This is a genomic window from Acidobacteriota bacterium (genome assembly GCA_018268895.1).
Classification (GTDB): domain Bacteria; phylum Acidobacteriota; class Terriglobia; order Terriglobales; family Acidobacteriaceae; genus Edaphobacter.
Map to the genome: position 1 here is coordinate 1,323,598 of JAFDVP010000001.1, position 461,373 is coordinate 1,784,970.

The 461,373-nt window shown below is 56.8% G+C and carries 345 protein-coding genes, 3 tRNA genes and 1 other RNA gene (2 of these 349 cut by a window edge); 189 read left to right on the forward strand and 160 right to left on the reverse strand.

The features are described from left to right. Positions 1-116: the 5' end (the start) of a glucuronate isomerase gene (gene uxaC / locus JSS95_05760; GenBank protein ID MBS1799314.1), read on the reverse strand. It extends 1,282 nt beyond the left edge of the window; only the first 116 of its 1,398 coding nucleotides appear in the window; the start codon lies at positions 114-116; the stop codon falls past the left edge of the window. A 239-nt stretch (positions 117-355) separates the two neighbouring features. Between uxaC and JSS95_05765 the strand changes: the two genes are divergently transcribed. From JSS95_05765 to phoU, 4 genes are all read left to right on the forward strand, one after another. Then, a complete protein-coding gene (locus tag JSS95_05765; protein MBS1799315.1) occupies positions 356-2,485 on the forward strand; it encodes a family 20 glycosylhydrolase in 2,130 nt (709 codons plus the stop codon). A 111-nt stretch (positions 2,486-2,596) separates the two neighbouring features. Then, positions 2,597-3,751 carry an N-acetylglucosamine-6-phosphate deacetylase gene (gene nagA / locus JSS95_05770; GenBank protein MBS1799316.1) on the forward strand — a complete coding sequence of 385 codons (1,155 nt, stop codon included), beginning with the start codon at positions 2,597-2,599 and terminating at the stop codon, positions 3,749-3,751. Between the two features lie 76 nt (positions 3,752-3,827). Further along, entirely contained in the window at positions 3,828-7,985 is a 4,158-nt protein-coding gene (locus JSS95_05775; protein MBS1799317.1) for a sodium/solute symporter, read from the forward strand. 105 nt (positions 7,986-8,090) lie between these two features. After that, entirely contained in the window at positions 8,091-8,765 is a 675-nt protein-coding gene (gene phoU / locus JSS95_05780) for a phosphate signaling complex protein PhoU (GenBank protein ID MBS1799318.1), read from the forward strand. 1 nt (position 8,766) lies between these two features. Here phoU and JSS95_05785 read toward each other — a convergent pair whose 3' ends face one another. After that, positions 8,767-9,411 (reverse strand): SGNH/GDSL hydrolase family protein, encoded by a 645-nt coding sequence (locus tag JSS95_05785; protein MBS1799319.1) that lies wholly within the window; start codon positions 9,409-9,411, stop codon positions 8,767-8,769. Positions 9,412-9,702: 291 nt separating this feature from the next. On the opposite strand from JSS95_05785, the gene JSS95_05790 reads away from it, so the two are divergent. The 5 genes from JSS95_05790 to JSS95_05810 all read left to right on the forward strand — a co-directional run bounded on the left by JSS95_05790 (position 9,703) and on the right by JSS95_05810 (position 13,904). After that, positions 9,703-11,424 carry a nitrite/sulfite reductase gene (locus JSS95_05790; GenBank protein MBS1799320.1) on the forward strand — a complete coding sequence of 574 codons (1,722 nt, stop codon included), beginning with the start codon at positions 9,703-9,705 and terminating at the stop codon, positions 11,422-11,424. A gap of 21 nt (positions 11,425-11,445) precedes the next feature. Continuing rightward, positions 11,446-12,087: a bifunctional precorrin-2 dehydrogenase/sirohydrochlorin ferrochelatase gene (locus JSS95_05795; protein ID MBS1799321.1), complete on the forward strand. Its 642-nt coding sequence runs from the start codon at positions 11,446-11,448 to the stop codon at positions 12,085-12,087. Positions 12,088-12,092: 5 nt separating this feature from the next. Next, positions 12,093-12,833 (forward strand): uroporphyrinogen-III C-methyltransferase, encoded by a 741-nt coding sequence (gene cobA, locus JSS95_05800; GenBank protein MBS1799322.1) that lies wholly within the window; start codon positions 12,093-12,095, stop codon positions 12,831-12,833. Between the two features lie 118 nt (positions 12,834-12,951). Continuing rightward, the gene (locus JSS95_05805; protein MBS1799323.1) at positions 12,952-13,377 is read left to right on the forward strand and encodes a rhodanese-like domain-containing protein; all 426 of its coding nucleotides are present in this window, start codon (positions 12,952-12,954) and stop codon (positions 13,375-13,377) included. Continuing rightward, positions 13,374-13,904 carry a TlpA family protein disulfide reductase gene (locus JSS95_05810; GenBank protein MBS1799324.1) on the forward strand — a complete coding sequence of 177 codons (531 nt, stop codon included), beginning with the start codon at positions 13,374-13,376 and terminating at the stop codon, positions 13,902-13,904. The genes JSS95_05805 and JSS95_05810 overlap by 4 nt, the downstream gene beginning before the upstream one ends. Before the next feature lie 9 nt (positions 13,905-13,913). On the opposite strand, the gene JSS95_05815 is transcribed toward JSS95_05810, so the two are convergent. After that, positions 13,914-15,212, reverse strand: coding sequence for an MFS transporter (locus JSS95_05815; GenBank protein MBS1799325.1), 1,299 nt, complete (start codon positions 15,210-15,212; stop codon positions 13,914-13,916). A gap of 193 nt (positions 15,213-15,405) precedes the next feature. Here JSS95_05815 and JSS95_05820 point away from each other — a divergent pair, with 193 nt between their 5' ends. Next, on the forward strand, positions 15,406-15,987 hold the full coding sequence (locus JSS95_05820) for a polyisoprenoid-binding protein (protein ID MBS1799326.1): 582 nt from the start codon (positions 15,406-15,408) through the stop codon (positions 15,985-15,987). A gap of 70 nt (positions 15,988-16,057) precedes the next feature. Here JSS95_05820 and JSS95_05825 read toward each other — a convergent pair whose 3' ends face one another. Both JSS95_05825 and JSS95_05830 read right to left on the reverse strand, forming a co-directional pair. Next, complete coding sequence (locus JSS95_05825) at positions 16,058-16,840, reverse strand: response regulator transcription factor (GenBank protein ID MBS1799327.1); 783 nt, start codon at positions 16,838-16,840, stop codon at positions 16,058-16,060. A 3-nt stretch (positions 16,841-16,843) separates the two neighbouring features. Then, positions 16,844-17,191: a PilZ domain-containing protein gene (locus JSS95_05830; GenBank protein ID MBS1799328.1), complete on the reverse strand. Its 348-nt coding sequence runs from the start codon at positions 17,189-17,191 to the stop codon at positions 16,844-16,846. Positions 17,192-17,485: 294 nt separating this feature from the next. On the opposite strand from JSS95_05830, the gene rpsP reads away from it, so the two are divergent. From rpsP to rimM, 3 genes are all read left to right on the forward strand, one after another. Continuing rightward, entirely contained in the window at positions 17,486-17,725 is a 240-nt protein-coding gene (gene rpsP / locus JSS95_05835) for a 30S ribosomal protein S16 (protein ID MBS1799329.1), read from the forward strand. A 325-nt stretch (positions 17,726-18,050) separates the two neighbouring features. Further along, complete coding sequence (locus JSS95_05840; protein ID MBS1799330.1) at positions 18,051-18,302, forward strand: KH domain-containing protein; 252 nt, start codon at positions 18,051-18,053, stop codon at positions 18,300-18,302. A 47-nt stretch (positions 18,303-18,349) separates the two neighbouring features. Then, complete coding sequence (gene rimM / locus JSS95_05845) at positions 18,350-18,934, forward strand: 16S rRNA processing protein RimM (GenBank protein ID MBS1799331.1); 585 nt, start codon at positions 18,350-18,352, stop codon at positions 18,932-18,934. Here the strand turns inward: rimM and JSS95_05850 are convergent. Beyond that, positions 18,931-19,806, reverse strand: coding sequence for a hypothetical protein (locus tag JSS95_05850; GenBank protein ID MBS1799332.1), 876 nt, complete (start codon positions 19,804-19,806; stop codon positions 18,931-18,933). The two genes, rimM and JSS95_05850, sit on opposite strands and share 4 nt — an antisense overlap. 148 nt (positions 19,807-19,954) lie before the next feature. Here JSS95_05850 and trmD point away from each other — a divergent pair, with 148 nt between their 5' ends. From trmD to JSS95_05885, 7 genes are all read left to right on the forward strand, one after another. Further along, positions 19,955-20,791 (forward strand): tRNA (guanosine(37)-N1)-methyltransferase TrmD, encoded by an 837-nt coding sequence (gene trmD, locus JSS95_05855; protein MBS1799333.1) that lies wholly within the window; start codon positions 19,955-19,957, stop codon positions 20,789-20,791. A 94-nt stretch (positions 20,792-20,885) separates the two neighbouring features. Beyond that, entirely contained in the window at positions 20,886-21,224 is a 339-nt protein-coding gene (rplS, locus tag JSS95_05860) for a 50S ribosomal protein L19 (protein ID MBS1799334.1), read from the forward strand. Positions 21,225-21,309: 85 nt separating this feature from the next. Continuing rightward, a complete protein-coding gene (locus JSS95_05865) occupies positions 21,310-22,071 on the forward strand; it encodes a ribonuclease HII (protein ID MBS1799335.1) in 762 nt (253 codons plus the stop codon). Next, complete coding sequence (locus JSS95_05870; protein ID MBS1799336.1) at positions 22,056-22,781, forward strand: PIG-L family deacetylase; 726 nt, start codon at positions 22,056-22,058, stop codon at positions 22,779-22,781. Before JSS95_05865 ends, JSS95_05870 begins: the two co-directional genes overlap by 16 nt. After that, entirely contained in the window at positions 22,771-23,442 is a 672-nt protein-coding gene (gene pdxH / locus JSS95_05875; GenBank protein ID MBS1799337.1) for a pyridoxamine 5'-phosphate oxidase, read from the forward strand. The genes JSS95_05870 and pdxH overlap by 11 nt, the downstream gene beginning before the upstream one ends. Positions 23,443-23,506: 64 nt before the next feature. Further along, positions 23,507-24,715 carry a Gfo/Idh/MocA family oxidoreductase gene (locus tag JSS95_05880; GenBank protein MBS1799338.1) on the forward strand — a complete coding sequence of 403 codons (1,209 nt, stop codon included), beginning with the start codon at positions 23,507-23,509 and terminating at the stop codon, positions 24,713-24,715. Between the two features lie 10 nt (positions 24,716-24,725). Further along, complete coding sequence (locus JSS95_05885; protein MBS1799339.1) at positions 24,726-26,105, forward strand: Gfo/Idh/MocA family oxidoreductase; 1,380 nt, start codon at positions 24,726-24,728, stop codon at positions 26,103-26,105. Positions 26,106-26,115: 10 nt separating this feature from the next. Here JSS95_05885 and JSS95_05890 read toward each other — a convergent pair whose 3' ends face one another. The 3 genes from JSS95_05890 to msrP form a co-directional block, all read right to left on the reverse strand. Then, on the reverse strand, positions 26,116-28,140 hold the full coding sequence (locus tag JSS95_05890) for a DUF1800 domain-containing protein (protein MBS1799340.1): 2,025 nt from the start codon (positions 28,138-28,140) through the stop codon (positions 26,116-26,118). Positions 28,141-28,449: 309 nt separating this feature from the next. Further along, positions 28,450-29,157, reverse strand: coding sequence for a sulfoxide reductase heme-binding subunit YedZ (locus tag JSS95_05895; GenBank protein ID MBS1799341.1), 708 nt, complete (start codon positions 29,155-29,157; stop codon positions 28,450-28,452). A 6-nt stretch (positions 29,158-29,163) separates the two neighbouring features. Further along, the gene (gene msrP / locus JSS95_05900; protein MBS1799342.1) at positions 29,164-30,147 is read right to left on the reverse strand and encodes a protein-methionine-sulfoxide reductase catalytic subunit MsrP; all 984 of its coding nucleotides are present in this window, start codon (positions 30,145-30,147) and stop codon (positions 29,164-29,166) included. A 146-nt stretch (positions 30,148-30,293) separates the two neighbouring features. Between msrP and JSS95_05905 the strand changes: the two genes are divergently transcribed. The 3 genes from JSS95_05905 (at position 30,294) to ligD (ending at position 34,955) form a co-directional block, all read left to right on the forward strand. Next, the gene (locus tag JSS95_05905; GenBank protein ID MBS1799343.1) at positions 30,294-31,064 is read left to right on the forward strand and encodes a fumarylacetoacetate hydrolase family protein; all 771 of its coding nucleotides are present in this window, start codon (positions 30,294-30,296) and stop codon (positions 31,062-31,064) included. Positions 31,065-31,268: 204 nt separating this feature from the next. Next, a complete protein-coding gene (locus tag JSS95_05910; protein MBS1799344.1) occupies positions 31,269-32,207 on the forward strand; it encodes a Ku protein in 939 nt (312 codons plus the stop codon). A gap of 30 nt (positions 32,208-32,237) precedes the next feature. Then, positions 32,238-34,955, forward strand: coding sequence for a DNA ligase D (gene ligD, locus JSS95_05915; GenBank protein ID MBS1799345.1), 2,718 nt, complete (start codon positions 32,238-32,240; stop codon positions 34,953-34,955). Between the two features lie 3 nt (positions 34,956-34,958). Here ligD and JSS95_05920 read toward each other — a convergent pair whose 3' ends face one another. The 4 genes from JSS95_05920 to JSS95_05935 form a co-directional block, all read right to left on the reverse strand. Further along, entirely contained in the window at positions 34,959-35,834 is an 876-nt protein-coding gene (locus JSS95_05920) for an amidinotransferase (protein ID MBS1799346.1), read from the reverse strand. A 122-nt stretch (positions 35,835-35,956) separates the two neighbouring features. Next, on the reverse strand, positions 35,957-39,139 hold the full coding sequence (locus tag JSS95_05925; protein MBS1799347.1) for a multidrug efflux RND transporter permease subunit: 3,183 nt from the start codon (positions 39,137-39,139) through the stop codon (positions 35,957-35,959). A gap of 100 nt (positions 39,140-39,239) precedes the next feature. Beyond that, the gene (locus tag JSS95_05930) at positions 39,240-40,217 is read right to left on the reverse strand and encodes an efflux RND transporter periplasmic adaptor subunit (GenBank protein MBS1799348.1); all 978 of its coding nucleotides are present in this window, start codon (positions 40,215-40,217) and stop codon (positions 39,240-39,242) included. A gap of 276 nt (positions 40,218-40,493) precedes the next feature. Further along, positions 40,494-41,240 carry a queuosine precursor transporter gene (locus JSS95_05935; GenBank protein ID MBS1799349.1) on the reverse strand — a complete coding sequence of 249 codons (747 nt, stop codon included), beginning with the start codon at positions 41,238-41,240 and terminating at the stop codon, positions 40,494-40,496. A 79-nt stretch (positions 41,241-41,319) separates the two neighbouring features. Here JSS95_05935 and JSS95_05940 point away from each other — a divergent pair. Both JSS95_05940 and JSS95_05945 read left to right on the forward strand, forming a co-directional pair. After that, a tRNA-Glu gene (locus JSS95_05940) sits at positions 41,320-41,397 on the forward strand. A 70-nt stretch (positions 41,398-41,467) separates the two neighbouring features. Then, positions 41,468-41,746: a hypothetical protein gene (locus JSS95_05945; GenBank protein ID MBS1799350.1), complete on the forward strand. Its 279-nt coding sequence runs from the start codon at positions 41,468-41,470 to the stop codon at positions 41,744-41,746. A 29-nt stretch (positions 41,747-41,775) separates the two neighbouring features. Here the strand turns inward: JSS95_05945 and JSS95_05950 are convergent, their stop codons facing one another. Beyond that, complete coding sequence (locus JSS95_05950) at positions 41,776-42,882, reverse strand: LacI family DNA-binding transcriptional regulator (GenBank protein ID MBS1799351.1); 1,107 nt, start codon at positions 42,880-42,882, stop codon at positions 41,776-41,778. Positions 42,883-43,013: 131 nt separating this feature from the next. Between JSS95_05950 and JSS95_05955 the strand changes: the two genes are divergently transcribed. Further along, the gene (locus tag JSS95_05955) at positions 43,014-45,713 is read left to right on the forward strand and encodes a hypothetical protein (protein ID MBS1799352.1); all 2,700 of its coding nucleotides are present in this window, start codon (positions 43,014-43,016) and stop codon (positions 45,711-45,713) included. Between the two features lie 20 nt (positions 45,714-45,733). Here the strand turns inward: JSS95_05955 and JSS95_05960 are convergent, their stop codons facing one another. Together JSS95_05960 and JSS95_05965 are read right to left on the reverse strand one after the other, a co-directional pair. Beyond that, a complete protein-coding gene (locus JSS95_05960) occupies positions 45,734-46,342 on the reverse strand; it encodes an acyltransferase (protein MBS1799353.1) in 609 nt (202 codons plus the stop codon). A 10-nt stretch (positions 46,343-46,352) separates the two neighbouring features. Then, positions 46,353-47,360, reverse strand: a complete 1,008-nt coding sequence (locus tag JSS95_05965) for a glycosyltransferase family 2 protein (protein ID MBS1799354.1) — start codon at positions 47,358-47,360, stop codon at positions 46,353-46,355. Positions 47,361-47,586: 226 nt separating this feature from the next. On the opposite strand from JSS95_05965, the gene JSS95_05970 reads away from it, so the two are divergent. The 5 genes from JSS95_05970 to JSS95_05990 all read left to right on the forward strand — a co-directional run bounded on the left by JSS95_05970 (position 47,587) and on the right by JSS95_05990 (position 64,387). Next, a complete protein-coding gene (locus tag JSS95_05970) occupies positions 47,587-48,864 on the forward strand; it encodes a glycosyltransferase family 4 protein (GenBank protein ID MBS1799355.1) in 1,278 nt (425 codons plus the stop codon). Between the two features lie 420 nt (positions 48,865-49,284). Further along, positions 49,285-50,235 (forward strand): hypothetical protein, encoded by a 951-nt coding sequence (locus JSS95_05975; protein MBS1799356.1) that lies wholly within the window; start codon positions 49,285-49,287, stop codon positions 50,233-50,235. A 246-nt stretch (positions 50,236-50,481) separates the two neighbouring features. After that, positions 50,482-52,422 (forward strand): amino acid adenylation domain-containing protein, encoded by a 1,941-nt coding sequence (locus JSS95_05980; GenBank protein MBS1799357.1) that lies wholly within the window; start codon positions 50,482-50,484, stop codon positions 52,420-52,422. Further along, on the forward strand, positions 52,419-60,494 hold the full coding sequence (locus tag JSS95_05985; GenBank protein ID MBS1799358.1) for an amino acid adenylation domain-containing protein: 8,076 nt from the start codon (positions 52,419-52,421) through the stop codon (positions 60,492-60,494). The genes JSS95_05980 and JSS95_05985 overlap by 4 nt, the downstream gene beginning before the upstream one ends. Next, on the forward strand, positions 60,491-64,387 hold the full coding sequence (locus JSS95_05990; protein MBS1799359.1) for a hypothetical protein: 3,897 nt from the start codon (positions 60,491-60,493) through the stop codon (positions 64,385-64,387). The genes JSS95_05985 and JSS95_05990 overlap by 4 nt, the downstream gene beginning before the upstream one ends. Positions 64,388-64,418: 31 nt before the next feature. Here JSS95_05990 and JSS95_05995 read toward each other — a convergent pair whose 3' ends face one another. Then, positions 64,419-65,822 (reverse strand): hypothetical protein, encoded by a 1,404-nt coding sequence (locus JSS95_05995; protein ID MBS1799360.1) that lies wholly within the window; start codon positions 65,820-65,822, stop codon positions 64,419-64,421. Between the two features lie 273 nt (positions 65,823-66,095). On the opposite strand from JSS95_05995, the gene JSS95_06000 reads away from it, so the two are divergent. Beyond that, the gene (locus JSS95_06000; protein MBS1799361.1) at positions 66,096-67,292 is read left to right on the forward strand and encodes a SpoIIE family protein phosphatase; all 1,197 of its coding nucleotides are present in this window, start codon (positions 66,096-66,098) and stop codon (positions 67,290-67,292) included. 27 nt (positions 67,293-67,319) lie between these two features. Further along, the gene (locus JSS95_06005) at positions 67,320-67,808 is read left to right on the forward strand and encodes an ATP-binding protein (GenBank protein ID MBS1799362.1); all 489 of its coding nucleotides are present in this window, start codon (positions 67,320-67,322) and stop codon (positions 67,806-67,808) included. A gap of 5 nt (positions 67,809-67,813) precedes the next feature. Here JSS95_06005 and JSS95_06010 read toward each other — a convergent pair whose 3' ends face one another. Further along, the gene (locus JSS95_06010) at positions 67,814-69,286 is read right to left on the reverse strand and encodes an NDP-sugar synthase (protein ID MBS1799363.1); all 1,473 of its coding nucleotides are present in this window, start codon (positions 69,284-69,286) and stop codon (positions 67,814-67,816) included. A 311-nt stretch (positions 69,287-69,597) separates the two neighbouring features. On the opposite strand from JSS95_06010, the gene JSS95_06015 reads away from it, so the two are divergent. Beyond that, on the forward strand, positions 69,598-70,359 hold the full coding sequence (locus JSS95_06015; GenBank protein ID MBS1799364.1) for a WecB/TagA/CpsF family glycosyltransferase: 762 nt from the start codon (positions 69,598-69,600) through the stop codon (positions 70,357-70,359). A 19-nt stretch (positions 70,360-70,378) separates the two neighbouring features. Here the strand turns inward: JSS95_06015 and JSS95_06020 are convergent, their stop codons facing one another. Further along, positions 70,379-71,008, reverse strand: coding sequence for a sugar transferase (locus JSS95_06020; protein ID MBS1799365.1), 630 nt, complete (start codon positions 71,006-71,008; stop codon positions 70,379-70,381). A 541-nt stretch (positions 71,009-71,549) separates the two neighbouring features. Between JSS95_06020 and JSS95_06025 the strand changes: the two genes are divergently transcribed. The 4 genes from JSS95_06025 (at position 71,550) to JSS95_06040 (ending at position 75,815) form a co-directional block, all read left to right on the forward strand. Then, the gene (locus tag JSS95_06025; GenBank protein ID MBS1799366.1) at positions 71,550-71,888 is read left to right on the forward strand and encodes an STAS domain-containing protein; all 339 of its coding nucleotides are present in this window, start codon (positions 71,550-71,552) and stop codon (positions 71,886-71,888) included. Positions 71,889-71,992: 104 nt separating this feature from the next. After that, on the forward strand, positions 71,993-73,225 hold the full coding sequence (locus JSS95_06030) for a glycosyltransferase family 4 protein (GenBank protein ID MBS1799367.1): 1,233 nt from the start codon (positions 71,993-71,995) through the stop codon (positions 73,223-73,225). After that, positions 73,225-74,454: a glycosyltransferase family 2 protein gene (locus JSS95_06035; GenBank protein ID MBS1799368.1), complete on the forward strand. Its 1,230-nt coding sequence runs from the start codon at positions 73,225-73,227 to the stop codon at positions 74,452-74,454. The genes JSS95_06030 and JSS95_06035 overlap by 1 nt, the downstream gene beginning before the upstream one ends. A gap of 140 nt (positions 74,455-74,594) precedes the next feature. Beyond that, positions 74,595-75,815, forward strand: a complete 1,221-nt coding sequence (locus JSS95_06040; GenBank protein ID MBS1799369.1) for an ATP-grasp domain-containing protein — start codon at positions 74,595-74,597, stop codon at positions 75,813-75,815. A gap of 148 nt (positions 75,816-75,963) precedes the next feature. Here JSS95_06040 and JSS95_06045 read toward each other — a convergent pair whose 3' ends face one another. The 4 genes from JSS95_06045 to JSS95_06060 all read right to left on the reverse strand — a co-directional run bounded on the left by JSS95_06045 (position 75,964) and on the right by JSS95_06060 (position 79,509). Beyond that, positions 75,964-76,998 carry a glycosyltransferase gene (locus tag JSS95_06045; protein MBS1799370.1) on the reverse strand — a complete coding sequence of 345 codons (1,035 nt, stop codon included), beginning with the start codon at positions 76,996-76,998 and terminating at the stop codon, positions 75,964-75,966. Between the two features lie 33 nt (positions 76,999-77,031). Next, complete coding sequence (locus tag JSS95_06050; protein ID MBS1799371.1) at positions 77,032-77,559, reverse strand: serine acetyltransferase; 528 nt, start codon at positions 77,557-77,559, stop codon at positions 77,032-77,034. A gap of 39 nt (positions 77,560-77,598) precedes the next feature. Beyond that, positions 77,599-78,627 carry a polysaccharide biosynthesis/export family protein gene (locus JSS95_06055; GenBank protein ID MBS1799372.1) on the reverse strand — a complete coding sequence of 343 codons (1,029 nt, stop codon included), beginning with the start codon at positions 78,625-78,627 and terminating at the stop codon, positions 77,599-77,601. A gap of 123 nt (positions 78,628-78,750) precedes the next feature. Beyond that, entirely contained in the window at positions 78,751-79,509 is a 759-nt protein-coding gene (locus tag JSS95_06060; protein ID MBS1799373.1) for a 4'-phosphopantetheinyl transferase superfamily protein, read from the reverse strand. A 143-nt stretch (positions 79,510-79,652) separates the two neighbouring features. On the opposite strand from JSS95_06060, the gene JSS95_06065 reads away from it, so the two are divergent. Next, complete coding sequence (locus JSS95_06065) at positions 79,653-82,079, forward strand: hypothetical protein (GenBank protein ID MBS1799374.1); 2,427 nt, start codon at positions 79,653-79,655, stop codon at positions 82,077-82,079. Between the two features lie 47 nt (positions 82,080-82,126). Here JSS95_06065 and JSS95_06070 read toward each other — a convergent pair whose 3' ends face one another. Both JSS95_06070 and JSS95_06075 read right to left on the reverse strand, forming a co-directional pair. Then, complete coding sequence (locus JSS95_06070; protein MBS1799375.1) at positions 82,127-82,909, reverse strand: thioesterase; 783 nt, start codon at positions 82,907-82,909, stop codon at positions 82,127-82,129. A 78-nt stretch (positions 82,910-82,987) separates the two neighbouring features. Then, positions 82,988-85,204: a hypothetical protein gene (locus tag JSS95_06075; GenBank protein ID MBS1799376.1), complete on the reverse strand. Its 2,217-nt coding sequence runs from the start codon at positions 85,202-85,204 to the stop codon at positions 82,988-82,990. A 366-nt stretch (positions 85,205-85,570) separates the two neighbouring features. Here JSS95_06075 and JSS95_06080 point away from each other — a divergent pair, with 366 nt between their 5' ends. Continuing rightward, positions 85,571-86,935, forward strand: coding sequence for an O-antigen ligase family protein (locus JSS95_06080; GenBank protein MBS1799377.1), 1,365 nt, complete (start codon positions 85,571-85,573; stop codon positions 86,933-86,935). A gap of 15 nt (positions 86,936-86,950) precedes the next feature. Here the strand turns inward: JSS95_06080 and JSS95_06085 are convergent, their stop codons facing one another. The 5 genes from JSS95_06085 to JSS95_06105 all read right to left on the reverse strand — a co-directional run bounded on the left by JSS95_06085 (position 86,951) and on the right by JSS95_06105 (position 101,293). Beyond that, positions 86,951-88,309 carry an oligosaccharide flippase family protein gene (locus JSS95_06085; protein MBS1799378.1) on the reverse strand — a complete coding sequence of 453 codons (1,359 nt, stop codon included), beginning with the start codon at positions 88,307-88,309 and terminating at the stop codon, positions 86,951-86,953. A 242-nt stretch (positions 88,310-88,551) separates the two neighbouring features. Continuing rightward, positions 88,552-94,419 carry a hypothetical protein gene (locus JSS95_06090; GenBank protein MBS1799379.1) on the reverse strand — a complete coding sequence of 1,956 codons (5,868 nt, stop codon included), beginning with the start codon at positions 94,417-94,419 and terminating at the stop codon, positions 88,552-88,554. A 954-nt stretch (positions 94,420-95,373) separates the two neighbouring features. Continuing rightward, positions 95,374-96,861 (reverse strand): efflux transporter outer membrane subunit, encoded by a 1,488-nt coding sequence (locus tag JSS95_06095; protein MBS1799380.1) that lies wholly within the window; start codon positions 96,859-96,861, stop codon positions 95,374-95,376. Beyond that, positions 96,858-98,105, reverse strand: a complete 1,248-nt coding sequence (locus JSS95_06100; protein ID MBS1799381.1) for an efflux RND transporter periplasmic adaptor subunit — start codon at positions 98,103-98,105, stop codon at positions 96,858-96,860. Before JSS95_06100 ends, JSS95_06095 begins: the two co-directional genes overlap by 4 nt. Beyond that, the gene (locus tag JSS95_06105) at positions 98,102-101,293 is read right to left on the reverse strand and encodes an efflux RND transporter permease subunit (protein ID MBS1799382.1); all 3,192 of its coding nucleotides are present in this window, start codon (positions 101,291-101,293) and stop codon (positions 98,102-98,104) included. Before JSS95_06105 ends, JSS95_06100 begins: the two co-directional genes overlap by 4 nt. Positions 101,294-101,983: 690 nt before the next feature. Between JSS95_06105 and JSS95_06110 the strand changes: the two genes are divergently transcribed. Further along, the gene (locus JSS95_06110) at positions 101,984-104,836 is read left to right on the forward strand and encodes a TonB-dependent receptor (GenBank protein ID MBS1799383.1); all 2,853 of its coding nucleotides are present in this window, start codon (positions 101,984-101,986) and stop codon (positions 104,834-104,836) included. A gap of 91 nt (positions 104,837-104,927) precedes the next feature. On the opposite strand, the gene JSS95_06115 is transcribed toward JSS95_06110, so the two are convergent. The 6 genes from JSS95_06115 to JSS95_06140 all read right to left on the reverse strand — a co-directional run bounded on the left by JSS95_06115 (position 104,928) and on the right by JSS95_06140 (position 113,367). Then, on the reverse strand, positions 104,928-105,554 hold the full coding sequence (locus tag JSS95_06115; GenBank protein ID MBS1799384.1) for a DUF4126 domain-containing protein: 627 nt from the start codon (positions 105,552-105,554) through the stop codon (positions 104,928-104,930). A 57-nt stretch (positions 105,555-105,611) separates the two neighbouring features. Further along, positions 105,612-106,754 (reverse strand): dNTP triphosphohydrolase, encoded by a 1,143-nt coding sequence (gene dgt / locus JSS95_06120; protein MBS1799385.1) that lies wholly within the window; start codon positions 106,752-106,754, stop codon positions 105,612-105,614. Positions 106,755-106,848: 94 nt separating this feature from the next. Beyond that, positions 106,849-108,942 carry a tetratricopeptide repeat protein gene (locus JSS95_06125; GenBank protein ID MBS1799386.1) on the reverse strand — a complete coding sequence of 698 codons (2,094 nt, stop codon included), beginning with the start codon at positions 108,940-108,942 and terminating at the stop codon, positions 106,849-106,851. A gap of 150 nt (positions 108,943-109,092) precedes the next feature. Beyond that, on the reverse strand, positions 109,093-110,712 hold the full coding sequence (gene purH, locus JSS95_06130; protein MBS1799387.1) for a bifunctional phosphoribosylaminoimidazolecarboxamide formyltransferase/IMP cyclohydrolase: 1,620 nt from the start codon (positions 110,710-110,712) through the stop codon (positions 109,093-109,095). 43 nt (positions 110,713-110,755) lie between these two features. After that, positions 110,756-111,661: a dihydroorotate dehydrogenase gene (locus tag JSS95_06135; GenBank protein MBS1799388.1), complete on the reverse strand. Its 906-nt coding sequence runs from the start codon at positions 111,659-111,661 to the stop codon at positions 110,756-110,758. A gap of 17 nt (positions 111,662-111,678) precedes the next feature. After that, positions 111,679-113,367: an alkaline phosphatase family protein gene (locus tag JSS95_06140; protein ID MBS1799389.1), complete on the reverse strand. Its 1,689-nt coding sequence runs from the start codon at positions 113,365-113,367 to the stop codon at positions 111,679-111,681. 98 nt (positions 113,368-113,465) lie between these two features. On the opposite strand from JSS95_06140, the gene serS reads away from it, so the two are divergent. Genes serS through JSS95_06155 form a run of 3 tightly spaced genes read left to right on the forward strand, consistent with a single transcriptional unit; the run spans position 113,466 to position 115,906 of the window. After that, positions 113,466-114,791 (forward strand): serine--tRNA ligase, encoded by a 1,326-nt coding sequence (serS, locus tag JSS95_06145; protein MBS1799390.1) that lies wholly within the window; start codon positions 113,466-113,468, stop codon positions 114,789-114,791. Then, the gene (locus JSS95_06150) at positions 114,791-115,183 is read left to right on the forward strand and encodes a hypothetical protein (GenBank protein MBS1799391.1); all 393 of its coding nucleotides are present in this window, start codon (positions 114,791-114,793) and stop codon (positions 115,181-115,183) included. Before serS ends, JSS95_06150 begins: the two co-directional genes overlap by 1 nt. A gap of 57 nt (positions 115,184-115,240) precedes the next feature. After that, the gene (locus JSS95_06155) at positions 115,241-115,906 is read left to right on the forward strand and encodes an outer membrane lipoprotein-sorting protein (protein MBS1799392.1); all 666 of its coding nucleotides are present in this window, start codon (positions 115,241-115,243) and stop codon (positions 115,904-115,906) included. Positions 115,907-115,916: 10 nt separating this feature from the next. On the opposite strand, the gene JSS95_06160 is transcribed toward JSS95_06155, so the two are convergent. Then, positions 115,917-117,296 (reverse strand): FAD-containing oxidoreductase, encoded by a 1,380-nt coding sequence (locus JSS95_06160; protein ID MBS1799393.1) that lies wholly within the window; start codon positions 117,294-117,296, stop codon positions 115,917-115,919. A gap of 163 nt (positions 117,297-117,459) precedes the next feature. Here JSS95_06160 and JSS95_06165 point away from each other — a divergent pair, with 163 nt between their 5' ends. After that, a complete protein-coding gene (locus JSS95_06165; GenBank protein ID MBS1799394.1) occupies positions 117,460-118,419 on the forward strand; it encodes a carbohydrate kinase family protein in 960 nt (319 codons plus the stop codon). A gap of 14 nt (positions 118,420-118,433) precedes the next feature. Here JSS95_06165 and JSS95_06170 read toward each other — a convergent pair whose 3' ends face one another. The 3 genes from JSS95_06170 to rpsO all read right to left on the reverse strand — a co-directional run bounded on the left by JSS95_06170 (position 118,434) and on the right by rpsO (position 121,905). After that, a complete protein-coding gene (locus JSS95_06170; protein ID MBS1799395.1) occupies positions 118,434-118,844 on the reverse strand; it encodes a hypothetical protein in 411 nt (136 codons plus the stop codon). A gap of 133 nt (positions 118,845-118,977) precedes the next feature. Next, on the reverse strand, positions 118,978-121,386 hold the full coding sequence (gene pnp, locus JSS95_06175; GenBank protein MBS1799396.1) for a polyribonucleotide nucleotidyltransferase: 2,409 nt from the start codon (positions 121,384-121,386) through the stop codon (positions 118,978-118,980). Between the two features lie 252 nt (positions 121,387-121,638). Beyond that, positions 121,639-121,905 (reverse strand): 30S ribosomal protein S15, encoded by a 267-nt coding sequence (gene rpsO, locus JSS95_06180; protein ID MBS1799397.1) that lies wholly within the window; start codon positions 121,903-121,905, stop codon positions 121,639-121,641. Positions 121,906-122,303: 398 nt separating this feature from the next. On the opposite strand from rpsO, the gene JSS95_06185 reads away from it, so the two are divergent. Continuing rightward, positions 122,304-122,831, forward strand: coding sequence for a DinB family protein (locus JSS95_06185; protein ID MBS1799398.1), 528 nt, complete (start codon positions 122,304-122,306; stop codon positions 122,829-122,831). A 2-nt stretch (positions 122,832-122,833) separates the two neighbouring features. Here the strand turns inward: JSS95_06185 and JSS95_06190 are convergent, their stop codons facing one another. Next, positions 122,834-123,244 (reverse strand): hypothetical protein, encoded by a 411-nt coding sequence (locus tag JSS95_06190; GenBank protein ID MBS1799399.1) that lies wholly within the window; start codon positions 123,242-123,244, stop codon positions 122,834-122,836. 121 nt (positions 123,245-123,365) lie between these two features. On the opposite strand from JSS95_06190, the gene JSS95_06195 reads away from it, so the two are divergent. The 8 genes from JSS95_06195 to JSS95_06230 all read left to right on the forward strand — a co-directional run bounded on the left by JSS95_06195 (position 123,366) and on the right by JSS95_06230 (position 130,937). Next, the gene (locus tag JSS95_06195; GenBank protein ID MBS1799400.1) at positions 123,366-124,610 is read left to right on the forward strand and encodes a hypothetical protein; all 1,245 of its coding nucleotides are present in this window, start codon (positions 123,366-123,368) and stop codon (positions 124,608-124,610) included. 132 nt (positions 124,611-124,742) lie between these two features. Continuing rightward, positions 124,743-125,051, forward strand: a complete 309-nt coding sequence (locus tag JSS95_06200; GenBank protein ID MBS1799401.1) for a PspC domain-containing protein — start codon at positions 124,743-124,745, stop codon at positions 125,049-125,051. 42 nt (positions 125,052-125,093) lie between these two features. Beyond that, positions 125,094-126,527, forward strand: a complete 1,434-nt coding sequence (gene lysA, locus JSS95_06205) for a diaminopimelate decarboxylase (GenBank protein ID MBS1799402.1) — start codon at positions 125,094-125,096, stop codon at positions 126,525-126,527. 104 nt (positions 126,528-126,631) lie between these two features. Next, entirely contained in the window at positions 126,632-127,153 is a 522-nt protein-coding gene (locus JSS95_06210) for a VOC family protein (protein MBS1799403.1), read from the forward strand. A 176-nt stretch (positions 127,154-127,329) separates the two neighbouring features. Continuing rightward, the gene (locus tag JSS95_06215; GenBank protein ID MBS1799404.1) at positions 127,330-128,070 is read left to right on the forward strand and encodes a YebC/PmpR family DNA-binding transcriptional regulator; all 741 of its coding nucleotides are present in this window, start codon (positions 127,330-127,332) and stop codon (positions 128,068-128,070) included. Between the two features lie 288 nt (positions 128,071-128,358). Then, positions 128,359-128,892 carry an acyloxyacyl hydrolase gene (locus JSS95_06220; protein ID MBS1799405.1) on the forward strand — a complete coding sequence of 178 codons (534 nt, stop codon included), beginning with the start codon at positions 128,359-128,361 and terminating at the stop codon, positions 128,890-128,892. A gap of 49 nt (positions 128,893-128,941) precedes the next feature. Continuing rightward, positions 128,942-129,862: a glutamate formimidoyltransferase gene (ftcD, locus tag JSS95_06225; GenBank protein MBS1799406.1), complete on the forward strand. Its 921-nt coding sequence runs from the start codon at positions 128,942-128,944 to the stop codon at positions 129,860-129,862. A 130-nt stretch (positions 129,863-129,992) separates the two neighbouring features. Next, positions 129,993-130,937 (forward strand): hypothetical protein, encoded by a 945-nt coding sequence (locus tag JSS95_06230; GenBank protein ID MBS1799407.1) that lies wholly within the window; start codon positions 129,993-129,995, stop codon positions 130,935-130,937. 78 nt (positions 130,938-131,015) lie between these two features. Here the strand turns inward: JSS95_06230 and JSS95_06235 are convergent, their stop codons facing one another. Then, positions 131,016-131,405 (reverse strand): response regulator, encoded by a 390-nt coding sequence (locus JSS95_06235; GenBank protein ID MBS1799408.1) that lies wholly within the window; start codon positions 131,403-131,405, stop codon positions 131,016-131,018. Positions 131,406-131,670: 265 nt separating this feature from the next. Here JSS95_06235 and JSS95_06240 point away from each other — a divergent pair, with 265 nt between their 5' ends. The 9 genes from JSS95_06240 to flgL all read left to right on the forward strand — a co-directional run bounded on the left by JSS95_06240 (position 131,671) and on the right by flgL (position 138,858). Then, the gene (locus tag JSS95_06240) at positions 131,671-132,426 is read left to right on the forward strand and encodes a flagellar hook basal-body protein (protein MBS1799409.1); all 756 of its coding nucleotides are present in this window, start codon (positions 131,671-131,673) and stop codon (positions 132,424-132,426) included. 52 nt (positions 132,427-132,478) lie between these two features. Further along, complete coding sequence (flgG, locus tag JSS95_06245; GenBank protein ID MBS1799410.1) at positions 132,479-133,267, forward strand: flagellar basal-body rod protein FlgG; 789 nt, start codon at positions 132,479-132,481, stop codon at positions 133,265-133,267. Between the two features lie 18 nt (positions 133,268-133,285). Continuing rightward, entirely contained in the window at positions 133,286-133,804 is a 519-nt protein-coding gene (locus JSS95_06250; GenBank protein ID MBS1799411.1) for a flagella basal body P-ring formation protein FlgA, read from the forward strand. Between the two features lie 68 nt (positions 133,805-133,872). Beyond that, entirely contained in the window at positions 133,873-134,640 is a 768-nt protein-coding gene (locus tag JSS95_06255) for a flagellar basal body L-ring protein FlgH (protein ID MBS1799412.1), read from the forward strand. Positions 134,641-134,657: 17 nt separating this feature from the next. Then, positions 134,658-135,806 (forward strand): flagellar basal body P-ring protein FlgI, encoded by a 1,149-nt coding sequence (locus JSS95_06260; protein MBS1799413.1) that lies wholly within the window; start codon positions 134,658-134,660, stop codon positions 135,804-135,806. Beyond that, positions 135,803-136,165: a hypothetical protein gene (locus JSS95_06265; protein MBS1799414.1), complete on the forward strand. Its 363-nt coding sequence runs from the start codon at positions 135,803-135,805 to the stop codon at positions 136,163-136,165. The genes JSS95_06260 and JSS95_06265 overlap by 4 nt, the downstream gene beginning before the upstream one ends. Positions 136,166-136,178: 13 nt before the next feature. Next, positions 136,179-136,478 (forward strand): flagellar biosynthesis anti-sigma factor FlgM, encoded by a 300-nt coding sequence (locus tag JSS95_06270; GenBank protein ID MBS1799415.1) that lies wholly within the window; start codon positions 136,179-136,181, stop codon positions 136,476-136,478. 34 nt (positions 136,479-136,512) lie between these two features. After that, complete coding sequence (gene flgK / locus JSS95_06275) at positions 136,513-137,922, forward strand: flagellar hook-associated protein FlgK (protein ID MBS1799416.1); 1,410 nt, start codon at positions 136,513-136,515, stop codon at positions 137,920-137,922. Positions 137,923-137,958: 36 nt separating this feature from the next. After that, on the forward strand, positions 137,959-138,858 hold the full coding sequence (flgL, locus tag JSS95_06280) for a flagellar hook-associated protein FlgL (protein MBS1799417.1): 900 nt from the start codon (positions 137,959-137,961) through the stop codon (positions 138,856-138,858). Positions 138,859-138,862: 4 nt separating this feature from the next. Here the strand turns inward: flgL and JSS95_06285 are convergent, their stop codons facing one another. Continuing rightward, positions 138,863-139,282, reverse strand: coding sequence for a hypothetical protein (locus JSS95_06285; GenBank protein MBS1799418.1), 420 nt, complete (start codon positions 139,280-139,282; stop codon positions 138,863-138,865). A 539-nt stretch (positions 139,283-139,821) separates the two neighbouring features. Here JSS95_06285 and JSS95_06290 point away from each other — a divergent pair. Genes JSS95_06290 through recR form a run of 4 tightly spaced genes read left to right on the forward strand, consistent with a single transcriptional unit; the run spans position 139,822 to position 143,215 of the window. Continuing rightward, entirely contained in the window at positions 139,822-140,280 is a 459-nt protein-coding gene (locus JSS95_06290; GenBank protein MBS1799419.1) for an SET domain-containing protein-lysine N-methyltransferase, read from the forward strand. A 53-nt stretch (positions 140,281-140,333) separates the two neighbouring features. Then, complete coding sequence (gene dnaX, locus JSS95_06295; protein ID MBS1799420.1) at positions 140,334-142,265, forward strand: DNA polymerase III subunit gamma/tau; 1,932 nt, start codon at positions 140,334-140,336, stop codon at positions 142,263-142,265. A gap of 27 nt (positions 142,266-142,292) precedes the next feature. After that, on the forward strand, positions 142,293-142,616 hold the full coding sequence (locus tag JSS95_06300) for a YbaB/EbfC family nucleoid-associated protein (protein ID MBS1799421.1): 324 nt from the start codon (positions 142,293-142,295) through the stop codon (positions 142,614-142,616). Positions 142,617-142,636: 20 nt separating this feature from the next. Continuing rightward, entirely contained in the window at positions 142,637-143,215 is a 579-nt protein-coding gene (gene recR / locus JSS95_06305; protein ID MBS1799422.1) for a recombination protein RecR, read from the forward strand. Positions 143,216-143,248: 33 nt separating this feature from the next. Here the strand turns inward: recR and JSS95_06310 are convergent, their stop codons facing one another. From JSS95_06310 to eno, 4 genes are all read right to left on the reverse strand, one after another. Further along, positions 143,249-144,859, reverse strand: coding sequence for a 2,3-bisphosphoglycerate-independent phosphoglycerate mutase (locus JSS95_06310; GenBank protein MBS1799423.1), 1,611 nt, complete (start codon positions 144,857-144,859; stop codon positions 143,249-143,251). Between the two features lie 25 nt (positions 144,860-144,884). After that, positions 144,885-145,592 carry an NAD-dependent deacylase gene (locus JSS95_06315; protein ID MBS1799424.1) on the reverse strand — a complete coding sequence of 236 codons (708 nt, stop codon included), beginning with the start codon at positions 145,590-145,592 and terminating at the stop codon, positions 144,885-144,887. Between the two features lie 10 nt (positions 145,593-145,602). Then, the gene (gene zwf / locus JSS95_06320; protein ID MBS1799425.1) at positions 145,603-147,000 is read right to left on the reverse strand and encodes a glucose-6-phosphate dehydrogenase; all 1,398 of its coding nucleotides are present in this window, start codon (positions 146,998-147,000) and stop codon (positions 145,603-145,605) included. 179 nt (positions 147,001-147,179) lie between these two features. Next, positions 147,180-148,472, reverse strand: a complete 1,293-nt coding sequence (gene eno / locus JSS95_06325; protein ID MBS1799426.1) for a phosphopyruvate hydratase — start codon at positions 148,470-148,472, stop codon at positions 147,180-147,182. Positions 148,473-148,834: 362 nt separating this feature from the next. On the opposite strand from eno, the gene JSS95_06330 reads away from it, so the two are divergent. Beyond that, entirely contained in the window at positions 148,835-149,752 is a 918-nt protein-coding gene (locus JSS95_06330; GenBank protein ID MBS1799427.1) for a hypothetical protein, read from the forward strand. 56 nt (positions 149,753-149,808) lie between these two features. On the opposite strand, the gene JSS95_06335 is transcribed toward JSS95_06330, so the two are convergent. The 4 genes from JSS95_06335 to JSS95_06350 all read right to left on the reverse strand — a co-directional run bounded on the left by JSS95_06335 (position 149,809) and on the right by JSS95_06350 (position 155,781). Continuing rightward, on the reverse strand, positions 149,809-152,307 hold the full coding sequence (locus JSS95_06335; protein MBS1799428.1) for a protein kinase: 2,499 nt from the start codon (positions 152,305-152,307) through the stop codon (positions 149,809-149,811). 79 nt (positions 152,308-152,386) lie between these two features. Next, a complete protein-coding gene (locus JSS95_06340) occupies positions 152,387-152,638 on the reverse strand; it encodes a hypothetical protein (GenBank protein MBS1799429.1) in 252 nt (83 codons plus the stop codon). A 56-nt stretch (positions 152,639-152,694) separates the two neighbouring features. Continuing rightward, on the reverse strand, positions 152,695-153,909 hold the full coding sequence (locus JSS95_06345) for a glycosyltransferase family 61 protein (protein ID MBS1799430.1): 1,215 nt from the start codon (positions 153,907-153,909) through the stop codon (positions 152,695-152,697). Between the two features lie 78 nt (positions 153,910-153,987). Then, complete coding sequence (locus tag JSS95_06350) at positions 153,988-155,781, reverse strand: sodium:solute symporter family protein (GenBank protein MBS1799431.1); 1,794 nt, start codon at positions 155,779-155,781, stop codon at positions 153,988-153,990. A gap of 444 nt (positions 155,782-156,225) precedes the next feature. Between JSS95_06350 and JSS95_06355 the strand changes: the two genes are divergently transcribed. From JSS95_06355 to JSS95_06390, 8 genes are all read left to right on the forward strand, one after another. Further along, positions 156,226-156,648 carry a response regulator gene (locus tag JSS95_06355; protein ID MBS1799432.1) on the forward strand — a complete coding sequence of 141 codons (423 nt, stop codon included), beginning with the start codon at positions 156,226-156,228 and terminating at the stop codon, positions 156,646-156,648. 84 nt (positions 156,649-156,732) lie between these two features. Further along, the gene (locus JSS95_06360; GenBank protein ID MBS1799433.1) at positions 156,733-158,802 is read left to right on the forward strand and encodes a heme lyase CcmF/NrfE family subunit; all 2,070 of its coding nucleotides are present in this window, start codon (positions 156,733-156,735) and stop codon (positions 158,800-158,802) included. Between the two features lie 4 nt (positions 158,803-158,806). Further along, positions 158,807-159,280, forward strand: coding sequence for a cytochrome c-type biogenesis protein CcmH (locus tag JSS95_06365; GenBank protein ID MBS1799434.1), 474 nt, complete (start codon positions 158,807-158,809; stop codon positions 159,278-159,280). After that, a complete protein-coding gene (locus JSS95_06370; GenBank protein ID MBS1799435.1) occupies positions 159,280-159,573 on the forward strand; it encodes a hypothetical protein in 294 nt (97 codons plus the stop codon). The genes JSS95_06365 and JSS95_06370 overlap by 1 nt, the downstream gene beginning before the upstream one ends. A 66-nt stretch (positions 159,574-159,639) precedes the next feature. After that, positions 159,640-160,920, forward strand: a complete 1,281-nt coding sequence (locus tag JSS95_06375) for a carboxypeptidase regulatory-like domain-containing protein (GenBank protein ID MBS1799436.1) — start codon at positions 159,640-159,642, stop codon at positions 160,918-160,920. An 11-nt stretch (positions 160,921-160,931) separates the two neighbouring features. Further along, positions 160,932-161,786, forward strand: coding sequence for a zinc metalloprotease HtpX (locus JSS95_06380; GenBank protein ID MBS1799437.1), 855 nt, complete (start codon positions 160,932-160,934; stop codon positions 161,784-161,786). Next, positions 161,786-162,304: a DUF4149 domain-containing protein gene (locus JSS95_06385; GenBank protein ID MBS1799438.1), complete on the forward strand. Its 519-nt coding sequence runs from the start codon at positions 161,786-161,788 to the stop codon at positions 162,302-162,304. Before JSS95_06380 ends, JSS95_06385 begins: the two co-directional genes overlap by 1 nt. Before the next feature lie 92 nt (positions 162,305-162,396). Then, on the forward strand, positions 162,397-163,125 hold the full coding sequence (locus JSS95_06390; GenBank protein MBS1799439.1) for a ZIP family metal transporter: 729 nt from the start codon (positions 162,397-162,399) through the stop codon (positions 163,123-163,125). Here JSS95_06390 and JSS95_06395 read toward each other — a convergent pair. From JSS95_06395 to JSS95_06415, 5 genes are all read right to left on the reverse strand, one after another. After that, a complete protein-coding gene (locus JSS95_06395; GenBank protein MBS1799440.1) occupies positions 163,122-165,377 on the reverse strand; it encodes an Ig-like domain repeat protein in 2,256 nt (751 codons plus the stop codon). The genes JSS95_06390 and JSS95_06395 overlap by 4 nt on opposite strands. A gap of 268 nt (positions 165,378-165,645) precedes the next feature. Next, positions 165,646-166,491, reverse strand: a complete 846-nt coding sequence (locus tag JSS95_06400; protein ID MBS1799441.1) for a fumarylacetoacetate hydrolase family protein — start codon at positions 166,489-166,491, stop codon at positions 165,646-165,648. Further along, positions 166,488-167,792, reverse strand: coding sequence for a fuconate dehydratase (locus JSS95_06405; protein MBS1799442.1), 1,305 nt, complete (start codon positions 167,790-167,792; stop codon positions 166,488-166,490). Before JSS95_06405 ends, JSS95_06400 begins: the two co-directional genes overlap by 4 nt. A gap of 57 nt (positions 167,793-167,849) precedes the next feature. Beyond that, positions 167,850-168,599, reverse strand: a complete 750-nt coding sequence (locus JSS95_06410) for an SDR family oxidoreductase (protein MBS1799443.1) — start codon at positions 168,597-168,599, stop codon at positions 167,850-167,852. 129 nt (positions 168,600-168,728) lie between these two features. Then, positions 168,729-170,765 carry a hypothetical protein gene (locus tag JSS95_06415; protein MBS1799444.1) on the reverse strand — a complete coding sequence of 679 codons (2,037 nt, stop codon included), beginning with the start codon at positions 170,763-170,765 and terminating at the stop codon, positions 168,729-168,731. A 532-nt stretch (positions 170,766-171,297) separates the two neighbouring features. Here JSS95_06415 and JSS95_06420 point away from each other — a divergent pair. The 3 genes from JSS95_06420 (at position 171,298) to ysxC (ending at position 174,682) form a co-directional block, all read left to right on the forward strand. Next, positions 171,298-173,115, forward strand: coding sequence for an MFS transporter (locus tag JSS95_06420; GenBank protein ID MBS1799445.1), 1,818 nt, complete (start codon positions 171,298-171,300; stop codon positions 173,113-173,115). Between the two features lie 114 nt (positions 173,116-173,229). Further along, positions 173,230-173,988 carry a hypothetical protein gene (locus tag JSS95_06425; protein ID MBS1799446.1) on the forward strand — a complete coding sequence of 253 codons (759 nt, stop codon included), beginning with the start codon at positions 173,230-173,232 and terminating at the stop codon, positions 173,986-173,988. Positions 173,989-174,070: 82 nt separating this feature from the next. Further along, positions 174,071-174,682 carry a ribosome biogenesis GTP-binding protein YsxC gene (gene ysxC, locus JSS95_06430; protein MBS1799447.1) on the forward strand — a complete coding sequence of 204 codons (612 nt, stop codon included), beginning with the start codon at positions 174,071-174,073 and terminating at the stop codon, positions 174,680-174,682. A 51-nt stretch (positions 174,683-174,733) separates the two neighbouring features. Here the strand turns inward: ysxC and JSS95_06435 are convergent, their stop codons facing one another. Further along, on the reverse strand, positions 174,734-175,480 hold the full coding sequence (locus JSS95_06435; protein MBS1799448.1) for a hypothetical protein: 747 nt from the start codon (positions 175,478-175,480) through the stop codon (positions 174,734-174,736). A gap of 172 nt (positions 175,481-175,652) precedes the next feature. Between JSS95_06435 and pruA the strand changes: the two genes are divergently transcribed. Next, a complete protein-coding gene (gene pruA, locus JSS95_06440) occupies positions 175,653-177,245 on the forward strand; it encodes an L-glutamate gamma-semialdehyde dehydrogenase (GenBank protein MBS1799449.1) in 1,593 nt (530 codons plus the stop codon). Between the two features lie 121 nt (positions 177,246-177,366). On the opposite strand, the gene JSS95_06445 is transcribed toward pruA, so the two are convergent. After that, positions 177,367-178,023: a response regulator transcription factor gene (locus JSS95_06445; GenBank protein MBS1799450.1), complete on the reverse strand. Its 657-nt coding sequence runs from the start codon at positions 178,021-178,023 to the stop codon at positions 177,367-177,369. 251 nt (positions 178,024-178,274) lie between these two features. Here JSS95_06445 and JSS95_06450 point away from each other — a divergent pair, with 251 nt between their 5' ends. From JSS95_06450 to JSS95_06465, 4 genes are all read left to right on the forward strand, one after another. Further along, a complete protein-coding gene (locus JSS95_06450) occupies positions 178,275-179,921 on the forward strand; it encodes an FAD-dependent oxidoreductase (protein ID MBS1799451.1) in 1,647 nt (548 codons plus the stop codon). Between the two features lie 22 nt (positions 179,922-179,943). Beyond that, positions 179,944-181,404 (forward strand): cyclic nucleotide-binding domain-containing protein, encoded by a 1,461-nt coding sequence (locus JSS95_06455; GenBank protein MBS1799452.1) that lies wholly within the window; start codon positions 179,944-179,946, stop codon positions 181,402-181,404. A gap of 209 nt (positions 181,405-181,613) precedes the next feature. After that, positions 181,614-181,844: a hypothetical protein gene (locus JSS95_06460; protein ID MBS1799453.1), complete on the forward strand. Its 231-nt coding sequence runs from the start codon at positions 181,614-181,616 to the stop codon at positions 181,842-181,844. Positions 181,845-181,921: 77 nt separating this feature from the next. Further along, the gene (locus JSS95_06465) at positions 181,922-182,341 is read left to right on the forward strand and encodes a VOC family protein (GenBank protein MBS1799454.1); all 420 of its coding nucleotides are present in this window, start codon (positions 181,922-181,924) and stop codon (positions 182,339-182,341) included. 58 nt (positions 182,342-182,399) lie between these two features. On the opposite strand, the gene JSS95_06470 is transcribed toward JSS95_06465, so the two are convergent. The 4 genes from JSS95_06470 to JSS95_06485 all read right to left on the reverse strand — a co-directional run bounded on the left by JSS95_06470 (position 182,400) and on the right by JSS95_06485 (position 186,811). Then, positions 182,400-183,281 (reverse strand): CAP domain-containing protein, encoded by an 882-nt coding sequence (locus tag JSS95_06470; protein MBS1799455.1) that lies wholly within the window; start codon positions 183,279-183,281, stop codon positions 182,400-182,402. Positions 183,282-183,427: 146 nt separating this feature from the next. Continuing rightward, the gene (locus tag JSS95_06475) at positions 183,428-184,387 is read right to left on the reverse strand and encodes a GDP-L-fucose synthase (protein MBS1799456.1); all 960 of its coding nucleotides are present in this window, start codon (positions 184,385-184,387) and stop codon (positions 183,428-183,430) included. Between the two features lie 2 nt (positions 184,388-184,389). Continuing rightward, entirely contained in the window at positions 184,390-185,475 is a 1,086-nt protein-coding gene (gene gmd, locus JSS95_06480; protein MBS1799457.1) for a GDP-mannose 4,6-dehydratase, read from the reverse strand. 79 nt (positions 185,476-185,554) lie between these two features. Beyond that, positions 185,555-186,811 (reverse strand): glycosyltransferase WbuB, encoded by a 1,257-nt coding sequence (locus JSS95_06485; protein MBS1799458.1) that lies wholly within the window; start codon positions 186,809-186,811, stop codon positions 185,555-185,557. Positions 186,812-186,985: 174 nt separating this feature from the next. Here JSS95_06485 and JSS95_06490 point away from each other — a divergent pair, with 174 nt between their 5' ends. Together JSS95_06490 and JSS95_06495 are read left to right on the forward strand one after the other, a co-directional pair. Next, positions 186,986-187,810: an ABC transporter permease gene (locus JSS95_06490; GenBank protein ID MBS1799459.1), complete on the forward strand. Its 825-nt coding sequence runs from the start codon at positions 186,986-186,988 to the stop codon at positions 187,808-187,810. A 12-nt stretch (positions 187,811-187,822) separates the two neighbouring features. Beyond that, entirely contained in the window at positions 187,823-188,281 is a 459-nt protein-coding gene (locus JSS95_06495; GenBank protein ID MBS1799460.1) for a metallophosphoesterase family protein, read from the forward strand. Here JSS95_06495 and JSS95_06500 read toward each other — a convergent pair whose 3' ends face one another. From JSS95_06500 to thrC, 6 genes are all read right to left on the reverse strand, one after another. Next, a complete protein-coding gene (locus JSS95_06500; GenBank protein MBS1799461.1) occupies positions 188,282-188,935 on the reverse strand; it encodes a hypothetical protein in 654 nt (217 codons plus the stop codon). A 102-nt stretch (positions 188,936-189,037) separates the two neighbouring features. Beyond that, on the reverse strand, positions 189,038-189,961 hold the full coding sequence (locus JSS95_06505) for an ABC transporter permease (GenBank protein MBS1799462.1): 924 nt from the start codon (positions 189,959-189,961) through the stop codon (positions 189,038-189,040). A 109-nt stretch (positions 189,962-190,070) separates the two neighbouring features. After that, entirely contained in the window at positions 190,071-191,477 is a 1,407-nt protein-coding gene (locus tag JSS95_06510) for an HlyC/CorC family transporter (protein ID MBS1799463.1), read from the reverse strand. Positions 191,478-191,618: 141 nt separating this feature from the next. Next, on the reverse strand, positions 191,619-191,951 hold the full coding sequence (trxA, locus tag JSS95_06515) for a thioredoxin (GenBank protein MBS1799464.1): 333 nt from the start codon (positions 191,949-191,951) through the stop codon (positions 191,619-191,621). Between the two features lie 329 nt (positions 191,952-192,280). Beyond that, positions 192,281-193,201: a homoserine kinase gene (gene thrB, locus JSS95_06520; protein MBS1799465.1), complete on the reverse strand. Its 921-nt coding sequence runs from the start codon at positions 193,199-193,201 to the stop codon at positions 192,281-192,283. Continuing rightward, complete coding sequence (gene thrC / locus JSS95_06525) at positions 193,198-194,592, reverse strand: threonine synthase (GenBank protein ID MBS1799466.1); 1,395 nt, start codon at positions 194,590-194,592, stop codon at positions 193,198-193,200. The genes thrB and thrC overlap by 4 nt, the downstream gene beginning before the upstream one ends. A gap of 68 nt (positions 194,593-194,660) precedes the next feature. Here thrC and modA point away from each other — a divergent pair, with 68 nt between their 5' ends. Genes modA through JSS95_06540 form a run of 3 tightly spaced genes read left to right on the forward strand, consistent with a single transcriptional unit; the run spans position 194,661 to position 196,837 of the window. Next, a complete protein-coding gene (gene modA / locus JSS95_06530; GenBank protein ID MBS1799467.1) occupies positions 194,661-195,407 on the forward strand; it encodes a molybdate ABC transporter substrate-binding protein in 747 nt (248 codons plus the stop codon). Positions 195,408-195,435: 28 nt separating this feature from the next. Beyond that, positions 195,436-196,122, forward strand: coding sequence for a molybdate ABC transporter permease subunit (gene modB, locus JSS95_06535; GenBank protein ID MBS1799468.1), 687 nt, complete (start codon positions 195,436-195,438; stop codon positions 196,120-196,122). After that, entirely contained in the window at positions 196,094-196,837 is a 744-nt protein-coding gene (locus JSS95_06540) for an ATP-binding cassette domain-containing protein (GenBank protein MBS1799469.1), read from the forward strand. Before modB ends, JSS95_06540 begins: the two co-directional genes overlap by 29 nt. Here JSS95_06540 and JSS95_06545 read toward each other — a convergent pair. Then, positions 196,828-197,889 carry a UDP-N-acetylmuramate dehydrogenase gene (locus JSS95_06545; protein ID MBS1799470.1) on the reverse strand — a complete coding sequence of 354 codons (1,062 nt, stop codon included), beginning with the start codon at positions 197,887-197,889 and terminating at the stop codon, positions 196,828-196,830. The two genes, JSS95_06540 and JSS95_06545, sit on opposite strands and share 10 nt — an antisense overlap. A gap of 159 nt (positions 197,890-198,048) precedes the next feature. Between JSS95_06545 and JSS95_06550 the strand changes: the two genes are divergently transcribed. The 5 genes from JSS95_06550 (at position 198,049) to JSS95_06570 (ending at position 203,299) form a co-directional block, all read left to right on the forward strand. Continuing rightward, positions 198,049-198,474 (forward strand): BrxA/BrxB family bacilliredoxin, encoded by a 426-nt coding sequence (locus JSS95_06550; GenBank protein ID MBS1799471.1) that lies wholly within the window; start codon positions 198,049-198,051, stop codon positions 198,472-198,474. A gap of 106 nt (positions 198,475-198,580) precedes the next feature. Continuing rightward, the gene (locus JSS95_06555) at positions 198,581-199,552 is read left to right on the forward strand and encodes a sigma-54-dependent Fis family transcriptional regulator (GenBank protein ID MBS1799472.1); all 972 of its coding nucleotides are present in this window, start codon (positions 198,581-198,583) and stop codon (positions 199,550-199,552) included. Positions 199,553-199,756: 204 nt separating this feature from the next. Further along, positions 199,757-201,391: a DUF885 domain-containing protein gene (locus tag JSS95_06560; GenBank protein ID MBS1799473.1), complete on the forward strand. Its 1,635-nt coding sequence runs from the start codon at positions 199,757-199,759 to the stop codon at positions 201,389-201,391. A 27-nt stretch (positions 201,392-201,418) separates the two neighbouring features. Continuing rightward, positions 201,419-202,273 carry a pyrroline-5-carboxylate reductase gene (gene proC / locus JSS95_06565; protein MBS1799474.1) on the forward strand — a complete coding sequence of 285 codons (855 nt, stop codon included), beginning with the start codon at positions 201,419-201,421 and terminating at the stop codon, positions 202,271-202,273. Between the two features lie 84 nt (positions 202,274-202,357). Beyond that, complete coding sequence (locus JSS95_06570; protein ID MBS1799475.1) at positions 202,358-203,299, forward strand: COX15/CtaA family protein; 942 nt, start codon at positions 202,358-202,360, stop codon at positions 203,297-203,299. 60 nt (positions 203,300-203,359) lie between these two features. On the opposite strand, the gene JSS95_06575 is transcribed toward JSS95_06570, so the two are convergent. After that, positions 203,360-203,710 carry a hypothetical protein gene (locus JSS95_06575; GenBank protein ID MBS1799476.1) on the reverse strand — a complete coding sequence of 117 codons (351 nt, stop codon included), beginning with the start codon at positions 203,708-203,710 and terminating at the stop codon, positions 203,360-203,362. Positions 203,711-203,870: 160 nt separating this feature from the next. Here JSS95_06575 and ppk1 point away from each other — a divergent pair, with 160 nt between their 5' ends. Next, complete coding sequence (gene ppk1, locus JSS95_06580; GenBank protein ID MBS1799477.1) at positions 203,871-206,033, forward strand: polyphosphate kinase 1; 2,163 nt, start codon at positions 203,871-203,873, stop codon at positions 206,031-206,033. A gap of 50 nt (positions 206,034-206,083) precedes the next feature. Here ppk1 and JSS95_06585 read toward each other — a convergent pair whose 3' ends face one another. The 5 genes from JSS95_06585 to JSS95_06605 form a co-directional block, all read right to left on the reverse strand. Further along, entirely contained in the window at positions 206,084-208,933 is a 2,850-nt protein-coding gene (locus JSS95_06585) for an Ig-like domain repeat protein (protein MBS1799478.1), read from the reverse strand. 212 nt (positions 208,934-209,145) lie between these two features. Beyond that, positions 209,146-212,121, reverse strand: a complete 2,976-nt coding sequence (locus tag JSS95_06590; GenBank protein ID MBS1799479.1) for an Ig-like domain repeat protein — start codon at positions 212,119-212,121, stop codon at positions 209,146-209,148. Between the two features lie 126 nt (positions 212,122-212,247). Next, positions 212,248-214,059 carry an acyl-CoA dehydrogenase family protein gene (locus JSS95_06595; protein ID MBS1799480.1) on the reverse strand — a complete coding sequence of 604 codons (1,812 nt, stop codon included), beginning with the start codon at positions 214,057-214,059 and terminating at the stop codon, positions 212,248-212,250. 416 nt (positions 214,060-214,475) lie between these two features. Continuing rightward, on the reverse strand, positions 214,476-215,657 hold the full coding sequence (locus JSS95_06600; protein MBS1799481.1) for an acetyl-CoA C-acyltransferase: 1,182 nt from the start codon (positions 215,655-215,657) through the stop codon (positions 214,476-214,478). A 16-nt stretch (positions 215,658-215,673) separates the two neighbouring features. Then, positions 215,674-218,163 carry an enoyl-CoA hydratase/isomerase family protein gene (locus tag JSS95_06605; protein MBS1799482.1) on the reverse strand — a complete coding sequence of 830 codons (2,490 nt, stop codon included), beginning with the start codon at positions 218,161-218,163 and terminating at the stop codon, positions 215,674-215,676. Between the two features lie 158 nt (positions 218,164-218,321). Here JSS95_06605 and JSS95_06610 point away from each other — a divergent pair, with 158 nt between their 5' ends. Further along, on the forward strand, positions 218,322-219,536 hold the full coding sequence (locus tag JSS95_06610) for an alginate lyase family protein (protein ID MBS1799483.1): 1,215 nt from the start codon (positions 218,322-218,324) through the stop codon (positions 219,534-219,536). Positions 219,537-219,599: 63 nt separating this feature from the next. On the opposite strand, the gene JSS95_06615 is transcribed toward JSS95_06610, so the two are convergent. Next, entirely contained in the window at positions 219,600-220,730 is a 1,131-nt protein-coding gene (locus JSS95_06615) for a glycoside hydrolase family 88 protein (GenBank protein MBS1799484.1), read from the reverse strand. Between the two features lie 138 nt (positions 220,731-220,868). Beyond that, positions 220,869-222,041, reverse strand: a complete 1,173-nt coding sequence (locus JSS95_06620; protein ID MBS1799485.1) for an ROK family transcriptional regulator — start codon at positions 222,039-222,041, stop codon at positions 220,869-220,871. Between the two features lie 464 nt (positions 222,042-222,505). Between JSS95_06620 and JSS95_06625 the strand changes: the two genes are divergently transcribed. From JSS95_06625 to JSS95_06640, 4 genes are all read left to right on the forward strand, one after another. Next, positions 222,506-226,033: a TonB-dependent receptor gene (locus JSS95_06625; protein ID MBS1799486.1), complete on the forward strand. Its 3,528-nt coding sequence runs from the start codon at positions 222,506-222,508 to the stop codon at positions 226,031-226,033. Between the two features lie 163 nt (positions 226,034-226,196). Continuing rightward, the gene (locus JSS95_06630; protein MBS1799487.1) at positions 226,197-227,729 is read left to right on the forward strand and encodes an insulinase family protein; all 1,533 of its coding nucleotides are present in this window, start codon (positions 226,197-226,199) and stop codon (positions 227,727-227,729) included. A gap of 8 nt (positions 227,730-227,737) precedes the next feature. After that, the gene (locus tag JSS95_06635; protein MBS1799488.1) at positions 227,738-229,225 is read left to right on the forward strand and encodes an insulinase family protein; all 1,488 of its coding nucleotides are present in this window, start codon (positions 227,738-227,740) and stop codon (positions 229,223-229,225) included. Positions 229,226-229,272: 47 nt separating this feature from the next. Then, complete coding sequence (locus JSS95_06640) at positions 229,273-230,133, forward strand: hypothetical protein (protein MBS1799489.1); 861 nt, start codon at positions 229,273-229,275, stop codon at positions 230,131-230,133. A gap of 261 nt (positions 230,134-230,394) precedes the next feature. Here the strand turns inward: JSS95_06640 and JSS95_06645 are convergent, their stop codons facing one another. Beyond that, a complete protein-coding gene (locus JSS95_06645) occupies positions 230,395-230,847 on the reverse strand; it encodes a phage tail protein (GenBank protein ID MBS1799490.1) in 453 nt (150 codons plus the stop codon). A 44-nt stretch (positions 230,848-230,891) separates the two neighbouring features. Here JSS95_06645 and JSS95_06650 point away from each other — a divergent pair, with 44 nt between their 5' ends. Beyond that, entirely contained in the window at positions 230,892-231,440 is a 549-nt protein-coding gene (locus JSS95_06650) for a hypothetical protein (GenBank protein MBS1799491.1), read from the forward strand. A 55-nt stretch (positions 231,441-231,495) separates the two neighbouring features. Here JSS95_06650 and JSS95_06655 read toward each other — a convergent pair whose 3' ends face one another. Further along, entirely contained in the window at positions 231,496-232,059 is a 564-nt protein-coding gene (locus tag JSS95_06655; protein MBS1799492.1) for a hypothetical protein, read from the reverse strand. A 397-nt stretch (positions 232,060-232,456) separates the two neighbouring features. Between JSS95_06655 and glmU the strand changes: the two genes are divergently transcribed. The 6 genes from glmU (at position 232,457) to ssrA (ending at position 237,331) form a co-directional block, all read left to right on the forward strand. Then, positions 232,457-233,878 (forward strand): bifunctional UDP-N-acetylglucosamine diphosphorylase/glucosamine-1-phosphate N-acetyltransferase GlmU, encoded by a 1,422-nt coding sequence (glmU, locus tag JSS95_06660; protein MBS1799493.1) that lies wholly within the window; start codon positions 232,457-232,459, stop codon positions 233,876-233,878. A gap of 116 nt (positions 233,879-233,994) precedes the next feature. Further along, positions 233,995-235,074, forward strand: a complete 1,080-nt coding sequence (locus JSS95_06665) for a response regulator (protein MBS1799494.1) — start codon at positions 233,995-233,997, stop codon at positions 235,072-235,074. A 66-nt stretch (positions 235,075-235,140) separates the two neighbouring features. After that, a complete protein-coding gene (locus tag JSS95_06670) occupies positions 235,141-235,428 on the forward strand; it encodes a 4a-hydroxytetrahydrobiopterin dehydratase (protein ID MBS1799495.1) in 288 nt (95 codons plus the stop codon). A 342-nt stretch (positions 235,429-235,770) separates the two neighbouring features. Then, the gene (locus JSS95_06675; GenBank protein MBS1799496.1) at positions 235,771-236,208 is read left to right on the forward strand and encodes a hypothetical protein; all 438 of its coding nucleotides are present in this window, start codon (positions 235,771-235,773) and stop codon (positions 236,206-236,208) included. A gap of 269 nt (positions 236,209-236,477) precedes the next feature. Further along, positions 236,478-236,897 (forward strand): EamA family transporter, encoded by a 420-nt coding sequence (locus JSS95_06680; GenBank protein ID MBS1799497.1) that lies wholly within the window; start codon positions 236,478-236,480, stop codon positions 236,895-236,897. A gap of 80 nt (positions 236,898-236,977) precedes the next feature. After that, positions 236,978-237,331: a transfer-messenger RNA gene (gene ssrA, locus JSS95_06685) on the forward strand. A 569-nt stretch (positions 237,332-237,900) separates the two neighbouring features. Here ssrA and JSS95_06690 read toward each other — a convergent pair. The 4 genes from JSS95_06690 to JSS95_06705 form a co-directional block, all read right to left on the reverse strand. After that, complete coding sequence (locus tag JSS95_06690) at positions 237,901-238,746, reverse strand: carboxypeptidase regulatory-like domain-containing protein (GenBank protein ID MBS1799498.1); 846 nt, start codon at positions 238,744-238,746, stop codon at positions 237,901-237,903. 589 nt (positions 238,747-239,335) lie between these two features. Further along, a complete protein-coding gene (locus tag JSS95_06695; GenBank protein MBS1799499.1) occupies positions 239,336-240,829 on the reverse strand; it encodes a hypothetical protein in 1,494 nt (497 codons plus the stop codon). Positions 240,830-241,542: 713 nt separating this feature from the next. Beyond that, positions 241,543-244,920, reverse strand: a complete 3,378-nt coding sequence (locus JSS95_06700) for a TonB-dependent receptor (GenBank protein ID MBS1799500.1) — start codon at positions 244,918-244,920, stop codon at positions 241,543-241,545. A gap of 111 nt (positions 244,921-245,031) precedes the next feature. Next, on the reverse strand, positions 245,032-246,318 hold the full coding sequence (locus tag JSS95_06705; protein ID MBS1799501.1) for an MFS transporter: 1,287 nt from the start codon (positions 246,316-246,318) through the stop codon (positions 245,032-245,034). A 297-nt stretch (positions 246,319-246,615) separates the two neighbouring features. Here JSS95_06705 and JSS95_06710 point away from each other — a divergent pair, with 297 nt between their 5' ends. The 5 genes from JSS95_06710 (at position 246,616) to JSS95_06730 (ending at position 253,391) form a co-directional block, all read left to right on the forward strand. After that, on the forward strand, positions 246,616-247,671 hold the full coding sequence (locus JSS95_06710) for a LacI family DNA-binding transcriptional regulator (GenBank protein ID MBS1799502.1): 1,056 nt from the start codon (positions 246,616-246,618) through the stop codon (positions 247,669-247,671). Next, positions 247,664-248,500: a 6-phosphogluconolactonase gene (locus JSS95_06715; protein ID MBS1799503.1), complete on the forward strand. Its 837-nt coding sequence runs from the start codon at positions 247,664-247,666 to the stop codon at positions 248,498-248,500. Before JSS95_06710 ends, JSS95_06715 begins: the two co-directional genes overlap by 8 nt. Positions 248,501-248,555: 55 nt before the next feature. Then, positions 248,556-249,560 (forward strand): sugar phosphate isomerase/epimerase, encoded by a 1,005-nt coding sequence (locus JSS95_06720; GenBank protein ID MBS1799504.1) that lies wholly within the window; start codon positions 248,556-248,558, stop codon positions 249,558-249,560. A 32-nt stretch (positions 249,561-249,592) separates the two neighbouring features. Next, a complete protein-coding gene (locus tag JSS95_06725) occupies positions 249,593-250,906 on the forward strand; it encodes a Gfo/Idh/MocA family oxidoreductase (GenBank protein ID MBS1799505.1) in 1,314 nt (437 codons plus the stop codon). Positions 250,907-250,991: 85 nt separating this feature from the next. After that, complete coding sequence (locus JSS95_06730; protein ID MBS1799506.1) at positions 250,992-253,391, forward strand: hypothetical protein; 2,400 nt, start codon at positions 250,992-250,994, stop codon at positions 253,389-253,391. Positions 253,392-253,687: 296 nt separating this feature from the next. On the opposite strand, the gene JSS95_06735 is transcribed toward JSS95_06730, so the two are convergent. Next, positions 253,688-254,719, reverse strand: a complete 1,032-nt coding sequence (locus tag JSS95_06735; protein ID MBS1799507.1) for a hypothetical protein — start codon at positions 254,717-254,719, stop codon at positions 253,688-253,690. A 153-nt stretch (positions 254,720-254,872) separates the two neighbouring features. Here JSS95_06735 and JSS95_06740 point away from each other — a divergent pair, with 153 nt between their 5' ends. Further along, positions 254,873-256,519: a putative N-acetylmannosamine-6-phosphate 2-epimerase gene (locus JSS95_06740; protein ID MBS1799508.1), complete on the forward strand. Its 1,647-nt coding sequence runs from the start codon at positions 254,873-254,875 to the stop codon at positions 256,517-256,519. Here JSS95_06740 and JSS95_06745 read toward each other — a convergent pair. Together JSS95_06745 and JSS95_06750 are read right to left on the reverse strand one after the other, a co-directional pair. After that, the gene (locus tag JSS95_06745; GenBank protein MBS1799509.1) at positions 256,492-257,757 is read right to left on the reverse strand and encodes a D-tagatose-bisphosphate aldolase, class II, non-catalytic subunit; all 1,266 of its coding nucleotides are present in this window, start codon (positions 257,755-257,757) and stop codon (positions 256,492-256,494) included. The genes JSS95_06740 and JSS95_06745 overlap by 28 nt on opposite strands. Before the next feature lie 29 nt (positions 257,758-257,786). Then, positions 257,787-258,851 (reverse strand): amidohydrolase family protein, encoded by a 1,065-nt coding sequence (locus JSS95_06750; protein MBS1799510.1) that lies wholly within the window; start codon positions 258,849-258,851, stop codon positions 257,787-257,789. A gap of 159 nt (positions 258,852-259,010) precedes the next feature. Here JSS95_06750 and JSS95_06755 point away from each other — a divergent pair, with 159 nt between their 5' ends. The 7 genes from JSS95_06755 (at position 259,011) to JSS95_06785 (ending at position 268,673) form a co-directional block, all read left to right on the forward strand. After that, positions 259,011-259,937, forward strand: coding sequence for a carbohydrate kinase family protein (locus JSS95_06755; protein ID MBS1799511.1), 927 nt, complete (start codon positions 259,011-259,013; stop codon positions 259,935-259,937). A gap of 10 nt (positions 259,938-259,947) precedes the next feature. Continuing rightward, complete coding sequence (locus JSS95_06760; GenBank protein MBS1799512.1) at positions 259,948-261,267, forward strand: Gfo/Idh/MocA family oxidoreductase; 1,320 nt, start codon at positions 259,948-259,950, stop codon at positions 261,265-261,267. Positions 261,268-261,405: 138 nt separating this feature from the next. After that, entirely contained in the window at positions 261,406-261,792 is a 387-nt protein-coding gene (locus JSS95_06765; protein MBS1799513.1) for a hypothetical protein, read from the forward strand. A 100-nt stretch (positions 261,793-261,892) separates the two neighbouring features. Further along, positions 261,893-263,125 (forward strand): efflux RND transporter periplasmic adaptor subunit, encoded by a 1,233-nt coding sequence (locus JSS95_06770; GenBank protein ID MBS1799514.1) that lies wholly within the window; start codon positions 261,893-261,895, stop codon positions 263,123-263,125. Next, on the forward strand, positions 263,125-266,301 hold the full coding sequence (locus tag JSS95_06775) for an efflux RND transporter permease subunit (protein ID MBS1799515.1): 3,177 nt from the start codon (positions 263,125-263,127) through the stop codon (positions 266,299-266,301). The genes JSS95_06770 and JSS95_06775 overlap by 1 nt, the downstream gene beginning before the upstream one ends. A 1-nt stretch (position 266,302) precedes the next feature. Next, positions 266,303-267,712, forward strand: coding sequence for a TolC family protein (locus JSS95_06780; protein ID MBS1799516.1), 1,410 nt, complete (start codon positions 266,303-266,305; stop codon positions 267,710-267,712). Positions 267,713-267,758: 46 nt separating this feature from the next. Beyond that, a complete protein-coding gene (locus tag JSS95_06785) occupies positions 267,759-268,673 on the forward strand; it encodes a universal stress protein (GenBank protein MBS1799517.1) in 915 nt (304 codons plus the stop codon). Between the two features lie 53 nt (positions 268,674-268,726). On the opposite strand, the gene JSS95_06790 is transcribed toward JSS95_06785, so the two are convergent. Beyond that, positions 268,727-269,095 carry a DUF488 domain-containing protein gene (locus tag JSS95_06790; GenBank protein ID MBS1799518.1) on the reverse strand — a complete coding sequence of 123 codons (369 nt, stop codon included), beginning with the start codon at positions 269,093-269,095 and terminating at the stop codon, positions 268,727-268,729. Between the two features lie 122 nt (positions 269,096-269,217). Further along, the gene (locus JSS95_06795; protein MBS1799519.1) at positions 269,218-269,445 is read right to left on the reverse strand and encodes a DUF2945 domain-containing protein; all 228 of its coding nucleotides are present in this window, start codon (positions 269,443-269,445) and stop codon (positions 269,218-269,220) included. 95 nt (positions 269,446-269,540) lie between these two features. Here JSS95_06795 and JSS95_06800 point away from each other — a divergent pair, with 95 nt between their 5' ends. The 3 genes from JSS95_06800 to JSS95_06810 all read left to right on the forward strand — a co-directional run bounded on the left by JSS95_06800 (position 269,541) and on the right by JSS95_06810 (position 275,777). Next, positions 269,541-270,608, forward strand: a complete 1,068-nt coding sequence (locus JSS95_06800; GenBank protein ID MBS1799520.1) for a Dyp-type peroxidase — start codon at positions 269,541-269,543, stop codon at positions 270,606-270,608. Further along, positions 270,601-271,410 carry a bacteriocin family protein gene (locus JSS95_06805; protein ID MBS1799521.1) on the forward strand — a complete coding sequence of 270 codons (810 nt, stop codon included), beginning with the start codon at positions 270,601-270,603 and terminating at the stop codon, positions 271,408-271,410. Before JSS95_06800 ends, JSS95_06805 begins: the two co-directional genes overlap by 8 nt. Positions 271,411-272,168: 758 nt before the next feature. After that, positions 272,169-275,777, forward strand: a complete 3,609-nt coding sequence (locus tag JSS95_06810) for a TonB-dependent receptor (protein ID MBS1799522.1) — start codon at positions 272,169-272,171, stop codon at positions 275,775-275,777. A gap of 296 nt (positions 275,778-276,073) precedes the next feature. On the opposite strand, the gene JSS95_06815 is transcribed toward JSS95_06810, so the two are convergent. Further along, a complete protein-coding gene (locus JSS95_06815; GenBank protein MBS1799523.1) occupies positions 276,074-277,729 on the reverse strand; it encodes a right-handed parallel beta-helix repeat-containing protein in 1,656 nt (551 codons plus the stop codon). A gap of 289 nt (positions 277,730-278,018) precedes the next feature. On the opposite strand from JSS95_06815, the gene JSS95_06820 reads away from it, so the two are divergent. Then, entirely contained in the window at positions 278,019-279,017 is a 999-nt protein-coding gene (locus JSS95_06820; GenBank protein MBS1799524.1) for a LacI family DNA-binding transcriptional regulator, read from the forward strand. Between the two features lie 23 nt (positions 279,018-279,040). Here the strand turns inward: JSS95_06820 and JSS95_06825 are convergent, their stop codons facing one another. The 3 genes from JSS95_06825 to JSS95_06835 form a co-directional block, all read right to left on the reverse strand. Continuing rightward, on the reverse strand, positions 279,041-280,636 hold the full coding sequence (locus JSS95_06825; GenBank protein MBS1799525.1) for a sodium/solute symporter: 1,596 nt from the start codon (positions 280,634-280,636) through the stop codon (positions 279,041-279,043). A 230-nt stretch (positions 280,637-280,866) separates the two neighbouring features. Further along, the gene (locus tag JSS95_06830; protein MBS1799526.1) at positions 280,867-281,145 is read right to left on the reverse strand and encodes a hypothetical protein; all 279 of its coding nucleotides are present in this window, start codon (positions 281,143-281,145) and stop codon (positions 280,867-280,869) included. Positions 281,146-281,177: 32 nt separating this feature from the next. Continuing rightward, positions 281,178-281,414, reverse strand: a complete 237-nt coding sequence (locus JSS95_06835; protein ID MBS1799527.1) for a hypothetical protein — start codon at positions 281,412-281,414, stop codon at positions 281,178-281,180. On the opposite strand from JSS95_06835, the gene JSS95_06840 reads away from it, so the two are divergent. Together JSS95_06840 and JSS95_06845 are read left to right on the forward strand one after the other, a co-directional pair. After that, the gene (locus JSS95_06840; GenBank protein MBS1799528.1) at positions 281,380-281,574 is read left to right on the forward strand and encodes a helix-turn-helix domain-containing protein; all 195 of its coding nucleotides are present in this window, start codon (positions 281,380-281,382) and stop codon (positions 281,572-281,574) included. The two genes, JSS95_06835 and JSS95_06840, sit on opposite strands and share 35 nt — an antisense overlap. A 92-nt stretch (positions 281,575-281,666) precedes the next feature. Next, a complete protein-coding gene (locus tag JSS95_06845) occupies positions 281,667-282,878 on the forward strand; it encodes a site-specific integrase (GenBank protein ID MBS1799529.1) in 1,212 nt (403 codons plus the stop codon). Positions 282,879-282,948: 70 nt separating this feature from the next. Here the strand turns inward: JSS95_06845 and JSS95_06850 are convergent. The 3 genes from JSS95_06850 to JSS95_06860 all read right to left on the reverse strand — a co-directional run bounded on the left by JSS95_06850 (position 282,949) and on the right by JSS95_06860 (position 285,719). After that, positions 282,949-283,025: transfer RNA gene (locus JSS95_06850), tRNA-Asp, on the reverse strand. A gap of 175 nt (positions 283,026-283,200) precedes the next feature. Then, positions 283,201-284,595 (reverse strand): sigma-54-dependent Fis family transcriptional regulator, encoded by a 1,395-nt coding sequence (locus JSS95_06855; protein MBS1799530.1) that lies wholly within the window; start codon positions 284,593-284,595, stop codon positions 283,201-283,203. Beyond that, a complete protein-coding gene (locus JSS95_06860) occupies positions 284,592-285,719 on the reverse strand; it encodes a sensor histidine kinase (protein ID MBS1799531.1) in 1,128 nt (375 codons plus the stop codon). Before JSS95_06860 ends, JSS95_06855 begins: the two co-directional genes overlap by 4 nt. Before the next feature lie 341 nt (positions 285,720-286,060). On the opposite strand from JSS95_06860, the gene JSS95_06865 reads away from it, so the two are divergent. The 3 genes from JSS95_06865 to JSS95_06875 are packed head-to-tail and all read left to right on the forward strand — an operon-like array spanning position 286,061 to position 291,678. Then, the gene (locus JSS95_06865; protein MBS1799532.1) at positions 286,061-287,329 is read left to right on the forward strand and encodes a TolC family protein; all 1,269 of its coding nucleotides are present in this window, start codon (positions 286,061-286,063) and stop codon (positions 287,327-287,329) included. Further along, on the forward strand, positions 287,329-288,528 hold the full coding sequence (locus JSS95_06870) for an efflux RND transporter periplasmic adaptor subunit (protein MBS1799533.1): 1,200 nt from the start codon (positions 287,329-287,331) through the stop codon (positions 288,526-288,528). Before JSS95_06865 ends, JSS95_06870 begins: the two co-directional genes overlap by 1 nt. Next, positions 288,529-291,678, forward strand: coding sequence for an efflux RND transporter permease subunit (locus JSS95_06875; protein ID MBS1799534.1), 3,150 nt, complete (start codon positions 288,529-288,531; stop codon positions 291,676-291,678). It abuts the gene before it with no gap. A gap of 13 nt (positions 291,679-291,691) precedes the next feature. Here JSS95_06875 and JSS95_06880 read toward each other — a convergent pair whose 3' ends face one another. Continuing rightward, entirely contained in the window at positions 291,692-292,933 is a 1,242-nt protein-coding gene (locus JSS95_06880; protein ID MBS1799535.1) for a nucleoside permease, read from the reverse strand. Positions 292,934-293,127: 194 nt separating this feature from the next. Between JSS95_06880 and JSS95_06885 the strand changes: the two genes are divergently transcribed. Further along, positions 293,128-293,400, forward strand: a complete 273-nt coding sequence (locus tag JSS95_06885; GenBank protein MBS1799536.1) for a hypothetical protein — start codon at positions 293,128-293,130, stop codon at positions 293,398-293,400. Positions 293,401-293,705: 305 nt separating this feature from the next. Here the strand turns inward: JSS95_06885 and JSS95_06890 are convergent, their stop codons facing one another. The 5 genes from JSS95_06890 to JSS95_06910 form a co-directional block, all read right to left on the reverse strand. Continuing rightward, positions 293,706-294,230, reverse strand: a complete 525-nt coding sequence (locus tag JSS95_06890) for a hypothetical protein (GenBank protein ID MBS1799537.1) — start codon at positions 294,228-294,230, stop codon at positions 293,706-293,708. A gap of 80 nt (positions 294,231-294,310) precedes the next feature. Further along, positions 294,311-294,739, reverse strand: coding sequence for a hypothetical protein (locus tag JSS95_06895; protein MBS1799538.1), 429 nt, complete (start codon positions 294,737-294,739; stop codon positions 294,311-294,313). Between the two features lie 218 nt (positions 294,740-294,957). After that, positions 294,958-295,362, reverse strand: a complete 405-nt coding sequence (locus JSS95_06900) for an IS110 family transposase (GenBank protein ID MBS1799539.1) — start codon at positions 295,360-295,362, stop codon at positions 294,958-294,960. Positions 295,363-295,556: 194 nt separating this feature from the next. Further along, positions 295,557-296,324 (reverse strand): glucosamine-6-phosphate deaminase, encoded by a 768-nt coding sequence (gene nagB, locus JSS95_06905; protein ID MBS1799540.1) that lies wholly within the window; start codon positions 296,322-296,324, stop codon positions 295,557-295,559. 200 nt (positions 296,325-296,524) lie between these two features. Then, complete coding sequence (locus JSS95_06910) at positions 296,525-298,126, reverse strand: putative N-acetylmannosamine-6-phosphate 2-epimerase (GenBank protein MBS1799541.1); 1,602 nt, start codon at positions 298,124-298,126, stop codon at positions 296,525-296,527. A gap of 150 nt (positions 298,127-298,276) precedes the next feature. Between JSS95_06910 and JSS95_06915 the strand changes: the two genes are divergently transcribed. From JSS95_06915 to JSS95_06945, 7 genes are all read left to right on the forward strand, one after another. Beyond that, on the forward strand, positions 298,277-299,302 hold the full coding sequence (locus JSS95_06915) for a hypothetical protein (GenBank protein ID MBS1799542.1): 1,026 nt from the start codon (positions 298,277-298,279) through the stop codon (positions 299,300-299,302). 123 nt (positions 299,303-299,425) lie between these two features. Continuing rightward, entirely contained in the window at positions 299,426-300,166 is a 741-nt protein-coding gene (locus JSS95_06920) for a GntR family transcriptional regulator (GenBank protein ID MBS1799543.1), read from the forward strand. A gap of 231 nt (positions 300,167-300,397) precedes the next feature. Then, complete coding sequence (locus tag JSS95_06925; protein ID MBS1799544.1) at positions 300,398-303,412, forward strand: TonB-dependent receptor; 3,015 nt, start codon at positions 300,398-300,400, stop codon at positions 303,410-303,412. 29 nt (positions 303,413-303,441) lie between these two features. Next, positions 303,442-304,689 carry a YdcF family protein gene (locus tag JSS95_06930; GenBank protein MBS1799545.1) on the forward strand — a complete coding sequence of 416 codons (1,248 nt, stop codon included), beginning with the start codon at positions 303,442-303,444 and terminating at the stop codon, positions 304,687-304,689. 72 nt (positions 304,690-304,761) lie between these two features. Further along, positions 304,762-306,261, forward strand: coding sequence for a sialate O-acetylesterase (locus JSS95_06935; protein ID MBS1799546.1), 1,500 nt, complete (start codon positions 304,762-304,764; stop codon positions 306,259-306,261). A 1,190-nt stretch (positions 306,262-307,451) separates the two neighbouring features. Further along, on the forward strand, positions 307,452-307,760 hold the full coding sequence (locus JSS95_06940) for a tyrosine-type recombinase/integrase (protein ID MBS1799547.1): 309 nt from the start codon (positions 307,452-307,454) through the stop codon (positions 307,758-307,760). 445 nt (positions 307,761-308,205) lie between these two features. Next, positions 308,206-310,965 carry a S1 RNA-binding domain-containing protein gene (locus JSS95_06945; GenBank protein ID MBS1799548.1) on the forward strand — a complete coding sequence of 920 codons (2,760 nt, stop codon included), beginning with the start codon at positions 308,206-308,208 and terminating at the stop codon, positions 310,963-310,965. A gap of 69 nt (positions 310,966-311,034) precedes the next feature. Here JSS95_06945 and JSS95_06950 read toward each other — a convergent pair whose 3' ends face one another. The 3 genes from JSS95_06950 to JSS95_06960 form a co-directional block, all read right to left on the reverse strand. Next, complete coding sequence (locus JSS95_06950; GenBank protein MBS1799549.1) at positions 311,035-311,502, reverse strand: hypothetical protein; 468 nt, start codon at positions 311,500-311,502, stop codon at positions 311,035-311,037. A 24-nt stretch (positions 311,503-311,526) separates the two neighbouring features. Next, positions 311,527-311,754 (reverse strand): hypothetical protein, encoded by a 228-nt coding sequence (locus tag JSS95_06955; protein ID MBS1799550.1) that lies wholly within the window; start codon positions 311,752-311,754, stop codon positions 311,527-311,529. Between the two features lie 953 nt (positions 311,755-312,707). After that, complete coding sequence (locus JSS95_06960) at positions 312,708-313,391, reverse strand: recombinase family protein (GenBank protein MBS1799551.1); 684 nt, start codon at positions 313,389-313,391, stop codon at positions 312,708-312,710. A 499-nt stretch (positions 313,392-313,890) separates the two neighbouring features. Here JSS95_06960 and JSS95_06965 point away from each other — a divergent pair, with 499 nt between their 5' ends. The 10 genes from JSS95_06965 (at position 313,891) to JSS95_07010 (ending at position 323,999) form a co-directional block, all read left to right on the forward strand. Beyond that, positions 313,891-314,184, forward strand: a complete 294-nt coding sequence (locus JSS95_06965) for a hypothetical protein (protein ID MBS1799552.1) — start codon at positions 313,891-313,893, stop codon at positions 314,182-314,184. Further along, the gene (locus JSS95_06970) at positions 314,181-314,696 is read left to right on the forward strand and encodes a hypothetical protein (GenBank protein MBS1799553.1); all 516 of its coding nucleotides are present in this window, start codon (positions 314,181-314,183) and stop codon (positions 314,694-314,696) included. Before JSS95_06965 ends, JSS95_06970 begins: the two co-directional genes overlap by 4 nt. Positions 314,697-315,166: 470 nt before the next feature. Further along, the gene (locus JSS95_06975; GenBank protein MBS1799554.1) at positions 315,167-316,225 is read left to right on the forward strand and encodes an AAA family ATPase; all 1,059 of its coding nucleotides are present in this window, start codon (positions 315,167-315,169) and stop codon (positions 316,223-316,225) included. A gap of 273 nt (positions 316,226-316,498) precedes the next feature. Continuing rightward, on the forward strand, positions 316,499-316,681 hold the full coding sequence (locus JSS95_06980) for a hypothetical protein (GenBank protein MBS1799555.1): 183 nt from the start codon (positions 316,499-316,501) through the stop codon (positions 316,679-316,681). A 53-nt stretch (positions 316,682-316,734) separates the two neighbouring features. Further along, positions 316,735-317,397 (forward strand): hypothetical protein, encoded by a 663-nt coding sequence (locus tag JSS95_06985; protein MBS1799556.1) that lies wholly within the window; start codon positions 316,735-316,737, stop codon positions 317,395-317,397. A 693-nt stretch (positions 317,398-318,090) separates the two neighbouring features. Further along, on the forward strand, positions 318,091-319,134 hold the full coding sequence (locus JSS95_06990) for a hypothetical protein (GenBank protein ID MBS1799557.1): 1,044 nt from the start codon (positions 318,091-318,093) through the stop codon (positions 319,132-319,134). Positions 319,135-319,283: 149 nt separating this feature from the next. Beyond that, positions 319,284-319,655, forward strand: coding sequence for a hypothetical protein (locus JSS95_06995; GenBank protein MBS1799558.1), 372 nt, complete (start codon positions 319,284-319,286; stop codon positions 319,653-319,655). Between the two features lie 5 nt (positions 319,656-319,660). After that, positions 319,661-320,416: a hypothetical protein gene (locus JSS95_07000; protein MBS1799559.1), complete on the forward strand. Its 756-nt coding sequence runs from the start codon at positions 319,661-319,663 to the stop codon at positions 320,414-320,416. A 112-nt stretch (positions 320,417-320,528) separates the two neighbouring features. Next, complete coding sequence (locus tag JSS95_07005; protein ID MBS1799560.1) at positions 320,529-322,691, forward strand: hypothetical protein; 2,163 nt, start codon at positions 320,529-320,531, stop codon at positions 322,689-322,691. Next, the gene (locus tag JSS95_07010) at positions 322,692-323,999 is read left to right on the forward strand and encodes a hypothetical protein (protein ID MBS1799561.1); all 1,308 of its coding nucleotides are present in this window, start codon (positions 322,692-322,694) and stop codon (positions 323,997-323,999) included. A gap of 59 nt (positions 324,000-324,058) precedes the next feature. Here the strand turns inward: JSS95_07010 and JSS95_07015 are convergent, their stop codons facing one another. Then, the gene (locus JSS95_07015; GenBank protein ID MBS1799562.1) at positions 324,059-324,811 is read right to left on the reverse strand and encodes a hypothetical protein; all 753 of its coding nucleotides are present in this window, start codon (positions 324,809-324,811) and stop codon (positions 324,059-324,061) included. Between the two features lie 333 nt (positions 324,812-325,144). Between JSS95_07015 and JSS95_07020 the strand changes: the two genes are divergently transcribed. Both JSS95_07020 and JSS95_07025 read left to right on the forward strand, forming a co-directional pair. Further along, positions 325,145-325,381: a helix-turn-helix domain-containing protein gene (locus tag JSS95_07020; protein MBS1799563.1), complete on the forward strand. Its 237-nt coding sequence runs from the start codon at positions 325,145-325,147 to the stop codon at positions 325,379-325,381. Continuing rightward, complete coding sequence (locus JSS95_07025; GenBank protein ID MBS1799564.1) at positions 325,378-326,553, forward strand: site-specific integrase; 1,176 nt, start codon at positions 325,378-325,380, stop codon at positions 326,551-326,553. Before JSS95_07020 ends, JSS95_07025 begins: the two co-directional genes overlap by 4 nt. Before the next feature lie 76 nt (positions 326,554-326,629). Here the strand turns inward: JSS95_07025 and JSS95_07030 are convergent. The 3 genes from JSS95_07030 to fbp form a co-directional block, all read right to left on the reverse strand. After that, positions 326,630-326,705, reverse strand: a tRNA-Ala gene (locus JSS95_07030). Positions 326,706-326,810: 105 nt separating this feature from the next. Beyond that, positions 326,811-327,074 (reverse strand): hypothetical protein, encoded by a 264-nt coding sequence (locus tag JSS95_07035; GenBank protein MBS1799565.1) that lies wholly within the window; start codon positions 327,072-327,074, stop codon positions 326,811-326,813. Then, the gene (gene fbp / locus JSS95_07040) at positions 327,071-328,087 is read right to left on the reverse strand and encodes a class 1 fructose-bisphosphatase (GenBank protein ID MBS1799566.1); all 1,017 of its coding nucleotides are present in this window, start codon (positions 328,085-328,087) and stop codon (positions 327,071-327,073) included. The genes JSS95_07035 and fbp overlap by 4 nt, the downstream gene beginning before the upstream one ends. 129 nt (positions 328,088-328,216) lie before the next feature. Here fbp and JSS95_07045 point away from each other — a divergent pair, with 129 nt between their 5' ends. Continuing rightward, positions 328,217-329,527 (forward strand): aminopeptidase P family protein, encoded by a 1,311-nt coding sequence (locus tag JSS95_07045; GenBank protein ID MBS1799567.1) that lies wholly within the window; start codon positions 328,217-328,219, stop codon positions 329,525-329,527. Between the two features lie 957 nt (positions 329,528-330,484). Here the strand turns inward: JSS95_07045 and JSS95_07050 are convergent. Beyond that, a complete protein-coding gene (locus JSS95_07050; GenBank protein MBS1799568.1) occupies positions 330,485-332,419 on the reverse strand; it encodes a CocE/NonD family hydrolase in 1,935 nt (644 codons plus the stop codon). A 116-nt stretch (positions 332,420-332,535) separates the two neighbouring features. Between JSS95_07050 and JSS95_07055 the strand changes: the two genes are divergently transcribed. Continuing rightward, entirely contained in the window at positions 332,536-333,204 is a 669-nt protein-coding gene (locus tag JSS95_07055) for an O-methyltransferase (protein ID MBS1799569.1), read from the forward strand. 129 nt (positions 333,205-333,333) lie between these two features. Here the strand turns inward: JSS95_07055 and ispF are convergent, their stop codons facing one another. Further along, positions 333,334-333,948, reverse strand: a complete 615-nt coding sequence (gene ispF, locus JSS95_07060) for a 2-C-methyl-D-erythritol 2,4-cyclodiphosphate synthase (GenBank protein ID MBS1799570.1) — start codon at positions 333,946-333,948, stop codon at positions 333,334-333,336. Continuing rightward, a complete protein-coding gene (gene ispD / locus JSS95_07065) occupies positions 333,945-334,670 on the reverse strand; it encodes a 2-C-methyl-D-erythritol 4-phosphate cytidylyltransferase (protein ID MBS1799571.1) in 726 nt (241 codons plus the stop codon). The genes ispF and ispD overlap by 4 nt, the downstream gene beginning before the upstream one ends. A gap of 104 nt (positions 334,671-334,774) precedes the next feature. On the opposite strand from ispD, the gene tilS reads away from it, so the two are divergent. From tilS to JSS95_07095, 6 genes are all read left to right on the forward strand, one after another. Further along, positions 334,775-335,845, forward strand: coding sequence for a tRNA lysidine(34) synthetase TilS (gene tilS / locus JSS95_07070; GenBank protein MBS1799572.1), 1,071 nt, complete (start codon positions 334,775-334,777; stop codon positions 335,843-335,845). A gap of 266 nt (positions 335,846-336,111) precedes the next feature. Continuing rightward, positions 336,112-338,031: an ATP-dependent zinc metalloprotease FtsH gene (gene ftsH / locus JSS95_07075; protein MBS1799573.1), complete on the forward strand. Its 1,920-nt coding sequence runs from the start codon at positions 336,112-336,114 to the stop codon at positions 338,029-338,031. Positions 338,032-338,198: 167 nt separating this feature from the next. Then, the gene (locus tag JSS95_07080) at positions 338,199-339,269 is read left to right on the forward strand and encodes an acyltransferase (GenBank protein MBS1799574.1); all 1,071 of its coding nucleotides are present in this window, start codon (positions 338,199-338,201) and stop codon (positions 339,267-339,269) included. Positions 339,270-339,392: 123 nt separating this feature from the next. Continuing rightward, positions 339,393-339,911, forward strand: a complete 519-nt coding sequence (locus tag JSS95_07085; protein ID MBS1799575.1) for an LptE family protein — start codon at positions 339,393-339,395, stop codon at positions 339,909-339,911. Continuing rightward, entirely contained in the window at positions 339,911-341,260 is a 1,350-nt protein-coding gene (locus tag JSS95_07090) for a DNA polymerase III subunit delta (protein ID MBS1799576.1), read from the forward strand. The genes JSS95_07085 and JSS95_07090 overlap by 1 nt, the downstream gene beginning before the upstream one ends. A 3-nt stretch (positions 341,261-341,263) precedes the next feature. Then, on the forward strand, positions 341,264-342,148 hold the full coding sequence (locus JSS95_07095) for a GIY-YIG nuclease family protein (protein ID MBS1799577.1): 885 nt from the start codon (positions 341,264-341,266) through the stop codon (positions 342,146-342,148). Positions 342,149-342,226: 78 nt separating this feature from the next. On the opposite strand, the gene JSS95_07100 is transcribed toward JSS95_07095, so the two are convergent. From JSS95_07100 to JSS95_07110, 3 genes are all read right to left on the reverse strand, one after another. Continuing rightward, positions 342,227-342,598: a type II toxin-antitoxin system VapC family toxin gene (locus JSS95_07100; GenBank protein MBS1799578.1), complete on the reverse strand. Its 372-nt coding sequence runs from the start codon at positions 342,596-342,598 to the stop codon at positions 342,227-342,229. A gap of 3 nt (positions 342,599-342,601) precedes the next feature. Continuing rightward, positions 342,602-342,841 carry a type II toxin-antitoxin system Phd/YefM family antitoxin gene (locus JSS95_07105; GenBank protein ID MBS1799579.1) on the reverse strand — a complete coding sequence of 80 codons (240 nt, stop codon included), beginning with the start codon at positions 342,839-342,841 and terminating at the stop codon, positions 342,602-342,604. A 233-nt stretch (positions 342,842-343,074) separates the two neighbouring features. Then, positions 343,075-343,872, reverse strand: coding sequence for a hypothetical protein (locus JSS95_07110; GenBank protein ID MBS1799580.1), 798 nt, complete (start codon positions 343,870-343,872; stop codon positions 343,075-343,077). Positions 343,873-343,937: 65 nt separating this feature from the next. On the opposite strand from JSS95_07110, the gene JSS95_07115 reads away from it, so the two are divergent. From JSS95_07115 to JSS95_07140, 6 genes are all read left to right on the forward strand, one after another. Next, on the forward strand, positions 343,938-344,981 hold the full coding sequence (locus JSS95_07115) for an AI-2E family transporter (protein MBS1799581.1): 1,044 nt from the start codon (positions 343,938-343,940) through the stop codon (positions 344,979-344,981). 106 nt (positions 344,982-345,087) lie between these two features. Continuing rightward, positions 345,088-346,935, forward strand: a complete 1,848-nt coding sequence (locus JSS95_07120; GenBank protein MBS1799582.1) for a phosphoenolpyruvate carboxykinase (GTP) — start codon at positions 345,088-345,090, stop codon at positions 346,933-346,935. Positions 346,936-347,594: 659 nt separating this feature from the next. Further along, positions 347,595-348,692 carry a putative sulfate exporter family transporter gene (locus JSS95_07125; protein MBS1799583.1) on the forward strand — a complete coding sequence of 366 codons (1,098 nt, stop codon included), beginning with the start codon at positions 347,595-347,597 and terminating at the stop codon, positions 348,690-348,692. Between the two features lie 133 nt (positions 348,693-348,825). Then, the gene (locus JSS95_07130; GenBank protein MBS1799584.1) at positions 348,826-352,086 is read left to right on the forward strand and encodes a carboxypeptidase regulatory-like domain-containing protein; all 3,261 of its coding nucleotides are present in this window, start codon (positions 348,826-348,828) and stop codon (positions 352,084-352,086) included. Between the two features lie 67 nt (positions 352,087-352,153). Further along, complete coding sequence (locus JSS95_07135) at positions 352,154-353,854, forward strand: MFS transporter (GenBank protein ID MBS1799585.1); 1,701 nt, start codon at positions 352,154-352,156, stop codon at positions 353,852-353,854. A gap of 69 nt (positions 353,855-353,923) precedes the next feature. Then, positions 353,924-354,847: a hypothetical protein gene (locus JSS95_07140; GenBank protein MBS1799586.1), complete on the forward strand. Its 924-nt coding sequence runs from the start codon at positions 353,924-353,926 to the stop codon at positions 354,845-354,847. Between the two features lie 5 nt (positions 354,848-354,852). Here JSS95_07140 and JSS95_07145 read toward each other — a convergent pair whose 3' ends face one another. Further along, positions 354,853-356,082: an OmpA family protein gene (locus JSS95_07145; protein ID MBS1799587.1), complete on the reverse strand. Its 1,230-nt coding sequence runs from the start codon at positions 356,080-356,082 to the stop codon at positions 354,853-354,855. Positions 356,083-356,214: 132 nt separating this feature from the next. Between JSS95_07145 and JSS95_07150 the strand changes: the two genes are divergently transcribed. Both JSS95_07150 and JSS95_07155 read left to right on the forward strand, forming a co-directional pair. Next, positions 356,215-357,717, forward strand: a complete 1,503-nt coding sequence (locus JSS95_07150; protein ID MBS1799588.1) for an altronate dehydratase — start codon at positions 356,215-356,217, stop codon at positions 357,715-357,717. Positions 357,718-357,848: 131 nt separating this feature from the next. After that, positions 357,849-360,338 (forward strand): 2-oxoglutarate dehydrogenase E1 component, encoded by a 2,490-nt coding sequence (locus JSS95_07155; GenBank protein MBS1799589.1) that lies wholly within the window; start codon positions 357,849-357,851, stop codon positions 360,336-360,338. A gap of 349 nt (positions 360,339-360,687) precedes the next feature. Here JSS95_07155 and JSS95_07160 read toward each other — a convergent pair whose 3' ends face one another. The 4 genes from JSS95_07160 to mutL form a co-directional block, all read right to left on the reverse strand. After that, positions 360,688-360,888: a cold-shock protein gene (locus JSS95_07160; protein ID MBS1799590.1), complete on the reverse strand. Its 201-nt coding sequence runs from the start codon at positions 360,886-360,888 to the stop codon at positions 360,688-360,690. A gap of 179 nt (positions 360,889-361,067) precedes the next feature. Next, positions 361,068-361,847, reverse strand: coding sequence for a (d)CMP kinase (gene cmk, locus JSS95_07165; protein MBS1799591.1), 780 nt, complete (start codon positions 361,845-361,847; stop codon positions 361,068-361,070). A 65-nt stretch (positions 361,848-361,912) separates the two neighbouring features. Continuing rightward, positions 361,913-364,033 carry a hypothetical protein gene (locus JSS95_07170; GenBank protein ID MBS1799592.1) on the reverse strand — a complete coding sequence of 707 codons (2,121 nt, stop codon included), beginning with the start codon at positions 364,031-364,033 and terminating at the stop codon, positions 361,913-361,915. A gap of 247 nt (positions 364,034-364,280) precedes the next feature. After that, a complete protein-coding gene (mutL, locus tag JSS95_07175; GenBank protein ID MBS1799593.1) occupies positions 364,281-366,224 on the reverse strand; it encodes a DNA mismatch repair endonuclease MutL in 1,944 nt (647 codons plus the stop codon). A gap of 401 nt (positions 366,225-366,625) precedes the next feature. On the opposite strand from mutL, the gene JSS95_07180 reads away from it, so the two are divergent. From JSS95_07180 to JSS95_07190, 3 genes are all read left to right on the forward strand, one after another. Beyond that, complete coding sequence (locus JSS95_07180) at positions 366,626-367,033, forward strand: isoprenylcysteine carboxylmethyltransferase family protein (protein MBS1799594.1); 408 nt, start codon at positions 366,626-366,628, stop codon at positions 367,031-367,033. A 204-nt stretch (positions 367,034-367,237) separates the two neighbouring features. Then, positions 367,238-368,587, forward strand: a complete 1,350-nt coding sequence (locus tag JSS95_07185; protein MBS1799595.1) for a Gfo/Idh/MocA family oxidoreductase — start codon at positions 367,238-367,240, stop codon at positions 368,585-368,587. Further along, entirely contained in the window at positions 368,580-369,611 is a 1,032-nt protein-coding gene (locus JSS95_07190) for a PmoA family protein (GenBank protein MBS1799596.1), read from the forward strand. The genes JSS95_07185 and JSS95_07190 overlap by 8 nt, the downstream gene beginning before the upstream one ends. 86 nt (positions 369,612-369,697) lie before the next feature. Here the strand turns inward: JSS95_07190 and pyk are convergent, their stop codons facing one another. From pyk to JSS95_07210, 4 genes are all read right to left on the reverse strand, one after another. After that, entirely contained in the window at positions 369,698-371,245 is a 1,548-nt protein-coding gene (gene pyk, locus JSS95_07195) for a pyruvate kinase (protein MBS1799597.1), read from the reverse strand. Positions 371,246-371,368: 123 nt separating this feature from the next. Next, entirely contained in the window at positions 371,369-372,232 is an 864-nt protein-coding gene (locus JSS95_07200) for a YihY/virulence factor BrkB family protein (GenBank protein ID MBS1799598.1), read from the reverse strand. 52 nt (positions 372,233-372,284) lie between these two features. After that, the gene (locus tag JSS95_07205) at positions 372,285-372,773 is read right to left on the reverse strand and encodes a thioredoxin family protein (protein MBS1799599.1); all 489 of its coding nucleotides are present in this window, start codon (positions 372,771-372,773) and stop codon (positions 372,285-372,287) included. Positions 372,774-372,886: 113 nt separating this feature from the next. Further along, positions 372,887-374,038 (reverse strand): VWA domain-containing protein, encoded by a 1,152-nt coding sequence (locus JSS95_07210; GenBank protein MBS1799600.1) that lies wholly within the window; start codon positions 374,036-374,038, stop codon positions 372,887-372,889. Between the two features lie 447 nt (positions 374,039-374,485). Between JSS95_07210 and JSS95_07215 the strand changes: the two genes are divergently transcribed. Then, positions 374,486-376,831 (forward strand): EAL domain-containing protein, encoded by a 2,346-nt coding sequence (locus tag JSS95_07215; protein MBS1799601.1) that lies wholly within the window; start codon positions 374,486-374,488, stop codon positions 376,829-376,831. Here the strand turns inward: JSS95_07215 and JSS95_07220 are convergent. From JSS95_07220 to JSS95_07265, 10 genes are all read right to left on the reverse strand, one after another. After that, the gene (locus tag JSS95_07220) at positions 376,809-377,066 is read right to left on the reverse strand and encodes a GlsB/YeaQ/YmgE family stress response membrane protein (protein ID MBS1799602.1); all 258 of its coding nucleotides are present in this window, start codon (positions 377,064-377,066) and stop codon (positions 376,809-376,811) included. The two genes, JSS95_07215 and JSS95_07220, sit on opposite strands and share 23 nt — an antisense overlap. A gap of 148 nt (positions 377,067-377,214) precedes the next feature. Continuing rightward, positions 377,215-378,711: a GHKL domain-containing protein gene (locus tag JSS95_07225; GenBank protein MBS1799603.1), complete on the reverse strand. Its 1,497-nt coding sequence runs from the start codon at positions 378,709-378,711 to the stop codon at positions 377,215-377,217. Between the two features lie 83 nt (positions 378,712-378,794). Further along, positions 378,795-379,565, reverse strand: coding sequence for an ROK family protein (locus tag JSS95_07230; GenBank protein ID MBS1799604.1), 771 nt, complete (start codon positions 379,563-379,565; stop codon positions 378,795-378,797). A 244-nt stretch (positions 379,566-379,809) separates the two neighbouring features. Beyond that, positions 379,810-380,196 (reverse strand): type II toxin-antitoxin system VapC family toxin, encoded by a 387-nt coding sequence (locus JSS95_07235; protein MBS1799605.1) that lies wholly within the window; start codon positions 380,194-380,196, stop codon positions 379,810-379,812. Continuing rightward, positions 380,193-380,495, reverse strand: coding sequence for a type II toxin-antitoxin system prevent-host-death family antitoxin (locus tag JSS95_07240; GenBank protein MBS1799606.1), 303 nt, complete (start codon positions 380,493-380,495; stop codon positions 380,193-380,195). The genes JSS95_07235 and JSS95_07240 overlap by 4 nt, the downstream gene beginning before the upstream one ends. 296 nt (positions 380,496-380,791) lie before the next feature. Further along, positions 380,792-384,982: a DNA-directed RNA polymerase subunit beta' gene (gene rpoC, locus JSS95_07245; GenBank protein MBS1799607.1), complete on the reverse strand. Its 4,191-nt coding sequence runs from the start codon at positions 384,980-384,982 to the stop codon at positions 380,792-380,794. A gap of 191 nt (positions 384,983-385,173) precedes the next feature. Beyond that, positions 385,174-389,646, reverse strand: coding sequence for a DNA-directed RNA polymerase subunit beta (rpoB, locus tag JSS95_07250; protein ID MBS1799608.1), 4,473 nt, complete (start codon positions 389,644-389,646; stop codon positions 385,174-385,176). A 638-nt stretch (positions 389,647-390,284) separates the two neighbouring features. Beyond that, a complete protein-coding gene (gene rplL / locus JSS95_07255) occupies positions 390,285-390,662 on the reverse strand; it encodes a 50S ribosomal protein L7/L12 (GenBank protein MBS1799609.1) in 378 nt (125 codons plus the stop codon). Between the two features lie 139 nt (positions 390,663-390,801). Beyond that, a complete protein-coding gene (locus tag JSS95_07260) occupies positions 390,802-391,368 on the reverse strand; it encodes a 50S ribosomal protein L10 (GenBank protein ID MBS1799610.1) in 567 nt (188 codons plus the stop codon). A 79-nt stretch (positions 391,369-391,447) separates the two neighbouring features. Further along, on the reverse strand, positions 391,448-392,158 hold the full coding sequence (locus JSS95_07265; protein ID MBS1799611.1) for a 50S ribosomal protein L1: 711 nt from the start codon (positions 392,156-392,158) through the stop codon (positions 391,448-391,450). Between the two features lie 180 nt (positions 392,159-392,338). Between JSS95_07265 and rph the strand changes: the two genes are divergently transcribed. From rph to JSS95_07280, 3 genes are all read left to right on the forward strand, one after another. Then, the gene (gene rph, locus JSS95_07270; GenBank protein MBS1799612.1) at positions 392,339-393,085 is read left to right on the forward strand and encodes a ribonuclease PH; all 747 of its coding nucleotides are present in this window, start codon (positions 392,339-392,341) and stop codon (positions 393,083-393,085) included. A gap of 18 nt (positions 393,086-393,103) precedes the next feature. Then, the gene (gene lepB / locus JSS95_07275; GenBank protein MBS1799613.1) at positions 393,104-393,868 is read left to right on the forward strand and encodes a signal peptidase I; all 765 of its coding nucleotides are present in this window, start codon (positions 393,104-393,106) and stop codon (positions 393,866-393,868) included. 249 nt (positions 393,869-394,117) lie between these two features. Beyond that, entirely contained in the window at positions 394,118-395,563 is a 1,446-nt protein-coding gene (locus JSS95_07280; GenBank protein ID MBS1799614.1) for a hypothetical protein, read from the forward strand. A 16-nt stretch (positions 395,564-395,579) separates the two neighbouring features. On the opposite strand, the gene JSS95_07285 is transcribed toward JSS95_07280, so the two are convergent. Continuing rightward, the gene (locus JSS95_07285) at positions 395,580-396,263 is read right to left on the reverse strand and encodes a hypothetical protein (GenBank protein MBS1799615.1); all 684 of its coding nucleotides are present in this window, start codon (positions 396,261-396,263) and stop codon (positions 395,580-395,582) included. A gap of 116 nt (positions 396,264-396,379) precedes the next feature. Here JSS95_07285 and JSS95_07290 point away from each other — a divergent pair, with 116 nt between their 5' ends. The 4 genes from JSS95_07290 (at position 396,380) to JSS95_07305 (ending at position 399,718) form a co-directional block, all read left to right on the forward strand. Next, the gene (locus JSS95_07290; GenBank protein MBS1799616.1) at positions 396,380-396,973 is read left to right on the forward strand and encodes an RNA polymerase sigma factor; all 594 of its coding nucleotides are present in this window, start codon (positions 396,380-396,382) and stop codon (positions 396,971-396,973) included. After that, on the forward strand, positions 396,970-397,548 hold the full coding sequence (locus tag JSS95_07295; protein ID MBS1799617.1) for a hypothetical protein: 579 nt from the start codon (positions 396,970-396,972) through the stop codon (positions 397,546-397,548). Before JSS95_07290 ends, JSS95_07295 begins: the two co-directional genes overlap by 4 nt. 33 nt (positions 397,549-397,581) lie before the next feature. Next, complete coding sequence (locus JSS95_07300; protein ID MBS1799618.1) at positions 397,582-398,406, forward strand: hypothetical protein; 825 nt, start codon at positions 397,582-397,584, stop codon at positions 398,404-398,406. 301 nt (positions 398,407-398,707) lie between these two features. After that, positions 398,708-399,718, forward strand: coding sequence for a tagatose 1,6-diphosphate aldolase (locus tag JSS95_07305; GenBank protein MBS1799619.1), 1,011 nt, complete (start codon positions 398,708-398,710; stop codon positions 399,716-399,718). Positions 399,719-399,893: 175 nt separating this feature from the next. On the opposite strand, the gene JSS95_07310 is transcribed toward JSS95_07305, so the two are convergent. The 3 genes from JSS95_07310 to JSS95_07320 form a co-directional block, all read right to left on the reverse strand. Further along, the gene (locus tag JSS95_07310) at positions 399,894-401,477 is read right to left on the reverse strand and encodes a SulP family inorganic anion transporter (protein ID MBS1799620.1); all 1,584 of its coding nucleotides are present in this window, start codon (positions 401,475-401,477) and stop codon (positions 399,894-399,896) included. Positions 401,478-401,487: 10 nt separating this feature from the next. Continuing rightward, a complete protein-coding gene (locus JSS95_07315) occupies positions 401,488-402,165 on the reverse strand; it encodes a carbonic anhydrase (protein MBS1799621.1) in 678 nt (225 codons plus the stop codon). A 165-nt stretch (positions 402,166-402,330) separates the two neighbouring features. Beyond that, on the reverse strand, positions 402,331-402,753 hold the full coding sequence (locus tag JSS95_07320) for a hypothetical protein (protein MBS1799622.1): 423 nt from the start codon (positions 402,751-402,753) through the stop codon (positions 402,331-402,333). 103 nt (positions 402,754-402,856) lie between these two features. Between JSS95_07320 and JSS95_07325 the strand changes: the two genes are divergently transcribed. Next, positions 402,857-404,194 (forward strand): hypothetical protein, encoded by a 1,338-nt coding sequence (locus JSS95_07325; protein MBS1799623.1) that lies wholly within the window; start codon positions 402,857-402,859, stop codon positions 404,192-404,194. A gap of 7 nt (positions 404,195-404,201) precedes the next feature. Here the strand turns inward: JSS95_07325 and guaA are convergent, their stop codons facing one another. Genes guaA through JSS95_07350 form a run of 5 tightly spaced genes read right to left on the reverse strand, consistent with a single transcriptional unit; the run spans position 404,202 to position 410,473 of the window. After that, entirely contained in the window at positions 404,202-405,797 is a 1,596-nt protein-coding gene (guaA, locus tag JSS95_07330; protein MBS1799624.1) for a glutamine-hydrolyzing GMP synthase, read from the reverse strand. Then, on the reverse strand, positions 405,798-406,736 hold the full coding sequence (locus tag JSS95_07335; protein ID MBS1799625.1) for a hypothetical protein: 939 nt from the start codon (positions 406,734-406,736) through the stop codon (positions 405,798-405,800). It abuts the gene before it with no gap. A gap of 11 nt (positions 406,737-406,747) precedes the next feature. After that, entirely contained in the window at positions 406,748-409,369 is a 2,622-nt protein-coding gene (locus tag JSS95_07340; protein ID MBS1799626.1) for a leucine--tRNA ligase, read from the reverse strand. Between the two features lie 55 nt (positions 409,370-409,424). Further along, on the reverse strand, positions 409,425-410,084 hold the full coding sequence (locus tag JSS95_07345) for a hypothetical protein (protein ID MBS1799627.1): 660 nt from the start codon (positions 410,082-410,084) through the stop codon (positions 409,425-409,427). Continuing rightward, a complete protein-coding gene (locus JSS95_07350; GenBank protein MBS1799628.1) occupies positions 410,084-410,473 on the reverse strand; it encodes a hypothetical protein in 390 nt (129 codons plus the stop codon). Before JSS95_07350 ends, JSS95_07345 begins: the two co-directional genes overlap by 1 nt. 275 nt (positions 410,474-410,748) lie before the next feature. Here JSS95_07350 and JSS95_07355 point away from each other — a divergent pair, with 275 nt between their 5' ends. Next, complete coding sequence (locus JSS95_07355) at positions 410,749-411,462, forward strand: SDR family oxidoreductase (protein ID MBS1799629.1); 714 nt, start codon at positions 410,749-410,751, stop codon at positions 411,460-411,462. A 14-nt stretch (positions 411,463-411,476) separates the two neighbouring features. Here the strand turns inward: JSS95_07355 and JSS95_07360 are convergent, their stop codons facing one another. Beyond that, positions 411,477-412,346: a deoxyribonuclease IV gene (locus JSS95_07360; protein MBS1799630.1), complete on the reverse strand. Its 870-nt coding sequence runs from the start codon at positions 412,344-412,346 to the stop codon at positions 411,477-411,479. 184 nt (positions 412,347-412,530) lie between these two features. Between JSS95_07360 and JSS95_07365 the strand changes: the two genes are divergently transcribed. Both JSS95_07365 and JSS95_07370 read left to right on the forward strand, forming a co-directional pair. Continuing rightward, complete coding sequence (locus tag JSS95_07365) at positions 412,531-412,971, forward strand: hypothetical protein (protein MBS1799631.1); 441 nt, start codon at positions 412,531-412,533, stop codon at positions 412,969-412,971. 82 nt (positions 412,972-413,053) lie between these two features. After that, the gene (locus JSS95_07370; GenBank protein MBS1799632.1) at positions 413,054-413,773 is read left to right on the forward strand and encodes a hypothetical protein; all 720 of its coding nucleotides are present in this window, start codon (positions 413,054-413,056) and stop codon (positions 413,771-413,773) included. Positions 413,774-413,923: 150 nt separating this feature from the next. On the opposite strand, the gene JSS95_07375 is transcribed toward JSS95_07370, so the two are convergent. From JSS95_07375 to JSS95_07395, 5 genes are all read right to left on the reverse strand, one after another. Continuing rightward, positions 413,924-414,553: an NAD(P)-dependent oxidoreductase gene (locus tag JSS95_07375; protein ID MBS1799633.1), complete on the reverse strand. Its 630-nt coding sequence runs from the start codon at positions 414,551-414,553 to the stop codon at positions 413,924-413,926. Between the two features lie 390 nt (positions 414,554-414,943). After that, complete coding sequence (locus tag JSS95_07380) at positions 414,944-416,119, reverse strand: oxidoreductase (protein MBS1799634.1); 1,176 nt, start codon at positions 416,117-416,119, stop codon at positions 414,944-414,946. A 118-nt stretch (positions 416,120-416,237) separates the two neighbouring features. Then, positions 416,238-417,014 carry a sugar phosphate isomerase/epimerase gene (locus JSS95_07385; GenBank protein ID MBS1799635.1) on the reverse strand — a complete coding sequence of 259 codons (777 nt, stop codon included), beginning with the start codon at positions 417,012-417,014 and terminating at the stop codon, positions 416,238-416,240. A gap of 32 nt (positions 417,015-417,046) precedes the next feature. Next, positions 417,047-418,180: a dihydrodipicolinate synthase family protein gene (locus tag JSS95_07390; protein ID MBS1799636.1), complete on the reverse strand. Its 1,134-nt coding sequence runs from the start codon at positions 418,178-418,180 to the stop codon at positions 417,047-417,049. A 33-nt stretch (positions 418,181-418,213) separates the two neighbouring features. Next, positions 418,214-419,362, reverse strand: a complete 1,149-nt coding sequence (locus JSS95_07395) for a Gfo/Idh/MocA family oxidoreductase (GenBank protein MBS1799637.1) — start codon at positions 419,360-419,362, stop codon at positions 418,214-418,216. A gap of 465 nt (positions 419,363-419,827) precedes the next feature. Here JSS95_07395 and JSS95_07400 point away from each other — a divergent pair, with 465 nt between their 5' ends. Further along, entirely contained in the window at positions 419,828-420,511 is a 684-nt protein-coding gene (locus JSS95_07400; protein MBS1799638.1) for a GntR family transcriptional regulator, read from the forward strand. A 6-nt stretch (positions 420,512-420,517) separates the two neighbouring features. Here JSS95_07400 and JSS95_07405 read toward each other — a convergent pair whose 3' ends face one another. Beyond that, positions 420,518-422,833 carry a GH92 family glycosyl hydrolase gene (locus tag JSS95_07405; GenBank protein ID MBS1799639.1) on the reverse strand — a complete coding sequence of 772 codons (2,316 nt, stop codon included), beginning with the start codon at positions 422,831-422,833 and terminating at the stop codon, positions 420,518-420,520. Between the two features lie 103 nt (positions 422,834-422,936). On the opposite strand from JSS95_07405, the gene JSS95_07410 reads away from it, so the two are divergent. Then, entirely contained in the window at positions 422,937-424,415 is a 1,479-nt protein-coding gene (locus JSS95_07410; protein MBS1799640.1) for a glycoside hydrolase family 125 protein, read from the forward strand. Between the two features lie 3 nt (positions 424,416-424,418). Here the strand turns inward: JSS95_07410 and JSS95_07415 are convergent, their stop codons facing one another. Next, positions 424,419-425,330: an ATPase gene (locus JSS95_07415; GenBank protein ID MBS1799641.1), complete on the reverse strand. Its 912-nt coding sequence runs from the start codon at positions 425,328-425,330 to the stop codon at positions 424,419-424,421. Between the two features lie 178 nt (positions 425,331-425,508). Next, complete coding sequence (locus JSS95_07420) at positions 425,509-427,065, reverse strand: FAD-binding oxidoreductase (GenBank protein MBS1799642.1); 1,557 nt, start codon at positions 427,063-427,065, stop codon at positions 425,509-425,511. Between the two features lie 278 nt (positions 427,066-427,343). On the opposite strand from JSS95_07420, the gene JSS95_07425 reads away from it, so the two are divergent. The 5 genes from JSS95_07425 to JSS95_07445 are packed head-to-tail and all read left to right on the forward strand — an operon-like array spanning position 427,344 to position 431,028. Continuing rightward, positions 427,344-428,417 carry a hypothetical protein gene (locus JSS95_07425; GenBank protein MBS1799643.1) on the forward strand — a complete coding sequence of 358 codons (1,074 nt, stop codon included), beginning with the start codon at positions 427,344-427,346 and terminating at the stop codon, positions 428,415-428,417. Continuing rightward, entirely contained in the window at positions 428,414-428,713 is a 300-nt protein-coding gene (locus tag JSS95_07430) for a cytochrome c (GenBank protein MBS1799644.1), read from the forward strand. Before JSS95_07425 ends, JSS95_07430 begins: the two co-directional genes overlap by 4 nt. A 58-nt stretch (positions 428,714-428,771) precedes the next feature. After that, the gene (locus JSS95_07435) at positions 428,772-429,125 is read left to right on the forward strand and encodes a cupredoxin domain-containing protein (protein ID MBS1799645.1); all 354 of its coding nucleotides are present in this window, start codon (positions 428,772-428,774) and stop codon (positions 429,123-429,125) included. Positions 429,126-429,133: 8 nt separating this feature from the next. Next, positions 429,134-429,643, forward strand: a complete 510-nt coding sequence (locus JSS95_07440) for a cytochrome c (protein ID MBS1799646.1) — start codon at positions 429,134-429,136, stop codon at positions 429,641-429,643. Positions 429,644-429,693: 50 nt separating this feature from the next. After that, entirely contained in the window at positions 429,694-431,028 is a 1,335-nt protein-coding gene (locus JSS95_07445; GenBank protein MBS1799647.1) for a nucleotidyltransferase family protein, read from the forward strand. 21 nt (positions 431,029-431,049) lie between these two features. Here JSS95_07445 and JSS95_07450 read toward each other — a convergent pair whose 3' ends face one another. The 3 genes from JSS95_07450 to JSS95_07460 are packed head-to-tail and all read right to left on the reverse strand — an operon-like array spanning position 431,050 to position 436,842. After that, positions 431,050-432,327 (reverse strand): MFS transporter, encoded by a 1,278-nt coding sequence (locus JSS95_07450; protein ID MBS1799648.1) that lies wholly within the window; start codon positions 432,325-432,327, stop codon positions 431,050-431,052. Next, entirely contained in the window at positions 432,324-433,364 is a 1,041-nt protein-coding gene (locus JSS95_07455; protein ID MBS1799649.1) for an aldolase, read from the reverse strand. Before JSS95_07455 ends, JSS95_07450 begins: the two co-directional genes overlap by 4 nt. Next, the gene (locus tag JSS95_07460; protein ID MBS1799650.1) at positions 433,333-436,842 is read right to left on the reverse strand and encodes a TonB-dependent receptor; all 3,510 of its coding nucleotides are present in this window, start codon (positions 436,840-436,842) and stop codon (positions 433,333-433,335) included. The genes JSS95_07455 and JSS95_07460 overlap by 32 nt, the downstream gene beginning before the upstream one ends. 196 nt (positions 436,843-437,038) lie before the next feature. Here JSS95_07460 and JSS95_07465 point away from each other — a divergent pair, with 196 nt between their 5' ends. Next, the gene (locus JSS95_07465) at positions 437,039-438,478 is read left to right on the forward strand and encodes a sulfatase-like hydrolase/transferase (GenBank protein MBS1799651.1); all 1,440 of its coding nucleotides are present in this window, start codon (positions 437,039-437,041) and stop codon (positions 438,476-438,478) included. 20 nt (positions 438,479-438,498) lie between these two features. Further along, positions 438,499-439,455, forward strand: a complete 957-nt coding sequence (locus JSS95_07470) for a formylglycine-generating enzyme family protein (GenBank protein ID MBS1799652.1) — start codon at positions 438,499-438,501, stop codon at positions 439,453-439,455. Between the two features lie 17 nt (positions 439,456-439,472). On the opposite strand, the gene JSS95_07475 is transcribed toward JSS95_07470, so the two are convergent. From JSS95_07475 to JSS95_07500, 6 genes are all read right to left on the reverse strand, one after another. Beyond that, positions 439,473-440,978 (reverse strand): hypothetical protein, encoded by a 1,506-nt coding sequence (locus tag JSS95_07475; GenBank protein MBS1799653.1) that lies wholly within the window; start codon positions 440,976-440,978, stop codon positions 439,473-439,475. 5 nt (positions 440,979-440,983) lie between these two features. Further along, positions 440,984-443,461, reverse strand: a complete 2,478-nt coding sequence (locus JSS95_07480) for an amino acid adenylation domain-containing protein (protein ID MBS1799654.1) — start codon at positions 443,459-443,461, stop codon at positions 440,984-440,986. 406 nt (positions 443,462-443,867) lie between these two features. Next, positions 443,868-448,388, reverse strand: a complete 4,521-nt coding sequence (locus JSS95_07485) for an SDR family NAD(P)-dependent oxidoreductase (protein MBS1799655.1) — start codon at positions 448,386-448,388, stop codon at positions 443,868-443,870. A gap of 5 nt (positions 448,389-448,393) precedes the next feature. Further along, positions 448,394-451,741 carry an amino acid adenylation domain-containing protein gene (locus JSS95_07490; GenBank protein ID MBS1799656.1) on the reverse strand — a complete coding sequence of 1,116 codons (3,348 nt, stop codon included), beginning with the start codon at positions 451,739-451,741 and terminating at the stop codon, positions 448,394-448,396. After that, positions 451,738-457,437 (reverse strand): SDR family NAD(P)-dependent oxidoreductase, encoded by a 5,700-nt coding sequence (locus JSS95_07495; protein ID MBS1799657.1) that lies wholly within the window; start codon positions 457,435-457,437, stop codon positions 451,738-451,740. Before JSS95_07495 ends, JSS95_07490 begins: the two co-directional genes overlap by 4 nt. Before the next feature lie 9 nt (positions 457,438-457,446). Then, the coding region annotated (locus JSS95_07500) for an SDR family NAD(P)-dependent oxidoreductase (GenBank protein MBS1799658.1) crosses the window boundary (this coding region is incomplete at its 5' end): on the reverse strand, positions 457,447-461,373 show 3,927 of its 4,081 nt. Its footprint extends 154 nt past the window's final position.

The window sequence follows — 461,373 nt, forward strand, 5'->3', positions numbered from 1 at the left end:
GGATCTGTGTGGCCGTGCGGCGAGAGGATGGGGAGATCGCGAACAGTGTCGTAGAGTTTCGCTGCAACTGCACGAGCTGACGGTTCGACCGGAAATAACCGCATGGGATCAAGCATTCAAAACACCTCGATAGATACGACTAAAACAAGTTCATGGCAACGTCTTGCTGGAGGCTGAGTTGCAATTAGGTTCGACTCCGAACAAAACACGACCACAGCAGCGTATCAAAGTAATATGAAAGTGGTCGACCAATTCAATTCGCGCTTTGGAAACTAAATCGTTTTATGGGATACGAGCAGTTGGCGAATCAGGTTCCAACTTCCCGGAAGGATGCCACTGATTTACCGTAAACGGCATGAACTTTTTTCGTTTGACTGCGTTGGCGCTGTCGACCGTGACCGTTTTCTTGCCTGCTCAGACGGCGTTGAAGCTAATCCCTGTTCCCCGCGAGGTTCGAGCTGGGGAGACACAGAGTCTAAACCAGGGAATACAGATCAACTGCGCTGCGCCATGCCCGGCTGAAGACACCTTCGCCATCGACGATCTTAAGAGCGCCCTGACAGAACGCGGCATCGCGGTTAATGTGTCGTCGCCAGTCAACCTTCTTATAACCCGCTATGGCTCAGGAAATTCACGGGCGATTCTCGCGGATGCCATGGGCAAGAAGGGCGCTCCGGGACCGGCGGAGTTTCCAGCCGAGATGAAGGCCGAGGGGTACGCCATAGTCCCTGATGGGAAAGGGCTGGCGATTACGGCGTCGAGCGACGCAGGCATCTTTTACGCTTTGCAGACGGTTAAGCAGCTTGTCCTGGGTAATGGCTCAGCGGCGGTCCTAAGGACGGCCGCCATCCGCGACTGGCCTGCGATGCGCTACCGCGGCCTGAGCGACGACCTTTCGCGCGGGCCGGTGCCGACGTTCGAGTTTCAGAAGAAGCAGATTCGCGAGCTCGCGGCATACAAACTGAACGTCTACTCGCCCTATTTTGAGCACACGATGCAGTACACCGGGCACCCTCTGATGGCCCCTCCCGGAGGCACGATCACGCAGGAGCAGGCACGCGAGCTGGTGGCCTACGCCGCGAAGTTCCACATCACGATCATCCCGGAGCAGGAGGCCTTCGGACACCTGCACTATCTGCTGAACTGGGAGCAGTACTCGCCGATCGCCGAGACGCCGCACGGCCATGTGCTGGCCCCGGCGCAGCCCGAGGCGCAGAAGCTGACGCAGGACATGTTCACCGAGCTTGCGGCGGTCTACCCTGGGCCGTTCCTGCACCTGGGAGCGGACGAGACGGTCGAGCTGGGCAAGGGACAGACCAAGGCGCAGGTCGACGCTCAAGGGCTCGGGACGGTGTACCTGGGGTTTCTGGAGAAGATCGTTGCCGACCTGAGGCCGCTGAACCGCAAGCTGCTGTTCTGGGGTGATATCGCGTACAAGGAACCCGAGCTTCTGAAGCAGGTCCCGGACTCCTTCAAGAAGGCCACGATTGCAGTTCCTTGGGAGTACAACCCGCAGCCGAAGGGCTTCATGCGCTACATCAAGCCGTTTACCGACGCCGGCTTTGAGACATGGGTCGCGCCTGGCATCAACAACTGGTCGCGTGTCTACCCCAACTGGAACAACGCACTGGACAATATTCAGCAGTTCACGCTGGATGGACAGAAGCTGGGCTCGACCGGTCAGTTGAACACGATATGGAACGACGACGGCGAGGCGCTGGCCAACGCTAACTGGTACGGCATTCTCTTTGGCGCCGAGGCGGCGTGGCACCAGGGAGAGGCCTCTATTCCGGCGTTTCAGTCCAGCTTTGGCGAGATCTTCCACGGTGACACGACGGGAAAGATCAACCAGGCGCAGCAGGAGATGATGGCCGCGCACAAACTGCTGAAGGACTCTCCATACAAGGTGGACGCACAGGACCTGCTCTTTTGGCAGGACCCATGGAATGCGGACGGCCAGCGGATCGCCGCGCTGATCCGGCCGGTTCTTCCCGAGGTTCGCCGTCATGCGGAGCGCGCGCTGGTGTTGGTGGCAGAGGCACGGAATGCGAATCCCAATCTACGCGAGACGGACGCGCTCGACGTGCTGGAGCTGGGAGCGCGCCGGATGGACCTGATCGGGTTGAAGTTTCAGGTGGCCGACGAGATAGCGGCCAGCTACGCTCATGCGTTCGCGCTTCAGGGATCAAAGAATAAAGACGACCGGACAGAGGTCGCCCGCGAACTGAACCTGATCAACGGCGTCAACGGCAGGCTCCAGGATCTGCGGAACAACTACTCGCTTCTCCGCGATCTTTACGAACAGGCATGGCTGAAGAGCAACCGGCCGTATTTCCTGAGGAATAACCTGGAACGCTATGACTTCACGATCCAGATGTGGCTGGGCCGCATCGACCGTATGCGCGTGGTACAGCGGCAGTGGGCGAACTCGCAGACTGTGCCGCCGGCCGCGGAGGCCGGCATCCCAGCACCTGCGGTGAATTAGTCTGAGATAGAGTATTCTTTCCGTCCACCTATTCGGAGCAGTGGGACTACCAATTGATCTTTGCGCTTACCCTTACAATGACCGCAAGGCGGTTTGGATTTTTTCATCGATATGCATCAGACGCTTACAGCACGCCGTCTTCTTACCGGCTCGGAGACCATCGAGTTCCCCAGAATTAATATCGACGGAGATGGCGCCATCGCGAGCATCGAGCCTGGCGTTGCTCCTCGCACGGACGAAGCGACCCTGACCCCGACGTTCTTCGATATTCACACTCACGGCGGGGCAAACTACGACGTCATGGACGCCACACCCGAGGCCATTGACGGAGTCAATCGCTTTCACGGCAGCGCCGGGGTAGGACATTATCTGCCGACGACGGTTACGGCCCCGATTGAGAAGACGCTTCGGTCCCTGGACGGCATTGCATCTGCGATCGAATCTCCATACGACCGCCGGAGTGCACGACCGGTAGGGATTCATCTGGAAGGGCCCTTCATCTCACATATCAAACGAGGCGTCCACCCGCCTGCGTATATACAGGAGCCGGACATCGCATTGTTTGACCGCTTCCAGGAGGCGGCGCGGGGGCATATACGGTTGATCACCATCGCCCCCGAGGTTCCCGGAGCTATTGAGTTGATCCGGCATTGTTCCGCGAAGGGCGTGCGGGTAAGTCTTGGGCATACGAATGCGGTTGCCGCTGAGGCCCGCGCAGGTATCGAAGCCGGAGCACGCAGCGCGACGCACACCTATAACGCGATGCGCGCACTCGACCATCGCGAACCCGGCATTCTGGGGGAGGTCCTGGACTCCGATGCTCTGTTTGCAGAGCTCATCTGCGATGGTATCCACGTCGCTCCAGAACTGGTCCGTCTGTGGATGAAGGCCAAGGGGCCTCAACGAGCCATTCTGGTTACCGACAGCATGGCAGCAGCAGGCATGCCGGACGGCGACTATATGTTGGGCACCTTTGCGGTGAAGGTCTCCGAAGGCCGAGCGTTTGCCGCCGACGATCTCGCGCGCGGGAAGAAGACCTTGGCCGGAAGCGTGCTTACTCTGGGCCGCGCGGTGGAGAATCTGCAGCGCTTTACGGGAGTGCCGCTCGATATCGCAACAAAGTTGGCGTCGACGAATCCGGCAATGCTGCTTGGGCTCGAAGGTACGGTGGGTTCTGTAGCTCCTGGACAGCCCGCAAACTTCAACGTCTTCAATGCAGCAGGCAAACGGAAACAGACTCTGCTGTATGGAACTCCAGTAGCCTGACGCCTGCAAACCGTTTCATAGATGCAATTGTGTGCCGCGATGCAGGATGAGGCTTCGCCGCTATACACTCGCTAACATGCAAGCTGCTGTATCTGCATCACACCTACATACTTTCGACCTTGGCATCATCGTCGTCTATCTGGTCGGCATTACGTTGTTTGGTCTGCGATTTCGCGAAGGCAAGAACGCGGGCGCGCGTTCGCTGAAGAGCTACTTCCTGGCAGACCGCAGCGCTCCGTGGTGGGCGATTGCGCTTTCGATCGTCTCGGCGGAGACCAGCACACTGACGATCATCAGCATTCCCGGCGTCGCCTTCGCGGGCGACTTCGGTTTTCTGCAAGTCGTCATCGGCTATATGCTCGGCCGCGTGATGGTGGCAATGTTGTTCCTCCCGAAGTATTTTCAGGGTGAGATGCTGACGGCGTACCAGCTCATCGATCAGCGATTTGGCCGCACGTTGCATAAGGTGACGGCTGGACTGTTTCTGATCACGCGAGCGGCGGCGGAAGGGGTGCGCGTCTTTGCAGTTTCTATCGTCGTTGCAATCGCCATTGGCACGGGCGACACGCTTTCGATTGCGATCATCTCAGCCTTGACGCTGCTTTATACCTTTGAGGGCGGTATGGCGGCGGTCATCTGGACGGATGTCATCCAGATGCTTCTGTATATCGCGGGCACGGCGGTCGCAATTGCCACTCTGGGAACCCATGTTCCTGGAGGCTGGGGACACATCCACGCGGCTGCATCGGCTGCCGGTAAGCTGAACATCTTCAACTTTGCGCTCAACCTGACGCAAAACTATACCTTCTGGGCAGGCGTGCTGGGGGGTACCTTCCTGACGATGGCATCGCATGGAACGGACCAACTGATGGTGCAACGCCTGCTTGCAGCCAAGAACCTTAGCGAGTCGCGACTGGCGCTTCTCTCCTCCGGCGTGGTGATCTTTGTGCAGTTCACGCTCTTTCTTCTGATCGGCGCTGGGCTTTGGGTGTTTTACGGAAGCAATGTGAACATTGCTTCCGACAGGCTCTTCCCTTCCTTCATCGTCGGCGAGATGCCGGTAGGTATCGCCGGATTGTTAGTGGCCGCTATCCTTGCCGCCGCGATGTCAAACCTTTCCGCCGCGCTCAATTCGCTGTCGTCGACGACCGTGGTTGACTTTTACATGCACTGGAGACCGGAGGCGGATGAGCGCGAACGCATGATGATCTCGCGCTCATCGACGGTGGTGTGGGCGCTGGTGCTGTTTGCCATCGCTGTGTACAGCATTCAGGCGGGCGGCAAGGGACATGTTGTGGAGATTGGGCTCTCTATCGCTTCGGTCGCTTATGGCGCGCTGCTCGGCGTATTTCTGCTGGGGACCCTGACACGAAATGCGACGCAGGCCGGCGCAATCGTTGGGCTGGTGGTCGGCTTTGCTCTCAACGTGGCGCTATGGTTGCAGACAGCCCCGATTCACCTTGCCAACCTGCCGCTGGTTGGCGACATGACGCTGCCTCGCGTAGCGTGGACGTGGTACGTACTGATCGGAGCCGCTGTGACATTTATCGTTGGCTATATCGCAAGCATTTTGATGCCGAAGTCCAGGATGAAGGCTGCTGTGACAGTTGCAGTGGTTCTCGCGCTCCTGGTTCCGGCGGCACGCATGGCAGGCGCACAGACCGCTGCAAAGCCAGGTACGCGAGCCATCGCGTCGACACCTGATTTTACGCAGGTTTCGACACTGATCAACGAAGCCATTGCCGCGAAGAAGTTGCCTGGCGCGGTGGTTGAAATCGGCCATGACGGCAAGGTGGTCTTCCACGAAGCATATGGAAACCGCAAGATCGCCGGTGAAGTTAGCCCGGATGGAAGCACGGCCGCCGAACTCATGAGCGAGGACACGATCTTCGACATGGCTTCATTAACCAAGTGCCTGGCGACAGCGACGGCGATGATGCAGCTTTATGAAGAGGGCAAGTATCAGTTCGACGATCCCGTGGTGAAGTACCTGCCGGAGTTTGCCGCCAATGGCAAGGAAAAGGTGACGATCCGCGAGTTGTTGACGCACTACTCCGGGCTTGCGCCCGATGTTTCCTTGAAGGATTCATGGGGGCTGGCTGCTCCCGATAAGGCCGAGGGTGTGAAGCGCGCCATGGAGTCGACGCTCATCAATCCCCCTGGAACGAAGTTTGTCTACTCGGATATCAACTTCATCACGCTGGGTGTGCTGGTTGAAAAGTTCTCAGGACAGCAGGAGGATGTGTACGTGCAGGAGCACATCTTCAGGCCTCTGGGGATGACGCAAACTGGGTATCACCCTTTTGCAAAGGTCTGCGGTCCGTATGATGCCTCCGGCGCGGCGATCGAGTTGCCAAAGCCCTCGGAGCAACAGGGTCAGGGCGCCGCTTGCAAGGCTGGATCCTGGAGTTCGCGACTCATTGCAAGTTCAGCGCCCACAGCCCATGATGATGAGTCGAAGGACAATCCTGCTGAGAACCCCGACTACGACCATCTCCTTCGCGGCACCGTCCACGATCCCACGACGCGTCGCATGGGCGGAGTTGCAGGACACGCCGGACTCTTCTCCACCGGGCATGACGTCTCGCTTTATGCCAGCGCCCTGCTGGAGAAGCTGCTCTACAACAAGGGTCCCTTCCCCCTGAAGCAATCGACGCTGCAGCTGATGACGAAGCCTGAGCAACCTGCGACTGCCGAAGCCGGGGCGACGATCTTCACTCCCGATGGACAGACGACAAAAGGCGTTGCCACACGGGGCTTTGGATGGGACATCAACACGGCCTTCTCGCGTCCACGCGGCTCTATTTTCCCGATCGGAAGTTTCGGACATACCGGCTTTACCGGCACGACGCTGTGGATGGATCCGCAGTCGAATACCTACGTCGTTCTTCTTACCAACGCCGTTCATCCTCGTGGCGGTGGATCGGTCTCCGTACTTCGCGGGCAGGTTGCGACAGCCGCGGCGAGGGCGCTTCACCTGTACGGCTCGAGTAGCCCAACTCTCACAGGCATCGACGTTCTTGAATCCACGCACTACGCCGCGCTGGCGGAGGCTGCCAAGCGTCACAGCAATCACCTTCGTCTCGGTATTCTTACGAACCAGAGTGGGCTGGACGCCCACGGCCATAGAACGATCGACCTGCTTGCGACCGAGGCGACGAAGGCAGTGCCGGGGCTTGAGGTCAAGGCCATCTTCTCCCCGGAGCACGGTCTCTTTGGTACAAAGGACGAAGCAGGCATCTCGGGTGAGGTCGATCCTACAACGCATATCGCTGTCACCTCGCTGTATGGAGCCAAGCCCGAATCGCGCCACCCGACGCACGAGCAGTTGAAGGACCTGGACGCAGTGATTGTCGATCTGCAGGATGCGGGTGTGCGCTTTTACACGTATGAAGCCCAGACCGGCTACTTCGTCGAGGCTGCGTCCGCTGAGAAAAAGCAGGGGCACAACCTTGAGATCATCGTGCTGGATCGGCCGAACATCATTGGCGGTGTGCAGGTACAGGGTGCCGTCTCCGACCCGGACCGCGAGACCTACACCAACTACATGCAGATGCCCATCCGCCATGGCATGACCCTTGGTGAGCTTGCGCGTTACATCAACGGCGAGCGACGTGTTGTAAGCACTACATCGCCGAATGTACAGGTTCCTCTTGGCGCATTGGTGACCGTGGTCAAGATGGAGAACTGGCAGCGGGCGATGTACTACGACCAGACCGGCCTGCCATGGATCAATCCCAGCCCAAATCTTCGCAGCGTAAACGCCGCAACACTTTATCCGGGTGTCGAGCTGCTGCAATTTACCAATGTCTCCGTCGGCCGGGGAACGCCTATGCCGTTTGAAAACATTGCAGCTCCCTTCTTCGATGCGCCGGCCCTGGCCGCAGCCCTCAATGCGCGCAATATTCCCGGCGTCACATTCTCTGCATCCACCATCACGATAGAAGAAGATGCCAATCACTATCCGTACCACGGTCAAACGCTTCCCGCCGTACATCTCACGCTCACCAATCGCGACGTTCTCGACTCGCCCGCGCTCGGCATCGAGATGATCTGCGCCATACGACGGCTCTACCCCAAGCAGTTCAACCTCGATCGCGGAGATGTTTTGCTCCGCAGCGTCAACACGCTGCTCTCCATCAAAAATGGGGACGATCCGCGAAACATCGTGAAGTCATGGCAGACGGACCTCGACGAGTTCAAGCAGCGCCGTGCGAACTATCTGCTTTACTGACACAAAAGGCGTACACAATTCGCCACTCGGCCTGGCAGAAAATCAACACACTGGCCGCAGACGTGCGTCACAATAGAAGACCATCACCACCACGGAGGTGGCTGAATGCCTCGAATCAATTTTCAGCAGCAGCTTGTAGCACTGAAAGACAAACTTCTGGCCATGGCTGCGCTCTCGCAGCAGGCTCTGTCTCTTGCACTTGAGGCATACCTTACCGGCGACCAGGCGCTTTGCGAACACGTCAAAGTGATTGAGACGGCCATCAACGCAGCGGAGCGCGACGTCGACGAGATGGCATACGATCTTCTCGCCAAGGAGCAGCCAATGGCCATCGACCTGCGCTTCATCCTGTCGGTGATCAAGATCAACGGCGACCTGGAGCGGATCGGAGACCAGGCCTCGAACATTGCGCAGCGAACGCAGACGCTGGCGGGTGCTCCGCCGATCGAACTGCCGATCGACATTCCGGACATGGGCGAGAAGGTGGGAATCATGATCCGCAGCGCGATTCAGTCGCTGCTGGAGGCGGATGCCCGCCTGGCCGAAGATGTGCTGGCGATGGACGACGAGATCGACGAGATGAACAGGGTCGTGCAGGCAGAACTGGTCGAGGTGATGCAGCAGCAGCCGGAGATCAGCGCGCAGGCACTGAACGCCATCATCGTCTCGCGCAATCTCGAGCGCTCGGCCGATCACGCAACCAACATTGCCGAAGACGTGATCTTCTGGGTGCGCGGCTCGGACGTCCGGCACAAATTTTCCCTGACGCAGGCAGAGTAAGCTATTTCGCAGACAAGAGCTTCAGAGCCAGAGCGGCTACCTGCCTTCCCTGGATGGCGCTTCCCTCGGCGTTGAAGTGCACATCGTCGGCATGGAGGTTCTGGTGCGGCAGCATCAGTGCGTGCAGATCGTCGATTGCGATGTTCTGCGTCGCGACGAACTCTCCGGCGATCTCGTTTCGCAAGTCGATGCGCGCGTTGGTTGCGCCGTCCTGCTTGTCCTTCCTCACTGGGGTGATGGTGGCCCAGATCAAGCGGGCGGATGGCGCTCCGGCGTGCACAGCGGACAGAAGCTCCGGGAAGTAGCGCTTGTACTCGTCTTCGGTGTATCCCCAGCCATGCATCCCGTTGTTGAAGTGAACGACGTCGAACCGGACATCGATCATCTTGAAGTATTCGGCGAGCTGCAGCGTAAGGCGTTCGTCTCCAACAGAGGCAGAGGTGGCGAAGTAGTAGCAATTTGCTTTGTCGGCGAGATCGCTGGCGACGGCCATGTAATAGGCACGCGTAATGGAATCGCCTACGAGCAGCACATTGGGCAGGGAGGGATTGGGGGCTTGGGGCCGGTCGGTATAAGTCCATTCAATCTTTTCAGTTACACTTCTTCGTTTCTCAGCCGCACTGGCGGAGATGACCAAAAGCGCCATAAAGACTGCCAACAGAACCCTTTTCAAGCCACTCGCTCCCTTTTGATTACGCCAGTATCACGCAGACTTCTCTTGACTCTCACCCACGGCGCGATTAGCCTTTAGACATGGCGAAGAACAACAATATGACCATGACCTGTTGCGCGTGTTGTCGCGGCCGGGTGGCTGTTGTTCTCTTTGCCTGACTTCTTCCTGTAACCCACTGAAGAATATGCAAAGCAGCATACACCCACTCCATCTTACGAGTGGGTTTTCTATTCTTCACACCAAAATTCAAAGGGAGTTTCACCAATGTCGACCGCGCCATCAGCACCAGTGAAAGAGACCAAGGCCCAGAAGAGTGAGCGCCTGAAGCGGGAGAAGAACCCGTGGGAGGCGTGGGATGAGGTTCGCCAGTTTGCGCGCGACGGACGCGATTCGATCCCAGCCGACTGGATGATGTACTTCCGCTGGTGGGGCGTCTACACCCAGGGAGACGGCCTCGGTGTAACCGGCGGCACCGCCGGCGAGGGCAAATCCACGGAATATTTTATGATGCGCATCGCGCTGCCGAATGGCATTCTCACCAGCGCACAGCTCCGCGTCGTCGCCAACCTGACAAAGAAATATGCACGCAACCTCGCCGACATCACGACGCGCCAGAACATCCAGCTTCACTGGCTGACGATCGGCGGCCTGGTCGAGGTCGTGGATGCGCTGGAGGCCGTGGGGCTCAGCTCCAAGGGAGCCTGTGGCGACGTTGTGCGTAACGTCACGGGCTGCCCGCTTGCCGGTCTTGACGGCCACGAGCTGATCGACGCGAGCCCGCTTGCCATCGAGGTCGCACGCACGCTCAACGCGAATACGGCGTTCTACAATCTTCCGCGCAAGTTCAAGTTCACTGTCTCGGGCTGCCCGCTGTGGTGCTCGTTCCCGGAGATCAACGACGCTTCGCTGACCGCGATCAAGCGCACGGTCAACGGCGTTGAGGAGATCGGCTACACGCTCCGCGTCGGCGGCGGCCTTTCGACGGAGCCGCACATCGCGGTGCGTATTCCCGCCTTCGTGCGCCAGGACCAGGCCATTGCGGTGGCCACGGCCACGGCTGAGATCTTCCGCGACACCGAGGTCCTGCGCGAGAACCGCAGCCGCGCCCGCATCAAGTACCTCTTCATGCGCTTCGGCTGGACCGCGGAGTCGTTCCTTGAGGCGCTGGAGGCGAGGCTTGGCTATAAGCTCGATCCGAGCCCGGTCACGGCAGACAATGTACCGGCGGACATCTATCGCGACCATATCGGCATCACGTCGCAGCGCCAGCCTGGCCTTTCGGCTGTGGGTGCTTCGGTGCTCAACGGACGCCTCTCCGGCGATCAACTGCTCAAGCTCGCCGAACTCGCTGAGAAGTACGGTGACGGAAGCCTGCGCGCAACGATTGGGCAGAACATCCTCATCGTCAACGTGCCCGACCGCGAGACAGCGGCTCTGGTCATCGAACTCAACACACTGGGACTGAACGTCGATGTATCGCCCTTCTGGCGCGGAGCCATCGCCTGCACGGGAACCGAGTTCTGCAAACTGGCGATCGCGGAGACCAAGGGCTTCAACAAGTGGCTTGTCTCGGAGCTTGAGGACCGCCTGCCGGGATTCGACCAGCAGATTCGCCTGCACGTTACGGGTTGCACCAACTCCTGCGGCCAGCACTGGATCGCCGACATCGGCCTCGAGGGCAAGAAGATCAAGAAGGACGGCGAGATGGTTGACGCCTTCTTCTTCTGCGTGGGCGGATCGGTCGGCAAGTATGCGAGGACGGCGCGCCAGCTTGGGTATCGTGCCGCAGCCACGGATGTGCCCGCAGCGATCGAGCGGCTGCTGAACGGCTACCTTGCCGCACGCACTGCGGGCGAGGACCTGCGGTCGTACTTCGACCGCACAGACGACGTCACGCTCCGCGCGCAGCTTGCAGGAGAGGTGATCGAGGCTGTCGAGCGGGATGCTCCTCCGGTAGGCGCGGGCCGCCTGGCTCCTGCTGAATAACGTGAGGAGTAGCCTAATCGCATGTCACTGTTCCCGATCTTCCTGAAGTTGACCGGACGGCGATGCGTTGTCATCGGCGCGGGGCATCTTGCCGAGTCGAAGATCGAATCGCTGCGCACAGCCGATGCCACAGTGACTGTCATCGCTCCGGCGGCCAGCGAGAGGATCGCCGTGCAGGCGGCCGCGGGCGAGATACAGTTCCACCAGCGAACGTATCAACCTGGCGATCTGGCGGGAGCCTTCCTGGTCGTCGCCGCGACGAACGATCCTGCGGTCAACCGGGCAGTCTTTGCGGAGGCAACAGCGACCGGCGTGCTGTGCAATGCCGTCGACGATCCGCCGTTCTGCGACTTCTACTTCCCTTCCGTCGTCCGGCGTGGCGAGCTTCAGGTTGCCGTCTCGACGGCCGGAAACTCGCCTGCGTTGGCGCAGCAGCTTCGCAAGGAGTTGAACGAGCAGCTTCCGCTCGATCTTGGGAACTGGCTGGCAGAGCTCGGACAGCTTCGCCGCGAGGTTGTGGCCGCTGAGCCGCTGAATGAGTCTCGCCGGTTACTGCTGCATGAGTTGGCACAACGGCAGGTCTGCGGCTACGACCAGTGTCCCTCGCGGCTGCTGGCGCGTGAGCATGCGCTCACGAATCCTATCCCGGCGGAGAAGGCGTGATCTCCATCCCAGACGCAGAATCCGGCAACGTTTACCTGGTCGGCGCTGGCCCAGGAGACCCGGCTTTGCTTACGCTGAGGGCCGCTCATCTGCTTAAGACTGTCGATGTGATCCTTCCTGATGATCTGGTATCGGACGAGATCCTTGGCCTCGCAAGCCCTACGGCTAACATCATTCCTGTCGGCAAGCGTTGCGGCCAGCCACGAATTACGCAGGCAGGCATCCATGAACTGATGCTCGAACACGCGCGGGCTGGAAGCTCGGTTGTGCGGCTCAAGTCGGGCGACCCACTGATCTTTGGCCGCGCAAGCGAAGAGATTGCCTTCCTCCGCGAGCATTCGATTCCGTTTGAGATTGTCCCTGGAATTACGGCAGCATTTGCAGTCGCCGCCTCGCTAGAAGCTCCACTGACAGACCGCGCGCGGGCATCAAAGCTCATACTGGCTACGGCCCACCATGCGGCGGGTAAGGTGTCGTTGACGCCAAGCTGGTCCGGAGCGTTCCCAAACGAAGCCACGCTGGTGATCTACATGCCGGGCCGCGACTTCGAGACGCTGGCAGCCGACCTGATCGCCTCAGGAATCTCCCCTGCGACACCATGCACGGCGGTGTCTGGCGCTTCAACGCCAGATGAGCATGTTCATGTAGCTACGCTCGGTACCCTCTCCAGCGCCGACGTCGGGCCTGCACCAGTGATTCTGATGGTTGGGCCGGAGATCCATCGATCCAAAGCACAGACGCACTGATGAACCGCAGGAGGCTAATCGTCGTTCGCTAGGAGACGGGGCTAACGGTAAACTTAGCAGTATGAGACTTTGCCGCTTTTTCCTGATGGTTTTGCTCGCAATTACCCAGATTGCCTTTTTGCCGTCCCGGTCCGTCGCACAACAAGCACATGTACCGGCCACATCCATCCCTGAGGCCAGCCTTGTCCAGCCAGCCGACCTCCTTGCAACGCTTCAGTCGGATTCGCCCAAGCCAATCATGCTGCACGTCGGCTCGGCCGTCATGTTTGCCACAGCGCATATTCCTGGTTCCGAGTACGTCGGTCCCGGAAGGCAACAGACCGGTCTCGACGCCTTGAAGACCCGTGTCGCCTCTCTTCCCAAGGACACGGCCATCGTCCTCTATTGCGGTTGTTGCCCGTGGGGCCGCTGCCCAAATATCGCGCCCGCATACAACCTCCTGCACGATGCGGGATATACCAATCTCAAGGTGCTTTACCTTGCCGACAACTTCGGCACCGACTGGGTTGACAAAGGCTACCCAGTTGCAAAGGGACGTCAATGATGCGAGCACTTTTCCAGCTCGCGATTGCTGCTGCTCTCGCGTCTTCCTCATTTGCCCCGGCCGAAGCCGCAACTGCAACGAATGCCCCGAAGGCGGCAACAATCCACGTCGCCCCGGAGTTCACCCGCAGAGGAATCGACGGTAAACCTGTAAATCTCGGCAGCTATCGCGGCAAGGTTGTGCTGTTGAACTTCTGGGCGACGTGGTGCGGTCCGTGTATCACCGAGATACCGAAGTTTGCCTCTTGGCAAACAAAGTACGGCCCGCAGGGCTTCCAGGTTGTCGGCGTTTCGATGGACGACGATTCGGCCCCCGTCCAGAAGGCCTCACGCAAGCTGGGGATTACATACCCGGTTGTGATGGGCGATGAGCATTTGAGCGAACTTTACGGCGGGGTGCTCGGGCTTCCAGTCAGCTATCTCATCGGCACGAATGGCAAGGTGGTCGCACGATACCAGGGCGAAGTAAGTCTCCCCGAAATAGAAAAGCAGATCGTCCATCTCCTGACGTCGAGAAAGCCCCAGTGAGAACGGGCCTCAGGAGAGGCTCTTCTGCTGTGCGGGGACGGCTTCTTCTGATTTCGTCCAGTCTTCCCCGCGCGCTTCTCGTCCGAGGCCGGTGACGAGAGCAATGGCGATGGCCCCCACGACTACGGTCCATGACATCACTGTGGTTAGGACGCCTCCCGAATAGCGCTGCGCAAATGCCGCCTGGAAGACTCCATTCCTTGACGAAACGAGATTGCCTAGCTGGTAAGCGAAGCCCGGGAAGACCGCACGAACCGGCCCCGGGGAGAGTTCGTTCAAATGAGCGGGGATAATCCCGAACGCGCCCTGCACGGCGAACTGCATCAGGAAGCCACCCAGCGCGAGCATGGGAATAGTGTGCGACCATGCCCATAGCGGAATCATTGGAATCGCCGAGAGCGCCGCGATGATGATCATGCGCTTGCGCCCGAATCTCTCCGACAGCGCGCCGCTGATGATGCCTCCAAGCAGGGCGCCAACATTGCTGATGACGACGATCAGCCCTACGTGGCTCGGGGAAAGGCCGTGGTCCTTTTCAAGCAGTGTGGGGTAGAGATCCTGGGTTCCGTGGCTGAAGGAGTTGAAGGCGGTCATCAGCAGCACGAGAAAGAGGAAGGTTGGCAGGTAGGTGAGGAATGGCTTGAAGTCGATGCCCTTCTTCGCCGCTCCTTCTGCCCGCCTCCGCTGCTCAGCCTCGAGCCAGACCGGCGATTCCTCGACCTTGAACTGCATGTAGAAGGCGAGGAGCGCGGGAAGGGCTCCGATCATGAACATGACGCGCCATCCGGTGAACATGCCGGTGCCATGCAGATGCGGAAAGACCAGGCCGTAGAGGGCGGCCGCAAGCAGGTTGCCGACGACGTATCCCTCCTGCAGGATGCCTGAGAAGACGCCTCGGCCACTGGCGGGGAGCGACTCGAGGGCAAGCGCCGCGCCGACTCCCCATTCACCGCCCATCGCAATTCCAAACAGGGCGCGGGAGACCATGAAGATTGTCAGCGTTGGAGCGAACGCCGAGGCCAGCTCAAAGACCGAGAACGCGATGATATTGATGATCAGCGTGGGTCGGCGGCCATACCGCTCTGCCAGCAGGCCGAAGATCAGCGCTCCGACCGGCCGCATGACGAGAGTGAAAAAGATTGCCTCGGCGATCTCCTTGATCCCAACGTGGAATTCTGCCGCGATAGCCTTGAGGCAGACGGTGAGGAGGAAGAAATCGAAAGCGTCGAGTGTCCAACCGAGGAAACAGGCGGCGAAGGTGCTCCGCTGCGCCGGGCTCAGGCGCTTGAGTTCACTAAAGAAAGCCATATCGCGAGATGCTAGCACTCCTAGGCTACGATTGGCTGCGCCCTTCTGCTCATGTAACACAGCTAATCAATGTTGAATTTTGTTGACTTCTGCCTCTTCGCAAGCGTCTTTCGATCTAGTAGCATCGTCCTACATTTCCCAACATCCGATGTTTATTTCATGTGCCGCACCACTCACGAAAGAGGAAACTACTATGCACAAACGGTTTGCACTGGCCCTTACCCTCGCAGCGGCTTCGCTTGCAGGGACCAGCGCTTATGCTCAATCCACCTGGACTATCGACCCCAACCATTCGAGCATCAACTTCGAGGTCCGGCACCTTGGAGTCTCAAATGTGCATGGTTCGCTCACTGGCGTAAAGGGCACTGTTGCTTATGACGAGAAGGACATCACCAAATCGAAGGTAGATGCTACAGCCGATACGACGACGATCAACACCAATGTCGAACGGCGAGATCAGGACTTGAAATCGCCGAAGTATTTCGACGTGCAGAAATATCCTCAGCTTAGCTTCAAATCGACGAGCATCTCAAACGCTGGCGGCAAGCTGACGATGACAGGGGATCTCACGCTGAATGGGGTGACGAAGAGCATCACGCTTGATGTCGATGGCCCCGCGCCACCGCAAACCGACAAGCAGGGCAAGACTCGCAGCGGCTTCTCCGCTACAGGCAAGTTGAAACGGAGCGACTACAGCTTCGGATCGGGAACTCCCAATGCTGTGATCGGAGACGACATAAAGTTTTCGATCGACGTGGAGATCGACAAACAGTAGGTACTGCGGCCGCAAGCAATAAAGAAAGGAGCCCACACGGGCTCCTTTCTTATACACCGATTGAGTGCCTTTACATCTTGGCTCGAAGCGGCTGTGTCGGCTCGGTCTGATGCAACAGAGCAGCTTCCGCTTCGGTGGTGTATTTCTTTAGCAGCTCATGATGAAGACAGTAGAGGGCAAGCTCCAGGCGGTCCGATACGCCCAGTTTGTCGTAGACCTTGCGCAGATAGTTTTTGATGACCTGCTCGGTCGTTCCAATCTGGTAGGCGATCTCTTTATTCCGCATACCGCGAGTGATGCAACCGATAATGGCAAGTTCTTTTTTAGAGAGCTTGGGCTGAACCTTGGGGTTGGTCAGGGTCGTTGCCTGGGAGCGATAGGCTTCGATGACCCAGTTGATGGACTGATTGTCGATCCAGGTTTCGCCTTCGGCAATCTTACGGACGCACTTGACGAGAAGATCGGGCGAGATGGAACGCGGCACGACACCTCGCACACCCCGCCGGTAGAGCTCGACGGTGTTGGTCTCGTCCGACTCCATGACCTGCACGATGAGCTTGGCGTCAGGGGCCTGCCGTACCAACTCAGGGATCGCATCGATGGTGCCGGCGACCAACTGTCCTTCAAGGACGACGACATCGGTGGGATAACGGGCAAGTGCCGCCTGGAGGTTACCAAGGGTTTCGACCTGGGCAACGACGCGGATGTCGTCTTCCAGAGCAAATACCTTGCGCATGCCTACACGGTAGATGGCCTGAGAGTCTGCCAAAATGACTCGAATCGCGGGGGAGTTGCTGTCTTCCTCGTGGTTCTCTTCAGGTTCCCGAGAGTGATCAAAATGAACAACCGTCATAGTTCAAGCCTTTAGAAAATATTCATCAATCACTGCCGCCGCTTTCTTTTCTCCATCCTGCTGATAGTGGCGGACCACGCGGCCTATACAGTGAATCGTTACGTCTGTTTCGGATCCCATAATTGCTGAGGGCATAGCGATCGTAAATTCGATTCTGCTATCAATCTCAGGTAGCCGGTCACTTACAAAAAGCAACCCATTGGCCGAGATATTCTCCGTTACCGCATGCAGTTCCCCTTGTTGAGTCTGTATCTGCAAAGGTAACTTCATAGGAAAACGCACGGCGGTACGAACTGGATTTTCACCCTTTGTCTTCGGCGACTGGCCCACAACTTCTCCCTTTTGCCTCATAGAAGCACGTCCGGCGGGGATGTTTATCAACTGACACACAGGAGTCTACCGCAGAAGTAACCACTCGCTAAAGAGAATTCCTTCTGAAATAGACCGCAGGAAGAAACTTCGGGAGAAAACGCTGCCCGAGCCAGGTGCGACCAGCTTCCATATTTTCGATAGCTCCATTGCGAAAACCAGCGATTTCCGCCATACTTAGGTGTTGGGTTCTGTGCGATCTCCGGTTCGCTTCATCGGTGCGTCGCCTGAGTAACGCCACCCAAACTAACGTTCTGAGAGGCTTTTCCTGTGTTGATGATTCGTCTGGCGCGCGTAGGAGCGCGCAAGCAGCCCCACTACCGCATTGTTGTTATTGAGAAAGATCGCGCCCGTAACGGACGCTCGGTTGAGGTGGTTGGCACCTATAACCCACGCACCAATCCTGCGAGCGTCGAGCTCAAGCGCGACCGCATCGACTACTGGACCAGCAAAGGCGCCCAGCTCTCTGACCGAGTCGAAAAGCTGCTGGCCGGCAGCACACCGGCTGCCGCGTAAGTTACTTCAGATGCCTACTTTGGGAACATTCGATAGTTCCCAAAGATTTGGTGTTACCGCAGGTTCTCCATATTGCATCTGCGGTTTCGTCACGTAAACTTCTGGTATTGCGATTCTCTGACCTGAGGCTCTGCAAGGCAAATTTTTGCAAGGTTTCAGGTCATAGACTAGTCGGCTAAGCTCGTTTTTTTTGGCACATCCTGAAAGATCTCGCAATAGACGAGGCGAAAGGTCTGAGCAGAAGCCCGCATTGTGAACCCAGGAGGTGTGAAAAATGTCTCAGGCTACGAATATGCCGGGGGAAGACGACGGAAGCTTACAGAATATGACCAGCCTTGTGATAGAGATCGCCAAGGCACTGGTTGATTCCCCTGAGAACGTTTCCGTAGAGGCCTTTCGCGACGGCGAAGCAACAGTTCTCAGGTTGCGGGTAGCGCCAGGCGATATTGGCAAAGTCATAGGCAAACAGGGTCGAACCGCCCGCTCTCTTCGTACGATTCTGGCAGCGGCGAGCATGAAGGTCCGGCATCGTTTTGCGCTCGACATCGTCGAGGATGATTCGACACACAATGCTTAAGGTGTTCCCTGAACCCGAACACCTACGAATTTGAATAGACTGAGCTTATGCCCACCCCCGCTCCGTCGCTGACCGTGCTGGCTCATCTTCTCCGTCCACAAGGACGCAAAGGAGAGTTGCTGGCCGAACTACTGACAGACTTTCCGGAGCGGTTTACCGCGCGCGATGACCTTTACCTTGTCCCTCCTGGATTTGAGGGAGAGTTGAGCACGGCGAAGAAGGTCAGGGTTGTCTCCTCGTGGGAGCCGGTTGGCAGGAATAAAGGCCGCATCGTCTTGCAGTTTGATGGGGTTGAAAGCATCACGGATGCCGAATCCCTGGCTGGATTCGATGTGGTTATTCCTGAAGAAGAGCGGGTGGCACTGCCTGAAGGCTCCGCTTATGTGAGCGATCTGATTGGATGTGCGGTCTTCAACCGTGAGATACCGATCGGCGAGGTTACCGGGGTGGACTTCCCCGCTTCATCGGACGGCGCGAAGCTGGACGACGTTCCGTCGCTGATCGAGGTTCGCTCTCCTGATGGCGCTGAGATTCTTATCCCCTTCGTGAGGGCGTTTCTGGAGTCGTTCGATCTGCATGAACGAAGGATTGTCTTCCGTCTGCCTGAGGGGTTGGTGGATGTAAATCGCTAACGGCCAAACCGGTAGGCAAAGCCAATGGAGACGATGGGATAAATCGGATAGCTCTCCAGATCGTTATTGAGCTTTTTGATCTCTTCCTGAAGGCTGGTCTGCGCCTCCTGGTTCTTCGCAAAAGTGAAGCATCCTTCATTGGTACATGCAGTGCCGTTGAGGGTCACGTCGATCTTTGCCGCTCCCGTATAGGCAGCTCCAAACTCCAGAGGTATGGAGAAGCGGCTCTCGCGCTTGCCAAGAAGATTGAATCCAACTGTGATCATTGGCGCCATATGGTGCGGGAAGATGACCGTTGCATTGCCGTTCAACGGGTCATCGACGCTGTTGATAAACCCCTGGCTACCCAGCTCAAAGTAGTTTCCCGCAGGAACACTCGAGATCGCCGTCAGGTTGTTCTTGTAATAGAGCACACCAGGGCTGACACGAAAACTGTGGTGCGTTGGATACCAATCAAGGCTCAGACCACCGGAACGAAGGTTCAAGCGCGAGTCGTAGTCCACACCATCGATGTTGAAGAGGTAGTCGAACGAAAAGAAATTTCCCTGCCCTCGCAGGCCGAAACTATGGGAGAGTGGCGTTGCCACCTCGATCCCTGCGCCAAGGGTATTCGCATGGGCCGTAATCGTAACCGACGAGAATGGACCACCCCGAGACGATCGAGGCTGCGTTACGGCGCTGGGCCTTGAAGAATGCCAATACGTCGAGGTCGTTACTCCTTCTTCCGGTCCGGCGGTAGAATCGGAGACTGACACAGTAACCAATGACTGACGGGCTATTTGCGATTGACCGGAGGCCTGCAATGCAAGCCCGCACTGCGCAGCAAGCAGTATCCCCGAGAAGACGAGTTTTGTCCTCAAAATCAATACCATTTGCCCTGGGCTTTTAGGGGATTCCTTACGATCTCTTACAGGTTAAAACATTGGACGGCTAAATTCATTCTGCAGCGTCAACTTTCAGTGATATTCCACCTGCAACTTCCCGTGTATTTATTACAGACGGATGTAGAAACCAATTTTCATGCGATTTGACATCATTACGATCTTTCCGGATTTCTTCAGAAGCAACTTTGAGTTCGGCATTTTGAGCCGCGCCAGAGCGACGGGGCTGGTCGACATTGCTACGCACGATCTGCGCAGCTTCACCAGCGATCGGCACCGCACGGTGGACGACAGGCCATTTGGCGGCGGCGAGGGAATGGTTCTGAAGCCTCAGCCAATCTTCGATGCCGCCGCAGCACTGAACATCGCGCCGAAGACAGTTCGCGATCGAGCAAAGGAGACCGTGATTCTGCTGTCAGCACAGGGGCGTCCCTTTACGCAGGCAACGGCGCATGGGTTATCCGGCGTGGAACGGGTCGTGATGATTTGCGGGCGATATGAAGGCGTGGACGAGCGTGTCAACCAGCTATTGTGCGATCGCGAGATTTCGATCGGTGATTATGTTCTCTCAGGAGGCGAACTGGCGGCAGCGGTCATTGTGGATGCCGTCGTGCGCCTGCTGCCTGGAGCGCTGGGGCATCCGGACTCGTCACGGTTTGAGAGCTTTGGAGCGGAGGACACTGCGCTGGAGCCAGATACAGGCGACGGACCTCCTCGAACGACACATGGAGCCGGAGGAATACTTGATTACCCCCATTACACACGGCCAGCGGAGTTTCTGGGAGCGGAGGTGCCGGAAGTTCTTCAAGGAGGAAACCACGATGCCATCCGATTGTGGAGGAGACGCATGGCACTGCGGAAAACGCTTGAAAACAGGCCGGATCTTATCGAGAAAGCGGCATTGACGAAAGCGGATCGCAGCTTGCTGAATGAGATTGCCGCCGAAATAGACGCGAAGCGCGGAGAAGCACCCTGAACATCAACACTTCTCTGCCCTAAATGCCTGATTTGGTGTAAACTGAAGACTCGAGTCCATATACAGGAAAGTAGTCATGTCAATCCATCCCATCATGCAGAAACTGGCCGCGAAACTTGAGCGGACCGACCTTCCAAACTTCGCTCCCGGCGACACCGTTCGCGTTCAGGTCAAGATTCGCGAGGGCGAGAAAGAGCGCCTGCAGGCGTTCGAGGGCATGGTCATTGCATGCCGCAAGGGACCTGAGGGAACCTTTACCGTGCGCAAGATGAGCTTCGGCCAGGGCGTCGAGCGCATCTTCCCGTACAACTCCAAGGTTGTCGACAAGGTCGAGAAGGTTCGTTCGTACGAGGTTCGCCGTTCGAAGCTCTTCTATCTGCGCGGTCTGCGCGGCAAGGCGGCCCGTCTGCGCGAAGTCGAGCGCGCCAGCTAGTTTAGTCCATCATTTTCACAGAAACCACGGCCCACAAGCCGTGGTTTCTTTTTGTGCGGAAGGTTATAAACTTTTCGCAGAAGGTATGGCTTCATCGACTCCTATACGCCTCAAAAAGACTGTCGCGGCCTCGACGGCGAAGCAGCGAATGCTGAAACAGCTTGTCTGTAGCGACGCGCCTGAGCAGGCTCTGCGTTATTGCGGCTTCCGCGTGATTGCAGGCGTGGATGAGGTTGGGCGAGGCGCCCTGTTCGGCCCGGTAGTCGCTGCCGCCGTGATCCTTCCGGCACGGACAGCAGGCCTGGCCAAGGCAGGCTTGAAGGACTCCAAGCAGCTATTGCGAAAAGACCGTGAGCGGCTGGACCGCCGGATACGCCGCGTTGCGCTCGCGGTGAGCGTGGCCGAGGTGGATGCGGAGACGATCGACCGTGTGAACATCTATCAGGCAAGCCGTCTTGCCATGCTCCAGGCGGTAATGGGGCTTTCCATAGAACCGGATCACCTGCTGATCGACGCCATGCGCATCGACCACCCCTGCCGGCAGACGAAGCTGATCTATGGCGACTCGCTGAGCCTGTCGATCGCAGCGGCTTCTGTAATCGCCAAGGTGCATCGAGATGCCCTGCTGCGCGAGCTAGACGCAAAGCACCCGGGGTATGGACTGGCTTCGCACAAGGGCTACGCCACTCCAGAACACCGGCGGGCGCTGGTCGAACAAGGCCCGACGGCGCTGCACCGAAAGACCTTTGCTCCGGTAAAGGCAGTTGATCGCGATGCCTTGGTTGAAGACATGGTCTCCGGAGAGCTATTCGGGCCAGAAGAAGGTGCGGATTGGCTCAGCGACTGATGTGCGTGGTGGCGCATCCGGACGACGAGTGCTTTGCCTTTGGCGGCGCGCTGGCATTGGCAGTAGATCGCGGGGTTGAGACCTACGTCATCTGTATGACCGATGGTCAGGCGGCCAAGAACCGCGGCTCGGCTGCCTCAGGGGTCGACCTGGGCAGAATGCGTCGCGATGAGTTTGCAGCATCGTGCAAGGTGCTTGGCGTCACCCGGCATGAGCTAATGGGGTATCGCGATGGCGAATTGACCGAGGTCCCGATCAAGGAGGCTGCGGGCCTCCTGGTTGAGAGGATGCGGGAATTTCACCCGGACGTTGTGCTTACTTTCGGTAGCGACGGAGGAGCCAACAAGCATTCCGACCATATGATGGTGTCTATGTGGACGACGGCCGCATTTCACTGGTCTGGGCAGGCAAAATACTTTGCAGGCTCCGGAGACGTCTTTCAACCAAAGCGGCTGTACTACCAGACAACAAAGTTCTTTATTCCAAACCGGCAACCTCCCCTGCCACTGCCATGGACGGTTACGCTCGATATCCGCTCGGTCGAGGAGCGGAAGTTTGAGGCGTTTCGGAGACATGTATCACAGGCTCCGTTGATGGAGCAGACACGGGAGTACTTTCGGAAGTATGGCGCTGAAGAGCATTACACGCTGGTTGCCACGGACAATCCTCAGCCGGCACGACAATCCTCAGATCTCTTCGATGGACTCTGAAGCTAAGCCGCATGATCCGGTCGAGCCGGAGGGAGTTGTGGATACCACTCGAGCTGAGCTTGTGGACCCGCTCCAAGCCGTCAAAGATGCCGACGAGCCGATCGCGCTCTTTCAGGCATGGATGACTGAAGCGACGGCAAGCGAGATCAACGATCCAAATGCCGCTGCACTGGCCACAGCAAACTGGGATGCCGCCCCCAGTGTGCGTATGGTGCTAGTGAAGCAGGTTGATGAGAGGGGGTTCTGCTTCTACACCAATTCAGAGAGCAGAAAGGGACGGGAGCTCGCTGCAAATCCTCACGCAGCGCTTTGCTTCCACTGGAAGAGCCTGGAGCGGCAGGTGCGGGTGGAAGGCCCCGTGATGGAGCTCCCCGCGTCCGATGCCGATGCGTACTTTCACAGCCGCTCACGAGGCAGTCAGTTGGGGGCATCGGTGTCCCGGCAGAGCAGGCACCTTGAAAGCCGCGAAGAGCTGGAGCATCTGGTTGCAGATTCGGCAGAGAAATATCCAGGAGAGGTGCCGAGGCCGAAGTGGTGGAAGGGATATGCAATCCGGCCTGAAAGGGTGGAGTTCTGGCTGGCAGGCGACGACCGGCTGCACAATCGGTACGTATTTGTACGAAAAATCGGTGGGTGGAGCAAGGAACTATTGTTTCCATGAGCCAGTGGTCCGTCCAAATTGATATAGTTCGCAGTGCAGCGAAATAGTCGTTAGGGAGACGGGAATGGCATTGGACATATTTGGGCGACGAGAGTTTCTGCGGGCGGCGGGTTCCGCGGGGTTGATGGCGGGGGTTCCCGCGCTGGCTGAGATGAGCGCGATCGATCCGGCACGCGTGGTGCATGAGGTCGCTGAGCCGGAACAGGATGCAGAAGCTAAGCCGCAGTACTCGATCAAATTCGCAGTCTGCGGGATGAGCCATGACCATATCTACGGCATGGTGGGCGCGATTCAACGTGGGGGCGGTGTTCTGGTAGCGGCTTATGGCGCGGAGCCGGACAAGCTGGCCGCGTTCACCAAGCGGTTCCCCGGCGTGAAGATGGTGAAGTCCGAGGACGAGATTCTGAACGATCCTTCCATCCAGCTTGTGCTGAGTTCGACCATTCCCGACCAGCGTGCGCCGTTGGGCATTCGCGCAATGAAGAAAGGCAAGGATTACCTGAGCGATAAGCCAGGCGCAACGTCGCTGGCACAGATTGATGAGATTCGAAAGACCATCTCCGAGACAAAACGGATTTATGCAATTCTCTATAGCGAGCGGTTTGAGGTAAAAGCTGCAATCAAGGCAGGCGATCTGGTGAAGGCAGGTGCGATTGGCCGCGTCATCCAAACGATCAACATAGCTCCGCATCAGATTGTGCAGCACGGCGTGGACCCTTATGCCGGTGGCGCAGGCGGCAGGCCCGAGTGGTTCTGGGATGCGGCGCGATATGGTGGCATTCTGACCGACATCGGGTCACACCAGGTGGATCAGTTCCTGTATTACACGGGTTCGACACAGGCTGAGATCGTGGCGTCGCAGGTGGCGAATGTGAACCACCCGCAGCGGCCGAAGTTCCAGGACTTCGGAGACATGATGCTGCGCGGCGATCGCGGATTCGGTTACGTGCGGCTGGACTGGTTTACTCCCGATGGACTGGGAACGTGGGGCGACGGGAGGCTCTTTCTCCTTGGGACCGAGGGATACATCGAGGTCCGCAAGTATATCGATATTACCCGCAGCAAGCAGGGGAACAACCTGTTCCTGGTGGACAAGAACTCTGCACGGTCCATTGATTGCAGCAATGTGACGCTTCCCTTCGGACCGCAGTTCGTCTCCGACGTGGTCAACCGCACCCACATCGCGCAGGACCAGACCCAGTGTCTGCTGGCGGCGGAGCTTGTGGTCCGCGCGCAGATGAAGGCGCAGCACGTAACGTTGAAGAACGCTTAGGAGATCGGCCATGGCAGACGTAACCAGACGGCAATTTTTAAAGACCGCCGCAGGCTCGGCTGCCGTGGCCGGATTCCCAACGATCGTTCCTTCGACCGTCTTCGGTCAGATGGCTCCGAGCGAGCGCATCAACGTAGGCGCGATCGGTGTTGGAAGGATCTCGCGCGTTCACGACCTGCCCGCTATCTTCAGGTACGACGGCGCCCGCGTTATCGCAGTGTGCGATCTCGATTCCAACAGGGCTGAGCTGGGGCGCCAGTTTGTCAGCGAAGCCTATACAAAGAAGCTGGGCAAGCCCTACGATGCGGTGCAGGTTTACCACAACTATCATGAGCTGCTGGCCAACAAGGAGATCGACGCTGTCGTCATCTCGACTCCCGACCACCAGCACGCGATTGTGGCTGCAGGTGCTGTTCGCGCGGGCAAGGACGTCTACCTGCAGAAACCGGCGTCGCTGACGATCGCTGAAGGAAGGTATCTGAGCAATGCGGTGCAGGCTTCGGGAAGAATTCTGCAAATCGGCAGTCAGCAGAGGTCATGGAAGCAGTTTCATCGTGCGTGTGAACTGGTGCGCAATGGGCGCATCGGTGAAGTGAAGCATGTCGAGGTTGGGCTGCCCGGCGACCCGGCGGGAGGTGACCCAACACCGATGCCGGTCCCTGCGGGATTCAACTACGATGCGTGGCTTGGTTCGACGCCCGATGTTCCGTACACGGTAGATCGTGTGATGCCGCAGAAGGGGTTTGACAGGCCGGGATGGCTTCGTATGGAGCAGTTTGGCGCCGGGATGATTACAGGGTGGGGCGCCCATCACGTCGATACCGCACACTGGGGAATGAACACCGAATATACAGGGCCGGTAGAGATCTGGGGAACAGCCGAGTTCCCTATGCACGGTCTCTGGAACGTTCATGGGAAATTTCTGACCCACGCTCGCTATGCGAACGGAATGACCATGGACATATCGGGGGACTTCCCAAATGGCATCAAGTGGTACGGCACGAAGGGCTGGATCTTCGTAACACGCGACGAGATGACGACTCCCACTGTGGGAGCTGGAACGGTCACGAAGATCGAACCGCTGATGGCAAGCGATCCGAAGATTCTGGACTCGGTCATCGGGCCCGATGAGATTCATCTCTATACAGCTACGGAGCAACATGCGAACTGGCTGGACTGCATCAAGACGCGCAGGCAGCCAACGGCTCCCGTTGAGATTGGCCACAGGGCATGTACGACGTGCCTGCTCCACCACATTGCGATGAAGACCAAGAGACACCTGCACTGGGATCCGGAGCGCGAGCGGTTTAATGGCGATGACGAAGCAAATGCGATGCTGTCGCGGCCACAGCGCTCACCGTACACGTTCGATCAGAGCAGTTGGGGCTAGCCTCTGCCCATCAGTGCATTTGAAATTCTGGGCTACCCATGACGAGCGCTGTCAGTAGATTCAGAGTGTCAGTGGGAGGCGTCGCCGGCGTGACGATCTGATCGATCTGCTTGCGGATAAGCTGGTTCGTCTGAGCGGAGACCTCTTCCCCGATCAAAGAAGATTCCAGAACATGCAGGGCAAGATCCTGCCCCGACAAGCCTGGAACCGGCGATGCAGTAGTGTTGAGCATCGCCTCCGCATAGCGGGGCTGGCGCAAAGGGGCAGGAGTGGCGACCGGAGAGACTGCCGGCTGGCTCATCACCCCAAGCGCGAGGACATGGGCTGGGTCGAACTTCTGATTCGCAAATTTATTGCCTGTCAACGCATAGGCAAAGTTGAGGCGATCGACGAGCGCCGATGAGTTCATCCATTGATCGGCTGTGATGTAGTAACCCGTCGGCGGAAGTGCATAGTACGGAGGCATCCCCATCGTCTTGAGGGCCTGCACAAGAGCACCGGGGTTCACAGGATCCGTCACTGTGGTACGGAACGCAGAGGCGATGAACTCCATTGGGGTCTTAACCTTGTTGTGAAAATACTTTCGTGAGTTGAACTCCGGAGACTGAACCAGCGCGCGAAGGATCGTCTTGATATCGCCATCGCTTGAGAGATAGGTTGCGGCCAGGCGGTCAACCAGTGCAGGCGGGGGATCGTCGGCGACAAATCGCTGCGCAAGTTTGTAGCTGATGAAGTGCGCTGTCTTTGGACTGGCAGCAAGCAGAGTCAATGCCTGCGTACCCTCATCCATTCCGTTTGCCGAGGTTCCAATCGTGTGGCCGAACCATTGTTTGGTGCCGGGCTCGTGGCGCTTGGGATCGAAGAGGAAGGGGCCTGCCTGGCCGGGACGGTCGACAGTCCAGCCCGTCAGTATGGCGGAGAGCGCGGTGACGTCGGCCTGCGTGTAACCGCCGTTGACACCGACCGTGTGGAGCTCCATCACTTCCCTGCCATAGTTCTCGTTCAGGCCGCGGTTGCCCTTTTTCGATCGAGGATTGGCCGGGTTGACTCCGTTGGCGAGTGAGTCCGGGCCAATGGAGTTCCAGTTGTCGAGGTAGACCATCATTGCCGGCGAGGTCGCGGTCGCAAGAAGCAGATCGCGGAATTTACCGAGCGCGTTTTTACGGATTACGTCGCGTTCGTAGCTCGTGGTGTACCACTGGTCGGAGTCTTTGCCGATAAAGATGTTGAAGTGATTGAACCAGAAATCGGTCATCACCTCCTGAAGCTGACGTTCCGAGAGAATGGCTCGAAGCAGTTTGGCTTGCGAGAGCTCGCTGGCGATCTGGTAGGAAGAGCCGACGTTGGCGGCCATGGCGTTGAAGAGCTCACGCTCGCGAGGTGAAAACTCCGAGACCAGCAGGTTGCGCTGCTCTCCGGAGACATACGAGGTGAAGGCGATGCGATCGGCTACAGGAAGCTTGACCAGTGCAGCCATACGCTGATTGCGCGGCAAAGTGAACAACTCCCCTGCGATGCGGGCAGCCGTCGCCTGGTCCTTCTGTTTTTGCTCGGCCAACTCGGCATCGGTTGGCGGTGGCGACGCAGGCTTTCCGTCGGCATCCACTTTTTTGCTGACGTTGTCTTTGAACAGCTTGTAGAGTTGCACTTCGTAGACGGCTGCCAGACTGGGGTCGGTTGGAGGATTGATCTTCTCATTGGCGACGGCCTGAATGGCCCCCCGGTCGGGAAAGGCGGTAAGCGCCTGCTCAGGCGACATCGTCAGGGTGGGATAATCGGCGAGACGTTTGTTGAGCGCGTTGTCGTTGATGGCCGCGGGGTTGAGCTGCTGCTCGAACCATTCGTCGGCACCCTGTGCTAAAACCTGTTCAACCTCGCCTGGACGAGGCCCGAAGGTGAAGCGATTGAGCATTTGCGTAACGCGTTCCCGCTGCGTAAGAGGAGCTGATGCCAGCACCTTTGCGGGTGTTGCAGGCTTCGATTTCGATGATCTGGGATGCGGCGTGGAACCGCCACTTTTGGCCGTCGATTGCATGGAAGCCGCACCACTCTGCGCGAGAAGCGTTGCCAGGATTGCCGAGGATAAGACAGTGGCGATTCGTCGCATGGGAACCCCTACATTACTAAACAGGGTTATGGCTGGGAAGTTGCGGTGAACAAGCGTGTTAGTGCAATTTCTCTCACGCTCTTGATTATCCCTCTCGCCCGTTGAGAACATGATGGGCATGATCCTGTTTCATGTTGCGCTCGCCTTCGGATTGTTCACGGTGGCTGTGGCCGTAGCGTTCTGGGGCATCCGTGCACTGTTAGCAGCAATCAAACAGGGTCCGCGAATCCGCTAAGCTCAGCCCTTTGTGATCTGAACTGCTGTCCCGGGTCTGTAGCGATGTTTGTACGCGAAATATGCTGCGCGCGCCAATAACAAGACAGTCAGGACTGCTGTCACCTTCCATGGCGTCGTCACTCCGCTTTTCACCAACCACCAGTAGTGAATGATGGCGAGGGCCGCAGCCAGATAGACGAGCAGGTGCAGCCGCTGCCAGTTTTTGCCTCCCATGGCCCGCATGATTGCAGCTGGCGAAGTTACAGCCAGAGCGAGAAGGATGACCCAGGCGAGAAATCCCACCTGGATGAACCGGCGCTTGAGAATGTCGTCAAGGATGTAGGGCCAGACCTGCTTCCACTCCTCGAAGACCACTCCGGGATGACCACCACGTATGCCGCCGAAGACGGCAACAATATCGTAACCGGAGAAGAGGAAGATGTATGTCGCCAGGTGCAATGTGGCATAGAAGAAAGCGTAGAGCCCCAACATTCGGCGAAAACGAATCAGCCATGCAATGCGAGGAGAAAGCCGCCGCACAGGCGTAATAGCGAGCGAGGCAAGCAATATCCAGAGAGCCCAGTCGCCTGTAAAGTGCGTGATGTAGTTGACGGGGTCGGGATTGAGCTGGAGAGCGCCTGACTGATAGAAATGCACGAGCCACATGAGCGGAACAAGACACACGATGTGCACGAATGTCTTGAGAATGAGTATGGTGCGTTTCGGCATCTGCAATCAGTAATAGCGCTTGAGGTCCATCCCATTGTAGAGGCTGGCCACCTGGTCGGCGTAGCCGTTGAACATCTGCGTAGGGATGTAGTGCGGCAGAACGGCGCTGTCGATGCGGCGCTCGCGCGCCTGGCTCCAGCGTGGATGATCGACCTTGGGATTCACGTTGGAGTAAAAACCGTACTCCTGCGAATTCTGGTCGTTCCAGGTGGTATGCGGCATCTTCTCCGTGAAGTTGATGCGAACAATTGATTTGCCGCTCTTGAAGCCATACTTCCAGGGGATGATGACGCGAATGGGCGCGCCATTCTGGTTGGGAAGGACCTGCCCATAGCAGCCAAAGGTCAGCAGCGTAAGAGGGTTCATGGCTTCGTCCATGCGAAGACCTTCGCTGTAAGGCCAGTTGTAGCCGAATGGCAGGTCGGGCATCTGCTTGCGGTCGGCAAGCGAGAGAAATTGGACAAACTTCGCGCTGGGCAACGGCTCGCAGAGATTGATGAACTCCGAGAGCGAGTAGCCGTCCCAGGGGATCACCATCGACCAGGCTTCCACGCAGCGATGACGATAGACGCGGCTTTCAATAGGACGATGCTTCAGGATGGTGTCTATGTCGAGCGTCAGCGGCTTTTTGACGAGTCCAGTAATCTGAACCGTCCAGGGACGCGTTTTGAGAGTGCCGGCGTGTTTAGCAGGGTCGCTCTTGTCGAAGCCGAACTCGTAGAAATTGTTGTATCCAGCGGCCTTCGCGAATGGCGTTTGATTCTCGGTGGTGGTGTACTTGCTTGCCGTAGATGGCAGCGCCTGCGCATGAACTGTAGCCGGTGCAAAGAGTCCGGGAATGCGGCTGGCAGCCAGAGCGCCGATACCGAGAGCTGCCCCCCCGGTCAGCAGAAGCCGACGTTGCTGCTGAAAGAGCTGAAAGGTGGATTCGGGAGTGATATCGGAGGAATGGATCGTAGGGTCGAAACCTTTGGAGTGGCGCCGTTGCATACCTTTCCCTTCTAACGCGCCCTCTATGCCGGGCGCTTACCTTATTGGATAGAGTACGTGCCGATAAGGTAACCAGATGCGACGATTTTCTCGAAACTGTGCGCTGAAGTTGCGTTCAGGCGCCCGGTGGGTGCAAACTGTTCGGCATGATTACCGGTGCGCGTGAAAAAGACCTTATCAGTGCGGCAGATATTCTGCTAGATGCCCGTCGAACGGCCAAACCTATTGCAGATCTACCAAAGGGATTGCAACCGCAGACCCTGGAAGAGGCTTACTTTGTTCAGGACAGGATGTCGTGGGCATATGAAGATATTGGCGGTTGGAAGATAGGCGCCGCAACGCCAGACGCAACGCCAAGTTTTGCCCCAATGCCAAAGGCGTGGATAACCTGCAATGGATGCGCGATGGGGGGCGACATGCACCGATACAGAGGCCTTGAGGCTGAAATTGCCTTCCTGATGGGAGCCGATCTTCCTCCACGGGATAAACCCTACACGCGCGAGGAGGTCGTAGCCGCCATTGCAAGCATGCACCCTGTAATCGAGGTGCTCGAGACAGCGTTTCTGGATCTGTCACAGGTCTCAAAGATGAGTGCGACCGCCGATATGGCAGTGCACGGCGGACTGGTGTACGGCGAAGCCGTCCCCAACTGGCAGAGTATCGACTTCACAAAGGAGAAGGTGACGTTGTCGGTAGACGGGGCAGTGCGAGTCGACAGGACTGGATCCAACACTGCCGGCGACCTGATGCGGCTGCTGCCTTATCTTGCCAATGAAGGCGCCAGCCGGACCGAAGGCCTCAGGAAGGGTGACTGGATTACGACCGGAAGCTGGACCGGGAACACGCTCGCGACGGCGGGCTCGGCAGTGGAGGCGCGCTTCTCTACCGCAGGGCTCGCATACCTGCGGTTCGCATAGCCAACCAGTCGAGTAGCGACGTATCAAACACTGTATAGCCGGTAGCTATAGTGCTAGCACCATAGCTATTGTGTTTCCATTTAAGGCCACAAAATGTTGTCTTGAAATAGAGGCATCGTAAGGGTAGGTTGAGGTATCAGATGGAAAACAGGCGGTTTCCGCCTGAACGATCGACGGATTTCTTCGTCGCACAATGAGGCAGTCATGGCGCGTCCTTACTGGTCCGGTCAGATACAGATATCGCTGGTGTCGTTTGGTGTGAAGCTCTTTGTTGCAACGGAATCGAAGAGCGAGATTCGGTTTCATCAGATCAGCCGGAGCACCGGCGAGCGCGTTAGGCATCAGAAGGTGCTTGCCAGCTCTCTTGAGGACAATCCCGGCGAAGCGGCAAATCCTGTAGAAAAGGACGAGATCGTCAAAGGCTACGAGTACCGCAAGGGCGAGTACGTCATCATCGAACCGAAGGAACTCGAGCAGCTTCGTGTGCCGTCGAAACATTCGATCTCAATTACCCAGTTTGTCGGTCTTGATGAGCTTGGACCGGAGTACATCGAGAAGCCCTACTTCATCGTTCCGGAAGACGACGTTCAAGCTGAGGCATTCGCCGTCATTCGCACGGCATTAAAGAAGACAAAAAAAGCTGCAATCGGCAAGATCGCCTTTGGCGGGCGGGAACATGTCTTCGCTATCGCTCCTGCTGAAGACGACGAATTGGGCGGCATGATGGGTTATGCCATGCGCTACCAGGAAGAGCTGCGTGACCCGGCCGAGTATTTCAAAGACATCAAGAAGGTTGCCGTAAATGCCGATTCGCTGGAACTGGCCATGGAACTGATCAAGCGCAAGGCGGCACCATTTAACCCATCCGAGTTCAAGGATGGGTACGAGGCCGCGGTTCGAGAGCTGGTAGAGGCGAAGATCAAACATGCGCCAATCCCGCAGGATGAAACGGTCGCACCGCGACGGGCGCAGGTGGTCAACCTGATGGATGCCTTGCGCAAGAGTGTTGGAGGCGGTGAAACTCCAGTGAAGGCTACTGCAACAAAGAAACCATCAGCTTCGGCTAAACCGTCTAAACCGGAAGCGGGGATCGCTCTGGTCAAACCGGCCAAGTCTCCTTCAAGTAAACGCAAGTCGGCATAGGGCATTTCTCCATCTACAGAGAGGAATGCGATGGCGGCATCGAAGCGAGCTTCGCCCGGACCGGGCAGAAAGAAAACGGCAAAAGACCCTTCTGCTAAAACCATTACAGCGGCTGATATAGTCGACGAGCAGTTGGCGCGTTACCGGTCAATGCGCAATTTCAGCATTACCGAAGAACCCAGCGGAGCGGAACGCGCGCCTTCGAAGGAGCTTCCCTTCTGCGTCCAGAAGCACGCCGCATCGCATCTCCATTATGACTTCCGGCTGGCCTGGAATGGCGTTCTAAAGAGCTGGGCCATCGCAAAAGGCCCAAGCTACTTTACCGGAGCCAAGCGGCTCGCCGTACAGGTGGAAGACCACCCAATCGAGTATGGCGGCTTTGAAGGCATCATCCCGAAAGGGCAATATGGCGGGGGCACCGTGATGCTTTGGGACCAGGGGACCTGGGAGCCTCAGGCTGCCTATCCCGATGTGGATGCAGGACTGCGCGATGGAAACCTGAAGTTCATCCTGCATGGCACGAAGTTGAAAGGTAAGTGGGCGCTGATTCGGATGGGCGGCAAGTGGGCGAAGGAAAAGAAGCCCAATTGGTTGCTCATCAAAGAGCATGATGCGTTCGAACAAAGAGAAGACGATATCCCCATTACCGAGTCCGAAGTGAAAAGCGCAGTCACGGGACGCACGATGGAAGAGATCGCGCGCAATGAAGATCATGTGTGGAACTCAAGTCGAACGAATTCGGGAGCCAAAGCGTGGTCTCGCAAAGAGAGCGCCACCATAGAGGCAGCTACTCATATTGACTTGAAACGATGGCTGAAGGGCCTGCCAAAAGAAGGGCAACCGGGCTTTATTTCTCCGCAGCTTGCCACAATGGCAGAGGTGCCGCCGTCAGAGAAAGGCTGGCTGCATGAACTGAAGCTGGATGGCTACAGAATGCAGGCGCGCAAGGATGGAGAGCGTGTCCAGATATTTACCCGTACCGGCCTCGACTGGACGAAACGAGTACCAACCATTGCCAAAACAATCGCGAAGCTGCCGGTCGAAAATGCGACGCTCGACGGCGAGCTGGTTGTTGTAGCTCCAAATGGCACAACGAGCTTTGCGGATCTACAAATGTCCATGCAGGAGGGGTCCGGCGATTCCCTCACCTACTTTGCCTTCGATCTCCTGCACGTCAATGGGTATAACACGCGAGAACTTGCGCTGAAAGATCGCAAAGAAATGCTCTCGGAGATACTGCATGGCATCGGCACGCATCAACTTCGGCTGAGTGAACACATCGAAACTGGCGGAGCCGAGCTACTACGCGAAGCATGCAAGTTACAGGCTGAAGGAATCGTATCGAAGCGCGGGGCAGCAAAGTATCAACCGGGCCGCACAACCGATTGGATCAAGACAAAGTGCCTTCACGAGCAGGAGTTTGTTGTAGGCGGATATACGCTCCCTGCAAATGGTATTTACGGTGTCGGTGCGCTTCTGCTTGGCTACTTCGAAGGAGATAGCCTGATCTATGCCGGACGCACCGGAACCGGATTTACGCAAAAGACACATCAGATTTTGAGAGACAGGCTGGAGAGTCTCGCTCAAACGAAAAGCCCCTTTGCAGCCTTGTCTGCGGAAGCGCGCAAAGGCGCACGTTGGACTGCGCCTGAGTTGGTGGTGCAGGTGCGCTTTGCAACGTGGACAGCGGACAACCTGGTTCGACAGGCAGCGTTTCTTGGCATTCGCGAAGACAAAGGTGCAAATGAAGTCATACGCGAAGAACCAGATCAGTCGATTGGGCCACGACGCCACGCTTCTAAGCCGCGGAACCCTGCCAAATCGCAAGGGCAAACTTCTGCGACGAAGTCTTCTCCGAGAACCCAAACCAGCAATTCCGGCGAACACGCTCCTGTAAGGCTCACACATCCCGATAAGGTGCTGGACACAAGCTCAGGCATGACAAAGCAGATGCTTGCCGACTACTACTGGAACATTGCAAAGTCGCTTCTGCCACAGATTGCCGGCAGACCTGTCAGCCTCGTTCGCTGTCCCGATGGAATAGGTAAGCCATCGTTCTTTCAAAAACACCTGAGTGCAGCACTTCCGAAGAACATCACAGGCGTCGATGTCCCAAATAGAAAGACGGGAGTAGTTGAACGTTACATCCAAGTGGACACACCTGAAGCGCTCGCTGGCCTTGCACAGCTTAGCGTCCTCGAATTTCACCCCTGGGGATCGAAGAGTGATGATCTGGAGCACCCGGATCGTCTGATCTTCGACCTTGACCCCGATGAAGACCTGGAGTGGCGTGAAGTTGCAAACGCGGCGGAAGAGATACGAATCCGGCTGAAGGACCTGGGGCTGGAAAGTTTTGTAAAGACGACTGGCGGTAAGGGATTACACGTTGTCGCTCCTATTGGAGCAACGCATACGTGGCCCGAAGTCAAGGAATTCGCCCGCAGCCTTGCAGCGCTCATAGAAAAAACTGCCCCACATCGCTATTTGACGAAGATGACGAAGTCCGCTCGCAAAGGAAAGATTTACCTGGACTTCCTGCGCAATGAGCGCGAAGCGACGTCGGTAGCAGCTTATTCGCCACGTGCACGCCCTGAAGCAGCTGTATCGATGCCGTTGAGCTGGGCTGAACTGAAGCAATCGGAAGTAAGGCCAGTCTTTCGTGTCGTCGACTTCAAAGAATGGAAGACTCGTCTATCGAAAGACCCCTGGAAAGAGATGAACCAGATCAAGCAGTCATTGCGCATTTGACTCTCACCATAGGCTTGCTGGTGATTCGATATTCATGACGAGACACTTGGCAGCGCCACCAGCTTTCACAAACTCTGTGAGGCTGACTTTAACAACACAGAAACCAGCTGTCTCCAGGGAATGAACCAATTCTCTGCTGGCGCCATTCACAATGATTGCGCGGTCAATATTGATTGCATTACATGCGAAATCAAACGCATCGCGCTCTGCTACTACGATGCGCTTTTCTTCTGGATAAGCTGCTTCAATATGCGCGATCGAAGTAGCATCGAACGCTCCGGGGTAGTACATAACATAGTTCCCCGCCAGAGGAGAAAAGCAGGTATCAAGGTGATAGAAACGCGGGTCGATAAGGTGAAGCGGGACGACTTCAATGTCCCATGCCCGCGCAAGATATTGGTGGCTCTCATAAGATGTCCGTGGACCATAGCCTGCCCAAAGTCGCGACCCATCGGCTGAAAAGAGCGCATCGCCTTCGCCTTCGAAGAACATTCCTGCAGGAAGCTCGACGACCTTGTAACCTGCTTTGTGAAACCAACGACTGAAGTATTGCTCCTCAGCGCGGCGTTCAGGATGGAAGAACCGGCTCGGAACGGCCGTGCCCGCGTGCACAAGACCCGCATTGGCAGTGAAGACCATGTCTGGCGAGCCTACTCTGGGGTCGATCAGTTCGATGTCAGCCAACGCCGAGAGAGTGTTATGGAGATGTTGCCATTGCTCGTTAGCCAGCGCGCGAGATGAGGCATGCAGATTGCCGTTCATCCACGGGTTGATCACGTATGCCACGTCATAGAGCTTTGGCGGGCACATAAGATACGCAGGACGAAACACCTGCGCCGGGCGAACGATGTCGGCACACTCAACTGACTGGGTGTTCATGCGAGCAACCTCTCCTCACTACGGTAGGAGATCGCAAAAACCAGCGTCAATACTAATGATTATGCAGTGTCAAGCGAATAAAGATGCAGGCGGCAATCTGGAGTTGCCGCCTGCACGTATAGCTACTGGCTCGCTGTAACCCGCTGCGATTCAACTGCGGCCGCATCGTCATCGCAGCCATCTGGACGTTGACGCGGGCGCGAGCTTAGCTTGACCAGGATACCTTTCACAACGACGTAAAGAACCGGGATGAAGAAGAGGTTCAGTACGGTGGAAAGTATCATGCCGCCAACGATCGCGGTTCCAACGGAGTGACGGCCGAGCGCACCTGCTCCAGAGGCGAAGTAGAGCGGAAGTACGCCCAGGATGAACGCAATCGAAGTCATCAGAATAGGACGGAGGCGAAGTTCAGCCGCGATAATCGCAGCGTCAACAACCGACTTGCCATGCTCTATTTGTTGCTCAGCAAACTCAACGATAAGAATTGAGTTCTTTGCAGAGAGCCCGATAAGCATCACAAGCCCGATTTGTACGTAAACATCATCGACCAGCCCTCGGGCCGATACAAGACCCAAGGCACCGAGGACGGCCATTGGCACCGCCAACAGAATAATGAACGGAAGAACGAAGCTTTCGTACTGCGCCGAAAGGGTGAGATAGACCACCAGAAGGCCGAGCCCGAAGATAATGATCGCCTTGCCGGCGGACTCAACCTCCTCCAATGCCAGTCCCGTCCAGGAGTACATCATCCCCTGAATTTTGTTCTTCTCAAACAGCTCCTGCATCTTCTCAAGTCCCTGCCCTGAGCTGAGCCCAGGGGCTGCCGCGCCGTCGATCTCAGCCGAGCGGAAGATGTTGTAGTGATAAATCACCTGCGGCCCCGATGTTTCTTTGATCGAGACCAGGTTGTCGAGTGGGATCATCTGACCGCTGTTCGAACGGACATAGAACTGGCGCAAGTCGCGAGAGGTCTTCCGGAAGTTTTGGTCGGCCTGAACGTAGACGCGATAGGAACGGTTATTGAAATCGAAGTCATTGACGTAGCTCGATCCCATGTATGTTCCCAGAGCAGACGTAATCTGCGCGAGAGGAACACCGATGGCCTTGGCCTTTTCACGATCAATCGTTACAAAAACCTGTGGATCGTTCGAGGTATACGGCGTGTAAAGCCCAACGAGACCAGACTTCGGATCGCGACTTTGCGCGACGATGTTGTGAGCGACGCGGTCGATGTCACCAAATGAGTTTCGTCCCTGGTCCTGCAGCATGAACTGGAAGCCGCCGACCGAACCGATACCCTGAATAGCAGGCGGCTCGAACGCTGCCACAATGCCTCCTGGAACCTGGAACAGCTTGGGAGCGATTTCCGCAACGATGTCGTGCGCAGTATGGCCTTTGCCTTTCTTCATGCGTTCATCGATAGGCTTGAGGGGAGCGAAGATGATGCCTGAGTTCGGTGAGCTTCCGCCAGTCAGGGAGAAGCCCATGACCGAAAAGGTTCCGAAGACATCGTCGTTCTGCCGGATAATTGCTGAAGCTCGATCCGCAACCTCGGCCGTGTAAGCAAGAGAAGCGCCCGGGGGCGTTTGAACGATATTGATGAAGTAATTCTGATCTTCCGTGGGGACAAACGCCGTAGGAACGTGCGTGTACATATACACCGTCGCCGCCAATCCAGCAACGAAGAGAATGAGCATAATGGCACGAAGCTTTACGACGTGGGTGACCAGGTAGGCATACCCCTTGATGACCCGCTGAAGGCCCTTCTCGAACAGACCGAGGAGACCACCATGCTCCCTCTCGGGCCTAAGCAGAATAGCTGCGAGCGCAGGAGAAAGGGTTAGTGCGTTGAAGGCCGAGATGGCGATCGAGAAAGCGATCGTCAACGAAAACTGCTTGTACAGAATGCCTGTTGTTCCGGGGAAGAAGCTTACCGGAATAAACACTGAGATCAACACAAGCGAAGTTGCGATAACCGCGCTGGTGACCTCAGCCATGGCCCTTGAGGTGGCGCGATGGCTATCGCAATGTTCTTCTGCAATGTGACGCTGAACGTTCTCAATGACCACGATGGCATCGTCAACCACCAGTCCCGTGGCCAGGGTGATACCAAACATGGTGAGAGAGTTGATCGAGAACCCGAATAGCTTGATGAATGCGAATGTGCCGATCAGCGAGACAGGAATTGTAACTGCCGGGATGATCGTCGCTCGCCAATCCTGCAGAAAGAGGAAGATGACGATGATGACGATAACGATCGCTTCAAAGATTGTGTGAACGACTTCATTAATGGAGTCGCCGACGACCGTCGTGGTATCGAAGGCGACCACATACTCAAGCCCAGGGGGAAACGACTTCGCAAGATTCGCAAGTGCAGCTTTGCACTCACGATCGACTTCAAGGGCGTTCGCATTCGACAACTGCTGCACGCCTAAACCGACAGCTTCGCCGCCTGAGAATTTCAGATCGGTATCGTAGTTTTCAGCGCCTACCTCAGCCCGCCCAACGTCCTTGAGCAGAACAAGACCGCCATTATTTGGAGCATTCTTAAGAATGATGTTTTCGAACTCTTTTGGGTCGGACAGACGCCCGACGACGCGTACGGCCATCTGAAAGACCTGAGAGCTATCTGCGGGAGGCCTGCCGAGCTGGCCTGCGGCAACTTCCACATTTTGCTCGGACAGGGCGTTCGTAACATCGAGTGCCGTAAGTCCACGAGCAGCGAGCCTGGCTGGATCCAGCCATATGCGCATCGCATATTTACGCTCGCCGAAGATCAGAACATCGCCCACACCGGGAACGCGCTTCAGCGCGTCCTTAACATAGACATCGAGGTAGTTGGAGATGAAGGCCTGCGAATAGCGTGCATCACGGGAAAAGAATCCGGCGGCAAAGACGAAGTTGCTGTTTGCCTTCGTAATGGTGATGCCCGTCGCATTGACTGCGGCGGGCAGACGCCCCTGGGCTGAAGCGACGCGGTTCTGCACATCGACTGCGGCGATCGAAAGATCATAGCCAGTACGAAACGTAATGGTGATGGCAGACGTGCCGTCGTTTGAGCTGGTCGAGCTCATATACCGCATACCCTCGACACCATTGATGGCCGTCTCAAGCGGAATCGTCACCGCGGATTCAACGATCTGTGAGTTTGCGCCGATGTAGTTGCTGGTAACAACAACCTGCGGCGGGGCCAACTGCGGGTAAAGCGAGATGGGAAGGCTCGGAATAACGACCGCACCGGCCAGCACGATAAGCAGTGCGCAGACCGTGGCGAAGATCGGGCGTCGAATGAAAAAATCTACCAAGATGAACCTCTAACCGGCGCGCTGGCTCCGGGGTCGTGCAACAGTCTCAATCAGCTCAAAGACATCACGGTTGATCGAGAAAACTGAATCATGCTCACTGTTAGCCCATAGGCTGAACAGGAACGCCTTCCTGCAGGAACTGGAGTCCCGAAACAATCACTTTGTCTCCGGGATTCAACCCCTGCAATACGGGGTAAGAATTGCCAACCGTTTCACCAAGCGTTACAGGGACCTGGTGGGCTGAATACTTTCCTTCCTTCTGGGCCGCAACAAAAACGAATGGCTGCCCGCCAATGCGCGTCACTGCAAGAACAGGCACAACCGGAGCAGGATTGGTGTTCCATGTAACCCGCGCTTTGACCAACTGCTCCGTACGGAGCTTCGCCCCCCGCGGAATGGGTGCCTTCGCAAGGATGCTCTGCAATCCGTTGTCAACCTGCGGCGAAAGGAAGTTGATTGTCGATTTCGCTACTGTGTTGCCGTCGCTATCGATGATCTCTACAGGCAATCCTGTACGAATCTGGGATGCCCGATCGGTTGGCACATAGATGTAGGCTTCAAGATCCACATTTTCGTCCACCGTCGTCAGTACTGTGCTCGACGAGACATAATCACCAAGGTGAACGGGGATATCCCCGACGATACCTGAGAACGGCGCCCTAATCTGGAAGTAGGCAAGCTGCTGTTTTTGCGTGTCGGTCAACGCGGCATTGGCTTCATAGTCTGCCTTGGAGTTCTCAAAGGCCTGGGTCGCCTGATCGAAAGCGTCCCGTGAGACGACACCCGCCTCGAACAGCTTGCGCTGCCGCTCTACCTGAATCTTGTTGTAGTCATAGAGCGCCTTCTTCTGCGCCTGCGTTCCTTGCTGAGACTGCACAGCCGCTGCCTGCTTGAGAGGGTCGATCTGCATCAGCAGTTGCCCAGCTTTCACGACATCCCCTGATTTCACTAGAATCCGGGTGATATTGCCGTCAACTTGCGGCTGCATCGTGGCCGACCGTCGCCCCTTAATTGTCGAGACATACGTATCCGCGCTGGCAACCGGCGACAGCGTCACCTCAGACACCTTCACTGGCATGGCCTGCGGAGCAGCGGCAGGTGCAGCCTGATGGTTGCAGCCAGCAATCAATACAACAGAAACAGCACAGGCAATCGCCGGCAGTCCTTTAAGAACAACGTTGGATTTCATCTAAGGAACATCTCCTTCAAACTGTACAACCTGTTAGCTGTCTCTGAGAGGATTGGACGAGAACACGCAGCACAGGATTCTCGAAATTATTCAGGAACACAACTTCTAAACGTGGGTTCGGCTTTTAGATGCTCTCTTTTGGGGAACAGGTTCTCAAAATGTTGCTTAAGAGCGTTCTGTATTCCGGAAGGTAAAGGGATTGAAGCTTTCGTGCCAATCAAAGGCGTCGGCATGTTCAGTCCTCTTCAGCCAGTTGATAACAAGGTAGGTCAGCGGGGTTGCCAGCACTTCATACCCAACCTTCAGCAGGTAACTTGTAATGATCATATTGCCCATAATCTTGAGGGGGACAGTCCCCCAAAATGTGAGCAAGACGACAAGTGTCGTATCAACAGCCTGGCCTACAACAGTCGATCCAATCGTTCGGGTCCAGAGCTTGCTTCCTTTGGTCAAAAGTTTAAGCCTGGCCATCGTATAGGAATTGGCAAACTCGCCTGCAAGAAACGCAAACAGGCTGGCGGCAAGAATCCTCGGAATAAAGCCGAACACTACCGAGAATGCTTGTTGATTTGGCCATCCGGGAGCTGCCGGCAGGGCAATCGTAATAGCGCCCATCAAATAAAGCAGGGCCGTCCCAAAGAAGCCGAGCCAGATGGCGCGCCTGGAGGCTGCAAATCCATACACCTCTGTAAAGACGTCGCCAAAGATGTATGTCACTGGAAACAAAAGGATAGCTCCGCTCACGGCAAACGGCCCGATAAGACATGCCTTTTGAGCGACGAGATTGGACACCAGAAGTATGACAACAAATGCAGTTGTCAGCGCATCAAGGTACTTGTAACGCTGCCCTGATGTTGATGGCCCCCGCTCGTCAGTCTCTAGTATTTGGCTATGGGGCTTCACAGAACTCATGAGCGTTTTTGACACTCCACAGTGATATTGATAGCGTGAAGAAGAGTCGGAACTCCCTATGCACTCGTATCTTACACGCGTCCCCGTCGTCTAGCCCGGCCCAGGACACCGCCCTTTCACGGCGATAACACGGGTTCGAATCCCGTCGGGGACGCCAAACTAGACATGAGGCGGACGCTTCAAATTCGAGCTTTTCTTGTGAATTTACCAGGCAAGTCGAGGTAAATATGGCACAGCTTTTTGCACGGGTTGAACTTCGCGGAACTCCAACTCATGAAACCTACGAGTTGCTCAATACACATATGAGCTCGATGTTCTGGCATCAGACCATTCGAGGGACAATTACCTGCAAACTCCCTCATGCCACTTACCAGGCAACGACCTACAGTGACCATCCGGACATCATGACGATAGCGAATGAGCTGAAGCGAAGCATTGAGCTTTCCGTATGGGCAAAGGCCATGGTTCTTATCGTCCAATCGAACAATTGGGCCGAAGCAGGATGATCCAGTATCGGAATGATCCGATCGATACCCTATTTCCGTTTTTGTTTTGAGATCTGTGGCGGAATCCCTGTCGATTCTCGAATCACCAGCTCCGGGTACATCAATATCTCTTGCTTTGCCGGAGCTTGATTTGTAATGCGCCCGAGCAAGGTTGTTACCGCAGTCTTACCTATCTCCCTCAAAGGCTGGCGAATCGTTGTAAGGCTAGGCCGATGGTAAGCCGCTGATTTGATGTCATCAAAGCCGATCACCGAAACATCTTCCGGGACCTTCACGCCGAACTCGTGGAGTGCGCGAATCGCCCCGATCGCCGCGTGGTCGTTGAAGGCAACTATGGCGGTGAATCTCTTCTTCGTCAGCAGCAGATCGCGCATCGGGCCGTAACCTACCTCTGGCGATGAGACGTGAAGCGGAATGTCGATCGTCAACGCAGGATCGAACTTCAGCCCAAGTGTTTTTGCGGCTTCACGAAACGACAGCCATCTTCGGTCCGCGTCCGCGCTGTATGAAGCGCCGCGCATAAATGCAATCTGGGAATGTCCTAATTTTTGAAGGTGGTCGAGCGCCAGCATTGCTGCCCGCTTTTGATCGAGAACGATGTTCGTCAGGTTCTTGGCATTCTGATGACCCGAGACTGCGACCACGGGTACGGTCCATGGCTCCGGGTACACAATTGGGGTATCGATCAGAATAAAGCCTTCAACAGAGCGGTCCTGAAGGAGCCTTGGGTACTCTTCAATCAGGTCTCGGCGGCGGCGATGGCTTACGATGAGTGAGACATAGCCCTCTTCCATCAGGACTTCTTCGATGCCTTCAAGAATCTCCGCGCAGTATCCATCATTCAACTGCGGCACCAACACGCCGATGGAAAACGTTCGGCGGCTCCGTAAAACGCGCCCAAGGTAACTGGGCCTGTAACCGAAGTCTTTAGCCGCCTGGAGTACGCGTCGACGTGTCGGCTCGGAGATCGCTTCGACACCTGCGGCATTGTTCAGGACAAGTGAGATGGTGGCAGGCGATAAGCCGAGATACTCCGCCAGTACCTTTAGGCTTACCGGCTTCGCGTGAATGCTCGCCTTGGCATTCGATACGTCTGGACTTGCCTTCGCTTTCCCTGATTGCTTCTGTAATGTCATCTTCGCCGTGACTTGTTCTCCAACGGAAAGAATACGGCATGAAATCCAATCGCGGAACAGCATTGCTTGTTCACCTCAGGCACCTGATATCGTGGACTCGCGTATGCCATTGGTCTCTTTTGGATTTTCAGATGCGTAAATACACATCCTTCCTCGCCACATTCCTTCTTGCCAACCTTGCTTTTGCACAAACACCGTCTCCTTCCAGTTGCAATCAAGGCAAGGAAAAGGATCTGTGTTTCATTCAGCAATTGATAGCCCCATCTCAGAACGCGCGTCCGATGATGCGGTGGTGGTGGTTTGGAGTAGCGGCAGAAAAACCGGAGATTCTTCGAGAACTGAAGCAGATGAAGGCCGATGGAATCGGCGGTGTTGAACTCGCCTTCGTCTATCCGCAGGTCCTCGATGATCCTGCGAAGGGGCTGCACAACGATCTCTTCGTCGGCCAGGCCATGCTTGAGAACGTTCGCTATGCGCAACAGCAGGCTCGGCGGCTGGGACTGCGTGTCGATGTAACGCTGGGCTCGGGATGGCCTTATGGCGGACCGGCGATAACGCTCAGTGAGGCAGCTCATCGCCTGCGCGTGGCCGAGGTCGCCCTTCCCTCCGGTGCAACTCAGCTCCCCATGATGAAACTTGCTGAAGGAGAGAGCATTATTTCTGTCTCTGTCGTTCGCGGCGAACCAAAGCACTGGGATGCGGCATCTGCAATCACCGTTTCTGAAGGGCCTGATGAATCGAACCCTCTTCCACCTTCCAAAGGTCAAAGAACAGCGCTCTTCTTCATCGACTCGCACACGCGGCAGATGGTTAAGCGAGCTGCCGTCGGTGCAGAAGGCTGGGTGCTTGATCCATTTCAACATACGGCGATCGACAGGCATATCAAGGCAGTCGGCGAACCCCTTATAAAGGCCTTTGGAGCAACCCCGCCTTACGCAGTCTTTTCCGATTCGCTTGAGGCCTATGGAGCCGATTGGACTCCCAAGCTCCCAGAGGAATTCAAAAAGCGCCGCGGGTACGATCTGCTCCCACACCTGCCAGAACTCGTTGCGGGAGGCACTTCTCAAGCGGACGATGTTCGTCACGACTGGGGCAGGACTCTTACAGAACTCGTCGATGAAAACTACCTCGCTCCCTTGAATGCCTGGGCTGTTGCGCACCACACCAGGTTTCGTTCGCAGACCTACGGCGAGCCTGCTGTATCACTCTCCAGCCAGCGGCTCGTTGGACTACCTGAAGGAGAGGGGCCTTATTGGAGGCAGTTCAATACGCTTCGCTGGGCGACATCCGCCAACCATCTCTTTGGGAACAACGTCACTCCAGCCGAAACGTTTACATGGCTTCATTCGCCTGTATTCCGAGCGACGCCTTTGGACATGAAGGCAGAGGCAGATCTTCACTTCATCGTTGGCACCAACCAGATCATCGGTCATGGCTGGCCCTATTCGGCGCCCCAGGCCGGTGAGCCGGGCTGGTCTCTGTACGCCGCGGCCGTCTTCAACGACCACAACCCATGGCACCCGGTTATGCCGGCCATCACGCACTACATACAAACCGTCAGCTCGCTTCTGCAAAAGGGCAAGCCGGCCAATCAGGTCGCATTGCTGCTTCCGACCGACGATGCCTGGGCGGGCTTTGTTCCTGGACACGTCACTGTCACAGGTTCTCTGGCAGGAATGCTTCCACCAGAACTCATCCCCGCCATTCTCGATGCCGGATACAACTTCGACTTCATCGATGCGGACACGATCAACCGCCTGGGTATCCACTATCCAATCCTCGTTATTCCGCCGACAGACCGGATACCGACGGCAACTCTACGAAGCCTCCAGCAATATGTTGCTCACGGCGGCAACGTCATCTGCATTGGGAAACTCCCCACCATCTCACCTGAGGGCAAAGAGACAACAGAGATCGCAAAACTGGCGAGCCAGCTATTCACAGAACAACGCGGCTCCTTTGTTCCTTCGGAGGCTCAACTCAGCGCAGCACTCCATAGAACTGCTACGCCCGATCTGCAGCTCACCGAATCGCGGCAGCAGATTGGGTTCATCCGCCGTAAGCTGCCGAATGCCGACATCTACTTCATCGCAAACACCAGCAATCGTCCCTTCAGTGCGACGGCTACAGTTGCATCTGCCTTTACGCACGCCCTCATGGTGGATCCCACTGACGACCGGATGAGCGCCGCACCGAAGACAGGAATGACGCTTACGCTCGCTCCCTACGAATCCCGCATCGTTATCGTCTCCAATGCGCTTCTAAAGACCGGGCCCGCCGCTCAGACATTTACTTCCCTGCTCGATCTCTCTTCCAACTGGCAGGTGCACTTTACCGGGATCAAACAGGCAAAGTCGGAGGAGTTGCTTACCGATTGGTCAGACGATGCCATGACGAAGCACTACTCCGGTGAAGCCGTCTATACGCGCACGTTTACGCTCGATAGTATTCCATCGAAGCCTCTCTTTCTCGCCGTAGAAGGTGGCCATCCCATCGAGTCTTACAAAGGAAAAGGTCATCCCGGAATGCAGGCCTGGTACGAGGGGCCTGTTCGTGAGGCTGCAATTGTCACAGTTAATGGCAAACAGGCTGGGTATCTCTGGCATCCACCCTATCGGCTCGACATTACAAAGTACATCCAACCAGGCGAAAATCGCGTTGAACTGCATGTTTACAACACCGCATTGAATGCGTGGTCGGCGCAACCGCCGCACGACTATAAGCCGCTGATTGAAAAGTATGGAGATCGATTTCAGATGCAGGATATGGATAAGGTACAGCCCATTCCATCGGGCATCATTGGCAGTATCAAGCTTATGAGCGCACAGTAAAGTAGAACAGAAGACGCGAACTATGCGCTGCGTACACTGACTGCCGCCTGCGAGATCGCCCTCGCCGGCACACCTGCCACGACCGCGCCTGCGGGGACATCCCGCGTAACGACTGCATTTGCTCCGACCGTTGCGCCATCTCCAATGGTGACCCCGCCAAGGATGGTCACTCCCCTGCCAATCCAAACCTCTGCCCCTAAAACAATGGGACTGGCGGTGTGCCCGGAATCTCTCAGGGGAATTCCCTGAACCCGTTGATGATTTGCGTCGCGAAGACTCGTGTATTCGCCAATCATCGTACCCTTGCCGATTGTTATTCCGCTCATGGCGACCAGATGCACTCCCCGCGAGAGCACAACTCCATCGCCGAGGGTAATTGTCGCCGCGCCCTGCGTCTCGAGATGCAGATCAGGATAGATCAGGATCGAGTTGCCGAAACGTACCGCAGCGGTTCCGTAAACCCATGTACGGCCAAGAACAACAACAGAAGTAGGAAGCTTGGTGCGTAGATGCGCGGCAAGAGACGCATGAGAATAAAGCCGGCGAAACAGTTCACCTGAACCAGAAGCAGCTCGAAGCAATTGCTTCAGCGGTGCAACAAGCACGGATTTCAGGTGCGAGTGGAACATAGCCGGAAGGTTACCACGGTCTCGGGGGAGAGACGCGTCCTCCGCGAGTATCCTTCCATGCCTGGTTCATCAACTCAATCATCGTGCGATAGTATTCGCCGCGCTCTCTACGCACAGATGCCTTGCTAAACCGGTTACGCAGTACCGTAAGCCGATACATGGTAAGCTCGCTCCATTTAGCGACATATACCTGCGGCCCGTGATGCTTGCGGTAGTAAAGAAGCGTGCTGCGCATTCGCCACATTACCACCTGGGCAGCCATCGAGGATATTTCGAGGGTGGTCTTGAGCTGCCGGGAAGATTCTCCGCCAATATGAACAACAACGATGTCGGGCCAATACCAAATTGAGTGACCTGCCTCCTTGATGCGCCGGCAAAGGTCAACTTCTTCGTAGTAAAGAAAGAAAGCGGGATCAAACATTCCTGTCTTTTTAAGAGCTGCCGGACGAATAATGGAGAACGCTCCCGGAACCCAGTCAACTGAAGCGGGTTGATCGCGATCCGCCCATGTCCTGTCAAAGTGGCCAAAAAACCTGGATCTTGGAAACCTGTAAGCGAGCCCCGTCATCACGACTAAATCATGGACGATTGAGTGAAAGGAGCGAGACGACGGCTGCCATGAACCATCTCTACCTACAAGACGGCATCCACCGAGGCCGCAGTCAGTCTGCTGGTCCATATGCTGAATGGCTTTTTTCAGAGCGTCCTTCTGAAAAAACGCATCGGAATTCAGCAGAACGTAGTACCGGCCCTTTGCCCGCTCAAGCGCCAGGTTATTGGCGGCGCCGAAGCCAAGGTTGACCTCACTCCGGATCAACTGCACCTGGGGAAAGTCCTGTTCCACCATCTCCGGTGACCTGTCAGAGGAGTTGTTATCGACTACAAGTATTTCAATTCTGAGATCCGCAGACTCACAGATGACCGAATCGAGGCATTCACGAAGGATCTCGCGGGTGTTAAAAGAGACGATAACGATCGACGCATCGTACTCGTAACAGCTTTTGGCCTCAGGCGACACTATGCACTCCAGTATACGAAGAAGCGGGTTCTCAGCTATAGACCTTTTAGGTAAGGTAATCTCTCTTCACTTAGCCAAAGTGCAGCGCCTATAGAAAGGCTTCAATTCTTTTTGCAGAATGACAATGCTGTTCTACTGCTGACTTGACCTGGCAACATCCTGTATTCTCATGGACGTCTGAACGCCAACTGAAATTCTCTCTCTTCACTCTGAGGTCTTTAACCCAATGCCTGTAACGGTCGACGCTTCTTCCATCAAGTTCGATGTCATCCTGATCGCACCAAATGTCTCAGAGCAGATGGGGGGGGAAGCTATCAAGGCCCTCCAGATTTATCTGGAGCTAGACAGACAAGGGGTTAGGGTGCACCAAATCACCCATGACCGCGTCAGGCTGGAACTGGCGAAGAACTTCCCGAAGATGAGCGTCACCTACATGCCCGATACGATGACCGAAAAACTGCTCTATCGCGGCAAAATCTTTGAACAGCTTTTGAATATGCTTTTTCTTCGCTCCGCGGCAAGACATGCGGCCAACCTATTAAAGGAAAATCCTGGGACGCTGGTTCACTTTACCTCTCCCGTATCCCCGGTCCTGCCATACCCATCAATCAAGAACGCGACCGTCGTCATAGGCCCGATTAACGGCAATATCCACTATCCTCCTGGATTCCGCCATCGCGAAAAGCTCTCCTATAAGGTGCGGCGCTGGTTGCACCCATCACTGCAATACTTTAACAGCGTGCTGTTTTCAGGCAAACGTAAAGCGAGTGCCCTGCTAGTTGCCGGAGGCGAACGAACCTACGAGTCCTTGCGGATGGCAGGATGCAAAGAAGAGCAGTTTGTCGACTCAATCGATAGCGGCATCCTCGATCGCCTCTACGATCAGCCGCGGATCACTCATGAGGGCAAGAACCTTCGTTTCTTCCATAATGGCCGCTTGGTCGAACATAAAGGCACCGACCTGATCATTAAAAGCCTCCTGAAGACAAAGAACCGGATCGTGCTGGATATTATTGGACGGGGCCCGGAGCTTAACCAGCTAAAAGCCCTCGCAAAGAACCTTTCTCTTGAAGATCGCGTCCAGTTCATCGAGTGGGTTGCCGACCACAGCAAACTCGCTGAGATGCTGCGGCAATATCGCGCATTTGTCTTTCCCAGCTTGGCAGAGGCAAACGGGATCGTCGTTCAGGAAGCCATGGTACAAGGCCTGCCTGTCATCGCCTGCAACTGGGGAGGCCCCTCCCTTCTGGTGACACCGGAGACGGGAATCCTGATCGATCCCGTAAGCGAAGATTTCGTTATCGAGCAGTTAGCCTCCTCCATGGACCGCCTGGCCGAGGACGGAGACCTGGCTGAAAGCATGTCCGTCCATGCGCGGGAGCGGGCCTATAGCCACGGGTATCTGTGGTCTGGAGTCATCAGAAACTGGCGGAAGATATACGCGAAAGTAACCGACTCAACTTCCCGGGAGAACATGGCTTCCGCAGCCAGAGTGCAATCGTAAACAAGCGGAATCCTATTTGTAATCAGGTCTCACAACAAGCCGTGGATTCTTATAATCCACGATCTGGGAAATCGGCGTCACCCGCTCGGCAAACAACGCATAGCTCCATACGCGCCTCTTTTGGGGGATTAGCCTTGTTTTCGGCAACTCTTGAAACTCTTCGTATGGTAAATTGTCGTCAATTCGTATTTGTTGTTCTTGCATTTTTTTGAGATTGATTCTTCAGACCTTGTTCTCGGCCCTACAGCAGAGAGTTGTCTTTGAGAGCGCGCAGATCGTTCTATTTTTAGCTGTATAGCGTTCAAAACAGGCACCCAATCGGAGATTGATGACCTATATCCACAACCATCGGCAGATTTGAATTGTTCTTTTGACAACCGGATCAAACAACTCGAACGCCGATCCTCAGGAGCAAGCGCTATGGCATCCAGTACAACAGTTCTTCCGCAAGCCGATCTCTCTCTGCCGAAGGCTTCTACGCCTAGGGAAGCCGCATTGCGCTTTGCAACTCCCTCATTTGCTGAGACCTTCAATATCGAACCCCTGGCGACAGCCCACAATCTGAGCGGTCTGGAGATCTTCTCCTACGACTATCTCCGAAATCTCGCTGAGAAGTATCTTGTGAATCCTTCGGACGCCTTCGTCGCGTCAAGTGCACTCTCGGCAAACGCCGATTTCAACTCCGTACCCCATGGACAGCACGCGCCGCATGTTGCGATGACGCTGCTCGATCAAGCCCCTTACCGCGTGTTGCTCAAGCGCCCGGAGAAATACGATACCGGCTTCAAAGAATTGATCGAGGCACTCTTTGCATCGATCGCCGACGCAAAGGGAGGTTTTGGGGACGATAAGATCGTTCGGCTTGAGTCTTCGGTCTTCGTCAGTTCAGCAAAGACGACGACTCCAATTCATTTCGATCCGGAAGTCGGCTTCTTTTGCCAGATTGCGGGCGAAAAGATCTATCACGTCTACCCCCCGGCGAATGTGACAGAGGCGGAGCTGGAGCCTTTCTACATCAAGAGTTCCGTTGAGATCGGCAAGGTGGATGTCAACCGGCGCGACCCTGCCCGGGAACACGTCTTCCACCTCGCGGCCGGAAAGGGATTGCATCAGCCTCAGAACGCACCGCATTGGGTAGAGACCTGCTCTTCGCAGTCAATCTCGTACTCGGTCGTTCTCGAGACGGAGTCGACGCGGGCGCTAGGCCGGACACGCGCCTTTAACCACTACATACGACGTACCGGAATGGCGCCGTCCGAGCCCGGGAGACACCCGGCAACGGACGCTATGAAGGCAAATGCAATGAATGCAATCCTTCCTATGCGAAAGCTGGCAGGAAAGGTCGTTCGCAGTGTAAAGGGGCAGCACTAAGGCAGGCGGGAGCGTTCCGGGTGGAAAACGCTCCGCATCGCGAGATAATCTTTGAGGTGGTTTCGAGAATTCCGTAAATGGAATGTTTTAGCTCCCAAACGCGGGCCCGATTCCATAACCTGCCTATTGCGCGGCATGCTCTTTGAAATCAACAAATCGCGTACAACACAAGAGCTATGCCCCTGGCCTCTCAAAATATGACACTATCAACCACGGGCCCCTCAAATAATTCCGGAAACTGTATTTATGGCAACGAAAGCACTGAATCCAATAGAAGTCGAGGCTTCCAGGAAGCGTTTTGCCGACGATTCTCTGGTTTCGCTGTTTGAAGAGGCAGCGCGGCACCATTCGTACAGGATTGCCGCTATCTGCGGCTCCAGCCAGGTAACCTACGCCGAACTGGATCGTGCCGCCAATCGCATGGCCCGTCGACTGATTGCTTCGTGTGGCGATGGACGCGGCATCGTTGCTATCTACCTGGACCGTTCGATTGAGATGCTTGCCGCAATGCTGGGCGTGCTTAAGTCAGGAAGCGCTTACCTGCCCATCGATCCGGGGTATCCTGCGGCACGCGTCATGCAGACGCTTGAGGATGCCAATCCCCTGGTTGTCATTACCAACCAGAAACTCGCATCTTCACTCGGGAAGACGACGCAAATCCTCCTGGTCGACGAACTCCCTTCGTCTGACGCTACAGATACCCAAGATATCCAGCTACGCTCAAAACCGGACGATCTTGCTTATGTGATGTTCACATCCGGTTCTACCGGCAAGCCAAAGGGAGTGCTGGTCTCGCATCGTAACGTCGTCCGCCTGCTTAGCGAGACGGAAGCCTGGTTTCACTTCAACGAAACCGATGTCTGGACAATGTTTCACTCGTTTGCCTTCGACTTCTCCGTATGGGAGATTTGGGGGCCATTGACCACCGGCGGCAAACTTGTCATTGTCCCCTTTGCCACCAGCCGCTCTCCCGAGGACTTTTACGCCCTGCTCTCCGAGCAAAAAGTCACTGTCCTGAATCAGACTCCGTCTGCATTCTCACTGCTGAATCAACTGGAGGAGTCCGGGACAACGCTGCCGCTCTCCCTTCGTGTTGTGATCTTCGGCGGAGAGGCGCTCCAGTACCGATCCCTTCGCAACTGGTTCAAACGTCATGGGGACGTCAGGCCTCAACTCGTCAACATGTACGGCATCACCGAGACGACGGTCCACGTGACCTATCGCGTCGTGTGCGAAGCCGATACGCAAGGTGAGCAGGACAGCCTGATCGGCGTGTCGATACCCGATTTGCAGATTCACCTTCTCAATGCCGACCTCGTGCCGGTTGCGGAAGGTGAAGTCGGAGAGATATGCGTGGGCGGAGGAGGTGTCGCCCACGGATATCTCAATCGCCCTGAACTGACGGCCGAACGCTTTGTGCCCGATCCATTTGGCCCGCTGGGAGCGAAGCTGTATCGTTCCGGCGACCTTGCAAAGCTCCGCGCCGATGGAGAGCTTGTCTATCTTGGCCGGGGCGACAACCAGGTGAAGATCAACGGCTTTCGTATTGAACTTGGCGAGGTCGAAGCCGCAATCTCCGATTTTCCAGGAGTACGGCAGGTCAGTGTCATCGGTCACATAACCGGCGATGGCAGCCAGGCACTTGCAGCTTATTTCGTAATGGCTGGCAGCGAAAGGCCCATGGCCGGCGACATGAGCCGCTTCCTTTCGCAACGGCTGCCGGCGCAGATGATGCCCTCTTTTTATATTCAGATGGAAGCAATTCCGCTGACGAGCAATGGCAAAGTTGACCGCGCGGCGCTGCCCAAACCCGCAACCGGTTCAACGCCGGTCGCAACTGGCGTTCAGAAAACGTCTGATACACCGTTGCAAATCCAGATCGCTGAGGTCTGGCGCAATGTGCTAAAGGCCCCGCAGGTAGGTGTGGACGACAACTTCTTCGATATTGGCGGCACATCTGTCCTCCTGGCCACGGTGAGGTCACAGCTTCAGGAAAAGCTCGGTCGCTCAATCCCCGTAACGTGGATGTTCGAGTTCACCACCATCCGCACTCTCGCAGAAAAATTCGCTGAAACAGGTGACTCGCCAGTCAAGTCCTCGGCGACTCTCGACGCGGCCCAGGAACAGGCGCGCAAGCAGCGTGAGGCCTTTGCCCGCATGCGTTCCACGAAGGGTACAGCACGATGACCCCTCCCGAGAACAACCTGGAGCACGAGGTTTCACAAGGCAGCGATAACCTGGGCGGAATCGCCATCATCGGCATGTCAGGCAGGTTCCCCGGTGCCAGCAGCGTAGCCGAATTCTGGAAGAACCAGCTTGCCGGTGTCGAAGCCATCTCTCACTTCAGCCTCGAAGAGCTTGAGCTTGCAGGCGAAAAGGCGCAAGCGCGAGAACCGAACTACATCCGTGCACGCTCCATACTGACCGGCATTGAGAACTTTGACGCAGAGTTCTTCGGGATTCTCCCAAAGGAAGCGCTGCAAATGGACCCGCAACACCGGTTCTTTCTCGAGTGCTGTTGGGAGACATTTGAAGACGCCGGCTACGATCCCTTCGCCTACGAAGGTTCGATCGGCGTCGTAGCCGGTTCCAGCTACGGCAGCTACTTTCTCTCGCAACTCTGCGCGCAGCCAGGGTTCGTCCGGAACTTTCTTGAGAACTACCAGATTGGCAACTACCAGAGCATGATGGGAAATCAGCCTGAGTTCCTGCCGACCCGCGCCTCCTATAAGTTCAACCTGCGCGGCCCAAGTTACGCGATACAGACCGCGTGCTCGACCTCGCTGCTTGCGGTCTGCCAGGCTTGCCAGAGCCTCCTCACCTACCAGAGCGACATGATGCTCGCAGGAGGAGTCTCCATCACGCTGCCGCAGAAACGCGGCTACTTCTATCAGGAAGGCGGGATGGGCTCGGCCGACGGACACTGCCGTCCGTTCGACAACGATGCTCAAGGAACGGTCTTCGGCAGCGGCGTTGGCGTTGTCCTTCTGAAACGGCTTGAAGATGCAGTGGCCGATGGCGACCAGATCTATGCTGTCATCCGCGGATTCGGCTCGAATAATGACGGCGCGACAAAGATCGGATACACCGCTCCAAGCATTGAAGGCCAGGCCAGCGTTATCGCCGTGGCTCAACAGACCGCCGGCATCAACCCCGGAACGATCGGGTATGTCGAAGCCCACGGCACCGCCACCCCATTGGGCGATCCAATAGAGCTTGCGGCGCTGACCAAAGCATTCCGTGCCGGTACGGATGAATCCGGGTTCTGCACCATCGGCACGGCCAAAGCGAACGTCGGGCACCTCGACATTGCTGCGGGAGTCACGGGACTGATCCACGCAACTCATGTCGTGCGGCATGGGCAGTTTCCGCCAACCCTCCACTTCAACCATCCAACAGAGAAGTTCGACTTCGCCTCCAGCCCCTTCAAGGTGACTGCCACAGGAACAAAGTGGAAGAACAACGGATCACCGCGCCGCGCAGGAGTCAGCGCCTTTGGTGTCGGTGGAACCAATGCCCACCTCATTCTGGAAGAGGCTCCCCGTCAGGAGTCCGCGCCACCGCTTCGTCCGGTTCAACTGCTGACTCTCTCTGCCAGGTCGCAAGAAGCATTGGATGCGGTATCGAAGAATCTCGCCGGATTTCTTTCGCAGCATCCAGACATCTCTCTGGCCGATGTTGCCTATACGTTACAGGTGGGACGCAAGGCCTTTCCCTGCCGCCGCGCCGTAGCGGCAGACTCTATTGCGTCTGCCGTCGCCGCGCTCAACGCCTCCTTCGTTCCTCGCACTGACCGCAAGATGCAACCGGAGCAGCCGGGTGTCAGCTTTATATTTCCGGGCCAGGGATCGCAGCACGCCAATATGGGCCGCGAACTCTACAGGACCGAGCGCGTCTATCGCGATGCCTTCGATACCTGCGCGACCCTGCTGCGCCCCGAACTTGGCCTCGACCTGCGCAAGGCGCTCTTCCAGGACGACTCCGACGCACAGTTCGATACGACGCAGACGTACTTTGCTCAACCGGCGATCTTTGCAGTCGAATACTCTCTGGCAAAGCTGTGGATGTCATGGGGCATCGAACCGCGATCGATGACAGGCCATAGCATCGGCGAGTTCGTCGCTGCCTGCCTCGCCGGAGTTTTTGCACTTGAAGACGCTCTGCATCTGGTAGCTGTTCGCGGCCGCCTGATGCAGGACCTCCCAAAAGGAGACATGCTCAGTGTTCGCATGAGCGAGGCTGACACCTTGCCCTTGCTCAAGGACGGGCTGAGTATAGCCGCAATCAATGCGCCAGCCCTCTGTGTCGTCTCAGGGCCTTCCGGAGCTGTAGCAAAACTTGAAGAAGATCTAACCGCACGCAATGTCGTGCATCGCAAGCTATATACCTCGCACGCCTTCCACTCCTCGATGATGGATCCAATCCTTCCCGCCTTTCAAAAGGAGGTCGAAAAGGTGCGATTGTCCGCACCAAATATCGCCTATGTCTCCTGCGTTACCGGCGGCTGGGTCACTGCGGGACAGGCAACCGATCCCTCCTATTGGACCCGGCACGTCAGGGATTCGGTCCGATTCTCGCAGGCAGTGTCCCTCCTCCTGGAGACAGAGGAGACCGCTCTGCTGGAGGTTGGTCCCGGTGGTGTACTCGCAACATTGGCTCGCCAGCACACGACGCCGCCGGCAAATCGTGTCATCGTCTCGTCGATGACAGATGGCAACCCCAGTCACGGCGAAGCCTTTGTCATCCAGCAGTCTCTAGGTCTCCTTTGGGCATACGGAGTGCGGCCTGCATGGGGAAAACTCCATAAGGATGAGCGGCGTCAGCGCGTCTCACTTCCCTGCTATCCCTTCGAGCGCAAGAGATTCTGGTTCAGTGATTCACTGACAACAACAAACGACAGCAATACATTCGTGCCAGAGAGAGAGATCACCTCAGTTCAGGTGACCACATCTGTTGCCGATTCAACTTCCGAGGAGATGTTATCCATGAGTACGGCCCCCGATGCCGCAAAGTCCCGCAAAGAGCATTTACGCGGGCTGATTGCAGAGATATTCGAAGAGCTCTCCGGACAGACGATCGCTGAGACTGACCAGGAGGCCTCCTTCCTCGAACTCGGCTTTGACTCCCTGTTTTTGACTCAGATATCGCAAGGCCTTCAGAGCAAGTTCGGCGTCAAGACCACCTTTCGTCAACTGATGGGAGACCAGTCGACATTGGCAGCGCTCGCGGACTATATTGATGCGCAACTGCCGCCTGGAATGTTTGAGGGGCTAGTTTTGTCCGGAGAGGCCCCGGTGGGGAACGCAACGCCAGACTCCGCAGGCACGAACGCAGCACGGTCGCTCACACAACCGGCAACGCAATCGCATGGCTCCGCACCGGGCGCAGGCACGGCCCTCGAACAGTTGATGAAAGATCAACTGCAGGCGATGAACCAGCTCTTCGCGCAGCAGATCGCGATTCTCCAGGGCACTGGAACGATCCCTCAGCCCCCTCCAGCAATACCCGCCGTCGCACCTGCAAAGCAGGAAGCTGTAGCGTCACCGTCTGCGCCGCAAAAAGATAGCGCCAATGACGAACTGAAGGGCTACACCCCATTCAAACCCCTACAGAAGAGCGTCTCGGGAGAGTTGACGCAGCGCCAGCTCGACCACATCAGGCAACTGACCGACTCCTACACAACCCGCACCAGAACTTCAAAGGACAAAACCCAGGAGAGTCGTCAGTATCTCGCTGATCCACGGGTCGTCGCAGGCTTCCGCGTGCAGTGGAAAGAGCTGATCTACCCGATCATCACCAACCGTTCCAAGGGATCTCGCATCTGGGACCTCGACGGTAACGAGTACGTCGATATCCTCAACGGCTTTGGTCCCATCATGCTGGGCCACAGACCCGACTTCGTTGAAGAGGCCATTGCGAAGCAGCTGCACGAGGGCTTTGAGATTGGCCCGCAGACCATTCTGGCCGGCGAGGTTGCCAAGGCGCTCTGCGAGATGACCGGCAATGAGCGCGCGACCTTCTGCAATACGGGGTCAGAAGCTGTCATGGCTGCAATGCGTCTGGCCAGAACCATCTCCGGCAAGAACAAGATCGTCTTCTTCGCCGGTGATTACCACGGCATGTTTGACGAGGTGCTGGTCAAAGGGTTCAAACGTCAGGGCGTGCCGCAATCGGCGCCTATCGCTCCCGGCATTCCGCGCGAGTCCGTCTCAAACATGATCGTGCTCGACTACGGCACACCAGAATCGCTGGAGTGGATTCGCACCCACATCGGCGAGCTTGCCGCTGTCCTTGTCGAGCCCGTGCAGAGCCGCCATCCAAACCTGCAACCAGTCGAGTTCCTGCGCGAGATCCGCAGGATCACCGAGCAGGCAGACGTCTGCCTCATCTTCGATGAGGTCGTCACGGGATTCCGCTCGCACCCCGGCGGCTGCCAGGCGCTCTTCAATATCCACGCAGATCTTGCTACCTACGGCAAGGTCCTTGCCGGTGGCATGCCCATGGGCGTTCTTGCCGGTAAGGCAAAGTACATGGATGCTCTCGACGGCGGAATGTGGCACTACGGCGATGCGTCCTTTCCAGAGGTCGGCGTAACCTTCTTTGCCGGGACCTTCGTCCGTCACCCGCTGGCGATGGCAGCCTGTGCCGCAGTGCTGAAGTATCTCAAGGAGCAGGGACCTCAACTACAGCAACGCCTGACACAGCGAACCTCACAACTGATCGCCCGGCTCAACTCGCTCTTTGAAGCGAATGAGCTGCCTGTCAGAATTGAAACCTTCGCCAGCTTCTTCTACTTTGCTTTTCCCAGCGACTACCGATTCAGTAGCATTTTCTACACGCATCTGCGCTCGAAGGGAATTTACCTGCTCGAAGGATTCCCATGCTTTCTTACAACCGAACATAGCGACGCCGATCTCGAGAAAGTCTTCCGCGCATTTGAGGAGACCATCGCGGAGATGCAGGCTGGCGATCTTCTGCCACTGCCGTCCGGAAACGCCACCGCCCCCGCTGTCTCAGCATCGCTGCCAGCAACGAGCGCTCCGATCACCGAATCGCAGATGGAGATTCTGCTTTCGGCCGAACTCTCTCCCGAAGCCAATTGCAGCTTTAATGAGTCCTTCACGTTACATCTGAAGGGCGATCTGAATCAGAAGGCGCTCGCCGACTCGCTCTCGGATCTCTTATCCCGCCACGAAGCTCTTCGTGCAACGTTCGATCAGGTTGCGGGTGTTCAGCACTTCTCTTTCCCTGCCCCCATCAATCTCCCCTCCATCGACTTGTCAGATGTCTCTGCCGATCAGCAGAAGGAACGGTACGACCGTTTCATCGACGAGGACGCACGCAAACCTTTTGACCTGAAGCAGGGCCCTCTGGTCCGTATGTCTCTGCTGCGCTTCGCACCGCAGCATCAGGCTCTCGTCTTCACTGCGCACCATGCAGTCTGCGACGGCTGGAGCATCAACGTCCTGCTCGATGAACTGGCAAAGACTTATACAGCGCGTGTTACGGGCAGCTCTCCCGCGCTCGATCCACTTATGCCCTTCAGCGAGTATGCAACGGCACAGGAAAAGCACTTCACCAGCATCGAAGGCGCGGCGGTCGAGTCCTATTGGACAAAGAAGTTCGAGATCCTGCCTCCTCTGCTTGACCTTCCGCTTGACAATGCGCGACCAGCCATGAAGAGCTTTGAAGGCGCCACGTACTCGAAGAAGATCGACCTGCAAACACTAAAGGAGGTCAAGAAGGCAGGAGCACAGCAAAAATGCACGCTCTTCGTCACGCTGCTAAGCGCCTTCTCGGCACTCCTCTCAAGACTCTCCAACCAGGACGATATCGTGGTCGGCGTTCCGGCAGCCGGCCAGTCCCTTGTGGAAGACAAGACACTGGTCGGTCACTGCGTCAACTTCGTTCCCATGCGGACACTACCCGTAGAGGGCATTTCAACAGCACAGTTCTTCGACCAGGTCCGAAAAACGGTCTTCGATGCCTACGACCATCAGAATTACACCTTCGGCCGGCTGGTTCGTAAGCTCGCAATCCCGCGCGACGCCAGCCGGCTCCCACTTCTCGAAGTGCAATTCAATCTCGAAAAGATCGGCGGAGATCTAAAATTTGCAGGCCTCGAGTCGAAAGTCGAACCCAACCCGAAGAGCTTCGTCAACTTCGACCTCTTCGTCAACGCTGTCGAAGGCTCCGATGGACTCACGCTGCACGTCGACTACAACACAAACCTCATCAATAACGAGACCGTAGCAAGATGGATGGAGTGCTATGAGGCTCTGCTGAAAGGCCTGACGGGCGACGTGTCCAAACCTCTCGCGCGTCTCCCCCTGCTTAACGCAAGTGAACACGACCTTGCCCTGTTTGCATTCAACCAGACCGAGGCTTCGTTCCCGGGAAACCTCTGTGTGCACCAACTCTTCGAGCAGCAGGTAGCCAGAACGCCGCATGCCCCTGCTCTACAGTTTGAAGACCAGTCGTTGAGCTATCTCCAGTTGAACGAGCGCGTCAATCGCCTGGCCCGCTATCTGCTTTCGCATGGCGTCAAATCCGGCGATGTCGTGGGAATCTACATGGAGCGGTCGGTCGCCATGATCGTCTCGCTGCTCGCAACGTGGAAGGCAGGTGCTGCCTACGTTCCTCTCGACCCGACGTTCCCCGCAGAACGTCTCCGAATGGTCTTTGAGGATATCGTCAATCCGATCGTCCTCACCCAGGCAGCGATAGCCGGCGACGTCCCATCCGCGGGGTCCAGAGTTCTGTCTGTGGATGCTCTCTGGCCCGAGATCGAGTTAGAGGACCCGAGCAATCTCGACCTCAAATATGCGCCGTCGCAGGTTGCATACGTCATCTACACATCAGGATCGACGGGACGGCCGAAGGGTGTTGAGGTCACCCACTCAAACGCGGTCAATCTGCTCAACTCCATGGCAAAGATCCCGGGACTTACCGCCAAGGACGTTCTGGTTGCAGTGACTACAATCTCCTTCGATATCGCCGCGCTTGAGATCTACCTTCCTCTTATCAGCGGTGCAGAACTTGTTCTTGCCAGCCGGGCCGTTGCAAGCGATGGCAACCAGTTGCTGAAGCTGCTGCGCGACTCTCAGGCCACCATTATGCAGGCCACACCAATCACCTTCCGCCTGTTGCTTGCCGCAGGCTGGAAAGGTGATCCCGCAATCACCGCCTGGTGCGGTGGCGAAGCCATGCCTCGCGATCTGGCCGACCAGATACTCGACTGCGGCATCAAGCTCTGGAACATGTACGGGCCAACGGAGACGACAATCTGGTCGGCAACCAATCGCATTACCAGCCGGGGCAGCGCGGTTCCCGTCGGCCTCCCCATCGACAATACTCAGTTCTACGTGCTCGACGCGTTGCAGCAGCTCGTTCCGTCCGGTGTTCCCGGTGAACTGTACATCGGCGGCACAGGTGTAGCCAAGGGATACTACAAGCGACCCGATCTGACGGCCTCGCGGTTTATACCCGACCCCTTCAGCAACAAACCAGGAGCACGGCTCTATCGCACCGGCGACATGGTTCGCCGTCTGAAAAATGGCGAGCTCGAGTTCCTCGGCAGGGCTGACGGTCAGATTAAACTTCGCGGATTCCGTATCGAGCTTGGCGAAATTGAGAGCATTCTCTCGACTCACCCGGGGCTCGAACAGGTTGTTGTTCTGCTGCGTGAAGATGTTCCTGGCGATAAGCGCCTCGTTGCTTACATCATTCCGCGCCGGAACACTGCACCGGATGCTGCCGACCTCCGCATCTATCTGCTGGGCAGGCTGCCCGACTACATGGTGCCTGCGGCATTCATCAGCCTGTCGTCTTTTGCAATGACGGCAAATGGCAAGATCGATCGCAAAGCGCTTCCCGCTCCCAGTTGGACGTCTCTCGCTCAGACTTCAAAGTACGTCGCTCCACGCACGCCGCATGAGGAGAGCTTCGCGAAGATATGGGCCGATGTTCTGCACATCGAGCGTGTTGGCGTGGAAGACAACATATTCGAGCTTGGCGGCGACTCGCTCCACGTCTTTCAGATCGCAGCGCGCGCCAACCAGGCTGGCATCGAAGCGCGGCCACGCCAGATCCTGCAGCATCGCAACATTGCTGCCATACTTGCGGACATCGAGAAGGGATCCGCAGCGCCAAAGCAGGCTCCACTGCTTCCCGTCTCCCGGTCAAAATACAGGATCACCCAGCCGCAAGTTGTGCGCGAGCCAGAACCTGTCGATCCAGGAGGCAACGGGAACCGATGAATTCGGAGGTGACTGATCGCGATCCAGCATCGGAGTCTGGCAATCCAGGCGAGGAGTACTTCGCGTTTCCGCTGACACCGGTACAGGCAGCGATGTTGCCTACTGATCTGAACAGCGTAGCGGATCCTCGTTTCAACGGCGCGTTTAGGATGAATCTGGATGGCGCCATCGACACCGCGGTTCTCGTACACTCTTTCCAGACGATCGTGCAACGCCATGAGACGCTTCGAACGACCTTCGAAGCAAATGGCTCCGAAGTCCTTCAGATTGTCAGACCCGCTGTAAGCATCGCTTTCAACGAAGTTGAACTGCGTGATCTCTCAGGCGACACGCAGGCCAACGAGCTCGACGCCATCTGTGTTCATGAGGCGCAAACCGGCTTCAACCTGACGGCAGCACCACCATTTCGTGTCGTCCTCATACGTTTAGAAAATACGAAATCGATGCTGGTGCTCACTCTGCACCAGATTATCTGCGATGGCTGGTCGATCGGCGTCTTGATGGACGAGCTTTCCACGCTCTACACTGCCTACGCCCGGCAGCAGCCATCTCCCCTGGAGCCCGTCTCCTTCCAATATGGTGACTACGTTATTTGGCAACAGGAACTGCTCTCTCAGCCTGAGGTTCAGGCCCAGCTCACCTATTGGAAGAACAAACTCGCCGGCTGTACCCAGCTACAGGTCACTCCCGATTTTGAGGCTGCAACACCATCCACAAGAAGCGACATCGTATCGCAGCTACTTCCGCGCGAACTGACGGAACGACTACGCAGCATCGCCCAGACTGAGAACACCACTTTTTTTGTCGTCAGCATGGCAGCCTGCATGGCGTTGCTCTACCGCTATACCGGCACCTGCGATGTGGCCCTTCGCACACCGCTCGCGGGCAGAACACGGGTTGAGTTCGAGTCTCTGATCGGCCAGTTCACCAACCAGGTCATCGTTCGGTCAACTATGTCCGAGGCACTAACCTTCCACGACCTGGTGGCAAAGGTTCGGGATTGCGTGTGGGCGGCGCTCTCCAATCAAGATGCGCCCTTCGAGACCGTTCTCCAGAACTATGCCGAACCGGACACCGCCCCATCGAGCCAGTTCAGAATCAACTTTGTCTGCCAGCGTGAATACGGACGCAGCGGCCCCTTCCAGTTTGAGCTTGATGGCACACGCATGACGACGCTGCCGTCGAAGTCGCAGGGAGCGATCTACGACCTGAATTTTTTTCTTGTCGAGCGCGAAGTGGGCTGGCGTCTCTCGCTCGAGTACAAGACCGACCTCTACTCGAAAGAGACCGCCGGCAGTCTCCTCAAACACTTTCAGGAGTTGCTTGCCGACGTCGCAGCCGATACGCACACGAAGATCGTCGAACTTCCATTGACCGATTCACAGCCACTTCTCAAAAGAACTTCTTCGACTTCCGCTCTCGAAGCCGGCAACCAGACGACACTCCCCGAGGCATCGCAGGACCTGCTGGCAATCCCTGCCAGTTTCGCACAGGAGCGCTTCTGGACGCTCTCAGAAGTCGACCCCGAGAACCCTGCTTTTCACATGCCGGTCACGCTACGCCTCACCGGCAAACTCTCTGTCACTCTTCTCGAAGATAGTTTTCGTCTCCTTATAGACCGCCACGAGATATTGCGAACCACGTTTTCCGATATCGACGGCAAGCTCATGCAGGTCATCCACAACTGCTCGGCGTTCGCGCTCGATCAGGTCAACATTGACGAGGCCCCAGAAGCCGAGCGTACAGCCCTGCTGGATGCAACCGTGCAAAGGATGCTCCGTGAGCCCTTCGACCTCTCTGCGCTACCGCTCTTTCGTACCGCGCTTTGCCGTCTGTCGCCTGCTGAGCACATCCTTGTTCTCAGCGTTCATCACTCCATCGCCGATGCCTGGTCCATTCAGGTCTTTCAGCGCGAACTCTGGACGGCCTATGAGCGTTTGGACAAAGACCGGGCATTCCACTTTGAGCCTCTTGCCCTGCAATATGGCGACTTCTCGATCTGGCAACGAGAAGGACTCTCATCGGAGGCAACGCAACATCACCTCGATTTTTGGATGAAGTCTCTGTCAGGAGATTTGCCGGTTCTGAACTTCCCGACCGATCAGCCAGCCAGCCAGCAAGGCGCTCCCAAAAGTTCTCTTGAGAGCCTCCTCTTCCCAGTCGAGCTTACACAATCGCTCAAGCAGCTCGCGCAGACGAACGACACAACACTCTATGTCGTCACGCTGACCTGCTTTTCCATGCTGCTGTCGCGCGCCTCAATGGCTCACGACCTCATCATCGGTTCCCCGGTTGTCAATCGAAGAAGCGAGACCGAACCGCTGATAGGTCCCTTTGCAGGCCCCATAGCGCTGCGGCTCCAGATGCAGGACAATCAGACGATACGCGACCTTATCGTGGCCAACAGAGACAAGACTGTAGAAGCATTAGGCCATACAGAAGTGCCGTTTGAAGTGCTTCTCGATAAGCTCGATGTCCGGCCAGTCGGAGGAAGAAGTCCTTTGTTCCAGTTCTACTTCTTCTGCCAGACTGCCTTCCTCCAGGCACGCGAATTACCTGACCTCACGATTACACCTCTGCCAAGCACAAGCGTAGGTATGCCGTTCGAGGTGCAGCTTGCCGTCATTGAAAGGAAAGAAGGCGTAAGAGCCGAGCTCGAATACAATGCCAATCTCTTCGATCGATCAACCATCCAGGAATGGCTGGGGTACTACGAGACGCTTCTTCAGGTCATGGCCACTGATCCAGAGCGCAAGCTCGGTGAGCTGCCTGCGCCTCCGCACATCGCAAGGCCTCTGGCATCGGAACAGGAGCGCCAGTCTTCAATCTCGCTACCCGCTATAAGCCACCCGGCAACTGCCGTCGAGTCGGCAGCGATACTGCACGACCCACTGACTGCCGAACTGGCCAACATCTGGCAATCGGCCTTGAACATCGAACACATCGGCCCAGACGATAACTTCTTCGTGCTTGGCGGGCGCTCCCTGGTCGCTGCAAGATTGATCGCCAGGATCAACAAAACATATTCGCTAAAGCTGGGGCTTGCGACGCTCTTCAACTGTCCTACTATTGCTGAGCTTGTCGCGCTCATTCGTGGCCAGTTTACACCGCCGGTGCCGTCTTCCATTGTCCCAGTCCAGCCAGAAGGCACCTCCACGCCTCTGTTTGTCGTTCACGGAGTGGGTGGAAATGTGCTCAACTTCTACGATCTCGCAAAGAGCCTTGGGTCAAGGTATCGAATCTACGGAATTGAAGCCCAGTCCCTGCAGCCCGACGCCATTCCGCTAACCAGGCTTGAGGATCTCGCAGCCTACTATATTAAGGAAGTCCGAAAGATACAGGCTAACGGCCCCTACAACTTCCTCGGCTACTCCTATGGCGGCTTTGTAGCTTTTGAGATGGCGTGCCAGCTTCAATTGGAAGGCGAACAGGTTGAACTCGTTGGCATGCTTGATACTCCGGTGTGGAGACATGCAGTTCGCGAAAACAATCACATTGTCGCAAAAGCTGCGCGGCAGGTAATGGCCGTATGGAGCCCTTTTTTTCACCGCCTGCGTCCATGTACGCCCATGGAGATCTTCGATGGAATCAAGAGCACCATCCTGCGGACCTTCTACACCATTGCCACAGCGAAGAACATGACGATCCCATCCAGGCTCAGGAGCGTCTACCACATCAATTCCTTTGCCGTGGTCAACTATGTTCCCAAGACCTACCATGGCGCAGTAACAATGCTGAGAGCTTCACGCGAGAAGGGTCCAAGGGACCTCGGATGGGGCAAATTTACAACTCAACCCGTCCGTGTTTTTGAGATCCCCGGTGCACACCTTCAGGTCCTATCGAATGAGAATCTGCCGCGCGTAGTCAGAAGCCTGCGTGAATGTCTGTTATGAGCATTGTGAGAAACTCTAAACAAACACGTCTTTACTTCGCTGGCCACTGTTTAAAATGAACCTCAGGAAATGGGCTGGAGTTGCCTGAATCCAACAAAGACGACCCTTCCTCTCGCAATGTCTTGTTGAAGAAAGCCAATGCGTACTCGCGCACAATTTTATGCATTCGAGCTGGCTTGATTGGACCGGTATGCGTAACCCATCTAAAGGGTGAGATCATCGATTGATCCGTAAAATCCGCGTGCATTGCTCCGTCAATCACAAGTTTGTACCCCCCAAACTTTTCCAGGCTATTCAGGACATTTTTTGCATCCAGCATGTCAAGCTCAGCGTTCACGCGAACGGCTTGAATGGGCGAATGCAACTTTATAAGCTGGGGGTCCCCATCGGGTTCGTACATGAACATCATCGGCTTTCCACTTGATCGATCCCGAATACCATCGAATGTCCAGCCATCCATATTGATGGCCGATCGAACCCGGGGATCCAGACTGCAAATACGCAGAGCGGCAGATCCCCCAAATGAATGCCCCAACGCTCCAACAAGATTTGTATTGAGGTGCTGGTACCAGAAACTCTGAGGGTCTAGATTTGCGGCCTGTAGCGAGTTCAACACAAAAAGCTGATCGGCTGTCCATTTCTGCAGCTCCATATTCCAGAGCGCTTCGGTTCTGTCAGTCGATTCGACCCCCACATCGATGATGGGAGAATTGTCGATTCCATTAATCACTCTTCCATCGGGAAACGCGACCCGTGCGGAGTTATAAGGATGGTCGGTCGACACAACGACATAACCGTGACTTGCCAGCTCCTCGGCTAGAAAGGTATCGGAGATGCGTGTTGCTCCCCAGCCATGTCCAAAGAGAATCAGGGGAAATGGCTCCCGATCCGATGCCAACGGAGCATCCATACGGGAATTGGTCCACAACACGCTCTGATACGAGTTCTTCAGCTTGCTTTCGGACCATCGTCGGTACGGAGCCAGATGGTTTCTCGAAGGTGCCGCAGGGTACCAGACCTGAATCATCAATTCCCTGGGTCGCCCGCGATCCGTCCCCGCATCTTCTTTCCGGCTGTCGTCACGCATATAGAGGATGCGGGTGCCCACCGGATAGGATCCGGTGGGTTTTGGGAAAGAGAACATTGGTATTGCGTAGGACAAACCTCCGCTCAGAGCACAAAGAAAACAAATAAGGCTTGCGGCTACCCAGCGGCTATTGGAGCCATCAGATGCTTTCCATCGAAAGACCAGGATCAATACGGCAAGATACACAGGAAGCATCTGCCAATGACCGCCTTCATAAATCAGATGAATAGCCAGCAGCGCCAGACAAAACGCCGTGAAAAGGGTCCTGATTCTCCGAAAGCCGGAAAAATATTCATTCAACGCGGCTAATACCAAGGCAATGGTCAGAGCAACTTCAAATGGTCGCAACACGCCCTCTACAAGAAATGCACTCTTTTGTAATCGTCAACATTCTACACAGGCCCCGCTGGTCACACCGAATCCCTTTGGAAAGCCCACAATCTGACTTTCCGGGACAAAAGGTTAACATTCTTGAGAAGCTGCCCGCAGCCGTTTATAGTCGAGTAGACTTGCTTGGGAGACTTTCGGTTCACAAATAGACCTAGCAGACCCTGCGTGAAAGACGTATCAGAGTGAATTTTTAATGCCGTTTCTTCTGCTTTCTCCTGGTTGGATATCTGCATGAACATTCTTGTAGTGGAAAACGATCTGCCAACCCAGGCGCTGCTGCTGGGGTGGCTGCAGGAATGGGATCACAAGGTCTCGACCGCTGGAAACGGCTTTGAAGCGTTGAATTTGCTGGAACAACGTGATTTCGACCTCGTTCTGAGCAACTGGACCGTCTCCGAATTGGATGGGCTCGCTCTTTGCAGGAGGATTCGTGAAAATCCAAGCCCGACCTATTGCTACATCATTCTTTACACGCTCAAGCCAGGTGAGCTCGATTTTGTGGCCGGCATGGATGCCGGGGCAGATGACTTTATCAGCATCCCGCTGGAAGCAGGGCGACTTCGAGTCAGGATCCGCGCAGCAGAACGTATCCTGACCCTTCGACAGGAGTTGGCGGAGCAGAATGCGAGTCTCAACCGGCTCAATGAAAAGCTTGGTGCGGCCTATAAGACCATCCAATCGGACCTGCAGGCCGCCTCAGCGTTACAGACGGGCTTGATGCCTAAAATCTCGGAGGTCCATCCTTCCTTCCGGCTCGATTGGATGGTACTGCCAAGCAGCTTTCTGGCGGGCGATAATCTCAACTATTTCATGATGCAAGAGCGGTACCTCATCTTCTACCAGCTCGACGTTGCTGGACATGGAATACCATCGGCGCTTCTTTCGGTAACCCTGAACCATCTTCTTTCTCCGCAGCCTGGGAGCCCCATGGTCCGCTTCGACCCGCATCTGGAGCTAAAGCGTATTGTTCCGCCTGTCGATGTTGTCAGCGAGCTGAATCGGCGCTTCCAGCCCCAGGGCGATGGCTACTTCACCATGATCTATGGTGTTCTGGACACCAAGACACGCGAGGTCCGATTTTGCCAGGCTGGCCATCCTATCCCCTTGCAGATAAGACTCGACGGAACCATTAGCCCCATCGGCAATGGGGGGTTTCCGGTTGGACTTTGGCCGGACATGACTTATGAAGAGACGACGACAATGCTCCAACCTGGCGATCGTCTTCTTCTCTACACCGATGGAGTTCTGGATTGCGCCAACCCGGAAGGAATTCCATATTCCATGGAACAGTTGAAAAAGCTGCTTAAGCAGACGATCGGGCTCTCTACCAAGGCCGCTCTAGAGGCTGTACAAGAAGATCTTGAAAAATGGTGTGACGGAAAGAACTTTCCAGATGATGTCTCTATGCTAATAATCGAGAGCAAGTAATACACTTTGGTAATAGGGATATCATCAATGATCACGATATCGCTGATTCGGGAGTCAGTCTTGCAAGACCAGACAAACTACTCCATCTCGTTTTCCATCGACAGCCAACTGAATCAAATCAGTTTGGTTCGGGCTGCGTTGTCTGGAGTTCTGAAGCATCTGGGAGTCGTTGAAACAGATATTTTTTCGCTTGAATTAGCAGTAACAGAGATCATCAACAATACTCTCGAACACGGCTACCACGGTGCAACGGATCGACCTATCGAAGTGAAGGTGAAGGTGACAGGTTCTGAGGTGCAGATCGATCTGAGCGACAATGCTCCCCCATTTCCGAAAGACCAGCTTTACCGTCTTGCTGGAAACCCGGCGCCGCTGGATGATCCTAATGAAGACTGGCCCATGCGCGGTCATGGGTTGCAGATTGTTCGGCAGATTGTTGACTCAATCGATCTTACTTCCGACTATCAACGAAACCATATGACCATTCGAAAGCATGTCGGCCTGCAAAACAACTAGAGCACTCAACTTGTCAGGTCTGCTGGAAAAACTAAACGTAGAAAGTATTTTAGCGAGAGCTTGAGATTGTATATAAAACTACGCCGTACAACGTAGTAGGCATCGGCCAGATAGCGCTGCGTTTCATCTGCCGGATCACTGAGCGACAATGCAGCTTCGGTAATCAGCCCGGCAGATCCTCCCAAATACAAAACACGCCAATCTGTGGGAAGCTTCTCAATCTCTTCTGGAGTGCGCGGCGGGAGCCCCACAAAGCCGATGCGCCCCTTTGCGACAGCGAAGAGCCCCGGAAGAAACTGGCGCAAAAATGTACGCCAGCCAGCTTTTCGGGGAACACTCCACGCATCTGCGCCCAGGCAAAGAAGCGAATACCCGCGGGACGATATCTCATTCTCTCTCGAGGGCAATTGGACCATCTGTATCGAAACATAGGACAACCTGCGGAGAACGCCAAATACGATGGCTGCCAGGATGGATACAGGCAAAAAAAGAAGGATCAGCAGAACCGCAAGAACGGATTGAGCTCTTAGAATCAACCAACTCTGTTTGCGTGGTTGATTCAGCCCCCCAAGAAGAAAGCTTTCGACAACATCGACGCCTGTTCCAAGACGCGCATTGATGAGCAGATTGTGGTCGACGAGCACCTTATTCAGCTCAAGCCCTTCGCCGACATAGCTCCCCGCAGTAACCAGAGAATGTTCGATCGTCGTGTTTGTGTCTACGATGCACTCTCCCTCAATGACAGCATTCGGCCCGAGCCTTACCCCTCGATTGAGGCGGCTGTTAGGCCCGACATAAAGAGGGGCCGTGAGTTCGACGGTAGGATGGATTACGACATTACGTGATATCCAGATTCCCGGCTCGCGCTCCATTCCGTTGATCTTTATTCCGTCGAGGCTGCCTCCCAGCAGCATTGTTTGTGTTTCCAACAATGAGGCAGGCGTGGAGGCGTCCAGCCACTTCTGAACTCGAATGACTCTCGCCTCCGAGCTTGATGCAAGGCCCTCAAGATTGACCTGTAGTTCCTCAATTGTCTGGTTTGCAAAGCTGTCGCTCACAGCTCCTGCGGCAAAGACGGCAGTTCCCTTCCATGCTTCCAGCTTGGCAGCGGATGGAGCATCTCTTACAGGATCCGTTATGCCATAAAAAAGCGTTGGCTTCTCAAAAACAGCATCGGCAAGCCCCACACAGGGGTAACTCTCAGCATGTATAAGGCTCCAGGGCTGTGTCCGGATCTCAGGAATAATCTTCAGGGAACGATACGGGCGCTCAGGGTGAGCAGCCAGATGATACCGAAATTTGCACCCCCACCGATCGCCATTGCCCAACAGTGCCTCGACGGCTTCAGGGGCGTGGCAGACGATAAGCTCTATCGTTACAATCCCCTGGGCCACCAGGCTTTCGACAATATGCTGAAGCAGCGGCCGGTCCCCTAACGGCAATAGCACCAGCGAACGCTTGGCATCAAGGCTGTGCATGCTCCTTGACCGGCTGGGGATAACGATGACACCTACCATCTCACCCCCATGCAGCTTATGCGGACAGGAGAGGTGTTTGGAGCTTCGCAATAGAAAAACAACGCTTTACCGGGAAAACATCTGTGCTGCATCCTGCGATAGTCCTTCCAACAAGCGATATACTCCACAGAGAACCTCAAAACAGCACCTTTTCTCGTAGCGATAGAATACCCATCTTTCGAAAAATGACTTCACTTCAAGAAAAAGAATGTCAATTTCGCATAGTTAATCTTAAATAGAACTACGAATCAACTGCTTTGAGGAGGTACGGGGTGGGAAGCGCTGATGTATTCGGCATGCATTTCTCTCGGATAACAACCGAAGAACTGTGCCTCCGGATTGCCCGCGAACCCCTTCCTGCCGGCAAGGGGCCGCGACTGCTCTTTACAGCAAATCTGGATCATATCGTGAATCTCCGCCGCAATGCTGAGTTTCGCGAAGCTTACAGCAATGCCTATCTAGTAACTGCCGATGGAACGCCGGTTTATCTCTATGCGCGCTTTAGAGGGTCGGCTGTACAGGAACGTGTGACCGGGTCTGACCTTCTTTTCGGTCTCGCTCAGGAACTGCCACGATGTGACTGCCGCTGTTTTTTCGTTCCAAGCAGCGAAAAAACCGCGGAACTTCTTGTGAAATTGTTTGCCGGACGCGGTTTGGACGAAAAGGCCATCGAAACCGTTGTTCCCCCGTTTGGGTTCGAAAAAGATCCTGACTACACGCAATGGCTACTGCAAAGGATCCGAGAGCATCGCACGACACACCTTTTTTTCGGGGTTGGCGCGCCCAAATCTGAAATTTGGGCGAACAAGCATAGAGAAGAGTTAGGAAACTGCTATGTTCTCTGTGCTGGAGCTGGCCTGGATATGCTGGCCGGCCTCAAGCAAAGGGCCCCGCAGTGGGTGCAAAGATACGGTTTAGAGTGGTTCTGGCGGTTTTGTCTTGAACCGAGGAGACTTTTCCTCAGATACTTCGTCAGCTCGTGGAGGTTTCTGGCCGCCGTCATTGACGACTTACGATCCAGGGTCATCAATTAGAAACGCATCGCCATTTTTCTCAATAGGCCCCCCGGCCTATCAGAATCGCGGGGATTGTCTTTATGAGCAGCAGTATGTCCAGAAACAGGCTATGGCTGTCAATGTACTGAGTATCCAACCTGACTTGCTGCTCAAAAGATAGCTCGCTCCTGCCACTAACCTGCCATATACATGTCAGGCCCGGCTTCACCTCAAGCCGCCTGCGATCACTCACCGAATAGCGGGCCACCTCCCGAGGAAGGGGTGGGCGCGGGCCAACCAGGGACATCTCGCCCTTCAATACGCACCACAGTTGTGGCAGTTCATCCAGACTGAGCTTGCGGATAGTCCCACCTATCCATGTAATTCGAGGATCCCGCTTTATCTTGAACGTGATCCCATCGCCATGCTGGTTCTCAGATACCAGTTGCGATCTTAGCTTCTCTGCATCAACAACCATGGAGCGGAACTTCGGAAACCGGAATTCTCTTCCCCACAGGCCGACACGCGTCTGCCAGAATAATGCAGGACCGCCGTCTTGGAGGCGAATAATTGCTGCAAGAATAAAGAACAGCGGAGAGAACGCGACAAGTGCAATCGACGAAATGACAATATCCATTGCGCGCTTGAAAAACTTGGCACCGTTGACAACAAATGCCCAGCTGAGCATCTTGAGATGAACCTTGAAAGCACGGAGACGGCCCCCTGCGTGCCACGAATCTCCGTACCCCCGATACAATTGGTCTACGAGAGATTTCCTGCCAAAATCGATATGTAGCCTTGAGGCGCCCACGTGGTTCCCCTTCTGTGAGCCACCATCACAAACCGGCACATGCCTCTGATTCACGCATCCTCCCACTGACCCCCTAAGGTACCTCTTTTTAGAGAGATATGCTGTACAGCGTTCGTGGGATGGGTTTAGGCCCTTGTTGCAGGAAAACTAGAATCGAAGCTGTCCTGGGATGTGACCGTGCTCTTGCCCTTATGCATGAAATCGTCACTTATTTTGGGTTGAAGTATACTATGCGCTCGGGGCGATACAACTGTTTTATTTGGGTTTAACGCCAAATTCGGTGCAATCCTTTAGTTAGGACGGAGTACATCACGATGGGTACCTTTCGTCACATGTGGGCGATGTGATACATCAAGAAAGCGATTCAGGGATGAAGCCTCCCCCTATCTTGAGAGTCGGATATTTCTGGAGTTAGAGAATGCAGGTTTTGAGTTCTGAAAAAGAGGGCGTCCTGGTTGGGAAGATCGATGCGAAGGCCCTCGACGCAAGCAATGCGCGCGCATTTAAAGACGCCATCAAACCGATGCTGACCCAGGGAGCTCGGTTGGTGCTGGATCTCTCCAAAGTGGAGTTCATCGACAGCAGCGGCCTTGGCGCGCTGGTTTCCTGCCTTCGGCAAGCGCACGCCGACGGCGGCGAGATCAAGCTGTCTGGGCTAAGCAAACCGGCCCGCGCATTATTTGAACTCGTGCGGATGCACAGGGTGTTTGAAGTTTTCAATAATTCAGAAGAGGCCGTCACCTCATATATCGCATGATCATGCAGACGTAGAATCCTCTTTCGACACTGTGCCGTTGTCTTCGGCAACAACGTTGTTCCTTCGTGTTGTTCTTCGAACACTTGCAAATTCAGGCCTTGCCCATGACGAAGTCATCGTCGCTGCGGATTGGATATTTGATCAGCAAGTATCCCGCCGTCTCCCACACGTTTATTCTTCGCGAAATTGCGGCGATACGACAACGAGCGATCACCATTGAAGTGGCTTCGATCAACGAGGCAGGTGATCGCAATACGCTGACCCAGGCCGAACGGGATGAAGCCGATTCCACTTTCTACGTAAAACGCGCAGGCGCAGTTGGTGCGCTGAGATCCCTCGCGACGTTGGGCCTACGGCATCCCGGCAGACTCTTTGCAGGGGTTGGTCTGGCGTTCAAACTTGGCCACATGGCCCCACGTCGTACGCTGCTTTGCCTGTTTTACCTTGCCGAAGCGGCGATTCTGGCTCAATGGATGAAGGAGCGTTCCCTCACCCACCTTCACGTTCATTTCGCCACTCAGGCGGCAACGGTTGCCCTCATTCTCAAGACAATTGCTCCGATCGATTTTTCGATGATGGTGCACGGACCTGATGAGTTTTACGACGTGGACAGCTACTTTCTTGAAGAAAAAGTCGTAAAAGCACGGTTTGCCGTCTGCATCAGCTACTTTGCGCAGAGCCAGATGATGAAGCTGTCTCCTGGAACCGCCTGGGAGAAGTTCGATATAGCGAGGCTGGGTGTCGATTGCTCTCACTTCGTCCCCCGGCCGTTTCGTACGTCGCCAGAGGCGTTCGAGGTGCTGTGCGTAGGCCGCCTGGTTTCGACCAAGGGCCAGCGCATATTGATCGAGGCCGCAGAGCAACTAGTCCGCCAGGGCAGGAGCTTTCAGTTGCGGTTTGTTGGTGACGGTCCGGACAGGAGCGAGCTGGAGCATCTTGTGAGTGGCAAAGGGCTGGCGGCACAGATTCGCTTTGAGGGGCCAATCAATCAGGACAGGATCCTGGCCTTCTACCGGCAGGCAGACATCTTTGCCCTTGCCAGTTTTGCGGAGGGGATTCCCGTCGTCCTGATGGAGGCAATGGCCATGGAGATTCCCTGCATTGCCACGGCGATCAATGGCATCCCGGAGCTTATACGCGACGGCGTTGATGGCTTGCTCGTTGCGCCCTCCGATGTGGATGGACTGGCAGCGGCGTTGGCGCGTCTGATGGATGAGCACGGATTGCGAGAATCCCTGGGCAAAGCCGGGCGGCAGCGTGTGCTGGAGAGCTATGAGATTTCGGCGAGCGCCGACCGGCTGCGGGATGTTTTTGAAAAGAGGCTGGGGGCACATTGATCGACGGACCGCTCACAGCGCTTTGGGGAGTTGCGGGAGTTGCAGCGGCATGGTTTACGCTGCCGGGCTCCGTCGAACTACTCACGCTAAGCCTTGCTGCGCTGCTGCCATCTCGACGACGAGCGGGTCCCTCTACGGCACCGGCATCGTGGCGGGTCGCAGTTGTAGTTCCAGCTCACAATGAAGAAGGTGGCATCGCCAATTGCGTTCAAAGTCTCCGGCGGGCAGTTGATGGAAGCGTCGATGCCGACATCTATGTCATCGCAGACAATTGCACCGATGCCACGGCATCTGCCGCTTCGCGGGCAGGCGCCAGGGTACTGACGCGAACAAATGAACGGCAACGTGGCAAAGGTTATGCGCTCCACTTCGCCTTTCAGTCCCTGGAACCGCTGGGCTATGACTGCGTTTTGATCGTGGATGCCGATACGGAGGTTGCACCGAACTTCATTCAGGCGACGGCAGGCGCCATGCGCGACGGCGCTGAAGCGGTGCAGGCCCGATACCTGGTTAGCAATCCTGAAGAGAGTACACGAACACGGCTGATGGGTCTGGCACTCAGGGCCTTCAACGTGGTTCGTCCGCTGGGAAGGGAGAACCTTGGCCTTTCCGCGGGGATTCTTGGCAACGGCTTTGGCCTCCGGAACGAAACGCTCAGGGCAGTTCCCTATCTGGCCGCCTCGGTTGTGGAAGACCTGGAATATCACCTGTCGCTCGTGCGGTCGGGCCGACGAGTCAGGTTCATCAACGAGACGACAGTTTTTGGCGAGATGCCGGTTCGGGGAAAGGGCGTTGAGGTACAGCGGTCGCGATGGGAGGGCGGCCGGCTCAGGATGCTGCTCGAAAAGAGTCCGGGGCTGGCACTCAGCGTGCTTCGTGGACGCTTCTCGATGCTTGAGCCGCTTCTGGAGCTGCTTCTGCTCCCATTAGCATTCCATGTCGCCCTGTTAGCCGTGGCCATTTCGGCGCCTGTTCCTGCAGCACGCTACATCGGCCTTGCTGGAGCAGCGATCGTATTGCTCCATCTGTTTGCGGCAATCGTAGTTGGCGGCGGAAGCTGGAAAGACCTCGGGACGCTGGCGGCCGCACCCTTTTATGTTCTGTGGAAGATCATGCTGATCCCGTCGCTGCTCAAAAATGCCCGCTCGGAGAATGCGTGGGTCCGAACTCATCGAAATACCGAGCTAACAGACGAGAATGAAAAGCGCTCGCCTGACAATGTTCAATAAGAAGGCATCCAGTCAGAAAGTAGACTGGGGGTCTTTTTTCTTTCTGGTAAATTAACCGTTCGCTTTAATGGCCCCTGTGTGTTAAGTCTTTGGAAAGAAAATTGCGCGAATTTGCGCCCCAAATGAAACACTTGCGAGATATGGACAGACCGGTAGTGCTGATTGGCGCCACTACGTGGTGGCAGTTGTCGGCCCGCATGGCGATGGCCCTGCTTCGCCAGAATTGCACGGTCGTTGCTGTCTGTCCGCCGGGACATCCCCTTCGGGTTCTCAGCGGAATCAGCGCTATCTATCCGTATCAAAGCATCGATTCGCTGGAAAGCCTGAAGACAGCGATTCTGCAATCGAAAGCTGACGTTATCGTTCCCTGCGACGATGGAGTCGTCTGGCAGCTCCATGCACTTCATGCAATTTACCCCGAATTGAGAGGGCTGATTGAAGCCTCGTTAGGGCCTCAGGAGATGTACGAGATCATCCGCAGTCGCGGCGATCTGCTTGGCGTCGCAGCAGAGCTTGGAATCCGGGTTCCGCAAACGATGGAGTTCAGGTCGAAGGACGATCTGCAAAGGTGGTCTCTGACATCTGGTGTTTTAAAGCTGGATGGTAGCTGGGGCGGTACGGGAGTTGAGATCGCCGATTCCCCGGCCGCAATCTCGGAGGCATACGAAAAGCTGTCGAGACCAAAGGGTGCTGGCTTCTCATGGAAGCGTTTTATCGTAAATCGCGATCCTCTCGCGCTGTGGTCGTGGAGGAATGCGGGCACCCCCCGGGTCACCATACAGCAGTTCATCCCTGGCAGGCCGGCAAATGCCATGTTCGCCTGCTGGAGAGGCGAAGTGATCGGGGCCGTCGCGGTCGAGGTGCTGAACAGTCAGGGCGCAACAGGATCAGCCACGGTCGTTCAGGTGATTCAACACCAGGAGATGATCGAGGCAGCCTGCAAGCTGGCGAAGAGACTTTCATTGCACGGGTTCCACGGACTGGACTTTATTCTCGAGAAGGATACGAACGATGCGTATCTCATCGAGCTCAATCCACGGTGCACTCAACTGGGACATCTGCGGCTGGCCAAACAAGGCGATCTGGCAGGGGCCTTTATCAGCAAACTCAAAGAGGAAGAACCCTCGATCCCCTTAGACACCCTCAAGGGAGATACGATCGCCTTCTTTCCGCAGGCGTTTCTTTTGAACCCCAAGAATCCTTATCTCGTCTCAGGTCACCATGACGTTCCATGGGAGGAACCAGCACTGATTCGCGAACTACTCCAAGGGCCGTGGCCCGAAAGGCAGTGGCCAACGCGCATCTATCACTTTTTCAGGCCGCCAAGACGAGTGGTGGATTTGCAGATTGACTCCGACTGAACCAATTCAGTTAAGAGAAGGTCTGATCAAGTCCGTAAAGATTCCCTCAACGGCTAGAGCCACGTTGACGGCATGCCGTTTGGCACGGCTGAAGAGCCTGTCCTGAGCCGCAGTCGAACGCGTGCCCTTGAACTTGATCAGAGGCTCCTTAGAGCTGCTTGTATTCCACCAGCATCGCCCGCTTCCCTCTTCTGCGGTTCAGCTTATATTGCAGTTGACCGATATAGATAGGGACCTGTTGCAGGTGGGAATGAATGCCAAAGAGCGCCAGGGCCAGGACGTCCTTTGTCTTCCACCGCGCCTTCCAGGCCGAGCGAACCGCCAAAAGCGCAAAGAATGCCAGGACGGCCGCCAGAGGCAGCGGGGAGAGCCAAAAGATCGATCCGCCCAAACCCAGCAGCAGGAATCCCACAAGAGCGATAGCGCGGTTCCTATTGGCCTTCGATTCTTCGGTCCAGAACTGCTGGCCTGTGGATCGAAAGCGGTCCGCCACCTCGGCAAATGCGTGTCCTGCACGGGTCGATCGCTTCCAATACTGGCCCCACCTGTGAATGGCCAGGTCGTGCCCTGTCATAGGACGATCTACATGGAGGATGGCGAAGCCATGAGCGGCGATCCTTCTACATAATTCGGGCTCTTCACCTGCGATCAGCGTCTCATCGAAGCCGTTCACCCGCTCCAGCATACTGCGTAGAAAGAGAGCGTCTCCACCGCAATAGGGGGTCCTTCCGGCAGCGTAGATCCAGTCCAGATCCAGCGTGCGAATGTAGATCGATCGCTCGGGATACAGCTCACGGCGATGCCCCCATACGACCGCAATCTCAGGGTCGGAAAACTCATGGAGAGAATCAGTCACGAAACGCGGATGCAGAATGGTATCTCCATCGAGAAAGAGAATGATGGATCCGGTTGCTACGCGCCAGCCAGCATTTCGCCCGAGTGCGGCGGAGGGGCGCTCTGGATGGAGCACGATGGTTTTGGCGCCCATCGACTGGGCCAGTTCGACGCTCCCGTCGATCGAGCCGGAATCGGCATAGATCACCTCCAGGTCGAAGCCGCTGTAATCCATCTCAAAGACCGACCGGAGGCAGCGACGAAGTCTTTCGCCTTCATTTCTACCGATCACCACAACCGAGACAAGCGGTCTTTTGGCGAGCTGCCCGGAATTTGATTCGTTCGTCATCGATCCAATTTAAGGTTCGGGCGGGCCATTGCTTCAATCTGCAGCGCCTACGGGCTCACTGACCTTTCGGGGTATTACACGTGCCGGTATGCCCACAGCGATAGAATTGGGAGGGACATCTGAGATCACGACCGCATTCGCTCCGATCGCTACATCGTCACCAACGACGATTGGGCCCAGCAGCTTCGCCCCGGCTCCGATGTCGACGCGGTTTCCAACGCGGGGCGATCCGCGAACGCCACGATTGCGAAGCCCCACAGTCACTCCGTTCCGCATGACGCAATCGTCGCCGAAGACAGCATCACCACTGACGACAATGCCTCCGATATGTTCAATTACAAAACGCTTTCCAATGATTGCTTCGCATGGAAGTTCCGTGCCTAAAAGCATTTCTGAGAAAAACTTCAAGAATTTATACAAGCATGAAAACGGGAGGCGAAGTGGACGGGATTGAATGCCGTATCGCCACCGGCCGAAGCGATAGATCAGCAGCACCCAAAAGCCATGACGACTCCACTGACTGTTGTGCGTGCGCCAGTCTTCGCGGATGTTCTCGAACACAAATGCTCCAGGGTCGAATGGCTGAGGGCCAATACTGCACTATCGCAGAAGTGCTCCTATGGTAAACAGATTGACCAGCGGAGACAATTTTTCAACGGTGTAACCCATGCGGTTGAAGCCACTCTCGGGGACGTAGATGATATCCCCCGACTGAAGCGTCAGATCAAGCGGCTTGGCGCCCAGGATGTCCTTGTAGGAGACCACCTGGGTCTTGCCCGGGACCTTGTCTGTACCACGGTGAATGACCTGAATATCGGGATAGTGGCCTGCCTTCTCAGTAGGTCCTCCAGCCATGGCAAGAAGCTGGGGAAGGGTTGATTTCTTCTCCAGGCGCTGCGTTCCGGGCCGCAGAACCATCCCCATGACGGAGACATACTTGTCCGGGCCGGGAACGAAGACGACATCGTCCCTTTTGAGGCGCAGATTTGCGAGGGGATTTCCCTCCTCAAGCAGGCTACGCAGTTCGACGGTCACCATGGTCGCATTGCCACGATAGATCATGCACTCTTCAGGAACTCCCATCGGAATCGGAGCGGCGGTTCCAGGCGCGGCGCCAGCGCCAGCCCCCATTGGCGAAGGAGTCTGAAGCTGTCCTCCGCGCGAGATGACCTCCAGCAGGGTTGGCGTCTTGTCAAACGTCAAAAGCCCGGGATGCTCCACCGCACCGAGAAGCAGGATGTGGTTCGAAGTGTAATGGTCAACACCTACGGAGACGGTCACCCCGGAATAGTAGCTGCTCAGTGCAGATTGGATATCCGTCGCAGCCTGCTCGCGGGTCTTGTCCGCAACCATGATTGACCCTGCAATTGGCATGGTGATCTTTCCGTCAGGGCCAACGGTATGCTTGCTGGTCAATTCTGGACGGCCGATAACCTCGACGGTAATCTCATCACCTCTGCCCAGTTCGTAGGGCTGGTCTGCCGCCACTTCAAAGGACTTTAGAAGTGAGAGGGGATTCTGCTTCAGTTCTGTCGCTGATGATGTATCCTGGGCGCGACAGGCCGGGCCAGCCTGAAGAAAAGATGTAGCCAGCAGGAACAACCCTAATTTCTCTTTGGTCAGCTTCATGCTCATGGCAAACTCCGTAACACGTACCTGTCCTGTTTATGATAGCGAACCGCTCAATCCCTTAAACTTTCCGCATCATTGTGAGTGACGTCGTGGATGGGTAACGGTTATACACCTTTAGTTTTACAGACGTCGGCTGAACGCTGAAAGCGGAAAGTTCAGCCAGTTCATACCACAATCGTGTGAGTCTGTAGCTATCGCTCCAACTACTGGAGCATCAAGAGGGATATCGCTCAAAATATAGCTCTTACCCGGCTCTCCAGATGGTTCTGCGATCTCTATAGGAAGGCTCGTCGAGGACAAGAGCGGGACTTTAAAACAGGTCAGCGGCAACGAAAGACCACGGCCGTCCGCCTTGATAATCGCTTCCTTTTGGGTCCAGCAGCGATAGAACGCCAGGCGCTTTGTTTCAGGAGAATCAATTGATCGGAGCGATGCGACTTCGTCCGGGTGAAATGCCGATTCGGCGACTTCCATGATATCTAACGATGAATCAATCCGTTCTATATCAATTCCCACATCGCCGCTTCTACTCAACGCGATGAGGATCATCCCGCGCGAATGAGTGACGTTAAAGGAGATGCTTCGCCGATCCTGGAATACGGCGGGTTTGCCGTAAAGACCTTCAGTAAGAAGGACGCCGGGCGGTTCGATATCAAGAGCGCTACCTAAAAGTAGCCGCAAACATGCCCTTGCTACAACAAACTCTTCCCTCACCCTGCCTGCGCGCCTTCGTTCAGCACGCTCCTGCTCCTCAAGGGTCAAGAAAGGCATGGCCGCAGCCATCAAGCTGTCATTGCCTTCCAGCTCAAGACGCCATACCTGAATCTCCCCCTCTTCCACCGGAGGAATACGATCGACGGATTTCCAGGCATTCGGCATTGTTAGCTTGGTCGTGGGGTTTTATCGGAGCTTGATGAATCAACCTCTGCGAACTGAGAACAAGCATACCCGAGCGTGACATTTCCGCTAAGCTATTGCTGATGTGCCCAGGCTACCGGCGTGTGCACTGAAAGTGAAGGTCTATGAACACTCTCTGCATTGGATCGACATCTTTTCGCCGCGGCCTGGCAGGTTTATTAAAGCCTCTTCGGTTCATCGGAGTTTTGGCCTGCGCAGCAACTGCCGGATGTCATCATGCGGGAGCGCAACGAAATGCCGCAACCGAAGGCACTGGAAGCGCTGTGACCAACATAGCGATCGATGGCACCGTTGCCCAGAATGATGTTCGACGGTTAGGCATCAACATCACGACACAGAGTTATTACGATTCGGGACAGATGCTTCGTAATCTGATATTTCGAAACCCAGGATTTGAAGGCGAAATATGGCAGACCATACTCCGCTGCAAAGCGGCCACCGCTACGAGTTGCACTGACTGGAACATGTGGGGCCAATGGCCGGCAAATTTCCTTGAAGGGGGAGAGTTCGAGTTTATTTCCGGCCCGGCTGCCGGCGAGTCTGGAAAGGTAACGATGAGCCTGCCTGCACAACCTCAGATCCCCGACCAGGGCGTAACCATTGGCTTCGCACCTTTAACACGGCCCCCTTCCGCCAACGACTTCGTCATCGTAAAAAAGACCATCCCGGGCAATGCAGAGACAGCGTGGTTTGCAGATGCGTCGGGTGGAGCAACATTCACGACCGAGTTCTCTGATCTCTCCCCCTTAACTCAAGGCAAACAAGCATTGCGTATCTCTGCTGAAGGACCGGGGAGATCAGCCAGCGTCAGGTCCATCTTTGAGTCCATGGCGGACCACTCTTTTGTGCGTCTGAAAGGCCCCTATCGTTTGAGCTTTCGCGCTAAAGGAGTTTCAGGTGAGAGCCAATTGCATGTATCGCTGGCCCGCTTAGCCAGGCACGGAACCAAATTCTTCGACAAAAGTTTCAAGCTTTCCAATAAGTGGGCGGACTATAGCTACGACTTCAATGCAACTGAAAATAGCGATGAACCTGGAAGCGTCATCCTTGGCTTTGATATTGCCAACTCCAATGTCCTGCTGGACGATGTGAGCCTTGCCTCCACCTCAGCCGGCAATCCGACGGCATTTCGCGACGAGGTCGTAAGTGCGTTGAAAGACCTCCATCCCGGTATTCTTCGTTATTGGGACAGCGAAACCAGTGGCTCAACAATCGACAATCTTATCGCTCCTGCATTCGCACGTCAGAGAGCGGGGGGCAGCAGCAGAAGCGCAACCGCTGAGGATGTCGCCATCGGGCTCCATGAATTTCTCCAGCTTTGTCAGGTTGTTGGCGCAGAACCGTATTTCGAGATGCCTCCCGGTACGTCGCCTGAAGAGGCTAAAAACCTGATTGAATACTTTGCGGGGTCTCCGTCGACGCCATACGGGGCCAAGCGTGCGGCCCGGGGACAGGCGGCACCATGGACAACGGTGTTCCCGGTCATTCATCTGGAACTTGGCAATGAGCAATGGAATGGTGTCGTCTTTCCGGGACTGTCCATCACCGATGGTGCGGTCTACGGCAAGAGAGCGAGTCAGATTTTTGCCGCGGCAAAGAGCTCTCCAAGCTACCAGGCCGGAAAGTTTGACTTCGTACTGGGGGGCCAGGCAGTCAATACCTGGCTGACTGGACAGGAACTGGCGAACAGCGATAACTATGACAGCATATCGTTCGCTCCATATTTGTTCAGCGAGTTCAATGATGCCAGCAGCAATGAGGCGATATTCGGTCCAATGTTTGCACAGCCCGAGATGATTGACAGCGTTCCTTCGGGCTATATGGCGCAACAGGTCAAGATAGCAAAAGAAGCGAAACGGCCGGCAAAGGTTGTGGTCTACGAAGTCAACCTTCATACGACCAGCGGATCTGCGGACCAGGCCAGCTTTAGCAGTGTTGTTCCTTCAGTGGGTGCAGGGCTCGCTTTGGTTGACCATATGCTCCTGATGATGCGTGATCTTGGAATCAAGACACAATCGGTTTATGCGCTCAGCGGTTATGGGAACTCGGTTGACGGCAAAAAGAATACTCCTCTATTTGGAACAGTCGTCGATATGGGAGGAGCTACGAATCTTCGGCGCCCGCAATTCATCGCTGAGCAACTGGCGAATAGAGGGATTCTTCCTACAATGCTTACGACCAAGGTAAGCGGGAGCAATCCGACATGGCGACAGAAAAAGAGCGCTAACGCTTGGATTGAACTTGAAAAAGCACATTACATTCAAGCATTCGCATTCGCTGAAGGAACACAGCGCAGCGTTATCGTTTTCAATCTCAGCCGCACAGAAACATTGCCCATCACATTTTCAGGTACAGACAGCCCGAATGGACCAGTTCAGATCGGGCAACTGACCTCGAAAAACATTACAGATACGAACGAATCACAAAATAACGTTCGCATCAATGAATCGGATGCGACCTTCGCACCCGGAAAGTCATATCAACTGCCACCTTTCTCCATGACAGTCATCCGATGGAATGCGGCTCATTGACTTACCGGAAGGCACTAACAAATGCGAACTGGATCTGTTTCAGCCAGCTACTGACTTCCGGTTGCGATCGCCGACAATCTCGCGCGCAAATGGTCCATAAAGGGTTTTCTGCTGTCACCTGACAGATAGAAGTGCCCCCCCTGATACATGGTTAACCCAAAGTCACCCGTGGTGTGCTGCTTCCATGCGCTTAGACCTTCGGCCCAAACGCTCCTATCATCCTCCCCCGCGGTCACATATATCGGACAATCGAGAGGATTGCAGGTTTGGTATTGGTATGTTTCCACCAACTTAATATCGGCACGAAGGATCGGGAGATAAAAATCAAGCATCTCCCGATCTTCTAGAAGCTCCCTGGGAAGAGCGCCATACCGAACTTCCAGTTCGGCAAGAAACAGATCCAATGGAAGTTCATGCAGTGGAGATGTTCGAAGCGCGACGTGAGCTCCTATCCTCCCGGACAGAAATAGCAGCTTTGGCTGGGACACTCCTTTGTCACGGAGGTTTCGAGCCAGTTCAAAAGCAAGCAACGCTCCCATACTGTGGCCAAAGATGGCATATGGCAGGTCGCACTCACCAGCTACAGCTTCTGCAATATCTTTGCTGAGAATACGGCAGTTCGAGTTGACCCTCTCGGACAGGCGCATCTCCCGGCCGGGCAGTCGCAGAGCACATATCTCCACAAAGGATGGCAGCTCTCTCTTCCAACTCTGATACGTTACAGCGCCTGACCCCGCATGAGGCAGACAGAACAATCTGACGCGAGCACCCTCTATTCGATCGCGTGGTGAGATCCACTTATCTTTTTGAGGATGATGGAAAGTGGTCATGTCCCAGTTTCTTCTTGAAGCTGGCCCGCGGGTCCTCTTCAGCAAATAGATCGACAGATGAATCCGGAACTCTATTCGTCACTTGCCGCTTTGCAATTGCGATGAAGTTTGTTCTTGAGTATTTCCTCCAGGTTCTTCATAGATACTCAGTGGATACTCATCGTGAATTTGTTCGGCAGACGCAGATGAACGGCGTTGGAATTCTGACTGGCGGCTCTCAACGCTGTGGACAACTGCCAAAAAGTCTCTGTCAGCGTGCCGCAGTTGGATATCATTCAGAACTGTCGCAACCCCCATCACGTTCAGCCGCTGCATGACTGTCATCGTTCCCGCCAGATCGTCGCGAGTCGTTTGCCCGGATTCCGCAATCAGCACGGTAACGTCTGCAAGCCGCGCAGCAAATTCGGCTTCCGTTGAAGACCGAAGAGGCAATGCCTCTATGAAAAGAAGATCAACATTTTGCTTGAGCCGTTCGAGATTTTCCGCGACATAGCTCTCACGCCGTGGGCGGTCCAGTCGAGATTCCGAAGACTTTGTCAATGCCGTCTCCGAAGAACGCGGCTCGGACAATCGATGGCTGCGTTCGCCCCAGGAACTCTCGACATCGTCGTCGGAAGCCGGACTTTGCGACAGCCTTTTAAGTGCCGATGCAGCCTTCAACACCATCGTCCTGTAACCAAGTTTGTCCATTCTGACAGCGAGCTTGGCCACAAGGTCCGTAATACTCATATCTGTCGACGCGGAAGTAAAGACATATGTCCTCGCTCCACTCATCGAATGAGCCTGATCCAGGCCGCCGACGAAACGCAACATGAACTCGTCCAGAACCCTGTCATCAACTTCATCGGGAACTGGAAGAACAGCCATCGGGGGAAAGCCGAGGGTATTTTCTACGTCTTCACCTATATAGATTTTCGGGTCGATTTTGTGGCGCAACCAAGCCGCTCCCAAGCCGAAAAAAAGACCAAAAGGTATTGCAGCCGCCATGATAACCAGCTTCAGACTTGGCTTCGGTCTGAGCGGAACCTCGGCAGGAAGTAAAAGATGTACAAGACCAGAAGTCTGGTTTTCCAGTTGTATCGCACCGATCGCGTTGTCGACCTCTGTCAATTGGGCCTGAAGTCGCGTTACTTGAGCAGCAACATCTGCTGCCTTTTGCAGTTTCGGGGTGGCACCGGTAGCGATTGAGGTCTGCTGCCCTAACTGCGCTTGCAGACGAGAGACTATGTCGGCAGTCCGCGAGGATTCAAGCTTGTACCTTTCCTGGAGCTGTCTCGCTGCCTTCTCGCGCAACTGGTTCGTCATATTCTCTATTGACTGATCCAGGCGTTGAAGTTCATCCTCGTCCTGCTTGTAGAGAGGATTTTTCGGTGTCAACCCAGCCATCTCGCTCACAAGTTTGCTTCGCCTCGTGGCAATGGATTGTTTCAGACTGGAGAGCCCGGGATCGCTGGCGATCAGTTCATCTGACGCAGCTTTCAGCGCCGACGCCGAATCAGGGCCGTGATTGGCAATAGAGGCGATCTGTGCCTCTGCAATAGCGTGAGCACCACGCGCTGCAGCCAACTGAGTCCTTAATTCCCCCAACTGAACGTCGTAAGGATTTCCGTTGTCTCCTGCTGTATCGGCAACTCCCAAGGATGAGCTCAAGCCCGCCTGAGTTTGCCTGTTTGCAGCGAGTTCCGTCTCAAGCCGCTTTTGTTCACGCAAGAGCACTTCGAGCTGTTGTTGAGTTTGCGCCAGTTCATCAACACGCTCCTTGCGGATGTACGAGCTTGTCACCGCATTGACAACGTTGGCGATTCCGACAGGATTTCCGCCACTTAAGCTGATGGACAATTGATAGCTGCCCATCTCTCGTTCAACTTTAAGCTCGTGCTGTAATCTCGCTACCGCACTCTGCTCCGACTCGCCTGGGCCGCTCCACATCCCTGGCGGAACGGACTTCAATGCATCCGACAAGATGTCCGAACGTATGATCGTCTGCAGTTGCTGCTGGATATAGGTATCGTACCGTGTCGGATCATATGTTCCGCCCGTTGGATCTGTAATCAGCTTGGCCGTTGCCGGCTGAACATAGATCAAAGATGACGTCTGATAGTACGGTTTCCTTTGGAACCCCGCACTGAACAAAAGCAAAAAGACCGTCCCCCCGACAAGGAACGCAAGCTTCTTGTGCATCTTAAAGCTGCGAACGATCTCGCCTCTGAGTCTCTTTAACTGTTGCGAGGGTGGAACATCAAACTCAGCCTGCTGTGAAGATTCAGGCGACGGCTTGAAGATAACCGGGTTCATGAAACTCCTTGCAGGCATCGCTGGAGGACGCCCGTGAAACCTGAAACTATTCTCTGCAATTTCTGGACCGTACTCCCAAGTAGGATATCTCATGGGCTTAGGGGACACATCACCCTTAAGCGGTAGCTGCAGAAGCGGTACGCTCATGAACAGACACTTTTCTCAGCCCTACCGCTATGATTCAACGGACTCCGTCGCCATATCCGTGCAAACGGCTTCGGAAAAAAGCTTATTCGTATCGTTCGCCTGACTTTTTTCTATCTCAGAACATCCCCTTGTCCATATACTGACAATCAAAGGGGTTAACGACTCGTTTTCTTTCCAAGCCCCATACCTTGATAGCACAAGGCTCACTGCCTCTCCGTCATGCCTCTTCTTGCCACACTCATTCCGGGCATAATCTGCATCATCGTACTGTTGCGAAGCAAAACACAGGATGCTCTCCTCGATGTCGTGTTGCCGGTATTGTTGCTCGTTCCGGTTGATTTCTACCTCCGAATCAGGCCTCTTCCTCCGCTCAATATGATCGACGCTGTGCTACTCCCTCTTGGGATTGGCATGTTGATCCGGGACCTTCCTCGCTGGCGTTTTTCTCGAGCAGATCTATGGCTCGCTATTTACATCTTCAGCTATGGATATGCCGACCGCAGAATGGGACAATCAACCGCATCCATCTTCAGGTGGTTCATCGTCCTTACCACGGGACTTGTACCGTACATGGCTGGAAAACTGCTGATCGAACAGAACGGGATTCGAGCCAAAACCGTCAAGCGATTCATTTCACTTTTGTGTATTGCATCGATCTTCAGCATGTACGAGTACGTAAAGGAATCGAACCCATTTCAATATTTTTGGGGGCATTTCTATCCTGGCCAATGGTCTGGCTGGATTACTCAAACTCGATGGGGGTTCGGTCGAGTGGCAGGCCCTTACGCACAATCTGAACTCGCTGGAATGATCCTGCTGACAGGGCTCCTGTTGACCTTATGGCTTGGACATAAGCGCTATCGTTCCCGAGATATTGTCAGCCTGCAAACTGTGACGCTGAAACATGTAAAACTTGTGACTTTCATCTTGTTTATAACTCTCGGCATGACCCAGGCGAGAGGACCCTGGCTCGGCACTGTCATAGCGCTACCCATTGCATGGATAGGTCTGGCACGATTTCCCAAACGCCGCGCACTATTCGTATTTGTCGTAGGGTTTGCCGTAGGTATTCCCGCTTATATAGCTGGAAAGGATTATGCCTCGGGTCGTCGCACCGATTATGGCAGCGAAAAAGAAACCGCACAATATCGCGCGGAACTGATAGACAATTACATCCCGATCGCCCAACAAGGCGGGGCATGGGGATGGGGGCCACTAGGGTTTCCGCGGATTAATGGCCAGGTCTCAATCGATAACGAATACCTTTTAACCTATCTGGCTCAAGGCTATGTTGGGCTAACCACCTTCATTCTTCTACTCGCAGAAGCGGCCTTCGCATTGATGCGCGAGGGATTTCGAACCAAGTCAATTCGCGACCGCCATTTTATCTTCTCTATGCTTGCAGTAGTGGCGGGAATATCATTCACGCTTGGCACCGTCTATCTTGGAGCGCAGAGCTATGAAGTGCTCTTCCTCCTCATCGGCTGGTCACAATCGATCAGAGGCGTTAGACGTTTGAATTCGGTGGTAGAAAAACGCGATGCCCAGTTGACGCGCGATTCACTCATACGCGTTTATACCTAGGCCACACTGCTCACGCTATGAGAAAAAGTGCCGAATGAAGAAACAACCGCCCAAAACAGCAATAAAGATGCCTGTCATCTGCAGGTCCTGACGCAGCGGTTTCACTCCTTCGCGAGTGGCACCTGTCTGTACAACCAGGTAGAGCGGCAGGTCTCCCGCTGCAACCGCGATGACTGCTCCTGTCATTCCCCAGAAATGGAATGCGAGTGGAAGACCAACCAACATTGCAATGCAATATCCTGCGTTGCCTATAGCGTTATATCTCGGTTTTCCGAGAGCGAATAACACTGGGGCCGTCGTCTGATAGAGCAGCGTATGCCATAATCCCACGGCAAGGATGGGAATCATCCATGCCGCCTGATGATAGCGGCGATCGTAAAGAAGCAAAATGATCAGATTCCCCCAAACGACCATCAGGCTAAGCAGCACAGATCCAAGGAGCAGCGTATAAAACCGGTAGTAGAGGTACTTTGCCCTGAACTCTTCCATCGTCATATGGATGAGCTTAGAGATAAACGGATAGGCCACTCTTCCGCCCAAAGCAAGAATGATTTGCCGTGGGACGTCGGACAGTTGATAGGCAAGGCCATATACGCCCAGCAACGTAAGGCTAATCAATCGACCTAATATCAGCCGATCGGCCTGCGACGCAAAGAAGAAGAAGGCAGTTCCAACCAATATCCATTTCCCGAAGTGCACGATACTGTGGAGCGACTTTTTGTCCCAGCAAAATGTATTGCGAATACCGGGTGTGAGTGCAGGAATATGGCTCACAATCAGACGGAAGGTCGTCGAGACAATCTGACCGGCAACTATTGCCCAGACTGAAGGCCAGAAATAAGCCCAGATGATCGTCACGACCAATGACACAACTGCTGTACTTCCATCGATAGCGAAGAGTCGGCGTACCCCCAGATGCCGCGAAAGGGTCAATAGATTTGTGCTGTTGAAACTGCTGATCAACGTACTTAAAGCAAGTATTGGGAGCAGCAGTTTGAGCTGCGGGTCATGGTAAAAAATAGCCATCGGCAAAGTGATCACGATAGCAATCAGCCAAAGTCCGATTCCCCGAAGTACCTGGATGGTCCATGCAGTGTTGAGAAAATCCGGATCGTCACCTTGTGGAGACTGGATCACACTGGGGGCAAGCCCAAAATCAGAGAGGAGATTGATCCCTACGATCAGGGTCATGACGAGCGTAATTTCGCCGAAGTACGCCGGTGCTAAAAGACGCGTGAGAACCAGGCTGCTGACAATGCGCAGCCCCATGTTTGATCCGTACTCCAGGATGGACCAGACAGAGGCCCGTATCGCCTTTTTTTCCAGTGCGCGAAGTGCGACGGACGATTCTGTAGTCACGGTTTCTAAACCCACGGTTGTTTCATACCCTCTGGCGTCAGGAGTTTATCTGAGTGTACCGAAGGCGCTTAGCCCCGCATAATCGGTTCCATGGATGACATGGTTTTCTCGATCTCTTGAAGCTATACCCTGGTCGTTTTCCGGGAAATAGCACTTCCGTCCTAACCGCCGGCCTTAAACAGACCCCTTAAATGGAGATGGGGCCGGGATCAATCCAACTTCCGATCCCAGCCCCTCTCCTCCCAATCGATTTGGTTTTATTGCTGCCAGGTGAAAACTGTCATAGAAAACGGTGGCAGCGAATAAGACGTTGAAGGCTGGAAGTTGGACAATGTTGAATTGGTAATCTTGACGTTCCCCGATGTTTCGTTGTTGTCAGTCAAGTTAGCAGATGTCAGCTGTCCGACATTCACCGTGCCCGTAGGTATGTTGGCGCCGGAGAACGTTACCGGACGAGCAGTTGTACGGCTCAGGTTGAACATAATGACACTTCGATTGTTACCGCCATCGGTAAATGCGAAGGTCTGAATCTCATGAGCACCGTTCAACTGAATCGAGTCATTTGAGCTAAGCGCCTGGTTCCAGGTCGGATTCGCCCCCGAAAGCGTCGTCGCAAGAATTGTGGGCATAATAGCCGTATTGGCCAGCTGCTCCGCCAGGAAGTTCGGACGTCGCAAGTTGGTTTGACCGCCCATATCAATTACTGATCCGAACAACGGCACGGACTCCGACCCGCCGGATGCAGTATTGGTGAACATATTGTTGTATCCAGGTAATGCAAAGAGATTCTGGGTTGTGATGCCAAGATCACGGGCCATCAGCAACATATGCTCTGCAACAGCCAATCCACCCGCTACCGATCCCATAACGGCGTTTACCGTAGCTTGGTCTGCAGTGCCTGTCTGCGCGCCAAGATTGACTTCATAGATCACAAGCTTCGTCCCTGCTGCTTTTGCAGCCTGCGCTTGCTGATACATGTAACCGGTCGAAACGCTGTCGATCATTTCAGGTTGAGCCAGCATCGGTCCAAAGATCGCTTCATTCGACGAAGTATCGTTCAGCGAATCGAAGATATACGGTGCAACCGAAACAGAGTCGAAGTTCGCGCTGTTTGCAGCCTCCTGTTGCGTCCACCACGGAACCCCTGCCCAGCTCCCGAGTACAAGGTTGAAGCTCGAAGCGTTGTATCCCGAGGATGCTTTGGCGCCAGCATATACAGCAGCAGCTCGCTGGCCGTAGGCAACAGGATCATCGATCGCTTCACCGTGAAAGACGGCTGAGTTCCACTGTTCGTTTCCAAGTTCAAGATGAATGACCGGGAAGACGGAAGTCCACGGTGCAGCCTGTCCGAGAGCTGCGCGCTTCGCACCATAAGGAGTTGAGGAATCACCGCCAAGGTACTCAACCAGGTTTTTCGCCTCTGTAGGCGACATACCAGCTGGCATATCGAAATATGGTTCTGCGCCTACCGTCTGGCACAACTGAAGAAATTCATGAAGGCCCAGAGTGACATCTTCTGCCACGTTGGTTTGCATACTGAATCCGGCTCTCTGACGTGCAAACGCAGGGGCAATGAGATTGTCGATCGTTGAACCGCTGGTCTCGCTGTCCCAATAGCGGAGGACACCGGGATGAAGGTCCTTCAATGTGTTGACAACTTCATCGCGGAATGGAGACAAATTGCCACTTGAAACTGCAACGGGAGTGATACTCACGTCGTCGAGAAGAACGTTGGCTCCGGCCACATCGAACGCAAGCTTTACCGTACCGATGGCATTTCCTGTTTCATTGGCCGAAACGGTATAGGAATAATCTTGCCAGCTCGATCCTAGAGAAACCGTTTGGGAAAGGAAAACTCCGCTGCTACTGCTAGTCAGACGTTGGAATGTAACTGACAGTTGATTCGATCCACCTGCGCCCTTCGCCCTGAACGCGACTTTGTAATTGCCGTTGAGCTGTATGAATGAACGGCCGGCGTACGAATCGAAATATGAGCTGATGTCGGCCGATTGTCCCGACCCGGCCGCGGTAACGCGCAAAGCCTGCTTGCCTACGGTATTGGGCGAAAGGTCGCTGTACTCAGGCGACAATGTAGCGCCACCCGAAACACTGGACCACCAACCAGCCTGCGGATTGCCAGGAACTGACATCTTCACGACGACAAAGTCGCCTACCTTTGGCGTCTTGCTACCTTGAGCAAAGTTAATCGTCACTCCCTGAGATGACGTCGCGGCCGTGCTGCTAGTTACGGTACCAGTTTGACCTGATGCCCCGCCATAGATGAATTCGTAAGAAGCACCCTGCACGAAGTTAGCAGGCCACTGAGCCCACGTATTAGTATCAGTGCAGCTTGTCGCAGTAACGGCGGCGCACTTCAGAATCGTCTGCCAAAGCTCCCCTTCAAAACCCGGGTTCCTGAAGACGAGGTTACGAAGCATCTGACCCGAATCGTAATATGACTGTCCGGATATGTTCATCCCGAGACGCTTCATCCCAGTCTGCACAACCGTTGTACCAATGGCAATGTTCGTCACCGACGAAGAAGATCCTCCCGTCACGCTGAGCGAAACAGAAGCTGTCGCCGTACTGTAGTGAGCCGTATCCGTTGGCGTGAATGTGACGTTGAGGGTGTTTGTCCCACCGGAGAGGATCGTCCCCAGTGCGGGGCTGTAGACAAACGATCCGGGAACCGATGCCGTTGCGTTCAACTGCGTGGCCGAAAGAGCCGTGCCGCTGGCAATTGCCGCAGGCGTTGCCCAGGTGACGGTGGGTACGAGCTTGTTCACCACCAATGCAACCGTGGCCGTTGCCGTTGCATACGAAGCATCGGTCGGGTTGAAGCTAACGCTCAGCGTGGTGGTTCCCGTCCCAAGCACGGTGCCCAAGGCGGGGCTGTACGTCAGCGTTCCAGGTACTGAGGCTGTAGCGTTCAACTGCGACGACGAGAGCGCCGTGCCATAGCTGATCGCAGCAGGAGTTGCCCAGGTAATGGTTGGGTTTGCCTTATTGACGACCACCGTTACGCTTGCCGTAATCGGCGAGTATGTCGTGTCGGTTGGAGTGAAGGTCACCGACAATGTCCGTGTGCCTGCGGCAAGAACAGTTCCTGCCGCAGGGCTATAGCTGAATGCTCCTGGAACTGACGCCGTCGCATTCAACTGCGTTGACGATAAAGCCGTACCGTAGGTAATCGCTACAGGATTTGACCAGTTGACTGTGGGTGTTGTCGTACCCGAGCTACCGCTTACTACCAGGCTGACTGTAGCAGTCCGTGTCGCGTAGTTGGTCGTATCGGTGGGAGTAAACGTCGCGTTGAGTGTGCTGGTGCCCGCCGGAAGGACTGTTCCCCCTGCAGGGCTGTACACAAACGATCCGGGCACAGACGCCGTTGCGTTCAACTGTGTTGACGACAATGCTGTGCCGTTTGCAATTGCCGACGGAGTTGCCCAGGTAACGACCGGCGTCGCCTTATTCACGACAAGGCTGTCGGAGACCGTCTGCGTCGAGTAGTTGGCGGTGTCGGTCGGAGTGAAGGTAGCAGACAATGTCTGTGTTCCAGCGGTCAGAACAGTGCCGATTGCCGGGCTATAGGTGAAGCTTCCCGGGACTGACGCGCTTGCATTCAACTGCGTTGCCGATAGGGCCGTGCCATAGGTAATCGCCGCCGGGTTTGGCCAACTGATCGATGCCGACCCGTTGCCAACCGTGAGGCTCACGGTCTTGGTCGTGCTGTTGTAATTTGCTGAGTCGGTCGGCGTGAACAGCGCGCTCAGTGTGCTTGTTCCCGTAGCGGGGGTACTTCCCGCCGCAGGTGTATAGGCAAAGTTTCCGGGGACAGAGGATGTCGCGTTGAGCTGGGTCGTGGACAGTGTCGTCCCATAAGCAATGGATGCTGGGTTTGCCCAGGTAATGACCGGCGTCGCCTTGTTGACGATGAGATTCACGGTCGAGGTCTGCGTCGCATAAGAGCTGTCATTTGGCGTAAACGTTACAGAGAGCGCCCGGGTTCCCGCATCGAGAACAGTCCCCGAAGCTGGGCTGTAGCTGAAGGCGCCTGGAATGGAGGCCGTTGCATTCAATTGTGTAGAAGAGAGGGCCGTGCCATAGGTGATTGCATTCGGGGTTGCCCAGGTGACTTGCGATGCTCCGCCATTTACCTTGAGTGTGACCGACTGCGTTGCATTGATGTAATTACTCGTGTCCGACGGCGCAAAGGTTACGGACAGGGTTTGGTTACCGGCGCTTAAAGTCGTTCCCGCAGCGGGAGTGTAAGTAAAGCTACCAGCAATCGGAGCAGTTGCATTCAACTGCGTGGACGATAGAGCCGTGCCATATGCAATTGCTGCTGGAGTCGCCCAGCTAATCACAGGAGTTGCTTTATTGACCTGAAGACTTACTGTCGCTATTGAAGTGGAGTAGGTCGCCGTGTCGTTTGGAGTAAACGTCACGCTCAGCGTATCGGTGCCCGCCGCGGGTATGGCTCCCGCCGCCGGACTGTATGTGAAAGTGCCAGGAATTGAGGCGCTCGCATTCAACTGCGATGCAGAGAGGGCCGTGCCATAGACGATCGGCGCAGGAGTTGCCCACGTGATTGCACTGCTCCCCTTATTCACAACCAGGGTAACGGTTGCAGTTGCCGTCGAATAGGTCGTGGTGTCTGTGGGGGTAAACGTTACGCTCAAAGTATCGTTACCGGCGGTGGGCACGGCTCCAAGCGCGGGGCTGTAACTGAAGGTGCCCGGGACTGAGGCGACTGCATTCAACTGTGCCGTCGAAAGGGCTGTTCCATAACTAATCGGCGCAGGGGTATGCCATGTGATCGTTGGGGTCTGCTGCTGTCCCTGCCCAACCTTAACGCTTACGGATTTCGACGCATTTGTATAGTTCCCGGAGTCCTTCGGTGTAAATACGGCCGAAAGATTGGTCGTGCCCGCAGAAAGCACCGTTCCTGCCGAGGGAGTGTATGCGAAGCTTCCCACAGTGCTGGCAGTCGCATTCAACTGCGCGGATGAAAGCGCAGTGCCTGCACTAATTGAAGATGGTGTCCAATTGACGGCTGGTGTTGCCTTGTTCACCACAAGGGTTGCCGATGCCGACTTGCTGTTGTAACGAGAGGTGTCACTAGGCGTGAAGTTTACGGTCAGCGTATTCAAGCCAGCGGAAAGCACGGTGCCGACTGCAGGAGTGTAGGTAAACGTTCCGGGCACTGAAGCCGTTGCATTCAACTGCGCGGCTGAAAGCTGAGTTCCGTATACAACAGCAGCAGGCGTCGACCAGCTAACTACAGGATCAACGGTCGCAATGATTGCTCCAGCCGTTGCACCAAATAATGTCCAGTCCACAGGCGAAGCGGAGAGCGTGGGCTGGAATGGCAGCACCGACGCCAGGTTGTAGATCGCATCGACATTGTTCGTCGGATGAAGAGCAATGTTCAGAATTGCCGCAATCGTATTTGCCGGAGCAGACGAACCCGTCGTGGTCGCAGCCGCGAAGAAGGCACTGCAAGCCTTCGAATTTGTAGCGGAATTGACGCAGGTTGCAAGTGAGTCTGCCAGCGAATTCAACTTTTTGTAGACAGGGCTTGAAGAGTTCGCGTCTCCGGTGGTCAAATTCGCAAGCGTGCCAGCCGCTGAATAAGCGGCTGCAACCGTCGCGGCATCGCCGCTGCTCGACGCCACATCAAAGGTGTTGGGGTTCATGAATTGCGCCAGCGCATAGACTGAAGCAATCGTTGTCACCTCATTGATATAGATACGGGTCTTCGAAGTCAGCTTGCTACAGGTGCCAATATCCGACATCAGCGCGAGGCTGCTGTTACTTCCGCCACCAGGATTGCCCCCGGTCGCAACCACATAGATCTGGTCCGAACCGTTGATGCACTTGAAATTCGATGGCAACGAAAATGCGCCGCTGACGCTGGTCGAAATCTTCGCAGTCGACATTTGCGTCGCAGAGGTGTTGCTGCCCTTTGTGCTCGCCGCGAAGAATCGAATCGCAGCACCAGAGACTGGCTGCAGTCCACCTTGTACGCTTCCCTGCATCTCCAGGGAATCTGCTGCAGTGCCAAGCACACCGCTTCCGCAACCTGCAATAAAGATGGAAGAAACACCTGCTGCAAGGAGCACAAATCGGCTGAATTTAGTACGGGGGGAGGTAGTTTTGATCACCAGAAACTCGCTTTTGTTCGACAAATGGCGTTGGAGATACACCTCGGGCTATAGAGGTCATCTGCTGGAAAGAGCAACCAGGGGCTGTGGGAACGACTTACTGGGACAAGACCCGTTCCGGAGTTTCTCTTAGAGCTCCGGTGACCGACAGCAACTTGTGGGCATGATCCAGAAGGGACCAGCCGCTACCGTTACTGGTGCAAGATCCGAGGTTTTCCTGTGGGACAGAGAGGCGTGCAAAGCCGTCAACAACATCTGAAAGTTGCCGAATCAACTCGGTTGAATCCGTACGATTCACAACTCCATAACAATTTCTTGTGCCGTTTGCTTCGCCTGATGCAGTGACTGTGTGGCTGGCCGGTTCCATCATCGCTTATTACCTCTCGGGTTTGGTTCACCAAGGACCAATGAAGCATCGCTTACAGAACTGCAAAATCAAGACAGTGTTCCAGACGTTGCTCTTGGCACCAACTGTAGAGTCCGAGATATCGCTGAACCATCCCACGAAAGTGGGAACGGAAAGCAAAATGGAAAGCTTTGCATTTCGTACAACTTAGATTGGCCGTTTTGCTATCGAAAAAAAACGTGTATTGGAAAGTTAGTGTGAATAAGTCAGAAAAATAATTGACCGCAAATTCCCGCAGGAACTTTCCACGCAGGCGAGGGGGTGCTCAAAAATAATAGATTTGAGAAACTGTTAACTATCTGTGCAATCTCAATGCCAAATCAGCTAAGACTGTCTCGTGCAGATATTTGCACTGCGTGGCCTGATGATTTCCACAAACAATGGAGACATTCGCGAAGAACTTTTTCCCCGACGAAGCGCAATTCTTACTCCATAACCATCCATCTGACTAAAAAAATGGCAGAAATATGTCACAACATTCCCGCAGCGTGTCTATTCTCTGAAGATCAAGGATGTTGGGGAAGCTGGCTCGAATTCCAGCCGCCACCTAATGCCTTAACCAGCAGAACACTGGCCTCCAACCGGCGCCGCGTGATGTCGATGTCGTTGCGCTCATTCTGCAATAAAGCCGTCTGCCAGGTAATGACCTGCAGATAGGTATCGACGCCGCCTTCGTAGCGGGTATTGAAAAGATCGAGAGATTGCTGTGCGGCAGAAGTTGCAAGACGTTGCTGGTCGGCTTCCACCTCGAGCCGGCGCAATGTGTTCAGATTGTCCTCGACCTGCTGGAAGGCCGTGAATGTGGTCTGGCGGTATTCAGCGACAGTGGAGTCGTATTGTGCCAAAGCAATATCCGATGTCGCTCTGCGACGTCCGTGGTCGAACAAGGTCTGAGACAGCCCCGGACCTACGGCGAAGAAGCGGCTCGGCCATGTAAACCAATTGATGACAGACGTGCCAGTGAACCCCGCCACGGCAGAAAGTGACAACGTTGGGTAAAAGGCGGCCTTCGCAATACCGATCTGCTCATTTGCAGCAGCCATACGGCGTTCTTCCGCGGCAATATCTGGCCGTCGCTCTAAGAGAGCGGATGGCAACATCCCCGGTATTGCGGGGAGTACTGGTGTGTCTACGGTAACAGGTGCCTTCGATAACGAGAGTTCACTGGGAGCTTTGCCAACCAGCACTGCAATTGCATGTTCATAGTCTGCGCGTTGTATATCAACGTCAGTCGCTTGAACCTGTGCTGTCTGGAGTAGCGTGCGGGCCTGCGTGACGTCTGACAACGGCGCAGCTCCTCCGTCGTAGCGGTCCTCCGTCAACTTTAGGGCGTTTTTGTATGCCAGAACGGTATCGTCGAGCAGCTTCCGTTGAGCATCGGCAGACCGCAGATTGAAGTAGTCGATGGCCAGCTCTGCATGCAGTGAAAGTTTAGCCGACTCCAGATCGGCAGCAGATGCCTGGGCAGTCTCCGTAGCCTGAGTAATGCTGCGGCGCACCCTTCCCCAAAGATCGATCTCATAGTTCAAATCGAAGGGAAGAGTGAAATCACCAGCCCCATCAATCGCAAGCGAGCGATTGAAATACGGTTGATTCACAGAATTCCGAACTACACCAATGCTCGGGACAGTGGCTACCGTTGGCGCTTTGGATGCGCGATAGAAGTGAATTGCCGCACGAGCCGCACGGAAGTTCGCCTCGGCCTGTTTCAACGTCTGGTTTGCCGGCTCAATCTCGGCTTCCAAATCGTTCAACCGCGCATCGTTAAAAAGAGTCCACCAGTCCCCTTTCAACTGCGAATCGTTTGGCTGAGCCCTCTTCCAGCCAGAATCTTTGAAATTTTCAGGCAGAGGTTCTTTGAACTCGGGGGCAGTTGGCGCCGCAGGACGAGCATACTGTGGGCCAACGCGGCATCCAGCGATCGCAGAAATTAAGGGAATCGTCAATATTGCTATCAATCGTTTCCCCACGGGCTGCCAGAATCTTTCCTTCATGGCTTCCCTTTCGCTGCCACATCTTCCGATCTGACTTCCATTCCACTTGTCAGTGAGTCAGACGGATCAAGAACGATTTTGTCCGAGGGAGTTAATCCGGAGACGACCTCAAGAGTATTTCCGTAGTCATGGCCGATCGTCACTGGAACCAGGTCAACATGGTTGTTACGGACAACTCCCACTCGTAAACCTTCTGAGCGGAAGAGTAGTGTGTTTGATGGAACTGTTACCGTATCCATTTCCGCAGGTAATCCAAAGTGAACGAAGACATACGCCCCCGGGCGCAGAAGATTCTTGGAATTGTCGATGTCGACTTCGACATTGAGTGTGCGCGTAGCATGATCGATCGCGTTGGCATTTCGCACGATCTTTCCTGAAATCTTCAATTCAGGACTAGAATCCTGCGTCACGTACGCATTGTCGCCATCACGAATCGAATCTGCATAAACCTCGGGCACCGCAACATAGACTCTCAGTTTTCCGACAGCGGCGAGATGAAACAGTTCTCGCGGGCTATTGGAGCCGGAACCTGCCTGAATCAGATCTCCTATATCGGTATTGCGCGCCGTTATGATTCCGTCGAAAGGAGCAACGATCCTCTCATAGCTCTGAAGTTGCTCCAGCCTTCGGACATTGGCCTTGCTCGCATCGACTGCCGCCTGCGCTGCAATATAGTTACTGCGAGCCTGGTCTGCTTCCTGTTGAGAGACCGCGTGTTTAGCGAGCAGACTTTGCCAACGGCTACTGGTAACTCCGGCCAGCTCCATGTTGGCCTGTATCCTCTCGAGTTCAGCACGGGATTGCTGAAGCTGCTGGTCGACTTCAGGAGTCTCAATCTCTGCGAGCAACTGCCCCCTGCGAACATGAGAGCCTATGTCGAAATACCACTTCTTCAGGTATCCGTTCGTACGCGAATAGATCGGCGTTTCGGTAAATGCCTGCACATTTCCAGGCAGAACCAGGTCCTGCGATGCAGAGCCGACAGTTGGGCGAACTACGCGAACGCTCATAATGGCCGATTCTTCCGTTGCACGCTCCAGCTTCTTCTCGGCAACCGATCGAATACGCAGTCCATAAGCAATGGCAAACAGCAAAGCAATTGCGAACAGAATAAGCAGAACCTTACCTTTGCCAGAACCCGGCGTCACAACCCCGGTATGAGTCTGGGCCGGATTGGCGTGAACAGTCTCTTCGCTCCCGCTCAAGGTTTTCCCGGATTGATGCTCTTCGTTGCCAGCGGTCATGCGTGCTCCTCAACTGGATATTTCGCGGTAATGACGCCCTTGTCTCGATTTCTTCCGTGGATCAGTGCAAATACGCTGGGAACAAATACCAGCGTGGCAACAGTTGCGCATAAGAGCCCCCCGATGACCGCGCGTCCTAACGGAGCATTCTGCTCTCCGCCATCGCCAAGACCCAACGCCATCGGAACCATACCGATAATCATGGCTAGTGCCGTCATAATCACAGGTCGAAAGCGAGTTGTGCCAGCCTCAATAGCAGCCTGAACGGCGTCGCCATGGTGCTCCAATTGGCTCTTCGCGAACGATATAACCAGAATGCTGTTTGCTGTTGCGACGCCCATACACATGATGGCTCCCATTAACGCCGGGACTGATAGTGCCGTACGCGTCAGAAAGAGAAACAGTACGATACCGGCAAGAGCCGCAGGTAGCGCAGTGATAATGATGAAGGGATCGACCCAGCTCTGAAAGTTCACGACGATCAGTAGATACACAAGGGCTATCGAGAAGACCAGGCCGCCTAACAGCCCAATATACGAAGTGCGCATCGTCTCGACCTGACCCTTCAATGAAATAAAGGTTCCCCTGGGAAGAGTTTTTTTGTCGTTCTCCAGTATCTTCTCTACCTGACGGCTGATGGCGCCGAGATCTCTTCCCTGAACATTGCCGTAGATATCCAGAACTCGGCGAATGTTGTAGTGGTTGACCGTAGCCATCTCTGTTCCCCGATGTACTGAGGCGAGATCGCTCAATATCTCAGGCGTTCCCGTACCAGTAAGCGGTACACCACTTGTCGTCCGATTGATCGGGATATTCCCGAGGTCCTGCATGGAGCCCATCTTGTATTGTGGAGTCTGTGCAACGATGAAGTAATTGACATGGTTCTTCCAGTTCAGGAAAAACATCGGCGTCACCTGCATACTCCCGCTAAGAGAGTTCAGTACGCTGGTTGCTACGTCGCGCTGGGTGTAACCTCCCTGCGCCGCCTTCGTGCGGTCGATAGTAAGTTGCAGTGTTGGATAATCGAACGGCTGCTGAATCCTGAGGTCCGTGAGCCCGGGAACATTCCGTAGCTGAGCAAGTATCTTGTCGGCCTGGACCTTGCTTGTGTCCACATCATTTCCTTCTATCTGTATATCGATTGGTGCCGGCACGCCGAAGTTCAGGATTTGCGTCGTGATATCGGCAGGCAGCGTATAGAAGGTTGCGTTCGGAAACTTACGCGGGAGTTCGCGCCGCAGATCACTCACGTACTTCGCCGTGGGATGATGACCTTCTTTGAGCGTGACAAAGATATCGCCATCTGCGGGGTTAATCGACCCGTTAGTAAGGTGCTGCGTATTCATGGTGCTATACGGCAGCCCGATGTTGTCCAGGATGTTGTCAATCTCGGATGAAGGGATCTCCTTCCGTATCTCCTCCTCGACCAGGTCGAATAGGCGCGCCGTCTCTTCGATCCTAAGCCCGGATACTCCTCTTACATGAAGAACGAACTGACCGCTGTCCGTGTCGGGAAAGAAATCCTCTCCCAGGAAAGGTGCGAGGATAAACGCGCCCGTACAGAGCGCAATGAAAATTGGGACGAAGACGCGACGACGAAGCACCAGTCTCTGCAGAAGGCTGTGATAGCCAGCCCTCATCCGCTCAAAACTTCTCTCAAAGCCATGCTGAAAGCGCGCGAAGAATCCTGTACCAGACGCCCCATGACCATGTTCCCGCAGTAAGTACATTGCAAGAGTTGGAACCAGGGTACGGCTCAGAATGTAGCTGGCAAGCATGGCGAAGACGACTGCTTCGGCCAATGGCACAAATAGATAGCGTGCCACGCCGCCAAGAAAGAACATTGGAAGAAAAACAATACAAATGCAGAGAGTCGAGACCAGCGCCGGAACAGAGATCTGGGCTGCTCCCTCAAGAATTGCTTCGCGCAGAGGAAAGCCATCTTCCAGAAATCGTTCGATGTTCTCAATGGTCACAGTGGCATCATCCACCAGAATGCCGACCGCCAGCGCCAGACCTCCCAGCGTCATCGTATTGATCGTCTCGCCCATCAGGCTGAGAACAATGACTGAGGTAAGGATGGAAAGTGGGATTGAAATGGCGATAATAACTGTCGAGCGCCAACTGCCGAGAAAGATCAGGATCATCGCAGCGGTCAACGCAGCCGCAACAATCGCCTCGCGAATTACTCCTTCGACAGCACCTCGCACGAAGATGCTTTGATCGGAGAGAGGCGTTATCTTCAATTCCGGCGGCACTGTCGACGACACTCGCGGAAGAATCTTCCGGATTCCGCTTACAACATCAAGCGTGGACGCATTCCCATTCTTCAGGACGGATATAAGAACGCCGCGATGCCCGTCCTGTCGCACAACATTTGTCTGTACCTGAAACCCATCATTGACGCTGGCAACATCGCGAAGATAAATCGTCGTGCCGTTGACCTGCTTCAGCGGTATATTGGCCAACTCTTCGACCGTCCGAGGAGTTCCATTTGTCCGCACATCATATTCGGACTGTCCGATTTTGATCGTCCCCGAAGGCATGACGACATTCTGCTGTGCAACGGCATTCAGCAGGTCACCAGGAGCAATTCCCTTCGACTGCATCGCTGCCTGATCCATCGTTATATTGATCTGTCGTTGTCTGCCTCCGTAGGGCAGTGGAAGCATGGAACCGTTTACCGTAATCAACTGAGGCCGAATGAAGTTCGTCGAGTAGTCGTTCAACTGCGACTCGGAAAGCCCCTGCCCCGATACGCCTAGCTGCAGAATAGGAACGCTGGAGGCGGAGAAGTTGATAATCTCCGGCGGCAGGACTCCTGGAGGCAACTGGCGCAGAAGATACTGCGACGCCGCCGTCACCTGTGCATTCGCTGTATCGAGCGAAGCGCCAGGCTGCAAAAAAATCTTCACCACCGCGACGCCATTATAAGTAGTCGACTCGATGTGTTGTATGTTGTCGACTAGCGTCGTCAGAGCTTTCTCATAAGGCGTCGTCAAACGCCCTTCAAGCTCTTCTGGGTTCAAGCCCGTATACTGCCAACCGATCGAGATTACCGGGATGTCGATGTTTGGAAAGATGTCCGTCGGAGTGCGCAGAATCACGACCGGCGCTGCGATTAGAATCAACAGCGCAAGCACGATAAAGGTATACGGCCGGTTGAGAGCTACCTTAACAATCCACATCTAAGCCCCGATCCTGAGTGATGCCTTGTTTTTCCCCTGTAACTATCCTATTTTATTCGACTCAAAACATAATGTATCCAGTTCAGTACGTTGGGTTTGCATCACTCTGATTGCAAATTTTGTATCGCATGTCAGACGTTTGCAGTATGCTGTGCGCTAAAATCGCGTCATGCGCCGCTTGCTAGCCATCATCCTGCTGCTGATACCGGGTCTTCCCCTTGTATCACCGCTGGTCGTAGCTGCCGCAGGACAAGACGCATCGCTGCCAGCCTGCTGCAGGCGCAATGGAGCGCATCACTGCTCTGCCATGATGCCTGCGGATGCGGGCAGTTCAACTGCGACGCACATAGAGGCAATCCGCGGACGTTGCCCCTCATATCCAGCCGCTGCTGTCTCGGTATTTCATGGCGATACGGCGATAATCGCTTCCGCCCTTCTTCTTCATGCTCATCCTGAGCTGGAAGCTTCGTCCTTTGATTTATCCGCATCGGGTTCTTCTAGTATCGGCAGCGCGACGCATGATCGCGGACCACCTTCTTCATCGACTTCCCTCTAATCGTTTCGCTCAACAGCTTTACCTGTTGTCATGCGGGCTCACATCCCCGTGATCTACCGTGCAGGCTGGTCAATTGAGCCTGGAAGAACATCTGACCCCAAAGGGTCAGCCGCATTGCCGTATACGAGGAAGCCTTGAAATACCCAGGACTCGGCACTATTGCGATAGCCATTGTGCTAGCGCCGCACATCTGCATTCACGCTCAACAAACCATCAACAATGCGACACTCGGCGGGCGCGTGCTTGATCCGCAAAGCCGTAGCGTCGCAGGCGCTGAAGTTACAGCGACACAACTTGCCACCAACCTCACTCACATCGTTGCAACGGATTCCGAGGGACGATTTCGCTTTCCGTATCTCGCAATCGGTTCTTATCGCATCTCCGTTGCGCAGAGTGGATTCGCGTCGGCTCAGCGGGAAGTCAATCTAACAGTGGGGGCCGACTTTCAGCTTCTTATTGCGCTTAGCATTTCAACTGCGCAGACTTCGGTCGAGGTCAGCGGAGCGCCCCCTATTGTTGAGACCAACCGAAGCGAGATCGCTGAAACCATCTCTCGCAATGAGGTACAGAATCTCTCGTTGCTGGGACGCAATTTTCTTGATCTTGCGCTTCTTACTCCCGGCGTCTCACCAACGAACACTGCTAGCACCCAGCTTTTTGCCGAGACATCGGGGGTTCCAGGCCAAGGCTACTCCATCAACAGTCAACGCAATTTTTCAAATAACTACGTTGTCGATGGCCTTTCCGCAAACGACGATGCCGCAGGCCTGACTGGAATTTTCTATAGCCTCGATACTGTGAGCGAGTTCCAGATTGTGACGTCGGGCGGACAAGCTGAGTTTGGTAGAGCGCTCGGAGGCTATGCCAACATGGTCACTCGCAGCGGGACCGATGAATGGCACGGCAATCTTTACGGCTTCCTGCGCAATCAGCGATTCAACGCGACCAATGCGCTATCGCAAAGCACACTGCCACTCACGCAGGCTCAGTACGGTGCTGGCATCGGCGGTCCGATTATTCACAAGCAAACTTTTCTCTACGCTAATTTCGAGCGAAAACAGCTCAACCAGAATGGACTCGTAACAGTGACTCCGACGAACGCCAATCTCATCAATGCGCGATTGAAGGCGGTAAACTACGCGGGACCACAGATTGCAACTGGAATCTATCCAAACCCCGTCCGCACCAACAATGTTTTCGCGAGACTGGATCATCAATTCAACCCGCGTGACGAGCTCAATATCCACTACAACCTCTATACGGTGGACAGCAACAACTCACGAGGAGCAGGGGCCCTAAGCGCAACCAGCGGCGCCGCAGCGCTTCACGATACCGATCACACCATTGCAGTCAGCAACATCATCACTCTTTCGTCAAATACAGTAAACGAGACTCGCGGACAGTTCATCCACAGCTCGCTTACTGCTCCACCAAACGATCCGACCGGTCCAGCCGTGAGCATCTCAGGCGTGGCATCCTTCGGCACGCTCTCCAGTTCCCCGCAAGGCCGCCTCAACAACCTCTACGAAGCAGTCAACAACATCTCACGCCAGGCCGGCGCGCACTCACTACGCGCAGGAGGCGATTTTCTCTACAATGACCTGAAGATTACTTTTCCGCAATCCGCGCGTGGAAGCTACTCCTTCTCATCGCTCGCCAATTTCCTGGCAGGCACCTACAACGCTTTGGGTTACACCCAGTCGTTTGGTAACCCCGCCGTTACACAAGGCAACGCCAACCTTGGCTTTTACGCACAGGATGAGTGGAAGCTGTCTCACACCTTCACACTCAATGCAGGGCTGCGGTACGATCTCCAGTTCCTCAAGGCCATCGTCACCGACACGAATAATGTCTCGCCGCGAATCGGTTTTGCATGGTCTCCATTTCAAGGCAACCACACACTCATCCGTGCGAGTTACGGCCTCTTCTACGATCGCGTTCCTCTACGCGCTCTTTCCAACGCGTTGCAATCCAGCAGCAATACAACCAACATCAATGCTTCGACCTTTGTTACCGTCAACCTTTCACCAACACAGGCGGGAGCTCCTACCTTTCCCAACACGGCTGCGTCTCTTCCCTCTGGTGTCCTCGTAAACTTCACCACGATGGATCCGCACATGCAAAACGCCTATTCTCACCAGGCTTCGCTTCAGGTTGAGCAACAGCTCACCAACACAAGCTCTCTCAGCATCAGCTACCAGCATGTTCGTGGCCTCAGGCTGATTGCATCGATAAATCAGAACACACCGACATGCGTCGCCAGCGGCAACAATAACGGCTGCAGGCTTGATTCAACCTATGGCAACAACAAACAGTATCGAGGTGCCGCCGACTCTTCCTACGATGGTCTGTCCGTCTCCCTTGTCCAGAGACCGTCGCATTGGGGAAGTTATCGCATTGCGTATACGTGGTCGAAAGCCATCGATGACGTTGGCGAGTTTTTTTTCAGCTCCCCGATCAACAACTTCAACATCTCGCAGGACCGGGGACGCTCCGATGATGACCAGCGCCATCGCGTCGTTTTTTCAGGAGTCGTCCATACATCCATGGGCTCTCCTGCGAGTGCCTGGGCCAAACTCCGCAACGGATTCCTCCTCAGCGGAATCCTGCAGTACTACTCGGCGCTACCCTTCAACATCACGACTGGAGCCAACAGCGTTCAGGGAACAACCATGCGCCCATGCGTTCCAGATGTACTATCGTGCGCACAACTTCTTCCAGGCACCGTCATTGCTCGGAATTCCGGCACCGGATTTGACTCGTTCACGCTCAACACACGGCTAAGCCGGACGTTTCACCTTGGCGAACATATCAATCTTGAAGGCATCGCCGAGGCATTCAATGCCCTTAATCATCGCAATGACCTCATTCCTAATGGCACCTTTGGGACCGGCATCTACCCAACAGCGCCATCTTCTTCCTTCGGACGAGCAACGGCAGTTGGCGATCCTCGACAGATCCAGCTTGCCTTGCGTTTGAGCTTCTAGTTGGGTACACGCACGATGTCACGAATGGCTGACCATACCGCAATGAAAGCTGGCGGTATGCGTCAGCCATTACTTCAGAATCTCAATTTACTCAGGCAGGAGGCTTAGTATCCGCTGCTTCTTCCAGGTCGGGCCGAAACAACTTTCGTAACGGCTTCTGAATTGCACGAAGCAGAGCACGCGCCGCAAAAAATGCCGCAAGCAACAGGACAATGGCCATCGAGGCCGCGACGATGGGATGATGAGTCGCAAACCAGGTCAGTCCAATCGCCAGGGCATCTTCTGTCGAGCTCAAGGCGATGTTGGAGACAGGTTCGGGGCTCGGCGTCACCGCGGCGCGTACAGCCGTCTTTGAGCCGTGCGCCGCAAGTGCAATTGCCGCTCCAAGTCCGGTTGCCAAAAGCTGCATCTGCGGCGAAAGCTGCGAGCTGGCATGATACGCGACAAGTCCCGCCACTGGAACGCGGACTACCGTCTGCAACCCATTCCAGATCATGTCGAAACCTGGAATCTTGTCTGCCACAAACTCAATCGCGAACAACAGCGCGCAAGTCACAATCACCCATGTATTTCCAAGGCCATCCAATCCAGGAGGAAGTGCAACCCATTGCGTGCGGGCCAGAATGCCGAGAGTAAGCACAGTGGCATAGATATTCAACCCGCCTGCAAAACTTGCGGCGATGACGAGAGCTCCAATGTTGGCTGGCGAAAAGCTCATAGTGGTGGAATTCTACCCCTCTATACAGCAATCTTTGAACTGACGAGTCCCGAATCCCTACAGTCGTATAGCCCGCTTCACCTGTGCATACTGTTCAAGAATGAAGCTGTCCGTCATTCCTGCGATATAGTCTGCAACTACCCGCGCCAGCCCTTCTTCTTCAATCTCTTCAAAGTAGCTTGGCGGCAGTTCCTGAGGATCGTTAATCCAGAAGTCGAACAACGCCGTCACGACCTCTTCAGCCTTATGGTGCTCCCGTTCCAGTTCGTTACAAGTGTAGAGCGTGTCATAAAGATATTGTTTCTCCTGCAAGCGCTCCGATTCAACCGGGGAAGAGAATGTAGCCAGCCGCGATCCGTGCATACGAACATCTTCAAGAGATTTCGCGCCAATCGCCTCTACATTCTTCCTGGTATCTTCAATAAGATCGTCGGTAAGAATGTTTTGCATCAATTGCAGAGCCTCATGGAAGAGATACTTCTCTTCAACGTTGGCATGACGCGCCTCAACCATGCGATAGCAGCGACCAAGAATAGCTACACTTTCGCAGATGTGGCCTATCTCGAGCAGCCCCGACTCTACCCCATCGTCCAGGTCTGCCGTCAGGTAAGCAATCTCATCTGCAAGATCGATCAGTTGCGCCTCCAGCGGGGGGCGATCTCCAAGAAAGTAGTCCGCCAGCTCAGGATGCTCTTCTGCCTTGTAGTCGCGAGAGTGCTTGATGATGCCTTCACGAACGCCAAGCGTCAGATTCAATCCGCGGTGTGCAGCATAACGTTGTTCAAAGTGCTCAACGATACGCAAAGCATGTAGATTATGGTCGAAGCTCCGTCCGTGACGCCTCAGACAACGGTCCAGCGCTCTTTCACCCGCATGTCCAAAGGGAGGGTGTCCTATGTCATGCACCAGCGCCAGCGTCTCGGCCAGGTCCTCATTCAGCCCCAGGGACGATGCCGCGGCCCGCGCAATCTCCGCGACTTCGATTGTGTGAGTAAGCCGGCTGCGAAAATGGTCTGACGATCGGCTGGTAAAGACCTGCGTCTTCCCTGCCAGCCGTCTGAAAGCGCGCGACTGCACAATTCTTTCGCGATCGCGCTGGAAAGCGGACCGCCCAGAGCGCACTGGAGCAGGGTAAATGCGCGCCGTCAGCGGATCCCCTGCGTCCCCAACAACCGCGCAACAACGTAGAGTTTCTTTCATCATCAAACCTGAGTGTATCGGATTCGCGCGTATTGCCCCGAAAACAACAAAAGCGCGCCATCCCACCCAGGGACAGCGCGCCTGAACCGGGTGCTTACTGTTGCTGCTTCACCTGGGTTGTGTTCAGCTTCGACAGCTTGACACGAGCGTTATCCAGCTTGTGCTGCACCTTTGCGATATCCTCGGGATCGGCATCGGCAGGAAGCGATCTCGCATACTCCGTCAACGAACGCTCCCACTGGGCGACCGCGAGCTTCAGCTTTCCAGTCTTCTCGTAGATTTCGCCCAGATGATCGTGGATCGTCGGATCGCCGTTGTTGCGCTCAATCGCCTTGCGGATGTTTTCTTCCGCAAGCGCATACTGCCCCGTCTTGTAATACGCCCACCCCAGCGAATCCAGGTAAGCGTAGTTCTGCGGATCAAGGTCGACGGCCTTGCGAATCATCGTCAACGCCTCGCTCAATCGAACTCCACGGTCTGCAAACATGTAGCCCATGTAGTTGAGGATCGTCGCGTTCTGAGGATCGATCGCCAATGCTTTGCGGAACTGCGTCTCGGCTGAATCGTACTGCTTCTGCCGGTCCGCCAAAGTGCCACGCAGGAAGTAAACGTACAGCTTCTCCTCCGGCTTGGCCGAGAGTGTCTCTGCAGCAGTCAACTCCGTGTTGGCATCTGCCCACTGCTTCAACCGTATGTAGATATTCCCCAGCGCAAGATGTGCTTCGCGGTCGTTCGGCCCATTCCCTGAAGCTGAAAGCTGCGTCTTCGCCAAAGCAATTCCCTCTTTGGCACCGCCTGTATCCGCCAGTTGGCCAGCGTACATCAGTTGCACGCTGGCGTCCTTCGGCATGGCTGCGGCAGCCTCGGCAGCGGCAGCCGTAGCTTCCTTCCATTGATGCGCGTCACGGTAAGAGTCGACCATTCCCTGATAGCCGTTTTTTGCAAACTCTCCCCCGAGTGCGACCATCTGTTTATAGGCGCCCACCGCTTCAGCAGTCTTGTTCTGCTCTTTATAGACGATCCCCATACGTTCCAAGAAGATTGCGCGGTTGCCTTTCTCCTGTTCCGTATACTTTCCATCGGCGTGAGAAGTCCCGGCGAGCAGCGTCTTCAGAGTCGAGATTGCATCGTCGTATCTTCCCAGCGAGTCGTAAACCAACGCCTGGTTATAGTTCAACTCCACGGAATCCTGCGCCAGGGGCTTTGCCTTTTCCAAAGTCGCAAGTGCCTGATCGTAATGCCCCTGCTGCCGCTGAATATCGGCAATCTTGATCTGCGACTGAGCATCCTGAGGCTCTGCCACGACGATGCTCGTGAATATCTTCAAAGCCTCGTCAAGCTGGCCGTCCGTGAGTAACGCGTTTGCCAGTCCGCGCTCCATATCCACGTTATCCGGGTCATCGTCGAGGGCCCTGCGATAAGCGGCGATTGCATCTTTTGGCTTGCGCAGAAGGTCATACGTCGCGCCGAGTGCAAAATCGATCCTCGAGCTGCGATCGGCATCTGGAATCGACTTCAGGATCTCTGCCGCGCGCGTGTAATCGCCCTGCTCCGTATAGAGCCGGTACATATTCAGCACGACATCTTCAGAGCCGCCATCGATCTTTTGTGCAGCTTTGAACTCCTCCTCGGCCTTCGCCGAGTCATGGTTCAAGCCATAGAGCTGCCCCAGCAACAGGCGGGTCTCGACATCCTTCGGCTTAAGCTCCGCCAGCTTTTCATACTCCCCAATTGCGAGCTTCAGCATCTGCGACGACTGCTGGCTCTGCATATCGCCAAGCGAGCGCAGATAGATCTTTCCCAGCAACTCGTGCGCGGCCACATCGTTCGGGTTCTTCTTTACCTGGTCCTGGGCCGAGCTTACTGCTTCACGGATGCGCCCAATCTTGAAGTACAACTCCGCAAGGCCATTCTGTAGAAGCGTCGAATTCGGATCGGCGTCCAGCGCCAGCTTGTATTCCTCCACTGCCTGGGTCGCATAGTCGGGACGCCCGGCATTGACCGCCATATCCTCATACATATGAGCTAGGCCATAGTGATAGTAGGCCGAAGAGCGATCAATCGTTCCGGGAGCAGATGGAGCAGATGTAGCAGTTCCGGTCGATGTCTGCGCCGACATCTGCGCCGCAGCCAGTATTGCCGCAGCAAGAATAAACCGGAACATGGAGGCACGCAAAATTGACGTCATCTTCTATAACTTCCTGTGCCACCGAGATTTAAAAGACACCGGTCAGCAGAAAATCCTTCCATTTAGACGATGCCGAGGCCCAATAGGCTTCAAACCCGCCCAGATAGGAGAACCATCGATGGCTTGGCCGTGATTATATCCGGCTTTTCCTCAGCCGTGCCGGAAATGGCGGACCCCCGTAAGTACCATTGCCACGCCCAATCTGTTTGCCGCAGCAATCACATCGGTATCCTTGACCGACCCGCCGGGCTGAATCACCGCCGTCGCACCAGCAGCCGCAATCGTCTCCAGACCATCAGGAAAGGGAAAGAACGCATCCGAAGCCGCTACTGTCCCGGCCAGCGGAAGAACGGCCTTCATGGCGCCAAACCGTGCAGCATCAACACGGCTCATCTGCCCGGCGCCAATACCCACCGTCTGGCCATGTCCGTCCGAATACCGCGCATAAACGATCGCATTCGACTTCACGTGCTTGCAAACCCTCCACGCAAACAGCAGCGCTCGCATCTCTTCGGGAGTCGGTTTGCGGTCAGTCACCGCCTTCAACTCAGCCTCGGTAATGCGCAACCGATCGGCGTCCTGCACCAGCAGCCCGCCAGAGACCTGCTTAATTACTCGGGGCGTCTCTGCCGGAACGATCTTCACCAGCCGCAGGTTCTTCTTCGCCGCAAACCGCTCCAACGCTTCCTTTGTGAATCCAGGCGCAACAATCGCCTCCACAAACAGTTTGGCAATCTCTTCTGCTGCAGCCCCGTCCACCTCGCGATTCACGCCGATCACACCGCCGAACGCCGACACCGGATCTGCCTCAAGCGCACGCTTATAAGCCTCCAGAACATTCGCGCCCGTCGAAGCCCCACACGGATTCGTGTGCTTGATAATTGCCACCGCAGCCTCAGCCGCAGCATCAAACTCGCTCACCAGTTCCCAGCACGCATCCAGGTCTACCAGGTTGTTGTAGCTCAGCTCCTTCCCCTGAAGCTGTTCCGCTGCCGCAACTCCCTTACCGCTGCCGTCGACGTAGAGGGCCGCCTTCTGGTGCGGGTTCTCTCCATAACGCAACGTCTGGGCCAGCGGATCGATAATGCGCACCGTCTGCGGCAAGGCATCCTGAGCGAACGCTGCCGCGCCTGAAGGCACCTCGATACTCTCAAGCGCAGTAGCGATTCCGGAATCATAAGCCGCCGTCACCGCGAACGCCTGCTTCGCCAGCCTCCACCGCGTCAACCGGCTAAGGCTCCCCTTGTTCGCCGCAAGCTCCTCGGCCAGCGCCGTATAGTCCGCCACCGAAGTCACAATCGCAACATCCTCAAAGTTCTTCGCTGCTGACCGAACCATCGACGGACCACCGATGTCGATGTTTTCAATTACATCCGCAAACGCCACCCCGGGCTTTTGCGCAGTCTTCTCAAAGGCGTACAGATTCACTACCACCATGTCGATCGGCTCGATGCCGTGCGACTGCACCGCCGCGACGTGCTCGGCGTTCCCGCGCATATGCAGAATCCCGCCGTGCACCTTCGGGTGCAGCGTCTTCACGCGGCCGTCGAGCATCTCCGGGAAGCCCGTCAACTCGCTGATGTCCTTAACATTCAGGCCAGCATCGCGCAGCGCCTTAGCGGTTCCGCCGGTCGAAACCAGCTCCACGCCATGCCCTGCCAGAGCGCGGGAGAACTCAACAATGCCGGTCTTATCGGTTACAGAAAGAAGAGCACGGCGAACGGGACGAAGATCGACAGAGACAGAGGCAGGAGCACTATGTGAGGTCATTACCTTATATTTTATCCGCTGTAGAGGTGTCCTACTTGCAACCTTACAACTGCGCCGCCCCAGTCAAATGGCTCACATGCTCCACACCATGCCCGGCACACCACTTCCTCATCCCATTCGCAATGTTTTCCACAGCTCGCGGATCCGCGTAACTCGCCGTCCCCACCTGAACGGCTGTAGCACCCGCCATCATGAACTCGACAGCATCTTCGGCGCGCGTAATCCCACCCATTCCTACTACAGGTATACGAACGGATTTTGCGGCATCGTGAACCATCCTCACGGCAATCGGTTTGATCGCAGGCCCTGACAGCCCCCCGGTCACGTTCGCAATTCGAGGCTTAGCTGTCTCTATATCAATAGCCAAGGACACAAACGTATTCACCAGCGACACCGCATCCGCGCCGGCATCCGCTGCTACCCGGGCCATCTGCCCGATGCTCGTTACATTCGGCGACAGCTTCACCATCAGAGGTCTTCGCGAAGCTCCTCGTGTCCGCGACACAAGCTCATACAGCAGACTGGGGTCGACGCCGAAAGCAATTCCGCCGTGACTCGTATTCGGGCAGCTTGCGTTCAACTCGTACATCGCGATGCCCTCGGCATCGTTCAGCACCTGGATCACCTCCAGGCAATCCTCCACCGTATAGCCAAAGACATTCGCAATGACAACTGCGCCCTTCATTGTGCGCAACTTCGGCAGCTTCTCTCCGACGAACGGCCGAACTCCCATGTTCTGGAGCCCGATTGCATTGATCATCCCCGCCGCTGTTTCGATGATCCGGGGCGTGGGGTTTCCCTGCATCGGCTCCCGCGACAGGCCCTTCGTCACGAACGCACCAATGCGCTCCAGCGAGACGATCTCCTCAAACTCCACGCCATACCCGAACGTGCCGCTTGCCGCAATGACCGGTGAGCTTAGCTCCACACCCGCTAAGCTCACCCGCATATCGGGCGTGTTAGAACTCACTTCTCAGTGCCTCTCTTTGTGACATGTGCTGTTGACATGCTTCCATTATCAGGCTTCAGTACCTGAGTCAGCACATGTCCCTCGATACTCGAAGGCTGATTCACCCTCAAAATCGAGGCAAATGTTGCCGCAATATCCACCGGAGCTACGCGATCGTGATACGTCCCCGGAACGAACATTGCGCCATAGAAGTCCAGCGGCACATGACGGTCATAGGCAAACGACGAGTAGTGCGTCGCTCCCATCTCCGACCCCGGGAACTGGAATGCGCTGAAGTTCAGCCAGATCGCCCAGCCCACGTAAGGCGAGTAGCTGTGCATGATCCGGCGCCCGAGCTCAGTATCCGGAATCTCGCCCGCGCGCATCTTCGCCACCGGGTAAACAGAACCAAGCCCAACCGGATCGGCCACACGGTCGGCAGGAATCGCGGCCTTTGTGCTCTTCACGCCGTAATTCGCATTTGAAGCTGCCAGCAGAGCCTCAAGCTCCTCGGCAGCCGCCGTCTCAGCCTCCAGCTCGCTGACATGGGCTGCCTCAAATGCCTGCTGGTTCAATTGAATGTACGGAAATTCACCGCCCAACACATACTTGTCGCCCTTCTTGATCGGCCACTTCTTGTCGAGAGCTGCCTCCAGCGACTTCAAGACCGCAGCGCTCTTGATCCCCACCGAAGGCATCTGCGCATCATTCGCCGCACGCATCGTGGGAGCGACACCGTGATCGCCCGATAGAGCAACAATCACATTCTGAAGCCCCACCTGCTTGTCGAGGAAGGTGAAGAAGTCGTTCAGCGAGACGTCCACTGCATCAATCATCTTGCGCTGTTCGGGCGAATCCGGCCCAACCTTGTGCCCCAGTATGTCCGTATTGCTGATCGAGATCGTCAGCAGGTCCGAGACCTCGTTGTGACCCAGGTTCTCGTTCTTCACCAGAGCCTTGGCAAAATTGATCATGTATTGAACGGCAGCCGGCGTCTTCCCAACCTCTTCATAAAAATTCCCTGAGGGGATATTCGCCGCCGCACGAGCCTTCGCGCGCTCGTCGCTCGCATTGAAATCCTTTGCCCAGCCAGGAAGCTCGTTCATCCAGTACGTCGAGCTGATGAACGCTCCCGAATCATGATCTGTCCAGTAGGCTCCCTTGGTCGCGTGTCCCGAGGTCAGGATCGCCGCCCTGTCTTTGAACGAGACGCCAAACACCTTGGCTCGTCCCTGTGTCGCCAACTCCAGTTCATCTCCAAGGGTCGAGGCAGCCTCGCGGTGAGGTGAAGCCCCCGGAGAGATCTCGCCACCGGCCGGAACGCCCACCAGCTTGTACCGATGGTCGCTGACCGACGTCACCAGCTCGAGCTTTCCATTCTCGTCCCGCTCCCACCACTCGTTGATCGGGATCTTGTGCCCGTCAGTATAGCTTCCCGTGCCGATCGTCGAATGCCCGGCCGCCGTCACCAGGTTGGCGTAGTCGTAGTAGCAATCGGTGAAGTGCACGCCTTTTTTCAGAAACAGGTTGAACCCGTTCGGAGTCTTGAAGTCGTCGCGGTAGCGGTCGAGATAATCGCCGCGGAACTGGTCGATTACCAGTACGACCACCAGCTTCGGTGTCGCATGATACGCATCGGCACGCGCGGGCACAGACCCGGGCACGAGAAGAGCAAGCGAGAGAAGAAGAGCTATACAGGCACGCATACTGTTAGAGTACCGCTTTCAATTCTTACAAATTCTTACATTTACCGTTCCCCCCGATCCGGCCCCTTACCGTTAGAAGACGATAAAATAAAGATCAAATGATCGATCTAGCATTCGTCCGGGCCAACCTGCCCGTTGTAGAAGAGAAACTTCGCGCCCGAGGCATGGATCCGGCTACCGCCCTCGGCGACTTCGCCGCCATCGACCGTGAGCGCCGCGACGCCATTACCCAGGTCGAAACCCTCAAGGCCCGCCGCAACAAGCTCACCGAAGAGATCGCCCGGCTTCGTAAATCCGGAGCGGACGCCACAGCCGTCACCGAGGAGACCAAGTCGCTCAAGGCAGAAGTCGAAGCCCTCGAATCCCGCGCCTCGATCGCCGATGAGCGCCTCCAGTCCATCCTCCAGATCATCCCCAACCTACCGCAGGAGTCCGTCCCCGTCGGCTCCGACGAGCACGGCAACGTCGCCGAAAAGCATTGGGGCGCGAGGCCCAGCTTCGACTTCACCCCCAAGCCTCACTGGGAGTTGGGCGAGGCGCTCAACATCCTCGACTTCAACCGCGCCGCCAAGATCTCCGGCTCCCGTTTCGTCGTCCACTACGGTGCCGGTGCCCGCCTGGAGCGCGCCCTCGCAAACTTCATGCTCGACCTCCACACCCGCGAGCATGGATACACCGAGGTCCTTCCTCCCTACATGGTCAACTCCAAGAGCCTCTTCGGAACCGGCCAGCTCCCCAAGTTCGCCGAAGACCTCTTCCACTGCGACGACAAGGGTCCATACACTCCCGGTGAGCTTCAGGACGGCGACCACTGGCTCATCCCCACCGCCGAGGTCCCCGTCACCAACCTCCTCCGCGATGAGACCATCGACGAGGCCCAGCTCCCCATCTCCCTCTGCGCCTACACTCCGTGCTTTCGCAGCGAGGCTGGCAGCTACGGCAAAGACGTCCGCGGCATGATCCGCCAGCACCAGTTCCAGAAGGTCGAGCTGGTCAAGTTCACCACGCCGCAGAAGTCCAACGAAGAGCACGAGGCACTCACCCGCCACGCCGAGCGGGTCCTCGAGATTCTCGGACTCCCCTATCGCCGCATGCTCCTCTGCACCGGCGACATGGGCTTTGCCTCCTCCAAGACCTACGACCTTGAGGTCTGGCTCCCCGGTCAGAACCTCTACCGCGAGATCAGCTCCTGCTCCAACTTTCAGGACTTCCAGGCCCGGCGCGCCAACATTCGCTACCGCCCCGCTGGAGCAAAAAAGTCCGAGTATCTGCACACGCTCAACGGCTCCGGCCTCGCCGTCGGGCGCACGTACCTCGCCATTCTCGAGAACTACCAGCAGGCTGACGGCAGCATCAAAGTACCCGAAGCCCTCGTCTCCTATATGAACGGCCAAACAGTTATCGCGAAGCAGGAGAAGATTTAATGCTCAAGACCATCCGCTCCTACTTCTGGTGGACCTATGATCGCGGCAGCTTCCACTACGACGTCATGGTCACGCTCATCCTGCTCTTTCTCTTCCTCGGCCCCCGCTTCATCGACTTCAAGGACCGCCCGGTTGAGACCGTAGCCATTAACTCCTCTGAAGTACTCGTCAAGGAAGCAGGCTCCAGCGATGATTCGAGCCGCTTCATCTATCAGATCCGCGCCGACGATATTCAAAAAGCAATCGACGGCGACGCCAGTGATTCCGCTCTGAAGGCTGCAATCATTCGTATCATCGAACCCATCGCCGGCGAGATTACGCTGGAACGCTACGAACCCGTTCGCGACGCTCAGGGACACATCATCGCGTACGACGCCTGGATCACCCGCTGATTTACCCGAACCATTCCGCTTCGGTTGCATCTAAAGATGCCGGAGAGTAACTGTCGAATGAAGAAGACACTTTTAGCGTTCCTCCTGCTCGCCATTCCGCTCACCACCCCCGCCCAGGTCAAACCCGGTGAACTCGACGCCGTGCTCCGCCAGATGGACGCCGCCAGCACAAAGTTCAAATCCGCTGAGGCCGATTTTCAGTGGGACTTCTACGAGCGCGTCGTCAAGCAGACGACCACGCAGCATGGGAGCATCTACTTTAAGAAGAACGGCGCCAACCTGGAGATGGGCGCAAAGATCGTCCCTCCTGGAGCCAAATTCTTCTCCTTCAAGGACGGCAAGCTCTCCGTCTTCGATCCCGGCACCCACGACCTCAAGGTCTTCGCCTCCGGCAAGAACCGCGCCCAGTACGAGAGCTTCCTGACCCTCGGCTTCGGCGGTAGCGGCAGCGAGCTCGCAAAGGCCTGGACCGTCACCTATCTGGGCAAAGAGGTGCTCTCCGACGGCAATACATCAATCGGTACGGCCAAGCTCGATCTCGTCTCAAAAGATCCGAACGTGCGCAATATGTTTACGCACATCGTTATCTGGGTAGACCCAACTCGCGGCATCTCCCTCAAGCAGCAGTTCTTCACCCCGTCCGAGGACTACCGCACGACCATCTACAGCAATATCCGCTATAACCAATCTATCGACACAAAGCCATATCAATTCAAGAAGTAATGAACAAAAACTAATCCAATAGTTTCAATTCCCCGAAGACCGTGGGAATCAGTTCAGCCACGGTCGGATGAATATGCACTGAGTGGGTCAGCAGCGTGTAAGGCTGCTTCGCATACATCGCGGTCAGGATGCAGTGGACAGCTTCATCTCCGCCCGTTCCGAGGATCGACGCCCCCAGGATCAGCTTCGACTCCACATCCACCAGCACCTTCATAAAGCCCTGACTTTCTCCCTTCTCGACCGCACGGCTCACCTTCGTCATTGGGCGGATGCCCATCAACGCCGGCCTTCCTCGCTCCCTCACCTGCTTCTCCGTCATGCCAACCTGACCCAGCGGAGGATCGATGTACAGCCCATGCACCGGAATTCTGTCGCTCACCTTGCGCGGATCGCTGTCCAGGAGGTTCGCCGCGACAATCTCGTAGTCGTTGTAAGAGGTGTGGGTAAATGCGCCGCGCCCATTGCAGTCTCCGAGCGCCCATACTCCCGACGCAGAGGTCTCCAGCTTGTCGTTTACCTCAATAAAGCCGTGCTTGTCCGGAGTAATACCGATCATGTCCAGCCCCAGGTCGTCTGTGTTCGGCGTGCGACCCATCGCCAGCAGGACGTGGCTTCCAATCGCCTGACGCCCCCCGCCATCGCAGTCCAGATAAATGACCGGGCTGCCGCTCTTCTGATCGAGGCGAATGCAATTGGATCCCAGTTCTATTCGGACGCCCTCTGCCTCAAGAATCTTCTTCACCTCGGCGGAGACATCTTCGTCCTCGTGGCTCACCAGACGCGGTGCGCGCTCCACAACCGTCACCTCCGAGCCAAACCGGCGGAACATCTGGGCGAACTCCAGCCCGACATAGCTTCCTCCCACAACAAGCAGGTGCTCCGGCAGCGTCTCCAACTCCAGGATCGTCGTGCTCGTCAGGTACTGGACCTCGTGAACTCCCGGAAGCTCCGGAACCGATGGCCGTGCTCCCACATTCAGAAAGACCTTCTCCGCGTGGAGGACATCGTCGTTCACCCGCATCGTCGCTGGCCCGGCAAACCTGGCCGTTCCACGAAAGACCGTGCATCCCTCCATGCCGGCAAGCCACTTCTCGAGCCCCGCACGCGAATGCTCCACAATGCCGTCCTTACGCTTCTTAATCTGTGCAAGATCGACTCCAGTCAATGTCTGGGCTGGAAGTCCGTACTCCTGAGCACGCTGTACCGCGCGAGCTGCGTAGGCGCTGGCCACCATCGCCTTCGTCGGAGTGCAACCTGCGTTTACGCACGTACCTCCGAGCAGCTTTCGCTCCACGAGCGCTACCTTCCACCCGGCTCCGGTCAAGCGTCCAGCCAGCGACGGCCCAGCCTGGCCCGCGCCAACGATGATGGCATCAAAGGTGTATTCCATCGCAACCTCGTCATAATCGGAATCGAAGCTCGTCACGTCTCAGGCAGTGCCCAGCTTACAGCGGCGTGGGCGCTCACCGCACAAAAACAGCAGACAAAGCTCCAATAGGAAGCCATCAAAGCCGCCGCGACACAACCCACCCAATCTCATTTACAGTAAAGATATGGCCAATACGTCGAAGGTCGACCTGGTCGGTGTAGGGTTGAATGCCACAGACACGGTCATTCCCCTTCCCCACTTTCCCGCCGTGGGCTCCAAAGTCGAGTTCGGCGCAGCGAAGATTCTCCCCGGAGGACAGGTCGCAAGCACCGTCGTCGCCTGCCAGCAGTGGGGCCTGAGCACGCGCTACGTCGGCAAGATCGGCGACGACAGCGCCGCCGACCTGCACCGCGCAGAGTTCGTGCGCACCGGCGTCGAGGCCCATCTGCTCACCGTGCCCGGCTGCGCCAGCCAGCAGTCCTTCATTCTCGTCGATCGAGAAGGCGAACGCACCGTGCTGCACCGCCACGACGATGCACTCTCGCTTCATCCGGACGACCTCAAGCGCGAGTGGATCGTCAACGCCCGCGCACTCCACGTCGATGGCTGGGATACTGCTGCCGCTACTCTTGCAGCCACTTGGGCCCGCGAGGCGGGCATCCCCGTGATCGCCGACCTCGACGAGATATACCCTGGGGTTGAACAGCTCATCGAAAAAATCGACTATCTTATCGTGAGCCGCGACTTCCCGAGCCGCCTCATGAACGAGCCTAGCCTCGAATCCGCGCTTCGCCGTATGCAGACCCGCTTCGGATCAACGCTTACGGCCGCCACACTTGGGCATGAAGGCGTGCTCGCCTGGGATGGAAGAAACTTCCATTACTCCAGCGCATATCGCGTCCCTGTAGCTGACACGACAGGTGCCGGAGACATCTTTCACGCCGGTTTTATCTACGGACTGCTGAACGGATGGCAGCTTGATCGCCAGCTCGACTTCGCCTGCGCCGCCGCCGCACTCAACTGCACCGCAGTCGGAGCGCGGGGCGGAATCAAGGGTGTAGACGAGATCGAGCGCTTGACCGTCACCGGAACACACTACCCCTCCGATAGCTACGTCCCAGCCTCGGACTCAGTAAGCCTCTAAAGTTTTACCAATCCCTAGCGCCAGCTCACGGCAAGATGCCAGCGCAACTGACGATCTTGTGTCTTCCTCAGAACTCGCCGGTACTCCACCAACTCAGCCAGTACCTGCTCGCCCTCTGAACCTAGCTGTTGCGGCTCATCTTCCAATGCAAATACCATTGCTTCCACCGTCGCCAACCCCTCAGATGGCAGATACCACTGTGGAGGCGGCAGCCTTTGCAGCAAGTCCCTGTTCCCCGCGCCTTCTTCGATCAAGAGCGACATCGAGTTCTCATCCGCCGAGAAGAACTCAATCAGCGGGCGCACACCCAGTCGCAAAGCCAGCTTCTCCACCGCGTCCTCATTACGCGCAAGAGCTCTTCCGTTAACAAAAATGTCGAACCCGGGATCTTCGCCCTCAACGACGATGTACATCGAAGCAGCCATTGTCCGCAGTTTACGCTCCGCCCTCATGTGAAAAAAAGTGCATCTTCAGGCTCGTCCCGGTCGCGAGAAGCATCTGCACCGCAAAAAAAAGGGGGCACGCAAACGCGTGCCCCTTTCTATCGTTGCTTCGAGATTAGTGGTTTCCGCCACCCTGGTGCGATGAACCCGAACCACCGCCACCTGGACCGCCACGGCGCCCACCACGACGGCGCCGTCCGCCGGGACGACGCTGTCCACCAGGGCCGCCCGATCCTCCGGGACGCGGGCCTCCGCCAGCCGGGGCACCTTCAGCACGATTGAAGTTCGGCTCTTCTGCACCCTCATCGTCGCCGTCCTCGAAGTCGTCGTCGTCATCGGCTCCCTCGCCCTGAAGCTCCGCGGGAGCCTGCTGACCATGTCCACGGCCATCGCCCTCACCACCCTGCGGAGCAACCTCCGGCAGACCCAGCTTGGCTCGCTGCTCACGAAGAACAGCCTTGCGCGACAGCTTGATGCGGTTGCCTTCGATCGCCAGCACCTTCACCAGAATCTGGTCGCCTTCACGAAGCTCGTCCTTCACTTCCTTCACGCGATGCTCAGCAATCTCTGAGACGTGCAGCAGTCCATCGGTGCCGGGGAATATCTCGACGAAGGCGCCGAACTCCGCCAGACGAACGACTTTGCCCAGGTAGGTCTTGCCAACTTCGGGGACCGCCGTGAGGTCGCTGATCATCTGGATCGCGCGCGCCAGTCCATCGGCATCGCTCGAAGCCACATTGACGCGACCAGTGTCGTCCACATCGATCTTCACGCCCGTAGCATCGATGATGCCGCGGATGACCTTGCCTCCTGGTCCGATCAGGTCGCGAATCTTGTCTGTCGGAATCTGAAGCGTGTGAATACGCGGAGCAAACTTCGACTTCTCCTGGTTCGCGCCTGCGATCACAGCATCCATCTGGTCCAGCAGGAACATACGTCCGCGGCGTGCCTGCTCGAGCGCCTCGCGCATAATCTGCGGCGTGATGCCCATGATCTTGATGTCCATTTGGAGGGCCGTAATGCCGTTGCGCGTTCCGGCAACCTTGAAGTCCATATCGCCATAGTGGTCCTCAGCGCCTGCAATATCGGTCAGAACGGCGTACTTGTCGCCCTCCTTCACCAGTCCCATCGCCACACCGGCGACCGCGCCCTTCAGCGGAATGCCCGCCTGCATCAGTGACAGTGAAGCTCCGCAGACCGTCGCCATCGACGACGAGCCGTTCGACTCCAGGATGTCCGAGACCACTCGCAGCGTGTACGGAGACTCGTCCTCACCAGGCAGCACGGCTTCAATGGCGCGCGAAGCCAGAGCGCCGTGACCGATCTCGCGACGGCCGACGCCGGACATTCTGCCCACCTCGCCCACCGAGAACGGCGGGAAGTTATAGTGCAACATGAAGCGGCGCTTCTGTTCACCTTCATAGGTCTCGATGCGCTGCGCATCGTCCGTCGTACCCAGCGTGGCCGAGACCAGCGCCTGCGTCTCGCCGCGTGTAAACAGTGCAGAGCCGTGCACGCGAGGCAACACACCAACCTCAATCGAGATCGCGCGGATCTCATCGAACGCGCGATGGTCGGGACGAATGCGGTCGTTCAGCACCTGCTCGCGGAAGATGGTCTCGCGCAAAAGCTCGTAGTACTTGCTCAGCTTCTTCGCGCCATCCGTGTCCTCGGGCGCAATCTCCGCCTTCAGCGAGTCCTTCAGCTCCTTAACCTTTGCGTAGCTCTCGAACTTCGGGTACTTCTTCGTGTTCAGGGCATCGGCCAGCTTCGCGCCGATCTTGTTCTTCAGGGCAGCCAGATACTCAGTGTCGATCTCAACCGCCGTTACAAGGCGCTTCGTCTTGCCCGCGCGAGAGACCAGGTCCTCGATCGCCGCGCAGATCTTCTTGATCTCGCCATGGGCGAACTCAATGGCATCGACAACGCGCTCTTCGCCAATCTGCTTCGCGCCCGACTCGATCATCGTGATGCCGTCCCTGGTGCCGACGACCATGATGTTCAGCGTGCTCTTCTCGCGCTCCGCATAGGTCGGGTTCACGATGAACTGGTCATCGACGATGCCGATGCGCACCGCACCCACAGGACCGCCGAACGGGATATCGCTCAGGGCCAGCGCGCAGCTTGCACCATTGATGCCCAGCACGTCGGTATCGTTCTCCTTGTCGGCCGAGTACACGAACGCAACAACCTGCGTCTCGTTACGGAAGGCCTCGGGGAACAGTGGGCGGATGGGACGGTCGATCTGACGGCTGGTGAGGATCTCCTTCTCGCTTGGGCGTCCCTCGCGCTTGATGAACCCCCCGGGGATACGGCCGCCGGCATAGGTAAACTCGCGATACTCCACTGTCAGAGGGAAGAAGTCGATGCCTTCCTTTGGGTCGGGAGCGGCAACAGCAGTTGCCAGAACCACGTTATCGCCGCTCGTCGTCAGCGCGGCGCCGGAGGCCTGCTTGGCCATGCGCCCTGTCTCGAATTTGATCTGCTTGCCACCTGCAAGCTCTACGGTTACGTCCTGCTTCATAGTGTGTCTCTCTTTTCTCTACGTCGTTTGGGAACTTGTATCTCGCGTCATCTGCCTTGCAGGCGCGAAAAAGCGCAGTTTACCGGAGGTCTCTTCAGACCGCCGGTAAACTGCACTCGATTGAATCGTTCATGGGATAGCTCTGCATGACCGGCCAGCCACAAGGCCATTCCGCGCCTTGCAAGGAATCAGCAGCCGGAATGAAACCGTCCGAGCATACTTCCATGGTTGAATGATGTCTCCGGGATGCGGTTACTTGCGGATACCCAGTTTGCCGATGACCTCGCGATAGCGGTCGGCATCGCACTTCTTCAGGTAATCCAGCAGACGACGGCGCTTGCTCACGAGCATCAGCAGCCCGCGGCGCGATCCGTGGTCCTTCTTGTGGGCCTTGAAGTGCTCGGTCAGCTCGCCGATACGCTCGCTCAGAATCGCGATCTGAACCTCCGGGCTCCCGGTGTCTGAGTCGTGTGTGCGAAATTTCGCAATAATGTCTGTTTTCTTGGCAGGTGCTAGCACAGCTTTTGTTTACTCCTGATCTTCTTCTAATCCACTTGAGTGTTCCTAAAAGAATAGCATCGCCAGCCCCGCGTGGGCAATGGAACGACCGTTAAAGCAAAGAGATAAAAGCGCCTGAAGCGATCTGCGCTATCACCCCTTCTCCCTCCCGCTGGCGATCTCGCGCATCTCGCCAAGCCACCTCAAAAACCGCGTGGCCTGACGCTTCTCTCCCCACGCCAGCGCCCAGAAGTCCCTCAGACCCACCGTACCAGCCCACTTTCCGGAGTAAGTCTCCAGACGCCACCTCAGGTAAGGGCTACGCCATGGACGCAACCGGTGACCCTTTGCCGCACACCACAGAAACCGTATCCCCTCGATCATCTTCTTCAGTGTAACCTTGACCGGATAGAGAAGCCATGAATGCAGCGCTCGCCACACTCGACCGTGAACTAGCTGCATCGCTCAGCGGGCTCACCTCGGCACAGACCCAGTTCCGGCTCTCCAACGATCCCTCGCAATGGAGCATTCACCAGATCGCCCAGCACCTTCTGCTCACCTACCGCTCCACCATTACCGCGTTCGAGTCGCGCATCGCCAAGGGCACGCCAACGCGATCACGGCCAACGCTCAGCCAGCGCCTTGCACAGTTTGTTGTTGTCACGCTCGGGAAGATGCCGGGACGCCGCAAAGCTCCGCCGGAGGTCGCTCCAATATGGCCTGATATTGCTCTCGCCGGCGATGCTTTGGCCGAATCCGCCTCCGAAGCCCTGGCTCAACTCGACACAATCCTCGACCAGGCATCCAGCATCTTCGGCTCAATTCCCTGTCAGAGCCACTTCGCGCTCGGCCCACTCACCCCCGCCCAGTGGAGCCGCTTTCATCTCTCGCATGGCCGCCACCACATTCGTCAGATCATGGCAATCAGGCAGGCGCGCCGTTTCTAGCTCTACTCTTCTTCGGTAAGCTCGTCTTCGACTCGCAGATATCGCCTCATATATCGCAGCGGCTCCTCGGCCATTGCAAGCTCCCGCAGGTGATATCGCCAGGCATCCTCTCTCGCGCTTCGCCGCGTATAAGCCTTGCGCGTAACCGTGCCGATGCTTCCGTCCGCCATCCGCCGCTTGAAAGTCTGCGTCGGCACCTCGAAGGTCATCAGCTCGCCTGCTTTCCAGAAGTGCGCGGCAAACTCATGCGAAAACAACAGCGCGTAGTAGCGCCTTTCGACAGCAAGCGTCTCGATCGCCTTTTGCGAATCGACCCACTCCAGCCCCAGCTTCCCCACATACCACTTTCTGAACTGGAAACCATTCGTCCGAGCCTGGCCCAACAGCAACTGAAGCAACTCAAACCGTGTCATTGGAGTCCTTCAACTCAAGTATGCAAGTAAGCTGTAACAATTGCTTCGACCGCCGCGCTATGGTTCCGCGCAACGAACGTCTAACATAAGACGAGTTATACACCGACTCGACGATTGCATGATGCCGACAAGCCGCCCTGACACTTCTATCATCTCTCCGAGACCCCTCGCAGTGCTCAGCCTGCTTCTTGCGCTCGTGGCGTTCGCGGCTCCGCTCAGCGCGCAATCGAACCAGCACACCGATCCGCTCAACCTTACCCCCGAGGTCCGCGAAGCACATGTGCATTTCTACAACCTGGACTACGAGGGCGCCCTCTCCCGCTTCGAAGCCATCCAGCGCGCCAACCCGCAGAACCCCATGGCGACCAACTACGTCCTCTACACGCTCGTCTTTCGAGAGCTCTATCACCAGGACCTGCTCGACACCACCTACTACGCACACGACTCCTTCATCTTCTCCAAGCGCGACGTTCCGGTCCCCCAGGCCACACGCGACCGCATTGAGCAGCTCACCAATCAGGCCATCCAGCAGGCCGACCAGCAGATCAAAGCCAATCCCAACAACGCCAACGCCTGGTTTGCCCGCGGATACGCACGGGGCATGCACGCCTCCTTCATCACCCTTGTCGACCACAGCTATGTAGGCGCCGCGCGTCAGGGCCTCGGCTCCCGCCAGGACAGCGAACAGGCCCTCCGCATCGATCCCGACTACGCCGACGCGAAGATGGCCGTCGGCATCCAGCAGTTTGCCGTTGCCTCTCTGCCTCGCATCCTGCGCATCATGATCGGAATTACCGGCGTCACAGGGAACAAGGAGAAAGGCCTCGACCTTCTTCGCCAATGCGCGGCCAAAGGCATTGTCAATCCCATCGAGTGCCGCACCGCGCTCTCTCTCTTCCTGCGCCACGACGGACGGTATCCCGAGGCCCTCGCCGTCCAACACGGCCTTGCGGCCGAATACCCGCATGACTACCTCTTCCGGCTTGAAGAGGCCAATCTCACCAAGGACAAGGGCGACGGCCCCGGCGCTATCGCAGCCTACAAGCGCGTCCTCGATGACGCCCGCAAGCCTGGTTACTTCACCGATCCACGCCTCCAGATGACCTACTTCGGGCTCGCCGACACCCAGCGCGGCCAGAACCTTATCGCCGACGCCGCGCAGAACTACCTCAACGCCGCCGCCCAACCCAAGTGCAGCGAATGGCTCAAGCGCCGCGCCCAGCTCAACGCCGGCGAGATGTTTGACCTCCTGCATCAGCGCGACAAGGCGATCGAACAGTACAAGGAAGCCTCCGCCGGAGGCGGCGACCAGTCCCAGGCCGATACCGCCCGCAAGTATCTTAAGAGCCCCTACACCGGAAGCTGAGGCTGCTTCCCGGCCATCCATCTTTCTTTCCCACGAGAACTTCTTCCCCCTGCCCTCCGTATCACTTCCCGCAGGGCGCTGCACCGAAGTTGTGACAAAATAAAAGGCGCCTTGAGTCTCCTGGAGGACTCTATGTTCTGTACCCGTTGCGGAAATCAGTTGGAACCAACATCCCGTTTCTGCCCTGCCTGTGGCGCTCCCGTTGCTTCTGCGGTCCCCCCACAGCAACCCTTCGCAGCGCCCCATCTTATGCGCCCGCGCAATAATCGCATGATCGCCGGGGTCTGCGCCGCCTTTGCGCGTCAGTACGGATGGGATGTCACCATCGTCCGCATCATCACAGCTATCGTATGCCTCAGCGGCGCTGGCGCACTCGCTTACATCATCGCCTGGATCCTCATTCCCGAAGAGCCTTACGCCCTGCCCACCAACGGCATCTAGCCCTAGACCTCTGACAGGGATCAAACTGGCTTAAGATGATTCATGTGTCATCCTGAGCGAAGCTGGACGCGCGCGTCTCGCGTCCAACGCAGTCGAAGGACCTGCGGTTCTCCGCTGACGCCACAAAATCTCAAAGTGAGCATCCGCGTTTTGACTAAGAAAGTTGCCCTGAAGACCGCCGCAGCATCGCCTGCCGCACGCCCTTTCCTCTACCGCAACCGTTCCCTCTACTGCGACGGCATCAGCCTGACCGCGCTTGCAGATACACACGGCACCCCGCTCTACGTCTATTCGGCGCAGCAGATCTCCTACCGCTTCCAGCTCTTTCAAAAAGCCTTCGCCTCACGGCCTCACACCGTCTGCTACGCCGTCAAGGCAAACTCCTCGCTTGCGATTCTCAAGCTCCTCGGCGAGCAGGGCGCGGGGTTCGACATCGTCTCCGGCGGAGAGCTCGAGCGCGTTCGCCGCGCCCACAAGCCCGCGCTCAAACAAGTGGTCTTCTCCGGCGTTGGCAAGCAGGTCTGGGAGATCGACGCCGCGCTCAAAGCCAACATCCTCCAGTTCAATGTCGAGTCCGAGCAGGAGCTCGACCTCCTCGCCGCTAGAGCACAGGCGCTGCGCATCCGCGCCCGCTTCGCCCTCCGCGTCAACCCCGACGTCTTCGCCGAAACCCACCCCTACATCTCCACTGGCCTCAGCGAACACAAGTTCGGCATCGCTATCACCCAGGCCCGCACCATCTATCGCCGGGCTACGAAGTCCAAGTGGCTCGACGCGTCCGGCGTCAGCGTCCACATCGGCTCGCAGATCCGCAAGGTCGACCCCTTCGCTGCCGCACTCGACCGCGTCACCTCGCTCGTCGCCGACCTTCGCCGCGACGGCCACGACATCCGCTATATCGACGCCGGCGGCGGCCTCGGCATCGACTACTCCGACGCCCCCTTCGACGCCGCCCACCAGGTCGAGCGCTACGCCGCCGCACTCGCCAAAGGTCTCGCCAACGAGCATGCCCACCTGCTCCTCGAACCCGGACGCTTCCTCGTGGCGCAGGCAGGCGCGCTCCTCACACGCGTCCTCGTCACCAAGAAGAACGGCGCGAAGACCTTCGTCATCACCGACGCCGCCATGAACGACCTCATCCGCCCCGCGCTCTACCACGCGCACCACGAGATCGTTCCCGTCCGCCAGCCCTCCGGCAAGGCCACCATCACCGATAGCAAGACAGCAGAAAACAAAGTGGATGTAGTCGGCCCCGTCTGCGAGTCCGGCGACTTCTTCGCCCGCGACCGTGCGCTCCCACCGGTCAAGCCCGGCGAACTCCTGGCCCTGCTCGACGCCGGAGCCTACGGCATGACCCAGGCCTCCAACTACAACTCCCGCCCCCGCGCCGCCGAGGTCCTCATCGACGGCACAAAAGCAAAGCTGATCCGCCGCCGCGAAACCATGCGCGATCAGCTTGCACCTGAACTGCTCTAGTACCGCAAAATCCAGGTACCCTATCTGGCAGCTTCATCGCCAGATGTGGGCCTCAAGGAAGCCAGCTTAATCCACAACTGCCCAGCCGGTGCCATACTGAACGCATGTCCATCCCCTCAGGCACCCGCATCGGACACGTTCACCTCAAGGTCGCTAACCTCGACCGCGCCCTGGCCTTCTACTGCGGCGTCCTCGGCTTCGACCTGATGCAGCAGTTCGGCTCGCAGGCTGCCTTCATCTCCGCCGGAGGTTATCACCATCACATCGGCCTCAACACCTGGGAGAGCAAGGACGGCCCTCCCCCTGCCCCCGGAACGACAGGCCTCTACCATCTCGCCATCGTCTACCCCACCCGCGCAGCGCTGGCCGATGCCCTCAGAGCTTTGATCGCGCATAAAATTCCGCTCGACGGAGCCGCCGACCATGGCGTCAGCGAGGCGTTATATCTCCGTGATCCCGACCAGAATGGCGTCGAGCTTTACTGGGACCGCCCTCAAGACGCATGGCCACGCACCTCTTCAGGAGAACTCGCCATGTACACCCGTCCGCTCAACCTGCACAATCTCCTGGCGACCTCCGACAGATCCATTCCCGATCACATTCCGGAAGGGCCAAAGGATCTATAGCAATCGTTGACGCAAACCTCACTGCTCCAGAAACCCATCCCGCTAAACCGAGTATTTGGGAGATTTATGCAACTGGGTGCGGGGAGAGGCTCTCCTCCGCAACGTGCTAAAATCACAAGGTCGCATGACCCTGCGTTCTCTCGACAGGCGAAGCAAATCTCCGATTGAGGTTGTACATGTCCGGCCACTCAAAATGGGCGACAATTAAGCATAAGAAGGGCGCCCTCGACGCCAAGCGCGGCAAGATCTTTACCCGCCTGATCAAGGAAATCTCCATCGCCTCCAAGCTCGGCGGAGGCGATCCCGACGGCAATCCCCGCCTGCGCAGCGCCATCGCTGCCGCCAAGGCCGAGAACATGCCGAACGACAACATCAAGCGCGCCATCCAGCGCGGCACCGGCGAGATTGAAGGCGCCAGCTACGAAGAGATCACCTACGAGGGCTACGGCCCCGGCGGCGTTGCCATCATCGTCGACGTCCTCACTGACAATAAGAACCGCGCCGTCAGCGAGATTCGCCACGCCTTCTCGAAGAACGGCGGCAATCTCGGAGCGGAAGGCGCGGTGTCGTGGATGTTCACCACAAAGGGTGTCATCACTGTGACCAAGTCGGCAGCCAGCGAAGACAAACTTACCGAGATCGTCCTGGACGCGGGAGCGGAAGATCTCTCCGACCAGGGCGAGAACTGGGAGATCCTGACCGACCCCAAGGACTTTGAGGCTGTCTCGAACGCGATCAAGGCTGCTGGCATCGCGGCGGAGACGGCTGAGGTCACCAAGATTGCCTCGACCTACACCAAGCTCGAAGGCTCACAGGCCAACGCCATGATTCGTCTCCTCGAGACGATCGAAGACCTCGACGATACGCAAAACGTCTACTCGAACTTCGATATGGACGAGGCGCCTGTCGCAGGCTAATCGAAGCGGTCTACTACTTTCAGTGGCCGCCGGTTCCGGCGGCCTTTCTTCTGCAAACCGAAGTACGAAGTTAAGCGGAGCTAGAAAAGAGTGATTTCAACAATCCGACGCATCGCACGACCATGCACCCTGGCACTCACGCTTTTCGCGCTTCCGCAGCTCTCGTCCGCGCAGGCGAAACCGGCTTCACCGACGCCGTTCAGCTCGACGAACCGCCCTCTTGGAATCGGAGTGCTGGCGCAGGGCGGCTTTGGTGTAACTGAGGACCGCGGCAGCTATAAGTTCCTGATGCTCGGCGGTCGCGCCGGCAAGGTTCTTACCTCGAACTTCGGCCCCGGCCTGCTGCGCGGCAACTTCGAGTACGGCGTCGAGGTCTTCCCCTTCTGGCAGTCGTACACGCCAAGGTTCGAGCGCCGCATGTGCACCGCACCCGGCATCTGCTCCGCCCCATACACCGTGGGCGGGACATTTAGCGGCGTCTCGATCACACCCATTCTGCTGAAGTGGAACTTCACCGGATCGGGTCACCGCAAACTGGTTCCGTGGGCGCAGGGTGGCGGCGGCATCATCTGGACAAACCACAAGTACCCTCCCTTCGGAGGCCCGCCGTACAACGTCAACAATGATGGCCCCGCTGCCAATACCAGCGTCTGGAACTTCACTCCACAGTTCGGGATGGGGCTGCATTACTTTGTCAAACCCAACCGTTCGCTCGACTTTGGCGCCAGCGCCATTCATATCTCATCGGCATCGCTTGGAGATAAGAACCCTGGCGTAAACGCGAGCGTACAATTTTCAGTCGGCTACACCTGGTGGAAGTGATGAGAACCGCTTTCTATTCCCTATTCCCTACAACTTTTTCCCTGTCCTTATGAACTCCGCAGCCATTATCGAGTGTGTCCCCAACTTCTCTGAAGGAACGGACATCAGCAAGGTCAGCCGCATCGTCGCGGCGATGCAGGTGCCAGGCGTGAGCCTGCTCGACTGGTCGCTCGACACCGCGCACAACCGCTCTGTCGTTACGATTGCCGGTCCTCCCGAATCTGTCGTCGAATCGGCCGTATGTGGAGCGGGAAAAGCGGCTGAGCTGATCGACCTCACCAAGCAGAACGGAGTGCATCCGCGAATTGGGTCGGCTGACGTTGTTCCCTTCATCCCGGTCAGCAAGGCCTCCTTGGCAGAGTGCGCTCTGCTGGCCCGCCAGGCCGGACTTCATATATGGCGCCGCTACGGCGTGCCTGTCTATTTTTACGGTGCGGCAGCCGCACGCCCCGACCGCGTTCAGTTGGAAGATGTACGGCGGGGCCAGTTCGAGGGTCTTCGGGATGCAGTCCACAAGGACGCCTCAAGACGTCCAGATATCGGCGGGCCGGAGTTACATGAGACCGCTGGCGCCTCCGTTGTCGGCGCGCGCAGCTTTCTTATCGCCTATAACATCCATCTTCGCCGCGCGGACGTCACTGCCGCACGCGCAATTGCCCGCGACATCCGCGCTTCCAACGGAGGGCTGCATGGAGTGAAGGCCCTCGGGGTGCTCGCCAATGGACGTGCGCAGGTGACCATGAACATCACCGATTACCTCACGACGCCAATGCCAAAGGTGTATGCCCGTGCGCTGGAACTTGCCCAGCGCCATGGCGCCGAGCTTGACGATAGTGAGCTGATTGGACTGATTCCTCAGGCCGTGTATGAGCCGGAGGCGGAGTGGATCAAGCGGATACCCAACTTCGACCCGGAGCTGAAGGTGATCGAGCAGCGGCTTGAAAACCCTCTTGACTGGATAACCGGCTGAGAATGCAGCACATCCATGACCAATGGCCGCTTCGTACGTCCAAAGTGGCAGATAACGGGGCTTGCCCGTCATCGTCCAATCACGAAAGAATAGAAATGTTGAGCTAAAGATCGCTCAAGGAGCAACTTCATTGCAGATTCTCAAGCCCTTCCTCCCCATCGCGACCCTCGCTCTCTCAGCCACGCTGCTTCCGGCGGCGCAGTTGTCAAGCGATGCGAAAGCGGCTATCCCGAAGGATATCCAGCAGATTATTGTTGTCGACTATCGCGCCATGCAGAACTCCCCGGCTGCTATGGAGTTGAAAGACCGCGTGCTGCCGCCTGAGCTCAAGCGTCTCGAAACCGCATTAAAGACCTCGGGGCTCAAGGTTGACCAGGACGCCGATGTCCTCACCTTTGCCGCCTTCCGTGAAGGAACGCAGGGTACGCGTATCGTTGGCGTCGCCCAGGGTCAGTTTCACACTCGCGAGATCATGGCGAACTTCGTGAAGAGCAAGACCAAGCCAGTGGCTCTACGCAACAACAACATCTACCCGATGGGCCAGAATGGCATGAGCGTCGCCTTCCTGAACCAGACGACGATGGTCTTCGGCGATCGCGAAGCTGTAAAAGCCGCGCTCGATGCTCGCGACGGTCTTGCGCAGAACTTCCTCGCCAATGGCGATATGACCAACGAGATGCTCGCGGTCGAACAGCGTGCCGTCTGGAGCCTGCTCGACCAGAAAGGCACGCAGACGATGATGCGCTCCGTGCTTGGCGAAGCAGCGCAGTTGGCCGACTATGACACGGTCCGCAACCGGATGAAGAGCTCCCGCTACACGATGGACTTCCAGAACGGCGTGAAGTTCGACATGGCCGTCGTAATGAGCGACACGATGACAGCAGCGACCACCGCAACGCTGCTCAAGGGAGTCTCTCTACTGAAGAAGACGCAGGGTAACCCGTTGGAGAAATCAGCCCTCGACAATACGACGATCGATTCGAACTCGGGCACGTTGACGGTCTCCTACTCCTCTTCAGACGGCCAATTTGCCAGCCTATTGAGCTCTCCGCTCTTTCAATCAGTCGTCAAGTAAAGTAGCAACAAGCTAAGCAGGACTAAAAGAGGCAACTCGGATGAGCTGCCTCTTTTAACGTTCACCCGCTTGAAACAACTAGGCTGCCTGCAACAGCGGAACGACCCGCGCCTTCACCTGATCGGCGGTGAAAGGTTTGCAGATATAGCCTTGTGCTCCGGCAGCGATTGCCCGGAGCACAAAGGGTTCGCTTCCCTCTGTCGTAATCATGACCACCGGAACTCCCGTTGCAAGTTTTTGATCGCGCTTGGCCTCAAGGAACTGGAGGCCATCCATGACCGGCATATTGATGTCGCTGATAATGAGACCTATCTTCGTGGCGCTTCCCGTGTCGGCACGAAGCGCCTCCAGCGCCTCTTCGCCGTTCGAGGCCTGAACGACATCGCTCAGCTCGAGACCTGCCTGACGTAACGCCCGTTCAATCACCTTACGCATGACCGCTGAATCATCGATAATTAACGCTCGCACCTGCCCTCCACAATCGTCGCTCTCTGCGGTCTATCGGCTGCCCGGAAGATTTTCTTTAATCAGGGAAACTAAGGCGGTTTTCATATTGGTCTAGTGCTTCTCATCGTCAACGCGTGCGCAGTTACAAGCAAAATACCGGGATTCTTCGCCTGCGGCTCAGTTATGACGACGTCTTCTGCCAAGCACAGCAATCAGAAAACGCCTCTAAGTTTCCTCTAAGCGAACCTGCCGCTACTTTGGCCCGCGGCTTGCTTTAGACCACGGCATGGACAGTGGACTCTACGCGGCATATACGGGATTGGCGACACGTACGCAGGCGCTCGATACGGCGGCCAATAACATTGCCAATTCGGGAACGAATGGCTTTCGCGCGCAACGCGACTACTTTCGCGGGGTGCTCGTCGAAGGTCTCGGCTACGACTCGCTCGCACAGTCGCAGGTCGGACAGACAGTCAATAACTTCGGCATTCTTGGCGGCAACACGCTGGACATGGGACAGGGGCAGTTGGCGGCGACTGGAAACCCTCTCGATCTTGCCATCCAAGGTCAGGGATTCTTCGCTATTCAGACCGCCAATGGCATTCGATATACACGCGACGGCGCATTTCAGCGTTCTTCTGCCGGCGTGCTTCAAACCGCACAGGACGAGCCTGTGCTCGATATCAAGCAGAAGCCGATCACCATTCCGAGTGGAGAGATTCACATCTCACCTGATGGCAGCGTCTCAGTCTCCAATCAGGACGGGAGTGCCCTCGTCGCCCGGGTTGGAATCTTCGATTTTACAAATCGCTATGCGTTGACCGCTGAAGGCGTCAATCGCTTTACCGCCGGTGACTCAAAACCTATTGCCGCGAGTGCGTCCATTCAACAAGGCGCCGTCGAAGGAGCCAACCAGGACGCGATTCACGGAACGATGCAGCTTGTCCTGGTGCAGCGGCAGGCAGAGATGATGCAAAAGGCATTGAGCGTCTTCAACAACGACTTTGACAAGACCGCTGCCGAAGACCTGCCAAGAGTCTGAAGCAGACCCTCAGGATCGATAGCGAACTTCATTTTCGAACAGGAGAGCAATCATGATTCGAGCTTTATATACAGCAGCCAGCGGCATGAGCGCGCAGCAGTCCAACCTCGATACTGTGGCCAACAACCTTGCCAACTCCGCGACAGCGGGTTTTCGGAGGCGCCGGCTTCAGTTCGAAGACATGATCTACCAGAACATGATTACCCCGGGTTCGCCCGAGAGCCAGCAGACGACAGCCGCGGGATTGCAGATTGGACTGGGTACGCGTTCTGCTGCAACCGAGATGGTGATGACACAGGGCGATTTCAACCAGACCGGCAACAACCTCGATCTCGCCATTCAAGGCGGTGGCTTCTTCCAGGTGACGCGGCCCGATGGGACGATCGCTTACACGCGCGCCGGAAATTTTCATCGCAACAACCAGGGGACCATCGTCACAACAGAAGGCGACACCGTGCTGCCTTCGATCACGATTCCCTCGAATGCGACCGACATCACCATCTCGCAGTATGGTGTCGTCTCGGCAAAGATTCCGGGCCAGACTACCCCCGCTCAACTCGGCACCATTCAACTCGCTACTTTTGCCAATCCCGGCGGATTGAACTCAGTCGGCGGCAACCTGTTTGAGCAGACGCAATCGTCAGGAAATGCGATCACCGATGTCCCCGGTGGAAGCACCGGCATGGGAACGCTCCAGCAAGGATATCTCGAAAACTCAAATGTCGATGTGGTCGCGGAGTTCGTTCAGATGATCCTGGCGCAGCGCGCGTATGAGAGCAATTCCAAGGTCGTTCATGTAGCCGACGACATGTATTCGCAGATCAATAATATGGTTCGCTAGTGACTGCGGAGGATTGAAATGCGAATCACCTCATTGCCTTCGAGACTCTTGCTTCTCGCCGCCGGACTTCTTGCGGCGAGTGCGGTTGCAGCTTTACCGTTGCATTCCAGCTGTCGCGCGACGCCTGAAGAGGCCCTCAAGCCGTCGTCAACGCATACCGATGAGCCCGCTCAAGGCTTTCGCGTAGCAAACATACGCTGGGACCCATACCTGCAACAGCAGTGGGCCATCGTCGTCTCATGCACCCATCCCGAGCTGCCACCATTGGCCCTCAAAGTCCCCAACAGATATGCAAGCGTAATCAAGCTCTCACCACCTGCTGTTCGCAATGGAGATGTCGTTCGCGCATGGAGCCAGGATCCCTTTGTCCGGATTGAGGTGACTGGTGTAGCCGAAGGAAGCGCAGCAATAGGAGACCGCATCCGGATACGCACGATACGCTCACTATCAAGCAGCGATGGGCTTGTGGTTTCCGATAGCTCCGAGACGCTGTTCGGCATCGTACGCGGGCCCCACAACGTGGAGATCGAACCATGAAACGCTCAACCCAGAGGCTGACTCGCAGACGGTTCCTTGAGCAGTGGCCGGGTTCTAACGAACCAGCTATGTCCAATCCCCTGCCTGAACCACCTTCATATGATTTTGTGCTTTATCGCTTTGCCATAACAACCGCGCTTGTCTTACTGCTCTCCCTATTTGCAACGATCAAGAGCTATCCGCAAGGCTCTGGCAGCAAGAACCCTTTGCGCCAAAAGCCAAGTCCGGCCGCCACTTCGCTTGAGAACTACCTTGAAAGAGTGCGGACGTACAACTCTGCGCAGCCCGCGCCGGGATCGATTTGGATGGATAGCGGGCGCCTTACGAGAATGATGACCGACGTTCGTGCGATGCGTCCGCACGATCTGATCTCTGTCGTTGTCTCGGAGAACCTGGCGGCTTCGACGGATGGAACTGTGAAGAATTCGCGTGCATCGAACGCAAACTCCCAGGTGTCGAGCCTCTTCGGAGCGCTGCATGCCGGCAATACCCTTCAGAACCTTGTCAATCAAAGTTCTGCCGCAGGTCTCGATGCCCAGGGCACGAGTGCCACAAATTCCAGCCTAAGCACCACCCTTGGAGGGCAGGTCATTGAAGTTCTCCCAAACGGGATGCTGGTCATTGAAGCAGCACGGCAGGTCGAGTTCAGCCAGCAGACCCAGACGATCGTGTTACGTGGAATCGTGCGACCAGAGGACATCTCGCAGCAGAACCAAATCCTGTCAACCGCCATATCGAGCCTTGAGCTGGAGGTTCGCGGCAAAGGCATCATCACCGATTACACGCATCGGCCGAATGTCCTGATACGGCTCTTGCAGCGCGCACTGATCTTCTAGGCATGGGCGGCGATTATATGAACCAATCAGCACTTACTTCCGGAAAGGCAGCCTGGGCGATCTCTATCGCACTTTTAATATGTGGGCTCGCAGACACAGCGTCCTTTGCATCTGACGGGACCGCGTCGGCTACGCGGCAGGCGCGGGTGAAGGACATTGCAAGCATCGAAGGGATACGCGACAACCAACTGGTCGGCTACGGGATTGTCGTTGGACTGCAAGGCACCGGGGACAGCCAGCAGACCGCGTTTCCCACTCAGACGCTCGCCTCTACCTTACTGCGCATGGGCGTGAGCGTCCCGGCATCAGCGATTCGAGTCCAGAATCTGGCGGCAGTCTTCGTTTCAGCTACGTTACCTCCCTTCTCACGCTCGGGCACGAAACTTGATATCACGGTCTCCTCTGCCGGCGATGCACGAAGTCTTGAGGGCGGCCTGTTGTTGATGACTCCCCTTTACGGCGCCGACGGCAAGATCTACGCACAGGCGCAGGGTCCTCTCGTTGTTGGCGGATACTCGGTGGGTGCAAACGGAAACCTTAAACAGGTCAACCACCCCAATACCGCCCGTGTCCCATATGGTGCGATCGTCGAACGCGCGGTTCCGCTGGACTTTGCTGGACAAAGTCAGTTTTCCTTGCTGCTGAACGATGCCGATTTTCGCAGCGCGGAGGCCACCGCAGGAGCGATCAATCACACACTCGGCCGCAGTGCCGCACACGTGGTCGACAGCCGAAGAATCACTCTCGCAGCCGGCCCAGGCGAAGAGGTGCCCGCATTCCTCGCTGAGGTCGAATCGGTCGAGGTCCAGGTCTATCCTCGGGCCAAGGTGATCGTCAACGAACGAACCGGTACAGTCGTGATTGGCGGGACAGTTGTTCTGCAGCCAGTGTCGATCCTGCATGGCGGCCTCGCCGTCAACATCGTCAGCGAGTTTCAGGTCTCACAGCCCAATGCCTTTGGTCGAGGAGACACAAAGGTCGTGCGCCAGACGAGCGTGGATGCGCTGGACAAACCAGTAAACCGAATCGAATTGAAGCAGGGCGCAACCGTGGACGATCTGGTCCGCAGTCTGCAAACAATTGGAGCATCGGCACGCGACGTTATCTCGATTCTGCAAGCAATGAAATCGGCCGGTGCACTTGAGGCGGAGATCGAAGTTCAATGACAATCACTCTGGATGGCATCAATAGAAGTGCGCCACAAATGGACGTAGAGAAGCGCTCGAAGCTGACCGATGCGGCACAGCAATTTGAAGCAATGATGTTGCAGGAATTACTGAAGCCGATGCGCTCAAGTGAAGACGATCTGAGCGGGGAGAAGAGCGAGGATAGTTCGTTTGATACGATTGCCAGCTTTGGAACAGAGTCCGTTGCCAAAGCTATCTCAAAGAGTGGCGGCGTGGGCATTGCGAGGCAGATTATTCAGCAACTCTCGCAAGAAAATCCCGGTGAAAACACTCTTCCTTCGGTGAAAACGGAGTCGAGTACTAAAGTTTCCCAAACTCGCGCCGATAAGCTCAAGTAGACGGAGGACAACAATGAGTTTTGGGGATGGAATAGGCGATCTGAAGCGGGCCCTGAGCGCGATCATTCCGGCAACAACGCCGCAGGCGGTGGGACGCGTAGAGGATACTGCCCATGGAGAGCTGAGGCTACCTGAATCACAGCTTGATGCTGCCAACCTAAGCAAGGCTGGCGGATTGGTCGCGCAGGTCTTTGGCGGCTCCGATGTACGGACCGACAAAGTTGCGGCGTTACAGCAAGCCATTGCCGACGGTACCTACAACGTGCCGTCTGCAGAAGTTGCGGGAAAGATTATTCAATCGCTTCTCGATTGAGCTGACTGATTTTCGTTAAGCGAAGGAGTGATCCATGGGCACAGTGAACTCATTGATGGACCTTGCCAGGCAGACGCTGATGGCCGACCAGGCGGCATTGGGAGTTATCTCAAACAACGTCGCCAACCAGAATACCCCCGGCTACACACGGCAGGTAGTCAACTGGCAGACGCGGGACAGCGTCACCATTGGAACCTACACTGTAGGTGAGGGCGTCGCCGTGAGCTCACAGGGGGTCTCGCAGCGCGATCGCATTCTTGAACAACGTGTTCAACAGCAGACACAAGCGCAATCGCAGAGTGAGGCGCTCAGCTCAGCCTTGAACCAGATTCAGAACATCTTTGGCCTCAGCTCAACGTCGAGCTCAGCCAGCACGACTGCGGTTGGCTCAGCGATGGACTCGTTTTTTGGCTCATTATCCTCTCTGACGGCAAACCCATCTGATGTGACGACTAGGCAAGCTGTCCTGTCAGCAGCAAAAAGCCTGACCGATGCTTTCAACTCGGCGTCGAATCAGATTGCACAGGTATCAAACGATCTAGACAAGCAGGCCGCCGGATATGTCGACCGCATTAATACGCTTACATCGACTATCGCGGCGCTGAACAAACAGATTGGCGGCACATCACCTGACAGCGATGCTGGAGTGCTTGAAGACCAGCGACAGCAAGCGATTGCAGAACTGTCGCAGTATATCGGCCTGAACCAGATCACGAACGAAGCCAATGGAATTACTCTAACCACAACTAATGGCGCTGTACTTGTCAGCGGCGATCGATCCTATGCAATGAGCACGGCGCAGGTTGCCGGAGTTACCCATCTCCTTGCTGGTCCATCAAGCCAGAACGTCACCGCAGGGCTTACTGGAGGAGTGCTTGGCGGCGTACTGGCAGCACGCGATCAGCAGATACCGGCCTTTCAGAGCGCTCTCGACAACCTCGCCTATTCGTTGGGGGCAAAGATCAATCAGGTGAACGCGCAGGGCCTCGACGGCAATGGCAACCCTGGTCAGGCTCTTTTTACCTTACCTGCCTCGACGGCCGACGCTGCAGGACTGATTGGTCTCGCCACATCTGATCCTCAAGCGATTGCAGCTGCTGCCATAGGAGAAGGCGCAACGGGCAACAGTAACGCGGTGCTGCTGGCGCAGATGTCGGGAGCGGCCTTAGTTGCCGGACAAACCGCATCCGGCTTTTTCGCTTCTCTGCTGGCGCGGATTGGAAGCGCTGCATCGGGAGCTGCGACAGACAACGCCGCACAACAGACGATGTTGACACAACTGACATCGCAGCGGAATGCACTGTCCGGTGTCTCACTCGATGAAGAGGCCGCGAACCTGACAAGCTATCAGCGCGCGTACCAGGCCGCCGCGAAGGTCTTTTCTATTGCCGATGAAATCATGTCAAGTGCGCTCAATCTTGGAGTAAACACATCGGTTTCGTAGCAGAGACATTCATCACACATCGGAAAAGAGCGTGCAATGCGGGCAGATCCCAACTACATCAACAGCCTTACACAGTCGCTGAACAATGCAGGGCTTACGGCGAACAGTCTCTCCAGCCAGCTTTCGAGCGGGCTACGCGTTGAATCTCTCTCCGACGATCCATCGGCTGCTGCACAGAGCGTGCAGATGGGCAGCCAGATTGCAAAGATCGACACGTTCATACAGACCGCTTCGAACGAGACCTCGATGCTCCAGGTAACGGACTCGACTCTGGGAGAAGTCGTTGCGCAGCTTACCTCGGCGATCGCTCTTGCTGTGCAGGCAGCGAACGGAACCTTGAATGCTGCGAATCTCCAGGCAAGTCTGCAACAGGCGACAGGAATCCGCGACCAGATACTGGCCTTGAGCAACACCAGTTACCAGGGGCGCTACCTGTTTGCTGGAAGCCAGGGCGCAACAGCCCCATTTTCGCTGGATACGACAACCTCTCCAGCAACAGCCAACTATGCCGGCGACACGAATGTGCAGTTTATTGAGACTCCCGGGGGGCAAAAGATTCAGATGAATCTGCCAGGATCGTCGATCTTTGGCTCGGGGGCAACAGGTATTCTGACCGCTTTGAATCAACTTATCGACCACCTCTCCAGTGGCGCGTCTTCGACCTCTATCGCGGCGGACAGCACTACTCTCAACGCAGCGTTGACTACAGTCTCCACTCAACGTTCCATACTTAACAGCTCGCTGAGCACGCTGAAATCAACAAGCGCGTATGCGCAGACACAGGAAGCACAGATGAAAGCGCAGCAGAGCTCACTGGTAGCCGCCGATCCGGCTTCCGTCGCGACACAGTTGAAGTCGAACCAGACGCAATATCAGGCACTGCTGGGTGTGATAAGTACGCTCAACAAGGTCAACCTCTTCGACTATCTGAAGTGAAGGATTAGCGTTTGAGTAGATTGAGGGCCTTTTGCGCCTGTTTGATCTGCAAACCATCGGGAGCAAGTTGCAGATAAGCGCTGTACTCTGCAATAGCTTCGTCGCGTTTGTCGAGCTTCTGGGCCAGATGAGCCAAGGCGAAGTGGGTATCCGGATCTGAAGGCTGGTACTTTACGGCATCCTTCGCTCGCAGATAAGCAGCGTTCAAATCACCGCTCTGTTCGTAGAACTTTGCAACGTTCAAATCTTCCGCGGCGCGATCCTCATCAGACTGCAACTTCTGTACTTTGGGCAGACGCCGGCGAGTAGACGCTTGAGGGTTGTCTCCCTTGTCATCAAGCGGGGGAGACCCGCCCTCAGGAGGTACGCTATCGTCTGAACTCGAAGAACTGCTACTGGAACTGCTGCTGGAGCCGTCTGGCATCGGCGGAGCAGAACCTGGAAACGGGTGCTCTTCAGCGGCCGAGGGATGATGTGCAGGAGTGGCAGGGGCATCGGGAACGGATGATGACGAACCGGGCATTGGCGGTGGCGCTGCCCCGCCCGGGAATGGGAACTTCTGGGCTGCGGAGGGTTCTTTCGCAGGCTCCTGGGAGCATGGAATCGAGGCCTTATCCGCTTTTCGGATGGACTGGCTTGCCGAGCCTTCCTTTGGAGCCTTGCTGGTTGAATTCGTTGTTTGGCAGGGGGAGGCCGGCTGAGCTTGGGAGTGCGCACCAAGCGGCTCCATTGCTACCGCTAGCACGATAAGAACGGGAGCCAACCGGGTTGATCGACGAATCATCATGTTCTGGCTAGAGTACGCGCTTTTGCTCTTAGGCTTACCCGCAATGTTTTGACTCTCACAAGCGCCGGTTTGTTATAGTCGATTTTGCGACGGGGTGGGGCAGCATGGAAGTTGCCCCACAATGCTGAATTTACTGCATCGACCACGCAAATTTCATTCCATCCGGACATATCTTCATGCTTTCAGGACTTGTGATTCGCTCTTCGTCCATCCATGCAGCGGGCTGCTACACAATGCTACCCATAAAAAAAAGTACGCCGGTTGTCGAATATGACGGACCGCGGTTCAGTAAAGACGAGGCCGATGAACGGTATAAGGACCGGTTCATCACCTACCTGTTCAGCACAGGGAACGGCGGCGAAGTGATCGACGGCTTTGGTACGGCGATGTTTCTCAACCACTGCTGCGAGCCGAACTGTGAGACAGAAAATATCGACGGCCGAATCTGGGTTGTAGCGACTCGCGATATCGCGGCGGGAGAAGAACTGACCTACGAGTACAACCTGCATGACTCCGACGATGACGATGCTGACTGCTACTGCGGCACTGCAAAATGCAGGGGGACGATGTTCTCCGATGACGAGGTCAAGCGGCGCGCCAGAAAGGCCCGCAAATCACAGGCCGCGAAAGCCTGAGTCTCCCGTGGACGATACAATAGCGAGATGCGGCGTTTGAACCGCACCAGGCTATGGCATATCAGGTTTTAGCAAGAAAATACCGCCCTCAACGCTTCGCCGATGTCGTGGGTCAGGATCACGTAACGGTAACGCTGATGAATGCGCTCACACAGGGCCGCATTGCGCATGGATATATCTTCAGCGGCCACCGAGGCATTGGAAAGACGACGATCGCGCGCATTCTGGCGATGGCTCTAAACTGCCGCAACGCCATCGGCAGCGCCCAACGGCCTACTGCGGAACCCTGCGAAGTCTGCGAATCGTGCACCGAGATCCGTGCCGGCAATGCCGTCGACGTCATCGAAATTGACGCTGCGACGAACCGCGGCATCGATGAGATTCGCGAACTGCGCGACGCGGCACGCTATCGTCCGGCCCGCGACAAGTACAAGATCTACATCCTCGACGAGGCCCATCAGATCACCGATGCGGCATTCAACGCCCTGCTGAAGACACTTGAGGAACCACCGGAACATATCGTCTTCATGATGGCGACGACGCAGCCGGAGGACATTCCTCAGACGGTGCGCTCGCGGTGCCAGCACTTTAGCTTTCATGCGGTAAGGCTGGTCGATATTCTCGGCCAGATCCGCCAGATCGCAAACCAGGAAGGCATCGACGCGGACGATGCGGCACTCGCGCTGCTGGCCGAAGCTGGTGATGGCTCCATGCGCGATGCGCTTTCCATCATGGACCAGGCGATTGCCAGCGCTCCCGTAGACGATGGCAAGCCCCGGCTTGATGTGACACAGATTCGCGACCTGATGGGAACAGTTCCGAACGCAGTCTTCGAACGCATCTTCGAAGCCGTTGACGGGAACCGCAGCGCCGATGTGATTACCGTCGCCAATGAGTTGCTGGATGCGGGTAACAGTCCCGCCCAACTCGCCCGTCAATGCGTGCGCTACCTGAGGAACTGCGTCATAGCGAAGATTGCAGGTGTGGGCCCTGAGGGTTCCGGGCCGGACGGGGCTGCCTCCGAGCTATTGCAGATCTCCGCCGATGAGCAGCGGCGGGCGGCGCGTTCGGCCGCGCTCTTCACCGAAGAAGAGCTGACACGCTTCCTTCAGGTGATGTTGAAAACATTCGACGAGCTTGGCTACCGGCAGGAGCAGCGATTTCATTTTGAGTTGGGCCTGCTGAAACTGGTGCATCTGCGCCGTTTGCTGCCGCTTGAAGAAGTGCTCAGCCGCTTCCCTGTCGCTGGCAAACCGGCAGGCGTCGCAGAACCGTCGCGTTCGCGAGCAACCACTTCATCTGCACCTCCAGTTCAGTCCACGCTTGCGAGCGCTTCTCCTCCAGTGGCAAAACCGGCATTTTCTCCCTTTGCGGCAGATAGTAGCCGTAAATCTTTTAGTGAGCCTGCTCTGCCTGCGACCCCTGCAGACACCCCGCCGAAGGCTGCGGAGCAGGCTATCCCCGTGAATGCGGGAACTTCGGCAATCAAACGCGAGCCACAATCTGCTGTTCTACCCTCAGAAGCTGCTTCTCAGCTGGAACCTCAACCGGAGACGAAGGCCCCGGAACCAGCCGTCTCAGCAACCGGCGAGCTATCGGCCGACGAGCTTCAGCGCTTGACGACTGAAGCGCTGTCGGCAGCGAAGAGTCAGGGATCGGCCGCGGATGCTATTGCCGATTCGGAGTGGACGATCGGGGACGGAGAGATTCGCGTCCAGACAGGCCTCTCCAGGACGATGTTGCCGATGGTGATCAATCCGGACGCCGACCGCGTTATCCGCGCTGCGCTGCGCGGTGCCGGGATCGGTTCACTGAAGCTGGTATTGTTGCCGGGGGCGCCAAGCTCCACGGCAAATAAGAAAGCGAAGCCCGCAAGGACTGGCAGCGCACAAGCGAAGGCATTGGAACATCCCGTGGTACAGCAGGCGCAGCGGTTGTTCAACGCAGAGATTCGCAATGTCATTGACCTTCGCGACAACGACTAGCAGGATGGACAGACAAGGATTGAAGATATGAATCTTTCAGACTTGAGCAAGATGAAAGAGATGATGGGACAGGCGCGACAGATGCAGGAGCAGATGGAACGCAAGCTCTCGGAAACTGTCGTCGAAGCGTCAAGCGGAGGCGGCATCGTCACGGTGCGAATGAACGGCAAAAAGGAGGTCCTGCGCCTGAAGATTGAGCCTACAGCTATCAGCAGCCAAGGCAGCGACCTGGAGTTGCTGGAAGACCTGATCGCAGCGGCGGTCAATGAGGCCGGACGCCGTGCCGACGATGCGATGAAGGCAAACGTTGCCGGAATGATGGGCGGCCTGAATATCCCGGGGTTGACCTAGTGGCACGATTCGCAGAGCCTATGACGCAGTTGATCGATGAACTGCGGAAGCTGCCGGGCATCGGCACTAAGAGCGCGCAACGACTGGCATTTCATGTGCTCCGCTCTTCACCAGAGGACGCCGAGAGACTAGCCGGCGCTATTCGTGGGCTGAAGGACAGCCTGCGGCTTTGCTCAATCTGCAACAACATTACCGATGTCGACCCTTGCAGCTACTGTACAAACTCAGTTCGCCATCAAGGGCTGATCTGCGTTGTCGAAGAGCCAACAAACATTGCCACTATTGAGAAGACCCGTAGTTATCCCGGTGTTTATCACGTGCTGCACGGTACATTGTCGCCCATTGGAGGCGTTGGTCCCGAGCAACTGCGAATCGCAAACCTGATGACAAGGCTTCCTGAAGCAGACGAGGTAATTCTTGCGACCTCTCCTACGACGGAAGGCGAGGCCACGGCCCGATATCTTGTCGACGAGATTCATCGCGCAGAGCCTCGCATCAAAGTGACGCGCATCGCAACCGGCGTTCCCGCGGGCAGCGACATAGAGTATGCGGACGAGGTGACGATGACACGTGCGATGGAAGGACGGCGGGAAATATAGAAGTGCCGCCAAAACTCCTGAAAGCAGTACTTGTTACTGATTCAGGTCTTCTCCCGTCATCTCTGGCGGTTTCTGAAGGTTGAGGAGTTTGAGGATCGTCGGCGAGATGTCGCGCAGACTTCCTCCCGGCCTCAGGATGGAGTGGTGGCTTGTATCCCGTTCGTCGCTGACGAGGATGAAAGGCACTGGGTTCGTCGTATGCGCCGTATGTGGGCCACCGGTTACCGGATCGATGAGCAACTCGGCATTTCCGTGATCGGCTGTAACCAGTAGAGCTCCGCCGCGCTGTTTGACAGCGTTATAGATGCGCCCCAACTCCGTATCAACTGTTTCAACGGCGCGGATAGTGGGCTCAAGCTTACCTGAGTGGCCAACCATATCGGCATTGGCAAAGTTGACGATGATAACGTCGAAGGCTGTGTCGTTGACCGCCTTGACGACAGCATCGGCAATGCCTCCAGCGGACATCTCGGGTGCCAGATCGTACGTGGCGACCTTCTGCGAAGGCACTAATGCGCGGTCTTCGCCGGGAAATGGCTTTTCAATTCCCCCATTAAAAAAATAAGTGACGTGTGCATACTTTTCGGTTTCAGCTACACGGAGATTGCGTAGGTTCGCATTAGCCATGACATTTGCGAGCAGGTTGTCCATCGATTCTGGAGGAATGACGACAGGGAGCGTAAAGTTTTTGTCGTACTGCGTCATGCAGACGTAGTGAATATTCTGCGGTGCGTCGGCGCGGGGAATTTCAAGATCCAATTCGGATGCCTTGGGGAGGTCGAGCGCATTTGCAGCCGTAAGTCCGCCGGGAATATTCCTGCCGAGGACGCGGGTGATCTGGCGAACGCGGTCCGCACGGTAGTTGAAGCAAATGCAGACATCGTTGTCTCGAATCGGTCCGATTGCCTTACCATGCTGATCGACAACGGTGAAAGGCGGAACAAACTCATCGGTGATGTTGTTATTGTAGAGTTCGCGGACGCGAGCAAGAGGATCGGCGTAGGCGCCTCCCTGAGGATGTCCGGTCACCATGGCGTCGAATGCCTGGCGTTCCTTCTCCCATCGGAGATCGCGATCCATTGCAAAGTAGCGGCCCGAAACAGAGGCTATCTGGCCAACGCCAATCTCCTGAATCTGCTGCTCTAGCGCTTCAAGATAGCCGAGGCCACTGGTCGGCATCGTGTCGCGACCATCCATGAAGGCGTGGACGAAGACGCGCGTGAGACGGTGCTGCGCTGCAAGCCTAAGCAGGGCGTAGAGATGGCGCTGTTGCGAGTGAACTCCTCCATCGGAAACAAGGCCGAAGAGGTGGAGGGCACGGTTCTCTCTCGCCGCCAGTTCAACAGCGTGTGTCAGTGTGGGATCGGTGAAGAAGCTGCCGTCGGTGATGGCAGAATCTATGCGAGTGATATCCATGCGGACGACCCGCCCCGCGCCAAGATTGAGGTGACCGACCTCGGAGTTGCCCATCTGGCCTTCCGGGAGGCCAACGAAGCGCTCGCTGGCTCGGATCAACGTATTCGGATAGTTGGCGAGCAGCTTGTCATAGATGGGCTTGCGCGCCAGTGCGATAGCGTTGCCATGGGTCTCGGGGCGGTAGCCCCAGCCGTCAAGGATGGTGAGGACAATCGGTTTATTAGGCATTTTCTGTCATTCAGGATATCAAGAGTTACCTATCGTCGAGGGTGAATCGAGGAAGAACGTCGGTAGCTGTGCCGAGGATGACTTCGCTGAAAGCTTTAGCATTGGCTGGCTCTTCTGGGCCAATGTAGACAGTACGGATTCCGCGTTGGCGCGCGATATGGACGAATCCAGCAGCAGGGTAGACGGAGCCGGAGGTGCCCACGACGAGCAGAGCCGTAGCCAGGTCAAGTTCTGCATAGATTGCGTCCAGATTGAGCGGTAGCTCGCCAAACCAGACGATGTGCGGACGCACGGGAGAACCGCAATCTTTACATGTGGGAAGCATTGACGCGGCTTCGTAAAAAGACCGATCGGCAAAAGGCCTATCGCAACGCACGCAACGTGACTGGAAGAGAGAACCGTGCATGTGATGGACATTGCGTGAGCCGGCCCGCTCATGAAGATCATCGACATTCTGTGTACAGAGATAGAAGCGGCCGCCAAGTTTGGCTTCGAGTGCGGCAAGGGCGCTGTGTGCAGCGTTGGGCTTGACAGCAAGAGCATCGCGTCGGCGCATGGAGTAGAAGCGCCAGACAAGTTCAGGGTCGACGTCCCATGCCTCGGGAGTCGCGACCTCCTCGACGCGGTAGCCGTTCCACAAGCCACCGGAGCCACGAAACGTGGCAAGGCCACTTTCGGCAGAGATACCTGCTCCCGTAAGAACGAAGAGACGATCCGTAGATAGCAACTTCATCGTATCGGGTTCAGGCTGGTTGAGAAACAATGTGGAGATCGTCGGCAGAATCTGAGACCGGCGACTGCCAGCCGCCTGGCGGCGTGACGTTCGCGCGAGTCTGTTCTGGTACTTCGGATGGCCACCACGTTTGCGGCTGATAGTTGTAAACGGGGGTCTGCGCTTTGAGGATGGGATCGACAATGCGCCAGGCTTCTTCGACATAGTCCTGCCGCGCAAAGAGCGTGGCATCCCCCGTCATGGCGTCGGTAAGCACACGTTCGTAGGCCTCCATCTCCTCCGGACGCGGATGGCGGCAGGCTTCAAGCTCAATCAGCGAACGCTGGCCTTTCTCGTCCGGCGTGGCGATTGAGACGGCGAGAGCGATGGTCATCTCAGGACTGATACGGAAACGCATGTAGTTTTGCGGCGCTGCCTCAGTCATCTCCGTCTGTGGAGGACGACGAAGGCGCGCGATGACTTCCGTACAGGTCGTGGGGAGATCCTTTCCGGCACGGATATAGAAGGGCACGCCATCCCACCGCCAGGATTTAATCTCGAGCTGCAATGCGGCAAAGGTTTCCACGGTGGAATCGGATGCAACACCCTTTTCATTTTTATAGCCGTTAAACTGGCCTCGAACCAGATTGCACGGATCAATTGGCGGAATGGCCTTCAGGACCTTAACTTTTTCATCGCGAATCGATTCGCTGTCGTGCCGCGCAGGACACTCCATTGCGAGATTGCACATAACCTGAAAGATGTGATTCTGGATGACATCGCGTATGCAACCGGTCTGGTCATAAAAGACGCCGCGACCCTGTATGCCAAAGTCTTCGGCCATGGTGATCTGGACGCTCTCGATATGATCGCGGTGCCACAATGGCTCAAGAAACGAGTTGGAGAAACGAAAAGAGACGATGTTATGGACCGGCCCCTTTGCCAGGTAGTGGTCGATACGAAAGATCGAGGACTCCGGAAAGGCGGAGAGCAGGATGCGATTGAGTTCCTGCGCCGAAGCAAGATCGTGCCCGAAGGGTTTCTCCACGATGATGCGAGCGCCTTTGGCTGAGCCGGATTGGACCAGTTGTTCTACAACCTTTTCAAAGAGCGCTGGCGGAATCGCGAGGTAGTGCGCAGGATGCTGGGCCGAACCGAGCTGCTTGCGAACCTCGGTAAAGGTAGAGGCATCGGCATAATCGCCATCGACGTATCTCAGGAGCGAAGAAAGCTTCTGCCAGGCCGCCTGATCCAGTCCTCCGTGCTGCTCAAGTGAATCCTGCGCTCTGGCCTTTAGTTGGTCGAGAGTCCAGCCCGCCTTGGCCACTCCAATGACGGGCACGTCAAGATGGCCGCGTTTCACCATCGCCTGCAAGGCTGGAAATATCTTTTTGTAAGCAAGATCGCCTGTGGCTCCGAAGAAGACCAGAGCATCAGAGTGTACAGGTGCAGGGGAAGTTTTAGACGACTGAGTGTCTGGCACGAAGCCTCCTGAACGGCACGCTCCAGTCTATGTCGTACCCGTCGTTCTGTGAAATTCGTTACACAGCATCCAAAATCAACGAACCCCGCCGAAGCGGGGTTCATTGTGTGTGAATCAATCAACGGTTATTCACCGAAGTTGACGCTCTCGATGCCAAGGAACTCCGCAGACTGGCCAAGCTCTTCTTCGATGCGAAGGAGTTGGTTGTACTTTGCAATACGGTCAGTGCGCGAGGCCGAACCGGTCTTGATCTGGCCGGCGTTCGTGGCCACTGCCAGGTCGGCGATGAAGGTGTCTTCCGTCTCGCCGGAGCGGTGGCTGATAATTGAGGTATAGCCGTAGCGGCGGCCAAGCTCGATCGCATCGAGTGTCTCGGAGACCGTGCCGATCTGGTTGACCTTGATCAGGATCGAGTTGCCGACGTTCTGGTCGATTCCCTGCTGGAGACGCTCGACGTTGGTAACGAAGAGGTCGTCACCGACGAGTTGAGTGAAGTCGCCGATCTGTTTGGTGAGGAGCTTCCAGCCGTCCCAGTCATCCTCCGCCAAGCCGTCCTCGATCGAGACGATAGGATACTGACGCACCCATGACTCCCAGAACTCCGCCATCTGCGCAGATGTCTTCTCAGACTTGTCGGACTTCTTGAAGATGTATTTGCCGCTGGCCTTGTCGTAGAACTCACTCGATGCAGGGTCGAGCGCAATGGCGATATCTTCGCCGGCCTTGTAACCTGCCAGATCGATGGCTTCGAGGATCAGCTCGATGGCCTCGGCATTGGATTTGAGGTTCGGAGCAAAGCCGCCTTCGTCGCCTACTGCGGTATTGTAGCCCTTCTTCTTGAGCACGCCCTTGAGCGTGTGGAAGGTCTCAGTCCCCCAACGCAGCGCGTCAGAGAAGGACTCCGCACCGACGGGCATGACCATGAACTCCTGAAAATCCACGTTCGAGTCGGCATGGGAGCCTCCGTTGATGATGTTCATCATCGGGGTAGGCAGAACGCGAGCATTGACGCCACCGAGATAGCGATAGAGCGGCAGCTTCAGAGCGTCTGCGCTCGCGCGAGCGACAGCCATCGAGACGGCGAGGATAGCATTCGCACCTACCTTGCCTTTGTTCGGCGTGCCGTCGATCCCGATCATGGTTGCGTCGATCAGGCGCTGGTTGGAGGCGTCCATACCTGTAAGTTCGGGGGCGAGAATCGACTCGACGTTCTCAACCGCCTTCAGAACGCCCTTGCCGAGATAGTGCTCCTTATCACCGTCGCGCAGCTCGACGGCCTCGTGTTCGCCAGTGGAGGCCCCGCTGGGAACGGCGGCGCGTCCGCGGGCTCCGCCATCGAGGACGACGTCTGCTTCGACGGTAGGATTACCGCGGGAGTCGAGGATCTCACGTGCATGGATAGAGACAATCTCAGTCATGTTGCTCCTGTAGCTGGATGATGCAGAGTTTTGTTGAACGACGCGATGAATGAGCCTCTCGTTCAGCTTCGGCCTTCGATCGACGGGCACAGACGCTCCGCCGGTCGCGACGATGGTTTGAACGAAGTTATGCCCAGAACTGGCGCCAGAAGATTTCACCATTGAAATTCTAGCAAAGCGCTGGACCTTTAGAGAGGGGCGACGCATGAACGCCTAAAATGTTGACCCCACAGAGCGCTGGATGTACTCAGAGATGTAGTAACAGGGTCGATTCCCTGCTATCGAATTTCTCGTCGCCACATTCTCTAGCTTTAGCCTATTTACAAGGGGAAAGCATCAGGTAAGCCCCGGAGGACTATTCCATGAAGACACGCATGACGACTGCCGCGCTATTTGCATTTGCCGCCCTCCCACTGGCTGCGCAGACAACAGGCGTCTCCAATCCCGATCCGGTTACGATCGACGCGACCAGTGCAGAGACAGCACCCGCGGCGGCCCCTGGCACTGCTCCAGCCAAGCCCTCAGCGGCAAAGCCGGAAGAAGTTTATGGCGCCTATGTCCCCTATCAAGGGCCAACTGTACCCGGTGCAGTTGCTGTAACCGCACCCCAGGCGGTCCCGGCCGATGTTGACTCACAGATTGTCACCAGCGTCCCGGAGAAAGTTGGAGAGATCGATGAAGGTACTCTGCTCCGTGTGCGGATGCGCGAGCAGCTCTCGACGTCCACGACAGAGCCCGGAGCACGCTTCACCGGCGAGATCATGGAGTCCGTCACGAACAATGGTCAGGTGATCATCCCGATAGGCTCGGTGCTGGAAGGGCAGGTCACTGAGGTGCATAGCGGCAGGCGTATCTCTGGCGCGGCGTCTTTGCACCTTGAGCCGCGCACGATTACTCTGCCTGACGGTACGGTGTACACCATCCATGCACAATTGATCGATACAACGCTGAGCAGCTTCAACGTAGACCGTGAAGGCACTCTGAAGCGCCGTGACCGTGCCAAGGAGACCTTGGCTGTCGCAGCCCTCACCACGGGCAGCGGAGCTGTTGCGGGCGCGATGCTCGGCGGTGGCGTAGGAGCTGTCGTCGGCGCAGGCATCGGCGCGGGAGCTACGACAGTCATGTGGCTCAAGCAGGAACGTCAGGCAACGCTGGTCAAGGATTCACGGCTCGTCTTCAGCCTGACAACCCCGCTGATTCTCAAACCGATTCATTCAGTCTCGATCGATAGAAGGGATACCGGCGCCGGGACAATTTCAAGGACCGGTGTCACCGAATAATTTCTGCTCGCAGAAGACCAAAAGGCGGGCCGGTGCCCGCCTTTTAGTTTGCCAAGCTAGTTGCGCACCTGTGCGAGCAAGCGTCTCCAGTTCTTCTGGTTGCGACGATAGCTCTTCTTGAGGTCTTCGAGAATCCGTTCAAAATCGGCATGTCCTGACAGTCTTTTCCATGCCGGGTTCTTTGAAAACCACGGATAGTTTTCATTGCCGAGATAGATCGCCCGCCGCAGCCAGTGCAATGCTTCGCTCTCGTCGCCATCCACCGCGAAATAGGTCGCAAGCCGGTAGGCCATCTCGCTGTCGGCCTCAGCGGCAGCCAGCGTCTCGTCGATGATGAAGGTCGCAGCCTTCTGTCTGTCGCCAAGCTGTACGTAGCAGAGTGCAATCGTGGGAAACACAATGCGAAGCGATTTTTCGTCGCGGATGACATTCTCCAGCGTCTCAATGGCAGCAGCCAGGTTGCCGGTACGCATCTGCTGGTAGCCAAGCGAGATACGCAACAAGGGCTGACGCGGCTCAAGCATAAATCCTTTTTCTATCTCGTCGGCGGCAAGCTCCATCTGGTTTTGATACTGGTAAACCCGTGCGCGGTGGTTATAAATAATCGCGGCATTGGATGGGTTCATGCGTAGCGAAGCATTGAACTGATCGAGCGCCTCCTCGTACATACCATCGATGCGCAGGGTAAGACCGGCGACCATGCGGACGTTCCAATCATTGCCGGCCGTCTGCAACAGATGCTCAATGCCATGACGCGCCGATTCCTTTTCACCACGCGAGAGCAACATGTAGACGCGATAGAGATTTGCCTCAACTGAGCCGGGGTCGAGTTCGAGCGCGCGGTCGAACGCGCGACGGGCCTCCAGTACATGCATCTGTCCGCCGAGACCGTGACGCGCGTATTGGAGATGCGTAATGCCGAGACCGGACCAGCCGGGCGCATAGCTTTCGTTTCTTTTCACCACTGATTCGAATATCCGGCGAGCATGGTCCAGATCATCGCGGCTGCCGGTGCGCGTCATAAATGATGAAAGCAACGCACGCGCCTGCAGATACTCCTCCGAGAGATCGTCCGTCAGCGATGTTGCGCGGCTGTTCTCCGGCAGGGTGCCTAGCCGTCCTACACCTTGCAGGGTACTGAAGACCTCGTTGCATATCTCGGTCTGCACGCTGACCAAGTCGAAAGACGCAACGTTGATCGAGCCACCTGCTCGAACGCTCTGGCCGGGGACATCGAGTAACTGCCAGTTGAGGTCGAAGCCTTTCTCTGAGCGAAGGAAATTTCCGGTCAGAACATAGTCGGCGAGCAGCTTCTTGCCTACGCTGAGTGGATCGAGTTGCTGCGTAGGCACCGTCATCAATGCACTCGACGGGCGAACCACCAGCGACGGCATACGAGCAAGACGGGCGGCGATAGCATCGGCCAGAGCATAGCCATACAGCGGCGCCACATCGGCGGGACCATAGTTAACAAACGGCAGAACCACGATGCTGTTCGTCTGCTTGTTTCCTGAAGAAGATCCGGACTCGCGGAAGCGCTCAGCAAGCATCGAGAGGATCCCGGTCGTGCGCTTCTCTTCTTCAGGCGTATCGAGGGCCAGCCTTCCCTGCGAAGGCAGCAACGATAGCGACTCACCGCTGGTCATCAATGCTGCGGCATCAAGCTGCATGGAGCGCATAATCGTCTTAAGCGACTCGCGAATATCGGCAGCGGCGGCAAAGCGAGCCGCCGGCTGCTTTTCCAGGCAGCGCAGGATCACGCTCTCAAGCTCGACCGGGAGTTGCGGCGCAATCTCCCGGATAGACGGTGGGTCCGCAAACTGGATCGCACGAATAGATTGAAAGTCGGGAGCATCCGGGCGGTGGAACGGATGCCTTCCGGTGGCAAGTTCGAAGAGGATTAAACCAAGGGCAAAGATGTCGGATTGAACGCTAGACTGTCCGGTAACAAATTGCTCCGGCGCCATGTAGGCGATGGTTCCGCCGCGAGCGGTATAGGTCGCTCCTATCGGCGGCAGGTTGCGCTTGTCGGCAGGGCCGGAGGGGTCAAAATCGGTCTTGTCGAGCGCCAGCCTGCGGGCCAGCCCGAAATCAAGAATCTTGATGAGGCCGCCGTCCGTCAGCATGACGTTCGCCGGTTTGAGGTCGCGATGAAAGATACCCAGAAAGTGCGCCGCCGAGAGGCCGTCCGCAATCTGGATTCCCGCAGATAGTACAAGTTCAAGACTGGATGGCCCTTCGGCAATAATCTTGTCGAGCGACTTCCCCGGGACGTACTGCATGACGATGTAAGCTTCAGCTCCGTCGCCAGATTCGGATGGAGCCTCGCCAACCTCATAGATCGCGCAGACATTCGGATGATCGATCGCCGAGGCAAGACGGGCCTCGCGAAGCTGCGTAGCACGCATCTGCTCAATGGTAAGGTTGCCGCGTTTCAGCAGCTTTAACACAACCGGCCGCTGAAGAAGCGTGTCGTTGGCGAGATAGACCACGCCGGAACCGCCGGCACCTATCTTGCGAACGAGCTCATATTGCTCGATGACACGGCGTTTCATGGCTCCATTATTGCAAGGAGTTGCATGTGGAAGATTGCCGCCGCGTTATTTCGACCTGCACCGGTTTCAGAAACCCGTACTAATGGCGCTTCCCGCCCTCACGCTCCCAGGGGCGCGGATTGACTGGATCATCGTGCCACTTCTGGCGGCGACCTATAACAAACATGATGACGCCAAACGCAAACATGATCAGACCCCAGCCAAGGTTCAGGTTCACTCCAAGCGATCGCTCATAGATGGCCGAGTGCCGCGTAATGACTCCATAAACACTCATGACGCCGCCGACGATCAGGAAGATCAGTCCAAGCGGAACACGGATATCGAGACCCATGCTTCTCCTTACCTGGCGCACTGCTCTTCCCAGTGCAGCCCTCATGCAAACCAATCTTACCTTTTACTCAATCCCATTGGCCCGGACAGAGTTGCTTCAATACGCTCCAGATCGACTGGAAAATCGTCCGCACAGTCCTCATCGTAGCTGAATGGGTGTATCACGCCATAGTGTTCGACTCCGATGCACCGCGCCATGGTGTAGAAGTATTCGCTTGGCCGTGGCTCGGAATAAAAGACCAGCAGCTTCGCCCCCGGAGAAAATACAATTCCTCCCAACCCGCTTCCATGGGGGCCAACGATCACTTCGGCCCGTTGAAACATCTCCACCTGATCGCGCAAACTCATCGTCTCCGGCCTGATGGACACAAAACCATACGCAGTCAGCATCTCCATCAGAGCAACCTCATTTTCGATCCTCCGTCGTTTGGCCCCGGACCGGGAGAGATAAATTCGGAGATCTTTGGGTGCATTCTCCGGCAGGCCGAACCCTCGCGTGATGCGCCGCCGTATCTCGTCGTAATAGCCATCAGGCAAGTAACCGTTGCACCTTCCCGACAGGTAAGAAGGCAGAATGAAATGATCAACGCCGATCCATTTTTTGCCCGGGACCGATTCGATCGACATATTGGCAGGCAGCATAAGGGCCAGAGTTTCGCGTTGAAACCGGCCAAGATCGTCCGTCACAAACAAGGTAAGCGGCTTGCCCTCCATATATCTTTCAAGCGTGAGCAGCTGAGGAAGGCAATCGGCGAACCAGTGCCAGAAGCTGTAGGAATCAATGCGCTGGATGGTTGACCATGTACCGGCGCGGTGTGCAACCTGTCGCGGACGAAAACTGCGATAGGCCGGACTTAGCTGAAACCGGTGCGGCAACAGGACCGAGTCGCAGAAGACCTCGAAGTCTTTGTTCGCGACCAACCCAAGATGGGGGTAGTACAAGGCCTGGGAGACATTGCAGACAAACACCTCAGGGATTTTGATATCGCCGGAGCTGTAATTTTTGGCAAAATCAAGAAATGCCCCATCACCGGGGCGCGCGATGTTGACCGTCCTCGCTTCATGAAAAACGCGGAGATCGTTGACCTCTTTCCCGAAACGGTCCTTGGCCGCGATCAGATGTGTCACACGCAGCCTTTCAAGACCGATGCTGTCGAGTGGCTTTAGTAGAGTCTTGTCGGCCTTCCTGATGACCTTTTTCATCGCCCAGGCAAGCTTTGCTCCCAGCTTATCGGGAACGATCTCTAACCCGGGACCATATGGCTGCTGCATCTAAATCCTCAACTTCCGAAGAAAGCACTCGAACGTCGGTCTAATTAATCGTTAGAGATGATCTTGGCCTCGAACATTTCAAGCAAAGATAAGATTGAGGATCACCAGCAGTCCCAGAACGCACCATCCCAGAGTCGCTGGCTTCTGATACCACCGAAGGTGATGCTCTACCGGCTTCGGCGTCAATGAATACACCAGGCCAACTAGTTCCGATTCCGCTCGAGGCCTGGTCATCAGACTGACAACAACCGTGACAATCAGGTTCACCGAAAACGCAAAGATCGCCGTCCAGAAGTTCTGCGCCATGTCGCTGGGGTAGCGATGGACGATACCGATCCAGCCTCCGTGAATGCCGGGCATAGCGTCCACTGGAATCGTGAGTCCATGATGCAGCAGAGCCGCCAGCGTACCCGATACCAGTCCGGCAAATGCGCCGTGGCCAGTCGTCCGCTTCCAGAACATTCCCAGCAGAAAGGTGGCAAACAGCGGAGCGTTAACAAACGAAAAGACAAGCTGCAACGCATCCATGATGTTATTGAAGCTGGTGGCGGCATACGCTGCGGCAATTGACAGCAGAATGCCGCCGATCGTCGCCATTCGTCCCATCCAGAGATAGTGCGCATCCGTCGCCCGTTTGTTGATATAGGCCTGGTAGATGTCATAGGTCCAAACGGTATTGAAGGCTGTCACATTGCCGGCCATGCCCGACATGAAGCTGGCCAGCAGTGCCGTGAGTCCCAGCCCAAGAATGCCCGTCGGGAAGAAGTGAAGCAGCATAACCGGAATGGCGAGGTCGTAGTTATAGACGGGCTCTCCCTTGCTATCCACGATGGGCTGTCCATTCAGAGGGTTCGTCTTCTGCGGAATGATTCCATGAGGATGCTGATCGACCAGGGGAGCAGTGGCTGCCGGTCCCGCAACGACAGCCGAAGGGGCAGCAGCTACGTGCGAGGTGATGCTCACTGCAATGAGGCCGGGCAGAATCACCAGAAACGGAAAGAACATCTTCGGGATCGCCGCAATCAGCGGAACGCGCCGTGCGGACTCTTCTGAGTCGGCCGCCATGGCCCGCTGAACGACAAGAAAGTCGGTGCACCAGTAGCCGAAGGAGAGCACGAAGCCAAGTCCCATCGCCAGGCCCACCCACTCAACACCAAGCGTGTTCGTGCTGGCATGTGCCATTCCCCGCCATGAGTGCGTCATGGCCGCGGGAAGCGTCTGTCTGATGCCCTGCCACCCTCCAACGTTCTTCAACCCAATCCAGACAAGCGGAGCGAACCCGGCAACAATAAGAAAGAACTGCAATACCTCGTTATAGATAGCGCTGGTCAACCCGCCCAGGAAGATATACCCCAGCACGATGACCGCAGACAGAATGATGGAGACGTGAAAGATGTAATGGTCCGGAATGATGCCATGGAACAATCCGAGGGTCTGGATGAGCAGTGCCATCGCATACATGGAGATGCCCGAAGAAAGCACCGTCATGATGGCAAACGAAAAGGCATTTACAGCGCGCGTCTTCTCGTCGAAGCGCATTCGCAGGTACTCGGGGACCGAACGTGCCTTGGAACCGTAGTAGAACGGCATCATGAAGATGCCGACGAAGATCATCGCCGGCACTGCGCCTATCCAGTAGAAGTGACTGGTATTGATGCCATACTTGGCGCCCGACGCTCCCATGCCGATGACTTCCTGTGCGCCGAGATTTGCCGAAATAAAGGCCAGTCCGCAGACCCATGCCGGAATGGACCGGCCTGCGAGAAAGAAGTCGTTCGAGGTGCGCATGTAGCGCTTGAGGGCAAAGCCAATGCCCAGAACGAAGGAAAAATAGACCAGCATGATCAGCCAGTCGACGATGGAAAGGTTCACGATTCCCCTTCAGAAATGCGTTCGTTTAGCTTGCTTGGGGCAACTGTAAATCGTTTATCTTCCTTCGTCTAGCGCATTTGCCGTCTCCGGTCCACGCCAGCCGCCGTTGACCTAACCTCTACCAAAGTGGGATGGCCGGTAGAAAATTTTGCATTTCTACTGCTGTGGGAAGAAAACTCCCGGTTCCACAAGTAGCATCAGATGAGCTAAATAAGAACATTCGACAGAATGAAGGTTAGAGTGTTTCTATTTGGCGATTGTTTTTCAATCGGCATCACCATTTATTCAAATCCGCTATCACGATTTTCTGAGTGAACGAATTTGAATCTGCTTGCCCGGGGACCTATTTTGCGGATCGGCTTTTCTCCGACTCACTCGGCAAACTTATTTGGAGAAGAGTGCAGGAGGAACGCAAACTTGGCAGCCTCTCCGTTGGAGCAGTTGATGCCCTCACCCATGGCTATTCTGTTGGTGGACGATAACGCTGTTCAGGCTGCGATTCGGCAGACCATCCTGCGCCGTTCCGGTTACTTCGTCATCACAGCCTTGAATCCGGCACGGGCACTCGAACAGTTGCGTAATGGCGACTTTCCCGCCGAGGTCCAATTGGTCGTCACCGACCACATCATGCCTGGGATGAGCGGGAAAGAGTTCGTCCAGCAGATCCGGCGCTTTCACCCCAGGATTCCCATCCTGGTCATCAGCGGGATGGAGGAGGCCGTCGAGGAGTACCGTGGTTTGAATGTGGAATTCCGCGTGAAGCCCCTGCCCCCGGAACGCCTCCTGGAATGCGTTCATGAGCTTGTCAGCGACATACCACCTGTCGAAGAGATCCATACCGCTCCCCCGCTGCCTCCTGCGCGATAAACGGGCGCTATTCGCCTGGGCCTTTTGCTGTTTCCCCCCTGCAATTGAGAGAATTGCAGAGAGGAACCCATGCGAAGCCATCCTATGCCCGAGTTCGGGAGTTTTGCGCTGCTGCTGGCGCTGGCGCTGAGTGCGTACACGCTGGTCTTTGGAGCGCTTGCGCTCTGGCGGTCACGATCGGCAACCGGCATCACAGCCGGGGGCGATGGTGCCGGACGACTCGGCGAGACGGCCCGAAGGGCAGGGATCGCCAGCTTCATTGCTCTCACCTGCGCGGCATTCGCTCTGGTATGGGCTGCCTTCACGAACGACTTCTCAGTCTCCTACATCCTTCAGCACACCAATCGCGACCTGAATCCAGCCTACAAGTTCTCCGCACTGTGGAGCGGCCAGGAAGGTTCTCTGCTCCTGTGGGCATGGCTGCTGAGCGGCTACGGATTCGTGCTGAGGATGCGCCACAAGATCGACGTCCGTCTCTCGGCCTTCGCCTCGACGATCCTTGCCGGCATTCAGATCTTCTTTCTGCTGCTGCTGAACTTTGCGGCTCCGCCATTCGCCATTCAACCCGGCCCGCTCGCGCAAGATGGAAACGGTCTCAATCCCCTTCTCCAATACCCGGAGATGGTGATCCACCCGCCGATGCTGTACCTCGGTTATGTCGGTTTCTCTGTGCCATTTGCATTCGCACTGGGCGCACTGATGATGCGTTATCCCGGCGAGAAGTGGATCCACATCACTCGCCGCTGGACGATGGTGACGTGGCTCTTCCTCACTTGCGGTATCTTCCTCGGCGCACACTGGGCCTACAGCGTGCTCGGCTGGGGCGGCTACTGGGGATGGGACCCCGTCGAGAACGCCTCACTGATGCCCTGGCTCACCGGCACCGCCTTTCTGCACTCGGTCATGATGCAAGAGAAACGCGGCATGATGAAGACATGGAACGTCTGGCTGATCTTCTCGACGTTCCTGCTGACACTTCTAGGAACTGATCTCACGCGCTCTGGATTGGTCAGTTCGGTACACGCATTTGCACAATCTTCGATCGGAAGCTGGTTTCACGGCTTCATGTTGATCGTCTTCGGTATCTGCCTGTTCACCTTCTTCAAGCAGAAGGACCATCTCAAGAGCGAGAACAAGCTCGAGTCGCTGGTAAGCCGCGAATCGAGCTTCCTGTTCAACAACCTCATCCTGCTGGTGGCCTGCTTCACCGTGCTGTGGGGTACGCTCTTCCCTGTCCTGAGCGAGTATGTACAGGGATCGAAGGTCACGGTCGGCGCCCCCTTCTATAACCGGGTCAATCTTCCCATCGGCATCTTTCTGCTCTTCCTCACCGGCATCGGGCCGCTGCTGGCCTGGCGTTCGACCTCGCTTCGCTCCATTCGCCGCAACTTTATCCTTCCCGGAATCGCAATGGCTGTGTCCTTTGCCGTCTGCGTTGCATCCGGCGTTCGGCCATGGAGCGCAGGTGACGATATGCAGGCGGAGATCTTTTCGCTGATCACCTTCACTCTCGCCGCGGGTGTCATTACGGCGATCGCGGCAGAGTTCCTGCGGGGAGCCGGCGTCGTACGCACCCAGACGGGCAAGAACCTCTTCGCTTCAACCATCTTGTTGGTACGCCGGAACACTCGCCGTTATGGTGGCTACATCGTTCACTTCGGCATCGTCGTCATGTTCATCGGAATCGCGGGCGGAGCCTTCAACCAGTCGCAGGAGCAGGAGATGGGCTTCGGCGACACGATGCAGCTCGGGGGTTACAAGCTGGTCTGCCAGAGCTTCACGCAGGACTCGAATCCGAACTACGATACCGAATACGCCCTGCTGGACGTCTACAAGGGCAACAAGAAGCTCACGCAGCTGGCTCCGGAGCGGCGCTTCTACATCGCCAGCCAGACGACCTCGACGATGGTGGCGCTGCGCTCAACGCTGGCCGAAGATTTATATGTCATCTATGAAGGTAAGAACCCCGATACCGACAAGCCGATCATCAAGGTCTTCATCAATCCGCTGATCAACTGGATCTGGATCGGTGTCCTGATCGTTGTACTGGGCACATTCCTTGCACTAGTGCCCAACCTCACCCGTTCGCCTGCGCGTGCGGCCGTACCGGTTCCGGTTCCTGCTATTGCGGAAGCCGAGGTCCATCATGCTTAGGAACATGACCTCACGAAGGTGGTTTCAAGGAGCAGCCGTCTGCCTGCTGGCGTTGGTCATGCTCGGCGCCGATTCCAATAACCGCTTCGGCAGACTCGGCCATCAGATGATGTGCGTCTGCAGCTGCGGGCAGATTCTGCTCGAGTGCAACCACGTCGGTTGCCCCGACTCAGACCGCATGATCGGCGAACTGCGGCAGCAGCTGGCTGCAGGAGGCGGAGACACGGCGGTGCTGAATTGGTTCTCCGCCAAATACGGGCCAACCGTACTGGCTGCGCCCATCCGCGGAGGCTTCGATAACGCAGCGTGGATCGCCCCCGCTGCGGTGTTTGTACTGGCCATCGTCGGCACCGGAGTGTTGATCTCGATGTGGCACAAGCGCGGCAGCTCGCGCACCGCCATCGCTGGAGCACCCGGGTCGTCGAGTTCGCAGGGAGACTCTCTGCGCGAGCGCATTCGCCGGGAGACGGAGTACTAATGGGAACCATCGCCGGTCTTGCCCTCACCATCGCGCTGTTTGCCTTCATCTTCTGGCCGGAGCGGAACCCCTTCTTCCAGGCCGACAAGACGCGCGTCGACTACCTGCGCGAACGTAAGGACGTCATCTACGACAACCTTCGCGACCTCAACTTCGAGTATCTGGCCGGCAAGTACCCTGAGCAGGACTACGCCGAGCAGCGCGCCTCACTGGAAGACGAGGCCGCAGCCGTGATCGCCGAGATGGAAGCGCTCGAACGGCGCGGGATAAGTGGGCGAGGCAGTCGCGCATAGGCGTTTTGCTTGACGTAAACTTAACCTGTGACCCGCATATCTTCCCTCTCTCGCCGCCTCGTCGCAATTGCAACCGTTGTCGCAGCGCTTGGCGCATTCGCCTCCGCCGAATCCATCACCGGCACCGTCATCAATAAGACCACCAACAAGCCGGCCGCTGGCGACGAGGTCGTATTGATCCGTCTCGCGCAGGGGATGCAGGAGTCGACGCGCGCGAAGACCGACTCCAAGGGGCAATTCACCCTGGAGGTCCCCGATGCTGGCGTCCACCTGGTTCGCGTAACGCACGACAAGGCAAACTACTTCAGACCGGCGCCTCCAGGCACTCAGTCGGTAGAGATCGAAGTCTTCGATGCAGCAGCAAAGGTTGCGGGTGTTAGCAGCGAGGCCGATGTCATGCGCATCCAATCCGACGAGAGCGGCAAGACGCTCAGGGTCGTAGAGAACTTCTTCGTCAAGAACGAGTCGAACCCGCCGAAGACGCAGTTCGGCGACAGACCGTTTGAGTTTTATCTTCCCGAAGGCGCCGTGGTCGAAGGCTCCGCCGCGCTTGGTCCCGGTGGAATGCCGGTTCAGGCTGCGCCCGCGCCGCTCGGCGATCCCAACCACTACGCGTTCGTCTTTCCAATTCGGCCCGGTGAGACCCGCTTTCAGATCACGTATCACATCCCCTACTCCGGAACTCTCAAGCTCGCACCGAGGCCTTCGATGACAACCGACACGGTCGCCATCATGATGCCGAAGAGCATGACGTTCAAGGCCGGCGCGTCGTCGCCTTACGCCCCAGTAACGGAGGAGATGACGGCACAAACTTATGTTGCGCGCAATGTCGCTCCCTCACAGCAGCTTGAGTTCACCGTCTCGGGCACCGGTCAGCTTCCACGCGACACGACGCAGGCCGCGGGTGGTGCACAGGGGGCTCAGGATGGAACGCCACAGGCAGCAGGATCGTCTGCCGCTACGACAGATTCGCGGCCGGGGGGCGGCCTCGGCAATCCCATCGATCCCGAAGGAACAAACGATCCCTGGGCGAAGTACAAGTGGTGGATCCTCGGCGGACTTGGACTGGCAATGGCTGCCGGTGCGGGCATCATGTTGAAGAGTGGCAATCAGCCTGCTGTCGCCGCGAATGCACCGCAACCAGCGTTCGCAGGACCTGTTGCGGGGGCCGGCGGCGTCCTGACCTCGCTCAAAGACGAACTGTTTGCGATCGAAACCGACAGGCTGGAAGGACGTCTAAACGAAGCGGAGTATGCTGAACAAAAGGCCGCCATCGAAGTAGTCCTCAAGCGGGCTCTCGCGCGCAAAGATCAGAATTCTCCAGGTACACCGGGCCCTGCCGTATAAGGGACTGACTGATGAATACCTTCAAATCGACGCTCCTGCTGGTTGTCCTCACCGTCTTTCTGATCTTTATCGGAGACCGATTTGGCGGACGCAACGGGATGGTCATCGCCTTTGTCCTGTCGGTGGTCTTCAACTTCGCCACCTACTTCTTCTCCGACAAGCTGGCACTCTCCATGTACCGCGCGCAGCCCATCACGCGGGAGCAACTGCCACGCGTGTATAGCGTTGTCGAAAAGCTCGCGGCCAGGCAGGGGCTGCCGATGCCGAAGGTTTACGTGATTCCCAGCGAAAGCCCAAATGCTTTTGCGACAGGGCGTAACCCGAACCACGCTTCGGTTGCAGTCACTCACGGCATTCTTGAGCTGCTGGATGATGAGGAACTGGAAGGCGTCCTGGCGCATGAACTTGGGCACGTAAGGAACCGCGACATCCTGACCAGTTCCATCGCAGCGACGTTGGCCGGAGCGATCACGATGGTGGCGAGGATGGGATACTGGGCATCGCTCTTCGGCGGCTATGGCGGACGCGACGATCGCGACCGCAGCGGCGGCGGGTTGAGCGGCCTCTTCATGATCATCCTAGCGCCGATCGCGGCGACGCTGATCCAGCTTGCTATTTCCCGCTCTCGCGAATACGAGGCCGACGCTACCAGCGCCAAGGAGACCGGCAACCCCTACGCTCTGGCTCGCGCGCTGCAGAAGCTCGATGCCTACTCCAGACGCATTCCCATGCAGGCGTCTCCTGCGACTGCGCATCTGTTTATCGTGGCTCCTCTACTTGGCAGTGGAGGCATCGCAAATCTATTCTCGACGCATCCTCCCATCAAAGAGAGGATTCGGCGGCTTATCGGAAGGGACATGGTCTAGTGCTGGAAAAGTTTCTTCGGGCTCTGCGGTTGCTTGCCATCGTGGTGTGGGTCGGCGGGCTGATGTTCTTCGCCTTTGTTCTAGCGCCGGTGGCGTTCAGCCGCCTCAGTAGTCCACACCAGGCCGGACTCGTGGTCGGCGGAACATTGCATATCCTGCATTGGATAGGCCTGACCGGCGGGGCGCTCTTTTGTATCGCAAACGCTATCCTGTGGTTTCGCGCCGAGGTCCCAGCGCGAGTAGGCTTCGCCATCTCCACAGCGCTGACCTGCATTATGCTGGCCGTCACAGCGTATTCGCAGTTTCACATCCTGCCCGCGATGGAGCGCGACCGCGTGACCGCCGGTGGCGAGATCGAGACAGCCGACATCCTTCTCCCGGCGCGAGTCGATTTTGAGAGGCTTCACGTTCTTTCGGAACGCCTTGAGGGACTCGTGCTCTTCTGCGGTCTCGGGGTCGTGCTGGTGCTGGCCCGAGAGTCGCAATGGCCCGAGACAGGTAAAATCAAAGAGCTATGAGCGATGGAGCCATTGCAGAAGCAGCTTCCCTTCCCAGCGGTCATCCCGTGAAAGGCGTCCGCACGCATCTGCGCGACTGGACTCAATAGACGATGCCCACACTCTGGTTGAGCGTGACGCTCGGAGTTGTTGCTGCGCTCGCGGACTATCTTGGCGGCGTTTTGCTGGTACGGCGCTCTCCCTCCGCGCGTTCGCTTCGCTACTTCGTCGCACTTGGCGCTGGCTTCATGCTGGCGGCCGCCGTGCTCGAGATGGTTCCCGAAGGGCTTGCCCTGAATCCTCGGTGGGCTCCATTGCTGGTTCTTTTGGGCTACTGCGGAGTTCATCTGCTCGAACACACACTGGTCCCGCACTTTCACTTCGGTGAAGAGACGCATCACGACGAGCTTCTCTCCGCACGGACGAGCTACTCCGTACTGCTCGGCCTGGCCGCACACACCTTCTTCGACGGTATCGCCATCGGCTCTGGCTTCGTTCTCTCGCACTGGCTAGGGTGGGTGATGTTTATCGCGGTCTTTCTGCACAAGCTTCCTGAAGGCTTCACCGTCGCCAGCGTGATGCTCGCCAGTGGCCGAGGAAAACGCGCCGCGCTCAACTCCGCGATGTTCCTGGGTGCAATGACACTGGCTGGTGTGCTCGTCATCAACTTTCAGCCTGCTTGGGTGCGGGCCGGCATGCCCCTCTCGGCAGGAGTAACAGTTTATGTGGCCGCAACCGACCTGGTTCCCGAGGTCAACCGCGAACCGGGTATCCGCATGGCGCTCGTCTTTTTTGCAGGAGTCGCCATCTTTTTCCTTCTCAAGATGTTGAGTCCCATCTAGTTTGCGGAGACGACAGCCAGCGTCACCGTAACGGGATGCTGTATCGCGTTTCCCCTTGAACCGGTCGCAGTTCCTGTAACGGTAATCGAGTAAATCTTGGTCGTCTGCGCAGAATCCCCTGTGTAGACGCGGTCTCCGCAACCGGTTACTAACGCCAATGGTACTAGGAGCATTGCAAATACAAGCAACGAACTCTTGCGATTAGAGCAGCGAGTTGAAACAAGACCTCCAGTAAATGGGAAGAGCAAGAATGCAACTACTACTGCCCCTGACCGATAGCGCAGAGACGCCTTCGGCGTAGCAATCGTAAGCGTAACCGCCGTGGCGGCCGATCCGGGAGGAACATAGGCAGGATTGAAGAAAGCGGTTGCCGCATTGGGAAGCCCAGCAGCAGTAAGGGAGACCTGGCTTGACAGTCCTGCCTGCGGCTGCACCGTAAAGGTAAAGCTCGCGGCACTTCCAGCAACTACCGTCTGGTTTGTAGCACCAGTCGGTACGAGCGTGAAGTCCTCTGTTCCCGTTGGAGCGGAGAGTACCGTAATCGACAATGGTGAAGAGGTGCTGCTCGTGAAGTTGCCATCGCCGGAATACACGACCGAAAAATTGTGCAAGCCGGCACCGAGCGTACTCGTGCTAAAGATGGCATCTCCTGAAGCATTCATCTTGATCGAGCTAAGCACAGCGCCACCGTCAAAGATCGCCACTGTACCCGTAGGCGTTCCCGAGGTCGCGCTGAGCACATGCGCCGTCAAAGTCACCGTCTGGCCGACGTTCACTGTCGTCCCATTGCTTTGCTGAGCAGGCAATGCCAGTGTGGCCGTGGTAGCTGCCTTTGTAATCAAAAGACTTGGAGCTGCTGCAACGACATAGTTCCCTGCTCCAGGGCCGGCAAGCGTAACCGTAACAGGGTACGAACCAACAGGGGAGAGCGTGGCTGCCGCAGTCGTGAATGTAGCGCTGACGCCATAAATGTCGCGAGGCAATACTCCCTCAAGCTGGCCGGATAGCAGAGGAATGAATTGACCATACACAACTGTGGCCGGCGTAATCGTTGCCTCAAGCGCCTTAGGAACGACAGTCAGAGAGAATGCCGCACTCTTGGCGGCGCCGTGCGTCTGGTCTCCGCTATAAGTTGCCGTAATAGAGTGCTGGCCTACCGGAAATATCGATGTATCCAGCACCGCGGCGTTCGCCCCAGGGGCAATCGTCGACGCCGAATTCATACCCCCGCCATAACTATCGAGAAACGTCACGCTGCCTGTGCCCCCCGCCGATGTAAGTGTCGCAGTTAGCTGCCCTGTGCCATACGAGACAACAGAGGGACCACCGAGCGTTAGCGCTCCTGGTGTTGTAACGCCAAGGCCCGCCACGGTTTGAAGTGATGCGGCATCTCCTATCTGGCGAATACGTGCGTTTCCTGTGTCGGCAACGTTGGCCGAACCTGTCGGCGAGATCTCCACTGCACGCGGACTATCGAGGCTGGCCGATACTGGAGATCCACCATCGCCCGCAAAGCCCTGCGTGCCATCTCCAGCCAGCGTCGTCATAATCCCCGTTGAGCCATCGATGCGTCGAACACGATGGTTCGCAGCATCCGCGATATACAGATTTCCCTGCGGATCGATTGACAGCCCACGAGGCAACGCCAGCTTCGCAGCCTGCGATCCTCTGCCATCTCCTGCATATCCCTCTATCCCGTTACCGGCAATCGTCGAAATCGTGCCTGAAGAGTGGTCGATTCTGCGCACACGATGGTTTCTCGTATCAGAGATGTAGAGGTCGCCAGCCGTATCGACAGCCAGCCCTCCTGGAGAATCCAGCAAGGACACGGTCGCCGAAGCTCCGTCCCCACCAAACCCCTGTGCGCCTGTGCCTGCAAAGGTCGTTATTGTGCCCGTCGCGTCCACCTTGCGGACCCGATGACTTCGAGCATCGGCAATATAAAGGTTGCCCTGGGCATCCAGCGCAAGCGCCATTGGAAGGTCGAGAGCCGCATTCAATGCCGGTCCGCCATCTCCGCTTGTTCCAGCAGTTGAACCGCCCGCAACTGTCGTGATCACGCCACTGGCAAGATCAACCCTGCGCACGCGGTGATTGTGGCTATCGGCGACATAAAGACTCTTGGCATCGACAGCCAATCCCAGCGGGGAGTCGAGCAAAGCCGATGCTGCTTCCCCGCCATCACCGTCGAATCCCTGGGTTCCCGTACCCGCGATCGTTGTGATACTCCCCGTCGCGCTGACTTTACGCACAAGGTGCGCACCAGTCTCTGCGATATATAGATTCCCCTGAGCATCAACGGCGATTGCAGATGGAAGTATCAGGGGGACCGTTGTCGCAAGCGTCTGCGAATACGACGCAGTTGGAAACAGGGAAAACGCGAGCAGAAATCGCAGCCATATAACGAAAGCGCGATGGGGGATGGGAGAGATACTCAGCAGGCCCATTGGAGAGTTATTGTGAGATTACAGCATCCGACCTGAGCACGCGAGAGGCGCATTTTGCGCCCCTCGCCTTTGTCTATTCAGCAACTGTCGGATTGCGCAGGCTGCCCAGCTTCTCGATCGTGACAACCATCTCCTCGTTCGGCTTCAGCCAGCGTTGCGGGGTACGGCCCAGGCCGACACCTTCCGGCGTTCCCGTGCTGATCACATCGCCCGCTTCAAGTGGCGTCAGGTGAGAGATGTGCTCAATCAACTCAGGCAGCTTGAAGATCAGGTCGCTGGTGTTGGACGACTGAAGCGTCTCCCCATTGATCGTCAGCGAAATGCCGAGCGCATGGGGATCGGCAACCTCATCGGCCGATACGATCGACGGCCCCAGAGGTGTAAACGTGGGGAACGACTTGCCAAGGGTCCACTGCGATGTCGCCAACTGAATATCCCGGGCGCTGACGTCGTTCACAATCGTGTAGCCGAAGATGTACTTCTTCCACTCCGACGCTGGGACCTGGTAACCGGGCCTGCCGATCACGGCCGCAAACTCTGCCTCGTAGTCAGGCTGAGTGCTGATCTTTGGGAGGATCACCGGAACATTCGGGCCGGCAACTGAGCTTGTCAGCTTCATGAAGACCGTGGGGACCTTCTGCACAGCCATCTTCGATTCAGCAGCATGCCTTGCATAGTTCAAACCGATACAGAAGATACGAGGCGGGCGAATTGGCGCCAGCAACTTAACCCCGGCAAGCGGCAGGCGCGGAGCCTTGTCCAGCTTCGCTGCAATATCCGCCAACGCCCTATCGCCTCCTTCGACGACAGATAACACATCGGGATATCCCATTCCCGACAGATCAACGACCTCTTCGTCCACCAGAACGCCAGGCGTCCTGGCCGATGAGTCCTTCTTGGAAAACGTAACTAGCTTCATGAATGCTTGCTCCAGACCTTTCCTTCAGGATAAGCGAACCGCCTGAGGGATTCCTTGCGAATCTCGATACTGTACCCCGGATCAAAAGGGACCTGGTAGTGTCCGTTACTGATTCGAACCGGCGCAACAAAGTGCTCGTGCAGATGGTCCACAAACTCGATCACCCGGTTTTCAAGCGAGGCCGACACGGAAAGGTAGTCAAATATCGAAAGATGCTGAACGTATTCGCAGAGACCGACACCTCCCGCATGTGGGCAGACAGGGACACCGAACTTCGCAGCCATCAACAAAATGGCAAGGTTCTCGCTAACTCCGCCGACCCGGCAGCTATCAAGCTGGACAACATCGAGCGCCCCAGCCTGTAGAAACTGCTTGAACATCACCCGGTTGTGACAGTGCTCGCCCGTAGCGATGCGGACCTCCGGGACCTCGCGCCGAATGCGGGCATGGCCCAGAATGTCATCGGGATTCGTCGGCTCTTCCATCCACCAGGGCTTCAGTTCAGCAAGCTGGCGCGTACGTTCAATGGCCTCAGGCACGCCCCATTTCTGGTTGGCGTCCACCATAAGCCTGTTGGTCCAGCCTATCTCTTCGCGAACGATGAAGCCGCGCCGCAGATCATCTGCGGGATCGCCTCCAACCTTTAGCTTAAAGTGCGTCCAGCCTTCGGCCAACGCCTCCTTCGAGAGCCGGCGAATCTTCTCTTCCGAATACCCGAACCACCCAACAGATGTGGTGTAAGCGGGATACCCTTGGTCTTTAAGTACTGCCAGACGCTCCGCCTTACCGGTTCGTGCTCTTTCCAGAATGGCCCGCGCGTCGTCCGGCGTAATGGCATCGTCGATGTAGCGGAAATCAACCGCATTCAAGATCTGGCAGGGTTCCAGGTCTGAAAGCAACTGCCATAATGGCTTCTTTTCCACACGGGCATAGAGATCCCACACGGCATTGACCAACGCTCCAGTCGCCAGATGGATCACGCCTTTCTCCGGCCCAAGCCAGCGAAATTGTGAGTCATCCGTCAGTTGTCTCGAGAAGGCACACATGTTCTCCGTCAGAGAGTTCAAGGGACGATGAACCACATATCTCGTCAGATAGCTAAGCGCCTGGACCACGAGGTCAGTGCCACGCCCCAGTGTAAAGGTGAGGCCGTGTCCTTCCATCCCGGCGTTGGTCTCCAGGATGCAATAGGCTGCCGAGTAATCGGGGTCTTTGTTGACTGCGTCCGAGCCAATGTGGTCGCGCGAAGTAGGAAACCGCAGATCGATAACGCGAACGTCGGTAATTACAATCTCGTTCAAGGCTCTAAAACTTCCTTTTCGCAAATGTTTTACGGAACAGATACTTCATTGCATGTCTCAAGCTGCGGTCCAGCCGCCATCGATCGGGATAACGGCTCCATTGATAAATTCGGCTTCCTTCGAGCAGAGGTATCGCACCAGCGAAGCGATATCTTCAGGCGTCCCAAGCCTGCCGATCGGTTGCCGCGCTACCAGCTCGGCACGAATCTTTTCCTTTTCATGAGAGTGGTATTTATCGAGGTAGCCCTCGACAAATGGCGACTGCACTGTGCCGGGCGCGATGCAGTTGATTCGCAGCTCCTTCGGGTAATCGACTGCAATCTGGCGAGTCATCGCCTGGACCGCTCCCTTGCTGGCACAATAAGCAAAGCGCTGTTTTACCCCAACGGACCCAGCCACGGAACCTATGTTGACGATGGAGCCGCGCGAAGCGAGCAATAGAGGTAACGCGGCTTTCGTCACCAGGAAGATGCTGTTGACGTTGACACGCATCACGCGCTCAAAGTCTTCTTCCGATGTTTTGGAGATATCTCCCACCAGGCCAATGCCCGCGCAGTTGATCAAAATGTCCAATCGAGGAGTTATGGCAATTGCCTGTTCCACCGAGGCTGCGCTGGTGACATCCATACGAACGGCGCGCGCACCGGGCAATTCCCTTGCAAGCGCCTCTGCAGCCGCGACGTTGAGGTCTGCAACGATAACTTGCGCTCCAGCATGGGAGAGTTCTCGCGACGTAGCGGCACCAATTCCACTCGCCCCCCCGGTAACCAGAGCAATTTTATTTTCCAGATAAAATGTATTCGTCATAGGCTGAAATAATACGCTCTCCTAAAGAGGATACCTCGGTTGGGCTATTTCGCGGCCAACCCATCAAATTTAAAAGAAAGCGGCCCGGAGAAGCACTCTTCTCCGGGCCGCTTTCTTTATTGTTGGGAATTAGGGCATTGCCTGGAAGCGGCCGTTAGCCAGACCCCATGCGAACGGCTGGTAAACCGGTACTGCCGCACCCACAATCTCCGTAATGAAGTTAGCCGGGGAGCCTACCGGCCCCTCGTTAGCGATCCACACGTTGCCAGATTGATCGATGACAAGCGAGCGGCCAACTGAGAGGTAGGTCGGATCCAACTGCAATCCGCCTGATACCGTTCCGTTGGGGAAGAGCGCCACTCCCTTGACACTGACCTCGCTAAGGCTTGCCAACCCGGATCCCGAGTTGAGAGCCGTGTTCACCGTCCAGATATTGGAACGTCCATCGACCGCCATGCCTGTGGGCTGCGAGATACCGGAGAAACCCGCCGAAGTAGGCCAGCCAGTCGCGATAGAGTAGCTCGCTCCGCTCCCTGCCAGAAGAGAGATCTCGCTGTTTGCGTTGTTCGACGAAACGAAGGTCCCCGTATCGTTGAGAGCGATGCCATAAGCGTCCGTATCGACGGGAAATTGAGTCGTACTGTACCCGTTGAGATAGTTCGGATCGCCAGATGCTCCGGCAACCACGCGAGATACGTAGTTGCTACCCGAAGATACCCAGATAGACAGGTCTTTCCCGGCCATGATGCGGATTGGGTTTGGACCGACAACCGTCGATATCTGGACAGGAGTCGTAGCAGAACTCGCAGAGGCTCCGTGAGGAATCATATACAACGAAGTGCCGGAAGCGGTGGTGAAGTAAATGTTGCTCACCGTGTCGCCGCCCCCATTGCCGCCGTCAGCAAACACAGCGAGCGGCGCGGATGGAGTAGCGAATTGGAGTGTGCTGTTGCCGGTGGGGTTATAGCGAACCAGCATATTTGAGCTTTGCGAGGCATACCAGACATTGCCCGCGGTATCGACCACAGCTCCTCCGCGCGCGCCGCCGCCGGCCGAGGTGCAGGCAACAGGGACGCCCGAGGAGGAAATCGCTGAAAGGTTACCTGTCGTACTCTGACCATTTGCGATCCAGACATTTCCGCTCAGATCGATGTTGAGTTCCTCAGGCTGATTGATAAAGTTGCCTCCGCCTGTGCCGCAGGTTCCGGTCGATCTGTAGCTGATGGCTACCGTCCAATCGGTCGGGGCAGCCGCCAGCGTTGGCTGAAATGCCGAGCCAACAGCAGGAATCAGGTTATAGAGATTTTGCAGATTCGCCTGGCTGCCGTTCGTAGGGTTGGTCAGCATGTAATAGAGAGCTTGCAAGACATCCGTCGCCTGTGAATATGCAGTCGTTCTATACGGGCGAGAGGTGACTGAGGTATCGGGCGGCGTCGCGTTGCTGAACAACGTGGTGCACGGAGTCGCACTGACCGAAGCATTGTTGACGCAAGAGGCAATGATGTTTGCCAGCGCATTCACCTTTGCTGTCTGCGGCGTCACCGTAACGGAGACTCCCGATCCGGAAACTACCTTCGAACTTGTGGCGGTCCCTGTCGTCACATCCGCTAGATTGGAGATCGTCGCCAGAGCATTGACTAAGGCAGTCTTGCTCACCAGGATGCCGTCCGATCCGAAACTCTCGGTCACAGGATTGAAATACTGCTGGAAGGCGACCATGCTGGCAACGGTCGTCACTTCGGTCATACTTACGAAGCTTGACGCATTGATCTGGCTGCAAAGGCCGAAAAACGCGAGAAATGAAGCCGCGGTATTGTTTACCGATGAATCATGATTGTTCAGTGTATTGCCGCCGCGGGCGACAACATAAACCAGCGGATCGCCGGTCGCCGGGCACGAAAAGGTATTGCCTGTAGTCGTCTGGCCATTCGTGGCACTCTTCTGGAACGAAAACGATCCACGCCCATCATCTGCCGATGTCGTTACCGCAGCTACGATGGCAGGGCCAGATGCAACGCCGCTGGGATCGCCTGATCCGATTCCTGATTCGCCGGCGTAGTACAGCGTTACGGTTGAAAACGCTACAGGCTGGCTGCCGCCATGCACGGTTCCACTAAGCTGCCCGCCTGATGACTGAGGTGCCAGAACAGAAGATGTGGTCATCATGTTGGAGCAACCTGAAGTCAAGACAGCGCTCGCAGCCAGGGCTGCGAGAATGTTCCGCTTTGTAGCCAATCGCTGCGCGAAGTATTTGCCGTTCATCTGAGATACCCTCCGAAAAATTAGTGGCGCGGGTTGCGCTCAAAACTGGTTGCTCTGGAGATCCATGCCCACCAAAGGTTCAGCAGAAAAACAGTGTGGAGGCGGTCCTTTGCCTAAGCTGGAGCATTGAAGATTTACTTTGTGACAGAACTGAGGGTTAGGCCCAAAACCGTAACGGCCATTCGCGAGCGATACAGACAGTTCCAACATGGGGAGAGGTTGTTTCATAAGCTCATGTGGAGCATACCCGGAGCATTAGAAAACACTCATGGCACTTTCGGGGCATTCAGAAGAACCGTTTGTGGCAGGACCTCATTACACGTTGCGGACTGGTATGGTGTTTCTACAAAAGAAAATTGACGAGGGTGGCGGACGGCAATTACCGTCGCTCCTTGGACATCTCTTACGGGAAAGTGCCTGTTTCGTGAAGACATCTATGACCTATTCGAAGCCTGTTTCTTCGCCATCTCTTCCATCCGTCGACAACCGGCGCAATCGCTTTCTTCTCCTGGTCGCTGGCCTTGGCGGTCTCTTGTATGGCGTCGACATCGGCATTATTGGAGGAGCGCTTCCCTACCTTGAGGCCACATCCGGACTGAATGCCGGACAGCTTTCCATCATCGTTGCAGCCGTTCTTCTGGGCAGCGTCATCTCGACACTCTTCGCTGGGTTGCTGGCGGACCTCATCGGACGCCGGCCGCTGATGATTCTCAGCGGGCTCACCTTTGTCGTAAGCATTCCCATGATCGCCCTCTCCCACGGATACGGCCCTCTGTTCTTTGGCCGGTTGCTCCAGGGCATCAGCGGCGGCCTGATTGGCGTCGTTGTGCCGCTTTACCTGGCAGAGTGCCTTCCCGCTTCAAACCGCGGCAAAGGCACTGGCGTCTTTCAATGGCTGCTCACCCTTGGTATCTGCTCAGCAGCCATCATCGGTATCTACTACAGCTATCGCGTCGAAGCCATGGCAACGGGCTCCGATGCCGCGGCTCTGTTTGCCTTCAAGGACCAGGCATGGCGGCACATCTTCTGGGTCTCGGTTCCCCCGGGCGTTCTCTTTGTGATTGGATCGATATTCGTCACCGAGTCGCCTCGCTGGCTTTACCTCCGCGGCAAGAAGGAAAAGGCGCTCGCCGCTCTGGAACGTCTTCGCACACCGGAGAAGGCCGCGATCGAGTTCAAGGAGATGGAGCAGATTGCGCTCGCCGAACCCGCTGCGTCCTCAACCTCGAGCGCGGTCAAGGATTCCCTGCTTCGCCGCAAATATGTCATCCCCTTCCTTCTTGCGTGCGCCATCCTCTTCTGCAATACGGCAACAGGCGTCAACTCCATCATTGGGTACAACACCAGCATCCTGCTGCAGAGCGGGCTGTCAGACATTCAGGCACATTGGGGTTATGTGCTTTTCACTGTTCTGAATTTCGTAATGACGATCATTGGCATGACGCTCATCGACCGTAAGGGGCGTAAATTCCTTCTCGCCATCGGTACCTCAGGCATCATGGTTGCCTTGATTGGTATCGCCCTTCTGTTTCACTCCACGGAAAAACTCAGCAGAGACTGTCGCGCAGCGGTGCAGTCCTTGGTCGCACCCGACCAAACGGTCTCATTCCCTTTCAGCGCGACCAAGGCACAGGAACTCCTCACTGCGTCTGGCTATAGTGAAAGCGGCATCGAAACCGAGCGCTCCTCGCTTGCCATCATCTACTCCTACGGCGACTTCACGGCCGCAACCAGCTACGTGCGTTCCGACGATCCCTCTTCGGCGGCCATCAAGATCACCCGCGACAGCGCCGTGCCTTCAAACAAGATCGAAGCGTTCTTCAAGAACCCCTTTGGTAACCTTGATGCCGCACGGACAGCTCCTCTTAAAATCGAGCGCGCTGCCGTTGGACAGATTCCACGCTCCTCGCATGGATGGCTGGTCGCAATTGGGACGTATGTCTTTATGTCCTTCTTCGCGATTGGTCCCGGGGTCTGTGTCTGGGTCGCCCTCTCAGAGCTGATGCCCACGCGTATCCGTTCCAACGGCATGAGCATCGCGCTCGTGATTAATCAGCTTGTTTCAACAATCCTTGCTGGAATCTTCCTGCCGTTTGTGAGCAAGTACGGCTATTCGACGATGTTCTTTCTATTTGCCGGATTTACCGTGATCTATCTCTGCATTGCAGTCTTCTTCCTTCCAGAAACCAAAGGAAAAACGCTTGAAGAGATTGAATACTACTTCGAGACGGGAAAGGAGAGCGTTGCCGGTTAGGTGTATGAAAAAACGTCGCTTTTCAGAGAGCGAGACAACTTTTCATCAGGCTGCATACTCCTATCGGGAGTATATTGCTTCACATCTTTTCGACTGCACGACTGGAGACCTCAAATGCGCTTGAACCAAACGAACCTGGCAGTGACCCTTGCACTTTCAACAACCCTCTTCTTTGGCGGATGCAAGAGTTCCACGCCGCCAGCCAATGAAGCGGCTGCCGCCCCAGCACCAGCACCCGCTGCGGCCCCTGCCAGCACACCTGCGGCAGTGCCGGCAGCAGCACCGGCTCCTGCTGCTGCTGCTCCAGTTGCGGCAACTCCTCGGCCAGCGCCAACCCCGAAGGCCGCGGCTCCAGCAGCGCCTGTGGTAAAAACAGTGACCGCCCCCTCAGGAGCCACCGTTTCGGTAACGATCAATCAACAGCTTAGCGCCAGCAAAAACAACGTCGGCGACAGCTTCTCGGGCGAGCTGGCTGCACCTGTGACCAGCGAGAGCGGCGCCACGGTCTTCCCGCGCGGCGCAAGCGTTTCGGGGACAGTCGTTGCCGCCAAGGGCCGCGGCAAGTTCAAAGGTGCGGGCGATCTCGTGATTCAGGTGACCGACATCAGCGGTCATCGCGTGAACACCAATGCCTATGAGCGGGTCGAGAAGGGCAAGGGCAAGCGGACTGCTGCCGTAATCGGTGGCGGCGCTGGCCTTGGCGCTTTGATTGGCGGTCTAGCGGGCGGTGGTAAGGGTGCAGCGATCGGCGCCCTGGCTGGTGGCGGCGCTGGTACTGCAGGAGCAGCCTACACGGGCAACAAGGACGTTGTAATCCCGGCTGAATCGGTGGTTGCCTTCCACTTGACCGCACCTGTGACTGTAACCAAGTAATCTTTCTTCTGATTTGGTGAGTGGCCGGGCTTCTATCGAAGGATAGAAGCCCGGTTTTGCATTTGGACGGTAGACTTAGATCATGCGGCTCATTCCGGTCTTCCTTCTCTCTGCTACTGACGCCTCACATTTCCCCGCTGAGTCGAAGACCCATGGAGCGCCGGAGATCGCCTTCCTGGGCCGCTCGAACGTTGGCAAATCGTCGCTGATCAATGCTCTGCTGGGCTCAAAAGAAGCTCGTGTCTCATCCACACCGGGACGGACGCGGGCGATCAACTTCTTTGCCTTGCATGAGAACTCGAACGGTAGACAAAAGGCGGTTCCTTCGCTGATCTTCGCCGACCTGCCCGGCTACGGCTACGCGAAGATCTCAAAGTCGATCTCGGCGGAGTGGCCGAAGTTTATTGAGCCGTATCTCGCAGAGCGGGAGACGCTGGCTTTATGCGTCTGCCTGGTCGACACCAACATTCCGCCGCAGGAGAGCGACCGCCAACTGATTACCTATCTGAAGCAGGAGCAGCGCCCTTTTATCGTTGTAGGGACGAAGGCAGACCGTCTATCGAAGAATGTCCTTACTAAGAGCCTGGCCGCGTTGAAGCGGGATCATGGTGTGGATGAGATTCTGCCGGTCTCGTCGAAGACAGACGCCGGAGTAAAGCTACTCTGGCAGAATATTCTGGCGATTGCAGGGTGAACTTTTTCTTGCAATACATCTCTCAATATATTCATAAATAATAACTTAACGTTATCCATGGCAGGCGTACCTCTTCCTGAGCGCTTCAGCCTCCGCCGGTGTAAGCCATAGAGTGCGCTGAGGAGGCCGCTGTCGCTGGAGGATTCGGGCGGCGGCTTCGAGCCATTGCCGGCGAAGACCGTCTTCATTGTGGAGCAGGTCGGTTGCGTCTTTATCGAAGGCGCGAAGCGCGGCCGGGGTATCAAAGGTAAACGTGTTAAGACTCCAGCCATTCCGTGCGGTCATTGCCGCAGCCAATTGGCTGACAGAAAGCCATTCGTCAGGCGTGGAGGTTACCGGGTCTTCCACATAGCCGAGGAGGGCCGCTCCAAGCAGAGTCAGGTACGGAGCTGCCTGATTAATCCGCTTCTCGCTCTCTCGATCAGTGATGGAGCAGGCAAAGAGTTGAGGCGCCAGACCGCGTTCGAGAATCTCACGAATGGCCCTGGCTGGGTCTGCGGCAAGGGCTATGGAGAGCGGCGAGTGCTTGCGAACCTCGTTCTTCATGGCGCGAATGGCCTCGTCGAGGGTATTGACGACAAAGTCGCAGGCACCTGAACGGATGACCTCGCGGAGGTGGGCTGGATCATTGTCGATCGCTAGCGTTACTGCTCCCGCGATATGACCCGCAATGGCAAGGGCCGAGCCTGTTGTGTCGAGGCCGAGTGAGAGGATGACCGAACCCTCCCATGAAGGCTGGATCTGGTAGAGGGCGGTTAACGCTTTGAGAGCACTGGATTGGATTTCGTCCGCAGGCATCTGAGGAGATCGTACCCGAGCGGCTTCGCTTCTGCGCCAGGGCCGGAAGTTTGGCCGTCGTCTTTTACGTGTTTTGAGCGAAATGCCCGGACCCCGGCTTTGCTGCACTCTGCCCGGAACGATACCTTTTGGCGCTCGGACAGGCTCCCGCCGGAGGACTAGAATTAACGCTATGGCTACCGTCGAGACCGCTCATCCATCGACTGTTCGCACGGCTGAGACACCCTTCGTCAATGAACCCTTCGTTGACTTCACGACGCCAGGGAATGATCGCGCCATACGCGAGGCCCTGGCCAGAGTTGAGGGCATACTGGGGCTTGAGTATGACAACGTCATTGGAGGCAGGCGGCTGAAGACTGAGGGCAAGATCGTCTCCGTCAATCCGGCGCGGCCGGCACAGGTGGTCGGCGTTCATCAGCGCTCCGGGGCCGATCTGGCGGAGCAGGCTGTCCAGGCCGCTCTGGCTGCCTTCCCTGCCTGGAGCCGAACTCCCGCCGCTGAGCGCGCTGCGCTGCTGTTCCGCGTGGCCGACCTGATCCGTGAGCGCAAGTTCGAGTTCCACTCGTGGCTGACGTTTGAGGTAGGCAAAAACTGGGCCGAAGCCGATGCCGACGTCGGTGAGACGATCGACTTCCTCGAGTTCTACGGGCGGCAGGCCCTCAAGCTGGACGCGGCGACGACGCCGATACAGTTTCCCGGCGAGCGCAACCAGCTACGTTACCTTCCGCTTGGCGTGGGTGCTGTGATCCCGCCATGGAACTTCCCCTTCGCCATTATGGCCGGCATGACGGCTGCTGCAATCGTCTGTGGAAACACAGTCATCCTGAAGCCATCGGTCGATGCACCGACGATCGCGGCGCGATTCTTCGCTCTGCTTGAAGAGGCGGGGCTGCCCGATGGGGTCGTTAACCTGTGCCAGGGCGATGGCCCGGAATTTGGCTCGGTGGTCGTGGCGCATCCGCAGACCCGCTTTATTGCCTTCACGGGATCGAAGGCCGTGGGACTGGAGATTCATGAGAATGCGGCGAAGACACTGCCGGGGCAGACCTTCATCAAACGCACGATTCTGGAGATGGGCGGCAAGGACTCGATCATCGTCGCTGATGACGCCAATCTTGACACAGCCATCGACGGAGTTGTGGCCAGCGCCTTCGGTTTCAACGGCCAGAAGTGCTCAGCCTGCTCGCGGGCGATTGTGGACGCCGGCATCTACGACGTCTTCTGTGAGCGCTTGCAGGCGCGGGTTGCGCAGATCAAGACGGGCGACCCCGCGGAGAATATCGCTACCGGACCGGTGATCAGCCCGAAGTCGTACAAGAAGGTGCTCCGCTATATCGAGATCGGCAAGGATGAAGGACGTCTGCTGAACGGCGGCAAAGCCATTGAGACGGAAGAGGGCGGTTACTATATCGCCCCTACGGTCTTCGCCGATGTAAGTCCTACGGCCCGCATTGCGCAGGAGGAGATCTTCGGTCCGGTACTGGCGGTCATCAAGGCGAAGGACTTCGACGACGCCCTGACCATCGCCAATAACACTGAGTATGGACTGACGGGAGCCGTCTATTCCAGCTCAGATGAGAAGCTCAACCGCGCACGCGAGGAGTTCCACGTCGGCAACCTTTACTTCAACCGTAAATGCACAGGAGCCATGGTGGGGGCCCATCCGTTCGGCGGGTTCAATATGAGCGGGACCGATTCAAAGGCAGGCGGACCGGATTATCTGCTGCTGTTTACGCAGGCCAAGAGTATTGCAGAGAAGAGATGACCCTGCGTACGGAATCGTGCCGGAATTGGCAAACCGCAGGTCCTTCGACTCCGCTGCGCTCCGCCCAGGATGACACTGCCTCAAAATCCATTGCTTTTCTTTGAGCTTTATGTCGATACACCTACGCTGATTTCATCTCGATGAGATTGCCCGCCTTTTCTGCTGCTTCGGCGAGAACGCGGTGGTGGATGGTAAACAGGGCGAGCTCCAGCCGGTCGGAGACACCTGTCTTGTCGTAGATACCGCGCAGATAATTCTTGATGACCTGCTCCTTGGTTCCCAACTGCATGGCAATCTCTTTGTTCTTGCAGCCCTGCACGATCAGGGCTACGATCTGCATCTCCTTGGGTGTGAGGCGGTCACGCACACGTGCACCAACCGAGTCGGACGAATGGATGGCCGTGACATTGGCGCGCTGCATATATCGCTGGCCGCGAACGATCCGGCGGACGCAGTCGACGAGATCCGTTCCCGAGATATTCCGTCCGATTATGCCCTCAAGGCATTGTGTCACCTCATCGGAGACCTGCTCGGAGTTCTCGGCAACGAGGACGATGCGGCTATTGAGTGCACGGGCGCGCTCGGAGAGGGCCGGAAGGTCCGGACGCAAACTGGATGCCACGAGAATGACCGCACTTCGCAGCGACTCGAGAGCGCTCCACAGCTTAGGCACATCCTCGCACTGGGCTGCGATGCGCATATCGTCTTCCAAGGCAAGAATACGGGCTGCTCCAGCCCTGAAGATCGCCTGATTATCGGCGAGAATGATGCGATTCATAGGTGTCACAGTCTCCCGCGAAGCAGGGATAATCTGCCCGCAATGCTCTCATCGGCGGTGGTGCGCTCTATAAATCTTGTGTCTTCAATTCGGACAGGGGTCGTTCGATGGCCGGTAACTGAAGATGACAGAATCGTATCCCGTCCGGGCTTGCTGGTGAGGGGAGTTTTTTGCACCTTTTGAACAACCGCCACAATCAAATGATACGTGTTGTGTGCGCCGGTATGGCTCGGCGAAGTATAACTTTAGGTATGCCGAAACCTATTCTACTTGCCATTGACGACGATACCAGCGTTCTGGAGGCTGTGGTCCAGGACCTGCGCCGTCATTACGGCCAGGACTACCGTATCGTTCGGGCCGCCTCTGGCGGGGCCGCGCTGGACATATGCCGACAGTTGAAGGAGCGTAACGATACGCTGGCGCTGTTCCTTTCGGACCAGCGGATGCCGGGAATGACCGGCGTCGATTTTCTACAGCAGGCGCTGACGATTTATCCCGATGCCAAGCGCGTTCTGCTGACTGCCTACGCGGATACCGAAGCGGCGATCCGGGCAATCAATTCGGCAAAGATTCACTACTATCTCAACAAGCCATGGGACCCCCCGGAAGAGAAGCTGTACCCTGTGCTGGACGATCTGCTTGAAGCCTGGAAACAAGGCTACAAGCCGCCGTTCGAGGGTATCCGCGTGGTCGGTGTGCGCTGGTCGCAGAAGGATCACGCGGTACGCGACTTTCTTTCGCGCAACCGCATTCCGTACCAGTGGCTGAATCCGGAGCAGAATCCGGACGCCCTTGCCCTGCTGAAGGAGAAGGGGGCTGACGACTCCAAGCTGCCGGTAGTGCTGTTCGGCGACGGCACGGCATTGATTCAGCCCACCTCGACCGACCTTGCCACAAAGCTGGGGATGCCGACGCAGGCGCAGCAGAAGTTCTACGACATTGTGGTGATTGGCGCGGGCCCGGCGGGACTTGCAGCCGGGGTCTACGGGGCCTCCGAGGGTCTGCGCACACTAATCGTTGAACCGAATGCTCCCGGCGGGCAGGCGGGATCGAGCTCGAAGATTGAGAATTACCTCGGCTTCCCTTCCGGACTGAGCGGCGAGGAGCTGGCCAAACGCGCCTACCTGCAGGCGACGCGCCTGGGCGCAGAGTTTCTTCTGCAAAAGGTAACCGGCATCCGCTCAGAGAACCAGTATCAGGTTGTGACGATGAGCGACGGGCAGGAGATTACCTGTCATGTCTGCCTGATTGCGACCGGAGTCGCATACTGCATGCTGGACGTTTCCGGAGCCAGCGACTATACCGGCGCCGGAGTTTACTACGGCGCTGCTCTCAGCGAGGCCATGGGTTGCTCGAACGAGACGGTGTATATCGTGGGGGGAGCGAACTCCGCCGGACAGGCGGCGATGCACTTCTCCCGCTATGCCGATAAGGTCCACATGCTCGTCCGGGGCGAGTCGTTGACCAGGAGCATGTCGAAGTATCTGATCGACCAGATCGAGGCGACGCCCAACATCGTCGTGGAGACCCACACCGAAATCACCGGCATGTCGGGTAACGGCCACCTTGAGTGCATCAAGCTCCAGACCCCGCGCGGTGAAGAGGCCCGCGAGACGAGTTCAGTATTCATCTTCATCGGTGCAGCGCCGAAGACAGACTGGCTGCCAGAGCAGGTAGCCTGCGACACAAAGGGCTTCATTCTCGCCGGACCGGACCTCAAGGCGAAATCCCCTGGGAGCTGGAAGCTCGACCGCGAACCGTATCTGCTGGAGACGAGCGTTCCGGGGATCTTTGTCGCGGGCGATGTGCGGTACAACTCAGTGAAACGCTGCGCCTCGGCCGTCGGCGAAGGCTCCATCGCAATCCAGTTCGTGCACCAGTATCTGGCAACACTCTGAAAGGTTTGATTCACACACAACAATGAGCGAACATCTTCAAGCCGTCACCAACCCAGTCAAAGAGCCGATCAGCGATGCTCTCTTTTCGCAGTTGAGAACGACATCGATCTTTTCTTCTCTACGGGACGACGAGCTCCGCTGCCTGCATGGACTTGAAGAGGTCTATCTGAAGAAGGGCGACGTGCTGGTCCGCCAGGGCGAGGCTGGACATAACTTCTGGATCCTGCTGGAGGGTAGCGTCAAGATAACGCAGAGCATGCCCGGTGGCGGCGAGATGGACATTACGTCCCTCCCTTCCGGCAACGCCTTTGGAGAGCTGCCTCTGCTTGCCAATATCCCCAATGCCGTTAACCTGACCGCGGAAAATACCTGCCATCTCGTTCAGCTCAACGAGGAAGCGTTCTGGAGCCTGATGACGACGTGCCCCGATGTACGCAAGGCCATCCTGGGCAACATGGCGAAACGCTTTCAGAAGATGCAGAATGCGACGATTCAGCAGGAGAAGATGGCCTCGCTGGGCACGCTGGCCGCCGGCCTGATGCACGAGCTGAACAATCCGGGAGCAGCAGCTCGCCGGGCTGCATCGCAGTTGCGATCGAATCTTATGCGAATGCACGAGCTCTCGGCGAAGTTTAGCAAGACGGAATTGAGTCCCGAACAAAAAGAGTGCCTGCATGATCTTCAGGAGCAGACTCTCTCGGCAAAACATCCCATCGTGATGAATTCGCTGGAACAAAGCGATGCCGAAGAGGCACTGGCGGAGTGGATGGAAGAGGCAAACATCGAAAACTCATGGAAGATGGCGCCCACACTGGTCTCCATCGGCCTGAAGGCGGATGACCTGCAATGCGCACGGGCGGAGTTCCCCGGTTCCACGCTCTCTGACGCACTGAACTGGATCGAAGCAATGGCATCGAGCATGCAATTGGTGGGTACGATCGAAGAGAGCATTGGGCGCGTCACCGATCTGGTAATGGCAGTCAAATCGTATGCCTATGAAGGCAAGGGGATGAAGCAGTCTGTCGATGTCAACAGCAGCATTCACGCTACGCTGGTCATCCTGAGCCACAAGATGCGCGAGAAAGAGATTGTCGTCGAAAAGAGCTTTGCCCCCGACCTTCCTGCATTACAAAGCGAGTGCCAGGGTCTGAACCAGATATGGACAAACCTTCTCGACAACTCCATCGATGCCGTCGGAGCCCATGGAAAGATCGAAGTAAAGACCTGGGCGGAGAAATCTCCCGCCGACCACCAGCACACCGACATCTGCATCCGAATCGCCGATAACGGCAGCGGCATTCCGCTTGAGAGCCAGGCGCACATCTTCGACACCTTTTACACGACAAAGCCGGTTGGAGTGGGCACGGGCCTCGGTCTCGGCATTGTGCACCGCATCGTCGAGCAGTATGGCGGCAACATCCGTTTCTCTTCCGTTCCCGGCGCAACGGAGTTTATCGTGAGGATACCGAGCTCCAGCAAATAAAGAATCACATCTGTGCCGCAACTTTTTCTCCCAAAACATTTTCATCCGCCTCGCGTTTCATTGAGTGGCTGTCGCTCCTGCTCTTCGAGAGGCGACACGAAGCGAGGACCTCTATGAAATGCCTTCGCGTGTTGGCGGTCGTTCTTTCACCGGCTTTGCTCCTATTCGCCGGATGCGCTCAGCGGACTTATTATGCACCTCCGCCGCCGTTGCAAACCGCACCCCCTCTGGTCCAGCAGGCAGAATCCAATGGCTTTCGGATCGGCATGGACGATGGCGCGCGCGACGCCTACAACGGCTTCGGCTATCGGGCAAATCATGATCGCGCCTTCCATGAGACCCCGGGTTACGATCCGCGATTTGGGCCGTTCGGTGCATATCAGAGTTATTTCAGGAACGCCTACCTTCGCGGTTACGACAGAGGCTTCTATCGCCGCTGAAAATCGCATGGAGGGGGACGTGCCCACAATCCGAATATGGGCACAAGCTATGATTCCTCCAGAGGAGATTCAGCCGAATGCCACCCCCGTTTCATATTGCGTTTCCCGTCGACGACCTTGATCGCGCGCGTACGTTCTATAGCCAGACGCTGGGATGCCCTGAGGGCCGAAGTTCCGCACAGTGGATCGACTTCAATCTGTTTGGCCACCAGATCGTCGCTCACCTCAAGCCCGCGTCAGAGATGAACCACTTGCATCACAACGTAGTCGATGGCCACGGTGTTCCAGTGCCCCACTTCGGCGTTGTGCTGGCGATAGAAGAGTGGGAAGTGCTTGCGGAACGGCTCCGGCAAGCAAAGGTCCAGTTCATCATCGAACCGTATATTCGCTTCAAGGGCGAGGTGGGAGAGCAGGCGACGATGTTCTTCCTCGACCCAGCGGGAAATGCCCTTGAGTTCAAGGCCTTCGCCCATATTGGCCAACTCTTCGCGAAGTAAGTCAAGCCTCCGGAAGCTTGGCCGTGGGTCCGATGGTGACGGCGACTCCAGGATTGCTTCAGGGATAGAGCAACACGGCGATGTTATAAGCCGAGAATGCCCCGGAGTAGGTGTCGGTACACGCTCCTACAACCGCCTTGTGATACTTGTTTGTGCCGATTCGCTTTGCCAACAGGTCCGGGATCTGGTCCAGGCGATCAGCGGTATAGCGAACGATATACCAGGGATGATTCTGTTGGCCGGCATAGCCGGATTGCATGCTGCACGTCTGGCGTGCATCCTCGAGGCTACTGGTGTGATCGCTCGATCCCACGACGAGGCCAGTCCGGACCAGCGTGTCTGCAACGGCCTGCTCCTGGTCGGAGAAGGTCATCGGCTCAACGGTCGAGGCGAAATCCTCCACGGCGTAGACCTGCCCTCCACGCGAGATGACTGCGATGCCAACGGAGTCTACTTCGGGATCGAGAAGGTTCTCGCGATGTCCAGGGGAGTGCATCCACAGATTGTGAATGATGACCGAGTCCGACGCTTCTGCGACATTTTCCGTGATGAGCGAGAAGCGCACGCCGGCAGTCGCGCCGCGCTCGGTAAGATCGGGTTCGCCTGGAAATTGATGCGAGATGTCGCGGTGCTCCGCCATCTGAAGAGCGTGGTAGCGGGCTGCCTGGGCAAGCACGGGATCGTTGTGCAGCATGGGAAGCCCGCGCGCGATGCGCTCGTTATTGGCGGCGTTGAGAAGATACTTTTCCCCAACATTCGGTGAGGGAGGAATCATTGCCGTGGGAGTAGCTGCTACCCCTGGCAGCGGCGTAAAGAGGGTGGCACCAAACAGCAGCGCGATCCGAAGCATGAGATCGCGTCCGCGAACCGCGGGAAGGACCGACGGGTTTTCGCCCGTGCTATTGGAATCGTTGTTGAGAGTGCCTGTCTTCCATTCCATCAAGGGATATCCCGAGTCCGGGCCTCATAAGGCCTCTATCGACAACATCTTCCTTGATGTTAGGGAGCAGAACAGACGGGGTTAATACCACCTAAGTGGTACAACCCCAAACGAAAGCTCTTGTGTGGTCTGTAGGGCCTGAAGATTCAGATCAGCCGGTCTCGAACAAGCTCCCAAGTGCTAGCGATCCCCTGCTCAAGCGCGGTTGTGTGATGCCAGCCCAGAGCATGCAGCTTCGAAACGTCCATCAGCTTGCGCGGCGTGCCGTCGGGCTTGGTCTTGTCGAAGACCAGCGCCCCCTTGTAGCCGAGGACTCGGGCCACGGTTTCGGCAAGCTCGCGGATTGTGACGTCTTCACCAGTGCCGATGTTGATGAGAGGAGGATTGGTCTCGGAGAGGAGCGTGCCGTAGGTGGCATCATCAAGATTCATCAGAAAGACGCAGGCCTGGGCAAGATCGTCGGAGTAGAGCAGCTCACGGCGGGGTGTCCCGGTGCCCCAGACGGTGATGCTGGGAGCATTGTCGCGAATAGCCTCTGCCGTCTTGCGGATGAGCGCAGGAAGCACGTGCGAGTTGGCGAGGTCGTAGTTATCGCCGGGACCATAGAGGTTAGTCGGCATGGCGGCAACGTAACGAGTGCCGTACTGACGGTTGTAGCTCCAGCACATCTCAATGCCGGCGATCTTGGCCAGCGCGTAAGGCCGGTTGGTAGGCTCAAGCGGCCCAGTGAGCAGCGAGGACTCGGGCATGGGCTGCGGTGCCAGCTTCGGATAGATGCAGGAGGAGCCGAGGAAGAGCAACCGGTCGACATTGTTCTTATATGCGGCATCGATGATATTTGTCTGGAGAATGACATTGTCGCGGATGAAGTCCGCGGGATACGTATTGTTGGCAAGGATACCGCCAACCTTGGCCGCCGCCAGAAACACGTACTCCGGCTTCTCCTTGGCGAAGAACTCATCGACCGCTGTAGTATTCAGCAGGTCAAGCTCATCGCGCGTACGCCTGACGATATTGGTATACCCAAGACGATCGAGTTCGCGGACGATTGCGGAGCCTACGAGGCCGCGATGGCCTGCGATATAGATGCGGGAATCTTTCTTCATTGCTAGGTCTCGCGAACGTTGTAGGCATCGAAGCCATGTTGCCGGACAAGGGCGTCGCGCTGCGCGGCCTTCAGGTCCGAGGAGATCATCTCATCCACAAGCTGCTCGAAGCTGGTGCGCGGCGTCCACCCAAGCTCGCGCTTCGCCTTGGAGGGATCTCCCAGCAGCGTCTCGACCTCAGTGGGACGGAAGTAGCGCGGATCGACGGCGACGACGAGCTTGCCACTCTGGTCATAGGCTTTCTCATCGACACCGCTTCCCTTCCACGTCAGACGCAACTCCAGTCGATCGGCGCAACGCTGTACGAACTCGCGGACACTGAACTGCTGTCCGGTGGCGATGACATAGTCCTGCGGTTTTTCCTGCTGTAGCATGAGCCACTGCATCTCGATGTAGTCTCGGGCATGGCCCCAGTCGCGTTTGGCGTCGAGGTTGCCCAGGAAGAGCGTATCCTGCAGGCCAACCTTGATGCGGGCGAGCCCACGGGTGATCTTGCGGGTTACGAAGGTCTCGCCGCGCAGAGGCGACTCATGGTTGAACAGGATGCCGTTGCAGGCGAAGATGCCGTAGGCCTCACGGTAGTTCACGCATATCCAGAAGGCGTACATCTTGGCCACGGCGTAGGGCGAGCGGGGATAGAAGGGCGTTGTCTCGCGCTGCGGGACCTCCTGCACCAGGCCGTAAAGTTCTGAGGTCGATGCCTGGTAGAACTTCGTCTTCTTTTCGAGGCCAAGGATGCGGATTGCCTCAAGCAGGCGCAGGGGGCCTATGGCATCGGCATCGGCGGTGTACTCCGGCTGCTCAAAGGAGACCTGCACGTGCGATTGCGCGCCGAGATTGTATATCTCGTCGGGCTGCACCTTCTGAACGATGTGAATCAACGAGGAGGAGTCTGTCAGATCGCCATAGTGCAGAAAGAACCGCGGATGGTTCTTGTGCGGATCTTCGTAGATATGGTCGATGCGATTGGTATTGAACAGTGAAGAGCGGCGCTTGATGCCGTGGACCTCATAGCCTTTGGCGAGAAGAAACTCGGCGAGGTATGCTCCATCCTGACCGGTGACTCCTGTGATAAGGGCTTTCTTCAAAGTGTTGACTCTCCTTCGCGCTGTTGGGGTACAAACAGTTTAGCCGATGCGGAAAATCCTGATGAGGAAGCGGTATTGATCAGAGCAGTTCGCTAAGATCGCGTTCGAACCGTTCGAGCACTTGCGCCCTGCCGAGATGCTCGACTGCGTAGCGGCGAGCACTTGCTCCCAGTTGCTGCCGCAACTCCGGACTGCCGACCAGTTGCTTGACCGCAGTGTGCAGAGCGTCGGGGTCTTCCGCGGGAACGATGATCCCGCAGGCATCTTCTTCGCTATATCCTCCCACGACGTGCCCCACCTGCGTATCCGGTTCGGCCGTAGCCAGCACAGGGCGGCCACTGGAGAGCATTCCGGTCAGCTTGGACGGCATCACCAGATCAGCCGCACCTGCCCGCTGCGGTAAAAGGTGGATGTCTGCCGCATTGAGCAGATCGTTCAGCCGAAGGTACGGCTGAAGCGGAAGCATGGTGACATTCGGTCGATGGGCCACGAGCGCTTCTAGCTGAGGACGATATGCGCCGTCGCCACAGAAGATGAAGTGGACGCGAGGGTCTTCATCATGACCGCCGGGCCCAAAGTCTTCCGCCAGCGGGGCCAGAAGTTCGAGCCCCTGCTTGGCCCCCATATTGCCCGAATAAAGCAGGATGATCTTGCCCTCCAGCCCCAACTCCTTGCGAAAGCTGTTTGGGAGTCTGGGGTCCTGGGGGCATATCTCGTCGACATTGACCCAGTTGGGAAACAGGATCGTCTGCGATGCATCCACACCCTTTGCCTGGGCGCGTTCCACCATCTTGGTGGAGATGCTGGAGACGCGGCTGAAGGCCCTGGTGATTGGTCCCTCCAGGGCGAGCGCGAAATCATGAACTGGCCCCTGGGCTGGAAGGAGACCGAGATCGAAGGCAGCATCTACCTCGAAGTCCTGCACATGCAGCCATGACTCCGAACCGGCTGCTGCGGCAACGAGCAGCGCAATAGGAGCGCAGAAGAACGTCGGCTCCACCGTAAAGACGATGTCCGGTTGCCAGAAAGCCTGCCGAATGAGTATCGGCAGACTGGTCAACATAAATGAAGTCAGGTGGAGCATCCGTTTGATGCCGGTCGGCTTGGCCGGAACATAGAGTGGGCAGCGGTACACCGTCGCCTTGCCCTGTGCGCGTTGAATCCGGTAAGCGTTGCGGTAGTCTTCTCTGACGCGCCAGGCAGGATAGTAAGGCGGCGCGGTAACAACGCGAACGTCGTGTCCGTGCGAGGCAAGCCAGGAACACATCTCGCCGGTGTACTTGCCGATGCCCGTCAGTTCGGGCTGATAGTTGAGGCCATAAACAAGAATGCGCACTAGCGTTGGCCTGCGTATGGAAGAGCTACAGGTTTCAATGGAACTCCAAAGGACGGCTTAAGGCAATGATTTGTTTTGTCCCCGGCAACTCTACCGGTTGCATTTTGGATGCCTGGACTTCATTCTGAATCTATCTCTATGAGCCATGGTATCAAGGCGGGGTTGCTTGAACGCATGAGGAAACAGCCTCTTGCGGCGATAGGCGTTGCACTGCTGGTTCTCTTCACCATCTGCGCCCTGTTCGCTCCCTGGCTCTCGCCCCACGATCCGGCAGCCCTCGACCTGCACGGTCGTCTGGCTGGGCCAACCGCGGCGCACTGGTTTGGAACCGATGAGCTGGGCAGGGACATCTTCTCCCGCACCATTTACGGCGCTCGCATCTCGCTCATCGTGGCGGTCAGCGTTGTTGGCCTCTCGCTGGCGATCGGGCTTGTCGCCGGTTGCGCCGCAGGGTTTTACGGCGGATGGCTGGATGCGGCGATCAACATCTACCTGATGAACGCGTTCCTTGCCCTTCCGGGAATTCTGCTGGCGATTGCCTTTGTGGCATTCAAGGGGCCCGGGCTGGGAAACGTTATCGTGGCCCTGGCGATCTCGGGTTGGGTCGGCTATGCACGGCTCGTTCGCGGGCAGGTGATGGCCGTCAAAGAGCGTGAGTTTGTAGAAGCGGCACGCGCCCTGGGAGCGTCCGACCTTCGCATACTTGGCAGGCATGTGCTGCCGAATATCGTGCAACCTCTGATTGTGCAAGCTGCCATCGGCATGGCTACAGCCGTCATGGCCGAGGCCACCTTGAGCTTTCTGGGGCTGGGCGTACCACCGCCAGCGGCGAGTTGGGGTTCCATGCTGAACGACGCCCGCTCGCACCTGTTCGACTCGCCGCACATGGTCTTCTTCCCAGCCATGGCGGTCATGCTCTGCGTCCTGTCGTTCAACTTCATCGGCGACGCGCTGCGGGACTTCATGGACCCAAGGACTCGTCTTCACACAGGAATGTAAGGGAGAGTCGCCATGCTCGTTGGAGTGATCTCGGATACGCATGGACTGTTGCGGCCTGAGGCCCTGGTTGCTCTCGCCGAAGCGGAGCACATTCTCCACGCAGGAGACATAGGCAATGCAGACATACTGTCCGCTCTTGGAGAGATCGCTCCCGTCACCGCGATTCGCGGCAACATCGATACGCATGGCCCCTGCGCTTTACTTCCGCCCACAGAAGCGGTTGAGCTGGACGGCAGGCTCTTCTACATGCTGCACTCGATCCACGACCTCGATATCGATCCACGCGCTGCGGAGGTCTCAGTGGTCGTCAGCGGCCACTCCCACCAACCCGCGATCGAGCACAAGAATGATGTGATGTATCTCAACCCGGGGAGCGCGGGGCCGCGCCGGTTCAGGCTGCCAGTCTCCGTGGCCCTGGTTGCTGTAACCGCCGATGGCGTCGAAGCGCGAATCGTAGAGCTTCAGGTTTAGCTACTTTACGTCGAAACTGACGGTATCGAGAATGGACTGAAGACGCTTGAACACGGCGTTCAGCTCCTTTGCCGTGATGTCCCGAACTCCGCTGACCTCTCCGCCGCAAAAGGTATTCACCACTAGATCGAAGCGATAGCAGGAGTTGTTGCGCTGGGCGGTATATATCTCATCGCGCGCTTCCGTGCAGATCGTTCCATGCTCATCGTATCCGTGGGCGAAGTTGGCACCGGCTATCGATGCCGTCTCGACCGCGCGAGGGGCCTGCGCGGAGGCCTGATCCCGGCACTGGGCTTCGGTGGTGTGTGGGGTGACGCTGAAGTAAAAGAGCGCACCGGAGAATGTCGATGCAGGGTGCGGATTGAAGGCGATGCTCGCCAATCCACGCATCTGCGTTGAAGCTGGAGCGGTACGCACATCGAAGGCAAAGGTGCTGACCTCAGCATCATGCCGGGTGAGGGTCCAGCCAGCGGGAACCTTGAAGTTGACTCCGTACCTGGCGTCGTGGAAGACGCTGGCTAGTGGAGTGGATGCGTCAGGCACTGGCGCAGAAGAGAGCGTCCGAACCTGTGCCGATACTCCCTGAGTAAGAGGAGTGGCAAGAACAGTCAAAGCAGCAACGATGCGTAATACCTGGCGCGGGGAGGTCTTCATGCTTCTCTTGTCTCAGGAGATTGTGCGAACTCCTGCTGGCTATACAGAATATCAGCGGGCCATGAAGGCAGTCTGCAACGGATGGGGGAGTCATTTGACGACTTAACTGCTGCGGATGCGCGGATTCGCAATGGTGTAGGCAATGTCGGTCAGCAGGTTGACGGCCACGTAAGTGAGGCCAACCGCAAGGATGCACCCCTGCACAAGGGCGTAATCGCGGTTCGAAATGGCCGATAGCGTAAGACGCCCGATGCCGGGCCAACTGAAGATCGTCTCCGTCACAATGGCGCCCGCAAGCAAAGAACCGAACTGCAATCCAATCACGGTGAGGATAGGGATCAACGCGTTGCGCAGTGCATGCCGGTAGACGACCTGGTTCTCAGTCAGCCCCTTGGCACGCGCAGTACGGATATAGTCCTGCCCCAGTTCTTCGAGCATGGCGGTACGCACCATGCGCGTGAGCACCGCCGCAAACGATAGCCCCAGCGTAAGCGCAGGCAGGATGAGGTGTAGCAAGAAATCGCCTGCTCCTCCCGATCCGGCAGTCGACACAGGAAACCAGCCCAGCGAAATCGAAAAGATAAGAATCAGAATCGGCCCCAGAGCAAAGTTGGGAAAGGACAGCCCCACCAGCGAGACGACGCCGAGAGTGCGGTCCTGCCAGCGATTGCGATGCAGAGCAGACGCAATGCCCGCAGGGATAGAAATAGCAATGCCGATTACCAGCGCAGCCAGCGTAAGAGCCAGCGTGTAGGGGTAGCGTTGCAATATGAGATGAAGAACTGAGTCGTGCAACCGCAGCGAGCTACCAAGATTGGCATGGAGAATGCCGCCCCAGTAGTGTGCATACTGCTGTGCCAGCGGAGCATCCAGGCCATAAGCATGTCGCAGCGCATCGATGTCCGAGGCTGTCGCTCCTTCGCCGAGCATCTGCACGATGGGATCGCCAGGAACAAGATGGATAAGCAAAAAAACGACTGAAACCACCACGCCCAGAACAGGCAGAGTCAACAGAACGCGGCGCAGCGGGCGCCAGAGGTGATGACGCTGCGCGGACTTTGTCGCCGCGACGGACGAACCACTGGGATTGTTCGCCTCGGTCAGAATGACGAACTCCTGAAGAAGAGTAATTCAGTCATTGCGTGGCCTCCCTGCTCTCCTGCTCATACGGGGCATAGTCGATGGGCGATTCGACAGGTTCGACATTGACGCGGCTGATGCGATGGCCTGCCATCTCGGCGATGGTGAACCGCCGTCCGTCGTATTCGACACACTCTCCGTTATCCGGGATATGCCCGAGTTGTGCAAGCAGAAAGCCTGCAAGCGTTTCAACTGCGGCTTCGCGTGGAAACTCCCAGTGCAGCTGGGTGCGCAGATCGCGAAGACTCGTGGAGCCGTCGAGCGACATGACGCCGGTAGCGCTGGGCAACGCGGACCTGGCAACGTCGAACTCATCGTCCACCTCGCCCACAACCTGCTCCAGAATGTCTTCGGCCGTAACCAGTCCGGCGGTTGAACCAAACTCATCGACAACGATGGCAATCTGACGGCGGTGCTGCTGGAACTCCTGCAACAGGTCGATGGCCAGCTTCGTCTCAGGCACCACAGTCGGCGGACGCATGACAGACCGCAATGTCAGCCCGGACTGCCCGCGACCACCCAGCGCCAGCGCGACCGATCGCAGGTGCATGAAGCGGGAGACATCCTTGGAGTAGACGATGCCGACGATGTTGTCGATGCTGGCTCCTTTGGCTGCCGGATCGTACACGGGAATGCGAGAGTACTGCTCTTCAACGATACGAGCGCTTGCCTGCTCGACGGGCAAATCTATGGGCAGAGAGAAGATCCTGCCGCGCGGCGTCATGATCTCGCGGACCACAACGTGATTGAGCTCGATGGCGCGATGGATAATCTCTTCCTGAAAGACAGGCAACAATCCCATGCGACGCGTGGCCGTAGCAATCAGTTTGAGCTCTTCCGGAGAATGGACGGCTCCCTCGCCGTGCAGCGGGGCACGGAAGAGCCGCAGCACGGCAGCCGCGGACACATTCATCAACTTGACGATGGGCCGCGTCATACGGATGAAGACGTCCATCGGTCCGGAGACGGCCAGCGCGATACGCTCCGCCCGTTGCAGCGCAAGCGATTTGGGAACCAGCTCGCCGAGCAGCACCTCGAAGTACGTGATCAGAGCAAAGGCCACAATGACGGCAACAGTGTGCGCATACACCTCAGCATGTGCGGGGAGGCTGTGCATCCACCCGGTGGCGTAGTGCAGGATCATCTCCGCGATCGCAGGCTCTCCAAGCCAGCCAAGCGCAAGCGAGGCAAGCGTAACCCCAAGCTGCACAGCGGGAAGAAACTCATCGATCGAGTGCTTCAGTTTGAGCGCGGTACGCGCTCCCGGACGGCCAACCGCGATAAGCTGCTGAATGCGCGTCTCGCGCACGCTGACCAGGGCAAACTCAGCCGCGACAAAGAAGCTGCTGGCCAGAATGAAGAAGGCCACCAGAATCACGCGGAAGAGTATCCACTCAGGCATGAATCGAGTGTAACGTCATGCGCAAAGAACGCCTCAGACTGCCAAAATTGTGCCTGAAGTCGATAGATACATCCGAAAGATACTTAAAACAACAAGCCCCGGCACATTGTGCGCCGGGGCTTGTCGTTTATTCAGGCCGCTTTACGCGAGGACCTTGGTGACGGACTTGTCGATGGTGTCCTTGGGCACATAACCAACAATCTGCTCAGCGACCTTGCCGCCCTTGAAGAGCAACAGCGCTGGAATGCCACGGATACCGTAGCGCATTGGTGTTGCAGTGTTGGCGTCTACGTCCATCTTCATGACCTTAAGCTGGCCCTGATAGTGGCTGGCCACTTCGTCGACTACGGGAGCGAGCGCACGACACGGTCCGCACCAGGCTGCCCAGAAATCCACCAGAACGGGCTGCTCCGATTGAAGGACATCTTTCTCAAAATTCGCATCGTTGACTTCCGTGACAAACTGTCCTGCCATGTACTTCCTCCCTAGAGTGCTTTGCGATTGCCACCCAGCTTGCGCCAAGCAATCTACACCATAATAGATGCGCCGTGCGCCTTCCGGTTTCATTTGTCGACAATGGGTGTTGAAAAAGAGACTACAACTAATAGTGGGCACTGGGCTTGGGAGGATTTCGGGCCCAAAGACCGCTTAAAGAGGAAACGCCCGGACCTCTTGTAAAAGAGGTCAACGGGCGGCGTAGCAGCCCTCCCCAGAACTGCCCACAGCGCAACAGTACGTAGTTTCTTCCCAAACGTAAAGTAATCTTAGGTAACCGGGGTAAAGATTACTCATTTTAGAGGGTGCTAACGAGCCTCCGCAGCCCCTGCGATCTTCGTTTGGATGATCTCGAGTGCGGGATCTCCAGCAGCCTCGCGGATACGGGACAACAGTCCCTCCCCCCCCTGCTTTTCAGTAATCAGAAGCACGGATGGCCCTGCTCCACTTAGTGCAACCCCAAGTATTCCTTCATTTCCAGCCAACGGGAGTAGTCGCGGCAAGAGCGGACAGACCTCCATGCGATAGGGCTGATGGACGCGATCCTGCATCGCGGCTGACAGAAGGTCGCCCCGTTGCAGCGCAAACGCCGAGACCAGAAGTGCCGTCGCCTGAATGTTTGCAACTGTGTCTGCGCGAGAGTAGCGATCCGGCAGCAGGGCGCGGGCTTTGCTGGTCGAGAGGCTTGTCGAGGGCAGGGCAAGCAGAAGGTTCCAGTTTAGATTTTCTTTATATGTTGCTGTTTTTACAATGTTTTCATATATGGACGATACGGTCATTCCGCCGAGGAAACAGGCGGCCACGTTGTCGGGGTGCCCTTCCCGCCTGCAAGCCTCTTCCAGAATCTGAGCGTCTGTCCATCCAAGATTGCCAAAGTGGTTCGCCAACATCACCCCAGCGACTAGAGCGGCGGCGCTCGATCCGCACCCCATGCCGAGAGGAATCTCGTTATGAAGCCGCAGGTGCAGCCGTGGCGAGAGCTTCCCCGCATTCACGAGGACATCGACATATGTCGTCAGGATGAGGTTGTTCTCGACCGCCGAGCAGAGGTCGGCGTTTCGCCCCGTGGCTTCGATCGAGAACGCCCCGGTGCTCGCCACCTCGGCATCGATGGTGAGGTAGAGGGCCATGGCAAGGCCGAGGGAGTCGAACCCCGGCCCGAGGTTGGCGGAGGTGGCGGGAAGGCGCAGATGCAAGGGAGCGGCTGCCGCAGCAACATCGCCGCTCATGCGTGGACCAGCTTCATCTGTCCTTCGAGGGCGCGGAAGACCGTGTCGGTGTCGGCCTCGAGGACGATGGGGGGCTTGCGCAGGGCTGCGTGCAAGGTCTCGTCAGAGGCCGGGATCTGCGCGTTCTCCTCGGCGGTGAAGAGTTCGCCGCGGTGGTAGTCGATGGTGTAGTTGGAGTCCTTGAGGGTGTGTCCGGTGAGGATGAGGACGACGCGCTCTTCCCTGCCGATCTTGCCCTGGGCAACCAGCTTCTTGAGACCGGCGAAGGTGACGGCCGAGGCTGGCTCGCAGCCGATGCCCTCGGCCCCGATCTGGGCCTTGGCGAGGCCGATCTCCTGCTCGGAGACCTGCTCGCACCAGCCGCCAGTGGTGCGCAGGGCACGCAGCGCCTTGCGCCACGAGGCCGGATTGCCGATGCGGATGGCGGTGGCGCGGGTGTTCGCTTTGACGGGGATCAGCTCTTCGCCGCCGTTCTCCTGGAGGCTGCGGTAGAGGGGGTTGGCACCTTCGGCCTGGATGATGCTGATCTTCGGGACGCGCGAGATCATGCCGAGGTGGTGCATCTCGGCGAAGCCCTTGGCGAGGGCCGAGCCGTTGGCGAGATTTCCGCCAGGAACGATGACGTGCTCGGGAACTTGCCACTCCATCTGCTCGACCATCTCGAAGGCGGGGGTCTTCTGCCCCTCGAGGCGATAGGGGTTGACGGAATTGAGCAGCATGATGGGAAAGCGCGTGACCAGGTCGGTAAGAACATTGACGCAACCGTCGAAGTCGGTCTTGAGCTGGATGGTGAGCGCGCCGTAGTCCATGGACTGCGAGAGCTTGCCCCAGGCGATCTTGCCTTCGGGGATAAAGACGATGGAGCGCAGGCCGGCGCGGGCGGCATAGGCGGCCATGGCGGCTGAGGTATTGCCGGTGGAGGCGCAGGCTACCCACTCGAAGCCGCGTTCCTGGGCGACGGAGAGGGCGGCGGTCATTCCGGTGTCCTTGAAGGAGCCAGTGGGGTTCATGCCCTGGTGCTTGGCGAGGACCCAGTCCAGACCGACCGCTTTAGCTGCGCGGGGAAGATCGTAGAGGGGCGTGTTGCCCTCGCGCAGGGTAACGACGTTGGCGTCGTCGACGATGGGAAGCAGGTCACGGAAGCGCCAGACGCCGGACTGGTCGACGTTGAGGGTCGACGAGCGGCGCTCCTGCCAGAGCCAGCGCAAGGCGCTGGGGTTGGGTAGCTTGCTCTCGGCGGGCAGCGGTTCCCCCCCGGCAAGCGCGGACCAGGGATAAATGACGTCGTACAGACCGTTGCAGGTGGGGCACCGGAATATGCTGTTGACAGCGTTCCCGGGGATCCTGGCGCCGCACTCTGTGCATCGGAGTTGATGTGTCGCAACATTCATGGGTTTACCTAGGTTATCGCAAAGCAGCAGGCTGGCCAAAGGCCGGCCGCCGCTGTGCGTGGCTCGCGATGGCGGCCGGCGTGATTTCAGTAGCTATATCTGCGCGAGGCCAGCAGCCGAAGGAGCTTCGCGTGGCGGCGGCTTCTGACCTTCAGCCTGTGCTGCCGGTGCTCGTTGCGGAGTACGAGAAGACTGCCGGGGTCAAGGTGGCGGTGAGCTTTGGCTCGTCGGGCACGCTGACGGCGCAGATACTGAACGGCGCGCCGGTCGACCTGTTTCTTGGCGCGGACTTCGTCTTTCCGGAGAAGGTTGTGGCGGCGGGGCTGGCCGACAGCAGGGCCCCGATCCAGTACGCGCGGGGAACACTGGTGCTGTGGGCGCGCAAGGACTCGCCGTTGCAGCCGATCACACTGGACAGCCTGGTGGACAAGCGGGTGACGTCGGTGGCGATTGCCAACAACCTGCACGCGCCGTACGGCCGGGCAGCGGTGATGGCGCTCCAGAGGATGAAGATGTACGACGCGGTGAAGCCGCATCTTGTGGTGGCGGAGAACATCGCGCAGGCGGCGCAGTTTGTGGAGTCGGGGAACGCGCAGGTTGGACTGATCTCACTGACGGCGGCGAGCACGCAGCACTTCAAGGATGTTGGCACGTTCGTGCGCGTGCCGACGTCGCAGTATGCGCCGATCATTCAGTGCGCCGTGGTGATGGAGCGCTCGGAGAGAAAGGCCGCAGCGCATGCGTTTCTCGACTGGCTGCTGACGCCTGAGATTCAGGCCCGCCTGCCACAGATGGGGCTCGGCGCGGTGAAATAGCTCCGCCTCTGTGTAGACTGGCCCATGTATGGACACTGAGGCGCTTTGGCTGACACTGAGGCTGGCGGCGAGCACGACGGCGATTCTGCTGGTCGTCGCGCTGCCGCTGGCGTGGTGGATCGCCTCAGGGCACGGCGCGGGCCGCGCGATCGTGCAGGCTGTCGTCGCGCTGCCGCTGGTGCTTCCGCCTACCGTGCTTGGGTACTACCTGCTGGTGGCAATGGGGCCGCTGACCGCACCGGGACGTGTGTTGATGCGGCTCTTCGGACATCCGCTGGCGTTCAGCTTTTCCGGGCTGCTTGTCGGATCGGTGCTGTACAGCATTCCATTTGCCGTGCAGCCGCTGGTGGCTGGGTTCAGGGCCGTGGACCGGGGGTACGTGGAGGCCGCTGCCGGGCTGGGAGCTTCGCCGTGGGCGATCTTCTTCTCCGTGGTGCTGCCGCTCTCGCGCGCTTCGCTGATGACGAGCGCGGTGCTCGCATTTACGCATACGGTGGGCGAGTTCGGCGTCGTGCTGATGATCGGCGGAAATATTCCGGGGGCAACGCGCACGCTCTCGATCGCGCTGTACGACCAGGTGCAGGAGTTCAACTATGCGGCGGCAAACCGCACGGCGCTGGTGCTGCTTGCGTTCTCTCTGGCAGCGCTGCTGCTGATTTATCTTGCTCCTGCATTGCGCAGGGCAGATGGAAGGCAGGCCGACGTTGTCCGATAGCCTGCTGACTGTAACGTTCCGGCATCGGGTCGGCGCGGTGGCACTCGATGTGAACTTTCGTCTGACACGGCCGTGGACGGTGCTGTTCGGGCCCTCGGGCAGCGGAAAGACCACCGTGCTGCGCGCGATCGCGGGATTTGTGCGGCCCGATGCTGGACGAATCGAAACGCCTCGCGGCGTCTTCTTCGATTCTCTCGAGAACATCTTCCTTCCAACGCATAAGCGGCCGGTTCGAAGCGCAGGCCAGGTTGCGAAGCTCTTTCCTCATAAGAGCGTAGCGAAAAATATCGGCTTTGGGATTCGCGAGAAGCCTGAGGAAGTGCGCCAGATCGTCAGCGAGTTGATGACTGCATTTCGTCTTGACGCTCTGGGGGAAAGAATGCCGCAGGACTTGAGCGGAGGCGAAAGGCAGAGAGTCACGGTGGCACAGGCGCTGGCCTCGGCGGTCAGCTTCCATGACGCGCCGCTACTTCTGCTCGATGAGCCACTCGCCGGCCTGGATATTGCAACACGCGACGAGGTGATGGCCCGATTGCGAGAGTGGACGACGAAGTACCAGGTCCCCGTGCTCTCGGTGACGCACGACCTGGGAGAGGCCTTTCAACTCGACGCGGAGGTAATCAAGATCGCGAATGGCGCGGTCGTTGAGCAGGGCCATGTCGGTGAGGTTCTTACCGCGGAGAGGCAGCAACTGCTGAAGCAGCTTCACCCCTGACCAGGCTCGACCGGCTCCTGTTCGAGTGCGATGTCGAAGATCGTCTTCACCTTTAACTGGATGGCGTCGCGCAGGGCGAAGACGTCCGCAGCTTTGGCTTTGCCTTTGTTGATGAGGGCGAGGGTGTGACGCGAGGAGATTCCAGCTTCGCCCATGGTGTAGCCCTTGACGAAGCCTGCGCGCTCCAGCAGCCAGGCAGCGGGCAGCTTGACCGTGTTCGCGTCGGCGGGCCAGTGGGGGACCTTGTCGGCGGACAGGTGAAGTGCGGTGGCGATGCGGTCGATCGTCTCGCGTGGGACGATGGGGTTCTTGAAGAAGGACCCGGCACTGCGCGAGTCGGGCTCTCCCGACACGAGGAGCATTCCCTTGCCGTAGCGGATTTCGCGGACGGCGTGGTAGACCTCGATGGGTGTCGGTTGCTGATCGCCGAAGTGGCGGGTGAGGTCGGCGTAGGTGAGGCGCGGCCTCCGGGAGAGGTCGAAGCGGAAGGTGACGGCGGTGACGATGTAGCGGCCGCGTGCGGTCGAGTTGAAGATGCTGCGACGGTAGGAGAAGCCGCACTGGTCGCGGGGAAGGTCGACGAAGGTCATGGAGTGGAGGTCGAGCGCGCGAACGAAATCGATGGTCTCGGCGACCTCCTGCCCATAGGCTCCGACATTCTGGACGGGCGTGCCTCCGACGGAGCCGGGGATGCCGGCGAGACATTCGACGCCACTGATCTCCTCGTTGCAGACGGAGAGAACGAAGGCGTTCCACTCGACCCCGGCGGCGACGGTGTGCAGGGCCGTGTCGCCGTCGATGGTGATGCCGGTGGGGCCGTCGATGGCAATGTGGAGCACGAAGCCGTCGAAGCCGCTGTCGGCGACGAGCAGGTTGCTGCCGCCGCCAACCGTGAAGAGGGCGAGGTTGCGCTCGCGGGCGAAGCCGACCGCCTCGACCAGCGCGGCCTCGCTCGTGATTTCAGCAAAGTAGCTGGCTGGTCCGCCGATTCCGAGGGTCGTGTAAGGAGCCAGGGGCACGTTTTGCCTGATGTTGACGGAGGAGAGAGGCACGGGTCTGAGGTTATCATCGACGGCGTCAATGGCTGGACGGGATAGGCGCGCGACTGGCGTGGGCAGGAGCAGGCCGGTACAATCTTAGTAGCCGTCCGCAGAGCGTAGATCGAAGGACCCGATACAGTGCTGGCGGCCGTCTTCAAAAGGGAGAAAAGTATGTATCCAGAGATTATGGTGATTCCGATGCGCGAGGAGCTGACACGCTCCGGATTGGGTGAGGTGCGCAGCGCCGCCGAGGTGGATGCGGCCCTGGCGAAGCCCGGGACCACGATGGTAGTCGTGAACTCGATCTGCGGATGCGCGGCCGGCAAGATGCGCCCCGGGGTCCGCATGGCGATGCAGCACGCGACCAAGCCCGACCAGTCGGTCACCGTGTTTGCGGGTCAGGACCGCGAGGCGACGGAGCGCGCGCGCAGCTACTTCGGCGGTCATCCTCCCACGTCGCCGGCGATTGCGATCCTTCGCGACGGCCAGCTTGTGTACCTGATGCAGCGTTCGGCGATCGAGACCTCGACGGCACCGGCCATTGCGCAGGAGCTGACGCGAGCCTTCGACACCTACTGCGCTCCAACGACCGCTTAGTTCCAGACATTGATCTCAAGAAGCCGGACGCCGCATGATCGCGTCCGGCTTTTTTTGTTAAGCGAGTCTCATACAGCGGCCAACTCTGCCGATACAGGCAATAACCATGCCGATCTCAGGACAAGCCCTCGAAGACTTTTCCGCCATTCGGTATGGCCACCCCGGACCGCAGATCGAAGAGGGGCCGTGCCACGATCTGATTGGCGGCAGCGCGGCAACGCGACGGCTGCAGCAGAAGATCGACCGTATCGGGCCGCACTTCAGAACACTCGTGCTGCGGGGAGAGATCGGTACCGGCAAGGAGATGGTTGCGCGCGCGCTGCACGCCCGGGGAGGCGGAACCTGGGCGTCGTTCGTTCATTGCCATGGGGCCGCGATCGACACGGGTGAAGACATGACATCACACTCGCCGTGGTGTTTCATTGAGACGCATTGCAGCGGCACACTCTTTCTGGACGGCGTCGACGAGATACCGCTGCAGGCGCAGTCGCGTCTCTTCGCGGGGCTCCACACACTGCCACACGGTCGCAACGGCCTGAAGGTCATCGCCGCAACCCGCCAGGACCTCGAACGCATGGTTTCCACCAGGCGGTTCCGATCCGATCTCTATCACCATCTCGCCACGATCGAGATCGAGATTGCGCCGCTGCGAAAGAGGTGCGAGGACATTGCGCCGCTGGCGCAGGAGATCGTCCGGCGGTTCAGTGTGCTCTACGGCAAGGACGATCTCGCACTGGCGGACGAGACGCTCGAGATGCTCGAAGAGCATAACTGGCCAGGCAATGTGCGCGAGCTGGAGAACGCGCTGCGCAACGGCGTGTTGTCGTGCGACGAAGATGTTCTAGAGCCTCGACACATCAACATCGTTGCGCTGACGGCACCGACCGGAGATACGGGGCCAGACAGCGAGCGCGCTCACGTAACGCGTTTGCAGGATGTTGTGGACCGGCATGTTCTGAACGTGCTCGGGATGTGCTCGGGGAACAAGGTCCGTGCCGCCGAGTTGCTGGGCATCAGTCGCTCGACGCTGTACCGGATGCTGGAGAGTCCGGCGATGCGAGGCGCCTCATCGGCCTGAGCGCCGTCGCTGCGCGATACACTGGCACCAGTGGTCTTTGAGGTGCCTGTGAAGACGTTTCTCTCCGTTGTCTCCTTCGTTGCCGTCGGCAGCTTTTCCCTCTTTGCGCAGCAGGCGCCCCCGGCAGCAGCGCCGGTGCAGCAGACGGTGGCCGCGCGCAGCAAGGCGCTATCCGCGATCTTCAGCGACATATGGGAAGACCGGATGAAGCACTCGCCCGAGTATGCCTCGGCGCTCGGCGACAAGCGCTACAACGACCAACTCAGCGACTACTCCGTGCAGGAGGTGAACGCTTCGCTGGCTCGCGGGCGTGTGTTTCTGGAACGGCTGGGGGAGATCGACGTCACGGGCCTGGCCTCACAGGAGGTCCTGTCGCGCGACCTGATGGTGCGCGAGTTGACCGACGAGCAGGAGGGCGCCCGCTTCAAGGAGTGGGAGATGCCGGTGAACCAGTTCTCCGGCTTTCACACCGACCTGCCGCGCATGGTCGACGACCTCTCGTTCGAGACGGTCAAGGACTACGATGACTACATCGCGCGGCTGAAGAAGATTCCTACGGTCTTCTCGCAGAACATGACCAACATGCAGTTGGGCATGGACGAGCATCGCGTCCCCCCGGCCTATCTTCTGGAGAAGGTCGTCGCGCAGACCGAGGCGCTGGCGGTGCAGAAGCCGGCGGACAGCCCGTTTGCGCGTCCGCTGAAGAAGTTTCCGGCAGCCATCAGCACGGCCGACCAGAAGCGCATCTCCAACGAGGTGCTGGAGGCGATCGGGACCGATGTGCTGCCGATGTATCAGCGGTTCGCGAAGTTCCTGAAGGTGCAGTACGTGCCAGCCGGACGGAAGGACCCAGGCGCGTGGGCGCTGCCGGACGGCGATGCTTACTATGCTTTCCGCGTTCGCCAGAGCACGACGACGAACAAGACGCCTGCGGAGATTCACCAGATCGGCCTCGATGAGGTGAAGCGCGACGAGGCGGAGATGCTCGTGATCGTCAAGAAGCTCGGCTTCGCGGACATCAAGAGCTTCAGCGCGGCGTTGAAGACGAATCCAAAGGAGCATCCGGCTTCGGCCGAGGCGCTGCTGGACGCCTACAAGGGCTACATCGCGCAGATGGAGCCGAAGCTTCCGGGACTGTTTGGCACGCTGCCCAAGGCGAAGCTTGAGGTGGTGCCGGTGCCTGCGTTCATTGCGAAGGACCAGGCTGCGGCATATTACAACCCGCCAAGCCTCGATGGGAAGCGTCCCGGCCGCGTCTACATCAACACCTACAACGCGACCGAGCGGTCGCTTGCTCCGGTGGAGACGGTGGCGTATCACGAGGGCGTCCCGGGGCACCATCTGCAGATTGCGATCTCGCAGGAGCTGACGGGGCTTCCACAGTTCCGCAAGAACTCCTACTACACCGCGTACACCGAGGGATGGGGACTGTATAGCGAGCGGCTCGGCAAGGAGATCGGCTTCTTTCAGGACCCGTACAGCGACTACGGCCGGCTGGAGGGCGACATCTGGCGCGCAATTCGTCTCGTAGTCGACACGGGCGTACACTCGCAACACTGGACACGACAGCAGATGGTGGACTTCTTTCACGATCACTCGTCGATCGACGAGACGAACGTGCAGGCCGAGGTCGACCGCTACATCGCATGGCCGGGGCAGGCGCTTGGCTACAAGATGGGCCAGTTGAAGATCCTGGAGCTGCGGAAGAAGGCTGAGACGGCGCTGGGGCCGAAGTTCGACCTCAGGGCGTTTCACGATGTCGTGCTGGACTCGGGCGCACTGCCGCTGGACGTTCTGGAGCATCAGGTGGACGTCTGGATCGCGGCGCAGAAGAAATAGTCTCGAGCGGTCTGATAGCCTTTTGAGATGAGCGAGGAAACGTACGAAATCGTTGCACCGGCCCCGGCGCTTCCGGGAGTCCGCGTCGCCATTCTCGGAACAGGCAAGATGGGCGGCATTTTGCTGCAAGCCTTCCTGAAGAACAATCTGCTGTCGCAGGAGCAGCTCTTTGCCACGGTGCGTCACCCTGATCGCGCGCAGGCGCTGTCGGTACAGTTCGGCGTCGAGGTGACGACGGACAACCTGGCCGCGGCGCAACAGGCGGACGTGATTCTGCTAGGCGTGAAGCCCATCCAGGTGCCCGCGCTGATCGAAGAGATCAAGCCCGCGCTGACGCCCAAGAAGATGCTGCTCTCCTTCGCCGCGTCGGTGAATACGCGCAGCATCGAAGACGCGGCGGGCTGCGAGCTTGCGGCGGTCCGCGCCATGCCCAATACGCCGGCGACGCTCGCGGCGGGAATCACGGCGCTGTGTGCGGGCCGGTTTGTCTCCGCCGAGCAGATGGCGATCGCGCAGAAGATCTTTCACACGGTCGGGCGCACGGTGGTGGTCGATGAGAAGCACATGGACGCGGTGACGGGACTTTCGGGCTCAGGGCCTGCATTCATCTACATCATCATCGAGGCGCTGGCAGAGGCGGGCGTCAACGTCGGCCTGCCGCGCGACGTGGCGACGCTGTTAGCGGCACAGACGACGCTGGGCTCCGCACGCATGGTACTCGAGACGGGCTATCACCCGGCTCTGCTGAAGGACGCCGTGACGACTCCCGCAGGCTGCACGGTCGACGGCATCCTCGAGCTGGAAGAGGGCGGGTTGCGCGTCACGCTCATCAAGGCGGTCAAGCGCGCCACTCAGCGGGCAAAGGAGCTCGCCAGCGGATAGGCCACGCGACACGGCAGCACGGCATGAGACGCGGCCGCCTTCACAGGCTCCGCGTCTCTTTCGCAAGAGACATAGAATAGAAATATGGCGGCGATACCGGCGGTTCCGACGAAGCGTCCCTCAGGCGCGCTGAAGGCGTTTGCGTGGGGGGTGGTGGGCTACAACATCCTGGTGATCCTCTGGGGAGCAGTGGTACGTGCGACAGGTTCTGGCGCAGGGTGCGGCGACCGCTGGCCGCTTTGCAACGGAGACTTTTTTCCGCACCATCCACGGCTGGCCACCATCATCGAGTTTGCGCATCGCTCGATGAGCGGAGTCGCGACGGCGCTGATCGTGGCACTTGCCGTGTGGGCCTTCCGCGCTACCAGCCGCGGCGACAGGACGCGTCGGTCCGTGCTGGCCTCGGTATTTTTTCTGGTGACAGAAGCCCTGCTCGGAGCGGCGCTGGTACTCGGCGGATACGTCGAACACAACATCTCGACGGCGCGCGTGGTGATGCAGTCGATCCATTTCACGAACACGATGCTGCTGCTCGGCGCACTGGGGCTGACGGCGTGGTGGCTGAGCACCGCAGCACAGCCTGAACGTTCTCTGCGCCACAACAGGACGCAGGTGTGGCCGGCGTGGATCGCCGTGGTCACGACGATGGTCGTCGGTGCGACGGGAGCGGTTGCGGCGCTGGCCGACACACTGTTCCCTTCTCCATCGCTCAGGGCTGCACTGGAGGCGGACTTCGCGGCGACGGCTCCGCTGCTGGTGCGTATGCGGTGGATGCATCCGGCGGCAGCGATCATCAGCCTCTGCTGCGTGCTGTGGATCGTGGTGCGTGTTCGATCGAATCTGGCATGGACTGTAGTGGGACTGTTGGGGCTGCAACTGGTTCTGGGAGTCGCGGACGTGCTTCTGCTGGCACCGACGTGGATGCAGATACTGCACCTGCTCGGAGCGGACCTCTATTGGATCGCACTGGTCGCTCTGGCGTCGGAGTTGGTCTGGCCACAGCGAAACTCAGAAGCCATTGCCTGATCGCCGACACAAGAGATTCTCTACGACGAGGGTCTCTTCACTACAGCCTGCATTCATGTTCTATGGCTTGCCTTGAACTTTGTCGACTGCGTTCTTCGTCGCATCGGAGGTCTTGTGATAGGCCTTCTTCGTGCCGTCTGCCGTCTTATCGGCAACCTTCTCGGTGCCATCGGCGGTCTTGTGGTAGGCCTTCTTTGTTCCCGCCGCTGTCTTGTCGTAGGCCTTCTCCGTGCTCCTGGTGGTCTTGTGATACGCCTTCTTCGTATCTTGGGTGACGTCGTGGGCGGTATCCTTTGTGGCCGTCTTCGTGTCGTGTCCGACCTTGTCCAAGTCCTTCTTGACATCCTGAGCGATCGCTCCCGTGGCAAGAGAAGCCAACAGGACAACAGAGCCAAACTGTACAAAACGCATTTTTATCTCCTGCGGTGCCTGTAACCGGGCACGTAAAGTAATTTGGGTTCGTAGAGGATAGCAGCCTGCATTGCGGTATGCCACCACTGCAGGAATCGCGGCGGGCAGGATGCAAGTTCACGCAACGGTGAGGGAAAGTACGATAAGCTCTTAGTCCTGTATGAGTGCCGACAGAAACACGGCAACCGTTGCCGCACGCAGCAGAAAGAAAACCCAGCCCCGGAAGACTGTCAAAGCTTCTGTGGACGAAGCCGAAAGCCGTTTTCTGAACCGCGACGAATCCTGGCTGAAGTTCAATCAGAGAGTTCTCGAAGAGGCTGAAGACCCGGCGAATCCACTGATGGAGCGGGTAAAGTTTCTCGCCATTACCGCAAGCAATCTCGATGAGTTTTTCGAGATTCGCATTGCCGGAACTTTGCAGCGTATCGAGGATGGCTACAATCAGCCACAACCCCTCGATGAAGGTGGACTGACGCCACAGCAGCGGCTTGACCGCCTGAGCGAGCAATTGGTGCGCTTTGTCAAAGCACAGTATGTCTGCTGGAATGAACACCTGCTTCCAGCCATGTCTGCAGAGAAAATTCGCGTACTGTGCTGGGAGGAGCTAAGTGACGCAGCACGCGACCACGCGTTGGATTTCTACTCGTCTGAGGTCGACCCGCTGCTGACTCCGGTGACGATCGATCCCTCGCACCCCTTTCCCCGCGTGCTGAACAAAGCGCTGTGCCTGGCGTTGCTGCTGAAGCGCAAGCGCAGGCTAAATGGCTCCAAAACAGCGCCCGCTTCGCTTGGAGTCGTGACGATTCCCCGGGCGCTGCCGCGTCTGATCGCTCTGCCGAGCGATGAAGGCCGGACTGACTTCATCATGCTGCACGAGCTGATCGAATCGCAGGTGGAGAGAATGTTTCGCGGCTATGAGGTGCTCTCGCGCGCACCCTTCCGGGTCACACGCAATAGCAATCTTTATATGCAGGAGGAGGAGTCGCGGTCCGTACTGGAGAGCGTACGCACTGAGCTGCACAACCGCCGCAAAGGCGATGCCGTACGGCTCGAGATTGAAAGCTCCGCGACCGATGAGATCGTCGAACGGCTGCGGGTGAACTTCGAGCTTGATCCCTGGCAAGTCTTTAAGACCGACGGCCCCGTCAACCTCTCGCGGCTGATGAATATGTATTCCGAGGTCAAACGACCGGCGCTGAAGTATCCCCCTTTCTCCGGCTCCGAGCTAAAACTCAACAAGAAGTCGAAGGACATCTTCGACGAGCTGCGCACAAGAGACATCATGCTTCACCATCCCTTCGATTCCTACACAACGGTTGAAGGATTTATCGAAGCGGGCGCGGAAGATCCAAATGTTATTTCGATGAAGCAGACGCTCTACCGCACCAGCAAGGACTCGCCGATCTTTCGCGCACTGATCGAAGCCGCACAGAGTAAAGATGTCACAGTAGTGGTCGAGTTGATGGCGCGTTTCGATGAAGACTCGAACATTCGGTGGGCGCGCGAGCTGGAAGACGCCGGGGTCGGCGTTTTCCACGGGATCTTTGGCCTCAAGACACACTGCAAACTTGCCTTGCTTGTCCGTCGCGACCCCGATGGAGTAGTACGCCGCTATGCTCACCTTGGGACCGGCAACTATAACCCCGTCACAGCGCGGTTCTACACCGACATCAGCCTGCTCACGTCGAATCGCGATCTGACACTGGGGGTCCAGCGGGTCTTCAATTACCTAACGGCAGAGACTGATTCAGAATCCTACGGTCCCCTGCTGGTCGCGCCGCTCACCCTCGCCGACCGGCTGGTTGGGTTGATCGATCGCGAGGCGGAGCATGCTCGGGCAGGAAGGCCCGCGTCCATCATCGCCAAGATGAATGGGCTGCTTGACCGGCGAACGATTGAGGCGCTCTATGCCGCCTCACAAGCCGGAGTTGAGATCGACCTGATCGTACGTGGCATGTGCTCTTTGCGTCCTGGAATCAAGGGCCTCAGCGAACGCATCCGCGTGCGCAGTATCGTTGGCAGATTTCTGGAACACAGCCGCATCTTCAGTTTCGCCAACAGCGGCGATGAGGAGATCTACTGTGGAAGCGCCGACTGGATGCCCCGCAACCTTGTAGAGCGTTGCGAGGTGGTCTTCCCCGTGGCGGAGCCGGAGCTCAAAAAGCGCCTCCGGGACGAGATACTGAAGTCGTACCTGAAGGACAATGTAAAGGCGCGCCTCCTACAATCTGATGGCGAGTACATCAGGGCTCCTCGAACAGGAGCTCCCTTCAGTACTCAGGATTACCTGATGGAAAAGGCGATGGATACCCTTACAAAGTAAAGGGCGGCGATTATCCGCCGCCCTTCCACTCCAAATGCCCTTTAGAACAACTACTGAACCTTATATGTAAGAACGATGCTATGAATACGGGTCGCCGTGGTCGTACCAGCCTGTCCAGTCGCGGTGATTGTAACGTTGTACGTTCCCCGGGCCGCTGGCGTCGTTGTTGTCCCGCTTCCCCCGGAGCCGGAGGAAGACGAACCGGAGTTCCCACTACCGCATCCGCTTGCGGTCATGAATACTGCGGACAACATGAGCGCGAACAGCGTTCCCATCCATCGGCGGCGCGGAACCGCAATCAGTAGAAGACCTGCGAGGGTAACACCCGACCCTGCCGCATACCATGGGGTCATGCCCTGCGGCCTGTGGCTTCTCGATTTCTGCCCTTGAATGGCTGCTGAGGTCGCCGGCACCGTTGCCGTAAGCACGAACTGAGTTGTAACCGCGCCAGAGGATGAAGTAATCGTCACTGGCTTCACGGAAAATGAAGTGCCCAGCGCGGTGCCGGTATCGACATTCGCGGTAAGGTTCACGTTCCCGGTAAAGCCTGCCGTCGGCGTGATCGTAAGCGTCACGGCAGAGGCCGCGCTGCCGGTCGCAACGCTCGTTGTCGCTACGCACGGCGTGATCGAAAAGTCCGGTGAGCTCGTCGACACGACATCAATCTGTGTAAGGATCCCGGTATTCGAGGTATTCGTCTGCAATGCTCCCTTTGAGCTGGAGAATGTTGCATCGCCGGAGTAGACCGCGCTGACATTATGCGCACCCGAGGTCAGTTGCGTTGTATCGAGCGTGAGCGTCGCCGTACCGCCGCTGAGTGCAACAGGACTTCCCACTTTGCCGTTATCGGCGTAGAGCTGGACCGTCCCTGTGGGCATCGAAGTTGAGGACCCCGCGCTCGCAACCGTCACACTGAAAGCGTAATTCGTCGACGTCAAACCGCAGGTTGCATTTGACGTTGTGATGGTGGTTGTTGAAGACTGCGTGGTTGCAACAGCCCCTATCGGAGTTACCTGCGACCAATACTGCAACAAGGCTGTCGTATCAAGCGATCCCAGGCCGGTTGCCTGGTCATACCCCTGTGCTGCGGTAAAGCCAATCGGCAGTCCCTGCGAACAGTTTGGCGTTCCCTGTATGCAGGGAACCGAGTTGTTTCCCTGCGTGATGTCATGGAAGACATTGTTGTAGTAGGTACTGTTCAGGATGCCGTAGAGCATCGGGTTAACGTTCCCCAATCCTCCCGTACCCAGCTTCTGCTCCAACAGGGCCAACATACCCGCAAACGACGGTGCAGCAGCAGATGTTCCGCCAACAACGTTGTAAACACCCGACGAACTCGTGAACCCATTCACACAGGAGCTTTGCGCGCAGACGATATAGGGGTCGTGGCTCGCCGCAGCCGTAAGCGAGATGTCAGGCGTGTCGCGCGCCGCATCGTTGGGCACTCCCATACCTGTCTGCCAGGATGGCTTGGCGAAGAATGCGCTTGCTCCGCCGCCGCCAGCGCCGCCGGCCGTCAGCCCTGTGGTGCTGGAGGTCTCATTCCACGGAGATTCAGGTATATAGCTCTTGGCCGATCCGGTATAGCTATTTGACCCATTCGAAGAGTTCGAGGAGTTCCAATACTGGCTTGAATTGCCGACATCGCCGCTAAACATCGTTCCACCGGTGCCAGTCACAAACGGCGAGCTGGAGGGAAAATCAACTGCCAAACCTTGGCTGGCAAGCCCGCCCGAATCGCAGTCCGTTGCTCCTGAATCTCCCGACGCCGCAACTACCGTTATTCCCTGGGCGTTCGCCTGCTGTAGCGTCAGATTCAAGGTATTGATGCTCGCCTGCCCCCACAACGATTCGCAGTTGCCATAACTGATCGAAATAATGGAAGCTGCGACACTCGAATTATTCGAGACAGCATAGATCAACGCGTCGTCGACATCGGTCGTGCTGCTGTTGCCTACCGTTACAAATTTAATCGTCGCATTAGGAGCTACCGCGCCTGACCACTCAACATCAAGCATTGACTCAAGCAAATCACCCGAAGACCTCGTTCCAGCCCGATACCCGGTCGCCTGTACGATCTGAGGTGGGTTCGTAGGGAGCCCCGACAGTGAGCGGAATGTTGCTACGTCGCTAAGGCTGATATCCGTTCGCCCGACAACCGCGATCGTAATGCCGCTTCCATTAATCGACTGCGAAAGCAGCGGCCCTAAATTGTAGATTGCGAAGAAATCGCCCGGGGCCAGGTAATGGTTTCCGGTTGCAGGCGAGGTAATCATTGGTCGCACCGCGGCGTGACCACGCAGCTTGAAGTCGTTCAGGCCTCTCACCCCCGCAACGATATTCGCAATTGCCGCAGGAAGCTCCGGGTCACTCACATTGGCGATATGCCTTTCACCGTTCTCCGAGAAGGCGTGGATCTGCGTTTTGAAGGCACTCTCTACCTGGCCGATTGAGCCGCTCACCGTCACATAATTCATGCTCGGCGAAACGGAAGTTATGGCCAGCCCCTTCCCCTGGAGCCACCCTTTCACCTTCTCCATGTCGGAGCTTGAGATACCAAACCGTGCGCCGAATTGCTGCGGGGTGAGCCACTTGTGATACTGCGGCGAACTGGGGTTCTGCTGATCGGCAAGCAGTTGGGTCAGATTGCTTTGCTGAGCATCGGTCAAACCAAAATAAATCGTCACTGAAGAGAGCTCGGTATCCGCCGGCGCTTCGCCTAAGTCCGTTGCAAGACGCACCCTGGGCGAAACCGTTCTGCCGACCGGCGCGCGGTTGCCATCGTCCACGGCAATTTTAATTCGATTGGCCTGAGCGCCATAGAGCCATTGAGCCGATGCCCCCATAAGCAAAACAGCGAGGACAGTAATGCGAGAGACGACACGTGAGCTGATAGACATTTTCCTACTCAAGAACCCAAGTTTATACGGCGCTGCGTTTATGCCTCAAAGAATCGATTGGGCTGCCCTCCTGATGGCCGCCTGTACGTGAAGAGAAACACCTGGTTAGACCAGAGACCCCGGAAAAGGTTTCGGTTCGAAAAAATGCAATACGCACGCAACGAATCGAACGCTCTATTGCTAGACGAGGCTTTCACGCGTCAGGACGCACTCTATTGAATCGTGACCTGATATTGATCGGTATGCCGGACAGTGTTGACCCCGTCGCTGCCCGCCGTCGTGATGGTAAATGTTTGTGTTCCAAGGGGAGTGCCGGGGTCCGTCGTCGATCCCGAACCTGAACCTGAGTTGCTGCCATTCTTGCCGGCCCCGCAGCCGATGTTGGCTGTGATGGCGACGGCCGCAAGCAACAGCAGGAGCTTCGATAGAGCAGTCCGCCGCCGAGGCGCTACAAACCAGAACAAGGCGGCAAGTGCCGAGCCTCCAAACAGATTCCAATCGCTACTCAGGCGCCCACTGCTCGCGGTCTGTGTGGTCGCTGCCGTGGTTGTAATCTGCAACGTCGTGCTTCCGCCTCCCGTCAGCGTAACCGGATTGAAGGAGCAGGTGGTCTCCGAGTTTGGAGGGGGGGTGCAGCCGAAGGTCACCGTGCCGTTGAACCCGCCCACCATGCCAAGCAGAATTACTGCCTTGCCTGTCTGGCCAGCCTTTAGCGTCAGCGTTTGGGGGACCTTCGTAAGCGTGAAGTCGGCAATCGTCATTGGCAGCGTGGAAGAGGTGGCGGTATTGAAGTTGGCGTCGCCCCCGTAGATCGCATAAATGCTATGCGTACCAGCCAGCAACCCAGTCGAGGTAAAGATCGCAATGGATTGGTTTGGTCCATTCGGTATAACGGCAGTCGCTGTACCAAGCTGAATCACCGAGCCATTGAAGGTGTCGTAGAACACCACATTGCCGGTTGGCCCAACTGCGTTGGTCGCAGTGGTGAATACCGTCGCCGTAAGGATGAGGTTGACGCCTGCAAGGCTGGTTCCGGTCGATGTATTGGATGTCAGCGTCAGCGTTGAAGGCAGCAGGATCGGCTGCACCGCCTGCGGGGACGACGTGCTGGTGTTCCAGTTGGCGTCGCCGCTGTACTTGGCAACGATGCTGTGCTGCACATTGCCAGAGAGAGCCTGACTTGTGCTGGCCTGGTTGGTTGCCACCGGAGCCGTCGCTATCAACTTGCCATTGTCATAAAACGAGACATTGCCGGAGAAGTTATAGGTCAGCTTCCCATTGCCATTGTTATTGATAATGGCGGTTAATGTTACCGGCTGCCCGGCCTGCGGTGCGGATGGCGTCAGGCTTAGCGTCGTATTCGTATTGCCTTTAGCCGTTGTGAACGTTAGATTTTTGGGCGCCTGGCATTGAAAATCCTGGTTGCCGGCACACGTCACCTGAACGGTATAAGCATTGGTCTGCGGAGGCGGCGCATCGATGTTGATGTTTGCCGTGGCCGTATTCCCTCCAGGATTCGGCGAGAGTGTCGCCGTATAAACAGCCCCGGTAATTCCCTGTACCTGTGCGGAGACCGTTCCTGTCGGCGAGGCGCCTGCATTCGGCAAGGACACCGTCGCGGTGATCGTCGCCGTGCTGCCATAGGGTACGTTCTGCTGCGGCGATATCACCGCTGTCAGCGTTGCATTCACAATCGTCACAGTAATGACGACATTGCTGGTGCTCGCACTCCCCGCATAGCTCGAGTCACCCGAATAGGTAGCTGTCACCGAGTACGTACCGACATCCAGCGTGCTGACGGTAAAGGTAGCCTTGCCATTGCTCAGCTGCGACGAGCCGATTGTGCCCTGCGCGCTGGTAAACGTCACCGTGCCTGTCGGATTGGCCGTAGCATACGACGCGGGCGTAATCGTTGCCGTCAGCGTGATAGGGGTTCCGTAACCTGGGGTGTAATTATCGGCCACAAGCGCCGTTGTCGTGCTGATCGCTCCTGTTGCCCGTGGAAAGACCTTGACCAGCGTCTTCAAATTGACCGTGCCCAAACCGGTCGATTGCTCCCAGGTTCCGCTTGCCCCGTCTGCCTGCGAGTAGAGATCGGGGGTTGAGGCCAGGGAATACAACGTCGCGTTGACGTTTCCCTGCCGGCCATCGCTCTGCTGAACGATCTCCGTCATCGCATTGGCAAAATCGTCAACTGAACTTGTCGTCAAGTCTGGAGAGTGACGAAGAGCATCCTTCGGCAGTCCCGGTGCAGCTTGCCACGATGGGCGAGGATCCGCAGGGACAACAGCAGCATTGAGAGGAGCGGTCACAACAGCCGTCGCATCCGCAAGATTCCCCGTCTGCGTCTGGACCGATTGATCGCATGCATTCGACGTAATGACGGTGATGCCCTGCGCGCTGGCCTGACGGAAGATGACGCGATACGCCTCGAACTCCGCCGCGCTCTGTGAGCCCGTGCACTCGCTCGTCGTGACCGTGATGATCGGTGCCGTGTTGGCGTCGACAGCGGAAGCGACAGCGTCTATTGGATCGGTTGCATCGCTCGACAAAACCGTCTTGAGGCCGGCGGCAGAGATAGCCATCACCTTCGTCTTCGACGATGCCGGAAGATTGTCCAGCCCTGATATCTCTGCCACCGTGGATGCTACTGCGAGAGGCATCGAAGGAAGCGCCGGGCTGGCGTAGCGCTGACTGCCGCCAACCGCATAGTTGCGCAGCGAAACAGTAAACGCGCGCTGCACCTGGTCGGCCGTTCCTGAAACCGAAATTCTCGTTCTTGCAGGAGAGATGCTATCGACAGAAAGCCCCTGCGCCTGGAGCCACGCAGTCGTCGCCGAAAGCTGCTCGTCGCTTGCACCATAGCTGGCGGCAAACTGCTGCGGTGTAATCCAGTGGTGGTACGACGGCGACCCCACCGTGGTCTGGCTGGCCAGCAGTTGATCCAGCGCCGCGGCACGGTCGGCGGCGGGCGCAAGACGAAGCGTAAGCCTCATTGGCAGCGATACAGGAGTCGCACCGACATCCACTGTCTCCAGCGTCTGGTCAACCGTCGAAATGGTACGGGCCGCAACCTGCCGCCGCTGCCCCTGCACCATCGGTGCAAGCAAGCCAGACAGCAGCATTGCCGTCGAAACAGACAAGGTAAATACGCGGACTCTGCGGCAGAAATAGGGACGTGTAACCATAGGCCTTCCGCACGATGGTTACAAACGTGCATACAAAACACAATGCAAAATGACCGCCAGAGGGGGTAATCGAACTGGTGCTTTTGTGGGATGCCGGGCGCACCTCTTCGCAAGCGATAATGGCCGTTACAGCGAATACTTTCCTGCACCGATCACATGCTGTGCGACCTGCCTTCGCAGAGCGATCGTATCCGCTGGATCGTGCTTTGCAAGCCTGCGCAGAATGGCCAGCTGGGTTCGCAGCATATCTCCCTCAGCAACCGCTGCAATAATCCGGCGCGCCGAAAGCTCTATCTTCTCCATCGCTACAGACGCATAAATGCGCGCCATCGCTACAGCAATGGCCGATGTGCCCTTCGTGGACATTTTCTCCGCACGAAGAATCGCTGACTCCATCGCGAACACCTCGATGATCATATCGGCAATGGCCGCCATCACCTCCTCCTGCTCGGCAAGCTGCTGCATATACTTCTGGGTTGCCGACCCTGCGGCGAACAGGCTGAGCTTCTTCGCGCTCGCAAGCAGAGCGTACTCCTCCGCGAGCACCCCCTCGCGGTCTTCTTTCGCGACGGGTCCGGCCATCACTTCATCCATCAGTTGCTTGATCGCCGACATCAGAGCGAGCTTCCCACTGATAGCCGACTTCATCAGCCATCCGGTGATGATCAGACGATTGATCTCGTTGGTCCCCTCAAAGATGCGATTGATGCGCGAATCGCGATAGGCACGCTCCGCAGAATACTCTTCGACATAGCCATAGCCTGCATAGATCTGCAGCACGTCGTCCACAACGAGGTCGAGCATCTCCGAAGCCCACACCTTTACGATCGAGCACTCAACCGCATACTCTTCAATCGCCTTCTGGATTGCGCTGGTGTCGTGCTTATCCACTGTTGCCAGCGCGGCATCAATCAACCCAACCGTGCGATAGCTCAGGGCCTCGCCCACAAACACGCCCATCGCGCAGTCAGCAATCTTCTCCTGAATCAACCCGAACTCCGAGATCGTCTTACCAAAGGCCTTTCTCTCCTTCGCATACTGAATGCCACGCCCCAGACACACCCGCGCCGCGCCCACGGCGGCATTGCCCAGCTTGTACCGCCCGACATTCAGAATGTTGAACGCGATGTGATGCCCCTTGCCCACCTCGCCCAGCAGATTCGACGCCGGAATCTTGCAGTCCGCCAGAATCAGCGGACAGGTCGAGCTGCCGCGAATCCCCAGCTTATGCTCCTCCTTGCCCACGGTGAAACCAGGCGTGCCACGCTCCACAAGAAACGCAGTCAACCGCTCTTTGCCAACATCCTGTCCGTCCTTCACCTCGCACTTGGCAAAGATGGTAAAGACGTCGGCAAAGCCCGCATTCGTGATCCACATCTTCTCGCCGTTCAGCGTATACGTTTGTCCATCGTCTGATAGAACTGCACGCGCACGCGCATTGAGGGCATCTGAACCCGACGTCGACTCCGAGAGTGCATAAGCGCCAATGAACTCACCACTAGCCAGTTTGGGCAGATACTTCTTCTTCTGCTCCTCAGTGCCATACCAGACAATCGGCAGCGTTCCAATTCCTACATGCGCTGAGAATGAGACAGAAAAGCTGCCCTGCTTCGCGATGTTGTCCGCGATGATGGCCGACGTCACCTTATCCATCTCCAGGCCGCCATACTCCTCGGGAATATCGACCGAAGTCAGGCCAAGGTCGCTGGCCTGTTTGATCAGCTTGCGAGTAACGGCGTAGTCCTTCGCCTCAATCGCATCCGAGACCGGCACAATCTCATTCAGCGCAAACTCGCTCGTCGTCTGCGCGATCTGGCGCTGCTCCTCCGTAAAATCTTCAGGAAAGAAGCAGTCCGCAGGAGCCGCGTTCGAAATAAGAAAACTTCCGCCAGGGATGATCTTCTTGTCGGTAGCAGTGGGAGCAGTCATTGTGGACATGGCGTTACCTCAATGTGGCGCAGTTGGATGAGTTTGAATATCGCGATGACGGCTGACATAAATCCTGGAAAAACGAAGAAAATGTCTATTCCAGTCCATCGGAATGTGTCGGACCGGCTCCAGATCGGCATATGGTCATAAACGTAACCGCATGGGAGAAAAAGTGAGCTCAGAATAGTGATGACGACAAAGCTTCTTTGATGAGACGAATGTTTGAGTACTCCAATCACAAGTCCCACAGATGAAAGAGTGAAAAACACGGTTTCCACGGAGATGGCTTGCATCGGACCGGGAGCCAGCAATCTGAGTACAGAAAGGAAGAGATGCCACCCGGTCATCATCAGGCTTTCGGCTAGAACAAAACCGAGAACCAGTCCGTATATTGCACTCCCGCGACCTGTTAGCAGATTCATCGTTCAATCCACAGCCTCAAATATCCCAGCAGCCCCCATCCCACCGCCCACACACATCGTCACCATGCCGTACTTCGCCTTCCGCCGAGACATCTCGCGCATCAGCGTCGCCGTTAGCTTCGCCCCCGTGCATCCCAGCGGATGCCCCAAAGCGATCGCGCCGCCGTTCACATTCAGCTTCGCCGGATCGATCCCCAGCACCTTCACCACCGCCAGCGACTGCGCCGCAAAGGCCTCGTTCAGCTCGATCACATCAATCTGATCGAGCGTGAGCCCTGCGAGCTTCAGCGCCTTCGGAATCGCATGGATAGGACCGATGCCCATCTCCTCCGGATCGCACCCCGCATAGGCGAACGCAATGAACCTGGCCATCGGCTTCACCCCAAGCTGCGCCGCGCGCTCCGCCGACATCACCACCGCAGCCGCCGCGCCATCCGAGGTCTGCGACGAGTTCCCCGCCGTCACTGTTCCCTTCGCATGAAACACCGGCTTCAGCTTGGCCAGCGCCTCCAACGAAGTATCCGCCCGCGGCCCCTCATCCACCTTGAAAACCGTCTCCACCGGCTTCAGCCTTCCCTTTCCATCGGCAGCGTTCGTGGTCACCGTCACGGGCACGATCTCATCGTCAAACCTGCCAGCCTTGATCGCCGCTAGCGCCTTCTGATGGCTCTGGTACGAAAACTCATCCATCGCCTCGCGCGCAATCCCGTAGTGCTTCGCCACCCGTTCCGCCGTAAGCCCCATCGACATGTACGACCCCGGGTAGTTCTCCACCAGCCACGGATTCACCGAGACCTTGTTCCCGCCGAACGGCACATACGACATGCTCTCCGTACCGCCCGCAACAATCACATCAGCACCACCGCCGCGAATTCTCTCCGCCGCCAGCGCAATCGACTGCAACCCCGAAGCACAATACCGATTGATCGTCATCGCCGAAGCCGTCACCGGCAGGCCTGCGCGAAAGCTGGCTACGCGCGCGACATTCATTCCCTGCTCCGCCTCCGGCATCGCGCAGCCAAGAATGACATCCTCAATCTCAGAACGATCAAGCTGCGGAATTCGCTCCAGCGCACCTGTGATTGCAGTCGCAGCCAGGTCATCCGGTCGCGTCGTCTTCAACATCCCACGCGGAGCCTTCCCTACCGCCGTCCGAACCGCCGATGCAATCACCACGTCTCTCATAACAGTTTCCTTCCCGCTAGTTCCTCAGCGGCTTGCCCGTCTTCAACGTAAAGGCGATGCGCTCCTGCGTCTTCTTCTCGCCACACAGCGAGAGGAACGCCTCGCGCTCGAGGTCCAGCAGATATTGCTCGCTCACCGAAGTCCCCGGCGCAACGCGGCCTCCCGCGAGTACGTGCGCCACATGGTTTGCCACCTTCACGTCGTGGTCCGAGATGTACCCGCCCTCGCGCATCGTCCACACGGCGAGCTTCAACGTGGCGAGCACCGATTCTCCCGGCGCCGAAATCTCCGTTCGCGGCGCGGGCGCGCTGTAACCCGCGTCGGCAAGCGCGCGTGCGCGGAGTTTCGCGTCGATCAACAGGCGGTCGCGGTTCGCCGTGATGTTGTCGGAGGCGCGAAGAAAGCCCAGCCCGCGCGCCTCTGCCGCGCTGGTCGACACCGTGGCCTTCGCAATCGTCTCGAAGTTCTTCTTCACTGCCTCGAAGATCTCAATGCCTTCACCACGCGCGTCAGGGCGTATGCTCGTGCCCGCCTCCACCGACCGCAGCAGCATCTCCTTGCAACCACCGCCGCCCGGAATCAACCCCACACCCGTCTCCACCAGCCCCATATACAGCTCGGCATGTGGTTGACGGGCCGTAGCATGGAGGCTGATCTCCACGCCGCCGCCCAGACACATTCCATAAGGCGCGACGACAACAGGCCGCGGACAGAACTTGATCGCCTGCGTCATGCCCTGGAACGCGCGCACCATCAGGTCGATCTCGTCCCACTCCTCCTCCTGCACCGAGAGCAGTAACTGCATCAGGTTCGCGCCAACGGAGAAGTTGCCGGAGTCGCCAGTAATAACAAACGCCTCGAAGTTCGCCACCTGCTCACTGGACGGCTTCAAAGTCTGCGTGATCAGCGAGACGATGTCACCCCCCAGCGCATTCATCTTCGAGTGCAGCTCAATTGCCGCCACCCCATCGCCCAGGTCAACGACTGACGCGCCCGGATTCTTCTTCACCACGCCACGCGCCTTCTTCACAATCACAAGCGAGCCCGTACCCTCAGCCGCAGGCACCGGCTTATAGCTCGCCGAGAACGGATCAAAATAAGCTCTCCCGCTCGCGACCGAAGTATCGTCCTTGTACCAGGACGGCTCCTCGCCATGCTCGTCGGCCCACTTCAGCAGCCGCTCAACATTCGCCGCAATCGGCGCACCCGCCGCGCGCATCTTCTCCGTCGTGGCCTTCACACCCACAGCATCGAAGATCTCAAATGGCCCAAGCTCCCAGTTGAAGCCCGTCCGCATCGCCGTATCCACCTCGACGATGTTCGCCGCCGGCTCACCCGCCTTATCCGACACGCGGTGCGCCGCATACATGAACAACTCCGTCAGCAGCGGCCAGTAGAACGCCGCCGCCTTGTCTCTCTTCACATCGCCGTGTAACAGTTGCGCCACCCGCGCGCCTGTCGCCTCCACATTCTTCGCCATCTCCAGCGCCGGAAACTTCGGCCGTTCCGCCAGCTTGTACTCCAGCGCCTTCCAGTCGAGCGCCAGCCGGATATCGCGCCCCTCGGTGTCCTTGCCTTCCTTCTTATAGAAACCCTGCCCAACCTTATCGCCGATCCACTTCTTCTCTAACATCGTGCCAATGAACGCCGGCAGCTTCACATCCGTGCGCTCATCGCCAATCGCCGCGGCCTTCGCCTCGAAGTTCCTTGCCACATGCGCCAGTACATCCACACCCACCAGATCGCCCAGCCGGAACGTCCCCGTCTTCGGCCACCCCAGCGCCGACCCCGTTAGGGCGTCCACTTCTTCGATCGTCAGCCCCTGCTCCTGCATCAGCCGAATCGCGTTACCCATCGAGAACGTGCCAACCCTGTTCGCGATAAAGTTCGGCGTGTCGCGCGACCGCACGATCGCCTTGCCCAGCCGCTGATCGCAGAAGTGCGCAATCGTTGCGACAGCTTCTTCGTTCGTCTCCTCCAGCGGAATAATCTCCAGCAGCCGCATATACCGCGGCGGATTGAAGAAGTGCGTTCCGAAGAACAGCGGCTTCACTTCGGTTGGCAGCGCTTCCGCAAGGCTGGCGATCGGCAGGCCGCTGGTGTTCGAAGTCATGATGGCGTCCGCGCGGCGATGCGGCAGGACCTTCGCATACAGAGCGTGCTTGATCTCAAGATTTTCGGCCACCGCCTCCACGATCCAGTCGCAGTCCGCGGTTAGCGCCATGTCGTCGTCGAAGTTTCCAGGCGTAATCAGGCGTGCGGAATCGTCTACATAAAATGCAGCGGGCTTCGCCGTCTTCAGTCCATCGATCGCCGACCGCGCGATGCTGCTTCGTTGCTGCTTCGACGCTCCCGCCTCAAGCCCGGGCGGCACGATGTCGAGCAGAACAACCGGCAACCCGGCATTGGCAATATGCGCGGCAATCCGCGACCCCATCGTTCCCGCACCAAGCACTGCTACCTTACGAATCGTACGTTTGGCCCCAGTGATCCCGCTGTTCGACATTCTCTCCGCTCGCTCCCGTCGCAAACCAGCTTCCAATGCGGATGAAGAATACTGAATGACTATTCAGCACGTCAAGAACCGCTGATTGCCAACTCGTAAGCTGCCGGTTATCTGCAACTTTCCTCCTTGTACAGTTGAAGCCGTATCATGCAGACCATATGAGTGCCGAGATCAGGAACCACACCGCACAATTACTCTCGCGGAGAGAGTTTTGCACATGGGGTGGCGGAGCCGTTGCCAGCCTCCTTACGCGCAGTCTTTGGGCCGCTCCCGCAAAGGGAGGCTACCTGCTCGTCGCCTCCACCGACCGCGAACGCATCATGAAGGCGGCGGACGGCTATCTCTCCGCCGCCCCCCTCACCGTGACCGCATCGCACAGCGAACGCAGCCCTGGCAGCCCGCACGACTACTACTCCGAGGGCGACTACTGGTGGCCCGATCCAAAGAACCCCGGCGGCCCCTACATCCGCCGCGACGGCGAGTCCAACCCCGCGAACTTCAACGGGCATCGCGAGGCCATGGTCCGTCTCAGTCTCATCGTGCCCGCGCTCACCGCCGCGTGGCTGCTTACGCGCCAGAAGAAGTACTCCGACCATGCAGACCATCACCTTCGCGCGTGGTTCGTCGACTCCGCCACGAAGATGAACCCGAACCTCGAACATGCGCAGGCGATCTTCGGTGTCAACAAGGGCCGCGGCATCGGCATCATCGACACGCTGCATCTGGTCGAAGTTGCGCGCGCCGCAACGCTGCTGGGCAACGCCAGCGCGCTCAAGACCAGCGGCGAGGTCCGGCGCTGGTTCGCCGAATACCTGGAATGGATGCGCACCTCAAAGAACGGCCAGGAGGAGCGCGGCGCGAAGAACAACCACGGCACCTGCTGGGTGCTCCAGGCCGCGGAGTTTGCCCGCTTCACCGGCAACGATGATGTCGTCGCATGGTGCCGCGACCGCTTCCGCACCACACTGGTCCCCAGCCAGATCGCCCCCGACGGCAGCCTTCCGCTGGAACTGGCCCGCACCAAACCCTACAGCTACTCCCTCTTCGACATGGACGTGCTCTGCTGCCTTGCGCAAAGCGCGTCCACACCGCAAGAAGATCTCTGGGCCTTCGCCACACCCGATGGGCGAAGCCTCAGGAAGATGATGGAATTCATGGTTCCGTTCATCGACGACAAGAGCAAGTGGCCCTTCGAGCACGACGTCGAACATTGGGATGACTTCCCCGTTCGCAATCCTGCGCTTCTCTTCGCGGGTATCGCCTACGATCAACCTGGCTATCTCACCGTTTGGAAAAGGCTCAATCCTGATCCAACGGTCCCTGAGGTCATTCGCAACTTCCCTGTCCGCCAGCCAATCCTCTGGGTATCATGATTCTGATTAAAGACACAAACGCGCCGTGGAGGCCTCCCACGGCGCGTTTGTATTCGTTCTAAACTACTTCTTACCGCCTGCAAGCCGGTTCATCTCATATCCCGCCATCAGGAAGCCGCCAACGCCGTACACATGGCTCGACGAAGGCTTGAACTTTCCTGGCTGCGCATCCACCGGCTGAATCGAACCCAGGCGTCCGTCGGCATAAACATGCTTCAGCATCCCAGCCCATGACTTCTCCACGACCGGAAGATACGTCTTACGATCGAGAATGTGCTCATTGATGCCGTATGCGATGGCATAGGTAAAGAACGCCGAGCCCGAAACCTCCGGCAGTTCATACGCACCCGGATCGAGCAGACCGGACCGCCACAACCCGTCCTCCCCCTGGATCGACTTCACCTCTTCAGCCATCTGCTTGAACTGCTCCACGTACTTCGCACGGGTCGGATAGTTCTTCGGCATAATCTCCAATACCTTCACCAGACCGCCCAGGACCCACCCGTTGCCGCGCGACCAATATAGGTTCTTCCCGTTGGCCTGCTTCTGCGTCAAATAACGTTCGTCGCGGAAGTAGAGATGGTCCGTCTGGTTGTAAAGTGTCGCGGACGTAAGCCACCACTCGTGGTCCATATAGTCGAGATACTTTTTGTCGCCCGTGGCGGCATACATGCGCGCAAGCACAGGAGGGGCCATGTAAAGCGCATCGCACCACCACCACACCAGCTTTTTGGGGTCGTCCGGACGGATTACCAGACGATCCATAATCTCCTTCGTGTTCGCCATGCGTACCGGTTTGCGCGCTCCCTTCGGATCACCCAGGTAGAGGTCCATGTACGCCTTGCCCATCGCCTCATCGTCAGCATGCGGAAAGCGGTAATCGAGCAGCTCCCACTTCTCCTGCTCGGAGAACTTCAGCACGGCATCGCGAAATGCCGGGTCTCCCGTTGCCTTCGAGGCTGCAAGCAAACCGTCGTACATGGCAGCATACGTCCACAGCCGATTGAACGTCGGCTCGGCAACCTTCACCTGCCACGCCGCCACTTTTTTGACAACGTGCTGAATTGCCGCTGGCTTCAGCTCCGCCGAAATATCGGTCGCCAGTGGGCCTGGATCGTCCGGTGCGTCACCCGAAGCCTTCGAATCAGGCACAGGCTTACTCGCCGCCGCGGAGGAAGCCTGCGCTGCGGCCATAGTGACCGATCCAACAAGCAGCCCTAAAGCAAGCATGCCAGCAACTCCGGTTCGATAGATGCCGCTCCATGGTTTATGGCGGACAAAGGGCTTCAGATTGAGATCAGTAGGGTTCATTTCTAGATAGTTCCTTTCAGTTCAGGCAAGACCCTGGTTCATGACAAGAGCGACTGCGCTGCGCAGTCGCGCGGTATTGCCCTCAAACGAAGGCCGCAACCTTGGAGCCTTCGAAAAGGCATTCTGTTTCAACTCCGCTTCAATCTTCGGGCCAAAGACATGCCAGGCAGCCGTAATGTCGCCGACGATAACAATCTCGCTCGGGGCCAGCGCCGAGGCGATCATGCGCAGACCGCGTCCCAGAAACACGGACATCTTCTCGAGCGCCTTCACCGCATCCGGATCTTCGGCCTGCGCCAGCTTCACCAGCGCCGCAAAGCTTGCCGGCGCGCGCCTGCCGCTCATCTCCTGGTAGTAACGCAGCCCTGCCCTGTTTGAAGCGACCGTCTCCCAGCAGCCGTGCCCGCCGCAACCACACAGAAGCCCGTCTCGCTCCATCTCGATATGGCCGAACTCGCCCGCCATGCCATTGGAACCGCGGAGCAGGCGCCCGTTCGAAAAAATACCTGTACCGATACCTTCGGAGACGTTAACCACCACAAGGTCCTGCAAGCCGTCGCTGTCCCCAAACCACACCTCCGAGAGCGCACAGGCATTGGCCACGTTATCCATCTCCACGCGTAGCCCGGTCGAACGATGAATCTTAGACTTAATGCTCTGCACCGGCCAATTCAGGTTTGGCGCGAAGATCGGCTTTTCCAGTTGCGGATCGGCGCGTCCAGGCAGGCTGATTCCAACCCCATCGAACGACTTGTCCGAATGGTTCGCGATCAGCTTGTGGATCGCGGCAACGATCGAGGCAATCGCTTTCTTCGGATCAATCGGAAGCGCAACAACGTTCTGCGCCACAATTTTGCCGCCCAGGTCTGTAACTGCGACGGTCGTTTGAGACGGATGAATATCCAGAGCAATAACAGCGCGTTGCTGATTCAACTCCAGAAAAGTCGGGTGCCTTCCGCGCGGCAATCTTCCCGTCGATCCGTCCAGTACCCATCGTTCCTTGATCAGGTCCTCGACGATCAGCGAAATCGTGCTGCGCTGCAAACCCGAAATACGGGCCAAGTCGGCGCGCGAGATTGGCTGGCGCGTCCGGATTAGATTGAAGACAAGGTTCCGGTTGATCTGCCGCGGAGTCTTGTTCGACGCGCTGAGCTTTCGCGTAAAGGTAAAAGCATGTGTGGGAGGAGTTGGCATTCTAACTTTCTTACGGGTCTCGGACAAGGAACTACTGTTGTTGGAACTTTTTACACTATCGCCCGCATCTCAATCCAGTGCGCCGTCCGATAAGCGACTGAGTTACCCGCTTACATTCAAAGGCGTTTTGTACGCTCTATGAACTATCTTTGTCAAAACAAATTCATAGATTGACGACAACCTCAATTTCTCATTCGCTAGACCGGTCGACTGCGTATGTTGCTCTAACAATTAGCTAATTGCACTCCGTTAGCCACCAGCCACTCGCTCAAATTGAGCAAAATCTGCCTCGCCGGCGCAGCCCACAAAAGGGTTGTTTCGAGATAACCCTTCCTCGGGGATTGACAATTGTTTTATCAGCGGACTATCTTTCACTCCGTTTCCAAACTTTTTAAATCTTTACGAATAGTCCATAGACAAACGTTTGATTTAGAACATTTATTCCTCTGGAGGCAGTAGAGACGATGCGCATTTCTTCCCTATCCCTTACTCTGGCCCGATTGCTTGCAATAGCCATATTCGTATTTCCTGGCATTGCCGCGCGGGCACAGCTCAGCACGGCCACGATGTTCGGCGTCATCACCGACTCCACCGGGGCCGTTGTGCCCGGCGCCACTGTCACCCTCACCCAGACCGACACCAACTTCACTCGTGTCTCCACGACAAAAGCCGACGGCTCTTACCGTGAAGAATTCCTGCCCATAGGTCCATACAGGGTCTCGGTGTCAGCACCCGGATTCAAGTCGCTCCAGCGCACCGGCGTCGTGCTCTCCGTGATGCAGAATGCCTCGCTCGACCTTTCCCTTGAAATTGGCGGGGCCGAGCAGACGATCGACGTAACAGCCGATGTCCCGCTCGTCAATACTGGCAACTCCGCCCTTGGACAGACAGTCTCCAACGTTGAAATCGATAATCTCCCCCTGGTCAACCGCAACGTCGATCGCCTTCTGCAACTTGTACCCGGCATACAGAAGGTCGACACCATCAATAGCCTTGGCTACCAGGAGATCAAGGTTCTGGCCAACGGCTCAACCGATGGCTTTGTCGGACAGGTCTCCTACTACCTCGACGGCGGCCTCAACATGACTGGCCTCCGCAACTCCGGCAATCAGGTTCCCAATCCTGACGCCATCAGCCAGTTCAATGTCGTCACCAATAACTACAGCGCACAACTCGGCCGCTACTCCTCCGCGGTTGTCAGTATCGTCTCCAAGAGCGGAACCAACAGCTTCCACGGTTCGGCCTTCGAGTTCTTCCGTGATCGTAACTTCAACGCCATTGCTCACAACTCCGGTGCCAATGCTACGAAAAATCCTTACAACCAGCATCGTTTCGGAGCTACGATCGGTGGACCGATCCGTCACGACAAGGACTTTTTCTTCGGAAGTTTCGGCGGATATCGCTTCATTCAGTACAGCGACTACAGCGGTAGCCTGCCCAGCGATGCGCAGATGCGCGGAGACTTTTCAGAGAACATGCCGACCACTGCGGAGCAGCCGAACTGCACCACGGCTCCCACGGCAGCGGCAAACACTGCGGTTCACTTTCTCGTCTGCAATCCCGTCACACGCACGCCTTATGCTGGCAATAAGTTGCCTTCGGTAGATCCCACCGCAGTCAACATCCTGACTTATCTGAAAAAAGTTCTTCCTGCGCAGCAACCCGCGCGGACCGGCGATACGCGATACACCTATCGCACCCGTGGAGCCATCCCCGAGCAGAATGAAGAATATCTGATCAAAACAGATCATCAGCTCACTTCGTCGCACCGTCTGACACTTAGCTACTTCCTGCTTAACTACAAAGTTCGCATCAATCCGCAGAGCCCGATGTTGACGCAGCTCTGGTCCTACTCGAACTACGCCAACAAGCAGCAGAATGCCAACATCAGCGACGTCTGGACCATCAGTCCACGCACGGTCAATCAGTTCTGGGTCAACTACACGCGGCAGAATGGCGGGCGCATTCCTGTGTCGGGCGATCCTACTAAGCAGACCCTCGCCGATTTCGGCTCTGATTTTGGAGTTGTCGGAACACCTTCGCTTCCCGATATCAACGTTACCGGCGTTGAAGGTTTCCGCCTCGGTCAGGCCATCACCGGACCCAAAGCAGGCGCCAATGTCTATGGCATCCGCGACGTGCTCAGTACGACGCGTGGCAAGCATACTCTCTACTTCGGTGGCGAAGCAGGCCTCGAAAAAGACTTCCAGCTCACCTCTCTGAACAACTACGGCACCTTCAACTTTTCCAGTGCCAATGCTGGAAACGCGTCTGCACGTACGACCAATGCGCTGTCAGACTTCATTGCGGGCATTCCGAACACCATGGGACAGGACACTGGCCTCTACGCCAACGCCAATTACTTCAACTACAGCGTCTTCGCCCAGGACGACTGGCGCATCCTCCCCAACCTGACCCTCAACCTCGGAGTCCGTTACGACTGGCAGCAGGCCCCTACCGACCCGCAGCGGATGCAGACCAACTTCACACCGGGCGCGCAGTCGCATGCGTTCCAGAATGTGACCATCATTGGCAAGACCGGCCCGCAACTCGCTCCCGTCGGACTGCTCTTCCCCGGCGACCCTGGTGTGCCCAAGGGCGGCGTCTTCACTCCCATGAACCACGTCTCGCCACGTCTTGGGTTTGCCTATGATCCCTTCGGAAGCGGCAGGACCGTGATCCACGGCGCAGCCGGTCTCTTCTTCGGTGGCATCTCAGGTAACCAGTGGGAGTTCCCCTCGAACTTTGCGCCTTATGCCGTACGCAACAGTTACAGCAAGGTTGTCTCCCTCACACATCCCTACACCGGCGACCCAACCGAGTTTCCGACCGGGACCAATCCGTATCCGGGCTTGAGCTTTTCGCGCGGATCCAACAGCGCTACCTTCCTGCCGATCAACCAGATCGTGGCCTTCGATCCCAACTATCGCTGGCCGTACTCCATCCAGCTCAATTTCGGCGTTCAGCAGCAGTTGACCAACAGTCTGGCCTTCAGCATCTACTATGTCGGTTCGCTCAATCGAAAGAACCCGATTTACAACGATATCAACGGGCCGCAGTTCAATATCACCGCCAACAACACCAGCGGTGCAAGCTGCACCGACCTCACCAAGCCATGCGCTTATGCCAACACCAGCGCCACGGTCAACAATCGCCGGCCGCTCAACTCGCAGTTCGGTGCTTCGGCAGCCAGCCCAATCTACAGCAATGTGTTCATCATTCGTTCTAACCAGAACTCCAACTACAACGGACTTCAGGTCACCATCGAACAGCGCATCACGCACCACATCAGCGCGCGCGGCTACTACAGTTGGAGCAAAACGTTGCAGAGCAACAATCTTGATTCCACAGGCGGACTCAACGGAACCTTCGTCGATGCCAACTACCCACAGCTTGAGTATCGCCAGCGCTCCGATCAGGACCGGCGCCACATGATGACAATGTCGTTCGTCTGGAAACCAGACTACTTCGACAAGTACAACCGTTTCGTCAAAACAGCGTTCAACGGCTGGACCGTGACCGGAATCTGGACCGCAAACAGCGGACAACCCTTTACTGTGACCACAGGCGTAGACAACTACTTCTCCGGTCTTGGAAATAACCGTCCGAGCATCATTCCCGGAAAGACTCCCAGCACCCTTCCCAATAGCTCGCGGGTTGTGGAGATGGCAAAATGGTTCGACACCTCGGTCTATTGCCGTCCTGGAGTCGATGCAGGCTGCCCCGGTGTCGGCCCTCTGGGAATGCTCGGCAACACGCGTCCTATGCAGCTTGATGTCCCTGGGTATCGCAATGTAGACGCATCACTCTTCCGTTCGTTCAATCTTCATGAGTCGCTGAAATTCCAGCTCCGCGGCGAGGTCTCCAACGTCTTCAACCTCGTCAATCTGGGCACTCCGTCGGCTGCGATGAACAGCACGACCTATGGCCAGATCAATGGCAGCGGTGGCGGTCAGCGCATCATCCAGGTCGGCGGACGAATCCTCTTCTAACGAACGCAACAACCATCCTTCTCCCGGAGTATCGAACCTCGATCCTCCGGGAGTTTCTTTTTAAGTGACAGAACGCTTCCCCTTGCCTGCGTCGAAAAGGAAAACCGGCGACCGGCTCCGGTATAGTAAGTCTTCCGGTAGTTGTTCTTTTGGAGGTAGTTCCGTGCGCGCTCGACGTGTGCTAGCAGCAACCATCACCCTCGGTCTTGCCCTGTGCGCCGCTCGCGCGCAGGACCTCGCGAGCTTCGAGAAGCGGACCCACGTCAAGGTCCTTCCCAACGGGCTGACACTCATCGTCTGCGAGCGGCCCGAGGCCCCCGTCTTCAGCTTCTACACCCTCGTCGACGCCGGCTCAGCCAACGACCCCCAGGGTGCCAGCGGCCTCGCACACATGTTCGAGCACATGGCCTTCAAGGGCTCCGAGCAGATCGGCACCACCAACTACCCCGCCGAAAAACTCGCACTCTCCAAAGTCGAAACCGCCTACGCCGCCTACGATGACGAATACCGCAAGCGCGTCGGCCAGGACCCTAAAAAGCTCGAGTCCCTGAAGAAAGCCTTCGACGACGCGCAGGATGCCGCACAGAAGTATGTCATCCCCAACCAGTTCTCCGAGATCGCCGAGCAGAACGGCGCCGTCGGCATCAACGCCTCCACCAGTGAGGACTCGACGCAGTACTTCTGGTCGATGCCGTCCAACCGCCTCGAGCTGTGGGCCTACCTCGAAAGCCAGCGGATCGCTCAGCCCGTCCAGCGCGAGTTCTACAAGGAGCGCGACGTCGTCCAGGAGGAGCGCCGCATGCGCATCGACTCCTCCCCCGTGGGCCGCATGGTCGAGCAGTTCCTCGCCACCGCCTACGTCGCACACCCCTATGGCCGCTCCGGAGTTGGCTGGGAGAGTGAGATCTCGCAGGTCTCCGCCACCGAGGCCGAGGCCTTTCACAAGAAGTACTACACGCCGTCGAACATCGTCATCGCCGTCGTCGGCGACCTCAAGGCCTCCGAGACCATGCCCGTCCTCGAGCGCTACTTCTCGAAGATCCCGCCCGGCCCCAAGCCCACGCCGATGACCACCGTCGAACCGCCGCAGTTCGCCGAAAAATCCGTCGTCATTAAAGAGGCCACGCAGCCCTTCTATATCGAGGGCTACCACCGCCCCGACTACCGCGACCCCGACGACTCCGTCTACGACGCCATCACCGACATCTTCTCCAACGGACGCACCGCGCGCCTCTACCGATCGCTCGTCCGCGACCAGAGGATCGCCGCCGCGGCCGAAGGCTTCTCCGGCTTCCCAGGTTACAAGTTCCCCGGCCTCTTCGCCTTCTACGCTGTCCCCCTCCCCGGCCACACACCCGACGAGATCCGCGACAGCATCCACAAAGAGCTCGACCGCCTCAAGACCTCCGACGTCTCCGATGAAGAGCTCGAGCGCTTCAAGACCCGCGCCCGCGCCGACCTCCTCCGCGGCCTGGCCGACAACGACGGCCTCGCCCACCAACTCGCCGAGTACCAGACCCGCTACGGCGACTGGCGACAGCTCTTCCGCGACCTCGACAAGATCAACGCCGTCAAGAAAGAAGACATCCGCCGCGTCGCCAACAAGATCTTCGTCGACTCAAACCGCACCAGCGCACGCATCGAGTTCGTCGCGCCACAAAAACCCGCACAAGCCAGCCAGGGAGGCGCGCAGTGAAGACATTCATGAATCGTTATCGGCTAGCCTTCTCCGCTGCACTCATCGCGGCAATCTTCACGCCATCCGTTTCGCTCGCGCAGGCTGCTCCTGTCGCGGCACCACCAAAGCCCGCCGCCCCGGCACAGCCGTGGAAGAAGATACCCATCCCGCCACTCCACGCCTTTAAGCCTGAGCAGCCTAAGCGCATCGAGCTTGCGAACGGTCTCGTCATCTTCCTCCAGGAAGACCACGAGCTTCCCTTCATCAACGGCTCCATCCTCATCCGCGGTGGCAGCCGCGACGAGCCCGCTAACAAGGTCGGCCTCGTCTCTATGTACGGCCAGACGTGGCGCACCAGCGGCACCACGACGATCAGCGGCGACAAGCTCGACGATCAGCTTGAACTCAAGGCCGCGCGCGTCGAAACCTCCGGAGGCTCCGCCAACACCTCCCTCCGCTGGTCCAGCTTCAAGCAGGATTTCGACTCCGTCTTCGCCTCGGCCATCGATCTCCTCCTCCACCCCGCCTTCAAGGCCGACAAGCTCGCCCTGAGCAAGCGCCAGATCGACACCGGCATCTCCCGCCGCAACGACGACGCCTCGGGCATCGCCATCCGCGAAGCCGTCAAGCTCGTCTACGGCCCCACCAGCCCATTCGCGCGCCAGCCCGAGTACGCCACCGTCGCCGCCGTCACCCTCGACGATCTCAAGGCCTGGCACGACAAGACCGTTGTCCCCAACGGCATGATCGTCGCCGTCTCCGGAGACTTCGACTCCGCCGAGATGGAGCAGAAGCTCCGCGCTGCCTTCGAGCCCATGCGGAAGGGCCAGACCATCGCGCCTGAAAAGTTCACCTTCACCGACCCCACGCCCGGCATCCGCTTCGCCAACAAGGACGACGTCAACCAGTCCAACGTACTCATCGTCGGCCTCGGCACCGAGCGTTCCAATCCTGACTACTACGCGCTCTCCGTCATGAACGAGGTCTTCTCCGGCGGCTTCGGTTCGCGCGTCGTGCAGAACGTCCGCACCAAGCTCGGCCTCGCCTACTCCGTCGATGGCAGCTTCGGAGCCTCCTACGACCACCCCGGCATCTTCTACGTCATCGCCGGGACCAAGAGTGCCTCCACCGTTGCAGCCACCAAGGCGATGCTCGACGAAGTCAACCGCCTCAAGACCGTCCCGCCATCGCCAACCGAGTTGGCCAAAGCCAAAGACCAGCTCCTGAACTCCTTCATCTTCCACTACGACTCACCCGACAAGATCCTCAACGAGCAGGTCACGCTCGCCTTCTACGGCTACCCATCAGACTTCCTCGAGAAGTACAAGACCGGCATCGAAAAGGTCACCGCCGCCGACGTCTCCCGCGTGGCGAACAAATACGTCGACCAGTCCAAACTAGGCATCGTCGTAGTAGGCAACCAACCTGAGATCAAGCCCCCGCTCTCCGAACTAGGCAAAGTCACCGACCTCGACATCACCATCCCACCACCACCCGGCAAACCCGGCCAGTAGCAGATCAATGCCATGTCATACAAATATTCGATATAGGTGAGCTTTCCTTGAATACGATCCGCTCTGTCGCTGTTGTTGTCTCCTACGTTATTGGAAGCTTGGTGGTACAACCGTCTGGTGCACAAAGCCCAGTGCAAGAAAAGATACAACTACCTTCGGGATCTTTGCCGATCGACACCGAGAAGCTAATCAACTCAATTAGAGAAAGCTACTACCATCCGGATGACCTCAGCGCTTTGGAATGTACCGTCTCTGTCGATTGGTCTGGAGTTCCGACCGGTGTCAAGACAGATGAAGCTCAGGCTCGCCTGAAGGTTCTCAACGACGTTAGAGTCCATTCCAAAGCAGCGCGTGACAAAGTTCCCGAACTGACCTTCGACTGGGGCTCTGGAACTTTCAACGCGAAGGAACAAATGGAGAGCGCCATCAAACAAATGATCAATGGCTTCTACCAAATGTATTGGCCTCTGATCGGGTCCTTTCCCCTTCAAAAACCATCAGAAGTAAAGAAGATCACCCAAGAAGCAGATGGGCTGACACTAGAATCTGTGGAAGGGAATGCCAGCATCGTTCTCAAGGCTAACAAGGATAATCTGCCCATTCGCTACAATGTTGATAGCCCCGTAATGAAAGCCGTGATGGAGCCCTCCTACAGTCCGTCGCCAAACCCAATACCGGGTGATCGCAGTCGTTTAACTGGTCTCAAGGCCACGGATCAGTTTGGGAACTCGACCATTAATCTCGTTCTCTCACTCGACTATCAATCCCTGGGAGGATTTAATATCCCGCATAAAATTACGCTTACAGTCAGCCCCACGGTCTCGATCCCGATGGAGTTCTCAAACTGTACAGTCTCGAAGATCGTGCAAGTAGCCCCACCTGTTCCCGTCACTCCAGCGACGAACTGACGCATATCGAGGACGTTGTACTCAGGTCGAAGCATGACGCTGGATGCCATTCATGCGGTTTCATCGCATGAGTGGGAGATTCGAGCGAAGCTCGAACCGCTTCTAGGTACGCCAAGCCTTCAGGCTTGGCTCTCTCAAAGCGCTGCGAAGCAGCTTACCGCTCTGCCGAAGGCCAGAGCGAAGTCCGCAGGACGAAGCGATTGATCTATTGCCTTTCCGCCGAGGCTCAAACCATCTTGCTTCTCCAAAAAGGGAGTGCCTCTACGCATCGCTCCGCACAAATGACTCGTATTCCAGCGTGAGCCGCTCGATCGCAACATGCGAGGTGTCCGCATTCAGCTCCGTGATTGCCTCGTAAGCACTTGGCCAACAGTTCTTCAGCCGAAACACAATCACCACATTGTGCTGTCCGTCCAGCAGTGTAATCGTGACATCCCGCCGGTAGCCGCTCCCTCCACCCCCAACGGACACCACCTGGCTCGCCCACGACTGAAAATCCAGGTCACCCTGAACAATCTCTCTTTCCAGAGTGATCGGCTCATAGGCCGTAAGCCCCGGCGCCTTTTGCGGTGAATTCGTAGCGCTCGAGCCATCGCGGTGGGTCACCACACTCGTGCTCCATTTCAAAGGACTCACGCGCGTCACCCCCGTACGCGTACCGCCCCAGTTCACAACAAACGAGAAGTCCTCCAACGGATCTTTATTCACCGCCATCTCTCTCACCTCATCGATGCAACCAGGAACCCGGAATTTCTGCGATGCTATCACTTCAGTCCTCGCTGCATCATGATTGGTTCAACTTTCGCGATCTATCCACAGGCATCGTTACTCGTAAACTCATGCGCTCCAACACATCTCTCTCATTCCCACAAAACACCGTTTATTTCCACACAAAAACACCGTTTTTCGCTCTTGCTTCCGCAGGAAACAGGAGTAGAGTTCATTTCACCGGGGGAGCAATCCTCCAGAAGGAGAGAGAAAAAAAGGAGTCATCAGGAGAATCGGAAACGAGACTCACACGGCGCTCAGGAAACTGGATGGCGTGGATGGAACCAGACAAGCTCTTGCAGAGGAATGAGCAGCGGGCAACGACAGAAAGCGCGGGGCAACCCGCAGCACTGAAGGAGTCCGAGGTTTCAGGAGACTGCGATCCGGGGTCCGAACCGGATCTTCGAGAATCGGAAAAGCCAGGGGCGATCGACCGCAAGGTCAGGTCGCCCCTTCGCTATTTAACCCTCTTCAAACCTGCTCCGAAGCCTACCTTGAAGCTGCCACGCCAAAAATCAAAAATAAAGGTGTCATTTTGAGCGAGTCGCAGACCAGTCGACGAACTCCAGCATTTTGCTTTGTCGTCTCAACGATCTACTTCCTGATCTTCGCCATCACCGCCGAGCAATACTCCTTGCCCATCTCCTTGCTCATCTTCTTGGCATATCCGAAGTTCTTCGCCACATCGTCCCACTGGAATACCTCGCCGCGACACTCCTTCAGCTTCGGTCCATTCATCTCCCAGTAGCCGGAGAATATGGCATGGTCCTTCGCAATCAACCGGACCTCGCCACCTTTATCCTCCGCGTTTCCCGAGGTAAAGACCATCGGCCCCACCTTATCGTCGTGTCCGCGAAACTTCGCCGCCACCGGGTTTGCTCCCTGAAGCTGCATCACGGTCACATCGTCTGTGTAGCCGCCGGAGCCCAGGTTGATGAGGGCCTCCGATCCTCCCGTCCCGCTCAGGTCGGCAGTCAGCACGACCGCCGGCGCGTAGTGTGCATTTGCCGACTCCTTCGGGAACGTATGGTGAACCACACGCTGTACTGCGGGAAGGAACGCATTCCAATCGGCCGTCGCTGTTGGCACGCTTGTGGCGCTCACAACTCCTACGCTACTCAGCATCCATATACCAGCCAGAAATGTCTCTCTTGTCATCGCTATCACCTGCGCCTTTGGAGTTCTCTGCCGCCAAGCCTACTCGGCGATCCGGTTTTCTCCCATTCCCCAAAAGGGCCACCACCCAGGATTTTCCCCATGAACAGACCTGAAAAATCTGTAACTTGCATCGGAAGGTTCGGAATTTCCCTGGAAAATCCTTGTCAAGCCACAAATCGTATAAACGGTTTATTTACAGCATCTTGCATTTGCCGGTTTCTCTTGGAATGTTGCTAGACTTTAAATAGGGGCCTTGGGAGCCTGCCTGGTAATAGAGGGTGCAAAACGGAACCTCAAAGGTACTGCTCAAATAACCCTTTTGTTTCTAATATTTTGCATAATTGATACCCGGGGGGGTGGGTGCCCTCTTTAACGCTCATGAGAAGATAGCGTCAGAATGGACACGCAACAATTTGCCATAGCCATCATGGCCGCCGGAAAAGGCACGCGGCTCAAGAGCAAGCGCCCAAAAGTGCTCCACGAAATCGGCGGCCGCGCTCTCCTGCTGCACGTCATCGCCGCAGCAAAAAAGGTCGTTCCGGCCAGCAACATCTACTGCATCATCGGCCATGAAGCTGATCGTGTCCGCGCAGCCGTCGAGTCCACCGGCGTCCAGTTCGTCCTCCAGCCGGAACAGCGCGGTACCGGCCACGCCATGCAGATGGTCAAGGCATTCTTCGCGCTCTCTGGCGCGCCGATACCGGAGAACCTTCTCGTCCTCTCCGGCGACGTCCCGTTGATCCGCCCTGAAACCATCACCTCCATCTGCGAGACCCACCTCCGCGAAAAGGCGGCGATGACCATCCTCACCGCCGTACCCTCCGATCCCACTGGTTACGGCCGCGTCCTCCGAGTGAACCCGAATGCGCCTGAAGTCACAGCGATCGTCGAGCAGAAATCACTCAACCCCGACCAACTCGCAACACCCGAGATCAACTCCGGCATCTATTGCTTCCGCACCGCTTCCCTCTTCGAAAAACTCGACAGGCTCGACACCAACAACGCTCATGGCGAGTTCTACCTCACAGACGTCGCCGCAATGCTGGTCGCCGACGGCCAGCGCGTCGTCGCCGTAAAAGCGGACTCGGTCGACGAAGTGCTCGGAGCGAACACCATCGCCGAGATGATGCACCTCGACGCGGCGATGCGACTCGAAACAACAAAGAGGCTGATGGCCGCAGGAGTGACGATCTTCCGCCCCGATACTTGCGTAATCGACGCCGAAGTTGAAATCGGACCCGATAGTGTTATCGAGCCATATGTACAACTCTTTGGCGCAACGAAGATCGGCTCTGACTGCCGTGTACGTTCGTACTCGGTGCTCCAGAACACGACGATTGGTGACAATGTTACGGTCCGCAACGGTTGCATCATGGACTCAGCAACAATTGCAAACAATGCGATTATCGGGCCGTACTCGCACCTGAGGCCCGAGAGCGAGATCGGCGAAGGCGCTCACGTCGGCAACTTCGTCGAGACCAAGAAGGTCACACTCGGCGCAGGATCGAAGGCGAACCACCTGAACTATCTCGGCGATGCCGTGATCGGGGCGAACGTAAACGTCGGAGCCGGTGCGATCACGTGCAACTACGACGGAGTGAACAAGCACCGGACGACGATAGGCGACAACGTCTTCGTCGGCTCGGACTCGACGCTGGTCGCGCCCGTCACTATCGAATCCGGCTCCTACATCGCCGCTGGGAGTACCATTACCGACGATGTTCCAACGGGTGCTCTCGCACTCGGACGCGCCCGCCAGGTGACAAAACCCGGTTGGGTCGAAGCAAAGAAAGCCGCCCGGGATCAGAAGCAGACATAGAGACGTCCGCTTCTTCAGAACCGAGAAACCGCACAAGATCAAATACGACTAATGGCCCCACGAGCGCAGCCGATGATTGTGTAGAAGCGCGACTGCGCCTGGAGCCTTGTAGACAGATGCCACATGAAAGAGTCCTTGTGGTTGATGACGAGGCACCGGTAAGGGGTATCGTGGCTGCGTTGCTTGAACACAGCGGCTACTCTTCTGTCACTGCGGGCAGCGCGGATGAGGCGATTGAGACGCTCAGCCAGGACCACGGATACTCTCTAGTTCTTTCCGACATTATGATGCCGGGCACCGATGGTTTGACACTTCTCGATCGAATCTCTGCCGATCATCCGGGCCTGCCTGTGATCATGTGTACCGCAGTGCATGACGTCCACGTCGCCACCAGCGCATTTCGTCGAGGCGCGTTCGACTATCTCTTGAAGCCCTTCGAACGCATTCAACTTGAGGGAGCGGTTGCTCGTGCAGCCGAACACAGCCGCAATTTACGACAGAATATTGCGTATCGTCAGCACCTTGAAGAGATCATCTCGGCGCGCACAAGCCGGTTACGATCGACGATGCAAGACCTCGAACGCAGCTACGACATCACGATTGAAGCTATGGGCGATGCTCTGGACCTGCGCGACGAAGAGACCGAGGGGCACTCGCGGCGAGTGACCGCATATACCGTGGCGTTGGCCCGATCTGCCGGTGTCGATGGAGACCATCTGCGCATCATCGCTCGCGGGGCATTCCTTCACGATATTGGAAAGATCGCAACTCCCGACGCTATTTTGCTAAAACCGGGACGGCTCAACGCGGAAGAGATGGTCATCATGCGGGAGCACTGCCAGAGCGGCTACGACATGGTTCGCAAGATTCCCTTCCTGCGCGAAGCAGCCGAGATTGTCTATGCCCATCAGGAGAGATTCGACGGTAGCGGATATCCACGCGGATTAAAAGGAGAGGAGATCCCGCTAGGAGCGCGCATCTTCGCAATCGCAGATGCGCTCGATGCGATCACGTCCGATCGTCCTTACCGCAAGGGTGCAAGTTACGACGTGGCGCGTAGTGAGATCATACGGTGTTCCGGAACACAGTTCGATCCTGAGATTGTCAGGATATTTCAGGAGATTAAGGATGAGGCCTGGAGCAGTCTGCGTGAGCGATCCAGGCACTGCGACTTCCTCGCATTTACGGCCCTCTGAATCTTGTCGGCCAACTTGCATAACCGCCTTGAAGGCTTCTAGGATGCAGAACCGGGAGGGAGAGCTATGCCCACACTGAATCAAGCGGAGATCGCTGCTTACCTTACAACGGATCCTGGATGGAAGCTGGACTCGGGAAAACTTGTCCGTGAATGGAGCTTCAGCACTTTCACAGAAGCAATAGGCTTCGTCAACAAAGTTGCCGATCTCGCGGAATCGGCAGGTCACCATCCTGATATCGACGTTCGCTACAACAAAGTTCAGCTGAGTCTTGTCTCCCATGACGCCGGAGGGATCACCAAACGCGATATCAAAATGGCCGCTCGCATTAGCGATGTATTCGGTCGAACCTAAATAATGAAATTTTGAATATGGAGTTTTTTGATTTGCCAAATGCCAGTTACGAAACCACTTCTACATATTAAATTATTGATTTTATTGGCTTTATATTTATATATTCAGGGTTTGGAATGAGTTAAAAATGCGTCATTTCTATGGTGCAACGTATTTTTTGGACTTTCGTGTTACATATTGTGGTATATTTTCTTCATGGGGACGATGTTCCCAGACAATTTTCAGCTTTGAGTGAATGAATCCTCAGCTGACACAAGTTGCGTCACTGGCCTCCCGGCACGAGCAGCAATGTTCGTGCCGTCTTTTTTGCCACAATCTCAAGCCTCAGATTAGGATTGCTGTATGAAGCGAATTTTGGGATCTCTTGCATTAGGTCTTGTCACGCTTGCTGCATCGGCTCAGTGGAGCAATCCTGGGGCAGACGTTCCTGCCTACAATGCAAAAGCACCGACCAAGCCGCTTCCTGCAATTCTTAGCGGCAACCAACTTACAGGCGAGTACTTTACGCATCCCTACCAGGCGACCGCGTATAAGATGGCCGCCAAGATCCCCGCTGTCCTTCACCAGCAGCCCTGTTATTGCCATTGCGACCGCGCGATGGGACACAACAGCCTTCATAGCTGCTTCGAAGGTACTCACGGAGCCGCCTGCTCCACGTGCATGAAGGAAGCGGTATATGCCTATCAACAGACGAAGAAGGGCAAGACTGCCGCGCAGATTCGTGCCGGAATTGAAAAAGGCGACTGGATCGATGTCGACCTCGAAAAAGCCACAATGTAGGCCCAGCGCCCTGAGTCTGGCGTGACGTCTCTTCCCTTCTGTGAAAGTCGTGTGTAACGGGATTTATTCTGACTGCCTTCAACCCTGCTATGGCTTCCTCAGCATTCAGTTCTGCTCCATCGCGACTCGTATGAGTTATGCGGGTCGACGAAGAGCGATTCAACCTTTGCTTCTCCAAGCACGCCGTAAGCAAACCAGCTAGTTTTTCACGCAGATACTTATTCACTAAATGTGTCTGGGGGTCCGCGCCGGCGCGTATGCTCGAAGCCATGAACTGGATCTTCTGGGCGTTTCTTTCGGCTGTCTTCGCCGCCATGACTGCGCTATTCGCCAAGGTGGGTGTGGCCAATATCGACTCAAACCTTGCCACGGCGATACGCACCTCGGTGATCGTCTTGTTTACGTGGGCGGTCGCGTTTGGCCTGGAGAAACACAATGGCCTTACCGAGATTGGACGGAAGAGTTGGATATTTTTGATCCTGTCTGGAGTTTGTACAGGCCTGTCGTGGCTTTGTTATTTCCGCGCCTTGCAGATGGGGCCTGCTTCGAGTGTCGCTCCTGTCGACAAGCTTAGTGTGGTCTTCGTGGTCATTGGAGCGTGGCTGTTTCTAGGGGAGAAGCTAACTCTTATCAAGGCTGGCGGAGCTTCGTTAATCGCTATTGGCGCGGTGATTCTTGCTTTTGCCTGATAAAGCTCACTTGAAGGAAAACTGTATAATAGAGACAGTTCTTTGCAGAGCCCAATGCAATGTTGGTGCCAGCTCCAGATGGGGGCGTCACGGCTTCGACGGGATTGCTTGCGGCAGAGAGGCATGCCGGGGTGTGAACACCCGTAATCGCTCACAAAACTATAAGTGCCGAACCTCAATTCGCGCTTGCTGCTTAATTAACTAAGTAGCCGATTGCTTCCGCTTCGCCTACGGGCGGATACCAATCGTCGCACAGTAGGCTGGCCAAACCTGCTCCGCCTGTGCGGGAATGGCGAGATCGATCAGGCTGGTGGCCGTTACATCTTCGCCCGTTCTAAGTGCCGGCTACGAGACAAAGATGACACGGGAAAAGCATGAATGCTCTCTGTTGAAGGTTTTTTCGGACGCGGGTTCGACTCCCGCCGCCTCCACCATACTTAAGTTGTTTAGTTTTACGTACATATAGAACAGTACCATTCCAGTGACCGATAGACCGGTCATGCTAACTCCCTATCGACGCTATTTGAAGAGCCGTTCCAAGGCTGCGGACCATTTCTACAAACGCTGCACTCATCCCATGTGGGTTGAGGCACAGCGAACGGAACTTACGTTCGGCGCAGCTTGAAGACCGGCAGTTGGAGCGCGCCATCGGATCTGTCGCGCGTTATTGAAGAGGCCGAAGATCCTGCTGCGACCCCAGAGCGAACTCAGCTAAGCCACGATCTACAAGCCGTTTCTCGCCGGTGGTATACACGGCGCCCCCCACATTTCAGATTAGACGTTTACGGCCATGCTTTGATCTGGATGGTCACAGCGATTCCTGGGGTAAGAGCGAGTGTGAGAGGAACGGCTTCAAGACCGGGTACCAGGTTGAAGGTCCGTTCTTTTGGAATGGGTTCAAAACCCTTTGGAACATCAGTATGAACCGTGAGGATTCCTTTAGGCTTTGTGATGCGGATGGAGCTGGAACTGGATTGAGTGATAGCTTCGGTAGATCGCGATACTACTGGCAAGATGAACTGAAGCGACGCTGAGGTGGGGAGATGGGACCACCGAAGGAGCCGCCAAACTGGTTCGAACGATACGGAGCTTTGGTCGTTGCTCTCCACTGATATGCGTTCAGGGAATCGCTGCGAAAGTACTCGTAGGCCGACCCGTGCAGAACATTGGTGCCGGATTTGAGGATCGCGTTAACCTGCGCACCTCCGTAGGTGCCAACCGTCGCGTCCGCATTGTTTAACGAGGCTTTGACTTCCTGGAGTGAATCGAGTGGCGGCGTTATGTTGATAAATCCATTCAATAGTTCCATGTTGCTCACGCCGTCGAGCGTGTACGTGGTTCCGGCCCATGGCAGTCCGTTGACGCTCGCACTGATCGCCGTAGTTGCCCCGGCACCAGCTGCAGACTCAGGAGCACTTCCGAATCCTGTGGCGACTGAGCCAGGAACAGTCTGAACCAACTGTGAGAAAATCCTGCCATTCAGCGGCAGGCTTTCAATCTGCGACTGACTGATGACCTGTCCCATGGAGCTGCTGGTGGTGTCGATCAGTGGCGTGGCTGCCGTCACTTCAATAGTCTCCGCTTTGGACCCAACCTCCAGAATGGCATTTACCTGCGTCGCATTGTCCACGACGACTGTATTTCCATTAGAAATATAGGGACGAAAGCCTGGAGCATCAAATCGTACCCGGTAATTGCCGGGCTGAAGGTTCTCAATTCGGAATTGCCCTTCGGCGTTCGTTGTGGCCACCGCAGTGATATTCGTCTCCTGATTGATCACAGAGACCTTCACATTGGGGACGATCGCTTTGCTTCTATCTTGCACAGTTCCCACAATTCTGCCGCTCACGCCCTGTCCCTTCAGAGCCGGGGCAGACAGAAGCACAAATGCTGCGAACAGTAAACTTAGAACCCGAAACGGGTCCCCCAGCGTCGTACTTTTGAAGGACCGAAATCCACTTCGCATACTGCCTCCCATTTCACTTCCTTCTCCTCAACCAAAACCCGCCACACTTAGCTCTCAACCTTGTGCTCTCGTCACTATTCTGGATGTCAGCTTTTGCCCGGCCTTACGGACCAAAGGCCTTGCGATGATGCGGATCACCCTAGAGGAATGCCCGAAACAAAAACAAGTGACCGTGGGGTTACGAAGGTGCGGCAGAGCTCGTTACGTCATTGATTACAGGTGTGTTTCACCTTTGTTACATGCAAATGTCACGTGATTTGGCAGGACTAAATGACAATCCCTCCCCCGCTCAAGAAGGCACAATCTATGCGTAGAGGAGAGAAGAGACAGGTCAAGCAAGAGAACGCACTAAGAGACTCTGGGTCGCAAGATGCGAGCCATGCAAAGACCTCTTGCAGAGCCCTGTCGCACAGCTTCTTGAACCTGAACCGATCGCCTCGGTCCGGCCGCATAATCTCTTGAAAGTACTAAGTTAGTGCGCCGGCGCAGGCTCGGGTGTATTGATCACTCCCTGGGGGTTAGCCACCTTCAGGGTTTTGTGGACAGCAGCTAAGGTCACTCCCAAAACACCATAACCTTTTTCCAAAGGAACTTTAACTAAGACCTGGAACGGCTGCATTTCGGTAGCTGCCCCATGATCCGAAATGAGACCAGTAGCTTTGAGCAGTGTTTCAGCTCCGGTTTGCGATGTGGCAAACATCGTAGCGCCTTCGGTCCCGGTGGTGTCTAGCCCACCCAGCATCACAATGTGCCGTCCGGGGACGACGCCGGGCTGCACAGATACCACTCCATAGTCCATCGTTAGCGTGTGGGTCACCGGATCTCGCTCCGTATGATAGCTCGCCTGTTCTCCTGGCTGCGGATGGGCATTTTGAATCTCCGCCCGCCACCCTTCGAGTCGCGAATCCGGGTTCTTAAAAACCAGATCGCCCACATTCATCAGTTGCGCCACGGCCACGTTCTGAAAGGAAGACCCTAGCAGAATGACACTGTGCTGGCGAAGATCGGCGGGTGTGATCTCACGGCTCGGCTTGAATATCGGTTGCACGCCCATTTGGCCAAATAGGCTGGCCAGCATGCCGACCGCCTGCAGTTCACCAGCTCCCGTGTAGCCATTGTCGTAGTAGAGCACGCCTGCTTCAGAAACTAATGTTGGGTTCGACGCAAACTGACGCGCAAGATGAGGGTCCACGAGAGCGCCGCGATCATCACTTGCACCCTGCCGAAATCGAAAGAGATCGTTCGAGTTGTCCAGCAGAAACACCGCGTCAGGGTAGGCAATAACTGGTGCTGTATCATCGCCGATCAGGTTGGCCCAAAATGCCTTCACCGCATCGGTGCCGTTCCGGTAGTCTTGGATCGTCTGCACCGTCGGCTTCTCTTTCTGCTGGCGCGTCCCCAGCCAAAATCCTAACGAAAAGAGAGCAACGGCAAAACCGGCAGGCAAGGTGATACGAAAAAATCTCCGAATGCGGACTTGCTTGCGCAGAGGGGTGGGAGCGCTAAAAGAAGTCAGAGTACCGGGAAGATTGCCGGGCGTAGAAGTGCTCCGCAGATCTCCATCTGCATTGGACCCTGGGGCAGTACTTGGTGCGAGAACATGAGTTGCCAAGGACTCGAAGTGAGGATGGTAGTCGCCCTTTGGGATTTCGATATAGATAAGGTCGCGACTTCCCTCTGAATCGTAATACTCTTTCAGCTTCTGCCGCAGCCTGTGGATTTGCACACGGACGATGGTGTCTGTCTTGGGGTCGAAGTCCTCCGCTCGGCCAAAGGCCTCGACACCAATTGTGTATTCCTTGAGAGGTTCCTTCTGAGAGCCTTGGAGGGTGCGCGCAGCGAGAAACCGGAGAAGTTGCTGTAAGGTCACCGAATTGCGAAAGGATACGGACTGTAGGATGCGCTGAATCTGCCTATGGCATTCTTCAGCAGACAAAGACGATACCGCCTCGGCCGACCCTTCCACTCCCCCACAAACCACCTCCACTTACCAGAGAACGCTAGCGTCAGAACGCCCTGATAAGACACTCCTACCTGGTATACCGGCAATTCGCTTGAGTCGCCACATCACGTGCTGAACTCAACAAAAAAGGTGGTCACATGATATCGAATCCCTCTTTCACAGCGCGCGGCAGTCACGGAATCTTTCTTGCGAGAATCCAGGGCTTTAACACGCGCCGATGCGCAGTGGTCGAACCACTGCGCATCGCTTGACACCACTCAGATCAACCGGTACGAAAACCTATCCTCTGACCTTCATATCCGTATCCGATGCCATCATTTGGGTAGCTCCATTGTTTCCAGTCCGGAGGTCTCACCGGCCACGCCATCGTAGCGGCTTGCCTGTCAAAACCTCTTTAAATTCTTATCTCCACTTCGATAGCACGGAGTTGCCTGGCTCAATTGCAGATGTTCAGTCAGTCCCCTACTTTTTCAGGATGTGTCGCTGTTGTCGGTCGATAACAAGCAAGCGGCTAAGCCCTGGGAAAAGCTCGACTCTCGCCGCCTCCACCATCAATTACCCTGGAACCAAGGTTAGATAATCTCCTCCTTGTGCTTCTCAAGAGCACCTCTTCTCGGGCCTCATAGAGGACGATGGTGATCGCCTCACTCCGTCCGACATCGAGACTGCAGTTTGATACGCCTGAGGGTCCGCCTTCATGCGGACCCTCAGGTTTCCTAGAATGAAAGCTTCACCGATGCTTGCAAGGAACGACCTCCACCAATGCCATTAACACTTCCCTGACCCGAGCTCGCCGTGTTTGTTACCTTTCCAAAGGTCGATGACAAGCTGGCGGAATATGTCGAATTAGGATTGCTGAACTGCGGTGTATTGCTCAGCTGAAATGCATCCAACCGAGCATCGATCTTCGACTCCCGGATAAATGGAAATGATTTGAAGATTGAGAAGCTATTTTGGATGTAGCCGGGACCATAGAACTGATTGCGTCCTGTATTCCCCAGGCCGACATTTGCGCTAGTGCATGGAGACGACGTGCACCCCGCCGGCTGAGCAAACGCCGTCGGATCAAACCAGGCGGATCCGGTTCCGATTCCCTTCAACACACGATACGGCCCTAACAGGCTCGCCGTCTGGCTTGTACCTGGAGTGTTGAGGCTGGCAGCATTAGCTGACACGGTGAAAGGAGAACCCGAAACCAACGAGACGATACCTGAAAGCTTCCAGCCACCAAAGACCAGCGATGGAACTCGGGATGACGCCAAGCGGTGGCCCGAACCGAAAGGCAACGCATACGTGAAGCTCTCAACCAGAGTCAAACGGCGATCATAGTCATTTGGAGCATAGTTTCTGCGTTTGTTGATATTGAACATAAGCGCCGAATCGTCCGAAGGAACATAACCTAACCCCTTCCCCCATGTAAATGCGGTCGATGTCGCAATGCCATTGGAAAAGCGGCGATCAAGTTGGGCCTGCAGCGCGTTGTAGTTGGAAGAAAAGCCCATCGTAATGGCTGTCGTCGTTGCCGTGCGACCAAATGGAGCATATAACGGCTTGGAGGTATTTCCCCCGCCATATGTAGAGGGAAGATTCATATCCTGCTGGGTGGCCATTCGAGTACCGTGATTGCCGACATACGCTAGTTGCAGCGATAGCTTCCACGGCAGAGCTTGCTGTACGGCGACGTTCCACGACTGCACATAAGGATTTTTATAGTCCAGAGGGACTACGTTGTAAGCCTGCTGTGTGAGAGCCGACGTATTTGCCTGAATGATGCCGTTGCTGGGAATGGTGACTGGAACCGGCGCCGGAAAACCCGCCTGGAATGTCGCGACCTGACCGTTGCTCAGCACGGCAGGGGTATAGGAGGTACTGCCGACCGGTGTATAGCTATTGTTCGATCGCACTGGATAGTTGAACGCATAGCTATCATCTGGAAAGGGCATGTAGCTAATGCCATAGCCACCACGTAACACCGTTGCTTCCGACACGCGATAAGCAAAACCTGTACGCGGAGCAAAATACCGATACTGCGTCTTCATTCCGAGATTCGCTGGATTATTGCCAATACCAGCCAGGACCAACGTATTGTTTGTTGGATTGTAGTTGGAGAAACCGCCCGCTTCTGCTGGAGTCGCCGGTGGATAGAACTCCCAACGCAGGCCTAAGTCGAGCGTAAGCTTTTGGGCCACTTGCCATTTGTCGCTGATAAAAGAGAAGAACCACCACTGACGATAGCGCGTCGGATTAACAATATCCCGTCCCACTGAGCTCGGAAGATCGAGCAGGAAGCTGGCCATCGTATTCGCGACATTGTTGACAGCGCCAGATGCGTTCGTCGATGTTTGATTACCGACAAAGGCGATCGTTCCTGGGCCACCGAAGGTCTGCGACTGAGAGATATCGTCGCGAACACGGCGCAGATCAACGCCGAACTTTACCGTATGGTTATGCAGGACCTTAGTCCAGCTATTGACGAAGTCAATATTGGACTCCGAACGATCCCAGGGGATCGACTTGGAATAGCCGAATGCTGGATTCGAAAAACCGTCCAGGCTAATCTGGATCTGACCCGAGGTAAAAGGAATTCCCGCGATATTCACGCCGGCTATGCCAAGCTTGGTGGCATCGTTGGAACCATAGTTGGTAGGCCGCGCCCGATTGATAAGATGGGCGACGCCAATGCGCGTCTCCGTGAAGAGTGTGGGGGAAAAGACATGGCCGTAATTCACACCCGTGCTGTAGGAGTTCTGAACGCCTGTCCCTTGAAAACCATTGCCTGCCGGTCCACCCGCAAAGGAACTGAACGCAGGTGCCTGCATGATCGTGACGCGCTGGAAGCTATAACGGGCGCTAAGGCGATCCTTCTCACTTAAGCTGTAATCCCCTTTTAGGTCGAAGCTTTGAGTGTCTTTGGTAAACGGTAGATTGGTAACGTAATTATTTGTCGGCGCCGCCAGATTCGTGAGATTCTGATTCGGTTTTGGCATCTGTTGAAGAATCGCAAGCGAGATGGGGTTTACACGACTTATCGGTATCTGATTATTAACGAAGGGTTGCCGTCCTGTGCCATCGGCATTACCGGTTGCCGGATCATAGATCTGGCCCGTCTTCTTTGCGGCATCAAGAGGCGCGCTCAGGTCGATATTGCCCTGCGCATTCGGGGTATAAAACTGAGTTGGAACGATCGTAAACGTGTTCGCGATGGCCTCACGGTCCGTTGTGCGAAGATAATCTCCGAACAGGAAGAGCTTGTTATGGATGAGGGGACCACCCAGGCTTCCGCCGAAGTAGTTGTAGGCCAGGTGGCCAAGCGGTCCGCCGAAGTAGGAGCGTGCGTTCACAGCGTTGTTCTGAATGAACTCAAAAGCAGAACCGTGAATTTGGTTCGTACCGGACTTCAAGATGACATTCGTGACAGCGCCGGTTGCGCGACCTAATTCCGCTTCATAGTTATTTGTTGAGATATCAACCGAACCGATGGCATCTGCCGGGGGGATGATGAACTGCAACAGACCCGTCCGATTCGTATCATCGATACCTTCGATCTGATAGAGATTTCCGTGGCGGGGAATGCCATTGACTCGAGTCTGCAAGGCACCAACTGCATTGAAGAACTGGGAGTTCTCAAAGCGGACCGGCGTTGTGCCAGGCACAAGATTTAAAAGCTGTTGGTAGTTGCGCGTTCCGCTGATCGGGAGATCTGCAATCTGTCGATCTTCAATATTCGTCGCAATGTCGGCGCGGTCCGTCTGCAACTGCGCAGGAGCCGCTGAAACATCGATCGTCTCCGACACGCTGCCGGGGACGACAGTCACATCTGCACGAGTCGTCGAGTTGACGAAGATGACTACGTGCTCCATCGTCTGTTTCTTGAATCCCTCGTGCTCAACCGTAACTCGATATTCTCCTGGAGACGTGCCTGGAAATGTATAGTTGCCGCTGCCGTTGGTGACCGCGTGTTGAGATACATTGGTTTTTTCATTGGTGATTATGACATTCGCGTTCGGGATGGAGGCTCCCGATTGGTCCTGCACAATACCGACGATCGTGCCACTGACAGCCTGGCCATAGGCCACCGAGGCCAACAATGTCATCGAAATACATACAGCCTGGAAAATTCGTTGAATGAGCATCTCTTTCTCCGTCACAGATTCTGGTTTCTTGCAGGTAAAACGCCGACACGCTTGTGCCGGGTGGGAGCCGTCTCACAACGGAATTGTTCTCTGTTCTGTCCGTGGTGATCTCAAAAACACAACGACACTTACAGTCGCCAATACAGGCAGTAGAGCGGCGACAAAAAATGCTGGGGTGTACCCAAACCTGCCAACCGTGTTTCCCACGAGGACAGTGAATGCTGTGCCAGCGAGTCCCGCCGCAAAACCGCTGAGACCTGTAACCGTGGCCACAACATTCTGGGGAAGCAAGTCCGACGGGAAGGTGAGCCCCATCGTCGACCAGCTGGCAAATCCCCACAAGGCGATGCAAACCAAAGCAATGGCAGCGGACGGACTCGAGGTTCGAGCGGCCGGGATGCCTGCAAGTATGGGAATGCAGCTGACTATGCAGATAAGAATCCTGGCGCGCAGTACGGGCATACCACGGCGAATCACCAACGACGAGACATAACCTGCCGTCAGGTTCCCAAGGTCTGCCGCAACAAAAGGGATCCAGCCAAACGCCGCCAGCTGCTTGAGCGAAAAGCCTCGCGTATCGGCGAGATATTGTGGCAGCCAGAAGACATAGAACCACCAGATAGGATCGGTCAGGGATCTCCCAAGGATGATGCCCCAGACATTTCTGTTCGCGAGTAAACTCAGCCAACCGGTCTTCCGGTCTGTGACATGCGTAGCAGAACTCCCACCTCGAATCAGATGCTTCTCGTCTTCGCTAACTCGTGGGTGATCATCGAGCGGATGGTAGACATAGAGCCATAGAGCCAACCACAGAAAGCCCAATATTCCCGTGAAAATAAACGCAGGACGCCATCCGAACCACAAGGCGATGACAGGCAAAGCGATCGATGCCAATGCCCCACCCACACTCGACCCACTGTCAAAGATAGCGACGGCCATGCCGCGCTCCTCGTCGGGAAACCACTCAGCGACCGTCTTCGATGCCCCTGGCCAATTGAAGCCCTCTCCAATTCCCAGGAGAAAACGCGTGACGACGAAACCCGCAACGGATCCCACCAACGCGCTCAGCGCATTCACGGCCGACCAAAGAATGACTGCGAAACTCAAACCCTTTCGGACTCCAATGCGATCGAGGACGGGGCCGCCGACGAGCCATGCCAGGGCATAAGCAAACTGAAATGAGCCAAAGATCTTAGCCAGGTCCTCGTGCGTGAAACGCAGCTGCGCAGAGATCGCCGGCGATAGGACAGAGAAGCTCTGACGGCTGATGTAATTAATCACCGTCGACAAAAACAGAGTCCATGCAATGACCCAGCGGATTCGCCCCTGAGGCTTCCTGGCTGTTCTTCCGGATTCCATTGTTGCCTGCACCGTGCGCTCCTATGTCGACAATACGAATGCAATTGTCGGCTGAACCGAAACCATAATGGGTCGCCACACATTTGTCAAAACTATTTTTCCAAAGTTATTGGCAAATTTTCCAAGCACTACTTCAGTAGATTCCTCGTTTTCTGGAATTGTTTGAGATCCACCCGGTAGTACGTCCACGATGCTGCAAATCCCTTTGGCAATAATTGGATATTCCTTGGCAAGTTTTCAAGGTCGCTGCTACACTTGCCGATATTGCGTGAGCCCGATGAAGTGGAGATGCGAGCAATGAAGCGCAGGACGAAGTCGGCCCCCCCCGCAGACACGGGTAAAGTTGGCCTTAAGCAGGTGGCTGCCCGCGCAGGCGTCAGTATTTCAAGTGCATCCCGGGTGCTCAGTGGCAGCCGTAAAGTCGACGATCAGACCAGGGATGCTGTCATCGCGGCTGCCAAAGCTCTCGGCTTCGATCTATCAAAATCACAAAAAGAAAAGTCGCTTGCATTCCTATTGTGCAATCGAACGATGCACGATGCCTTTCACTCGCGGATTCTGATGGGTGCGGAGGCTGCCTGTGCCGAACACGGATGGGAGATGATCTTTCTCTCCTTCAACTATCCGCCGCATGTGCCGTGGAAAGAACTGCATTTGCCTCGTGTCGTCCAACGACACGATGTGGTCCGTGCTGTTCTGCTGGCTGGAACGAACTCGGCCAACCTCATGGAACTGCTCACGCATAAGAATGTCAACTTTGTCACCTTAGGAAACAACGTCCTGGGGACGCCGCCGCAACTCAAGCCTGACATGGTCTACTCGGATGACGTTCAGGGCGGCTATGACATGACGCGTCACCTCATAAATAGCGGCCATGAGCGCATCTGGTATGTCGGGAATTTACGGCTTCCATGGTATGCGCGCTGCTATGAAGGATATGAGCAGGCGATGAAAGAGGCACAACTTAAACCTCAAATTTCATCGATCGATTCTCAGGATAATGCGGAGATCGGATATCTGGGGACCAAATCCATTCTGGCCAACGACAACGCAACAGCGATCTTCTGTGGAAGCGATTTTGCCTCACATGGCGTTTATCGTGCTCTGCGTGACAGTGGTCTTCGCATCCCTGAGGACGTGAGCGTCGCAGGTTGCAATGACACCGTAGGCAACTGGCTTTATCCAGGATTGACGACCATTCGGGAGTTCCCGGAACAGATTGGAAAGAAGATGGTGGAAGCAGCGCTTCATCGCATCTCCTCCCCGAATACGCCGCCGCAAAAGATTGTCATTCCAACGGAATTCGTTCGCAGGGACTCCTGCCGGGAGTTCCGAAACCTAAAGAATTACTGAACACCCCGAGTACGAATTAGACACTCCTCAACTAAAAAAGCGAAGGGATACACCTTTGAAAAAGTCACAACTTGGCACTCTACGGATCGAATCATATGTCGACAATTGTGGATTGGGAAATGCCGCTGCCGACAAAGCAGCCAACGAGATTCTGCGCTTGGCCCGCGACCGGGACAGCTTCGGCGTTGTCTTCGCGACAGGCGCCTCGCAGCTGGAGACGCTGCGCCATCTTCGCTGTCGAGCTGATCTGCCATGGCACAAGATCATCGGCTTCCACATGGATGAATATGTCGGAATGACACCGGATCATCGCGCTTCTTTTCGAGGCTATCTTCGGAAGGAGCTTCCTCAGTCGAAGATGAAGGCCTTCTATGAACTTGACGGAGACTCTTCGAATCCCGATGGGACCGCGGAGCGATACGCCGCAAGACTTCGCGAGGTAAATCCTTCGCTCTGCCTTCTCGGCATTGGCGAGAACGGCCACCTCGCCTTCAACGATCCCTGGGAGGCTGACTTTGCTGACCCCAGAGACGTCCGTCTCGTAAATCTTGACGGTGCGTGTCGCGAACAGCAATACGCCGAAGGCTGGTTCGGCAGCTTCACCGATGTTCCTCTTCGCGCGCTCACCCTCACAATTCCCGCGATCATGCGAGTTCCCATGTTGGTCGCAAGTGTTCCTGGAGAGCGGAAAGCCGCAATCGTCAAAAAAGTCTTCGAGGCTCCGATCACCCCGGATTGTCCCGCAACCATCCTCCGCACGCATCCAAACGCTACGCTGTATCTCGACACTGAATCTTCAGCGGAGATCACCTCTCTACTCCACGAATAACCGTAGCTGGCATCTCTCAAGACGAACCACTACTTCGATTTTTTTAGGAGTGACAATGCGTATTTCCAGACGATCGTTTCTTCATACCGCCGCTATCACCGCTGCCGGTACGCCCTTTCATCGAGCCTTGTCGGCCGCCCCTCTGATCGCTCCCCCTGCCGGATGCACCTTTCGCATGGCCGTCATCACCGATGAGATCTCCCAGGATTTCGGAGAAGCCTGCGAGACGGCCAGCAGGCAGATGGGGCTGGGATGGGTGGAAATTCGAACTCTCTGGAAAAAGAACATCACGCTTCTGGACGCTCAGGAGATTGCAGAGGCAAAGACGATCCTCAAAAAGCATCAACTCCAGGTCACCAATTTGGGCAGCCCCCTCTTCAAAGTTCCGTGGCCATACTCCGATCAGGCTGACAACAAACTTGGGAAATTAGACCGCGGATCTTTCGAGAATGACTTTGGCTTTAAGCAGCAGGATGAAGTTCTCGAGCGCTGCATCGCTCTGTGCAAGCAATTCGATACGGATCGTATTCGCTGCTTCGACTTTCTGACACTCAAGGATCAGAAACCCTACCGCGACGCCATCAATGAAAAACTGCGGAAAGCCGCCGAAAGGTGTGAAAAGCATAAAGTGATTCTCGTTATGGAAAACGAGGAAAGCTGCAACACCCAGACTGCAGAACAAGCTGTGGCAGTACTGAAGGCGGTTCCCAATCGGAACTTCATGTTGAACTGGGACCCCGCAAATGAAGCTGCCGTCGGCGGTCATCCTTTCCCTCAGGGATGGTCCTTGTTACCAAAAGATCGTATCGGCCACGTGCACTGCAAGGATGTGGTTCGCAAAGACGGAACCTACACCTGGGCGCCGATCGGTGGGGGCGTCATGGATTGGGTCGGACAGTTTCGCGCTCTCGCCGCTGCGGGCTATCACCTTGGCGTAAGCCTTGAGACCCATTGGCGTGGGCCTGGCACTAAGGAAGAAGCAACACAGAAAAGTATGGAAGGCCTCAAATCTGCACTTCGCCAAGCGGAGATTCCCTGTTCCCGCGTTCTCCAACTCTAAACGCAGTGCCACCAATCAGGAGAAATGATCGTATGAAAGAAATCAGTATCGGACGTCGTCAGTTTCTTTCCGGGATTGCCGCGGCAGCCACCAGCCAGGCTCTCCCTTATCGCATGCTCGGGCAAACCAACCGCATTCTGGGCGCCAACGATCGCATCCGTATCGGTCTCATCGGTGCCGGATCGCGCGGAAGGGAGGACTTGCGTAGCGCACTGCGTCAGTACAATGTCGAATGTGTCGCCGTCGCGGATGTCTTCTCGCTACATAGGGAGCAAATGAAGCATGCCTATCCCTCGATCGACACCTACGATGACCCTCGCCGCCTTCTTGACCGCAAGGATATCGACGCGGTCATCAATGCGACGCCGCTTCATGTCCACTCGAAGTACTTTCTCGATTCACTCTCGGCCGGTAAAGATCTCTATTGCGAAAAGACCATGACCTGGAATATTCCAGAGGCTGAGGCATGCCTGAAAGCCGCAAAGGCATCCAAGCAAATCGTGCAAATCGGGCTTCAGGATTCCACGTCCGGCTCGCTGCTCGATGCAAAGGATTGGATTGCAAAAGGCCTAACTGGCAAGATCACTATGGTTGAATCCTGGATGAGCCGCAACACAAAACATGATGTCGGGCAGTGGAGGCGCGCCATTCCAAAAGAGTGCACGGCCTCCAACGTAAATTGGAAGCTCTTTCTCGATGGCCGCAAGCTCGACACCTTCGACGCCGAAAAGTTCATCAACTGGCGACTGTACTGGAGCTTTTCCGGTGGGAATACCGCGGAAAACATGGTCCACCAGCTTGCATGGGTGATCGAAACCATGAATCTGCCTCTTCCCAAATCCGCAACCATGACGGGTGGAATCTTTTCCGTCAAGGATGGACGCGAGGTGCCGGATACGATCTCTGTCACAATCGAATACCCAAACGACTTTGTCTTTGTCTGGCAGTCCGTCTTCAACAATAAATTCTATGGAATGGGAGAGCGATTCCTTGGAAGCGATGGAACGATTGAGCACCTCAGTGGCTCGAATAATATGATCACGGGGCCTGCGGATACGAGCCGAGATAAAAAGAGCGAAGAAAACGCCCCTGGGCCAGTTCGCTACTATCCCGAGACGCTCAATAACCCCAATGGCACGCCGATGCTTGGCAAGAATCCTGGAGAGAATCATATGGCTCACTGGGTCGCTCGTCTCCGCGACCGCAAGCAGCCTGCGGCTTCTGTAGAGTTGGGCTACCAGTCTGCTCTCGGCGTGCATATGGCGAATCTGTCTTACCGGCAGAAGAGGCGCATCACTCTTGAAGAGGCACTTGCAACGCCGGCAAGCTCCTACCTTTCCCACTGACCCTCTCTACGTGCTCCCATCATGAGTGGGAGCACGGCTCTTTCTCAACTATCGATTGCCTCAACCCACGATTGGATCGTTTTCAATGAGAGCGCGCCAGCTTCTTCTGCTCTTTGCTCCTGTTTTCGTCAGTCTGTCTCTTGAGACGATGCCGGCTGTAGCGCAACAATGGACCGACAGCCGAATCGTCATTTCTCCGTTGGCAGATTCTCGCGAAAAGCTAGCCGCACAGATCCTCAGTGAAGAGGTTTCGAAACGAACGCGCATCGCGTGGCCCATTTCCACAGAGGTTGCCAATACAAGCGCACCGCTCGTTATCGTCGCCACAAAGCCACATCTGACCGGAATTTTGGCTGCGGGACATCTGGCGATACCTTCCTTCGTCGAGACCGCCGAATCAGAAGGCTTCTCCATTCGCATCCTTGGCAAAGACAAGCGCGTTGTCTTGATCGCAGGCAACGACACGCGGGGTGTGCTTTTTGGGATCGGCTATTTCCTTCGCCATCTCGATATGCAGCCACAATCCATATTCTCCGCGAATCTAGTCGATACCGACCAGGAGCCGGAATACCCTGTACGCGGACATCAACTCGGCTACCGTCCCAAAAACAATACATACGACGGATGGGACATTAAGGCATTCGATCAATACATTCGCGATCTTATCCTCTTTGGCACAAACACCATCGAATTGATCCCTCCGCACTCTGACGATGCGGCGACGAGTCCGCTCTTTCCGGTGCCGTCGATGGAGATGATGGTCAGCCTATCTTCCCTTATCCATCACTACGGACTTCGTTGTTCCATTTGGTTTCCTGCCATGGAGAAGGACTATACCGACCCGGCGCAATTGGAGCGTTCCATCCATGAGTGGGGCAATGTTTTTTCGCAGCTTCAACAGGTCGACTCCATCTTCGTCCCGGGAGGTGACCCCGGACACACCGATCCCAAAGTTCTCTTTCACTTCCTGGGCCGCGTTGCCATTGAGCTGCACAAATATCATCCTCACGCTGAGATTTGGGTTTCCCCTCAAGCCTTCAGCGAGGAGTGGCTTTCGCAGTTCTATGCCCTGCTTCGAGATCGCCCATCGTGGCTTACCGGTGTCGTCTACGGCTCGGAGATGCGTCCAACTCCAGCCGAATTCCGCGCACACGTTCCCCCCTCGATTCCCATTCGCTTTTATCCTGACATTGCTCACACAGCATCCTCCGAGCACCCTGTGCCAAATTGGGACCCTGCCTTCGCACTTACTGAGGGGCGCGAGCCTATTAATCCGCGCCCAGTTGATGAAGGCCTTATCTTTCACAGCGCCTCGAAGACCACCATCGGCTTTGTCACCTACTCCGAAGGAGTCAACGATGATGTCAATAAGTTTCTGTGGTCAGGCTGGGGGTGGAACTCAAAGCAAACCTCCGACGAAATCCTTGCGCAATATGTTCATCTTTTTCTGGCACCGGCATTGTCTAGTGAAATCCTGCCTCCCCTTCATGGGCTAGAGGACAACTGGCGCGGCCCCGCGCGCAGCAATCCAAGCATCGAACCCACGCTGGCCGCTTTCCAGGTACTCGCCTCGAAATACCCCGGCCTCAAAACTAACTGGCGCTTCCAGCAGCTTCTCTATCGCGCTTACTATGACACATACGTTCAGCGCAGATTGAGGGACGAAAGTTCAGCTCAAGAGAAAGCGGTTCAAATTTTGCGCTCGGCCTATCCCTCAAATACTAATGAGAACATCATCGAGGCGGAAACAGCGATTGCTACGCCGCCGCAGTGCTCCGTCTCCAGCCTATGCCAGCGGATTCAGAATCTTGCCGATGACCTTTTCGCCTCCGTCCGCATGCAACTAACCGTCAGCCGCCATCACGCATCATCGGTGGACCGCGGAGCTAATGCCGACTCTGTTGACGAACCTATTACCGATAGGCTTTGGATTCTCGGCAAACTCAAATATGCAAAGGCTACATCCGGGACCAACCGCACAGCCATCGTGAAGGAGATACTAGACATGGTCGCGCCAACTTCCCCTCTTTATGACGATATTGGCCAACCTGGACGCCAAGCACACATTCTGCCGCAGCCTCCTGCATTGGATAACCCCATACTCAACGAACGAATCTACTCTGGAGTTATCAAGTCACTTCAATCCGATCAGGTTCTTCCTATCAGCAAAAGGACTTACCTTGGGAGCCTCTATGATGAACCCATGAGGATGAAGTATCCCAATCTCAAAAAAAATACGAAGTACCTCTTCCACGTCACCTATGCCAAGGACTCCACCGACCTAAAGCTCAGCGCCAATCACATCCTTTTGAAAGGAACGTGCCATTCCAGTGCTAACGGTTGTCTTGAAATGACCTATTCGATTCCAGCTACCCTAACCTCATTCGGAAATTTGGATTTCGAGTGGCGTTCCCCCAGGGGTCTCGGAGGCCACGGCCGCGTCCTACAAATTACAACCACCGAGTTGGTCGAGGATACGCCATAGTATTACGGTTGCACGCCTTGCAAAATTGGCAATGCCTCTTCGTCAACCTGGAACTCGCGCGAGTCATGAAACGCACGGGAAACCCAATACGCTGAGGTTGGGATATCTCATTTGTGGTGATCGAAATATTGCAACATAAAGCAATGCAAGTAAGCGAAGAAGGCTTTGGATACGTGAGAACTCCATCGAATTAGTGATGTAGTTCGTTCCAATCCTGGCATTTCCGCATCAACAAGTTGGGTGTTTCAGCAGCTTGGTCTGGTTCGACTCCCGCCGCCTCCACCATATATACAGACTTAGCCAGCTTCGCTCAGAACAACGATTGCAACCATAAGAACGGCTATACCAGAAACCATCCAGCCCAGGGCCCGGCGTGGGACTCCTTTCCATTCTCCCAAGAGCAGTCCAACAACGTTGGCTACGAGTAGCCCTGTAGCTAGGCTTAGTGGCCAGCCAATTGAAGTTCCGAGAGCGCCCAGCCTGGGGGTTGCCGCACCATAGACAAAGATGCTTCCCCCCCACAATGCCGCCATCAGCGCTCCTAAGATATACAGCCGTGCGCTTCCCGGCATAGTGAACTTCCACGCCGTTTTGCCTTTACGCAGAAGGTAGGCGCAGAACCCCAGATTGGACAGCGCGCCACCGCCAAGCATCAAAAGCCAGATCAAGTTGGTCGCTGCAAATGAGCTGAGTCCCTGAGTCTGGCCGAAGTCGGCGATCGGCTGCGCAAGGGCGAAACCGATATTGAATACAGCCGATAGAAGACCTGATCCCACAACCAGCAACATCGCTACGGCCAATGGTCTTGACTTGCCCACAAGATTACCGCGCCGAGATTTTTCATTCTGAGAGGCCTTTTCACGCAGCAACCCTGCTTTACCGCAAAGCGCTATGCCGCAAATTTCAACCGCGATTCCGGCCAGCACCATGTGGCCGGCCCTCTCGTGGATCTTTCCAGGATGAAGAAAGAGCATGGGGAGGAAGGCCCCAAAGGCTGAGCTAATGGCAAGCACAAAGGTATTGGCCAGAGCAATGCCGATTGCGCTCACACTCTGGCCGAACATAATTGCACCGAATCCCCATGCGAAGCCGGCCCCCAGTGCAATGAGGATTGCAGACCTCGGCGCCTGCATCAAGAGCGGGACGCTTTGCGGCGCTATCGTCAAAACAATCAGCGCAGGCAAAAGAAGACACGCACCTGCGATAAATACGCTCCAGACGTTCTCCCAGGACCAGCGGCCCAGAAAGCGCATCGGCAGGGTAAATAATCCATTCATGACGCCCGACAGCGCTGCCAGCAAGATCCCAGCAAGAACAACCTCGTGCATGTAGTTCCTCAACGCCTTCCAGTCATTTCAATCGGCCGGTAGGTCGATTTTAAGGACTCAGATATCGAAATCGCCCTAGTAGACTATACAGCTTACCCTCGACTACCCGTTATTATTTCCGAGTAGCCGACTTCTCACAGAAAGCTCTCTCCCATGGACACCATCCTGCAATCCCTTCGACACAAGTTAATCGTCTCCTGTCAGGCATTCCCCAATGACCCAATGGAAGACACGGAGACGCTGCGTCGCGTCGCACGGTCAGCGGTGCTTGGTGGGGCAAGTGGACTTCGGCTCAATAGCGCTGAACACGTGCGCGCTATCCGTCAGGACACCGATCTCCCGATCATCGCGATTGAAAAGAGCTTTGAGGGAGGACAACTGCGTATCACTCCGGACTTTGCCTCGGCGGCAGCATTAGCTGCGGCTGGAGCCAATATCATTGCCCTCGATTGCACCGACCGGGAGCATAAGCACGGCGAACCGTGGCGCGAGATCGTTCGCCGCATCCATGACGAATTGGGACTGCTCGTAATGGCCGATATTGCTACTCTGCACGACGGCATACTCGCGGCCGAAGGTAATGCGGACATAGTGGCCCCAACGCTTCACGGTTATACAGAAGAGACGAAACATTCACTGGGATTTCACCCCGAACTCGTTACTGCATTAGCGCGCGAAACCGGCAAACCCATCATCGCGGAAGGAAATGTCTCGACACCGGCGTTGGCTTGCATAGCTCTTGAGGCCGGCGCATGGAGTGTTGTGGTTGGCTCTGCCATCACACGCCCGGGCGTGATTACGGCAACATTTGTTAAGGAGATGGCCTCCTTTGCCCAGCCAAAACCATCGCAATACGTTGTTGGGATTGATATTGGCGGAACAGCCGTAAAGGCCGCAGTTGTCTCGGCCGATGGCGCAATTCAATTCGCACACGATGTTCCGACGCAGGCGAGCCAGGGACGCCAAGCGATTGTGCAAGCCCTGGATACCGCACTTGGAACCATACGAGCAGCGTCAGATGCGGGCCTCGATTTAGCAGGGATTGGCGTTGCAAGTGCCGGCGCAATCGATGCAAAAAACGGAACTGTCTTTGCAGCGACCGACAATCTCCCCGGATGGGTAGACTTTGACATCAAACAGCATCTTCGCGGCATATCCAGTCTCCCCGCGTACGTCGAAAACGATGCCCAGGCCGCCGCGTTGGCAGAGGTGCGCTTCGGCAAGGCTAGTGGGCTATCGAACATTGTCGCGGTTACGATCGGGACCGGAATAGGCGGAGGAGTCATCGTAGACGGCCGCCTGGTGCGTGGAACATTTGGCTTTGCGGGAACGATCGGCCATCAGACGATTCGTTTCGACGGACGCGAGTGCAATTGCGGCCGTCGTGGCTGCCTTGAGGCTTATGTCTCGACTGTTGCTCTGGTCGAAGAGTACCGCAAACAAAAGCCAGGCGCTTTCGCAGATCAACCTGCCGCAACCGCTGCACGAGAGGTCTCCAGGCTTTCGATAGAAGGCGACATCGCAGCGCGTCAGGCCTACTCTCAACTTGCCAGCTATCTTGCCGAAGGCCTGGCAAACATCTCCAACATTCTGGACCCCGATGGCATCATACTCTCCGGCGGTCTTATTGAAGGACAGGCAGCGTTTGTACGCGAGGTCCAAGAGCGGGCCCAGTCCCTCATCCATTTCGGCAACAAGCGACCGCCCGTCATACTTCACTCCGAATCAGGCAGGTATGCCGGCGTTCTTGGAGCTGCGGTGAGCGCATTCCATCAAATTGGAAAACATGCTTCAGCATAGGGTCGCAAGGCTTGCTGCGTTGCGTGCAGCATCAGTTCGAGCGGATCATTGGCTACCAATCCCTCTCGTAGCGGGTGATACTGCTCACGCATGTACGCGCTCAACAAGGTCTCTGGGATATTGTGCATTCGTAGATTCACTAGCAGCCTGTTGACCGATTCACGCACCTCCGGCTCATTCCAGTAGTACCGGATGCGGTCGCTGTAGCTGAACATACGATGCAGGCGCTGTACTTCAGGACCGCCATGATAATGGCCTTTCCAGTTTGCTGGAGACGACACCATTACTCTTTCAACCGTTTCCATAAGTTGCGATTGACTGGCTTGATCAATGATCTGATGTTCGATCTCAGCTAATGCAAAGAGCGCCTCGCGCATGGCAAACGTTACCGCCGGGCCGACCTTCAAGATTGCAAATCCGTCGTTGACCAGTTCCCTGTATGCCTGCGGCCTTTGATAGTCGGTGGAGTGCGCTTCAAAAACCAGGGGAGGATGCTGCTCAAGCCATCCCTGTAGCGCCTGTGAATCTTCTGACCGGTACTCGTAGACTGAATCGTGGTTGAATTCGACGCCTGGCTGGACGACTATCGCAATGACACGTTCCAATGCGCCGTCCAACCCTCGTTCCCTGAATGCTTGCCGATGCAATTGCAGTGTTTCTTCAGCATCGTTGACACGGGTCACGTGCATTGATTCCATGGCCTCCTTTGCCCCACCCGGCGGAGGCACTTCGGTTCCAATGACGTAGAGCGATTCTTTTTTGTCTGAAGCCTTTTCCGCAGCGGCGCATAGACGAGCAGACCTGGCTGCAACGACCTCTGCGGCCAGATCCGCCGGATCGTCGGAACAAGGCATACTGGCGTCAAGATGCAGCTTGTTGAAACCGGCTTTTGCGTATTCGGCGATCAACTCTTCCGCAAATACCATGGCTCGATCCGCAGGTTCATGCTGCCATGGATTGGGGCCCAGATGATCTCCACCGAGAATGAGGTGATCGATCGGAAATTTTTCAGTAGCGGCAAGGCCCTCAACCAATCTCCGAAAGTCTGCGGGACGCATGCCTGTGTAGCCGCCAAACTGATTCACCTGATTCGATGTCGCTTCAATGAGCAGCGGAGAGGAGTCGGACTTCGCCTGTCTCATCGCTGCTCGAATCGCGAATGGATGAGCCGTGCAAACGGAATAGATGCCCTTTGGACTGCCAGGAACCTTGCGATTTTTTAAAATATCCAGAAGCACGACTTCCCTCTTCGTTCAATGTGGAGCCGTCAGGGCAGATGCGGCATTAATTTAAGGGCGTTATCTCTATAGACCTTCTGGAGCACATCGTCTGGAAGATTGATTCCATAGATATTCCACCTTCCCTGTCGTGACGCATGGGAGGGATATTCGAAATACTCATCGTCCGTCTCAAGAAAACGAAAATACTGACGATACATCTCTTCAGAGGGCAGAAGGTCGGTGCCGAAGAGAATCCGATCGGAGTATTTTAGAAACAATTTGCGCGCAGTATAGGGCTGGCGGCCAAGCTCAGGCGTCCTCGCGCTGATGTCAATGGATAGATTCGGCAACGCATCGAGTTGCTCTGCGAGAAATGCGAGATCTTCGCCGCTTTCGGCGCAGTGCGCCCCCACAAATGCAACATTGGAATGTCGCGCAATCACACGGTTGCGCTGCTCCAGAAGTTCGCGCTTCGGAACGGGCGAGTCGCTGAAACCCCAATCAGGGTGCGCCGCCAGTTCCTCATATCGTTCATTGTTCGCATCAATCGGCCGGAAAAAAGCAGTGGGATCGGCCGTGTGGAACATCACGGGCAGACCGAGTTCACCGCACGCATGGAAGATGGGGGCAAACCGATCATCATCAATGCGCAAAAGATTTCCATCGACGTCTTTCAACGTGAGTCCGAAGTCTTTCCAGAACTTTATTGCACAGGCTCCGTGATCGATGAGCCGCTTAAGGCGTTCGATCGTCACCTGTACAAAATTCTTTTCATTCACCCCGGTCCAATCCATCCAGCCAATGGATGAGAAACGGCCCTTCGCCGCATTGTGGAAGCGATCCATAATCTCGCAGGCAACATCGCCCACCTGCATCGTAATGTTCACAATATGCTGGACGCCACAGGCATCCATAATCTTCAAAACCTCATGCGGATCGGTGGAGTCGAGATGGTTGTGATAGTCGATGGCTGGGAATTTCGAGCGGGATATGGAATGGCCACTCGATGCGAGGGAAGACACCGGATGGAAATCGCTCAAACGCAGGTCGACCTCTGCAGTTGCACTGACCATATCGACAAACTTGTCGCCTGAATGCTGCTGCCCTGGCATAGTGCTCAATTCCTTCCGAACGAAAAGGTAGATATGCGAAAGATGAAGTAATCCCTCACAATTGATTCTCTCCTATATCGACACTCAGTAATTACTTTTTATTACTTTAATTATCTTTTATGTTAATATTCCAGAGAATCATCTGGGGGCGGAGATCCTGTGTTTGATGTAACCATTGCAGGCGATATCAATCTCGATCTAATTCTCTATGGTGTCGACCGGGGCATGCCGGTCGAACGCGAGATCATCGCCAGCGATTTTCAGATGACGCTGGGAGGTTCTGCTGCAATCGTTGCCCACAACCTCGCAGCCCTGGACTCACAGGTAGGGTTCATCGGGAAACTCGGTACAGACGATCTGGGCGAGATCGCACTGCAAAGACTGCTAGAGATCGGCGTAGACACTCGCTGTTGTGTCCGGAATAGTGGAGCCACACAAACAGGAGTAACCATACTTCTGCATCACGGCACAAGCAGGCACATTCTCACCTATCTCGGCACTATGGCGGAGATGACTGTTGCCGACCTGAATATCGACTATCTCTCCGATTCGAAACACTTTCATATCTCGTCCTTTTTTCTGCAGAAGAACCTGCAACGCACCCTTCCCGCTCTCTGTAGAGAGCTTCGACGTCGTGGATTGACAGTCTCCCTCGATACCAACGATGATCCCGATGACACGTGGGGAGACCAGTTTCGAGCAATGCTCCCTTGCGTAGACATACTGCTTCCCAATGAAGAAGAAGCTAAAAAGATGTCCCGCAAGGACAATCTTCAGGAAGCTGTGGCCTGGCTAAACGAGCAGGTCCCGATCGTTGTTGTGAAGTGCGGGGCACAAGGTGCGCTGCTTAAAACGTCCAGCCTCCTTCTCGAGATTCCACCGCTTGCCGTCTCCCCTGTGGATACCATAGGCGCCGGAGACAGTTTCAACGCGGGTTTTCTCTCACAGTTTGTAAAAGGTCAAAATCTCGAAGACTGTGTTGCAGTGGGAAATACCGCTGCGGCCCTGTCCACACTTCGCTCAGGGGGTACAGAGGCGTTTCGAGACCGTGAGTTCATGCAATCGTTTCTTTCAAAATCTCTATAGGAGAACCAAAATGACGATCAATCGCAGGGAGTTTCTTGCAGGAACCGCCGCAAGCCTGGCACAGGCAACGGCAACACCTGCCAAGGCAGCGGCAGCTTCCCAGTCCATGGCTGATGTTCCTTACGAGCGCAAAGACCCGCGAATTGCCTTTATTGGTGTCGGTGGCCGCGGCACATCACTGCTTAAAAATGTTCTTGCGGCCGATGGGAAGGTTGTCGCAATCTGCGATATCGCAGAAGATCACGCTACACGAGCACAGAAGCTTATCACCGCCGCCAACCAGCCGTCTCCGGAGCTTTACACGCGCGGTGACCACGATTACGAACGGCTAGTTCAACGCGACGATGTCGATCTGGTTATTATTGCGACTCCTTGGATTTGGCATGCGCCCATGGCAGTTGCCGCGATGGAGCATGGAAAACATGCCTGCATTGAAGTTCCGGGCGTAAGAACGCTCGAAGAGTGCTGGCAGATCGTTCATACCAGCGAAAAGACACGCCGCCATTGCACAATGCTTGAGAACTGTTGCTATGGGTATAACGAAACTCTCATTCTCCGCATGGCCCAGCAGGGCAAGTTTGGCGATCTGCTATGGGGCGAAGGAGCTTATCTGCACGATCTTCGCCAGGAGCTCTTCAGCAACGCCGGTGAAGGCCTGTGGCGACGCAAGGAACATACGCTTCGCAACGGCAACCTGTACCCCACCCACGGTCTAGGGCCTGTTGCCAACTATATGGGCATCAACCGTGGCGATTCATTCGGCTACATCGTCTCCATGAGCACCATCGAGCGAGGATTCAGCGAATATCGCAAAGAGCATGTTCCCGCTGGCGACCCAAAGTGGAGCGAACGCTACAAAGAAGGAGACTTCAACATATCGCTGATTAAAACGGCGAAGGGGCGCACGATCACGGTAAAGCACGACACTTCAAACCCCATGGTATATAGCCGCGTAAACACGGTCGCCGGCACAAAAGGCCTTTTTATGGATTATCCGCCGCGCATCTACTTCGACGGTCAGCCCGGCGGGGAGGCATGGACGACGCTCGACGGCTTCAAATCCTTCGAACATCCTCTCTGGAGCAAGATGGGAGATATCGCCAAGAAACTGGGCGGCCACGGAGGCATGGATTTCATCATGCTCTATCGCCTGCTGGAACGGTTTCGCAATGGCGAAGCTCCCGATATGGATGTTTACGATGCCGCTTTCTGGTCGAGCGTAGGACCGCTCAGCATCAACAGCATTGCGCAAGGCAGTTCGCCGCAAAACTTCCCGGAGTTCCTTCCAGGAGCAGGCAAAAACCGTAAGGATTCCCCTGTAGGTCAATAACCTGCGCACAGTCGACCTCTGCATTTGGAAAACAGGGGTCGGCTGTGTATAGCTGCCATCGATTGCAGAATCTGATGATCTATTAGATACTCAGTACTATGTCAGGTGAATCGCCGATGCGATCGCTCCTGTAACTGCATGATGAAGCATGAAGGCTCAAGTCGCACCTCGTTCATAGCAGCGTTTGCCATCCTTATGCTGGCGATCGCTGTGTTCGGGTGGGGCACACAATATAAGCTTTCACTTTATAGGCAGTCTGAAAAACTACACAGTTCCATCCCTCATGCCAAACTCCTCTCCCAGAAGGAGAAAGCATCTGGTGCGCAGGCTGTTGAAATCAATCGAGTTCCCCTCCAGCCATCGCTCTCTCTTCCCTGCCTCATTATTCTGGTAACGGCGTTGATCAGTCTGGCTCTCATTCCTCTAATTTGGTTTGCAGAGATCGACTTCTCCCCCGGCGGACAAGTATCAGTTCTAACCTTCTTCTCGTTCCGCCCACCGCCTGCCTACCTCCCTACCATTTAGGCCACCGTTCCATGTGTTTGCAAGCCCATTTTTAGGGTTTTGACTGCATTGGAACATCAGCATTCCCAAAATATTTCAATTCACGATAGGTGTGCATACTATGCTGACACGATCTGTGTCGATTGCACTGCGGATCGCTGCCTCGGTTCCGTTCCTGTGTTTTATCTTCACCGGCTGCCAGGTGCAACGTGTAGTGGCAACCGCGCCGCCGACCGCTTCTGTGAGCCAGGTCCAGCGAAGGGATATCTCAAACACTTTGACCGTGGCGGGCGAGTTTCAGCCGTATCAAGAGGTTGAACTGCATGCAAAGGTTTCGGGATACATTCGCAAGATCAACGTCGACATTGGCGATCGGGTCAGGCAAGGGCAGATCATTGCAACGCTCGAAGTGCCGGAACTGAGCGCGCAGGTAGTGGCTGCCCAGGCACAGGTACGTCATAGCCAGTCAGAGATCGCACGCGCGCAGAACAATGTCAACCTGGCCCAGGCCAATCATGTTGCGCTGCATGCAGCATTTACCCGCCTGTACGAAGCATCAAAACAACGGCCGGGATTGATAGCCGAACAGGAACTGGATGATGCCCGTGCAAAGGACCAGGATGCAGAAGCCCGAATTGGTGTTGCAAAATCCACCCTCGATGCGGCAAAAGAGCAGCTTGGCATCTCTCAGGCAGAGGGCCAGCGGGTGCAATCGCTTAAGGACTACTCCGTTGTAACCGCGCCCTTCAATGGCGTCGTTACGATGCGTTATGCCGATGTCGGCTCGCTAATCCAGGCCGGCACCGCCTCCAATACCCAATCGATGCCCGTCGTGCGAGTGGCACAAAGCGATCTCCTTCGCCTTCGCATGCCCATACCCGAGGTGGACGTTCCCTTCATCAGGATTGGCGGCAATGTTACGATCCTGCTGCAATCGACAGGAAAGCAGATTGAAGGAAAGATCATTCGATTTACACGCGAACTCAACTCGTCCACACGAACCATGCTCGCGGAGGTTGATGTTCCAAACACTGATCAGGCACTCAGCACCGGCATGACGGCAGAAGTGACAATCGTCCTTCAGGAGCAAAAAGACGCCCTCAGTGTACCGGCAGGTGCAATCGCCAAAGCGGCCGACGGTAGCTCCTATGTGTTGGCTGTAAACGCAGCCAATCGAGTGGAGAAGATTCCTATCGTGCTGGGAATTCAAGGCCCGGAGTGGGTACAGATTACCCACGGCCTTCAAGAGCGGCAGTTGGTCATTGTCTCGGCGCAGGCGAATTATCGGCCTGGACAACTTGTCGTTCCGAAGCAAAGCACCATCAGCATGCCAGGCGAAGGAGGAGCATCGTAATGTCCTCCTTCGCAATTAAGTATCCGTTTTTCATCCTGATGATGTGTCTGTTTGTGATGGTGGTCGGCATCACAGCAGTAACAAGCATGCCGGTCGATCTGTTTCCCGGCGTCAACATTCCAGTCGTCGTCGTGGCGACGTTCTATGCGGGAATGCCTCCACAGCAAATCGAATCTGATATCACCAACAGCTATGAGCGGTTCTTCACGCTGGGTAGCGGCATCGACCACATTGAATCGCGCTCTTTGCCCGGCGTAAGCCTTATCAAGATTTACTTTCAGCCCGGTACAGATGCAAACGCAGCAGTCAGCAATATCTCTAACCTTGCGATGGCCAACCTGAGGCGGTTGCCGCCGGGCACTCTTCCGCCGGTCGTTCTGAAGTTCGATGCCGCCAATCTTCCCGTATGTCTCATCACACTGAAGGGCCAGGGCCTGAACCAAACACAATTGAAGGACCTGGCACAGTTCACTGTGCGCAATCAGGTAGCCAATGTTCCCGGAGCATCCGTTCCGCAACCCTATGGCGGGCGCTACCGCCAGATCATGGTCTACGTCGATCCGATCAAACTCGAAGCTCACCAGATGAGCGTCATGGATGTAGTCGATTCGTTGAACAAGTCGAACCTCATCCTTCCGGCGGGCGATGTGCGCATCGGCATGAAGGACTACAACATCTACGCCAACAGTCAGGTACCAGTGGTAGATCAAATCAACGATCTCCCTCTGAAGACAGTTGGCAACGCTTCAGTCATGGTCGCCGATATCGGCAAGGCAGTTGACGGAGGCCAATTACAAACCAACATCGTTCGCGTAGACGGCCAGCACTCCGTCTACATCCCGGTGCTCAAACAAGGTGGAAATTCCAACACCATCACGATTGTCAACGGCGTAAAGAAAGCTGTCAGTGAATTGCTCGACATACCCTCCGTCTTGAAGACAGACGTAGTATTCGATCAATCTGCGTTTGTAAAGATCGCCGTGAAGAACGTAATCAACGAAGGGACCATAGGTCTCGCTCTCACTGCGTTGATGATCCTTCTCTTTCTCGGAAACGTGCGCGCAACGATTGCAGTCCTGATATCCATCCCCATCTCGGTCCTGGCCACCTTTCTAGGTCTCAATTTTGATGGAAGCTCGATCAACACGATGGTGCTCGGCGGACTTGCGCTTGCACTGTCTCGCCTCATCGATAACTCGGTTGTGGTGCTCGAAAACATCTTCCGCCATATGGAGATGGGAGAGTCTCCTACCGAAGCTTCGATCAAGGGCGGCGCGGAGGTACAGCTCGCTGTGCTGGCTGCGACCGTCAGCACCAGCATTGTCTTCTTTCCCGTTCTCATGCTCTACGGTGTTAGCAAGTACCTTTTCACGGCGCTGGCCCTGGCAGTCGTTATCGCTCTCTTCGCGTCGTACTTCGTAGCCATGACTGTAGTACCCCTCTTTTGCTCGTTGTTCATCACAATCGACCCAAGTCATGTAGGACACGTGCCGTCGGAAAAACAGATCCAGGATGCTGCCCCCAATCAACGAAACATCCGCTTCTTCCGAGTCATCGTGGACAAATTCAATCTAGTATTCCGCAGACTCGAGGGCTGGTACATCTCTAAAGTCAATGCAGCACTTCACAATGCCGGCATGGTCACGGCTCTTATTAGCCTCGCTGTTTTGATTAGCTTCGCAGCATACCCAATCCTGGGGAAGGCCTTCTTTCCGCGAACCGACCCCGGTCAATTCGTTGTGAATGTAAAAGTGCCAGCCGGCACGCGAATCGAAGTGACCGACGACTATGTCTCAAAGATGGAACAGGACATTCGCAGCGTGGTATCACCGGAAGATTTGAATATGATCGTCTCTAATATCGGCATCACACCCGATCTGTCCGCTATTTATACATCCAACTCCGGCATGCACACGGCTTTTATCCAGGTCAGCCTGAAGGAGGACCATAAAACGGGAAGTTACGCCTACATGCAGAAGGTACGCGAGAAACTGGCCGCTGACTTTCCAGATGTGTCTGCATACTTCCAGGCTGGTGGACTTGTCGATTCTGTCGTCAATCAGGGAAAGCCGGCGCCAATCGATATTCAAATAGGTGGACGGGATTTGAAGGAAGCTTATGCTCTCGCGAAAAGCGCTGCGGCACAGATCAGGCAGCTATCCTCAGTCAACGATGTGCTCGTACCGCAAGACCTCGACTACCCCGGACTGGAATTGAATATCAACAGGCCACAGACGGCTCTTCTAGGAATTACCCCTAAGGATGTCGTAGGCAATGTAATCACCGCCCTGACGTCGGACGGCATGATCGCACCGAGTTTCTGGGTCGATCCTAAGAGCGGCAACAGTTACATGCTGACCGTGCAGTACCCGGAAAATCAGATCCAGACTCTTACAGATTTTCGACAAATCCCACTGCGCTCTCCCAACGGTCTGCATACAACTCCGCTGCAATCGGTGGCAAGCGTTAAGGAGATTAACACGCCAACTGAAGTGGACCACTATCAACTTCGGCGAGTGATTGATATCTACGTCATGCCAAAGTCAGAAAGTCTCAACGCCGTCGAGAAGCAGGTTCAATCCATTGTTGATCGGATGGACAAACCGGGTGGAATTACAGTCAACATTCGCGGAACGATTCGCGATATGCAGGAATCCTTTACCAGCTTTGGCATTGGCCTTCTTCTCGCGGTTGTTCTTGTTTATCTCATCCTGATGGCACAATTTGCTTCATTTTCTGACCCGTTTATTATCCTGCTGGCCATACCTCCGGGCATCTCCGGAGCGCTTATCTTTCTTTGGGCTACTGGCTCGACCTTGAACGTCATGTCCTTGATGGGCCTTGTGATGACCGCGGGAATCGCAGTTTCAAACAGCATTCTGATCGTCGAATTCACAGGTACTTTGCGCAAGCAAGGCAAGTCGATACGCGAAGCGCTGATTGAATCCTGCAAAGCGCGTTTACGTCCCATCTTGATGACAAGCCTGGCAACCATCCTGGGCATGATTCCGATGGCGCTCGCGCTGGAACCGGGAAGCGAACAGTATGCCCCACTGGCCCGAGCCATCCTGGGAGGACTAACCGTCTCAGTGGTCGTCACTATTTTTCTTGTGCCAACGGCATATCTGCTTATCCACCGGAATGATGACCAGCTTGTGAGTCAAGGCGAGGCTTGAGATGAAGCAACATTTCACATTGAATCTGCTATGCGCCATTGTTTTATTTATCAGCAAGCCGGTGCTGGCGCAAAACACGTCCGTTCCATTGCCTAATGCTCCGGAAGCTCTGTTCTCCCAAACGGCACAACAGACCACTCCTACACCATTCCCGACAACTTCTGCCAGGCCGCCCGAGGTCGCACCCAAGCCATTAACTCGCGAGGATGCCGAAAAGATTGCTCTGGCCAACAACCCACGTATCCAGTTAGCGCAGCTTCTTGCAAGAGTACAACATCAAGCCGTTCGAGAAAGACAGGCCGATGAATTGCCTAATATGTCCGGGAGCCTCACTGCGGTCGCAGCCAATGACGGCAGCAGAATATCTAGTGCGCCACTAACGGCCTCACGATTACTGGAGCATGCCGGAATGGGTGTCCAGATGAATCAACTCATTACCGACTTCGGTAGAACCCCCAACCTTGTAGCTTCTTCAAAATTAATGGAGAAAGCACGGACATCTGACGCGGAAGCGAGCCGCGAGGATATCGTCCTTGCAACCGATCAGGTGTTCTATCAGGTCATTGAGGCGCAGGAGACGGTAAAAGTCGCGATGCAAACCGTCGCGGCGCGGCAGGCCTTAGTTGATCAGGTAAGCGCACTCACATCATCAAAGCTGAGATCCGAACTGGATCTCAGCTTTGCCAAGGTCAATCTATCGCAGGCAAAACTGCTTCTTCTCAATGCCCAGAATGAACTGGATGCATCTAGGGCCGCATTTAGTGCAGTGCTTGGATACGGCACGCTTATCGATGTTACGCTCGTTGACGATATAGGCGCTCTGCCACCACTCGCATCCAATCCAGACGTGCTCATTGCTGAAGCAATCCAGAACCGCCCGGACCTCCAGTCTTTGAAATACGCAGAGCAGGCTGCGCAAAAGTTTAGCGCAGCACAACACAGATTATTGCTCCCCACCATCAGCGCGCTCGGCGTTGTTGGCGCCACTCCAGTCGGCTCTCCTCAGTACTTCACCGGCGACTGGTATGGCGCCATCGGTGGGAACATCAATATCCCAATTTTCAATGGATTTCGATTTACCGCACAGGCCGCGCAAGCGTCGCTACAAGCGCAGGCAGCAGTAGAGCAGACTCGTTTGCTTCACAATCAGGTTGTGCGGGACGTGCGAACCGCGTGGCTCAATGCAAACACTTCACTCCAGAAGGTAACCGTTACGACTGAGCTGCTCGCTCAAACAAACACAGCGATGGAACTAGCGAAAACACGATATGATCTGGGACTCAGTTCCATCGTCGAGCTAAGTCAGGCAGAACTCCAGCAGATAGAAGCCGCGATTGGAAATGCAAATGCCGTGGCTCAATACAAATTTGCAATCGCTGCAATCCGCTTCCAGACTGGCGTGCGGCCATAACAATATGGCCTGTTTCGTTCCGCTAACTTCATTCCGAGGGATTGCGATGGCTGAAAACTCAACAGATTCGATCTTTGAATTCCAATCAATCGTTTTTGCAACAGACTTCTCACCTGCATCTCAAAATGCAGGCTGCTATGCATCTGCGCTATCCATACACTTCCGAGCACAGCTCGTCGTGGTTCATGCGTTTACCCTCCATCAGGCTGCACTGGAAGTGGAAATGGAGAAGCAGAAGGAGAGCCATCAACGCATCGTCTTGAATCAGGATTTACTGCTCGCTGCGCAATCTCTGAAAGGCGGCAAGGGAGAAACAGAAGCAGTTCTAGTTGAGGGAGACCCCCAGGAGGTCATTCCCGCCTTCGCACAACTGAGGCGTTCGGCTCTGATCGTTACGGGCACACATGGCGGCGGGTCAATTGACCGCCTTTTGCTCGGCTCGACATCTGAAGGGATTCTGCGCCATTCAAGCGGTCCGGCCTTTATTGTTGGGCCCAGGGTCAGCCAACTCGCCAATGAAAATCTAACGATCGGAAGAATACTCTACGCAACCGACTGCTCCGCTGAGTCCGCGCACGCAGCCTCGCTTGCTATCGCGCTGGCCAACTCCTTCTCAGCGGAACTCGATGTCCTCCATGTCCTGCATTCGCATGAAGTCGATCGTCCGGAACAGATAAGTCGACTTCAAGAGTATTTCTATGGAGCTGTCGGGAAGATCATTCCATCCGAGGCCACGAACGTATGCCAACCACATACATTTATCAGCGAAGGCTCTACAGACTCCCAGATTCTCGCTCATGTTAAAAGCAGACAGATTGATTTACTGGTTCTGGGACTCCGCCGAAATCGTCACCTTGGTATGCAGAATCATACGTCAGGCGTTTTCCCTATCATTATTGAAGCAAGTTGTCCTGTCGTTACATCCCCTTTTGGGTCGGTTTACCCCCTTGAGACTAGGTAACTCAAGTGGCGTACGCCATAGACCCGCCTGTAGGACGCGACAGCCCTATCTGTTCATTGCAAAAGCACATCTTTCAAAACCACTGCATCGTTATGTTCCTGGTCATGGGCGCCATAAACAAGCGTTACAGTCTTCGTTTTCGCCAAATCGCGAATCTGTCCAAGCGCTTCTTTGTGTTGTTCAAGCTCGACTTTGTAGCGCCGTTGAAACTCCAGCCAGCGCGTTGGATCATGACCGAACCATTTTCGCAATTCGGTACTCGGGGCAATGCTCTTCATCCAATCGTCAAGAGCGGCTCGCTCTTTACTCAGTCCACGGGGCCAGAGTCGATCGATAAGAATACGCACACCGTCGCCCGGCGACGCCGGTTCATAAGCGCGCTTCAACCGAAGATGCGACGCTGGAAACGATGACTTACTCATTTTGCCTCCAGTTCAAACGTCAGCTCCGCTTTAAGACCCTCTAAAACACACCCCAGGGTGGCAACTATTAGACCGGCGAACTCGCGAGACGGTACAACAAGTCGTATCGCCCGCGTCCGCTTTCACTGCCCCGAGCGCGATACAAGCAACTTAAGAGCACCGCCCTTGTGGGCGGCAATGTGATCCGTCTTATCGCTTTTGATCTCATATTGTGGGTCTGTCTTCGAGGCATGATGCACATACCCCTTATAGTTAAAATCGGCAGTGTGAATCGCGATAATGGTTCCCGACACAAAGCCTGCCTCCGAATTCCAACAAACATGATCACCAACTTTGAACACCTTTGCCACCTTTACTCCTTTCAGATGTTTCGGATACAACGGTAGGCGTGCCCCATAACTCTGATGCGTGTCATCATATGTCATAGATGCAGGAAAACTGATCGATGAACATCTCAAAAGCATTAAACGAAGCAGTTCAACCTCAGCCTGTGGTTAGCCCTCTGACGCGCTCGGCCATCTTCCTCGTTCTATCGATCCCACCCGATCGGGCCAATTATCCTGCGCTGCGCTCCTTCTTCACGGACCTTGCAGGTCTTGTGCGTGCCGTCGAATTTCGGAACGTTGAAGCTGGACTCACATGCGTTGTCGGATTTGGCTCCGATTCCTGGGATGCTCTCTTCGGCTCACCACGCCCCGCCGAACTTCATCCCTTTCGTGAGATCCGCTCAGGTGGCCGACATGCAGTTTCTACTCAGGGTGACATTCTGTTTCACATTCGCGCCAAACTGCCTGACCTCTGCTTTGAATTGGCTACCCAGATTATGGATGCTCTTGGGGATATGGTTACAGTTGCCGATGAGGTTCATGGTTTTCGTTACTTCGATGATCGCGACCTCCTGGGGTTCGTCGACGGTACGGAAAACCCGCGAGCGGAAGCCGCACATCAGGCTGCCATCGTCGGCGATGAAGACCCGGCATTTGCGGGTGGAAGTTATGTCATCGTCCAGAAGTACCTCCATGACATGAAGGGATGGAACGCTCTCCCAGTGGAGACACAGGAGCGCATCATAGGTCGCAAGAAGCTTTCGGATATCGAGCTAAGCAGCGCCGAAAAGCCTGCATTTGCCCACAATGCACTGACAACGATCGTCGAAGATGGGAAAGAAGCTCAGATTCTGAGAGATAACATGCCCTTCGGCCGGCCGGGACATGGTGAATTCGGGACGTATTTTATCGGCTATTGCCGCACTCCGCGTATCACGGAAACCATGTTGCAAAACATGTTCGTCGGTAATCCTCCTGGCAACTACGATCGTCTTCTTGATTTCACCCAGGCAGTTACCGGCAGCCTGTTTTTTGCGCCTTCTGCAGCGTTTCTCGACAACATCGATACAGGCGACCCCGCTTCTATTGCATCCGCCACCCCACCTTCACCGAAGGCGCCCGCGGTCTCCGACATAGGGGAGACCTCACTCAAAATAGGATCACTTAAAGGAGAAAACGATGAATAACCTGCGTCGAGAACTTGCACCAATTTCAGATGCAGCATGGGTCCAGATTGAGGAAGAGACCAAACGGACAATCAAGAGATACCTTGCTGGCCGGCGAGTTGTCGACGTCCCTTCATCGGGTGGTACGGCCCTCTCTGGGATTGGGACCGGTCATCTGAAATTGATCCCTGCGTCTGTCGAAGGCATCATTGCAAACCAGCGCGAGATCAAGCCCCTCGTCGAATTGCGTGTGCCTTTTGAGTTATCGCGACAGGCAATCGACGATGTGGAGCGTGGATCGAACGATTCCGATTGGCAGCCAGCGAAGGAGGCAGCAAAGAAGCTTGCGTTTGCAGAAGATCGAGCAATCTTCAATGGATTTCGGGAAGCGGGTATTCAGGGCATTCGGGAATGCACCAGTAACCCCATAGAGACACTCCCTGCTGATGTGCGCGATTATCCCGATGCCATCGCACATGCTTTGAGCCAACTACGGCTCGTTGGCGTAAACGGTCCATACTCCGTCGTGCTTGGCGCCGATGAGTATACGGCACTCGCCGAAACCCGCGATCACGGTTATCCGGTTCTGGAGCATGTCAAACGTATCGTTGATGGCAATCTGATCTGGGCGCCGGCAATCGAAGGAGCGTTTGTGATGACGACACGGGGAGGCGATTTCCAGCTCAACATCGGACAGGATGTATCGATCGGCTACCTCAGCCATAGCGATTCATCTGTGAATCTGTACCTTCAGGAGACATTTGTCTTCCGTGTACTTACCAGCGAAGCCTCAGTAGCAATCACCGCTTCGCACAAATCGTAGTGGGAGGCCACGCCGGCTTCGCATGCACAACGAGCGGCCTAAGCCGAAGGGGCGTTCAAAAAAAATGGCGATGCAGACCCAGAGGCTTGGGCTGCATCGCCGCTCTCGTTACGTGTTCGCCGAGAGATTAGAACGTGACTGGCTTGCGCGTCGGTGAACTCCTGGCCCTGCGCTGGGAGGACATTGACTTCGAGAACTTGGAGATTTGTGTCACCGAATCCATCTGGCATCAGGTTTTGGGTGTATGCAAAGCAGAGGCATCGGCTAGGCCGTCCCCGATGGGCACCACAGAAGCGAAATTCGCTTAGTGTGCCCTATTGTGTCCTGAATTGCTTGTCACTGTAGAGGTCGCCATAGCTTCTAAGTCTTTTAGAATCTACGGCGGGAACGGACGGGGCTCGAACCCGCGACCTCTGCCGTGGCTGCTCACTTAGGTAATCGAACTGCACGCTCATCCATAAGGCATGATCTCCCTCTCTAAGAGATTCGGAGATAGGAATTGCCAGGATTCATTTTTTTATTGACGATGTCTGGTGATTGCATATAAAAGTATTTGCGCTAGAGAAAATTGAAATTGCTTGAAGAAAGCGTGCTTTGATAGGGGATTATCGACGCGAACAAACCCCTATGATCGCGAAGTTCCTCTCCAAGGGTGATTTTCCCCACACGTTTCGAAGGGTGCTAAAGAGGCAAGACGCAATCTGCATCGTTTAGGCGCTTGACCTCGAATGTATACGTATTCAGACAAGGGAGATTTTATGAAATTTTGCCGTAACTCCACTTTGCCAGTAATCGCAATTGTTTGTCTTGCCGTTTCAGGACAAGCACAGACCTCCAGCGGCACAATCAGTGGCCACATCGTCGATCAAACCGATGCGGTTGTACCTAATGCGGAGGTAAAGTTGATCAATCAGCAGACGGCTGTCATGATATCGACGCAGGTTCGTCCGAACGGAGACTTTATCTTTTCGAACGTGCAACCCGGAACATTCACGGTAATCGTCCAGGCAAGCGGTTATAAGGAGCTGCGCAAGGTAAACCTCCAATTGAGTGCCTCGCAGGTCCTTTCGGCTGGCACGTTCGCTCTCCAGATCGGTGAAGTCACTCAGTCAGTTACCGTGTCTGCGGAGATTACACCAATTCAGAACGGCAGTTCCGAGCGCTCTGGTGTGCTTGATAGCAAGCAGATTGATAATCTGCTTGCGGTAGGGCGCGATGCCATGTCCTTCGTTCGAGTATTGCCGGGTGTAGTCGGGAGTGGCGGCAGTGCAAGCCTGGGAACGTCCAACACTCCGACCATCAATGGAGTTAACAGCGAGTACAACTCCGCGACGATCGATGGTGTTACCGGAAATACGCGCGGGCTCTCTACACTGGATACGCCTTTGAACCTTGATGCGGTTCAGGAAGTTACTGTGATGGCCTCGAACTATCAGGCGCAGTATGGAAAGACGGCAGGCGCAAACATAAATTTCGTCACTAAGAGCGGCACGCAGCAGTTCCATGGGGGAATCTACTATTACTTTCGCAACGAGGCATTGAACGCCAACAGCTACTTTACGAAATATAACGGCAGCCTTATCCGTCCGCGGTACCGCTATAACACCTATGGCGGCACGATTGGAGGGCCCATCTATTGGCCGGGACACTTCAATGTGGCAAAAAACAAGCTATTCTTCTTCGTTTCGCTCGAGAACTCGCCAATTACCGCACCAGACGGCCTCAAGACTTACAAGGTACCGACAGCATTGGAAGTGAATGGCGATTTTTCGCAGAGCTATAACCAGGGGAACGCCGTTCAGGATCCCGCACACCTGATCCGCGTCAAAGACCCAACGTCTAGTGGTAGTTGTGCTGTAAACTCTGCGACGCCCGGTGCAGGTTGCTTTCCGGGCAACGTCATTCCCGCAAGCCGGATCAATACGCAGGCCCAGGCGCTTCTGAAGGTTCTCTACAACAATACCCTCGCACTGAATCCGGGGTTCGCCGTAAACAACCTCGGTGTGACGAATAACAACTACAACTACGCCACGAACTACTCGGGCGACAAACCAGTCAATCAAGAGATCTTCCGTGTCGACTACTTTCCTACGGAAAAGCTGCATATGTTCGGGCGCGGCGATCTGGAAACCGTCAACAATAACAGCTACAGTTCTCCAGCAAACAATCTGCCGTGGCTGATGAAGGTGAACTATAAGACGTCCAATCCCAACTTCGTCTTCAATGTGATCTATACCTTCAGCCCAACACTAGTGAATGAGCTGAATCTGGGAACTGCAGGATGGAATGAATCGCAGCTTTACAACCCGGCGGATTTGGCCAAGGCTCAGCTAGACCCTAAGGGGTACAACATCCCGGCTTTGTACCCAGGCGTCAATCCTTTGAACCTGCTTCCATCGGCGAGCTTTGGTCTCACAAACTCAGCGAACTTTGGTTGGGATAGCCGCTTTCCTATGGGAAACAAGGTCAGGTCCTATAGCGCAACGGACAATGTAACGAAGATCATCGGCACACATAGCTTAAAATTTGGCGCCGACGCACAGACGGACTCCTATCTGCAGGTCAACCATAACCGGGTCGGCAACTTCTCTTACGCACGGGATGCAAATAATCCCAACGACAGCAACTACGCGTATTCCAATGCGATGCTAGGAAACTTCGACACAATGACCGAGGTGACAGCGTTAGTCAACTACAAGCCACGTACCAATACATTTGAGTGGTACGCACAGGATCAGTGGAAATTAACTAACAAGCTGACCCTTGACTACGGCTTGCGCTTCTCGTGGGCTATGGCTCAACGATTATCGGCCGGCAACAACTTTGCCCCGGAGCTATATAAAGCTTCCAATGCACCGCTTTTATATCAGCCAACGACCAAAGATCCGAAGACAGGGTTGTCTCGAGCCGTTGACCCGACAACAGGAGCTTTCGTGCCGGGGGCATGGGGCGGCCTCTTCGTACCCAATACAGGTAACCTTCAGAACGGCATCCTAAACGTCAATACGCCGGGTTATCCGCAGGGAACGCTGTATGGCAACGGGATAATTTATGCTCCACGCATTGGCTTTGCCTACGATCCATTTGGCCAAGGGAAAACGGTCGTTCGCGGAGGTTACGGCATCTTCTATAACGTGCGTGCGCGCTCTGGGCAGTCGGGCGACATGACAAATAACGCGCCAACGACTAACTCTCCGACGCAATACTATGGCAACCTCGATACGTTCCAGAACGCAGGATCGTTGAGCGGGCCCTATACCATCGGCCATGCGATCCCGCTGCATGCCCCTGTGGTTTCCACTATGAATACCAGCCTGGGTATCCAGCAAATGATGGGCGCGGGGGTTGTTCTTGATGTGGCTTATGTTGGCACTTTTGGCCGGCATCTGAGTAACTACACTCCGATCAACACGGTTCCGTATAGCGCTCAATTCCTTTGGTCGAGCCAAAGCGCCGCTGGCGGAGTTTTGCCGGACAACTTCTTCCGTCCTTATCCAGGATTCGGGACAATCAACATGCAGTACTTCAATCTCACATCCAGCTACAACTCCCTGCAGATTCGTGCGACCAAACGCTTCTCTAAAGGGTTGGAGTTTGGAGTGGCCTATACATGGTCCAAGTCGATGGACTACGGTTCGTGCCAGACAGCGTCGACCCAATCAGCGTCGTCCTGTTCTGAGTCTTACAACGTTACCGTCGCCAATTATCAAAATCTACGCACATGGAACTACGGTCCAGCCAGTTTCGACATAAGGAACAACCTGGTTGCGAATTATCTCTGGAGCCTGCCTAAGGGCAGCAACGTCTGGAGCAACTTCTTGACCCGCGCGGTGCTGGATAACTGGCAGATATCAGGTATTGCTTCGCATCTCAGTGGCACCCCAGGTGGAATCATCCTGAAAACAAGTAACAATGCGAATATCACTGGAGGTGGCGATGGCGCCAGGGTCAATCTTTTAGGAGACCCGATGCAGGGCGCTCCGCGCACTTTCAATCAGTGGTTTAATACCAGCGTCGTGAGCGCTCCGGTCGCGGGCGTAGCCGCCACGAGTGCGACGAGCGGATACAAGCCAGGCGATCCAGGCAATGCTCCAAAGGTTAACTACTATCTTCCCGGTTACACCAATTTCGACACGGCGTTGTTCAAGAACATCCCTATCGAAGGAAAGTTGACTATGCAGTTCCGTCTTGAAACATACAATACCTTCAATCACACGCAGTTCAACTCGCTCAACAATACGGCTACATTTGCGACCGCGGCCAGTGCAGCTAGCCCTCGACCCGCTCAAACGGATGCTACGTTTGGAAGATTCAACGGAGCCAATAATCCTCGTTACTTGCAGTTGGCGCTTCGGATTAACTTCTAACTCACAGGGCAGCTCGACACCGCCACGTCTATCTTGAGTGCGGTGTCGAGCTTTAAGCTTGTAACCCGAATGTTGGCAATAGAGATTCAGATGCACCTAACTCCAACCTCCTATGTCCCGCGGAGTAGGTTTGCGATGCATCGTTGTTGCGACGAGTCCACTCGAGCAGTTGAAGCCCCTGTTCTTGGGCAAATGCGCTCCGACAGTGAAGAGAGCCGCCAGGCGCTTCCAAGTGCCCTAGCGGCTGCTGATTAGGCTCATAGGCGGAAGGTTTGCAAACAGATTGGGAAAGCGGCTTAGTCTCGTAACCTGACAGCTTTCTCCAGAGCGCCGTCCTGAAATATTGTTGGCTTCGCGGCATATGAGATATCCCCACCGTCGATTACGATGCGCTCATTTCCTGCTCCCTCTACCTGCAGAAACACTGCTGCCGGTGTGAGCAAGCGGGGTGCTGTCATGAGCACGTGTTTGCTGTCGATCATACGGACTACGGTTTCAGCTTCAGGATTTCCGTCGATACTAATTCCATTGACCGCAGCGTCTGTCACGTTGTCAAAGATCACGGCTGGACGGAGGTCTGGCGAACTTACTTCCAGGCGAAGATTCTGCACAGTCAGCCCGTGTACTCCGCGTGCATATAGACCGTAGGCTGGCATCGGTCCAAGCATGAAATACTCACCGGCAATCTCCGGTAGCTTGCGCCTTGCGCCATCTTCAGCCGTTCCGCCACCACCAAATGTGAGATGGATGTCTTCAAGCGAGATGTTCTCCATCGTCGCTCCTCCGACACAATTGAACACGATACACGACATCTTTTCGCCGGGATTGACGACGCTGGTTACCTCTGCCTCCGATAGCTGCCCAGGATTCGTCGTGACATTGCCATGGATGTGACTGAAGGAGATATTTCTCATAACTGCGGGAGTGGTAGTTCCTGGAGGCGTACCCGTGCTCATGTCATCCTTTGCGGCAGCGGCGGCATTTTGCGGGGCCACTGTCCGACGAGGGCCAACGCCTACGTGGATGGGCCCAGTCACGTTGTCCAAAACAAGATTTGAGAAAGCAATGTTCTCGTATCGCGATCCGGGATTACCCTGGAACTTGATCGGGCAACCATATACCTCGTAAAGCACGCAGTTCGATATTGAGATGTTTTGCGCGAAGCCACCGCCAAAACGGAAGACAGACCAACGTGTGCTGAAGATACTATTTGCAATCGTCACAAACTGACAGCTTCCGAATAAAGCGCAGGCGTCGTCTTGTGCGAGAACGATGCAGTTATTAACCGTAACGTATTGTGCGCTGATGAAGTGGAATCCGTCATTGTTGCCGTTAACGCGATTGTGGATATAGAGACTATCCATGTGCACACGCTTGCTTTGGATCACGCGAATGCTGTGGTATGCGCAGTCGATGAGATCAAGACTGCGAATCGTAAGGCCTTCGCAACGATATACCAGTACATGGTAGGGACGACTCGCACCGCCGATTCCACTGGGAGGCTTTGCACCACGTATCTTCGAATGAAACTGCGCGCCCTGTCCATCAATGGTCCCAGGCCCTTGGATTGTCACGTTCTTTGCATTCACGGCAAAAAGGAGCGCCCAGTTGCCATCCACAAGCGTCGTGTCACCGCTCAAAGGAATTGCATCGACGGCGTGATATTGCTTTCCGTCGCCGCTCCCTAAAAGTTTGCCCCCTGCGGCGATGTGCAGTGTGACATTGCTCTTCAACTCAACAGTACCAATTTGAAACACTCCCGCTGGAACCAAAACGGTGCCGCCGCCATCATGCGTGCAAGCATCGATTGCCGCTTGCAAAGCTGCGGTATCCATCGTTGTCCCGTCTCCCTTTGCGCCAAAGGCGCGTATGTTGTAGACGCGTGCACCCAGATCGATGGTTATCGCTCCCTTACGTTGCGATGCCTCGGCTTCCAAATTGTCGGGCCGCATGAGGCTGAGAGCTGTTGCTGCAGCCACCGCGCTGGCCGGAGCATGACTCAGCCATTGTCGCCGAGTCACAAAAGTGCGTTCCGTTTTGTCGTTAGGGCACTGAGTTGTCAATGTGTACCTCATGGTGAATGGAAGAGATGGAAGTGCTAGGTGAAACGCGTGTCACGATGTGCAAGACACCTTAAATGTATCCGTATACAATAGTCAACAAAGATAAACTGGCAACGCTACAAGAGTGTACGTGACTCCTTCTAGATGTTTTTGCCGCACCAGGAGCTAAAGCACAGTTATGGACATGCGTGACATCGCGAAACTCGCAGGAGTTTCCAGTGCGACCGTATCCCGTGTTATCAACGGTTCCAACCTTGTACGTCCAAAAACAGCAGAGCGTGTCCGTAAGGTACTGGAAGAGACAAAATTCATCCCTAATGGTAGTGCCACTACATTGAAGTACGGTAGAAGCAGTACCTACGGCCTCATCATTCCAGATATTACAAATCCATTTTTTCCGGAGTTTATCCGTTGTTTTGAGGCGATCCTTGCAGAAAACAACCAAGATATGCTGATGGCAATGACCGATTTGCATGTGTCACGGATGCAGCAAACTATTCGCCGCATGTTGGTCCGTCAGGTTGATGGCGTTGCGCTTCTCGCCGCTGAAATTGAGACCGAACCGATCGAGGCTCTTCTGCACAACCGGGTTCCCCTCGTTACCTTGGACCGCCGGATCGTCGGACCTGGACTTGGCGATGTTTCTATTGACTATTTGAGCGGTATGCGACAAGCCATCGCACATCTTAAGGAACATCGCCATCGCAAGATCGCCTACATTGGGGGGTCACCTGGTTTGACTATCTCCGATCACCGCGTCCATGCCTTTAAAGCTGCCATGGCTGAAGCGAATCTCACCGTTGAACCAGCCTTTGTCCGAGCTGGTAACTACCGCGTCACCGGTGGTGAGAAGGGTATGTCAGAATTATTGGCTCTCAAAGTCCGCCCCACCGCCATCATGGCCACCAATGACCTCACGGCAATTGGCGCCCTGCGTGTCATTCATCGTGCAGGCTATTCCGTGCCCGGGCAATTCTCCGTTGTTGGTTTTGACGATATCGAGTTGAGTGATATCGTCTATCCTCCACTTACAACTCTTCGTCTCCCTCGTAATATTCTGGCGGAAGCCTTCTTCAAAGCACTCGCGAGTAGTGGCAAAGACCCACATGCTGTAGGGAAGAGATATAGAGTGCATACAGAGCTTGTTGTGCGTGATTCGACTGGGCCGGTTCGATAACCGTTTGTCGTCTCAGAGCGTCTTTATCGAAAGACGAAATTCAGCGCGACGCACACAATGAGTACCAGACCGGCAAGTACTAGAGAGCTTGTGGCTATTTTTTCTCTTGTCGGTCGAGTGAAATACGTCAACCCCGCAAGGGCCCCGATGCTCTTTTTCTTGGTGAATAAACTCACCAAAATATTGACCACGAGACTTGCCGCAAATCCATAAATAGCTCCGTAGAAACCTGCAAGCAGGTCGCTGCCATAGTGGATTGTGCCTATCCTTACCGCAAAATTGTGGCTCGTTGCGATAAGAACACCTATGACCAATCCCCACAGACCCGCCGCCGGTGTCGCCCAGGTTGTAAACATGCCCAAGAGGAACGATGCAAATAGTGGAGCATCAAAAAGAGAGAAGACTAGCGTTTGGTAGTCCATGAGATTGCCGAAGTGCAACGCAATATAGGCGGTTGTCATGCTTAGACCGCAAGCCCCCACGGTGGAAGCGCGCCCCATCAATAAATAGTGTTTGTCCGTAGCAGTCCTCTGAATGTAAGTTCTGTAGAGATCTTGTGTCCAGATGACGGATAATGCACTGATATTACCCGCCAATCCAGACATTAGACTTGCAAGGATGGCGCAAAGCCCAAGTGCAAGGAGCCCTGCTCCGTAGTGGTGACTCATCATCGCGGTCAGTGCCTGATCGAATTGAATCGCCCCGCCTGGTTTGATTAAAAGAATTGCCGCCGCTGTTCCGGGAACAACTAGCAATATCGGAAAGAACATTTTGAAAACTGCTGCTATCAGCGGAGTCTGAATCGCATTCTGCAAATTCCGAGCAGTCAGCGCCCGCTGGATGATCAGGAAGTCAGTACACCAGTAGCCGAAGCTTAGAACCGCTCCCAAACCGAAAATGACACCTGTTCTATCGAGCTTTGCGCCCGTCGGATTCATCCATGGCAGCGCCGTCCAGATGTGAGCCATCTCGTGGGGCAGTCGAGTTCTTATTCCGGCAATGCCGTCAAAATCATGAAGGATCTTGTACGTCAACGGAAGAACTCCCGCAATAGTGAGAACGAACTGAAGAATCTCGGTATAGATTGTTGCTCGCAGTCCGCCTAATGCTGTGTAACAAAGCACAACAGAGCAGGCAAGAAATGAGATACGAGAAAAACTCCAGCCCAGGAAGGCATGGAGGACCGCAGATATTGCATAGAGACTAATGCCGGCGACCAAGGCCATCCTCGCTGCCAGGCAGCATGAGCTGAACAAATGTGTCGCGTCGTTGTATCGAATTCGAAGGAAGTCCGGAACCGTCAGCGCCCGGCTATTGTGGTAGATGGGCATCATAAACAAGGCGAGAAAGATCATCGCAGGCACGGCACCGATCCAATAGAAGTGCAATGCAGCTAGCCCATACTTCGCACTAGCCGATGTGATACCGACGATTTCAAGCGCTCCACAGTTTGCTGCTAGAAATGCGATCGATGTAACTGAAGCAGGCATCGAATGCCTGGCGTGCAAAAAAGAACGGGAATCCTTCGTGTTCCTGCGCACAACGTAGCCTATGAATACAACCGCTGCGAGATACGGGACCAAAATTACCAGCGTCACATTTGAGACGGAGAAACTCAAAGCTTCCTGCTTTTACCTGCCAGACGATTTTGGAACGGTGCGTACTGATTTTTTACGTCACTGTAGACTTAAGCGCAACAATGATTCAGAAGTGGAAGCTGAGCAGACTATGCTGTCAGGGTTATGCCACAGTCAGAACGCAAAGAATGAATGGGACCAAAAAGACCCACGCCAGCAAATTGGGCGGACTCAGCGGATATTGTGCCCAGACTATCGCGATGGTTTCTGGTCTAGTGTTCTGATTCCCCAGGATTTTCGGGGATTCCGGGGTCGTCGAGGATTTGAACGGCTGGTGCAGGGCCAAAGTGTGTCCAGTCTTGAAGCACCCAAACCAGCTTCTTATCGCGTGTGACCTCGACCAACTGCGGGCCGTGGCGATTGCCGCCTCGCGAGCAGATGATGGTGTTACCGTTGGCCAGGCGCGTCGCAGACTGTGAGTTTTGATAGTCGTATTGTGGAGGGAGGTCTTTCGGGGTGATCTGCCATACGACCTTTTTGTCAGGTGTCACCTCCAGAGTCCTCACATCGTGCTCGTCTGTAATCAAAGTATTGCCGTTCTTGAGACGAATGGCGGCCCACGGAGTTGGGACGTCATAGCTCCACACTTCGAGTCGTGGATGCCGAGGAACTGCTGCAACGGAGTCTGCCCGCGGCTGAAGCGGAGATAGACGAACATGCCGGTCAGGATCAGAGCGAAGAAGACTGCGCCGTAGGTGTAGACCGGCGAATGCGATGGAAAGATGATGGTCTCTTTGCGGCCCCACTTTGGCGTATTCATCCTGCACGCTCCGGCCGCACGGCTCTTAAGCATTCACCACAAAACCTTGCAAAAACTGGCACGGCGCGGGGACATTAGCGGAACGCATGTCGGGAAGTTATGGCGCTTCCGGGCCTCTGCGTTGAACGCTTGGCTCGACCAACAGAAGCGAGCGGGCTGACGGCACGCGCTCCACAAAACATCCTCGACCTCTGCCCCCTTCGGCGGTACGCTGGATATAAGCCATCCGTTGCTGCCTGAACAGGAGAAATCATGTCAAGGCGAACACGGTATCAGAACGGAAGCGTGCAACGCGAAAAGCGGCGGAGCGGGCCGGATGTATGGATTTTCAGGTGGCGTGAGATTGGGCCAGACGGCAAGGGCAAGCAGCGAAAGGCCATTGTCGGAACGGCTACAACTCTCCTCACCGAAGCATCGGCACTCAAAGCAGCTCAAGCATTGCGCATCGACGCCAACCAACAAACCCCGCAGGCGGAAGGCGGGCCGAGGACCATCGACGAACTGGTCGCGCACTACCGGCTCAAAGAGCTGGCAGGCGAGAATCAAGGGCGGAAGGCGTTCTCGACTCGGGCCGCTTACGAGTGCTATCTGAGGGCCTGGATTCTTCCTCGTTGGGGAAGTTACAGGTTAGATCAGGTGAAGCCAGTCGCAGTGGAAGAGTGGCTGGACAGCATCAAGCGGGCAAGGGCTACACGGGCCAAGATTCGGAATTTGATGAGCGCCATCTTTCATCACGCGATGCGGTACGAGTGGGTGGATCGCAACCCCATCAAACTTGTGCGCCAGAGCGCGAAGCGAGAGAAGGTGCCTGACGTTCTCGAACTGGCGGAACTCCAGCTTCTTCTCAGCAAACTGTCTGTCCGAGAGCGCACCTTGGCGCTGCTCGACGCGGCGACTGGGCTTCGCGTCAGCGAACTGCTTGCGTTGCGCTGGATGGATGTTGACTTTGAGAATCTGGAACTCCGTGTCACCCGCTCGATCTGGCATCAGGTGGTAGGCGACTGCAAGACGGAAGCCTCGGCCAAGCCTGTCCCGATGGACAGCTACATGGCGGAGGATCTTCTGCGCTGGCGTCGTCAGAGTCCCTACCCAATGCCACTCGATTACGTCTTTGCCAGTCCGACGATGCAGGGTAAACAACCCTACTGGCCGGACAATTTGATGAAGCGTGACATTCGGCCGGTGGCGCGCGCAGCCGGCATCCACAAGAACATCGGTTGGCATACTTTCCGCCACTCCTTCGGCACCTTGCTGAAGGCCAACGGAGAGGATGTCAAAACCGTTCAGGAGCTCTTACGACACGCGAACAGCCGGATCACGCTGGATATCTACACCCAGGCCGTGAACTCGACCAAGCACGCCGCGCAGAGCAAGGTTGTTCAGATGATTGTGCCCGGCGTGGGCACAAACGTGGGCGCAAAGAAGGACCAAGCACAAACGAGTACAGAAGCGAAATCCGCTTAGTGTGCCCTTATTGTGTCCTGATTTGCTTGTCACTGTAGGTCGCCATAGCTTCTAAGTCTTTTAGAATCTATGGCGGGGACGACGGGGCTCGAACCCGCGACCTCTGCCGTGACAGGGCAGCGCTCTAACCAACTGAGCTACGTCCCCAAACTGCTTTCAATCCGGGCTGCAAATGGCAACCGGAGTCTTTCTACTACGTCGTTGCACTTTCCAACGATGTTACAAGTCTACCAGAACCTGCGTGAATTTCACGCCTCTCCTCATCTAATTTATCTACCGAGAACAAGCCGTCTTCGAGATTCTCGACGATGCAGGCTCTTCCCTATTTTAGATCCGTTTCCGAGGACACAGGATCGTTCGTTGAAAGCCCATGCTTGTCCATCCGGTAGATCAATGTGCGGCGGCTGATATCTAAATAGCGTGCCGTCTGCGTTTGATTTCCATCAAATTTTTCCAGGGCTCTGCTGATAAGGTCGCGCTCTATCGCTTCAAGGCTTATCCCTTCATCGGGAAGATCAGGCCAAACCAGAGCCGCATCTGCAGATGACGGCGACAACTCCTCCGGCAGTTCGTCCACGGTAATAAGATCGCTGGACGAGAGCACCAGCAAACGCTCCAGCACGTTCTCCAGTTGGCGCACGTTCCCAGGCCATCGATAAGAAATCAGTCTCTGATGAACTGCGGGCGACAGGCGTACATTGCGCAGACCATGCCGTTCTTTCGCGCGCTGAAAAAGCGTCTCTATCAACTCGGGAATATCACTCTTCCGCTCTCGCAAAGGAGGAACCGTCAGCGGGACGACAGCAAGCCTATAGTAGAGGTCTTCTCTGAAGGTTCCATCTTCGACCATTGCCGACAGCGTTCGATGCGTTGCAGCCACCACTCGGACATCCACCTTTACAGGAGCCGTCGCTCCCAGCTTTGAAAGCTCTCCCTCTTGCAGGACGCGAAGCAGCTTCACCTGGGCATCCAGCGGTAGTTCACCAACCTCGTCGAGGAAGAGCGTACCGCCATCGGCTGCTTCGATACGCCCCAGCTTGTTCCCAATCGCTCCTGTAAATGCTCCTCGAACATAGCCGAAAAGTTCCGATTCAACCAGATCGCGCGGGATGGCTCCGCAGTTAATCGAGATAAACGGTCTGTCCCTTCTATGGCTGTTATGGTGAATCGCGCGGGCGATAAGCTCCTTGCCTGTTCCTGTCTCTCCCTGTATCAGGATCGTGGCATCGCGTGCCGAAACCCGTGCAGCTTGGCTGAGAACATGCAGAAGCCCTTTTGAATGGCCAACTATTCCCTCGAAGCCATACCGTTGATCGAGCGCTGAACGAAGCGTGCGCACCTCTTCAATCAGGTTCTGCCTCTCCATGGCACGGTGCACAACCAGCACCAATGCTTCGAAATCAAGCGGTTTGGTTACATAGTCATATGCGCCAAGCTTCATCGCTTCTACCGCGCTCTCAATCGTCCCGAATGCCGTAACGACAATAACTGTCGTCTGCAATCCTTCTTTCGTGATGCGGCTAAGCAGCTCAAGGCCCGTTGTTGGCATCTTCAGGTCAGTAATCACCAGCGGAGGTTCATCCTCCTTGAGCATCGACCAGGCTTCGTCACCATCGGAAGCCAGCGAAACTTCATAGCCTGCTTCTTCAAGCTGCATCTTCATCACGCGACGAAGACTGCTGTCATCGTCAACAACAAGAATGTGGTTCCGTCTCACAGTACCCCCATCTTGTGGGCTGACTCGGTAGAAGACAAGTGAGCTGGAAGTTCCAAACGAAATATCGTTCCCTGCCCAGTGTTACCCATGCACGATAATGTCCCGCCGTGCTGTGCCGCGATATTTGCTGCGATAGCAAGTCCTAGCCCTGTGCCATTTTCTTTCGTCGTGAAGAAAGGCTCGAAGATCCGCTCCTTTGCTTCACGCGAGATGCCTTGCCCATGGTCGCAAACTTCAATGCAGAGCCTTGAGTCGATGAAAAACGAGCGTACCTCAACTTCACCTTCTCCCTCAGTCGCCTGAATGGCATTCAATATAAGGTTGAGCAGCAGTTGTTTGATCTGCTCAGGATCGCACACCACTTCTTCCCCTCGATCAACTGTCCCAACCCGCAGAGAAACTCCCTGCTTGCGCGCAGCATGTTGAGCAAGAGCGGTAACCGACTGAATCAGATCCCGGAGCTCCGTCTTCTGCCGCCTAGGAAGGCGCGGACGCGCGAAGTCCAGAAAGTTCGTAAGAAGTTTGTTCAGCCGCTGCGACTCCTTCGTCAAAATCTCCAGGCACTCCGCTCTCGCCTCCGATGACGCCTGTCCTCGCGCCAAAATCCCCGCCGCACCGCTAATGCTCGCAAGCGGATTGCGTATCTCGTGCGCAAGGCTGGCGGAAAGCTGCCCAGCCGCTGTAAGCCGCTCCGTCTTCTTTAGCTGTTCCATGTTTTGTTGCAGCTCGACATAAACTCGTTCCAATTCAACTTTAGTCGCCTCCACCCGCTTCCGTTGCGTACGTTCTCTATCCGCAAGTAGTCCTGCAATCACCCCGGCCGCGCCAAAAGTGCTCAACTCTACAATCTGGTCCTGAGCATCAAGCGGCGCTCGAAACCAATGCCGATACACTGATGGTGCAAGCAACACCGCGGTAAGCAGAACAGTCTTCAGTACGCCCCGCCACCCAAAAAAGAGGCCTGCCAGCATAAATGGAAGGATGTTCAAGTGATGCAGGATGTTATGCACCACCACTGCACGAGGAGGCACCATCCATGTAAAAACGGCTAGCGTCACCACGAGGATCGCAATCAATGCCGCCTTCGTGCGCGCCGAGCGCAAACTGGATGGAATACGCCGCATATCCTCATTCTCCCACGTCTGCAATGCAGGGCTTTCCGGTACAGGACTTCCCGGTCGGCTCACCAGGACATACGCCGGATTGGAGGTTGCGATCATCCTGCAACCATTCAATGCAATTCACTCACCAAGCCGGCAAACACTATCTGGTCGCAAAATGAGACTCTTCGCTGGAAACTGTGACCTTTCGATTGGCCCTTTCGGTACACAGGTGTACCTTTTGGGACACTGCGAACGTCGTCACCTTCGCTGGATTCCATATTTTCGGCCATTTCATTTGGCTCCTTAATTGCCTCTACAACAATGTGTCACTCTATCGATCCACCCTCGTTACGTTGTTGCTGATGCCTCCACTGGCATTTGCTCAGAACAACCCGTCACAGGCTCTGCCATCTTCGCCGTCTCCCTCCGTGCCAGATCAGGCCACCGCATCGCTCCCGCTCTCTCTCCCAGAGGCCATTGCAATGGCCATTAAAAACAATCCTCGGCTTCATGAAGCGCAAGCTGTAACGCAGCGCGCAGGTGCTATCGCTCGCACTGCCCGCGCTTATACAAACCCCAGTGTCGAAATCTATGAAGGACGCCAGTACGCCAGGCCTATCGCTACTCCAGGTGTGCCCGGGCTGCTTCAGCACTACGCCGCATATCAGACCATCGAAATTCCCTCCGAGCGCCGTGCGCGGCAGAATGCAGCTCGCTTCGCCGTGGTAAGCAGCGAAGCCGGTCAGCGCACTGTATCGATCTCGGTAGTTGCCGACGTCAAGCATGCCTTCTATAACACGCTGCGTAGCCGCGAACAGATCCGATATGCGCAGGACAATCTCCAGCTTGTGCAGGACCTGCGCCGCCGCGTTGAAGTCGAAGTCAACGTAGGTGAAAAGGGCAGACTCGAACTCACGCGTGCCGAGGCGGAACTTGCTCGCGCGCAATTCGCCGTTCGCAGCGCACAGATTGAATATAGAAATGCAATTGCTCTGTTGCGCGTCGCCATTGCCGCTCCCGCCGACGCCAACCTCAACCCTGTAGGAGATCTTGCTCCACGCATTTCACTATCGCCGCTGGAGCAGCTGCGACAGAACGTCTTTCAGTCGTATCCCGCCCTTGTGCAGTCCAGGGCCGATATAGAATCGGCCAAAGCATCGCTAGATCGTGAAAAGGCGCTGCGTATTCCTCAACCGGTCGCCTTTGCCGAGTTTGAAAACCAGCCTGACCTGCGCTACTGGCGCAGCGGTGTAACGATTCCCCTCCCTCTCTGGGACCGGAGACGCGGCCAGATCGATGAAGCGAAAGCTGTCATCAACCAATCGAGCGCCGTACTCGATCAGCGCAGGCTTGAGCTTACATCCGCACTCGAGCGCGCTTATGAGCAATATCAACTGGCCGACCAGCAGACGACATCCCTGGAATCGGGGTCGCTTCACGCCGCGGAGAGTGCCGTTGATGCTGCCAAGGCTGCGTATCGTTATGGAGAACGCGGAATCGTCGAAGTCCTCGATGCGCAGCGCGTTCTGCAAAGCGTCCGCAGCGACCTGCTGGATGCACAGTACGCCCGCCAATCGTCTCTCATCGACCTTGAAGAACTCGGCGCGGTTGCGCCTGGAGTACAGCCCTGATGAACACTCCGCTCTCCCTCCGAACCTCTATAGGAATTCGTCGCGCGTATCGCCCTCTGGCGATCGCTTTATCTCTCGCGTTCTCTTTGGCCGCGATACAAGGCTGCAAAGCAAAGCCTAAAGAGACCGTGGCCGCACAGCCAGGCGATCCAAATGAAGTTTCCATAACCTCCGCACTTGCAGAAAACCTGAAGTTCGGCACGCCGGAGATGGCCGACGTCAATGGCACTCTACGCGTGGCTGCCCACGTCGAAACCGACGCGCAACGCATCGCACATGTTGGATCGCCTGTCGCAGGACGTATCCTGAAGCTCCTCGTTTTTGAGGGACAGAACGTGAAGGCTGGCACGGCGCTCGCTATGCTGCACAGCACGGATCTGTCTGACACCCAGTTCGCCCTCATCAAGGCCGCATCGCAGAGGGACCTGGCCGCGACATCGGTGAAGCGCGCCGAACAACTCGTCGAAGCCGACGTGATAGGCCGCGCCGAGTTGGAACGCAGGCGCGCTGAGTTGCTTCAGGCCGGCACGGAGGCAGCCTCCTATCGCACGCAGTTACGTGGCCTCGGCATGACGGAGTCCCAGATCCACCAGCTTGAAACCACACGCAAACTCAGCGCCGACTACCCCATCGTCACACCTAAAAGCGGTACCGTACTCAAGCGTGAGATTGCGATAGGCCAGGTCGTTCAACCCGCCGATCCCGCTTTCACCATCGCCGACCTCTCAAACGTATGGATCGTCGCAAACGTTCCTGAAGAAGATGCGGGCCCTCTCCGCAAGGGCATCGAAGTGGAGGTCAAGATACCAGCCCTCCCCGATCGCAAAATTACAGGACGGCTCTCTTTTGTCTCCCCCATCGTCGATCCGGACACTCGCACCGTCGCAGTGCGCATGGAAGTTCCCAACCCTAACGGCCTTCTGAAGCCTGACGAACTTGCCAGCATGACGTTCATCGGCCACACCGACAAGAAACTCACGGTCCCGAACGCTGCTGTCGTCCGTGAGGACAATAAAGACTGCGTCTTCGTACAGATTGCACCTGAAAAATTTATTCTGCGTGAAGTCTCTCTCGGCGAGGAAGAGAACGACCGGCGCGTCGTTCTCGATGGAGTCAAGCCAAATGAGCGCATCGTCACCGAAGGCGCATTCCATCTGAACAACCAGCGCAGACAGAACGCCATTAAGGGAACAAAATAAATGTTGCAGGCAATCATTGCTGGCGCCCTCCGGCAAAGGCTCATCCTTGTCGTTGTCGCTCTGGTCCTCGTGGGCTTTGGAATCAACGCGGCACAACATCTCTCCGTCGACGCTTTCCCCGATGTCGCCAACGTCCAGGTGCAGATCGCAACCGAAGCTCCCGGAAAATCCCCTGAAGAGGTCGAGCGCTTCGTAACCATCCCCATTGAGATCGCTATGACTGGGCTACCCGGCATGACCGACATGCGCTCTCTCAACAAGCCGGGCCTGTCGCTCATAACCCTCGTCTTCACCGACGAGAGTGACCTGTTCCGTGAGCGGCAGATGGTATCGGAGCGGCTGGCCGAGGTCCGCAGCCGCATGCCCGAAGGCGTTACGCCTGTCCTCGGCCCCATCACGAACGCACTCGGAGAGGTCTATCAGTACACGCTCGAGATGCCGGGAGAAGCCGACTCAAAACGTCCGCTAACGCACGACGAGCTCATCGCGCGTCGCACCCTTCAGGACTGGGTCGTGCGCCCGCTCCTGCGCTCCGTTCCCGGTGTCGCAGAGATCAATTCGACCGGAGGCTTCGTCAAACAGTATGAAACCCTCGTCGATCCGCAGAAGCTGCACTACTACGATCTTTCTATCGACGACGTCTTATCTGCGCTTTCCCGAAACAACGCCAACGCAGGCGGCGGCGTACTGCCGCAACACGCCGAGCAATACCTCATCCGCAGCGTAGGCCTCGTACACGATCTCGACGACATCCGAAACATCGTCCTCAAAGAGACGAAGGCCACGCCCGTATATATACGCGATGTCGCCGAGGTTCGCATCGGCACAGAAGTCCGCTACGGCGCGATGATCAAAAACGGCTACACCGAGGCGGTCGGAGGAGTCGTCCTCATGACCAGCGGAGGAAACGCAAAAGAGATCGTGAGCCGCGTCAAAGAACGCGTCGCCGACATCAACCGCCGGCATATGATTCCAGGCGGCCTTCAAATCGTCTCTTACTATGATCGTTCGCAGCTCGTTGACGCAGCAATCCACACCGTGACGGAGGTGCTTGCCGAAGGCATTGTCTTTGTCGTGGTCGTTCTCTTTCTCTTTCTGGGAGACCTTCGCTCCAGCCTCATCGTCAGCGCAAATCTTGTGCTGACACCGCTGCTCACATTTCTGGTGATGAATCACATCGGGCTTTCAGCAAATCTGATGTCGCTCGGCGGTCTCGCTATCGCCATCGGCCTGATGGTGGACGGTTCCGTTGTCGTCGTCGAGAACGTCTTCGCACGGCTCAGCCACGCTCGGCACTCGACTCACTCCGGAGAAACCTCCCTCAGCAAGCTCGACCTTGTCCTCTCGGCAGTGCAGGAAGTCGCGACTCCAACATTATTTGGCGTCACAATCATCATCCTGGTCTTCCTTCCTCTGATGACGCTTGAAGGCATGGAAGGCAAGATGTTTTCGCCACTCGCCTACACCATTGCCATCGCACTGGCCATATCGCTCGTGCTCTCCCTCACCTTATCGCCTGTCCTCTCTTCCTATCTCCTCAAGGGAGGATCGGAAGACGACACCTGGCTCGTAAGACTTCTCCGCAAGCCCTACACCCGTCTTCTGCAATGGGCTCTCGGCCATCGCAAAGCTACCGTCCTTGCAGTCGTTGTCATCTTCTTCGCCTCGATCTCTCTGTTCCCCTTCCTCGGCACTTCCTTCATCCCCGAGATGCAGGAAGGCACGCTCTCGCCAAATGCGGACCGCGTCCCCAACATCTCGCTCGATGAGTCGCTGAAGATGGAGAAAGAGATGCAGCGGCTCATGCTCAAGGTTGACGGAGTCAAGAGCGTCGTCTCTCGCGTTGGTCGCGGCGAATCGCCTGCCGATCCCGCTGGCCCCAACGAGGCCGACGTCCTCGCCTCGCTAACTCCCTTTGACGAGCGTCCGCGCGGCCTCACTCAGGACAAGATCGCCGAACAGATCCGCGACCGGCTCGCAGCCCTCCCCGGAATCAATCTCGTCATGTCCCAACCCATCAGCGACCGCGTCGATGAGATGGTGTCCGGCGTCCGCGCCGACGTGGCTGTCATGCTGTATGGAGACGATCTTAACCTACTCGTGCAAAAGGCCAACGAAATTGCCAAAGTCGCAACCGGAATACAAGGCACGCAGGACACGCGCGTCGACCGTGTCGGGGGCCAGCAATACCTCACCATCGACATCGACCGCAGCGCCATCGCCCGCTACGGACTGAATGCGGCCGACGTCAACGATGTCATCGAAGCTGCAATCGCAGGCAAATCGGCAACTGATATCTACGAAGGCGAACGCAGGTTCGCCGGCGTCGTCCGTCTCCCTCAAAATCTGCGCGACAGCGTTGAAGATATACGCGAGCTGCTTATCAATTCGCCAGCAGGACCGCGCGTCCCCCTAAAGAACCTCGCAAAAGTGCAGGTCCTAGAAGGCCCCGCGCTGATTAACCGCAACATGGGCAAGCGCCGTATCGTAGTCGGCGTCAACGTTCAGGACCGCGATCTCGGCGGCTACGTCAAAGAGTTACAGGATAAAGTTGATCGCGACGTCCACCTGCCTGCGGGCTACTACATCGAGTGGGGAGGACAATTTCACAACATGGAACGTGCGCTTCATCATCTGGCGATTATCGTTCCCATCACCATCGCGGCAATCTTCTTCCTTCTATTCATCCTGTTTCAGTCTGTCCGCTTCGCCGCGCTCATCATCACCGTCTTGCCTCTGGCCTCGATTGGAGGCATCCTCGGCCTGTTTCTCTCAGGCGAATACCTCTCCGTACCAGCTTCCGTCGGCTTCATCGCACTATGGGGAATAGCCGTCCTTAACGGAGTTGTACTCGTCTCCTACATCCGCAAACTCCGGCTCGAAGGCATGTCTCAAAGCGAAGCAGTCATCGAAGGTACACGACTGCGCTTTCGCCCAGTCATGATGACCGCTACAGTGGCGGCTCTCGGACTCGTTCCCTTCCTCTTCGCCACAGGACCAGGCTCCGAAGTGCAGCGTCCGCTCGCCATCGTCGTCATCGGTGGACTGGTCAGCTCAACCGCGTTGACGCTGCTGTTGTTGCCGGCGGTCTATGCCTTCTTTGAAGGCAAGACCAATCCACGACTCGAGTCTGAGGGACAAACAATCTAATAGCTGGAAGTCGCTACGAAGATACCCCTTCAGCAGCCGCATCTCTGGACGATCCAAGATGCGTCTCATCGCCTACCTTCTCTCGTGGGAAGGTAGGCAGAAACAGGACAAGCACCACCGCTGACGCCGCCGCTGAAAATATCCAGATCGAGCGCCAGTCAAAACCAGCGCCAACAGCGTAGTGCTGCACCACAGCACCTGACAGCCATGCCCCCACAAACATTCCAAGGCCGTACGTGATGAAGTAGATCATTCCCTGAGCCGCCGCTCGCAGATCAACCGACGCCTTGTGATCGATATAGATCTGTCCCGTCACAAAGAAGAAGTCATAGCAGATTCCATGCACTACAATGCCGAGCCACAGCATCCACATCCGGCTGTCCGCATTTCCATACGCAAACAGAACGTAGCGCAATACCCACGCAAGCATTCCGCTCGCCAGCATGTACTTCACCCCGAGCCTGCGGAAGAACCATGGGATCAGCAGCATGCAAAGCGTCTCCGATATCTGGCCGCCAGTCATCTTGCCGGCTGCGTTCCTCACTCCCACCTGGTTCATGAACAGGTTCGTAAACGCGTAATAGAACTGCAACGGGATACAGATCAAAAACGATGCAATGGCGAATACGGCCATCGACCGCTCGCGCAGCAACAGGATCGCTTCCTTCGGAAACAGTCCTCCCTTCGCCGCGCCCTCCGTTTTGGCAAGCGGAGGCGTATGAGGAAGCGTCAGGCAATAGAGTCCCATCAGCAACGATATCCCTGCCGCTATCTGTAGCGGCTGCGCCGACGCCTCCAACCCCAGCTTACCCACAAGCATTCCCGCAACAATCCACCCCAACGTCCCCAGCACGCGGACCGCACCAAACTCCGCCTTCGGATCGCTCATCTGCCGGAACGAGATCGAATTGGCCAACGCCAGCGTCGGCATAAAACACAGGCAATAGAGCAGCAGCGCCACATAGACCATCGCAAAGCTCGTCTGCCGCGAAGTAAGCATCAGCAGTCCAGATCCCACGATATGCAGCACGGCCAGCACCTTCTCCGTTGCAAAGAACTTGTCCGCCACCAACCCGACCAGGAACGGGGCCACTATAGCGCCAACCGCGGTCGTGCCAGCCACCATGCCAACTTCCTGTCCTGAGAAGTGAAGCGACGTCGACAGCCACGTTCCAATCGTGACGTACCACGCCCCCCAGATGAAGTACTCAAAAAACATCATGGCGCTGAGCCGGACTTTGATCGATGCGGTCATTAAAATCATTTCCTGTCGCTACGGAAGATAGCGTCGAATTAATTTGCTCATCTGGCGGAATCTATCCCGCGCAACAATAACAATACATGAGCCACACATCGGGCGCGTACCGGGCCTGATCGTATGGCTCCATTGGGGGATTGCTAAATTTGTAATGAGGATTACTCTTGAAGATCAGGGAAAGGTCTCACTCCATGTCTTCCATCCTCGACGCTCACGACACAGGCATAAGAAGCGTAGCCGTTAGTCTGATCCTCGATCGGGCAAACCTTCTCATCCTGCGTCAGACCACGGAAGGGTTCGAGCTTCGCGATGTGTCAGGAGCCAACGTGATCCACTGCGAAGACTGGCCCCGCGTCGAGCGTGTCCTTCTGCGTCTCAACATTCCCTTCCATAAAATCGATGAGATCTCCGGTCTGATCCAACCCGGAATTGAGATCAGCCTTCACCGCGCAGTCGGAAGATAAGCACTGCGCCAGCCGCGAGCAGAGCCATCACCACTCCAATCCGCTTTATCCAATGCTACGGATTGATTCATTTGGTGGAGCTGATCAGGATCGAACTGACGACCTCCTCGTTGCGAAAATGCTATGGCACGCATTTTCAATTACTTATACAAGCAAAAAGCAGTGATTTTAAGCGTATGACAGCCCTTAGCAATCCGTATTGGCCCCAGATTGGACCCAAATCGCAGAATCTTTTATCAATCAAAATACAGTATGGCCGACAAACCCTATGCGAATGTTCGGTAGTGTCCCCGTTGAATGAGGCACTACCCTTCATCGGCGTGAACGCGCTCGACTATGGCCGGATACTCGCCGTATTCGAGAAAACTCGGGCGATGGTGGTCGCGAACGAATTTGATAAAGGCGGGAGCATTTGTCTTCCAGTCTGTCGGAAAGCCCTCCAGATTCTCGAACACCGTATTCAGGCCCGATGAGGCGAAAATACCTACTGCATCTTCGGTATATTTATCGAAATCCGTGTCAAAAATACCCATGTACTGGAAATAGGTCTCGCCGTTGATCTCGAAGAGATTCCAACGCAAGTAATGCAGTTTGAGCACAGCGAGAAGATCGGGTTTTTGAGCTACGCCTTTCTCGATGTTCCGCGCATATTCGTAGAAGACAGGCTCGCGGCCAGGGATGATTTTGGCAATGATGGAGAAGCCATAACAGGACGGTGATTTTGGGAAAATGGGGCCATAGCGCCCTTGCTCGGCATTTGCGAGATTCTCCTTGGTTATCGCCTTGGCGGAAGGTTTCGACCAATCTTCGCTGTTCGCATCGTTCGACATGATCCTCTCCCTTTCTTTGTGGCGCGAGATGAAGTAATTCATGAACTCCTATATTGTCTTCCGGCAGTTGACAACTGCGATCATTCCGGGTTAGCCAGACTTTTACTTCCTTTCAAATACCACACAATGCGATACACAGGCCCACGGACCACCGCATAAGGCAAGATCGCCAGGCAGCAGGCAGTAAACAGAAGTTCAAGAATGTAGATGGAATGATGCGTGATCAATTGATAGACGACATCCAACAAAACACTCATGATGAAGACATTTCGTAGATGCTTCCAGCTACTTCTCAGCGCTTCATGACGCCTTTCCGGGTGCCAGACGATGGATGTCAGCAATGGATGACGCCCTTCCCTGACATCGCTGATACCTGCGCGAATCGCCAGCAATATCGCCATGGCCGGTTGAAGATAGAATCGCAGACTCAACCGACCCTCGGGGCGTGCGAGGAAGTTGGTCCAGCCGCGTGCGACCATGCGAACGATTGTGTGAATAAATGCTTCCATGCAACGCGAAATAGTAGCACCGCCTGCTGGAACTGTCGATGATGACGCTTTTGAGCCAAGCCTGCCCAATTACCGCCTATGTGCGCATGTAACGACTATGCAGCCAGTATCGTCCACATCCGCAGATTTTGAACGGAGGTTGGAGCCGGAAGGCCCACTTTCTGATAAGCAATAGATCATGTCATTACAAATTGATCCGTGGAAAGAGTTTCGTTCCCTCATACTTCAACCTGCTTCGAAATATCCCATAGATGGCGTGGAGCAGCTTCCTCGCAACAGCAAGGAGTGCCTGTAGACGGGCTTTGTTTCGAGCCAGGAGTTTTTCGAAAAGGCCTTTGCGTAGGGATCGCAAGGGGATGCAACCAGGGCCGGCATATATAGGCTCTTCTCAAGTGACGATTTCCTGTGCGACTGATGCGAGACGCCTTCCTCACTGAGCTTCGTGAGATTTCATGGGCAGGATCAAGCCCGCTATGTGCGACCCATTCTCTTACAGTGAGGTCTGACGGCAGGGTAGACAGTTCTGCAAGCAATTGCATAGCACTTACCTGTGCAATGCCTGGAATGCTGACCAACAGCTCATATCGCTTGCGAAGCAAGTCATCCTCCAGAACAAGCGTCATCGCTTCGCAAGGTAAGGGCTCGGGTCCGGAGGATTTATCGCTTCCTTACACATACTTCCTGTGCCTGACTGATTGGAAGCTCCCCATCGCGCCCCTTCAATCGGCGACGGGATAGGAACCAGTCTTCTTAACCGCACCAGGTTATAAGCCGCCGCGAAGGTGAAGACAATCCCACTCGGAATAATCCGCGATGTTCAATCTGCGCGCTCCGGCTTATTTTCATAAACCCAGCGATAGTAATCCACCAGCTTCAACTCCGAGGCTGCATCCTCGTCAAGGAATACGGTCGTGTTGGGATGCATTTGCAATGCGCTGGCAGGGTTCATCGCTCTCACCGCTCCCTCGACTGCGTCTGCCACCGCGTGCGCCTTACCCTTGCCAAAGGCCAGCAGCACACATTGCCGCGCATCCAGAATCGTTCCAATACCCATTGTGATGCAATGATGCGGCACCTCGTCTTCACCCCCGAAAAAGCGAGCATTGTCCCGACGCGTCTGCTGCGTCAGCGTCTTGATTCGTGTCCGCGAAGCCAACGAAGACGTAGGTTCATTGAAGCCAATGTGACCGTCTGTGCCGATCCCGAGAAGCTGAATGTCGATGCCGCCAACCTCGACGATATTTGTTTCGTAATCCGCGCAGAACTTCGGGATGTCCTCTGCCAGCCCATCGGGTATATGAACGTTTCCCTTGTCGATCGTCACATACTGGAATAAGTTCTCCTGCATGAATCGGTGGTAAGACTGTGAATGTTCAGGTGGAAGGCCAACATACTCATCGAGGTTGAACGTCGTGACCTTGCTCCAATCAAGGTTTAGCGCAATCAATTCTCGATAAAGGGCAAGAGGCGTACTACCGGTTGCCAGCCCAAGTACACAAGCAGGTTTCTGCCGGATCGCTTTGGCAAACAAGCGCGCCGCCAAGGTAGTTGCAGCCGCTGCGGTAGGCTGAATAACAATTTCCATTGGTGAATTCTTTCCTAATCGTTTGCTCAGCGTGTCTTTCACGTCTACTGAGAAGCGTCGCGCATACATGATCTGCGTTTTGCCGATGCACTAAGACATGAGCAATACAGTTTGAGTTTCATACAGCTATTCAATCAGAGATTGAAATACTCCTTAACGAATCGAACGCACCCTCATCTGGTACGTTCTCACCAAATCCCCTAATATTTATTCGCCTCGAAGACGAGGGTTGCTGCTCCCTGAATGCCAGCATTTTTTCCAGCACTCGCTGCGCGTACCTGGGGGCACCGTTTCTCTCCGAAGTGCAAACTCTGATGGACCTGCGATTCAACGTCTGCGATGAACTGCGGGTAGCTTTCAATGAGCCCACCCGAGAGAAGAACAACTTGTGGGTCGAGAATGTTGAATAGGTTTGCGATTGCGTCCGACAGATACAGAGACAACACCTTGTAGGCTTCCTGGGCTGCTTCATCACCGCGACACGCGAGTTGATTGATTTTCAATGCCATTGCGGCGTCATCGATGTCATCTTCCGGTATAAAACCGCTGAGTCTGCTGTACTCCCTGATAAGACCTGCCGTGGAAACATAAGCTTCAAGGCAACCAGCCCGCCCACAATTGCACGGGCGACCGTTGGCTTGGATAACACTATGACCGAGAGTGCCTGCAAAGCCATGCTGACCAAGCAAGAGCTTGCCGTTTGAGACAATGCCGCCGCCGATGCCGGTTCCAATCGTGATGGCGACGAAGTCCCTTAGGCCATCTCCAAAACCGAAGTGTTGCTCTGAGAGGACGGCGGCGTGTGCATCGTTAATAACGAAGCATGGAAGATGAAAGCAATCCTCCGCAAATGTTCGCAAAGGAAAACCCGTCCACCCAGGAAGATTTTCCGTTGCTGCAAAGATGCTTCCGTCGCGATGATCTACCGCGCCTGCCGTGGCGATGCCAATACCCTCAATCGGAAGCTCCGATGCCTTTGCATTCGCCAATGACTGTGAGATTGCAACCTTGAGGTTGGCCGCAATTCCTTCCCGTCCGAGAGACGCATCAGTGGCCAGCCGTATCGGTGACAATATCGAGCCATCCTCTGAGACGACCGCTGCCTTGATTGTTGTCCCGCCGATGTCGACCCCGATCGCATATCGCGCGGAGCCCTCCTTCTTTGCCGCGCTCACAGCCTTGATAAATTCACGCGTAATTGTGCCGGGACGTGTAATCGCGCTCCCAACCACTACGCTCCAGGCGCCTTCTTCGATGGCGCGTCTTGCATCTTCCGGCGTATTGATTCTGCCCTCTGCAATTACCGGGCGTCCGGTTTTTGTCTGCAAGTCCCGTAGCAGCTTCCAGTCGAAGCCTGCGCTGTTCTTTGTGGCCTCGGTGTAGCCATTCAACGTAGGTCCGATGAGGTCGACCCCCGCCTCTGCCGCTGCGATGCCTTCCTCCAGCGTCGCAATATCGGCCATTACAAGCACGCCCAGTTCGCCGTGGATACGCTCGACCATCTGCCGCCAGGGTTCGCCAAATGGATGAACCCGGTCCGTGCAGTCCAAAGCAATAATGTCGGCCCCGGCCTGCGCAAGTGCAACTGCGTCTTGAAAGGTAGGAGTGATGCGAAGTGAGGTTCCCTGGTAACGCTTCTCGATCCCGATAATCGGGATCGATGTGTCTTCACGAACGGCACCGATCAGAGAAGCACCATTCAACCGCAGTGCCTCTGCTCCGGCAGCGACGACGGCCTGTGAGATGCGGCGTAGCACGCCATCATCTTCCAGAGGATCATCCGGCATGGCTTGACAGGACACGACAAGTTTGCGGTGGATCGTTTCCAGAATCTGTGGCATGAGTTGGTTCAACCTACCTTTTCTATTCTTAGGATGCCAGCATATCGTAGAGCTGTATGAATGTATAGTGTAGTTTGTTGAGAGCACACCTGAATGGCTGGAGCTGACACGATGATGCAGAACGCACTTCTGGCAGGGCTTCTGTTGAGCCTTGTATCCGGGCTGATGAATGGAACCTTCACGCTACCTATGCGATTTCTCGGTAAATGGTCCTGGGAGAACGTCTGGTCGATATTTATTGTTGGCTCATGCCTCCTGCTGCCGGCAGCGGTCATCGCCGTCTCTGCGCCACATAGCTGGAATGTCATCGCCCATATTCCCGTCCGGCTTGAGCTCGTGGCTCTCGCAACAGGATTGGCGTGGGGCTTCGGGGCCATCATGTTCGGACAAGCAGTGAGTGCAATCGGAATCTCAATGGCGAACACCTTTGTTCTTGCTACCAGTTCCGCCCTTGGAGCTATGCTTCCGATGATCATTCTTCATCCAGAGAAACTGCGGGATCGCTCGGGAACCATTCTGCTCGCAGGCGTCGCGGTCGAAATCTTCGGTATCGTTTTGTGTGGCCGAGGAGGGTTTCTTCGCGAGAAGAGTGTCGTAGTCGTGCAGCGCGACTTCGTTGGCAAGACCCGACCACTTCATATCGGTTTCCTGTTGGCGCTGGGATCGGGGGTATTATCTGCGGTCTTTAACATCGGATTTGCCATGTCGCAGCCCATTAGTCAGTTGGGACAAGAGCATGGCTTGAGTCCGTTCGCCAGCACAAATCTAATCTGGTTCATCATGCTTGGTGGCGGCGCCGTTTCCAACTTGGGTTATTGCGTCTATCTGCTGCTCGTAAACAAAAGTGCCTCGAAGTTCGCGCAACCCGGAAGCCTGAAGCTCTACATCCTATCGCTGTGTATGGCGGTACTGTGGGGCGGTAGCATTTTCGTTTATGGGGCTGCCACCTTGCGGCTAGGTGTATTGGGAACATCGGTGGGTTGGCCGCTGAGCCTCGCAACGGGGTTACTGGTGGCAAATTTTGTCGGATTTGCAACGGGAGAATGGAAATGCGCACCGCGCCAGGCCCGAATCTGGATGGGAAGCGGTATTGTCGTGTTGATCTTTGCTATTGTTGTAATGAGCAGGGCAATCTGATCCTTTTAACAAACCTTGAACGTCGAGGCTGGAACCAGCTTTCGCCGCAAAGAAGGAATTGTCACACGAATGCGAAAGGGCAATAGGAGTTCGACGCGGTCTGGATTGTCAAATGTTCGACCGTTGGATAAGGAAAGCTTCGAACCCCTCTACTTTCAGATACAGCGCCAGCTTAGGGAACTGATAAAGCGTGGCGTGCTCGCGGAAGGCGATCCGCTTCCCGGCGAAGCCGAGATCTCACGACTCTTCGGCGTTAGCCGTATGACGTCAAGGCAGGCATTGCAGGGGCTTACTGCCGAGGGCTTAAGTTTTCGCGAGCGTGGGCGTGGCACGTTTGTGAGAACGCAAAAGGTTGAAAAAAAGATCGCCCACCTGATGGGGTTCAGCGCCGAAATGCGTGAACGTGGTTTGCAGTCAACGAATCGGGTGCTGGAGAAAAAAATCAGGGTGGCAGCACCGCAGGTCGCAGAGAGTCTGAAGATCGAAGTAGGGTCGAAAGTAATGATGCTCCGTCGCCTGAGAATTGTGAATGACGAGCCGATCGTGATCGAAGAAGTGCAGCTGCCCATGAGCCGCTTTGAGGGAATTGAGAAGATCAATTTCGAAGTGAATTCTCTTTATCAGGTGCTCAAAGAACGTTATGGAGTACGCCTTGCTTCAGCAGACGAAGTGATAGAAGCAAGAGCCGCGACGAAAGCGGAAGCGCAGTTGTTGCAGGTTGTGCCGCGTTTGAGCTTGCTTTGCATCTCCCGTACCTCGTTTGACGCACAGGGGAAACCAATTGAAACCGGGCAATCCTGCTATCGCAGCGACCGCTATCGCGCAGTGTTGCACCTTTCTGTAGGCAATAGCGCCCAAGCCTAGAGAATCCCTCAGTACAGCTAGAAAAGCTTGCGACGACAGCGTTGTCTGCCGCGATGTCCTTTGCATTCAGAGCGTTCCTTATACATCCCCCAATCAATTTCTCTCATCCGCAGGCAACGTGAACGCTTGGAGGCTGGCTGTAACGAAAGTTAAGCAAAATTTAACTTGCTGATTGAACGACTAGTTGTATAGGGTACTTGGCAGGTTGACATTCTGCCTTGGTGTCCGAACATGCAGTTGGCTATTGAGCATGTCTTCGCAACACGCAGATGCAGTGGAACAATAACTGGCTCCATGAAAGGTTCACTCATGATTCATACGCTTGCATCTTCTCTTCTCACCCAGGGGCCGATCGGACCTCAGTCAGCGTCGCGGAAGGCGCCGAGTGTGCGGCTCGGTCAATGGCTACTCGTGCTCGTACTGTCACTGTTCCTCGGTGCAATACCGTCTCTTGGACAAAGCAATGCGGTTGATGGCGCAATCGACGGGTATGTGACCGATAACACGGGAGGCACTATTCCCGGAGCACTGGTCACGATTCGGAACACTGACACGAACGTGTCCACAAAAACACAGTCCGGAAAAGATGGCTATTACCGGTTCCCGCTAGTAACACTTGGGCGGTATGAGATTACTGTTGTTGCCAATGGCTACGCCAAATATGTTGCATCCGGCGTTTCGGTAGCGGTTGGTGCGACGGTTACGGTCAGCCCCAAGCTGGCGGTATCGGGCGTACAGCAAGAGGTCGTTGTTACTGCGGATGCCTCGATTCTGACCGAAAGCAATACATCGGTGGGTGGAGTGATTGGTGAGCAGGAGATGCACGATCTTCCGCAGCCCTCGCGCAATGTGTACAACCTGTTTCTGTTTACGCCCGGTGCAAAGGGAGTTCCAAGCAGCACGTTCGGCACGCCCAGCTACTCGTTTGGCGGCCTGTTGCGTAGCACGTGGAACGTGGATGGTCTGGACGACACGGCACGTCGTAATACGTCTCCGATCCGTCTTGTGATCAATACGCCTGAGACGATCCGTGAAGTGCAGGTGATGGCGAATGGCTACCAGAGCGAGTATGGCTTTACCGTAGGTGGTCAGTCCAACCTGATTACCCGCTCAGGATCGAACGCTTTTCACGCTTCAGGCATGTATCTGAATCGCCCGAAGGAGCTGTCGGCAATTCCTGGTCTGGGTAAATCGAAGGACAATCTGAGCTGGTACATGTATGACTTCAATGCGTCAGGGCCGATTGTTCGCAACCGCGTTTTCTTCTTTGCGAACTTCGAACATAATCCTTACACATTACCGGTTCCTGTAACGATTACTGCAGCGAACGCCGCGGCGTTGAGCCTGCCTTCGGAAGCGCTGATTGCGCCTCCTGCGGGCGAGACCTACGATACGCCGAGCCTTCGTGTTGATTACACGATGAACAGCCGCAACTCTGGCTTTGTTCGCTATGCCAAATTCCATAACTGGCAGCCTTACTTCAACTCGGGTGGCCTCTACACGCCCAGTCGTTCCGTGAACTACACCGATGCGATGGACGGTGGAGAACTACAGTTGGCCACCACGTTTTCTTCCATGCTTCTGAACGAGCTGCGGTATGGAATCAACCGCCGTGAGCAGATGGGTGTACCTGCACAGACCACTACGAATGCTGACGCATATACAAACATTACCGGCGTTGCATATCTTGGCAATAATTCCACGGTCATTGACAACATAGAATCAAGTAATCAGATCGTTGATAACCTGTCATGGCAGCATGGCCGTCACTTCGTCAAAATGGGCGGAACATTTTCGTCCATCAACTACTTCAATCAGGCACAACTCTCGCGTTTATTTACGTTTGGAGGCTTGGCGAAATCCGGCACTTATCCGGCAGTATCGGCGCTGAATCAGTATCTGTATACTCAGCGGGGCCTGACGGATCCGGCGACTGGAAAGCCGTACACCTATACAACGCTGGCCGTGGATATTGGCAATCCGTCGATTAGTCGCAATGCAAAGATGACCTCTGCATTCCTTCAGGACGAATATCGCATAACGAACACGTTCACTTTGTATGCCGGTATTCGCTACGAAAAGATATTTCTTCCCAAGCTGGAAGAGACAGCAGCCTATGTGCCGGCGCGTAATGTTCGTAGCAGCAACCTCAACTTCGCTCCGCGGCTTGCATTTACGTGGCGTCCGACTGCTGATTCCAGGTCGATCGTTCGTGGTGCATTTGGCATGTTTTTCGATACGCCCAATATGACGTTCTTCACAAACGCGGCATCGCAGGACGGAACCCGTTTGCAGAGCTACACGATAGCGGGCACTGCTGCCACCGCACCTACCTATCCGAATCTGCCGACGTCCGTCAGCTCCACGTTTGGAGCAAAGCCGACTCTGCTGATCTTTGATCCGAATTTCCGCATCATGTATGCCGAGCACGCCAACCTGCAATTCGAGCACGCGTTGACAGCGAATATCACGGCACGAGTGCAGTACATGTTTGTTGCTTCGCACTTCGGAACGTATCTTCACGACACAAATCTTGGTGCTCCTGTGAGCTCTCTCGCAGATGGCCGTCCTGTCTACAACACGACAAACCGCCCTAACAGCTCCTACGGTGCAATCAATATGTACAGTTCGGGTTCTGACACGAACTACCATGGCCTCGATGCTGTAGTGAACGCCCGTATGAGCCATGGCCTGTTCTTCACTGCATATTATTCGTATTCGCATTCGTTAGGTTCTGCAGATCAGACGGGTGTTGCTGTTTCTGATCCATCTAACCTCTCAAAAGACTATGGGAACCTTTCCTCGGATCTGCGTCATTACTTTACGTTCCGTGGCACCTATAAGACACAGTTCAACGCAGGTGCTTTGAAGTGGGCAAGCGGCTTCACGACCTCGTTGATCACGATGCTGAACAGCGGATATCCATTGAACCCGCTTGCAGGGGCGGACCTGAATGGCGATCTGGTAACCAATGACAGGCCGTTGTTCATGCAGCGCAACAGCTTCCGCGGACCGAAGTTCCAGCAGATTGACGCCAGAGTGATGCGTACCTTTACCATCAAGGATCGCTACCATATTGAAGGCATGATTGAAGCGGAAAACCTGTTCAACCATCTGAATGCAAATTGCACAACAAGTGGTTGCAACAGTGCGGTCAATGGCACTTACACTAATGTCAATTTTGGCAATGTTGTTACGGCACGTGCTCCTCGGCGTCTGCAGATTGGTGGACGGTTCTACTTCTAACCATGCTTCAGAGAGAAGAAAAATACTCGATGCGTCAAATTTGTCTCGCAGTCCTGGGAATGCTGGCCTTTACGGCCAGCATTCCTATGCAGGGAGCAACGGCTCCTGTAAGGCAGCCATTGCAGTTTCATGATGCTCTTGTCGAGAAGAACTTTTATGTTCTGGCTAAGTTCAAGTCGGAGTCGGCGGTCTCTGCGGCGCTAGAGGCACAGCCGAGCTTGAAGGCGATTGCACTGGGACGGGAACGGTTTATCGAACGGTCTCTCAAGTCGTGCCGAAAGAATGTAACTTGCCTGGTCAACTCGGTTGGCTGGACGGATGAAGAGATTCATGATGTTTCGCGCGCTCTTCGCCAGGCGTATTCCACCAGCAGTGCGCTGCAGAAGCTGGCGAAAGAGGTAATTCCGGCGAGCGGTCTGCGCATACTGGACCAATCGCTTGCGCCGGAAGATCTGCTCGTCAATGCGTGGGAGGACTCTGCGCGTGGGCTCAATAATATTTTGAATGTCTACGGAGCAGGCACTGCGCCGCGCTTCCCGAAGATCGATAGCATCTCCATCGATCCGAATTCCGCAGAGATTAAGGACCGCATTCTGAATGTTGTGAAGCAGACGGCGAGTGATTCGAAGCTGTTCTTCGAGCCGACGCTGGATGTGGCTGTCGAGCTGCTGAAGATGAACCGTCGCGATGAGGCGGCACGATTTGAGCCTCTTCAGGAAGAGAACAGGGCTGCGCTGCGTCACATCCCAAGCATTGATTGGCGCAGCTACGAATACACCTCCATCCTCGTTCCCGGTTGGGGGCCTGAAGAGGCGGGTGTGCCACTGTCGCCTGAGGGACTAGCCGTTACCAAGATGGCTGCTGAGCGGTACCATGCGGGTAAGGCGCCTTTGATTATTGTTTCGGGAGGCTACGTGCACCCGTCACAGACGCCCTACTGCGAAGCGATTGAGATGAAGAAGGCTTTGATTGAGCAGTTTCATGTTCCGGCAGAGGCGATTCTGATTGAACCGCACGCTCGTCATACGACGACGAACCTGCGCAATGCCGCCCGGCTCATCTATCGTTACGGTATTCCGATGAGCCAAAAGGCGCTGGTGACTACTGGCAATTCACAGTTGGAGGTGATCGTCTCGCAAACGTTTGTGGAGCGATGCCAGCGTGAGCTTGGCTATGTTCCTTACACGGCGATGAAGAAGCTCTCGGACACGGATGCAGAATATCTCTACAGCATCGAGTCGCTGCATGCGGACGCAATCGATCCGCTTGATCCGTAGACCGCAATCTGCAACTCTATGGGTCTATTGCATGAATCACTTTATCGCTATTGAGATGATCGGAGAATAGTCATGTGCGCACTGAAATATCTTTCCAGGGGCAGCGTTATCGCTGCCTCTTTTTTAGCAACTGCTCTACCTGCACACGCTGAGGTTCAGCTTCCGCATGTGTTGTCTGACCATGCTGTATTGCAGCGCGGAGAGCCGATTCGCATCTGGGGATGGGCGGATAAAGAGGAGAAGGTCACGGTTAGTTTTCACGGCCAATCCATTCAGGCCCAGCCGGATCTTCGCGGAGTGTGGGTGGCATGGTTGCAGTCGGAACAGGCGGGAGGACCGTACACGCTAACCGTTACTGGCACGAAAACTGCGCAGCCGGTCGTGAGGACGGACATTCTGGTTGGCGATGTTTGGGTAGCTTCGGGGCAATCCAACATGGAAATGCCGCTCAAGGGCTTTGCGGCAGATATGCCGATCAAGGACAGCGAAAAAGAGATCGCTGCAGCGAATCAGCCACAGCTTCGTCTTTTGCGAGAAGACCAGCACGCCTCCTTTGTCGTTTCGGGCGACATTCCTGAGCAGTGGACCCTATGTACTCCGGATACCGCAGCCGAGTTCTCCGCTCTTGGATATTTCTTCGGGCGCGAGATCTCGAAAGCAGAGCATGTTCCGGTGGGTATCATCGAGGCCGCCGTGGGTGGAACAGCTGTGCAATCGTGGATCAGTCTAACTGGCAGCACCTATTCAAGCCTTCCGAATGTAATGTCGTATGCTGCCAAGGTCGCCGTGAGAAGCGGTCCCGTCGATATGGCACCAGAGCCTAACAGAAATCACGCGCTGCACGCGGACTTTACTCCGTCAACGCTTTATAACGGAATGATTGCTCCGCTCACGATGTACACCGTCAAAGGTGTTCTTTGGTATCAAGGTGAGGCGGATGCTGCTGACATGCTGGCCCCTACCTATCAGCAGCGACTGGAAGCGCTGATTCGTGACTGGCGGTCACAGTGGCAGCAACCCAATCTTCCATTTTTGTATGTCCAGCTCTCGAGCGTAGGAAACCGCAACTACTGGGGTGTTATTCGCAACGCGCAGAGAGAAGCACTTGAACTGAGAAATACTGCCATGGCGGTTTCTCTGGACATAGGCAGGATAGACGACAATGCGCATCCGGCGGACAAGCAGACGGTGGCGGCGCGCCTTAGTAAGGCCGCCTTAGGAATGGTTTACGGCGAGAAGGTGGAATATACATCGCCACTTTTCGAAACCACGACCACAGAAGGGGACAGCATTCGGGCTTGGTTTTCACACGCCGATCATCTTCACTCCACGGATGGATCCGTGAAGGGTTTTGAGATTGCGGGTGCAGACCATAAGTTTGTCGCTGCAACGACAACGATTGAGCAGGTTGGTCAACGAACAACCATTGTTGCGCGTGCACCTGGGGTAGCTTCTCCGAAATATATTCGGTATGGATGGAAATCCTATGTGGATTCGTATCTGTATAACTCCAGCTCGTTGCCGATGAGCACGTTTACTTCAGAGACTGAACCCTCGGTTACCTCGCGGTAAACAAACATGGAAATCATGTGAAGCCTCCCGCTCGGGAGGCTTTCGCATGAAAACTCTTAAGTTGTTTGATCAACGGAAAACCGCCCAGCCAGGAAGAGCTGACTAGACGGTCCGCCTTTGTGGGAAAGACTCTTCAGGTGCCTCCTGCTGTTAGCGATATAGAAGAGGCCGTCAAGGTGCTGAATGGGTTTTGAAACTCGCGCTGTTCCTGCTGGCTCAGAGGCAGAAATCATAATCTGAGAGCGAAGCCGCCATGACATTCCAAATGTTTTATCCGGCAAAAGAAAGGAAAGTGGAGGAGGGTACCCGATGCCTCCATTATGGAGGCTGGAAATAGAAAGCCTTGGGGCATGAGAGGATCACAAGGTGTTCGAAGAACATCCGCAAGCGGCGCCGGCAAAGATGGCTTCAGAAGGGTCACGGTCAGCGCGGCCTGTGGCGCTGACCTCTCTTGCCTTTGTCGTGTGTCTCCGCTGCCTTCGACGCTTTGCCTCTGGTGTCGTCAGTATGCGGAAGCGATCGACGTCTCGAAACGAATCGTGGAGTCACTGATGAATGGAACGGCTTTTCGGAAGGCTGGACTTCAATCGGCTTCAGTACCCGAATCCCAAGGGCGTGCTGGAAGCTGCTGAATCCTAATACCTGTGCAGGACTCGTACCAAGCAACGGACCTGATGTTTGGGTCTATCGTTGGCGTCAATCAGGAATACGCAAGAAGCGGATTCTTGGAACGGTCAAAGAACTGACAAAGACACAGGCACAAAAGAAGGCAGTGCCCTGCGTGGAAGTCTCGCAGGTCACCCCAGAACCAACCAAACTTACCATTTCCGAACTTGTGCAGCACTACAAGGAACGCGAACCTGGTGAGGGCTCTGGCAAAGCCGCAAAACCACGCAAAGGCTTATCTGTATATCTTCACCAACTACATTCTTCCCAACTGGGGCAGTCTCCTACTCGGCCAGGTGAAGGCAATCGCTGTGGAAGATTGGCTGAAGTCTCTCCCACTAGCCAACGGATCGAAAGCCAAAGTCAGAGAAGTGTTCAGTGCAGCATTCCGACACGGTATGCGTCATGAATGCACCCTACCAATCTCATTGCCAATGTACGGCAAGCAAGGAGACAGGCCGTAGAGCCTGAGATTCTTGAACCTTCTGAGATAGCTGCCATCCTCAACAGAACCCGGCCACTGGGTGTTCGCTTCCGAGTTTCACTTCGGTAAGCAACCACTATGGCCCGGTACCCTCTGGCGTCGTAACGTTGGTCCTGCCATCAAAGCGGCAGAGATCGATAAGCCAAAGCTAGGGTGGCACACGTTGCGAAGAAGTTACGCTTCCCTGCTTCTCTCAAGCGGAGCAAGTCTGAGAGTCAGCATGGAGTTGATGCGTCACTCCACACCGGATATGACGCTGGCAACATACGCACAAACAGTTGGAGATGAAAAGCGAGAGGCAGGAGAGAAGGTGGCCTCTCTCGTACTGAAAGAGGAGAATGCAGCGTAATGGACCCAGATTGGGCCCACGCTGTTTTTTTCCTTCTTATTGGACCCAAATTTTACTTTTATGTAGTTGATTTATTTGGTGGAGCTGATCAGGATCGAACTGACGACCTCCTCGTTGCGAAAATGCTTAGTCATGTATTTTCAATAACTTAAATAAGCACATGCGGGCACAAAATAGCGGAAAACAGCCCATGTAAATCCTTATCGTGTCCACGTTGTGCCCAGATTGATTGTGCCCACGTTTTGCTTTTTATCCACTTACTCCAACACGCTGAACCATGCCCATAACCCGGCGTGAACGGCATCGGCGTGTTGTTCGCCTTCTAGTCTCAGAGCTTCTCCGGCTTGCATCCTTCGCACGCTTCCTTCCATCCCATCGGCTGTCCATCCTCGTGCAGGAATTAGACTTCTGACATACCGGAAATTGTTTGAAACTGAGGCTATCGATGACGTTTGAGCTACCTGATTTCTTCACTCTCGTCAATGAGAGTGATGTCGAGCAAAAGCTGGTGTACCCATTATTGGTCGCCGATCCCCCCTTTGGGTTCGGCATTCCGGCGAATGAAATCCTTACGAAGCTGAACATCAAACGCTTGACGATAGGCAAGGGAAGCGACAAGAAATCGTACTTCCCGGATTACCTATTGCTCATTGGAGGCATTCCGCTAGCCGTCATTGAGGCTAAGGCCCCCGGCGAGGATGTCGATAACGCCTTCCGTGAGGCACGATTGTATGCGGCTGAGGTGAATGCGATCTTCCGATCCGGCGCCAATCCGTTGATGAAGGTTCTCGCCACGAACGGCGAAAGATGGCTCGCGGGTTCTTGGGATCATGACAAGCCAGCCATAGACATGAGCTTTGCTGAGCTATCGCCGTCTTCGGTGAAGATGGGTCAGTTGCACGAGTTGCTTGACAATACCTCTCTGTCACGCGATTACGCAAAGGTCAGTGCTGCGGTAAAGCCAAGCCACATGTACAAGCCGCGAAGGATGATCGGTGGCCTGGCGATACAAGAGGAAGAGATTGGGCACAATACCTTCGGCGCTACGATCTCCGCAGAGTTCGCGAACATCTTCAACCCTGCCTCTATCGAGGACCGCATACGTATAGCGAAGGAGGGATACATAGCATCACGACGCCGTCAACGTTATGTGGACCCGATTGACAAGGTGATTCGAGCTTCGAGGCCGCCATCGGAGCAAGCCTCGAAGCCGTTTGAAGATACGTCGGACCCCAGAGAACTATTGAAGGAGTTCAAAGAGGACAAACGCAAACAACTGGAGCATCAGGTGCTTTTGATTGTGGGCGGTGTTGGCGTCGGCAAGACCACCTTCATCGATCATTTGCAATACTCTGCTCTGCCTAAAGAAGTGATCGATTCGACCGTTTGGATCAGGGTGAACATGAACAACGCGCCCATCAGCGCCGATGAAATCTACAACTGGTTTCGCTTGCAGATCGTGCTCGGCTGTCGTGATGCCTATCCGAAAATTGACTTCGACGAACTAGACACGATCAAAGCTCTTTTCTCAGTAGAGGTTCACAAGTTTGAAAAGGGCGTCGGCGCACTGCATAAGCATGATCAGAACCTCTATAACCTGAAGCTAGCGGACCGGCTCACAGAGCTTTTAGACGACCTGCACCAACAAGCGGTCGCATACACCCGGTATTGTGCAACCGAACGCGCGAAGTTACCGGTGATCGTAGTCGACAATTGTGACAAACGCACATTGGACCATCAGCTCCTCATGTTCGAAGTAGCCCAGTGGACTCAGCGCGAGTTCCGAGCACTCGTAATCCTGCCGTTGCGCGAAGAGACCTACGACAACTATCGCGACAAGCCACCTTTAGACACTGCGCTGAAAGACCTTGTTTTTAGGATCGAGCCGCCATCGTTTCAGCACGTCTTGATTTCGCGTGTCCAGATGGCGCTGAACGATTTGAAGAAGAGAGGTTCGACCACGTTTCACTACGACCTGCCCAATGGCTTTCGTGTTGAATATCCCCAGAGCGATAAAGCGTACTATCTGACGACCATTGTTCAAGCGATCTTTGAACACGATCATCATCTGCGACGACTCATACTTGGACTCTCAGGGCGCAACATTCGTAGAGCGTTGGAGATGTTTTTAGAAATCTGCACGAGCGGGCACATCACTGAAGACGTGATCTTCCGTATCAGACAGGCGGAAGGAAAGCTCGCTCTGCCCTTACGCTTCGTAGAGCGTGTGCTTCTCAGGATGAACAGACGCTTCTATGACAGCGACAAGTCGTACATCAAGAATCTACTTGCCGCAGACGCCAAGGACGCAAACCCTAGCCACTTCACGCGGCTCTTGATTCTTCGATGGCTCTTCAGTCGGTTCAATCAGCAGGACGCGGCAGGTCTCAAAGGCTACTTCTCCGTAAAGAGTCTTATCGATGAACTCGCGTTGTTTGGGATAGAGCCCTCGATACTGCGTCGTGAGGTAGGGTATCTGACGAGGGCGCATTGCATCACGACTGAAGATTTCAATGATGAAGTAACGTCTGACGAAGTGCTAATACGCCTAGCGCCCGCAGGCTTCGTTCATCTTGATCTCATGTCGAGCGTGACGTACCTCGCCTCGGTCGCTGAAGACACGTACTTTTACGACGAGCAGTCAGCGCAGAAGGTCGCCGACAATATCCGAAACTTGCAGACACACTACGACTCCGACATCGCAGTTTCCAACGCTAGGGCTGTGACGGACTTTCTGCAAGGCGAGAGGGCAAAGGCTTTGACTGCTGTCGGCGCAGTGGTCGACTCTACAAGCTATGAGAAGCTATCTGATCTATCCATGTCCATCAACGGCATAAATGGACTAGAACGCGCCCTTACCACGCGCCCGTGGACTGCTGCGGCTGTGCGCTATAAGCCTAAGGGTCAATTCGTCGGCAGAGTAGTAAACGCGAAAAACTTCGGTGTTTTTGTGGAGTTGGAGCCAGGTATATCAGGCCTGATACCTGCACAGCGTTTACCACTAGGGTTTATCAGGATGGAGCAATTCATCCCGAATGAACGTCTAATAGTGGAGATTCAAAGCCTCAATCCTATAAAAAGGCGAATTGATTTGAGCTACGTTGGAGAGGTTCCTGAAGAGCAGACAGTCGATGATGACCAGATGGACCTCGCTTTGCCAATTGACGAGTCCGACGCGTTGTCGTCAGATGACGGCGGCGAATAGCATTGCATCCGCCGTCATCTGTCGGTTGCGCTCGATCTTTTGTGCAGGCCATGCGTATCGTGTACTGGTTTAGTCCAGCTTTATCTTGAGCTTGCTCGCCCAGGAGCGGTCCTCATCAGAGATAGCCATAGTCTCAGCGACCGCAGCAGATATTCGTTTTTCTTGTTCCGCTTCCCACCTCGCCTCATACTCCCGCGCTCGCTTCTCGCTTCGCTTATCTGCATCTCGCTCACGCTTCTCTCGCAGAGGGCGAATCTGCTCTAGTTTTTCCTCATGCGTAAGGTCGAAGCGAGCAGCAACACTTCCCTCTTTTATGGTTAGCCGCTCAACTTCATACAGCGATGAATTGCACCCGCCGAACAACTCACTAGCAGCTTGCATTGCTTCGTCTAACAGAGGTCGCAGTTCGCTCCGTCCATATCTCTCGACCATCTCTTTAGAATCGCTGGGAGCAGACTCCCCGATGGGCATGGACTGAATAAAATACACCACCGCATAATCTCCCCACTCCATTCTCTTCTGCTGACTCCTTCCCATACTTCCCTCCTTGTGAAATCCGTTTTATAGATATTGCTTCAACTTCTTGAGCATTTCGCGGGCGTTTTTTTTCCCCTCTACGCTCTTTACCTCGTTTAGCTGCTCTCGCCAGTGCTCGTAAGCATCAGCGACCGCATCAAACTGCCCCAGATACGCTATGACCTTCTGGCGTACCTTACCCTCCTCCCTGAAGTTCTCAACGAGGTAGTGATAGACAGTTCCCTTGATTAGCTTCTTTCTGATGAACGTCATCTTTGGTTAGGCACTACACGAAAACATTAGCACAGGTTAGGCACTACACGGCAAATAATTCCGGGTCCTCTTTCTGTCCGCATTACGATAGAAATGCGTACATCATTGAAAACACTTGATTTATGGACGCCGACATGCTAATCTAGCTTTCAGTCGGGCAAGTATCAGCCTTTCCCTTGGAACCCCATCCTGCCCGACTCTTGAATGTTGCCCGAAGTAGAGGGGCGTATTCCGACGTACACAGTACGCCGACTAATTGCCGCATATATGCGGAGGGTGGAGTTCCAAACATATGACAATCGATTTGCATGGATATTACCCAGCGGACATCGTGGACTCAGATGTCCTCTCTAACATCATCCAGCAAGCTAGCTTGGGAAATGGGACAGTACGGACTCTGTCTGATTCATGGGCATGGACGGAACAGAGGGCTGTCTCCCGGCTTCGTCAACACCAATACCGGATACTTCGGCCTGGAAATACGCAGGGCACTTCGGCACGATAAGGAACTGCGTAAATGGATGATGCCTACAACCCTAGATTGCTCCGACATGGGCTTGACCTGCATACGTCTCAAGCCCAACCACGCACCTTCAAGACAAGACTTTACCCAAGAACTTCGGGAAGTCCTCTCAAACGCGATTGTGACTGTTGGAGATTCATACGTGCAACATGAGGGGGCTAGATTCCATGAGCGATAAGGTTCTGACAACTCAAGCCATCGATGAACTCAAAGCTATGTCTCCCGAAGAGCTGCTTGCCTTTATACAGTCACTAAAGGGCAGCCAGGCCGTATCCCTCCCTTCTCTGCTTCATCACGCAACGAATGACACAGTGTTTCATAATTACTCATTACCCAAGCTAAACAGGCGAATACCACACACATACGTCAGATTGAGCAATAAAAAGCCCCCGCCGAAGCAGGGGCAGATGAAAGTGAGATGCAGGGGTGGTCAGCGTCGCTTCGCTGTTGCTAGCTCTCCACCAGCGTCAAGGATGTTCTTTACTCCTGCGTGTGAGACAGTGAAGCCGTCATCAGCAAGCGCAGCAGAGATCGCCCGTAGAGACTCACCCTTTATGTGTAATGCCTTCATGCGTCGGATAGCAGCTTGTTGGGCGTCATCCTTCACTAGCTCTCCATCATCACCAAGCGCCCAGCCGAAGGGTACTGTCCCACCCAGGTAGCGGTTGCGTTTCTTCTGGTCTGCCTTCACATCGCGGATGCGTTCACGGATACGGTCACGCTCGGCCTCAGCAACAGCACTCAAGATTGTGAAGACGAGCTTGCTGATGCCGTTACCGGTCACATCACCACCCAAGTCGATCATGTGAAGTGAGACACCGGCATCCTTCAGCTTCGCGAGTACATCCAGCGCGTCCAGTGCCGACCGGAACATGCGGTCCAATTTCGGCGTGATAACCACGTCGCCGGGCTTCAGAATGCTGAGCAGCTTTGCTCCCTGGGGACGCGCTTGCATGAGCGTAGAGCCTGAGACACCACGTTCTACGAACATCTTGTCCACCTGCATTCCTTGCATCATGGCATAGCCTTCCAAACGGCGTTGCTGCGCCCCTAAGCTCTCTCCCTCTTCAGCCATCCGTACCGTCGAAACTCTGGTGTACCCATAGACCGCCATCGCACAGTCCCTCCGTAAAGCTGTAAACCTGCATTGATAGTAGGGTGCCTTTTGGGAGTTGTCAAGCTGCTTTAGCAGGTTTACGAAAAATAGATAGGGACTGTCGAATTTATTCCCGGTAAGCTGGCTGCCTCACGTCTTCTGAGCATCGTTTCGCCAGTGCGGGGGATGGTCATTACCGAGCGCTGAGACGGTGCGTCCTCGATTCGACGGGTCCCCTTCTAGGAGTCCCTAAGGAATCTCTTGTCTGGCACGTGGGCCGGGAGCGCCCCGTAACCCACTGGTCCACAACGCCGCACAGCGTGGCCTGATCGAATCGAACCCAACCGTGTCAAAGGGGACCCAGGAGTCCCGTCTGAGTCCCAGGCTATACACGCTGCAATGGTGCCAGAAGACACTCTCGGTCCCGATACGTGCCGGTTATGTGTACATAGCTAGGGCCACAAATATATGGGTTTTCGAGCCGTCTCGACCTCTAAGTAATGGGAGGTAAATAAGAATGCCAGCAAGACTAAACCGAAGACGATACCGCGAGATCGTATCCGCACTGAAGGAGATCATCTCCGATAAGAAAACACCGCAGCAAAGACGGCTACGCGCCACTGAAACGTTGTTGGGGGTCTACGACCGCCACGACCGTCAGGAAGAGCGTAAGGCACAGCGACGGGCCACAGAGACAACGGACGCACCGACACCGACCAACACGCCGTCGGAGGCCCACGAGACTGCCGAAGAAGCCGCAGCGAGGTTCTTGGCAAGCATGAAGCAGAAGGGACCAACGCCAGCCAAATGAGTAATGAACAGATCGAAGGACTGAGAGCGATCATCGCCAATACCAGCCTTACGGAGAAAGAACGTAGCAATGCTGCGGCGCACGCTGTACAACTTCAACTATCCGCAGTGGAGGCCCAGGGCGTTGCAGACGATGACGATGAGGTTGCAGAGCTAATGAGTCCTAAGGATGGCCTTTTTGGCACATGCTGGCCTTTCTACGTCGAGAGAATCACGGGCCGCCGAGCAGATCGCTTCACATTGCACGAGGCCAAAAAGATCGTGCTCCGTAGGAAGCTACTAAGAGTGCTGCTTACAATCGTCGTGGATGAATCCAACGAGGAGCTTGAGCGACTGGCCGCCTGCCAAGAGGTATTTGATACGCATTTGGACCCGCGCCATGCCTTCAAGATCAACGCCCACAACGCTCCACGATTACTGGCAGCGGTTCTACCGGCAACGGCGCTGAAGTGGATGGACAAGGGTAAGGTGCCAGTCGAGCGCCCACCGAAGACTCTGGCGGATGTCTGGTAACGAACTGTAGAGAGTTCGCTCATTCCTCGCAGAGAGGGCCTTGACACGCATGGGATACTGTAAGTGTAGAGAAACTTCTCTGCCGGTACAGTGACAGCCCACCTTCTTGGTGGGCATTTTGTTTCACACAGTTTCCCGCACGTTGGACTTGTCCCGCGAGTAAACGGATAGGTGTAACTCTGCTACGCCCGCCCTCCCCCTCAAGCATTAGGGAAACGGGAAACAGGGAAATAGAAATCCTCTAAGAGAAAGAATATAGGGTTTTTTCTTTATATCTTTCCCTGTTTCCCTGTTTCCCATTGCTTGTGGGGGATGTGTCTTTGGGAAATATGCCCTTGAGGCAGAAAAACACTAAATGTGTGAATCATCCCCGTGTCAAAGCACACGGGCGGGAAACGAGCGTACCCGCTACGCCGTTATCCACGGTGTACGACCAGTAGTACCTAGTAGCAAACCCCAACAGGAGAATAATGTCAGATCACACCCCCGACGCTGCGTCGCCAGCGCCCTTCCAGCTTCAAATCATTTCCCCTTTCAGTACGTTTCAAGATGATGGTTCCGCCGCTCCGACAGAGTTCATCGTTGATGGACTCCTCACCGCAGGCGGGCTGTCAGTCATCGGTGCCAAGCCCAAGGTTGGGAAGTCATCGTTGTCGCGGCACCTTGCAGTATGTGTCGCATCCGGCACGCCGTTTCTAGGGCGGGACACCACGCAGGGCGAAGTGATGCTCATTTCGTTAGAGGACCCAAGATCGCACGTCGATAACTGCCTGGGCGCTCTCGGCTATAACCCTCGTGAGCACTCGTCCATTCATATCGTCGAGCGTGTTTCACATGATCGGCAGGAAACGGTTCAGGCTATTCGCGCTGAATTGATAAAGAGGCCCGATGTGAAGCTCGTCATCGTGGACCACCTCGCTCCGTTCCTGAACATCGTTGATCTAAGCGAGTACATGCCTACGCTTCGAGGTATCACCCTTCTCCGCGATCTCGCCAGAGACTTTCCGAAGGTTCATATCCTTTGCTTGGCGCACGCAAAGAAGGTGCGATGCGATGATCCCTTCGACACGATTCTAGGCTCAACCGCGTTGAGGGGTGCGCCCGACACTAACATCGTGTTGATGAACGAGCGAGGCCATCGTGTGATCGTCAGTGAGACAAGGGTAGGGCGTGCCATTCCCGCCACGATTCTGGATACGCGAATGGTGGTTAGCGCCGGTAGCGATGTAGCTCAGGGCTATTCATTAGGCGCTGGCTTCGATCAATGGAACACAGATCGCAATGACCGAGCCGAAAAGAAGCAAGCCAACGTCTACACACGTCGAGTAGTCGATTACCTCGTCGACTGTGACAAGAGGACAGCATCCCATCGTGATGTCGTGAAGCATGTGACAGGGAAAACGGAACGCATCGTTGAGGCAATCAATTCTCTCGAAGCTGAGGAGATCGTTACTGCTTCAGGGACACCTCGGCAACTTCGGCTCAATCTTGACGAAGATGCGCTGAAGCTATTTCGGCTTGGGAAGTAGAAAGATGACAAATCACATAACCAATATGGTCGATGAGCTGAACTCAGCATGGAGTCTGCTGTTCCCCGCCGTGCCCCCACCTCAACCGCATCAATGGGCGCTCTGGGTAACACTCCACGGACAGACCATCGTTCGACAGAGCATTGCGAAGGTAGCACTGAGATACAGGCGATCAAATGATCTTCAGACTCCCGAAAGCCTCTACAAATTTACCTCGGCTTTGATGGGGAAACTGAGTCGAGAGAACAAGAACCCCAACAGAAAGGACACGAAATGAACAATGAAACACCATCACCAAACCAAGCTGTAGCGATGATCGAAGCCGCAGATGCAGCAACCCCAAGCCATTTCCGCGACCTCGCGGAGGAGATGCTTCGTACTGGCGAAATCACTCCAAATAGCACCTTCGCTGATGCCAATGGTGCTCTTGAGAAGCGGTATCCGCAGCAGCAGTAATGGCTTCAAGGGGCGGGTCCAACGCTCCCTTTCACAATTCAAATTACGGAGTCATGGCAGACAATTTCAACACAGCGGAATCTTCTTCCGCATCAGACCGTCAACCGGCGGTCGAGCAATTATTCATTCGTAATTACGACTTCATACAGGAACTCGCTCAGAGCGATCCACGGATAAATTCTGATGAAGTTGAGCAAATCACATCCGGTATCGCGAAACACCTCTCCGATTACACAGGCCATCTCACCGATACCGCTTTCCGAGCATGGACAACCGAGATCATCCTGCCCATCGTTGGTTTCTACGCAATCAAGCATGTAGCCCGTCCCTTTGTGCTTGATGCCATCTGGAAAGGCTTAGGCCATTCAGCAGAGCCTTCAAAGTACGACGATTATCCAGAAACGGTTCGCGAGCTGGAGCAGGAAGTTTGGCTCTGGGTGTTCCTCAACGTGGAGAAGCTACAGAAGCGCGGCACTGCAAAGATCACGACAAGGCTATATAGACGAGCGGCGATCATGACGAAGAATTGGATGAAGCGCCAGAAGACGCGCCGATTCGCCGTGATACGTCGTGTGTACGATCTTCCAAAGAAGTCACAATTCCTTGCCGAGCGAAAGGCTGCCGAACTCGACCGTGAGAGCGAGCAGGCGAAACGTGAGGAAGACGAGAGAAAAGAAATTATCGAAGAGATGAAAAAACTTGAGCTGATGGCCTGATTCGGCCTCTAAATAAGCGTCATAAAAATTGCTGCCGATGGGACACAAGAGCGGGCACACCCGCCGTCCCTGGTGTGGCCTGATAATCCGTCCCTCAACGTTTCAGGACAAATCACCGCGTAACCTATACGCCCAAGCGTTAGCGGACGGGCAGCACCAAAAACTCCATAGATTGCATTCCCAAGAATCTGACCGCACGACGGCCGCAGCGGTGCGTCGATGATGTTCCCTGGGCTGTCGCTGTACCAAATTCAAAAGAGGAGTAGTGAATAGTTCAACAATCGCGCCGGTAAACGCAGACCGGCAAACATTCAGCAGCGCAGCAGAGCGCTGGCAAGAGCAACGAAGGTTGGTTGGCCTTGTTGTCGCTGCGTACCGGGCAGTGAAGGACTTGCCTATCATCTCCGCACTAAACCCCGATCCCGATTCCCGAAGCAATACGAACCGCTGGAGTCCTGACTCAGCCCATTATGCGGTCGATGTAGAGAATACGGTTCGACGAATAATCGAGTCAAAGCCAGAACCGGAGCGCCCAGCTCTCGTGAGGGCATGGGAAGCACTGCTTTCCGATGATGCTCAGATTGGCGCTAATGAGCAGAAGTTGATTCGCCTGCTAGCAGGACCGTTCTTCACAAAGGCTCTTCACCCCGGCATCTACTTCAGGGTGAACCGTTATCCGAAGCGGAGAACACGATGACCGGCACACGTGTAATGCCCGGTCTTGAGAACTTGACCGGAAGAACGATTGGAACTCTGCGGGTTGGAGAGATGGTCGAACGTCATCCCCAACCACGGTACACAGTGGCCTGTTCTCTGTGCGCCGCACAGAGCACGGAATCACAGAGCAGGCTCACCAGCGGTGCAGCGCGTTGCCGCAATGGTGGTTGCGGTAGACCTCAACGGCCAAGCAGACGTGAACTGCTCACCGAGCAGCGCCGACAGACCGCCGAGCGTGATGCACAGCGACTAGCTGAAGATCGTGAAGCGAGTGAGCGGCGTATGGCCGCCGAATGCGAAGCGGACGGCTGGGAACGCCCAACAAAGTACGCTCCGACTCCAACGACCCATCAAGTCATGACCGCTCGTGAACGTCTTGAGCTGAAAGCGCGCCGAGAGGCCGAAGAGCTGGAACGAATCGAAGCTGACCGCTCACACCTGGAAGCGGAACGCAAGGCCGCCGAAGCAAAGGCCGCAGCCGAGCGACGCGAGCACGAGAGAAACGAAAAGCAGCGTGCTTACTGGTCGGAATGGGTACAGAATGATCGTGACCCAAAGTTATTTGTCAGTGATGCAATGCGTACCGCGTCGATGTCCCCGAAAGAGGCGGATGCCTTCAATGAGGTAGAAGTCAAGAAGTTCATTGCCGACACCCATGAGTATCAGGAGTACAAGACTCCTGGGAACGCTGAACGCATCCTCGACTATCTCAGTCGCAATGGCGTTCGCATCGTAGACTCGGAGACACTTCACGCGGCGTTCGTTAGATTGCGAGATTTGGGCATCCTGGAGAAGAAGCCTACTCCCCAGCCCGTTGAACAGCCTCGCCGAGTCAATCTGAACGTAACACGGTCGAAACCACAACCATCAGGGCCGAAGGTTTACATTGGCCGAGACTATGCGACTGGGCTGGATCGCGAGCTAACCCAAAGGGAGGTGGACCGCATGTCCAGTACAGAGTATGCTCGTGCCTTCCCAGTGGCGAAGACTATTTTCGAGTGGTTGAAGAAAGACTCCTAAGCCACCGATAAACAGCTCCGCTCGCGTCCCCCTCTATACGCGAGCGCCGTCTAACGTACTCACTACGTATGGCGGCAATCGACCCCGCGTCTGTTCTCCACTCACCGTTCGGCGCGGGGTCGAAGATTCACTCGGACATAAACATACAGATGATTACTGAAAAATTGTTGGGAGTAGATGATCTCCCATCGCTCACGCCGTTCGGCGTCACCGAGGATGAATTGACGAGATACGTCAGTGTCCCCGGTAGTTTTACCACGTTGGTTTCAGACGATGAGGTTCCGATCCTTTTTATTCGAGGTAAGAAATCACTGCGTCTCGATTTGTCGATCAATCTCGCTGTAGACCACGAACGTGCGGCCAAAGTTCTTATAGAAGCACTAAGCCGCCTTGCAGATCGTGCGCGTGCGAACGGATTTACTGAACTCGCCATTGACTGTTCTTTCCCAGAACTGACGAAGCTCGCAGTTGAAACATTTGGCTTCGTTGCCAGCGACAACACCCTAACAAAGGCTCTCTGATTCAAATGCACATCACCACATTTTCAAGGTTTGAGTGGGACGGTAAACGATACGTCGAGGTCTACTCTGAAGGCTACGCGTTCAATGGACTAGTGGACCTTTGCTGCGGAGCTTCTTCACAGCAGACCCAAACGTATAACCAGCAGACGCAGCTATCCCAGCAGATCATGCAGCAAGGGCAGCAGGTCTTTGGTGATTCTTCTAAGGTCTTCTCGGACCTTGTGTCGTCGCTCGCTCCCACCGTGTCAGCCGGGCCGAATCAGGAAGGATTCTCCGCAGCGGAGAAGTCAGCCCTTCAATCACAGGCAATCACAAATGCCGGAGTTGCGTACAAGAACGCTAAGGCCGCAACCGGCAACGCTATCGCAGCTCAGGGTGGCGGAAATACTGGCACGGTAAGCGGCGCGAACCTCGGCATTGAAGCCAAGCTCGCGGCGAGCGCATCCCAGAACACCGCCGACCAACTGAATCAGATCAACCTCAACGACTATCAGCAGGGACGCGAGAACTACAACAATGCAGTCAATGATCTTGCTGGCACGACGAACGTATTCAACCCAGCCACGAACGTAGATAACTCTGCGACCGGCGCACTCGAAGGGCAGGCCAAGACAGCCAACGATATCGCAAGCCAGAACAACTCGTGGGTGCAAGCTGTAAGCGGAGCGCTTGGAAATCTGGGAGGGGTTGCGGTTGATGGTTTTATGAATAACCTTGGCCGCAGCTCGAAGAGTTCGACGACAAGTTCCGCGAACGGATAGATAAGTCCGATCACTTGAAATGATGTCTGTCCCGTAAAGTCTGCCAAGACGCGGAGCGTTGGGACAGCGGTGAGAACCGTGATAAGACGCTCCGCACTCCTTCAGGAATCGAATGTTTACAGACCAGAACGACGAACAGCAGCCACAGACTGCTGACAATCCGTCAGATGCCGCTGCGGTACAGCCGAGCAACGACAACTCACCCCAGCAGCAGCCCGGCACACCTGCGACCGCACTACAGCCCCAGCAGCAGCCATCGCAGCCGCAACCCACAACCCCGGCACCTAATACGTCTAATGGCTCCGATACCGTAGTGACCAACAACGCGGCACACCCGGCAGTAAAGAAAGCAAGTTTGCTGCGTGATGTCGCCCAGGCTCTCGCGGGCGGCCCTCGTTACAGCGTAAGTATCGACCCCACTACCGGAGCAACTACACGAACCGCCGTTCCTTTGTCATCCCGTGACATCGGGATGGCTATCGCCCTTGAAGCGATCTCCGGCGCTTTTAGCGGTCTTGCGGTCACCGGTCCCGGCGCTACAGGGCGTGCCGCAGCAGTTGGCTTTCAGCAAGGCCAGCAGCAGATTCAGCAGGCCCAAGCCCAGCGGGAACAACAGGCGCAACAGGATTTCCAGAATCAGTCACAACAGCTCGCTCGCCGTGCAGGTATTTACGAAACGAATAGTCGTGCCATTCTCAATACAGCAGAAGCCGAACAGCGCGGTGCAGAAGCCATTGACAAGCTGACTGATATCAACCGGGCCTCTGGCGTTCTTGACGTTGATTCTGACTTGCTCGACAACGGCGGTACACCGATGACGCAGGCAGAGCTAATGGACGCGATGAAGTCAGGCAAGCTCAGTCCTACTGACGCGCTCGGCCCTGTAGCAGGCCGTGTAGAGATCACAAACTCAGACGGTTCAAGGCGTTGGGAGGCCACCCACCTCATAATCAAAGACCCGAACACTCCTACGTCCCTTTCACAAGCAGACTGGGACAGATACGCCGATGGAGGTGTACCTGGGTTCCAGAAAGGCACGAAGATCGGGGGAGGCGTGCAGATTTCGCTTCGCATGAAACAAAATGCCAATGAAGTTCTGGCTTCACATACGCTCGCCGATCAGCGTCTCGACGATCTCCGCAGCTCGCTCGATGGTACGCAGTACGCTTCTAAGGTTCCCACCAAGATTGATTTCAGCAAGCCGGGCGTGAACGCCGCGATGCAGCGTTTCCAACGTTACGTTTCGCATGACGCAGCTAACTTGCAGGACCCGTTTTCTGCTTTGCAGGCAATGGGGCAGTCGAAGCGTGACCCGAAAACCGGCGCTATTCAGCCCAATCCAGATGCGAAGTACGTTGATGCAGTCGCGTCCGCATTCGGAGGCTGGGGAGTTCTTGAGGCTGCACACGATCAGTCAGCCGCGAATCGTAAGGCCGCTGCTGACTTCGCTGTCATTGACTCCGAAGCCAAGGCGAACGCTGTCCTTGCGGCACCGAAGAAGTTCACGGGAGAGCAGCAACAGGCAGCTCATAACTTTCTTCAGTTCGCTGATGCCCAGGGCGCTAAGAAAGCTGCTCAGGCTGCCCGCGCTCGTGCTGTTGCAGAGGGTTCGGACGTGCAGGCCATGTATCGGTTTGGTCGCAACCCGATTACCGGAGCAACGCTGTCGTTAGATAACGCGGCACCGTCGATGCTGGTGGACCCTAGCGGCAACGTAATCCCACAGGACCTAGTATCAACCTATAAGCCCACAGCACAGCAGCGACAAACCGCTGACACTGCACGACAGGTACTCAGTATTGCTCAGAATCTCCGACAGGCTGTGGCAAACAATCCCAACCTCGCAGGACCTCTCAGCGGACGCAGCAAGCAAGGACTCGCAAAGGCAGGTCTCGGCGATGCACAGTCTCAGAAGTATCTGGACGACCTTGCTTTTCTGACCAGCGCGGCCACCAAGATGCACACCGGACGTTTCTCCAGCGAAATTCTGAAGAAGATGGACTCGCTCATCAAGCCCGGTATGAATCCTGACCAGTTCAGTGGTGCTCTCGATTCCATTCAAGGAGTTGCTGGTCGTTATGCCGATGAAGACCGCCTGACCACCGTACAGGATTACCGACAGCAGCAGTCACAGCGTCAGCCATCGGCCAACACGAACACACAACAGGTGCAGATTCCTGCTGGTGCTCAGATCGGTCGTGACGCTCAGGGGCGAGTCGTCGGGTACAAGTTGCCCAGCGGTCAGTACGTCCCAATCAACGGAGTCGCACAGTAAATGCCAGTACCTAATCAAACACCGAATGGCGTAACCTTCGATACTCCATTGCATCAGGCGACTACTGTGAGCGTCCCTGCCGGTGTCACCTTCGACGGACCGACAACCCAGCCCACAACTGTGACAACAGGCGGTCAACCAGCCGCGCAGTCACAGCCTCAGCCGTACAAACCGACGGCAAGCATCTCCGCAGTCCCGGAACCTGAAAATGTTGCCGGGCGTGTGGAGCAGTGGGCAGATGATGTGAAGAATGACCTCCTCAACGGCACAGGGAATACAAGGATTGGCGCTCTCTTGAAGTTCTTGGGCGCTCCTGGACTTGAGCGCGGTGTCTCCCCTGGGACGGCTGAGTTCATGGGTAGTCCGCTGCTCGGACCAACACGGGTTGTAAAGGGCGCTGCGGAGCTTGGACAGTCAGGCAAGCGTTGGGCAGGAACGAAGGACGTAGTTGGCGGTGCCCTGGATGCCGCCACTATTCCGGGTGGATTTATCGCTCCCGAAGGTGGTGAAGTTGCAGGTACAGCTATCGACGCTACCGCAACGCAGGCCGCCCGTGCTGCAAAGGCTGTCCGTGACGCCGTGACGAAGCCCCTTGATGCTCACTCACATCAGCAAGCACTACAGCAGGGTATACGTGGCGTACTCGATACGATTGCTAAGGACGCGGGCGTTACGCCGTCTCCGTCAGCGTCTATCCGTGATGTTGCCGGTAGGGTGGCAGACTCCATTCTCACTCGCAGCAAAGCCGCGTATCAGTCGCTAGATAAGGCCACTGATGGACGCTTCCAGCGGTTCGACGATGCGCTAAAGAACGTCAATGAACGTCTGCGCGAAGTCGCTGGATTGGATGACGAGAACGAATCCGCACTCCTGAAACGGAAGGCCGAGATAGAGCAGTCGCAGGCTGAGACTTTCGAGCAGGCAAAGCAGGCGGGGGTTGATCCCAAAATCATTGACTCTGCACGTGCTGACTGGAAACAGGCCCAGGCTCTCTATGATCTTGACCGGCAGTTGAAGATGAGTGCATCTGGAATGCGCCCGGAACTGGCATCGCCGGGAAGCACGCCTGAAGTAATCGACGCAAAGAAAGCCTTCACACGCTTGAATCGGCTCTACGACTCTGGGCGGTTGCAACAGGCAGCCGGTCAACACGCCGATACGCTAATTCAGCAGATTGATGCCGCATGGCTTCACAGTCAGAAGATAGCGGCACGTCAAAGGGCAATCAAGGCCGCCGCTAAGGCTGCTGGTGTCGGCGCTGCGGGTACGGCAGGATATGAAAGCGTGAAGGCGCTAGGCAATCAATAGCAAAGGCCCGCAACCAAAAAATCTGGCGCGGGCCTTTTGTATGCTGTTATGTGCCTAACCTAGTCGTCGTCACCAAGCCAAGCATCCAAATCATCCACACGGTCAAATTGACCGACTCGCTTCCGTCTTTCTGCGTCAGGAACCTCTGCAATACTGACTCTCTCCTCTTCAGTCAGTACCCCTTTTTCTTGCAAGATGTCCAATAGTTTTGCGATTCTTGCGCCAGCTACAGCTAGAGTGTTTGAAATGTGGCGAAGTTGAGGCTGGAATAGGGCCGGAGTCTTTTTCTGCTCGTCATATATCTTCTCGACAATTGTTATACCTAACTTGAATTTCTCTTCCTCTACTGACGACCAGAGAATTTGACCGAATCGCATTGTGCGCGGCTCATCTGATATACCCTTCCGAATCACCGGAAAATACTGCGGTAGATTCCTCAATGACTGCTCAGTTGCGGCGTCAACTTCAACCCGTGCACTGATGATGAGCGCATCTTCGTCAAACCGTTCCGTAAACCAGTACGGTTGCAAAGTTACATCAGCCAATTGGAGATCATCGACCTTGAGTTCTTCCTCTTGGGTCAGAGTCCAAATGTACGATTGAATTGGCCTGCCATCCGTGTAGCTGTGTGTTTTTTGAAACAGAAGAACAGTGACATCTTTGGAGGTATCCCCATCCGCTGACAAGAGGCATCCCTTACCAGAGAGTGCTTCTCGTATCGAGTCACTTTGCGCCTCGTGTGCTGTAAATTGAACTTCTAATTCAAAGAGTTCTTTCCCTGTATGCCGGGAGGTGTGGCTGTTTTGAGCCATTATTCTCGCTGTGATTGTGTGCTCTCCTACTTTGAACCGAACATTGCCCACTAGTCCTATCTCCCTTGCTTACGGTTTAGACATGAAGGTGCCGCGTCTTCGACGTGACACGCGCGTATATTTAGGATTCGCCAATCATACGCCTCAGGTAAGAGTGGAAATCGTGGGTGATGTATATACCGTATGCAATCGTCGTTCAAGATACAGACCCGCTTTGCATCTGTATCTAACCTCGTCCGGCACCAAGCGGTGATGTCGCGCCCAAGATTTCCTCGGCCCACTCCGTAACGAACGAGCGCAAGCCTGTAATGCCCAGGCACAATAGGTCCAACATTGGACAATCCAACAATCGAAAAGCCTCTCAACGCTCAGCAACTCTCGGAAGTCATTGACCTTCACCCCGTCACGATCCTGCGATGGGCAAGGGAGGGACGTATCCCTCACCGCAGACTCTCGGCCCGCAAGATCATGTTCCTTCCCTCCCAGATTCGAGAGTGGCTTGCATCGGGTTCACGGTATCCTGAGTTTGCCGTTCACGCCGCCCAACCCGAACAGGAGAAGGCAGCATGATCGAACCTATAGCGCATAAGCGCACTCGCTTTAGAACTGGGTCTTTGATAACTGAGAAGAGACAGAACGGCCCAGCGGTATACGTTTACCGTTGGCGTAAACCCCATATAACCGGAGGGACACGTCAAAAGAAAGTCGTACTGGGCACCGTCAAGGAATTGAACAAAACGCAGGCTCAGGCTAAAGCTGAACAGTACAGGCAGCTTGCCAATACAGCACCGCAGCACAATGTAAACCCATCTCTCACGGTTACGGAACTTGTGAAGCACTACACGGAACGCGAACTGGGAGAAGACTCAGGCAAGGCAGCAAAGCCCCGCAAGGCGTACCTGTATATCTTCAACAACTACATCCTGCCCAAGTGGGGTACTCTCTTGCTCGGACAGGTGAAGGCCGTAGCGGTCGAAGATTGGCTGAAGACATTGCCTCTGGCCAATGGCTCAAAGGCTAAGGTCAGAGAAGTCTTTGGTGCAGCATTCAGACACGCAATGCGTTACGAGCTGTATCCGACCAATCCCATTGCCAACGTCCGGCAGGTAAGGAAACGGGCCGTAGAGCCTGAGATTCTGGAACCTGCTGAGATCGCAGCAATCCTCAAACAGCTTGATGGAGTAGAGCCGGTACGCACCGCTTTTCTCATTGCGGCTGTCATGGGGATGCGAAGGGGAGAAATCTTCGGCCTACAGTGGAAGGATGTTGACCTTGAACGCGCAGTCCTGCATGTTCGCAGGTCATTCGTTGACGGTGTAGAGGGTCTACCTAAGACAGAATCCTCGCGTCGTCCACTTCCCTTGCCTCCTCCGGCTGTTGAGGCTCTGAGTACATGGAAGAAGCAATCCAAGTACACGGACCCCGGCCATTGGGTGTTCGCTTCCGAGATTTCCTTCGGCAAGCAGCCCCTCTGGCCTGGAACACTCTGGCGTAGGAATGTAGTTCCGGCAATCGAACGCGCCGGTATCACCAAGCCCAAGCTAGGGTGGCATACCCTTCGACGTAGCTACGCATCGTTGCTGCTGTCTATGGGCATCAGTCTCCGCGTGAGCATGGAGCTGATGCGGCACTCCACGCCGGATATGACCCTTGCTACCTACGCTCGAACGGTAGGAGATGAGAAACGGGATGCAGGCAGCAAACTCGCAGCTTTGCTACTGGGAAATGAGGAAGCTGCTTAGTGTGCCCTTATCGTGTCCACGCAGCTTTTTCGCTTCTTATTGTGTCCACGTTTTTCTTGCAAACGATTGATTTATTTGGTGGAGCTGATCAGGATCGAACTGACGACCTCCTCGTTGCGAACGAGGCGCTCTCCCAACTGAGCTACAGCCCCACACCTTAGAAACTCACGCACAACCGGGACAACACCGTGGCCTGAGCGACTTCGGTAAGTGTATCAGGAAGCACAACACCACTCAAAACGACGAACGCGCTCCCCTCAACTCGAAGCTACTCCGGTCACCTGTCCAGTAACATGCGTCCCGGCCATCAGCGGCTTTTCCACCCGATGCCATATCTCGTCTTCCTGCTCCACAACTCCCAGCACTGGAACCGGCAAACGCGCTCCGCTCCTCGCCACCGCCTCCAAAGTTCCCATATCGCCGACGCGAAACTCCGTGCGATCCAGTTGAACCAGCCACATCTGGCGCCCCGCCACTCGGCTCTCTTCCACAATATCCACCACCACCGCCGCGAAGCTCACCTTACCGGAACCTCCGACAACATCTCCTTCAACGCCTCCATCTCGCGGCGGCTGCCAACACAGAATGGCGTGCGCTGATGTATGCCGTCCGGCCGTATGTCCAGAATACGTCCCGCGCCGTTCGTCGCCGCGCCTCCCGCCTGCTCTGCAATGAACGCCAGCGGGTTCGCCTCATATAGCAACCGCAGCTTGCCCTTCGCCTGCTTCTCCGTCGGGGGATACAGAAACACGCCGCCCTTCAGCAGCGTCCGATGAAAGTCCGCCACCAGACTGCCGATGTAGCGCGAGCTGTACGTCTTCCCCAGACCTCCCTCGCGAAGCATCGCCACATAGCGCCTGTACTCCTCAGGCCAGCCCGCGGCGTTCGCCTCGTTCGTCGAGTAGTAGCTTCCCTGCTCCGGCATCTTCATCTGCTCGTGGCTCAGCACAAACGCGCCAATCTTCGGATCAAGCGTAAAGCCATGGACGCCGTTGCCCGTCGTATACACCAGCACCGTCGACGGCCCATACACCACGTAGCCCGCCGCGACCTGCCGGAACCCCTGCTGCAGGATCGACTCCTCCAGCGTCCCCAACTCCGCCGGCATCCTTCGCAGCACGCTGAAGATCGTTCCCACATTCACATTTACGTCGATGTTGCTCGAACCATCCAGGGGATCGAAGACGATGATGTACTTCCCCGTCTCCGCATCGCGATTGAACGTGACCGGCTCCTCGTCTTCTTCGCTCACCAGTGCGGCAACACTGTCGCGCAGTCCCAAACAGTGCAGAAGCGCCTGGTTCGCGAAGACGTCCAGCTTCTGCTGCTGCTCGCCCTGCACATTCTCCACGCCAGCCGCTCCCAGAACGTCCCCCAGCCCCGCCGCGCGAATCTTCGCTTCAATCATCTTCGTCGCCAGAGTGATGCCGCTCAGCAGCCAGCTGAACGTGCCCGTCGCCTCGCGCCCGGTCGACTTCAAAAGGCTCTGCTGCTGCTGCAGGATGTGTTGCTGAACGGTCGTAATCATCGCCATATCGTTTCCACCTGAAGAGTTGCACCAGAGGTCTGGGCCAGACTTGAAACTATCACCCGCAACGATCTTCCATCCACCACGGCCGATAACCGTCGCCCCCAAGCAGAACGATTCGCTACAATTCCGCACATGCCATCCAGACGAAGCTTCCTCCTCGCGGCCTCAGCGGCAGCCGTCGCCCCGTCTCTCGACCTTCAGGCCCAGCAGCCTTCTTCTTCTTTCCTCTCCAGCGGCAAGCTGCTGCCTCCCGCCATCGCCGCGCTCACCAACCGCCGCTCCGAAGCCGTTCCCATCACACTCGAAGAGCGCGAACACCGCATCGGGCGCGCCCGCGAGCTACTCGCCAAAAACAGGATCGACGCGCTCGTCATCTGCGCCGGGACCTCGCTCAACTACTTCACTGGCCTCCATTGGGAGCAGTCCGAACGCTTCTTCGCCTGGGTGCTACCCGCAAAGGGCAACCCCTTCGTTGTCTGCCCCGTCTTTGAAGAAGCCCGCCTCCGCGAGCGCATGGACGCCCGGCCCGCCACACTGCCTGCGGCCTCCGCCACACGCTTCTACACCTGGTACGAAGACGACAGCCCCTACGCGCTGCTCGCAAAGGCCCTTAAGGACGCGGGCATCTCAACCGGCCGCATCGGCCTCGAGGAGCGCACCCAGTTCGCCTTCACCGACGGCATCGAGCACGCCGCCCCCACGCTCACCACCGTCAGCGGAACCCCCGTCACCGCCGGTTGCCGCGCCGTCAAGTCAGCCGCCGAACTCGCGCTCATGCGCCTCGCCAACGACAACACCCTCAAGGTCTACGAGGCAGCGTGGAGCTCTCTCTCCCCCGGCATGACCAACGAGCACGTCTCCCAGCTCATCTCCGCCGCCTACGACCGCACCGGCTTTCCCGGCGAAGCCTCCTGCCAGGTCGGCCCCTACTCGGCGCTCCCCCACGGCTCGCTCCAGCCGCAGGTCATCAAAGAAGGTGAGATCATCCTCCTCGACGACGGCTGCACTGTCGAAGGCTACCAGTCCGACATCTCGCGATCCTTCGTCCTCGGCAAGGCCTCCAGCAAGCAGAAGCGCATCTTCGACATCGTGTACAAGGCGCAGTCCGCCGCGCTCGCCGCAGGCAAAGCAGGTGCTCCCTGCCACGCCGTCGACGACGCCGCGCGCAAGGTCATCGCCGACGCCGGATTCGGCCCCGGCTACAAATACTTCACCCACCGCCTCGGCCACGGCATCGGCATGGATGAACACGAGTGGCCCTATCTCGTCCGAGGCAACAACACCACGCTCGAACCCGGCATGACCTTCTCCGACGAGCCCGGCATCTATATAGTTGGCGAGTTCGGCATCCGCCTCGAAGACGATTGGGTCTGCACCCCAAACGGAGGCGAAATGTTCACCCCACAAAGCCCCTCGCTAGAACAACCCTTCGCCAAAGCCTGATGAAGTAAGGCGCGGTGCTCACCGCATCTGCCGTGAGCAAACCTACGCCCAAACTTGTCATCCTGAGCGAAGCGCAGCGAAGTCGAAGGACCTGCATTTCCACTGCTCACCTTTTCCCTTCCACCAACAATCACGAAGTGCCATCCTGAGCGGAGTGGCGCAGCCACACAGTCGAAGGATCTGTGTTTTTATCAATGCCACATAATGCATGAGGAAGGATGAGCTTGTTAATATCTCGATCGTTTGCCCCAGCACTACACGCTTTCCTCTTTGCAGTAACGTGGCTGACTGCTTCTGCTCAACCACAACCGCTTCTTGATGGGCCAGCACGTTGGGGCTTTTACATTCTGTTTTTCGCTGACTTTCCTGTCTCAGCTATTGGCTTCTCAGCAATGTGGGATGGCCGCTGGACCTACGGGCTTCTGCTATGGGGAACAGTAGGAACTGCATGGTGGTATCTTTTGGGCGTAGTGATAGAGAAATTTCATAGCTCAACACGCCCTCCTGGCTAAGAGGATCACCTGGGTGCCCCATTCATGGCGCAGCTTCATCGCGACATTGGGCATTCGAGCGAAGGTCGAACCGTTTCGTTAAGGGCACGGCTTCAGCCGTGCCGTAATCCAGCCGTCGCGAAGCGGCCACCGCTCTGCCGAAGGCGGAACGACCCACAGCGAGCTTGAGCGAAAATCCTGTCAAGCCCCCATACCCACCAAAAACCAAACAACCCAAACAAAACCGACTACTTCCGGTCACCCTCAAAAGTGCCGATCAGTTCCACCCAACCAGCTAAAATAGAACTCAGCAGACAAGGAAAAGCCCGGGGAACAACTCCCACGGGCTTTCTCTTTTATTATCTAGATCTTACGAATAAACCTCATGTTTTGAAGATTTTACAAAATCAGTCCAACGCTAAACCTTTATTTATGAGGATTTTGCGAAAATACATAGAGGAGGGGGTTAAGGCAACACCAGCACCTCCACCCCACTGGCCGCACCTGCATTGCGGTACACACTCTCCGTCGCCTTCACGAACTGCTCCGGCTTCACCTGCGGAATATCCACGAACGTCTGCGGATTGCGATCCACCAGCGGGAACCAGGAGCTCTGCACCTGCACCATGATCCTATGCCCCACGCGGAACGTATGGTTCACGTCCGGCATCTCGCCGTTCACCTCCGTCATCTTCCCCGGCACAAGCGGCGTCGGCTTCTCCCAGCTATCGCGGAACTTCGCCCGCATCGGCTCGCCGCGAACCAGTTGCTGATAGCCGCCCATAACCACCGGGGCTGCGCCGACAATCCGCTTATTCCCACTCGACATTCCCTCCGGCGCCGGATAGTCATACGGATACACATCGATCAGCTTCACCACAAAGTCCGCGTCCGTCCCGGTCGAGGCGATCTTCAACCTCGGCTTCACCGGCCCCACAATCGTCACGTCCTGGGTTAGCGGCTCCGATTCATAGACCAGCACGTCCGACCGCGTCGACGCGAACCTCTGGTCATCATCCATATAGCGCTGCGGAACCGTGTCCGTCGGATAACCGACAAACGGCACCGGATGTGCCGGGTCGCTCACATACTGATCAACCCCTGCCTTCTCCGCCGGAGCATCGAAGCTCAACCCGCCATTCGCCCTGAAGTAAAGCGTCTTCGCCTCAGCTTGTTTTGGAGGCCACGCTTCATACTTCTTCCACACATTCGTTCCTGTCTCGAAGACATAAGCCTTTGGCAGCGCAGGCTCGGGCTTGTCCTTTAAGTAGTGCTCAAAAAACGGCAACTCTATCTGTGAACGATAAAACAGCGACGTCTTCGCATTGAAGACAACATCGCCCAACCGATCGCCGTCCGTGCGCGACCATCCACCATGCGTCCACGGCCCCACTACCAACGTGTTGCTGTTGCCCGGATTGAACTTATCGATCGCATGAAACGTCTTGAACGGCCCTGAAAGGTCCTCGGCGTCGAACCAGCCACCCACCTCCATCGTCGCCGCATGAACGTTCTTCATGTGCCGCGAGAGGTCGCGCTTCTGCCAGTAGTCGTCATACGTCGTATGAATCAGTTGGTCGTGAAACAACCAGTTTTTGCCGTCCAGGTACTCTCTGCCCGTGTCGAGATTCCCTGTCGGCCCCGCCCCCAGCAACGTCGCATAGGTATCAGGGTTCTCGGTTCGGGAAGCGCCACCGCGAGACCCTCCGCCCCCTGCCGTCGGAATCACTGGATTCTTCTGCGGAAAGAACCCGCGATAGAACCCATAGTTCGCGCTCAGCATGAACCCGCCGCCGTGATAGCCGTCATCGTTGAAAAACAAATCCGTCATCGGCGCCTGCGGACTCGCCGCCTTGATCGCCGGGTGCGAATCGATGATGCTCGCCGACGTATAGAACCCCGGATAACTGATCCCTGTAATTCCCACCTTACCGTTATTGTTCGGCACATTCTTCAGCAGGAACTCCACCGTGTCGTACATGTCGCTCGACTCATCTACATCCTTCGACGACTTCTTATCATCGATGTGTGGATTCATCTCCAAAAACACGCCCTCGCTCCCGTAGCGTCCGCGCGCGTCCTCGCACACAAAGATGTACCCCGACTCCATCAGCTCCGCACTCGGCCCCACCCGCGCGGGAAACTTGTCCACGCCATACGGTCCGCAGCTATACGGTGTCTTCGTCATCAAAAACGGATAGGGCCCCGCATCTTTGAACGCTCCCGGCTTCGGCACGTAGACTGCGGCGAACATCTTCGCCCCGTCCCGCATCGGAATGCGGTATTCATACTTCGCAAAGTGCGTCCTCACAAAGTCATCTGGCTCGCCGGATAACTGTGCCTGTGCATATCCCGTGACCAGAAAAACCAGTCCAATCGCAAAGTGAAACCCTCTCTTCATCATTTGCCTCGCAAAAGAAATCGGTTGCAAAAAAATGGTTATAGGAGCCGCCATCTACCCTACACCGAATCGCCATCCGGCTTGCCCGTATCGCCGGATAAATCTATCTTGGCTTTATGGATCAAGGACTCTGGATCACCGTAGACCGCTACCTCTCTGACACCCTGCTTCCCCCCGACCACCAGATGGAGAACGCGCTCGAGGCCAACGCCTGCGCAGGCCTTCCGGCAATCGACGTCGCACCCAACCAGGGCAAGATGCTCAACCTCATCGCCCGCGTCCAGGGCTCGCGCCGCATCCTTGAGATCGGTACGCTCGGCGGCTACTCCACCATTTGGCTCGCTCGCGCACTTCCAGCCGACGGCAAGCTCATCACCCTCGAGCTCGACCCCAAACACGCCACCGTCGCCGCAGCCAACATGCAGCGAACCGGGCTTGCATCCCTCGTCGACATCCGCGTCGGCCCGGCGGTCGAATCGCTCGAAAAGCTGCACGCTGAAAACGCCGGCCCCTTCGACTTCGTCTTCCTCGACGCCGACAAGCCCAACTACCCCGTCTACCTCGATTGGGCCGTCAAACTCTCGCGGCCCGGCACCGTCATCCTCACCGACAACGTCGTCCGCGAGGGAGCCATCGTCGACAAGAACAATGCGGACGAGCGCGTCCAGGGCACACGGGCCTTTCTCGAAAAACTAGGCAACCACCCGCGCCTCGACGCTACCGCCATCCAGACCGTAGGCAGCAAAGGCTACGACGGCTTCGCCCTCGCCGTCGTCAAACCGTAACCAACCTATTGTCCTCGGCTAAGGAAAAAGTGTCATCCTGAGCTACGCCTCTCGCAGCCTCATCGCGAGAGGCGTAGTCGAAGGACCTGCGTTTATACCCTTCCCACTGGCAAATAGCCCAGGGAAACTTCAGGTCAGATCGTCCGTATCGAACGCAGGCCGTTTCCGCCCAAGCGCCGAGACATCGTGCGCTCCGCCCACCAGGCCCTTCACCACCTCGTCGATATCGTCGACATCAGCTGAAGCCACCATCCGCGCAGGAGCATCCGCCAGCTTCACGCTCTCCAGCAGCACCGTCGCATGGGCCACGGCCACATGATCCTGGTTCAACCCTTCTGGTGTCTTGGCTTTGATGCCAACCTCGCCCGGCTTCACACCCAGCAGCTCTGCCACCCGCTCGCGCAACTCGCCGGCGATCGGGACGATCTTCGGCTTCGCCATCACCAGAACCGTGTCGATATTCACGATCTTGTATCCGGCCGTCGCCACCTCTTCGAGCGCCGTCTGCAAAAAGATGTGCGACGCTGCCCCCTTCCACCGCGGATCGCTCGGCGGAAAGAACGTCCCAATATCGCCCGCCGAGACCGCGCCCAGCAGCGCATCCGTTATCGCGTGTAGCAGCACATCGCCGTCCGAGTGACCGGCAAGCCCTTCAGGGTGTTCAATCGCAAGACCGCCAATCACCAGTGGAACCCCCGGCTTGAACGCGTGCGAGTCGAACCCGTAACCGATTCTCATGCTCATAGCGCACCTGCCCCGGCAGTCTGCTTCAGGTAGAACTCAGCCAACTCGATATCACCGGGCTGCGTAATCTTGAAGTTCCGCGCCGACCCAGGCACGACAGCAACCTCAATCCCGGCGCGTTCCAGCAGGCTTGCCTCATCTGTTCCCGCAAACTCGTCGGCCTCCGCCTCAGCGAACGCATGACGCAGCAGCCCGAACCGCGCTCCCTGCGGCGTCTGCGCCAGCACCACACGCTCTCGCGGAACGGTCGCTGTAATGATGGCGCCATCGGCCGTACGCTCCACCTGCTTGATCGTGTCCACCGCCGGCAGTCCTACGATGGCCGCCCCGTGGTGCACCACCGCTTCAATCGTCCGCTCAATTGTCGCTGCATCGATCAGCGGACGCACCGCGTCATGCACCAGCACCACGTCGTCGTCGTCGCACTCCAGCGCCAGCAGAGCGTTGGCAACCGATCCCTGCCGGTTGTCTCCGCCCTCCACCATGTGGACGCGCGGCCCCAGCTTGAACTCGCGGATCTGCGCTTCCACACGCTCCCGCTCCGCGCCACGAACTGCCAGACACACAGCGTCGATACTCGGTACCTGAAGAAAAGCCTTCACCGTGCGCACCAGCACCGGAACGCCGCCAACACTCAGAAACTGCTTCGGCGCGGCTGCATGGTTGGCAGCCGCCATACGCGTGCCAATACCGGCCGCAGGAATAATGACAAAAACTCGCATAACCTGCGAAGTATACAAGATATAGCTGGCAATTCCTCAGTTCGGCCGTCTGGCGAACCCACTCCCAAAACAATCTCTGCGCCGCCAACTAATATAGAAGCGCCATGCCCTCTGCACTTCCCTTCAACCGTGACCACATCAATCCCGGCGATCGCATCTGCGTCGCCGTCTCCGGCGGAGCTGACTCCGTCGCCCTTCTTCTCGCTGTCCACGAAGCGAACTCCGCAAAGCGCGACGCTCTCGGCGCAGGCATCTCCGCTGTCCACGTCCATCACGGCATCCGCACCGCCGCCGAATCCGGCGCCGATCTCACCTTTGTACAGGACCTCTGCATCCAGCTCGACGTTCCACTACACATCCACCGCGCCGATGTGCCGACCCGCGCCACCGAAAACCGCGAGACGCTCGAAGAAGCCGCCCGCGAGGTCCGCTACGCCTTCTTCCGCACACTCATCGCCTCCGGCCACGCCGACTCCATCCTCACCGCCCACACCCTCGACGACCAGGCCGAGACCGTCCTGATGAAGCTCCTCCGCGGAGCCTGGACCGAGGGACTCTCCGCCATCCACCCCATCGTCGCAGTCCACGAACCGGGCCAGCGTTCCGGCAAGATCCTCCGCCCCCTCCTCGCCACACGCCGCTCCGAGATCGAGTCCTACCTCCGCTCCCGCAACCAGCCCTGGCAGACCGACTCGACCAACGCCGACACCGCCTACACCCGCAACCGAATCCGCCACGAACTCCTCCCCCAGCTCCGCACCTTCAATCCTTCTATTGACCAGACGCTCGCCAACCTCGCCGAGATCGCTCGCGAAGAAGAGTCCCGCTGGCAGGCCGAACTCAGCCGCCTACTTCCCCAAATTCTCCTTCCCGGCAAACCCGTCCGCGGAGGAGGCCGAGCCGTATCAACATCATCCGGAACAAGCTCCATCTCCATCGAGATCGAGCGCCTCCGCTCCCTCGACCCCGCCCTCCGCCTCCGGGTCCTCCGCGCCGCCGCCCGCCAGCTCGGCTCGCGTATCAGCTTCGACGACACTACCCGCCTGCTCGCCCTCGGCGGATTCGCCAACCTGCCCACGGTAGCCGCCCGCACCGGAGCCTCCGTCCACCTTGCCGCCGGTCTGCGCGCCGAACGCTCCGCCCGCGAACTCCGCCTTAGCCGTGAATCGTCCTGAGAAGGACAAAAAAACTCACCCCTTAGTTGCAGCATCATTTGCCCTTCCTGCTACTGAATCCAGCGGGCAAAGAGTAGAATCTAAACACTGACGGGGGCAGGGGCGCTCCCGCGGCGGCATTATTCTGCCGGCTCCCCGCGGAACCATTCCTTTCTCCCCGCCGTCTAATCGATGTAGGCTTTTATCTACGGGCTTTCGCCGAGAAAAGTCCGGGGCTATCGTCCAGTTCCAATTGGCCGACTAGACCGGAAAATGAGGAACACGCTTTGAACTCGACCGTCAAACAAATCCTGATCTGGGTCTTCATGATCACCTGCGTGGTCTTCCTGTGGCAGTTCGTCGTCAAGGGTACCGGTGCAGGACAGGAAAAGAACATCTCGCTGACCCAGTTGCTCAACGACGCCGACCAGGGCAAGATCTCCGAGGTCACCGTCAACGGTTCCGAGGTCACCGGCCACTATCGCGACGACAAGAACCAGTTCCACACCACCATTCCGGCCAACTATCCGGACATGTACAAGACGCTGCGCGACCACGGCGTCAACATCACGATCAAGGATCAGAACTCGAACGCATGGCTTGGCTTCCTCATCCAGCTTGCTCCGTTCGCGCTTCTCCTCGGTCTCTGGTTCTTCCTCCTGCGCCAGATGCAGTCCGGCGGCAACAAGGCGATGAGCTTCGGCAAATCGCGCGCCCGCCTGCTCTCGATGCAGCAGAAGAAGATCACCTTCAAGGACGTCGCCGGTGTTGACGAGGCCAAGGAAGAGCTCAAGGAGATCATCGAGTTCCTCCGCGAGGCCCAGAAATTCCAGCGCCTCGGCGGCCGCATCCCTAAGGGTGTTCTGCTCGTCGGGCCTCCTGGAACCGGCAAGACGCTGCTCGCCCGCGCAGTAGCGGGCGAAGCCAATGTTCCGTTCTTCTCCATCTCCGGCTCCGACTTCGTCGAGATGTTCGTCGGCGTCGGCGCATCGCGCGTCCGCGACCTCTTCGAGCAGGGCAAGAAAAACGCCCCCTGCATCATCTTCATCGACGAGATCGACGCTGTCGGCCGTCACCGTGGCGCTGGCCTCGGCGGCGGACACGACGAGCGCGAGCAGACCCTCAACCAGCTCCTCGTCGAGATGGACGGCTTCGAGTCCAACGACGGAGTCATCCTCGTCGCCGCCACCAACCGGCCCGACGTTCTTGACCCCGCGCTCCTCCGCCCCGGCCGTTTCGACCGTCGCGTCATCGTCGACCGCCCCGACATCCGTGGCCGCGAAGAGGTGCTAAAGGTTCACTCCAAGAAGGTCCCCATGGCCGAGGACGTCGATCTCAACGTGCTGGCTCGTGGAACCCCGGGCTTCTCCGGAGCCGACCTCGCCAACATGGTCAACGAGGCCGCCCTCACCGCCGCCCGCTACAACCGCAAGGCCGTCCACATGTACGACTTTGAGGTTGCCAAGGACAAGGTGATGATGGGTGCCGAGCGCAAGTCGATGCTCCTCACCGACGAAGAGAAGAAGGTCACCGCCTATCACGAGGCCGGCCACACCCTCGTCTCCGCGCTGCGTGAGCACTCCGACCCGCTCCACAAGGTCACCATCATCCCGCGCGGCATGGCCCTCGGCGTCACCGTCTACCTCCCCGAGGAAGACCAGCACACCGTCACCAAGGAGTACCTCGAGACGCGCCTCGCCACCCTCATGGGCGGCCGTTGCGCCGAAGAGATATTCCTCGGCAAGATGACCACCGGAGCCGGCAACGACATCGAGCGCATCACCGACCTCGCCCGCAAGATGGTCTGCGAGTTCGGTATGTCCAAGCTCGGCCCCATGACCTTTGGCAAAAAGGAGGAGCAGATCTTCCTCGGACGCGAGATCGCACAGCACCGCGACTTCTCCGACGAGACTGCCCGCCAGATCGACGCCGAGGTTCGCACCTTCGTCGACGTCGCCTACCAGTCGGCGTACAACCTGCTCAACACGAACCAGGACATCATGCACCGGCTCGCCGCTGCCCTGCTCGAGCGCGAGACCCTCGACGCCCACGAGATCAAGTTGATCATCGAAGGCAAGGACCTCCCGCCTATGAAGTCTGCGCTTGCGGCCGTCGATCCCGGCGCGGGCGGAGAGGCCCAGAAGATCCTCAAGCCCGACACCGGCCGCAAGCCCGGCTTCGGCGAGGGCCAGCCTTCTCCGGCATAACGTCCAGCTAGCCAACAAGCAAAAAGGAGAACCGTATATCGGTTCTCCTTTTGTTTTGCCATTGTTTCTCTCGACCCGGTGTTATGTCTTTGATAGCCTGAGCACTATCGTCCTCGCTATCACCCGAAGATGGTTTCTCCACAAACTGCTTTTTCGAGGCCTCCTGGATGCACGGCAAGCGAAATTTTGGCTTAGACCTCGCCCGTGCCACCGCCATCTCGATGGTGTACCTGTCCCACGGAATTACTGTCTTTCATTCCCTCGGAATTGGAGTCGATCTCTTCTTCGTCCTGTCAGGTTTCCTGATCGGTAGAATTTACTTCCGATCTCAAGCACAACCTGACTTCTCTTTCTGGCGCTTCTGGCAGGCACGATGGTGGAGAACTCTTCCGCCTTACTACGCTGCCATCGGCGTCTTTCTACTCCTCAACCTCGCCTTTCCATCCCAGCCCCGCCCAATCCCTTGGTATTACCTCTTCTTCCTGCAGAACTACCTCGGCGTGCGCGACATGGGCGTCACCTGGAGCCTCTGCGTCGAGGAGCATTTTTACCTGGCTCTACCCATTCTCGGCTGGCTCGCTATCCGATATCTCGGACGGCAGCGGCTTATTTGGGTTCTCCCCCTGCTGGCACTGTTCCCACAACTTTTTCGGCTCACAGCCATCCTCACCACCGGGTTGCCGGCCGACTGGTATTGGATCACCCACTTCCATTCCGAAGGCCTCGTACTTGGAGTCTTCCTTGCCTATCTCTTCGTGGACCACCCAAAGCTGTGGGGGCGCATCCGGCCCATCGCCCTCGGCCTCTCTCTCATTCCCGTCGTTCTCCTCATCGCCCTGAGCATTCACTACACCCCCAGCCTCAAGCTGCATGGAGGAATCTTCCTCTACTACGCCCTCGGCTTCGCAGGATGGGTCCGCGTCGCCTACGACATCCAATGGGCGCCGAAAAGCATGGCCGCCAACCTCGTCAAAAAATCCATCCACGGTCTCGCGCTCTGTTCCTACAGCGTCTACCTGCTGCACACCGCCTTCTTCACCGACATGCGCCTGCTCATCGCTAACTGGAATCGCGGTGCAGCTAAATCCATCTTCATCCTTCTCTCCAGTTTTCTCATGTGCGTTATCTTCTACTTCCTGGTGGAGCGCCCCACCATCATCTGGCGCGATCGATCTCTACGTAAGAGGAAAAAAGCCGCTGCTCCGAATTCCCCGGCCGCACGTGTGGAGACCGTGTAACACGAAGCCTGCCAACGCGACGGACCTTCTTTTGCAAAGCTTCTTCCCGCATCAGGAAACCAGCATCTGTCACAGTGGCTACTCTCGTCCATACCTCGCAATGCGACAATAGAATCACCTCGCATGAAGCTTCAAGCCGCCATCCTCCTCACTCTCTCGATGCCCCTCACCGGCTGCGGATACCACACGGCCGGCACCGCGACGCACATCCCCACGAACGTCCGTACGCTCTCCGTACCCATCTTCGCCACCCGCGTACAGGCGTACCACACTGAGATGGCGTTCACCCAGGCCGTCGTCCGCGAGCTCAACACCCGCACCAAATACCGCATCGTCAACAACGACTCCCCCGACGCCGACGCCACCCTCACCGGCACCATCCTCTCCCAGACCATCACTCCGCTCACCTACGACGCCACCACCGGCCAGTCCTCCAGCTACCTCGTCGCCGTCACCGCCAGAGTCGTGCTCACCGCCAGCGACGGCCACGTCCTCTACCGCAACAACGCCATCACCTTCCGCGAGCAGTACCAGTCCACCCAGGACCTCAGCAACTTTATCCAGGAAGGTTCCCCCGCCATCAATCGCATGTCTCGGGACTTCGCCCAGATGCTCGTAAGCGATATGCTGGAGTCGTTCTGATGGCCACGTCCCTGCGCAGCTTCGCCTCCACCGACCGGTTTATCAGCGAGATCACCTCGCCGTCCCTCCGTCCCGGCTACATCCTCCTCGGCGACGAGATCTTCCTCTACGATCGCTGCCGCAAAGCCGTCCTCTCCACCCTCGTCCCCGAAGACTTCCGCGACTTCGCACTCCACGACCTCGACCTCGCCGAGACCAGCATCTTCGAGGCGCTCGACCGCGCCCAGACTCCCTCGCTCATGGCGCCCTTCCAGGTGCTCTTCATCCGCAATTTGAAGAGCCTCTACGGCCGCGGCTCGAAGAAGGAAGAGTTCGCCGCCATCGACGCTTACTTCCGCTCCCCCAATCCGCAGGCGCTCCTCATCTTTGTCGCCGACCACCTCCGCATCCCCACCGACCTGCGCAAGATGGACTACCAGGACAAGGAGCGCTTCGAGCGCATCCGCGAGACCCTCGGCGACTGGTGCGGCATCGTCGAGCTGGCCCGCGTCGACGAGAACGACGCCACCCGCTGGGTCACCGCCGCCGCCGAGGCGCGTGGAGTCCGCTTCGACCCCGACGCTGCCCGCGAACTCGTCGACTCACTCGGCGCCGACATGATGCTCGTCTCCAGCGAGTTCGAAAAGCTCCTCCTCTACGTCAGTGCCCCGCCCTCCATAGCGCCACAGGACCGGGTGCCCCATCTTCGCGACGGTCTCATCGTCGCTAAGGTAGGTGAAGCGCCACAGCCCTCAAGTGAACCCTCCCAAAATCAAAGTGTCATCCTGAGCGAAGCCCCTGAGCGAGCCGCAGGCGAGTCGAACGGGGCGGAGTCGAAGGACCTGCGGTTGTCTTCCCCCACCTCCATCGCCCGAAACCGTGTCACCCTCGGCGACGTAGAAACCATGGTCCTCGCCGCCAAGCAGCGCTCCCTCTACGAGCTCACCGACGCCATCTCGCAACGCGACCGCCCCCGCGCCCTCGCCCTCCTCCACGGCCTGCTCAACGCCTCCGACGGAGGCGAGGACGCCGCCATCGGCCACCTTTACATGCTCGCCCGCACCTTCCGCCAGATGATGATCATCCTCGAAAAGAACGTGCGCGACTCACGAGCCATCTGGCAGGCGCTCTGGCAGGGCTTCCGCATGCCGCCCTTCGCCGCCGACGACCTCATCCGCCAGGCCCGCCGCTACAAATCCCGCCGCGACCTCACCCGCGCCATCCGCCTCGTAGCCCGAGCCGACATAGAACTCCGCAGCTCCCCCGTAAGCAAAGTGCTCGTCTTAGAACGCCTCATCCTCGATCTCTGCGCCGAACCAAAACCGTCGCTCTTCGAACCCTCCTCAATGCAGTTCGCGATGGAACTTTAGCTAATGACCCTGAATGATCTTCTGGTTCGAGAACACGTTGACCTCGACAATGTCATCGTCTTAAGACACCGACCGTTTGAACCGGGCTTGGCTAGAGTTTTACCGTGGCTCGCGGCAGAACATCCGAAGATATTCAACGCCTACCAGCGCACTCAAGGCGCGGTCCTTGAGAGATCAATGTTGAAGTTGGCCAATAAATGCCACATCGCAAGCTTTCTTGCGTATGGTGCGGGCAAAGCTATCTTTGTCGGGTTGTATGTCGTAACCGATTCCCGTCCAATCACGTTAGAACAGTTCTGGAAGATTCCTGAATACCAACAGCTCAAGGAATATGGCATGCAAGGATTCACTGCCGCCGAAGGACGAGCCACCATCGAGCAGTTTGATCTGGAACCGCTGTCATTCCGATCCGAGTGGAAAGGCAAACTCATTATTGATTGGCCAGGAGGCGAACGCTCCTGGTGGCGTAGAGCTGAAAACAATATCTTTACCGTGAAGGCGATTTTAGAAAACAGCGCTTTTGACGAAGCGATGCCCAGATGGAACGACATCTCTCTAAGTTGGGAGGAACTCAAAGTTCTTCCATCGCGATGGAAACACAGTTTGCGTGAGTGGCGAGGCATCTACTACATCCATGATTCCTCAGATAACAAAGCATATGTAGGGTCAGCATCCGGATCAGAAAATCTTCTAGGAAGATGGCAGAATTACGCAGCATCCGGACACGGAACGAACAAGCTTCTCAGGCAGCGCGATCCTGCAAACTTTAAATTTTCAATCCTTGAGAGAGTTTCCCCAGACATGAGTTCGTCAGACATTGTTGCTCAAGAAAACTCGTGGAAGATCCGGCTCTCGACGCGGTATCCCTATGGCCTCAATGACAACTGACGATAAGCGAAAAGATGCCAGGAGCCCCACATCGACTCTCATGTGTGGGTTCATCGTCTGAAGGACGATCACCCTCCATCACAAACAAGTCACCGCATACTTCCGAATAGCCGCATCCTCTGTCACCAGTGCCAACCCTTCAGCCGTTGCTTGCGCTACCAGCATCCGGTCAAACGGATCTTTATGGTGCTGTGGAAGCGAAGCTGCCAACTCGCCGTGCTCCATCGTTATTGGCAGCTCAATAAACCCGAACCGTTGAGCCAGCAAACCAATCGAGTCAAGCAGAACCAATCGGCCTGTTGCGCGCTTGATGCCAAGTTCCCAACCCGTCACCGCACTCACAAAGATTTCATTACCAGGGTCACTGATCGCTTCGTGGTGGTCGCCTAACAGCTTGTTCGGGTCTCTATCCCACCACAATAAAACATGCGAATCCAGTAAAAGACGCACTGGTTAATATCCCCAATCCTTCAACTCTTCTTCGCTCATCGGCGCGTCAAAATCTGGGGCGATATAAGTAATTTCAAGCAGGTTCTGACCGCCTATCCGCCTCGCTCCAGTCTTCTTCTCGATCGGAACCAGCTTCAGCAGCGGCTTCCCTGACTTGGCGATCACGACCTCTTTCCCATGTGTCGCCTCATCCACCAGCTTCGAAAAGTGGGCCTTCGCCTCGTAGATGTTATAGGTTGCCATGGTCATATCCTAATCTGGTTAGTCAGGTTAGTCAATAATAAACCCAATGGATTCCTAAGTGTTCCGTCATTCTGAGCCGCAGGCGAAGAATCTCAGTAGTCTGTCTTTGTTGGCACGGACAAAACTACGGGGATTCTTCGCCTGCGGCTCAGAATGACGACTCAAGAAGCGAACTTTGCCTTCGGAGGATGCCCACAACTAATGTGTTGGTTCATCGTCCAAGAACGACCGTCTCACCCCGCATACTTCCACAAAATCACCCTCTCCTCCCGCGCCCCGAACCTGTCCGCCGCCGCCTCCGCCTCGGTGAACGGGAACATCCGCTCCCACTGCCGCACAAACTTCGGCGCGTGCCGCTTCACCAGCCGCTCAAACACGGGATTGCCGTAGATCAGGTAGACCTCGCGCGGCTCCTTCTCCACCGACCGCGACAACTGCTTCAGGCACTTCTTCAGCACTGGGGCCAGAAACGGGTTGTAGACATACACCACCAGCGGCCCCTCAGGATGCACAAACTCCGCCGCGTCCTGATTCACCGACTCGATCTCACGGCACCTCTTCCACGGAGCGTCGAAGATGGCGATGTTCGCCGTCGCCGCAGCGCTCAGCTCCGGCACAAACTCCACGCCAACGATCTTCTTGAACGGAAACCGCGACGCCAGCAGCAGCGCCCTCCCCTTGCCCGACCCCAGATCGATGAAGGTGTACCTCTCCCACTCCAACTCCAGCGCGCCAACCATCTGCGTCAGCAGCGATGGAGTCACCCCGTAGTAGGCCGTGTTCCATAGATCGTTCCGTTTGCCCGACGACAGGTCCGCTCCCCACAGCAGCCCGCTCGTGTCCGTCCCATACTCGTTATCGAAGGGATGTACTGCCCTGCCAAACCCACCCTTGGCCGCGACTGCGCTCTGCTCTGGAACCTCAATCAGCCCCAACCGCTGACCGGCCTTCTGCGCAACCGCTTTGCAGAAGCCCCAGGGGCCGCGATTCACCATCACCTGCAGAATCCTTCGGAGGAGTGTCCGAGCCATGCGGCGATTCTACGCGACACGCCCCATAATGGAAGGCAGCCCAAGCCCGGGAGGGGCGCAGACAGATGGAAGCAGCGACCGAAACATCGTGGAAGCAGATCACGCTCTATTTGCTGACCTTTGCCGTCCTCGTCGTCTGCGCGTTCATCCTGCAGCCATTCTTTTCGGCCATCGTAGGAGCAGTCGTTCTCGCGGTCGTAACCCAGCGTCCCTACCAATGGTTGGCAGCGAAAATAACCAACAGCAACTTCTGCGCCGCGATTGCGCTCGTCCTCATCCTGCTCGTCATCATCACGCCGGTCTACCTGCTCGCCCAGAGCCTTGCAGAACAGGCCGTCGACGTCGTCACCTCGCTGCGGAGCGATGCGACCCAGCAGAAGATCACCGACTACTTTATGCGACATCCTGCGCTCGCAGGTCCAATCAACATCATCACCGACTCGATCGATCTCGAAAACACGGTCCGGTCTGCGGCAGGGTTTGTCGGGACAAGGTTCGCAGGCTTTATTAGCCGCTCCTTCGGAGCGATCACGCAGATTGTCGTGATGCTCTTCGTTCTCTTCTTTCTCTACCGCGATCGCGATCTTGCTATCACCTTCGTCCGATCGCTGCTTCCGCTCCGTCCCGATGAGTCCGACCGCCTGGTGCAGCGCGTCGGCGACACCATCTACGCCACCGCGCTCGGCCGCCTTGCAATCGCTGCGGTGCAGGGCGTTCTTGCCGGTCTCTCGTACTGGGTGCTGGGCGTGCCCAACCATCTCTTCTGGGCCATCCTCACCGGGGTCATGGCGATGGTCCCCGCCTTCGGAGCCTTCCTTGTCTGGGTGCCGATTGCTCTCTACCTCGGGTTCAACGGCCACTGGGGCAAAGCCGCCCTGCTCGCCGCCTGGGGAGGAGGAGTCGTCAGCCTCATCGACAACTTCCTCTATCCCATCCTCATCGGGCCGCGGCTCCAGCAGCATACCGTCGCCGTGCTGATCTCCATCCTCGGAGGAATCGCCGTCTTCGGAGTCACGGGAATCGTGCTCGGCCCCGTTGCTTTTACATTGGCTTCGACTCTTCTCGAAATCTGGAAGACAAGAAATTCAGCCTCAGCTTCCACGCTTTAGCGTTGACCTGATCGGTTATCGAAACTGAATTCTGTTGAAGCTGAATCCTGTTATTGACAGCCACTTTGCGGAAGCGAAGACTTATCTGCGAAGGATTAAGCTGCCCATGAAGACCGAAAAACCGGAAAGCACCGTTATTACTTCGCCGCCGACGACCAACAAGCACCTCATCCGCTGGGTCGAAAAGATGGCCGACCTCACCCAACCGGACTCGATCCACTGGGTCGACGGCTCCAAGGCCGAGTACGATGCTCTCTGCCAGGGATTGATCGACGCCGGCACCTTCACCCGGCTCAACCAGAAGCTGTGGCCTGGGTGCTACTACGCCCGCTCCGCGCCAAACGACGTCGCGCGGGTCGAGGACCGCACCTTCATCTGCTCCCTCTCGAAGGACAATGCCGGCCCGACGAATAACTGGGAAGACCCCTTCGTCATGCGCCGCAAGCTCAAGCAGCTCTTCCGCGGCTCCATGCGCGGTCGCACCATGTACGTGATGCCCTTCTCCATGGGACCCGTCGGAGGCCCCATGTCGCAGATCGGCGTGCAGCTTACCGACTCCGCCTACGCCGTCGTGAACATGCGCATCATGGCGCGCATCGGCGCTCCGGTCTTCGCCGAGATCGACAAGGACATCAAGCGCGTCGTCCCCTGCATGCACTCCGTCGGCGCTCCGCTTGAGCCCGGCCAGCAGGACGTTCCCTGGCCCTGCAACGACGAGAAGTACATCGTCCACTTCCCGGAGACGCGCGAGATCTGGAGCTACGGCTCCGGCTACGGCGGCAACGCGCTGCTCGGCAAGAAGTGCTTCGCCCTGCGTATCGCCTCCAACATCGCCCGCGACGAAGGCTGGATGGCCGAGCACATGCTCATCCTCGGCGTCGAGTCGCCCACGCACGAGAAGACCTACGTCGCCGCAGCCTTCCCCTCTGCGTGCGGCAAGACCAACTTCGCCATGATGATTCCCCCGGCGGGCTTCGAGGGTTGGAAGATCTGGACCGTCGGCGACGACATCGCCTGGATCAAGCCCGATGCTACCGGCCAGCTTCGCGCCATCAACCCTGAGTACGGCTTCTTCGGGGTCGCTCCGGGAACCTCTGCGAAGACCAACCCCAATGCGATGGCTACTCTCGCAAAGAACACCATCTTCACCAACGTCGCGCTTACGCCCGATGGAGGAGTCTGGTGGGAAGGGATGACTGACCAGCCTCCCGCCGAATGTCTGGACTGGCGCGGAAACATGTGGACGCCGGAGATCGGCAAACAGACCGGTCGGCCCGCTTCGCATCTAAACGGCCGGTTCACCGCACCGGCCAGCCAGTGCCCGACGATCGATCCCGACTGGGAGGCGCCGCAGGGCGTCCCCATCTCCGCGATCATCTTCGGCGGCCGCCGCGCTACCACGATGCCGCTGATCTACCAGGCATTCAACTGGTCGGGAGGCGTCTACGCCGGAGCAACCATGGGTTCGGAGACCACCGCCGCCGCCGGTGGCGCTCAGGGCAAGGTCCGCCGCGACCCCATGGCCATGCTGCCTTTCTGCGGCTATCACATGGGCGACTACTTCCGGCACTGGATCAAGATGCAGCGCTCGCTCTCATCCACGCCGCGTGTCTTCCACGTCAACTGGTTCCGCAAGGACCAGAGCGGCCGCTTCCTATGGCCAGGATTCTCGGAGAACATGCGTGTGCTGAAGTGGATCGTCGACCGCGTCCGCGGCCGCGCCCAGGGCAAGGAGACGCCCATCGGCTGGACACCGCACTTTGAAGACATTCGCTGGGAGGGCATCACTCTGCCACGCGAGCGTCTGCGCGAGATCTTCGACGAATTGCAGACGGTCGACCGGACGGCCTGGCGTCGCGAGGTCATGGATCACGAAGAGCTCTTCCTCGCCCTGCACGACCACCTGCCTCCCGAGATGATCTACGAGCGGGAGCTGCTGATCTGCCGCCTATGAAATGAATGTCCACCCAGGTCCATATAAACAACTGCATGTAAAAGACTTAAACCTGACGACCGAGACGCGGGGGATAGCTGGGTGAACTGCTTGATTTCTCCCTTGCAAACTATTGACTCTGTGTTCGCTTCTAGCTATCTTTGTCAGGTGGCAGGACTCCCTTCGGGTTGAGTCGGTCATAACGAAGTCCACCCACTTCGTTGCTCTAAATGGAAAACCCACGCAACAGCCCCCACCGCGCTGCGTGGGTTTCCTTCTTTAACCTGGCATCCAGGCACGACTTGACGCGCGAGGGGGAACGCACTAACATAAGCAGAAATGGGATCGAAGCACATCGCGGTTAGCACTTGTTGTCCATGTTGTATGGGCACCTGTTGCTGCTGCGTCGGACTCTCCCTCTGCTAAGCACGAACCTATAGCTTAGAGAATCTTTGGAACCCACGTATCAGCGCTACCAAGCCTGCGTGGGTTTTGTTTTGCCCCTCAGGCGCCCTTCCAAACACATTGAACGCATCGAGAATTGAGGACCTGATGGCAACCCCGAATACCACACAGAGCCGTATCAACATCGACCTGATCGCTGTTGCAATCGCTTTGACCCTGGCCGCACTGATCCGTTTCAACGTCATTCCGCCGATCTCCTTCTAAGGTCCGAATGAATGTCCGCCCACACGGTTCCAGCTCCAACAGAAGTCTCTTCGCCTTCGCCGATTACGCGTTTTCTGCGCGTACTGCCAGGCATTGCACTCCTGTTTGGGATCGGGATTCTGGGCAAACTGCTTGAGCATACCGCCACATACCTCCGCACGACGCACTCCGCGATTCCCTTCCCGCATATTGAATATGTCCTATGGGCGATCCTGCTGGGGCTTGCCTTCGGAAACACGGTCGGCGTTCACCCCATCTTCCGCCCGGGCGTAGCTACTTACGAGCTTTGGCTGAAGCTCGGCATCGTCTTTGTGGGCGCACGCTTTCTTCTACAGGACATCCTCCACATCGGCGGCCTTGCGCTTGTGCTGGTCGCAGTCGAGCTGACGCTCTCGCTGTCGGTCATGCACCTGTTGGGACGCATCTTTCGCCTTCCCCCGAAGCTCACCAGCCTGCTCGCCATCGGCTCGAGCATCTGCGGCGTAACAGCCATCATGGCCGCGCGCGGGGCCATCGATCCGGAAGAAGAAGACACGGCCACCGCAATCGCCGCCATCCTTACGCTGGGGGCCATCGCTCTCTTCACCTTCCCCGCGATCGGGCACGCGCTCCACATGAGCCAGCAGGGCTACGGCGTCTGGGCCGGGCTCGCAGTCGACAACACCGCGGAGTCGCTCGTCACCGGCGCGCTCTACGGCGAAGAGGCGGGCCGCTGGACGGTACTCGCCAAGACAGCCCGTTCAGGCTTCATCGGTTTTGTTGTACTGGCATACGCCATTTATTGGTCCTCGCGCGGCCTTGCGCCCGACGTCGAGCACAAGGGCGTCTTTCTCTGGCGCAAGTTTCCGAAGTTCATCCTCGGCTTCATCGCGCTTGCGATCTTCGCAACTGCGGGATTCTTCTCCCACAGCCAACTGGCAAGCCTCGCGAACCTGTCGAAGTGGGCCTTCCTTCCCGCCTTCGCCGGCGTCGGCCTGCGCACCAACCTGCGCGACCTGACCGGGCAGGGCTGGCGTCCGTTAGTTGTCGGCATCCTCGGCGAGATCTTCATCGCGCTGATCACGCTGGGGCTCGTCTACTGGAGCTACAACCACGGAGTCGCGCGATGAACCGGCGCCTCCTCTCTTCATCGAACCGCTGTCGTTGTCGCCAGTAGCGCGAGAACCAGCACCCTCGTCTTTTCAACTCACATAAGACTCGCCTTGCGGGCGAGCGCTTCTCTTCACGCTTACGGAGACCTCTATGTATACCCCGCTGCATGTCCTGCTCCGCAGGTTCGCCCCTGCCTTCACCATTGTTGCGCTTCTCGGCTTTTTCGCTCTCACTCCTTCACGCGCGCAAGTCGTTGGAGGAACGCTTTCGGGCGTAGTCACCGATCCGACCGGCGCCACGCTCGCCAATGCGGCGGTACTGGTTCGCAATGAAGAGACCGGCACGGAGCGCCAACTGACAACGGGCACGGACGGCCGCTTCGCAGCGCCATCGATCCCCATCGGCAACTACATCATCACGGTCGCTCACGATGGCTTCTCTCCGCAGAAGCGTACCGATATCTCGCTGACCGTGGGCCAGAGCAAACAGATCGACATCCAACTGACCGTCGACGCCGTGCAGCAGCAGGTGAGCGTTGAGGACACGCCCGCCGTCGTGAACCTCTCGACACAGCAGACCTCGGGACTGATCGACGAGCGTCAGATCAAGCAGCTTCCGCTCAACGGCCGCAGCTACGACCAGCTCATCACGCTCAATCCCGGCGTCGTAAACTATACAGGCCAGCGCTCAGGCTCCATCGGAACTTCAAACTCCTCGGTCGGCAATATGTTTGCAATCTCGGGCCGCCGGCCACAGGATAATCTCTTCCTCCTCAACGGCATCGAGTACACCGGCGCATCGCTGATCAACGTCACTCCCGGCGGCACCAGCGGACAGTTGCTAGGCGTCGACGCCGTGCGCGAGTTCAACGTCGTCACCGACACCTACTCGGCCAGCTACGGCAAGCGGCAGGGCGCGCAGATATCGATCGTCACGGCATCGGGCACGAACCATCTCCATGGCTCGGTCTATGAGTTCCTGCGCAACTCCAAGCTCGACGCTCGAAATTACTTCGACCAGGCGAAGATTCCAGAGTTCCAACGGAACAACTTCGGCGGCTCACTGGGCGGTCCCATACGCCGCGACAAGCTCTTCCTCTTCGCCAACTATGAGGGCTATCGCCAAAACCTCGGCCTCTCCAACGTCACCTTCGTTCCGGACACGCAGGCACGGCAGGGGTTCCTGCCCGATCCGGCGAACCCTACAGGGCCGCGTAAAAACTATGGTGTTGCGGGCGGTATCGCACCGCTGTTCAACCTGTGGCCCACGCAGAACGGCCCCGCACTGCTGGACGCGAAGGGCAACCAGACCGGCATCGGCCTCGCCTACTCTAACCCGATGCAGCATATCCGCGAAGACTTCGGCACAACGCGCTTCGACTACAACCTGACGCCGAAGGACCTCTTCTTCGCCGTCTACACTGTCGACGACTCAACGGCTGACACGCCGACACAGAACCCACTTGCCTCGATCAACGAAGACCTGCGCGAACAGGTGGCCAGCCTGCAGGAGCAGCACGTCTTCTCTCCGAATCTGCTGAACACGGCGCGCTTCGGCTTCTCGCGCGCTTCGTTCTTCTTCCTCGGGTCGTCGTCTCCGCTCAACGGCGCAGCCGTGCCTGGCTGGGTCGCAGGCAAGCCTGTGGGAGCAATCGTCATCGCGGGATCGACTGCATCGAATGGATCGTCGCAGATCACTGGCGCAGGAGCGAACGTTGGGTCCAACAACTCCACGACGCGCAACCTCTTCACCTTCGACGATCACATCTTCTGGACGCGCGGCCGTCACCAGGTCGAGGCAGGAGGCTGGGTGCAGCGCCTGCAATCGAACGACAACCTCGCGCAGAATCAGTTTGGCCAGGCGTCCTTCGCATCGCTCACGACCTTCCTTCAAGGCACAGTGAAGACCTTCACCGTCGTTCCCGCACCGACGCGCCTGGGCTGGCGCTCGTGGCTGGGAGCGGCCTACCTTGAAGACACGATCCGTCTCACGCCCCGCATCGAGCTGCGCGCCGGTCTTCGCATCGAGTCGTCGAACGGCTTCAACGAAGCGCAGGGCCGCGCCGCCAACTACGGCTTTACCAACGGCGTGATCGATACAAATCCAACCGTCGGCAACTCCGTGCTCTCGGAGAACCGCGCGAAGTTTCTTCCCGCGCCACGCGTAGGCATCGCGTGGGACGTTCGCGGCAACGGCAAGACCAGCCTGCGCGCAGGCTTCGGTCTGCACTACTCGCTGCTCGACAACCTGAACTACCGCCCTGACCAGGCTGCGCCGTTCAACACGACGCTGTCGTTGTCGAACGTCGCAGTATCGAGCCTCAATATCACCCCATCGACGCAGCCTTCGGCCGGAACGCTGATCTCACCATCGACCGTACAGCCCGACCTCGCCACTCCGACCGTCGCATCGTGGAGCCTGCACATCGAGCAGCAGATCGCCCCGAATACATCTCTAACGCTGGGCTACATCGGCTCGCACGGCTACAACCAGATCCTCTCCGCCGACTTGAACGAACCGGCTGCGACCGTCGTCAACGGAAGGATCTACTACCCGACGACAATCAAGCTGAACCCCGCTGTGGCAAATACAACCTCGTGGATCTCGCGCGGCTACAGCAACTACAACGGCCTTGTCGTCGATGTGCGCCGCAGCTTGTCGCGCGGCCTGCAGATACGCGGCAACTATACCTTCTCGAAGAACCTCGACAACGGCTCCGCATGGAACACCAGCGTCAGCGCCAATACACCCGCGTTCGTCTCGTATCCCTACGATCCGAGCATCGACTACGGCCGTGCGGCTACGGACATTCGCCACCTGCTCGCAATCAATGGCAGCTACGATCTCCCCTTCGGCACAGGTCACCTCATCGGAGCAAATCTTCATGGCATCGCAAACCGCGCCGTCAGCGGGTGGACGCTGAGCAGCATCGTCGGCCTCCAGTCCGGCTTCCCCTTCTCACCGCAACTCGGCTATAACCCAACCGGGTCCGGCGATACGCGCAATCCCGTGCGGCCCGACATCAATCCAGACTTCCACGGCAATCTTTATCCACGGACGACACAACAATTCTTCAACCCCGCAGCCTTCCTTGCGCCCGCATATGGCACGGTGGGCAATCTGGGCCGCGACACACTCACCGGGCCCGGCCTTGCCAACGTGGACATCTCCCTGCTCAAGTCGACGCAGGTCTCCGAACGCATCCGCGCGCAGTTCCGCGCCGAGTTCTTCAATGCGCTCAACCGTGCGAACTTCGCTACGCCTAACCCAGTTGTCTTCAGCTCCGGGCCCACACAGGGCACGGCTGCAAACCAGACCGCGGCCGTCGTCGCCAGCCCCACCGCTGGAGTCATCACAGCCACCGCAACCACTTCACGCCAGATTCAGTTCGGACTCAAGCTGCTCTTCTAATCTCAACGCCTAACCCAACATCGCTTCCCTCTTCCTCGCGCTGGTCTCGTAGACTGAGATCAGCGCGATGCCTTTTGAGACCCCCAACACGGCCCCGCTCGTCGAAGCAGCCAGTCCGACACCCAGTGGATTCGCGCCACTTCGCATACGGCTCTTTCGAGACCGCTGGATCGCTTCGACAGTCTCGTCCGTAGGCACATGGATGCAGGACACAGCCGGCACATGGCTGATGACCTCGCTCACGGCCTCTCCGCTGTTGATCGCGCTGATGCAGACCGCGGCCTCGCTGCCCGTGCTTCTGCTCGGCCTTCTCGCGGGCGCAACCGCGGACATCTTCGACCGCCGCAAGCTGCTCATCTTCTGGCAGGCATGGATGCTGGGCTCGGTGGCGTTCCTGGCCGTACTCACCTTCTTCGGGCACATCTCGCCGTGGGCACTGCTGGCCTTCACCTTCCTGCTCAACATCGGTTCGGCGATGAACAATCCCGCGTGGCAGGCCATCATTCCGGAGCTTGTGCCGCGCGAGCTTATCCCCGACACGGTTGCACTCAACTCCGCCTCAAACAATCTTGCCCGCGCCGTCGGTCCCGCGCTCGGCGGCCTGATGGTGGCGGGCTTCGCCAATGTCTTCATGGGCGCGGGCTCCGTCTTTCTGCTCAACGCGCTGTCGTTCGCCGGAGTGATCTGGGTCCTCTACAACTGGAAGAGCACTCCGTTGTTCAAGTCGGCGCTTCCGTCGGAGCGCATCGCCGGCTCCATCATGACGGGCCTGCGCTACGTACGCTATGCTCCGGAGCTGAAGGCCTCGCTCGTGCGCACCTTCACCTTCGCCTTTTTCGTCTCCGCCATCTGGGCGCTGCTGGCCGTCGTTGCCAGGCAGGACATGAACGAAGGAGCCATCGGTTATGGCATCCTCAACGGTTCGCTTGGCCTCGGCGCAGTGATTGCAGCAACGCAGTTACCGAAGATACGACGCCGCTTCTCCGCCGACCAGATCATCGCAGCGAGCACGTTCTACGACGTCATCACGCTGCTTGTGCTGGCCTACGCGCATAAGCCCTGGGTGATTATTCCCGCCCTTCTCGTCTCGGGCTTCGCGTGGACCAGCACCATGTCCATGCTGAATACTTCGATACAACTCTCGGTGCCCGCATGGGTGCAGGCCCGCGCGCTCGGGACCTACCTGATGACCTTCCAGGGCGGCATGGCCTTTGGTTCTCTTACATGGGGGTTCGTCGCCGAACACACCTCGACGCCGATCGCGCTGACAGTATCAGCGTGCGGGCTTGCCCTCACGTATCCGATGATCCGGCGCTTTCATGTATTGCGCGGCCCGCTGCCCGACCACACACCGCTCCGCTCGTCGCGCCCTGCGCCGCAGCCTGCTCCCTTCCCGCTCGTCGACACACAGCAGGCCGATGATCCTGTCCACGCCGGCCCTGTGCGCATCTCCATCGACTATCGCATCCCAGCAGAGAACTACGCCGAGTTCACCCACGCCATCCACCAGCTCCGCGGCGTCCGGCTTCGCGACGGCGCCATCCGCTGGGGCATCTACCGCGACGCAATCGATCCCGAGCGACTCAACGAGACCTTCCTCATGGAGTCGTGGCTGGACTATCTTCGTTCGCGTGAGCGCATCACCGCGGCTGATGAAGCCATTCGCGCCCGTGTCCGCGCCCTGCACAAGGGAGATGCGCCGCCGGTGATCTCCTATCAGATCTACGCAAGAGAGATCACGCCGCACGATCCGCAATCGAACCTGTAACCTCATGCCTCATCGCCAGCCGTCACAAAACGGATTGCCGGAACATTCGTCCATCTATAGTAGGCAAAGATGCGCCTTCTGAAGACACTCTCATCACTGACCTTCTGTGCAACCCTGACCTTTGCACAAACTGCGTCCAATGTACCGGAGCCGGCAGAACGTCCTCTTCCTGACATCACGGCGCTGATGCACGAGGTCGAAGAGCACCAGCACGCCGCAGAGACGATTCAGAAGGACTACATCTTTCACGAAGTCATCACACAGCAAGCAACGAAAGGCAAGACTGAAAGCCGTGAGTTCGACGTCTTCTGGCTCCATGGAGTCGAAGTCCATAAGATGACGCGCAAGAACGGACGCGATCTAACCGACGACGAGAAGAAGAAGGAAGACGAGCGGATCGACAAAGCGGTCGCAAAAGCGAAGGACCGCAAGAGTCATGCCGATGCCAAGGGCCAGGAGACAGACTCACAAGGACACGAGGAGATTACCGTCTCCAGATTTCTCGCACTCGGCAGCTTTACCAATCCGAGACGTCTTCAGGTCAGCGGGCGAGACACGATTGCTGTCGACTACACAGGAGATCCAAAGGCAAAGACGCGCAACCGGGCGGAGGATGTCGTTCGCACCCTTACTGGCACAATCTGGATAGACGAGCAGGATCGAGTCATCTCACGGCTCGAAGGACACTTCGCCGGTAACTACAAGATCGGCGGCGGATTAGTCATGAGCATCAAGAAGGACACCAGCTTCTCCATGCAGCAGAAGAAGATCAACGGCGAGGTATGGCTCCCCGCCCAGGCTGAAGGACATGGCGCCGCGCGCGTCCTGCTCTTCGTCAACTTCGACGGCTCCGTCCACTTCGCCTTCTCCGACTACCGTAAGTTCAAAACAACCTCGACCATTCTTCCCGGAGTGAGCACGGTGAGCGATTCAGCTCCTGATGCAACCGCATCGCCCAACACACCGGAAAAGACCTCAGCCGCTCCGCAGTAGAACTGCTATCCGGCCTTCACAAACTCAACCCTGCGGTTATTGGCCTTGCCTTCGGCCGTTGCGTTGTCGGCCATAGGCTTCGTATCGCCGTAGCCCTTTGCTGTAAGCCTTGAGGCGTCAATACCCATTGCCGTGAGTTGCGCCTTCACCACATCGGCACGCTGTTGCGACAGAGCCAGGTTATGCGGCGACGATCCCGTATTGTCCGTGTGCCCATCGATCTCGAACTTCAGATCAGGATTATCCGTCATGATGCGCTTGATCTGGTTCAGCGTTCCCATGCTCTCCGGGCGCAGCGTGGCCTTGTCGATATCGAAGTTGATGCCGTGCGTTACGATCTTCGCGTCGGTAAACTTCTGACCGACCATATTCATACCACCGCCTGAAGCGATCCGCATGGTATGGAAGATAAGTGGGGCCTCCTGCGAGCCGATGCCACCCATCTTCAGCGAGAGCGGCGTGAAGTGCATATCCGGAACCATCAACACGCGGTACTGGTCGACATAAACCTTCAGTTGGTGGTTCTTTACCGCAAGCGCGATATGGTGCCAATGCCCCTTGTAGTTGTCGCTTCCGATCGCCACTGGAAGGTTCCCGTTCAAATTGACTTCGCTCGATGAGAAATCCGCCGAGTCTGCGCCGATGGAAAGCGACGCGGACTCGTCGCCATTGTCAAAAAACACCATCAGCGGATACGAATCGGCGAGAAAGAACGTGTCGTACTCAACCGTGAACTGCGGTCCAAGATAATTCTTGGTCTTGACTCGCGGACTGACCTGAACATAATTTCCGTCAGTGAGCAGGAAAGAGGAATACCCCTGTTGCTTGTTCACGACAGCCTGCCCCTTGACCAGTTCCCACTGCTCGGGAAACTCTCCATCCTGCGTGGAGACAAAGTCGTCTGCAAAGAGAATCGTATCGCCGGGCGTGAAGTCGTAGTTCTGATAGACCTTCACAAGCGCGGCGGGCGATTGCGTCGTTTGCGGCGTATCTCCAGACGCAGCAGATGCGTCCGGCGTCGGTGCACTATTACCTGCGGGTTTAGAAGCGGGCTTTGCCGTGGAGCTTGCCCCACCCTCCGCCGTGTCCATTCCCTTGTCCATCGTGTCGCTCGTCTTTGTATCGATGCGCTGGACCTTGTCCTTCGCCGATTGCTTGATGCGGTCGAAGACGCCCTGCGCGGATGCTGGAATCGTCATCGCAATCACGATGGCAAAAACGATTTTCGTAGTCATTGGACTTTTCTCCCTTGCATGTTCTTTCGTGCGAGAGGCCCCCTCATGGCACAAAGTTTCCTGCATGAGCAGATTTGGTCATACCACTCGAGTCATATCGGCTACGATGGTTGCAGGCGGTTTTAGAACGGAATGCCCAGGACCCTCAAACTTGGCAACGCAGACGATGTAGCTGTAGCACTGGAACCCGTTTCAGAAGGCGAGTCCCTCGACGGCCTGCAACTCTCTGCTCTCTCCGATGTTCCAGCGGGTCACAAAGTGGCGCTTGGCCCAATCGCGAAGGGCGATCCGGTCCGCAAATTCAACCAGATCATCGGTTTTGCGATACAGCCGATTGCCCCTGGCGAACACGTTCATACCCACAATCTGGCATCAGGAGAGTTCGAACGCGACTACGCCGTCGGCTCAGAGAGATGCCCGAGTGCATCTGCGATGTCCGCCACATTTCAGGGTTTTCTGCGCCCTGATGGCAGTGCCGGAACCAGAAATTATGTCGGGGTTCTGACCACCGTCAACTGCTCGGCAACAGTCGCGCGACGCATAGCCGCGCACTTCACGCCAGAGATCCTCAGTGCCTATCCCAATGTCGACGGCGTCGTTGCCATCACTCACGGCACGGGCTGCGGCATGTCTGACAAGGGCGAGCCAGCCGACCTGCTTCGGCGCGTCTTCACGGGATATGCCACGCACCCCAACTTTGCCGCCTCACTTCTGCTGGGCCTGGGCTGCGAGGCCAATCAGGTAGAGCGTCTTGTCTCGCTTGCAGGCAACAGCAGCACCATTTACAGCTCCACGATTCAGGACGAAGGTGGAACGATAGCCGCAATCCGCAACGGTACCGAGACCGTCTACCGGATGCTGGAACAGGCAAATCGCGCGACCAGAGCTGCCATCTCTGCCTCCAGGCTCGTCGTCGGCCTTCAATGCGGCGGCTCCGATGGATACTCGGGAATCGGCGCAAACCCCGCTCTTGGCGCGGCAGTCGATCTTCTCGTCAGACACGGAGGAACGGCGATTCTCTCCGAGACTCCGGAGATCTATGGCGCGGAACATCTGCTGACGCGGCGTGCTGCACGTCCCGATGTCGCCCATCGCCTGATCGAGCGCATCCACTGGTGGGAACAGTACACTGCGCGCCACAACGGATCGATCGACAACAACCCCGCTCCCGGCAACAAGGCCGGCGGTCTGACAACGATTCTTGAAAAGTCGCTCGGCGCCGTAGCGAAGGGGGGAACGACCAATCTGAACGAGGTCTACCTTTACGCCGAGCGTGTTCGAGAGCGCGGTTTGGTCTTCATGGATTCCCCTGGCTTCGACCCGGTCTCGGCAACCGGGCAGGTGGCCTCGGGAGCCAATATCATCTGCTTCACCACCGGCCGCGGTTCGGTATTCGGCTGCAAACCAACGCCCTCGCTCAAGCTGGCTTCGAATACCGCACTGTATCGGCGCATGTCCGACGACATGGATATCAACTGCGGCACCATCATCGATGGAACGCAAACTGTAGAAGAGGTTGGGGCCGCTATCTTTGCGGAGATTCTCGCTACCGCCTCAGGAAAATTGAGCCGCAGTGAAGCCCACGGATTCGGCGAGGAAGAGTTCCAGCCGTGGCTTCTCAGTGCCACTCTATAGTCCTTCTCCCACGGAAGTTACAGCATCCTGTGTGCCAGAGCACGCGGAAGAGACTAGCATAGAGGAAGGCCGTCTCCAGCGTAGGAGAACGCGGGGTCGCGTCGAATCGATCATTTGAAACAGAGGAAGCAATGGCCACGAAGGCAGAAACACCAAAGCAGGCGTCGACACCCGCAGAGCAACCCGATCGTGAACTCATATTCGATATCTTTCGTCGCTGGGGTTATCTCCAATCGTCGCTCGACCCTCTCGGTCAGTACCTTCCGCCTGAGCCATTCCCCACCCCGGTTCCTGAAAGCGAGTTCGCCGCGGAGGCCCGCCGCTACTACTGCGGGACCATTGCGCTGGAGTTCGGGCATATTCTCAATCCAGAGCAGCGCCAATGGCTACAGGAGCGCATGGAGACGAGGCCCGTCAAGCCCAACCAGGCGCACATCCTCACCAAGCTCATCCACGCCGATCTCTTCGAGCAGGTCATTCAGTCGCGCTACCTCGGCACCAAGCGGTTCTCACTCGAAGGCCTTACTGCGCTGATTCCCTTTCTCGATCGCATCTTTGAGACCGGCTCCGGCCTTGGCGTAACGACGGCAATGCTTGCCATGAGCCACCGCGGCCGGCTGAACGTGATGACCAATACCATCGGCCGCGATCCTTCGGAGATATTCACGAAGTTTGAAGACGTCGATCCCCGCAGCACCATGGGCGGCGGCGATGTGAAGTACCACATGGGCGCTACCGGCGAGTACACCGCGCCCGACGGCAAGGTCATGAGTCTGCACCTCGCCTCAAATCCCAGCCATCTTGAGGCTGTGAATCCAGTGTTGATGGGACGCACCCGCGCCAAGCAGGAGCGCATCGGCAAGGGCGGCAAGAAACGCATCCTCCCGATCATCATCCACGGAGACGCTGCCTTCGCAGGTCAGGGTGTCACGGCTGAAGCTCTCAATATGGCGACGCTGCACGGCTACAACATCGGTGGAACCATCCACGTCATCGTCAACAATCTTCTCGGCTTCACAGCGATCCCGGAGGAGTCGAACTCCACTCGCTTCTCCACTGACATCGCCAAGCGGTTGCCGGTCCCGATCTTCCACGTCAACGCCGAAGACCCCGATGCCGTCGTTCGCGTTGCAAGCATCGCCATGGAGTATCGCCAGCAATTTGGCTCCGATATCGTCGTCGACCTGATCGGTTACAGAAAGCACGGTCACAGCGAGGTGGACGATCCCACGGTCACGCAGCCTCGCCGTTACGCCATCATTAAAGACCGCAAGCCTCTGTATCAGCTTTACGCTGAGAAGATTGGCGTGAATCCCGTCCAGGAGGCCGAGCAGATTCAGAAGGAACTGCTCGACGATCAAAAAGCTGCAACCAAAGCAGACCAGAAACCCAAGCTCTCTGAACTGCCCGAGTACTGGGATCCATACAAGGGGGGCGAGTTCGATCCAGCCGATGAGGTCAACACCGGCCTCTCCGCAGAGCGAGTCAATGAACTCGTCCAGAAGATCACTACAGTCCCCAAGGATTTTCACATTCACCCCAAGGTGAAGAAACTCTTCGAGCAGCGGCAGGAGATGGGCTCGGGCGCAAAGCCGTTCGACTACGGCACAGCAGAGTTGGTCGCCTTCGCATCGCTTCTCGAGAACGGCACACTGGTGCGTCTCACCGGGCAGGACTCGCAGCGTGGCACCTTCAACCAGCGTCACTCTGTGGTGGTCGATATCGAGACCGAGGTCCGCTACTCACCTCTAGCACACCTGGGCGAGAAGCAGGGCCGCTGGGAGGTCTACAACTCCCTGCTCTCCGAAGCAGCGGTACTCGGCTTCGAGTATGGGTTTGCCCGCGACTACCCTGAAGCCCTGGTGCTGTGGGAGGCGCAGTTCGGCGACTTCGCCAACGGCGCGCAGATCATCATCGACCAGTTCATCGCAGCCAGCGAAGCGAAGTGGGGACTACTTTCAGGCGTCGTGATGCTGCTGCCGCACGGCTACGAAGGTCAGGGGCCGGAGCACTCCAGCGCGCGCATCGAACGCTACCTGCAACTTGCGGCGAGCGACAATATGCAGATATGCCAGCCTTCCACGGCCGCGCAATACTTCCACCTGCTGCGGCGTCAGTCGATGCGCAAGTGGCGCAAACCACTCATCGTCTTCACCCCGAAGAGCATGTTGCGTCACCCCGACGCTTCGTCCTCCGTTGCCGACTTCGGCCGCGACCACTTCCTGAACGTGCTGCCCGACAACGATGTTGTCAACCCGCGGCGTCTGCTGGTTTGCAGCGGCAAGATCGGCCACAATCTGCGGGTCGAGCGCGAGAAGCGCAAGGACAAGAGCGTCGGCATCATCTTCCTCGAACAGATGTATCCGTGGCCCGAGGAGGAGATGCAGGCTGCGCTCGACCAGCACCCTGGCGCGGAGGAGATCGTCTGGGTGCAGGAGGAGCCGGCCAACATGGGGGCCTTCACCTACGTGATGCCGCTGCTGCGCCGCGTCGCCCGCGACCGCGCCGTCCTCAGCGTCAAGCGCAGCGCGAACGCGACACCTGCAACCGGTTCGGCCAAGGCGCATGACATCGAAGAAAAGACACTGATCGACCTGGCGCTGGGGACTGCCGAAAACTAAGGTTCTCGCTCAAAAAATCATTACCTTTCACTTGAAGTATTCGCCATAAGTATCTAAATCTAAAGCGTAAGGACTCATACCTCCCATGAGTCCTTACGCTTTTGCCTCTATAGCGGTTTTCGTATTGGCGTAGTGCTACATGACATCCAAGACCCGTGCGACCACGAGCAAAATACAGGGGTTCTTCGCCCATCCGACTTCGCTCAGGGCAGACTCTGGCACAGAACGACGACATTTTGCCGGTCACATTGGTGGGGGAACCGGCCATAGAAAAATAGGGGCATTTTAAACGCGCAAAGGGACAGCCGAAGCCGTCCCCTTCGTAATGCTGTAACACGTGTCGAGAGTCTTACAGAGGCTGAACGTCCGAAGCCTGCCAGCCCTTGGGTCCCTTTACCACGTTGAACTGTACTGCCTGGCCTTCCTGAAGGCTCTTGAAGCCGCTGGAATTGATCGCCGAGTAGTGCACGAACACGTCCTCGCCGTTCTGGCGGCTGATAAAGCCAAATCCCTTAGCGTCATTGAACCACTTTACTGTTCCCTGTTCCATTTTGTTTCTTTCCTTCGTATCCAACTGAATGAATTGCCGCCAGATCCAAATCGGGGTCCGCGCAGACTAAGCATTGCAGAAAACCAATCTGTTTCAAACGATGTGTGAAGGTTAGCACATCCCGCAAATATTTTTTACAAATCTTTTGATTGCACCATTTTAAGTGCAACCCTCTCCACTCATGAGGCAGGAATATGGGATCGAACGATCTGCTCTGCCTGTTGAAGGACCTGGTCGAGGGTCATCGCGGTGGAGTCGAGAATGATCGCATCCGGCGCCGGCTTCAGCGGCGATTGCGCGCGATTGCGGTCGCGCTCATCGCGCTCCTTCATATCGCGAACCAGCTTCTCGTGCGCGGCGGCTCGGGAAGCAAGCTCCTGTGCCGAGGGTGGCGCATGGTACTCCTCTTCCTCGTGGCGCGGCAACGGAGGCAGCGAGACCTGACGGTAGCGGCGGTCTCCACGCACCTCGGGCGAAGCGTCGAGGAAGATCTTGACCTCTGCATCGGGGAATACTGCGGTGCCGATGTCTCGTCCTTCCATTACAACGCCGCCCGCGGCACCCAGGGCGCGCTGCTGCTCGACCATCCACGCCCGCAGACGCGGATGCACGGAGATTCGCGAGGCCGCGGCGGTGATATCGGAGTCGCGTATCCTCCGCGAGACGTCCCTGCCATCGAGCAGGACGCGGTTGCCCTCGAGCTGCGGCTCCAGCTTGATCCGCGTGTAAGCTGCCAGCTCCAAAAGAGGCTCCTCTTCATCGAAGGACAGGTCTCCTTCAATGGCCTTTAGAGCGAGCGCGCGATACATGGCACCCGTTTCGAGGTTGAGAAAGCCGAAGCGTCGCGCCAGGTGGGCGGCAAGAGTGCTCTTGCCCGCGCCTGCCGGACCATCGATGGCGATCACAGGGCGCTGGCGAGCGTTTGTACCTACAGAAGGAGCAACGTGGCTATGACTCATGCGCGGCTTATCTTACTCGGATTGGCGTTCTTGAAAACCGGGAAGTTTAGCGTGGGTATCCGGGTTTATTCTTCCCGGTCTTCCTTTGGCTTGCGCGCTGGCGCCCCTCGCTTGCCGAACGGCTTTTTATTGCCGACGAACTTGGCAAATGGACCTTCCTTGCCCGGGCCACCCTTACGCGGAGCTTTGCGAGGAGCGCCGCTGAATAACCTGTCAGACTTACCTGCAAACTTGCCGGACGGCTTTCCAAAAGACTTTCTCTCGAACTTAGGAGCGTCCCCGGAGTCGAAGCGGCGGGGCTTGCGCGGAGCATCGCCATCCTCCGATCGTTTGAATGGCTTCTTCCCTGCGAAGTCGCGCTTGCCGGCAAATGGCTTGCGATCGCCAAAGCTCTTTTCGCCGTCAAAGGGCTTCTTCGGGCCAAACGACTTCTTTGCTCCGAAAGGCTTTTTATCGTCGAAGGATTTTGAGGCGCCAAACGGCTTTTTATCGCCAAAGGACTTCCCTGCAAACGGCTTCCTTTCGCCGAAAGATTTTGCTCCATAAGGCTTCTTGTCACCGAAGGGCTTCTTCGTGCCAAAAGGCTTTTTGTCGCCAAACGACCGCTTCTCCGCGAAGTTGCGGCGCGGGCGTATCTCCTGCTCCGTCGATTCCCGTGCGCCGAGATCTCCCTCATTGCGGCGAGGAGGTTTGAAGTCGCCGCGCGGTGTGTCGAACTTGCGGAAGGGCGGACCGCTGCGCTCCTTGTCCCCGAAACTGCGCCGGGGGCCGGAGTTGAACGCAGGGCGTTTTCCCTCGCGGTCGAACCGCGGCTTATCGCGATCGAATCGAGGTTTGTCCCCGCCGGAGCGAGGCTTGCTGCCCCGATCGAAGCCCGGACGGTCACGTTTGAACGACGGCTTGTCGCGGTCAAAGCGCGGCTTGCGAAACTCGCCTTCTCCTGCCGGCTTCGTCTGTTCCCCTTCAAATGTCCGGGGGCGGCGCGCAGAACGGTCACGCTTCTCTTCATCCCAGGGACGGGTAAACTCCGGGCGCGGTGTGCGGGTGAAGGGACGGCGCTCGTTCTCACTGCGCGGCCCGGACCGCGCCGGTCTTGCGGGACGATCCAGGCTCTCGAATCCACGCCGCTTTTCGAATCCACCGCGATCAGAAGCGGGTTTGCGGAACTCCTCCGAACGCCGGGGCGCAAACGACTTACGTGCCGATGGATCAAACTTGGAGATGCGCCCGGGTTCCGCAGCGGGCGCAGTATCGACCGTCTCCGCTACACCAGTGGCTTCGGCCTCGGCAACCACAGGCTCGGCGATGGGAGCGAACTCCGGAAGCTCCCCGGCAACATGCAGACGCGCCTTGCCATCGATGACGATGTTCTCAAGCTGACGCGCCGCAATCAGCGCGTGGACGACTTCGCGGATACGCGAGCGCGACGCCAGCGGCGAGAGAAAAACCTCGACCTCTTCCTCCGTAGGGAGAATGGCCTGCCCGAGGTAAAGCGAGATCAGCGCGGAGAGCGCAGTCGGCTGCCCTGCGTTGACACCAGCCTTGATCTGCTTCGTGTATCGAGTTGTGGCAAGCTCCCACAGTGTGGCAGTTCCATCAGCCTGCGGTATGGGCAGTACGCGGAGGTGCTGCCAGAGTTCTGTGAGCGCGCGGAGCGCCGCTGCTTCGGTCACCTCGTTGCCCAGTTCGCTCGCCAGTTCGGCAGCAGTAAGCTGGCCCTTCGCGGCAATCAGATTGTAGGTGGCAAGAGCTAAAGGAGACACCTTCGCCGCTCCGCTGGTAACAGGAGGCTGCTTCCACGCTTTGTCGCCGCGTAGCGTAAAGATGTAGGAAAAGGCCAGCGGCGAGACGATAAAGTCCGGTGTCTCCGTACCCGCGCCCGAGGGTGAGCCAAGAAGATTGAGCGGAACAGCGCCGCCGTCCGCAACAAGGCGGGCAAGCAGCAGCCTCGGCTGCTCAAGTTCCGTCAGCGCAGGAACGGCATTAGCGGCTCCCAGGATCACCTCGGCAAAGCTCGGCGCCGGAACAGGAAGCTGCTGCTGGCGCGGGGTGAAGAGAACCAGGCCTGCGGTATTAAGCCAGTCGCGCAGCATGTTGGTCGTGAGAATGGGTTGTGCATCCTGATGCCAGTGTAAGAGACGCGAGGCGGCTAGCTGGCCGGCCGTGGGAGTGCCTGAGTTACTCAAGGTGTTGCCTTTCCTGCTGCACGGCAAAAAAAAGAAACCGTTCAGATGCTTCAACCTGGGTCGAAGCTAGAGCAGATGAGCGCCTTGCGGCCTTTCATCGCAGTATCAAGAATATCAGCAATATGGCCGTTCAACCGGCCCGTGAAGCTGCAAAGATGGCAAACATCTCTACGAACGATGGAGTGTATTAATTCTGTGTTTTTTCAGCTCCACATATATAAAAGCAGGCCGATTCTTCTCAAAAAGGCTAAATGCGCTGAAAGGCCTTTTGAATGTCTTTAAGTGAATAACGCAAAGCGATAGGACGGCCGTGTGGGCAGCTCGTGGGGTGTTCGGTCTTCGCAAGCTCCGCAAGCAACCAGTCGATCTTTGCAGGCTCCAGCGGAGTGTTGATCTTGATCGCAGCATGACACGCGATCGAGGCCGCAATGCGATGACGGCGGGCCTCGGAGTTTTCCGCCTGCTGTTCGCGGTCGGGGACGGCAAGCACCTCTTCGATCATGCGCTCAAGCTCGCGGCCCTCCAGTCCCACGGGGGCTGCCTTGATGGCGATCGTCTGCGGGCCGAAGGGTTCCGCCTCGAACCCGTTGCGCTCAAGCTCCTTGGCAAGGCGGGCAAAGGCAATCATCTGCGCAGGCAGAAGGTCGACGAGCAGAGGCATCAGCAGGCGCTGGCGCTGGACGCGCTCCACCTCGCGGTCACGAAGGATCTTCTCAAACAGAACACGTTCGTGCGCGACGTGCTGGTCGACGATCCACAGCCCCTCGTCGTTGACGGCGAGGATGAAGGAGTCGCGAAGCTGGCCCAGGGGCCGCAGGGTGGCGAGCGCGTTGAGCGTCTGCGCCTCGCCGTCGGGAGCAAGTGCCGGTTGTTCGGGGTGGCCGACAGGAATGGAAGCGGTGCTGAACTCAAGACGGCCGGGCTCGGGAGGCAGCATGTGCGCGGCCAGCGAGAATGAGGCTGCGTCGGAGGCACGCGGCCCCGGCTCCGATCCGAACGTGCTCCCCGGCATCTGCGGGTCGAAGACAGGCTGGTCCGGTCCTCCCGGCAGCGGACTTACATCCACCAGCAGCGACGCACTGGCGTGCGGCGAGTTGTTGTTGAGAGCATGAAGGAAGTCCGCCGCAGGCCGCGCGTGCATCAACGTATTGCGGACCGTATCGCGAACGAAGTCGTGAATGAACGCCGGCTGACGAAAACGCACCTCCGTCTTCGCAGGATGCACGTTCACATCGACCTCTTCGGCAGGCATCTCGAGAAACAGCAGCACGACCGGGTACGATGTCGGCGGAATGATGTTGCGGTACGCCTCCGTCAACGCGTGCAGAATAAGGCGGTCGCGAATCAGGCGGCCGTTCACGAACACGTAGATCGAGTTGCGATTGAGCTTCTGCAGGTCGGGCTTTGAGACGAAGCCTGAGAGCCGCAGGAAGCCTGGCGCTGGCGGCTCATAGTCAGGCTCACGCTTCCACGGCGGCGGCTCAGGCAGGCCGGCGCGGGCAAAGTCAATCTCCGCCGCCGTGGGAATCATGTGCGCGCTGGTGTCGCGGCCGAAGACCTGAAAGAGACGGTCCCCGGCATTCGCGGTCACGGGCGCTGTGAGAAGGGCCTGCGTCGCCGAGTGCAGCTCGAAGTGGCGATTGGGGTTGGCCAGCGCGTAGTGCGTGACCAGCGCGGCGATGTGCGAGAGCTCGGTCTGCTCCGAGCGGAGAAATTTGCGGCGCGCTGGCGTGTTGTAGAACAAATCGCGGATCGTGATCGTCGTTCCAACCGGCAGGCCCGCTGGCTCCACGCGCTGAATGTGCCCGCCCGCGATCTCGACGATGGTCCCTGCATCCTCTTCGGCGGCGCGCGTCTCGAGCGTCAGCCTCGAGACGGAGGCGATCGACGGCAGAGCCTCGCCGCGAAAGCCGAGCGTGGCAATAGAGAGCAGGTCATCGGAGGTGCGGAGCTTCGAGGTGGCGTGGCGCTCGAAGGCGAGCAGAGCGTCGTCGGCCATCATGCCGTGGCCGTTGTCGACGATGCGAATGAGCCTGCGGCCTCCGCCTTCCACCTCGACGCGAATGCGGGTGGCGCCGGCATCGAGCGAGTTCTCCAGCAGCTCCTTGACCACCGAGGCGGGACGTTCGACGACCTCGCCGGCGGCGATCTGGTTCGCCACCAGGTCACTGAGGATGCGGATGCGGCCCATAAACACGATTGTATGGCGGGAATCGCTGCGGAAAACGCGGCGCAAATCGATCTCATCTTACAGAACAGGAGGAGATCATGATTCGCAAACTGAAGACAGGAGAGTTTCGGATTTACTCCCGTCACGTTGACAGGAAGACAGGAAAGCGCAGAAACCTGGGGCATTTTCAACGCGCGAAAAAGCGGAGCGACACGAGCGGGCGATTCAGTACTTCAAGCACAACTGAGATAAACGGTCGGGGGAAAGAGCATAATGTTTTTGTGCCCTTTTACTGCTATCTCATAGTTACCGGCGGAATCGTCTTGTGGCTGATCCCGTTTGTGCGAGCGAAATGGGGAGACAGTTCAGTGCTGATCCGGGACAACCGTTCGCGGTGGGGCCTACTGCTCGAATGCGTTGGCATGACTCTTATGTTGCTGAACCCGTTCTGGAGCTTTACACCTCCACCGTGGCGCGTAGCTGCCTCGCTTCTTTGCTTCGTTCTGGCAAACGCCTTCTCATGGACCTCAGCGCGCGCGCTTGGCGAAAATCTTCGCTTCGATGCCGCTATCGGGACAAGGCATGAGTTGGTGCGGCATGGGCCATATGCCATCGTTCGCCATCCTATCTATACGTCGTTCCTCTGCGTCGCATGGGGCATCGGATTGATGGCCACACCGCCCGTACTCTTCGCTGTGGCAACGATTGTCTTTCTGGCAGGAACAGAGATTCGTGTGCGGATCGAGGATCGTCTGCTGGAAGAGCACTTTGGCGATCAGGCACGGCAGTTCCGTCGCTCCACCAGCGCCTATATTCCGTTCCTGCGCTAAGCCGACGTGGATATACCAATCCGAACCACTGGCGCGGCGACAAACTGTCCCCGGCCAAACGCCTTCGCGTGGAAATTCTCTCCTAATAGCTGCAAAAACAGAGCATAAATCATGCTCTATCAGCGCACCCTATTTTTCCAGTGGTCAAACCTCTTCTATTTTCTGTATGCTTTCGCCGCAGTCCAAAATACATGGAGGAACGCGATGGGAGCTCAGGATACGAGCCGCCGGGATTTTGTAAAAATGGGTGCCGCGGTGGCAGGAACAGTCGCAACGTGGAACGCAACAAGCTACGCAAAGATTGTAGGGGCCAACGACCGGGTACGGACTGCGGTGGTGGGGTGCGGCGACCGCATGAAGGGCGCTCTGATTCCCTCCTTTTTGCAGCACTCCAAAGAGATGAACTTCGAGTTTGTGGCGATCTCCGACCTCTGGAGCCACCGCCGCGAAGAGGGCGTCGCCTACATCGAGAAAAAGGGTGGGCCGAAGGTCGACACCGTTCGGAACAACGACGAGTTGTACGCCCGCAAGGACGTCGATGCCGTGCTGATCGCGACAGCCGACTTCCAGCACGCCAAGCATGGCGTCGAAGCCGTGAAGGCCGGACGTGACGCCTACGTGGAAAAGCCGCTCGCGCACTCGATGAAGGACGCGCTGGCCATCCGCGACACCGTGCACGCCAATAAGCAGATTGTGCAGATCGGCACACAGCGCCGCTCCACGCCGAGCTATCAGAAGGCCTTCGAGTACATCAAGTCGGGCAAGTTCGGCGACATCAACATGGTCGAGATGACGTGGAACGTCAACCAGCCCGGGCGCTGGCGCCGTCCCAACGTTGTGCCGTTGCTGAAGGAGCAGGACACGGACTGGAAGCGCTATCTGATGGACCAGCCTTACGAGCCGTTCGACGCGAGAAAGTATCTCGAGTTCCGCCTCTTCTGGCCGTACTCCTCGGGGATTCCCGACCAGTGGCTGGTGCACCAGATCGACACCGTGCACTGGTTCTCGGGCTATCCGAACCCGCGCAGCGTGGTCGCCAACGGCGGCATCTACCAGTGGCACGACGGCCGGCGCAACTGGGACACGTTGACGGCTGTCTTCGACTACGGCCCGGAGGACGATCCGACGAAGGGTTTCCAGGTGCTCTACTCGTCGCGTCAGACCAACTCGGCCGGCGGCGTCAAGGAGATCTACTACTCCAACGGCGGCTCGCTCGACATGGACAAGCAGGTGGTGAACTCCACCGGCGGACTGACGGCGAAGGCTGCTGCCGAGATGGGCATGAAGGCCAACCTGCTGGGTCAGTTCTCGCTCGGCCAGGCGGAGGAGGTCTCAACCGCCGCGAACACCGGAGCAGACAACCAGACCTCGGCCAACATGCGCAACTGGATGGACTGCGTGCGTTCGCGCAAGCAGCCCAATGCCAATGTGGACGCGGGCTACAGCCATTCGGTTGCGCTGTGCATGTGCATCGCCGCAATGCAGACCGGGCAGAAGATCACCTTCAACCAGAAGACGCAGCAGATTATGGCCGGAGGCAAGGTGCATGCATAAGCTGCTTCTGGGCTCTGTGCTGGTGATGAGCGGCTTGCAGGTGGCTGCGGCAGCATCAAAGGTCGAGGTCAAGACCGATGAGGCGAAGCAGCGCGTCGATGTCACCATCGACGGCAAGCCCTTCACCGCCTACGTGTGGCCGAACACGCTGAAGAAGCCGGTGCTCTTCCCGCTGGTGGCCGCCGACGGCGTAACCGTGACGCGCGGATATCCGCTCGCTCCCCGTGAGACGGAGCGGGTGGACCATCCGCACCACGCGGGCTTGTGGTTCAACTACGGCAACGCCAACGGCTTCGACTTCTGGAACAACTCCGACGCCATCAAGCCCGAGCAACGGGCGAAGATGGGGACGATCCATCACGAGAAGATCGTCTCCGCCAGGAGCGGTGCAAAGGGCGAGTTGGTGACTGACTCTGTTTGGGAGACTGGTGCTGGTCAGAAGATCTTCAACCAACGGACGAAGTATGTCTTCTCGCAGCAGGGCGACGCGCGCACCATCGATATGACCGTCACCCTGACCGCGCTCGACAAGGTGGTCTTCCACGACGACAAGGAGGGCGTGCTGGGCATTCGCGTAGCGCACTTTCTTGAGTCGGCTACAGAAAAGGGCGGCATGTTCGCGGATGCAAGCGGGCGGCCGACCAAGGTCGAAGGGAATACCGCCGGGGCGACGGGCGTCTACCTGACAAGCGAAGGCAAGCAGGGCGACGCCGTCTGGTCGACACGCGGCAAGTGGTGCAAGCTCACCGGCACCACTACCGACGGCCACACGGAGACCATCGCGATCTTCGACCGCACCGGCAATCCCAACTACCCCACGTACTGGCACGCGCGCGGCTACGGTCTGTTTGCGGCGAATCCGCTGGGGCAGAAGATCTTCGACGCGAAGCAGCCGCAACTGGACTACACGGTTGAGAAGGGCAAGTCCGTAACCTTCCGCTACCGCATCACCATCTCATCGCACGATGTGACCGCCGATGAGATGAACAAGGCTTCGAATGCGTTTGAAGCGCAGGTGAAGTAGTCCTCACACCAAAGCCAGCACAACAGAAAAGCCGCCTCAAACCGAGGCGGCTTTTCTGCGAAATCCATCAACTCACTTCCGTTTCTTCACCGCTTTCTTCGCTGCTTTTTCTTCGTAGACGGTTTCCTCGGAGACCTCGAGGGCGTGTCCGTCTCGCGATCGCCGATCATGTGCAGGCGCATAAAGTTTGTAGCGCCGGAGCGGGTCCTGGTGCCTGCGACGATGCCGACGATCTGATGCTCGCTCACCTGTCCATGCTCTTCCAGCAGGTCCTCCGCCATGTTTACAAGCGTGTCCGTGTCGTGGAACCTGCCGCAGAGCAACGGATACGTTCCCCACAGCAGCATGGACCGATTAATCACCTTCTCAAAGGGAGACAGGGCAAAGATCGGTGGATCGGGGCGGTACTTCGAGAGCAGACGCGCCGTTGCGCCGCTCTCCGTGAAGATGGCGATCGCCGCCAGTTCGAGGTCCTCGGCGGAGTGCGCCATGCACTCGCAGATCGTCTCGGCGACCGAGAGACGCACTCCCCGCTGATGCCGCCGAGTGTCGGGAGGATCGATGCGGATCTGCTCTTCGGTCTCGGTCACGATCTTGGCCATCATGGCGACTGCCTCGACAGGATATTTTCCCGCAGCGCTCTCCGCCGAAAGCATCACCGCATCCGTTCCGTCGTACACAGCATTGGCGACGTCCGATGCCTCTGCTCGCGTAGGACGCGGATTCTCAATCATCGATTCGAGCATCTGCGTCGCCGTGATGACCGGCTTGCGATACTCCGCCGCGCGGCGAATGATGTGTTTCTGGATCGCGGGGACCTTCTCCGGCGGCACCTCGACACCCAGGTCGCCGCGAGCCACCATGATGGCGTCGGTCACCTCGAGGATAGAGTCGAGATGCTCGATCGCCTGCGGCTTCTCCAGCTTCGCAATAATCCAGGCGTCGGAGTTCAGCGCCGCAAGGCGGTTCTTCACGTGGCGGATATCGTCCGCAGTACGTACAAATGAGACCGCAACAGTGTCCACTCCCGCACCGACGGCAAAGACAAGGTCCTCCTCGTCCTTTTCAGTAAGCGACGGGACCTTGACCGGAATTCCCGGAAGATTGATGCCCTTGTTCTCGCCCAGCATTCCGCCGTTGATGATCTTGCACACCACATCGCCACCGTTTACATGGTCGACGTGCAGCTCGATCAGGCCATCGGAGAGCAGAATCCGCGAGCCCGGCTCAAGGTTCTCCGCCAGCGTGGTAAACGTCGTCCCCACCATTGATGCGGTACCGGCGATCTCGCGCGGCGTGATGATGAGCTGTTTGCCAGCGACCAACTGCACTGGCTTGTGGTCCTTCAGCTTGCCGGTACGGATCTTTGGCCCTTGCAGGTCGGCGAGGATGCAGATCGGCTTCCCTTCCTCCCGCGAAACCTGCCTGACCATCTTGATTAGTTCAGCCTTTTGCGCGTGCGAGCCGTGCGAGAAGTTCAAACGGGCTACGTCCAGGCCGGCGCGCACAAGCTGGCGAAAGACTTCAATCGAGCTGGATGCCGGCCCAAGGGTCCCGACGATCTTGGCGCGACGGGCGCGGCCGTTTCCACTTGCAAGCGTGTCAAGAAAGGCTGATTTCACCGAGGTCGTCATAGCTGTCGCTGCTGGGTTCCTTTTCGATAAAGACATCACGGGAGATTTTCCCGTTGGACAAGACCACCGAATCTGTTCCGTTGGCCATTCTACCCGTGTAAGGGGCTAAGTACCTAAAACGCCTCATGATGCCTCGGTAGGCACAACAGAGCCGCCATGCTGGTGGAACTCCGAGTTGAACTCGGCTCCGAAGAAGACGCTCAGTGAAACGATGTACAACCAGAACAACAGCGCAATGCCTGCGCCCAGCGAGCCGTAGACCTGCGAATAGTTGGCAAAGCGTGTGACATACCAGCCAAAGACCAGCGTAGTAATAAACCACATCGCGGTCGCCGCAAAAGCACCCGGCAGCACACGGCGCCACGGCTGCCGGATAGGTGTGCCCATGTGATAGATCAGCGCAATCAGCCCTGTCGATGCGGCCACAGCAACCAGCCAGCGGGCAAGCGAGGCCACAATATAGACCTCTGTCCGCATCGCTGGCACGACATGATACGCGAGCCACATCGTCACGAAATGCCCAAAGACGACAAACAGACTGGCTATTCCCAGTGGAACAAGCGAGAGCGGGACAAGCGCATATGCGCGCAGACGCCTTCCCCAGAAGGTCCAGCAATCAAAAGGCAGGTCGTTGGCACGGCGCAGCCCTTCCATATAGGTAGCAATCACGCTCGAGGCCCCTGTCAGCGAGACCAGAAAAGCGAGGATCAGCGCGTGCGTTGTTTTGGAGCTATGCGTGTCGAAGTAGCTGTCCAGCATCGGCACCACATCGGGAGGCAACACGCGATCGAAGAACATGCCAAGCTGTGCTCGAACGGGGGTCGTATCTGGCAGCAGCGCGATGATGGCCGCCGCAACAATCAGCGCAGGAAACAGGGCCACCATCGCCGAATAGGCTGCCGACTGGGCAAGGTTCAAAACGTCGTGGTCCGCCGCGCGCAGAAACGAGCGATGAAGAATCACGTGAATGCGCAGCAGTCGTCTCACAGATACCGATAGAATGTTCTGTCCGAAAGCATACACGCCGATGGCGCTGCGATCACGCCTTCCAGCGGTTTAGAAACGCGGTAACATCGCTCGACTTCATTCCGCTCATATTCTCAAACTCTTTATTCTGCTGCGAGTAAAGGAGCTTGCCGTTGCCATCGAGCACCGCCAGGGCTGGCACACCCTTCTTGATCGGGACCTTGTACTTGTCCGCGACCGCAACGTTGTGGTCCATGCGGCCAATATCGATGTGAACCACCACGAAATGTTTTTCGATCAACTCGGCATTCGGGCTCTGGTGCATATAGATATCCAGCACCTGGCAGTCGCCGCACCAGTCTCCACCAAAGTCGAGGATCACGCGCTTCTTCTCCGCCTTCGCCTTCTTGACCGCGGCAGAGATATCGGTCCACGGATTGGCCTCCGCCGAGTAAAGGTGTTTTTTGACGAATGGAACCACCGTCTGCGCAGTCACGGCGGTTGGAGCAATCAACAAAGAGAACAGAACTGCCGTGACGATATTGCGTGAACCTGAGTGCATTAGTATCTGCCTTTATGTCGCTGGGTCTTTAAAGTGACCTGACATTAATAAGATGCAACAAAGTCCGGGCGGTCACAATGCTGCATCGCGGCGTTAGGGCTAATTCGACTTCCCTACTTGCCCGTGTAGTAGCCGTCCCTGGTCTGCACGTACAGGTCTTTTTTGCGGGTTGTCAGATCAATCTGGTGATAGCCGTCCGCTGCTGTAACCTGGTCGGGCGTGTAACCCAAACGATATTGTGCGCGGAGTTCCTGGGCAATCTGATCGTAGATTTGCGCTACGGTCTGCTTCTTCGTGACCTCAAATAGACGTCCACCAGTCTCCTGCGCCATGCGCTCCAGAATCTTCTTGCCATCGACATGGCTGTTGGTTCCTCCGCCGCGGCCCCCACCGCCGCCGCCAGGGCCGCCGCCGGGATAGCCTCCACCGCGACCGCCGGGATAGCCTCCACCGCCGCCCGGAAACCTTCCTCCTGGAAAGCCGCCTCCGCGCTGACGATCGTCTCTCTGCCAGCCTCCGCTCTCCTGCCCTTTGAAATAGATCGCGTAGACGATCGTGTCGGCGCGCTGCGCTGCTTCAATCGCCTTCACCAGCGTCTCTTTGCTGCCGTTGTCAACGCCGTCCGAAAGGATAATGACGGCCTTCCGCCCCTTCTGCTTGCTCATGAGTTCGTCGGAGGCCAGAAACGTAGCATCGTACAATGCCGTTCCTCCGCCGATGCGGCCTCCACCGCGATGGCTGCGGCCCGAGCTGGAATCGTTCGGATCACCCGGGTCAGCCTGGGGATCGTTCGTCCGCTGGTTCGGGCTGGGAGTATCAATCTCTTTCAGGCCGGCCTGCAGCTTTGGCCGGGAGTTCGTCAGGTCCTGCAGCAGCTCCACCTGGCGAGCGAACTGGATCACAAAGGCCTGGTCCTTCGTCGTCTTCAGCATCTCGTCGAGAAAGGTACCGCTCGCTGAGCGCTCCTCGTCGATCACATTTCGTTGACTCAGGCTCGTATCAATAAGCAGGCCAAGAGTTAGAGGCAGATTGGAATCGATATCGAAGTAGCGGATCGTTTGTGGATGCCCATCGACCTGCAAGGAAAAGTCTTCTTTCGTCAGGCCTGAGACAAGCGCGCCTTTCTTGTCTCGAACCACTACCGGCAGGTTCACCAGGCGAGCATCGACTGTGAGCGTAGCCACCGGAGACTGCACAGACGTCCCAGTCTCCGGTGAGGACGATGCCTGTCCTGAGGCATTCCCTCCAGGCATGAGTACGAGCATCAACCCAAAGCAAACATAACCGGAGACATACCGCGCCATACGATCCCAGAACATGCCTATATAGACGTGATTTCTCTGTCATTGTTCCGGTCTGGGAAAAAAGCCCTTTAAGGTAACAATCGTTTCCGTTACCGCTTTTCTCTCGCTCGACACATAGGTCTATAGACCTTCGGTTTAGCAGGTTCCTATTTTTCGTGGCACCATGCTGGAAGTAATGAAAGACAAGCGATTTGACCCAAAGCGGTAAACACGCGAAATGAAATAATGGGACAGATGGTTCTTTGAAAAGAAATCTCGGAATGCTACGGTGCAGAGATGAATATATCGTTTCCAGCCCCAATCGACTGAGCGTCGGGTCTCCTGGACAGTATTGTTTTTCGACAGCTATTTCTTGAGGGTTTGGTGCTCGATTTTCCCCGACCGTGGATATGGAAGAACTGGTGGTCCATGGCGTTCGTGTGCTTCGCGATAACAACAGTCCTCTGGAGTGCTCTTCGCGGCTCGCGCGTCGAAGGATTCGTAGCTGCTGCAATTGCAGGCGGCGCGGCCATCGCAGCGTTATGGTTTCTGCGCCGCGAATACGACCGGAAAATTGCAGGCAAAGGCGCGAGAGAAGCTGAGTCGAAGTTCCTGGTTGCAACGGAAGTCAGTCTGGATGCGTTCTCGCTGCTTGAATCTGTGCGCAATGCCGCCGGACAGATCGTCGACTTTCGCATTCAGTATGTCAACGCGAACGGGGAAAAGCTGACAGGGCACTCTCGCGACCAACTCCTCGGACAGAGTCTTTGCGACAGAATGCCAATCCTCAAGGCGACCGGCCTCTTCGACCGCTGTTGTCAGGTGGTTGAAACAGGTACTCCTCTCAACCAGGAGTACCCCGTGCCTGCAGGCAATCTTCTTCAGGCCGCGTGGGTGCGTTACCAGGTTGTCAAGTTGGGAGACGGCCTCGCCGTAACCATCAGCGACATCAGCGAACGCAAGGCAGGCGAGGAACGCTACGAGCACCTGGTTGAGTTCACCGACTCCGTCATTCAGAATGCGCCCTTCAGCATCGTCGCCACCGATGTGCAGGGCATCATCACCGAGATGAATGTGGCAGCGGAAAAGCTCACCGGCTACAGCCGCGAAGACCTGATCCGGAAATCGCCACTCACCATTCTGCACGATGAGCGTGAACTGACGGCAAGGGCGGGCGATGCCCTGGACACTACCGACAACATTGAACGCTTCGGCTTCGAGGTCCTCTCTTCCGGCGCCGCCGCCGGCGAGATCGAAGAAAAAGAGTGGACGCTGGTTCGCAAGGATGGAAGCCGAACGCCAATCAATCTCGCCATGCGAGCGGTTCGCTCGGAGTCGGGCGAGATCAGCGGCTTCGTCGGCATCTCCTTCGACATAACGGAGCGGCGGCAGATGCTGCAGTACGTCACGCATCTGGCCACGCACGATCAGCTTACCGGCCTGCTTGGCCGCGCCCTGCTGCGAGACAAGACCGTTGAGGCCGTAGAGCGCGCGCGCCGTTACGGTACAAAGGTCGCGGTCTTTGTCATCGACCTCGATCAGTTCAAGCGCATCAACGATTCGCTGGGTCACACCTCAGGGGACCAGATCCTGATCGAAGCCGCGACAAGGCTGCGCCGCTCCGTCAGAAGCACCGACGTCGTCGCTCGTGTTGGCGGTGACGAATTTGTTGTTGTCATGACGGACATCACCAGCATCGCCGATGTGGAGCAGTGCGCGGCGAATCTGGTGCAGAAGCTCTCGCCTGAGATCAAGGTCGATGAGCACCTGGTCAACGTAACCGCCAGTGTCGGCGTCTGCATCTACCCCGACTTCGCCTCCGACGCGAAACACCTGATGAAGCGCGCGGACTCTGCCATGTATGCAGCGAAGGAGCGCGGGCGCAACCAGCATCAGGTCTTCAGCGAAGACATGCTAAAGGAGACCGCGGATAGACTCACCATGGAGCATGCGCTCAGGCATGCTCTCGCCAACGGCGAACTGTCGCTGCACTATCAGCCGCAACTCTCGCTCACAACCGGCATGGTCACAGGTATGGAAGCGCTGCTGCGCTGGGACAATCCCCGCCTGGGCCACGTCTCGCCCACACAGTTCATCCCGCTGGCGGAAGAGACTGGAATGATCGTCCCCATCGGCGAATGGGTCTTCATGACGGCGTGCCACGAAGGCAAGGCGCTTCAGGACGAGCTCGGCTCCGACTTCACCATCTCCGTCAACCTCTCTCCGCGCCAGCTACAGCAACGCAACCTGGTGGATGTAATCGAACGCGCCCTGGCCATCAGCGGTCTCGCACCGCGCAACCTCGAGATTGAGATCACGGAAAACATGCTGATGGTGAACTCCGAGGGCAACCTTGAAAAGCTGCAAAAGATACGCGAGCTGGGCGCGCGCATCTCGATCGACGACTTCGGCACCGGCTTTTGCAGCTTCTCTTACCTGCTGCAATACCAGGTCGATCGCCTGAAGATCGATAAGAGCTTCGTCAAGCTGGCGGGAACCGATCCGAACGCAGCAGCCGTGGTGAGGACCATCATTGCGATGTCTCACGGCCTTGCAATCAGGGTCGTCGCCGAAGGCGTCGAGACAGAAGAGCAGCTTCGCTTTCTGATGCGACGCAAATGCGACGAAGCGCAGGGAAACTACATTACCGGACCGGTGTCCTTCGACAAGTTCGCTGCGGCGATCCGGTCCTGTAACGGCCTGGGGATTCTGCAGAGCGCTCTCAGCGACTCGCAGCGTCTTTCCAGTTCATCTATACGCTCTGGCGCCGTTTGAAGAAGTGATAGATCGCCAGCAGGATGATGGCTCCAATCAACGACATGATGAACCCAGCCGATTGACCTTCCTGATAATGCCCCACCAGGCGACCAAGGAACGTGCCCAGGAATGAGCCTGCGATACCAAGGACCATCGTGATCAAAATACCTCCGGGATCTTTTCCAGGCAGAATCAACTTGGCGAGAGCACCGACAACGAGGCCAATCAACGCGGTCCACAACAGACTGAACATAGAAATCCTCCGTATATCCGTTTCCCCAAGCTTCTCAGGGCTACCAGTAAGGTGCGAACAAGAATATCCTGATCGCTTCGTAAATTGAATAAAAAAACGCTTTGCTGGAAATCTTTACGAAACGAGCCTCTCCGATGTAGCGCAGTGCTCAATAGGCGCGCACAAGGTTGATCGGAATCCTTACCTGAAAGCAGGTCGAATGTGGGCTCGAGTCCATCGCAACCGACCCCGAATGCCTGTTGACGATCCTCTGCACAGTGTCGAGCCCCAGCCCCATCGCCGTGCCCAGAGGCTTCGTCGTAAAGAATGGCTCAAAGATGCGCGATTGAATTGCTGCATCGATCCCCGGCCCATCGTCACGCACTTCGACAATGACAGTCTGCGCCGTCTGCCTGATCGTGATCGTCAGCTCACCCTCATCGTGCATCGCATCGAGAGCGTTTTCAATCAGCGCCGACCACACCTGGTTCAGCTCGCCACCATACGCGCTCACAAGGGGTAACTCCGGGTCTGCCTCCATCTGCGCCCGAACCCGCCCCATGCGCGAGCGGAACATCGCCAGCGTATTCTCGATCGACTGGACGAGATCAATCTCCTGAACCGCGGGCCGGTCCATAAACGAATAGCCGCGGATGGCGCTAATCAGCTCAAATATCCGTTCGCTGGAATCCACCACGGTGCGGGCCATCGACTCCACACGCAGCGAACCGGCAAAGGTAGCGATAGCCGCCGGCAGCACCCCTGCACTGATCTTCTCTGCCAGCTTGTCAAGCATGGCGACGGGTACTCTCCCCTCTGCAAGCGTTGGACCAACATCCCACGGCGCTGCGACGTTGTGTCTCTCAAGCCATCCGATAATCTGCTGCTCCTCGTCGCTCGCATCAAGCGGGCTGGTAGGAATCGGCGAGAAGCCCGATGATCTCTTCACCAGTTCCCTCACCTCTCTCACCCACTCGTTGTAACCCTCCAGTTCATTGTCCGACTGAAAGAGCCTGCCCAGCCGATACTTCGTTTCATCCGACTCGCCAAGCTGCGAAGCAATGATGGACGCTGATCGCTGTGCCGCAGAGGCAGGGTTGTTCAGTTCATGCGAAAGATTCGCTGCCAGTTTGCCCAGAGCGAGCAGCTTCTCCGCCTGCTCGTCCATGCGGGTAAAGTCGCGCACGCGGTCCAGCAGGAGCGTCACACACCGCTGGCCCATCGAAGGAATCGCTTGGAGCATCTCGGGGAACAGGTCTTCGTGAATGTCCAGCACCCAGACCGGGCCCACACTGCGGCCGTCCGCGCCCCACGCCTTCATTCTCGAGAACGGCAGCTTTCCCGTAACCCGCGATGTTCTGCCCACAAAGCGGGCAACCGGACCGGACTTCCGCCGGTGCGCCATCACTTCGCCGCGAAGAATGATGTTCATGTGATACGAGGGCTCGTCTTCGCAGAAGATCAGAGCGCCGTCCTGCCCCACCCGCTCGCTGCTGTGCCTCGCCAGCCAGCGGTACTCCTGGTCCATCAAGCCTTCCAGGGCCGGGATATCTTTCAACGCAGCCACAATCTGCTCAATTGGAGTCGATGTCTCCGGGGCAGCCGCAAGCACGCGGCCCACTCCCAACGGCGAGGGTGGAAGGTCGTAGCTGGCTTTGGTTGCGATCGTCAGCTCCTGTCTGCGTCGTACTTATTTGCTGTTCGCACAGAGACTGCCCCCGGCGCGGCGCAAACCCTGATTTAGATGCGCTAGGAGCGGCTTCGGCTCACAATTCTGCCTGCCTTCTTCGCGTCGCCTGTAGAGGCCCCGACAGCCGTCAGTATGTCGTCGTCCTTACGAAGGGCGACCAGCACCTTGCGTTCATCGGGAGTATCCCAGAGCCGTATGCCTCCCGTCACCGCATTGCTGTTATCGCCCACAATCACATGCGGCGGGAGATGCTTCATCAGCTTGGCATTGCCACCGCCCAGCAGAACGTAATCGCACACCAACCCAGCCTTCAGGCGGGCTATCACGTCCAGCACGGACTTGCGCCAGGCCTTCTTGCCGCGCCATTCCAGTCCATCCTTGCCCAGATATTCCTCATAGGTGCGGCCCTTCTTGTAGGGCAGATGCGCCAGTTCCAGCGGAACCACAACCCCCTCGAAGATCATCGCCGACCCCAGCCCCGTGCCCGTCCCCAGAAAGAGCATCCTTCCGCCGCGGTATCCGCCGAGCGCCTGCATCGCCGCGTCGTTGATAAAACGTAGCGGCTTGTCGAATGCCTTCTGATAGGGAAAGTCGATCCAACCAGCAGCAAGGTTGTGCGGCTCCGCCAGCGGACGGTCGTGCGACACAGGCCCGGGATAGCCGATGGAGATGCAGTCGTACCTCCAACTCTGAGTCGCCGCCTTCACCTGGTCGACCATCAATTTTGCCGTCATTGTCGGCCCGGACGGAATCTTTAACGGAACACGCTGGCTGGTCGAGGACACCTTAACGTTGGTGCCCCCTACGTCGATGACAAGGACTTCTTTCATGCGGAGAAGCATACAACGCGCGGGGCAATCCTGGGCAGCCGGAAAATCCGCTTTTCCAGCGCTCCACAGCCGAATAGGCTAACGCATTTTCCTTATAGGTGTAGTTCCTGTTTTCAGGGCCGAAGGCCTGGGTTGACAGGCCGAAGAGCAACCAGAGCGCTGAAGGCGCGACACATACGTTCTCGGAGAGGAACGTCACCTCAAGGGAAAACTCTCTTGCTGCCCTTGTCCTGAAGTGCGGCGGCTACCAGATCGTCTTTACCCCATACTGCCGGAATGCGCGGTTGGCGGTGAGAATCGGCAAGCCTTCCGAGAGCGCCTGAGCGATCAGCAAGCGGTCAAACGGATCGCTATGATGATGCGGCAGCGCTTCGAGATGAAGCACATGCTCATAACGGATAGGAAGCATCTCCATGCCATATTCATTCATCTCGTCGCGAATATAGGCGACTGACGAGCCGATGGCATTCAGCTTGCCAGTCTTGATCTTGATGGCGATCTCCCAGAGAGAGACAAGGGAGAAGACCAGCTCATGCCCTTCGGAGCGAAGAATTGTTTTGGCCTGGGGTGTGAGCCGGTGATCGTGGAGAAGAGCCCAGATGAAAGTATGGGTATCAACCAGCACCTTCATGCTGACTTCTTCTTCCTGCGAGGCTTGATCGGCCCGAGGTTGTCGAACTTGGGATCGTCCGCCTCGAAGAGCTTCTGTATTTCGAGATCGGTCTCAGGCGAGAAGGCATCAGGAGCCATCCAGATTTTGCCAATGCCTGAGCCGAGCATGTGCTTGCGCGACTTGCGGGCTGTTGGTGCGGCAAGCACCAGCTTCACCGCTGGTTTACCAGCGCGGGCGATGATAACCTCTTCCCCGCCCTCGACCGCGGCGATGAGTTTGGAGAGGTGGGTCTTGGCGTGATGGACGTTGACTTCCATACAAATCATGTTAGCTATGAAACTTAGCTAAGACAAGAGACGGTTCGCGCTTTGCGCGAATATCCTACCTTAGCGACGATGAGACCGTCGCGAAGATGGGGCACCCGATTGTGGTGGTGAAGTTAGATGTGGGCCACCCGGCCTAGATACTTCATCTCATAAACCTCCACATTGATGGATTTTAGGCCGGATTAGGCGCAACGTCTAACAAAACACTAAGGCAAAACACTAGGGCGGACTCTTTCGAGTCCGCCCTAGTGTTTTGCGTGAAGCACGTTTTGTCGTCCGCGAAAAACTTACTCCGCAGCCATCTCTTCCTGTTCGCCTTCCATGCGCATTGCCTCGAGCTCGCGCTCTTCGGCGTCGTGCGCTTCCTGAACCTCGGCCTGAACCTGGGCTGCCGCCTCTTCGAGCTCCGGTGAGAGCTGGACGTTGCGGTAGTACTCCATGCCCGTGCCGGCGGGGATCAGGCGGCCGACGATGACGTTCTCCTTGAGGCCGCGCAGCGTGTCCACCGAGCCGTTGATTGAGGCCTCGGTGAGAACGCGGGTGGTCTCCTGGAAGCTGGCGGCCGAGATGAAGCTGTCCGTCGACAGCGACGCCTTCGTGATGCCGAGCAGCAGCGAGCGTCCGATCGCGGGACGACCGCCCGTCATCAGCACGCGCTGGTTCTCCGCGTTGAAGCGGAAGCGGTCTGTCTGCTGATCGATCAGGAAGGTGGTATCGCCAACCTCTTCGACCTTCACCCAGCGGAGCATCTGCCGGACGATGACCTCGATGTGCTTGTCCGAGATGGCCACACCCTGCAAGCGGTAGACCTCCTGGATCTCGTTCACCAGGTACTGCTGCAGAGCGCGTTCGCCGAGCACCTCAAGGATGTCGTGCGGGTTGCGCGGGCCGTCGATCAGAGCGTCGCCGGCGCGGAGGCGTTCGCCTTCCTGCACGTTGACGTAGACGCCGCGCGGAACCGAGTACTCCTCTTCCTGCCCGTTGTCCGCCGTGACGTACACCTTGCGCTGTCCCTTGGTGACATCGCCGAAGCGAACCACGCCGTCGATCTTCGAGATGATTGCGGGGTCACGCGGCTTGCGCGCCTCGAACAACTCGACGACCCTCGGCAGACCGCCGGTGATGTCCTTGGTGCGGGTGGTCTCGCGCGGGATCTTCGCCAGCACGTCGCCGGGGAAGATCTCGTCGCCGTCCGCCACCATGAGGTGAGCGCGGCTCGGCATCAGGTAGCGCTTGTTGCCCTGCGCGGACTTGATGACGATGGTCGGCTGGCGCTTCTCGTCGGGCGAATCGGCGACGACGAGACGCGAGAGGCCGGTGACCTCGTCGATTTCGTCGTGAAGGGTGACGCCCTCCTGCAGGTCCTTGAACTGCACCGTACCGGCGATCTCCGTAAGAATGGAGAAGGTGTAGGGGTCCCACTCGCCCAGGCGGTCGCCGAGAGCGACGGCGTGGCCGTCCTCGACCTTCAGCTTGGCGCCGTAGACGATCGCGTAACGCTCCTTCTCGCGGCCCTTGTCGTCGACGACGGCGACGGAGCCGTTGCGGTTCATCGCCACCAGGTCGCCGGTCTTGGAGCGGACAGTGACCAGGTTGATGAAGCGCACGGTGCCGGCGTTCTTCGCCTCGATGTGCGAGGTGTCGGAGACGCGCGATGCCGTTCCGCCGATGTGGAAGGTACGCATGGTGAGCTGCGTTCCTGGTTCGCCGATGGACTGCGCCGCGATGACACCGACAGCCTCGCCCATCTCAACCATCTTGCCCGAGCCGAGGTTGCGGCCGTAGCACAGAATGCACGCGCCGCGCTTGGACTCGCAGGTCAGCACCGAGCGAATCTTGACGCGCTCGATACCCGCGGCCTGAATGGCGCTCGCCAGGTCCTCGTCGATCTCCTGGTTCACTTCGACGATGGTCTTGCCTTCGTAGTCCTTCAACTTCTCCAGCGAAACGCGGCCGATGATGCGGTCGCGCAATGGCTCGATCGTCTCGCCCGCTTCGATGATCGGCGTCACATAGATGCCTTCCACCGTTCCGCAATCGTTCTGCGAGATGATGACGTCCTGCGCCACGTCGACCAGGCGGCGGGTCAGGTAGCCCGAGTCTGCGGTCTTGAGTGCGGTATCGGCAAGCCCCTTACGCGCGCCGTGCGTCGAGATGAAGTACTGCAACACGGTCAGGCCTTCGCGGAAGTTCGCCGTGATCGGGGTTTCGATGATCTCGCCCGAGGGCTTCGCCATCAGACCGCGCATACCGGAGAGCTGACGGATCTGCTGCTTCGAACCGCGGGCGCCGGAGTCGGCCATGATGTAGATCGGGTTCATCGCCCCTTCCTTGTCCGCCTTCTTCATGTTGGCAAACATCTCATCGGCGACCTTTTCTGTCACACCCGACCACATCTGGATGACCTTGTTGTTACGCTCGCCGTTGGTGATCGCGCCGTCAAGGTACTGCTGCTGCACGTTGATGACCTGCTTTTCGGCCTCGGAGACAACGGTGTACTTCGACTCCGGGATGACCATGTCGTCGAGACCGACCGACAGACCCGACCGCGTCGCATAGCGGAAGCCGAGGTCCTTGATACGGTCCAGCGTCTTCACCGTCACCTCAAGCCCCAGGTTCAGGTAGCAGTAGTTGATCAACTGCCCCATGCCCTTCTTCTTGAGCAGGCCGTTGACGTAAGGCATCTTCTCCGGCAACGCATCGTTGAGGATCGCGCGGCCGACCGTGGTGTTGATGTACTGCTTGTTGAACTCCACCGGTTCCGTGTGCGTCAGGTCCTGGTCGTCGTAAGCAGTGGTCATGTCGAGCACAGGACCGGTGTACCGCAGACGAATCGGCGTCAGCGTCTCGACCTGCTTGGCCTCGAGCGCCATCAGCACCTCTTCGATGTTCGCGAAGACGCGGCCTTCACCCTTGGCGTTGATCTTCGCCTTGGTGAGGTAGTAGATGCCGAGAACGAGGTCCTGCGTCGGCACCGTGATCGGCTGGCCACTCGCGGGCGACAGGATGTTGTGCGAAGCAAGCATCAGGACGCTGGCTTCAATCTGCGCTTCGGGCGAGAGAGGAATGTGCACAGCCATCTGGTCGCCGTCGAAGTCTGCGTTGAACGCAGTGCAGACCAGCGGATGAATCTTGATCGCCTTGCCTTCGACGAGGACAGGCTCAAACGCCTGGATGCCAAGCCGATGCAGCGTTGGGGCGCGGTTCAGCAGAACCGGGTGGTCCTTGATCACCTCTTCCAGGATGTCCCAGACGATCGGCTCCTGCATCTCGACCATCTCTTTGGCCTGCTTGATGGTGGTGCAGTGGCCGGTCTGTTCCAGGCGGTGATAGATGAACGGCTTGAAGAGCTCGAGCGCCATCTTCTTCGGCAGACCGCACTGGTGCAGCGCCAGCTCCGGGCCAACGACGATCACGGAACGGCCCGAGTAGTCGACGCGCTTGCCGAGCAGGTTCTGACGGAAGCGGCCCTGCTTGCCCTTCAGCGTGTCGGAGAGCGACTTCAGCGGACGATTGTTCGCACCGCGCAGCACACGGCCGCGACGGCCGTTGTCGAACAGAGCGTCGACGGCCTCCTGGAGCATGCGCTTTTCGTTGCGCACGATAACCTCAGGAGCGTGCAGGTCCATCAGCTTCTTGAGGCGGTTGTTACGGTTGATCACGCGGCGATAGAGATCGTTGAGATCCGAGGTTGCGAAGCGTCCGCCATCGAGCGGCACCAGCGGGCGAAGCTCCGGCGGGATCACGGGGATCACGTCGAGGATCATCCACTGCGGCAGGTTGTCGGACTTGCGGAAGGCCTCGACGATCTTCAGGCGCTTCGAATACTTGAGCTTCTTCTGCAGCGATGACTCCTGCTTCATGCGCTCGCGCAGCTCGATCGCCAGTTCGTTGACTTCAACGCGCTTCAACAGTTCCTTGATCGCCTCGGCGCCCATCATGGCCTTGAAACCGGTGGGACGGTACTGCTGGTCGAGCTCGCGGAACTTGGTCTCGTCCTTGATGACCTCGCGCTCCTTTACTGGAGCGTCGCCCGGATCGACAACAACATACGACTCGAAGTAGAGCACTGCCTCAAGCTCGCGCAGCGAGATGTCCAGCAGGTGGCCGATGCGCGACGGCAGGCCCTTGAAGAACCAGACGTGCGAGCACGGCGAAGCAAGCTCGATGTGGCCGAGGCGCTCGCGGCGAACCTTGGAGAGCGTGACCTCGACACCGCACTTGTCGCAGATCACTCCGCGGTGCTTCATGCGCTTGTACTTGCCGCAGAGGCACTCCCAGTCGGTGATGGGCCCAAAGATGCGCGCGCAGAACAGTCCGTCGCGTTCGGGCTTGAAGGTACGGTAGTTGATGGTTTCCGGCTTGGTAACTTCGCCGTGCGACCAGCTGCGGATCTTTTCCGGGCTGGCAAGCTGAATCTTGATCGCGTCGAAGTCAGCGATCGGTCCGGTCAGTTCGAAGGGGCTGGAGCGGAACATATTTGGCGTCTCCCTTGTTCCTGCGTTAGCAGGTGTGCAGCATATGCTGCGGTTGCGAAATCTCTGCGACAACTCCCGGCGTATCGCGTTGCCGTCTTTCTGGATCTGAAGCTCAATTTCAATTGTCTTGCCGCTCGATAAAGGTGAGCGGCGCCTGAGGAGACGATCCGCCTCCTCAGGCGTTTACTGCATTAGTCGGCTGCTGCGATTGCAGGCAGCGGCTGTTTCTTCTGGTCGGCCTGCTTGACCAGCTCAACGTCAAGGCAAAGCGACTGCAACTCGCGGATCAGCACGTTGAACGACTCCGGCACGCCGGGTTCGATCGCCGCCTCGCCCTTGACGATGGCCTCGTAGATCTTCGTACGGCCGAAGACGTCGTCGGACTTCGCGGTGAGCAGTTCCTGCAGAATGTAGGCTGCGCCGTAAGCTTCGAGCGCCCAGACTTCCATCTCGCCGAAGCGCTGTCCGCCGAACTGCGCCTTACCGCCCAGCGGCTGCTGCGTGATCAGCGAGTACGGTCCGATCGAGCGAGCGTGGATCTTGTCGTCGACAAGGTGCGAGAGCTTCAGCATGTAGATGTAGCCGACCGTGGCGGGCTGCTCGAACTCCTCGCCCGTCATGCCGTCATGCAGAAGGCTCTTGCCCGAGCTTGGCAGACCAGCCGCTGCGAGCAGCGCCTTGATCTCCGTCTCGCGCGCGCCGTCGAAGACAGCCGTGCCGAACCAGATGCCGCGCTTCATGCCGGCAGCAACGCGCAGTGTCTGCTCGTCGTCGAGGCGAAGAAGCTGGTTGAGAGCAGCCGTACCCGCGAAGCGCGCCTTGAACAACTCGCGGACCTCGTTGGCGGACTGCATCGCCGCAGCCGCCTCGGCCACCTGCTTGCCAAGCTCATGTGCAGCCCAGCCCAGGTGCGTCTCGAGGATCTGACCCACGTTCATGCGCGAAGGCACACCCAGCGGATTCAGAACGATCTCGACCGGCGTTCCATCCGGGAGGTACGGCATGTCCTCTTCCGGCAGAATGCGGGCGATGACACCCTTGTTACCGTGGCGTCCGGCCATCTTGTCGCCGACCGAAAGCTTGCGCTTCATCGCGACGTAGACCTTCACCATCTTGATGACGCCCGGTGCAAGCTCGTCGCCCTTGGACATCTTGGCGATCTTCTCGTTGGTGATCTTGCGCAGAACGTCGATCTGACGTGAGGTCATCTCTTCGATCTCGTCGATCTGCTCGTTCACGCGCGGGTCCTTGTCGGCGTAACGGATACGCTTCAGGTTGCGCGTGGAGATCAGCTCGATGGTGTCGCGGTTCAACACATCGCCCTTCGAGAGCAGCTTCTTGTTCGTGCGCTCGTCGTGCAGGTCGGCCTGGACCTCCTTGCCGCCGAGAATCGCCTCAAGGCGCTTCAACCGCTCGTCGGTCAGAATGCGGATCTCGTCGGCGAGGTTGCGCTCGAGCTTCTCAATCTGCTCCTGCTCGATCTGCTTGGCGCGCTCGTCCTTCTCCTGCCCCTTGCGGGAGAAGATGCGGACGTCGACGACCGTTCCCTCGATTCCCGGAGGGCACGTCAGCGAGGCGTCGCGAACGTCGCCGGCCTTCTCGCCGAAGATGGCGCGAAGCAGCTTCTCTTCCGGCGTGAGTTGCGTCTCGCCCTTCGGAGTCACCTTGCCCACGAGGATGTCGTTGTGGCCAATCTTGGCGCCGATGCGGATGATGCCCGATTCGTCCAGGTCACGCAGCGCGTGCTCGGAGACGTTCGGGATGTCGCGCGTAATCTCTTCCGGTCCAAGCTTCGTGTCGCGGGCCTCGATCTCAAACTCCTCGATGTGGATCGAGGTGTAGTAATCCTCGCGGACCAGCTTTTCGGAGATCAGGATCGCGTCCTCGAAGTTGTAACCGCGCCACGGCATGAAGGCCACCAGCACGTTGCGGCCGAGGCCAAGCTCGCCCTGCTCCGTGCACGGACCGTCGGCGATCACCTGCCCCTTCAGCACGCGGTCGCCCTTGCGGACCACCGGCTTCTGGTTGATGCAGGTGTTCTGGTTCGAGCGCTTGAACTTCGTCAACTGATAGATGTCCGAACCGACCTCACGCGAGAGCTGCGTCGGATGATGCTCACCTTCGACGCGCACGATGATGCGCTCGGAGTCGACCGAGTCCACGATGCCGTTGCGCTTGGCAAGGATCACAGCGCCCGAGTCGCGGGCCGTGACGCCTTCCATGCCGGTTCCGACGAACGGAGCCTCTGACACGAGCAGCGGCACTGACTGGCGCTGCATGTTCGCACCCATCAGCGCGCGGTTCGCGTCGTCGTGCTCGAGGAACGGAACGAGAGACGCGGCAACCGAGACAAGCTGCTTCGGCGAGACGTCGACATAGTCGACCTCCGCCTTGTTCACCAGAATGAAGTTGCCCTGGCGGCGCGCATCGACGATGTCCTGAACGATGTTCTGCTTTTCGTCCAGCTCGATGTTGGCCTGCGCGATCGTGTGGCGGTCCTCTTCCCACGCCGACAGGTAGAAGCTGAACGGGACCAGGTCCATCGTGCGCTTCTTGTCCTTCTTCAACTGGTCGTTGAGCTTCTTCGCCTCGTTGATCTCGAGGTAGTCGCCCTGCCGCAGACCGCTCTCACCGGCGTTCGAGACGGCAACGTAGTCCAGCGCCTTGCCGTCCTTCACGCGGCGATACGGCGACTCGATGAAGCCGTATTCGTTGATGCGCGCAAAGCAGCTCAGCGACGAGATCAGGCCGATGTTCGGGCCTTCCGGCGTCTCGATCGGGCAGATGCGACCGTAGTGCGTCGGGTGTACGTCGCGGACCTCGAAGCCCGCGCGCTCACGCGACAGACCACCGGGCCCAAGGGCCGACAGGCGGCGCTTGTGCGTGATCTCCGAGAGCGGGTTGGTCTGGTCCATGAACTGCGAAAGCTGCGAGCTTCCGAAGAACTCGCGGATCGCCGCCATCACCGGCTTTGCGTTGATCAGGTCGTGCGGCATCGCCGTCGACATCTCCTGATACACGCTCATCTTCTCCTTGATCGCGCGCTCCATGCGGACCAGGCCGATGCGGAACTGGTTCTCCATCAGTTCGCCCACCGCGCGGACGCGACGGTTGCCAAGGTGGTCGATATCGTCCACCACGCCGATGTTCTTGCGCAGCTTGAGGAGATAACGGATCGTCCCGTAGAAGTCTTCGGGTGTCAACGTGCGCTTGTCGAGACCCGTCGAATCCTGGTTCTCATACAGCTTGATGTTGAACTTCAGACGTCCCACGCGCGAGAAATCGTACTTGCGCGAGTCGAAGAACATGCCCTCGAAGAGCGCCGTCGCCGTGTCGAGCGTCGGCGGGTCGCCCGGACGCAGCTTGCGGTAGATCTCGATCAGCGCCTCTTCGGGCTTGCGCACCGAGTCGCGGCGCAGCGTGTTCGTGATGATGTTGCCCACATCGTCGCGCTCCGGGAAGAAGACCTCGAAGCTGGTCACGCCCGACTGCAGGATCTTGTGCAACTTGTCGGCGGTCAACTCCTGGTTGGCCTCGTACAGGAGCTCGCCCGTCGTCAGGTCGACGACATCGGCGGCGGTCATGGCGCCGTCAAACTCCGAGGTCTCCACCTCGACCTGCTCGATCTTGTGCGAGCGCAGACCCTTCAGCGAGTGCGCTGAGATCTTGCGCGTCGCCGGGGCAATCTCCTCGCCCTTCACCGTGATCGCGCCAGCCGGACGGGTACCTTGCAGGTTGGTCGGAGTGCCCTCGGGGGCGACCTTCCAGCCCAGCTTGCCGTCCTTCACATTGATCGTGTCGACGGTGTAGAAGGTCTTCAGGATCTCCTCGTCCGTGCGCAGACCGAGCGCGCGCAGGAAGATCGTGCCCAGGAACTTACGCTTGCGGTCGATGCGGACGTACAGCGTGTTCTTCTGGTCGTACTCGAACTCAACCCACGAACCGCGGTACGGAATGATCTTGCCGAGGAAGTAGGTGCGGTTGTTCGCCGTCTCGAAGAAGACACCCGGCGAGCGGTGCAGCTGCGAGACGATGACGCGCTCGGTGCCATTCACGATAAAGGTGCCGTTTGCCGACATAAGAGGTATGTCGCCAAAGAAGACCTCCTGCTCCTTCATGTCGCGCAGCGTCTTGACGCCCGTCTCCGGGTCCTTGTCGTAGATCTTCAGGCGGATCGTGACCTTCAGCGGCGCCGAGTAGGTCATGCCGCGCTCTTCGCACTCCGCCTGGTCGTACTTCAGTTGCAGACCCACCGGGTCGCCGCACTTGGTGCAGAAGTCGGGGGTGTTCTTGTTGTACGTTCCGCAGAAGTTGCAAAGCACATCGCCCGGATGGAACGGATCGGTGATCACCATGTGGCCGCAGTGCGTGCAGGCCGTGCGCAGGTGGTTGAGCCCCTTCAGGTAGCCGCACTTGCACTCCCAGTTGCCGATCGAGTAGTCGACGAACTCGAGCTCGCTCACATTGCGGAAGTCGGTGATCGGGAAGACCGAGGTAAACACCGACTGCAGACCGTTGTCCTCGCGCTCCTGCGGAAGCTTGTCCATCTGCAGGAAGCGCTCGTAGCTGCGGCGCTGGACCTCGATGAGGTTGGGAATTTCAATTGCGGTTGGAATCTTCGAAAAATCGAGACGGCTGCGGATCGCGCGCATTTCGCTGGACATGCTCTCTCCCTGAAAACTGAACCTTCGAGGACCTTCGATGGAAGGGGAGAACCGCGGTCCCGGCTCTCCTGGTTATTGCTCTGCGCCTCTTGTTTCTTCAGGCCGTGCCGCCCTCGACTGCGGCAACCCTGTGCGCAATATGTCTGCCGTCAATTCACCACGACGACCTTCCTGCCCTGGAACCCTTCAAAAACTTTTCACAGCATTCATTCGCCTGCTGCCGGCGGAATCTGCTATAAGAAACGCGTACTGACTGGCTGCTGCGTGACCCCATGGCGCGGAAGCACCTGAAAACACGGCAAAGCGCTCGGAGGGACAGCTTCTCCCGCGAGCGCAAAGGTCGACTTGTGCACTATTTCGATCGTGATGATATAAATGTCCGCCGCCACTTTGAGGCTCGCCTTGCCCCAAATTCGCTGCTGTCTGCTTGATACCTGTGGCACTATGCGCATCCGCCGCAAGAGACGCATAATGGCCGGCCCCCTAGCCTCTTTCGCACTTAGAGGATGGACCGGAGTACAACCGTATATCTAATTTTTAGACGCCGCCGTCCACCAGGTAGCACAACGAGGCGGAACGAATCTTCTCTAGCAATAAAGAATAGCTCGTTCCGCCCGGAAGTGCAACTGCCGGAAAAACTACTTGATCTCGACGGTCGCAATGCCCTCGAATTTCTTCGCGATCGCAGCCGCGTCGTCCTTCGAGACATTCTCCTTGAGAGGCTTGGGAGCGCCGTCGACCAGGTCCTTGGCTTCCTTCAGCCCAAGGGCGGTGACTTCGCGCACAGCCTTGATGGTGTTGATCTTGTTCGCGCCGGCATCCTTCAGGATGACGGTGAACTCGGTCTTCTCTTCCGCCGCAGGAGCAGCCGCGCCGCCGCCTGCCGCCGGAGCAGCCGCCACGGCCGCAGCCGCTGCCGAAACGCCAAGGCGCTCCTCGAGCTTCTTCACCAACGCCGAAGCCTCGAGCAGGCTCAGGCTAACAATCTGATCTTCCAACTGCTGAATGTCTGCCATCATTATCTCCATGTATTACTGAACTTTAGTACCGCTTATTGCTTTGCCGGAAGCCTTACTCCGCTCCGGTTGTCAGGCCCCTGCCGGGTTTCCGTTGCGCCCAGACCAGCGCACCCGGAGAAGGCCAGACGAAACTTGTTTACGCCTCGGGAGCAGCCTCTGCCGCCGGAGCCGCAGCCCCGCCAAACTTGCCCTTCTCCACGCCCTGATTGATCACCACGGCCAGGTCGCGTCCGGTCGCATTGATCACCGTCGCCAACCGCTGCGCCGGAGCGTTGATCAGGAACAGCAGCTTCGAGAAGAGCTCTTCCCTGCCTGGCATGTTCGCCAGCTCGGTGATCTCCTGAATGTTGATGACCTTGCCGTCGACGATGCCCAGCTTGAAGGTGAACTCCGAGTTGTCCTTCACCCAGGTCGAGAGCGCCTTGGCCAAAGCCACGGGGTCGCCCGAGGTGTACGCCACAGAGTTGACGCCCTTCAGGCCCTTCAGAGCGGCCTCAATCTTCGTCCCCTCGGCCGACTTCGCGGCCAACTTGTTCTTCACCACGTGGTAACGGCCACCGGCGTTACGAACCGTCTTGCGCAGAGCGAAGTCCTTCGATGCCGTCAGCCCGGTAAATGTACCGATAATGGCCGAGGTCGAGGTCTCCAGCTCCCCTGCGAGCTTCTTTACCTTATCCGACTTCTGTGATCTGGACAGTGCCATAAAACCCTAGCCTTCACTGCTAGCTCTTGCTGCTAGCTGAAATTGTGCGCCGCAAGCCGCGGCCAAACCGAACGGCGATTTACGCCTTGCCGGCAGCCTCGGCCGCCGAGTAGTCGAGCTGAATCCCGGGGCCCATCGTCGAGCTCAGCGTCACGCCCTTGATGTACTTACCCTTGGCCGCCGAAGGCTTCGCCTTCACCACGCTCGTGATGACCGTCGTCGCGTTGTCGACCAGCTTCTGCGGATCGAACGAGAGCTTGCCCACCGGAACGTGAACCAGCGCCGTCTTGTCGGTGCGGAACTCAACCTTACCCGCCTTGATCTCCTTCACCGCATCGGCCACATTCGTGGTCACGGTACCCGTCTTCGGGTTGGGCATCAGACCCTTGGGGCCGAGAACCTTACCAAGACGTCCGACCGACTTCATCATGTCGGGAGTCGCGATCAGTGCATCGAACGCCGTCCAGTTCTCTTTCTGAATCTTCTCGACCAGCTCTTCGCCGCCGAAGAACTCAGCGCCGGCCGCCTGCGCGTCCTTCACCTTGTCGCCCGAGGCGATCACGGCCACGATCTTCGTCTTACCCAGACCGTGCGGCAAAACCACCGTGCCGCGAACCATCTGGTCCGCGTGCTTCGGGTCGACGCCCAGACGCATCGTCAGGTCAACCGTCTCATCAAACTTTGCGTATTTCGCTTTCTGGAGCAGCGGAACCGCATCCGCCAGGACGTAAGGACGGGGCTCAACGAGCGCACGCGCCTTCGCCAGATTCTTGGAGATCTTCCTAGCCATCTTTCCTCATCTCCCACCCCACTCGGAACCGTTCCTCCGGGGCGTGGTCATCGATGGTCTCAACGGGGAGTCGAGACGCTGTTATAAGTATGCCGTACCTTTACCGGATATGCAAATAAATTTGCCCTGAAAGCCACCTCCGCATCCCTCCTCCGCATAAACCGCCTCTATAATCTCCGAATGTCCGCTGCACCACCTCAAGTCTTCCGCCCCGACTCCCGCGCCGCCGACTCCCTCCGCACCATCCGCATCACTCCCGGCTTCATTGCCATGGCCGAGGGCTCCGTGCTCATCGAGTCCGGCAACACCCGCGTCCTCTGCAACGCCTCCATCGAGCAGGGCGTCCCCGCCTGGCTGCGCAACTCCGGCCGCGGCTGGGTCACGGCCGAGTACGGCATGCTTCCCCGCGCCACCCTCACCCGCACCCCGCGCGAGGCCGAGCGCGGCAAGATCGGCGGCCGCACCCACGAGATTCAGCGCCTCATCGGGCGCAGCCTCCGCTCCGTCGTCGACATGAAGGCCCTCGGCGAGCGCACCGTCGTCCTCGACTGCGACGTCCTCCAGGCCGACGGAGGCACGCGCACCGCCGCCATCACCGGAGCCGCTGTCGCTCTCGCCATCGCGCTCCAGAAGCTCGTCGCCGCCGGAACCCTCAAGGCCTCGCCGCTGCGCCAGATGGTCGCCGCCACCTCCGTCGGCATCGTCGACGGCAACGTGCTGCTCGACCTCTGCTACGAAGAAGACTCCCGCGCGACCGTCGACATGAACGTCGTCATGCTCGCCACCGGAGGCCTTGTAGAAACCCAGGCCACCGCCGAAAAGGACTCTTACTCGCGCCAGCAGTTGAACGAGATGCTCGACTACGCCGAAAAAGGCATCCGTGAGCTGTTTGCCGCACAACAGGCCGCCATCATTGCCTCCACCTAGCCCTACCGGAAAACGACTATGACAAAGCACGACAAAGACAAACGCGCCACCGGCTTTCAGGAGCTGGCCTCCCTCTGCTCCACACTTGCCGTATGGCTCTTTGTCATGAGCTTTCTCTTTCAGAACTTCGTCATTCCCTCCGCCTCCATGGCCAACACCCTGCTGGTGGGCGACCACGTCCTTGTGGAGCGCGTCTCCCTCGCGCCCTCCTCCTCCCTGGCGCCCTTTATCCCCTACGGCGATCTTAAGCGCGACGAACCCATCGTCTTCTTTCGTCCCGCACCCAACGCTCAGGGCGACCATGACATCCTCGTCAAACGGGTCATAGGCCTTCCCGGTGATCGCATCCACCTTCGCCATGGCGTTGTCTACCGAAACGGCATGGCGTTGCACGAGCCCTACGCCGCTATGCCCAACTCAAGCAACTACGATCCCTACAATGACGACTTTCCAGCCCTTCCCGCCAGCGAAGGACGCGATGTCCTTGCCACATGGTCCGTCGATCTTCCCACTCACATTCAAGGCGAGGATCTCGTCGTCCCGTCCGGTTGCTACTTCATGATGGGAGACAACCGCACCAACAGCTTCGACAGCCGCTACTGGGGTCTCGTCCCCCGCAGCAACCTCATCGGCCGCCCACTCTTTGTCTATTGGTCTTTCGAAATGCCCGAAGACGAAATGTACAAAACGTCTCTCACCGAAAGGGCCAGCGCAACCCTGCACACCGCGCTACACTTCTTCGACGAAACACGATGGAGCCGCACTCTCCACCGCATCCAGTAGGATTCCCTGCTCGCCGCATTCGAATCCTGAGACCACCTCAAGCATCTGAGATTTTGCACCCGGGCCCCCGTTTTGCAACGCCTTTCGCGGCACGCCGCCAACCGGCAAAAAGCTACTCCCTTGTCGCCATGGAGTAGTTCCGATCCGCGACAACCGCATCGCCACGCGCGATTCGGCCAATATGATGCGACAGCTTGAAGTCTGAAGAAACACTTCGCGAGCAATTCCTACTTTTCCGGAGAAGGTGACATGCGTTCATCCTTTGCTGCGTCTTTTTGTGTCTCGCTTGGCTTGCCTCTGCTTCTTGCCTGTAGCGGCGGAACATCCCCCAACCCCGGGCCCGATCCGAAGCCGGTTCCCGTCGCCGTCGCCATCTCGCCGTCCACGGCCAACCCACTGCTCGCGACTGCCGTGGGCTTCAAGGCCTCCGTGACCGGCGCCGCCAACACCGCGGTGCAATACTCCGTTGTCGAGCCGAATGGCGGCGACATCGACCCGGCCGGATCGTACTTTGCGCCAAAGACCCCGGGTGTCTATCACATTCGCGCCACCAGCCAGGCCGACCCAACAAAGTTCGCCGAGGCCGTCGTTACCGTCCGCGACTACCACGGCCGCATCGAGCGCCTCGCCCCTCCGAGCGACGGCTACGATGCCTTCGCCGCCATCCAGCTTCTCGACGGCTCCATCCTTCTCTCCGGCGGCCGCGGCATCAACGGCGTCCACAACCAGGCCGAGTTCTACCTCCCGGCGGAGGACCGTTTTCAACGCACGGGCGATATGGCCGTCAAGCGCATGTCCCACATCATGTTCGGGCTTCCCAGCGGACGCATCCTCGCCGCCGGTGGCTACGACATCGCCAGCGGGGCGCGCACGGGCGACCCCGTCATTCGCGGCACCGAGATCTACGACCCAGCCACGCGCCAGTGGACCGCCGGGCCGGAGATGACCGTTCCCCGCCGCGGCCACGTCTGGGCCAGGCTCGGCGAGGGCGACGGCCGCGTCCTGATCACCGGGGGAATCCAGCTCTACGGCAATGAGTTCGGCGCCTCCGTCAATACCGAGCTCTTCGACGCCGCGACCATGCAGTTCACCGCCGGGCCTGCCATGAATACCGGGCGCTGGCTCCACACTATGACGCGCCTTCGTGACGGCCGCATACTCGTCGTAGGAGGCCGCAGTAACAACTGCACCGGGCGCTGCCCCGTCTTCTCGCTCGACTCGGCCGAGCTCTACGATCCCGCAACCAGCACCTTCCGCCCCACCGGCTCGCTCCACGTCAGCCGTTACAACCACACGGCAACACTGCTCGACGACGGAAGGGTGCTGATCGTTGGGGGAGAGTCCACCGACAACCTGTCCACCGGCACCGACCAGGTCGCCGAGGTTGAAATCTACGACCCGGCAACTGGCGTCTTCACGAACGCCGGCCTGCTCCAAGTGGCGCGCGGAAGCCATACCGCAACCGTGCTCAACAACGGGCGCATCCTCCTCGCAGGCGGTGAGCGCATCAGCGGAGTGGCCACCACGGCCACCGAGATCTACGACCCCGCAAGCCGCACCTCGACGATGGGGCCGGACCTGAACGAGCACCACGTCCGCGCCCTCGCGTTCCGCAACACGGCCACGGGCGACGTCATCATCCTCTCAGGCTCCAACTCCAACCAGCCCGTGCCGGTCGCCGAGGTCTTCCGCTAGATCGCCTCGAAGGGCTCTAGTGGCACGCCGAAACGTCCTCAAACGCTCCGCCCGGAATCGCCTGCGACGCCATCCCCTGGGCACACGCCAGAATCTTCTTGTCCAGAGGATCGTTATCCAGCGAGTCGGGAGGGACATAGGTCAAGGTCGTCCGCAGCGCCAGGAAGCGGTCGCTCAACTGTCCCACCATCGCCATGTCGCTCTGTAACAGCGGCAACGCCTGCCGGTCGGCGTCCGTCGTCGCCGAGGCGGTCGCCATCGCCATCTTGTCCTGCGCTGTCCTGCGATAGTACGAGACCCAGCTCTCCTCCACCGGGTTGTTCGTCCGGATCGCGTTCTCGAGCGCGCTGCGCCACTCGCGTGCTACCGTCAGTTGCTCCACCCCCGCGCGCAGAAACTCCCGCGAGTATCCCTTGTCTTCCTTCGGCAACGGAGCTGGCTGTCGCGGTACAACCGGAGCGGCAGGGGCTGGAGCAGGCAGCGTCAGCACGATACGGTTGTCGTTAAATCCCAGCGTCGCACCTGACACACGTGCCAGCGCCTCGACATCGACGTAGGAGCGGCCATTGCGCGTAATCACCGGGGCCTGGCCTGTACGGCCGCTCACGGTCAGCACGGCGTTCTGCGATACGTGCTGCGATGAGCTCTGCGCCATCCCCACTGCCGTCATCCCCAGAAGCGCCAGCACTCTTACCATCATTTGCCTCCTCCACTGCCCTCATTTAGAAGATTACGCCCCTGCCATCCCCTCCCTTGCCCCAAGAAGTTCAGCAATTCATGGAACTCTTTGCCCGCACGGCGTAATCATCAACACACATGTTTAACGGCTGGCTCCATCATCGTTTCCAGAAGGACTCCGACACTGAGGTCGTCCTTGCTGCGCAACAAGGGTCCTCCGATGCCATCGCCGCTCTTTACGGTAGACATAGCCCTCTCGTCTACCGCTTCGTCCTTCGTCTCAGCCGTGACACTGCCACAGCGGAGGAGATCACCCAGGAGGTCTTCCTCGCTCTGCTTCGCCACACCGAGCGCTACGACCCCAGCCAGGCCTCGCTTTCCACCTGGCTCTGCGCCATAGCCCGCCGGCAGCTCTGGCGCCACTTTGAGCGCAACCAGCGTTTTGTCCCTTTCGATTCCGCAGACGATCACCTCGAACCCACCTCCCCCGACGACGGCCCAGATGAACTCCTCTCCCGCGCCGAAGCTATTGCCATCATCCGGGCCGGACTTGATTCACTCCCGCTCCTGCTCAAAGAGGTCATCGTCCTCTGCGAGCTCGAAGAGCTCACCTACCAACAAGCCTCCCTTATCCTCGCCGTGCCCATTGGAACCGTACGTTCACGTCTGCATCGCGCCAAGGCCAGACTCACCACCCTCCTGCGCACCTCTACGGAGAACCAGCCATTATGAACCGCACAAACAACCACGACGAAATCAATCTCGACCATCTGCTTGAAGACCTGCGTCGCGAGCATCGTTCCATCCAGCCGCCCGCTGCTCTCGTGGAGACCCTCATCGCACATCACAGCTCCGACGCTTCGGGCAATACTCGCCGGACAGCGGGGTCGCGTCTATGGTTTCTCACACTGGCAACTTCAACAGTTATAGCCATCGCTGTCCTGCTCCTCCGTCCGCATTCGGCGGCGGCGCCATCCGTCCTCCAGACACAAACCGCACCACTGCAATCAAGGCCCGCTCAAATACCACCCGCGCTCAACACAAGAGCGCAGCCCACTCCTCGTCCACTCGTAAAGCGTCCGACCACACGGCGGATCATGAGTTCACACGACTCTTTTGTCCAGCTCCCCACCAGCACGGGCCTTCCTGAACCAACCCAGGCCGTGCTCATTCGCACACGCATCGACACAAGTTCTCTTCGGAGCTACGGTCTTACCCCTCCGCCTCCAGGAGCGCCACAAACCATTCTTGCTGAATTTCTCATCGGCGATGACGGCCTGCCTCGCGCCATTCGCCTTGTTCGATAACCAGTCCCAACCTCTAACTCAACGGAGAGAAACATGAACTCAACATCCTGCACTCTCGCTTTTATCCTTGCAGCATCATCCTTTGCTCTGGCACAGCAGGCACAACCCTCCAACCTCGTTCAACTCGCAAGCCTCTCTGCATCGCCGGACGAATCCGCACAAGAGGCCGAGCGCGCCGCTCAGGCTGAGATCCGCGCAAAGAAAGAAATCCAGGAAAAGATCGAAGTTCTCGCCGCCCACAGCAAGGTCGTCGCCGGCAAGCCCTACTCTGCCAACTCCACTACAGAAGTCGTCCAGACCCTCACCGACGGCAATCGCATCGTCCAGCACAGCTCCAGCGTCTTCTACCGCGACAGCCAGGGACGCACCCGCCGCGAGCAGACCTTCCCCGGCTTTGAAAACTCTCCCGGCGAAACCAAGATCTTCATCGACGACCCCGTCGCCAAAAACGCCTATGTTCTCGATCCCCACGAAAAGATCGCGCACACCGTCTCTTCTTCTCGCGAGGTCATGCTCAAAATCGAGCGCAGCAACGACACCATGGCCAATGTCAAACTACCCAAGCTCGATGAGGCCCACGACATCACCTCCGACCAGCTCGGAACCATGAATATCCAGGGCGTAACCTGCATTGGCAAACGCCAGACCATCACCATCCCCGCCGGTCAGGTCGGCAACGAGCGCCCCATCGCCATCGTCACCGAGACCTGGTTCTCTCCCGACATCGATGCCGTCGTCCAATCCACCACCACCGACCCACGCTTCGGGCAGACCACATATACCCTCAAGAACCTTCAGCTCAAGGAGCAGCCTGCTGCATTGTTCGCACTACCCAACAACTACCGCCTCCTGAACTAGCACCAACCATCTCGAAATAGATCTCGAATTTTCCACCGGAGCCTGCCGGTACCCAAGCTCCGTCTCCGGGCTTGGGTTTCTTTCTTGACGATGCGACATAACCTGACAAAACGGTTTTCGAGTGAGAGCTGGACTCCCTCTCAACATCTCAAAAACATTGGCCGGGCGCACGGAGGTCCAAGCCTAAGTTCAGTTTTTCGAAGACCCTGCATACTTAGTTATGAGGGAGGGTGCCTCGCTGCGCGATCCTTTCAGCGCGTGTAAAATGGCAGCCAACCTCAATTTCAGGAGAAGAAGTGCAATGTCGAAGCTGACACCAGGGAAACTCGCAGGACTCAAGGCTGTATCCGACTCGCGCGGCGTCATCGCCGCCGCCGCCATGGACCAGCGCGGCTCGCTTCAGAAGTCACTCGCCAAGGAGCGCGGTGCCGCCGCCAACGGTCAGGATCTCGAGGAGTTCAAGGTCCAGGTCACCGACGTCCTCACCCGGCACGCCTCCGCCATCCTGCTCGACCCAGAGTTCGGTCTCCCCGCCTCCAAGGAGCGCAACAAAGCCGGGCTCCTGCTTGCCTATGAGAAGACCGGATACGACGCCGCCACTCCCGGCCGCCTGCCCGACCTGCTCGACGTCTGGAGCGTTCGCCGCCTGAAGGAAGCAGGCGCCGACTGCATCAAGATCCTTCTCTACTACACGCCGTACGAGAAGAGCGCCATCAACGACCACAAGCATGCCTGGGTCGAGCGTATCGGCGACGAGTGCCTCGCCCACGACATCCCCTTCTTCCTCGAGACCGTGGGATACGATGCCGAGGGCGGCGACGAAAAGTCTCTGGCCTACGCCAGGAAGAAGCCCGAGGTCGTCTCCGGCTCCATGGCCGAGTTCGGCAAGGACCGTTACAACGTCGATGTGCTCAAGGTCGAGGTTCCAGTCGAGATGTCCTTTGTTGAAGGAACAAAGGCCTTCAAGGGCGAGCGAGCCTACACCCGCGCAGAGGCATTGCAGCACTTCCGCGATGCCGAAACCATGACGCACAAGCCTTTCATCTATCTCTCAGCCGGAGTCTCGAACCCTGTCTTCATCGAGACCCTCGAACTGGCAGCCGAGTCGGGAACCAGGTTCAACGGCGTCCTCTGCGGCCGTGCGACCTGGAAGGACGGCATCCCGATCTTCGCCAAGCAGGGCGCCAAGGCCTTCCGGCAGTGGCTGGAGACCACCGGCGTGGAGAACATCAACAACGTCAACAACGCCCTCAAGGCCGCAAGCCCGTGGTACCTCAAGTTCGGCGTCAAGAGCCTTGCCGAGCTGGGCTGATATCAACCGTCTCTAAATATAAAAGCGGCGAACCATTGAGGTTCGCCGCTTTTTCTTTGTACTTTGTACTGCATTTACATCGTCTGTACTGCTCTCGAACAACGTCCTGCAAACTTGAAAAAAAAGAGCGGGGCCGACGGGATTGCAGCCCCGCTCCTGCGAAAAATCAATCTCTTTAGATCACGGTCTCGCTGACTCGCGTGCGATACCGCATATGCAACTTCTCCATCTCCACGTAGACGTGCTGGCCATTCTGCTCGCGCCGCTCCGTCCATCCCTCGATCACCTCAATGCAGGCGTGGTCGATATAGCGCAGGTTCACGCCGTGGATGTGGACCTTGCAGCCAGGCTTCACCTGATCGAGCGCCTGAGATATCCGCGGAATGGCGAGGAAGGTGCCGACACCGCTCAGGTGCACGTGCGTGCTGTCGCTCTCTTCCGTTACCTTCGCTTCAAGATGGGTGACCTTGTACAGCAGGCGGAACAGGGAGAGACCCACTCCAACCAGTACGCCAGTCAAAAGGTCCGTCGCCACAATGGTGAGCATTGATGCGAAGTAGATCAGTACCGGCACTCTGCCGAAGCGTCCCAGCTTCTTTATCTCCGCCGGCTTCACCAGCTTGATGCCGACCAGGACGAGCACCGCTGCCAGGCTTGCGGTTGGGATCATGCGCAGGATCGATGCGAAGAATACCACCGCAAGCAGCATCCAGGCGCCATGCAGAATGGCCGAACGCCTGGTCTCTGCACCGGCCTGTACATTGGCCGAGCTGCGCACAATCACTCCCGTCATGGGAAGCGCGCCAACCAGGCCGCAGAGCATATTGCCGACGCCCTGCGAGGCAAGCTCGCGGTCATAGTTTGTCTTCGACCGTGTCTGCATCTGCTCAACCGCGGCGGCGGAAAGTAATGTCTCTGCGCTGGCAATGAACGCAAGCGCCAGTGAGGTGCCGATGATCGCGGAGAGCTTGATCCCCTCTAACGAAGCCAGCGACGGCAGGGAGATCATCTCGCTGAGGTTTGCCGGGACCGCCACGCGGTGCACCCCGAGCGAAAGGGCCTGTGCGAGAGCGGTAGCTGCTGCAATCCCCAGCAGCGCTCCAGGAAGCAGCTTCAACTTTGCCGGGCGAAACTTCTCCCACAGCAGGGTGACGACAATGGTCGTAAGCCCTACCAGTGCAGCTCCCTCTTCCTTACTGCCGTTCAATGGGAACAGGCCGCCGAAGATCGCGCCCCACATCGCCACGATATTTGCAGGGCCGCTGTGCTCGGGAGACCGGTCGAGGACAACTTGAAACTGCTGGATCACGATCAGCACGCCGATACCTGCAAGCATGCCGTGGATCACCTCAGGCGATATAGCGCGGAACCAGCGGCCCGTCTTCAGAAGCCCGGCGACAAGCTGCACGGCTCCGGCGATCATCAGCAGTGGGCCAAGGGCCCCGACACCATGCTCCTTGACCATTTGAAAGACGATGACGGCGAGACCTGCCGCGGGCCCCGACACCTGAAGCGCCTGCCCGGAGAGAAACCCGACGACAAGGCCGCCGATGATTCCGGTGACAAGTCCCGCAGCCGGTGGCATGCCTGACGCAAGGGCTATACCCATGCAAAGGGGGAGGGCTACGAAAAATACAACCAGTGACGCCGAGAAATCTCTTAACCACGCAACCGAGCCAGACACTGCCGCACCCGGTGGAACTCCAACTGGGAGCTCGCCTGAATTCTTCTCTGGATAAATATCACTCGATTTACTCATACGATCTCCTTTACGCGATCTTTCGTTCTTGCCGGGTTCGTGGCTCGGGTGTTGCGAGCGTCTCAGGGAGCAGCGGGAAGAATGCGCCCTGCTGAGAATCAAGGCTACGGATTCCGCCACTCGCGATGTCGTACATCCATCCGTGAATGGCGAGCTTGCCCTGTTTCAATGCCTCGTCGACGGAGGGGTGCATCGACAGGTTCTGCATCTGGACGATGACGTTGGCCTCCGTCACGGCCTTCAACGTCTCCTCAAACGACATCGACGCTGAAGTCTTGAGCATCCTCGTCAGCCATCGCGCCGACGGTCCCGCGTGCTCCAGCCAGCCGCGCACGACCGGCAGGGATTCAAGCGCTTCGGGCTTCAGGATCGCCTTCATCGCTCCGCAGTCGGAGTGCCCGCAGACCACAATGTCCTGGACCTTCAGAGCGCGGACGGCGAATTCGATCGTCGCCGGAACACCGCTCCCTGTTTCAGTTGGAGGAGGAATCAGATTGCCCGCGTTACGACATGAAAACAGAGCGCCCGGACCGCACTGCATCATCATCTCGGGCATCACGCGCGAATCGGAGCAGCAGATAAACAAGGTGCCAGGGTTCTGCACGTTGGCGAGCTTCTCAAAGAGCTTTGCGTGTTGCGGGAAGACCTTGGAACGAAACCGGCTATAGCCATCGATCAGTTGCTGCATCGTCATCTCCATCGGCCCTGAACCTGAAGGCAGTCCGGCCGTTGTGATCGTCGAAACGGGTACACCCATGCAGAAGGCCTAAGAGCTTCGAGGAGAAGCTTTCGGATAACTCAGGCAGAAAGACGCCTGTGCCTACGCAAGATGCAGTTTTGCGACTGGAGAGTTCTAAGCAGCGATGGGAGGAGCCCGTCCAAGACCGGGCGCACGAGGAGCAGAGCCCAGGGCCACGACATTTTCGCGGGCGAGCAGTTCCTGCCGCTCTTCAGGCTGAGCGAGTACGAACGTCCGGGTGACGATAGCCGCCTGGAGGCTTGGGGTTCCCGCGGCCGGCCGCATGGAAAGAGCCGCCTTGGGAAGATGATCGACGACCGAGTGGTCGAAGACGGCATCGATAGACGACATCAGGTTGTAGCGGCTGTTGCGCGATCCCGCACGGCGCGTCGCGTGAACGGAGATATGCGAGTAGTTAACACGAGTATGGCGAACTAAATGTTCGCCATGTGTGATTCCCAGAATGCATAGAAGGTTAAGCCCGGCGAAGATTACACCCAGCAATAACTTGTTCGATATGGATTTCTGTCCAATCACGGCAATCGTATTTTGAATACTACGCTTATCGACGCAGATGTCAACCGGTCGTTATCACAAAAGCTGAGAATCCTTCAGTGGGCCTTCATATTCATTTCTTACCATGATGATCATGCTTTCCGGCCGCGCACACCACCTTCGATGGGTCCTTCCGATCGCTGCGTCGCTTGCGACGCATTTCGCAGTTTGCCAGACACCTGCCGCAACACTTCCTGCGGGAACCCCTCTGCCGGTCTACATCGACGATCACATTCCCATGCACGCTGGAGAACCGATCCGTGCACATCTGCTCTATCCCGTTTACGTCGGCAATGTTCTGATTCTTCCTGAAAAGACGATTGTTACAGGAGTGGTAAAAGAGCTTCACCCCAATCGCTCACAACGCAACAACGCGCGGCTCAACGGGGATTTCACGCCCTTTCATACGCCGGTAGTCGGCTTCACTGGGATCACTCTTCCCGATGGCACGACGCTCCAAATGACAACAAACACGGCGACGGATGGGGCGCCGCTTTACCGGCTCGTCGCTCCGCCTCCACGCAAAGGCGGATTCATTCGCAAGCAGTACGACACAGGCATGCTGATTCTCCACGAACAGCTTGACGTGATCACGGCTCCACATAAGGGCGATCGCCTTTTGCAGCTTTTCTATCGCCAGCTCCCCTATCATCCTGAACGCATCGAGAGAGGAACAGCATGGACGATCGAGACAACAGATCCCGTCGAGATTCCAGCACAGCCCGCATTTCCTGTTGCCGCAACAACTCCCGATAAGACGAAGTCCCCGGCTGCACACGACTCTCAGCAGAGCTGGTTTGTACAGGCATATCTCGGCAAAGAGCTGAGTTCCGCTACAGCAAAGGTGGGCGAGCCAATCAAAGCAACCGTTGCCGAGCCGATCTACAACCCTGACCACACCATTGCCGTGCCGCAGGGCGCGACGCTGGTGGGGGCCATCACCAAGGCAAAGCCAGCCCGCCCCTTCGGCCGCGCCGGAACACTGGGCTTTGACTTCAGCCAGTTGATTTTGCCTGACGGTTACACGCAGAGCATCCAATCGGAGTTGAAGGGCATCGACTCGGCATCCACCGTCGATCTGGAGATGAACTCCGAAGGCAAAGTTCAGCCGAAGCCGCAGGACAAGATCGTCGTCCCACTTCTCCTTGCGCTGCTCGCGACCCGTCCTCTTGACGAAGACAGAGACTTCCAGGGAGGCCGAAACTTCGTAGGAGCAAATGGCTTCGGCCTGATCGGCAACATCGTCGGCCTTGCCGGTGGCTCAAAGTATGTCGCCACAGGTATCGGGGCCTATGGCACTGCCATCTCGCTGTATCGCCGCTGGATCGCCAGTGGCCATCAGGTCACCTTCCCTCCCGACACGCGCATTGTTCTCCAGACGACGGCACGGAAGTCTACCGTACTGAAGCCTTCATCTCGCTAGAATGCCTCTACTCCCACTCGATCGTGCCAGGCGGCTTCGAGGTAATGTCGTACACCACGCGGTTGATCCCGCGCACCTCGCTCACGATGCGGCTGGAGATGGTTCGCAGCACCTCGTATGGCAATGGGGCCCAGTCGGCGGTCATGCCGTCTTCGCTCTCCACCGCACGGATCGCGCACGTGTACGCATACGTGCGCTGGTCGCCCATCACGCCCACGCTCTTCACCGGCAGCAGCACAGCAAAGCTCTGCCACACCTTGCGGTAGAGTCCCGCAGCCTTAATCTCCGTGACAACGATCTCGTCGGCCTCCTGCAACAACGCCACACGATCGGCTGTCACCTCGCCCAGAATGCGGACCGCCAGACCGGGCCCCGGAAAGGGCTGCCGCTCCAGAATCTCTTCCGGCATACCGAGATCACGGCCGATGCGCCGCACCTCGTCCTTGAAGAGATCGCGCAGCGGCTCGATCAGCTTCAGCTTCATGTCCTCCGGCAGACCGCCGACGTTGTGGTGGCTCTTGATCGTGTGCGAGGGCCCGTGCACGCTCGACGACTCGATCACGTCCGGATACAGCGTTCCCTGCACCAGCCACGCAACTTCCTCGCCCGCGCTCTTTTCCGCTTCGAATATCTTCGCCGCCTCGTCGTCGAAGACCGCGATGAACTCGTTGCCGATGATCTTTCTCTTACGCTCAGGATCGGTCACGCCCGCCAGCTTCGTCAGGAAGCGTTCACCGGCATCGACAGCGACCACGTTCAGGCCAAGGCCCTCGCGCATCGTCTTCTGCACCTTGCGGAACTCGTCCTTGCGCAGCACGCCGTTGTTCACGAAGATGCACGTCAGCCGGTCGCCGATCGCGCGCGCCACCAGAACGGCCGCAACCGACGAGTCGACGCCGCCGCTCAGACCGCAGATGGCATGGCCATCTCCCACCTGCGCCTTGATGCGCTCTACTGTCGACTGGATGAAGTGCTCGGGCGTCCAGTCCGGCTTTGCGCCGCAGATGTCCAGGCAGAAGTTCTTCAGCAGCTCCATTCCCTGCCGCGTGTGCGCGACCTCGGGATGAAACTGCACTGCCCACATCCTTCGCTCCTCGTTCGCAATTCCAGCGACGGCGTTCGCGGTCTTCGCCGTCAGACGAAATCCCTCGGGCAGCGTCTTCGCTTCATCGCCGTGCGACATCCACACATCGAGCGTCTGCGGCAGGCCGCGGAACAGCGCCGTCTCCGCGACGACGCTCACCTCCGCGTGGCCGTACTCCCGCGCTGGCGCGGACTCCACCTTGCCGCCAAGATGATGCGTCATGAACTGCAAGCCGTAGCAGATGCCAAGCACCGGAGTGCCCATCGCCAGTACTGCGGGATCGGCCGCGGGAGCGTCGGCATCGTAGACCGAGCTCGGGCCGCCCGACAGGATCACGCCCTTCGGCTTCAGATCGCGAATCTTTTCAAGCGGCGTCGTGCAAGGCAGCACGACTGAGAAGACGTTGAACTCGCGGATACGCCGCGCGATCAACTGCGTATACTGCGATCCAAAATCCAGAATGACTATCGTTGAGGTGTCCACACTTCGAGTGTAAATGGCCGCGCGCGTCGGGCGCATTCATCTGCCGCCGCGGTCCTCATACGCCTTCCACAGGCGCATATATCCCACAAGACGGGCCACATGGAAGAAATCGGAGGCGACGAAGTAGAGCACCGCCACGCCCGCCCACCACGTATAGAGAAACTCCGTCGTGGCAATACTCTCAAACGGCAGCGGGGTCGCGGAAAAGACCATCGCCAGCACGATCAGCGCAATCTTGACGATTCCCATCACCAGGTTGATCTCCACCAGCTTGCTCTTGAGCGGCCCCAGCCGAAAGGCATCTCTCAGGCTCGCAACAGGGCCGGTATCGTGCAGCATCGCCAGCAGCGGGGCCACGCCGAAGATCCAGCTCACGACGGCCCACAGCGTAAACAGCCCCAGCGTCGAAACGATCGCAAGTGCGAAGTAGCCGACCAGGTTAGGCTCGCCCCCGCGCAGAACGGGACCAGTGACGGTCGCGCCAGCAGCCCCCTGCAAGCACAGGAACCACAATACGAAGCTCGCCGTCAGCCCCGCCACGCGGATCGCCTGTAGCGCCATCAGCGTCCACGGCCGCGAGTGCAGCGTGGGATCGATGCGGCGCATCACTACCGTCCGCCCCAGCGAGGACCACACAACCCACGTCACCAGCAGCAGAGGCGCAAGCCACACCGCGACCTGCATCAGCGGAGGCAGCAGCACATCCATCGCAACGGCAAGCGTCTCCGCCGCCTGCATCGGCTGCGTCACGGTCATCTTCTCAAGCGCGACCACGTTCAACGGCACAGAGGCGTACAACCGTGAGCCCACACGCCAGAGCAAAAGCAGCGCCGGAATGCCATAGACCCATCGCCACAGCACCTCCAGCAAAGTCAGTGAAGGCCGCGACCAGCACTCCGACAACACGTGAACGAACGACTGCGTCGCACGAACTTCGCCACCTGCGGTCGAGACGATGACGTCTCCCTTATTCATGGCCCTTTTCACTACTTCACCACAAGGTTCACGAGCTTGTTCGGCACGACGATGATCTTAACCACCGTCTTGCCCGTAATCCGCGCCTTCACCTTTTCATCGGCAAACGCGGCCGCCTTCACCGTCTCCTCGTCGCTTCCCGCCGCGACCTTCACCACGTTCACCAGCTTGCCGTTGACCTGCACCGCAATCTCAACCTCGTCTTCGCGCGCGAGCTCTTCGTTGGCCGCTGGCCACATTGTGCGGAAGACCGTGCCCTCGCCGCCGATCTGCTCCCACATCTCCGCCGAGAAGTACGGCGCAAACGGAGCGAGCAATAGCACCAGGTTGCGGAAGATCTCCGCCACTGCCGCCGGCGAAACCTCGCCCGCGTCGATGGCCGCCTCCGCCGCGACAAGCTCGTTGATTAACGTCATGATCGCCGCAATCGACGTATTGAAGTGCCAGCGTCCGCTGAAGTCGTGCGTGATCTTCGCAATCGTCTGATGCAGCTTGCGCAGCAGCTTCTGCTCGGTTGCAGAACCTCCAGTCAGCGCCGCATCTGAAGCAGTTCGCGTCGTCTCCGCATACTTCGTGGCCAGGCGATAAACCCGCCCCAGAAACCGGCTCACACCGGCGACGCCTTCTTCCAGCCATTCCAGGTCGCGGTCCGGCGGCGCCGCAAACAGCGCGTACATCCTCGTCGCGTCCGCGCCATAGCGCGCAATCATGTCGTCGGGCGAGACCACGTTGCCCTTCGACTTCGACATCTTCGCGCCGTCCTTGATCACCATGCCCTGCGTAAACAGCCGCTCGGCAGGCTCATCGTTGCGCACCAGCCCCAGGTCGCGCATCACCTTCGTCCAGAAGCGCGAGTAGATCAGGTGCAGAATCGCGTGCTCCACGCCGCCGATGTACTGATCGATCGGGAACCAATAGTCCGCCTTGCCGCTGTCGAACGGCGCCGCCGCATTCTTCGCGTCCGTATAACGGTAGAAGTACCAGCTCGAGTCGACGAACGTGTCCATCGTGTCGGTCTCGCGCTTCGCCGGCCCGCCGCACACCGGACACGTCGTGTTGAGGAACTCCGCGACCTTGCCCAGCGGCGAGCCGCCCTCCTGCGTAATCTCGATCCGCTCCGGCAGCAGCACCGGCAACGCGCTCTCCGGCAGCGCAACCACGCCGCCCGGCTCCACTCCCGCGTGGCCGTTCTGGCAATACACCATCGGGATCGGCGTCCCCCAGTAGCGCTGGCGGCTTACTCCCCAGTCCTTCAGGCGGTACGTCACCGTCGGCTCGCCAAAGCCCTTCTGCTTCGCGAACGCTGCCATCTTCTGCTGCGCCTCGACGCATCCGAGCCCCGTCCACTCGCCCGAGTCCACCAGCACGGCATCGTCTTCCGCCGTGAATGGAAGCTCCGGTTCGCCGCCTACCCTCGGAGCGATCACGCGCTTGATCGCAAGGCCATACTTCGTCGCAAACTCGAAGTCGCGCTCATCGTGCGCCGGAACGCTCATGATCGCTCCCGTGCCGTAGTCGGCGAGGATGTAGTTCCCCACCCTGATCGGCACACGCTCCCCGTTGAACGGATTCACCGCGAACCGCCCCGTGTCGACGCCATGCTTTTCGATGTTGCCCAGCTCGTCGGACTCGCGCGCCTTCTGCTGTTCGGCCAACAGCGCTTCAATCTTCGCCGCAAGCACCGAGTCCTCGGCCGCAAACGCCTTGGCAACGGCATGTTCAGGAGCAAGCTGCACCGAGGTCGCGCCGAAGATCGTATCCACGCGCGTTGTAAAGACCGTGATCACATTTTTCGAAGTGTCATCCTGAGCGGAGCGCAGCGCAGTCGAAGAGCCTGCCCTGAGCTTGTCGAAGGGATCTGCGTTTGTTTTTCCAACCGCGCCATCGACGGCAAAGTCAACCAGAGCCCCCTCGCTGCGGCCGATCCAATTGCGCTGCATCGTGCGAACCTTCTCCGGCCAGCCCTCAAGCTTGTCGAGGCCGTCCAGCAGCTCATCCGCATACTTCGTGATCTTCAGAAACCACTGCGTCAGGTCGCGCTGCTCGACAATGGTCTCTTCGTGCCGCCAGCAGCGGCCGTTCACCACCTGCTCATTCGCGAGCACAGTCTGGCACTCCGGGCACCAGTTCACCTTGCTCTTCTTGCGATAGGCGAGTCCCCTCTCAAACATCTTCACGAAGAACCACTGGTTCCAGCGGTAGTAATCCGGCAGGCAGGTCGTCACCTCGGTCGACCAGTCATAGCTCAAACCCATGCGCCGCATCTGCTTCTTCATCGCCGCGATGTTCTGCAACGTCCACTCGCGCGGCGGAGTATTGTTCTTGAGCGCGGCATTCTCCGCCGGCAGCCCGAAGGCATCCCATCCCATCGGGTGCAGCACGTTGTAGCCACGCATCCACATATGGCGCGCCAGCGCGTCGCCAATGGAGTAGTTGCGCACGTGCCCCATATGCAACTGCCCGCTCGGGTACGGCAACATCTCGATGCAGTAATACTTCGGCTTGCCCGAATCGTGTCCTTCGGCGGCGTACAACGCGGGATCGGCGTCCCACCGCGCCTGCCATCGTGCCTCAATCTCCGCCGGGTTATAACGCCCCAGGCGCTCGTTCTCGTCCTTCACAATCTCAGCCATATCTCTGATTGTAAAGAAAAACTCGCGCCCTACCGGGCAAAACGCAGAACCCTCACTACTTCGTCGTCACAGGAGTGACAGCGTCCTCAGCCTCCAGCCGCTTCACGCGCCTGAAGGCGACAACCTCGCCCTTCTGGTCGCAGACCATCTGCCACAGCTCGCCGGTCTGCTGGTTCAGAAGAAAGGTGTGCGCCTGCATTCCATGATCGGTCTTGTGGACAGCGGACTGCACGACCGTGAAGTGCAGCGGTACCGCCGCCACAGGGTCCTTCGTCCGGACGATGCGAAGCATGAAGAAAAATACGCCGAGAATCGCAGCCAGGTAGAACGACCAGGTAAAGATCCAGTACCACAGGTTCAAACTCGTCTGCGACTGCTTCAGCTTCGTTTCACGGTCGCGCTGTTCCTTCGCGAGCCTCGCCGACTCCACGGGATCGGGGATGAGCACCGGCGCCGCCACCTTCGCCGCAAGCTCCGCAATCAGCTCTTTCTTTCTCCGAACGTTGTTGAGCCACAGCAGATACACGACGCCGCCGAAGCTGCTGATCCCGAATAGCAGCACCACCGCCGCAAGGCACGCCTTCGCCTCCTCCGGCAGCTTCGCCCCCTCTTCCGGATGCAGAAAGACACCCGCCATCACCGCGCCGGAGATCCCCACGATCCACTTCACGGCGTCGATGTAACCCAGGGCCGCGTCTTGAGCTGTGTCAGCCATCAGACCTCATAGCCGGGCGGCTTCTCCATAAACGCCGTCAGATCATCCGGCATCAGAAGCTTTCCCTTCCGCGCTGCGGCCTTTTTGATCACATCGTCCAACATGTACTCACCCTCCTGCAGCCAGTGGTGGAACATCTCTTCCCGTCGCTTTCCCTTCACCCGCGAGGCCCGCGTCAACAGAAAGCCCATGATCTCCAGCATCTTCGCGGTCACTCCCGCAGCGAAGACAACCCTCCCGTCGTCCCTCGCCTTGAAGAGCGTGTTGACGCAGGACATCATCACTGTCAGCCCGACGTTCATGTCCTCGCCAGAGATGTCCCAAAAGCTCTCCGCGCCGGAGACGTTTGTCCAATCCATCGTCGGGGAATCATCGAAATCGGGGGCCATGGTCAAACTCCGGAGCTGGATTTGGCACCAAAGGCGGGGAGGTTGTGAAGTTACCCCAGATTCCCTTCCTTGCGCAAGACAAATCCTTCCAGTCTCAACGGTGTCCTTCCCCGGAGAAACCGCTTCCCTCAAGCGTGTGTTATTCCGGGCGACCGCGGAGAGCCGCGGAATCCCCCGTATTTCGCCCGTAGCGCCTACAATCTCCGGTCGCCACTCCAAGCATCGAAGCCAAGCCTTATCCTTGAACAAGAAATTACCCGAGATGAGGGGACGTCATGACAGAAGAACTCAAAGGACAGATCGCCGTCGTAACCGGAGCCGCGCGCGGCATCGGTGCCGCAATCGGCAGGCAGCTTGCCTCCATGGGAGCGACCGTAGTTTTGGCCGCACGCGATCAGTCCCTTCTCGAACAGGTTAAGCACGAGATAGAAAACGCCGGCGGAGCAGCCGAAGCCATGGAACTCGACCTTCTCGTCGAGTCCTCTGTTACCAGCCTCGCAAAATCTGTCGAAGCCCGTCACCGCCGCTGCGATATCCTCGTGAACAACGCGGGAGTCGGCCTGCTCGGCAAGCCGCTCACTGAGCTCGCCCCCTCGGAGTGGGACACAATGATGGGCACAAACCTGCGCGGCCCCTACCTGATGATCCGCGCGTTTGCGCCAATGATGATCGCCGCGCGCTCCGGCCACATCGTGAATATCTCATCGCTCACCGGCCACAACCCCTTCCCCAACGGAGCAGCCTACTCTGCATCAAAGTGGGGGCTCAACGGCCTCACCTACTCCGTCGCCGAAGAGCTGCGCCCGCACAACGTCCGCGTCTCCGCCGTCGCTCCCGGATCGGTCAACACTGGCTTCTCGACCAGCAATAAGAATGGCGACAAAAAGATTCAGCCCGAAGACGTAGCTCGCGTCGTGGCCATGCTCGTCACGCAGTCGCCGCAGTCTTTTGTCAGCGAAGTCCTGATGCGCCCAACGCAGAAATCCTAGCCAAAGTCATAAACTCACCCCGCAGAAAGCGCCCGCAGCACCCCGACATTCCTCGCCTCGTCACCCGGAGCATCTACCGGCGTCTCCGCAATAAACGCGCAGTGTGCAAACTTCGGCTCCTTCAGCAGCCGGCCAAATGCCGCGGCCCCAATCGTTCCCTCGCCGATGTGTTCATGCCGGTCCAGCTTCGACCCCATCGCCGCCTTCGCGTCGTTGCAGTGCCACACCTTCACCTCGTCGAAGCTCACCGTCGACTCGATCAGCTTCATCGTCTCGATGTAGCCATCGGCCGTCACAATGTCGTAACCCGCCACATGCACATGGCAGGTGTCGAGACACACCGCCACCGGAGCGCACGCCTTCAGGCACTCCACCAGCTCGGCCACCTGCTCCAGCTTGCCACCCAGCGAGAACTCGGCGCCAGCGGTATTTTCAATCAGTATCCTGAAGTTCTTCCCCGCAAAGTCGATCCCCTCGATGGCCTTCTCAATCGACTGCGCCGCCAGCGTCAGCCCCTCTTCGCGAGTCAGCCCCTTCCAGCTCCCCGGATGCAGCACCAGGTACTCCGCCCCCAGCGCCAGCGCCCTCTCCACCTCGCCACGAAACGCCTTCGTCGAGTTGTCCCTCACGCTCTCCGTCTGGCTGCACAGGTTGATCAGATAGCTCGCATGAATGGCGACCGGACCAACATCATGCTTCGCGCGCAACTCAGCCATCTTCGCCGCGTCCGCAGCCTTTACCGGCGACGCCTTCCACATCCGCGGGCTCGCCGAAAATATCTGGAACGTATTCGCCCCCGCCGCAACCGCGCGATCCACCGCCGTCCACACACCGCCGCCTGTGCCTACATGCACACCAATTCGCTTCTTCGTATTCGCTGCCATCCCTTCAGCCTAACTCAATGCATCTCTAATGGGTGTCATCCTGAGCGAGCGCAGCGAGTCGAAGGAACTGCGGTCTGCTTCTCCAATCCAAACAAATGTTCTCAGTTTGTCGTCCACCACTACCAGCCAGCAACGTTCAAACAACTGTTATGCTGAAGCCGCTGCCTGAGTACGAAAGGACACCATGGCCACTCCGCAAAACTACAAGAACCACGCTCGTCTCGATCCGCCGATGCACCTCTTCGTCTTCCCTGTCCTGTTGATCAACCTTGGCGTTTCCATCTACGTTGCCATCCACTTCCGCCATGAATACCCCTGGCTCGGCCACTGGTCGATTCTCTTTGCCCTGGCGCTGCTCATCCTCGCCTTCAAAACCCGCATGTACTCCCTCAAGGTGCAGGACCGCCTCATTCGTCTCGAAGAACGTCTCAGGCTGGCCGCGCTGCTACCCGCAAACGAGGCAGCACACATCAACGATCTCACCACAAGGCAACTCATCGCCCTCCGCTTCGCCTCCGACGAGGAACTACCTGCCCTCGTCCACAAGACCCTCACCCAGAACCTCGAGCCTAAAGCGATCAAGCAAAGCATCACCAACTGGCGAGCCGACGATCATCGCGTCTAGCGATAAGCCGACTTTTCGGTACAGATGCTGCAGTGTCAAGAGAAGGATCGATAGATATCTCTCCGTAGAGGCTCTTATGTCATTGATGCCTATCGTGCACGCGTCGCTTGCCGAACGATTTATCTTCAACTTCCGCCTGCCAGTGGAGATGCTCGCCACCTATCTACCCTTACCTTGGCTAACTCCCCAAGAAGTTCATGGGTACGGCATCGCATCATTTTGCATCCTCGATCTGCGAGGAATCACGGTTGCTCCGTTGACCACGACTATTGGTCTTTCCAGTATCAGCTGTGCTCCGCGTTACGCCGTGCTTGACCTTTCGTATGGGCAGGCGACTCCGGCTGTCTTCGTCACCGAGCGGCAGACGAACTCTGCCTTTGGCGCATGGTTTACCTCATTGGGTTTCTCGGCACCTCACCCGCAGGTGAAGGCAGTAATCGATCATCAAGGCGAAAGAACGCTGTTGCGAGTCGATAGCTCGGACGATGGATTGCTTTTTGCCGCGACTGTCCGCCCTTCCACCGAGACGAACTCAGAGTTGTTTACATCCCAACAGGAGTTCGCCGACTTCATTGCGCAAGGCGTCAGTAGCTACGGGCGTTCGCGGCACGGATCACGCCTGACGAAGGTCGATTTGCAGAAGGACGATGCTGAATATACACCGCTGGAGATCTCTAATCTCGACGGCGCATTCGTAGATGATTGGAAGCGTCACGGCGGTGTTTTCGATAGCGGATTTCGTACTCGCGGGAGCCGTTACGAGTGGACGTATCGCGGCCTAACGGACGAAGTTTCACAATGATCGGTCGTGAACTCGTCTCGCAACGACAAAGGTGAGTTCTACGCGTCAAGAACTACGGTCGGCATAAGTAACGACAAACGCCGTTCCATCAACTGCCTGCAAAAAGACAAAAGGGGCGGCCCCAAGGCCGCCCCTTGCCCTCACCAGCGATCAATAGCCAACCGAGAACAAAGCACGCTCATGCTTGGGCTTCTCAATCTCGTCCACCAGCGCGATGGCGTAATCCGCAAACGAGATCTTGCTCTCGCCCTTCGCATCCGTCACCAGTTCCTTTGTGCCCAGGCGAAACTTGCCGGTTCGCTCGCCCGGGACGAAGAACGCCGCCGGAGCAAGATAGGTCCAGTTGATGTCCGATCCCTTCAGCACTTCCGCTGCCTTCTCATGCGATACGGCAATCGGCATGTAGGCCTCGGGCAGGTGGCCCGATTTAATGAGCGACACTCCGGGCGCAACCTCCAACTGTCCTGCGCCGCCAACCACCAGCAACCTCGGCGCACCGGCCTTTTTTACCGCGTCGATCTGCAGCTTCGTTACATCGATCAGTTTGTCGGTATTGTCCGGCGGAGGCTGATAGGCCGAAACCACGACATCCGCGCCCTTGATGATCTCCGCAATCGCTCCGGCGTTGGAAAGATCGTCCGTCTTCGCCGTCACCTCAGGCTGCGCCTTGAGCTTCTCAATGTTCCGGGCGACTCCGGTCACCTTATGGCCGCGCCTCAGCAACTCCTTCACAATCTCCGAACCCGCATTTCCCGTCGCTCCGTAAACGACAACCTTCATCTCTTCCTCCCTCAAAGCTGGATGACCAACACTCCTTCTGATGTAGGTATCTCTACAAAAGATGCAGCTTTAGCAACAAATGTCGTTTATTTGCGCTTTGGATCACCCACAAAGAGAGGTCTCCTCAATCGTTGTCAAGCCCTCCATTTTTCGTAAACATCACAAACAAAATGAAATAACACCAAAAAATAATGTGCCTGTTTGATATCTCCAATCGGCTACACTGGAAATAGTCCATAAAAGACGAAAAGCCCCGGAATGATCCGGGGCTAACTCTTTTTGAATCTATATTTTGCGGAAATTACCTTTTATTTTCAAGACTTCTCAGGCGAAGTCCACCGCTAAATTATCTCTTTTGAATATTTTGCGCAAAATCATGGGGGGGGATGCCTAATAGACGTCCCTCTGGTACCGCTTCTGCTTCTTCATCGTGGCCAGATATTCCGCAGCATGCTCCAGTGTGCCGTTAGATCCCTTGGCGATGGCGTCGAGCAGAGCATTTTCAACGTCCTTGGCCATACGGGTAGCGTCGCCGCAGACGTAAAAGTAAGCTCCGCGCTCCAGCCACTCATAGACCTCTTTCGCGTTCTCCTGAATGCGGTCCTGCACATACACTTTGTTGTGCTGGTCGCGGGAGAAGGCCGTATGCAGGTGGGTCAGGGTTCCGTCCTTGACCATGCCCTCAAGCTGCTCCTGATAGAGGAAGTCCATCTTCGCGCGCTGCTCACCGAAGAAGAGCCAGTTCTTGCCCCTGGCGCCATCGGCCTGACGCTCCTCAAGGAAGGCACGGAAAGGCGCGATGCCAGTGCCGGGACCGATCATGATCACCGGGGCGCTCGAGTCCTCGGGCAGACGGAAGTTGTTGTTGGAGTGCAGGAAGATCGGCAGGTGTGTGCCCTCGTCTGCGCGGTCGCCAATGTGGCCGCTCGCCACACCCTGGCGGTCTCGTCCGTGGGCCTCGTAGCGAATCACACGCACCGTCGTGTGCACGCTGTCAGGATGGACCTTTTGGCTCGAGGAGATCGAGTACATACGCGGTGTGAGGCGCTGCAACACATGGAAGAGCTGCTGCGGATCGGTGATGACGCCGGGAAAGTCTGTCGCCAGGTCGACGAACTCGCGCCCCCAGCAGTACTCTTCGGCGCGTGCGCGGTTGTCCGGTCCGGTAAGGACCTTCAGGCCCTCAACTTCGGGTGCCAGCTTCGCAAACTGCCCCACGCTTCCACGAGAGAGCTTGCCGATTCCAAGCCGCGTCCGCAGCGCTTCTTCGAGAGAAATCTCGACCTTATAGTGGTCAAGCACTCGCTCATCACCCTTATAGCCAAGGGCCTTCAGCGCATCGGCGACCGCAGACGTGCGGTTCTCCGGAATAATGCCTACGGCGTCCCCGGGGGTATAGGTCATGCCCTCATCGAGGGACAGCTCGACGTGCCGCGTTTCCTTCTCAGATCCTTCAGCCGTAAGGAGATAATTGACATTGACGACCGAGTGGTACGGGTTGTTCCGGGTATACTTCTGGGTGTGCCCCGCCTCTGCTTTCGCTTCCTGCTCCAAAACTTCGCTCATTCTTCTATGGTAAAACGCCCCGCCGCAAATTGCAGCTTCAAATGGCGACCAATTTAGTCCTTCGAACCGTGAGCTGCACGAAACCGCCCAGAATGTTACGGTTGAGTTGACTTCCCGCTTAGACAAATTCCTGAAAACGGTTCGCGGTAAGGCGAACGATCTCATCGACGGGCTGCGACCAGAGCGCTTCGTTGAAGATTTCAACCTCAATTGGACCCTGATAGCCGGCCCGCTCAGCGGCCTCGCGAAGCCGTTTCAGCTCAATCACGCCGTCCCCCATCATGCCGCGGCCCATCAGCATGTCGGGGGTTGGCACAATCCAGTCGGAGACATGGAAGGCGAAGACCCTCTCCCCCGCTCTCTGTATCTCTCGATAGACCTGCGGGTCCCACCAGATGTGGTACACGTCGACGACCAGGCCGACCTGCCCCGGCAGGAACTTTGCAGCAATCTCGTTCGCCTCTCCCATGGTGACAACGACGCTGCGGTCGGCGGCAAACATGGGGTGCAGAGGCTCCACGCCCAGCCGGACACCGCTCTTCGTCGCGTGATCGACTACTGCGGCGATTCCATCGACGACCATCTGGCGCGCCGCGTCAATATCCCTGTCCGGAGCCGGGCCGTTTACCAGCACCAGCAGATTGGTCCCGATGGCTGCCGCCTCATCGATGGCGCGAAGATTGTCCTCGATACGGCGCTGGCGCTCCTCCTTCGTCGCGGCGGGAAACATGCCGCCGCGGCAGAGGCTCGACACCTTCAACCCGGCATCGCGTATAAGCGAGGCTGCCGCAGCGGGGTTGCCGGAGACAGAGTAGCGCCACGGCCCAATCCACTGGACGCCATGGCGGACGCAGGCATCGACAACCTCTTCCAGCCTGGCCTTTCCGGCAGTCATCTGGTTGAAGCTCAGTCTCGAAAGCTCAGCCACTAGCCCTCCACCCCTGCCAATTGGAGCGCCAGTTTCATGCGATGCACGGCAAGCTCCGGGTCGGCGAGCAGGCGGGCCTTGTCGGCAAGGACAAACAACTGGGCGAGATGAACGATCGACCGTGCGCCTTGTTGACCACCGAGCATGACGAAGTGCTTCTGATGGCCGTTCAGATATGCCAGGAAGACGAGGCCTGTCTTGTAGAAATAGGTCGGCGTTTGAAAGATGTGACGCGACAGGGGAACCGTTGGCGCCAGCAGCTCGTTGTACTTTGCCGTATCCCCTGCATCGAGCGCGCGCAGGGCGAGCGAGGCAGCGGGAGCGATGCCGTCGAATATGCCCAGCAGAGCATCGCTGTGCCCTTCCTTGTCGCCCTGGATCAACTCCGCATAATCGAAGTCGTCGCCGGTGTACATCCGCACTTCGGCAGGCAGTTGCCGCCGCATGATGATCTCCTGCTTCTTATCGAGCAGAGATATCTTTACCCCGTCCACCTTCGCCTGGTTTTCCCGGATGATCCCGACGCAGGTTGCCATGGCATAGGAGACGCTGGCGCTTCCCCAGTAGCCTCGCAGTTGCGGATCGAATGCTTCGCCCAGCCAGTGCAGAATGGCGGGCTGGCGCAGCCCTTGCAGGATGCGGCCATAGACACGGGCGTAGTCCTCAGGACTTTTCGCGCACTTCACTAAAGCTCGGCTGGCCATCAGAATAACGCGGCCTCCGGCTGCTTCAATGGCTTCGCACTGCTCTTCGTAAGCGGCGATGACCTCGTCGATGGTTGCGGCCTTTGCAGGGTCAAGCTGATCTGTGTTTGCCCCGCAGGCGATGGCACCCGCGCGTTCGCCGGCAGAGACACGTATCAATTCACGCGCAGCGGCCCAGTCCAGTCCCATGCCTCGTTGTGATGTATCCATCGCCTCGGCAACGCCGAAGCCCAGGGACCAGAGGTGACGCCGAAAAGCCATCGTCGCCTCCATATCGAGCTTTTGAGGCTCCAGCGGATTGACGACGACGTGGGCTGCCGCATAGGCCACACGCGATACCGGTGGCGGCCCCGCGACGGCGGGCAGAGGCCCCGCCTGGTTCAGGTGGTAGGCCGTTAGTCCTTCAGGGAGCGGAAGTCGAATCTGCATGTCTGCCCTAAGAATGAAATATGGGTGAGGAGTTTAGTTCAGCTTCAATTCAGGCAGATCGACCCAGCGCCGCTCTTTCCATGATTGAAGACCCGCTTCGGCAAGTTGAACTCCCTTTGCAGCTTCGAGAAAGCCGTGTGGAAACGGCGCATCCTCAAATACGTGTCGCAAAAACATCTCCCATTGAATCTTGAAGGCGTTCTCTTCAGGGGCGGTTGCGGGAACGGTCTGCCATGCCTCGCGGAACTGGATTGGATTGGGAATATCGGGGTTCCATACGGCTTTGGGAGTTGCCACGCGGGGCTGCACCTTGCACTCGCGCAGGCCGGCGACCGCGCTTCCGCCAGTGCCATCGACATGAAATTCAACAAGCTCGTCGCGGTTGACCCGTGTAGTCCATGAGGAGTTGATTTGCACAACGACTCCGTCCTCAAGCTCGAAGGTCGCGTAGGCTGCATCGTCCGCCGTGCACACGTAGGTCTTTCCCAGCTCATCGACACGCTCAGGAATGGTGGTTCGCGCAGTGCAGCTTACGGACTTGACTCTGCCGAAGAGGTTTTCAATGACATACTGCCAGTGCGGAAACATATCGAGGATGATTCCGCCGCCCTCATCTTTTCGGTAGTTCCATGATGGACGTTGTGCCGGAGGGGTTGGCCCCTCAAAGACCCAATAACCAAACTCTCCGCGTACGGAGAGTATGCGGCCAAGAAGACCGCTGGCGATCACTTGTTTCAGCTTGAGCAGACCGGGCAGAAAGAGCTTGTCCTGCACAACGCCGTTTTTAATGCCGGCACGGGCGGCTTCGCGAGCCAGCTCAAGGCTGTCATCGAGTGTTCCGGCCAATGGCTTTTCGCAATAGACATGTTTGCCGGCTTTGATTGCGGCCCTGACGCTTTCGGCCCGAAGCAGGGTGGATTGCGCATCGAAATAGATGATGTTGGCGTTGTCGGCCAGGCAGTCCGCCAGGTTGGTCGACCAGCGCTCAACGTCCCATTCTGCGGCCAGCTTCTCCAGCCTGGCGGCGTTGCGGCCTACCAGTATGGGATCGGGCATGACGACCGACTTGTCGCGCAGCTCCAGCCCGCCTTGCTTGCGAATCGCCGCGATGGAGCGGGCTAGATGCTGATTTGTCCCCATGCGTCCCGTGACGCCGTTCATGATGATGCCAACCTTCCGCATCAGCGCTGTCTCCCTGAAGATATGAATTTCCACCCAGTGCGTTTGTATCGATCTCTTTGCAGGAATCGATGCCTACTCCCACGAGGGGATGATATAGGAACGACGGTCGCGGGGCATGAACCCGCTTCAGAAGCTGGATTCTGGTCGATGATTTACGTAAAAACATTGTTCTACGGACTTGTATATATGGCTATACTTTACGTCTGAATAGAGGCGGAAACCGGAACGAGCGCAGCCGAGATACCACGGACCAAATGCACGTGCCAAAGCTGCTCAGGAACCAGGGATTGCTGTAGGGGCGTATACCTTATGTAGTCAATTCAACAACAATTGTTATACCGGCCCCAAAGTTCTGGGCCAGGAGATCAAAAGACAGTGAAAGCCAAGGTCCAACCTGCATCCGATATTCTCCCGCTGGATAAAAACGGGTTCATCCCGCTCTACTACCAGATACAACGCGTATTGATGGACAGGATTCAGTCGGGCAAGCTGCTTGAAGGCGATCTGCTGGCTTCCGAAGAGGAACTGGCTCGTTCGTACCAGGTAAGCAGAATGACGGCGCGGCAGGCGCTTCACGGTTTGAAAGCCAACGGTTATGCGCAGAGCCAGAAGGGCCGTGGGACCTTTGTTACCAAACCGAAGCTCGAAAAAAACATTCTTCATCTGCGCGGATTTACCGAAGACATGAAGCAGCGCGGCATGGTCCCCAGCTCAAAGCTGCTGGAACAGTCGGTCATGAAGGCGACAGAGGAACTGGCAGAGAGCCTGAAGATTCAGGTCGATGCCCCGGTGATGAAGCTGCGGCGTCTTCGCCTTGCCGACGGAATTCCCATGGCGATCGAGGATTCAAGTATTCCGCTGCTGCCGTTTCCGCATCTTGAGCGATATAGCTTTGCCAAGCAGTCGCTGTACCACATACTGCGTGAAAACTATGGCGTGAAGGTGGGTTGGGCCGATGAGATTATCGAGGCCCTGCCGGCAACGCGCGAAGAGTCGGAGTTGCTGACGATTCCCAAGCGAGCGAGCGTTCTATCGATCTCGCGAATCATTATCACGACAGAGCAGGCACCCATTGAGGTAGCATGCTCCCGCTATCGCGGCGATCGCTACCGCGCGATGATTCGCGTACCCACCACCACGATCGAGTAGTCGCACTTATGAAAGCGCGAGCGAAGGTGGAAGCGCATCAGACCCGAACTTCAGGTTCGGCTCCGCTCCCATGACCAGAACAAGTCTGCCACCCTGGGCTATTTCGGAATGATGGAACCACGCCCGCTGCTGGGGCTGGCCGTTCAGCGAAAACGACTGCACATATTGATGCGCAGGATCTTTCCGCTCTACGGCAATCACAAGCTTCTTCCCCTCACCTAACTCAACTGTCGCGCTTTCAAACAAGGGCGAACCCAGGACATAGTTTCCACTGACGGGATCAACGGGGTAGAAGCCGAGCGCGCTCAGCAGATACCAGGCAGACATCTGGCCTACGTCTTCGTTGCCCTGCATCCCATTTGGCTGGTCGGCATACATGGTTTCGAGCAGGCTGCGGACCCGCGCCTGCGTCTTGTAGGGCGCGCCCGCGTAGACGTAGAGATACGAGATGTGGTGCGAAGGCTCATTGCCATGCGCGTACTGTCCAACCATACCGGCAATGTCCGGCGGCGCGTCTTCAGGCAGGTCAGGCGCAGCATTGAAGAGGCCGTCAAGTTTTTTGACGAAAGCCTCTCTGCCGCCGCAAAGCTGTATCAGCCCGGCGGGATCGTGCTGGACACCGAAGGTGGTCTGCCAGGCGTTGGACTCCGTGTAGTCGCGCCACTTCTTTGAGTGCCCCAGGTCGATGGGACGGAATGGCGTGGTCCAGTTGCCGTCTTCCAGCTTTGGCCGCATGAACCCTGTCGAAGCGTCGAAGTAATTGCGATAGTTGGTCGACCGCTTTACGAGCATCGCCGCATCATCGCCCTTGCCGAGTTTCCGCGCGACGTGCGCGATCGCCCAGTCGTCATAGCAATACTCAAATGTCTTCGAGACGGATTCTTCTTCCTTGTCTGCGGGGATGTAGTGGAGCTTGCGGTAGTAGTCGAGGCCGCGATAGTCGTCGACCATGGCGCGCTTCATCATCAGCCGGTATGCCTTCTCGTAGTCGACTCCGGTAAAGCCTTTGTTGCAGGCTTCGGAGATGACCGCCGCCGAATGATAGCCCGTCATCGTTCCGGTCTCGGTCGACATCAGCGGCCACACGGGCATACCCGCCGGGCTTTGTTCCGCCATGCGAACAAGCGTGTTGACCCATTGCGGAACGCGTTCCCGCTCAATCAGCGTATAGGCAGGGTGCGCCGCACGAAACGTGTCCCATAAAGAGAAGGTCGAGTAGTGATGCTCTCCCTTCTGAAGGGAATGAACGGCGTTATCCATGCCACGATAACGGCCGTCGACATCGTCGAAGAGCGTGGGGCCGAGAGACATGTGATACAGCGCGGTATAAAAAATCCGCTTGTGAGCCGGATTGGCGCTCTGCACGCGGACCTTCGATATCTGCTTGCGCCATGCTTCACGAGCGGCGGTTCTAGTTTTCTCAAACTCCCAGCCTGGAATCTCAGCGGCAACGTTTTTTGCGGCCCCTTCGGCATCGACACCCGAGATCCCCGTCTTCACCAGAATGGACTCATTGGGTCTGGTCCTGAAGTAGAGAACGCATTTCAGGCTCTTTCCTTGAAGTTCATGACGGGCAGGGGCGGGGACCTCCTTGTCGTCGGAGTAGAAGACGATGCGCTCGGGCCGCTTCGATATCTGCAACGAGAAGTAGGCGTGGCGGTCCTTTCCCCATGCCGAGGTGCGGCGGCCCCCAGCAAGAGTGTCTGGTGCAATCTGACGCAGCTCTGCTGAAGTGACCGGCCCATCGCCCGCTCCGTAACCGTGCTGCAGATCGAGGATCAGGTACGCCTTGTCGCTCGCAGGAAATGTGTAGCGATGAAAGCCCGCACGCTCGGTAGCCGTAAGCTCTGCGCGGATGTTGTAGTCCTTGAGAAGGACGGAGTAACAGCCAGGCTCGATGCGTTCATCCGCATGATCGAAGCGCGAGCGATATCCCTGTTCCGGGAAGCGGCGATCACCAGGGACTAGCTTGGCATCGCCCGTGCCGGCCATCACCAGGAAATCGAGAAGGTCGCCACAACCTGTCCCACTGAGATGCGTGTGGCTGAACCCCATAATCGAATCGTCGGAGACGTGATAGCCGGAGCACCAATCCCACCCGTCGTTGAACGTGTCGGGGCTCAACTGCACCATTCCAAACGGCATCGCCGCGCCGGGAAAGCAATGACCGTGGCCTCCAGTGCCGATGCGTGGGTCGACCCAGCGAAGAGGATCTTCCGTCTTTTTATCGCCAATGGCGGCCTCGGCAAACTTGCTCAATGGGGCCGCGCTCAAAACACAGGCTGCGGAGGTGCGCTGTAGAAACTTTCTGCGGCTGATCATGCTGACTCCATCGATCGGGCTACATCGGATTTGTGCGCCCGTCTGCGAAGACCATTCTCTGGCAATCGATCACTTGCAGGCAACTATGGCAGAATGGCACAGCATGAGCTATTCACCTTCAACAAGCACTCGTCGAGAGTTTCTTCGGTCCGCTGGTTCGGTTGCCGCGGCTGTTACAGCCTTGAACAGTACGGCTACGCTCGGCATGCAGTCCTCTGTTGAAGTGCCTCCGGTAAAGGCCCCCTGGGACATGTCGCAGGGGCGGCCGAAGCCCGAAGAGCGCAGGTTTCGCAGCGACGCAGTCGAACAGTTTATCGTTCAGCGCAAAGCGCGGATCGCCGATCTTGCGCTTGCTACGCTGTTCGTCAACTGCTTCCCGAACACGCTCGATACCACGGTTGAGCCTGGAACATTTGAAGGTAAGCCGGACACTGCCGTCCTCACAGGCGACATTGCAGCAATGTGGCTGCGCGACTCCTCCGCACAGGTATGGCCGTACCTGCCGCTGGCAAAGAACGACCGCAGGCTCCGCGATCTGTTGGAAGGTGTGATTCGCAGGCAGGCACGGTGCATCCTGATCGATCCGTATGCCAACGCGTTTATGGCAGACCTCAACGCCACCCCTCTGCCCTGGAGCCTCAAAGATAAGACAGAACTGAAGCGCGGTGTTGGCGAGCGCAAATGGGAGGTCGATTCACTGTGCTATCCCATTCGCCTGTCCCATGGCTACTGGAAGCAGACAGGCGATACCAGCCCCTTCGATCAACGCTGGCTGCAGGCGATGCAGCTAATCGTTAGCACCTTTCAGACGCAGCAGCGGAAGCATGGCGACGGACCTTATCGCTTCCAGCGCATCTCCGACACATCGACGGAGACCCTTCCGGCGGCCGGTTTTGGCAATCCCGTTAAGCCGGTTGGACTGATCGCTTCAGGCTTCAGGCCATCGGACGATGCCTGCATCTTCCCCTTCCTCGTTCCATCGAATCTTTTTGCCGTCACTTCCCTGAAGCAGCTTGCGGAGATGGCACATACGATCGCACATGACGAAACGCTGGCGAATGCGGCGGACTCACTTGCGAAGGAGGTTGAGCGTGCGCTGCACCAATACGCCATTGCGACAACACCTGAAGGCACCATCTGGGCGTATGAGATCGATGGCTACGGCAGCCAGCTCCTGATGGATGACACCAACGTTCCAAGCCTGCTGGCGCTTCCCTATATTGCGAGTTCGCCCGATCCCGCCCTCTATGCGCGCACACGCGCCTTCTGCTGGAGCGAGCGCAATCCGTGGTTCTTCCGCGGCACTGCGGGTGAAGGCATCGGCGGCCCGCATGTCGGCAAAGACATGATCTGGCCGATGTCGCAGACGGTCTATGCGCTTACGAGCACAAGCAACGATGAGATACGCCGCTCCGTGCAGATGCTCAAAGGCTCCGCGCAGGGCTTTGGCTTCATGCACGAGAGCTACTTCAAGGACGATCCGCGAAGATACACGCGCGCGTGGTTTGCGTGGGCCAATACTCTCTTTGGCGAGCTCTTGGGAGATCTTGCCGCGACAAAACCCGATCTGCTCAAGCCCTAGCTGTTAGGGCTGACGCGCACGCCACAGCGCTCCCTGGAGTGGATCGACTACGCCTGGCAGCACCTTCAGCTCCGGTAGCTCCTTGCGCAGGACCTCCACGATTCCGTCGCGGACCTCCACAACGTGCTCGATGATGCTCCCGGTAAATGCCAGATCCGGGATCCACTCTGACCTCGGGTCCGTGCGCTTCAATCTGTCGATGACGAGCCGTGCAAGGTGAGCGAGTTCCTCGGCCTCGCGACGCAGCACACCGCGGGCTACCGCATCTCCTGCCCGCGCGCACTCGACCACGAGCGGGGCCAGCTTCGTCACATCGGGGGACGGAATCCTATTGGCATAGCCCACGATGTCCATCGCATCTGCGAGGTCCCATAGCTTCAGGATCGCAGGCAGGAGGGTCGTCTCTTTCTCCTCGTCGATCGCCAGAAAGGTGTCCCGAAGCGCCTGTTGCCCAATTCTTGCGCCGGATCCCTGATCCGATAACGCCGGCCCATATCCTCCGGCGGTCGTTAGCTCTCCAGCGGCGCTGCGCCCCGCCACATTGGAACCCGTCCCGGCCATGACCAGGACCCCGGGGCCGCCAAAGAATGCCGCGTCAAGAGCTATCTCGACATCACCCACAAGAACGAGCGATCCGCCCACCCTCTCCGCAAAGGCCTGGCGAATCCAATCGGTGACCAGCGGAACCGTTATTCCCGCGGCCCCAACGCAGCTTTGCTTCACCTGACGCAGCGAGATGCCGCTTTGTTCTTCCAGCTCCTTCAGCGCTTTGTCCAGATTGGACTGCGCGGAATCCGCATCCGTGCGCATCCGCTTGATCGTGCCTCCGCGAACACGCGCCAACTCGGTCGACTCATCCGCCAATAAGTATTCGGTCTTCGTACCGCCAACATCTAAAGCCAGATAGAACGCCAAGCCTGCTCCCTCGCACCAAATTTCTGCATTGACCATCGCGTGAACGATGCGCCCACAATTCTAGATAATTGCGTACGCCAATGTAGAGATATTATGTCGCGAATTGGCGGATATCGCCCACCTGGCGAACCTTGGCCGCTCACGCCAATGCTATTGGAGCACTCTGCTGTCTGCTGGACTAGGTACGCACGGACATCGCATGGTGAAAGATGTTGTTCGGGTCGTACTTCCGTTTCACGTTTTGCAGAAATGGATACAGGTCCCCAGTCCCGTAATAAAGCTGGGGCCAAAAGCTGTATTGCACCATGTCGGCATCCGGATAGTTGATGTAGCAACCCTCGTACCGGTCTCCCCAGAAAGGCGTGCCGCCGTACTTCGCTCCCGCATCCGATGTACGATACAGGTCGGTGTAGAGGTCCCTGAGCCACTGGGCCTGGCCTGCGTCCTCTTTGGGATCACCCCATGTCGTGATGAACTGGAGCTTCATGATGGATTCCCTCTGAGCGGCAGACGTCTCCTCATTCATCTGTTTGCGATTGACGGCCCCGCCGAACGAATCGACCAATACCGTGTTGCGAGAGAGGTCCACTCCCGGAACCGTCCGCGTAAGGTGCTTGTAGAAACAAGCAGCCTCTTCACGCGTGAAGCTCCGCTTCATAAAGGTTGACTTGTATTTGTGGCGGTTGTTTCTCACCGGACCGAAGGCACCACCGCCGCCGCCGCTCCGGCCATTCGAGTCGCTATACCGTATCTTGTTCAGCGTATGCTTCGCCAGGCAGACCTCGGTTCCTTTCTGCTCTGGCTCCGGGTGATGTTCCGCCATCGCAGGATGCGGGGTGAGTTGCTTCACCGGCTTGCAATCGTCGAACACCTGGAGAAACTCGTCCACAACGCGTGTATCGTCCACCGTACCGTCGGGATTCGTGAACGAAACGGACATTCCCAGGTGGCCTGAGCTCTGGTGCGACAGATTGAAGATTGTAAACAGGCCCCACGTCTCAGGGTCTCTCCCACGCGTCTCAAAATAGTTGCTGTAGAGATAAAGGATGCGGGCAAACCGCTCCTCCGTCATCCCATTCCAGTCGAAGCTGACGCTTCCGCGCAGTACCTCGAAGGGGGCCTTGGGCAAGTCGTCGAAGTAAAAGTTCGTAATAATGCCGAAGTTCCCTCCGCCAGCCCCACGGCAGGCCCGCAGCAGATCGGCATCGTTATGCTTGTCGGCCCGGCGAATCGTGGCCTTCCCTGCCCTGTCTACGGTAACGACATCGGCCGCCGACACCCAGTCCGGCGTGACGCCATGCAGACGCGACAGCAGACCATACCCTCCACCGGAGATATGTCCACCGGCACCTACTGGACCGCACGTCCCTCCTGGGATTGTCACCAACGCACGTTTGTAGAGGTCGGCATAGGCCTGTCCGAGAGTTGTCCCCGCGCCTAACCTGTACTTCGGCCCATGGAGCGGCGGTGTGGTCCCGTTCAACAGGCTGATATCGATAATGGCCCCGCCCGGATTGTTATCGACGAAGTCTTCGTAGCAGTGGCCGCCAGACCTTACCGTGGGGCGCAGCCCCGAATGGACGAAGCGCTCCAACGCTTCAGCGACATCCTCGCTGCTTTCGCAGAGTGCAATCCTGCTTGCCCGGTCGTGGTCATTCTCAGGGAAACGGCCGTTCTGTCCGTGGCTAAGACGATCGAAACGAACATCTCCGGGCAACACCATTTCAATAGCCATGTTCAAATTCCTCTGTTCGCACAATACCAGCAGATATTTCCATGACGGAATAAGGCAATCGACCTATTTTAGGGCAGATTCAGGCAAATAGCCGCGTGGAGCAATCTGCCTTCATCCAACCTGCCGGTTCAGAATCCTGCCAAGACTATGTCAAAGCCCCAGTAAACAGGCATTTGAAGAATGACAACGCGATGACATCTCTTTGACGGCGTGCACAAACGGCCTTCCTATACTTCGACTCATTCAGAGCTGCTCAGGCAGCGACGAAATGAGGAAGCGTGAAGCCTGTAACTTCATTGAAGCGCCGGTATCTCATTGTGATGGCCGCAGTGTGTCTTGTGGCGGCCTCACGCCAATTTGTAGCGCAGCAACCGGCGGAGCCGGACAACCATGCCGGGCGCGTTCCTCTGATCTCCGGGGGATTCGGTTACATCCACAATGTAAGCGGCGGTGTCACCTCATTAATTCCCCAGATCAACCCCGTGCTGCTGGTTCCCTTTGGACAACACGTTCTTCTCGAATCCAGAACGGACTTTACGGGGTTTTTCCAGCGGCAGAATCAAACGAGCGGCCCATTTAAAGGGAAGGTATTCAAGACCGTAGAGTTCGCTCAACTCGACTGGTTCGCCAATAGCCACATGATGGTGGCTGCCGGGCGCTATCTTCTGCCATTCGGTATCTACAACGAACGCCTTCAGCCTATATGGATCAAGAACCTCCAGGATGCACCGATCACAGCGACGATCGGCACTCGCACCAGCGGCTCGGGTGACGGCTTAATGCTCCGTGGAGTTGCCGCGCAGGGCCCGCGCTACTCGCTTCAATACACCGCCTATTTCTCCGCTCACAGCAAGATCAACCAGCTTCAGGCTGCGCGCGTGGCCGGTGGCGATGCGAGCGTTTACCTTCCGCAGGCGCGTCTTGAGATCGGCACCTCGTATCAACGCTTTCTCGAGAGCCGCCGAATCAACAGTGTAGCGACGTATGTCTCATGGCAGCCCGCATCTCATCCGATCGACCTCAAAGCGGAGTATGACTACAGCCATAACGGAAATGGCTATTGGCTGGAAACGGCATATTCCTTTCGCCAGCTTCCGGTGCCGCAACTGTTTCAACGCATTCAGACCGTAGCGCGCATGCAACATTTTCTTGCTCTGAATGGCGGAGGAAACGGGTTGCCATCGATCAATACGCAACGGGTCGACTTCGGCCTGAACTACTACGTTCGCGACAATCTCAGGTTTGTCTCAAGTTATGGGCGCAGCTTCAGCGCGCGCACGGATGTAAACGCCTGGAACATCGGCTTTACGTATAGATTCCTTTTCCCGCTGTGGCCGGAGAAACAACGATGACCTGCAAATCGGCAATATGTCTGGCAACATTGGCGCTTCTACTGCCTGCTTCTCTCAACGCGAGCAAGCCCAGCAAAGGCCAGCAGCAGAGCACTAACGCTCCGAGCGCATCGTCGCAGAACAACGCACAACCCGATCCAGCAGAACGGATCTTCGAAGCGAATTGCTCACGCTGTCACATGGCGCCCTCCTCACTTTCCCAACGCACGACCGGCACTGTGGTGATGCACATGCGCATGCGCGCCAGGCTTTCGCAGCGCGACGAGCAATTGCTGCTGAGGTATCTCGCGCCGTAGAGCGCGGGCTGCAATCGAGTGAGACGAATCCAATTCCACCCAAGGAGCAGATACCGTAATGCGGAATACGCGACGCAGTCAGTTACTGGCACCGATCGTGCTTTTGATAGCTACGGGCAATTGCATTGCCCAGGACACAAGCAGTCCTATCGAGGTCCATGTGCACAGGTTTTCGTTTCAACCCACAGAGATAACCGTACATAAGGGTGAACCTGCCGTCGTAAAGCTCGTTTCGGACGATGTGACCCACAGCCTCGTCGTCAAAGGCCTGGGCATCAATCAAACGGTGTCGAAAGATCATCCGGCAGATATCCACTTCACGCCCACGGCCTCCGGCGATTTTCGCGGCCAATGTGGACGATTTTGCGGAAAAGGCCATGGCTCGATGTTCTTCACGATCCATGTGAAATAGGACAGTCCATGAGAGTTTCGCGCATCTCGATCACCTCCGGGCTTTTATTGCTTACCAGCCTTGCGGGCTGTCGAGCTACGCCGCCAGGAAAGTTCGAGGCTTCAGCCATTCGCTGGGTCAAGAAACACGTCACCGTAAGAGGCGTCCATCAACTGAATCCAATGAACAACACGCAGGAGAACATTTCCAATGGCAAACACGCATTTGGTTTCTATTGTGTCGTCTGCCACGGAAGAGATGGACAGAATACGGGGGTTCCCTTCGCCGGAGGCATATCGCCACCAATACCATCGCTTGCTTCGGCAGAAGTGCAAAGCTACAGCGACGGCCAGTTGAAATGGATTATTGAAAACGGCATCGCGCCATCGGGCATGCCAGCATCGCACGGGGTGTTGTCCGACGAAGACATGTGGAACATCGTGATCTATCTCCGGCATCTGCCGCCGGAAGGCAGCCTCGGAGAGCCGAAGGCATATTCAGGCGAGGAATTTTCAGATGAGAACAACGAACAAAGATAACTTCGCTGTGACGACAAGGCCTACGGCTCAATAGCGGTGAGTCGAACACTATGACCATTCCTCAGATCATCAATAACAAACACGAGCTTGATATTCCGCCTGAATTCCTGGCGCTTCTTTTGGCGCTTCAGATGCGAAGTGCCGACTACGCGCCTCTAAGTCTACTCAGCGATAAACAGTGGCGCGATCTACTTGCTCTTTGCAATCGTTCTCAGTTAACGCTGTTACTATCACGACTTGACAAATCGTTTCTACCACTCTGGGTGGCTGAACGGCTTGAGCAGAACCTTGCCGACAATTCCCAACGCGCAGAGCGTATCAAACGCACCTATAGTGAAGTGGCAGACGCGCTGGATGCCTTCAACATCCCGCACCTGGTGATCAAGGGATTCACGCAGGTCCCTCACTACGCGCCTTCACTTGCCTCTCGAGGCCAATCTGATATTGACCTTTACTGTCCGCCCAAATCTCTCCAGCAGGCGCAATCTGCGCTTGAATCGATCGGCTACGTCGCGGACACCACCAATGACTATCGTTACACCGACCATCTGCCGATGATGGTGCGCAAAGGCGACTGGAAATGGCGTGGAAACCATTTCGATCCGGAGATGCCTTTGTCGATCGAGTTGCATTTCTCGTTATGGAATTCTCGTCTCTTTCTTAATCAATTCCCCGAAGTCGCGTCCTTTTGGGACCGTAGGCAGATACGCCATCTCGATGACTTCAACTTTTATGCACTCGATCCCGTGGACCACCTGGCCTATTTTTCACTTCATGTACTTCGCAATCTGATCTTTGGAACCTGGGTCGTTCACCATGTATTTGAACTTGCGTATTTCCTGCATAAGTATGCTGACAACGATGAGTTCTGGAAAAAGCGGACCCAAATACATACCGCATCGCTGCGGACATATCAGGCTGTTGCTTTCGCATGTGCTAAAAGCTGGTTCGAATGCGATCTTCCTCGCGATGTGGAACTGGAGATATCGCGGCTCTCTCCTTCCATCAGGCATTGGCTCGATTTCTATGCATTTTCTTCACTTGAAGGAATGTTTCACGAAACGAAGGACTGGGTGCTGTTGAATGCCGTTTTGGTTTCTTCTGTAACACAGCGATATACATGGCTTCGTCGCACGCTATTCCCACAACGCATGCCGCAAAGAAACTCCTATGCAATCTACTTCAAAGGCAGGCAAGCACGAGACGCTTCAACCATCCCAGGCGAGGCGCTGGTGCCCGTTCGCAGGCTTCGGTACATACGATATGTCCTTGGGCGCATTCTCACACATCTATTCGTCATTACCAGGACTTTGGGCAAAGGGCTTTTGTGGTGGCTCACCATGCCTGAACCGGCCAGCGGCGTCTCTCGAAGACAGATGGATTAAGCTCGGCGTTAGGAATGTTTGTCAGCTTACCGACGTCGCAGACAGCGGCGTCACGAACCATTTGAACATCGCCGCTCCGGTGCAGGCGGCGACCATAAGCGCCATCAAAACATTGGGGTATCCAAAGTGAACAAGGCTGGCACCGACCAGCATTATCGTAGCGGCCTGCATGACCGAATTGAAAAACATAGTAAGCGACGACGCTGAGCTTCTAAGATCGTCGGGAACGCTGTCCATAAGCAGACTATATAACCCCGGGCTGCTCATCCACTGACTTGCGGAAAGCAGCAGGTAGATCGACACAGCACTTGCGCTCGACGCAGATATGGCCAATAGTCCAAACGCCAATGCGGCAACCGCTTGCGTCACAACAATGCCATGGATACGGCCTATTCGCTGGTAGAGCTGAGGCGCAGCTATACCAGCCAGCAACTGCGCTACCTGTGCCGCGGAGAATATCCAGCCCAGTTTTGCCAATGGCATCTGAAAAGTGCGCACAAAATAAACGTTCGCAAAAGGGACAAACGATGCGGCAACAGCTGACCATAGGGCCATCACCGGAAGGAAGCGTACCAGAAACGGGTTCCAGCGGTGCTTGCTCTTCTCTCCGGAAGAAGTTGCCGCCTTTGCTGTGAGCGGGATACGCAACCGATACAACGCCACCATACCCAGTGCCGCGCATGCGCTCGCCGATAACAGGATCGCCTGCTTGATATGTAACGGCGACGCACTCATTCCCCATGAATGTAGCCACGATGGCAGATACCCACATACAAGCCCGCCAATTGCGCTGCTTCCAATGCTGACTGAAAAGATCAGGCTAAATGCGAACGCCCTGTTCTCTTCATTCGTCAGACGAGCGACCGCAGGCGAAAAGCACACACCCCACAGGCACATTGCAATTCCGGCCAGGACCGCCAGCGCCAATTGAGATGTTTGTGCCATGAATAGCACGCGCAGAATTCCAGCAATCGGCGCGGCGCAAAAACAAATCACCAGCATCTGCCACAGACCAGCTCTTTTTGCCATGATTCCGGCGGGGATGGTCCCTACAATCGAGCCCACGGTCAGCGCACTCCCCACTAGACCCATCGTGCGCTCGTTGAAACCGTAATCAAGCAGATACAGATTGAACAAAAAGAAGTACACCGCAAAGCCAAGATCGAAGAAGAACGCAGCCGTGAAGAACAGCCAGAACTCATGGCTAAGCTTTTTATTCGCTCTGCCTGCTGTAAGACGAGAAGACCGTTCTACGTTTTCATCCGCAAAAAGCTCTTCGCCATGGATGACTGAGGTCACTCGCCCTCCATAAGCAGTCGCTCCAACCGCTTGATCGCCCAATCCAGGCCCGAGTAGTGCATCTCCCACACCTGCACCCCAGCGAGTACGCGCTCCATGGTCTTTTCATGCTTTAGCATCCCTTCTTTAGTGCCAAACATTGAGCAACGCATAAAGTCGCGTGCCGCATCTCTGTCATACAGCGATAAGCCTGCAGGCCTTCTATCTCTTCTATTGAGAAAGACGATGTGTTCGATATGCGCTTCCGGCGCGAAGTCGATCTCAGGCAGTGAACGGATTGGAATCTCGATCGACGGCTTGCCCGCAGCTCGCGGAGTGACTTCCCTCCCCTCCACTTCTGAAAAAAGTTCCGCTGCGGAGGGGCGAAAACGAATCTGATAACAGTTTCCAACTGCCAGACAGGGATCGCCGCTGTCATGGACAAAGTACGTCGCGTCATCTGTAACGTAGGTCCAGCCTGCGCGCGCACAGGCAAACGAGAGCGTTGACTTGCCATCTCCCGATTCACCGCAAAGCAGGATACCTCTTCCATTGCTTGCAACGCATCCAGCATGTACCGGAAGAGCAAGACTTCCTGCAATGTGACATAGAGGCGCGCTGCAAACAAGAAAGTACTGCATCCATAAGGGACTTTGTAAGGCACCGGGAGAGAGCGTTATATGGCTTACTCCGCGCCTCAAATCGCCAACGCTCATATTCTCTGGGTCGGCAACGTTGATCATCAGCCCGTCTCGCAACGTGAAGACAGGCTCCAAAGGAGGCTCCTTCGTTCCGTACTCGACCGCTTCGACGTTCACCTTGATGGGCTCGTTCGAAAAGCGCGGCTCAAAGCTCCCCCATGCGTCATTTAGCAGATTCAGAACGCACTGCGCGTTTGTCGATACATGCACCGCAAACCCATAGGGGTATAAAGTCTGTTCCAAAGGGAGCGCAGGTTGTATCAGCCCGCGATATCTTTCAATTCGCTCTTCTCTACTCGCCTGCATTTGTCCACTCCGCAAATCTCTAAAACAAATATCGAACTGCCAATTGGACAACTCGTGGGTTCGTCACCGTTCCCGTGATCTTGCCAAACGAAGGGCTGGCAACTGGATTGGGATCGGTTGGATCGCCGTACCCAAGAAAATTCGATGGATTGGCAAACTGCGGCGTATTGGTCAGGTTGAAGAACTCTGCCCTGAAACGAAAGCTCTGGCTCTCGGTTACAGGAAATACTCGTTCAACCGCGGCATCGATATTCCGCTGCGCTGGGCCGCGAACGATTCCGACACCGCTATTGCCGAAATCCTGATCGGCCAGACTCGTCCCATTGGGGGCTTCAGGCGCTCGTGTGAAAGCAGCTGGATCAAGGTAAAGTCCGTTTACGCGCTGGAACAGCGATCCCTCAGTCGCAAGGCTGCCGCCTGTTCTTTGCGCTCGATTTCCAAAGTTTCCATAAACCGAACCCGCATTCCCATCCATTACAGTGATCGGGCTGCCGGATTGAACGACACCTATTCCCGAGAACAGCCAGTTGCCAAGCACCGCACGCGGGAAAGCAGGCATCCCGCTTGGCTTTGGAGATTGCCATGTAAAGCTAATAACTCCACGATGCGTGCGATCGAAATCAGTAAGTCCATAAGCCTGCCGTGGATTGTTCTGATCGTTGGTAAGAAGCCATAGCTCAAAGAGTCCGCTGCCGCCCGATCCGCTTGTCTGATCCAGGCTCTTCGACCATGTGTAGCTCCCTCTAAACTGAAATCCCTGCCGCAGGCGTTTGGATAAACTCGCCTGTAACGAGTTGTAGTTGGCAATGAACTCCGATTTCGTAAACAGCGACCCAGGGCTTACTCCCTGATACGGCAGCCGTTCGATGAGGTTGTTGGTCGAGTTCGTCGTTTCGCCATTGATCGGACGCGACGGGCTGGCCAGCAATGCCTGGTTGAACTCAATCGATCCTGGCCTGTGGGTTGAACGCGTTCCTACATATCCCAATTCGAATAGATAGTCTGCTGCAAAGGCATACTGCACATTTACGTTGTATTGCTGTGTGTAACCATCCACTGTATGAGGAGAGATGCCTTCAAGAAATGGGAAGCCAAACGGAACACGCGGCAAGAAGATCGGATAACTTGATGCCAATGGCAGTAATGGCGCAAAAGGATTGGCCAACGACGCGCCGGCATTGGCCGAGTCCGACTGTATCTGTTGCGTTGAGAAGGGCGCCTGTCCCTGTGTCGATTCAACATAGCCATTCGAGTGACGGTCGTAATAAACACCATATCCGCCACGTAGAACGACAACCGGCTTCGATGTAACCTGCCAGGCAAAACCAATGCGCGGTGAAATATCGCCGTGCCGTGTTGGCCACAGGCTTCTGTTCGTCAGCTTCGTTACGCCCGTAGGCACGCTGCCTTGAAAATTCGACGGCACGATAAATCCGCTCAGGCTTCCCGCGGGTGGCACATCTCCAATCGCAATTCCAGGATCGAAGTTAGGCAAGCGCCCGTTAATCTCGAACGGCGAACCGAATATCTCGTATCTCAAGCCAAGGTTCAAGGTGATTCGAGGGGCGAGCTTATAGTCGTCCTGTACGAATGCCGCGAAATCCTTATACCGCGTGTCCTTTCTGGAGATGCCGGACCCGCCGGTCGATTGCGTTACATTGCTCGATCCGATTGGACTTCCATTCTGAGATGCGCTTTGCCCGACTAAGAAGTCGGGAAAGGTCCTGATGTCGAGAAGGCCGTCCTTGGAAAACGGCGCATCGAGATGGACCTGGTTGTATTTGTACTCTGCGCCAAAGCGCATGTTATGCCGGCGCCGCACCCACGACACCATGTCCTGCCAGATAAACGCGTTGGTGACCTGCCACTGCCCGGGCGTTCCGGCATCGCCAATCGTGAACAAGCCATCCACTGTGATGCCCGGGATAGGAGAGTCTTTTCCTCCCGGCCCAGTGGGAGTTCCAATGCCCACTCCGCTGGCCAAAATTGGCTTTTGAACCGTCGAGATACCGTCGAAACGCATATACCCGGCACGCGCCACGTTGACCAGATTGCTGCTGAAAGTATGCGTGTCCGACAGAACAAACATCGTATTTCTGTCCAGGCTGTCGGTCCCCCATCCTGGAACGTTTGCCGCATTTGGCGAAAACGGCTGTTGTGTCGGCGCACGCGAGTAGAAGAACCTTGCACCAAAAGTATTCTTTGCGTGCATCGTGTGGTCCAGATTCACGGAAAACTGGTTTTCTTTATAAGTAGCTGGCAACGCAAACGTCGATTGACCAACCGGCAGTTGGGAGACGTCACCGGCGGCGATAGAGGTTTGCGGGCTGGGGATTGCAAACTCACCATTTGCCAACTTCAGATTGAGGATCGCCAATGCAACAGGATTGATATTTGATCCGTCGCATTCAACCTGTGTTCCTCCGGCATGGGTCAGATACCCCGTTGCAGGAGAGCCGCCCGGATCCAGATGGTTCGCAGGACAGAACTGCCGTCCCAGCGTTGCAGCCGATCGATCGGAGGTCAACTGCGGCAACAGCGCCGTGCGTTTGCCTCCCAGACTATTGACCGATGTCAGCCCCTGGTACGCGACAAAGAAGAATGTGCGGTCCTTGCGAATTGGGCCGCCAATAGAACCGCCAAATTGGTTTTGTTTGAGAGTCGGCCGCTTTTGCCCTCCTTGTTTCAGAAAAAACTCGTTGGCGTTGAAAATATCGTTGCGCAAAAACTCCCAGGCGCTGCCATGGAATCTATTTGTGCCCGTCTTGCTGACCAGGTCGATGTTGGCTCCGGCCCCGCGGCCATACTCAGCATCGTAGTTTGCAGTCTGCACTTTGAACTCTTCAATCGCGTCAGGGGCAGGAATGGCTGTCCCAATCTCATTGCCATCGTTTGCCATCGAGTTCTGCGCGAGGTTATTCGCATCGATGCCATTGAACAGGACGTTGTTCGATACCGTCTTTGCTCCGTTCGCAGCAACATTCTGGGTGCCGCGACCAAGCTCGGCCGCATTGGGCAGCTCTACGACCACCCCTGGAGACAGTCCCAATATCTGCGTGTAATTGCGGTTGGCCAGCGGCAGGGCTTCGACCGCTGCATGATTGACGCTCCCTCCCAAAGTGGAGCTCTCCGTTTGCGCAACAGAAGCATTGGCTTCCACCTGTATCGCCGTGTTTACTCCTGCGAGTGGAAGCGCAATGTGTAACGAAACCGTTTCCGTTACAGAAACCTGCACGCGATTCACTACCTTTTTTGCAAATCCTGGAGCGACACCTTCAACCGAATAGCTGCCGGGTTGCAGTAGAGCAACCACAAAAGAGCCCTCATCCGACGTTGTCACCTGGCGAGCAGCATGAGTCGATTCGTTAGTGACAGTCACCTGTGCATTACCAAGCGGTATGCCGGCCGCATCAAGCACAACCCCACGAATTGCGCCTGTGCCTGGAGCCTGGCCAAACGAGGCCACACCCAACGACAAGAGACATAACGCAATCACGGAACGAAATGAGAGCAATGATTTGGTCTTCATATCCCTGAGCGGTCACTCCTTGTAAGTGCACCGTCGAGGGTATATATCGGGTATCAGCGATTTGTTATCGATTCGTCACTTATTTGTCTCTGCCGCACAATCCCCTCTGCTTACAAGGGGATAGCCCCTTCAGATTGCCGAATGGCAATCCGAATCTATAGTTAAACTGTTCTTAGCAAGGAGATATATTTTGAGCATGGATCGACGAAGTTTTCTCCTAAAATCTGCTGCAATTGCTGGACAGGCAACAGCCGTATCCGCTACTGCCATGCAACAGGCTGTTGCACCGGCACAGGCGCCGTCGCGGCGTCCCAATATCATCCTGTATCTCTCCGATCAGTTCCGCTGGGATTTCGTGGGCGCGAATGGCGCAAACAGCTCAACGCATACGCCCAATCTCGACGACATGGCCCGGCACGGAAAGAATTTTACCCATGCGGTAACCAATCAGCCGGTGTGCGCTCCCGCTCGTTCCGTATTGATGACAAGCCGTTACGCGACTGAGACTGGGGTCTGGCGAAACGGGTTGGCACTTGACCAGTCTCTTCCGACTCTCGCCGGGGAGCTTCGCAAAGCAGGATACAGCTCAAACCTCATTGGCAAATGGCATCTCTCACCTGATTCGAAGGCCGAAGGCGGCGGCCCCGGGTACGTGCCGCCAGAACACCGTGGCGGCTTCCTTGACCTCTGGGAGGGCGCCAACGCCCTCGAACATACCTCGCACCCATATGAGGGATCGTTGTTTGACAACGATGGGAACGAGATCAAATTCAAAGATCAGTACCGGGTCGACTTTCTCACCGATAGAGCTGAAAAGTTTCTGCGCCAGAAGCAGGACAAGCCTTTTTTCCTGTTTATCTCGCAACTGGAACCGCACCAGCAGAACGACATGAAACGAATGGTTGGGCCCAAGGGATCGGCTGAGCGCTTTATCAACGCTCATGTTCCGCACGACCTTCGCGCACTGCCAGGCGACTGGCACCAGCAGCTTCCCGACTACTACGGCGCGTGCGAAAGCATCGACGCCTCCGTCGGCAGAATACGCAGAATCCTGAAGGAAGAGCATCTTGCAGACGACACGATCCTGGTTTTTATCAGCGACCACGGATGCCACTTCATGACGAGGAACCAGGAGTACAAGCGATCGACGCACAACAGCTCCATCAGGATTCCGCTCATCGTCGAAGGCCCCGGATTTCGTGGACAGCAGCAGATTCCCGAGCTGACTGGCATCATCGACATTGCGCCCACCCTGCTCGAAGCGGCTGGGGTCACTCCGCCCGCCTCGTTCAAAGGAAAGAGCATTCTCTCCCTGCTCAACGATCCCCAGGCCCGCGAAGCATGGCCCAACCGGGAACTCATTCAGATCAGCGAGTCCATGACGGCAAGAACGATTCGCACGCGGGACTGGACCTACTGCGTGGCCGACATCACAGGAGCGACAAAAGCATCGAATGCGGTCTATCAGGAGTGGCAGCTCTACGACCAGAGAAACGATCCACACGAGCTGGTAAACCTCGCAGGCAGAAAGGAATATCGGCTGATAGCCAACGAACTGCGAGCACAGCTTCTCGAAATGTTGAAAGCCGCGGGAGAACCCGTTCCTGAAATCAAACCGGCTCCTCTATACCACTAGCTGTTACGATGCAAAATACGATGACTGACGGGAAAAAGGGATGCTGCACTCCATCCGCAAACCGCGAAGGGACGCAGCAGGACCGCAACGAGCAACAATTGGATCCGCTTCATAAGATCTCCGCTGCAGGCATGGTTAGCCTGCCTGGCGGACGTTTTCTCATGGGTACGGACTATCCCTTTGGCTTCCCTGACGACGGCGAAGGTCCTGTCCGCTCGGTCAATCTGTCTCCCTTCTCCATCGACATCGCGCCTGTAACGAATGACCAGTTCTCAAAGTTTATTCAAAGCACAAAGTATGTCACTGAAGCGGAACGCTACAACTGGTCATTCGTCTTCTGGGCGCACATCCCAAAGGCCCGCTACAGCCAGCTCGTAGCAGATACCGTGGAACAGGCGCCGTGGTGGTGCAAGGTCTATGGCGCGAAATGGAACTCGCCCGAAGGACCCGGAAGCCATATCGACAACCGTCTGGATCATCCAGTTGTGCACGTCTCTCATGCAGATGCTGCTGCCTATGCCGCCTGGACCGGCAAGCATCTTCCCACCGAGGCGGAGTGGGAGTATGCAGCACGCGGCGGATTGCAACAAAAGCTATTTCCGTGGGGCGACGAACTCCAACCCAACGGCAAACATCTTTGCAATATCTGGCAGGGTCAGTTCCCCTCAGAAGACACTGCGGAAGATGGTTATGCCGGTACCTGTCCCGTCCTTGCATTCCCCCCGAATGGGTATGGCCTCTACTCCATGACCGGAAACGTCTGGGAGTGGACACAGGACTGGTTTGGAACAGCGCACCCAAAACACGAGACTGTAAATCCACGCGGCCCGAAGCACGGCACGGAAAAAGCGATGAAGGGCGGCAGCTTTCTATGTCATGCCAGCTACTGCAACCGCTATCGAGTAGCGGCAAGGACGAAGAATACCCCCGACAGCTCCACCAGCAATATCGGTTTTCGCTGTGTCAGGCGCGGCTGATTGTCTACCGGAACCTTCTAGTTTGAAAATCGTGACAATGAGCTATCAGGCTCCCGCGCAGCCTTTTCTACAATAGAGAGCCCTTCGGCCAGTCTCTCAATGTCCTTGACGTCGAACAAGTCAGTGCAATACTCGATCGACCCTGTAACATTGGCTGCGTTCTCATAGAGGTTCAACGTCAGGTCGTATCTGGCCGTGCCCGGTGCGGTATCGATCTGCTGCTGTCCCGGCGCGGTGCTGTTCGTCTCATACCCCAAGAGCACTTGAAAGATTGGAGAGCGCTGGGGTTTCCTGTCCGGCTTCAGAACGCTAACCAACTTCTGAAAAGGAATATCGCTATTGTCGTAGGCTTCGAGGGCGGTTTTCCGTATCTGCTTGACCAGTTCGCGGAAGGTGCTCTCTTGCGTAATCTGACAGCGAAACGGAAGCGTATTCACAAAAACCCCCACCATCCGCTCGGTCAATGCCTGCTTTCGCAGCGTCGATGGCGACCCGATACAAAAATCCTCCGCTTCAGCATAGAGATGCAACAATGCCGCAAACACGGCCATAAACATCATGAAAGAGGATGCCCCTTCCTGGTGGCCCAGCTTCTTTAGATCGTCCAGCAATGATGCAGGTATCTCAATGCGCATGGTCGCTCCCCACGAGGTGCGCGTTTGCGGGTAAGGGTGGCTATGGGGCAGGTTGAGAAAAGGAGCGAGACCGGCAAGCTTTCGCTTCCAGTACTTCAACTGCCTCTCCATCAGATCTGAAGTCATCTGCTTTTCTGCCCACAGAGCGTAATCTCCATATTGAACGGGCAGCGGTGGAAGCTCCGCGGGAACACCTCTAAGGATGGCCGCATAGAACGCCATCAGTTCCTCACGCAGTACATCTACCGCCTTACGATCGGCGATGATGTGATGGATATTGAGAAAGAAGACTGATTGTTGCCCTGAAAGTGAAAAGATATGAAATCGGACCAACGGTGCTTTTCTTAAATCGAATAGCAAGCGCGCCTGTTCCCGTATCAGCCTATTAAGCAGGTTGACTCGTTCCGTTTGGGAATAAAGCGCGAGATCGGTTAGACCCACGGATGCTTCCGTTTCCTCTGATACCAGTTGGAACAGATCTCCATCCTGCTCATGGAAGCTGGTGCGCAGAATCTCATGACGCATCAGCAGTTGATGAACTGCCTGTTTCAACACCTCAACATCAATTTTGCTCTCGACGATAAACGCTTCTGGAATGTTGTAGGCAACGTTACCGGGCTGGTGGTGATCGAGAAGCCATAGCCCTTGCTGCAAAGGAGTCAGAGGGGCCCTGGCATCTTTTGCCCGCGCTTCGATCGGCTGATTGGAGACGCTGGCCCTTTCGAGAAGTAGCATCAGGTCCGGTTTGCGGCGAAGGATTTCGGCGCGAAACGCTTCATCCATCGCTCCCGCAGGCGCATTGACCTGAAGCTGTTGGCCTTTAGCGGACACAAGTATGTTCTTCTTCTGTAGGACGTCGAGAAACTGTTGATCGGTCAGCTTTTCCATGGCGTTCAGGACGAAGGCTCTGGATTGAGCACTTTGCGGATTCGAGCCGCCATGATTCTGGCGCCGGGAAGATCGAAGATCTCCGAATGGTTGCCAGGAAGCGTATCTACAGCTACCTTGCGGCCAAGAAGCTGCGACCAACCCAGATCGTCGCCAATCAACTTCCCTGCCGGCTGTTGTTCTCCTCTAAAGACTGCTACTGTGCCTCTGATCGGCTTTGGGATATAGCTCACTGCGGCGTCGGAGACCAGCTTCTCGACGCGGTTCGACTCCCTTGGCGGCTCTTCAGGGCGCATCCCTTTAGGTAACATCGACACAGAGGCGGCCATCGCCCTGATCCGGCGCACAACATCCTGCTTCCGCCTTTCCATGCTTGCATAACGCAAGCGATTGATCATCCAGTTCAAGCGCTGGTAGTTATGGGCCCATGTCATCAGAATCTTTCGTAACGTGGACTGTCTTGTCCAATGACCGGGCGCCCACGAGTCGATCATCATCAGAAGCTCGACTTCCTGGCCTTGCTCTTCCAGCAATCGCGCCACTTCATAAGACATGAGAGCCCATAAACACCATCCGCCCAACCGATAAGGTCCTTCTGGTTGCACCTCGCGAATCAGCTTGCAATAAAGCGCTGCAAGCTGGGCGAAGCTGGGCGTCGCCATCGCCGGGGGAATGTCTTCATCCAGCAGTTGGAGCGCATAGATCGTCTGGTCTACTCCAAGTTCTTCCGCAAGGGGCCAGAAGATCATCATCTGGGGTAGAAGGAAGATTGGCCGGCCATCTGCCGCCGAATTCACAGGAAGCACACGGGGATCAGCCGGGCGCGTGAGCGTGGAAGGCCCCTTTGCCTGCGTGTTCTCAACCCACGCCGTAAGCAGTCCAAACGTCGCATGACGTGTAATATCGGACATCGTCAGATGCACTCCAAACTGGCGTGTCACCATGGATTGCAGCCTCACCAGGGAGAGTGAATCACCACCAATATCGAAGAAATTGGAATCGCTCCCGATCTGCACACCTTCAAATATCTTTCTCCATATGGAGAGCATCAATTGCTCTGTCGTCGACGCATTTGAAGAAGATACCTCAGGGCCGGCTAACATATCCTGCCTGCCAATATCTACATTCTCTTTCCGTTCCGAGAGCGCACGGCGATCCGTCTTTCCATTCGGAGTCAGAGGAAACCCTTCCAGGCGCTCCAATAACTTTGGAACCATATAGAAGGGTAGGGTCTCCTGTAATGATTCTCTTATTCGTGCCGGCAACACCGCCGAATTCGAGATATAGTACCCCGCCAACATGTCATCGCCTGCGGAGTCCTTGCACAAAACCACAACTGCGTCTTTGATCCCGGGGGTCTGCGACATCGCAGCTTCAATCTCACCCAATTCGATTCGAAAGCCTCGTAGCTTGACCTGCTGGTCAAGACGGCCAACGAATTCAATCCTCCCATCGGCATGTCGCCGCACTTCATCGCCTGTCCGATACATGCGATCGGCGGCTGCGAACGGGTCTTCCAGGAATCGCTCCGCAGTCAACTCCGGGCGCTTGAAATAGCCGCGAGCCACACCCTTTCCTGCAATAAACAGCTCGCCAGGAATTCCGTCAGGTACTGTTTGCAGATCGCCGTCGAGCACGTAAAGGCGCGTATGGGCAATAGGTGGGCCTATGGTTATCGATGTGGCACCACACTGAACCTCAGTGACGGACGACCAGACCGTGGTCTCGGTCGGGCCATACATGTTCCAGAGTCGGCCACCTGCAGCTAGCAGTCTTTCGCCCATGCTCGCTGGCCATGCTTCTCCACCGCATAGCATTTTGAATCCCGGATTCGGTACAAAATCCAGCTCAAGCAGCATCTTCCATGTAAACGGCGTGGCTTGAAGCATCGTCGCCTGCGACTCATCCAGAAGCTCCATCAGCCGCATCCCGTCGGCTGCATCGGCCTGAGTTGCAATGATGACTGTTCCTCCGGAAACGAGAGGCAGCATGAGTTCCAGAACCGAGATGTCGAACGACAACGTCGTTACGGCAAGCAGGCGGTCTTCGGGAACGACCTCAAGGCGATTTTTGAGGTCCAGCAGCAGGTTTACAACTGCACCATGCGTTATCTCGACGCCCTTAGGCTTACCCGTAGAACCCGATGTGAAGATGATGTATGCGAGCATCTCCCCAGAGATCGAAGGAAATTGCCGGATCTGCTCTTTGGCAAGCTCCGACGCCTTGCTGTCGACGCAAAGCACTGTACCTGCAAACTCCGGCAAGTCATCCATGTGTCGAGCAAGCGTAAGCAGGACGGGGAATTCCGTCTCTTCAATAATCTGCTCAATGCGGCGGCGAGGAAACTTTGGGTCAAGCGGAATATAGGCCGCGCCTGCCTTCATCACGGCAAGCACCGATACAAGCATCTCCATGGAACGGTCCATGTAAATGCCTACCACGCCGCCTGGCCCTATACCATTTCGTATAAGCCAGGATGCCAATCTGTCGCTTTTGTCTGCCAGGCGGGCACGGCTATAGGTAAGTCCGTAAAATTCGGCGGCCGGCTGATCCGGCATTGCAACAAAAGCCGCAGCAACCAGTTCAGTGACGCTCTGCGGGGGAGAAGCGACATCTACCGTTTCGCTATCTGCCTGAAGTTCTGCCTTAGGCGCGCCGAACACAATTTTGCCTCGTGAGTGGATATATCCCTCAAAGATCTATTTACTTTAAAATCCGCACTGTAACTGATCGCAATTTTAGTTTGGCTTTACTTGTGGAACCGCTGGGGTTAGCCCGGAAACATGGTGCCTCTTTTCCTTAAGTATTGCAATGCCCCCTTTCGGGAAGGCCTTCTAAATCGCAGAAAATGGCGTTATTTATGCAACCATCTCTCCGTAGGAGATGTCATCAAAAGGAAAACTCCTCCCTGTCCGCTGTCGCATCTTCTGCGACCTGTTGAGACCGCAGCCATTCAGCCAAAGCCCGCGGGGTTGGCGTATCAAATAATGTCCGTAGCGTGAGCGTCACGCCAAACTGGTCGCGGAGCCGGGCGATCAACATGGTGCCCATAAGCGAATGACCGCCCAGCTCAAAGAAGTTATCCGTTGGCTCGATCTGCTCTATTGCGAGAAGGTCTTTCCATATCTCGATGATCGACTGAAGCGGATAGTCCTGGTTCTCCGCCAGCGACTGAACGGCATCTTGCTGCGATGGCGTGTCTTCGTAAGATGATGTCGTAGCGATCAAGCTTAGCTCGACCGTCGATGTCAGAATATGAGGCGCTCGCCAGTGACTGAGCACTCGATGCACGACCTCTATTCCTTCAGAGGTTGTCATCGCGGTGCGCAAGCGTTCTTCTTTCGCAGACTCGAGTCCCTCAGGCAGCTCCATATCGGCAACCATTCCAACTTCTCGCCAGGCATCGAAGCCGATTGCAACCGCTGGAAGGTTCAGGCTCTTGCGGCAATACATCGCAAAGTAGTTCTCAAACGTATTTGCAGCAGCGTATGCGCCCTGCCCAAATGCCGGGGCCCATGCGCTGATCGATGAACAGAAAAGGAAAAAGTCGAGCTGCCGGTCACCCAGCGAACTCGCCAATGCAAGACTTCCAGCTACCTTTGCTTTTCGGATCTCGATAGATTCATCAAGAGTCTGAGTCGCAATTGTGCCGCTCCCTGCCACACCGGCTGCATGAATTACCCCATTAATCGCTCCGAGCTGCTCCTCTGCAAAAGCAATCGCGCGCGTAACGTCCTCGACCCTGGTTACGTCCGCATCAAGATAGACAACTCTTCCCCCGCACTCGGTCAGTTCCTTGATTCGCTCAATCCGTCGCTGATCTGTGCCGGTGCGATCAACCCGTTCCCCCTCACCCCGTGGAGGCAGTTTACTGCGCCCAATAAGTAGTACCTTTGCGCTGTACTCTCGCAACAGATGCTGCGCTAGACTGTAGCCGATTCCTCCAGTTCCTCCGGTGATCAGATACACCCCACCGTCGCGAAATGGCCTGGCTGTAGAAGCTGGGAGCGGGGCCTGAACCACATGACGCAACCACCTTGACTCGCCCCTATAAGCAACACTCATAGCATTGCCGGGAATTTGTAGCTCTTCTACGATCTGAGCTGCACTCCGGTCGAGACTGTCAGACTCCAGATGCACATCGATCGAGCGCCAGTCGACTCCCGAATACTCCGTCGGCAGCACACGTAATAGACCCAGGGCCTCAGACCGCACTGGCTCGCTGATTGCTTCGCCAGCAATACTCTCAAGATCATCGGTAACAATCTCTATCCGGTGAAATTTCTGGCGTTCGATTCGCGCAGCCTGTAGTAACAGAAGAAGCGAATCATAAGCATTCGCCTTCACACAGCGCAAAGTCCAGAAATCGATAAGGCCTTCAGGGTGAAAGCCCGCTTCAGTAATCGCCCGCCAAAGCATCCGGTAGTGGTCCGGAATAGCTGGATCGACGAAAAAGCGGTCTCCCTCCTGTCGAAAGCTCTCTGCGACCTCAACTGAAATAACCTTCGTCGTCTCTTCCTTTTGCAGCCTCTCAATCACTCTCGCGCCAAGCCCTTGTTGATCAATGAGAGCCAGCCACACTCCAGCGGTTGACCTCCGCTCACGTGTAGACAACAGAGCAGGAGGAATATTTTGCCAAGAGAAGCTGTAAAACCAATCCGCAATATCACTTCGCTTACCGGGCTTCTCCGATACCTCCGCAGTCTCTGTAACCTCAACCTTTTGGTTGCGAGCCTTCGCCGAGTCTATGTAAAACCGTTCACGCTCAAAGGGGTACGACGGCAACGAAACCCGGCCACTACCGGTACCGGGACGAAGCGCTTTCCACTTGACTGTAGCTCCTGATTCCCATGCTTTGGCAAGCGCCTCCAAAAAGATGACGTCATCGGTGATTCGCCGCTTTTCTGTTCCCAGCGAAGCAACCATAACGCTCTTTGCAAGTTGCTGCTTTGCGATACCTATAAGCGCTTCGCCCGGCCCAACTTCAAGCAAGAGACGAGGCCGCTCCGCCAGGGCCGCTAAATTCTGAGTAAAGCGAACTCGAGATAGTATCTGGTTGCCCCAGTATTGCGCGCTCTGGATCTCCAATGGGTCCGCCCAGGTTCCAGTCACATTGGACAATATGGGAATCGTTGGCGGGCGCCTCGATACCGATTCCACCTTTTGACGAAACGCTTTCGCAGCATCTGCCATCAGCGGAGTGTGAAAAGCGTTCTTTGAGGCCAGTCTTACACAAGCAATATGCGCCTGTTGAAGGCGCGCCTCCAGGGCCTCCACCGCTGCGCTCGGCCCGGAAGCCACGGTCATCTTCGGACCATTCTCTGCCGCAATCCAAACGTCATGCTCCAGAAATTCCGGGAGACGTTCAGGAGGCAGAGCAGCAGCAAGCATCATACCCGCTGGCGTTTGCGCCATCAGCCGGCCACGCTCGGCGGCCAGACGAAGGCCATCGTGATAAGTGAAGACGCCGGCAACCGTCGCAGCAGTCAATTCACCAAGGCTATGTCCTGCCACTGCACTTGGCTCAACGCCCAGTGAACGCCAGCGCAGCGCGAGAGCATACTCAACAAGAAATAGCAGGGGTTGAGCGATGCCCGTATCGTTCAGCCGTTCCTTGAGCGGCGTCTCTCTGCCACAGATCAGATCAATACATTCAATGCCAAACTCATCGCGAAGCAGTAGCGCACCTTCTTCGATCGTTTGCCGGAAGTCCGCGTCGGTTTCGTACAGCTTCGACGCCATACCGAAGAACTGCTGCCCTTGCCCCGGAAAGAGATAGACTACGTCCCGCCCCAACGACAACAAAGACTCACTTCCGGTCTTCACCGGTTTGCGCAGAGCGGCAATCAGGCCGACTTTGTCTTCGACGACAAATGCGCGGCGGCAAGCCAGCTCACGGCGCCCCTCCTGAAGAGTCTCTGCGATGCTCTGCACGCTAAATTCAGATGCACTCTCTAAATAATCTGCAAGGCGCTCCCTCATCGAAGCCAACGCCGCAGGTGTTCGCGCCGACAATGGAACCACTGACAGGCCCGGACGAGTGTCATGTTGTTTGACCTCTGGAGCTTCGCCGAGTATTACGTGAACATTCGTTCCACCAATACCGAACGAACTGACGCCAGACCAGCGCCTTCCCTGCTTCAGCCAACTGATCGCAGAAGACGATACGAGGAACGGCCCGTTCTCAAGCTGAAGTGAGGGATTGGCTTTGCTGTACGTCGGCGTCGGCGGAACAATACCATTGCGAGTTGCCAGCGCGGCTTTGATAAGTCCAGCAATGCCCGCCGCAACATCCGCATGCCCCATGTTCGATTTCGCCGAGCCAAGCACGCACGATGCTGCATCAGAGATCCCTTCTGCATACACCGTCGTCAGAGCAGCCACCTCGATCGGATCACCCAGTTCGGTCGCCGTACCATGCGCTTCGATGTAGCCCACCTGTTTCGGGGAGATATCTGCCGCCCTCAGTGCCTGACGCAAGACCGATACTTGTCCGTCCACGCTTGGGGCCGTGAATCCGACCTTTCCATTGCCGTCATTGTTCCACGCCGAGCCATGGATCACGGCGACGATGTTGTCGCCGTCCAGCACCGCCCGCGAGAGACGTTTAAGGACCACAATGCCCGCTCCGCAACCGGGGACAGTGCCTTTCGCATCCGCATCGAAGGGCCTGCAAACGCCATCAGGAGACAGGATCATTCCAGGTATGTAGGAATACCCTGCGCTTTGAGGAAAGCTGATCGATGCACCGCCCGCAAGCGCCATATCGCACTCTCCCGATAGAAGGCTCATACATGCAAGGTGAACAGCAGCAAGGGATGTCGAACACGCAGATTGCACATTTACGGCAGGGCCGCGAAGGTTCAGCTTGTAGGCAACGCGGGTAGCGCAAAAATCCTTGTCGTTTGCGAGCATAAGCTGATAGCCGCCTGCGCTTGCAATCACAGCAGGATTTGCAAGCAACCGCATAACGTAGGTATTCATGCCGACACCAGCAAAGACTCCCGTGCGTCCATCTTCTCCAGTGTGACCCGCATCATCCAGCGCCTCCCAGGCGCATTCCAGCAACACGCGCTGCTGAGGATCGATCATCTCCGCCTCGCGACGACTGAGATTAAACAGACCTGCATCAAACATCTCAGCATCGCGAATCGCGCTTCCCCGGCGAACATAACTGTGACTGGACATATCCTGTTCGCTAACGCCCGCAGCATGCAACTCGGCGTCGTTCAAGTCCGAGATTAGAACGTCACCGGCAAGAAGATGCTGCCAATACTCCTGCACATTCTGCGACTGTGGGAAGCGGGCGCTCATGCCAATAATGGCGATACCATCGGCCCAACGGCCGGGCACATTCGCGCCATCGCTGGTATGAGCGTTTTGTTGGCGGTTTACGGTCATGTCAGACATCTGATCTATGCTCCAGTCGCTTCAGCCATTTGTGGACGCTTGTCAGCCAGCCATAAAGCCAAAGACTCAATCGTCGGATAACGAAACAGGTCAATCACCGCCACGTCACACCCCAGACTCTCACGGACCCTGGCATGCACACGGATAAGGCGCAGCGAATGCCCTCCCAGGTCGAAAAAGTTGTCGCGCATGCCCACTTGTTCCACACCAAGCACTTCGCCCCAAATAGCCGCCAGCGTGGATTCGATGTGATTACGCGGATTCACGCCTCCAGCACTTGATCTGCGCTTCACGGATGGCGGAGCGGGCAACCGCTTCCGATCGACTTTGCCATTCGGTGTAAGAGGAATCTCTTTCAGCGCGATCCATGTCGATGGAACCATGTAATCCGGCAGCCGCTCCTGAAGCCAGTTTCGTACCGCACCGGAATCATCCTCCTCGGACTGGTATCGGATGTATGCCGTCAGCTGTTGTTCGGAGCCTTCGCCGCTAAGAGCAACCACGGCTTGAAAAACATCGGGATGACGTTCGAGTGCCACCTCTATCTCACCAAGCTCAATGCGGTGTCCTCGCAACTTTATCTGGTGATCGACTCGGCCAAGAAGTTGAATCTGCCCATTCCGGTGAAATCTTGCCAGATCGCCGGTCCGATACATTTTCTTGCCCTTGAGTAGAGCAAACGGATCTTCGACAAAATGCGATGCGGTGAGTTCGTCTCGGTTCCAATATCCGAGGGCAACACCTTCGCCGCCTATATAGAGTTCGCCCGGAACGCCGAGAGGCACTGGCTGCAGATTCGCATCGAGTACATACATCGACGTGTTTGCAATTGGCCGTCCAATCAGAATCGGATCTTCGCCGCTCTTTACGCGATGCGCGGCAGACCAGATTGTCGTCTCCGTGGGGCCGTACAGATTCCACAACTCGCGTCCTCGCGAAAGAAGGTTTTCCGCTAACTCTGAAGGTAGGGCTTCGCCACCGCACCACATACGCAGATCGGCGGAGCCCATCCAACCCGATTCAACAAGCATGCGCCATGTAGATGGAGTGGCCTGCATAACCGTCGCGCACGTCTGTTCGAGCAGCGCCGCCAGCAGAGCGGGATCTACCGTCTGTTCGCGCGATGCAATCACCAGCTTGGCCCCGCAGACCAGCGGACCGAACATCTCGAGACCTGCGATGTCAAACGACAGAGTTGTGATCGCCACCAGCGTATCTGTTGCATCAAGCCCCGGTTCACGAAGCATCGAATCGAGTAAATTGACTAGGGCTCGATGTGGAATCCTTGTTCCCTTAGGCGCGCCGGTCGAACCGGAAGTGTAGATGAGATAGGCAGTATCTTCCGCGCCGGGATTCCCGCAGGTGGCTTCCGTTGCCGTGAGTGAGTGGCAGGCGACCTCGTCCATCGCAAGTACTGCGGTATTCGATGCTGGCAGCGATGCCTTCAATTCGGCGTCGACAAGAATGAGAGGCACTTGTGCGTCTGCCAGCAGAAACTCGACTCGCTGTGCGGGCAACATCGGATCGATCGGTAAATAAGCAGCCCCAGCCTTGAGTACCGCCAGTAGTGCAACGACCATCTGTGGACTGCGTTTTAGATAGACTCCTACAACCGAACCGCGGGCAATGCCGCGTGCGCGAAGAGCGCTTGCCATGCGATCGGACTCAGCATCGAGCTCACTATAACTCAATGCAGTCGGGCCCATCTCCACTGCAATGGCCCCTGGAGATTTCGCTGCGCGGCCCCGAAACCATTCTGGCAACGAAGCATATGGAAGCGCCGGCGTGGCCGGGCTGCGCCAATAATTGATAAGCTGTCGATGTTCCTGCTCTGACAGCAGCGTCAATCTGTCAATCGTCATCTCCGGATGATTGACCGCCGATTGCAGCAGCCGAACAAAGTTCCCCTGCATCTGTCGTATCGTCGCTTCTTCAAACAGATCTGAGTTGTACTCAAAGTCGCAGCGGTAGCCACCCTCCAGGGGCCATACTTCCACCGCAAGATCCGAGCGGGCAATCCCTGGATCTATCGGTACCGGCTTAACAATTAGCCCGGGCAAAACAATGTCAGACATCGGCACATTCTGCAACGTAAACATGATCTGCACAAGCGGGCTATGTCCCAATCCACGGTCCGGCGCAAGCTGCTCCACAAGACGATCAAAGGGCATGTCCTGATGTGCGTATGCCGAAAGCGCCGTCTCCTTGACTCTGGAAAGCAGATCGATAAACCGGGGATTGCCGCTTACGTCGGTTCGCAGAACCAGATTGTTGACAAAGAATCCAATGAGCGGTGTAACCTCCTGACGCTGCCGGTTTGAGGTCGGCGCTCCTATGAGGATGTCTTCCAACCCCGTATACCGTGAGACAAGAACATCGAATGCAGCAAGCAAAACCATGAATGGCGTCGTCGCCGTCGATCTGCATAGATCTTTAATCTGGCTCGCAAGGCCCAGGTCAATGTCGATAAAGAGGCGTTGGCCATCAAACGCCTGCACGGCAGGGCGGCGGCGGTCGCTGGGAAGTTCGAGAATAGGAAGCGGCCCTTCCAGGTGCTGAGACCAATAAGGCATCTGCTGCGCCGCGGTCTCTTCCCCTGAGGCCTGCTCCCACTGAACGTAGTCACGATATTCAAACGCGATCGGAGCCAATGCCGGCTGACGGTTCGTAGTGAAGGCATCGTAAAGCTCCGTGAATTCCTTTGCCAATACACCCAGCGACCATCCGTCCGCCACAATGTGGTGGACGACGAGTAAAAGCAGATGATGATGCTCCGTAATGCGATATATGGTTGCGCGAAACAGTGGGGCGGTATCGAGCGCGAACGGCTTGCGCGCTTCCTCGCGTGCAAGACGTATGGCCGCATCGCTCGCATCGGATTCCGCCAGGTCACTCATGTCGACCAAACTGCTCGACCAGCCTGCGGTCTCGTTGACCCTGGAAAGCGGAGTGCCATTGCGTTCGTAAAACGACGTTCGCAGCGCCTCGTGGCGCTCAAGCAACGCGCGAAGGACCCTTTCCAGTGCTGCAAGGTCCAGTGCTCCTGCAACTCGAAGCCCCAACACAATGTTGTAGACGGGGCTTTCAGGATACAGCTGCGACATAAACCAGAGCCGCCGCTGAGACCGCGAAAGCGGGAGGTCAACCAGCACGGAGGTCCGCTTTTCAGCCCTCGACGACAACGTGGAATCGCCAAGGAACGCCAATATCTCCTGCTTGCGCTTGATTAACTCATCGCGTATCGCGGCAGTTACCGCGCCCTTCGGTGCGCTCACAACAATGCGGTCTCCATCGACGGTGAGTGTGATGCCCGCCATGCGCAAGTCCGAAAGAAACTGGATCAGAAGCTTCATATCGACAACTCCTCATACTCCGAAGTATCGGTTGCACCTTTTGATACAACAAGACGAGCATCGATGAAGGTAGCTGCCATATTCAGCGTGGGACATTCGAAAAAGAAGTTCGGCGGCAAGGAAATACCCGCGGCAGCTTGCAGATCGTTTTTCAGCTCAAGAGCCATCAAGGAGTCCAGTCCCAGTTCAGCCAGTGGTTGGTCGTCCATAAACGTGAAACTCGGATCGAGACGCAGAACATACGCAATCCGCAATCGAACATAATCCTTAGTCACTCTCAATCGGCTCTCACTCTCAGCGCACTGAAGACTCTCTTTCAAGCTCACCGCGTGCACTTGTTTCGACACACCGTCTGAAGCCTTTCCTCGTAACCGCTCAAAGTAGGGCCATAAGGTGGATATCTGCCCAGGAGCCAGGTACGCGTTCCAATCGATCGCCAATGCCGTAACGTTCGCTCTGCCACTCAGCATTGCTTGTTCAAGCAACTCGACTCCCTCCTCAGGCGGAAGCGACTGTAGACCGAGACGTGCTGATCTTCCTGTATCCCTCACGCGGGTGGCTGCTCCTATCTCCGACCAGGCTCCCCATGCAATTGCGGTCGCAGGCAAACCCATGCTCCTGCGCATGACGGCCAGGCCATCGAGAAAAGCATTGGCGGCAGAATGATTGCTTTGCCCCGCGGAACCCAGTACCGACGCTGCGCTACCGTACATGACGAAAAAATCCAGGCTCAGGCCCTGCGTAGCCTGATGCAAATACCAGCTCCCATTAACCTTCGCAGCAAACGCACTTGCAAACTTCGCGGGACTTTGTTGTATGAGCGTCGCATCGTCAACAACGCCAGCGGCATGAATGATTCCACGCAGCGGCATTTCGCTCATCGCAATCTGCTGCAAAAGCGCTGTAACGCTATCCTCGCTGGCGACATCTGTGACAACGGTGTGCAACTTCGTGCCGTGCTGCACAAACGATTCAAGGCGGGCCTTAACCGATGGGGACGGATCGTGACGACCCACCATATAGATAGAGCCCGCGCCTCGCTCCGACAGCCATTGCGCAGTACGTAGACCCAAACCACCGAAAGCGCCAGTAATCAAATACGCGCCATCGCGGTGAAGGCCGATCTGCGATTGTTTAGGAGTCTCTGCCGTAGTAAGAGCAACAAAGCGAAGTACTCGTACCTGTCCACCGGATATCTCAAGATCGTGCTCGCTCGTGCCTTCACGCATTAGCGTGGCAAAACACCTGACATCCTGCTCCGTTGGACGAGCAGCAATGTCCACACGGTGGATGATAAGCTCCGGATGCTCCAACCGCGCGGCTCTGGCCAATCCATCGGCCACTGCACTGGCAACATCCTTGATGGGATTTGATTTATCACCGGCGCGCCGACTCACTAACCACACACCTGCTGGTTGAGCATTTGCTCTGAGGACGTCCTGCAACAGACTCAGTACTGCTGTGGCGTTTGCCATCGCAGCTTTTGGTACATCGTCACTGGCCCCAGCCAGTTCATAGACAATATGCACCGGGAGCGCACCACTGCCAACCGCCTTGCCAAAGCGATCTGCGCGAAGGCCCACCTCATCTGAATGGATGCGTACACCGGCAGAGGCGAGCAAACTGGCTAGACGATCGTCCTCTGCCCCATAAAGCAGAACCTCGACATCTCGCTCTGCCCTCACCTCCATTTTGCGGCGCGCGACGACAATCGTCTGCTGCCGCGTAAGCACGTTGCCTGATCCTTCTTCACCAAGCGCTGCGCATTCAAATCCGCATTCTTTCAGCAACCGGAGCCAGCTTTCGCGCTCGATGAGTGGGTAGTTTCTCCTGAAGGATGCGTCTGTAAAACGCCACCAGCCATCGGTCATTCCAACTGTCAGGTCGCCAAAACGCTGCGGCTTCGTTCCTTCAAGAAGGACAAGAATACCTCCGGGGCGAAGAAACCCTTTGACGTTCTCAATGGTCTCCTTAAGGTTTGTGGTGGCATGAAGCACATTGGCCGCAATAACGATGTCGGCTGCCGACCGCATTCCCCCACCATCTTCAGCTCCCTTTTCTATGTCGAGAACGTCATAGCGAATGAAAGGGAACGAAGCGAACTTAGCGCGAGCTTTTGCAGAAAACGCCGACGAAACGTCCGTGAACAGGTAGTCGACATCCTTGTCTGCCAATTGAGGCAAAACATGTGCAGACGTGCTCCCGGTTCCCGCACCGATCTCAACAATCCTTGCCGTCCGGCGATGAGGGCATGAGTCGACCGCGCTTTTTACTATCTCCGCCAACGCATGATTGAACATGCTCGCTGCCGGGGCATCCTGATACATCTTCTCTGCCAGTTCGAACGAACCTCCCGGAAAGAGTGCTTCTACCGAAGACATCTCACCACGTAGAACGCTTCCCAGATGCTTCGCCTGTTTCAGAAAATTCAATTCAGCAATGAATTGCGGGAATTCGAGACCTAACCGATGATTGACGTTCGCCGCCGTTGCATCCGGCACCTGATCCACAGTCCAATCGTCTCCGCTGCGATGTACAATCCCATCCTCTTCGAGGATGCAAAACATCCTGTCGATCAGCCGGTGATGTTCAGGATTTACACGCATCCTTGCGAGCAACCCTTCACGGGAGATCTTTTCACCCACACTCAGCTCAAGCCCCAAACCGCTCAAGGTCTCTACAACATAGAGAGCGCAAAGCCGATCCATCTCAGGCAGGAAATGTTCGAAAGAAGTCAAGAAATCGCGGAAAGCAGGTTTGCTCAACTCCGCCTGAATATCTTTATCGGCACAGTCAAGCAGCGCTTCTGGCGTCAGAGAAGTTCCTTCTATAACCTGTGGCTCCCATTCCATCGTGTAGAGCCGCGAATCAAAGTGATGGCCTTCCGTCTTTGCCTGGACTGAAGCTGTTCGTACTGAAGCTGAGACCCTCTTCTCCGGAACACTGACCCAGTAACGCTGCCTTTGAAAAGGGTAGGTAGGAAGCGCCAGCTTGCGCCCGGGTCTGTCGCGATACACCTCCGCCCATTGAACCGGAACGCCAATAAGGTATAGCTGACGCAACGCCTCACATAGTGTTTGCCACACATCTTTTGCGCGCTGTTGCGAGGCGACAGATGGCACAGCCGGCTGAGACAGCAAAGGACGTGCCATTCCCAATAGCACCGGGTCCGGGCCAATCTCTACCAATACCGCAGGCTCCCGCTCCAGCATCTCCGCAATGCCATCTGCGAACCGGACGGTGCCCCTCAAATGTCTGCGCCAGTATGCTGCATCGATCTCGCGATGTGAGTCGTGAACTTTACCGCTCACGTTTGAAACCAGAGCAATCTCCGGCTCCCTTGCAACGAGCTTCGCAGCGTGGCCCTCGAACGCGTCGAGAATCGGCTCCATGAGTTGAGAGTGAAAGGCATGTGAAACCGTTAGGGGCTGCGAATTGATTCCCTTGCTTATCAGCAGTACGCGCAATTGTTCCACCTGCGCAGAATCACCGGATACCACAACGCTCAACGCGCCATTGACCGCTGCGATGGAAAGACCTCGGAACTGATCGAGCATCTCTACCATCTCCGATTCACCGATGCGTGCGGCCAGCATCGATCCTCCACGCGGCAGGCTTCCCATCAAACGTCCACGTTCATAGGCCAGCGTTAGAGCATCTTCAAGCGAGAACACCCCTGCTACACATGCAGCGACATACTCTCCCAGGCTATGGCCGAGCACAACCGAAGCCTTCACTCCCCATGAACCCCACATCATGGCAAGCGCATATTCGAAGACAAATAACGCCGGCTGCGTCCAGGCTGTGTCATGGATCAAATCGGGAGAAATACCATTGTCGCCACGAAGCACCGCGGCAAGAGAATGCGTCAACTTGCCGGCCAGGATTTTGTCACAACGGTCGACTGCATCCCTGAAGACTCCGCTCGTCTGATAGAGCGATCGGCCCATCGCGGGATACTGCGATCCCTGTCCGGTGAAAAGGAAACCAATGCTGGGCGCTTCAAAGCCTGCTGCAAATCGGTACGCGGGATGCCTTTCAACATCCGATCCCGCGATCTGCTTGAACTGAGAAGCCGCCTCTTCTATGCTTCCCGCCAAAAATGCAATCCTATGTTGAAAAGACGATCGACCCGTGTTCACTGAAAATGCAAAATCGGCCAGCTGAGTCTCCGGCTTTTCTTGAAGGTACCGCGCATACCTTGCGCACAGCTCGACCAGCGCGTTCGGGGTCTTTGCCGATGCTGTCAGTACTTCCATCGACATTGCGCGAGTCTGCTCGCGATGGATGGGAGCTTCCTGGATGACCAGATGAGCGTTCGTACCGCTGAAGCCAAAAGAGCTGACACCCGACAGGCGGCGACGGTCAGTTCTCGTTGGCCACGGAACTGACTCGATCGGAACATGCAGGTGCGGTTCAACCAGTGCTGCGTTCTTCTCTTCCTCACGGAAATGAAGATGAGCCGGAATCGTGCCATGCGCGAGCGCCAGCAATATCTTGATCATTCCCGCAACACCTGCCGCAGCTTCCATGTGACCTATATTTGTCTTTACAGAGCCGATATGCAGCGGAGCACCGGCGCGTCCCTGGCCGAAGACCGAGCCAAGCGCACCGAGTTCGATTGCATCCCCGAGAACTGTGCCCGTACCATGCGCCTCAAGATAATCGACATCATCCGGCGCAACGCCAGCACTCTTCAAGGCAGCGTGGATCACTGCTTCCTGTGAAGGCCCGTTCGGCGCTGTCAATCCGCTGCTACGCCCATCGTGGTTGATTGCGCTGCCCCGAATCACCCCAAGAATCGTGTCCCCGTCAGCCTCGGCATCTGCGAGCCGCTTGAGAGCAATCATGCCGCAGCCTTCCGAACGTACAAACCCATCAGCCAGCTTGGAAAATGTCTTGCATCGTCCATCGCTCGCCAGCATCCGGGCCTGCGACAGCGTAACTGTCAGTTGCGGAAGCAGCATTGCATTGACGCCACCTGCCAGAGCCATGCTGCACTCATTCTGACGCAAGCTCTGGCACGCCATATGGATCGCAACGGCAGACGAGGAACACGCCGTGTCGATCGCAAGATTTGGCCCCTTCAGCCCCAGAAAATATGAGAGTCTACCGGCTGCGACAGAACGCGCGATACCAGTACCCGAGTAAGCATCGAAAAGACCATCGTCGTGTGTGCTCAACAGCGAAGCATAATCGTTCGTGCTCATCCCAACAAAGACGCCGGTCTGGCTGCCGTTCAATTGATTGGGCGAAATACATGCGTTCTCCAGCGTCTCCCAGATCACCTCAAGCAGCATTCTCTGTTGCGGATCAAGACCAACTGCCTCGCGCGGAGAGATGCCAAAGAAGGCGGCGTCAAATTGGTCGATCGCGCCGACAAAGCCTCCCCACCTGGTATTCATCTTTCCCGGTGTTCCCGGTTGCGAATCGTAGAAGACTCCAGCATCCCACCGCGACGCTGGAATCTCCTCGATCGCATCTGTCCTATTCACCAGAAGGTGCCAGAATTGCTCCGGCGTATCAGCCCCACCAGGCATACGGCAACCCATCCCGATCACTGCAATCTGTATGGACGAAGCAGCTTCCCGCGCGGCCAGTCTGCGATCCAGCTCCACAGCCAGTAGCGCCAATCTCTTGGGAGACAGCTTCTGGATGCGTTCAAGAAACTCGCTGGATGTTGGCTCTGACGGCATATCGATCACTCACTCCTGCGTCGCTAATCGAGAATGGTTCTCTTGCTGATAAAGCAGATCAACTTCTTCATCCGACATCCGCTCTATCGAGTCCAGAATGCCAAAGGAACTGTCAGCATTTGTATTTATGGAGGCATCGGAAACAGTCGCACCCTTCCTATCCTCTGTTTCCGCTTGCCTTGTTTGCGGTTCCCGCTCCCGCTCAATGTAACCCGCAAGATCGCGTAGCGTTGGATAGTCAAAAAGAATCGTTGAAGGAAACTGACGGCCAAGTGCGTTCGATAGATTGTTACGCAACTCGATCGCAAGCAGCGAATCCATCCCAAGCTCGCTGAGAGGCAACGCCGGATCGATGGCTTCATCCGGGCGCAAATCCAACGTTCGACGTATTACGTCCGCAATGATGCGTGGCAACGAGGTCTCCCGCGCACTCTCCGCCGTAGTCGCTGTTGTACTTCGCGACCTACCACCGTCCACTGACCGGCTGCGACGTTCCTTCTCGCTTGTGCTCTTCTCCAGGACTGACGCATAGAGCAAGCGCTCACCCAGCCCCTGGCGCTGAGCGATATACCGTGGCCAGTTGATGGCGGCAATGGCAACCTGCGGCTCAGCTTCTCGCAGTACACTGCGCAGCGCCTCCAAGGCATCGGCAGGCGCCATGGCGTCCATTCCGCCTCGCGATAGCTGACGTTGAATCTCCTCCGTCGCCGCTGCTCCAGTCTCTCCCCAGGCCCCCCAGTTGAGGCTCAGTCCCACAGCACCGTTAGAACGGCGCAGATATGCCAGATTGTCCATAAACGCATTCGCAGCACAATGATTCACCTGCCCCTGCGAGCCTCCGATTGAAGCCCAGGACGAGAACATCACAAAGTAGTCGAGCTCGGTCCCTTCTGTCAGCTTGTGGAGGTTCCACGCGCCATCCACCTTGGGTCCGAAGACATGCTCCATCCGCTGCCACGACTGGTCTTCAAGCGAAGCATTGTCGAGCAGTCCCGCACTGTGCCACACTCCCCGCAACCCGTCCCCTGCGCACCGAATAGCTTCAACCGCAATTGCAGGATCTGCGATGTCTCCCTGCACCGTTCTAACGTCGACGCCAGCCGTCTGAAGCCGGTCGATCCTTGAGGAGGCTTCACCATCCGGAGCATTTCTACCAACCAGCACAAGCGCGGTCGCGCCCTCCGACGCCAGCCACTCCGCCAGCCGCAGGCCGATGCCCCTCATGCCTCCCGTAACGATGTGTGTCTGTTCGATCGGCGCAGGCAGATTGCGTTCGATCACAATTCGCCCTATATGCTCAGCGCGCGCCATATATCGGAAGGCTTCCTGCATCTCGCCTGGGGCAAAGCTTCTCGCCGGCAGCATCGGCAACTTGCGATCGGCAATTTCGTTCAGCAGTGAGGTGAGGCGAGCAGCAACCCACGGCGAACGCGCAGCAAACAACGGCGACAGATCGACAGCCTTGTAGTCAACGTGGGGCCATCGCTGCGCAATCATCTTAGGATCGCGCACATCTGTCTTTCCCATCTCGATGAAGCGGCCGCCCGGCGCAAGCAGGCTCAATCCCTTGTCGATTGCGTCGCCCGCAAGAGAATTGAGCACTACATCGACAGGCTGCGCAATCTGTGCGGCAAAATCAGCGGACCTCGAATCATACACAAGCTCCACGCCCAACCGGCGAAGATAATCGCGCTTCCTCTCGCTCCCTGCCGTCGCAATCGGAACGGCGTTCCTCTGCCGGCAAAGATGCACAGCGGCCAGGCCAACTCCTCCGGCGGCCGCGTGAATCAGCACGCGCTCTCCACTCTTGATTTGCGCAATCTCGTTGAGACAGTAATCCGCTGTAAGATACGCCACACTCTGAGCTGCGGCCAGCTGAAACGTCAGGCCCTTCGGCTTGCGCACGACCAGCCGTTCATCGGTGACAACGTGGCTCGCGAAGCTCCCAGGAGCAACCGCCACGACGCGATCTCCAACAGTAATCCCCCTCACTCCCTCGCCAATGCGCGTCACAATACCTGCGCAGTCGGTTCCAACGGGAAGGTTCAGGTTCACGACTCCCATCGACTGAAGCACATCGCGAAAATTCAACGCCGTCGCCCGCACAGCAATCTCGACCTCACCCGCAACCAGGTCCCTGGCAGCATCTGCTATATAAGCCAGAGCATCGATACCTGCTCCTGTCTGGAGCTTTACGCGTTCCGGCAACTCAGAAACAGCACCGCTCTTCTCCACCCGCTGCAAACGAGCTGTTGAACGCTTGCCTCCACGCCATCTCACCCATTGATCGGGGCTGTCCCCGCAAATCTCTTCCTCAACGATCGAGCCTATTTGTTCAACACTGTCTCCGAAGCATTCGAGAGAGGTGCACCGTAACTCTGGCGCCTCCATCGCAATGCCCCTGGCCATGCCAACCAGCGGCGAAGAAAACTGCGGAAGCACCTCGCCTTCACCTGCAAAGACGCCCGCCGTCACGATATACAGCCGAGGAAGCGCTCTTTGTTTCTTCCCCAAGAGAAGTTGCGCGACAGCAAGCAGAGACCTTACATCTCCCTCCACCAGATGAGAGGCCGCCCCGGCAGGTGCGTCAATGACAGAAGCTCCTTCATAGTTCGCAAACCAGACAACCGCATCGACAGTGGCGCCGATTCGACCAGCTTCCAATATGCCTGCAACTTCAACAGAAGAATCCAGGCGTTCCAGCTTCTTCCGTGTTGCTTCTGAAAACTTCGTATCTCCACAAAGAACAACTCTTCTCTTTTGTGCAGGGGCCGCCGCCACAATCAACTGCTGCCGCGAAAAAAGTGAGCCAGGCGATGCCGCCTTGGGAGAGCAGACAACCCGTCCAAAGCCTTGCTTCGTGAGAACAGACTCCCATTGGCCCGATGCAAGGGCCGGATAGTCCGCTCGGACTCCGCTATCGACAAAACTCCACCATCCATCCAGCAAGCCGACGGTAATATCGGCCCACCTCTGCTTGCCAATCACCTCAACCATGATCAGCAGGCCGTCCGGAGACAACAACCGCTTCAAACGCTCAATCGTTGCAGCCAGATCTGAGGTTGCGTGTACTACGTTCACCGCTACGATCGCGTTGAATGGTCCAGCGATTCCCTGTTCTTCTGAAGGTCGCTCAAGATCAAGGACCTTTGCGGAAAAACTGTCCCACTCGCCAAAGCTCTGCTGTGCCCTGCGCACAAGCAAAGGCGATATGTCTGTGAAGAGATATTCGTTCAACGAAGAGGTTGCTGATTCTTTAAGTGAGTTGAAGATATATTGTGTTGTAGCTCCGGTGCCGCCGCCAACTTCGAGAACGCGGGCATTGTCAGCTCCATGCAGATCAACCGCGCGCTTGACCAGTCCGGCAACCATCTCGTTGAAGATTCGCGCTGGCGTCGAATCCCGGTACAGGCTCGTCATCGCGTCGCTCTGACCCCTCGGAAAGACCAGTTCATGACCGTCAAGCCTTCCGGCTAAAACCGAGACAAGGCCATCGCCACAGCGCACAACAAGGTCTATCTCTGTTCTGCCGAACGGGTACTTGGCGATCAGAGCATTGAGCTGTTGCCTCTGAACCGTCTCCGCCTCTGCGCCAAAGATATAGCTTGCGGCTTCCTGCTGGACTGCGCCGGTCTCAACAGCGATCTCCAGAAGGCGCCCAAACAACCTGCGATACCGGCCATCGATACTCCACATCTTCACGAGCGAATCCATCGTGAACTTCTGCCCCGATCGAGGCCAGCCAAGCTGAGCAAATGCCTGCAACACATAGTCCGCTGCAAGCCGTTCCAACTCTGCGAAGAATGTCTGGTATTCCAAAACTTCTGTGGCCCCTGATAAGGCCTTCATATGAGACTCGACCCGAGCAGTCTCACCGGCAAGCATCTTCGCAACTCCTGCCGTATTCAGCTCTGCAGGCTCCCATGCCAGCCTGTA

Coding starts and splice junctions, on each gene's coding strand:
- JSS95_05765 (MBS1799315.1), top strand. CDS start 356: ATGAACTTTTTTCGTTTGACTGCGTTGGCGCTGTCGACCGTGACCGTT.
- nagA (MBS1799316.1), top strand. CDS start 2,597: ATGCATCAGACGCTTACAGCACGCCGTCTTCTTACCGGCTCGGAGACC.
- JSS95_05775 (MBS1799317.1), top strand. CDS start 3,828: ATGCAAGCTGCTGTATCTGCATCACACCTACATACTTTCGACCTTGGC.
- phoU (MBS1799318.1), top strand. CDS start 8,091: ATGCCTCGAATCAATTTTCAGCAGCAGCTTGTAGCACTGAAAGACAAA.
- JSS95_05785 (MBS1799319.1), bottom strand. CDS start 9,411: ATGGCGCTTTTGGTCATCTCCGCCAGTGCGGCTGAGAAACGAAGAAGT.
- JSS95_05790 (MBS1799320.1), top strand. CDS start 9,703: ATGTCGACCGCGCCATCAGCACCAGTGAAAGAGACCAAGGCCCAGAAG.
- JSS95_05795 (MBS1799321.1), top strand. CDS start 11,446: ATGTCACTGTTCCCGATCTTCCTGAAGTTGACCGGACGGCGATGCGTT.
- JSS95_05810 (MBS1799324.1), top strand. CDS start 13,374: ATGATGCGAGCACTTTTCCAGCTCGCGATTGCTGCTGCTCTCGCGTCT.
- JSS95_05815 (MBS1799325.1), bottom strand. CDS start 15,212: ATGGCTTTCTTTAGTGAACTCAAGCGCCTGAGCCCGGCGCAGCGGAGC.
- JSS95_05820 (MBS1799326.1), top strand. CDS start 15,406: ATGCACAAACGGTTTGCACTGGCCCTTACCCTCGCAGCGGCTTCGCTT.
- JSS95_05825 (MBS1799327.1), bottom strand. CDS start 16,840: ATGACGGTTGTTCATTTTGATCACTCTCGGGAACCTGAAGAGAACCAC.
- JSS95_05830 (MBS1799328.1), bottom strand. CDS start 17,191: ATGAGGCAAAAGGGAGAAGTTGTGGGCCAGTCGCCGAAGACAAAGGGT.
- rpsP (MBS1799329.1), top strand. CDS start 17,486: ATGATTCGTCTGGCGCGCGTAGGAGCGCGCAAGCAGCCCCACTACCGC.
- JSS95_05840 (MBS1799330.1), top strand. CDS start 18,051: ATGACCAGCCTTGTGATAGAGATCGCCAAGGCACTGGTTGATTCCCCT.
- rimM (MBS1799331.1), top strand. CDS start 18,350: ATGCCCACCCCCGCTCCGTCGCTGACCGTGCTGGCTCATCTTCTCCGT.
- JSS95_05850 (MBS1799332.1), bottom strand. CDS start 19,806: ATGGTATTGATTTTGAGGACAAAACTCGTCTTCTCGGGGATACTGCTT.
- trmD (MBS1799333.1), top strand. CDS start 19,955: ATGCGATTTGACATCATTACGATCTTTCCGGATTTCTTCAGAAGCAAC.
- rplS (MBS1799334.1), top strand. CDS start 20,886: ATGCAGAAACTGGCCGCGAAACTTGAGCGGACCGACCTTCCAAACTTC.
- JSS95_05865 (MBS1799335.1), top strand. CDS start 21,310: ATGGCTTCATCGACTCCTATACGCCTCAAAAAGACTGTCGCGGCCTCG.
- pdxH (MBS1799337.1), top strand. CDS start 22,771: ATGGACTCTGAAGCTAAGCCGCATGATCCGGTCGAGCCGGAGGGAGTT.
- JSS95_05880 (MBS1799338.1), top strand. CDS start 23,507: ATGGCATTGGACATATTTGGGCGACGAGAGTTTCTGCGGGCGGCGGGT.
- JSS95_05885 (MBS1799339.1), top strand. CDS start 24,726: ATGGCAGACGTAACCAGACGGCAATTTTTAAAGACCGCCGCAGGCTCG.
- JSS95_05890 (MBS1799340.1), bottom strand. CDS start 28,140: ATGCAATCGACGGCCAAAAGTGGCGGTTCCACGCCGCATCCCAGATCA.
- JSS95_05895 (MBS1799341.1), bottom strand. CDS start 29,157: ATGCCGAAACGCACCATACTCATTCTCAAGACATTCGTGCACATCGTG.
- msrP (MBS1799342.1), bottom strand. CDS start 30,147: ATGCAACGGCGCCACTCCAAAGGTTTCGACCCTACGATCCATTCCTCC.
- JSS95_05905 (MBS1799343.1), top strand. CDS start 30,294: ATGATTACCGGTGCGCGTGAAAAAGACCTTATCAGTGCGGCAGATATT.
- JSS95_05910 (MBS1799344.1), top strand. CDS start 31,269: ATGGCGCGTCCTTACTGGTCCGGTCAGATACAGATATCGCTGGTGTCG.
- ligD (MBS1799345.1), top strand. CDS start 32,238: ATGGCGGCATCGAAGCGAGCTTCGCCCGGACCGGGCAGAAAGAAAACG.
- JSS95_05920 (MBS1799346.1), bottom strand. CDS start 35,834: ATGAACACCCAGTCAGTTGAGTGTGCCGACATCGTTCGCCCGGCGCAG.
- JSS95_05930 (MBS1799348.1), bottom strand. CDS start 40,217: ATGCCAGTGAAGGTGTCTGAGGTGACGCTGTCGCCGGTTGCCAGCGCG.
- JSS95_05935 (MBS1799349.1), bottom strand. CDS start 41,240: ATGAGTTCTGTGAAGCCCCATAGCCAAATACTAGAGACTGACGAGCGG.
- JSS95_05945 (MBS1799350.1), top strand. CDS start 41,468: ATGGCACAGCTTTTTGCACGGGTTGAACTTCGCGGAACTCCAACTCAT.
- JSS95_05950 (MBS1799351.1), bottom strand. CDS start 42,882: ATGACATTACAGAAGCAATCAGGGAAAGCGAAGGCAAGTCCAGACGTA.
- JSS95_05955 (MBS1799352.1), top strand. CDS start 43,014: ATGCGTAAATACACATCCTTCCTCGCCACATTCCTTCTTGCCAACCTT.
- JSS95_05960 (MBS1799353.1), bottom strand. CDS start 46,342: ATGTTCCACTCGCACCTGAAATCCGTGCTTGTTGCACCGCTGAAGCAA.
- JSS95_05970 (MBS1799355.1), top strand. CDS start 47,587: ATGCCTGTAACGGTCGACGCTTCTTCCATCAAGTTCGATGTCATCCTG.
- JSS95_05975 (MBS1799356.1), top strand. CDS start 49,285: ATGGCATCCAGTACAACAGTTCTTCCGCAAGCCGATCTCTCTCTGCCG.
- JSS95_05980 (MBS1799357.1), top strand. CDS start 50,482: ATGGCAACGAAAGCACTGAATCCAATAGAAGTCGAGGCTTCCAGGAAG.
- JSS95_05985 (MBS1799358.1), top strand. CDS start 52,419: ATGACCCCTCCCGAGAACAACCTGGAGCACGAGGTTTCACAAGGCAGC.
- JSS95_05990 (MBS1799359.1), top strand. CDS start 60,491: ATGAATTCGGAGGTGACTGATCGCGATCCAGCATCGGAGTCTGGCAAT.
- JSS95_06000 (MBS1799361.1), top strand. CDS start 66,096: ATGAACATTCTTGTAGTGGAAAACGATCTGCCAACCCAGGCGCTGCTG.
- JSS95_06005 (MBS1799362.1), top strand. CDS start 67,320: ATGATCACGATATCGCTGATTCGGGAGTCAGTCTTGCAAGACCAGACA.
- JSS95_06010 (MBS1799363.1), bottom strand. CDS start 69,286: ATGCACAGCCTTGATGCCAAGCGTTCGCTGGTGCTATTGCCGTTAGGG.
- JSS95_06020 (MBS1799365.1), bottom strand. CDS start 71,008: ATGCTCAGCTGGGCATTTGTTGTCAACGGTGCCAAGTTTTTCAAGCGC.
- JSS95_06025 (MBS1799366.1), top strand. CDS start 71,550: ATGCAGGTTTTGAGTTCTGAAAAAGAGGGCGTCCTGGTTGGGAAGATC.
- JSS95_06030 (MBS1799367.1), top strand. CDS start 71,993: ATGACGAAGTCATCGTCGCTGCGGATTGGATATTTGATCAGCAAGTAT.
- JSS95_06040 (MBS1799369.1), top strand. CDS start 74,595: ATGGACAGACCGGTAGTGCTGATTGGCGCCACTACGTGGTGGCAGTTG.
- JSS95_06045 (MBS1799370.1), bottom strand. CDS start 76,998: ATGACGAACGAATCAAATTCCGGGCAGCTCGCCAAAAGACCGCTTGTC.
- JSS95_06055 (MBS1799372.1), bottom strand. CDS start 78,627: ATGAAGCTGACCAAAGAGAAATTAGGGTTGTTCCTGCTGGCTACATCT.
- JSS95_06060 (MBS1799373.1), bottom strand. CDS start 79,509: ATGCCGAATGCCTGGAAATCCGTCGATCGTATTCCTCCGGTGGAAGAG.
- JSS95_06065 (MBS1799374.1), top strand. CDS start 79,653: ATGAACACTCTCTGCATTGGATCGACATCTTTTCGCCGCGGCCTGGCA.
- JSS95_06070 (MBS1799375.1), bottom strand. CDS start 82,909: ATGACCACTTTCCATCATCCTCAAAAAGATAAGTGGATCTCACCACGC.
- JSS95_06075 (MBS1799376.1), bottom strand. CDS start 85,204: ATGAACCCGGTTATCTTCAAGCCGTCGCCTGAATCTTCACAGCAGGCT.
- JSS95_06080 (MBS1799377.1), top strand. CDS start 85,571: ATGCCTCTTCTTGCCACACTCATTCCGGGCATAATCTGCATCATCGTA.
- JSS95_06095 (MBS1799380.1), bottom strand. CDS start 96,861: ATGAAGGAAAGATTCTGGCAGCCCGTGGGGAAACGATTGATAGCAATA.
- JSS95_06100 (MBS1799381.1), bottom strand. CDS start 98,105: ATGACCGCTGGCAACGAAGAGCATCAATCCGGGAAAACCTTGAGCGGG.
- JSS95_06105 (MBS1799382.1), bottom strand. CDS start 101,293: ATGTGGATTGTTAAGGTAGCTCTCAACCGGCCGTATACCTTTATCGTG.
- JSS95_06115 (MBS1799384.1), bottom strand. CDS start 105,554: ATGAGCTTTTCGCCAGCCAACATTGGAGCTCTCGTCATCGCCGCAAGT.
- dgt (MBS1799385.1), bottom strand. CDS start 106,754: ATGAAAGAAACTCTACGTTGTTGCGCGGTTGTTGGGGACGCAGGGGAT.
- JSS95_06125 (MBS1799386.1), bottom strand. CDS start 108,942: ATGACGTCAATTTTGCGTGCCTCCATGTTCCGGTTTATTCTTGCTGCG.
- purH (MBS1799387.1), bottom strand. CDS start 110,712: ATGACCTCACATAGTGCTCCTGCCTCTGTCTCTGTCGATCTTCGTCCC.
- JSS95_06135 (MBS1799388.1), bottom strand. CDS start 111,661: ATGCGGGTGAGCTTAGCGGGTGTGGAGCTAAGCTCACCGGTCATTGCG.
- JSS95_06140 (MBS1799389.1), bottom strand. CDS start 113,367: ATGCGTGCCTGTATAGCTCTTCTTCTCTCGCTTGCTCTTCTCGTGCCC.
- serS (MBS1799390.1), top strand. CDS start 113,466: ATGATCGATCTAGCATTCGTCCGGGCCAACCTGCCCGTTGTAGAAGAG.
- JSS95_06150 (MBS1799391.1), top strand. CDS start 114,791: ATGCTCAAGACCATCCGCTCCTACTTCTGGTGGACCTATGATCGCGGC.
- JSS95_06155 (MBS1799392.1), top strand. CDS start 115,241: ATGAAGAAGACACTTTTAGCGTTCCTCCTGCTCGCCATTCCGCTCACC.
- JSS95_06160 (MBS1799393.1), bottom strand. CDS start 117,296: ATGGAATACACCTTTGATGCCATCATCGTTGGCGCGGGCCAGGCTGGG.
- JSS95_06165 (MBS1799394.1), top strand. CDS start 117,460: ATGGCCAATACGTCGAAGGTCGACCTGGTCGGTGTAGGGTTGAATGCC.
- JSS95_06170 (MBS1799395.1), bottom strand. CDS start 118,844: ATGGCTGCTTCGATGTACATCGTCGTTGAGGGCGAAGATCCCGGGTTC.
- pnp (MBS1799396.1), bottom strand. CDS start 121,386: ATGAAGCAGGACGTAACCGTAGAGCTTGCAGGTGGCAAGCAGATCAAA.
- JSS95_06185 (MBS1799398.1), top strand. CDS start 122,304: ATGAATGCAGCGCTCGCCACACTCGACCGTGAACTAGCTGCATCGCTC.
- JSS95_06190 (MBS1799399.1), bottom strand. CDS start 123,244: ATGACACGGTTTGAGTTGCTTCAGTTGCTGTTGGGCCAGGCTCGGACG.
- JSS95_06195 (MBS1799400.1), top strand. CDS start 123,366: ATGCCGACAAGCCGCCCTGACACTTCTATCATCTCTCCGAGACCCCTC.
- JSS95_06200 (MBS1799401.1), top strand. CDS start 124,743: ATGTTCTGTACCCGTTGCGGAAATCAGTTGGAACCAACATCCCGTTTC.
- lysA (MBS1799402.1), top strand. CDS start 125,094: ATGTGTCATCCTGAGCGAAGCTGGACGCGCGCGTCTCGCGTCCAACGC.
- JSS95_06210 (MBS1799403.1), top strand. CDS start 126,632: ATGTCCATCCCCTCAGGCACCCGCATCGGACACGTTCACCTCAAGGTC.
- JSS95_06215 (MBS1799404.1), top strand. CDS start 127,330: ATGTCCGGCCACTCAAAATGGGCGACAATTAAGCATAAGAAGGGCGCC.
- JSS95_06220 (MBS1799405.1), top strand. CDS start 128,359: ATGCTCGGCGGTCGCGCCGGCAAGGTTCTTACCTCGAACTTCGGCCCC.
- ftcD (MBS1799406.1), top strand. CDS start 128,942: ATGAACTCCGCAGCCATTATCGAGTGTGTCCCCAACTTCTCTGAAGGA.
- JSS95_06240 (MBS1799409.1), top strand. CDS start 131,671: ATGGACAGTGGACTCTACGCGGCATATACGGGATTGGCGACACGTACG.
- flgG (MBS1799410.1), top strand. CDS start 132,479: ATGATTCGAGCTTTATATACAGCAGCCAGCGGCATGAGCGCGCAGCAG.
- JSS95_06250 (MBS1799411.1), top strand. CDS start 133,286: ATGCGAATCACCTCATTGCCTTCGAGACTCTTGCTTCTCGCCGCCGGA.
- JSS95_06255 (MBS1799412.1), top strand. CDS start 133,873: ATGTCCAATCCCCTGCCTGAACCACCTTCATATGATTTTGTGCTTTAT.
- JSS95_06260 (MBS1799413.1), top strand. CDS start 134,658: ATGAACCAATCAGCACTTACTTCCGGAAAGGCAGCCTGGGCGATCTCT.
- JSS95_06265 (MBS1799414.1), top strand. CDS start 135,803: ATGACAATCACTCTGGATGGCATCAATAGAAGTGCGCCACAAATGGAC.
- JSS95_06270 (MBS1799415.1), top strand. CDS start 136,179: ATGAGTTTTGGGGATGGAATAGGCGATCTGAAGCGGGCCCTGAGCGCG.
- flgK (MBS1799416.1), top strand. CDS start 136,513: ATGGGCACAGTGAACTCATTGATGGACCTTGCCAGGCAGACGCTGATG.
- flgL (MBS1799417.1), top strand. CDS start 137,959: ATGCGGGCAGATCCCAACTACATCAACAGCCTTACACAGTCGCTGAAC.
- JSS95_06285 (MBS1799418.1), bottom strand. CDS start 139,282: ATGCCAGACGGCTCCAGCAGCAGTTCCAGTAGCAGTTCTTCGAGTTCA.
- JSS95_06290 (MBS1799419.1), top strand. CDS start 139,822: ATGCTTTCAGGACTTGTGATTCGCTCTTCGTCCATCCATGCAGCGGGC.
- dnaX (MBS1799420.1), top strand. CDS start 140,334: ATGGCATATCAGGTTTTAGCAAGAAAATACCGCCCTCAACGCTTCGCC.
- JSS95_06300 (MBS1799421.1), top strand. CDS start 142,293: ATGAATCTTTCAGACTTGAGCAAGATGAAAGAGATGATGGGACAGGCG.
- recR (MBS1799422.1), top strand. CDS start 142,637: ATGACGCAGTTGATCGATGAACTGCGGAAGCTGCCGGGCATCGGCACT.
- JSS95_06310 (MBS1799423.1), bottom strand. CDS start 144,859: ATGCCTAATAAACCGATTGTCCTCACCATCCTTGACGGCTGGGGCTAC.
- JSS95_06315 (MBS1799424.1), bottom strand. CDS start 145,592: ATGAAGTTGCTATCTACGGATCGTCTCTTCGTTCTTACGGGAGCAGGT.
- eno (MBS1799426.1), bottom strand. CDS start 148,472: ATGACTGAGATTGTCTCTATCCATGCACGTGAGATCCTCGACTCCCGC.
- JSS95_06330 (MBS1799427.1), top strand. CDS start 148,835: ATGAAGACACGCATGACGACTGCCGCGCTATTTGCATTTGCCGCCCTC.
- JSS95_06335 (MBS1799428.1), bottom strand. CDS start 152,307: ATGAAACGCCGTGTCATCGAGCAATATGAGCTCGTTCGCAAGATAGGT.
- JSS95_06340 (MBS1799429.1), bottom strand. CDS start 152,638: ATGGGTCTCGATATCCGTGTTCCGCTTGGACTGATCTTCCTGATCGTC.
- JSS95_06345 (MBS1799430.1), bottom strand. CDS start 153,909: ATGCAGCAGCCATATGGTCCCGGGTTAGAGATCGTTCCCGATAAGCTG.
- JSS95_06355 (MBS1799432.1), top strand. CDS start 156,226: ATGCCCTCACCCATGGCTATTCTGTTGGTGGACGATAACGCTGTTCAG.
- JSS95_06360 (MBS1799433.1), top strand. CDS start 156,733: ATGCCCGAGTTCGGGAGTTTTGCGCTGCTGCTGGCGCTGGCGCTGAGT.
- JSS95_06365 (MBS1799434.1), top strand. CDS start 158,807: ATGACCTCACGAAGGTGGTTTCAAGGAGCAGCCGTCTGCCTGCTGGCG.
- JSS95_06370 (MBS1799435.1), top strand. CDS start 159,280: ATGGGAACCATCGCCGGTCTTGCCCTCACCATCGCGCTGTTTGCCTTC.
- JSS95_06380 (MBS1799437.1), top strand. CDS start 160,932: ATGAATACCTTCAAATCGACGCTCCTGCTGGTTGTCCTCACCGTCTTT.
- JSS95_06390 (MBS1799439.1), top strand. CDS start 162,397: ATGCCCACACTCTGGTTGAGCGTGACGCTCGGAGTTGTTGCTGCGCTC.
- JSS95_06400 (MBS1799441.1), bottom strand. CDS start 166,491: ATGAAGCTAGTTACGTTTTCCAAGAAGGACTCATCGGCCAGGACGCCT.
- JSS95_06410 (MBS1799443.1), bottom strand. CDS start 168,599: ATGACGAATACATTTTATCTGGAAAATAAAATTGCTCTGGTTACCGGG.
- JSS95_06415 (MBS1799444.1), bottom strand. CDS start 170,765: ATGATGACCACATCTTCTGTTCTGGCACCTCAGTCATCAGGCGGGCAG.
- JSS95_06420 (MBS1799445.1), top strand. CDS start 171,298: ATGACCTATTCGAAGCCTGTTTCTTCGCCATCTCTTCCATCCGTCGAC.
- JSS95_06425 (MBS1799446.1), top strand. CDS start 173,230: ATGCGCTTGAACCAAACGAACCTGGCAGTGACCCTTGCACTTTCAACA.
- ysxC (MBS1799447.1), top strand. CDS start 174,071: ATGCGGCTCATTCCGGTCTTCCTTCTCTCTGCTACTGACGCCTCACAT.
- JSS95_06435 (MBS1799448.1), bottom strand. CDS start 175,480: ATGCCTGCGGACGAAATCCAATCCAGTGCTCTCAAAGCGTTAACCGCC.
- pruA (MBS1799449.1), top strand. CDS start 175,653: ATGGCTACCGTCGAGACCGCTCATCCATCGACTGTTCGCACGGCTGAG.
- JSS95_06445 (MBS1799450.1), bottom strand. CDS start 178,023: ATGAATCGCATCATTCTCGCCGATAATCAGGCGATCTTCAGGGCTGGA.
- JSS95_06450 (MBS1799451.1), top strand. CDS start 178,275: ATGCCGAAACCTATTCTACTTGCCATTGACGACGATACCAGCGTTCTG.
- JSS95_06455 (MBS1799452.1), top strand. CDS start 179,944: ATGAGCGAACATCTTCAAGCCGTCACCAACCCAGTCAAAGAGCCGATC.
- JSS95_06465 (MBS1799454.1), top strand. CDS start 181,922: ATGCCACCCCCGTTTCATATTGCGTTTCCCGTCGACGACCTTGATCGC.
- JSS95_06470 (MBS1799455.1), bottom strand. CDS start 183,281: ATGGAATGGAAGACAGGCACTCTCAACAACGATTCCAATAGCACGGGC.
- JSS95_06475 (MBS1799456.1), bottom strand. CDS start 184,387: ATGAAGAAAGATTCCCGCATCTATATCGCAGGCCATCGCGGCCTCGTA.
- JSS95_06490 (MBS1799459.1), top strand. CDS start 186,986: ATGAGGAAACAGCCTCTTGCGGCGATAGGCGTTGCACTGCTGGTTCTC.
- JSS95_06495 (MBS1799460.1), top strand. CDS start 187,823: ATGCTCGTTGGAGTGATCTCGGATACGCATGGACTGTTGCGGCCTGAG.
- JSS95_06500 (MBS1799461.1), bottom strand. CDS start 188,935: ATGAAGACCTCCCCGCGCCAGGTATTACGCATCGTTGCTGCTTTGACT.
- JSS95_06510 (MBS1799463.1), bottom strand. CDS start 191,477: ATGCCTGAGTGGATACTCTTCCGCGTGATTCTGGTGGCCTTCTTCATT.
- trxA (MBS1799464.1), bottom strand. CDS start 191,951: ATGGCAGGACAGTTTGTCACGGAAGTCAACGATGCGAATTTTGAGAAA.
- thrB (MBS1799465.1), bottom strand. CDS start 193,201: ATGAGCGGCGATGTTGCTGCGGCAGCCGCTCCCTTGCATCTGCGCCTT.
- thrC (MBS1799466.1), bottom strand. CDS start 194,592: ATGAATGTTGCGACACATCAACTCCGATGCACAGAGTGCGGCGCCAGG.
- modA (MBS1799467.1), top strand. CDS start 194,661: ATGGCGGCCGGCGTGATTTCAGTAGCTATATCTGCGCGAGGCCAGCAG.
- modB (MBS1799468.1), top strand. CDS start 195,436: ATGGACACTGAGGCGCTTTGGCTGACACTGAGGCTGGCGGCGAGCACG.
- JSS95_06540 (MBS1799469.1), top strand. CDS start 196,094: ATGGAAGGCAGGCCGACGTTGTCCGATAGCCTGCTGACTGTAACGTTC.
- JSS95_06550 (MBS1799471.1), top strand. CDS start 198,049: ATGTATCCAGAGATTATGGTGATTCCGATGCGCGAGGAGCTGACACGC.
- JSS95_06555 (MBS1799472.1), top strand. CDS start 198,581: ATGCCGATCTCAGGACAAGCCCTCGAAGACTTTTCCGCCATTCGGTAT.
- JSS95_06560 (MBS1799473.1), top strand. CDS start 199,757: ATGAAGCACTCGCCCGAGTATGCCTCGGCGCTCGGCGACAAGCGCTAC.
- proC (MBS1799474.1), top strand. CDS start 201,419: ATGAGCGAGGAAACGTACGAAATCGTTGCACCGGCCCCGGCGCTTCCG.
- JSS95_06570 (MBS1799475.1), top strand. CDS start 202,358: ATGGCGGCGATACCGGCGGTTCCGACGAAGCGTCCCTCAGGCGCGCTG.
- JSS95_06575 (MBS1799476.1), bottom strand. CDS start 203,710: ATGCGTTTTGTACAGTTTGGCTCTGTTGTCCTGTTGGCTTCTCTTGCC.
- ppk1 (MBS1799477.1), top strand. CDS start 203,871: ATGAGTGCCGACAGAAACACGGCAACCGTTGCCGCACGCAGCAGAAAG.
- JSS95_06585 (MBS1799478.1), bottom strand. CDS start 208,933: ATGTCTATCAGCTCACGTGTCGTCTCTCGCATTACTGTCCTCGCTGTT.
- JSS95_06590 (MBS1799479.1), bottom strand. CDS start 212,121: ATGGTTACACGTCCCTATTTCTGCCGCAGAGTCCGCGTATTTACCTTG.
- JSS95_06595 (MBS1799480.1), bottom strand. CDS start 214,059: ATGTCCACAATGACTGCTCCCACTGCTACCGACAAGAAGATCATCCCT.
- JSS95_06600 (MBS1799481.1), bottom strand. CDS start 215,657: ATGAGAGACGTGGTGATTGCATCGGCGGTTCGGACGGCGGTAGGGAAG.
- JSS95_06605 (MBS1799482.1), bottom strand. CDS start 218,163: ATGTCGAACAGCGGGATCACTGGGGCCAAACGTACGATTCGTAAGGTA.
- JSS95_06610 (MBS1799483.1), top strand. CDS start 218,322: ATGAGTGCCGAGATCAGGAACCACACCGCACAATTACTCTCGCGGAGA.
- JSS95_06615 (MBS1799484.1), bottom strand. CDS start 220,730: ATGGCCGCAGCGCAGGCTTCCTCCGCGGCGGCGAGTAAGCCTGTGCCT.
- JSS95_06620 (MBS1799485.1), bottom strand. CDS start 222,041: ATGCCAACTCCTCCCACACATGCTTTTACCTTTACGCGAAAGCTCAGC.
- JSS95_06625 (MBS1799486.1), top strand. CDS start 222,506: ATGCGCATTTCTTCCCTATCCCTTACTCTGGCCCGATTGCTTGCAATA.
- JSS95_06635 (MBS1799488.1), top strand. CDS start 227,738: ATGAATCGTTATCGGCTAGCCTTCTCCGCTGCACTCATCGCGGCAATC.
- JSS95_06645 (MBS1799490.1), bottom strand. CDS start 230,847: ATGGCGGTGAATAAAGATCCGTTGGAGGACTTCTCGTTTGTTGTGAAC.
- JSS95_06650 (MBS1799491.1), top strand. CDS start 230,892: ATGCTATCACTTCAGTCCTCGCTGCATCATGATTGGTTCAACTTTCGC.
- JSS95_06655 (MBS1799492.1), bottom strand. CDS start 232,059: ATGACAAGAGAGACATTTCTGGCTGGTATATGGATGCTGAGTAGCGTA.
- glmU (MBS1799493.1), top strand. CDS start 232,457: ATGGACACGCAACAATTTGCCATAGCCATCATGGCCGCCGGAAAAGGC.
- JSS95_06665 (MBS1799494.1), top strand. CDS start 233,995: ATGCCACATGAAAGAGTCCTTGTGGTTGATGACGAGGCACCGGTAAGG.
- JSS95_06670 (MBS1799495.1), top strand. CDS start 235,141: ATGCCCACACTGAATCAAGCGGAGATCGCTGCTTACCTTACAACGGAT.
- JSS95_06675 (MBS1799496.1), top strand. CDS start 235,771: ATGAAGCGAATTTTGGGATCTCTTGCATTAGGTCTTGTCACGCTTGCT.
- JSS95_06680 (MBS1799497.1), top strand. CDS start 236,478: ATGAACTGGATCTTCTGGGCGTTTCTTTCGGCTGTCTTCGCCGCCATG.
- JSS95_06700 (MBS1799500.1), bottom strand. CDS start 244,920: ATGACATTGTTGGCCTCGGTGGCCTATGGCCAGGCTGTCAGTGGCACG.
- JSS95_06705 (MBS1799501.1), bottom strand. CDS start 246,318: ATGGAATCCGGAAGAACAGCCAGGAAGCCTCAGGGGCGAATCCGCTGG.
- JSS95_06710 (MBS1799502.1), top strand. CDS start 246,616: ATGAAGCGCAGGACGAAGTCGGCCCCCCCCGCAGACACGGGTAAAGTT.
- JSS95_06720 (MBS1799504.1), top strand. CDS start 248,556: ATGCGTATTTCCAGACGATCGTTTCTTCATACCGCCGCTATCACCGCT.
- JSS95_06725 (MBS1799505.1), top strand. CDS start 249,593: ATGAAAGAAATCAGTATCGGACGTCGTCAGTTTCTTTCCGGGATTGCC.
- JSS95_06730 (MBS1799506.1), top strand. CDS start 250,992: ATGAGAGCGCGCCAGCTTCTTCTGCTCTTTGCTCCTGTTTTCGTCAGT.
- JSS95_06735 (MBS1799507.1), bottom strand. CDS start 254,719: ATGCACGAGGTTGTTCTTGCTGGGATCTTGCTGGCAGCGCTGTCGGGC.
- JSS95_06740 (MBS1799508.1), top strand. CDS start 254,873: ATGGACACCATCCTGCAATCCCTTCGACACAAGTTAATCGTCTCCTGT.
- JSS95_06750 (MBS1799510.1), bottom strand. CDS start 258,851: ATGCCAGGGCAGCAGCATTCAGGCGACAAGTTTGTCGATATGGTCAGT.
- JSS95_06760 (MBS1799512.1), top strand. CDS start 259,948: ATGACGATCAATCGCAGGGAGTTTCTTGCAGGAACCGCCGCAAGCCTG.
- JSS95_06765 (MBS1799513.1), top strand. CDS start 261,406: ATGATGAAGCATGAAGGCTCAAGTCGCACCTCGTTCATAGCAGCGTTT.
- JSS95_06770 (MBS1799514.1), top strand. CDS start 261,893: ATGCTGACACGATCTGTGTCGATTGCACTGCGGATCGCTGCCTCGGTT.
- JSS95_06775 (MBS1799515.1), top strand. CDS start 263,125: ATGTCCTCCTTCGCAATTAAGTATCCGTTTTTCATCCTGATGATGTGT.
- JSS95_06780 (MBS1799516.1), top strand. CDS start 266,303: ATGAAGCAACATTTCACATTGAATCTGCTATGCGCCATTGTTTTATTT.
- JSS95_06785 (MBS1799517.1), top strand. CDS start 267,759: ATGGCTGAAAACTCAACAGATTCGATCTTTGAATTCCAATCAATCGTT.
- JSS95_06790 (MBS1799518.1), bottom strand. CDS start 269,095: ATGAGTAAGTCATCGTTTCCAGCGTCGCATCTTCGGTTGAAGCGCGCT.
- JSS95_06800 (MBS1799520.1), top strand. CDS start 269,541: ATGAACATCTCAAAAGCATTAAACGAAGCAGTTCAACCTCAGCCTGTG.
- JSS95_06805 (MBS1799521.1), top strand. CDS start 270,601: ATGAATAACCTGCGTCGAGAACTTGCACCAATTTCAGATGCAGCATGG.
- JSS95_06810 (MBS1799522.1), top strand. CDS start 272,169: ATGAAATTTTGCCGTAACTCCACTTTGCCAGTAATCGCAATTGTTTGT.
- JSS95_06815 (MBS1799523.1), bottom strand. CDS start 277,729: ATGCGGCCCGACAATTTGGAAGCCGAGGCATCGCAACGTAAGGGAGCG.
- JSS95_06820 (MBS1799524.1), top strand. CDS start 278,019: ATGGACATGCGTGACATCGCGAAACTCGCAGGAGTTTCCAGTGCGACC.
- JSS95_06840 (MBS1799528.1), top strand. CDS start 281,380: ATGGTCTCTTTGCGGCCCCACTTTGGCGTATTCATCCTGCACGCTCCG.
- JSS95_06835 (MBS1799527.1), bottom strand. CDS start 281,414: ATGAATACGCCAAAGTGGGGCCGCAAAGAGACCATCATCTTTCCATCG.
- JSS95_06845 (MBS1799529.1), top strand. CDS start 281,667: ATGTCAAGGCGAACACGGTATCAGAACGGAAGCGTGCAACGCGAAAAG.
- JSS95_06860 (MBS1799531.1), bottom strand. CDS start 285,719: ATGCGGCGTATTCCATCCAGTTTGCGCTCGGCGCGCACGAAGGCGGCA.
- JSS95_06865 (MBS1799532.1), top strand. CDS start 286,061: ATGCCTCCACTGGCATTTGCTCAGAACAACCCGTCACAGGCTCTGCCA.
- JSS95_06870 (MBS1799533.1), top strand. CDS start 287,329: ATGAACACTCCGCTCTCCCTCCGAACCTCTATAGGAATTCGTCGCGCG.
- JSS95_06875 (MBS1799534.1), top strand. CDS start 288,529: ATGTTGCAGGCAATCATTGCTGGCGCCCTCCGGCAAAGGCTCATCCTT.
- JSS95_06880 (MBS1799535.1), bottom strand. CDS start 292,933: ATGACCGCATCGATCAAAGTCCGGCTCAGCGCCATGATGTTTTTTGAG.
- JSS95_06885 (MBS1799536.1), top strand. CDS start 293,128: ATGTCTTCCATCCTCGACGCTCACGACACAGGCATAAGAAGCGTAGCC.
- JSS95_06890 (MBS1799537.1), bottom strand. CDS start 294,230: ATGTCGAACGATGCGAACAGCGAAGATTGGTCGAAACCTTCCGCCAAG.
- JSS95_06895 (MBS1799538.1), bottom strand. CDS start 294,739: ATGGAAGCATTTATTCACACAATCGTTCGCATGGTCGCACGCGGCTGG.
- JSS95_06900 (MBS1799539.1), bottom strand. CDS start 295,362: ATGACGCTTGTTCTGGAGGATGACTTGCTTCGCAAGCGATATGAGCTG.
- nagB (MBS1799540.1), bottom strand. CDS start 296,324: ATGGAAATTGTTATTCAGCCTACCGCAGCGGCTGCAACTACCTTGGCG.
- JSS95_06915 (MBS1799542.1), top strand. CDS start 298,277: ATGATGCAGAACGCACTTCTGGCAGGGCTTCTGTTGAGCCTTGTATCC.
- JSS95_06925 (MBS1799544.1), top strand. CDS start 300,398: ATGCAGTTGGCTATTGAGCATGTCTTCGCAACACGCAGATGCAGTGGA.
- JSS95_06930 (MBS1799545.1), top strand. CDS start 303,442: ATGCGTCAAATTTGTCTCGCAGTCCTGGGAATGCTGGCCTTTACGGCC.
- JSS95_06935 (MBS1799546.1), top strand. CDS start 304,762: ATGTGCGCACTGAAATATCTTTCCAGGGGCAGCGTTATCGCTGCCTCT.
- JSS95_06945 (MBS1799548.1), top strand. CDS start 308,206: ATGACGTTTGAGCTACCTGATTTCTTCACTCTCGTCAATGAGAGTGAT.
- JSS95_06950 (MBS1799549.1), bottom strand. CDS start 311,502: ATGGGAAGGAGTCAGCAGAAGAGAATGGAGTGGGGAGATTATGCGGTG.
- JSS95_06955 (MBS1799550.1), bottom strand. CDS start 311,754: ATGACGTTCATCAGAAAGAAGCTAATCAAGGGAACTGTCTATCACTAC.
- JSS95_06960 (MBS1799551.1), bottom strand. CDS start 313,391: ATGGCGGTCTATGGGTACACCAGAGTTTCGACGGTACGGATGGCTGAA.
- JSS95_06965 (MBS1799552.1), top strand. CDS start 313,891: ATGCCAGCAAGACTAAACCGAAGACGATACCGCGAGATCGTATCCGCA.
- JSS95_06970 (MBS1799553.1), top strand. CDS start 314,181: ATGAGTAATGAACAGATCGAAGGACTGAGAGCGATCATCGCCAATACC.
- JSS95_06975 (MBS1799554.1), top strand. CDS start 315,167: ATGTCAGATCACACCCCCGACGCTGCGTCGCCAGCGCCCTTCCAGCTT.
- JSS95_06980 (MBS1799555.1), top strand. CDS start 316,499: ATGAACAATGAAACACCATCACCAAACCAAGCTGTAGCGATGATCGAA.
- JSS95_06985 (MBS1799556.1), top strand. CDS start 316,735: ATGGCAGACAATTTCAACACAGCGGAATCTTCTTCCGCATCAGACCGT.
- JSS95_06990 (MBS1799557.1), top strand. CDS start 318,091: ATGACCGGCACACGTGTAATGCCCGGTCTTGAGAACTTGACCGGAAGA.
- JSS95_06995 (MBS1799558.1), top strand. CDS start 319,284: ATGATTACTGAAAAATTGTTGGGAGTAGATGATCTCCCATCGCTCACG.
- JSS95_07000 (MBS1799559.1), top strand. CDS start 319,661: ATGCACATCACCACATTTTCAAGGTTTGAGTGGGACGGTAAACGATAC.
- JSS95_07005 (MBS1799560.1), top strand. CDS start 320,529: ATGTTTACAGACCAGAACGACGAACAGCAGCCACAGACTGCTGACAAT.
- JSS95_07010 (MBS1799561.1), top strand. CDS start 322,692: ATGCCAGTACCTAATCAAACACCGAATGGCGTAACCTTCGATACTCCA.
- JSS95_07015 (MBS1799562.1), bottom strand. CDS start 324,811: ATGGCTCAAAACAGCCACACCTCCCGGCATACAGGGAAAGAACTCTTT.
- JSS95_07025 (MBS1799564.1), top strand. CDS start 325,378: ATGATCGAACCTATAGCGCATAAGCGCACTCGCTTTAGAACTGGGTCT.
- fbp (MBS1799566.1), bottom strand. CDS start 328,087: ATGGCGATGATTACGACCGTTCAGCAACACATCCTGCAGCAGCAGCAG.
- JSS95_07045 (MBS1799567.1), top strand. CDS start 328,217: ATGCCATCCAGACGAAGCTTCCTCCTCGCGGCCTCAGCGGCAGCCGTC.
- JSS95_07050 (MBS1799568.1), bottom strand. CDS start 332,419: ATGAAGAGAGGGTTTCACTTTGCGATTGGACTGGTTTTTCTGGTCACG.
- JSS95_07055 (MBS1799569.1), top strand. CDS start 332,536: ATGGATCAAGGACTCTGGATCACCGTAGACCGCTACCTCTCTGACACC.
- ispF (MBS1799570.1), bottom strand. CDS start 333,948: ATGAGCATGAGAATCGGTTACGGGTTCGACTCGCACGCGTTCAAGCCG.
- ispD (MBS1799571.1), bottom strand. CDS start 334,670: ATGCGAGTTTTTGTCATTATTCCTGCGGCCGGTATTGGCACGCGTATG.
- tilS (MBS1799572.1), top strand. CDS start 334,775: ATGCCCTCTGCACTTCCCTTCAACCGTGACCACATCAATCCCGGCGAT.
- JSS95_07080 (MBS1799574.1), top strand. CDS start 338,199: ATGCACGGCAAGCGAAATTTTGGCTTAGACCTCGCCCGTGCCACCGCC.
- JSS95_07085 (MBS1799575.1), top strand. CDS start 339,393: ATGAAGCTTCAAGCCGCCATCCTCCTCACTCTCTCGATGCCCCTCACC.
- JSS95_07090 (MBS1799576.1), top strand. CDS start 339,911: ATGGCCACGTCCCTGCGCAGCTTCGCCTCCACCGACCGGTTTATCAGC.
- JSS95_07095 (MBS1799577.1), top strand. CDS start 341,264: ATGACCCTGAATGATCTTCTGGTTCGAGAACACGTTGACCTCGACAAT.
- JSS95_07105 (MBS1799579.1), bottom strand. CDS start 342,841: ATGGCAACCTATAACATCTACGAGGCGAAGGCCCACTTTTCGAAGCTG.
- JSS95_07110 (MBS1799580.1), bottom strand. CDS start 343,872: ATGGCTCGGACACTCCTCCGAAGGATTCTGCAGGTGATGGTGAATCGC.
- JSS95_07115 (MBS1799581.1), top strand. CDS start 343,938: ATGGAAGCAGCGACCGAAACATCGTGGAAGCAGATCACGCTCTATTTG.
- JSS95_07120 (MBS1799582.1), top strand. CDS start 345,088: ATGAAGACCGAAAAACCGGAAAGCACCGTTATTACTTCGCCGCCGACG.
- JSS95_07125 (MBS1799583.1), top strand. CDS start 347,595: ATGTCCGCCCACACGGTTCCAGCTCCAACAGAAGTCTCTTCGCCTTCG.
- JSS95_07130 (MBS1799584.1), top strand. CDS start 348,826: ATGTATACCCCGCTGCATGTCCTGCTCCGCAGGTTCGCCCCTGCCTTC.
- JSS95_07135 (MBS1799585.1), top strand. CDS start 352,154: ATGCCTTTTGAGACCCCCAACACGGCCCCGCTCGTCGAAGCAGCCAGT.
- JSS95_07140 (MBS1799586.1), top strand. CDS start 353,924: ATGCGCCTTCTGAAGACACTCTCATCACTGACCTTCTGTGCAACCCTG.
- JSS95_07145 (MBS1799587.1), bottom strand. CDS start 356,082: ATGACTACGAAAATCGTTTTTGCCATCGTGATTGCGATGACGATTCCA.
- JSS95_07150 (MBS1799588.1), top strand. CDS start 356,215: ATGCCCAGGACCCTCAAACTTGGCAACGCAGACGATGTAGCTGTAGCA.
- JSS95_07155 (MBS1799589.1), top strand. CDS start 357,849: ATGGCCACGAAGGCAGAAACACCAAAGCAGGCGTCGACACCCGCAGAG.
- JSS95_07160 (MBS1799590.1), bottom strand. CDS start 360,888: ATGGAACAGGGAACAGTAAAGTGGTTCAATGACGCTAAGGGATTTGGC.
- cmk (MBS1799591.1), bottom strand. CDS start 361,847: ATGAGTCATAGCCACGTTGCTCCTTCTGTAGGTACAAACGCTCGCCAG.
- mutL (MBS1799593.1), bottom strand. CDS start 366,224: ATGGGCCGCATCCGCATCCTCAGTGACCTGGTGGCGAACCAGATCGCC.
- JSS95_07180 (MBS1799594.1), top strand. CDS start 366,626: ATGACTCTTATGTTGCTGAACCCGTTCTGGAGCTTTACACCTCCACCG.
- JSS95_07185 (MBS1799595.1), top strand. CDS start 367,238: ATGGGAGCTCAGGATACGAGCCGCCGGGATTTTGTAAAAATGGGTGCC.
- JSS95_07190 (MBS1799596.1), top strand. CDS start 368,580: ATGCATAAGCTGCTTCTGGGCTCTGTGCTGGTGATGAGCGGCTTGCAG.
- pyk (MBS1799597.1), bottom strand. CDS start 371,245: ATGACGACCTCGGTGAAATCAGCCTTTCTTGACACGCTTGCAAGTGGA.
- JSS95_07205 (MBS1799599.1), bottom strand. CDS start 372,773: ATGCACTCAGGTTCACGCAATATCGTCACGGCAGTTCTGTTCTCTTTG.
- JSS95_07210 (MBS1799600.1), bottom strand. CDS start 374,038: ATGCTCGTACTCATGCCTGGAGGGAATGCCTCAGGACAGGCATCGTCC.
- JSS95_07215 (MBS1799601.1), top strand. CDS start 374,486: ATGGCGTTCGTGTGCTTCGCGATAACAACAGTCCTCTGGAGTGCTCTT.
- JSS95_07220 (MBS1799602.1), bottom strand. CDS start 377,066: ATGTTCAGTCTGTTGTGGACCGCGTTGATTGGCCTCGTTGTCGGTGCT.
- JSS95_07230 (MBS1799604.1), bottom strand. CDS start 379,565: ATGAAAGAAGTCCTTGTCATCGACGTAGGGGGCACCAACGTTAAGGTG.
- JSS95_07235 (MBS1799605.1), bottom strand. CDS start 380,196: ATGAAGGTGCTGGTTGATACCCATACTTTCATCTGGGCTCTTCTCCAC.
- JSS95_07240 (MBS1799606.1), bottom strand. CDS start 380,495: ATGGAAGTCAACGTCCATCACGCCAAGACCCACCTCTCCAAACTCATC.
- rpoC (MBS1799607.1), bottom strand. CDS start 384,982: ATGTTCCGCTCCAGCCCCTTCGAACTGACCGGACCGATCGCTGACTTC.
- rpoB (MBS1799608.1), bottom strand. CDS start 389,646: ATGTCCAGCGAAATGCGCGCGATCCGCAGCCGTCTCGATTTTTCGAAG.
- rplL (MBS1799609.1), bottom strand. CDS start 390,662: ATGGCAGACATTCAGCAGTTGGAAGATCAGATTGTTAGCCTGAGCCTG.
- JSS95_07260 (MBS1799610.1), bottom strand. CDS start 391,368: ATGGCACTGTCCAGATCACAGAAGTCGGATAAGGTAAAGAAGCTCGCA.
- JSS95_07265 (MBS1799611.1), bottom strand. CDS start 392,158: ATGGCTAGGAAGATCTCCAAGAATCTGGCGAAGGCGCGTGCGCTCGTT.
- rph (MBS1799612.1), top strand. CDS start 392,339: ATGTCCGCTGCACCACCTCAAGTCTTCCGCCCCGACTCCCGCGCCGCC.
- lepB (MBS1799613.1), top strand. CDS start 393,104: ATGACAAAGCACGACAAAGACAAACGCGCCACCGGCTTTCAGGAGCTG.
- JSS95_07280 (MBS1799614.1), top strand. CDS start 394,118: ATGCGTTCATCCTTTGCTGCGTCTTTTTGTGTCTCGCTTGGCTTGCCT.
- JSS95_07285 (MBS1799615.1), bottom strand. CDS start 396,263: ATGATGGTAAGAGTGCTGGCGCTTCTGGGGATGACGGCAGTGGGGATG.
- JSS95_07290 (MBS1799616.1), top strand. CDS start 396,380: ATGTTTAACGGCTGGCTCCATCATCGTTTCCAGAAGGACTCCGACACT.
- JSS95_07295 (MBS1799617.1), top strand. CDS start 396,970: ATGAACCGCACAAACAACCACGACGAAATCAATCTCGACCATCTGCTT.
- JSS95_07300 (MBS1799618.1), top strand. CDS start 397,582: ATGAACTCAACATCCTGCACTCTCGCTTTTATCCTTGCAGCATCATCC.
- JSS95_07305 (MBS1799619.1), top strand. CDS start 398,708: ATGTCGAAGCTGACACCAGGGAAACTCGCAGGACTCAAGGCTGTATCC.
- JSS95_07310 (MBS1799620.1), bottom strand. CDS start 401,477: ATGAGTAAATCGAGTGATATTTATCCAGAGAAGAATTCAGGCGAGCTC.
- JSS95_07315 (MBS1799621.1), bottom strand. CDS start 402,165: ATGCAGCAACTGATCGATGGCTATAGCCGGTTTCGTTCCAAGGTCTTC.
- JSS95_07325 (MBS1799623.1), top strand. CDS start 402,857: ATGATGATCATGCTTTCCGGCCGCGCACACCACCTTCGATGGGTCCTT.
- guaA (MBS1799624.1), bottom strand. CDS start 405,797: ATGCGCCCGACGCGCGCGGCCATTTACACTCGAAGTGTGGACACCTCA.
- JSS95_07335 (MBS1799625.1), bottom strand. CDS start 406,736: ATGAATAAGGGAGACGTCATCGTCTCGACCGCAGGTGGCGAAGTTCGT.
- JSS95_07340 (MBS1799626.1), bottom strand. CDS start 409,369: ATGGCTGAGATTGTGAAGGACGAGAACGAGCGCCTGGGGCGTTATAAC.
- JSS95_07345 (MBS1799627.1), bottom strand. CDS start 410,084: ATGGCTGACACAGCTCAAGACGCGGCCCTGGGTTACATCGACGCCGTG.
- JSS95_07350 (MBS1799628.1), bottom strand. CDS start 410,473: ATGGCCCCCGATTTCGATGATTCCCCGACGATGGATTGGACAAACGTC.
- JSS95_07355 (MBS1799629.1), top strand. CDS start 410,749: ATGACAGAAGAACTCAAAGGACAGATCGCCGTCGTAACCGGAGCCGCG.
- JSS95_07360 (MBS1799630.1), bottom strand. CDS start 412,346: ATGGCAGCGAATACGAAGAAGCGAATTGGTGTGCATGTAGGCACAGGC.
- JSS95_07365 (MBS1799631.1), top strand. CDS start 412,531: ATGGCCACTCCGCAAAACTACAAGAACCACGCTCGTCTCGATCCGCCG.
- JSS95_07375 (MBS1799633.1), bottom strand. CDS start 414,553: ATGAAGGTTGTCGTTTACGGAGCGACGGGAAATGCGGGTTCGGAGATT.
- JSS95_07380 (MBS1799634.1), bottom strand. CDS start 416,119: ATGAGCGAAGTTTTGGAGCAGGAAGCGAAAGCAGAGGCGGGGCACACC.
- JSS95_07385 (MBS1799635.1), bottom strand. CDS start 417,014: ATGACTGCCGGAAAGGCCAGGCTGGAAGAGGTTGTCGATGCCTGCGTC.
- JSS95_07390 (MBS1799636.1), bottom strand. CDS start 418,180: ATGCAGATTCGACTTCCGCTCCCTGAAGGACTAACGGCCTACCACCTG.
- JSS95_07395 (MBS1799637.1), bottom strand. CDS start 419,362: ATGCGGAAGGTTGGCATCATCATGAACGGCGTCACGGGACGCATGGGG.
- JSS95_07400 (MBS1799638.1), top strand. CDS start 419,828: ATGGACAGGATTCAGTCGGGCAAGCTGCTTGAAGGCGATCTGCTGGCT.
- JSS95_07405 (MBS1799639.1), bottom strand. CDS start 422,833: ATGATCAGCCGCAGAAAGTTTCTACAGCGCACCTCCGCAGCCTGTGTT.
- JSS95_07410 (MBS1799640.1), top strand. CDS start 422,937: ATGAGCTATTCACCTTCAACAAGCACTCGTCGAGAGTTTCTTCGGTCC.
- JSS95_07420 (MBS1799642.1), bottom strand. CDS start 427,065: ATGGCTATTGAAATGGTGTTGCCCGGAGATGTTCGTTTCGATCGTCTT.
- JSS95_07430 (MBS1799644.1), top strand. CDS start 428,414: ATGACCTGCAAATCGGCAATATGTCTGGCAACATTGGCGCTTCTACTG.
- JSS95_07435 (MBS1799645.1), top strand. CDS start 428,772: ATGCGGAATACGCGACGCAGTCAGTTACTGGCACCGATCGTGCTTTTG.
- JSS95_07440 (MBS1799646.1), top strand. CDS start 429,134: ATGAGAGTTTCGCGCATCTCGATCACCTCCGGGCTTTTATTGCTTACC.
- JSS95_07445 (MBS1799647.1), top strand. CDS start 429,694: ATGACCATTCCTCAGATCATCAATAACAAACACGAGCTTGATATTCCG.
- JSS95_07460 (MBS1799650.1), bottom strand. CDS start 436,842: ATGAAGACCAAATCATTGCTCTCATTTCGTTCCGTGATTGCGTTATGT.
- JSS95_07465 (MBS1799651.1), top strand. CDS start 437,039: ATGGATCGACGAAGTTTTCTCCTAAAATCTGCTGCAATTGCTGGACAG.
- JSS95_07470 (MBS1799652.1), top strand. CDS start 438,499: ATGACTGACGGGAAAAAGGGATGCTGCACTCCATCCGCAAACCGCGAA.
- JSS95_07475 (MBS1799653.1), bottom strand. CDS start 440,978: ATGGAAAAGCTGACCGATCAACAGTTTCTCGACGTCCTACAGAAGAAG.
- JSS95_07485 (MBS1799655.1), bottom strand. CDS start 448,388: ATGTCTGACATGACCGTAAACCGCCAACAAAACGCTCATACCAGCGAT.
- JSS95_07490 (MBS1799656.1), bottom strand. CDS start 451,741: ATGAAGCTTCTGATCCAGTTTCTTTCGGACTTGCGCATGGCGGGCATC.
- JSS95_07495 (MBS1799657.1), bottom strand. CDS start 457,437: ATGCCGTCAGAGCCAACATCCAGCGAGTTTCTTGAACGCATCCAGAAG.